The following is a 461,373-nucleotide window of genomic DNA, read 5'->3' as shown; positions in this document are numbered from 1 at the left end:
CAACTCTTACGCAAGCTGAATTAGATTCATTTAATTATGTAAAAGGCGATACTGAAGGAATTGTTAATTATGGTTTAAGTATAAGAGGAATCAATTTTACAGCTATCTTTATCGAAAATAAAGACGAAAAAATAATCAAGATTTCTTTCCGTTCACAAGGAGGATTTGATGTGAACCAGTTTGCACGAGACCACTTTAACGGAGGCGGGCACATAAATGCGGCCGGCGGAAGATCTGAAACTTCGATGGAAGAAACAGTTAAAAAGTTTGAAGATTTAGTAACTAAACTAAAAATATAAACCAATATGAGCTACTTAAAACTTAGCATTTACTCACTGCTTTTTGCAGTTTTACTGGCAGGCTGTAAGCAGCATGAAGATATCAGAATGCCTGTTTCAAGGGCTTCGGGTACTTTTATGAAAAAGTCGGCTGACAGAAATAAAAAATTAGTCGCAAACGAAGAACAAGTTATCAAGAAACTCATCAAAAGTAATCCGAAAGTAAAATATTATGCCACTAAAAAAGGATATTGGTTTTATTATGATGAAAAAAGCACTACTGAAACAGCAACTCCAAAAAAAGGAGATATTGCGTATTTTAATTTAGAAGTAAAAAGTATAAACGGTGCTGTTATTTATTCAGAATCTGATCTTGGTCCGCAGACCTATTATGTAGACAAACAAGATATCATGATGGGATTACGCGACGGAATTAAATACATGAAAAAAAATGAGACCGTTACGTTCTTATTTCCATCACATATTGCTTACGGATATCATGGCGATAACAAAAAAATTGGACCTAATCAGTCCTTAATTTGTACCGTTACGCTTCGCAATTTTGTTCCAGATCCGGCACAGCCTGCAGCAGCTCCGGCAGCTTCTACAACTGCTGCTCCAACAACAGCAGCCGCGAAACCTACGATTGCAAAACCTGCGGTAACTAAACCTGCAGCTCAAACTAAAAAAGATACATTAAACCCATAAAAACAACATTTTACAAAATGAAAAAAAGTATTTTATTATTACTACTAGCCGTTAGTTCATTTTATTCATGTAAAGACGATCACAGCAATTTACCCGATGGTTTATACGCTGACATAGAAACTAATAAAGGACATATTATTGTTGAATTAGATTATAAAAAAGCACCAGTTACGGTTGCAAACTTTGTAACCTTAGCCGAAGGAAAAAACGAATTTGTTGCGGATGAAAACTTAAAAAAGAAACCATTTTATGATGGTTTAAAATTTCACCGAGTTATTGCAGATTTCATGATTCAGTCAGGAGATCCACTTGGAACGGGTTCTGGAGACACAGGATATAAATTTAAAGATGAATTTTCAGATTTAAAATTTGACAAAGCAGGTGTTTTAGCAATGGCTAATAATGGTCCTGGTACAAACAGTAGTCAATTTTTTATTACACACGTTGAAACACCATGGTTAGACAATAAACATACAATTTTTGGACATGTTGTAGAAAAAGGACAAGAAGTTGTAAATAAAGTAGTTCAGGGTGATAATATCATCACGGTAACAATTATCAGAAATGGTGAAGCTGCTAAAAAATTTGATGCTGTAAAAGTATTTCACGATTACTTTGCTGACATCGCAAAAGAGAAAAGCAAATTTGCCGGAGTTCAAAAAGAAAAAGTAGATTTTTATGCTTCTATCAGACCAAAAGCTACAAAAACTTCAACTGGTTTAGAATACGTTATTACTGAAAAAGGTTCAGGAAAAAAACCAGCTGCAGGAACTCAGGTTTACATTCACTACGCAGGTTTCTTAGAAGACGGAACTTTATTTGATTCAAGTATCGAAGACGTTAATAAAGCTTTTGGAAAATTTGATGCCACAAGAGCTGAACAACACGGTTATCAGCCAATTCCTTTTCAGGCAGGACGCAAAGATGGTTTAATCCCTGGATTTATTGAAGGAATCGAGCAACTTTCATTTGGAGACAAAGCTGTTCTTTTTATTCCATCTCACTTAGCCTATGGCGCAACGGGTGCAGGAGGAGTTATTCCGCCAAACGCAAATATTATTTTTGAAGTTCAATTATTAGAGAAACCTTAATTGTTTTTATAATTAAATTCTTATAATTATTTTTACGACCTAAATTCGAAATACAATGAAATTTAAATTTCTATTTTTATTCTGTCTGACTGTTTTAAACATTCAGGCACAAACTAAAAAACCAGCAGCAAAACCAGCAGCGCCCGCAGCAAAAAAAACAGCTGTGGCAGCTAATCCGGCTGAAGGTATTTTTGCAACAATCTCAACAACAAAAGGAGATATTGTTCTTTCGCTTGAATATGTAAAAGCGCCTGTAACGGTTGCTAACTTTATTTCTTTGGCAGAAGGAAAAAACCCTTATGTAACTGTAGAAAGACTTAAAGGAAAACCATTTTATGATGGATTAAAATTTCACAGAGTTATTAATGATTTCATGATTCAGGGTGGAGATCCTGACGGAAATGGTTCAGGAGGCCCGGGATATGCTTTTAAAGATGAGTTTGTAGAAGAATTAAGATTCGAAAAAGGCGGTGTTTTGGCAATGGCTAACTCAGGTCCTGCAACAAACGGAAGCCAGTTTTTTATCACTCATAAAGACACACCTTGGTTAAACGGAAAACACACTATTTTTGGTCATGTAGTTTCTGGAATGGACAATGTAAATAAAATTGTTCAGGACGATATTATGACAAAAATTACGATTACTCGTAAAGGTGCTGCCGCTAAAAAATTTGATGCTGTAAAAGTATTCAGCGATGAAGTAAAAAAAGGGGAAGCTAAAAAAGAAGAAGCCAAAAAAGTTGCTTCAGAAAAAGCTGCTTATTTTGCTTCATTAAAAGCAAAAGCAACTACAACTGCATCTGGATTAAAATATGTTGTTACTAAAAACGGAACTGGTGTAAAAGGTGCTGAAGGTTCTACAATTTATTTCCACTATGCTGGCTATTTTGAAGACGGAACTCTTTTTGACAGCAGTATTACTGATGTAGCAAAAGCTTACGGAAAATATGATGCAAACAGAGATGCTCAGGGCGGTTACAAAGCTTTTCCTTTTACTGTTGGAAAAAAAGACGGTATGATTCCGGGATTTATTGAAGCTCTGGATATGATGACAGATGGAGAAAAAGCAACTTTCTTTCTTCCTTCAAATTTAGCTTACGGACCACAAGGAGCCGGAGGTGTTATTCCGCCAAATGCAACTTTGATTTTTGAAATTGAAACATATCAAAATCAACCCTCTAAATAATTATATTAATTAGAAAATAGTAAAAAGCCATCAATTTATTTGGTGGTTTTTTTATTTTATAAATTCTGCAGAATCATCAAATATCAATACAATAAAATCCTTTCATTCATTACAATCATAACGTGTGTATATATTTTCTAGTAATTCTTAAACAAAATAACTTACCTTTGCCGGCTTAGTTTTTTTAAAATACATACAGAAAATGTCACAAAATAACGTATTAAAGGGAGTCTTTTTAGTTGCTTTAGGAGCTACAACTTATGGAATGCTAGCTACTTTCGTAAAAATGGCTTATGCTGAAGGATATACAACGGCAGAAGTAACAACATCTCAATTTGTACTTGGAATATTGGGCGTTTTAATTATTAATGCATTTCAAAAAGTAAGAAACAAAGAAAAAACAGTAAAAGCCACATCAAAAAACATTGCTAGTTTAATGCTTGCCGGAACTTCATTAGGAATGACAAGTTTGTTTTACTACTTAGCCGTAAAATTTATTCCGGTTTCAATTGGAATTGTTTTATTAATGCAGACGGTATGGATGGGTGTTTTGCTTGAAATGATTTTAGAAAAAAACTACCTTCTAAACAAAAAGTATTCGCCGTTTTTATTGTGCTTACCGGAACTGTTTTAGCTACTAATATTATCAATAATGACATTGTTCTTGATTGGAGAGGAATTGCCTGGGGAATTCTGGCTGCAGCTTCATTTACCACTACTATGTTTACCGCAAATCGTGTTGCAACAGAGATTTCTTCGGCTCAGCGCAGTTTATATATGCTGCTTGGCGGTGCTGTAATTGTATTTACATTTGGATTTTTTACACAAGTCACTCCTTTTAATCTGGCTATTTTCCTTAAATGGGGAATTGTTTTATCGTTATTCGGAACCATAATCCCTCCTATTTTAATGAATTTAGGTTTTCCTCTAACCGGAATTGGTTTAGGAAGTATCGTCTCAGCATTAGAACTTCCGGTTTCGGTTATGATGGCTTTTGTACTTTTAAATGAAACTGTAATCCTTTCTCAATGGATTGGTATTGTTTTAATTATTCTTGCTATCATTATTATGAATGTAAATTTTAAAAGGAAAATTTAAGACTTTTTACACAAAATTAAAAAAATGGTCTTTGTAATGTAATAAGTGTTAATTTTTTTAATAATTTCGTGATAAACAATTATCTATCATGAATTTACCCTGGCATTTATATTTAATGGCGATACTTTATATACTTGCCGGATTAAATCATTTTCGAAAACCAGGAATGTATATTAAAATCATTCCGCCATTTTTTAAAAACCCTAAATTAATAAATACTATAAGCGGAGCTGTCGAAATCATACTTGGCATACTTCTAATAATTTCTTCTACAAGCCATTTAGCTGCTTGGGGAATAATTGCTCTTTTAGTTGCAATTTTCCCTGCAAATCTCTACATGTTTCAAAATAAAAAAGCGAGTTTTGGTTTACCAAAATGGATTTTATTTGTACGTTTGCCCTTACAAATTGTTTTGATTTTTTGGGCATACCTATATACCCTTTAACAATCAAATCTATTAATCTAAATTTATTTTATTATGAAAAAATTGTTTGCAGAGTTCTTTGGAACTTATTGGCTGGTTTTTGGTGGTTGCGGAAGTGCCATTTTTGCTGCTGGATATCCTGAATTAGGGATTGGTTTTGCTGGTGTTGCTTTGGCATTTGGTTTAACAGTTTTAACAATGGCTTATGCCGTTGGTCATATTTCGGGAGGGCATTTTAATCCTGCCGTTTCTTTTGGATTATGGGCAGGTGGAAGATTTCCGGCTAAAGATCTTATTCCATATATTATTGCGCAGTGTATTGGTGCCATTGCCGCTGCGGGAACTTTGTACACTATCGCTTCAGGAAAAGCTGGTTTTATAATAGATAATACCAAAGCCGGAGCCTTTGCATCAAATGGTTTTGGGGCTTTTTCTCCAGATGGATATTCTTTGCAGGCTGCTTTTATTGCTGAATTTATACTGACTTTATTTTTCTTATTAATTATTTTAGGAAGTACAGATAAATGTGCCAACACTAATTTCTGTGGTATCGCAATTGGTTTGGGACTGACTTTAATTCATTTAATAAGTATCCCAATTACAAATACTTCTGTAAACCCGGCAAGATCATTATCACAGGCAATTTTTGCAGGAGGAGAACCGCTTTCGCAAGTTTGGTTATTTTGGGCTGCCCCAATTTTAGGTGCTATTGTAGGCGGATTTATTTATAAAACCCTTTTACAGAAAAACGAAGAAGAAACAAACTAATCAAAATAAAATATACAATATATGGGCTTTTTATATTTTTTGCTTATTGGAGCAATTTCAGGATGGCTGGCTGGTCAAATCTGGAAAGGTGCAGGTTTTGGACTTATTGGTAATATAATTGTCGGGATTCTTGGCGGTATCTTTGGCGGATGGCTCGCTGCAAAACTTGGTATTGGCGGCGGCGGGCTTTTATGGCAGATTTTAATTGCCGTGGGTGGTGCATGGATCTTACTTTTCCTTATCAGCCTGATTAAGAAAGCTTAAAATAATTCAGCATTTTTAAAATTTTAAAGAGAAAATCAAATATATTTATATTCGGTTTTCTCTTTTTCTTTAGGTAAAATCGAAAGAGAAAAGATTCATTTCAACTCAAATCTTAATTGTCATGAACGAAATTATTTCTTATTTCAGCACCATTCCGTCTTCACACCGGAGTTTAATTTTAGTGGGCGGTATTACCCTTTTCTGGTTAATCGAAAATACATTTCCATTGTTTCAAATGCAGTACAGAAAATGGCATCATGCCGGAATCAATATTTTCTTTACCATTACTACAATAGTGGTCAATTTTATTTTAGCATTTATTTTAATGAAAACAGCCAGCTGGACAACCGAAAATAATTTTGGAATTCTACAATGGATGCCCAAAATTCCTGTTTGGCTTTATGCTATTATCGGACTGCTTTTACTAGACTTAATTGGTGCATATCTGGTTCATTTTGTCGAACATAAAATTAAGTTTTTATGGCGTTTTCATATTATTCATCACACAGATACCTGGATTGACACCACAACGGCAAACAGGCATCACCCGGGTGAAAGTGTTATTCGCTTTGTGTTTACAACACTTGGGGTTTTAATTGTAGGAAGCCCGATGTGGATGGTATTTCTTTATCAGTCTCTATCGGTTGTGTTCTCGCAATTCAATCATGCTAACATTTCACTCCCGAATAAACTGGATGTTTTTCTGAGTTATTTTATCGTTTCTCCCAATATGCATAAAGTACATCATCATTACGTTCTTCCTTATACAGACAGTAATTATGGTAATATTTTCTCTGTTTGGGATCGCCTTTTCGGTACTTTTACATCGTTACCAAAAGAAGAATTAATTTATGGAGTAGATACACATATGCTTCCCGAAGAAAACAACCAATTAAAAAATTTGCTGCAAATTCCCTTTCAAAAATCAAGATCGGCAAAAAACCTAAAAAATCAATAAAAAAATATAGCTCGGCGAAACAACTAATTATTTTTTTTATTAATATTGATATATAAAATGAAAATCAATCTATTAATCATTAACCCTACTATTTTGAATTAATTTTCACGAGATGAAAAAGAGTAACCGCAAAGAGTTAAATTGGGAACAAACGGAAAAACTTGTTTCGTTAGCCTTAGAAGAAAAAAATCCATTTGAAATTATAAAAAAAGAATTTGGATTGTCAGAAAAAGAAGTTCTTGAAATCATGAAAAAGAAAATGCCTCTTGAAAAATTTGAGATGTGGAAAAAGAAGGCTATTGCAAATAAACCAAAACCTAAACCAATTAAAATTGATGATTTTGACGAAGACTTGGATGGAAAATATTATATAAAAAATAAATTTGACTAAGATCGAGACTCCTGTTTTTCAGGAGTTTTTTTTATATTTTTAAATTATTGTAACTTTTTTGTGATTTTTAAGTCAAATAGGAATAACTAAACAATATCAAATGAAAAAAATACTTTACACCTTAGCTCTTGCGGTAACTCTTTGGAGCTGTAAAACAGGTAGTTCTTCTGTTTCTCAGAAAAATGTTGTCGAGGTAAACATCAATCTTGTTGATGTAAAAGACGACAAAGTTTTAGTAACTGTAACGCCTCCGCCAATTAAAACGGATGAAATTATCTACAGCATTCCTAAAACAGTTCCTGGAACGTATTCTACTGATAATTATGGAAAATTCTCAGAAGATTTTAAAGCTTATGATGCTAAAGGAAATGCCTTAAAAGTAGAAAGACTAGGCGACAATTCCTGGTCTATTTCTAACGCAAAAACGTTAAATAAGATTACTTACCTTGTAAACGATACTTTTGATACTGAAAAAGGTACCGGATTTGGTAATGATGATGTTTTCTCTCCTGCAGGAACAAACATCAAAGCCGGAGAAAATTTCCTAGTTAACACTCATGGTTTTGTTGGATATTTTCAGGACAAATTAGAAGTTCCGTACAAAGTTACGATTACGCATCCTGAAACACTTTGGGGAGCCACTTCAATGACAGATGAAGATGCAAGCAAAACAAGCGATGTTTTTACTACATCACGCTATGCTGTATTAGTTGAAAACCCAATTATGTATTCTAAACCGGATTATACTACTTTCAACGTAAACGGAATGGATATTTTAATTGCTGTTTACTCTCCTACAGGAAAATTTACTGCAGAAAGTATTACACCGGAAATGAAAACGATGATGACGGCTCAGAAAAACTTTTTAGGTAAAGTAAATGCTAATAAAAAATATACTGTTTTATTATATTTGTCAAGCATGGCAAAAGATGATGCGCACGGATTTGGTGCTTTAGAACACCCAACTGCTACAACTGTTGTACTTCCGGAATCTATGCCTAAAGAAAGATTAGTAGAATCTATGAAAGATGTAGTTTCTCACGAGTTTTTCCATATCGTAACGCCATTAACAGTTCACTCAAAAGAAATTCAGTACTTTGATTACAATGCGCCATTAATGTCTGAGCACTTATGGATGTATGAAGGCGTTACTGAATATTTTGCAAATCTTTTCCAAATTAATCAAGGGTTAATCAACGAAGCAGAATTCTACACTCGTATTGCTGAAAAAATTGAACAGTCTAAAAAATTAGATGATACAATGTCGTTTACAGTAATGAGTAAAAATGTTTTAGAACAGCCTTACAAAGACCAATACTTAAATGTATATCAAAAAGGTGCTTTAATTGGAATGTGTGTTGATATTATCATTAGAGAAAAAAGCAACGGAGGAAGAGGAATTCTTGATTTAATGCACAAATTATCATTAGAATATGGTGTTGAAAAACCATTTAACGATAATGAATTATTTGCTAAAATTACTCAATTAACGTATCCTGAAGTTGGAGATTTCTTAAACAAATATGTTGCTGGAACAACTCCAATTCCTTACGATTTTTATTTAGCTAAGGTTGGTGTTACAAAATCTATTGAAAAGAAAGCTGGTGCAGTTTTCATTAAAGGACAAACGCCTTATATTAAAGTTGATAAACAAACCAAAGAAATTTCTGTTCGCCCTGAAATTGAATTAAACGATTTCTTCAAAAACTTAAATTTAAAAGCAGGCGATATCATTGTATCTGTTAATGACAAAGCTTATTCTTTAGATAACATTTATGAGCTTATTGGTCAGAGTGAAAACTGGAAAGAAAATGATCCAATTACTTTAAAAATAAAACGTGACGGTAAAGAACAAACTATCAAAGGAACTGTAAAATTACCATTTGAAGAAACTGAAACTTTTAAAGCTACTGACGCTTCAAAAGAAAAACTTAGAAATGCATGGTTAAAAGGATAATTCTCTTTTAATTTTTACTATAAAAAAACCGACAAGTGATTGTCGGTTTTTTTTGTTCTTTATGTTTTCAAGCTGAGCGAAGTCGAAGTCCTCACAAGTCAAATCCACAATACTAAGAGCTTCAACTTCGCTCAGCCTGACAATATTGTGTTTAAGATTCTAGTCCTTATTTCTTAACCGGAAATTTCCAGTCAAATTCATCCTTATCGTTGATTATTGCGCCAATTTCAAATTTTACAACTTCTTCAAATTCAGTTTGAAGAATAAACCAATTGTCTTCGTTGAAATAATTTTCGAAAGTATCGAAAGTTTCCTGATTGTATTTTGTAATTCCTTTTGCGGCAAAATCTTTCTTAACATCAGCAATTTTTCTGCCGATTATTTTGAATCCGAAAACCTCTAAATCAGCACTAGAAGCTACTAGATAACCTAATTTTAATTCTTCTTCTTCATAGAATGTCAATCTGATTTTTTGTTTATTATAAACAAAAATCACATTATCATCTTCGTCTTTATAGTTTTTATCAGGTTTCCCAAAAACAGCTGTAACATCGTTCTGCTTCATTCCGAAAAGCAGTTTATCAATTCCTGATTTTAAATTTATTTTCATATTTCGTTTTCTTTATTTGAAGTGCAAATTTCGTGAAGTTTTTTATTGTACCGCCACGAATTCACGAATTTTCTCAAATTTTAATTTTACCTCTTGCAACTGAACTTTCCTTTCTGTCAGGCTGAGCGAAGTCGAAGCCCTTTTTCGTCACAAAAGCCCTTCGACTTCGCTTAGGGAGACAATAATATAACAAATGAAACAGTGTAAACCCGTTTCACCAGTGTTATCCGCGGCCCATCTTAATTTTGATAATTCTTCTTATTCGGTTTTGAACTCATATAAAAAGTAATTTTTCCTCCATTTATAACATCGGCATGTTTTAAAAAAGGTCTAGTAAGTTCTTTTCCATTCAACAAAACCTTACTCACAAACACATTTTTATCTGATTGATTTACGGTTTCGACTTCAAAGTTTTTTCCGTTTTCTAAATTGAAAATTCCTTTTTTAACCAACGGACTTCCTAATGCATATTCATCAGAACCCGGGGCAACCGGATAAAATCCTAAACTGCTGAAAATATACCACGCACTCATTTGTCCGAAATCGTCATTTCCTCCTAAACCATCGGCACCATTTCGGTACATCTTTTTAAGAATCATTCTGATTTTATCCTGTGATTTCCAAGGCGAATCTGTCCAGTTGTACAAATACACAACATGATGAGAAGGTTCGTTTCCGTGAACATAATTTCCGATAATTCCGTCTCTGGTAATATCTTCTGTGTTTTCAAAGTATTTATCCGGCAAGTGCATGTTGAATAACGAATCTAAACGAATTTTAAATTTCTCGTTTCCGCCCATCATTTTAATCATATCGGCAGGATCTTGCGGAACGTACAAACTATAGTTCCAAGAATTTCCTTCAATAAATCCCTGTCCGTGTGTATCAAGCGGATCAAATTCTTTTTTGAAAGTTCCGTCGTTTAATTTCGGACGCATAAATCCTGTTTTCTCATCGTAAACGTTTTTATAATTCTTTGATCTTTCGATAAATTCATTATAAATATCTGTTTTTCCTAATTTCTTAGCCGCCTGCGCAATCGCCCAGTCATCGTAAGCATATTCTAAAGTTTTAGAAACTGATGAACCGTTTTTATCTTCGGGAACATATCCTTTTTTCATATAATATTCCAATCCATCGAAATAAGGAACTTTTGCCGTATTTACGCAAGCTTGAAGCGCCTTTTCTACATCAAAATTTACATTTCCTTTTACAATTGCATCGGCAATTACAGAAACAGAATGATACCCAATCATACACCAGTTTTCATTGGCATAATGCGACCAGATTGGCAGCATTTTATGAACACTTTGGTCTGAATGTGCCAGCATTGAGCTTATCATATCGGCATTTCGGGAAGGCTGTACAATGTTAAATAATGGATGTAAGGCTCTATAAGTATCCCAAAGTGAATAACTTGTGTAGTTTTTAAAGTTTTCTGTCTTATGAACATTCATATCCAAACCTTTATAATTTCCATCGAGGTCCATGTATTCTGTTGGTCCTAAAAAGGCATGGTACATTGCCGTATAAAAATTTACTAAATCTTCTTTTTGAATGGTTTCAATCTGAATTTTATTTAATTCCGTATTCCAGATTTCCTGACTTTGTTTTTTTACTTTTTCAAAATCCCAACCCGGAATTTCTTTTTTCATATTTTCTAAAGCTCCGGCAGAACTTACAGGAGACAAAGCCATTTTAATTTTGATTTTTTCACCTTCGTTTGTATCAAAATCAAAAAACAATTTTAGGTTTTGTCCTGCCATTTCAGGAAAATTTTTCGTTTGATCAAATCTTCCCCAAAAACCTCTGTAAACACTTTTTTCAAGTGCCGCTTGTCCGTAACTTTTTATTGGTTTACTAAAAGACATTGCAAAATAAACCGTTCTGGTTCTTGCCCAGCCGTTTGTCTGGCGATAACCTGTTATTAGAGTATCGTTTTCTACTCGTACAAAAGTCCAGACATTTTTTTTATCGTAATTGTAAATTCCTGAAGTTAAATCGAGAATAATATGTGCTTCATCAGATTTTGGAAAAGTATATTGATGCATTCCAACTCTGGTTGTAGCTGTCAATTCAGCTTTGATATTATGATCTTCGAGAAGTACACTGTAATAAGCAGGTTCTGATTTTTCTGTTGAATGCGAAAATGCCGACCTATAACCTGATAATGGTTTTGAAGCAACTCCGGGATTTAACTGCAGTTTTCCGGTTGTAGGCATAATTAGAAAATCTCCTAAATCAGAATGTCCAGTTCCGCTAAAATGTGTGTGACTGAAACCTACAATTGTTTTATCTTCATATTGATATCCTGCACAATATTTATAAACTTCTCCATTGTATTTTCCGTTTAAACCGTATGCAATGGTATCAGTTTCCGGACTTAATTGCACGCTTCCAAATGGTACTGTTGCTCCCGGATAAGTGTGTCCCATTTTTGCTGTTCCAATCATTGGATCAACATATTGGATTAAATTTTTAAGATTATTTTCTTTTTTCTGGGCATTTATCTTTGCTGTAAAAGCAAACATCAAAACTCCTAAAGCTGTAATTAATGTAGGTTTTTGTAAAATATTCATCAGGTATTTTTCTGTAATTGTTTCGTTCAGAAAATTACGATAAAATATAATTTTAAACTAATACCAACCGGATTAAAATCCGTTCATCGATTTTAAACTGGATAAAATCCAGCCCTACAATATGAATCGAGCCTGACGGCTCTTTATATTGATTCTGTTGAGTTGGTTGGTTCTGAAAAAAATAATCCATTGAAATTATACACACTAAAAGAGTTCCGAAGAGACGGTTTATATTGTAGAGCTGGATTTCAATCCTGTTTAAAATAGATCAGCTCTTTACAATAATTATGCTCAATTCGTTGATCTTTGGAAAAAATGTGATTGATTAAATTTACAAGACGTCTTATATAATTCATTTAAACTGGATTAAAATCCAGCCCTAAAATATGAATCGAGCCTGACGGCTCTTTATATTGATTCTGTTGAATTGGTTGGTTCTGAAAAAAATAATCCATTGAAAATTATACACAATCAAAAAGAGTTCCGAAGGAACGGTATATATTGTAGAGCTGGATTTCAATCCAGTTTAAAATAGATCGGCTTTTTTAAAGTTTTTGCTTTAGATTTTGTTTTACTTCGTTAAACCATTCGTTTCTTAAGATACTTAAAACGATAGAATCACGACGAACATTTTGATCACGTGTTGGCATATTACTTCTTAAAACACCTTCCACTTTACAGCCAATGCTTTTCATTGCGGCGATACTTCTTTCGTTATTATTATCGGCACGAAATTCTACACGTTCCATTCCAAGGGTTTCAAAAGCAAATTGAAGTAATAAAAATTTGCAATGTTTGTTTAATCCTGTTCCTCTAAAAGCAGATCCGTACCAAGTATAACCTAATTGCAATGTTTTAAAATCAAGATTGATATCGTAAAAACGGGTTGAACCAGCGTATTTTTGAGATTTTTTGTCGAAAACAATAAATGGAAATTCTTTTTGTTTATCTCTTTCCTTTATTGCCAGTTGAATATAGTTGATCAAATTCTCTTTTCCTTCTGCTCCAACCAAAGAATATTTCCAGGTTTCTGGTTCGTTGATCGAAATTTCCAATAAATTTTCTACGTCTGATTCCTGAAGCGGACGTAATAAAACGAAATCGTCTTCTAAAATTATATTGTCTGTGAAGCTGAAATTTGAAGTTTGGTTCATTGGTTTATTTCGGTTAATTAAATATTTCCAAACATTTTGGCTGTAAAATATAGTCCCTACGGAACAATGTGAAACTTATAAATAATTATATCTACCGATATTTAATCTCTACGAGATATTTACTTTGAATATTTTACTCGTTTAGGGATAAATTGGTAACAAAAAAATAAAACTACCAATATTTTAATCTCTACGAGATATAAATACAATATGTACTCCGTTAGGAGTATAATATCGGTAGAAAAATAATAAACCCGAAAAAAAATGTCCAGTAGAGACTATATTTTTCGCAAAATTTCACAAAATCACTCATTCATTTCATCATAACGTTCCGGAACTTGCGGATCGTAAAGCGGACATTTGAATTCTTCCATTATGTCTACTAATTTATTCATTGTTTTTCCTTCTGTTCCGTAGCAGTCAATTTTTACACTTTGAGGAGTCGTAATTACCTGAAATGCGCCTTTTCCTTTTGGGTTTTTCCAGCTGTTTTCATCCACTCTTTCCCAATCAGAAAATACAGAATTGATTCTATTTACGATTACTTCTGTTTGAAGAACAGCCAAACCTTCAACTTCTTGTTTTTCTACAAGTGCTTCATAAACTTCCTGATTATTCAGGTAAATTTCGTCCAGATATCTCCAAAAAAGTAATTCGTACATAGTTAAATATTTTTAAACCATATAAGTGATATAAGAAAATATAAATTCTTTCTAATCGAAAGCTGCCATCAAAAAAGGCTTCGACTTCGCTCAGCCTGACAATCTAAATTAAAATGAACTTATATCACTTATATGGTTATTTTTTAATAGTTGAAAGTTCCGTATTCGCTTGAAATAGTAAGTTTTTTAGCATCAGCTGCTTCTACTCTACCTACAATTTGTGCATCAACATTAAATGATTTTGAAATTTCAATAATATCCTGTGCAATGTTTTCAGGAACATAAAGCTCCATTCTGTGTCCGCAGTTGAAAACCTGATACATTTCTTTCCAGTCTGTTTTTGATTGCTCCTGAATTAACTTGAACAATGGCGGAACCGGAAATAAATTATCTTTTATAACGTGTAAATCTTTTACGAAATGTAGAATTTTAGTCTGCGCGCCGCCGCTGCAGTGCACCATTCCGTGAATATCGTTTGGGGTGTATTTATCTAAAATTTTCTTGATAATTGGCGCGTAAGTTCTTGTTGGAGAAAGTACTAATTGTCCAGCGTTTATCGGACTATTTTCAACTTCATCCGTTAAATTAACCTGACCAGAATAAATTAATTCTTCAGGAACGGCTGCATCGTAGCTTTCTGGATATTTTTTAGCCAAATATTTTCCGAAAACATCATGACGTGCAGAAGTAAGTCCGTTACTTCCCATTCCTCCGTTATAACCTTTTTCATAAGTTGCTTGTCCAAAAGAAGCCAAACCAACAATTACGTCACCTGCTTTAATATTAGCATTATCTACAACATCAGCACGTTTCATACGCGCTGTTACTGTAGAATCTACAATAATAGTACGAACAACATCTCCAACGTCTGCCGTTTCTCCTCCAGTTGAATGAATGGTTACACCAAAAGATTTTAATTCGTTGATTAATTCTTCTGTTCCGTTTATGATTGCTGAAATAACTTCTGCTGGAATTAAATTTTTATTTCTTCCAATAGTTGAAGAAAGCAAAATATTATCTGTTGCACCAACACATAATAAATCGTCAATATTCATGATTAAAGCATCCTGAGCGATTCCTTTCCAAACTGAAAGATCTCCGGTTTCTTTCCAATACATATAAGCCAAAGATGATTTTGTACCCGCTCCGTCAGCATGCATAATTAAGCAGTGATCGTTGTCCTGAGTTAAATAATCAGGAACAATTTTACAAAATGCCTGTGGAAATAAACCTTTGTCAATATTTTTGATAGCGTTATGTACGTCTTCTTTTGATGCCGAAACACCTCTTTGTGCATATCTTTTGCTAGAATCTGAACTCATGAAAATTAGTTTGTGTTGATGTGGTGCAAAGATAATCCCTTTTTTTAATTCTTTGGCTTATTCAAATATAGGTTTCGAAAAAAATCAAATATTTTGATATAAAAAAACCTGTCTTATAAAAGACAGGTTTATAAATTGGGTTTCAAAAAACTATTATTTTGTAAATAATAATTCTCTGTATTTAGTTAAAGTCCAGCTTTCGTCATCAACTAAAAGTTCTAGCTTATCGCAGTGATTACGAATATCTTCAAAATATGGTTTTACATTATTACAATACGCTTCGGCCATTTTTTGAGCATCTGTTAACTGATTTGCTTTTTTCCTTTCGTTGGTCATCGCCAGAACTTTAGAATTAATTCCTTCAATATGACCTGAAATTTCTTTAATTAAAACAATCTGTTCTCTTGCAATAGTTTCAAACTCTTTTCCGAAGATTTCTTTTAATCCTTTTACATTTTCGATTAATGTATTTTGATAACGAATTGCCGTTGGAATTACGTGATTTCTCGAAATATCTCCTAAAACTCTTCCTTCAATCTGGATTTTTTTAGTGTATTCTTCTAATTCAATTTCGTAACGCGCTTCGGCTTCAACATGATTAAAAATTCCTAATTCAGCAAATAAGTCTAAAGCTTCTTTCGAAACTTTGGCTTTAATGGCTTCAGGTGTTGTTTTAAAATTACTTAAACCTCTTTTCTTAGCTTCTTTTTCCCACGCTTCACTGTATCCGTCGCCTTCAAAAAGGATTTTTTTAGATTGTTTGATGTATTCTCTTAAAACATTAAAAATTGCATCGTCCTTTTTCATGTCTTTCGACTCGATCAGGTTTTCTACTTCATTTTTAAAATCAATTAATTGTTTCGCAACAATCGCATTTAAAGTTGTCATTGCGTTCGAACAGTTTGAATTTGAACCAACAGCTCTAAACTCAAATTTATTTCCTGTAAAAGCAAAAGGCGAAGTTCTGTTACGATCTGTATTATCTAATAATACGTCTGGAATTTTTCCAACAACGTTTAATTTAAGATCTGTTTTTTCTTCTGGCGAAAGTTTTCCTGTCGTTACACTTTCTAATTCAGATAAAACTTTTGTTAACTGCGCTCCAATAAATACCGACATAATAGCTGGCGGCGCTTCGTTTGCTCCTAACCTGTGATCATTACTTGCTGTTGCTATAGACGCTCTTAAAAGAGTTTCATTATCATTTACCGCTTTAATGGTATTAATAAAGAAAGTCAAAAACTGTAAATTGCTCATTGGCGTTTTACTCGGACTTAATAAGTTAACTCCTGTATCTGTCGCCAATGACCAGTTGTTGTGCTTTCCTGATCCGTTTACTCCTTTGAATGGTTTTTCGTGAAATAATACTTTAAAATCGTGACGTTCTGCTACTCTCTGCATTACATCCATTAATAAAGAGTTGTGGTCTACAGCTAAATTTGTTTCTTCGAAAATCGGAGCCAGCTCAAACTGATTTGGTGCTACTTCGTTATGACGTGTTTTTACCGGAATTCCTAACAACATACATTCCTGTTCTAAATCTCTCATATAAGTAAGAGCGCGGGTTGGAATTGATCCAAAATAATGATCGTCTAACTGTTGTCCTTTAGCAGAAGTATGTCCTAATAAAGTTCTTCCTGTCATCATTAAATCCGGACGAGAATTTGCCAAAGCTTTATCAATAAGGAAATATTCCTGCTCCCATCCTAAAGTCGCAGTTACCTTTTTTACGTTTTTGTCAAAATAACGACAAACTTCTGTAGCCGCTTCGTCAATTGCAGATAATGCTCTTAATAAAGGAATTTTATTATCTAAAGCTTCACCTGTATAAGCAATGAATACTGTTGGAATACATAAAGTTGTACCATATATAAATGCCGGAGAAGTCGGGTCCCAGGCTGTATATCCTCTTGCTTCAAAAGTATTACGGATTCCGCCGTTCGGGAAACTAGATGCATCCGGCTCTTGTTGTACCAATTGCGCGCCGCCAAATTTTTCTACTGGATCACTTCCGTCATAAGACGTTTCAAAAAATGCGTCATGCTTTTCTGCAGTCGTTCCTGTTAATGGCTGAAACCAGTGTGTATAATGTGTAACACCTTTAGACAACGCCCACTCTTTCATTCCCATGGCGATATAATCTGCCAGTTTTCGTTCTATCTTCGTTCCGTGTTGAATGGCATCTCTCACTCCTTTTAAAGCATCTGAAGTTAAATACTGCTTCATTGCTTTCTCATTAAATACATTTGATCCAAAAAGATTCGATTTTTTATCTATTTCTTCAAAGTGTACCGGCTTTCTTGTAGAAGCTTCTTTTAAAGCTTGGAAACGTAATGTTGACATTGTATATAATTTTAAAAATTCGTAATAATTTTCATTAAAAAATGAGGAACAAATATAAACAATTAAAGTCCCTGTTTTATAGATAAAATTGAGAATTTTGGACAATGATTTTTCAACAGAAGAGGCTTTTTATAAAGAATAATGATTGCGATATAAAGAAATATAACAAAAAACCTCAGTATTATTCATTAAATAAACATTTTTTCATAATTCCTTAACCTTAAAATTCAAAAACTTGCCTTTATTTTTACGAATTTATTTTTTTAACCTATAAAAAATTGTTCTTTTTAAAATATACCCCTATCAAAATTGCGCTTCTCTAAAAAATTATAGTTCACTAAACAAAATAGCCCCCTAATTTTTAGGACTAAAAAAATAAATCTATATTTGACCCAGCGAAAAAACAAAAAAAATAAATTTATATTATTATGGCTAAAATTAAGTTAGAGTACATTTGGTTAGATGGATACGAACCAACTCAAAATCTTAGAAGTAAAACTAAAGTTGAAGAGCACGAAAATTTCAAAGGAACATTAGAAGAACTTGGAAATTGGTCATTTGATGGTTCGTCAACTAAACAAGCTGAAGGTGGTTCTTCTGACTGTCTTTTAGTTCCAGTTGCAATTTATCCAGATCCAACTCGTATCAATGGATGGTTAGTAATGTCTGAAGTTATGTATGCAGACGGAACACCACACCCTTCTAACGGAAGAGCTACAATTGATGATGAAGATGATGATTTCTGGTTTGGTTTCGAACAAGAGTATTTCATCATGGATACTAAAACTCAACTTCCACTTGGTTTCCCAGTTGGAGGATACCCTGCTCCACAAGGGATGTACTACTGTTCAGTAGGTGGAAAAAACACACACGGAAGAAAATTAGTTGAAGAGCATGCTGATTTATGTATCGCTGCTGGAATCAACTTTGAAGGAATCAACCAAGAGGTTGCTTGCGGACAATGGGAATTCCAATTATTCGCTAAAGGAGCTAAAAAAGCCGGAGATGAAATCTGGGTTGCTCGTTACTTACTAGACCGTCTAACTGAGAAATATGGTTACTATATTGAATATCACCCAAAACCTCTAGGAGATACAGACTGGAATGGTTCTGGAATGCACGCTAACTTCTCTAACTCTGTTCTTAGAACTTGTGGTTCTCAAGAAACTTATGAGAAAATCTGTGAGGCTTTCCGTCCTGTTACTAAAGAGCACATCGCAGTTTACGGAGCTTACAACGAGCAGCGTTTAACTGGTAAACACGAAACTGCTTCTATCAACGATTTCTCTTATGGAGTTTCAGACAGAGGATGTTCTATCAGAATTCCTTTGATGACAGTTCAAAAAGGATGGAAAGGTTGGTTAGAAGACAGAAGACCAGCTTCAAACGGAGATCCATACAAAATTGCTGCTAGAATTATCAAAACTGTTAAATCAGCGCTATAATTCAAAGCTTAAATTATATTCTAAAAAGTGCCAGTATTTATTTACTGGCACTTTTTTTATATTTAAATTCCTCGTAAACCCGACAGGTTTTAAAAACCTGTCGGGTTATTATCTCCAACTTTGTCAAAGTTTAAAACTTTGACAAAGTTCCACCCCCTCAACTCAAAATTCACAATTCACAATTAACAATTATTACCAATACCTTTCTTATAATTAGTTTTAAAATTAAAGTTCAAAACTTATCTTTGTAGTTAATTAAAAAAAACCATTATGATAGTCTGGACTCTCTTTTTACTTGCTGTAGTTTTTATTCTTGCTTTAGACCTTGGTGTCTTCAACAAAACACCACATATTATTAGTACTAAAGAAGCCAGCAAATGGACATTGATTTGGGTAACTTTATCTTTTCTTTTCTCCGGAGTAATCTATTGGCTTTATACTACAGATTATATTGCAAATCCTGACGGCCTGAAACCTGCCGTGGCTTCAATGAAGTTTATCACAGGTTATTTAATCGAATTATCTTTAAGTGTTGATAATATCTTTGTAATTGCCATCATTTTTGCATCTTTTAAAATTCCGCAAAAATATCAGCACCGTGTTTTATTCTGGGGAATTCTGGGAGCAATTGTTTTCCGCGGATTAATGATTTTCTTTGGTGTTATGCTAATTAATAAATTTAGCTGGACAACTTATCTTTTTGGAGCATTCTTAGTATTTACTGCTATCAAAATGTTGTTTTCTGGAGAAGATGAAGATTTCAATCCGAAGGATTCTTTTGTGTACAAAACATTAGGAAAAGTGATTCCGATTACGTCTCACATGGAGCATGAGAAATTTTTCATTTTAACCGAAAAAGGAAAAAAAGCTGCTACTCCGCTTTTCGTTGCTTTGATCGTAATTGAAGTTATGGACGTTTTATTTGCTGTTGACAGTGTTCCGGCGATTCTGGCCATTACTTCTGATCCGTTTTTAGTATTTAGTTCTAATATTTTTGCGATTTTGGGATTACGTTCTATGTATTTCTTTTTAGCAAATATGCTGGCAAAATTCAGTTTCTTAGAATACAGCCTAGTTGCTATTTTAGCTTTTGTTGGATTAAAAATGCTGCTTCACGAATGGATTCACGTTCCAGAATGGGCTTCTCTTGGATTTATTGCTCTTTCACTTTTAGTTGGAATTTTGGTTTCTCTTAAATTTGGAAAAGAAAAAGAACTTACTGATTCTGATTTATAATCGTTTTAAAAAATATTAGCATAAAAAAGGAAATCTTTCGATTTCCTTTTTTTTATATAAAACTAATTATTTAAAACTATTCCTATTTTTTAACAATAAAATATAAGATAATACATATTTAAAGTATATTTTTATCTCATTATAAACCTTAAATTTTTATCATGAGAAAAAATTACATTTACGCCATTCTTATTTTTTTACTAGCCTTTACTTCTTTTGGGCAAAAAGTTACGCTTACTCCTACTACTGTTAATGGAGCCGCATACGGAGGAAATGGAATTAACCTTGGAGGAACGCCATATTCCAGTATTTCTTTAAATGTAAAAGTCGAGACACCAACTGTACCAGACAACAACGGAACCGTTACCGTTTATGTTGTCAACAATTTAAGTGCTACAGTAGCCATTGGAGGGAGCAGCTTACCTTTATATTTTGGTGGAGGAAAAACAGCTTCACAAAGTTTCACAATTAATATTGCCTGGGGCAATATTTCTTCTTTAGGCGGTCAAATTTATGCCGAATACAAAACAAGTGGTAATGTAACATACAAAAGTGCTTACATAGCTGTAACAAAAGGTTCAACAATGAATGGGGGAAGCCCGCAGGCTCCTGCAGACGCACCTGATCCTACTAAAATTGCTAACACTTTATGTTGCAACCAAACGGTTAGACTTGGTGATAAACCTGCACTAATAACAGGTTCACAATACGCAAATCCTTATCAAAACGAACCTTACGGGATTAACTCTTCCTGGGAAGCAAAAGGAAATGGAAGTGTAAGATTTAAAAATTTCGATAATATCAATAAAACATTAGACATTGATTATGTAACTGCAAGTGGAAATTTTACAGTTACAAGAAGCCTTGGCTACAATTCAAGCAATGATAAACCCAATAAAAGTAATGCGGTAACTATTACAGTTGTTCCTTCTCCAATATTAAGAAATTCGATATCATCTAGTTTACCCACAAACTCAGAAGGATTTATCGAACAATCTAGCTTAAAAAAAACTACAATTTACGGCTTAAATTCAGTAGTAAATTTAAAAGTTCTACAAGATCCTTTTTATGTTATACAACCAAGAGATCCTGGTGTAAATGTTGATTCTTACAAATGGGAATATACTACTACTGGATCTGGAACTTACGTAAAATGGACTACTATCCCTAGCGAAAATTCCGCTAATTTGGATTTTTCAGATCCATCTCAACTTTCAAATTTCGAAGACACATACTATTTAATTAGAAGAATAGCTATTTATCAAAACATCACCCAAATAAGTAATGAAATCAAAATCTTAGTAAGAGGCTTACGTTTTAATAATACAATTTGTTGTGACCAAATTTTAAAAATTACACCTCCTTCTACATTTGAAAGCCCTCAAATAATCAAAGGATCTACAGCTATTGTTGATGCACCAATTCAAGAAGGTCAGAATTTCACAGTTAATTCAATAACTTATCAGTGGCAAAGTCAAAGCATTGAAAACAATTATCCTAGCTCACAATGGATTGACATTCCAAATGCCACTTCTAAAGACTACCTGCCTTCACAGTCACTTATTGTAAGCTTTAACCAAAGAGGCGGTTATAGTTTTGAAAAAACATATAAATATCGTAGAATAGTTAAAATAAATTATTCAGTAGTTACAAAAGTATTAATTACTACAACAGCAACTAGCTACAGCAATGAAATTTCTTTAGATGGTACCGTTTCTCAAGCTTATATCCAATTATATCCAAACCCAGCTTCTTCCACTTTAAATATTGAATGCACAGCAGATATAACTAATTCAAAAGTTACAATTTCTAACATCATGGGAAATATAGTAAACTCAAATAATTATTCTGTTTTGAGCCCTAAATTGATAAGTATAAACGTTGCAAGTTTACCAACTGGAACATACTTTATCACAATTGAAAATGAAAATTTAGGCATTGTTCAGAGAACATTTATTAAGCAATAAATTCATATTTAAATAAAAAAAGGAAATCTTTCGATTTCCTTTTTTTTAACTTTTTAAACTTCTTAGTTCAATTTCTTAACATTGCTATCATCAATATTATACTTCTTGATAACCGCATTATAATCTGAATAATCAGCTTTATTAGCAGATTTATTATAAACTGCACCAGGAATAATTACCACTCTAAATGTTTTATTTGTTATAAAAGAAGCTGGCAATGTATTCAATGCAAAATCAGAATCTATGAAAATGGAAAATTGATCATACGAGAAAGAAAAATTGTATTGAGCTGTTCCATTAGGAAAATAATACACTTGTGGCAAAAGAGCCCAAGTATCTATTCCATCATTAGTATTAACTAATTCATAAACCAAAATATTATCAGTATTTGCTATAACAGGATTAAGTTCAAATGTTCTACCATAATCATTAGCACTAGTAAAGCTAAAAGTCACTTCAAAAATCTCATTAACATAACCTGGATCTCCTTTATCACCATCTCTTCCCGGAGGCCCTTCTGGCCCTTCACAACTAGTAAATGCCATTAATCCAACAACTGCGAATAACGTAAGTATCTTTTTCATAATATATTTTTTTTAAGTTTATAAAAGCATTCCAAAAACCAAACCAAAAATTTTGTTAAACGGGTTTTGAAATAAAATTTCTAATTATTTTTTTGCAACAACCTGATTCTTAAATAGGATTTTGCTAAAAAATAATACATGGTAAGGTAGTGAATTTTCCCAATATTCCCAAGTGTGCGCTCCCGGACGTTCAGTATAATCGTGTTCCACCTTATTATAAACTAGTCTTCGGTGTAATTCTCTGTTAGGTTCAATTAAAAAATCATCGACTCCGCAATCAATAATTAAAGGCAGTTTGTTCGCTTTTATTTTATCCAGCATTCCCATAACAGCATGCTGTGCGTATAATTCAGAATTATCACTTCTATCTCCAAAAACAGGCTGCATTAATTTTACTACCTGTGCCGACGATTCGCGATTGAGCATTGTACTCATATCTACTGCCCCGCTCATACTTCCGGCAGCGCAGAATAAATCAGGATGTCTGGCTGAAAGATACAAAGCACCGTGTCCGCCCATAGAAAGCCCTGTTATTACCCTTCCTGATTTATTAGCAATCGTTCTATAGGTTTTATCAACTTTTTGAACTACTTCCTGCGTGATAAATGTTTCAAACTGACTTTCTTTATTTACAGGACTGTCCAGATAAAAACTGAAACTTTCGCCTTCCGGCATTACAATAATTAAATTATATTGATCTGATAAATTTTGAACTAATTTTTTATTGGGCGTATTTTTTAACCAGTCGCTAAAATGGCCGTAAGCTCCGTGCAGTAAATATAGTACCGGAAAAGCTGTTTTACTTTTTGCATAAGAATTTGGAAGTACCACAGCTGCTTTGTAGGTTTTATTCATGGCGGCACTGGCAACTTGTAAGGTATCTACTTTTGCCGCGTATGACATTGACGAAACACACAGAAAAACAAAGAATACTAAAATTTTAAGGTTTTTCATTTTGATAGTTTTTTTTCGATTAAAGGAATGTAAATATACCTTTTTTCTGAACAAACTATATTAAAATGATTTTCAAGTCGTAAAAAAAATAGCCACGAATTCACGAATTTAATTTAATCTAATTCGTGAATTCGCGGCTAATAAAATTTAACCTTCAAAAAATACTAACTAATAATAATCTTATGTTCGTGGCGGTATTGCGATGCGCTTTTACCTGTGTATTGTTTAAACGATTTGCTAAAGTGACTGAAATTATTAAAACCACTTTCGTAGCAGACTTCATTGATGCTAATTGGTTTTTCGGCCAAAAGTTTAGAAGCATGCACTAATCTGTATTCATTAACAAATTCTGTAAAAGTTTTGTTTGAAATCTTTTTAAAATATCTACAGAAAGAAGGTGTAGTCATACTCACCAAATTCGAAACTTCATCAATAGCGATTGACTGTTGGAAATTATCTTTCACATAATTAAAAACCACATTCATTCGGTCATTATCCTGAGTCTGCAGTTCCATTGTAAAACCATCTGCATTCAGCATTGTATATTCTTCAGACGAATCTAATTCATCCAAAATACTTAAAAGTGTCAGCAGGCGTTCAAACGGAAGCTGATCTTCCATCATTTCAATTTTTTTTCCAATTCGTTTTTTAGTTTCACCTCCAAAAGCAATTCCGCCTTTAGACTGAGCCAAAACATTTTGGATTTTTTTCATTTCCGGAACTCCAAAAAAGCCATTCCCTAAAAATTCAGGTTTAATATGAATAACGGTTTCATTTATATTACCTGTTTGTTCGTTCGTAAAACCGCAATGCGGTAAATTAGAGCCAATCAAGATCAAACTACCATTAGTATAATAGGAAACATGGCTTCCTATTTGTCTTTTTCCTGCCCCGCCATTTATATAAACCAACTCAATCTCTGGATGATAATGCCATAAATGAGCTTTGCTATTGGTCTTTTCGGCGTGTTTAGTGTAGGTAAAAGAACTTCCGTATGAGTTAGTTATCACTTCAAGAGCTGGGGCATTTGTCTTCATGATAATTTCTTTAAAAAATAATAGCAAATTTAACAAAATTGTCTAATAAAATTTAAAAATTAACCTACAACGGTTTCGTAAATGAGAATTTTTCATTAAAATCATCAAAATAAAAATTAACAAATTAGTACCAAAACGCCATTTTTTAAACAACCCATATTTTTATTTGAGATTTTTTTAGGATATCGTATTTATTCTACCTGTTTTATAGAGAAATGGCATTTCTGTAAGAATTTTGGAAGTTTTGAAAAACATTAAGAAATGAAAAATGTTTGAAAAATAATAGCCGAATTAACAAAAACACCTAAAATAATTCAAATTTTAACCTATAACGGTTTCGTAAATGAGAATATAGCACATAAATTGGAAAATAGAGTTGATATAAAATAGACACAACCGGAGTAATTTTACATCAGAGATTTAGAGATAAAAAAACTAAAACAAATACATATGAAAAAGATTGTAAAATTAAGTTTAGTATGTGCTGCTCTTTTTGCAGGTGTAAGCACTTATGCAATTGATGGTAATGAGGACTTTAATCTTCATGTATTGAAAAACGGAAAATTGATCACTTTTGGTCTTAACCAGACTCAAAAAGCAAAATTGACTATATATGATAAAGAAGGTACTTTAATATATACAGAAAATGCTACTGGTAAAGATGGAATTTTGAGAACTTTCAGCTTACAGGATTTTCCTGACGGAACTTACTTCTTAGAAGTTGAAAACAATGCAAAAAAAGTTAGATATGAAATTACTGTAAACAACGAAATCGCAAGTTTATCTTCAAAAGCAATTTCTTCAGTTAACAAAGTTTCTGATAAAAATACAAGCGTAGCAGTACGCTAAAAAAGTTATACTTCTCATAAGTATAAAACTAAGGTTAGATAGTTAGTAAAGTTAAAAACGCAAGTTTTAAAAACAGCTCTTTGTGGTTATTGGGCTGTTTTTTTTTTTGCTCTAAACTTTCGATATTAGATTTTAGATTGCAGATTTTAGAGTTTAGATTTTTTGTTTCAAGTTTAAAAAAACTTAGCATCTTAGTACCTCAGCATCTTTTAAAAAAACCTTTGTCTCTTTGTCTCTTTGAATCTATGTCACTTTTAAAAAAACGTTGAAAAATAACACATGAATTAACTAAAACGATAGAGATAATTCAAATTTTAACCTATAACGGTTTCGTAAATGAGAATATAGCATCGAAATAGGAAAATAGAGTTGATATAATATATGTATATCCTAAGTAATTTTACATCAGAGAATTAGAGATAATAAAAACAAAAAAATAATAGTTATGAAAAAGAATTTAAAATTGAGTTTAGTATGTGCAGTACTTTTATCAGGATTAAGTACTTATGCAATTGACGGAAACAACGCTTTTAATCTTCATGTATTAAGATCGAATGGAAAACTAATCACTTTTGCTTTAAACCAAACACAAAAAGCCAGTATTAGTATTTACGATAAAAACAACAATTTAATTTATTCTGAAAATGCTTCTGGTAAAGACGGAATTTTAAGAACTTTCAGCTTAGAAGAATTTCCAACAGGAACTTACTTTTTAGAAATCGAAGACAACTTCAAAAAAGCAAGACACGAAATCACTGTAACAAGTGAATCTACAGTTTTGTCTACAAAATCAGTTAATTAAGCAGATTTCTGCAAAACAATATAAGTGTAGCAATACACTGAAAAATTTATACTCGCATACAGTATAAAAATGAGGTTAGATAGTTAGTAAAGTTTAAAAACGCAAGTTTTAGAAACAGCTCTTTGTGGTTATTGAGCTGTTTTTTTTTGCTCTTTACTTTTTGATAAAACCAGCTTTACAAATATTCCGTTTTTTATATTTATTCATTAATAAAATGTAAGAAAAACGTAAAAACAAAAAATCTTAATATCATTAAAAAATAATAACCGAATTAACAAAAACGTTAAATATAATTCACGTTTTAACCTATAACGGTTTCGTAAATGAGAATATAGCATCGAAATAGGAAAATAGAGTTGTTAAAAAACAGGCATTTCTGTAATACTTTTACATCAGAGAATTAAACTAATAATTTAAAACTAACAGTTATGAAAAAGATTTTAAAATTGAGTTTAGTATGCGCAGTACTTTTTACAGGAAGTACATATGCAATTGATGGAAATGAAGACTTTAACCTTCATGTAATAAAAGCAAACGGAAAGCTTATCACATTTGCAATCAACAGACTGCAAAAAGCTACCCTGGCAATTTATGACCAAGACGGCACTCTAATTTATTCTGAAACAGCTTCAGGTAAAGATGGAATATTAAGAACTTTTAGCTTAGAAGAATTTCCTGAAGGAACTTATTTCTTAGAAGCCGAAGACAGCGTAAAAAAAGTGAGACACGAAATTACAATTACAGATGCTGCAACAGTTTTATCTGCAAAAGCAGTTTCTTGTGTCTATAAAACAAATGCTGATAAAAGTACAAGCGTAGCAGTTCGCTAAAAAAGTAATACTTTTCGCAAAGTATTCAATAGGTTAGGTAGTTAAAAAAAATTAAAACTGTGATTGTTTGAAACAGCTCTTTGTGGTTATTGAGCTGTTTTTTTTTGTTTTTCATCCAGAAAAAAAAACCACAATTCTCGTTTTAAGGGAATTATTCTTAATAAATGCATCTACCTGATTTTTACTGGGTTAAAAAAAATAAAAAAAAATAAATCCGCAAGCCCTGTATTTACGTACATAGCGTAGACAAAACACAGAAATAGTTTTAATTCAGCATTTTATGTGTCAAAAAACACGATTTTTTTGCTAATAATTAAATTTGTATTTGTAGTTTTGAACGTTCCACATTTAGTAATAAAACTTTAAAAAAAACATGACAAAATTTACCAAAGCGGGTTTAGTTGCGGCCTTTTTTTTAGCAACAGTATTTTCTTACGCCATTGATGGAAAAGGCGATTACATTTTGCACATTCAAACTGGAAACGGAAAAGTAGTTAGCTTTACTTTAGACACAGTTGAAAACTCATCTTTTTCGATCTACGACGAAAATCACAATTTACTTTATGCGGGCGAATCTGCAGCGAACAAATTGGAAGTATCAAAAACAATAAGTTTAGAAGGTTTTCCTGCCGGAACTTATGTTCTTGAAGTTACAGCAAACAACAAAGTTGCTAAACACCAAATTAAAGTTGTTGCCAAAAAGGCAAAAACTGTTAAGTTAGACGAATCTGTAAACGAAAGTCCAGGATTCCGCCGTTAAACCACCTTTTTTTGCCCCCACAAAAAAATGAAAAGCAGTTCTTTTACCAGAAGAACTGCTTTTTTTATTTATGATGGATTAAAATCTATCCCTACAATATGATTCGTTCCTTCGGAACTTTTTCAAGATTACCCGCAATCTTGTCATTTCGACGAAGGAGAAATCTGCGCAAGTAACTCCATAAAGAAAGGCGCCAATCTTTGTAGAGTTTCTTGCGCAGATTTCTCCTTCGTCGAAATGATAAACTGTATGAGATTTTATTTTACCCCTCTATCAAAAATAAAAACCGCCCGTTTCCGGGAGGTTTTCTATATTTTGTGTTCACAATCGTAATGCGCTAGCGGGGGAAATCGCTTTTGCCGGCACGAGGCACTGTACTAACGGGAGTAAACTTATTTTATTAATCTGCCATTTTATAATCTGTAAACTTATAAGTATTATCCTTTTTCCCCATTAATTCAACCGATTGAAAGTTTACACCTTCATCAGTTACTTGATAATCATAAACATCTATAACTCCGTCATAATTATGCAGTTCATAATATCTGCCATTCTCAACCCACCATTTACCGTTTTCAGTCGTTTGATCTACTTTACCACTCGGGTATATTACAACAAATAATAAAGCACTTGTTCCGTTTTCAAAACGGCACGAAACCCAATATTTACTTACTCCATCTTGTTGTTGCCCAGTTTCAGAACCTTTCCAACAACCTAAAAGCTTTGGATCGTATGTTTTTGTTTCAGATTTAACTTCAGATTTTTTATCTGATTTTACATCCAGTTTTGTTTTTGACTGACTAAAACCTAAGCTTGTAACAAGCAATAGCAAGATAATGATAGTTTTTTTCATTTGATTTTAGTTATTAAAGTTTTTTATTAAACATTAAAAAATCTTATAGAATTAAATTTTATAATTAATTCTTTATTACTTTTTTATTAATATAAATTCCATTTAGCTTAACCTGCATATTATAAATACCTTTTGATAAACGGGAAACATCTATTTTGTTGTTTTTATAATTTGAAATTTCATTTACAAGTTTTCCATTTAAATCATATATTCGAACATTTTCTATTTCATCATTATTATTTGTATTTATCTGTACAAAATCGTTGGCAGGATTTGGATAGAATGTCAAAAATGGTTCTTTATTATTTGATATTGTATTCAAATTATTAGCATATTTCCACAATATATTATTCTTACCATAGTACAAATAATCTTTGTAAACGATTCCATGCCACACGTTATCAAGTGCTGTAATATTTTCAGTAGTTTGTTGTGACTTATTATAAATCCATCCTTTTCTCTGATAAAATTGATCTACTGCCGAAGTAATAAAATAATCATTACTGTTTATTTTTATAATTGTGGCAATGTTAAAACTCTGATTAAATATAAACGGTGTGAATGCTGCCGTAGTTAGCTCTTTTATATCTGATACTGCATTATTACTTAAATTTAATGATAGCAAAGAAGTACCTCCTGTATTATTAGGGCCGCAGAAAAGTAATGAATCATCTGTTTTTACTAATCCTGAAGGGAAAAAATATTTTTGGCTATTAGCTGAATAAACCGAAGTAGTTTGCTTATTTACTAAATCATATTTCCAAATTTCAATGGAAAAATTATCTCCGCTAAAAAATAGATAATAAAGACTATTGCCTACTTTAATGACGTCACTATACTGTACAGATAGAGGACCTGAGTAAGAAGAAAGAGCTTTGGTATTGCTAATAGTACCATCTGTTTCATGCAAATAACTCCTACTAACAAAATACAACTTACTATCTTCTTCAAGATATTGAGATAATGCTGATGTTCCTCCTACACCTGAACCATTTCCAGTCTTTTCTTCTGTTAAAGGAAATGTTCCGTCAGCAGTACCATCACTTCTCCAAACTTTTGAACCGTTACTAAAATAAGGTTGAAAAGTAAAAATAAAAATATTGCCACACTTTCCTTCAAAAGTTGGGTCATTCCAAATTGGTATATTATCTTTAACTATTACTGTACCTTCTGAAGTTCCATCTGTTTTCCAGACTTGCAGTACATAATCTTCTTTTTTAATTAAAAAATAAATTGAATCTCCTGCAGCAGTAATCTTCCAAACCCTTCCATTAAGAAAGTTGGTCACTTTTACCGTTCCGTTTGCTGTTCCATCTGTTTTCCAGATTTCTCCGGCAGAAGTTTCGTCTTTGCCTATAAAATATAAAGTTCCATTTAAAATTGTAGTGTATCGTCTTAAATCTTGAACACCGCTTTCTTTACCAGAATAAACATCTTTGACAAGTGATGTAGTTTCTGTAGTTCCTTCACTTTTCCATATTTCAATACCAGTTTCTTCCTCACCTCCTAGAAATACAATATTATCGTTATATTCGATAAGATTTAGATCATTAAGATATTTAAGGGAATAAATTTGCTGTTGGGCTGCAATTTTAAAAGTTGTAAATATTAAAAAGAATACGAGTAGTTTTGTTTTCATTCAGGATATTAGTTATTAAAGTTTTCTGACAGTAAATATATGAGTATTTAAAATATCATTACTATGCAATCAACAAATAACGGATTGAACCAATTAATTCTAACAATCAGTTCAATCCGTTATTAATTTAAGATTTTATAATACTTACATATTCCTTCTATACTGCCCGCCAACCTCAAACAACGCCGAAGTAATCTGACCTAAAGAACAAACCTTTGTAGCTTCCATTAAATGATCGAATAAGTTTTCATTCTTAATAGCTGCTTGCTGTAACATATTTAAATGCTCGTTTACTTTTGCTTCGTGGAATTTATGCAAATTATCCAACATTGTAATCTGGTACTGTTTTTCTTCTTCGGTTGCACGAATAACCTCAGCCGGAATTACCGTTGGCGAACCTTTTGAACTCAAGAACGTATTTACACCCACAATTGGGAAATCTCCGTTGTGTTTTAAAGTTTCGTAATACAAACTTTCTTCCTGAATTTTAGATCTTTGGTACATCGTTTCCATTGCGCCAAGAACTCCGCCACGTTCTGTGATTCTGTCGAATTCTTGAAGAACGGCAGCTTCTACTAAATCGGTTAATTCTTCGATTATGAACGAACCTTGAATTGGGTTTTCGTTTTTCGCCAAACCTAATTCTTTATTAATAATCAGCTGAATTGCCATTGCACGACGCACAGATTCTTCTGTTGGCGTAGTAATCGCTTCGTCGTACGCATTTGTATGAAGCGAATTACAGTTGTCATAAATCGCGTATAAAGCCTGTAAAGTCGTTCTGATATCGTTGAAATCAATTTCCTGAGCGTGCAACGAACGTCCGGAAGTCTGAATATGATATTTCAGCATTTGTGCTCTTTCGTTGGCTCCGTATTTGTTTTTCATGGCTTTTGCCCAAATCTTACGAGCCACACGTCCAATTACTGAATATTCAGGATCAACTCCATTTGAGAAGAAGAATGATAAGTTTGGTCCAAAATCGTTGATGTTCATTCCGCGGCTCAAATAATATTCCACGTAAGTGAAACCATTTGAAAGCGTAAACGCTAATTGCGTAATTGGGTTTGCTCCCGCCTCGGCAATATGATATCCTGAAATCGAAACCGAATAGAAATTACGAACGTTTTTAGTAATAAAATATTCCTGAACGTCACCCATTAATCGTAAAGCAAATTCAGTTGAGAAAATACACGTATTCTGCGCCTGATCTTCTTTTAAAATATCGGCCTGAACCGTTCCACGTACTTGCGATAATGTTTTGGTTTTAATCTCATTATAAACATCCAAAGGTAAAACCTGATCTCCTGTAACACCCAAAAGCATTAATCCTAAACCGTTATTTCCATCCGGAAGATCGCCTTGGTATTTAGGTCTTTCGATTCCTTTGTCTTTATATAATTTGTTGATTTTAGCTTCAACTTCTTTTTCTAAATCATTTGCTTTGATGTAAATCTCACATTGCTGATCGATTGCCGCATTCATAAAGAAACCTAACAACATTGGCGCAGGCCCGTTAATCGTCATACTTACTGAAGTTAAAGCATGAACCAAATCGAAACCTGAATATAGTTTTTTGGCATCATCTAAACAGCAGATTGAAACTCCCGCATTTCCAATTTTTCCATAAATATCCGGACGTAAATCTGGATCGTTTCCGTATAAAGTTACACTGTCAAAAGCTGTCGAAAGACGTTTTGCAGGCATTCCAGCGCTTACATAATGGAAACGTTTGTTGGTTCTTTCTGGTCCGCCCTCGCCCGCAAACATTCTTGAAGGATCTTCGCCTTCACGTTTAAACGGATACAATCCTGAAGCAAAAGGAAATTCTCCTGGAACATTTTCCTGTAAATTCCAACGCAAAATATCACCCCAACCTTCATATTTAGGTAAAGCAATTTTCGGAATCTGTAAATGTGATAAACTTTCAGAATGTGTTGCAATCTTAATTTCTTTATCACGTACTTTAAAGGAGTAAACCGGATTTTTGTATTTGGCTACTTTTTCATCCCAATTCAGGATAATTTCCCAATTGTACGGATCTAAATCCATTTTTACTTTATCGAATTGATTTAGTAAAAGATTTAAAAAGATTCTGTTTTCGTCGTGTTCTGCAATTCCGCTTGGCAAAACAGTCGAATCGTCAATTCCTGCTTTTGTGATTTGAGGAACTTTTCCAGAAACCGATTCTATGGTTTTGAAAATTCCATATAATTTCTGAGCAACTTTTTGCTGCGAAATGGCTGTTTCATCATAGCTTCTGTTATTCTCTGCAATTTCAGATAAATAACGTGTTCTTCCCGGCGGAATCACGAAGATTTTCTCGCTCATTTCTTTTGTGATTTCAAAAGTCGATTTCAAATCTGAAGCCGTTTTTTCAACCACTTTATCCATAATCGCTTTGTAAAGCGTATTCATTCCCGGATCATTAAACTGCGAAGCAATTGTTCCGAAAACTGGCATTTCGTCTGGGCTTTTATCCCAAAGATTATGGTTTCTTTGATATTGTTTTTTTACATCGCGCAAAGCATCAAGCGCGCCACGTTTATCAAATTTGTTTAAAGCCACTAAATCGGCAAAATCAAGCATGTCGATTTTTTCCAATTGTGTTGCCGCTCCAAACTCTGGTGTCATTACATATAAAGAAACATCAGAATGATCCATAATTTCGGTATCAGACTGACCGATTCCTGAAGTCTCTAAAATAATCAAATCGTATTTCGCGGCTTTCAAAACCTGAATCGCTTCGGCTACATATTTAGACAATGCTAAGTTCGACTGACGTGTCGCCAGCGAACGCATATATACGCGAGGATTATTAATCGCATTCATACGGATTCTGTCTCCTAAAAGTGCTCCTCCAGTTTTTCTCTTAGAAGGATCGACAGAAATTAATCCGATTGTTTTTTCCGGGAAATCAATTAAAAATCGGCGAACCAATTCGTCCACCAAAGAAGATTTTCCGGCACCACCCGTTCCTGTGATCCCTAAAACTGGAATTTTAGAACTCATATTGCTTTCGTGAATTTTATCAAAAACTGGTTTTGCAATTTCAGGAAAATTTTCAGCTGAAGAAATTAAACGCGCAATTGCCGTTGGAACTTTATTTTCGATATGATCAATTTCTCCGTTTAATTTATCTCCAATCGGAAAATCGGAACGTTGTACCAAATCATTAATCATTCCTTGTAAACCAAGAGAACGTCCATCGTCTGGAGAATAAATTCTTGTAATTCCATATTCATGCAATTCTTCAATTTCGCTTGGCAGGATTACACCGCCTCCTCCTCCGAAAATTTTAATGTGTCCCGCTCCTTTTTCGTGAAGCAGATCATACATATATTTAAAGTATTCGTTGTGACCTCCTTGGTATGATGTCATTGCAATTGCATTGGCATCTTCCTGAATGGCGGTATTTACTACTTCTTCAACACTTCGGTCATGTCCAAGGTGAATTACCTCTACTCCCGTAGACTGAATAATACGACGCATGATATTGATTGCTGCATCATGTCCGTCAAAAAGCGAAGCAGCGGTTACAATTCTTACTTTATTTTTAGGAATATATGGTATTTGTTGTTCCATTTTATGAATATGATAATTTTAAGGGAGCAATTTACAAAATATTTTAATATTTGATTATGATTAAGGTCTTATGTTTTTCTTAATATAACGTTTTCGTTAATTAAAAGGGTAACAATTTAGCTAAATAGTTGATTTATAGCAAGAAACCTACTATGTGGCAATTTTGAAAAATCTATATTAAATATAGAAACACTTTTAAACCACTCCTATAGTAATTTAGCAATGTAGAAAAGGCCCCAAATTTTTACCAGAACTTGAAGTCTAAGTAGTAACGTAAAAATTTAAATGAAAATGAAAACAACATATCCACTAAGCATAATTTTAGCTCTTAGTTTTACTCTATTATCTTATGGAAAATATAATAATAGTAACACAAGAGAAAACATAAGTTTAAATAAATCTTATCTAAATAATAATTCAGATACAAAAGTTGACAGTGAGGTTTTAACTGATTTCTTTAAAAGGTATTCTGATTTAAAAAAATATCAAAACGAGGTTACAGCATTGTACAAAACCAGATCTTACGGACCAATTTGGTACGAAGATGACAAAATCAATGAATTCGGAAAAACCTTGTATGAAAAATTAAACGATACATATGAAGAAGGTTTAGTATTTGAACTTCCTTATAAATATGAAATTGATCAGATTTTTAAAAAGAAATCACAAGATAAACCTTCAAAAGCAGATTCTGATATGCTGTTAAGCTCAGCTTATATTATATACATGAATCGTGTTTATGTAGGTTTAGATGCCGAAACTGCTAAAAAAACAGGATGGCTTCTTCCTAAAAAAGAAATATCTTATGATACTTTGTTAGATTCTCTAATAACCGAACCTACTTTATTAGAGAAAAATGACGAACTTCTTTTTAATCAATACTATAAATTACAAGACGCTCTTAAAAAATACAGAGAAATAGAAAAAGCTAACGTTTGGAAACCTATCGTTGCCGAAAAACCCTATAAAGATCTTCGACCAGACGCCACTTCACCTACTATTGGCCAGGTTAGAACACGATTATTTATTTTGGGAGATTTAGCACGCGACTCAAAAAGCGATTTCTATGATCAGGAATTAATGGAAGGGGTGATGAAATACAAAGTAAGAAACGGTTTTAAACCCAATTACATTCTTTCTGAAGATCATATCAAGGAAATGAACATTCCATTAAAAGATAAAATCAATACTTTGATGGTTAATATGGAAAGATGCCGTTGGATTTCTCCAAAAATTCTAAAAGACAAAGAATATATTATTGTAAATATTCCTTCTTTTGAATTGGTTTATGTAAAAAACGGAAAACCAGAACTTACTTCTAAAGTATTTGTGGGATCATCTTTAACGAAAACAACCATTTTTAACGGAAATATCGATAAAATTGTTTTCAGCCCTTACTGGACTGTGCCGCAAAGTATTGTTGATAATGAATTGAAATTGAAAATGGCTGCCGATCCTAATTATCTGGCAGATCATAATATGGAAATGGTAAATGGTCAGGTAAGACAAAAACCAGGTCCAAATAACTCTCTTGGATTAGTGAAATTTATTTTCCCAAATCCTGAAGACATATACATGCACGATACTCCTGCAAAATCATTATTTGATTTTGAAAGAAGAACTTTCAGCCACGGTTGTATTAACGTAAACAAAGCGAAAGAGTTAGCCATTGCAATGTTAAAAGATTATCCGGAATGGACAACTGATAAAATAAATAAAGCTATGGCGGGAAAAGCAGAAAGTACATTTAAACTGCCAAACAAAGTGCCTATTTACATTACTTATTTTACATCATGGGTTCATGATTCCGGAGAAGTAAGTTTTTATCAGGATGTATATGAAAAAGATACAGAATTAAATAACTTTTTATTTCCTGTAGATGGCGTAGCTTCTAACTAAATATTATATCATAAATTGAGTAAAATCGGGAGTTCAGTAAAATGAATTTCCGATTTTATGTTTTTATTCAAAATAACATAACTTATTAATTTTAAAACTTTTAAGTCCTAAATAATATATTCTTCTGTCGGAAATTTGCATCGTAATACTACCACTAATATTAATGCAAAAAACAATTTATCATGAAAACAGAAAATATAGAAGGATTATCACTTTTTGAAATCAATTTATTAATTCAGCAGGGCGGAAGATTTGTAATGTTTCCAAACCTGATGACAAAAATTAAAAGTTATACGATTTATTTTATTCGTCCAGAAGAAAAACCATTTAAGTATGCCTTAAAACATTTCTTAAAAAATATAGTACAAGGGTGGCGTTCACTTCCGTTGAGACCATTTTACGTTTCAAAATCTTTGTTTTATTTAGCCATTGGCGGTAAAGATTACACTCACAATATTTTAGCCGATTTAAAACAGATTAATCCGGTTTACAATCCCAATTTGTACTGTTTGCAATACGTTTAATCACCTTTTTTGTACCCAAAATTTAGTTATATAATTTGTAAAAAGGTAAAACAGCAACTAATAAGAATAATCAAGAATCCTACCTACAACTTGAAAACAATACGCTTTTAGCTGGCTGTTCATCTTAATACAAAATTCAAAATCACCTTGTAAAATCTGCAAGGTGATTTTTTGTCTTAAAATACTATTTTAAAAGCATTTTGAGGCCTATATGAAGATGGATAAAATAGAGATTTGCAACTTCTTATCACCCATTTACAAATGAAAAAATACGTTTTAATTCTTATTATACCAGCTTTACTTATTTCATGTGATAAATTTACAACAAAAAATAGGATTTCATCTAATGGAATTAGTAACCCTAAACCACCAAAATCAGTAGGACCTTCGCGTATATTATTTATTGGAAACAGCCAAATTGAATATTTTGTAAGTGCCCCAACTCTTCTTCAGGAATTGTGTAATGCTAACAATAAACACATAGATGTGCAGCAATTGGTAACAATGGGAGTTTCGCTTGATGAAGTTTATAACACTAATAAAACAGAAGCGAACCAGATTTTTTCTAATATAGATAAGGATGGTAATTATTATGATTTTGTTGTCCTTCAGGAAGCGACACCAATTGCGTTAACTGATCTTGAAAAATACAGATTAAATTTAAAATTAATTGTAGAAAAAATACACAAAAACAGTCCTGATGTCGCCATATATGTCTATCAAAATATGTCTCCATTACCCTATACAAATCCAGAATATGATCACTACTATAAAGAATTACAAAAAAATGCCGTTTTAGCTGTCGCTTTTATTAAAAATGCAGGTTTATTGAGGGTTGGAGATGCTGTTAAAGATGCATATGATGGTAAAAGTGGTTATGAATATCTAATTAATAATAAAGATAATCTTCGTTATGGTAAAAATATACTTCACTTTACAAACGATGGCGGATTTTTACAGGCAGTTTTACTATATTCTACAATATTTGATAAAACACCTATAATTCCTAAAAAACTCATTTTAAGTACTGGAACCGGAGATAAAGACAATATGAGAAAACAAGAAGTGAATAAAGTAATCAGTAATCCAAAGGCTCTGGAAGAAATAGCTTTTAATAATAGATAATCCTTAAAAATATAAAATCATCTTATAGTTTATAAGATGATTTTTTGTTTTCGTTCATCTGAAAATTAATATCTTTCAGAAAATTAACCTAATCAAAAACTAATCTTCTATTTTATGAACGATGACGATTTTCAACCTAAAAAAAATTGGTGGGACAGGAACTGGAAATGGTTTGTTCCAACAGGATGTTTAAGCCTTATTGTACTTTTTGCTTTATTTATTGGCGTAATTATTTTTGGAGTTACCTCGATGATGAGAGATTCTGATGCTTTTAAAGAATCGTTGGCAGCAGCACAGCACAGCAAAATTGTTGTTGAAAAACTAGGAAACCCTGTTGAAACTGACGGAATGGTATCTGGAAGTATCAATTTACATAATGATTCCGGAGACTGCGATTTGCAAATTCCGTTAAAAGGTCCAAAAGGAAAAGGAACTTTATTTGTTGTGGCCACAAAAAGAGGCAAATGGAATTATAAGCAGATGTCTGTTTATATAGAAAAAACACAGGAAGAAATTGATTTATTAGAAAAATAATATCTGGAAAAATCATTTATATTTTATTCAATGAAAAACAACAAATTCTTTCTCGTTATTCTTTTAATTACCGCAGTATATTTCTGTTATAAAATCTTCAACTTTATTATTCTCGATTCAAGAATTACTTATGATAAAAATACTCCGGCATTAAAACTTAGTAATTTTATAAATATTTCAGAACACAGAATTACCTATAATCAAAGTACATATATTGATAATAAATTTGTTGGTTTTAATGCTCTAATTGATAAAAACCATTTTGTAACCCTCACTAAATTAGGAAAAATAAGTTCTGATTTTAAACTCATTAAAGTAAACAACAGACCCGATAACAAAAACAATAGTAACATTATAGGTTTTACACCATCGGATGGTCGGGAGAAAGGCGCTCGATATCTTGATTTATCTTCCTATCCTTTTTCAACCAGTAAAAACTTGTACTATTACTTAAATGGGGAAATTATTAATGTAAACAAATCCGGTTTTTATGAAATTGAAATAATATCATCTCTTTTTAATATAAATTCATCAAATAAAAAAACTGGTGATTTTGGGTATATAATGTCAAAAAGCAGGTCGTCAATAAGTTTTATAAATAAAAATGGAAATCTGTTCTTGATTAATGTTTACCCTATTGAAAATGCAAAATATGAAAGTTTACATAGTTTATTGAAAATTTAGGACACAAAACTATAAATCAATGTTAATTCTCAAACAAAATACTACATGTTTTCGAATAAAATTGTGGCTCTATTTTTGAATAAGTAGTATTTTTGAAACTTAAATAAACCCCAAAAAATGAAAAAGATTTTATTATTAGCCGTTGCATTTTCTCTTACTTCCTGCGCAGAGATGCAGCAAACTTTAAATCAATTGCCACAAATTTCTCAGGGAATTGGAGGAGTTGATATTGCTTCTGGATTAAAAGAAGCTCTAAATAAAGGAATTACTGTACAAGTAAGTAAATTAACCGCAGTAGACGGTTTTTACAAAAACGAAGCTGTAAAAATTTTAATGCCTGAAGAATTACAAAAAGTTGACGCCACTTTAAGAAAAGTAGGTCTTAGCTCTCTTGCCGATGAAGGAATTAAAATGCTGAACCGTGCTGCAGAAGATGCAGTAAAAGAAGCCACACCAATATTTGTTACGGCTGTAAAAAATATGACTTTTACAGATGCTAAAAATATCTTGTTAGGAAATGACAGTGCTGCCACAACTTATTTGCAAGGAAGCACAACTACAGCTTTATACGGAAAATTTAATCCTGTAATTAAAAGCTCGTTTGCCAAAGTAGGTGCTGATGTTGTCTGGACAAAAATTATCAATAAATACAACACTATTCCGCTTGTGAAAAAAGTTAACCCTGATTTGACTGATTATACAACTAATCAGGCTTTGTCTGGTGTATTTAAAATGATTGCTGTAGAAGAAAAAGAAATCCGTAATAACATAAGTGCAAGAACAACTCCGCTATTAAAAAGTGTTTTTGCTATGCAGGACGGAAAATAATTTTCGTTTAACTGTTTAATCGTTTAATTGTGTAACCGAAATTTACGATTCTGCATTTAAACGATTAAACAAATCAACAATTAACCGATTAACCAACTAAAAGATGCAAAAAATAACCATTCTTATTCACTGTAATGACCGAAAAAACATTATTGCTTCTGTAACGACTTTTATTGCCAAAGTTGAAGGAAATATAACTTATATCGATCAGCACGTTGATGTAGAGCAAAATGTATTTTTTATGCGATTGGAATGTGAATTTACCAATCCGAAAATTACTATTGAAAGTCTAAAAGAAGAATTCAATAAAACACTTGCCGTCGATTTTGATATGTCATGGGAATTGTACAATCAGGAACAAAAGCCAAAAATGGCCTTATTTGTTTCTAAATATGATCATTGTTTATTTGACATTTTAGGCCGTTACAGCGCAGGTGAATTAAATATTGAAATTCCGGTTATTATTAGCAATCACAACGATTTAAGATCTGTTGCAGAACGTTTTGACATTCCGTTTCATTGTGTTCCTTTTACCAAAGACAATAAAGAAGAAGGCGAAGCAAAACAAATTGAACTTTTGAAAAAATATGATATCGATTTTATTGTTTTAGCTCGCTATATGCAGATTATTACGCCAAAATTGATTTCTCTTTACGAAAATAAAATCATCAATATTCATCATTCGTTTTTACCTGCTTTTCCGGGTGCAAAACCCTACCATTCAGCTTTTAAACGTGGCGTAAAGATTATTGGAGCAACAAGTCATTATGTTACCGAAGAATTAGACGAAGGTCCGATTATCGAGCAGGATATCGCAAGAGTTTCACATATTCATTCTGTAGAAGACTTTATCATGAAAGGACGTGACCTGGAAAGAATCGTTTTAGCAAGAGCCATAAAACTACATTCAGAGCGTAAAACAATGGTTTACAGCAATAAAACGGTGGTTTTTTCTTAAGATGCTAAGGTTCTGAGGCACTAAGACTCTAAGCTTTTTGGAAGGGTTTATTTTATTAACCTTTGAACCTAAATAGAACCCGATCAGATTTCTGGTTATTTTGTACATATAAAACTGGACTGAAGTCCAGCTCTACAATATAATTTGTTCCTTCGGAACTATAAAAAGAGCCTTCGGCTCGATCCATATTGTAGGGCTGGACTTCAGTCCAGTTTAAATTCATATTGATATCAAATAATAAACCCGACAGGTTTTAAAATCTGTCGGGTTTTCTATTAAAATAACTTAGCGTGTTAGAAACTCTGAACCTTATCTAACAACAATTGACAATCTTGGATCATCAAAAGTGTTTACTTCATCCATCGTTAAACCAAGTGCATTTGCAACACCTTCTCCATATGCAGGATCGGCTTTAAAGCAGTTTCTGATATGACGAATTTGGATAAACTTTTGTGCGCCTCCAACTTGGGCTGCCGTATTTTTAAATAACAATTGTTTTTTCTCAGGAGTCAATAAATTGAATAATAATCCCGGCTGTGTGAAATAATCATTATCATCATCTCTAAAATTATGCGCCCAGGCATCTCCGTGAAGTTTCAACGGCGGTTCTTTAAATTCTGGCTGTTCCTGCATTTCTCCAAAACTGTTTGGCTCATAATGTTTTTTCGATCCGTTATTGCCGTCTACGCGCATTGCTCCGTCTCTGTGAAAAGTATTATACGGACATCTTGATGAATTTACAGGAATTTGGAAATTATTAACTCCTAAACGATATCTGTGAGCATCTCCATAAGAGAACAAACGTGCCTGAAGCATTTTATCTGGTGAAAAACTAATTCCCGGAACCACATGTGCCGGATTAAAAGCGGCCTGCTCAACTTCGGCAAAATAATTTTCAGGGTTTTTGTTTAGTTCAAATTCTCCAACCGGAATCAGTGGAAAATCGCTTTTTAGCCAAACTTTAGTCAAATCAAAAGGATGGAAACGATAATTCTCAGCTTGTTCTTCAGTCATAATCTGAACAAACATTTTCCATTTCGGAAAGTTTCCTTCTTCGATCGCGTCAAATAAGTCTCTTTGGTGGCTTTCTCTGTCGCCACCCACTAGTTTTGCCGCTTCTTCATCAGAAAGATTATCAATTCCTTGTTGTGTTACGAAATGGAATTTCACATAATGTCTTTCATTTTGTTTGTTGATAAAACTAAATGTGTGGCTTCCAAATCCATGCATGTGTCTGTAAGAGCTTGGAATTCCTCTGTCGCTCATTACAATGGTGACCTGATGTAATGCTTCTGGTAATAGTGTCCAAAAATCCCAATTATTATCAGCACTTCTTAAATTGGTTTTTGGATCACGTTTTACAGCATGGTTCAGATCAGGAAATTTCATTGGGTCACGGAAAAAAAATACTGGCGTATTATTACCTACTAAATCCCAGTTTCCTTCATTAGTGTAGAATTTCAAGGCAAAGCCCCGAATATCTCTTTCCGCATCTGCGGCACCCCTTTCTCCTGCTACGGTAGAAAATCTAACAAACATTTCAGTTTTTTTTCCAATTTCCGAAAACAAATCGGCTCTTGTATATTTGGTAATGTCGTGCGTTACGGTAAAAGTTCCGTAAGCCCCAGATCCTTTGGCATGCATTCGTCGTTCCGGAATTACTTCACGATCAAAATGCGCCATTTTCTCTAAAAACCAAAAATCTTGTAATAATACAGGTCCGCGAGGTCCCGCCGTCTGAATGTTTTGATTGTCTGGAACAGGTGTTCCTGTAGCAGTTGTTAATTTTTTGTTTGATTCCATAATGCTGATATTTAATGTTTTATCAAATATACAAACTAATCATTACGATATCTATAAACAAAATCGATTGCTATTATATTTTAATAAACAGAAATTATTTAACGCTGCAAAAAGCTCAAAACAAAGATTTTGCAAATCTTAACTTATGACCAACAAAGTAATAACAAAACCTTAACAGCAAAAGATTGATATATGTCAGACCTTTGTAAGGTAATAAACTGGTTATTTATTATTTTGGTTTTGGTTAGTTAAATGATGCCGGCATCTACGAGATGTCGGCATTCTTTTTTGGATTAAACTCCAATAAAAAAATTCCAAATTCCAATTTAAGCAAGTTTGGAATTTGGAATTTGAATTTATTAAAATTTTAAATTCATACATTAACTTATATCCAACAAAGTAATAACAAGATCTTAACAGCCTTACATTGATTTATGTCGGATCTTTGTAATGTAATAAACTGGTTATTTATTATTTTGGTTTTGGTTAGTTAAATAATGCCGGCGTCTTCGAGATGTCGGCATTCTTTTTTGGATTAAATGCCAATAAAAAAATTCCAAATTCCAATTTAAGCAAGTTTGGAATTTGGAATTTAAATATTGGAATTCTTTTCTAGTTTTTCAATCTTTCATGAAGTAATTTAAAATAGCTGAAAGCCTTTAATAATCGACTGCCGTGCCAGGAAAACATTTCACCGTCAACGAAAATGGTTTTAGCATGATGTGTAAATCTTCCAATTTCAAAGGCATCTTCTTCTTTAAAAGGATAAGGCTCAGAAGAAAGAAACACAAGATCAGGATCGCCTTCTAATCGCATTTTTTTGAGTTCAATTTCCGGATAACGTCCTTTATCTTCGTAGATATTCTTAAAATGATTCAGTTTTAATAACTCATTTATATATGTATCATTTCCTGCAGCCATATAAGGGTTTTTCCATATAAAATAAGCCACTTTTTTTTCAGGAACATCCTTAATATAGTTTTTGAAATCATTGAGGGCAAAAGCCAGTTTATCATTCCATTTTTGAGATTCAGTTCGGCAGTTAAACAACTGTCCAAAATCTGAAATCATCTGAAAATTATCTTCAACAGTAACAATATTCGTAACCCAGACCGGACATATTTCTTTTAACTGATTTACAATCTCTTCTGTATTTTCTTCTTTATTGCAAATGATAATATCGGGCTGAAGCAGTTTGATTTTTTCGAAATGAATTTTCTTTGTCCCTCCAACAATCTTTTTGGTTGATTTAAAATGATAGGGATGTACACAAAACTTCGTAATTCCGATTATTTTTTCTTCTAAACCTAAATCATATAATAATTCGGTTTGTGAGGGAACAAGTGAGATAATTCTTTTTGGAGAATTCTCAAATAAATGATTTGTCCCGAGTTGGTCTTGAAATTCTTTCATTGATTTAGATTGTGGTTTTAACGCAAAGTGCACCAAGTTTTTTCCGCAAAGTTCACAAAGAAATTATATGCGTAGTCTTATAAAAGTTTCTAAAGTTCTCAAAGAAGCGTCTAAGTTTTACTTTAAGTAAGCTTTGAGAACTTAAAAAAACTTCAATTCAAACCTCTGCAAACTTTGCGGAAAAAACTTGGCGCACTTTGCGTTAAAAATTATGTTCAAAGCAAACTTTAAACCTGAAACTTTAAACGAATAATCTCCTCCATTTCCTGTTGTACTTTCAAAGCCTCTTCTCTCGCCTTTTCAGCAAAATCTTTTCCATTTGAAGCATAAATAATAGCTCTTGCCGAGTTTACTAAAAGTCCCACTTTATCATTCATTCCGTATTTGCATACTTCGGATAAACTTCCGCCCTGAGCGCCAATTCCCGGAACTAGTAAAAAGCTGTCCGGAACAATTTTTCTGATATCGGTAAAATATTCTGCTTTTGTTGCGCCTACAACGTACATCAAGTTTTGACAGTTTTTCCACGTTTTAGAAGTTTCTAAAACTTGTTTATATAATTCTGTTCCGTTTGTGTTTAAAGTCTGAAAATCGAAAGCGCCTTCATTTGAGGTTAAAGCCAGCATTATTGTGTGTTTGTTTTCAAAAGCAAGAAAAGGTTCTACAGAATCTTTTCCCATATAAGGAGCAACTGTTACACTATCAAAATTCAAATCTTCAAAAAAAGCTTTAGCGTACATGCTTGACGTATTTCCAATATCGCCTCGTTTTGCATCGGCAATGGTAAAAATATCAGGATAATTTTCGTTGATATAATTAATTGTTTTGTGCAGAGACATCCAGCCTTTTATTCCGTATGCTTCAAAAAATGCTGTATTTGGCTTGTAACCTACTGTTAAATCATGGGTTGCATCTATTATGGCTTTATTAAATTCGAAAATAGGATCTTCTGTTTCTAATAAATGTGCCGGAATTTTAGTTAAATCCGGATCTAAACCAACGCATAGAAATGATTTTTTTTGAAGAATTTGTTCGTGTAGTTGTTGTGTTGTCATATTGTTTTTTACTTGTGGCGCAAAATTACAAATTATAATGATTAATTGTTAATTGTTGATGGTTGATGGTTGGTTTGGGGTGATTTAATATTATTGTCAGGCTGAGCGAAGTCGAAGCCCGTTTCAATTGAGATGCCCTTCGACTTCGATCAGGGTGATATCTAATTATTTTTAATTTTTAATTTTTAATTTTTAATTCACTACCAACATTGAATTCCTATAACATCTTCAAAAAATTGTGTAAAGAAAAATGCCGGGTGTCTTTTTACTTTTGAAAATAAACCCATAAATCAGACAAGTTATGACAACGCCACATATTGGAATCTCAAGCGCAAATTTAAAAAAGAGCGCTACTATATTAGCGACGATTTTATCTAATGAAATGACGCTTTATGTAAAAACCAGAAAGTTTCACTGGAATATTTCAGGAAACAGTTTCATGGAACTTCATAAATTATTTGAAGAGCAATACCGAATTCTGGAAGCTCAAATTGACGAGGTTGCAGAAAGAATTAGTCAGCTTGGCGAAAAAACCATCGGAACTATGAAAGAGTTTATCGAAAATTCGACTCTTAAAGAATCTCCTAAAGAATATGCTTCTCAAAAACACATGCTGGAAGAACTTCTGGAAAATCACGAACAGCTGGTAACGGAGTTTAGAGATTATATTCCGGTTTTTGAAAATGAGACAAACGATGCCGGATCTGCTGATTTTGTTACAGGTTTATTGCAGGAACATGAAAAAATGGCCTGGGTTTTACGCCGATATCAGGCATAAAAAAATCGCGAAATGTGAATTATGCAACGATCAGGAAAATTTTTGTAACGCATTCCAAAATGAGAAATTGCAACTTTACATTCACAATAATTACAAAAAAACGCGATCATGAATACGACAGAAATAAAAGGAAACTGGAATGAGCTGAAAGGGAAACTAAAGCAAAAATATGCTGAGTTGACAGATGATGATTTAATGTTTGCTGAAGGTAAAGAAGACGAAATGTACGGAAGACTACAGCAGAAATTAGGTAAAACTAAAGAAGAATTTCATCAAATTTTGTCAGACTTGTAAACCTTACTGACTCAATCAGGGAATACCGTCTAGTAATAAATGTATTAGACGGTATTTTTTTGAAAGTTTTATTTTAAAATATCAATGTTTAATAGTTTTTATAAAACTTTAAACGCGGTAACCAAAAATAAATTAATTATCTTTAACCAAATTTTTTCAAAAATGAAGCTATTTATAAAGTTCGACATTAATACCATCTGTTCACTTTATCTTAAACAAAACCTAGAAAAGCAAAATATCAATTTTACGACTTTAGGATTTGGTGAGATTGAGATTGATGATAACATTGATGCAGATGCACTCGAAACTTTAAAAACCAATTTAAGTCCGCATGGATTTGAAGTTGTTGAAAATCAAAAGAGTGTTCTAGTCCAAAAAATTAAAGATGCTATTATTGAGCTCGTCTTTATGGAAGACAGTAACAACTACAAAAGCTCGGTATTTTTAGCAGAAAAACTGAATCATAGTTACGGTTATTTATCCAATGTTTTCTCGGAGGTAACCTATTCTTCTATAGAAAATTTCATCATTTTACAAAAAATTGAAAGAGCAAAACAATTGATAATTATCAATGAAATGAGTTTGACAGAAATTGCTTTTTTATTAAATTACTCAAGTGTAGCGCATTTGAGTACACAATTTAAAAATACAACAGGTATTACACCTTCGGCATTTCAGAGGATAATTAAGAAACGTAGAGAAAATTTAAAATAAAAACCTAAATACCATACTAAAATGCAGAAAAACGCATTAAATATTTTACTGGCGGATGATGATGAAGACGATCGTCTTTTTTTAAGGATGCTTTTGAAGAAATTAAAATACAAACTAACGTAGAATTTGTTCATGACGGGATGCAGTTGATGGATCATTTAATGGATTCTGATAATAAACTTCCGGATATTTTATTTCTGGATTTGAATATGCCAAAGAAAACCGGAAAAGAATGTTTGATTGAAATTAAAAAAACGGAGCATCTAAAAAATATAATTATTGCTATTTACTCTACTTCATCTTCTGAAGAAGATATTGAAGATACTTTTATTCAGGGTGCCAATATTTATATCAAAAAGCCAAGCGATTTTAATACGCTGAAAAAAATAATTAATGAAGTCGTGACCGTAAACTGGCACTATCATACCTCTGGGTTAAATCGTGATAATTTCTTGCTGCGACTAAAATAAAATAATAGTAACCAATGAAATGGATACCAAATTTTAATTCTTCAAACTCTTTGAGAGTTATTTTTGTAATCGCAGTTTTCATTCTGTTATTTCTTTCTTCTATTGCTTACAAACATAATCAGGACTTGAACGAATCGAGTAAACTGGTTATGCATACGTATGAAATAAACATTCAGTTAGAAAGATTAATGTCGGCAATTAAGGACGCCGAAACGGGCCAGAGGGGTTACATCATTACTCGAAATGCCCGTTTTTTAACTCCTTATATTTATTCCCGCGATAAGGTAAACACTTCATTTATTACTTTAAAAAAATTAACTGCTGATAACCCTGTTCAGCAGGAAAATCTTCGAAAATTATTTAAACTCATTATTCAGCGTTTTGTTTCTTTCGAAAATTGTTTAAAATACAGCGATCCCAAAACATATGATAAACGCAAACTCGACAATCATATGTTTGGGGGACGAATCCTGATGGAAAACATTCGTTTTAAAGTAGACGAAATGAACGACATCGAGAAAACGTATTTAAAAAACAGACTTAAAATTTATGATGACGAAATTTCTTTAAGTCCGCTCTTCTCTATTTCATTATTTTTAACGGCTTTATTTTTTATTCTTTTAGCTTTCAGACAAATCAGCAAAGATTTTCAACGTCTAAAAGTTTTCAATAAAAAACTTTTAATCTCAAACGGTTTAATTTCTGAATCTGAAGCAATTGGTAAATTCAGCACCTGGCAATGGGATTTAGATGCTGATAAAATTGAATATTCAGACAATCAATTTCGTTTATTGGGTTACGAACCTAACGCATTTGTTCCTATAAAAGAAACTTTTCTGAATTTTGTACACCCGGATGATAAAGAGAATATTTCAAATTCTATTGAAGGAATTATTAAAAACAAACAACTGCCTTTTATTTACTACAAAATAGTACGTCCTAACCACGAAATAAGATATTTTAAATCAACAGGAAAATTACTTACTGACCTGCAGGGAAATAATATTTTACTGGGAATTAATTTTGATATTACAGATGAACATCTTTTAAATATAGAATTACAGGAACGTAATAAAGAGCTTGAAAAAAGCAATAAAGAACTTGCTTCTTTTAATCACGTCGCGAGTCATGATTTACAGGAACCACTTAGAAAAATTCAAACTTTTATTTCGAGAGTTTCTGATACTGATAAAGCAGTAATGTCTGAAAGTGGAAGAGACTATCTGACCAAAATTGAAGTTTCGGCAAAAAGAATGCGTATTTTAATTGATGATCTGCTTTTGTTTTCGAGAACCAATACTACTAAAAAGGAGTTCATAAAAACAAATCTGGATGAATTACTGGCAAATGCCGAATCTGAACTTACTGAAATTATTGAAGAAAAAAGCGCCGTTATTGTAGCTAATAAACTTCCAAAACTGGCCGTTATTCCGTATCAGATCGAACAGCTTTTTATTAACCTGATCGGAAATTCATTAAAATACAGCAAGCCCAACAGTATTCCATCTGTTACTATTGAAGCCACAAAAGTTGATGCTGAACATTATCCGGAAATTTTAGATCAAAATATTAAAAAGTATCATAAGATTACTTTCACGGATAACGGTATGGGGTTTGATCCTCAGTTTAAGGAAACCATCTTTATTTTGTTCCAGCGTCTGCATTCTAAAACCGATTATCCGGGAACAGGAATTGGTCTTGCGATTTGTAAGAAAATCGTAGACAACCATAAAGGCTATATTTTGGCCGACAGTGAGCCGGACAAAGGTTCTGTTTTTACTGTATTTCTTCCTGAATAACACTCGAAAAAGCCTTAAAACACTAACATTATTAACGTTATATAAATTCTTTATGGGAATTATATAACGTTTCTTTTTTATGCTGTAAGGTAAAATCTTTCATTCGTTAGCATCTTTGTAATGTAATACTTGAGAAGTGAAAAAGAAAACAATATCTGTAGCGAAAGTAACTGTTCTGAAAGTGCTTTTTTTATCTGTGACGGCTGGTATTTTATCATGCAACAGAAAAAATGGATTTGAAAATAATACATTAGAAAGCGCCATAAAAAAAACAGAAACTTTTGCACAAAATGAAACCGAAGAAACAGAAGCTTATTTCTTCGTTGAAACAGCTAATATTGGAAAAACTATTATTTCTAAAAGTCAAGTTGCACAACAAAAAAGTTCAGACAAATCGATAGTGATTTTAGGTAAAAAAATCGAAGACAATCAAAACAAAATGCTGCAGGAAATAACAGAACTGGCTAATAAAAAGCTGATTATAATTTCTGAAATAAATGCGGCGCACAGAAGAGATACTTACGAATTGATTACCGCTAATTCTTCAGATTTCAATACAGTTTATCTGAATTCGATAAAAGAATGCCTGAAACAGCAGATTAATTTACTAGAGATCGTTTCTAAAGAAACCAACGATAAAATAATTTTAAAATTAGTATTGAAGTATTTGCCTGAACAATTTGATTTATTGAGGGAAACCGAAGATAAAATCAACCAAAAAAAGTAAAAAACGAATTATTTAAAAGCCCAGATTACTAACTAAATTATTTAATTATGAAAATGCAAACAAATTTTTTATGCGCCTTAACACTTTTTATTTCAGCTTCATTTGGAATGCTGCACGCTCAGGACAATAATGTAAACACAGAGTTTGGTGTAAAAGGAGGATTTAACATGTCGAATTTAATATCTGATGGAGACAACGAACCTAATGATGAAAATATTCTATACGGTTTTAATGCCGGTGTTTATGCCACATTACCTATTTCAGATTTCGTAGCAATTCAGCCAGAGATTTTATTTACAACAAAGGGTTCTGAATTAGAATACGACAATGCTTTTGCATCAGGAAATGCTAAATTCAGATTAAATTATATCGAAGTGCCTCTTTTAGTAAGAGTTAACATTACTAAAAACTTTAATGTTCATGCCGGTGGATATGCATCGTATCTGGTAAGTTCTAAAGTTACAGGAGACGGAACTTTTGACTTTAATGAAGACATCGACACAGACGATTTAAACAAATTTGACGCAGGTGTTTCTGCTGGTGTTGGTGTAGATTTTAACCCAATAAGCATTGGATTACGTTACAATTACGGTCTTACAACTGTTGGAAAAGAAAGAACTGTTGCGGGAACAACATATACGTTTCCAGACGCAAAAAACAGCAATTTGACATTATACCTTTCGTATAAGTTAAATTAAAAAAATTAATTAACCCATAAATAATAAAAACCATGTCAAACTTATTATACACCGTCGCAGTAATACTGGTTATTCTGTGGGCTCTCGGTTTCTTTGTATACAGTTTTGGGAGTATCATTCATATTCTTCTGGTAATTGCCATAATTGCCGTTCTGTTAAGACTTATCAAAGGCCGTGAGGTTTAAAAATTAATCAACATTAAATAAATATATTAATCTATTAAAAATCAAATATTATGAAAGCATCTAGCACAATTTTAGGATTCGCAGCTGCCGCTGCAGCAGGAGCATTATTAGGAGTATTATTCGCACCAGATAAAGGTTCTAACACAAGAAAAAAAATCAAAGATAAATCAAAAGATTACAGCGATAATTTGAAAACAAAATTTGATGGTATTGTAAGTACAATCACTTCAAACGGTAAAGAAATTATCGAAGAGGGAAAAGCAAAATTCAATCAGGTAAAAGATGATTTTAATACAGTTAAAGATGAAGCAAAAACTGTAAAATCGAACTACTAAAATACAAGTGATTTTTTCAAACCATAAATACCAATATCATGGAACCAAATGCAACAACAACCAACGAGAATTTAAATCTTTATGAAAAAGCTGAAAACTATACTAAAACTAGTTTAGAATTATTAAAACTCAAAACAGTATGTTCAGTTGCCGATGTTGTATCATCGTTAACATCTAAGATAGCAGTTGGAGTTGTTGTTGCATTTTTTACCTTATTCCTTAATGTGGGTTTAAGTTTATGGATTGGAAAAGAACTGGGAGAATACTATTTAGGCTTTTTTATCATGGCACTTTTCTATTTAATTGTTGCTATTGTACTGCACAAAACGCATCATAAGCTGATTAAAACTCCTATTGGAAATTCGATTGTATCGAGTATTTTAAAAGAAAAATAAATACTGATTTAACTAATTAATAACTAAAAAAGACTGATATGGAGGCTATTTATACTATTGATGAATTAAATCAGAGAATAAAATTGTTAGAAGTTCGCCAGGATGAAGAATGGTGCGCGATTAAGGATGAAATCGATGAAATTAAAGAAAATTTAAAACCTATTAATCTTATCCGAAACACGGTTGAAGAAATCAACGAAACAGTTGGTTTTAAGAGTCATCTGGCACAATCAGCCGTAAGTATAGCAATAGGATATCTTGCTAAAAGATTTATTGTTGGAAAAGGTGATACCATGTTTAAAGGTATTTTAGGTTCAATCGTTCAGCTTATCGTAACCAATCTGGTTTCAAAACCAAGCGAATCTTCGCATGACTCTTCAGATGAAGAAGAAGAATCATCACAATACGAACCATCATAAGAGTAATTGTCAAACTTAAATTTTAAATGTTATGGAAAAATTAAGTCACATAGTATTAAAAAATGGTGTATACATGTACTCTAATCTATATAAATGTTTTGAATACACAAGAGTATTTTTAGGTATCTAACCCGCTATACGTTTCTTAACTTATAACAAACGATTAAACGGTTAATACGTCACTATATTTTTTAAGGTTCTGAGGTGCTAAGGTTCTAAGATGCTAAGGTCTCTAAAGACTCTAAGTAAAAAAGCTAAAGTTCTCTCAAACCAAAAAAAGAGATTGTTTCACACAGGTGAAACAATCTCTTTTTCATTTAAAAAAATAAAAAACTTAGAAGCTCAGCATCTCAGAACCTTAGCACCTTAATTATAATTTTGATAAATAGGCAGTTTCAAACCAACATATACATTACAGCCTTTAGAAGTATCTGAAAATAAATTAGAGAAAAGTGTTCCTGAACCAACAAATAAAGGTCCGGCTCTAAAACCGGCTCCAATCTGTGTTCCGCTGTATTGCATGTAAGTTACCGGAACGTAAAAACTAAATTGTCTTGTTTCGTATCTCGGCGTAAAACTAACCGAATTAGCAATTGCTGTTCCGTTGATTTTTTTAGCATCGACTAATCCAAAATCAGTACTTAAATTCAGGTAGAATTTGTTGTCAATATTCCAGTCAAAATTAGTGTGAAGAGCCGTTGGTAAATTGGCCTTTACTCCTTTTCTGGAAGATATTTTAGTATAATTGTCATTAAAAAACTCAAAAATATCATCAGAATCATCAATATCATTTTGAGTAACACTTCCGGTTAAATTATAGGTGTTTTCAATAGCATTTTTATAATTCAGTTTTCCTATATCCGTTACGGCAATGGCCGCTTTTAGTTTATAACGGTTTCCGATACAAGTATGGCAGTTCGTGCGATATTCATACGTAAAACCTAAATCTACTCCCACTCCGGCCGAAGTCATATCGAATTTTGGATCTTTTCCATTTTCATAATCATAACTAGCAGAAGTTCTAAGTGTTCCCGTTGAACTATAAGTGCTCAAAGCAGGAGCAGCATCATTTTTATTAAAAGCCACACTTAAATCACTTCCGTTAATATAACCATTTACACCTGCTATTAAATATTTTAATGTAATTCCGGCTTTAATAAAATGTACATCATGATCTAATAATATTGTTCCGTAACTGGCTCCAATTTCTGCCCATGAATTCGTAACTCCATTTGGATTTCCGCCTGTAATTGTAAAACTATTCGATGCATCAATATCTTTATTTACCTCATCAATAAGCTGTCCGTTTACATCAACCGCATTTGTAATACTGCGAACACGTGTAAAAAGGCCAATACTATGCTCTGGCGTAATATTCATCATAAACGAAGGCCCTAAAATATCTACATTAAAATTCCCTCTGTTATTGGTTTTAAAATTTTTCTTCGCATCTGTATCCAGATCATAATTACCATCAAATATTTCTGCAAAATTAACGCCGTACAAATCATTTTGTCCGGTCGCACTTACTGACGAAATTGTAACATCGGCTCGGTACTTAGAATCAACAATAGCTGACGGATTGAATAATACACTCTGAATTCCGGCATAATTATCGTCCCGAAATCCGAAATACGATTGCGACCGCGCATAAAAAAAGCTCCCAAAGAAGCAAAATAAAAGTAGAGTTCTCTTCATAAATTGGTTTTAAATTGGTTGGCTAGTATTTTCTTTTGTTTATCAAAGATTTACAAATATTAAACAAAAAAAGACAATAAAAAAGGGTATTATCCCCTAAATTACTGATACTCTGAGTTTTTAAGAAAAGGTTTATAATTGGGAAGTAGATGATGGTAAAAAAAGGTACTTTTTTTGAGATGCTAAGATACTAAGGTTCTAAGATGCTAAGGTTTTGAGTTTTTTTTTCTGAAAAACTTTGTTTTCGTTTTTGGCAATAAAAAAAGCCGAACATAAGTTCGGCTTTTTATTATATAATCTTCTAAGGAAAACCTTAGAGGCTTAGCATCTTAGAACCTTAGCTCCTTAGTACACTTCTGACGCTTCCTTCAATTTCTCCATATTGTTCACCAACTGAAGCTCAGAAACGATTTTCTGAATATCACCGTTCATGATGTTTCCTAAATCGTAAAGCGTTAAACCAACACGGTGATCGGTTACACGACCTTGTGCATAGTTGTACGTACGAATTTTAGCGGAACGGTCACCAGAACTTACCTGAGAACTACGTTTTTTAGCGTCTTCTTCCTGCTTTTTGGCCAATTCCATTTCGTATAAACGAGAACGTAATACCATTAAAGCTTTATCTTTATTTTTGTGCTGTGATTTTTCGTCCTGACACTGCGCTACTAATCCGGTTGGAATGTGCGTTAAACGTACTGCCGATTTCGTTGTATTAACCGACTGTCCTCCAGGTCCTGATGAACAGAAGAAATCTACACGAACATCATTCATATCTACTTGTACATCAAACTCTTCTGCTTCTGGTAAAACCATAACAGTCGCCGCCGATGTATGTACACGCCCTTGTGTTTCAGTTTGCGGAACACGCTGTACACGGTGAACACCCGCTTCAAACTTTAAAGTTCCGTATACATCTTCTCCGGTAACTTCAAAAATTACCTCTTTGAAACCTCCGGAAGTTCCTTCGTTCATATCCACAACAGAAGTTCTCCATCCCATTGTTTCACAGTATTTTGTATACATTCTGAACAAGTCACCGGCAAAAATACTCGCTTCGTCCCCACCCGTTCCGGCGCGAATCTCCACCATTACGTTTTTAGCATCTTCCGGATCTTTAGGAATCAGCATAAATTTGATTTCCTCCTCTAATTCCGGCAAACGTTCTTTTGCTTCATCCAACTGCATTTTGGCCATTTCAACCATTTCAGCATCGCTTCCGTCAGCAATGATTTCGTTAGCCTCGTCGATATTTGCTAAAACTATAATGTATTCTTCTCTCTTTTCAACAAGCGCTTTTATCCCTTTATATTCCTGGTTAAGCGACTTATAACGTTTTTGATCAGAAATAACATCCGGCTGAATAATCAAATCCGAAATCTCATCAAAACGCTGCTTTACATATTGAAGTCTATCTAACATTTTCTAATTCCTTTTAGTGGTCGGCAAAATTACAAAATTTTTGTGGATTATTCTAGTGGTTATTTTTTGGGAAATTTATATTGTAATTTGATGTTTTTTGATTTTGAAAAACAGGGGTTTTTACTTGGTGGTTAATTTGAAAATTATGCGATGTTTGTTTTATTAAGTAAATTATTAATTATAATTTGTAAAAATCATTATAAGATTTTCAATAAATAATATTTATATATTTGTCTTATAAAAACTACATTATAGCATCGAAAACATATAAAAATTTAAGTAAATCAATCTTAATTAAATAACTCCAAATGAATAAAGTATTTTTATCTCATAGTTCTAAGCAAAAAGGATATGTTGAAACCGTAGCAAATAAATTAGGGAAAAATAAAATAATTTATGATAAATATAGTTTTGAAGCTGCTGAAATTACTTTAGATGAGATATATAAAGGAATTGACCAAACAGGTATATTCGTTTTTTTTATATCTAAAGATTCATTAACAAGCCCTTGGGTAGAAAAAGAAATTTTAAAAGCCGAGGAGTATGTTAAAAATGGTAAGATTAAAAAATTTTTACCAATTCTGATAGATCCTGAAATAAAACATGATAGTGAATTAATTCCTGATTGGATTAAAGATAATTATAATTTAAAATATTTTTCAAAGCCAACAAAAGTACATGACTTAATAAAACAATCACTTATGATTGTAAACTGGGAATTATATCCAAAAAGAAAAGCATTAAATCAATTGTTCATAGGTAGAACAAATCAGATAAAAGAATTTGAACAAAGAATATATGATTATAATCTCCTAACACCATCTAGTATTTTTGTAAATGGATTATCTAGTATTGGTAGAAGAAAATTTTTAAATCATGTTTTAGTAAATTCAAACTACATTAAAAATAATTATGAATTCCCTTCAATTATATTAGACAATCGTAATTCTATTGAGGATTTTATTATTAAAGTATTTGGGTTAGGTTATTCTGAAAAAGATGGTTTTGAAATAGTAGATTTATCTACAAAAACAATTGATGAAAAAGTCGAACTGGCTTTTGATTTAGTCCTAGAATTAGAAAAAAATAGAGATATACTTCTCGTTTTGGATAATTATTCCATTATTAATTCGACTGGCCAATTATCTGATTGGTATATAAAATTGATTGAAAAAATGTCAGATCTAAATACATTATCAATTTGTATTATTAGTACTTCTAAATTAAAATCATTTATATATAAAGATTTGACAAATATCTTTTCAATAAATATTCCTGAACTTGAACCATATGAAAGAGCTAGTTATTTTCAAGCACTATTAAAAATTGAAGATTTAGAGATTAAAAGAGAAAATTTTAAAATAATTACAGACTTATTCAGTGGCTATCCTGAACAGATAAGTTTTACTAACTCACTTTTAAAAAGTGAAGGAGAAGAGTATTTAATAAATCATTTGAATGAAGTTGTAGATTTTAATTTAGAAAAAGTAAGTCGAGTCTTAAAAAAATTTAACGATAATAAATTAGCAATTCAAATTCTAAAATTACTATCTGATAGTGAGTGTATTAGTTTAAATTTTTTAGAAAGTATATTAGACGATGATTTTGAGAAAGCAAAAGAAATAATAAGTGAATTCAGTAATACCTTTATTATTGAATATATAGGGAGTAGTAGAGAATTTATTAGGTTAAACGATTCTATAAAAGATTATGTCCAAAGAAATAATTATTCTTTGGATTCTAAATTTAAGAATAATATTATAAACCATATTAATGAATCATTTGAATCATTAGAAGTACTTGAAAGTGATACTTCAGACTTTTATATTTCTATCAAAGAAGCTCTTAAAAATGACCTTCCAATACCCGAAAAATTTTTAATACCATCTCATTATATCAATGCGATGAGAGACTTATACAACTATGAGAACAAATATAATGAAGTTATTGCTTTAGCCGATCGAATCCTACTTAATGAGAATTATTTAGATAAAAAAATCATTAAAGAGATTAGATATTGGCTTTGTTTAGCTTTATGTAGAAAAAGAAATGAAAGATTATTGCAAGAAGTACAAAAGATAGATGGAGTTGATCACAATTTTCTTCTTGGATTTTATTATAGATTGAAAGGTAGAAACCTAGATGCAATTGACAAGTTAAATTCTGTTCTAGCAATTAATCCAAGATTTTATAGAGCTAAAAGAGAATTAGTTCAAGTTTATATTAATATTGAACGTTTTAATGATGCATTAATTCTTGCGAGAGATAGTTATTTATTAGATAAATCTAATCCATTTAATCTACAAAGCTATTTTAGATGCTTAATAAAAACTACCGGTATAGCAAGCAAGTCTGAATTAACGAGATTACTTTTTGAGTTAGAAAAAAATCCACATGAAAAAGCACAAGAAATGTATTTAACAGCTAAGGCTCAATACAAATGCTTTATTGAAAACAATAAATATGATGCATTAAACTCCGTTGATGATGCTATTAGTGCATATCCGAAAAACATATATCCATATTTAACAAAGTTAGATATATTAAAAAAATATGATGATTACACTGGATTAAATAATTTAATTCTCGAAATCAATAATTTATTTGATCGAGATAATGAAATCTTTAGAAGATTGATGTATTTAAAAGCAGTTATTTATGTACGATTAAATAACAACGATAAAACTGGAGCCTTGGATTATTATTATCGTAACATCGAAAATAAATTTGGTCAATCAGTAAATGATATAGTGATTAATGAAATAAATAGTAAATAACCCTCAGCTCCCCTGCTGGCGCGAGCGTCTCGCTCGTGCCTATCTTACGTTCACGAGCGAGACGCTCGCGCTAGCAAGAGAGCAAGATGAAACTATTCCTTGTAATAAAGTTTATACAAATCATCCAACAATAACATTTCTTCTTCCGGCAGAAGCTGTAATGCAATTTCTAGTAAAGTCAATACATTAATATCGGTATCTTTATGAAAAACGGCTAAACTTCGGGCTTCTTTATTCATTAGAACAATGCTGGCTTTAAGCAAATCTGAAACCATTAGATTTAATTCATTGTATGAAGAAACTTTTAGCGGTATTGTAAACGAATTTTCTTCCTTATGCTCTGGTTTTAGTTTAGTGAAATACTTTCTTTCATTCATCAATACTAACAATTTTTCGGTTCTTTCTTTATTTTGCATTTCTATGATTTTTTATTCTAAAACGAAATTAGAAATAATAGATTATTTTTAAGTGATTGTAAACAATCAGGCGTATACAACCGAATTTAAAACTTACATGAAATATCTTATATTTGATAAAACAAATAAAAACTAAATGGAGGAAAGATTCTGCTGGCGCTGTGACACAGAAGTCAAAATGCTTGACGACAATGAATTTAAGTTATGCCGTGATGCATGGTTTGAAGGAAAGGAAGTTGTTGAAAAAGAGCTAGAAAAAAGAAATATTAAAGATTTTGTCTGGTTGGATAAAGTCGAAACTTTTGAACAGTATCGTTATTTACTTGAAATGTACCGCATATTAACCGGAGAATATGAATCAAACCCTTTGGCTATTTTGCATCATCAAAGAAGTCAGTTTGGAAAAGATTGTCCAAACTGCAATAAACCTTTCAGAACCTCAAGAGCGATATTTTGTGTAAGTTGTGGTTATGGTTCAGAAAACCTGACTAAAATTTAAACGTCTATTTAAGAAAAATATGCATAGAAAACTTTTGTATAAAATAATTCTATTATTTGGAATTTGCTTCTGTTTCATCTCTTGCAAAGAAAAAAACAAAAATGAAATCAAAATTACCGAAAGTCAGGCTTTGCAAATTGCAAAACGATACGGTATTTCTGGAGACAATGTTGAGATATACTTTGATACCTATACTTACTCAAAAACCACTTTAGGATACCAAAAAGGAAAAAGGAAATTGTATTATTGGTATGTTTCTAAAAAATGTAATCATTGTCCATTTATACAAATTGACGCTGTTACAGGAAATGTCTTTTTTGAAGGCAAATACACCTATATATATTAAAACATGGAAAACAGCATTGAAAAAAATTTACAAAATCTAACAACCCAATTACTTGAATTGGTAAAACTGAATTGCTGGAATACTATTTCTGACAATTTAATGTTCATTCTTTCAGATATTTCAGAAATTGAGGGAGAAAACTTTTTTATTCAACGTGTTAATAAAAACAAACTTAACAAGAACAAAACACCCAAAAGTTTTAACGATGCAATCACAGATCTTGAAAAGATTTACGATTCGATTTATGATATAAATTTGTATATTTATAAAGCAGAGAAAAATCAAACTATTATTGATATCAGGTATTTTCTTAAAACCAAACTTGATCCTGATTTTTTGAAAACACTAGCGAATACTCCGCCAATGCTGCACTGTAAAATAGAGCGACCGCCTTATCTCAAAAATGATAAAGATAAATTCGACGTCAACTGGGAATTAGGAGGAATAAGATACAACTGGAATATTTTTTGGTGGAAAGCAAACTATAAACTTGAAGCGTATCTCAGATAATACAATTAAACAAAAGCAAATCATGGAAAACTTCGACTGGACATCCTTCACCAATCTTAAATCGGTTTACGCAATAAAGACAGCGATTTGGATCCTAATGATTAATAATTAAGTTAATTCTTAATTGTTAAATTAATCCCTTCCCGATCCAAAAAATCCTTCAAGGTTTCATCTTTATTTTTAAGAAAATATTTACGGTTTATCCGTAAAATTATTGATTTCAAAGAAGTTAAATTTGAGAGAAAGCTTTATTCTAATTTTTTATCTGTTGATTGTTATTTCGAAAACCTAAGAAATGATATTGATTTTAAACTTAGAATAAATCTCTCAGAAATTCCCATAACAACTTTAATCAAAATTAAACTTGAAAATCATGAAAAAAATGAAAAACCAGTTTTTCGGTAAATCGCTGATGTTTGCTTTTGCGATTTCAGCATTGTTTTTATTTCAAAATTGCTCTGAAGAAACCCCCGACTCCAGCAATATCGATAATGGATTGAAAAAAGAAACATTATCAAAAGACAATCAAACGTCAAAAACCGCTGCCACAACTACTATAGTAAGCTCTCAGGTAACGGGTTCTGGTCCGACTTACATACAAGCCGGCACAAGTTTATTTGAATGGACTTATACCGGAACTATTCCAAACCCGGACTTAAACAGTATTATTTGGTGGTACACAAAAGTAAATAACAATGGCGAGGCTCCTTATGCTATTGGATGGGGTGCAACGGGTTATTTTATGGCTGTTCCTGACACTTATTTTTCAGATCCCGGATTAGGAACTTCTGATTTTAAAATTTATATAACAATAAAAGATACTAACGGAAATCTTTATAAAAGCTCTGCTATTTATAATATCATGAAAAAAGGAAAATATAAATTAGAAAATTCGCTATAATATAAATTGGCCTTTGTTTCTAAGAAATAAAATTTAAAAAGCTGCAAGAGAATATTTTTTGCAGCTTTTTTTATTGAAAATCAAGTGTTTTTACTTAATAAAATATTGAATTTTAATACGATTTTTGTCTTAAATAATTTATACGATTAATAAAAATACAGTCGCATAAAATAACCTTAATGCATCAACCTTAAACCTAAAGTAATATGAATTTTAAACCAGGTGATTTATTTTTTGGATTAATGGAATTTCTGGCTTTTATAGTTCCGGGATTTATTCTGTGTATTACCTTACCGTTTATATTAGGTTATTGCTTACCAGAGCCATTTGATATTATGAAAAAAGAGCCTATTACTTTCGCATGGGTTTCATTTCTGTTAATTTCTTATATAATGGGGCATTTTTTACATCATATTTGTGCTTTACTTCTAAATCCTTTATATAACAAGACTTATTTTATATGGAAAAAAAATAAGTATAAAGACTTTATTACGAAGAGCGAAAAACTAATTGGTGATAAAATTAAAGTTCATAATGGTTACTTAAAAACAGCCGAAGCTTATTTAAAAGTTAATCACACATCTTTAATTCCCGAATTGGAAAAACACCTCGCAAATTCTAAATTATTCAGATCACTTTGTTTATTGAGTTTATATTTATGTTTTCTTCCTAATATTGATTGCTGGACAAGGTTTTTTCTAATATTATTTTCTTGCTTATCATTCAGTAAATTTGCTCATGAAAGATGGAGTCATCGTATTTCGGTATATCGATATTTTAATTTGGTGAATTGATTGTATATAATTTTATATTTCAATGTAATTCCCATATAGTTAAAATAAAAAATACTTAAATAATCTCTTTATACCATTCAAAATCTGGACTTTTAAAGACATAAAATTTGGACTTCCCAGCAAAACATGTCTGTCGTTTTTAAACTGAACTTTGCAATATTAAAATTTAAAAAAATGACAAATTCAGAAAAAAGCAAAACAGTTTTAGTTACGGGCGGTTCAGGTTTTATTGCCGTTCATTGTATTTTAAAATTACTTAAAGAAGGTTATACGGTAAAAACAACGCTTCGTTCAAAGAAAGAAGTGGTGTTTTAGGATATTTCTTATTGAATTTACGCCGTAACGCACTCCATATTTTTTTCTTCCATAATCTGTAGATCAATGATTTTTTGAGCTATAGTTCCTCTTTCAAATAAACGAATGAATTTAAAAATAGCGCTGACATAAATTCCTGGATTTGAAACCAGACGGGCAATTTCTGTAATTCTTTTATCTCTTTCCTCTATACAGGCTTCGGTTTGATTTTCAGGAAGAACTACAAATTCATTAGCAAATTTCCAGGCACCATTTCGGGCAGTTTCCATACTAAAATCAATAAAAAAGTTGTCAATTTTTCCAGTCAATTTCAGCAAAATTGTAAGCGTAGGCCAAATCTTGATTAAGCATTTTTCTACGCCTTCTACCAAACTGCTCAGTATAAAATTTATTTTGTCGAAATCGGCTTTTAAGTCTGCAATGTCTTCAGCAGTACTAACCTGAGCGGCTGCAATTCCCAAATCCAGATTGATATGAGCATTCATACCCAAAAGTAAATGCTGGATCACAATTGGCCAGAAATTTTCTGCCTGCTCAAACGAAAATGCCCAGCATTCAGATGGTTTTTCTTTGGCTTTGTACTGATAATAAGCTTTGATGTAGCGATTGGCAAAAATAACATCGAGTTTTTCCATTCGTTCTCCATTTTGAAAAGAACCATTGGCAATTCCTTCTTTTATTCGTACCGTAACTTCCCGGTACAACATGGCGAATAAACCTATAGGGCTTTGTTCGATTTTTGATCTTTCGATAATTTCGTCCAATATCTGAATTACTTCATTTATTGTAGTGGCTTGTTTTATATTCATTTTGGTTGTTTTTGGTTAAACGAATATACTTATTTTGAAGTAATTATCTTATTATTTTTTATTGAAAGTCTTTTAAAAAATCTTTTATTGAAATAATAAATTCAATCGTAAACTTAGGATTTTAGCTGTATTTTTCAAAAATCAATTAGTCAAACCCGTAGTATTTATTAGTACCATTTTTTATTGGTTTCATACCTAAATATAGAGGTCTTATGACATTTCTTTAGTAGTCACTTTCTTAATTATCTACTTTCAGGTATTCAAAAACAAATAAATCAAAAATTAACTAAAGCCTCATGCTATGAAAACTACAAAAATGGTGTCCCTTTTTATCGTGCTAATCACGTTATGCGCCTGTAAAAAGGAATCAAAAGGAGAAAAAGATAATTATACAACTACAACCAAAAGTACCGCTTCTTCTGAGTGTTTAGCTCCCGCAAGCTGGTTTACGATTGTAAACAACACGCGCCAGACTCCTCCGCCTAATGAAGGACCAACAAGCGTATTTGCTAACAATGCAACGGTAACAAATTGTGACTTTCATCAATGGTCATGGCAAAAATTTCTTTGGCTTACGAATGAAACCAAGGGAGTACCATTCTTTATTAATAATATGATTCAGGTAAATGCTGCTGGTCAGAAATTAGATCCAAGTAACGGAATTGTTTTAACAGATACTGCTCAGGCAAGTGGTAAATCTGATATTTTAAAAACGCCTGTTTATCCATCAGGAGTTCCAAAATCTACTACGGTTTATTATTCTATATTTATGGATAAACTTATGTATGGAACTATGCTAAAATACGGTCCGATAGCCAAAAATGACCCTACACAGGTAAAAGGTATAACTTTTCCTGTAGGTTCATTAGAACTTAAAACTTCATGGATAGATGCAAGTGTTCTTAAAGATACTTCTAATTATTTTGTTACTCAGGGAACGATAAATGGAGTAAAAACAAAAGTGGCACTTTTAGGAATGCACGTAGTTGGAATTGTAGAAAACCATCCTGAGTTTGTGTGGGCTACTTTTGAGCATGAAAACCTTGCGCCTGCTTATGACTGGTCTAAAGCTACGCCAACAACTGATGCTCCGGTAACCAGTACGGTTGATTATCCATTTTTTAATAAAGCTAATACTGCAACCGTTACTAACATAACTACAGGAAACGGAATTTATACAGATGTTTTTTCTGTTTACAAATATGGTGTTCCTGTAGAAAAAGCAATGAAAGGTTCTCACAATGTTCAGCTTTATATGAAGACAAGCCAAAATGGTTCACAAAACTTCAATAATATTCGTACTATTAATGCAAGCGTTAAGAAACAGTTGACAGGTGTTTGGAACAATTATTTTTATAATGGTTCACTATGGATTAATACTGAAGGATACAATGGTACTCCGGCACAAGCAGCCTTATTAGATTCATTAAGTTATAACCTTTCAAATTCGCAGCCAGGTGACTTAACCAGAGGTTCTACTGCAGCTTACAATATTACTATGGAAACTTATGTTCAGGTAGGTTTTGGTCCTACATCTATACATGCAAATACAGTAGATAATCTTGTTAATTGCTTCTCATGCCACAATACATCTCATAAGTCAAATCTTTCTCCTCTTTTTATAAGCCATGTATTTACAGGATATGTAGGAAGTCTGCAAGGTTTAAACAGAACACAAATCAAAGACGAGCATGTTAAAGAGATTGTTAAACAATTCAATGTTCGCCTAAAATTAAGAACCAAAAAATAATCTGCTTTACTTTTAAATTTACTAATTGAAAAAACCACAAGCTTCTGTTTGTGGTTTTTGTGTTTTATAAATCATACATAAAATTAAAATAGCCAGTATTTTTTCACGCCGATTAAAATCAATTCTATTCAATTTCTTTAAACTAATCTGCGCACATTTGCTCAAATCTCTTTTAAATCTGCGTGAAACAAAAACTTAGTATCTTAGAACCTTAGCAACTTTTTAATAAAATCCCTAATTTCGCTTCTCAATAAGAAAAGGAGAAAATGAAGGTATGTATAGCTGAGAAACCAAGTGTAGCACGCGAAATCGCATCCGTTTTGGGCGCCAATACCAAACACGACGGATATTACGAAGGCAACGGTTATGCCGTAACCTACACTTTTGGGCATTTATGTACTTTAAAAGAACCTAACGATTACAAACCGCACTGGAAAAGCTGGGATTTGAATAACCTGCCAATGCTTCCCGAAAAATTTGAAACCAAAGTGGTTCAGAATTCAGGAATTCAAAAGCAGTTTAAAATTATCAAAACTCTTTTTGATAAAGCCGAATTAGTCATAAACTGCGGGGATGCCGGGCAGGAAGGAGAATTGATTCAGCGCTGGGTCATGAACGAGGCACATTACAAAGGCGAAATAAAACGCCTGTGGATTTCGTCTCTAACTACCGAAGCCATAAAAGAAGGTTTTGACAATCTCAAGCCTTCTGAAAACTACGATAATTTATTCTACGCCGGATTTTCGAGAGCGATTGGCGACTGGCTTCTCGGAATGAACGCCACACGTCTATACACCGTAAAACATGGCGGTTACAAACAAGTTTTGTCTATTGGCCGTGTACAGACTCCTACTTTGGCAATGGTGGTGGATCGTTTTAAAGAAATCGAAAACTTTAAACCTCAGCCTTATTGGGAATTGCAGACTTTATACAGAGAAACACTTTTTAGTTATGAAGAAGGTCGTTTCCTTAAAAAAGAAGATGGAGAAATTCTCGCTGAAAAAGTCAAAGAAAGTGATTTCGAAATTGTTTCTGTCGATAAAAAAAATGGAAACGAATACGCACCAAAACTATTTGATTTAACGGGTTTACAGGTATATTGCAATCAAAAATTTGGATTTTCAGCAGAAGAAACGCTTAAAATTGCACAGAGTTTATATGAGCAAAAAGTGATAACTTATCCTAGAGTTGATACGACTTTTCTTCCGGGTGATATTTACCCGAAAGTACCGGGAATTCTGCAAAAACTAACGAATTATAGTCATTTAACAGAACCGCTTTTAGGCAAGAAAATCAAAAAATCGCCAAAGGTTTTTAATGATAAAAAAGTAACCGATCACCACGCAATTATTCCAACCGGAATCGAAATCAATCTGCCCTACAATCAACAGCAGGTTTATGATATTGTTGTAAAACGTTTTATAGCTGTTTTTTATGATGATTGTCTGGTTGCCAACACTACAGTAATTGGAAAAGCAGCCGATGTAACCTTTAAAGCAACAGGAAAAGAAATTCTGAAAAAAGGTTTTAGAGTAGTTTTTGAAGATCCGAATGCGAAAGAAAAAGAACCCGATTTACTGCCGAGTTTTGTTGTGGGCGAAAAAGGGCCGCATGAACCGTCTTTCCTTCAAAAAGAAACCAAACCGCCCAATCATTTTACCGAAGCAACCTTACTTCGCGCAATGGAAACCGCAGGAAAACAGGTTGATGACGAAGATTTACGTGAATTGATGAAAGAAAACGGAATCGGTCGTCCGTCTACGCGCGCCAATATTATTGAAACGCTTTTTAAACGTCAGTATATCGTTCGAAATAAAAAACAAGTTTTGCCAACCCAAACGGGAATTCAGTTGATTGATACGATTCAGAATGAATTAATAAAATCAGCAGAACTTACGGGTTCCTGGGAAAAACAATTGAAAGATATTGAAAAAGGAACTTTTACAGCTTCTGCATTTATTAGAAACATGAAACGTATGGTGGAAGCTTTGGTTACAGAAGTTCGAAGCGAAACCAGACACGCTAACATTTCGCATGCAGCAACAATTCAAAAACCAGTTGCAAAAACTGAAAAAAAGAAAGCCGACGGAATTTCCGCAGAAACCTGCCCAAAATGTCAAAAAGGAAACCTGATAAAAGGGAAATCGGCTTTTGGATGCAGCGAATATAAATCAGGATGCGATTTTGTTCTGCCTTTTGTTTTTGCGGATAAAAAAATTACAGAAAGTCAGTATTTACGTTTGCTTCAAAAAGGTTCAACAGTTAATATAAAAGGTTTCAAAACCGAATCTGGAACCGTTGAAGGTTTAATTCGTTTTGAAGAAAATTACAAACTGAAATTAGAGCCAAAGAAAACCGATAAAAAGGCAGAACCAAAAGAAAAATCTAATTCATTAGTATGCCCGAAATGTAAAAAAGGAACTATCTTAAAAGGAAAAACGGCTTATGGCTGTTCAGAATACAAATCAGGCTGTGATTTTAAAGTCACTTTTGATGAAGTACGTAATCAGCTAAAAGATCTAAAACCTACGAAAGAATTGGTTTACGAGATTTTAGAAAAAAGCGTTTAATTTTTTGCCACAGATTAAAAGGATTAAATGGATTTCCCTTCTGTCTGAAATTTTTACAAATTTATTTTTCACGCAGATTTAGCAGATTTTGGCAGATTAATTTTAGATGAAAATTAAAAAATCTGCGAACATCTGCTTAAATCTTTTTAGATCTGCGTGAAACAAAATCCTTTTAATCCTTTTAATCTGTGGCAAACTTTTTTTTCATACTTTAGTGCAACCAAAACCTATAAATTATGTTTCAAAAAATTACTCTTTTAGCACTTGTATTAGCTGTTGTTTCCTGCCAGAAAAAAGAATCTGTAGAAAAAGATAAAATCAAATTAGCCGACTGGCTTATCGGAAACTGGCAAAACGAATCTCCAGACGGTATTTTGACAGAAAACTGGGAGAAACTAAACGACAGTACGTTCAATGCGTATTCTTATTTTATAAAAGGAAAAGATACACTGCATTTTGAAACTATTGTTTTGGCACAAAAAGGAGAAACTTTAACTTATTTTGCAACCGTAAAAGGACAAAATGAAGATAAAGCGGTTGCATTTCCTTCAACTGCAGAAACTGACAAGCAATTGGTTTTTGAAAACGCAAAACACGATTATCCTCAAAAAATCACCTATACAAAAGGAACAAACAATACTTTAATCGCTGAAATTTCCGGGAAATTAAACGGAAAACAAAGTTCTGAGAAGTTTGTAATGACGAAGAAGTAATTCAATGAAGCAGAAAATAAATTATATCCAGATAATTTTTCATTTAATAGTAACCTACTTTTTAACATTCTCTTTTCAGTCTTTTGCTTGGCTTCACAATGCAAGAATAATTGAACTGACAGAAACTTATGGTGTTGAGAACTTTGCACACAATCACGAAAAATATAATGTAAGTGTACAAGAAATTGCCCTATTTACTTTTTGGCCTCATGTAGCTTGCTTACTAGGAATTTTGCTTGCATTCATACTATCCATTACAATTTCGATAGTGAAAAAATGGTCTATACTAAATAGTTTTGTTGTTTTACTTATAAGTTATATTTTATACAGATTTGATATTTTAAGCTGGAAGTATTCTAAATCATTTTTATCAGTCGACCGATTTATAGATGATTATCAGACTATATTTATACTAAACGGCTCGTTGTTATTGATTATTGGTCTTGTCATTTTCTTTTCAAAATGGACGAATAGACTTATTCAAAATCAATATCAAGAAAGAAATTAAAATATAATAAAAATAATAGCTACAGAATCTCTAATGTCAACATCAGAGTTGGAAACGAAAAAATAAAAAAATAGAACCGTAGGTTCGAAAAATTTTGTAGGGCCGGATTTTAATCCGGTTTACGCAAAGATGGATCAAAGCAAATATAAAAGCCAATAAATAACCTTAGTACCTCAGAATCTCAGCATCTTAGCATCTTTAAAAAAACTACTCCTTCTCCCCGATTTTATTCACCATAAAAATCATTAAAATCCCTAAAAGCGCCATAATTAAAAAAGCCCATCTCATGCTTAGGTATTCAGAGATAAAACCAACCATTGGCGGAACCAATAAAAATCCCAGATAACCAATTGTTGATATAGAAGTTAAGGCAGAACCGCTGCTTAATTTCGATGATCTTCCAGCAATACTAAACACAAGCGGAACAACACAGGAAACTCCAAACCCAATCAGCATATAACCGAAAATCGTTGGATAAGCATACGGAATCAGAAAGCAAATAGCGAAACCAATCGTTATTAAAATTCCGCTGTAAAGAAGGATTTTTTTAGTACCTAATTTCATTACACCATAATCTCCAAACAAGCGTCCTAAAGTTACAGCCGTAGCAAAAAAGACAAAAGCGGCGCTGGTTAATTTTGGAGAAGCTTTTAGAATATTTTCAAAATAAATTCCGCTCCAGTCGTACATCGTATTTTCGCAAGCCATCGAAACAAAACAAATCAAAGCAAATTTGATAAGATTTTTTTCAGGCATCGAAAAGAACTTTTTCTTAACCGGAACCGGCTCGTTATGAATACTCATTGGATAAAAACAAGCCGTAAGAGCCATCATAAAAACACTTACTCCCAATAAATGGTGTGACGGTGCAACGTGCTGTGTAACCATAACGTAACCTAAACCCGCGCCAGAAAAAACAGCAATACTCCAAACAGCATGAAAACGTGTTATAATAGAGGTTTTATATAATTTTTGAACTTCAAGAGATTGCGCATTAATCGACAAATTGAAAATATTACGAGAAGCTCCAAAAATTAAAAGTATAATAACCAGCTGCCAGACAAAAGCTGCCAGACCCGGCAGAGACAAAACAATATTAAACATAACAGCTCCAAGAAGCATAATATAACGGCTGCTGTATTTATTTAAAAGCTTTCCTGTAAACGGCATTGTAAGCATTAAACCAATTGGAAATGCAAATAAAACAGCTCCAAACTCGGCTTCAGATAAATGTAATTGGGCTTGTATATGCGGAATTCTCGATACCCAAGAAGAATAACCAAATCCTGAAAGGAAAAAAAATACGGTATTGGCTATGCGGTATCCTTTGGGTGTATTTTGAATTTTTTTAAAGAAAGGTAAAATCATGAAATCTGTTTTTCAGATTGCAAAAATAAGGCTTTTTAAAAGAATTACTGTCTTTTTCACATTTAATAAATCTGTACAATTTTTCAGTTATATGACAACTTAAATAACGGATTTTTCTTTCGTTTTTAGCCAATCTTAAACCATTCTTTAATGAATCTTAAGAATATTTGTTAACGAAATTAAAATTTTTAAATTTGCATTTTTTTTATTTATTCTAAATAAAATTAATTACAAACCAATTTTAAAACCAATGAAATATTTTAATCCGAAGACGTTACGTTTTCTATTGACAATTAGTTTTGTCTCTTCGTTCTTAATCATGTCTGCTCAGCAAAATGGGAAAATCAAAGGAACCATCACAACATCTGATGGCGAATTGGCAGCCGGAGTTAATATCCTATTAAAAAACTCAAAATATTGGACCGTTTCTGATGAAAACGGAAATTTCGAATTCAACAGAGTGAAACCCAATACTTATACACTACAAGTTTCTTTAACAGGTTACGAAACTTCTGAAAGTGAAGTAATTGTTGCAGAAAGTGAAACCTCAACTATTAATTTACAATTAAAAGTTTCTAACAAAGAACTTAAAGAAGTTGTTGTAAATGGTAAAAAAAGCATTTTGTCTAAAAAAACAGATTATGTTGCCAGAATGCCTTTAACCAATCTTGAAAACCCTCAGGTTTACAGCGTAATTCAAAAAGAACTTTTACTGCAGCAAATTTCAGTAGATATTAGAGGTGCTGTTATGAATGCTCCTGGTGTTGTATCTATCAGTTATCCTTCTGGTGGAGTTGGAATGATTTTTAGAGGATTTTCTGTCGGCGTAAATGCCCGAAACGGGATGGAAACTGTTTCTGGACGTTCTTCTGTCGATCTTGGAAACGTAGAACGCATCGAAATCCTGAAAGGTCCATCCGGAACTTTATTTGGTTCTTCTGTATCTTCTTTTGGAGGAGTTGTGAATCTGGTTACCAAAAAACCTTTTGAAACTACGGCTGCCGAAGTATCTTATACTGCCGGAAGCTACAATTTAAACCGATTGACTGTTGATGTTAATACGCCTTTAAATCAGGAAAAAACCGTTTTATTCAGAATCAATATGGGAGTTCACAGAGAGAAAAGCTTCCTTGATTATGGTTTCAACAATACGCTTCTTTTTGCTCCAAGCTTAACTTACAAAGCATCTGACAAACTTACTTTTAACTTCGATGCGGAGCTTTATAATGTAAACAATACCAGACGTACGTATAATACGTATGATGCAAACTCTGGAATCACAAATCCAAGTCAGCTAAAAATAGATTACAAAAAATCTATGTTCCATGACGATAACGATGCTAAATCTACGGCAACAAAATTCTTTGGACAGGCTGAATATGAAATATCTGAAAACTGGAAATCAACAACGGTATTTTCTTTTGTTGGCGAAGATGTAGAGCGCAGTTACCAAAGTTATGCTGTTTGGAGTTCACCTACACAGGTGGCCAGAAGAGTTGGACTTTGGGGACCTATTTTTAATAACTATACTAATATTCAGGAAAATATTAACGGACAATTTTCTACGGGAAGCATTAAACACAAATTTCTGGGCGGTGTAAACTACAGACTTTACAGTTCAAATTTTTCGGGAGGATCGACTTTTACACTTGATAATATTGATGTTACAGCTCCCTTCACTCCTATTAGAAGAAAAGCGGTTGATGCCGGACTTAATCTGACTACTTCTCCTATTGCCGATCAAAAAACAATAAGTGCTTATGCTTGTGATGTGGTGAATTTTACCGATAAATTTTCTGCCATGTTAAGTTTACGTCTGGATAATTTTGAAAGAGCAAAAGTAGGAACTGTTGAAGGTTACAGTCAGACAGCACTTTCTCCTAAATTTGGATTAGTGTATGAAGTGGTAAAAAATCAGGTTTCTGTATTTGCCAATTATATGAATGGTTTCCAGAATGTGCAGCCGGCAACACAGCCAGATCAAACTATTCTGGTTTTAGATCCTATTTATGCTGTACAATATGAAGGTGGATTAAAAGCCGAAACATCTAATAAAAAATTAAGCGGTTCTGTAAGCTACTATAACATTACTATCGATAATGCTACAAGACTCGATGCCGGTTATACCATTCAGGACGGAAAACAAGTAAGTAAAGGAGTAGATTTTGAATTGATGGCAACTCCTATTAACGGACTTAGCATTGTATCCGGATATGCTTATAATGACAATCGAATTGTAAGAGCATCTGATCCTACAATTCAAGGAAAAAAAGCAACAGGTTCTCCTGAAAATGTGGTTAACTTCTGGACTACTTATACTTTTCAAAATAAACTAAAAGGATTAGGTATAGGTGCAGGTGCCAACTATATCGACAAAAACTACTTTACTGCAAATAACTTAGTTTACATGCCGTCTTATACCGTTTACAATGCAACAGTATATTATGAAAAACCAACCTGGAGATTAGGTTTAAAATTCAACAATCTTACAAACGAGAAATACTGGGATTTCTGGGGATCATCAATGGCTCCGGCAAACGTGTTAGCTAACTTAACGATTAAGTTTTAAAACCCCGCAAACAATTAAACAGACGCCTCAATTTAAATAATTGAGGCGCTTTTAATTACAACTATTTTATTTACTTCTATGACTTTTAAAAAACTTATTCTTAAGATTCATCTTTGGCTGGGATTAGCTTCCGGCTTAATTGTAGTAATATTGGGTATTACTGGCTGCTTGTATGTTTTTGAAGAAGAATTACGTCCTCTGGTACACGATTATTATTATGTCGATCAGGTAAAAAACAAAAAACTTCCGCTAAGCCAAATCATTGAAATTGCCAAAAACGCCAATCAAAATCAGCATCCTAAACAATCGCTTTCGGGCTGCAGAATTATCAATGAAGATGATCGAACCGTAATTGTCTGGTTTTATGAAGAACTGGACAAAGAGGCTTTTTGGTATTGGAACAAATATCAAAACACCTATCTCTATGTTGATCCTTATACGGGAAAAATAAAAGAGTATGAAAACTACAATTCTGAGTTTTTTGTTTTTGTACGAATGCTGCATCAAACCTTATGTCTCAACAGCGATATAGGCGACCCAATAGTAGGAACGGCGACAATTATTTTTATTATTTCCTTAATCACAGGTTTAATTCTTTGGTGGCCCAAAAACAAACAAGCTGCAAAACAGCGTTTCTGGTTTCAATGGAAAAGCACTACCAAATGGAAACGCAAAAATTATGATCTACATAATATATTAGGGTACTACATGATGATTTTTGCTTTAATTATCGCCCTTACCGGATTAGTCTGGGCGTTTGAAAGCTATGACAAAGGCGTACAATGGCTTTTAAACGGAGGAAAAACTTATGAAAAAGAAACGCTGGTTTCTGATACTACTCAATATTCTAAAAAAAATCCAACTGATAAAATTTTTACCTCTATCCGTCAATCACATCCCAAAGCCAAAAGTTATTACCTTTTTATTCCGAAAGAAAATGATTCGCTGGCAACGTATCGAACTTTTATACGATACAAAAGTCGTTTTGAAGACACCTCAACAGAATTTGATCAGTATACGGCCAAACCTCTTAAAACAGTACATTATAAAGACAAAAACAATGGAGAAAAATTTCGGTTTCTAAATTACGATCTCCATGTAGGCAGCATATTAGGTTTCCCGGGCAAAGTATTGGCTTTTTTTGCCAGTCTGATTTGTACAAGCCTGCCTATAACCGGTTTTTTAATTTGGTGGGGAAGAAATAACAAAAAAAAGAAAATAAGTATTTAATTATAAATCAGTCACTTTTGCTTTAGAAATTAAAATTTCTAAATTTGCTTTGTTTTTATTCATTCTAAATAATAACGGTAACTATTAAAAGAAAAACCACATGCATTACCTCAACCAAATTACCAAACGCCTACTCTACACAATTGGACTGTTCTTAATTTTTTTCAATTTTATAAATGCACAGCAAAACAATGGCAAAATCAAAGGAACCATTACTACATCTGACGGTGAACCTGCTATTGGCGTAAATATCATTCTTAAAAATTCAAAATATGGAACGGTTTCTAATGAAGATGGTTCTTTTGAATTCAATAAAGTAAAACCCAATACCTATACAGCTCAAATTTCATTAACAGGTTATGAAACTCTTGAACAAGAAGTTACTGTTGTAAGCAATGAAACAGCCCTATTAAGTTTGCAATTGCGCGTTTCTAACAAACAGTTAAAAGAAGTTATTGTAACTACTTCAAGGGGAAAAGCGTTTCCGAAACAAAGTACTTATGTTTCTAAAATGCCTCTGAAAAACATCGAAAATCCGCAGGTTTATAATGTTGTTTCTTCAGAATTAATGAAAGAGCAAGCCATAACTGCTTATGACGACGCCTTAAAAAATGTTCCCGGAATTCAAAAATTATGGGAATCAACAGGCCGCGGCGGCGATGGAGCTGCTTATTATACCCTTCGCGGATTTGAAGCTCAGGCCAATATCGTAAACGGACTTCCCGGTTTAACAAACGGAAGCCTTGATCCAGCAAATATTGAAAGAATTGAAGTAATCAAAGGTCCATCTGGAACATTATTTGGCAGTAGTTTAGTTTGTTATGGAGGTCTTGTAAATACGGTTACCAAAAAACCGTATGAAGGTTTTGGCGGAGAATTCTCCTATACAGCCGGAAGTTTTGGTCTTAACAGAATTACTGCAGATTTTAATACCCCATTAGATGATAATAATGATGTTTTATTTAGAGTAAACGCTTCTTATCAAACCGAAAACAGTTTTCAGGATGCCGGATTCCGTACGGCTTTTTTTATTGCTCCTACCCTTTCTTACCGAGTAAATGATAAACTATCTTTTCTTATTAATACAGAGATTATGCAGGAAGAAAAAACAACGCCGCCCATGTTGTTTTTAGGAAGAGAAACACAACTGCAATATGCCAATCTGAGCGAACTGAATTACAATACGCATCTTTCTTTTTACAGTAATGATTTAAGCATGAAAAACCCAAGATTCAATCTGCAGGCTCAGATGAATTATAAAATCTCAGATCAGTGGACATCGCAAACCACTTTTTCAAGAGGTTCATCAAAGTCAGACGGGTATTACTCTTATATATATGATAATCAAAACGGTAAAAAAGAATTTGGTTTAAGTATTACCAAAGACCAGTCTCAAACCATAACCACAGATATTCAGCAGAATTTTGTTGGCGATTTCAAAATAGGAAGTCTGCGTAATCGTATAGTTGCCGGACTTGATTATTATGCTAAAGAACTAATGTTTGGCGGAAGCCGTTATGCCTGGCTGTACAATGTAACGGCTCAGGGAGATGTAAATTATATTGATCCGGAAACTGGAATTGAACAAGCTCCAAGATATCCAACCCGCAGTTCTGTAGACAATGTTCTGGCATCAGCAGGAGTAACCAATTATACCAGCAAAGAAGCCACTTATAGTGCTTATGCTTCAGATGTTATCAATATAACCCCAAGTTTACTTGCTATGGCAAGTTTACGTGTCGATTATTTTGATACTGAAGCTGATGTTACAACAGATGAAGATGATTACAATCAAACAGCTTTATCTCCAAAATTTGGTTTGCTTTATCAGCCAATTCAGGATAAACTGGCCGTTTTTGCCAATTATATGAATGGTTTCAGAAACATTTCACCAGCAATTGTTTATGATGACGCTACCGAAGAACCAATAGGAACTAAAACTTTCAAACCAGAACATGCTAATCAGTTAGAATTTGGTGTAAAAGCAAATCTTTTGGCAGATAAACTAAATGCAACGGTAAGTTATTATGATATTGAAGTTGAAAATCTAGTTACAGCAGCACCGGGAAGCCCTATAAATACCGTACAAGGAGGAACCGCAAGAAGCAAAGGTTTTGAATTTGACCTGAATGCTGCACCTTTAAAAGGGTTAAGTATTATAGCCGGCTACAGCTATAATGATAGCAAAATTATAAAAGGAGACGAAGCAAATTCATGGTTGGAAACGGGAAAAAGACCGTTTTGGTCAGGACCAAAAAATCTTGTAAATCTTTGGGCAACTTATAAATTTGATGAAGGATTTTTAGAAAATTTCGGAATTGGTTTTGGAGGAAATTATGCGAGTGACAATGTTATTCTCGACAGTCAGGTTACCGGAAAATTTGTTCTGCCGGAATATACCGTAATCAATGGTTCAATTTTTTATAACTCAAATAAATTTCGTGTAGCACTAAACGTAAACAACATCGGAAATAAAGATTATTTTAATGGCGGATGGTCTACCGTAAATCCGCAAAAACCAAGAAATGCGTTATTGAGTTTTTCTTATAAATTTTAAAAGATTATTTAAACGGATTGAAGTTAAAAATTTTGTCAGGCAGAACGAAATCAATCTGTCAGACTGAGCGAAGTCGAAGCCCCCAGGTAAACTAAATTGATCATATTTTATTTTAAAAACATTATATATAATTAGTCTAAATAATTATTGATTAACCAATATTAAGCTGTACATTTGTTTTACATAACAATTCTCAATTAGAAATTCAGGAAATTTCTTTTAAATTTTTTCAATATTAATTTTAAATCTTATAATCATGAAATCAAAAACTTTTAAATTAATAACATTTGCTTTCTTAATGCTTTTTGCAGCACCTCAGCTTTTTGCACACGCACTTTGGATAGAAACTAAGGCCACAGGAACAAAAGGAAAAGCACAGGAAATTTCAATTTACTTTGGAGAGTTTTCTGAAAATGATATTACAAAAGCTGATAAATGGTTTTCTGATTTAAAAGATTTCTCTTTAGTAGTCATTTCACCTTCAAAAAAAGAAACAAAACTTACTTCTAAAGCTTTAGACAATAAGTATCAGGCATTTTTTACACCGGATGAAGACGGCGTTTATACTATTGTAATGCAGCATACAGTAAAAGATGTTTACGGAACAATGAAACTGGACTACAATTCTAGTGCAACGGTTGTAGTAGGAAATAAATCTGCCGGAAATTATGCTACAGCAAATAAAAATCAAATTGGTTTGTTTTCTGAAAATGCCGATGTGGCAAAAAAGAATGTAAAAGTATCTGGATTTGCTCTTTATGAAGGTGTTGCAGCAAAAGAAACTAAGATTAAAGTAATTGCTCCAAACGGATGGGAAAAAGAATTATGGACAAATGAAAAAGGTGAATTCTCTTTTACACCAATCTGGTCAGGAAATTATATGGTAGAATATGCTCATACTGAAAAATCAGCTGGTGAACATAACGGAAAAAAATACGATGAAATCTGGAAAATGGCTACTTACCAAATTGCAGTAAAATAATCTTGAAACTTCATTCTTAGATTTAATTTCATTTCAGAAAAACCTTGCTTTACGGCGAGGTTTTTTTATTTTAAAACTTTTTAATACTAAAATAAATTGATAAAAACTAAATCTTAAGACAATCTTAAGATAAACCTAATTAAACTTTAAAAAAGAAAAGTCGTTCATAATTTTATGTTAAGGTTCCTGTGTATTTATATTTGCACTCAAATAATTTTTATTGAATCTAAATAAATACCATGAAATATAAATTACTATTTGCATTAGGATTCTTAGGTTTTGTTTCTTCATACGGACAAAGCTATTCAAATTCAGAATCAGCGGCCTCAGTTAGCGATACAGTTAAAAATAAAAAAGGAGAAATCCTGAATGAGGTAGTTGTTACCAAAAACAAAGAACCAAAACCTGTAACGGCTGTACGTTCTGGATTAAAACCAATGGATAATCCGCAAAGCATACAAGTTATAGGATCTGAAGTTATTGAACAGCAGCAAGCAATTAGATTAAGTGAAGTATTGAAAAATGCAAATGGAGTTTATGTAGGTTCAGCTCGTGGAGGCGCACAAGAATCATTCTTTTCTAGAGGTTATGATATGTCTGCCAATAATATGTTTAAAAATGGTTTCCGTTACAATGCCGGCTCTATTCCGGATGTATCGGGTTTAGATAAAGTTGAATTCTTAAAAGGAGGATCAGCGTTAATGTTTGGAAACGTAGCTCCGGGCGGAATCCTTAATCTTGTTACTAAAACACCTCAATTTAAAAGCGGTGGAGAAATAGCAATGCAAATGGGAAGTTTTGCTTATTACAAACCATCTGTCGATTTCTATGGTCCGTTAAGCAAATCAATTGCCTTTAGATTTAATGGTTCTTATGAAAACTCTGAAAGTTTTAGAGATGTTGTTAAAAACGAACGTTTGTATGTAAACCCGTCTTTACTTTTTGCTATCAGTCAAAAAACACAAATTACCCTTCAGGGAGATTATCTAACAGCCGATTGGACTCCAGATTTTGGAACTGGAATTGTTGGTACACAAATTCTTGATTTACCTCGTAATAATTTTTACGGATCACTTTGGTCAAACGGAAATACAAAATCTGCCAGTGCATCTGTATTATTAAATCATGATTTTAATAAAAACTGGAAGCTTAACTTCAACAGTTCTTATCAAACTTACAACAGAACTTCAAAATCTACAGCGCAATTATCTACTGTAAGCAGTAATGGAAATTGGACAAGACCATTAGTTCAGAACGAAAACTTAGAACAAATTTTAGGAGATCAGTTAAGTCTTCAGGGGAACTTTAACACAGGATCTGTAAAACATCAGATTTTTACAGGTGCTGACTGGGAAAATTCGTTTGCAACAGCTTATACATTTGCTTTTAATCCGGCAAATTATGATACTATTAATCTTTTCAACTTCGATCCTTCAACACAAAGAAATGATATTCCGAATGCGAGAGCAACTCAAATTGCCAAAACAGAAACCAACCGTTTTGGTGTTTACTTTCAGGATTTAATTTCAATTACTGAGAAATTAAAAGTTTTAGCAGGTTTACGTTGGTCTTGGCAGGAAGCAGAAGTTACGACTTACAAAGAAACTTATGCTTTGGGAGTACAAACAGTACGCCCGGAAGATGCTGTACCAACAGTTGGCGCTAAAAAATTAGATAATGCATTTTCACCAAAATTCGGTTTAATTTATCAGCCAAGAAAAGACGTTTCTTTATTTGCCAGTTACTCTACTTCGTTTACTCCAAACACAGGAACTACAGCTGATTTAAAACCAATCGATCCTTCAATTATCGATCAGTATGAAGCTGGTATCAAAACTGATTTCTTAGAAGGAATGTTAAGCACAAACGTAACGGTTTATCAAATTACAAACAGCAATCTGGCTCAAACAGCTGAATTTAAAGCCGATGGAAGTTTAAACACAGATACAAACGTAAAAGTTTTAAGTGGTGAAACTAAAAGTAAAGGTATTGAAGTTGATGTTACTGCAAGACCAGTTGAAGGTTTAAATATTATTGCGGGTTACAGCTACAATGATATGCGTTATACTAAAACATCTGGCTTAAACGGAAGTTTTATTGAAGGCGATCGTCTTGTGCGAACTCCTGCTAATACAGCAAACTTAAGTTTCTTTTATACGGTACAAGAAGGTTTCTTTAAAGGAATTTCTGTTGGCGCAATTGGAAACTACATTGGTGATCGTTTAGGTGGATGGAATGATCAATACAGCACTGATAAAACTAAATATCCTGATGGAATCTACCACAGAGAAATTCCAATAAAAGGGTATACAACAATCGATGCTTCTGTTGGATATACATGGAGAAAATTCTCGATTCTTTGTAAATTATCAAACATTACAAACGAATTAAATTATACAGTTCACGAAAATTACAGCGTAAACCCAATTGCGCCACGTCAGGTAATGGGAACTTTACGTTATAGATTATAATATTTTGAATTAGATTTTCTTTTCGGAGTTTTTCTGAAATTCAGAAATAAAAATACTTTCGAAAAATTAAAAACCTCATCTTATAACAAGGTGAGGTTTTTTATTTTAATGAAAATCTCTCTCTATTTATAATTACTTTTGTTCGCAAATATTTTCTAAAATTAAAATTCCACATATGTCCGATTCTGCCAAAAACCAATTAAGGAAAAGTTTAGGTTTAAGTTTTAATATTGCCGTGCTGATTGGCGGAACAATCGGTGTTGGAATTTTGAGAACTCCAGGAACAATTGCCGAAATGCTCAACAATTACTGGCTTATTCTCGCATCGTGGCTTTTTGGCGGTTTGTATGTTTTACTTGGCGCTAATTCGTATTCAGAATTGGCTACAATGTTACCAAAAGCCGGAGGATCGTATAATTATATCAAAAGGGCTTTTGGCGAATATGCCGGTTTTCTTTCCGGCTGGTTTGATTACATTACAAATGCTATTCCGCCCGCTTTTTACTGCATTGTAATAAGCGAATACATGATTATCTTATTTCCGGCACTGGCTAATTATTCAACTGTGATGGCCGTTTCATTATTGGCTGCTTTTGTTTTACTGCATTTAAGCGGTGTAAAAAACGGAAGTGTAATTCAGCAGATTACCAGTTTATTAAAAGTCATTTGTTTTGTGGCTTTAGTTGTAGCGTGCTTTATGTATACTGGCGTAAAAGTTCCTGCAGTTAAAACAGACAATTCTGTTTTTCAAATAGGTTTAGTATTCGGATTTTTTAAATCATTGCAATTAATCATCGGAACTTATAATGGCTGGAACGCTGTTTGTTTTTTTGCCGAAGAAAATGAAAATCCTAATAAAAACATTCCGAAGTCTTTATACAGCGGTGTTTTACTTGTAGTGGCTATTTATGTTTTGGTAAATGCTGCTTTTTTTCATGTTTTGCCAATTGAAACTTTAGCAAAATCTAATTTAGCTGCCGCAGATGTTGCCAAGATTTTGTTTGGAGAAAACGGAGCCACAATTGTTACCGTAATTTCTATTTTTTCTTTAATCAGTATTTTGAATGCATTTATGATGATTCCGCCGAGAATTCTTTATGGATTAAGCCGTGACGGATTTTTTATAAAAGAAGGAACTCAAGTAAATAAAGGCGGAACTCCAATTGTGGCACTTTTGGTTTCGTCACTTTTCAGCTTGCTTTTAATAATCTTTGTTGGTTCTTTTGAAGCTTTATTTTCTTTTGCTGCTTTTATTTCCATTATTGTTTGGGGACTCGCCTATTTTTCGCTTTTAAAACTCAGAAATTCTGAACCCAATTTACCAAGACCTTATAATTCTTTTTGGTATCCGTGGACCACTATAATTGCCATTATTGCTTCGATTGCTTTATTTATCGGATTTATTTTCAGTGACCAAACCAGTTTTATAATTATCATTGGAATTACTGTTGTTTCTTATCCTTTGTTTTGGATTTTGAAGAAGAAAAAAAAATAACTCATTTTTTATCTTTCCAAGTTTCCATTTGTTTACGCAAACTTGTCATCCTGACGAAGGAAGGATCTTCATAAGAAGCTCGACAAAGATTGGCGATCCTGATTACGGAGTTTCTCGCGAAGATCCTTCCTTCGTCAGGATGACAAAAATGAGTGTAATCTGTTAATGAGCTAAATAACATTTACGGAAATGACAAAAAACAAAAAAGCTGTCCTTTTTAGGACAGCTTTTATATTTAAAAGAATCTGATTCTTATTTCAAACCAGCTAAACTCTGCTCGATTGTAGCAATTTTTGCCAAAGCATCAGCTTGTTTTTGTTTTTCAATGTTTAAAACTTTTTCCGGAGCTCCGTTTACGAATTTCTCGTTAGAAAGTTTTGCTTCAACAGATTTCAGGAATCCTTTTGTATAATTCAATTCTTCTGTCAGTTTTGCAATTTCTGCTTCAACATCGATATTTCCTGAAATCGGAATAAAATATTCATTTGATTTTACACGGAAAGATAATGCGCCGTCTACTTTTGTTGAAACATACTCAAAAGCTGAAACGTTTCCTAATTTTGTTACGATTGAATCGAAATAAGTTGTTAAGTTTTCGCTGTTGATTGCTTTTAATTCGATAACATCTTTAAACGGAATATTTTTATCTTTTCTAATTGTTCTAATTCCGGAAATTACTTCTGTAATATTATCAAAATCAGTAATTAAATCTGCATTGAATGGTTTTAATTCCGGCCAGGTTGAAACGATTAAAGCTTCTTCCGGCGTTCTTTCTGTAATTAACTGCCATATTTCCTCTGTTAAGAAAGGCATAAACGGATGCAATAATTTCAGGTTACTTTCTAACATTTCGATCGCTTTCGCAAAAGTTATGCTGTCAATTGGCTGTTGATATGCCGGTTTAATCATTTCTAAGAACCAAGAACAGAAATCATCCCAAACCAATTTATAAATCGCCATTAAAGAATCTGAAATTCTGTATTTCTCAAAATTATCTTCAATATCAACTAAAGTCTGCTGCAATTTAGCTTCGTACCATTCGATTGCTACTTTTGATGATTCTGGCTGAGCGATAGTTTCTGAAACTTCCCATCCTTTAATCAATTTAAATGCATTCCAGATTTTGTTTGAAAACGCTTTTCCCTGACTGCATAATTCTTCATCAAACATAATATCGTTTCCTGCAGAAGCGCTTAAAAGCAATCCTACACGAACTCCATCGGCACTAAATTTATCGATCAAATCTAAAGGATCAGGAGAATTTCCTAATGATTTAGACATTTTACGACGTTGTTTATCACGAACTAAACCTGTTAAATATACATTTGTAAAAGGTTTTTCGCCAGCATATTCATAACCCGCAATGATCATTCTCGCAACCCAGAAAAATAAAATATCCGGACCAGTTACTAAGTCGTTTGTTGGATAATAGTATTTAAAGTCTGGACTTTCTGGATCCATAATTCCGCCAAAAACAGACATTGGCCATAACCAAGAAGAAAACCACGTATCTAATGCATCAACATCTTGCTTTAAGTCAGATGTTGTAAGTGAGTTGTTAGATGTTTTTTCTTTCGCTAATGCTAAAGCATCTTCAATGTTTTCAGCCACAACGAAATCTACTTTTCCGTCTCCATAATAGTAAGCCGGAATTTGTTGTCCCCACCATAATTGGCGAGAAATATTCCAATCACGGATATTATTTAACCAGTGCGCATACGTATTTTCGAAACGTTTTGGGTGTAATTTAATATCTCCTGTTTCTAAAACCGACTTAATTGCAGGTTTTACTAATTCTTCCATTTTCAAGAACCATTGGTCAGATAATCTTGGCTCGATTACCGCTTTTGTTCTTTCAGAAGTTCCTACTTTATTTAAGTGTGTTTCTGTTTTTGCTAAAGCACCAATTTCTTGAAGTTCTTTTTCAATTTCTTTACGAACAACAAAACGGTCTTTTCCTTGGTAGTGTAATCCGAAACTATTTAATGTTGCATCTTCATTAAAAATATCAACGATTTCAAGATTGTGTTTTTCACCCAAAGTTTTATCGTTCATATCGTGCGCAGGCGTTACTTTCAAACATCCTGTTCCGAATTCTACATCTACATATTCGTCTTCAATAATAGGAATTACTCTTCCGCAAATAGGAACGATTGCTTTTTTACCTTTTAAATGTGTAAAACGCTCATCATTTGGATTGATACAAATTGCCGTATCTCCAAAAATAGTTTCGGGACGAGTTGTGGCAATGGTTAAAAATTCCTCAGTTCCCTCGATTTTATATTTTAAGAAAAATAATTTTCCTTGTTGTTCTTCATAAATTACTTCTTCGTCAGAAAGAGTCGTTTTTGCTTCCGGATCCCAGTTTACCATTCGGTATCCTCTGTAAATTAGACCTTTGTTGTATAAATCTACAAACGATTTAATTACAGATGCAGACATATCTGGATCCATTGTAAATTTAGTACGTTCCCAATCGCATGAAGCACCTAGTTTTTTAAGCTGCTCTAAGATTGTTCCGCCATATTTATCTGTCCATTCCCAGGCATGTTTTAGGAATTCTTCACGAGTCAAATCATTTTTGTTGATTCCTTCGGCTTTTAATTTCGCTACCACTTTTGCTTCTGTAGCAATCGATGCGTGATCCGTTCCCGGAACCCAGCAAGCGTTGAATCCTTTTAAACGCGCACGACGAATTAAAACATCCTGAATTGTATTATTCAACATATGTCCCATGTGAAGGACTCCAGTGACGTTTGGCGGTGGAATTACAATTGTATAAGGTGTTCTATGATCAGGTTCTGAATGAAAATAATTGTTTTTCATCCAGTAATCATACCATTTGTTCTCAATCGCTTTAGCGTCAAATTGTGCTGGAATTGTCATTTACTAGGGTTGTTTAATCGTTTATTTTTTGTTGATTCGTTTAATCGTTAAATTGTTTAATCGTTTGTTTATTTTGTGAAGTCCATCTAGGTAAATCGATTAACCGATTAAACAGTTAAACAAATAAACGAAACTTTGGTTCAATTTTTGTAATTATAATTAACAGCAAAAGTAAATAATTAAGTACACTATAAAAAACGAATTAATAATTTGTGTGTTAATTAAAACAATGTATATTTACTTACAACTTAAAAACAATTTCAAAATGAAAAATGTTGCCTCTTTTATTGCAGTCGTATTGTTTAGCGCGATAGGTTATGCACAAAATGGCCCAAAAATTGAATTTGCAGCCCAGGACAATACGATTGATTATGGAAAAATTTCTAAGACTGATAATGGAGTTCGCTCTTTTGAGTTTACAAACACCGGCGATGCTCCGCTTTTAATTATTGGTGCAGAATCTACAGTTAGCTCGATAGTGGTTACTAAACCAGCTGCTGCTGTAATGCCTGGAAAAAAAGGAAAAATTGATGTGAAATACAATATGGCAAGCGGTCCTATTCGTAAAACAATTACTGTTGAAACCAACGCCGTAAATTATCCTGATGGCCGAGTTGCCCTTAAAATTAAGGGAGAAGTTCTATAGAATAAACTAAATTTTAATAATTGTAAAAGCCGTTTCTTAAATTAGAAACGGCTTTTTTATATCAAATATTATCAAATCTTTGTCAAAGTTTAAAACTTTGACAAAGATATTTACGCATAAAATCTTTATTATTTTTTCTCAGCGCATTCAGCTGCGTCAAACTTATATTTTACACTCACAAAATCAATTGGTTTATCCTTTACTAAATACGTAACTCCCATTGTTGTCTGCATGGTTCCGTTTCCTAAAATAAGCTGTTTGTCTTTCTTTAAAAATGCCATTGGGTTTTTAAACGTTTTATCTTTTTGTGATAAATCCTTAAAAGTATAATCTGCAAATAAAGTATCTCCATGAAATTCTCCTGCAATTTCGCCAGTTCTTACTGTTGAAGGCGCCACTTTCATAATCATATTTCCAGATAATTTCCCGTTTTTTAAAGTATTTAATTTTAACTGAATTGTATCTTTTTCATATACAGCCTGATAGCATTCTGTTTTTGTAACTGTTTCGGCATCAGCTTTTGCAGCTTCAGCTTCTTTTTGTTTTTCTTCATTTTTACAGCTTTGAAATCCAATGCAAACTACTAACAGACAAGGTAAAACTAGATTCTTCATATTTCAATATTTTGTTTCAAGGTTATTTTATAAAATTAAATAAAAAAGAAGCCAAAATAAAGGCTTCTTAATTAAAATTTATTTTTTTCAGAGTTATAAATTCTTAATCACAAATTCTGATCTTCGGTTTAACTCATGATCTTCTTCTGAACAAGCATCATCGGTTTTACACTTAACAATTGGTACAGATTCTCCATACCCTTTTGCAGTAACTCTTTTAGCATCAATTCCGGATTGTATTATAAAATCTCTTGTTGAATCGGCTCTTTTTTGAGACAGATTTTCATTGTATTTGGCATTTCCGCGAGAGTCTGTATGTGAACCAATTTCTATTACCATTCCCGGATATTTTTTCATTAACTCTACAACTCTGCCTAAAACTACTTTAGATTCTTTACGAATATACCACATATTGTAATCGAAATAAATAGGATCTGTTTTAATAATCAAACGATCTTTATCTCTTACAACATCTTTTTCTTTCTCTAGAATTTCTTTTACTTTTTCGTTCTTTTTAACTTCCGCGGCAGCGATTTCGGCTTCTTTCGCTTTCTTTTCTTTTTGTTTTAATTCGATTGCTACAAGCTCAGCTTTTTTCTTGTTTTCTTCTTCAATGATAATTTCCTGCTGTCTTTTCTTTTCGGCATTTTCTTTTTCCTCAAGTTTGATTTTTTCAAGAGATTTTAAAGCTAAAGAAGCGTCGTTTTCTTTGTCTCTGATTTTATCTAAAGTCAGAGTTTTTGATTCATTTGTGTATTTTTCTTTAAAAGCCGAAACTTTATAAGAAGCTTCGCAGGGAACTGTAAAACTGAATTTCCCGTCTGCTAAAGTTGTGGCGGTATTCAGGGTTTTATTATCTGAATCCTGCAAAATTACTGTTGCGCTTTCTAAAGCCAGTTTAGTATCAACATCTGTAATAATACCTGTAATAAACTGTTTACAGTCTTCTACAATTAAATCTTTAATTTCTTTAAATTGATAAATATCGTCTCCGCCTTTTCCTCCTTCTCTGTTTGATGCAAAATAACCTTCTTTGGTTTCAGCATCAATATTGAATGCAAAATCGTCCAGATTTGAGTTTAATGGAAGCCCAATATTTATTGGCTTTGAATATTCATTTCCATTTATTTCAGAAACAAAAACATCCAAAGATCCGTACCCTAAATGTCCATCCGAAGAAAAATAAAGTTTATTGTCTGCTGAAGCAAAAGGAAACTGCTCTCTTTTATTGGTATTAATTTCCGGTCCTAAATTCTTTGGGGTATCAAATGCGCCTTTGTTTATATTAACCGAATAAATATCAAAAGATCCTACTGATCCCGGCATATCTGACGCAAAATACAATACTTTTTCATCGGCACTCAGTGCAGGATGCTCTACTGAATAATTTGGGCTATTGAAAGGAAGTGACGTAATATTAGTCCATTTTCCATCAACTAATTCGGCTCTGAAAATCTGAAGATTAGAAATTTTCTTGTCGTCTCTTTTTTTCTTTCCATTTTTAGAATTGTTTCTGGTAAAATAAATTGTTTTACCATCTTTTGTAAAAACGGCATTTGATTCGTGCATTCCCGTTTTTAATTCTTTAGCAAAATAATGCGTGATAGAATCGGCTGCATTAATATTTTTTAACGGAATTGTTACCAAATTTAAATAAGTTGCTCCATCCCATTTAAATTTTTTATCGAATATTCCCGGTTTTAATTTAACGCCTGCAAAAACCAAATTGTCTTTATATACAACTGCTCCAAACTCTGAATTTGGAGTATTTATTGGCAAATTTTTAATTTCAAATCGTTTACCAATTGCCGAAACATTTTCGAGAGTTTTAATATCTTTTTCAAAATTTTCAACATCTTCCGGATTAGCAGATTTACTGTAATATTCTTTTAGTGCAGCATTTGCTTCATCGTAATTATTTGTTGCTTTTAATGTCTGCGCATATCTGAAATAATATTCTTTGTCTAGATTTTCATTATAATTCTTAAATAACAATCGATAATAACGTTGTGCTTTTACTAAGTCGTTTGTATAATAATAGGAATCTGCAAGGTTTTTTATAACTTCTTGTGATGGTTTTTCTTCTGCCAGTTTTTCGTATAAAACAATTGCTTCGCTGTAATAGGTTCTATCAAAAAATTTCTTTGCTCTAATCAATTCCTGATCCTGAGCATTTATAAACTGTATTGAAAATACGAATATAATAACGAGTAGTTTTTTCATATTTTTCATTTTAGAAGAATCTTGGTGATTTGTCAAATCCTTTTCCTAGTAAATCCAAATCAAAAAGCAGCATAATTTCATGTGTTCCCGAATTAAACTGACCTAAATTCGTGAGTGTATAATCATAGGCATAACCCACTCTCAGAGTAGGCGTTACATTAAAATTAAATAAAGCACTTACCGAATCGTCGATTCTATAAGCTGCCCCAAGTTCAAATTTTTCATTATACAATACATTGGCAGTCAAATCTATTGAAATGGGCGCACCTTTTACAAATTTGGTCATAAATGCTGGTTTGACTTTCCACATATCATTAACCTGAAAAACATATCCTGCGGTTAGAAAAGTGTGTATATTTTCAGATCCAAAAGCATTTACTCCCGATTTTTCTTCAATGTATTTTGATTTCAATAAATTAGGTGCTGAAATACCAACATATAAATTGTCTCTAAAATAATAGGCTCCTACTCCAATATTAGGTTTTGTAGCATTTATGTTTTCGGCGAAAGCCATATCAGTTGCAGGATCATTAAACTTAAATCCGTTAAAATTAGTCTGCATTGATGATAATCCTGCTTTAAGTCCAAGTGAAAGTTTATTTTTTCCGCCGAGATTTAAAACATAAGCAAAATCGGCATAGATATTATTTTCTTTTTTTGCACCGTCACCAATATCATCTGATATAAAAGATAATCCGGCTTCGACTTTATCTGAAATAGCGGTATGCCCAAAAAAGGTAAATGTTTTTGGAGCTCCAACTGCACCAACCCATTGTGATCTGTACAGTCCTCCAAAATTCATCATAGCCGGAACTCCCGTTGCATACGCCGGATTTACAACACTCATATTATACATATAATGCGTATACTCCGGATCCTGCTGCGCCGAAACTGATGTTATATAGAAAACGAAAGTTATATAGAGAAGTATTTTTTTCATTTGAAATTTATATTAAGAAATTATCGATTTAAATAAAGACGTCCTTGTTGAGGCGGTCTGTTGTCTTTATTAAAATAGAGAATGTAAAAATATACTCCGTTTGGTGCTATTCCGCTTCCAATTCCACTTTGTTCGTAATTTATACCGTCCCAGGCCGGTTTATTTTTAAAGCCTTTATACATTCCATTTCCATATCTATTGAAAATTTCCAGCTTATAATCCGGATATAAAAAATCAATATCAGGAATTGTAAAAGTATCGTTGATTCCATCTCCGTTTGGAGAAAAACCATCGGGAACAAAAAATGTATATTGCGGAGAATCACAAGCAATTAATGAAACTGTTACAGCCAAATTTTGTTCTGAAAAACAATTTGTAACTGTAGAAAGATCAAAACCATAATAAGTAGCTTTATCAACTAAAGGTGTTGAAGAAGAAAGTAAATTTCCGTTATTTGGCGCATCATACCAAACAACTGTTGACGGTGATCCAGTATTATTTGAAAGACTAAGAATTGTTGGATTGTCTAAACCGCAAAAATTTTGTCCATCTTGATTTAATGTCGGAGGTGGAGTATCATTAATTATTACCGAAACTTTAGCCGGTTGAGAAACACAACCTACTGACGACCTTTCTCTTACATAATAATCTTCTGATTTTAAGATATATGTATCCGGAAGATAATTAACATCTGTTGGAGATAAATACCAAGTATATTGAGCGCCTTGCGGGTGCAAATCAGCAATTGTCGCCTGATCTGTTTTACAAAATGTCTGATCAGTTACAGTTGGCGGTGTTGGAATTGGGTTTAATAAAAATGAAGCTGATATTCCTGTTACATCGCTTTCACAGCCAGTAGTATTGTTTTTGATTTTTAATATCGTGATCGTTGTTGATCCTGAGTTTATAAGTAAGCTAGAAGGAAGTATAAAACTCGAACTTCCATTAACCGGGTTTAAAACAATAGTTTCTACATTTGAAGTATTACTTCCAGAAAGAACATAAGATAAAGTAACATCTGTCAAAGTCTGAAAACCTGAAATATTTACTGTTACTGGTTCGCCAAAACATACGTTTTGAATTTGTGGCCTTAAAAGTGATCCGTTTGGCAGTGGATTAATGAGAATCTCTCCTGTTAGACTTGCTGCATTTACACATTGAGAAACAACATTTGTAATTGCTGTAATTGTTACAATTGAAGTACCGCTCCTGGAATTAAATATTTCAGGTACTACAAAAGAACCACTACCTCCAGTAAATGTAACTCTAGCAACTTGTGATGGCAAATTATTTGCGCCTGATAATTTATAAACAATGTCATAATCTCCATCTGCCAACTTTATTGCGTCTATTATTTGGACTACTGCGTCCTGATTTTGGCAGGTTACAGCTGGAGTAATTATCGCTCCATCTAAATCGGGGTTGGGATAAATAATTAAATCGTCATATAAATTGTTCATTATATTTTCACATATCTGTGAACTAGTCGCAGGATAAATTTTCACAATACTAATCCTATATGTTCCAACAGTTTTAAAATAATCTGAATCAATTGGAAATGTAAGCACTCCGTTTACAAAATCAGCAGTTACTCTTTCTGTAACTGGATGCCCGGTAACATTAAAATATACAAGATAAACTCCATTAGGAATATCTGCTGGCCCTCTGGTAATAGTAACGTTATAAGTTGCTGTAGGGATTTCTGTTTCACAGATATCAGAATTAACTTCAACAATTGCATCAGTAAAATCAAGTTTTTCTTCCAGCCTTAAAACTACTGATGTCTGATCATCAGGACATATTGGATTTGTTGACGGAACTACATATGTAAAAACATAAATCCCTTTACCATATGCCTTATAAATATTTTCAACATCAATATTGTGATCTCCAACAAAAGTTAATTCTTTAGTACTATTTTCTTTCCAATATCCTCCTGTATCATATCCCGAAATATAATCATATAAATCTACATTCGTATAACCTGACAAACCATCACTTGCACATAAAAGAAAATTAGTTGACTGCCCAGAATTAGGTGCTCTAAAAATGCTTACTATTGCGGTTGATGACATTGAGGGACAAGTCCCAATTGCTGGCATTGTATAAGTAAAATAAAAAGTTCCTTCTAAGTTTTCAACGTTTATTGAAGACCCAACGACATTTTCATTTGTGGTATCATTATGCCATTTACCATTTGATTGAGGGCCTAAATCAACTCCATTAAATGCCTGAAAAAGATTAAAATTAACCACAGAACTGCAAACAGAAACATTTGGAGATGTAACTCCGGAATAACCACCAACTGTTACAGTAACTGTTGCTGAATTATCTACACAGCCTGCGTTTCCTGTAACTGTATAAGTATAACGATAAATTCCACTCGCTCTAATAACCTGCGTATTTAGAATTCCTGTTGTTAAGTTTAATCCTCCCGAAGAATTATCATCACTCCAAACTCCTCCAGCAACAGGAGAGCCTCCTAATATCGAAAATAAATCTATTGTTTTGCTGCTTGCATTTGGAATATCACAAACAGTATAGCTTGCATCATCACCTGCACATTGTGCTTGTAATTTTTGAGGCAAAATTGATAAGAAAACAAAAAATAAAATTACATGTAAGAAATGAATGTATTTTTTGGCCATAAACTGTTATTTTTTTGATAAACTTACTAAATTATTAGCGTTGCTTAAATAAAAAAGTATTTTTAACACTTAATTTTTCACAAAATTTAAACTTTTTAAAAAATCACTATCAAAACCCAATATTTTAATATGAAAAAATTAATAAATCATAATCGCTTTTTTAGAGCTCATCTTCAAGTTTAAATCTGAATTTTAAAAGAAGACTATTTCGTTCTACTTCTAAATTTATCCATCTGTCTTCTTCTGATTTTAAGAGCTGATTAATCTGCTGTAAAGAATATTTATAAGGTGCTTCATTATTTATAGATGTAATAATATCCCCTTTTTGCAATCCGCACTTTTCAGCTGCAGATTTCTTGCGGATATTTACGATCTCATAAATTGGTTTTAAAGAAAATTTATATCTAAAATTTGCTCCATTGTTGTTATTCTGGTTTGCCTCTCCTTCACTCAATGAAACGGCAACTTTAACTGTTTCTAAATGTACTGTTTCCTGCACCCATTGCAATCCATTATGCTGTATTGTGATTCCGCTTTTATTATAAGTGAATGGTTCTTTGTATTTATTATTTTTCTTCAAATACAGTTTTTTATCTGCATAATCTAAAACTACTGTAAAACGTTTTAAGATTTCTCCTCCAACTGAACCTATCCTATCCGGAACCATCTTAACATTTCGAATAGAGCTCGAGTCCGGAAAGGCAACAATTGGTTTTTTAAACTCAAATTCATCAATTATAAATTTTTGAATTCTGGCTCTGTGCCCTTCAATATCGCCGCTAAATCCTTTCCCAAGAAAATCAGGAAAATTCTTTTTAGGAAGTTTGATTTTATTATTTTCAAAAACCCAGAAAGCGTCACTATTTCCAATATCTATCAACAATTTAGCCGGAATTTCTTCATCCTCAACAACCGCTATAGTCGAAATATAAGGCTTTGATTTTTCAATAGTTATGGGTACACTTTTAAATCTTCTGTCAAGTTTTTTTCGAAACCCTTCATTGTCGGTATGCACTACGACCTTTTTTTTCTCATAGTTTACTTCAACCAGATTATTTTTAAAGAATTTATAGCCAATGATACCATTTACAGGAATACCAATATGTGATGACAAATTAAAACTTTGATCTAAAATTACAAAAAGCATGTGATTCTCAGATCTTAAACCATGAGTTTCAAAGGTGTTTTTTGTTGATTTAAGCCCTTCTATTTCACTTTCTGATCCTAATCCGCGAAGTCTTATTTTTTCTACATTATTAAATTTAACTTCCTTCATTTCATCCATACTAAACAGAATAGTTTCTTCGACCCCGGAATCTAATAGAAAATTCAGTTCGACACCGTTTACTTTAATCGGAATAAAAATGAGATTATTTATCAATTTAAAAGGGATTACGACCTTTTGTTTATTATTTTGAATAATAAAATTATCCTGAGATTTAACACAAAAAGGTAAGAATAACCCAAAAAACAACACAATATATTTTTTCATTGGCAATATTTTATTATAAAATTAGTAAATATATTTATTATTGTTAGATTTTTATAAGATAGTATATTCTTTAAATTAAATTCGAAAAAAAAGCGCAAATTTGCACTTCAATAATTTATACTCATGCCTACAATTTCACACAAGGGAAGAAACATGCCCGAATCTCCGATACGTAAGCTGGCTCCTTTTGCAGATTTAGCAAAGCAAAAAGGTCACAAGGTGTATCACTTAAACATTGGTCAACCGGATATCAAGACACCGGAAGTGGCCATCGAGGCGGTAAAAAATATTGATTTGAGTATTATAGAATACAGTCCGTCTGCCGGATATGAAAGCTATAGAAAAAAATTAGCTCATTTTTACCAGCGCCAAAATGTAAACGTTAACACAGAAGACATCATTGTAACAACTGGTGGCTCTGAAGCCTTACTTTTTGCACTGGCCACAATTACAGATCCGGGAGATGAAATCATTATCCCTGAACCCTTCTATGCTAATTATCATGCATTTGCATCTTCTACAAGTGCAACTGTAGTGCCGCTTGTTTCGACCATCGAAACTGGATTTGCCCTGCCAAGTATTGAAGAAGTTGAAAAGTTAATTACACCAAAAACAAAAGCCATTCTGATTTGTAATCCTGGAAATCCGACTGGGTATTTATATTCTGAAAAAGAAATTAAACAATTAGCTCATTTAATTAAAAAACACGATTTATACTTAATCGCTGATGAAGTTTATCGTGAATTTTTATACGATGGAGATGATGTGCATTTTTCTGTAATGAATTTAGAAGATGTACAGGAAAATGTAATCATGGTTGACTCTGTTTCTAAACGTTACAGTATGTGCGGAGCAAGAATTGGATGTCTGGTTACCAAAAACAAAAAAGTTCTGGCAACTGTTATGAAATTTGCTCAGGCACGTTTAAGCCCGCCAACCATTGAACAAATTGCATGCGAAGCTGCCATCGATACACCTCAAAGTTATTTTGATGAAGTAATTGGTGAATATAAAGAACGCCGCAACACTTTAATTTCAGAATTGAATAAAATTGAAGGCGTAGTGGTAACCAAACCAAAAGGCGCTTTTTACTGCATTGCAGAATTACCAATTGAGGATTCTGATGATTTTGCACAATGGTTATTAGAAAGTTATAATTTGAATGGCGAAACGGTTATGATTGCTCCTGCAAAAGGATTTTATTCCACTCCCGGAATGGGATTAAATCAAGTTCGAATTGCTTACGTTTTAAACAAAAAAGATCTAATTACAGCAGTAAATATCTTAAAAGAGGCTTTGCTGGTGTACAATAATAGATAAAACAACCTAAACTTAAACTTTCAAAAGACAATAACTAATCCTGTTATTGTCTTTTGTTTTTGGATCAATTTTAAATTATATCTAAAAAGGATCGATTAAATAATAAAAACCATAGAAAAGGTTTCCTATTTATTAATTATCTTTACCGCCTTAAAAAGATATACCCATTATAATAGTAGTTTTTAATGATAAATAACGAAGATTTTTTAGACGAAATAGGTGACAGTCATTTCAGCAGTAATGCAAAAAACCCTCTAAGAGCGGATGCTTTTGATATCACTGATGAAGAAAAAATAGAAAAAATTAAAAAAGATGTTGAAAACATTCTGCAAACTTTAGGAATGGATTTGACAGATGACAGCATTAAAGGAACTCCAAACCGAGTAGCTAAAATGTTTGTAAAAGAAATTTTTGGTGGTTTAAACCCTGCAAAACAGCCAAAAGCTTCTACTTTTGATAATAATTACAAATACGGTGAAATGTTAGTTGAGAAAAACATTACCGTTTATTCTACCTGCGAACATCACTTACTGCCAATTATTGGTCGCGCTCACGTTGCTTATATTTCAAGCGGAAGAGTTATTGGTTTGTCAAAAATGAACCGTATTGTTGAATATTATGCTAAAAGACCTCAGGTTCAGGAGCGTTTAACTATGCAGATTGTTCAGGAACTTCAAAAAGCTTTAGGTACAGAAGATGTTGCCTGCGTTATCGATGCAAAACACCTTTGTGTTAACTCAAGAGGTATCAAGGATATTGAAAGCAGTACAGTAACTTCTGAATTCGGAGGAAAATTCAAAGAACCTCAAACAAAAAGAGAGTTTCTTGATTATATTAAACTAGATACACACTTTTAAATATTGGGTTAATCGTTTATTTGTTTAATCGTTTAATCGAAAACAGTTAAACAAATAAACGGTTAAACGATTTAACTCAAAAATATGTACGTTTTTTCATTTGAGAAACTTGAAGTTTGGCAGAATGCAAGAATGTTTATTTTGGATATTTATAAATTAACTAGTAAATTTCCATCAAATGAATTATTCGGAATAACTTCCCAAATAAAAAGGAGCTCATCATCAATTGCGACTAATATTGCAGAAGGAACTTCTAGAAATACAAATAAGGATAAAGCTCATTTTTTAACGATCTCGTATTCATCAGCGATGGAAACTTTGAATCACTTAATTATTTCAAGAGATTTAAATTATGTATCCGAAGCAGAATATGTAGAATCTCGTGAAAAAATCGAAAAAATCTGTAATCAGATAAATAGTTTAAAAAAATATTATCTTTCCAAAGAATAAAACGCAGATAATTAAAAAACAATAATACGTTTACACGATTAAACAAATCAACAATTAAACGGTTAAACAGAAAAATAAATATGCCACTATACAGCAGTCAACCCCTAAAAATATACAACTCACTTTCGGGTGAAAAAGAAAATTTCAAACCAATCCATGAAGGAAATGTTGGAATGTATGTTTGCGGACCAACGGTTTATAGTAATGTGCATTTAGGAAACGTAAGGACTTTTATGTCTTTTGACGTAATTTTCAGATACTTTTTACATCTTGATTACAAAGTTCGCTATGTGCGTAATATTACCGATGTTGGACATATTGTAGATGATGTTGATGAAGGTGAAGATAAAATTGCTAAAAAAGCACGTTTAGAGCAATTAGAACCTATGGAAGTTGTACAGCGCTATACTGTTGATTTTCACGATATTCTAAAAGCATTCAACTTTTTACCTCCAAGTATAGAGCCAACAGCAACCGGGCATATTATAGAACAAATCGAAATCATCAAAAAAATTATCGATACCGGAATTGGTTACGTTGCCAACGGATCGGTTTATTTTGATGTTGTAAAATATAACGAAACTAACAATTACGGTGTTTTAAGCGGGCGAAATATCGAAGACATGCTTGCGAATACCCGTGACCTTGACGGACAATCTGATAAAAGAAATCCGCAGGATTTTGCGCTTTGGAAAAGAGCTGAGCCAGAACATATTATGAGATGGCCGTCTCCTTGGAGCGATGGTTTCCCGGGATGGCACTTAGAATGTACTGCAATGAGTACTAAGTACCTAGGAAATCATTTTGATATTCACGGAGGTGGGATGGATTTAAAATTCCCTCACCACGAATGCGAAATTGCTCAAAACGAAGCATGCACTGGGCAATCTCCGGTAAATTACTGGATGCACGCCAATATGCTTACCTTAAACGGAAAGAAAATGGCAAAATCTACCGGAAATAATATTTTACCGGGAGAAATTTTAAGCGGAGACAATACAATCTTAAGTAAAGCCTTTTCTGCCTCTGTAACTAGGTTTTTTATGCTTCAGGCACACTACAGAAGTATTTTAGATTTTTCAGATGATGCCATTACAGCCGCCGAAAAAGGCTACAAAAGATTAATGGAAGCCCTTGAAGCATTACCAGCAATTACAGCAGGTTCTTCAAGTTCTATTGATTTTGCAGGATGGAAACAAGCTTGTTATGATGCAATGAACGATGATTTTAATACACCTATTTTAATTGCACAATTATTCGAAGGCGTTCGCTATATTAATTTGCTAAAAGAAGGAAAAGAAACCATTTCTGCAGAAGATTTAAAATTATTCTCAACAGCTATTAATGCGTTCGTTTTTGATGTTTTAGGCTTAAGCGACGAAAAAGGTACCGACAGCAATAATGATAAATTGGAAGGTGTTGTAAATATGCTTATCGGAATGAGAAATCAGGCAAGAGCGGATAAAAATTTCGCGCTTTCTGACCAAATTCGTGATCAGTTAATTGCTTTAGGAATTCAATTAAAAGACGGAAAAGAAGGAACGAGTTTCTCAATCTAAAAAAGGAAAAATCTAATAAATCATGAAAGTTATTACGCCATTTGTTTTATTAGTACGCTTTTATCAAACTGCGATTTCACCTTTTACGCCCGCTTCATGCAGGTTCGAACCCACATGTTCAACATACATGATTCAGGCTTTACAAACCCACGGATTATTTTACGGAGGATATTTAGGAACAAAGAGAATTTTAAGCTGTCATCCATGGGGAAGATCAGGTTATGATCCTGTTCCGGAGAAGAAATGTTCACACAAACATTAACTTTTTATAAAGATTTGATCCGTATTTAATAGCTATTTTTACAAAACACAATAAAAACATATACTCTATGACACAACCTTTAAACATCGTTTGGAATCCTTCTGAAGGAATAGATTTAGGATTTTTTATGATTCGCTATTACAGTTTAATGTTCGTAATTGCTTTTGGTTTAGGCTGGTTCCTGATGAAAAAGATTTTCGAACGTGAAAATGAATCGTTAGACAAATTAGATTCATTATTTGTTTGGACAGTTTTAGCAACGTTAATTGGAGCTCGTTTAGGACATGTTTTCTTTTATGATTGGGAGTACTTCAGAAATCATTTACTTGAAATCTTCTTACCATTTAAATTTGAACCAAAATTTGAATTTACAGGTTTTCAAGGTTTAGCAAGCCACGGAGCAGCTATTGCAATAATTATAGCAATGTACTATTATAGTAAAGTGATCTTAAAACGTCCGTTATTATGGATTTTAGACCGTGTGGTAATTCCTGTTGCAAGTGGCGCCATCTTTGTACGTTTAGGAAATTTCTTCAATTCTGAAATTATCGGGCACGAAACAACATCTGCATTTGGAATTCGTTTTCTGCATGACAAATTCAGCAAAGCAGATGCAGTAAACGCTACAAAAATTGCTAATCCAAAAGAAGCTTATAATGCCATAGCCACAGACCCTAAATTTGCAAATTTACTCGCAGAAGTACCTGCAAAGCACCCAACACAATTGTACGAGGCATTTTGTTATATTTTCGTATTTGCTGCTTTATATTTCTTATATTGGAAAACTAATGCAAGACTAAAAACAGGATATTTATTCGGATTGTTTTTAGTGCTTTTATTTGTAGTACGTTTTATTGTAGAATTTGTAAAAGAAAGCCAAGGCGGTATTGAAAAAGAATTAGGTTTGTTCTCAACCGGACAATGGCTAAGTATACCTTTTATCATAATTGGTCTTTTCTTTATCATTAGAGCGCAAAGAAATCCTTTAGCAAATTCTTAATCATAAGAATTCAAAAAAATATAAAACTCCAGTATTTCGACATACTGGAGTTTTTTTTATAATGGATACGAAATACCAAATTCTATGTTTTTAGTATTATAACCCGCATTTGTACTTCCTAAACCTGCATTAGAAACATGCCTGACTTCTGGTCTAATATCAAATTGTATTTTCTTCCATTTTAAAGAAAAACCAACCGCTAAAACATCTGCGAAAGCAAAACCATTAGACATTCTTTCAGTTTCAGTATCTGTAATCATCGGGCCAACACTTCCTAAAAGATAAACTGAAATGTTTTTACTAACAGGTTTTCGAATCAAAAAACCTAAATTCAGAACATATTCATGAATATCTTTTAGCTTGGTATATTCTTCTCTTTTTTGTTCGAAATCAGGAGTTTCTGGTTTTACAAAATAAAAATTCAGTAATTGGTGTTTCGCAAAATTAATCTCCGGCTGAACTAAAATCTCATACTGAAAATGTTTTGTTTCTTCCAATTTATAATACAATTGTGCTTTATAAAAATGATTTACAAAAGTGTAATCTTTATTATTGAATTCACTTCCGAAACCATAATTAAAACCAAGCAAGAATCTTGAATCATTATTTTGTGCATATATTTTCAATAGGCTAAAAAGCAATAAACATAGAAGTATTCTTTTAGTCATAGGCAATTTTAAAATTCATTTAAATATAGTACAAAAAAAAGATCCGGCTTTTACCGGATCTTTTTATTATAATTTAAGCAGTATTATGCTTTGTTATGTTTGTCTTCGATTGTATGCTTATCATCAGCAGAAATCGAGTCAACCAATACTGGAGTCGCGATGAATAATGATGAATAAGTACCTACAATAATACCAATTAACATGGCAAAGATAAATCCTCTGATTGATTCTCCACCGAAGATAAACATAGTTAATAATACAATGATCATCATTAATGAAGTATTCAATGTTCTAGATAATGTAGTATTAATAGAAGCATTTACGATATCTTCGAAAGTTCCTTTACGGTTTCCGATGATGAACTCTCTAATTCTATCGAATACAATTACTGTATCGTTCATAGAGTAACCAATTACAGTAAGAATCGCTGCGATAAAGTGCTGATCCATTTCCATGTGGAATGGCATGAATTTATAGCATAAAGAGTAGATTCCTAATACGAAGATTACGTCGTGCGCAACAGCTGCAATCGCACCTAATGAGTACTGCCATTTGCGGAATGAAATCATTAAGTATAAGAAAATAACTGCCATTGCCCCAAGAACTGCCCAGTAAGAGTTAGTTTTGATATCTTCAGAGATAGAAGCTCCAACTTTAGAAGCTTGTAAAACACCTACTCTTTTACCATCAAAAGAATTAGTAAATTTATCATAACTAGTATTAGGGAAATATTTCGCTAATCCTTTGTATAATATTTGGTTTACTTCTTCATCAATAGCTACACCGTCTTCTTTAATTTTATATTTAGTTGTGATTTTCAACTGATCGTCATCACCTAAAATTTTAGCTTCAACAGGAGTTCCAAAAGCAGCTGATAATTCATCAGAAACTACAGTTGCATCAACTGGTTTTTCAAATTTAACCTGGAAAGTTCTACCTCCAACAAAATCAACACCTTCATCTAATCCGTTAACGAAGAAGATCGAAATTAAACTCACTACAACTACGATTGAAGAGAAGATATAAGTGAATTTTTTGATTTTAATAAAGTCAAAGTGGAAATTAGTAAACCAGTTTTTAGTAATGTTTGTAGAGAAAGTTAAATCACCTTTTCCAGCAATATTTCTGTCGATAAAAATTCTGGCAATGAAGATAGAAGTAAACAATGAAGTTACGATACCAATAAGTAATGTTAAAGCAAAACCTTTAATTGGTCCTGTACCAAAGATAAATAAGATCGCTCCAGTTAAAACGTGAGTTACGTTAGCATCAATGATAGAACGCATTGCTCCGTGCCATCCGTAAGAAGCTGTAACAGCCTCAGAAAGTGATTTACCTTCACGCAATTCTTCTTTTGCTCTTTCATATATAATAATGTTCGCATCTACCGCAGTACCTAATGTTAATACGATACCAGCAATACCAGGTAATGTTAATACAAAACCAAAACTTGCCATAATTCCGAACAAGAATAATAAGTTTAATAATAAAGCAAGGTTTGCATACCAACCAGCTTTACCATAATAGAATACCATCCAAACACAAACTAATAAGAAACCTAATACAGATGAAATTGTACCTGCATCAATTGCAGCCTGACCTAAAGATGGTCCTACAACTGTAGATTGAATAATATCAGCAGAAGCCGGTAATTTACCTGCATTTAATACGTTTGCTAAATCTTTAGTTTCAGCTACGTCAAAAGAACCTGTAATTTCAGATCTTCCTCCGGCAATTGGTCCGCTTGTAACACCTGGTGCAGAATATACGATGTTATCTAAAACAATTGCAATGTAACCTTTTTGAGAGAAAGCTCTTCCTGTTAATTCTTCCCAAACTTTAGCTCCCTGACTGTTCATTTGCATAGAAACAGCTGGTTTACCCATTTGGTCAAAAGTATCTTTTGCATCAGTTACAACTCCACCACTCATTGCTGGCGTATTGTCTCTGTTACCTTTTAAAGCATATAATTCTACTACTTCAAGATCAGCAGCCGTTTTTGGATCTTTAGCTTTTGGATCTTTAATTGATGTTGGTTTACTCCATACAAATTTTGCATAGTGCTGATCAGCAGCTAATAAAACTCTAATTTCTGGTCTTTTGAAATAATCGTTAATTACAGCTGTATCTTTTGTAGCGAAGTATCCTAAAACCGGACCTCCTCCATTACCAATAATTTTATCAAATAAAGGATTGTTTCCTTTTTTAGTATCAACAGAATCTTTAGTATCAGTTAATAAAGCATTCAATGAATCTTTAGCAACAGTTTTAGTTTCTGTTTTCTTAACTTCAGTTTTCTTTAAAGCTTCGTTTGCAGAAACTAAGAAGTTTCCGATTTCTTCCATTTTATAGGTTTCCCAGAACTCTAATTGAGCTTTTCCACCTAATAATTTTTTAATTCTGTCAACATCTTTAGCACCTGGAAGCTCTACTAAGATTCTTCCTGTTTCTCCTAATTTTTGAATGTTTGGCTGAGTTACACCAAATTTGTCGATACGCTCTCTTAATACTTTGTAAGCACTTTCGATAGACTCGTCAACTTTTCTTTTGATTACTTTTTGAGCCTGAGCATCTGTCATTTGGAAATCAATTCCACCATCTCCTTGTAAACTTCTATTTGCGAAGATATCTGGAGAAGCTAGTTTTGTAGTTCCGTTTGAATTTGCTTCAAAAGCTTCAAAGAATTTATTTAAATAGGTCTTATTTCCTTCTAAATTTGCAGTTGCATCAGCTAATGATTTATTAAATACCGGATTTTTAGAGTTATTAGCCAATCCTTTTAAAACGTCTTTAACAGAGATTTGAAGAATTACGTTGATTCCTCCCTCTAAGTCAAGACCTTTGTTTAATTGTTTGTTTTTAACTTCATTATAAGTGAAGTCTGTAAAACCAAGACTGAATACTTTTTCTTTACCGATAGAATCTAAATATTTTAGCTCTTTATCAGGATTATCTCCTGCAAAAGCTTTAGCCTCACTTTTGACATTATTTGCCACAAAAGTGAAAGAAAGTTGGTAAATACTTACCAATGCAAATAGAATTGCGAAAAATTTAATAAGTCCTTTATTCTGCATTATTACTAAAAATTAATTATGTTTTATGTTTGTTTTTGGTTTTAAATTCCCTGAAAATAAGCCCTGACATGAGTTTTTAAAACTAAAAAATCGAGATCACGAATTACTGCATTTTTTTTAAATCGAGCAAATATATAATTAACGACAAGATTAACCAATTTATTTATTAATTAATCTCAAAAAAAAGACTGCAAAAGTGCAACCTTTTTCTTTTTTTCCTGTTTTTATTATACTAAAATCGATTTTAGGGCATCATTCATACCACGAACCGCATCTGCACTTTTTGCAAATAAGGCCTTTTCCTGATCGTTTAATTTAATATCTACAATCTCTTCTACACCGTTTTTACCTATTATACAAGGCACTCCGATGCAAATATCGTTTTGACCATATTCTCCTTCTACAAAAACGGAGCACGCAATCATTTTTTTCTGATCGTTTAAAATACTATCAACTAAATAAGCAACTGAAGCTCCCGGAGCATACCATGCAGAAGTTCCTAAAAGACCTGTAAGTGTTGCTCCCCCTACCATAGTATCTGCAGCAACTTTCGCCAGAACTTCTTCTGAAAGGAATTGTGTTACCGGAATTCCGTTATAAGAAGCTAAACGTGTTAACGGAATCATAGTTGTATCTCCATGACCTCCTATAACCATTGCTGAAATATCATTTGCTGGCTTATCTAAAGCCAATGAAAGATAAGTTCTGAAACGTGAGCTGTCTAAAGCTCCTCCCATACCTATAATTCTGTTTTTTGGTAAACCTGTAGCTTTTAAAGCTAAATATGTCATAGTATCCATAGGATTTGAAACTACAACTATTATAGTGTCTGGAGAATATTTCAGTACATTTTCGGCAACTGTTTTTACAATTCCTGCATTTATACCTATTAATTCTTCTCTTGTCATTCCTGGTTTTCTCGGAATTCCTGATGTAATAACCACTACATCACTTCCGGCAGTTTTAGAATAATCGTTGGTTACACCAGATACTTTGGTATTAAAACCTGTATTTGTGGCACATTGCGTAATATCCAACGCCTTCCCTTCGGCAAAACCTTCCTTAATATCCAACAATACTACTTCACTTGCAATTCCTCTATAAGAAATAACATCTGCGCAAGTAGCTCCAACATTTCCTGCTCCTACAATGGTAACTTTCATATTTTTTACTTTATCGGTTATTAATAATTTGTTTGTTCTATAAATTGACAATTCGTTTAATCGTTTAAGTAAATTTAAACAATTAAACGAATTGAAAGTTATTTTTTATTAGGCATCGATATTTGCGTAAACGGCATTTTTCTCGATGAATTCTCTACGCGGCGGTACCTCATCTCCCATTAACATAGAGAAAACTCTATCAGCTTCTGCAAGACTTTCGATAGTTACCTGACGTAAAGTTCTGAATTCAGGATCCATTGTAGTTTCCCACAATTGTTCTGCGTTCATCTCTCCAAGACCTTTATAACGCTGGATATTTGCACTTCCTCCCATTCTTTCATTCGCCTGATCACGCTGAACGTCATTCCAAGCGTATTCTTTTTTGTTTCCTTTTTTAACTAAGTATAAAGGTGGTGCTGCGATGTAAACGTGTCCTTCTTCGATAAGTTCTTTCATGAATCTGAAGAAGAACGTTAATATTAAGGTAGAAATGTGACTACCATCGACGTCGGCATCACACATGATGATTACTTTATGGTAGCGTAATTTTTCAATATTTAATGCTTTGCTGTCTTCTGCTGTACCAACCGTAACTCCTAAAGCGGTGAAAATGTTTCGAATTTCTTCGTTTTCAAATACTTTATGATGCATTGCTTTTTCAACATTCAAAATCTTACCACGTAATGGAAGAATCGCCTGAAAGTTACGATCACGTCCTTGTTTTGCTGTTCCACCAGCCGAATCTCCCTCGACTAAGTAAACCTCGCATCTTGCCGGATCCTGCTCAGAACAATCTGATAATTTTCCTGGTAGTCCTCCACCGCCCATAACGGTTTTACGTTGTACCATTTCACGTGCTTTTTTCGCAGCGTGACGTGCTTGTGCGGCTAAGATTACTTTCTGGATAATTACTTTGGCATCATTTGGATTTTCTTCCAAATAATTTTCAAGCATTTCTCCAACTGCCTGAGAAACCGGAGAAACTACCTCTCTGTTTCCAAGTTTTGTTTTCGTTTGTCCTTCGAACTGAGGTTCTGCAACTTTTACCGAAATAATCGCTGTTAAACCTTCACGGAAGTCATCTCCCGAAATTTCGAATTTCAATTTATCTAACAATCCGGAAGCATCTGCGTATTTTTTAAGTGTTCTTGTTAAACCACTTCTAAAACCTTGCAGGTGCGTACCTCCTTCGTGTGTATTGATATTATTTACGTAAGAGAAAATATTCTCAGAATAACTTGTGTTATAAATTAAGGCAACTTCAACCGGAATTTCGCCTTTTTCGTTATCCATACTGATTACGTGAGCAATAATTGGCTCACGGTTTCCATCTAAATAACGGATGTATTCTTTAAGACCTTCATCAGAATGGAAAACTTCACTTCTAAATTCGCCTTTATCATCTACTTCTCTTTTGTCTGTAAATGTAATCGTGATTCCTTTGTTTAAGAAAGAAAGCTCACGCATACGGGCTGATAAAGTATCATAAGAGAACTCTGTAGTTTGCTGAAAAATAGTATCATCAGGGAAAAATGTCTGACGTGTACCTCTTTTATCTGTTTCTCCGATTTGTTTTACCGGATATATTGCTTTTCCTCTTTCGTATTCCTGCTCGTAGATTTTTCCTTCTCTAAATACAGTCGATTTCATGTGAACCGAAAGTGCATTTACTACAGAAACCCCTACTCCGTGAAGACCTCCGGAAACTTTATACGAATCTTTATCAAATTTACCTCCTGCACCAATTTTAGTCATTACAACTTCAAGTGCCGAAACTCCTTCTTTTTTATGTAAATCAACTGGAATACCACGTCCGTTATCCTCAACTGTAACTGAACCGTCTTCGTTTATTGTAACACCAATAGTATCACAATGTCCGCCCATCGCCTCATCAATAGAGTTATCAACAACCTCGTAAACCAGATGGTGAAGTCCTCGAACTCCTACATCTCCAATATACATCGATGGACGCATTCTTACGTGCTCCATTCCTTCTAATGCCTGAATACTATCTGCTGAATAATTGTTCTTCTTGATTTCTTCGCTCATATAATTTATTCTAAAAAATGTATTTACTGTCTAACACGCAAATATATAAAAACGCAGGCTATATACCCATAAAATTCCGACTTAAAGCACTTAAGTTATTAACACAATTGTCTGAAAAACCAAAAAATTAAAACAAAAGCGAAGTTTAAATTCTAATTTTAATAAAATCCAAATTCTAAAAATGGGAATAACTTAAAAAATTCCAAATCTCAAATTCCAAATTCCAATTTTTACAACGTAAATTCTCGTTTTCAAATTCCAAAATTCTAATCTTTTCAACTTCATAAAAAAAACCGAAATGCATTTTAATAGCATTTCGGTTTTATAATTTTAAAATCCAAAAATTAGATTTTGGAATTTTTAATATTTGTAATTTAAATTTTTAATTATTGTTTCTTATTAAAATCTCCTGCGTAAATTGAAGTCATTTTATCTAAAGAAAGGTATTTTTTCAAGACATTATTTACTTCTTCAACTTTTAAGGTTTTAACTTTAGATTCAAGAGTATCATAATCTTCCAGAGGCACTCCGTATTGTAAATACGTATTAACAAGATCCATCAAAGTATTATCCACACCTAATCTGGTTTTTCTTTCGTTTTGCCAGCTAATCATGTTCGATTTTAATTCTTCGGCAGTAAATCCATCTTTTAATGCTTTTGCAATTTCTTCTTTTGTAGCTGTTTCAACGGCATTCTTTTTTGTTGGATTAAAAAATGCATAATACGACCATGATGCTACATCATTTGCAATTGGCACATCAATAAAAGAACCGGCTCCGTAGCTTATACCTTCTTTTTCTCTCAATCTCATCGGAATTCTGGCACTTAAAAATCCTCCGCTTCCTAATATTTCATTTGCCATAACAAATGCAGGATAGTCAGCATTTTTTTTATTCATTTTAAAGCTTATTCTTCCAAATGCAACCGCATTTTCTTTATCTGGTGTAATGATATCTTTATCCAAACTTTGCGTTTCAAAATAAGTTGGAATCGCTAATTCATATTTTGCTTTAGAATTCCATTTTCCAAAAGTACTTTCCAGAATTTCACCTGTAGTTTTCGCATCTAAATCTCCAACAACGCTTCCTACCCCGTTATTTCCGCCCAATACATTCGTGTAGAAATCAACAATTTCTGATTGTTTTATTTTTTTGAATGCGTCGATTTGTTCCTGAATTGTTGGTGTATAAAAAATACTTCCTTTTGGATATTTTGTCGTTTGTCTCGAAATTTCTGTATAAGCAACCGCCTGCGGATCGTTTAAACTAGACTCCAGATAAGTATTGTATTCGCTGATTGTTTTCGTTAATTCATTTTCAGGAAAAGTAGAATTGGCTAATAAATCGCCTAAAATCCCCATAACTTCTTTAAAGTTTTCCTTATATGTGCTAACGCTTACAGATAATGTTTGTCTTGAAAAATTAAAGTTGATTGATGATTTTAATACATCTAATCGGTCCTGAATTTGTTCTTTAGTCTGCGTTTTAGTTCCTGTTTTTAATAATTGAGCCAAAATTCCGGCAACATCGCTTTTACCAGTCAAATCTTTTTCATTACTAACCGGAAATTTGAAACTTGCCTGAACTTTTCCTCCTTTAATTTCTTTTTTTATCAATCCGTATTTAATACCGTTTGATAATTTTCCTTCAACAAAATTCTGTTTAAGATTTTTGATAGAAGCTTCAAATGGAGCAGCTTCTTTTTCTAAAGCTTTTCCTTTGTAATCTTTAGTAAAAGCAATTAACTGCTCATCTGTATATTCAACAGGTTTAACTCTTGTTTCATCTTTAGACGGAATAAAAACTCCTACTGTTCTGTTGTTTGCTCTAAAATATTTTTCTGCAACTCTCTGAATATCTTCTTTGGTTAATTTTTCAATTGCATCTCGGTATAAATAACCCAGTCTGTAATCACCTGCTCCAATAATCTCAGTTAAATTAATAGCATATGAAATTGTATTATTTTTTACAGTTTCAATTTCTTTGATGATTTTTGCTTTTGCTCTGTTAACGTCCTGATCTGTATATTTTGTTGAAGCAATTTTATCCAGCTCAGTTCGAACCATTTCTTTGGTTGCATTTAGATCTTTATCATTTGGAACTGCTACTCCAAAATAAATAAAACTTGCATCTCTTAAACCTGGCTGCCAAAAGTAAATATTAGATACTTTTTGAGTTTCGATCAATGATTTGTATAAATAACCAGATGGATCTGCTGTTAAGATTTCGCCCAAAGCATCAATTGCTGCATAATCTTTATCTGCATAAGATGCTGTGTGGTATACAGCTCCAACATTTTTACTGTCGCCGGCTCTTTTAAGTTCTACGTATTTTTCTCCGTCCTGAGCTGGTTCGATTGTATAGGTTTTATCTAAAACTCTTTTAGGTCTTGCAATAGCGCCAAAATACTGCCCTACATATTGCAATGCTTTTTGTTCATCAAACTTACCTGCAATTATTAAAGTAGAATTATCTGGCTGATAGTATTTTTCATAAAAAACACGAAGTGTATTGGCTTTTACTCTTTCGATATCTTCTTTACTTCCAATTGTGCTATTTCCGTAATTGTGCCATAAATAAGCCGTTGAAAGAATTCTTTCCTGTAAAACGCCATCAGGATTATTCTCGCCAATCTCAAATTCATTTCTAACTACAGAGAATTCTTTATCAAGATCTGTTTGTAAAATAGTTGCGTTTACCATTCGGTCAGCTTCCATTTCAATACTCCATTTTAGGTTTTCATCGCTTGATGGAAAAACTTCATAATAATTTGTTCTGTCAAACCAAGTGGTTCCGTTGGCATTTCCTCCTTTATCAGAAAGCATCTTTTTAATATCACCTAAATTCTTAGTACTTTTAAAAAGCATGTGTTCTAATAAATGCGCCATTCCTTTTTCTCCATAGCCTTCATTTCTTGAACCAACATTATAGACAATGTTGACTACCATATTGCTTTGTGAGGCATCCGGAATTAAAAGAACTCTTAATCCATTATTTAAAGAATATTCTTTGACACCTTCAACGTTAGTAATGTACTTGGGTGTCTCCGTTTTTTTTTGTGCACAAACCGGATTCAATGAAACTAATGCACAGCATAAAATTCCACTTAGGAAGAGGTTTTTCATAGGTTACTTTTGATTGATTATTAATTTGTTAATGATAACCAAATATAATATTTTTCTTAAAGGGAAAACCTACATTAACTAAGATTTAGGAAATAACTTAAAGGCTAAAATTCTGATCATAAAAAAAACCGAAACGAATACTAAATTTCGTTTCGGTTTTATATTTTTTTAAATTCCATATTGTAATTTGGAATTTAAAATTTGAAATATTATTACTTAAACTGCTACTCCAGATTTTACATTTTCAAAATTTCCCTGCAAGTGAGCAGCATTTGCTCTACCGCTCGGATCAAGGTTTTCCTGCCATTTCGGAATCCATTTACGAACCGTTTGTGCCGCACTTACCTGTGGATAATATTTATGAAAAATTAATCTGTAATAATACGCTTCTTTTGTTGTAGGTGTGTTATACGGAAATTCTGCCGAAGCTCCTGCCAATTGCTCATCTGTTACCTGAGACGAACAATATTCTATCAAAGCATCTACCCAGTTATATCCTACTCCATCAGAGAATTGTTCTTTTTGTCTCCACAAAACTTCTTTTGGCAAATACGGATTTTCCGGTGTATCAAAAGCTTTTCTTAGAATGTATTTTTCAATTCCGTCATAGGTTTTTGGCTGTTTTTCTTCGGTTTTAATTCGAATAGTAACATCTAAAAAATCTTTATCTAAAAACGGAACTCTCGCTTCGATTCCGTTTGCCATTGTCGTTTTGTCAACGCGAAGTAAATCAGCAGTAAAAAGTTTCTGAACTCTTTCTATTGTTTCATCCTGAAATTCTTCTGCTGAAGGCGCATTTCTAAAATACAAATGTCCTCCAAAAATTTCATCAGCTCCTTCTCCCGAAAGAACAACTTTTACTCCTTTATCAATAATTGCTTTTGACAATAAATACATTGGAACTCCGGAACGAACCGAAATAATATCGTAAGTTTCTATATGCGAAATTACTTTTTCTAATATCTCTACTCCTTCTTCTATAGTAAAATGAATTTCATGGTGATCTGTTCCCAGAAATTCTGCGGCTTTTCTGGCCATAATATTATCCGGCGCATCGGCATCTAAACCAATCGAAAAAGAAGGCAGTTTTTTACCATTTTCTTTTAATAATCTTGACGCAATTGATGTAATTAAAGAAGTGTCTAATCCTCCTGAAAGAATAACTCCAACAGGTACTTCGCTCATTAATCTTTTTCGTGTTGCTTCAATAAGACTTTCTCTAATTAGTTCTAAATTTAGAGGCTGAACAGCATTTTTATGATCCTCATATTCCGGGTGGTAATATTTTACGAAACCACTTTTTGCTGTATAATAATGTCCCGGAGGAAATGTTGAAAACGATTTACATTGATCTGCAATTGATTTCATTTCCGAAGAAAAATAAATTCTTCCTCTTTCATCCAGTCCATAATACAGAGGTTTAACTCCAATAGGGTCTCTTCCGGCAATATATTTATCTCCGTCGATAATTACGAAAGCAAAATCGCCGTCAAGTTTATTACAAAAATCATATCCGAATTCTTCGTACAAATGCACGATAACTTCAGAATCTGAATTGGTTCTAAAAGTATGATCTTTTAAAACCGTGTTTTTTAGCTGTTGATAGTTATAGATCTCTCCATCATGAACCATCCATGCTTTATTTGTTCCCTGAATAGGCTGTTTTCCCGATTGCAGATCGATAATAGATAAACTTTCATGACAAAGTATACTTCCATTTTCCATGATGTGTAAATCACTTTCATCAGGGCCGCGATGCGACATTCTTTCTGAAAGTTCTTTTACAAACTGCGGGTCTTTTCCTTTACCAATAACGGCCAATAATCCAGACATAATTATTTATTTTTTGTTTTTATTTCTCTGTATGAGCTCAAAATAAGCCAAACATTAAAAAATCATTAAAATTCTCACTTGAAAGCAAAACTAAATATTATTTTTTGCTTTCCTACATTTTCAATATTAAAATCTGAGGTATTTAACTTTTTTCGGGGAATGCCAAATATAAAAAAAGTAAGTTAAATAATTGCTGAAATTTTTATATAAAGAGCTGAAATATAGAATTTAACAATTTTAGACAAGAAAGACGTTCTCAATAAAGAACGTCTTTCCCGCAATATATATACTAATTCTAATAATTAAACTTGTTTATGCTTTAACATAGGCATCATCGTGAACACTTGCTACTGCTCTACCAGATGGATCGTTTAAGTTTTTGAAAGCCTCATCCCACTCTAAAGCGATTTTTGTACTACAAGCTACACTCGCTTCCTGAGGCACACATAATGCCGCCGCATCGCTTGGGAAATGCTCTGAGAAAATTGAACGATAGTAATATTCCTCTTTTGAAGTTGGAGTCTGCAATGGGAATTTAAATCTTGCGTTTGCCAATTGCTCATCCGAAACTTCTCTGGCTACCACTTCTTTTAAAGTATCAATCCAGCTGTATCCTACTCCATCAGAAAACTGTTCTTTTTGTCTCCAAGCTACACTTTCAGGAAGCATATCTTCAAAAGCTTTACGAACTACCCATTTTTCCATTGGATGTTCTTTGTTGATCATTTTATCTTGTGGGTTGATGCGCATCGCAACATCCATAAATTCCTTATCTAAGAAAGGAACACGACCTTCGATTCCCCAAGCCGCTAAACTTTTGTTGGCACGCAAACAATCGTACATGTGAAGTTTTCCTAATTTACGAACGTTTTCTTCGTGGAATTCTCTAGCGTTTGGTGCTTTGTGGAAATACAAATATCCTCCAAATAACTCATCTGCTCCTTCTCCTGAAAGAACCATTTTGATTCCCATAGATTTGATAACTCTAGCCATTAACCACATTGGAGTTGAAGCTCTTACTGTAGTTACATCATACGTTTCAAGGTTGTAAATTACATCACGAACTGCATCTAATCCTTCCTGAATTGTAAATTTAATTTCGTGGTGAATCGTTCCAATATGATCTGCTACTTTTCTTGCTGCTGCTAAATCCGGAGATCCTTCTAAACCAACAGAGAAAGAGTGTAATTGCGGATACCATGCATCTGTAGTATCATCTGACTCAATTCTTTTTTGCGCAAATTTTTTGGCTACAGCCGAAGTAATAGAAGAATCTAAACCTCCTGAAAGTAAAACTCCGTAAGGAACGTCACTCATTAATTGTCTGTGAACCGCCGCTTCAAGTGCTTTTCTGATTTCAGGAATGCTTGTTTCGTTGTCTTTTACAGCTTCATATTCTGTCCAGTCTCTTTTGTACCATTGTACAAATTCACCGTCTTTACTTGATAAATAGTGTCCTGGAGGGAATAATTCGATTTTTGTACAATATCCTTCTAAAGCTTTCAATTCTGAAGCTACGTAGAAAGTTCCGTGTTGATCCCAACCAATATATAATGGAATAATTCCCATGTGGTCACGAGCTACGAAATATTCGTCTTTATCAACATCATAAATCGCAAATCCGAAGATCCCGTTTAATTCATCAACAAAACTTACACCTTTTTCTCTGTATAATGCTAAGATAACTTCGCAGTCACTTTCTGTTTGAAAGTTATATTTTCCTTCAAATTGTTTACGTAAATCTCTGTGATTGTAAATTTCACCATTTGCAGCTAAAACCAATTTTTTATCTTCTGTAAATAAAGGTTGTTTTCCTGAAGCTGGATCTACAATCGCCAAACGCTCATGAGAAAGAATTGCTTTATCATTGCTGTAAATTCCGCTCCAGTCTGGTCCGCGGTGACGAATGATTTTTGACATTTCTAATACTTGAGGTCTTAAAGCTTCGGCTTTTTGCTTTAGATCAAAGGCACATACAATTCCACACATAATTTTATATTTTTAAACTTTTAAATTTTAATTTGATAAGGCAAAGATGAAGTATTAGTTATAATTGAAAAACACAAACCTAAACATTAATTACAATTATCAATCAAAAAAATCAATTTACATGTAAAATGTAAAATTTTAGCATTAAAAAAAGCTTGAAACTTGAAAATTTTAATTTAGAGCAGAAAACTGGTTTAAAATTGAAAGTTTAGAATGATTTTTTGAATTAATTTTTGAATTAATTTTTGAGTTATTCTACAATCATTAAAAAATTCGTAAAGAGAATTAAAAAAGCTGTTCAGAAATTATTCTTTAAGCAAAGTTCGCTTTCAATATTGTCATTCTGAGGAACGAAGAATCTTCGCGAGGAACTCTACAAAGATTGGCAATATACGTTGGTGAGCTACATACGAAGATTCTTCGTTCCTCAGAATGACAAAAATGAGGTTGATTCAAACTTTGTCAAAGTTTTAAACTTTGACAAAGTTATTGTTACCGATATAGTCCCTACGGAACAATTTTACGTTAGGTATTTTTTTTCTACCGATATTCTACTCCTAACGGAGTACATTATCTCCTAGAGATTAAATATGAAGTATAATTTACTCTTAAATATTCCATTATAAAAAAAACAGGTTATTTTATCTCAAAATAAACATTTTAGATGTTAAACATAAAGTATAAGTTACTCGTAGAGATTCTATAAAATTATTTATCTCTAATGAAGCGTATCTCGTAGAGATTAAATATTGGTAGAAAAAATATTATGTATTAAAAATTGTCCCGTAGGGGACTACACGAAACGAATTAATCATTCAACACTTTCAATTGTATAATGCGTTTTATTGATCTCGAATTGAAATCCAGCTTTGTTTCCCATTAAATGATTTCCTAGAGGAGATTGTGGAGAAAGCGCAATAACATTAATTCCATCAATTGCAATTTTAGGAAGCGCAACACTCACATATAAATAAATTCCATTTGCTTTTACCAAGCTTCCGGAAATAATGTTTTCGGTATTTTTAGTCGAATCAATTTTATCTAAAATTGCTTTTTGAGCAATCGCTTCTTTTAATTTATTGGTCAGTTTTTCCTGTTCGATATGCATCATCGACAAAGCCGTTTCGTGTTTATCTCCGGCCGAACCTTTTGCATCGTTTTTAGAATCTTCTGTTAATCCCGAAATCATGTCTTTAAAAACGTCAATTCGGTCCTGAACCATTTGAGAATAATGAGAATGTATTTTTTGTTTGAAAGTCATTTTTTTGAAGGTACTGAGGTTCTGAGATGCAAAGATGCTAAGGTTTTTTATCAATGCAAAAAAACAGCCACGAATTCACGAATTCTACTCCAAAAAATTCATGAGTTCACGGCTGAAAAAAGGCACTTTTTATATTTTAAATAAACTTTACCTTAACGTCTTAACGACGAAAATCTTTAAAAATCAAACTTATAATTTCCTCCTACTAAAACCTGAAATCCCTGAACAGGATAATTCAGCCATTTTTGATAAGCCTGATTTCCGATATTGTTTAATTTTAAGAAGAAAGTCAAACGGTCGTTGTATTTATATCCTAAATGTGCATTGGCATCAAAATAGCTTTTTAAAGTGGTAATAACCGGATCAACTCCAGAATTTAAATTAGACTGCATGTCCTTACGTTCTCCCACATAGAAAACGTTTAATCCTGCATACCATTGTTTCGTGATATTAACATCCAGATTTGAACTTAATTTCATCGAAGGCAGATTCCATGCTTCCACTATATTATCTGTATTATAACTATTAAAAGTTCCGTTGATTCCGAAAGACACGTTTTGAGAAAAATCAGCTTTTAATTCACCATAAAAACGAAAGGTTCTGATGTCTTCATATATAACTCCAAATGAGTTCCCGAAAGCATAATTCTGGTTCGAAAAATCTTCTGTATAATCATTACTTTTAAACAAAGCTTTGTCTTTTTCATTTAAATAAGAACCTGTTAAATTATAGCTCACATTATTTGCCAGTTTTCCTTTTAACCCTGCAAAAACATTATATTGTGTACTGCTTGGTCTCATATTTAAAGTTGGAGAAAGAAATGGATTTTCATTCACAAAATCAGCATATGAATTTTGGTTCAAACCGCCATTTACACCTGTATAGAAAATCATTAAATCGCCAACTAATTTATAAGAAGCATTTACTTTTGGATAAATATAAAATTTGTTTCCGCTGTTTTCAGAATCCAAAGCATAGAATAAACCAGCTCCGAGTTCTAATGTCCAGTCGTTTTCATGAACCACAAAACTCGGCTCGATTCCAAAATTAGTCAGACTATATTTTAATGGCTCAACATTATCTCTTGTATAATTATGCTCAAACGAACCACTAACATGATCTATAATGACATTAGTGTTAATTGCCTGATCCATCACATCAACTTTAAAAGTTGGTTTTAGATAGAAACGATTTTCTGAAGAAGAAAAACTGTCTGAAAAATGGGTAAATCTTGTTGAAATTTTACTGAAAATACTTTCTGTAAATTCAGCGTTTCCACCTACAGAAATCGTGTTATAAGAATGATTTGGATTAATTCCTCTTATTAAATCTTCCTGAGTTCCAGGCGCCAAGGTCATTCCAAAATCAGCAGGCAGACCATACCAATTATATATTTGATTTTGATATCCTAATTCTACTCCCCATGACATATCACGGTTATTTTGTCCATAACCAATATTTAAACCTGTATCATAAAATTCATCGTTTAGATTCACATCTTTAATTCCGCCCTGAGAAGAATGATGGCGCAGCATTCCAGCCAAATAATCATTATTTCCTAAATCCTGAGTTACAAATAATTCAGCGTTTAGTGTTCCGTAATTTCCAACTCCAAGCGTTGCATAATTATTGAATAATCTTTCTTTTTTAGACTTATCCACGGCTTGTGCATTTCCTTTTGAAGGCGTAAAAGTCGAAGCTACCGGAACAGACAAAATACTATACTTAATAGTTTCTTTTGGCTGATTTCCCGCATCGTCAAGCGAAGGAGTTTCTTTCACTTTAAAAGCGTCTGATATTGTTGGCGAATAAGGTTTTACTACGTTTACCGTTTCAGTTCCGATATTTTCATTCTTCTTAACTTGCGAAAACGAAAGCTGAGCAGCAAATAACACGAGCAAAACGGTAATTTTATTTCGGCAGTTTAATTTCATATTTCTTCTTTTTTAGAGAATAAGAAGAAAGAAACAAGAAGATAGACTCCTTTGTATCTCTAACTTTTCTCCATTTTTATTCTATTTTCTAATATCTTGATTCTTTAATCTTGCTTCTATTTTTAAAAATCTTGACTCTTTCTTCTATAATCAAGCTTCCCAATCTCCTTTTGCAACAAACTGAGCTTTTCCTCCTATTTTAATATCAAATTGATCATTTTCTAATTTTCCTTTAAAATAAATCTGCGACGGACGCCCAATATAATCTCCCTGATAATTAATCAGTTCAAATTCAGGTTTATGATATTTTAGCAAAAATGCCTGCAGACAGGTACTTGCGCTTCCCGTTGCTGCATCTTCAACCAGTTGATTGTGTTCGATGCATAACATTCTGCTAAATAATTTATCTCCTTCTAAATAATAAAAGTATAAGCCTCTGTGATCTGTTTTACAATGCTGTTTCAGCCATTCGTCTGTTTTATCTTTATCTAAAATCAAATTTTCTAAAGCTCTATTACTGCTTAAACCAACCATCACAAAAGCACTTCCGGTTGTTATTTCCTGAATTGGAAATTGATTTTCAAAATCGCTTACTGTCAAATTACTGAAAGTTGTAAAATCTTCTTTCGAAAAAATATCCCAAAATTTTGGCTGAGCCGCTTTTAACCAAATCAATTCTTCTGTTTTGTGAATGGCAATTGGTCCAATTGGTACTTCAAGTTTGATTTCGCTTGGTGAATTTTCAAAAATCGTATTCATCAAAACCCATGAAGTTCCAATTATTGGATGACCGGCAAACTGCATTTCATGAGCCGGAGTAAATATTCTGATCTCTGCTTTATTATTTTCTTTATCAAGTTTGGTCACAAATGTGCTTTCTGCGAAGTTAATCTCGCGCGCCATCTGCTGCATTTCTTGTGAACTTAAATTTCCTGCATCCAAAAAAACCGCCAGCTGATTTCCGGCATATTTCTTATCAGCAAAAACATCAACTATATAAAAAGGTAAACTCATTTCTTTCTTTTTTTTGAAGAGGCAAGAAGCAAGATAAAAGACTTTAATTTTTTCAAAATCTTGCTTCTTGTCTCTTTCGTCTATTTCTCTATCTATTAATCGACGAATTCGTTTTTGACTCTTCCGCCTTAATTGCACTTAATTCTTTTTTCGCTTCTTCAACAACATCCGGATAATCTGTAAAATTGTTGATTACGTTATCTAAAATATAAGTCGCCTGATAGCTGTCTTTTAATCCGTAGAAATTTTTCGCCATTAAAACCAAACCTTTTGCTCCGTAATATTTGTAAGCAGAATAGTTTTTTGCCAGTTTTTGAACTGCTGTGTTCGACGCTTCAAATTTTCCTTCTTTGGTTTTAAAATAAGCATCATAATACAATGCTTCGGCTGCTAATTCTCCTTTTGAAGTTGTAGACAATTTTGCATAAGCTGCTTTTGCTTTTTCTTCATCACCTGTTTGAATTGCTGCACGAGCTACGATAATCTGTGCATCAGCTTTTACATTGGCATCAGCTTTAGGATTTGCTAATACTTTTTCTGCTGAAACTACTGAATTATCATAGTCTTTTTTGTCATAATAACATTTCATCAAATTCGCCTGCGCAAAGTTTTTATTCTGAGGATAATCGGCTTCGTTTTCTAAGCGGACTAAAACCGGAATCGCTTTATCACAATCTTTAGCTTTTAAGTAAATCTGAGCCAGTCTGTTTAAAGCCTGCTCCGTAAATTCACTTCTCGGCTGGTCGATAACATATTGATAATTCGAAATTGATCTGGTTTCAGAACCTTCAGCATAATACAATTGTGCTAAGTAGAAATTAGCTTCTAAAGCGTGTAATCCAGAAGGGAATTTGCTCACATAACCTGCAAATCCTGTAATTGCCGTTTTGCTGTTATTCTGGCTGTATTGTTTGAAAGCTGCATCGTAAGTATCATTATCCAGTTCAGCATCTGTAACCGAAACGAAATCCAGAGTACGAACCCAACTTGCATATTCATCCACTTTTCCAGAATCAACATAAATCAATCTCGCTGTTGAAACAGCTTCCAGAGCTTCCGGAGTTTTCGGGAATTCTGCTGCCACTTTTTTGAATTTTGTCAATGCTTGTTCGTCACGATCGGAATTGTAATAAATTAAACCTTGTTTCAAAATTGCTTTTGAAGTAAAAGATCCGTTTTTATATTCTGAAATTAACTGATCGTAGGTTTTAATTGCCAAATCATTCTTCTTGTCAGCCACATACGTATTTCCTAATTCAAACAAAACATCATCACGATATTCTGATTTTTTATACATTTTGAGGAAGTTATTCAGCTCATTGATTTTCTGATCATTTTTAGACATAAAACCATACGAAAGTGCTTTTTGAAACTGAGCATAATCAGCATCAACACTTTTTGCATCCATTGCTTTTCCGTACGCTTCCATTGCCTGAGCATATTTAGAATTCACAAAACGTGAATCTCCTAAACGCAGATACGAATCATTCAAACGAACTTTATCTTCTTTATTATTATCAATCTGCGCCTGAAATGAATTCGCAGCCTGATCGTATTCTTTCAATTTAAAATAGGTGTAACCAATATTATAATTGATGTTTTTGTATTCGTCTGTAGATTTTGCGGCAGGAAGTCCGGCAAACTGTTTGTAAGTTAATAAGGCATTCTGCATATCATCATTAAGATATTCTGTTTCTGCTTTCCAGAAAGTGGCACGCGCTGTAAATTCAGGAGTTTTTTGTTCGCTTACAGCATTTTTAAACATTTTTCCGGCCTCAGTATAATTCGATTCATTATACAATTCAACTCCTCTGTAAAAAAGCACTTTTTGATACGCTGCTTTATTTTCTGCTGTTCTGTTTTTTTCCAGCAAAGCCAAAGCCTCTTTGTAATTTTTAGTCGAAATATAAGAATCAACCAAAAGTTTTTCTACTTCTGCCCTGCTCGAATTGTTTGGATATTTTTTTAAGAAATCAAGTAAAATTCCCGGAACGGTCTGATAAGCGTTTCCAATATCATAACTTACTTTAGCATAATTCAACGCTGCATCTTCCTGAATCTGAGCATTGAAATCCATTTCCGAAGCATTTTTAAAAGCATTCAAAGCTTCCTGTTTTTTGCCTGTATTCAAATAACTTAAACCTAAATGATAATAAGCATTTTGTGCAACGAAATCTTTTCCTTCAATAATTTTATTAAATTGAGAAATTGCTTTTTCGTAATTTTTCTGCTCGTAATATGCGTAACCTAACTGGTAGAAATCGGTGTTGTTCCATTTTCCTTTTTTCCCTGCATATTGTTCTAAATACGGAATCGCTTTATCGTATTGTTTTAAATTGAAATAACTTTCACCAATAATTTTATTCAGTTCCGATTTTTCCATTTCATTTGATTTCGCCATTGCTTTTTGGCCCAAATCAATTGCTTTTTGGAAATTTCCTAATTTAAAATTCATATCAGCCTGATAATACGAAAGTTTCTCTTTGTATTTTTCTTCACCCGAAACTTCGTCAAAATATTTTGTTGCTTCTTTATAATCATCACCTTCATAAGCCATAAATCCTAAATAATATTTGGCCTGAGAACCATATTCTGGAGAGTTTACAACTTTATTAAAATACGCAGTAGCTTCTTTTTTATTTTTAGCATTAAAATAGCTGTAGCCTTTCTGGAAATTAAATTTATCCGAATCTTTTTTGCTCATGTAGCTTTCGTCTACTTTGTCAAACCATTGCAAAGCTTTTGGATAATTTCCCTGTTCAAAGAAATATTGCGCCACTTCAATGTAAGCCTGATTTTGTTTGGTACTTGTAGGGTAATCGTCAACGAATTTTTCCATCAAAGTATCAGCATTTGCCTGATTGGTTCTGATAGCACAATTGGCAATGTAATACGCACAATCAGATTTTACTTCTTCTGTTGGTGCCGTATTGTTTTTTACGTATTCAAAAATATGTTGTGCCGATGCATATTGCTTGTCGTTATATAAAGCCAGCGCTTTGTCAAAATCCTTTAATTCGTAAGTATAAATAGCCGATTTTTGTGCCGAAACAGCTGTCGAAATAAGGATAATTTGGAATAAAAAGAACCTGGAAATTTTACGCATTTTAGTTATATTTAGTATTCAAATTTATCATTTTATACCGTTTATAACGAAACGTTTCGGGATTTTATTATGAACAAATGATTTAAAAGACGTTATTATTTTGGTTTATTAAAAGCCAAAAGATTGGTTCTCAAACCATCAAAATCAATTATTCGTTTAAAGATTTTATTCAGAAATGATTGAAATTTATTTTGAATCCAATCGTTATCTTATTACTTTTACAAATCAAATCAATTTTTATTATGTCACAAACCGTACTATCTCTTAAAGAAGTCACTATATATCAAGAAGGAAGAAAAATTATTTCTCATATTAATTTAGATGTTCAGCATGGTGAATTTATTTACATCATCGGAAAAACAGGTTCCGGAAAAAGCAGCTTCTTAAAAACTTTGTACGCAGATTTACCTTTAACTGAAGGCGAAGCTCATATTGTTGACTTTGATTTGGCCACTTTAAAAGAAAAAGATATTCCGTATTTGAGACGTAAAATCGGAATTGTTTTCCAGGATTTTAAACTACTTCCAGACCGCTCTATTAAAGACAATATGCTTTTTGTTCTAAAAGCTACTGGCTGGACAGAAAAAGAAGCAATGGAATACAAAATTGACGAGGTTTTGGATAAAGTTGGAATGAAAGATTTCCTTAACAAAATGCCGCACCAACTTTCCGGAGGTGAGCAGCAGCGTGTTGCGATTGCAAGAGCTTTGCTTAACGATCCTGAATTCATTCTTGCCGATGAACCAACAGGAAACCTTGACCCACAGACAAGTTCTGAGGTTTTAGAAGTTTTAAAAACCATCAACGCAAACGGAAAAACGGTTATTATGGCCACTCACGATTATGCTTTGTTGATGAAATTCCCTTCTAAAACATTGAAATGTGAAGATGAAAGAATCTTCGAAGTGGTGCAAAGAAGCGTGTAATGCTTTCTATTTTAATTCCGGTTTATAATTATAATGTTTTAGAACTCGTAACCGAACTTGTAAAACAATGTGATTTATGTGGAATTAATTTTGAAATTCTTTGTCAGGACGACGCTTCAAATTCAAAAGAAAACATTCAAAATCAAGAAATTAATTCTTTTTCCAATTGTTCATTTTTTGCAAATGAAATCAATTTAGGAAGAGGAAAAAATATCAATTCTTTAGCCCGAAAAGCAAAATATGACTGGCTTTTAATATTAGATTGCGATACTTTTCCATCGAATAATAATTTTATTCAAAACTATATTTCTGCACTTTCTGAAAGTGCGAATATTATTTTTGGCGGAATTATTTATGAAGATAAAAGGCCGTCAAATGAAAAGCTTTTGCGCTGGATTTATGGAAAAGAAAGAGAAACTTCTGCCCTTTTATCTTCTAATTTACTAATCAAAAAAGATATTTTTCTGCAATATCCTTTTGATGAATCGATTACGAAATACGGTTACGAAGATTTGGTTTTCTTTTCGGTTTTAAAAAAGAATCATTTCGAAATTATTCGAATACAAAATCCCACTTTTCATCTTGGTTTAGAAACTTCAGAACAGTTTTTAAACAAAACCAAAACGGCTTTAGATAATTTAGTTTCGCTTTATAATTCAAATAAAATTAATGCCTCAGAAAGCAAAATCATAAAAGTTTTTGAACTATTAAAAAAACTGAAATTAATACACTTATCGAATTTATTATTCAAAAAAAACAAAACCAAAATAGAACAGAATTTACTTTCTCAAAAACCTTCTTTGTTTCTTTTTGATATTTATAAACTGGGATATTTTTGTTTTTTGCATTCCAGCAAGATTCTCAATAGTTATTGAGTCTAATTGTTATAATTCTTCTAAAAATGATCTCCAATGCTCCATTATTTTTTCTACAGAATAATTCTCAGAAGAGTGTTTTGCATTTTTTCCAAACTCCAATCTTAAATCTTCATTTTCAATTAAGGCAGAAAGTTTTTCAATAAACAATAAATCATCATTATCCGGAATCAGAAATCCATTTTTGTTATTTTTAATTATTGCTCTTGGTCCTGTTGGGCAATCGAAAGCAATACAAGGCAAACCGTAAGCCATTGCTTCTAATAAAACCATAGGAAAACCTTCAGTTCTGGAAGTCATCACATAAATCGAAGATTCAAGATATTTTTCTTCGATATTTTTCACGAAACTGAAAATATGTATGTTTAAAGTCATTCCTAAATCAACAACAATAGTATTTAAAGAATCAACTTCATCAGTATAAATTTCCAAAACCCAATCCGGATGTATATCGATTACTTTTTCCCAAATTACTATTAATCGGTTTAAGCCTTTTTCATAAGAATTCCGGGCAACACAAATAACTTTTTTATTTTTTAAATCTGAAACTAGTTTAGTTTGAATCCAAGATGGATTCGGAATTACAATTCCGTTTTTAACGTTCCATTCTTCTAAATTTTCTTCCGATAAAGCCACAATTTTGGTAAACTTTCGAACACCAAAATCTTTAAATTGACATTTTATTTTTGAAATAAACTTCGAAATAAAATCAGATTTTAAAGGAGTTTCTTCAATAAATTTAGAACCGTGAATTTCAAAAACAATCGGAATTTTGGTTTTAATTACGAAAGGAAAAACAAAAGCTTTTAATCCATTATCTGCAACCAAAATTACATCTGGATTAATTTCTTTTACTTTTTGATTTATCTGCTTTTGATATGCTTTTAAAAACTGAAAAGGATTTCCGTTTAAAATAATATTATGAAAGATAACTTTAGAATTAAAGTCATAAAAAGGCAAATCTTCTTCTTCATTTTGAGATAAAATATGCACTTCATAATTAAAATGTTCTGTAAAATAATTGGCTTTAAGTGATAGAACTCGAGCCACGCCGCCGGCATTTTTTATTTTGGGAACAATGTAAAGGAGTTTCATCTTTTGGAACTCAAAAAGGTTTCATAATCACGAATATAATCGGTTTCTTCAAAAACATCCGAAGCCAAAACAAGACAGATTGCACCTGAAGAAAAATTTTCTAATTCTCTCCAAATTCCTTTTGGCAGATGAAGACCAACATTTGGCTTATTCAAAAGAAAACTCTTTTTGTCTGTTCCGTCATTAACCGTTACTTCAAAACTTCCGCTTAAAGCGATTAAAACTTCATGCTGTTCGATATGCGAATGTCCGCCGCGAAAAGCGCTGCTTGGAACATCAAAAAGATAATAAACCCTTTTAAATTCAAATGGTAAAACACCATTTTGAATAAAAGCTAAATTTCCGCTTAAGTCTTCAACAACCGGAATTTTAAGTAATTCTATATCGTGAATTGTTGTCATAATTCGTTTTTCTGCAATAAATTTAACCATTGTATTCCAATCTTTTCAAGTAAAAACGGTTCGATACTTTTTAATGCATTTCCTTTACATTTTTGATATAAATCTTTATCTGAAACCAATAAATTAATTGCTTCTGTTAGTTTTTCCCAATTTTGATTTTCGACTAAAATACCATTTTCAAAAGAAGAAATCATATCTCTTGGTCCAAAATCGCAGTCAAAAGATACAACAGGAATTTGACAGCCTAAAGCTTCTAAAATACTATTTGGAAAACCTTCATTTTTACTGCTTAAAACTAGAAATTGAGCTTTTTTAAGATACTTGAAAGGATTATTTTGATAACCTGTAAGATGTACAAATTGTTCAATTTTAGATTCTAAAATTGCTTTTTTAAGTTTTGATTCATCTCCATTCCCAACAATTACCAAATGAATTTGTTTTTGCGGTAAATCAGATTTTGCATAACTGGAAATCAGTTTATCAAATTGTTTTATTTCGTTTTCATATTGTCCTACTGCAATTATAAAATCAAAATTGAGATCAATTTCTTGGTTTTGTTTTTCTTTAATTTCTTCAAGATTTAACGGATTATGAATCGTTACAACATTCTTTAAATGATGTTTATTTTCAATCAACGTTTTCATTTCATCTGTAATCGCTACGTTGGCCAAACAATGATTGTACATCAATCTTGTTAAAAACGAATTATTGGGCATATAATGATTGATCAAAAAACTATGAACCGTAAAAATCGTTTTAGCATTATAAATAAATCGGGCTAAAATTAGTTCCTGAATAATCTTTGTTCTAAAACGAAAATCAATAATAAAATCGAATTTATTTTTATTCAAATACGTTCTCAAAGCTTTTAATCGCTTAATTTTATTGAAAATACCATTGCTTTTATTTTTCAATAAACCAAGATTTACCAATTTTCCCGAATACGGAAAACTCACTTCATCGAGAACAATTATAATATCAACCTCAAAACCCTGACGTTCAAAAAAAATAGACAAATTTGCCATTACTTTATCACTTCCGCCTCCGCTGAGACGATAACCTATTAAAGCAATTTTCTTTTTTTTGTGAGACAATATCATTGACGATTTCTTATTTTCGTATCAAATATAACTCTTTAAAACAAAATGCAGGATAAATCATTGGTGACCATTATTTGCTTGTGCTACAATCATAAAAATTTTGTTGTAGAGTCATTGATATCTGCTGTAAATCAGGATTATCCTTTTATTGAAGTTATTATTGTTGATGATTTTAGTGCTGATAATTCCAAAGAAGTTATTAGAAATTGGCTGACAGATTATCCGCAGATTCAGTTTATTGAAAACGAAACTAATTTAGGAAGCACAAAATCGTTTAACAAAGCGCTGAAACTAGCTAAAGGTAAATACATTATCGATTTGGCTTGTGATGATATTTTACTGCCAAATTGTGTTTCACTGCAAATGAAAAAATTTCTGGAAAGTCAGTTTACAAATCTTGGTGCCGTTTACGGAAATGCCGAATTAATTACTGAAAATGGCCAACACGATTCTTACTATTTTGCTATAAATGAAACAAAAAAAACAATTGAAAAACGACAAACCGGAGATATTTATTTAAGCGTAATTTCTGGCGGAAACAGTATTTGTTCGGTTTCTTCGATGGTTAAAAAATCTGTTTTTGATGATTTAAAAGGTTATGATGAAAACCTTGCTTATGAAGATCTGGACTTTTGGATTCGCGCTTCTCGTAAATATGATTTTGATTTTATTGATGAAATCCTGATTCAGAAAAGAATATCCACTGCTTCTTTTGGAACTCATTTTTATCTTAAAAATGATTCCAGATCTAAAAAGATAAATTATTCTACTTATCTGATTATCAAAAAAGCGATCAAATTAAGCAGAACAAAACAAGAACATAAAGCTATTTTAAAACGAATGCATTTTGAACTTATTCTGGCTTTTAATACATCAAATTTTAAATTGTTTTTCAAATATATTGTATTAGAAATCAAACAGAGAATCAATATACTTTTAAAATTTTAATTTATTTAGATCGTCAAAAAATCATTTAACAAGTCTTTTTCACCTTCCCAGTCTCTCGAAATATTATTTCTAATTAATTTGGCAGGAACGCCGCCTATCAGAATATTTTCGCCAAGCGAAGTATAATCTTTTGTTCCTAAACTATTGGATGCAATTGTACAAAAATCAGGTGTTTTTGTTCCTTTCATTATAGAAACTCTATTACTCATAAAATTATAATTTCCGATATAAATTGGCGCTGATTTCGGCAGTTTTTCTCCAGTTTTCGTATCAATCAAATCGTGAAAATTGGTATCGATAATCTGGCATTCAGATCCAAAACGGGCATAATCTCCCAAAACAATTTTTTCGGTACAAATTAATTTTCCGGCGGAAGCCATCGAAGCCATATTTCCTAATTCGCAAACGGCATTTTCACCCACAAAAACAAAACAATCTTTACCGAATTGAAATTTTCCTTTAAAAATTAATTTGCCCAAAATATTAATTTCGCCAATTCCCTTGTGTGCTTTATTTAGTTCGTAAGGCTGACCAAAACCAATCATTCCTTTTTGAATTTTTCCGTCGATTTGAATATCGCCTTTTATGGAACTAAATTTTACTTTTCCGTAAAAGAAAACAGGAAGTTTTTTGGCAGTTTGAAAAGGCAGTTTTTTAAAATTAAAATACAACGTTTTTGTCCAGTTTACTTTACAGTAAAACCTGAATTTATGATAAAATGAACGGCATTTTCTATAACTATTCTGAATCATTTTTATCTTTTTTTCGCTGAACAAATGACGTAAATATTTCGTTTAAATTGATCTTTTTATGAATTTGGCTGATGCTGAAAAGAATTGAAATTAAAACTACAACAATCATTAATCCGAATTTTAAAACCGGATTTGTAATGTACTGAATCAAAAATGCTGAAGCAGAAATTGCAATGCAAATTAAATATATTTTATAAAACTGATTTTCAAAATAAAAGCTATATCGCTTTTTGGTTATGATTTTTAGTCCAATAAAATGTATCAAAAAATACAAACTGAAACTAATTCCCAAACCTTCTAAACCGTAAAAATAATATCCTAAAATATTTAGCATCAAAAACAAAACATTAAAACCAATGGCAGTTTTAACGAACATTTTCGAGTCGCCTTTGGCAATTAAAATAAATCCCATTGACCAGGAAACGGCACGAAAAAGCATTCCTAAAATTCCAATATTTACCATTGGGATTATTTCGTAAAATTTTGAAGTATAGATAATTTTTACAATCAAAGGACTGAATGCCAGAAACAAAACAATAATGGGCATTATAATTAAAACAGAAACATAAGCCTGTTGTTCGACACTTTCTCTAATTTTTTCATTATCAGAATTAATCGCAGAAAGTTTCGGAAAATAATCAGTACTCATTACCGTAAAAATAATTCCAACATAAGAGTTCAATAATGTAAAACCAGCATTGTAAAAACCAACTTGTTCCAAACCTCCTGTTTTTCCAACATAAATTTGAAACAGATAAGCAGACAATAGCGTTAAAAGACTGCTTATTGTGAGCATAAAACCCAATTTTACGATCAGTTTTCCTTCCAATAAAAGTGCTGAATTTGATATTTTTTCTTTTTCAATTTTAATTTTATTCGAATAATAAAAGGAAAAAATCAAGGAGGAAAAAGAAGTAATAATTATGGTGGGAAGAATGGCATCAATTTTCAAAAAATAATATAACGGAATTGAAAAAAGAAGTCCGAAAAGATTTCCGTATAAATTGGCTTTGGCTAAAAAACGAAAAGATCGTAAACCTTGTAAAACTGCCAATTGACCTGAACTTAATAATTTAAATAAAACAGTAACCGAAAGAACTGCAAAAGAAAATGTCTGATCTGAATTTCCAAACGTGATGATACTTAAAACTTTTGAAAAAACAAAAGTTAAAACCATTCCTAAAATCCCGGTAAAAAAAACAATCTTTTTTACGGTTTGAATCGTTTTTGAAACCGTTTTTAAATCTTCATTTTTATAATTTTCAGAAATGTTTTTTACAGCGCTTGTTTCAATTCCCAAACCAGAAATACTGCTTAAAACTCCCAAAGTAGAATTCAATAAAGCTATAATTCCCATTCCGGCCGGGCCTATAAAAACGGCAATTAATTTAGTACGGATAATGGATATTAAAATCGAAAAAAACTGAACTCCGCCAAAAAGTGAAGTCGTTTTTAAAATTTGCTGATATGATTTTTTATCAGACACGAATTAATATTTGTTTAAAATTTCGATAATAAAATCAACTTCCGTTTCGGTTAAAACCGGACTTATTGGTAAACTTAAAACTTCGTTATGAATTTTCTCTGTTACAGGAAATGATAAATTATTCCAATCAGGAAATGCTTTTTGTTTGTGTGGCGGAACCGGATAATGAATAACAGTCTGAATATTATTTTGAGTTAAATAATCTTGCAGATTTTCTCTGTTTTCTGTTCGGATAACAAATAAATGAAAAACATGATTATCTGAATAATCCCAAAATGGTAGTATTATTTTATTGTTTTTAATTTCAGATAAATATCGTTTTGCGATTAATCTTCTTTTAGTATTATCTGCATTTAAATTGGGTAATTTCAAATTTAAAAATGCGGCCTGCAATTCATCTAATCTTGAATTCACACCAACAAAATTGTTATAATATTTTTTCTCCGAACCATAATTTCGAAGTGAGAAAAGCACTTTTGCCAACTCAGAATCGTTTGTTGTTATTGCTCCGCCATCGCCTAAACAACCCAGATTTTTCCCAGGATAAAAACTATAAGCGATTGCAGATTTTAGATTGTAAATTTTAGATTGCAGATTTTCTTCGGATTGGAATTTGGAATTTAAAATTTGGGATTTAAAATTTCCTTTTGCGCCGTGCGATTGTGCTGCATCTTCAACTAATAGAAGATTATTTTTTTCTCCAATTTCATTTATTTTATCCATTTCAGCCAATTGTCCGTACAAATGAACGGCTAAAATTGCCTTTGTTTTTGAGGTTATTTTTTCCTGAATTAAATCGGGATTTATGTTGTAGGTTTCTAATTTGGGCTCGACTAAAACCGGAACTAAATCTGCCTGCAAAATGGCTAAAATACTGGCGATATAAGTGTTTGCAGGAACAATAACTTCGTCGCCTTTTTTGAGTTTACCTAATTGAATATAACCTTTAAAAATCAATACTAAAGCATCGAAACCATTTCCTACACCTATGCAATATTTGGTTTGGTAGTATTCGGCGAAAGCCTTTTCAAATATTTCTGTTTCTTTTCCTAAAATGTACCAGCCGTTTTCTAAAACTGATTTCAGTTTTTCCTGAAAAGCAGTTTCATACGGTTCGTTCATTTTTTTTAGGTCCAGAAATGATATCATTTTATAGCAATTTTATAAAAATCCTGATTGTAAACAGCGCAGCCAAGTTCTTCTTTTTGTTTCAAAAGTCCTGAACTATAACCTGATTGGTTTTCTTCATTTACGATTCCCATATCAAAAAAATGTTTTCCTTTTCGTTTGTATTTGTGAATCAGATTAATGAATAAAAAATCGAGTGCCCTGAATTCTTCGCCAATTTTTGAAGTTGCTCCATATTGCGATTTTGCAACATTTTCTGTTTCAAAAATGGTAATTCCGGCAATAATTTCTTCATTTCTGTAAACTGAAAATTGTCTGATATTTTGAGGGAAATTTTGTTTTAAAAATGTTATTTCTTCTTTGGTATGAACTGGTTTTACATTGAATTTTTCCAACAATCTTGGTTCTAAAATCTGAGTCCAAAATGGTTGAAAATCTTGTTCTTCTACAATATCCAAATCGAGGTTTTCGATTCTTCTGAAATGTTTTAATTTGCTTTTAGAAATTTGAAGAGGCGATTGTAAATTAACAGCCAGATTCATTTCTTTTCTTTCTGAAATGGCATTTCTTTTAAAAAGAAAAAAGTCCATTTCCTGATTTCCTTTCGAAAAATAAAAATCCGGAATGGGTTTGTAATAAAAAGTTTCTATTTTATTTTCTTTTAAAAAATATAAAACAGAATCTAAAATAGTTTCAACTTTTTCAGCATTTAATTTTGAAAGGAAAACCAAGCCTCCATAAGTAAGTCCCTGATGCGAGTGAATTTCGTTTCCTTTTTTATTTGCAGGAAGAACAGCTCGTAATTTTTCTTCTTCAAAAATTAAAAGTGAAAAATCTTCAAAACGATCTTTATGATATTCCATAAAATCACGATGAAACAAAAATGTTGCATTTTTGGCCTGACTTATAAAATCATTCCAAACTTGATAGTCATTTTGATCGTATTTTTTTACGGTGTATTTCATATTATTTATGCTCAAAAGCACGCAGATACCATTTGTATTTTACGGCCAATAAGCGAATAGAAATTATTACTACAGAGGTTACAAGATACAAAACATCATCTTCTAAATTTAATTTTCGAAGTCCGAAGAACACAATTCCGCCAAAAATACAAATCGTGGCGTAGATTTCTTTTTTAAAAACAGTTGGGATTTCGTTGCATAAAATGTCCCTGATTACCCCGCCAAAACAAGCTGTCATCGTACCTAATGCAACGCAAATTACAGGATGTAAACCTGTTGTAATTCCTTTTTCGAGACCAATTAAGGTAAAAACGCCCAGACCAATTGTATCAAATAAAAAGAGAGAAGTTCTCAATTTATCAAACTTTTTTCTGAAAATAATCGCCAGAAAAAATCCTAAAATAATTACGTAAACATATTGAAGATTCATCATCCAGCCAACCGGAGTTCTTCCTATTAAAACATCACGAAGCGTTCCGCCGCCAACAGCCGTAACAAAGGCAATAATAAAAACCCCAAACGGATCGAGTCTTTTATGCATTGCTGTTAATGCGCCTGACATTGCAAATGCCATCGTTCCGATAATATCTAATAAGTGAAACATTTTTTTTAAGGTGCTAAGAAACTAAGGTTCAAAGTTGCAAAGGTTTATTTAGTTCTAAGAAAATTACATGTGCTGTGTGTAATAGTTGTAATCTTTCAGGACAACTCTAATAAAGTCGCTGTTGTTTCCGGATTGATTTTTAATTCCGGTAACACTCTCGATTTTTGAAACTAATTTATAGATAATTTCGTGATCGTTTTTCATTAAAGCACTTTGATAGGTTTCTTTAATGATTCTCATATCATTATCTGATAATTTAATTACCAAAGGATATGTTGGCACATAAGCTTCTCCAATATCTTCAAGAATAGTGTGGCTGATATTAATTTTATTTTTTAAGGTAATAACTGCTGTTCCTGCTGCCATGTCGCCTAATCGCTGTGATTTTTTACTTGAAGCAACAGAAACAAGCGCTATGATTCCGTTAAACAAATCAAAATCAATTATTCTAAAAAACCAGCGAATTAAATAATCTCCAAAACCGGCTTGGTAACCGTCGATTTTTACCACTTTTATTTTGACAATTTTTTTTCCGAAGGATTGTCCTTCAAAAATACTTTCTAAAAGAATGGAATAAATAACTAACGGAGAAAACAAGAAAAATATAATTGATCCTCTTGACCAATTATCTAAATTCCCCATGAGTCTGTCGATATCCAGCCAGTAAAAAAATATCCACACAATCAGAAATATATAGGCCAGTTTAATGGCTGCATCAATGAAATAAGCACCCAATCGTTCCCCTACAGAGGCGGCAATAAAATTTATTTTAACATTTTGTGTTGTGTTTATAGATAATTCTGACATATTTTATATTTTAGCCCTCAATGAGAGAAATTGCATTTATAAAACAAAATAAAGAAAAATGGCTGGAATTTGAGCTGGCTATTTTTGGTAAAGCTAAGAAAAATCCTGACGAATTAGCAAATTTGTACATTCAATTAATGAATGACCTTTCTTATGCACAAACTTATTATCCTAAAAGTAAGACAGTTGTCTATTTAAATCATTTGGCTTCGCAGATTTATCAAAAAATCTATAAAACGAAACGAACTGAAAAAAACAGGATTGTCGAATTTTTTAAAACCGAAGTGCCGCTTTTGTTATTTGAGTACAAAAGATACTTATTGTATGCTTTTATACTATTTTTTGCAACGGTTGCTATGGGGGTAGTCTCTGCACGTTATGACCAAAACTTTGTCAGGTTAATATTGGGCGATGATTATGTAAACATGACTTTGGACAATATCAAAAAAGGAAACCCAATGGCGGTTTACGGAACCGGAACCAACTGGGGAAGTTTTATTGGTATTACAATGAACAATCTTTACGTGGGTGCCAAATGTTACATGTATGGCATTTTTGCCGGAATTGGAACGTTTTATGTTTTCCTTCAAAATTCCTTAATGCTGGGTTGTTTTCAATATTTCTTTTACGAGCAAAATGTTTTCTGGCAAAGCGTTAGAGGTATCTGGATTCATGGTGCAATGGAAATTTTCGGCATTGTAATCGAATCGGCGGCTGGATTTATTCTGGGTGCTTCTATTTTGTTTCCAAAGACATTTTCGAGAATGAATTCATTTAAAATTGGTTTCAAAAACAGTTTTAAAATATATTTAAGTACTTTTCCTTTTACTATAAGTGCAGGATTTCTGGAAGGTTTTATTACAAGATATTCGATTGATATGCCCAACTGGTTAAGCACTTTTATTATCTTGTTTACTTTAGGAATTATTTCATTTTATTATCTGGTTTATCCTTCCATTGTTTACAAAAAAATGCACAAATTATCTGCCAAAACGAATTAATAAACCGGTAATGAACAGAGTTTTATTTATTTTATCTTTTATTCTTTTCTGCAGCATTTCAAATGCTCAGGATTCCGTACAGATTCAGGATCCGCCAAAAATCTCGTCTGTAAAGTACACGGAAAAAGACATCAGGATCGATTCAGAAACAGTTAAAGCGAAGACTTTTTCAAAAAATTATAAAAAGAAATATACTGATAAAGATTTTGTTTACGAATACAAAGCTCCGGAACTTAGTCTTTGGGATCGTTTTAAAATCTGGCTTGCCAATGTTTTACGAAATCTTTTTTCTTTAAGTTCAGATCAGGCTTCGGTAAATATTGCTGCAATTTTTATCAGGGTTGTCTTGGTTTTGTTGATTGTTTTGGTAATTTACTTAATTGCAAAAGCGGTTATAAACAAAGAAGGGCAATGGATTTTTGGTAAAAACTCTCAAAAAAGAACGGTTTATTATTCTGATATTGAAAAAAATATTCATCTGCTGGATTTTGAGAAACTGATTAAAGAAAGTCTCGATGCCGGCGAAAAACGTACTGCTGTTAGATATTATTATTTGTGGTTATTGAAAACAATGGCTCACAATAATTATATCGAGTGGGATATCGAAAAAACAAATTCTGATTATTTATACGAGCTTCAAAATCTGAAACATAAAGACGAATTTACATACCTGTCTTACCTCTATAATTATATTTGGTATGGCGAATTTGAAATTGACGAAATCACTTTCAACAAAGCACAAAACAGATTTAAGAATGCAATAAAAACCTTTAGTTAATGAGTAAAAGTATCAAAATATACATTTCTGTTCTGGTTCTTATTTTCATCTTAATTCTAATTTCAGATTATAACCAACCAAAACCTATAGACTGGCGCCCTACTTATTCTGTCAACGACAAAATTCCTTTTGGATTGTATGTTTTTGACAAGGAAATTGGCGGGATTTTAAAAAACCAAAAAGTTGAAAGAATTTCTGATGTAACGCCTTATGAATTTTTAGATTCTAAATATGATGAAGATTCTTTAGTTGAAACCTATACTGTAAAAGGAACCTTTATCAATATTTCTCCAATAAATAATATCGACGATCAGTCGATGAAAGAGATCATGTATTTTGTATCTCACGGAAATAATGCTTTTTTAAGTATGTCTAATTTCCCAAAACCGTTAATGGACAGTTTAAAAATAGAATACAAATCTAATTTTAAATCTGCTGACAAAGGTTTTGTATGGATGGCTAATAAAAACCTGAACCGAAAAGCATACAAAGCTACTGGAGAAATTGCTGATTATTTTTCTAAAATTGATACATTAAACACTACTGTATTGGGTTACGAAGGAGATCCTAAAAATGATAAAGAAGTTAATTTTATAAAAGTTCCCTATAAAAATGGAAATTTCTTCCTGCACATGCATCCGGTGGCTTTTACAAATTATAATCTGCTTAAAAAAGATCGTTCTCAGTATACCGAAAATATACTTTCTTATATTCCAAAAGGCGATATTTTTTGGTATACAAAAATGAAGACTGATGAAAATGTTTCTTCATCTCCGCTTCGATATATTATGAGTCAGCCGGCATTAAAATGGGCATGGCTTTTATTTCTTATCGGGATGGCCATTTTTATGGTATTCAATGCCAAAAGAAAACAGAGAATTGTTCCAATTATATCGCCTCTGCCTAATTTAACAATCGATTTTACCAAAACGATTGGTAATTTATACTATCAGGAAGGCGATCATACGAATATAATTGACAAAAAAATTATTTATTTCCTTGAAAGAATCAGAACCGAATATTTAATTGACACCACAAAACTGGATGATGTTTTTGTTACTAAACTTCACCACAAAACCGGAAAAGACGAAAAAGACATTCAGGAATTGGTTTTCTTAATTAATGAACACCGAAATAGTTATCACGGCAGTATTGAAGAGGATTTAATCCGAATTAATAATGCAATTGAAAAGATTTTACACTAAAAAATAAACTCAAATAAAAATAACATATCAAAACATGGACGATATTAATAATACACCAGAAACAGAAATCACAAACGAAAATGTGAATTTTGAGACCAGAATAAACCTTGCGCCGCTTTTAGATCACGTAAATGCAATTAAAAAAGAAATTGAAACCGTAATTGTAGGACAGCATAAAATGGTAGACCAGCTTTTGGTTGCTATTTTATCAAACGGACACGTATTGCTTGAAGGTGTTCCAGGAGTTGCTAAAACTATCACGGCAAAATTACTGGCAAAAACATTAAATATTGGTTTTAGCCGAATTCAGTTTACACCGGATTTAATGCCTTCGGATATTTTAGGAACTTCTGTTTTTAATCTGAAAAATTCAGAATTTGAATTTAAAAAAGGGCCTATTTTCTCTAATTTAATTTTAATTGATGAGATCAACCGTGCCCCTGCAAAAACTCAGGCTGCACTTTTTGAGGTAATGGAAGAACGCCAGATTACAATTGATGGTTCAGGGTATAAATTAGAAACTCCGTTTTTGGTAATTGCTACTCAAAACCCAATCGAACAAGAAGGAACTTACCGTTTGCCAGAAGCGCAATTAGACCGTTTCTTGTTTAAAATTACGATTGATTATCCAAAATTAAATGAAGAAATTCTAATCATTCAGAGAGAACATTTATTACAGGATCACGGAAAATTAGAAGCAATTCAAACTCTTCTTTCTTCATCAGAAATAAATCAATACCAGGCTTTAGTAAAACAAATTAGAGTTGAACAAAACTTATTAGAATATATTGCCAGAATTGTTGTAAACACACGCGAAAATGCCTTTTTATATTTAGGAGCTTCACCTCGTGCATCGATTGCAATTTTGAATGCTTCAAAAGGTTTTGCAGCCATTCGCGGACGTGATTTTGTTACTCCGGAAGATATTAAAGATGCGGCAATTCCGGTTTTACAGCACCGTGTAATTGTAGCGCCAGAGCGTGAAATGGAAGGAATTACAAGTTCTGAAATTATCAAACAAATTATCGAAACGGTAGAGATTCCTAGATAATTGTTAATGGTTAATTGTTGAGGGTTGATGATAAAAAAAACTGAAACCTTAAACTTGAAACATCAAACAAAAATGAAATTTATAAAAAGCCTTTACCTCAATAACTTCTTTTTCTATGTGCTTTTGGGCATTATAGCTTTATTTGTGTGCGCTTTTATTTTTCCTAATTTGTACAATGCCGTTTGGTTCATTGTTTTGGTTTTGATTACTTTTTTAGGTTTGGATATTTTACTTTTATATCTGGCCAGAACAGGAATTGTAGCGGAAAGAATTGCTCCCGAAAAGCTTTCAAATGGAGATTTAAATCCAATAAACATTCAAATCAAAAATCATTATACCTTCCCTGTTTTGGTGAAGATAATTGATGAAATCCCTTTTCAGTTTCAGGTTCGCAATTTTAAATTGGTAAAAAAATTAAAAGCCTCCGAAGAAAAAGAATTTGGATACGATCTTCGTCCAACAGAACGCGGTGAATATCATTTTGGATATTTAAACATTTATGTTTCTTCGCCATTTAGGCTAATTTCCAGAAGATTTTCTTTTGCAAAAGATCAAATGGTGCCAACTTATCCGTCGTATATTCAATTAAGAAAATACGATTTACTGGCTTTTTCGAATAATTTGTATCAATACGGAATAAAGAAAATCCGCCGAATTGGTCACACAATGGAGTTTGAACAAATCAAAGAATATGTTCAGGGCGACGATCTTCGAACTCTAAACTGGAAAGCCACTGCAAAGAAAAATGCATTAATGGTCAATCAGTTTCAGGACGAAAAATCGCAGTCTGTTTATATGGCTATAGATAAAGGACGTGTGATGCAAATGCCTTTTGAAGGCTTAAGTTTGCTTGATTATGCTATTAATTCGACTTTGGTTTTATCAAATGTAATTCTGAAAAAACAAGATAAAGCCGGACTTTTCTCTTTCTCTAAAAAAGTAGAAAACAGAGTTTTTGCAGAAAGAAGAGGTTCGCAGATGCAGAAAATTCTGGAAACTTTATACAACATTAAAACTGACTTTTTTGAAAGCGATTACAGCCGTTTGTATGTTGACATCAAAAAAAATATCAATCAGAGAAGTTTAATTATTCTGTATACCAATTTTGAAACAATGGACGGTTTAAATCGTCAGCTGCCTTATTTAAAAGGAATTGCTAAAAGTCATTTACTGGTTGTGGTTTTCTTTCAAAACACAGAATTGAATGCCATCATCAACAAAAATACCGAAACAATTCAGGAAGTTTACGATAAAGTAATTGCTGAAAAATTCATGTTTGAAAAACGTCTTATTGCCAACGAATTAAAGAAATACGGAATACATTCGGTTTTAACGCAGCCTGAGAATTTGACTTTGGATGCTATTAATAAATATTTGGAGATTAAAGCGAGAGGGATTTTGTAAGTTGTTAAATGTTATTTGTGAGATGTAAGATGAATAAATGAATATATTAATTTATGAATGAACTTGAATCTCATATTTTTACATATGTTGTTGAATTTCGCGGAGGAACATATTGTACTCAAGTAAAATCTGAAAATATAGAAAACTCAGTTTTTAAGTGGCTTGAAAAAATAAAAGAAGAAAAAAAGGAAATACACTATTTAGGAAGCAAAACACTTCAAGAATTAGAATTTCAAATACTTAATCAAGAGGTTTTTCCAACTAAAGTAGAGAAATTAAATAACGTTTGGTTTTTAAATTTTAATTGTAAATCAGGTTCTTTCCTTATAAACATTATAAAAACTTCTGCTATATAGGTATTGCATAAAAATCATTTGTTGTCGTTTTGTAAAATATTCAATTAAAACCTTTAGATGAAAAAATTACTTTTTACCCTATTCATTTTTATTACTTTTTTATCTCACGCTCAACAAGTCGAAACTATTACAATTCCTAAAGGAGTTGTTTACAATTACTGCAGTGTTAAAACACTCGAGAAAGCAAAAAAAATACTTAGTAACAACCTATCTGCAGATAACGATTACAAACTGGTTCAGGAACATTTAATCGTAGGCCCAATATTATGGGAGCGATATAAGGACAACGAGAATATTAAAAAAATACCAAATGGAAAAGTTCAGTTTCACGTTGATAATTTAGTTTTAGATGGAAAAATGACTCAGGACATCAATGATACTAAAATAATCTGGGATGAATTTAGAAAGGAAGTTGCACAAGATTACAAAATAAGAAAAGCAACCGAAAATGAATTAAATTATTACTGGTCAGTAATTTCTTTTGACATCGAGGAACCATTACTGATTGTAGAAACTAAAGAACACAATTACATTTTAAATATTTTAGAAAAAGACTTAAAATTACTCTGGCTGGATGAAGCTCCTAAAAAAAATAACACTTTGACAGCCAATTATTCTGGTGTCAAAAAATATCAAAATGGAGAAGAAATTGATTCAATCCCTAAAGGAGAAAAAGAAACCAGCATTGAAAAAGTTATGCTCTTAAGTACTGATGATGTCATAATCGCAAACAGTTCTGTTGAAGATATTACAGATATTTTAAACAAAACAAATAAAATATTTGATGAATTGTTTAAAGGTTCTGAAAAATCCGGAAGAATCAGAATTCAATTTGAATTAAAAAAGGATAAAAACGAAATAACTTATGCTGTTAAAGACGATATTGATTTAGATATTATGAAAGTCTTCGAACAAAGAGTAAATAACGAAAATTATCCAAAATCTAAAAATGATCCTGTTGTAATTCAATTATTTTACAAAGTGAATTCATTTAATGATGTTGAATAACTTTTTGTCCTTTATTTACTTTGTTAAGTAATGGTTATATTAGAAAACATCAGTAAACATTTTTTGAATTATTGATTAGTTTTGAATCTCAAACTAACTTCTAAAATTTTAAAAAATGAAAAAATCAATTCTAATTTTATTCATTTTAATCCCCTTTTTATCTTCTGCACAAAAAACAGAAAACATCATTATCATTACTACCGACGGTTTTAGATGGCAGGAAGTTTTTAAAGGATTAGATCCAGTAATTGCCAACGATAAAAAATTCAATCAGGGAGACAGTACTTATATTTACAAAAAATATTCAGGAGTAGATTTTGCTTCATCACGTAAAAAACTGATGCCTTTTTTCTGGTCAGAAATTGTTTCGAAAGGGCAAATTTACGGCAATCGTGACTTAGGAAGTAAAGTAGATGTTTCAAATCCATATTGGTTTAGTTATCCTGGTTATAGCGAAATCATGACCGGAAACGTTGATATCAATGTAAACTCAAACGGATACAAACCCAATCCAAACGTAAATGTTCTGGAGTTTCTAAACAAACAATCCAAACTAAAAGGTAAAGTCGCGGCCTTTGGTGCATGGGATGCTTTCGATAGAATTTTAAATGAAGAAAGAAGCGGTTTTCCGGTAATTTCTGCTTTTGATAATGTGGGCGGAAACAAACCTACTGCAGCTCAAAAACTTCTAAATGAAATGCGTAACAATTCGTTTAAGCCGTTTCATGAAGATGAATGTCTGGATGTTTTTACACATTATGAAGCATTAGACGAACTCAAAACCAAAAAGCCAAAAGTATTATACATTTCTTACGGAGAAACCGATGAATGGGCACATCATGGTCATTACAGATCATATCTGGATGCTGTTAATCAGGTTGATAAATGGATTCAGGAAATCTGGGATTTTGTACAAAATGATCCGCAGTATAAAAACAAAACTACTTTATTAATAACCGTTGATCATGGCCGCGGCGATAAAATAAAATCACAATGGACAGATCACGGAGCTGATATTGCTGGTGCGTCGCAAATTTGGTTTGCTGTAATAGGACCTGAAATTGCTCCAAAAGGCGAAATCAAAACAAACTCTCAAGTGTATCAAAAACAATTTGCTCAAACCATTGCAAAAATAATGGGTTACACTTTCACCACAGATCATCCGGTTGCCGAAGAAGTTAAAGAAGTGTTTGAAAAATAGTTTTTTTGCCACGAATTCACGAATTATTTAATTTTGAAATCAATCTAAAATTCGTGAATTCGTGGCGAAAAAATTTTACAGCTAAACCTACAAGGTTTTAAAAACCTTGCAGGAAGAAAAAATCTCAGTACCTTAGCACCTTAGAATCTTAGTAGCTAAAAAAAAAATGAAACAAATAACTTCAGTTCAAAATCCGTTTATAAAATCACTTGTTTTACTTCAAGAAAAAGCAAAAGCAAGAAAACAAACCGGAACATTTTTAATTGAAGGACAACGCGAAATTTCTTTAGCAGTAAAAGGAGGTTACGAAATTGAAACCGTTTTATTCTTACCGGAATTAGCTTCTGAGAATCAGATAAAAAACCTTGTTTCTTCATCAGTTCAGCTAATTGAAATTAACAAGGAAGTTTATCAAAAACTCGCATATCGCGACACTACAGAAGGCATTTTAGCAGTAGCCAAAACAAAATCTTTAAAATTATCAGACTTAAAACTATCTGATAATCCTTTAATTTTGGTTGCCGAATCTCTTGAAAAACCGGGAAATATAGGAGCTGTTTTACGTACTGCCGATGCAGCCAAACTTGATGCTGTTTTAATTGCAGATCCAAAAAGCGATTTATACAACCCAAATATTGTTCGCTCAAGTGTTGGTTGTCTATTTACCAATCAAATTGCAGTTGGCACAACACAGGAAATCATTGCTTTTTTAAAAGAAAAAAAGATCAATTTTTATTCGGCAACTCTTCAAAATTCAACTTCATATCATACACAAAACTTCACTACTCCAACCGCATTAGTTGTGGGTACAGAAGCTACAGGATTAACACAAGAATGGCGTGATGAAGCAACACAAAACATCATTATCCCAATGCAGGGCGAAATCGACAGCATGAACGTTTCCGTTGCGGCCGCTATTTTAATTTTTGAAGCTAAAAGACAAAGAGGGTTTTGATTTTAGATTTTAGATTTTAGATTTTAGATTTTAGATTTTAGATTTTAGATTTTAGATTTTAGATTTTAGATTTTAGATTTTAGATTTTAGATTTTAGATTTTAGATTTTAGATTTTAGATTTTCTAAAAATCGCTGCGCTCTTTTTTGGAATTTGGGATTTAAAAAATTGGAATTTATTTTCAATGATTATTTTTGTCAGGCTGAGCGAAGCCGAAGCCCTTTCACACAAGAAAAAAATCTAAAATTACACCTTCAAAAATCTAAAATCTAAAATCTAAAATCAACAATCCATTCCCTTGTGTATGTTCGAACTTATTCTTATTTTTAGTACTTGAATATGCCGTTATGACAGAAATAGATATAGAAAAAGAAAACAAAGCAATTGCGCACGAATACAAGGAATTATTACGAATTAGTTACCAGACTTTAGACACCGCCGATAAAAAATTAATTCGGAAAGCATTTGATGTTGCCGTTGATGCTCATAAAGAGCAAAGACGTAAATCTGGCGAGGCGTATATCTTTCATCCTATTGCAGTTGCAAAAATCGTTGCCTCAGAAATTGGTCTGGGAGCGACTTCTATTGCCGCGGCATTATTACACGACGTTGTAGAAGATACTCCGATTACGGTTGAAGATATTGAACGTTTATTTAATCCGAAAGTTGCACAGCTTGTTGAAGGTTTAACTAAAATTTCATTAGTCCAAAAAGACTTAAATGCATCGATGCAGGCGGAAAATTTCCGTAAAATGATCCTGACTCTTAATGATGATGTACGCGTAATTTTGATAAAACTGGCCGATCGTCTTCATAATATGCAGACAATGGATTCGATGGCGGAATATAAACAAACCAAAATCGCATCTGAAACGCTTTATATTTATGCGCCTCTTGCCCATCGTTTAGGACTTTACAATATTAAAACTAAACTGGAAGATTTAGGATTAAAATATACAGAACCAGCAATATACGATGACATTGTAAGCAAAATTAGAGAAACCAAAGAAGAACAGGATGCTTACATTAAAGACATTTCGGATGTATTGAAAAAATCTCTTGATGCTGAAAATATCGATTATATTATAAAAGGACGCCCGAAATCTATTTATTCAATTCGTCGTAAAATGCGCGCGCAAAACGTAACTTTTGATGAAGTTTACGATAAATTTGCGTTGAGAATTGTTTATAAATCAGATCCGCATGGCGAAAAGTTCATTGCCTGGAAAATATATTCAATCGTAACCGATCATTACAGACCAAGTCCAAGTCGTTTGCGTGACTGGATTTCATCTCCAAAATCAACTGGTTATGAAGCACTTCACATTACTGTAATGGGGCCAAAAGGACGCTGGGTTGAAGTTCAGGTTCGAAGCGAACGTATGGATGAAATCGCCGAAAAAGGTTACGCAGCACATTATAAATACAAAAATGGAGCAAGTGAAGAAAGTGGCTTAGATACATGGCTGAACCTTCTTCGTGAAGCACTGGAAAATCCAGAAACAAATGCAGTAGACTTTGTTGAAGATTTTAAAATGAATTTATATTCTAAAGAAATCTTCGTTTTTACTCCAAAAGGAGAAATAAAATCACTGCCAAAAGGCGCAACTTCTCTTGATTTTGCTTTCAGTATTCACTCAGAAATTGGAATCAAAACCAGAGGAACTCGTGTAAACGGACGTTTGGTTCCTTTAAATCACGAACTTAAAAGCGGTGATCAGGTTGAAGTTATTACATCAGCTAACCAAAAACCAACGGTAAACTGGCTGGAATATGTAACTACTTCGCGAGCAAAAAATAAAATCAAAAACCTTCTTAACGAAAATACCAAAAAAATTGGCGAGGAAGGGAAAGAATTACTTACACGTAAACTTAAACATTTAAAAATTACACTTAACGAACAAGTTACAAACGAGTTAGTTAACTTTTTTAAATTAAAAACCAGTTTAGATTTATTTTACCGCGTTGGAATTGGCGCAATTGAAAATCAACAATTAAAGGATTACGCAGCTCAAAAAGGAAATACGTTTATCAATTTCTTCAAAAATAAAATTAAAAGAAATAAAGATACAACGGCAGCCGAAGATATTCACAAACCCGTTATCAGCAGTAATTATGACATGCTGGTTTTTGGAACAGAGCATGACAAGCTCGATTACAAACTCTCACAATGCTGTAATCCAATTCCGGGTGATGATGTTTTTGGCTTTGTTACTATAAACGAAGGAATTAAAGTGCATAAAAAAGATTGTCCGAACGCTATTGGCATGCAGTCAAATTACGCATACAGAATCATGAGCGCCAAATGGATTGATTCTTCTCAGGAAGAATTTAAAGCCATTATCAATATAACCGGAATGGACGTTTTAGGACTTACGAATCAATTAACCCGTGTAATTTCGAACAATATGAGTGTTAATATTCAAAGTATTTCGTTGAGTACAGATGCCGGAATTTTTCATGGACAAATTGCAGTTATTGTTCAAAACAATACCATTTTAAAGAAAATGATCAATGCAATTAAAAAAATTGACGGTGTTGACAAGGTTACAAGAGAGTACAGAACCTAACTTTTTAGGGAAACTATAAGAATTTTGTAACGAAACTTTAAACCCGAAACTTTTATTCATTAAAAATAAAAAATTATCTTTGCCGGATATGACACTTATTTCAACTGACAACACTAAGAATCAAGAAATTGTAAAAAATGTTTTTACACTATATCTTGAACAAAAAGGGCATCGCAAAACTCCTGAGCGTTATGCTATACTTCAGGAAATTTACGATAGCGAGGAGCATTTTGACATAGAAAACCTATACATCAAAATGAAAAACAAAAACTATCGTGTGAGCAGGGCTACGCTTTACAACACGATCGAGTTATTGTTAGACTGCGCTTTGGTTAGAAAACATCAATTTGGACAAAATCAGGCTTACTACGAAAAATCATATTTTGATAAACAGCATGATCATATCATTATGACGGATTCGGGTGAAGTAATCGAATTTTGTGATCCAAGAATTCAAACCATCAAAAAGACGATTGAAGAAATTTTTGATATCGAAATCACAAATCACTCGCTTTATTTCTACGGAAACAAAAAGCAAAATTCATAGTCTTTAAAAAAGACTTTTTCAAAAAATTAAAAAAAGAAAATTAACTACATAATCAGTGGGGCAAATTAGACTGTCCCAACGCAAATTAAAACAGAATGACCGTAGATTTATTACTAGGATTACAATGGGGAGATGAAGGTAAAGGAAAAATTGTTGACGTTCTTACCTCAAATTATGATATTATTGCACGTTTTCAGGGAGGACCAAATGCAGGACATACATTAGAATTTGACGGAATTAAGCACGTACTTAGAACTATTCCTTCTGGAATTTTCCATAAAAATTCAGTAAATATTATCGGGAATGGAGTTGTGATTGATCCGGTAGTTTTCCAAAAAGAAATCGAAGGTTTAGAAAAATTCAACCTTGACATTAAAAGTAAACTAATCATTTCTAGAAAAGCACACTTAATTTTACCAACTCACCGTTTACTTGATGCTGCATCTGAAGCATCAAAAGGAAAAGCTAAAATTGGTTCTACTCTTAAAGGAATTGGACCAACTTATATGGACAAAACGGGTAGAAATGGTTTACGTGTGGGTGATATTGAATTAGAAGATTTTAAAGATCGTTACAGAGCTTTGGCTGACAAACACGAAGCTATGATTGCTTTTTATGATGTTAATATTCAATACAATTTAGCTGAACTTGAAAAAGAATTTTTCGAAGCTATCGAAGAATTGAAAAAATTAGATTTCATTGACAGTGAAGAATATATGCACCAGGCTCAAAAAGCAGGAAAATCTATTCTTTGCGAAGGAGCTCAGGGATCTTTATTAGATGTTGATTTCGGAACTTACCCTTTCGTAACTTCATCAAATACTACTGCTGCCGGAGCTTGTACAGGTTTAGGAATTGCACCTAACAAAATCAAAGAAGTTTACGGAATTTTTAAAGCTTACGTTACACGTGTTGGAAGCGGACCTTTCCCTACTGAACTTTTTGACGAAGTGGGTGCTACAATGGCAAGAGTGGGTAATGAGTTTGGATCTGTAACAGGAAGACAAAGACGTTGCGGATGGTTAGACTTAGTTGCTCTTAAATATGCTGTTCAGGTAAATGGAGTTACTCAGTTAATGATGATGAAAGGTGATGTACTTTCTGGTTTTGAAACTTTAAAAGTTTGTACTGAGTACAACTACAAAGGACAAAACATTTCTCACTTCCCTTACAACATTGAACCAGAAAACGTTACTCCGGTTTACAAAGAGTTTAAAGGATGGAAACAAGATTTAACTGGCTTGACAACTTACGATTCATTGCCAATTGAGCTAAAAGAATATATTGAGTTTATTGAAAAAGAAATCGAAGTACCAATCAAAATTGTATCGGTTGGACCAGATAGAAAACAAACAATAACAAAATAATACATCTAAAACGCTCTGATAATCAGAGCGTTTTTTTATGCAATTTTTTCCCTTATGAAAAATCCAGAAGTTAAAATTAAAGAAACTAAGTTATTATCAGACAATTGGTATATTCTAAACAGAGTTACTTTTGATTATAAAAAAGAAAACGGTGTAACAGAAGTTCACACACGCGAGGTTTATGACCGCGGAAATGGCGCCGGAATCTTATTGTATAATTCAAATAAAAAGACCGTTATTTTAACACGTCAGTTTCGTCTTCCAACTTTCTTAAACGGAAATAAATCCGGAATGATGATAGAAGTCTGTGCCGGACTTTTAGATAAAGACAATCCTGAAACCGCCATTATTCGCGAAACCGAAGAAGAAACGGGATACAGAATTAAAAAAGTTCAAAAAGTTGTAGAAACTTATATGTCGCCCGGAGCGGTAACCGAAATTCTATATTTATTTGTTGGGGAATACGATGAGAGTATGAAAGTAAGTGAAGGCGGCGGACTTGATGCTGAACAGGAAAATATAGAAGTTCTGGAATATACTTTTGATGAAGCTTATGCTATGATTGAATCTGGTGAAATAACCGATGCTAAAACTATTCTGCTTTTACAGCATGCAAAAATTAAAGGCTTGATTTAAAGTTTTTTTGAGTAATTTTAATTTCTAAAAAACTTTAAAATGCTCAAATCTAAAATAGTTTTTTTTCTATTATTACCCTTTTTTCTAACTGCCCAAAATGAAAAGTTTCCGGCTGAAAAGCTAAAACAAGATCTTACTATTTTTAGAGAGATAAGAGAAAAAGCTAATTCAGGAGTTTATAAATACAGAACAAAACAGCAGATTGACAGCATTTACAATTGGGCGTTTACTCAGGTAAAACAACCCAAAACGTTGTTGGATTTCTACAAAATCATTTTAAAAATTACCGATTTTGAAGGCAGTCTGCATAACGATACTACACTTCCTGATGATTTTCAAACAAAATATTCATCAGGAAATGTTTTCTTTCCTTATCCTGTAAAACTCATTGAAAACAAACTCGTTATTAATTTTCAAAATAATGAAATTCCGTTAGGTTCTGAAATTCATTCTGTAAATGGCATTAAAACTAATAAAATACTAAAGGATTTTGAGAAATATTACACAACAGACGGTTACAATATAACCGGGAAATCGATTGGAATTGACGGTTCTTTTGGCAGATATTTTGAACTGGAATATGGTCCTCAAAAGAAATTTACAGTAGAATATTCGTTTGCAAATCAAAACAAAAAAATAAAAAAGACTATTTCTGCGGTTTCAAATCAAATCCGAAAAGAGAATTTTAAAAACAGGCATTCACTTCCTATAGACAGCCTGCAATACAATAGAGCAAAAAACAAATATTCATTTAGGATTATTTCAGAAAATACAGCTTTACTTTCTGTTCATACTTTTGTTATTGGCCGAAATGCCAAACACAAGGAACATCTGGCGTACAAAAAGTTTCTGGACAGTTGTTTTCAAAACCTTTCTCAAAACAATCAAATAAAGTATTTAATCGTTGATGTAAGAAATAACGGCGGCGGAACTGACCCGAATGACATTGTTACTTTTTCGTATCTCACACAAAAACAGTATCGGGAAAATGCATCGGCTTATGTCAATTTTCAGGAAATTCCTTTTTCGGAATATTTGGTTTATGAAGAAACTGAGCCGCAGAAAAAACAAGAAGAAAAAAAAGATTTTGAAGAGGAATTAAAAGAAGAATTTCCAAAACTGGAAAATGGAAAATATTTGCAGAATGAAAAATTCAACGAATTACTTCAGCCAGATTCGAAAAACTTTAAAGGACAAATTTATTTATTAATAAGTCCGAGAATTGCGTCTGCCGGCTCTCTCTTTGCTTCTTTAGTTGCCGGAAATACAAATGCTATAGTTATTGGAGAAGAAACTATGGGAGGTTATTTTGGTCATAACGGCCACACTCCTATCGAATATGAATTGCCAAACACAAAAATCAAAACACAATTTTCGATTGTAAATCTGGATCAGGATGTACCTAAAAAGTCAAATCAGATTTTCGGCAGAGGTATTATTCCAGATCATGAAGTCAAACAAAATTTTAAAGATTTCATGCAAAATACAGACACTCAGTTGGAATATACTTTAAAATTAATTGAACAGAAATGAAAATATTTAAGAACAAATATTTTAAAATATTTGTATTCCTTTTTATTGCTCTAAATACAATAGCATTTATTCATGCTTATAAATTTACTCATTTTGCAGAATCAAATTCTCAAAAAACTCAAAGTCCAGAAAAACTTTCTTCGTTTGAAAAAGCAAAAACTTTATTGTTTGGAGTAAATAATCCAAAACCTCAGAACAAAAAAGTTCCAACTCAAAAATATCAAACTATAAAATTAAAAAGTAATAAAGAAATAGAATGCTGGTTAATTAAAAATGAAAAATCCAAAGGAACAATAATTTTATTTCATGGGTATGGAGGAGAAAAATCTTCAATGATTGATAAATCAAATGAGTTTTTAAAACTAGGTTTTAGTACAATGCTAGTAGATTTTATGGGAAGTGGGAATTCAGAAGGGAATCAAACAACAATTGGTTTCAAAGAAGCAGAAGAGGTAAAAACCTGTTTTGATTATATTTCATCTACAGGAGAAAAAAACATTTATCTATTTGGAACTTCAATGGGAGCTGTATCTATAATGAAATGTATAAATGATAATAAAATCAATCCAAAAGGAATTATTATTGAATGCCCATTTGGCTCAATGTATCAAACTGTATGTGCCAGATTTAAAAAAATGAATGCGCCAAGTTTTCCAATGGCAGGAATTTTACTTTTTTGGGGAGGTGTACAAAATGGCTTTTGGGGATTTAGTCATAATCCATCAGAATATGCAAAAGGTATAAACTGCCCAGTTTTATTACTTTATGGTGAAAAAGATAAAAGTGTAAGCAGATCCGAAATTGATGAGATTTACAAAAATTTAAAAGGTTTGAAAAATTTAAAAGTCTATAAAAACACTGGGCATGAAAATTATCTTCTGAAAAATAAAATACAATGGGGTCTGGATGTCAATTCCTTTATCATCAATTTAAAATGAAAATCCCGAAACCATTTCAAAAAATTATGTAACCCTTTTCAGCTATCATATTTATAACTTTATTTTCATAAAAATACGACCTATGAAAAAGTTATATTATACAGCAAACGCCCTACTTATATTAGTATTAATTTTAATGGTTTCCTGCAAAAAAAGTGAAACCGTAAATCTTTCTGAAAATACCGCAGATAAAAAATCTAAGAAAACAATAGAATATAAGAAACCAGAAGCATCAGTTTCTTATCAGTTTTCAAATGCTAAAGAATGGCTGAAAATTAATGAAGCCGACAGCAGTAAAATGAATATTGTTTATGCATTGAACAGAACCGACAAAGCGAATCTTAAAAAACTGGATTCGGTTGTTGTTCCGTCAGATTTCAGCGGAGATTTAGTTTATTATCTTCCTTTTCCGCTGCATGTTTCCGTTTTAGATTCGGTCTCAAAAATTATCATTTTTTCTTATCCAACACAGACTTTCGCTGCTTATGAAAATGGTCAATTAGTGCGTACTGGTCCAACCAATATGGGAAGAAAAAAAGATCCTACACCAACCGGATTGTTTTTTACCAACTGGAAAGCTGAAAAAACAACCAGCACATTTAATGACGAATGGGAATTAAAATGGAATTTTAATATTGAAAATAAAAAAGGAGTTGGTTTTCACCAATATGAATTACCGGGTTACCCTGCTTCGCATTCTTGTTTGAGATTATTAGAAAAAGATGCTAAATTCCTTTACACATTTGCCGATGAATGGATTTTGAAAGACAAAGAAAATGTAAAAGTTAAGGGAACTCCTGTAGTCGTTTTTGGAAGTTATAATTTTGACGGACCAAAACCCTGGCTTCAATTGGCATCAGACCCAAAAGCTTTAAATATATCTGAATCTGAAATTGAAAAAGAAATGAAACCTTTTATTCAAAAGATTTTAGATAATCAAAAACTGAGAGAGGCTGAGCCGTCTGGTTCGCTTTAAAAACAAAAAAAGGCGTAAGAAATAAATCTTACGCCTTTTTATATGTTTTAATTTAACAAATCAATATTTCAACTTGATCCAAATTAATCTCTTTTTGCTTTCTTAATGAAAAAAAGTTAAACAAAAAATCACTAATCATATCTGTTATTGGCATTGGCATTAAATCTTTTACAATCATGTCTTCAAAGTTATGAACTGAGATTCGACATTTAGTGTATTTATAAATTTCAAAAGTAAAAAATTTAACAGCCTTAATTCCGTTTTTATAATCTCTAGCTTTTAAGTTTTTTTCTCTTAAAAGAATTGATTCATTTGTTTCTAAATCAAGTATTTCGACAAAAAAATCTGGATTTACCTGAACATTAAAACCTCCTAAAACATAAATATCATAAAAACCATAATATAATTCAGTTTCAATAACATCGTTTAATTTTAGTTTTATAGCCATAAATTATCTAGAATAATTTGGAGCTTCTTTTGTAATAGTTACGTTATGTGGGTGACTTTCAGTGATTCCACTTGATGTGATTCTAACAAAACGTCCAGTTTCCTGTAAAGTCGGAATATCTTTTGAACCGCAGTATCCCATTCCGGCACGAAGACCTCCAATGAACTGAAGCATACTTTCGTTTAATTCACCTTTATAAGGAACACGACCCACAATTCCTTCCGGAACTAATTTTTTAACGTCGTCTTCAACATCCTGAAAATAACGATCTTTAGATCCTGTCTGCATTGCTTCAACAGATCCCATTCCGCGATATGATTTGAATTTTCTTCCTTCAAAAATAATAGTTTCACCCGGAGATTCTTTTGTTCCTGCTAGTAATGAACCTAACATTACACAGTCAGCTCCGGCAGCAATAGCTTTAGGAATATCTCCTGTATAACGAATTCCACCATCAGCAATAACCGGAACTCCAGTTCCTTTAATTGCAGCTGCAACTTCAAGAACTGCTGAGAATTGAGGAAATCCAACACCTGCAACGATACGTGTAGTACAGATAGAACCAGGTCCGATTCCTACTTTTACACCATCTGCACCATTTTCTACTAAATATTTAGCAGCTTCAGGCGTAGCAATGTTTCCAACAATTACATCAATTTGAGGGAATTTTGATTTTACTTCTTTTAATGTGTTTACAACACCTTCTGTATGTCCGTGTGCTGTATCGATAATAATGGCATCTACTCCAGCATTAACTAAAGCTTCTGCTCTTAAAACCGCATCTCCGGTAACTCCAATTGCAGCCGCAACTCTCAATCGTCCGAATGAATCTTTGTTTGCGATTGGTTTTTGAGTCAGTTTTGTAATATCTCTAAACGTAATTAAACCAACTAATTCATTTTTAGCGTTTACAACTGGTAATTTTTCGATTTTGTGTCCTTGTAAAACTACTTCAGCTTGTTCTAATGAAGTTCCTTCGGCAACTGTAACCAAGTTTGTACTTGTCATTACCTCAGCGATTGGTCTTGATCCGTTTTTTTCGAAACGTAAGTCACGATTAGTAACAATACCTTTAAGAATTTTGTTTTCGTCAACGATTGGAATACCGCCAATTCCGAATTCTTTCATGGCGTTTTTAGCGTCTGCAATAGTCGAAGTTTCTGGTAATGTTACCGGATCGATAATCATTCCTGCTTCTGCACGCTTCACTTTTCTAACCTTCGCTGCTTGCTGCTCGATGGTCATATTTTTATGTAAAACTCCAATTCCGCCTTCTTGTGCCATAGCGATTGCCATTGCACTTTCGGTCACAGTATCCATAGCAGCAGATACGATTGGAACGTTTAATGTTATGTTTCTTGAAAATCTTGATTTGATACTCACTTCGCGAGGAAGCACATTCGAGTAGTTAGGTACTAATAATACATCGTCGTAAGTTAAACCTTCGCCGATAATCTTGGAGTTGTGTGCTATCATGGTGCAATTTCTAGTTGAATTGCGTGCAAATATAGTGAATAAATTGCTAACTTGAATACTTAGCTATTCATAAATTTAACTTTACAGGAAACTTCTGACGAATTTAAATTCGAAATTTGAAACTCCAAATTCCAATCGAAAACGATATAAATCTTATCTTTTTTCAATTTGGAATTTAGAATTTGAGCTTAAAAAAATTAATATTTTGGATCCTGAAAAATAAAATTCAAACCAAACTGAAAGGCGAGACTTTTTGCTTTTGTAATATCTCTATATTGAAAAACATTATCGACAAGGCCGTAAATATTAAACTTTCCTAGAGTTCCCGAAAGCCCTAGACCTAAGTTCGTAAACGAATACGTATCTACTGTATAAGTTGCTTTAAAATCTAGTTTCTCAAAAATACTTCTTTTGTAAAAAGCCGTTAAAGCTACATAAGGTTCTTTTGGCATTGTTCTGGCAAATACCTGCGCTCCTACTGCGTTTAAATATCTTCTTTCTGATGAACCTTTACAATTGCATTCGCCATCGTATCTTGATTCTCCAAATGAATATTGTATCGATGAATTAAATTTTATCGGGCGCCAGGTTGTATACTTATTATATAATGTGTCTCGCGGAATTGCCGCATCAAACTCATCAAAAATATTCTTTGGTTCGTTTACTGCATCAAAATTAGGGTTTACTCCATCGTATCTGTAAGTTCCTTTATAAGTTAGCGTTTCTATATCTTTAGACTGTCTTATAAAACCAACATCAAGTATACTTGCCGTAAACTGCAGATTATCTTGTATATAATACGTAAGTCCGGCATCAAATCCTAAACCTAAACTTCCGTTAAGAAAAGTATTGTGAGCAATATCTTTTGGAATACTTCCTTCGTACTCGTCTTTAGTAAATTTGCTGATTCCAGAAGTTTTAAGCTCCAAATTAGATTCAATGATTTGGGTGTACATATTCGTTCCTGTTCCCTGACCTGTATAAATATATCCCGAATTTTTGGTTGAAGTAGCATTGGCACCGCTCGAATAAATTTTTGCACGTCCGCCTAAAACGAGTTTTTTACTGACTTTTTTATGAAATCCAACATGAAATACAGAAAGTACTTCGGCACGAACATTTACATCTGCCAGATTAAATGATTTTCCAATATAATTCTGGTTTCCGTCTAAAGCTAAAATGGCCATATCTTTTGGGAAATACATTAAAAAATCAAATTCCTGATAAGCTCCAAATGAAATATAAGACTGACTGTCAACGCCTCCTACTCTAAACCCGCCCGAAAAGATTTCAAGCTGCTGGTTTACCTGCGTTTTATCATTGGCAGAAGATTTATTTATAATATTTCGCACTTTATCGTTAAAATCAACACCGTTATCAGCAAATAAATCATAAGCTGAAAAACTGTTTGAGCCTATGTTTGCAGAAACTCCGGATAAAAGCGGAACTCCAAAATAATATTTATATGACACATCAGCTCCCGGATTTACTAGTGAAGATTGCGGAATTGATGTAAAGTTATACAACAGTTGTTTGTTTTGTGCAAAAGACGAAAACTGCAAAATCAGAATTAAAATTAGAAGCGCTTTTTTCATTCTATTTCCATATAAACGGTTGCTCCCGATTTTAATTTTAAGTTTCCTGAAATGGCTTCTGTTCCGGAACCTGTAACGGTTTTAATAACAAAACCTATTTTCATGGTTCTTTTCAGTAAATTCAAGCGTTCGCCTTCAAAAACTTCAGTGGTGTATTGTATAATGTTTGATCCGCCAGCGTATTTTGAAACCTCTAATTTAATGGTATCTAATGGCTGATTGTTTGCATCTATAAGTATCAGTTCGATTTCAAAGGCTCTGTTTACGGTGTTGTTGGTTTCAAAATTAAGCTCGGCTTTTACCAGATTATCTGTAAAAAACTTATTTTTAAAAACATCAAATTCTTCAACATCCGGCGGAATTTCCTGCCCTTGTCCGTTATCTTCTATCTGATCTGCATTAATATCAAAATAAGCAAGGTTTGCCACAAAAACGGGCTTTAACTTTAAATCATCTATTTGATCAAAGTCTAAATCACTTGCACAAGACAGAAATAAAACCGCTGAAAACAATAGTATAGAGATTCTATATAGGAGATTTCGTTTCATTTTTTATTCTTATTATAGAGGTAAATAAAAACGTTTTATTCTGTCAGATATTACTTATTTTTAAAAAATATTTTAATGAAACTTGCCAAACAACTTAGAAGCTTCATTATAAGCACTTTCAAAACTTAAAGAATTAAGTCCTGTTATTTTTTTATTGGCAGTAAAATAAGAAATCAGTTTTTCTGTCGGCATATTTCCTGTTAGTTTATCGGTAGCCATTGGGCATCCTCCAAAGCCCTGAATTGCTCCGTCAAAACGGATACAGCCTGATTTTGCCGCTGCATCAATTTTTTCAAACCAGGTATCAGGTGTTGTATGCAAATGCGCTCCAAATTCAATTTCCGGATATTTCGGAATCAAATTCGAAAACAAATAAGTAATAACTTCTGGCGTTGAACTTCCAACGGTATCAGAAAGTGACAAAATTTTTACGCCCATTGCTGCCAGTTTTTCTGTCCATTCTGCTACGATTTCAACATTCCACGGGTCACCGTAAGGATTTCCAAATCCCATAGAAAGATACGTTACAACTTCTTTATTTTTTTTATCAGCAATTTCAAGAATTTCTTCAAGGGTAATTAACGATTCGGCAATAGTTTTATGTGTATTACGCATCTGAAAATTTTCAGATATCGAAAAAGGAAATCCTAAATATTGAATTGCCTCATGTTCTGAGGCCAAAGCTGCACCTTGTGTATTGGCAATTATCGAAAGTAATTTACTCGTTGTCTGCGACAAATCTAATTGTGCCAAAACCTCAGCTGTGTCCTGCATCTGCGGAATTGCTTTTGGCGATACAAAACTTCCAAAATCGATTGTATCAAATCCTACGCGAAGCAAAGCCTGTATATAGGTAACCTTATTTTTGGTTGGAATAAAAGTTTTGATACCCTGCATGGCATCTCTTGGACATTCGATAATTTTGATCTCTTTATTCAAAGCTTATTCTTTAGTAATAGCTAAGTTAGTTTCTTTTTTAAAGAAATAAAAATTAAGTCGCCTTTCTGTTTTTTAAATATGTTTAATTTGTAGATATACACTGCATTGCATCTAACACATTGTGTTTCCAATAGTGTGAATTCTCCTTGTGTAGACGCACTGCAATGCGTCTCTACAATACTCCGCTATAATTATTACGAAAAATTGTAATTACAAATATTATTACCTAAAAACGTAATACTATTAAATATTACCAAAAAAAGTAATAATAAATAAAATTACGTATATTTGTAATACAATTTGTATTATTTTTTAATTATATTTGATGTTATGACTAGTGTAATTACAGGAGACATAATTGGTTCAAGACAGCATGAATCACAGCATTGGGTCGAAGATTTAAAAAAAATCTTAGCTCCGCTGGGCAAAACACCATCCGAGTGGGAAGTTTACCGTGGAGATGAATTTCAAATTGAGATTAAAAATCCTGAAGATACTTTATTGATTGCTATTTTAATAAAAGCACAATTAAGAACTATAAAATCTGATGCGAGAATGAGTATCGGTTTTGGCAATAAAACGCACAATGCCAATAAAATTTCAGAAAGTAACGGAACTGCTTTTATTAATTCGGGAGAGCTTTTTGATACTTTAAAAAAGCAAAAAGTAACTTTAGCTATGCGAACGGGAGATTCTGATTTTGATGAAAAACTGAATTTAATGCTTCAGCTGGCTTTGACTTTTATGGACACGTGGCTTGTACAATCTGCTGAATTTGTTGCAAAAGCCATAGAAAACCCAACGCTCTCTCAGGAAGAATTAGGGCAAAAATTAGGCATTAACCAAGCTGCTGTAAGCCGAAGACAAAAACGAGCTCAGTTTGATTTGGTTATGAATTTAGATCGATATTTTAGAACACATATAAAACAAATTACCGCCTCATGATTTTATTTATAAAACTGTTTCTAGCCCATTTATTAGGTGATTTTATCTGGCAGCCCAACTCCTGGGTGGCCGACAAAGAACTGAAAAAACATAAAAGCAAATATTTATATATTCACATTCTGCTTCACGGAGTTTTAGCAGAAATTTTGGCAGGAGAAATCAGTTTTATTCCTTATGCAGTTTTAATTGCCGTTACGCACGGTATTATTGATCTCATCAAACTTAATTTTCAAAAAGATAAAAACAAACGCACTTGGTTTGTTGCAGACCAAATTGCACATATTTTAATTTTAATTGGTGTTGTGCTTTTATATGAAAATACCCGTATTCCTTATTTCTGGCTCGATAATCAGTTCTGGATTTTACTAACCGGTATTTTATTGTTGACAAAACCTGCTTCTATTTTCATTAAAACAATAATTTCAATCTGGGCGCCGGAAAATGAAAACAGCTATCAGGATAATTCTCTGATAGCTGCCGGAAATTATATTGGTATTTTAGAACGCTTGTTTGTTTTCGGGTTTATTTTAACCGGGCATTTTGAAGCGATTGGTTTTTTACTGGCCGCCAAATCTATTTTCAGATTTGGGGATTTAAAAGAAGCCAAAGACAGAAAACTTACTGAATATGTTTTAATTGGAACTTTAATCAGTTTTGGAATCGCAATTCTGGCCGGCATACTTGTTCAGTACCTTTTTTTACAACTGCTTTAAGACCTTTTTGTTAATTGCTTTTATCAATGCCGGACCTTCGTAAATAAAACCTGTGTAAAGCTGTACTAAACTTGCGCCTGCATTTAATTTTTCGATAGCATCATCTGCAGAATGAATTCCTCCAACTCCAATAATTGGGAAAGCTCTATTGCTTTTTTCAGAAAGAAAACGAATAACTTCTGTAGATCGTTTTGTTAGTGGTTTTCCAGATAATCCTCCTGTTTCAGATTGATTTTCAGATTGTAAACCTTCTCTTGAAATAGTTGTATTGGTTGCAATTACTCCTGCAATTTGGGTAGTTTTTACAATATCAATAATATCTAATAACTGCTCATCTGTAAGATCCGGAGCAATTTTTAACAGAATTGGTTTTGCTTTTTGCGTACTTGTTTTTTGTTTTTCGATATTTCTGTCTTGCAAAGTCTGCAATAAAGCTGTTAAAGGTTCTTTATCCTGCAACGCTCTTAAATTTGGCGTATTTGGCGAACTTACGTTTACCACAAAATAATCTACATGATCATAAAGCGCGTCAAAACAAATGATATAATCTTTAACCGCATCTTCGTTGTCGGTCACTTTATTTTTACCGATGTTTCCGCCAATTAAAACTCCTGAATTTTTCTTTAAACGTTCAACAGCTTCCAGAACACCGCCATTATTAAATCCCATTCGGTTAATAATTGCCTGATCTTCTTTTAAACGGAATAAACGTTTTTTAGGATTTCCTTCCTGACCAACCGGAGTTACAGTTCCGATTTCGATAAAACCAAAACCAAAATCGCCTAGTTCCTTATACAGCTTTGCATCTTTATCAAAACCAGCCGCAAGCCCAACTGGATTTTTAAATTTAATTCCGAAGACTTCTCTTTCTAATCGAGTGTCTTTTACTTCATAAATCGATCTTATAATTGATGAAACTCCGGGGATTTTTGAAATGAATTTAATGAATGAAAAAGTAAAGTAATGCACTTCTTCTGGATCAAACCAAAAAAGTATCGGACGAATTATCAATTTATACATAAGAATTGTGTTGTTGTTATTTTGGCTGCAAATTTAAATATTATAGTTTAAAAAGGTGCTTTTTTCCAAAAAACAAATAATTTCAATTTTGTTCGATTCTTCAAAAGCCAGCTAAAAGCTTCTAAAAGCAAAATCTCTCAATTTAAGACTTAAATAGGTCTAAAAACAGCATTTTTGATGTTGCAAATTATAAAATGAAACCAATTAGAGCATTTAATCTCTCACCTTCGGCCTTTATATTATTTAATTTTGAGCTCTTTAAGAAAATTCACACCCTTTATTTCATTCAAGTCGTATTAGTTACATATTAATTTTTATTCAAAATTTAAAGTTGTTTTCCGCTAATTAATTACTGAACAATTAAAAAATGAAATCATGAAAATCGACAATCTCAAGACATTTAAGACAATTGTAACGTTATTCCTTTTATGTCTTTTTCTGGGCATAAATCAAAAAGCATCTGCACAAGCAGATCCCCAAAAAGTTACTAAGGAAAATTTCCATGGTGTCATCGAACTTGACATTAGAAATTCAAAACCAGACTGGAAACCCTACACCAAAAAAGCAGCACCAGAAGGTGCGCCAAACGTATTGTTTATCTTATACGATGACACAGGGCAGGCTGCCTGGTCACCTTATGGAGGAGCCATAAACATGCCAACACTACAAAAATTAGCGGACAATGGTATTACCTACACCCAATGGCACACTACAGCATTATGTTCGCCAACTCGTTCTACTTTATTAACCGGTCGTAACCACCACTTAAACGGTATGGCATCCATCACCGAAACTACAGATGGTTATCCTGGAGCAAATGGGCAAATTCCAGCTCAGTGTGCTACTATTGGTCAAGTATTACAACAAGCAGGATGGAGTACTTTCTGGATTGGAAAAAACCACAACGTACCGGAACAAGACGTTTCTTCTGGAGGCTCCAAAGTACAATGGCCAACCCAAATGGGCTTTGACCGCTATTACGGATTCATAGGAGGCGAAACCAACCAATGGTATCCTGATTTAATAGAAGACAACCACTTTATTGAGGCACCTTACACTCCTGAAGAGGGGTACCACTTATCTAAAGATTTAGCCGATAAAGCCATTGAATATATCAAAGACCAAAAAGCCACCAACCCTTCTAAACCATGGTATATGTGGTATTGCCCTGGAGCGAATCATGCACCACACCATGCACCCGAAGAGTACATTGCTAAATACAAAGGAAAATTTGATGCTGGTTACGATGCCTATCGCGAATGGGTATTACCTCGCATGATTGCTAAAGGAATTGTGCCTAAAGGAACTAAAAACACCGATTTCAATTTCTTACCTCCTAATATTGCTAATCCTGGCGATTATGTAAAACCTTGGAACAAACTAAGTGCTGATGAGAAAAAATTATTCTCAAAACTAGCCGAAGTGTATGCTGGTTTCTCCGAATACACTGATGCTCAAGTAGGACGTGTTATTGAGTATTTAGAAAAAACAGGTCAGTTAGAAAACACTGTAGTTCTTTACGCAGCCGATAATGGTGCTTCTGGCGAAGGTTCTCCTTCTGGATCTGTAAACGAAAACAAATTCTTTAACGGTTATCCTGATGAATTATCTGAAAATTTAAAATATTTGGATAAACTAGGAGGCCCAGATACTTACGAGCATTATCCTACTGGTTGGGCTGCAGCTTTCTCTGCTCCTTACAAAATGTTTAAACGTTACAGTAATTATGCAGGAGGAACATGTGATGCATTAGTAATTTCATGGCCAAAAGGAATTAAAGCCAGAGGTGAAATCCGTAATCAATACCACCATTCTACTGACATTGTACCTACAATTTTAGACATCTGTGGTTTAGAAATGCCTACTAAATATAATGGCGTAGATCAATATCCATTATCTGGAGTTTCAATGAAATACTCGTTTGATGCTAAACCAGATGCTCCTACTCAAAAGCACATACAGTATTATACAATGTTGGGGACTCGTGCCATTTGGAAAGACGGTTGGAAAGCAGTTGCTGTACACGTACCTCTTACGGGTAAAAGCAACTTTGACAAAGACGAATGGGAATTATACAATGTAGATGTGGACAGAGCTGAGTCAAACAATTTGGCTAAAAAGAACCCTGAAAAATTAAAAGAGCTTAAAGATGCTTGGTTTGATGAAGCGGCTAAAAATTTAGTTTTACCTCTAGACGACCGTTCTCCTATGGAATTATTAAGCACGGAACGTCCTTCTCAAGAAAAACCAAAAACTCGTTACATTTACTATCCTGGAACTGCTGCCGTACCAGAAGGTGTCGCAGTAAACGTACGTGGTCGTTCATACAAAATTGTAGGTGATGTAGATATTAAATCGGGAGCTTCAGGAGTAGTTTTTGCTCATGGATCTCGCTTTGGAGGACACACTTTATTCATCAAAGACAATAAATTACACTATGTTTATAATTTCTTAGGAATTCAGCCAGAACAAACTTTTGTTTCATCGACTACCTTAACTCCTGGTAAACATGCCTTAGGATTTGAATTCGTTAGAGAAAGTACTGGTAAAAATGGAGAACAAATAGGAACTGGCCATTTATATATTGATGGAAAAGAAGTGGCAAAAGGTCCTATGAAAACACAGCCTGGTAAATTCACACTTTCTGGTGATGGTCTTTGCGTAGGTTTTGATAGCGGCGACGCCGTAAGTCATCAATATAAATCACCAGGTACTTTTAAAGGTGGAGAAATCTTAGGGGTTGGTGTTGATATTAGCGAACAAAGCTATGAAGACCTTAACAAAGAAGCTTTAAGAATTATGAAAAGCGAGTAGTCTGTAGCAATCAAAGTCAAAGAGGTATTCATTGCTCCTTATATATAACGAAAAATAATACCTCTTTTTCTTCTAAAAAGCATCCTATTTTAGTCTAAAACAAATGTTTCATTAATCAGGCGTCAAAATGACTATCAATTATAATTTTCAAAAAACAGCTTTCCTATCTATTTTTTTTTCTTATTTAAGCTGCTGTTTTTCTAATAAAACAATAGCTCAGGAAAGTGAAGAAAAAGCATTTAGTCCACATCATCAAATAGGAATTTCAATAAATCACGTGCACGTTTTTGAAGGAAGAGACGAGGAAGGAAATCGTGAAGTTTTGAGTCTTCCGGCATGGGGAATCGATTATACTTTTCAGTTTCACGAAAAATGGGCAATTGGTCTTCATACCGATTTTATAATTGAAAAATTTAAAGTCGAAAAAGTATATGCAAACGATGATGATAAAGAAACCGTAGAAAGAAGCTATCCTATTGCTCCTGCTTTAATGGGAATTTATAAACCAAATGAACACTGGAGTTTTCTTTTAGGATTTGGAGGAGAATTTGCCAAAGAAGAAGATTTTTTCCTGACACGAGCAGGTATAGAATATGGTTATGATCTTCCTAAAAATTGGGAAATATTTGGAACATTTAGTTATGACCTCAAATGGAATGCTTACGACAGCTGGGGAATTGGGTTAGGAATTGCAAAAAACTTTGGAAAAAAATAAACTTCCAAAGCAATTACAAATCACACAAATTATCTACGCCTATGTACCATTCAAATAAAACGATTCGTATTTTAAGAATTTACCTTTTACTGTTACTCTTGTTATTGGCATTAAAATCAAAGGCACAACAGGAAAAAGACACTTCAAAAATAATGAGTGTTCGATATGGAGATAAAGGGTTTGAACTTAGAACGAAAGACAATAAATTTCTATTTCAACTGCATAGCAGATTACAATTTCGTTTTTCAACTCCTTACGATACTGATCCTCTTACATACGACGATTACAGTCAGGATGCCAAAACTACTTTTAAAATAAACCGTGCCAGACTAAAAATTGGCGGCCATGCTTTTGAACCCTGGCTTAAATATTATTGGGAATATGAATTGAGCCAGTCTAACTTACTTGATTTTAGATTAATGATTGAAAAATGGGAATATCTAAGGTTTAAAGTTGGGCAATGGAAAACAGAATTCACACGGGAACGTTTTATTAGCAGCGGAGAACAGCAAATGGTGGAACGATCTCTTATCAACAGACCTTTTACAGTTGACAGACAATTAGGAGCAGAAGTTTACGGTCATTTAAAAGGAAACGGTATTGCCGATTTTAATTATTGGTTTGCAGCTTTAACCGGAACCGGACGCGGAAGTACTTCTAATGATGATAATCATCTTATGTATTTTGGAAGACTGCAATGGAATTTCCTTGGAAGATTTCTTGATTTTGAAGGCTGTGATCTTGAATTTCATGAAAAACCAACGCCTATTATTGCTTTTTCTGCCATAACGAACCGCAGCCCTTATACACGCTTTTCGCAAGCAGGTGGAGGTTCTTTAGACGGCTTTGAAGATGGTTTACCAGGACAATACAGGGTAAATCAATGGAATTTGGAAACTGCTTTTATGTACCGTGGTTTTTCATGGCAGAGCGAATGGCATACTAAAGAAATTATCGACAAATACAGCAACAATGATATGACTGTTATGAAAGGCTACTATGTTCAGGCTGGATATTTTTTCCATAATATATTCAATTGGTGGCCGCAACACTTAGAAATGGCTTCAAGACATGCCGCTTACAGACCCGATAACAGCTTACGACAAAATTTGCAAAACGAAACCACAATTGCTTTTAACTGGTTCTTTAAGGGTCATAAAAACAAACTGACATCTGAAGTTAGTTATTTCAGTTTTCAGGATAAATCGCTTCCATTAGAACAGGGCTGGCGTTTTAGAATACAATGGGATATTTCGCTGTAACTTAGTAAAATATGTATTAAAATTTCAAATAAAGTTTTATTTTTTTAATAACTTTAACCAACATAAAACTCTGAAAATGAAAAATATAAGCAAAACAATACGAAAAGCGGCAGTAACATGCTTAGCCGGTTCATTTTTTTTGATTTCCATTGACAGTATAGCACAGCGTCGTGGAGGTGGCGGTGGCGGAGGTATACACAGGCCTTCAGGAGGCGGACAGGCAAGACCTGCTCATCAATCCCGACCTGCTGTAACAAGACCTTCTGCAAACAAACCAGCAGTAACAAGACCCGGATCAAACGGCTCGGGAACAAAAGTTACCAGACCTGGTAATAACAGCAATAGAAATACTGTCAATAACCGAAATTCAAATACGATAAACAGAAACAATTCAGGTAACAGAAATACAAACATTAGCGGCAATACTGTCAACAGAAACCGAAACAATGTAAATATTAATGTTAACAATAGTGTTCATGTAAGAAACAATCGAAACACTTATGTAAGACCGCCTGTTAGACCTTACGTACGCCCGCCTTATGTATACGGAGGCTATAGATACAACACTTTTCATCCTTATTATTATCACCCTTACAGACCTTTTTATTGGGGTCCGGTTTGGCATCCCTGGGGATTTTTCGTAGCAACTTTAGCAGTCACAGCCATTGTAGTCAGTGTAGAAAGTACGCAATATCATTATGATCAAGGCGTATGGTATACCTCTACAAACGGCGGTTATACTGCAGTACCCGCTCCAGTTGGCGGAACGGTAAACAACATTCCGAGCGGTGCACAGACGGTTAATACAGGAACTGTCAATAACTATTATTACGGCGGAACGTATTACGAAAAAGATGGAAACACATACAAAGTAGTAGCTCCAACAGCCGGAACAATTGTAGAAAGTCTACCGGAAGGCGGTGAAGAAGTCACAATTGGTGATGTAAAATACATCAAATTTGGAGAAACTTATTATCAACCCGTACAGGTTGACGGAAAAGATAAATACGAAGTAGTTCAGGTTGAAAAAGAATAATTTTAATTTTATTAATTCTATAAAATTACTATACTATTAAAAGTTATTTTTTATATTTTTACCGAGCTATTGACAACCCATTACCAAGCTAAAAACCATTACAATGAAAAATAAAACCTTTTGGATTTTTGCAATACTGACAATTTCCATTATTTCAATTACTTACGGTGTCACAAAACTAATTTCTCCTAAAGATAAAGTAACGGAAACAGCTTTGGAATGTCATGAAACTCCAAATACATCAAACGAATCAGCATTTAAACCAACCATAGAAAACAAAAATAAACCAACGGGAAAAGCTCCTGAAGGCATGGTTTGGATTCCCGGAGGAGAATTTTCTATGGGAAGTAATGTTGAAGATGAAAGTTTATGCAGTATAAAAGGCGTAACCAAAGACGCTGCCCCTATTCATCGTGTTTATGTTGACGGTTACTATATGGATAAAACTGAAGTTACCAACGAAGAATTTGAAAAATTTGTAAAAGCAACTGGCTATGTAACTGTTGCAGAACAAAAACCAACTAAAGAAGAATTTCCTACTGCTAGTGAAGAAGACTTAGTTACGGGTTCTGTGGTTTTCACTCCTACTCCTTCTGCTGTTAATTTGAATAATTTTCTGCAATGGTGGCGTTATGAACCAGGCGCCGACTGGAGGCATCCGGAAGGGCCTCAGAGCAGTATTAAAGGAAAAGAAAAATATCCGGTTGTACATGTTGTTTATGAAGATGCTGCTGCGTACGCGAAATGGGCAGGAAAAAGACTTCCCACTGAAGCTGAATGGGAATTTGCTGCTCGTGGCGGAAAAACAGGAAATTTATATGCCTGGGGAAATGACTTAAAACCTAAAGGAAAATTTCAGGCTAATATTTATCAGGGACATTTCCCAATAAAAGATGGAGATACCGGAGAAGATGGTTTTAAAGGAATTGCTCCAACGGCACAATTTGCTCCAAATGCTTATGGCTTATATGACATGGCAGGAAATGTATGGGAATGGGTAAACGATTGGTACAGCGTAGATTATTACAAATCACTGGCAGAAAGTGGGAAAACAGTTCGAAATCCACAAGGGCCGGATGCTTATTACGATCCTAACGACCCAACAGAAATAAAACGTGTACATCGAGGCGGCTCATTTTTATGTACAGATCAATATTGTACAAGATATATGGTTGGAACAAGAGGAAAAGGCGAAATCAGATCTGCTGCAAACCATGTTGGTTTTAGATGTGTAAAAAGTATTTAACGATAAAAATAATACTCAAAAAAGGATTCTAGAAACAGAATCCTTTTTTTATTTTTTGAAGATAAATCACAAAATATGCCTGCTAAAAAAATTGCCTATATTTGCTAAAAATAAAAAGAAATGCAACATATCATAGATCGTTTTATCAGTTATGTAACAATTGATACTGAATCAGATCCGAATTCGAAAACAACTCCAAGCACAGAAAAACAATGGAATCTTGCCAATAAATTAGTTGAAGAACTAAAACAAATTGGACTGCAGGATGTTACTATAGACGACAAAGCTTATATTATGGCAACCCTGCCAAGTAATGTCGATCACGAAGTTCCTACAATTGGTTTTATTTCACACTTTGATACTTCACCAGATTTTAGCGGAGCAAATGTAAAACCGCAGATTGTAGAAAATTATGACGGAAAAGACATTGTTTTAAATGCTGAAAAAAACATCATTCTTTCTCCAAATTATTTTAAAGATTTACTTCTATATAAAGGCCAGACTATCATTACAACCGACGGAACAACTTTGCTTGGTGCCGATGATAAAGCCGGAATTACCGAAATTGTTTCGGCAATGGAATATTTAATTCAGCATCCGGAAATTAAACATGGCAAAATCAGAATTGGTTTTACTCCTGATGAAGAAATCGGACGCGGCGCACATCATTTTGATGTTGAAAAATTCGGCGCTCAATGGGCTTACACTATGGATGGAAGCCAGATTGGTGAATTAGAATATGAAAATTTTAATGCCGCAGGAGCCAAAATTACTTTCAAAGGAAAAAGTGTTCACCCGGGTTATGCAAAAGGAAAAATGATCAACTCAATGCTTTTGGCAAACGAGTTTATTAATGAACTTCCAAAAGGAGAAACTCCTCAGGAAACTAAAGGTTATGAAGGATTTTTTCACGTACACCACATAAAAGGAAATATCGAAGAAACAGTTTTAGAACTGATTATTCGCGATCATAACAAGAAAAAATTCGAAAAACGTAAAGAACTTATTTTCAAAATTGCTAAAAGTTTCAATAAAAAATTTGCAAAGAAATTTGGTGAAGATATTGTAATCGCTGAAATAAAAGATCAGTATTACAATATGAAAGAAAAAGTGCTTCCTGTAAAACATATTGTTGATATTGCTGAAAAAGCAATGCGTGAATTAAACATCAAACCAATCATAAAACCTATTCGAGGCGGAACTGACGGATCGCAATTGTCATATATGGGATTACCTTGTCCGAACATTTTTGCGGGCGGACACAATTTCCACGGAAAATACGAATATGTTCCGGCAGAAAGTATTCAAAAAGCAACTGAAGTAATTGTAAAAATTGCAGAATTAACAGCATCTCCGGGAATTTTTGATGCAAAAGAAAAACCTAAAAGAAAATAAATTGGAAACAACCTCTGAAAATAAAGGCATTTGGAAATATGGTGGTCAATGGGAAGAAGAATTACTGCTTCTTAAAACCATCATTGATAAAACTGAACTGACCGAAACCATAAAATGGGGCGGTCCAGTTTATGTTTACGAAAAGAAAAATGTAATTGGCCTTGGAGGTTTTAAAGATTATTTTGCGATTTGGTTTTTTAACGGTGTATTTTTAAAAGACAACAAAAAGAAACTTATTAATGCACAGGAAGAAGTGACAAAATCCCTTCGTCAGTGGCGTTTTACTTCAAAAGATGAAATAAATGAGAAAGAAATCTTAGAATATATCTTAGAAGCAATTGAAAATGAAAAGCAGGGAAAAGTTATCAAACCTGCAAAAAAAGAAGCCATAGTTTCGGAACTTCTTAATGCCGAAATGACTAAAAACCCAGATCTGAAATTGGCTTTTGAAAAATTTTCTCCTTATAAGCAATATGAGTTTTTAGAATATATCGAAACTGCCAAACAAGAAAAAACAAAACTTTCGAGAATTGAAAAAGTCGTTCCGATGATTTTAGCAAATGTTGGATTAAATGATAAATACAGGTAAGATTAAAATTTTCAATATTTAAATTCCAAATTCCAAGCTATACTAAACCTTTGTCAAAGCTTAAAACTTTGACAAAGGTTTTTTCTTTACGCAAAGTATTGTCATTGCGAGGAACGAAGCAATCTCACGAAGCATTTCATCAAAGTATCCCACAATCTTGTCATTCCGAGGAACGAGGGATCTCCAGTAGCTCGACAAAGATTGAAGAGTTACTGTATAGAGTTTCTTGCGAAGATTCCTCGTTCCTCGGGATGACAAGATTGTGCTGAATTCTTTTAAAAATAAAAAATCCCAAACTCCTTTTGGAATTTGGGATTTTATATTTTGAAATTTATTTTTTTAAATAAAAATTAAGCTTTTTTAGCATTTAAAGCAGCACTCAATTCTAAAGAAATCGCAGTACGCTCTAATTTTAATTTTCCTGACATTGTTTCGATTACAACAGTAGTTTCTGCTAATTCAGCAATTTTACCGTGAAAACCACTTTTTGTAACTATTTTATCACCTACTTTTAGGTTGCTTTCAAATTCTTTTTCGTTTTTTGCTCTTTTTTGTTGTGGTCTAATCATAAAGAAATAGATTACTACAAACATTAAAAGGAATGGCGCAAATTGACCTAATTGTCCCATAATTAAATTCTGTTTTTGATTTATTATTAATATTTTCTTTTAGAATCTGCTCTTCGACTTCGCTCAGAGTGACATCCTGATTTGGAATTTATTTTATTTTAAATTGGAATTTCAAGATTTTACATCAAACCTCTTCCTACTTTCACCATCTTTTTATTGGCTTCAAGTTCTTTAACAAGATTATCTAAAATTCCGTTGATAAAAATACTACTTTTTGGTGTAGAATACTCTTTAGCAATTTCTAAATATTCGTTAAGAGTTACTTTTACCGGAATCGAAGGGAATTTTAAAAATTCGCAAATTGCCATTTTCAAAATGATTGTATCAATTTCGGCAATCCTTTCGCTGTCCCAATTTGGTGTTTTATCGTCGTATTCTTTTGCTAAAACTGATTCATTTAAAACTGTTCTTCTGAATAAATCTTTAGCAAAATCCTTATCTTCAATATCTTTATACAATTTCGGAACTCTGAACTCGTCTGAATCTTCAGTTTTGATTGCTTTTAATTGTTTAACAATATGGGTATTTACAACCGGAATATCATCAACCCATGTCAATTTATCATCCTCTAAATACTCGTATAATTTTTCATTCGGAACAATAACATTTTCAAACAAATCAACGATAAATTGTTTGTCTTCTTCAAATGTATTTACATTATTCGACATGTATTTTTTGTAAATATCGCTTGCTTTAATGTCATTTAAAAGTAAAATAATATAATCGTCGTTTAATGACCAGTTGTTGATTTTACGGTTTTCTAAAGCAATGCTAAGGGAATTACTTTCAGCAAGAAGCTGAAAGATTTTGTTTTTGATGAACTTTTCGTTCGGGTTACGTTCTGCTGCAGTAGCAAGGTGTTTTTTACTTGACAAATGCAAGAATACTGATTCTTTTTTGCAAATTTCAATCAATGAAGAAAGCATTATAAGATATAAGTCCTGAATATTATCAATACTATAGAAAAGGAATTTTTCTTCTTTTTCCATATTATCAGAACCGCTTTGGTGCATTGCATAAATGGATTGCATTACTTTAACGCGTATGTGTCTTCTATTTACCACCTTGTAAGAACATTTTAAAATTAGTCTGCAAAAGTATAACTTTTGATGCGTATTTTAAAATTAATTCGCAAAAAAGTCGCAGTATTCAGTCACAGTATTCAGTATTATTCAAAAATAGTCTCAGTTTTCAGTCACGGTTTTCAGTAATTTAGAAACTACATAAAAAAGTCTCAGTTTACAATTTCAGTTTTCGATATTGAAAACTGAGACTGTAAACTGAGACCGAATACTGTAAACTAAAAAATTACTTCTTAGCAGCGTTTTCTAATTTTCTCGCATCGATACGATTTTGAGCAATTGTAAGAGCCGCTTTATGAGTTGTAATATTATTTTTGGCAGCAAAATCTATAATTTCTAAAGTAGTGTTATAGATATTTTCAGTTTTACTAATGATTTCGGCTTTACCGTAGTTTGCCAATTCAGCATAAACATTGATAATTCCACCAGCGTTGATTAAGAAATCAGGAGCGTATAAAATTCCTCTTTCCTGTAATCTTGCACCGTGAACATTTTCATCAGCTAATTGGTTGTTTGCTGCTCCGGCAATAACTTTCGCTTTAATTTTGTCAACTGTATTAGTATTGATTGTTGCTCCCATTGCACAAGGCGCATAGATATCAACATCAGCAGTATATAAATCTTCGCCAGTATAAATTGTCGCATTGTATTTTGAAGCAACCTGATATAATTTTTCTTCGTTGATATCAGTAATTGTAACCTGCGCTCCTTCTTTAGTTAAATATTCAACTAAAGTTTCACCTACGTGACCAATTCCCTGAACCAAAACTTTTTTGCCATCTAAAACATCAGATCCAAACTGACTTTTAGCAGCTGCTTTCATTCCTAAATAAACTCCGTAAGCTGTTACAGGAGATGGATTTCCAGATCCGCCTCTTTCTTCAGAGATTCCGGTAACATAAGGCGTTACATCTCTTACAGTGTCCATGTCTTTAGTTTCCATACCAACATCTTCAGCTGTAATATATCTTCCGCTTAGTGAATGAACAAATTCACCAAACTTACGCATTAATTCAGGTGTTTTTTGTGTTTTAGCATCGCCAATAATTACAGCTTTACCTCCACCAATATTAAGTCCAGTAATGGCAGATTTAAACGTCATACCTCTTGAAAGGCGTAAAACATCGTTTAAAGCTTCCCATTCTGTGTTATAATTCCACATTCTGGTTCCTCCCAAAGCTGGCCCCATAACCGAATTATGAATACCAATAATTGCTTTTAAACCTGTATCTTTGTCATTGCAAAATACAATTTGTTCGTGATCGTCAAAAGATAATTGACCAAAAACAGGATCCATTTTTTGAAGTTCCTTTCCAGTTGTGAAAGTTGCATCCATAGCGCTAGTAGTATTTAGTTTAAAATTACGAATTCGTCAAAAAGACAACTCAAACATAAACAAAAAATATACATGTGCTAATTTTTTACCTTTAAAATAACAATTTTACAATATACTTATTTTGATTAGATTGCATTTTATTATACTTTTAATTAAGAATAATTCATAAAATTAAATCAAGTTAATATTGAATCTCTTAAAAAAATGAAAGAATTAAGCTATTTAAACAAATATTTCATTAAATATAAATTCAGTTTTTCACTAGGAATTTTAATCACCATTATCGCACAAATTTTTTTCTTATTCACTCCCAAGTTTGTAAGTCACTCATTTGATATAATCGAAAAATTCTTAAAACTATCTGATACTCAACAAAAATCAGCAGCAATAATCGATTTATATCAAAGAGATTTAATTCATAACGTACTTTTAATTACAGGAAGTGCCATTGTTGGAGGATTTCTAACTTTTTTAATGCGTCAAACTTTAATCGTAATGTCTCGCCACATTGAATTTGACTTAAAAAATGAAGTATTTAAACAATACGAAAGGCTTTCGCAGAATTTCTACAAACAAAATCGTACAGGAGATTTAATGAACCGAATCAGCGAAGACGTTTCAAAAGTCCGCATGTATGTTGGTCCGGCCGTAATGTACACTATCAATACCTTTATACGTTTTGCGATTGTACTTATATATATGTATAATGTTTCGCCTTTGCTTACCTTATATACAATTCTGCCATTGCCAATTTTATCATATTGTATTTTCAAATTAAGTTCAGAAATCAATAAACGAAGCACGACATTTCAGCAATATTTATCAAAAGTTTCTAGTTTTACACAGGAAATTTTCTCAGGAATCCGCGTTATAAAAGCGTATTCTTTAGAAAATCAACACCAAAATAATATGGTCGATCTTTCAGAAGAAAGCAAACGTAAAAGCTTAGAACTCGCAAAAGTTCAATCATTATTTGGGCCTTTAATGATTGCTCTTATCGGAATCAGTAATTTGGTGGTTATTTATTTCGGAGGCGTTATGTACATTAATGGCACAATTCCGAATATTGGAACCATTGCCGAATTTATTCTTTACGTAAACATGCTAACCTGGCCGGTTGCTTCACTCGGATGGGTTTCATCTATGGTTCAGGAAGCCGAAGCATCGCAAAAACGTTTAAATGAATTCTTAAAATTAGAACCTGAAATTAAAAACAAAAACGAAAACTCATCTGAAATTCACGGTTCAATTGCATTTGAAAATGTAAGTTATACGTATGAAGATACTAATATTGAAGCTCTAAAAAACATATCGTTTACAGTAAAAAATGGCGAAACACTGGCTATTTTAGGAAAAACAGGTTCCGGAAAATCAACAATTTTATCTTTGATTTCCCGTTTATATGATACAACCGAAGGAAGAATTACGATTGATGGAAACGAAATCAGCTCTTTAAATTTAAATGATCTTCGAAACAGCATCGGAATTGTACCTCAGGATGCTTTCTTATTTTCGGATACCATCAAAAACAATATCAAATTCGGAAATGAAAATGCAACCGACGAAGAAGTGATCCAAGCTGCCAAAAACGCTGTGGTTCATGATAATATCATTGCTTTCAACAAACAATACGACACCATTTTAGGAGAAAGAGGAATCACGCTTTCAGGCGGTCAAAAACAGCGTGTGTCGATTGCAAGGGCATTAATTAAAAATCCTGAAATTTTACTTTTTGATGATTGTTTGTCTGCTGTTGATACTGAAACTGAGGAAACTATCTTACATAATTTATTTGATTTTTGTAAAAATAAAACTACAATCATTGTCAGTCATCGAGTATCTTCGGCTAAAAATGCCGACAAAATCATCATTCTCGAAGACGGTAAAATTATTCAACAAGGCTCTCATAATCAATTAATAAATCAGGAAGGCTATTATGCATCGTTATATTTAAAACAACTTTCGGAAAAAGAATTACTTTAAATGTTGCGTAATAGATAATTTTTTATGATTTTTGATTACTATTAATTACCAAAAATGATAGAACGTATTATGAGAGAAAATGACATGTTAGAAAAAGAAGAGATTTTTTCTAAAGTATTACGAGCAGGAAGAAGGACTTATTTCTTTGATGTGAGAGCTACTAAAGCTGACGATTATTACATTACGATTACCGAAAGCAAAAAGTTTACTGAAGAAGATGGTTCTTTTCACTTCAAAAAACACAAAATTTATCTATATAAAGAGGATTTTAACGCTTTCGCAGAAATACTGGAAGAAATGACTTCATATGTTTTGAACCATAAAGGCGAAGAAGTAATTTCTGAAAGACACCAAAAAGATTTTAAAAAAGAATATAGCTCTGATAAAGCAGAAACTCAAAGATCTAGCTTTACTGATATTGATTTCGACGATATTTAATCTATATAACTTTACAATAAAGTTCAAGTCCAATATGTATAACATTTTTGGGCTTTTTTTATATATTTATTTGTGAGATGTGAAAATGTAAAAATGTGAAATGTGAAATGCAAAATTGAAATACATAATTAACAAACCACCTTTCATAAAAAAACATTTTACTTCTAACATTTCACTTCTAACATTTTACTTTTAACCAAAAAATGAAAAAATTACTTTTTTTACTTAGCTTTTTATTTTTGGGAATTTATTCATTTGCCCAAAAAACAGAATATGAAACAAAATCAAATATTCAATATTATTCTTCAACAGTAAACAAGTCTGACAGTTACATTAACGAAAGATGCGTTCTGGATATTTATTATCCAAAAAACACAAAAGGCTTTGCGACTATTGTATGGTTTCATGGCGGCGGATTAACTGGCGGAAACAAAGAAATTCCTGAAGCTTTAAAAAATAAAGGCTATGCTATTATTGGCGTAAACTACCGATTATCTCCAAAAGCAAAAGCAGAAAAAGCAATTGATGATGCTGCAGCGGCTGTTGCGTGGGCTTTTAATAATATTACTAATTACGGAGGAGATTCTTCTTTAATATTCGTTTCCGGACATTCTGCCGGAGGATATTTAGGAATGATGATTGGGTTAGATAAAAAATACCTTCAAAAGGAAGGAATTGACGCTAACAAAATTGCAGGGTTAATTCCGTTTAGCGGCCAATGTATTACGCATTTTGAAATAAGAAGAGAAAACGAAATTCCTGAAAAACAGCCTACAATTGATTCTCTTGCGCCTCTATATCATGTTCGCGCTGATGCTCCGCCTTTATTATTGATTACCGGAGATAGAGAATTGGAAATGTTAGGCCGTTATGAAGAAAATGCATATATGGCAAGAATGATGAAATTAGTAGGTCATACACAAACCAAACTTTACGAATTAGACGGTTACGGACATGGAATGACAGAACCTGGCTTTCCGTTATTGGTTAATGAAATCAATAGAATTTTAAAAGAGAAACAAACTAAAAAATAAATATATAATTCCACGGCAATGGAAACACAACTTTTAATTTTACCGGGATTGGGAAATTCTGGTGAAAAACACTGGCAGACCTTTTGGCATGAAAAATTCAAAAATTCAATTCGTTTAGTTCAGGACAATTGGGATGAACCTGTTCGCGAAGACTGGATTACACGATTAAACGAAGCGGTTTCTAAACTTGAAAGTCCAACAATTCTTGTTGCGCATAGCCTGGCGGTTTCTTTAGTTTTACACTGGGCAGAAACCCATTCAAATAAAAATATTATTGGAGCCTTATTAGTAGCTCCTGCTGATGTTGATTCGCCGGAACATACACCGAACATTATCAGAAATTTTTCGCCAATGCCGCTTTACAAATTGCCTTTTCCGTCAATTGTTGTGGCAAGCGAAAATGATCCTTATGCTTTATTCGAAAGAAAACAATATTTTGCTGAAAAATGGGGAAGTGATTTTGTAAATGTTGGAAAACAAGGTCATATCAATTCTGATTCTGATTTAAAATATTGGGAAGAAGGACAGTTGATCTTGCAGAAGCTGATTGAGAAAATTTCTTAATTTTTAGTATCAGTTTCAGTTTTCAGTCGCAGTGATCAGTATTTATAAAACTGAAAATTAACCGCAAAAGGCGCTAAGATATTACGCTAAGTTCGCTAAGTTTTTTATTAAAAGTTTGCGAAATCTTTGATTTATTAAAGAGCACAAAGCTGGAGCCTAAAAAATAATTAGTGTAATTTGTGTAATTCGCGGCAAAAATTAAAAATCATTTTAATCTGTGACCCGAGCGATAGCGAACGGGCGAAGCAAATCTGTGGCAAACTGAAAACTGAGACTGCGACTGAAAACTTATCCTATACGAAGCCCATTCGGTATTTTAAAATCAGGCGCTAATAAAATCACATCTCCCTCCTCGCCTACAGCACCAAGCACCAGACATTCGCTCATAAATTTTCCGATTTGTTTTTTGGGAAAATTTACAACGGCAACAATTTGTCGGTTTATCAAATCTTCTTTTTTATAGCGTTTAGTAATTTGTGCCGATGATTTTCTGATTCCAATTTCGGCACCAAAATCTATTGTGAGTTGAAAAGCAGGCTTTCTTGCTTCGGGAAAATCATTTACTTCAATGATAGTTCCGATACGCATATCTGTTCTTTCAAATTCGTTCCAGGTTAAATCCATTTTAAAATTTGTTTATTTACAAACCTATAAATTTTGTAATTAATACTACTAATTCTATAACCTTATTTTTTAGACTACATTTAATTTTACTACACATGTTTTAGTAACTAATTAGTAAAAAAATATAAAAATGGAAAATAGTGTAGTAAATGCCAGTCTGTCACTGAAGGATTTAGATTTTGATATTCATCAATTAAATACCGACAAATATATCGAAACAGCCAAAAACGTAAAGCTTTATGTAAAAGATTACGGAAAAGGAAAACCTGTAATTTTAATTCATGGGTGGCCGCTTTCTAATGAAATGTGGGAATATCAGGTTGAATTTTTGGTTAAAAATAATTATCGTGTAATTGCTTACGACCGACGTGGTTTTGGCAAATCTTCGCAGCCTTGGGAAGGTTATGATTATGATACACTTACTGATGACCTTAGCGAAATTATTCAACAATTAGAATTAGAAGATGTTACTTTGGTAGGATTTTCTATGGGCGGCGGCGAAGTAGTTCGTTATTTTAGTCGTCATAATGGAAAAGGAGTTTCAAAAGCAGCTTTAATTTCATCTATAATTCCGTTTTTATTAAAAACTGATGATAACCCTGATGGGCATCCGAGAGAAAAAAGCGAATCGACTGCCGAAGCAATAAAAGAAGACCGAATTGGTTTTATAGATAATTTTGGAAAAACGTTTTTTGGTGTAAACATCATCAATAAACCTTTAAGTACGGCTTTACTGGAGTATTACAGAACGCTTTGTTCTTTTGCTTCACCTCATGCAACTTTAAAATGTGCCGAATCATTCTCATATACTGATTTTAGAGATGAATTGAGTTCTGTAAATGTTCCCACCCTAATTATTCACGGAAATGATGATAAAATTGTTCCTATTGATTTAACATCAAAAAAAGCTTCAGAAGCTATTGCCAATAATACTTATATCGTTTATGAAGGCGCTCCGCACGGTTTATTTTATACCGAAAGAGATAAATTAAATGATGATTTACTGGATTTTTTAAATTCATAAACATTTATTGCCACAGATTATGCAGATTCTCACAGATTAAACTTGAAAAATCCTTTTAATCTGTGAGAATCTGTGGCTATAAAAAAAACTCCAAATTTTATTTAAAAGTTACGAATTTGAATAATACACATTCTTTTGAAGATTAAACGAAGTTCAAAAACCACGAATTGACTGTAAATCAAATGGAAATAAAGATTTTGACCATTTGTAAAACTTTACTTATCTTTGCCAATCAAACTAAAATTACTCATTGTGAGCATTATAACAATATTTACAGTTTCTCTACCAGAGCTTTCTTTAAGAAGAAGGCCGCTTTGTTCTGTATTTATTTCACATAGTAAGGCCTTTATTAATTAGGCCTCCGTCTATTTCATTTTCTTCTTTCAGGCGGAGGATTTACATTTTTTAAGACATTTATTTATTTGACAAACAAGTTATTTGTTCAAATATGTTTTGTTTTCCATTTGTAACATTTTATTACGATAACCTGTTTTTAAACGGATATCTCAACAACTCGCTCCAAACAATAAAAAAGAAGAAAAATCATTCAAAAATTACAATACTAAATTCAATATAGATATGAAACCAACACCCACTTTCAGTAAATCTGATTATCAATTTTTAAGAGAATTGATTTTAAAAAGTAAAAATTCAACGAATACCAAAGAAGCTAATCAGCTTTCACAGGAATTAGACCGTGCCGTAATAAGCAAGGAAAATGAACTTGACGGCTCGATAATCAGAATCAATTCTTTGGTAACGATAGAAGATGTAAAAGCTAATAAACAAATGAAAATTCAAATTGTTTTACCTTCATCTGCCGACGTAAAACAATCTAAGATTTCAATTTTGGCACCTTTAAGTGTTGCTATTATTGGTTTTAAAGAAAATGATGAAGTCGACTGGGAACTTCCAGCTGGAATTAAAACTTTAAAAATTATCGCAGTAGACAATTCGGCTGTACATCATTCATAACTTTTTAAACACCTCATTTTGTGAAGGTGTTTTTTTATATCTATTTGAAAACTAAAAAACCGATTCAAAAATTGAATCGGTTTTTTAATGTCTATATTTTAACTCAAATTATAACTGTGAGTGAATATAACTTGTTATCAAAGCCATATTAGCATCATCTAGTTTGGCTTTCTTTTGCATACGAACCAAAATAGGCTGCCATTCTTCTTTACTAAATTTAACCGGATCATATAATTTGTGGCATTTTACACAATTATTTTCATACAGCTTTTTACCTTCTGCCTGCTCTAAAGACAATACTCGGGGCGGCATAGTGTCTTTAGACGGATCGACATTTTCAGGAGCTGCAGCAACTGCAGATTGTTTTGTACCGCAAGAAGCAATAAGCAGCGCTACAGCTGCCAGGGTTAAGATTTTAGATTTCATTTTGCTCTGTTTTTATTTTTAAAGTAAATATAAAAAAAATCCCATTCGGCTTACCGAACGGGATTCTATTTAAAACAAATTTAAACTTTGTTTATTTCTTATTTTACATCCATTAATTCAACATCAAAAATTAAAGTAGCATGTGGCGGGATAACTCCTCCAGCTCCAGATGGTCCGTAAGCCAAATCAGATGGAATTACAAAACGAGCTTTGTCTCCAACTTGCAATAAAGCAATACCTTCGTCCCATCCTTCGATAACTTGTCCAATTCCTAATTTAAATTCGATTGGTTTTTTTCTTGGGTAAGATGAATCAAAAACTTTTCCGTTTTCTAAAGAACCTTCGTAGTGAACAGAAACTGTTTTTCCTGCTTCCGCTCTTTTTCCTTCTCCTTTTTGAATCATTTTATAACGTAAACCGCTTTCAGTTTTATCGAAACCAGCCGCTAATTGTTCCATTTTTGCTTCAGATTCTGCTTTTAAAGCTGCTTCTCTTTTCATTCTGGCACCTTTTAAACCAATGAAAGCTTCAATAGCATTCCATTTTTGAGCTTCTTCTCCAACTCTTAAAATTTCTACAGATTCTAATGCATCTCCCTGAGCAACAGCATCAACAATATCTTGCCCTTCAACGACGTGACCAAAAACAGTATGTTTTCCGTCTAACCAAGGAGTTGGAACGTGAGTAATAAAAAATTGAGAACCATTTGTTCCAGGTCCAGAATTTGCCATAGATAAGACTCCCGGACGATCGTGTTTTAAACTTGGTACAAATTCGTCATCAAATTTATATCCAGGATCTCCAGTTCCAGTTCCTTTAGGACATCCACCCTGAATCATGAAATCTGCAATTACTCTATGAAAGTTTAATCCATCATAAAATTTTTGTCCTTGAGGTTTCACTTTATTTTCCATATTCCCTTCTGCAAGAGCAACAAAGTTCCCTACAGTTCCAGGCGTTAAATCGTGTGTAAGTTTTACTAAAATCGAACCTTTGCTAGTGTTGAATTTAGCGTATATTCCGTTTTCCATGTTGTTATTTTTTAATTGAACGCAAATTTACAAATTAATTTCTTAATCAATTTGTGCTTTCTGTTTTTTAGATTTTGATTTATAAGTAAGTCCGTAAACGGTTAATGATAATGCCGATAAAACCATACAGCCGATAGTTACAGCGTGCCATCCGCCCAGTTTCCACAACAATAATCCGTAAGCAGATCCTGCGGCAGTTCCTAAAAAGCTAAACGACATAAATACAGTATTTAATCTGTTTCTGGCTTCTGGCAAAAGTGAATAAACTCTGGTTTGGTTTGAAATATGAACTCCCTGAATTCCAATATCAATAAATACAATTCCAATCGCAATTCCGATTACACTTTCAATAGAAAAATAAAAAATCAGGAAGCTAATCAGAATCAATAAACAGCCATAACCAACTGCAATTCTTGAATTTCCTTTGTCTCCAATTTTTCCAACCAATGGCGCTGCCAAAGCTCCGGAAGCACCTACAATTCCGAATAAACCAATTGTAGCACTATTAAAATGAAATGGTTCACCGGAAAGTAATAAAACCATTGTGGTCCAGAAAGCTCCAAACTGAGCAAAGCTGAAAACGTTGATTGCCGTTGCTTCGCGCAAAACAGGCTGTGTTTTTATAAGAGTAAAAAGAGATTGAATTAACTGTCCGTAAGTTCCCAGAAATTGAGGTTTATTTACGGGGAATTTACTTTGAATTACAAAAAAGATTAAAAGACAAATCCCGGCAGCGATATAAAACATCGATCTCCAGCCTAGAACTTCTCCAATAAATCCGCTTAATGTTCGCGAAAGCAAAATTCCAACTAAGAGACCGCTCATAATAGTTCCTACGACTTTTCCGCGTTGTTCAGGCGCGCTTAAAGAAGCAGCTAAAGGCAGAATAAGCTGCGGTACAATCGAAGTTACTCCAATAAGTAAGGAGGCAATTTGTAAAACAAGAAAACTTTTTGCTGTAGCCGCAATTAACAATGCAATTACTGTAGCAAAAGTCGTCATTAAAATTTGTTTTTTTCGCTCTATTTTATCGCCAAGAGGCACCATAAAAAACAATCCGATTGCATAACCGGCCTGAGTTAAGTATGTTATGGTTCCGGCGCTGGCTTCGGGAATTTTAAATTCGTTGGCAATTAAAACAATCAAAGGCTGGCAGTAATAAAGATTTGCAACTATAAGACCAGTGCAAACTGCCATAAACAGGACGTTGGTTTTAGATAAATTCATTTTGCAAAAATACCGATCTAATCTCAATCAAAACTTTAAAAAAGTTATAAAATTTTTAAATTTAAGATCAGATCAAGGTTCTTAAATGATAATTCTATTGATTTTAAAATTGTTATGCTTTTAAGAAATCTTCTCTCGCCGGACTAAAAACATCTGTCAGCATACCCTCTTCTAAGCAGACAACACCATGAATGGCGTGAGGCGGAATGTAAAAACTATCGCCTTCTTTTAAAGTTTGTGTAACGCCGCTTATCGTTACATCAAATTTTCCGCTTGCTATATACGTTACCTGAGAATGATAATGTTCGTGTAAAACGCCGATTCCCCCTTTTTCAAAATAAACATTTACAAGCATGATTTTATCATCAAAGGCAAGAATTTTTCGTTTAATTCCTTCTCCAACAACTTCCCATTCTATTTCGTCTCCTTTTATAAACTCTTTACTTGTTTTGATATTCTGCATGACTTTTAAAATTGATTTTTACAAAAATAAGATATTATGATGATTCTGTTTTAGATCAGATTTTTTGAAATAAAATCAGCACTTGTTTTTATGGATTCAAAAGAATTTCCAGCATAATTATTTTCCTGTTCTACAAAAAAGTGAACCATTCCCGATTGCTTAATTTCTTTAAAAAAAGGCTTAAAATCAATTAATCCTGCACCTATTTCTGTATTTAAAGCCTGATTTGATTTATCCATATCTTTAACATGCCACATTTTAAAACGCCCCGGATTTTCTTTGAATAATTTTAGCGGATCATTTCCTGAACGGACAACCCAGTATAAATCTAATTCAAAATAAACGAGTTTTTTATCGGTTTCATTTAATAGAATTTCATAACCGGTAATTCCGTCCTGTTTTTTAAATTCGAAATCGTGATTGTGATAAGCCAGTTTTAATCCCGCTTCTTTGCACATTTTTGCTGCCTGATTTAATCGAGAAGCAATTACTTTAAAATTTTCGATACTTCTAAAAGGTTCATCGACCCACGGAACAGTTAAAAATTCATGTTTTAGAATCTTTGCTGCTTCAATTGCCGCAATAAGTTCGACAGTGTTTCCGTCATATAAAAAGCTACCTAAATTATAATGTCCGCTTACCGCTTTTAAATTGTTTTCGTCTAAAATCTTTTTCAATTCAACCGGAGACAATCCCCAAAACTGATCTTTTATAGAAAAACCATACGTCTCTACATTTGTATATCCTGATGCAGCAACTTTTTCTAAAGTCTGTTTTACATTTTTCGGAAGTTCTTCGCGTAATGTATACAACTGCAAACCTATTTCTTTTTTATTCATAGAAAATGCTAATGATGGTAAAGCCAAAACAGCCGTCGCCGCCAGACTTGTGTTTATAATAAAGTTTCTTCTTGTAACCATTTGATCTGAATTTAGAAAAGTAAATCTACTATAAAAATTGATCCTTAAAATTATTAATGAAATTTTGAAGCGCAATTTCTGTTTCCTCGTTTATAATTTTTCCTTCTGCATCAATTTTTCCGCGAATACCCTGAATTAAAAGCTGTGTATTATCGTCAAACTTTGCTTCAAGGGTTTTCATAATTAATAAAAGCTGTTCATGCCCCATTTCTCCCGAAGCCGAAGCAGTTATCAATCCGGTTTTTTTATTCGAAAATATTGTTGTTGAAACGCACCATTCTAAAGCATTTTTCAAACTTCCCGGCAGGCTGAAAACATATTCCGGCGTACAGATTATAATTCCGTCGGCTTCTATTATTTTATTTCTGAATAAAGTTATTTCTTTCGGAGGATTTTCTGTGTCTAAATCTGGATTAAAATGTGGAATTTTATCTAAATCTTCAAAAATTTCAACTTCAAAATCCGATTTTATATATTGTGAAATATGTTTCAGAATCTTAAAATTACTCGAATTTTTTCTTGTACTTCCCGTTATGGCAAATATTTTTATCGTTTTCATTTTTTAGTGAATAACTGAAATATCTTTTTTCATTGAATCAAATTCTTCGATTAGGTTATTTCTTTTAAAAAAATTCTCTAAATCTGTCAATCTCTTTTTATTATCATATTGTATGCAGGAATTCAATTTTCTTTGACATACAGAACATAATCTTATTGTACTTCTGTCTGTTTCAGATAAACTGTTGGTTCCGTTCATTACACAATCAGCGTTAATACAATGATGCAGACCAAACATATGCCCAATTTCATGCGAACTCGTTTTAAGCAATCTGGATAAACATAAATTGAAATTTTCGGCAGTTAGTTCACCATCCTGAAATCTGTAAATTGAACTTACTCCAACTTTATCTCTATAAGATGCTAAACCAAAAACATAATTCCATTCTGGTTTAGGATATAAATCCAATTCTGAGAGTCCCATTAAAGCAATTCTGTTTTCAGGATTTTCTTCTTTCAAAACATCATTTAAAAGATATCCGGCCAATAATTGCTCGTGACCTTCGGTAGACATTCTTCTTGCTGAATTCGGAACTACATCATTAGAAATAGGTTCCAATGTTTTTGTTTTTAATTGGAAAAAGATTTCTAAATATTCATTCACAAGCTGAATTTGTTTCTTTTGAAGAGCATTAAAATTTCCAATTGGTTTTATGTAAATAATATTCTCCTCTTTAGTCGGAACAATGTGTTTAGATCTATAATATTGTTCAAAAGTCTGCCCATTTTCTTTATGCGAAAACAGCCAGTCTCCGTAAGTCGGTTCTCCTAATTTTACATCATTAATTTTAATTTGCTTAAAATAGGATGCTTCTTCCGGGATTGTTTTTGGTGGTTCTTTCGTTTTTTCTTTGTTACAGGAACAGAATAATATAAGGATTAGAATCGTGGTTATTTTTTTCATTTATTTTTGGAAGTACAATAGTTAAATTAATTCCTTAAAAATAAACTTTTCATCATAATCAACTTCAAATTTTTCGAGAAAGTTGATGAACGTAAAAACACACCTATTACATCTTCATTTTTAACTTCGTATCTTTGCACCAAATTATTGAAGAAAAATGCGAATTGACATTATTACACTTTTACCTGAATTACTAAGAAGCCCTTTTGAAGCATCAATTATGAAACGTGCCATTGACAAAGGATTAGTCGAAGTACATTTTCATAACCTTCGTGATTACAGCACAAACAGACAAAAAAGTGTTGATGATTATCCGTTTGGCGGCGGCGCCGGAATGGTAATGACAATTCAGCCAATTGATGATTGTATTACACATTTAAAAAGTCAGCGTGAATACAATGAAATCATTTACATGTCTCCTGACGGTGAAACTTTAAACCAAAAAATGGCCAATAAAATGTCGATGTATGAAAACATTATCATTCTATGCGGACATTATAAAGGTGTTGACCAGCGTGTGAGAGATCATTTTATTACTAAAGAAATTTCGATTGGCGATTATGTTTTATCAGGTGGAGAATTAGGCGCTTTGGTTTTATCTGATGCTTTAATTCGTTTAATTCCTGGCGTTTTAAGTGACGAAACCTCAGCATTAACAGACAGTTTTCAGGATAATCTACTTTCAGGACCTATATATACAAGACCCGCTGATTATAAAGGCTGGAAAGTTCCCGAAGTTTTAACAAGCGGCCATGCTGCCAAAATTGATAAATGGCGTGAAGATGCGGCATACGAGCACACAAAAAACAGACGTCCGGATTTACTGGAAGGACAATAAAATTTTGTTTCAAGTTTAAGGTTATTTTTGTTTCAAGTTAAAACTCTAGATAGCAACAACTTGAAACCTGAAACTTGAAACAAAATAAACCAAAAATAATTTTCAATTTATAATTCATAATTTATAATTATTTTTTACATTTGCACCCGAATTAGACCAACCTCTGGCGAAATACGTGAATGTTGCTCTAAATAAACTATAATCATAAAATTATCATGGCAGATTTATTAAAATTCGTTCAAAACGAATTCGTTGCTAAAAAAGATTTCCCAGATTTCGGAGCTGGAGACACAATTACTGTTTTCTACGAAATTAAAGAGGGTGAAAAAACTAGAACTCAGTTCTTTAAAGGAGTTGTAATCCAAAGAAGAGGTTCTGGAACAACAGAAACTTTTACAATTCGTAAAATGTCTGGAGCTATTGGAGTTGAGCGTATCTTCCCAGTTAACTTACCAGCTTTACAAAAAATTGAAATCAACAAGAAAGGTGCTGTTCGTAGAGCTAGAATTTTCTACTTCAGAGAACTTACTGGTAAAAAAGCTAAGATTAAAGATAAAAGAAGATAATCATTTATCTAATTGTTATAAAAAACTCGTTTCATATCATTTGAAACGAGTTTTTTTTATGCCTTTTTTGTTCTCGGTATTAAAACTGTAATTTTTTAATAGCAAAATCATCGATTTGACAATTTAATGAGCACGAAATAACAATCTGATAAATCATTCATTTAAAAGTAAAACTACACCGTTTTCGGACTGTTTTTATTATATTTGCTCCGCTCTTTTTTTGAGCTCACAAATACCTTTTACATCGCCATTCTTGTGACGACACGATTATAAAAAAAAAGAAAAAATGACACAGAATTCAAAAATTTTTTACACCTTAACTGATGAGGCGCCATTATTAGCGACTTATTCTCTATTACCTATTGTTCAAGCTTTTACTTCTACAGCTGGTATTGCTATCGAAACCAGAGACATCTCTTTAGCAGGAAGAATTTTATCTAACTTTCCTGAGTCTTTAACAGATGCTCAAAAAACAGGCGATGCTTTGGCAGAACTTGGTCAATTAGCAACTCAGCCAGAAGCTAACATTATCAAATTACCAAACATTTCAGCATCTGTACCGCAATTAAAAGCCGCTATTGCTGAATTACAATCTCATGGTTATAATGTTCCAAATTATCCTGAAGATCCGCAAAACGATGCTGAAAAGGAAATTAAAGCAAAATATGCAAAAGTATTAGGTTCTGCTGTAAACCCGGTTTTACGTGAAGGAAACTCTGACCGTAGAGCACCAAGAGCGGTTAAAAACTTTGCAAAAGCTAATCCACACTCAATGGGTGCATGGTCTGCTGACTCAAAAACTAAGGTAGCTTCTATGTCAGGCGGTGATTTCTACGGAAGTGAAAAATCACTTACTGTTGCTGAAGCAAATGATGTAAAAATTGAATTCGTTGCTAAAGACGGAACTACAACTGTCTTAAAAGCAAGTACTCCGCTTAAAGCAGGTGAAATTATCGATAGTTCTGTTTTAAGTGTAAATAAATTAAAAGCTTTTGCTGCTGATGTTATCGCTGAAGCTAAAGCTGCAGGAGTTTTACTTTCTGTGCACTTAAAAGCTACAATGATGAAAGTTTCTGATCCAATTATCTTTGGCGCTATCGTTGAAGTATACTTTGCAGATGTTTTCAAAAAATACGCATCTTTATTTGCTGAATTAAACGTTGATACTAGAAATGGGTTAGGCGATATCTATGCTAAAATTGCCGGAAGACCTGAGCAGGCAGAAGTTGAAGCTGCTATCGATCAGGCAATTGCAAACGGACCTGCTTTAGCAATGGTTAATTCTGATAAAGGAATTACAAACTTACACGTTCCTTCAGACGTAATTGTTGATGCTTCTATGCCGGCAATGATTCGTACTTCTGGTCAAATGTGGAACAAAGAAGGAAAAGCTCAAGATACATTCGCAGTTATTCCAGATAGATCTTATGCTGGAGTTTATACAGCAACTATCGATTTCTGTAAAAAACACGGTGCTTTTGATCCAAAAACAATGGGAAGTGTTCCTAACGTTGGATTAATGGCTCAAAAAGCAGAAGAATACGGATCTCACGACAAAACTTTCCAAATGAAAGCTGATGGAGTTGTTCGTGTTGTTGATGCAAACGGAAATGTTTTAATGGAACAAAACGTTGAAACAAATGACATTTTCAGAATGTGTCAGGCAAAAGATGCTCCTATTCAGGACTGGGTTAAACTTGCTGTAAACAGAGCTCGTTTATCTGATACTCCTGCAGTTTTCTGGTTAGACGAAAACAGAGCGCACGACAGAGAATTGATCATAAAAGTTCAAAAATACCTTAAAGACTACGATACTACAAACTTAGATATCCGCATTTTAAACCCGGTTGCTGCTACTGAATTTACTTTAGACAGAATCATCAAAGGCTTAGATACTATCTCTGTAACTGGAAACGTTTTACGTGACTACTTAACAGATTTATTCCCAATTTTAGAGTTAGGAACTTCTGCAAAAATGTTATCTATCGTTCCGTTAATGAACGGTGGTGGATTGTTTGAAACTGGTGCTGGAGGTTCTGCTCCTAAACACGTTGAGCAATTTACAGAAGAAGGATATTTACGTTGGGATTCTCTTGGAGAATTTTTAGCTCTTGGTGCTTCTTTAGAGCATTTAGGACAAACTTTAGACAATTCTAAAGCAATTGTTTTATCTGAAACTTTAGATCAGGCAAACGATAAATTCTTAGCAAACGATAAATCTCCGGCTCGTAAAGTTGGACAAATCGACAACCGTGGATCTCACTTCTATTTAGCATTCTATTGGGCTCAGGCTTTAGCTGCTCAAACTAAAGATGCTGAATTAAAAGCGATCTTCACTCCTATTGCTGCTGAATTTGAAGCTAACGAAGCTAAAATCGATGCTGAATTAATTGGTGCACAAGGAAAAGCTCAAAACATTGGCGGATACTATCAGCCAACTCCAGAGTTAGTAAGCAAAGCAATGCGTCCTAGTGAAACATTCAACTCAATTATTGCTAAAATAAAATAACCTATAGCAATTTATAAATAATGAAAAGGACAACTCACAAGGTTGTCCTTTTTTTATTCTTAACTTATGTTTAACAAAAGTTCGTCCGTAATATTTAGTAAGAATTACTATCTATGTATATCAAAACCAGCACGATGATTCTAAAAAAAATCAGTTTTTTTCTAATTATTATCTTTACGACTTTCAATTCTTTTTCTCAGGAAAAATTTACGCTAAGCGGTACTATAAAAGATTCTAAAAATAATGAAACCTTAATTGGTGTCAACATTTATATTCCGACATTAAAAATCGGAACTACAACAAACGAATACGGTTTTTATTCTATTACGCTTCCAAAAGGCGAACATCAAATTGAAATCAGTTATGTTGGTTATCAAACTATTCAGTATACTATTATTTTAAACCAAAATACCAAGAATAATTTTTCTATTAGCGAAAGCGGCGAAGAACTTCGGGAAGTTGTTATTACAGATAATAAAGGCAAAATAAATATCAAATCGCCCGAAATGAGCGTGAACAAACTCTCTATTTCAACCATTAAAAAAATGCCGGTAGTTTTAGGTGAAGTCGACGTTTTAAAATCGATTTTATTACTTCCGGGAGTTACGAATGCTGGCGAAGGCGCATCGGGATTTAATGTTCGCGGCGGCGGCGCAGACCAAAATTTAATTTTATTAGACGAAGCGACAATTTTTAATTCATCTCACGTTTTTGGTTTTTTCTCGGTTTTTAATCCGGATGCCATTAAAGATTTAAAATTATATAAAGGAGGAATTCCGGCCAGATTTGGCGGGCGCGCTTCTTCAGTTTTAGACATTTACCAAAAAGACGGAAGCAGTAAAGATTTCCATGTAAATGGAGGAATTGGCATTGTCTCCAGCCGGCTTCTTGTTGAAGGCCCGATTGTAAAAGATAAAGGTTCTTTTTTAATTGGAGGAAGAGGTTCTTACGTTCATCTGTTCTTAAAATTATCCGAAGACAACAAAGATAATTCGGCTTACTTCTATGACTTAAATGCCAAGTTCAGTTATAAATTGAATGATAATAATAGTTTGTATTTGTCGGGATATTTCGGACGTGACGTTTTCAGTTTAAATAAAAGTTTTACCAATATTTACGGAAATTCAACCTTAAACCTTCGCTGGAATCATTTATACTCAGATAAATTGTTTTCTAACCTGTCTTTAATTTACAGCGATTATTATTACGGCCTCGATTTAGATTATGTAGGTTTTAAATGGGATTCGGGAATTAAAAATTACAATATCAAATACGATTTCAAACATTATATTTCGGATAAATTCAAACTGAATTATGGCGTGAGCGGAATTTATTATGAATTCAATCCCGGAACTATTATACCAAGTACTAGTGAATCTGGAATTAATCCGGATCAATTAGACAAAAAATATGCTTTTGAACCCTCAATTTATCTGGACGCCGAAAATCAGCTTTCGAAAAAAATCACCGTAGCCTACGGATTACGTTACAGTTTATTTTACCGTTTAGGTTCTTCAACCATAAATTATTACGATAATAATAGTCCGGTTGTTTTTGATCCTGATATGCAGATTTATGAAAAAGGAACTCCAACCTCAACTAAATATTTTGGCAAAAACAAAGTAATTCAGGATTACAATAATCTGGAACCAAGGCTTTCTGTTTCTTATCAATTAAATGATGATCAGTCTATTAAAGCGAGTTACAATCGTATGGCGCAGTATCTGCAATTAATTTCAAATACCTCGTCTCCTACTCCGCTTGATGTCTGGATGCCGAGTGATAATTACATTAAACCACAAATTGCAGATCAGGTGGCGCTGGGATATTTCAGAAATATTAAAGATGGCGCCTATTCTCTTGAAGTTGAAAGTTTTTACAAAAAAATTCAAAACAGACTCGATTATATTGACGGGGCCGATTTAATTGCCAATAATGCCATCGAACAAGTTATCTTAAACGGAAGAATGCGTGCGTATGGTTTAGAAGTTATGGTAAAAAAAAATGAAGGTAAATTTAACGGCTGGGTTTCCTATACTTTATCAAAATCTCAACAGCAGACCCCAGGAAGAACTCCCGAAGAAACCGGGATTAATAATGGTGAATGGTACAGTTCTGCCTATGATAAAACGCATAATTTAGCTATAACATCAGCTTATAATTTAAACGAAAAATGGTCTTTTGGCGCTAACTTTGTTTTACAGTCAGGGCAGCCGGTTACGTATCCAAACGGACAGTATGAATATTTAGGAATCACGGTTCCGAGTTATGGTCTGCGAAATGAAAACCGTCTTCCGGCTTATCATCATTTAGATGTATCGGCCACTTTAACGCCTCGAAAAAATAAAGATAGAAACTGGAAAGCAGAATGGGTTTTCAGTATTTATAATTTATATAACCGAAGCAATGCAGCGTCTATAAACTTTAGGCAGAATTCTGATACGGGTTTGAATGAAGCTGTTCGATTATCAATCTTCGGAATTGTTCCGGCAGTTAGTTATAATTTCAAATTTTAGAATTCATTTCTGCAAAAAAATAAAAAAGATATATCATGAAAAAAGCAATTGCATTAATCGTTTTATTTATATCGGTTTTCTTCACAAGCTGTGAAGATGTTGTAGATGTTAATCTCGATACAGCCCCTCCAAAACTGGTTATTGAAGCCGCTATAAACTGGCAAAAAGGCACAACAGGAAAGCAGCAAACCATAAAATTAACCACAACTACGGGTTATTTTCAGGAAGTAATTCCAACGGTTTCCGGAGCTGTTATTTTTATTAAAAACAGCCAGAACGAACAATTTAATTTTACAGAAGTTCAAAAAACCGGGCGTTATGTTTGTACCAATTTTACACCAAAAATTGACGAAACTTATACGTTGACGGTTATCAGCGGCGGCAATACATATACGGCTTCCGAAACTTTAAAATCAGTTGCGTCCATTACACATATTGAACAAAATAACGAAGGTGGATTTACAGGAAAAGACATCGAAGTAAGAGCTTATTATAATGACCCGGCTGATGCAGATAATTTCTATTTGTATAAATATGTCTATTCTAATAAAGTAACGTCAAATTACTATGCTGATGAAGATAAGTTTTTTCAGGGAAATGAATTTTTCAGCGTTTCAGATGACGATGAACTTAAAGCTGGAGATCAAATAGAAATAACACATTATGGTATTTCAAAACAATACTATAATTATATGAATATTTTGGTAAGCATTGCCGGAAGCAACGTTGGCGGACCTTTTCAATCACCGCCTGCAACTGTAAAAGGAAACATCATTAACACAACTGACAAAGCAAATTATCCGTTAGGGTATTTTTCTTTAAGCGAAAGTGAAACTAAAAAATTTAAAATTCAATAAATAAAAATGGAAGCCAGAATTGAAACTTTAACCGAGAAAAAACTTGTTGGAAAACACATTGAAATGTCGTTTACAGAAAACAAAACATTTCAGTTGTGGAGTGGTTTTATGCCAAAACGAAAAGAAATTCAAAATACAATTGATGAAAATTTGTATTCGCTTGAAGTTTTTACTGACGGACATTTTGACGACTTTGATCCTTCTAAAACTTTCGAGAAATGGGCAGCTGTAGAAGTTAATACTTTTGATAATATTCCGGCTGAAATGGAAACTTTAATTATCCCTGATGGTTTATATGCGGTGTTTGTTCATTATGGCCCAGCTTCAGAAGGACATAAAACCTATCATACTATCTTTGCAGAATGGCTTCCAAATTCCAAATATACAGTTGATGACAGACCGCATTTTGCTGTAATGGATCACAAATACAAAAAAGACGATCCGGATTCTGAAGAAGAAATCTGGATTCCGATTAAAAACAGAAATTAAATTATTCCCTCAAATTTACATCTTAAAACTATGTTAGTCGAAACACTTAAAGTACTTTTTAACAGAGATTTGAATAAACTTATATTCGAAATTGAATCGTATGAATTTGAAAAACAAATTTGGGCAATTGATAAAAACATTTCCAATTCTGCCGGAAATCTTTGTCTGCATCTAATTGGAAATCTAAATACCTATATCGGAGCCGAAATTGGTAAAACAGGATATATCCGAAATCGACCTCTTGAATTTTCTCTAAAAGATATTCCGAGATCAGAATTAATTGAAAAAATTGAAGATACTATTTCTGTTGTAAACAATGCACTTGATTCATTAAAAGAAGAAGATTTGAATGCCATTTACCCGCAAATTGTATTTGAAAAAGAAATGACAACCGGATTTTTCTTAATTCATCTTTCTACACATTTAGCTTATCATCTAGGACAAATCAACTATCATAGAAGGCTATTAGATTTTTAGTTTAAAGATTCAGAAATCTAAAATCTAAAATCTACAATGGTAAACCGTACCTTTGTACAACATTCAAAAAAACACACATGTCATCACATCACATAGTCCGCGACGATCAGGAACCCGCTTTAATAATTGCAAACGGAGCAGCTTGTGATCCTGAATTATTAGGACAGTTATTAGAATGGTCGCCACTTGTAATTGTATTAGATTCGGCTATAGAAAGAGTTATTGAACTGGGTATTAAAGTCGATGTTTTATTAGGAGATTTTGACAGAGGTTTTGATCCTGAGATTTATAAAACATCACAATATCCGCTAGAAATTGTTCACACACCAGATCAGGATAAAACCGATTTAGAAAAAGCTTTTGATTATTTAGTAGAGAGAAAAATTCCTGCCGTAAACGTAGTTTGGGCAACCGGAAAACGTGCCGATCATACGATTACCAATCTCACCAATATTGTTCGTTACCGCGATTTATTAAAAATTGTAATTCTCGACGATCATTCAAAAATATTTTTACTGCCAACGAAATTCGAAAAATGGTATACGGCAAAAACACCAATTTCTTTAATTCCAATTGGTGTTGTCAACGGAATTTATTCTACCAATTTAAAATATCCTTTGCAAAATGATACCTTAACAATGGGCTACAGAACCGGAAGCAGTAATTCTGTAGAAAATGATGGTTTGGTAACCATTAACCATAGAAACGGTGATTTGTTATTAATGGAATGTTTTGATTAAAGAGCTATAAGCTTGGTTTATATTGTAGAGCCGGATTTCAATGCGGTTTACGCAAAGATTTATTTCCAAAAATGGAATAACTATCTTTGCACAGAAATCAATAAAAATGAAAGCAGAAAACAATTCCCAAAAAGAAAATTTACATCCAAGAAATCTTCATCGTAACCGATATGATTTTGAACTTCTTATATCAAATTGTCCAGATTTAAAAGCTTTTATTTCCATCAATAAATTCGGAATCGAAACCATTGATTTCAGTAATCCGCTTGCAGTAAAAACTTTAAACAAAGCTTTATTGCAGACTTATTACGACATTCAAAACTGGGATATTCCCAAAAATTATCTTTGTCCGCCAATTCCAGGACGTACCGATTATATTCATTATATAGCCGATTTATTAGCCGAAACAAATAACAATCAAATTCCGGAAGGAAATTCTGTTATGGGACTTGACATCGGAACAGGTTCAAATTTGATCTATCCGATATTAGCAAATTCAATTTATAAATGGACTTTTGTAGGTACAGATATTGACAAAAAAGCAATTGAAAACTGCAGCCAAAATTATTGAAGCCAATCCGAAATTAATCGATGCAATCAGTTTACAACAGCAGACAGAATCCCGATTTATTTTTAAAAACATTATAATTCCCGAAGATCGATTTACATTTACAATGTGTAATCCGCCTTTTCATTCATCGGCAGAAGAAGCCAATAAAAGCACTTCCAGAAAAGTTTCGAATTTAAATCCAAAAGAAAAGAAAACTTCAAATCCTGTTTTAAACTTTGGAGGACAAAATGCTGAATTGTGGTGCAATGGCGGTGAAATTGGCTTCATTACGCAAATGATTTACGAAAGCGTAAAATATGCTTCGCAGGTTTTGTGGTTCACTACTTTGGTTTCTAAAAAAGAAAATCTTTCTTCGATTTACAAAACTTTGAAAAAAGTAAATGCTGTTTCGGTAAAAACTATTGAAATGTCTCAAGGACAGAAAAATAGCCGTATTGTGGCATGGAGTTTTTTAGATGAAGTTCAACAAAATTCTTTTAAAATTTAATAATAATCTTACAAAATAAAATTTATTAATTTTTTATTCTTATATTTGCACCATTAGATAGGTAATTCCTGAGTCAACGTGGCGGTGAAACATCTACCATAAATGTATTTTGAATACATCGTTTTTAGGGTCTATTTTTAAAATACCAAAGGGCTTCTTAGCCCTTTTTTTTATGGCATGAAAATATATATTGATGAAAGTGGTGATTTAGGCTGGAAGCTTGATAAACCAAACAGACATGGCGGCTCAAGTAAATTTATCACCATTACAGCTCTCATTATCTCTAATGAAGATGAAAAATATATTTCTCGCTTTCTCTCTGATATTTACAAAAAATATAATCTGACTCCTAATATTGAAAAAAAAGGAGTAAACTTTATTCCTGAACATTGTGCCTTTATTACTTCGCAAATAACGAATAAGATAATTGCAAAGAGTAGTTCCTTTAAAATAATTTCAATTACGGTAAATAAATTAAAAGTTTTTGATTCATTACGAAAAGATAAAAAAATTTTTTACAATTATGTACTTGGATTATTACTTAAGCCTGAAGTCATTCAATATGATAATGTAGAAATTGTTTTAGATAAAAGAACTATAAAGGTTAGCCATGGCCAGAGCTTTCCAGATTATATAAAAACAGAAATCTGGGGAAATGGAATTAATATTGATATTTCGTGTGAATTTGTAGAAAGTACCAATAATAAAATGATCTGGTTTGCTGATTGGTACGCTAATTTTATATGGAGACATCATGAAGATAGTGAATCCAGTGCTTATGATATTCTGGCAAGTTTTGCTAAAGAGAGATTTTTAGAGAAGAAATTATATTTCTAAAAAAGAACTTTCATGATTTTTAATAAAAAAACGAAATTAAACAATACATATTATTGATTTTCAACACAAACCTTTGATTTTATAATCTGGTTTTGGTACATTTAATATAAACTATTAAATATCAATATCATGGCAGAATATATTGGTTATCTCGCATCTATTTTTATTGTTGGAGGTTTTTTGTTGAAAGACCTTAAAACAATACGACTAATAAACTTATTCGGCTGCATTTGTTTTGTAGTTTACGGCATCTTTTTAAAAGATTACAGAGATTTCAATCAATGGCTTTTACCGATTATAATTCCAAATGCAATTTTGTCTTTTGTTCAGATCTATCATTTGACTTCAAAAAAACCATAATATTATAATTATGATATTTTAAACCAAAATTTTGATAATTACTTGATTTACTATAATCGTAACTTTAAGCTTCAAAATTAGATTACGATGTTAAAATTATACTCCAGATTAGTTATTATTTTATTCTTAGCTGTAAGCTGCTCTTCAACCAAAAAAGCAAAATTTGAAGATTATGTTTTTAAAACCAAAACCGAAGAACAAAAATATCAAGCCGCTTACAACAAGGCTTTAAAGCTTTGGGATATTCCTTATACCGAAGAAAATGTAAAAACAAGTTTTGGAACTGCGCATGTTATTATTGCCGGGCCAAAAAACGGAAAAGATTTGGTTTTACTGCACGGAATGGACGCCAGTTCAACCATGTGGTATCCTAATATAAAAACCTTAGCAAAAAATCATCGTATTTATGCCATTGATTTTATAATGGAACCCAACAAATCTAACTTAACAGCAAAACCACTTTCGTCTGAGGAAATTGTGGTTTGGTACAACGAAATTTTCGATCATTATAAATTAAAGAAATTCGATATAATTGGCGCTTCCCGCGGCGGCTGGATTGCAACATTATTGGCAACGCAAAAATCAAATGCTATTGACAAAATGGTTTTATTAAGTCCGGCTCAAACATTTAAATTTATTGATAAACCCAGAAAAACATCAGCTGCTTTAATGTTAAAACTTTTTCCTAGCGAAAAGAAATTCAGCAAAACATTAAAAGCATTTTCTACGCATCCGGAAAAAATAAGTCCTGTCTATAACAGACAATTTTATTTGGCTAATAAATATGCTAAATCAAATTCGAGTATGCTAAAAATGACGCCTTTTTCAGATAAAGAATTAGAATCTATAAAAAATCCCGTTTTGGTTTTAATTGGAGATAAAGATGTTATTAATTCAGAAGAAAGTTTAGAGCGGGCAAAAAAATATTTAGCAAACAGCAAAACCCAAATCGTAAAAGATGCAGGGCATTTTTTGACCATCGATCAGCCAAAAATCACGAATGACGCCGTTATTGATTTTTTAGAATAACAGCAATGTATAGTCCCTACGGGACAATTTTAAAATATAACAACAATTGTTTTCTACCGATATTTAATCTCTACGAGATAACTTTCTTTAAGGAATTGCCAATGATTAGAAATATCTCGTAGAGATTAAATATCGGTAGAAAATAAAATATCGTCGCCTACAAATTGTCCCGTAGGGACTATACAAATCAACGTCTATTTTATCTTTTTTATAGCACTCAAACTTTGTATCTTTACAAAACCAACATTTCATCAGTAAAAAATGAATTTCCAAGTAGCCTCAGAATATAGTCCAAAAGGAGACCAGCCGCAAGCCATACAAAAACTCGCACAAGGTGTAGTCGACGGAGAAAAATATCAAACATTATTAGGAGTTACAGGATCTGGAAAAACATTTACTGTCGCCAATGTTATTCAGGAAGTACAACGTCCGACATTAGTTTTAGCCCATAATAAAACTTTAGCTGCACAGTTGTATTCAGAGTTTAAACAATTTTTCCCAAATAATGCCGTTGAATACTTCGTCTCTTACTACGACTATTATCAGCCAGAAGCTTTTATGCCTGTTACAGGAGTTTTTATTGAGAAAGATTTATCTATCAATGAAGAGCTCGAAAAGATGCGTTTAAGCACCACTTCTTCCCTGCTTTCCGGGCGTCGAGATGTTTTGGTTGTAGCATCAGTTTCCTGTTTATATGGTATTGGAAATCCTGTTGAATTTAAAAAGAACGTAATTGAAGTAACCCGGGATCAGGTCATTTCGAGAACAAAACTGCTTCATAGTCTGGTGCAAAGTTTATATGCCAGAACCGAAGCCGATTTTAATCCGGGAACTTTCAGGATCAAAGGCGATACGGTTGAAGTATACCCAAGTTATGCTGACGATGCGTACAGAATACATTTTTTTGGAGATGAAATCGAAGAAATAGAATCTTTTGATGCCAAGACCTCTCAGGTCATTGAAAAATTCAAAAGACTCACGATCTACCCGGCCAATATGTTTGTGACTTCTCCGGAAGTTTTACAAGGTGCAATTTGGGAAATTCAGCAGGATTTGGTAAAACAAGTTGATTATTTTAAAGAAATAGGCAAACATCTAGAAGCCAAACGTTTGGAAGAAAGAACCAATTTCGATTTAGAAATGATTCGCGAATTGGGTTACTGCTCCGGAATTGAAAATTATTCCCGTTATCTTGACGGAAGACAGGCCGGAACAAGACCTTTCTGTTTGTTAGATTATTTCCCAAGCGATTATTTAATGGTTGTCGATGAAAGTCACGTAACGGTTTCTCAGGTTCATGCTATGTACGGAGGCGATCGCAGCCGTAAAGAAAATCTGGTTGAGTACGGTTTCAGATTACCAGCTGCAATGGATAACCGCCCTTTAAAATTTGAAGAATTTGAAGCATTGCAAAATCAGGTTATTTACGTTTCGGCAACTCCGGCTGATTATGAATTACAAAAATCGGATGGAATTTATGTCGAGCAGATTATTCGTCCAACGGGATTATTAGATCCGGTTATTGAAGTGCGTCCAAGTTTAAATCAGATTGATGATTTAATTGAAGAAATTCAGGTTCGATGCGAATTAGACGAAAGAGTTTTAGTAACAACTTTAACTAAAAGAATGGCCGAAGAATTGGCTAAATATTTAACCAAAGTAAGTATTCGATGCCGTTATATACATTCTGAAGTAGATACTCTGGAACGTATTGAAATTATGCAGGATTTACGAAAAGGTCTTTTTGATGTTTTAATTGGTGTAAACTTACTTCGTGAAGGTTTAGATTTACCAGAAGTTTCGCTTGTTGCTATTTTGGATGCAGATAAAGAAGGCTTTTTAAGAAATCACCGTTCTTTAACGCAAACTATCGGACGTGCCGCGAGAAATTTAAACGGAAAAGCGATTATGTATGCTGACAAAATTACGGCAAGTATGCAGCGAACAATTGACGAAACCAATTATCGAAGAACAAAACAGATCAACTTTAATGTTGAAAATAATATAACACCTCAGGCATTAAACAAAAAAATAGAAAGTGCCTTTACTAAAAATCCGTTGGTAGAATACGAATTAGGTCATACTTTACCAGCTGCGGCCGAACCGGAAACGGCTTATATGTCAAAAGCTGATTTGGAGAAAATGATAAAAGAGAAACGCAAATCAATGGAAAAAGCAGCTAAAGAATTAGACTTTATGCAGGCTGCCAAACTTCGTGATGATATTAAAAAACTACAGGAACAATTGCCTTAATTGTGTTGTTCCTGAAAAACTCTTAATAAAACTTTAGGTTCAATCATTGCATTTGGTGCTTTTTTCATTAAATCCAAAATGCGTTTTACTGCACTCGGATTTAAACCCATTTCAATAGCAATCTGCTGAATGGCTGTTGCTTCTTTTTCATGTAAAATTCCGTCGCAGTGCATAATTAAAGCTAATCTGTAGAATTGCTGAATACGCTGAAATTCTGATTTTACAACTACGGGTTTGGTTTCCTGATGAAATAAATCATGAAAAACTTCTAAATCAATATTTAATTCCTGCGCAACATGTCGCAAAAACTGATACTCTCTTTTATGCAATTGCCCGTCGACAGTCGAAAAAGCAATCAATTCTAAAAGTAAACTTTTCTTTTGTGCTTCGGTATTCATCAATTTGTTATTTTTAGCTAAAATATTGCTTTTAATTAAAAACACAAAATCTAATGATTAGGGGATTTTTCATCTTTGCACTTTTTTGGATTATTACTGGAAATGCCCAAAGTACGGCTTCAAAAAACGTTTCGACATTTACAATTGAGGCGCCTCAATTAAAAACTTCAAAAAAAATCTGGATTTATCTTCCCGAAAATTATTCGGCTTCTGCCAAAAAATACAGCGTGATTTACATGCATGATGCTCAGAATTTGTTTGATGCTAAAACTTCGTATGTTGGCGAATGGAATGTCGACGAAAAATTAGACAGTTTGAAAGCACAAGTAATCGTTGTTGGAATTGAACACGGAAACGAAAAACGTATTGAAGAATTAACTCCTTTTAAAAATGAAAAATACGGCGGTGGAAATGCCGATAATTATTTAGAATTTATCGTAAAAACACTGAAACCTTATATTGATAAAAACTACAGAACGAAACCAAAAGCAAAGAATACCATTATTTTTGGAAGCTCATTGGGCGGTTTAGTTTCTTATTATGGCGCTGTAAAATATCCTGAAGTTTTTGGAAAAGCCGGAGTTTTTTCGCCTTCATTTTGGTACACAAACGACATTTATACTTTTACCGAACAGAAGCCTAAAATTAAAACCAAATTTTATTTTTTATGCGGTGATAAAGAAGATGATGAAATGGTAAAAGATATGATCAAAATGGAAAAACTTTTAGACACAAAACGCTGTTATTGCCTTCATCTTACTAAATCTAAAATTGTAAAAGGCGGAGAACATAATGAAAAATTATGGCGTGATAATTTTGTTGAAGCTGTAAAATGGCTGGGTTATTAATCTTATTCTCATCTTATGAAACTTACTTTAAGAGCTTACGATTTAAAACTCAAACATATTTTTAGGATTTCCAGAAAAACGATCGATTTTCAGCCTTCATTAATTGTGGAATTAGAAGAAAACGGAATTTCTGGATATGGAGAAGCAACTTCAAATCCATATTATAATATTACAATCGAAATTCTGCAAAATGATATTGAGCAAATCCGAACGCTGATTGAAGGAACTTCAAATGAAACTCCTGAAGAATTTTGGTCGAAAATTGCTCCGTTTTTAAACAATAATCCTTTTGCTTTATGTGCGCTCGACAATGCTTATAATGACTTATACGCTCGTAAAAAAGGTAAAAAATTATATGAATTATGGAATTACGATATTAACCATAATCCGTTGACAAATTACACTATCGGAATTGACACGATTGAAAATATGGTCAAAAAAATGGAAGAACTTCCGTGGCCAATTTATAAAATCAAACTCGGAACTCGTGATGATATTGCGATTGTAACTGAATTACGAAAACACACAAATGCTATTTTTAGAGTTGATGCCAATTGCGCCTGGACGGTTGAAGAAACTCTTGAAAATGCAAAAGCGTTTAAAAATTTGAACGTTGAATTTATTGAACAACCCTTAAAAGCAGATAATTGGGAAGGTCATCGAGAAGTTTATCTAAACTCTGTTTTGCCTATAATTGCCGATGAAAGCTGCATTAAAGAAGAAGATGTTGCAAAATGTCATAATCATTTTCATGGAGTAAATGTTAAATTGATGAAATGCGGCGGCATAACTCCGGGAAGAAGAATGATTTCCGAAGCTAAAAAACTGGGATTAAAAACAATGGTGGGCTGCATGACAGAATCATCGGTTGGAATTTCTGCGATTGCACATTTACTACCTGAACTGGATTATGTTGATATGGATGGTGCTTTGCTTTTAGCAGAAGATATTGCAAGCGGTGTTACAATTCAATATGGAGAAACGATTTATCCTGAAAGAACAGGAATTGGCGTAATTTTATTCTAAATTTTCCTTTTAAAATAATGTACCTTTGTAAAAAATAAAGAAATGACGAATAACGATATATTAAAGAAACTTCGCGTGGCATTAATGCTCCGTGACGATCAAATAGTTGAAATTTTAGAATTGGTAGATTTTAGAATTTCCAAATCTGAATTGGGTGCTTTTTTCAGAGCAGAAGATCATCCTAATTATATGGAATGCGGCGATCAGGTTTTAAGAAACTTCTTAAACGGATTAGTAATTCATTTAAGAGGAACGAAAGAAAATCCTAAAAATCCAAATGACGTCTTAGCAAAACATAAAGCAGAAATTCCGAAGAAAGAAACTTCTAAAGAAAGACCAGAATTTAAAGCAACTCCAAAAGATTCTGAAAAATACAGAGGCGATAAAAGTCCATCAAAATCAGGTTCAGCAGCTGGAAAACCTAAGAAGAAATCATTCCCAAAAGGAAATGGAAAACCAGTTGTTGTAGAAAAAGTGGTTTTTAAAAACGGAAAGAATAAGAAGTAATTTAACCTCTAAGAACGCAATCCCGATAGCTATCGGGATACGCAAAGTTCGCAAAGTTTTTTAGCCACAGATTAAAAGATTAACAGGGATTTTTAAAAATCCTTCGAATCTTTTTAATCTGTGGCTATATTTTTTTTACGAGTTGCTGAATTTTTGTTTCCCACAGATTTTACAGATTAAGCAGATTTATTTTTTCTTTATCATTAAAAATCTGCTCAATCTGCGAGAGAAAATTTTAAACACATTTATTGTAGAGACGCACTGCTGTGCGTCTACGCAAAGTATTTCCCATTATGGATTCACGAGACGTAGACGCACAGCAGTGCGCCTCTACGATATACTTTGTCTTAAAACATCTTCTCAATCAGAATGTTTTTTGATGCAATTACAAACAAAAAATCCACCCCTTTCGGAATGGATTTTCTATATAAATTGATTTCTTATTTTAATTAAGAAAGAGCAGCTTTAACTTGGTCAGCAGCTTCTTGGAATTGAACTGCAGATAAGATTGGCATACCAGAGTTGTCAATTAATTCTTTTGCAATTTCAGCATTTGTTCCTTGCAAACGAACAATAATTGGCACTTTAATAGCGTCACCCATGTTTTTGTAAGCATCAACTACACCTTGAGCAACACGGTCACAACGAACGATACCTCCGAAGATGTTAATCAAAATAGCTTTTACGTTTGGATCTTTCAGGATAATTCTGAAAGCTGTTTCAACACGTTTTGCATCAGCAGTTCCTCCTACGTCAAGGAAGTTAGCAGGCTCAAAACCAGCATATTTAATCAAATCCATAGTTGCCATTGCAAGACCAGCTCCGTTTACCATACATCCTACAGTACCATCAAGGTCAACATAGTTTAGACCAACTTCTTTAGCTTCAACTTCGATTGGATTCTCCTCACGGATATCTCTCATTTCAGCATATTTAGGTTGTCTGTATAAAGCGTTATCGTCGATGTTAACTTTAGCATCAACCGCTAAGATTTTGTTATCAGAAGTTTTAAGAACTGGGTTGATTTCAAACATAGAAGCATCAGAACCAATGTAAGCATTGTAAAGTGCGTCGATGAATTTCACCATTTCTTTGAAAGCATTTCCAGAAAGACCTAAATTGAAAGCAATTCTTCTAGCCTGGAAACCTTGTAATCCTACAGAAGGATCAATTTCTTCAGTAAAGATTAAGTGTGGAGTGTGCTCAGCAACTTCTTCAATATCCATTCCACCTTCAGTAGAATACATAATCATGTTGCGTCCTGTACCTCTATTCAATAAAACAGAAACATAAAATTCAGAAGTTTCGCTTTCTCCAGGATAGTAAACATCTTCAGCAACTAATACTTTGTTTACCTTTTTTCCTTCTGGCGGAGTCTGAGGTGTAATTAACTGCATTCCGATGATTTGTTCTGCTAACTCTTCAACTTGCTGTAAGTTTTTTGCCAGCTTAACTCCACCACCTTTTCCACGACCACCTGCGTGAATTTGTGCTTTTATTACGTGCCATCCTGTACCAGTTTCGGCAGTTAATTGTTTTGCAGCAGCTACAGCTTCAACCGCATTGTTAGCCACAATTCCGCGTTGTACGCGTACTCCGTAACTCGCTAAAATTTCTTTTCCTTGATATTCGTGTATGTTCATAATATTGAATTTGTCTGGTTCTGAATTTATTTCAGAATAAAAGTGCGACAAAAGTAACAAAATACAACTTAATAGTAAAATCTTTTTCTATTAAATAATGACCTATATAGGTATTAAACGTTTATTCTTTTTCAATGCAAAGAAATAGTTAACGAAACGATTTGTTAATATTAACTCAAAACCACTAAAACGTTTGATATTTAACAAAAATTTCATTGGTTTTATTAGCCTTGCGACGATTTTTCTTAATATATTTTAATTCAGATTATCATTTTATCATTTCGCAATGCTTAATATAATATTATTATCAATTAAGAAGCCTTTTTCTAATATTACAACAAAAATGTAAGCTAAAGCATAATTTCACTACATTATATTTAACGAAATCTGTAATTTTGTAAAAAAAATATCAAGAATGAAAGTTAAAGAACAAGGGCTTTATCTGCCTGAATTTGAACACGACAATTGTGGTGCAGGATTTATTTGTAATTTGAATGGTATTAAATCAAATGATATTATTCATAAAGCATTAGACATCTTAATTAAATTGGAACATCGTGGTGCCGTTAGTTCTGATGGACGAACTGGAGACGGGGCTGGAATTTTATTCGATATCCCTCATGATTTTTTTAAGAAAGTTTGTGACTTTGAAATCCCTGAAACACGTGAGTATGCAGTAGGAATGGTTTTTTTACCAAAAAGCAAAAACCAGGTTTCTTTTTGTATCAATGCATTCGAAGCAACTATTAAAGATCAAAACTTAAAGATCTTAGGTTGGAGAGATGTGCCTGTTGACGTTGAAAATTTAGGTGAAATCGCCGCAGAAAAAGAACCAACAATTAAACAAGTTTTCGTTTCTAAAAACGGACAAGATTTAACTGAACAAGAATTTAATGCAAAACTTTTTGCAGCTAGAAAAATTGCAGAACATGCCGTAAGAGGATCTAAAACCTCAGAAAGCCACATGTTTTATTTTACTAGTTTATCGACAACTACTATAATATATAAAGGTCTATTGATGCCGGAAGACATCAGCCGTTATTATATAGATTTGAAAGATCCGGACTTGGTGACGCGTTTAGCGCTTGTACACCAGCGTTTCTCTACAAATACATTCCCATCTTGGGACTTAGCTCAACCGTTTAGATACATGTGTCATAATGGTGAGATCAATACACTTCGTGGAAACGTAAGCCGTATGCGTGCTCGTGAAGAGCTTATGCAAAGTAAAGTTTTTGGCGATGATATCAAAAAATTATTCCCAATTATCTTAGAAGGAAAATCAGATTCTGCTTCTATGGATATGGTAATTGAGCTTTTATTAATGACTGGACGTTCTCTTCCTGAGGCAATGATGATGGTAGTTCCTGAAGCTTGGGAAAAACACCAAACAATGTCTCCAGAAAAAAGAGCTTTCTACGAGTTCAACGCTTGTATTATGGAGCCTTGGGATGGTCCTGCTTCTATTCCGTTTACAGATGGTAACGTAATTGGAGCTTTACTAGACAGAAATGGTTTACGTCCTTCTCGTTATACATTAACACATAGTGGATTCGTAATCATGTCATCTGAAATTGGTGTATTAGACATCGATCCAGAAGATGTAATTCAGCATGGTCGTTTAGAGCCAGGAAAAATGTTCTTGGTTGATATGAATGAAGGTCGTATCATCGAAGACGAAGAAGTTAAAAAAGCAATCGTTACAAAACGTCCATACAAACAATGGGTTGACGAAAACTTATTGCCATTGGCTAGCGTTCCTTACACCAACAACCCTACTCCTGTTGAGAAATTAGATTTCTTGACAAGACAGCGTTTGTTTGGTTATACTATTGAAGATTTAAAAACAATCATTAACCCTATGGGTAGCGACGGAGCTGAAGCAATCAGTTCTATGGGTAATGATACTCCTTTGGCAGTATTATCTGATCAGCCACAATTGTTATACAACTACTTCAAACAATTGTTTGCTCAGGTTACTAACCCGCCGTTGGATGGTATTCGTGAAGAAATCATTACCGATATCAGTTTAGCGATCGGAGGAGATTTCAATATTTTCGAAATCGAATCTAAACAATGTAAAAAATTAAAAATCCAAAATCCAGTGATCTCTAACGAGGATTTGGATAAAATCAGAAATATCGATCACGCAGATTTCAAATCGGCTACTATTTCTACTTTATATAAAATAGAAAAAGGAGTTAACGGCTTGGAGCGTGCACTTGAAAAATGTGTTCAGGCTACTTTTAAAGCAGTTGAAGAAGGATGCAACATCATTATCTTATCAGATAGAGGTGTGAGCGAAGAATTAGCTCCAATTCCAATGTTATTGGCTTGTTCTTATATTCACCATTCATTAAACATTTTACAAGTTCGTTCTAAATTCGGAATCATCATTGAATCTGCTGAACCTAGAGAACCTCATCATTTTGCTTTATTGTTCGGCTACGGTGCAAGTGCAATCAATCCTTACATGGTAAACGAAATCATTCACGATCAGGTTGAAAAAGGCTTCATTACAAAAGTAAAAGCTGATTATGCAGTTGTGAATTACAACAAAGCAATCGCAAAAGGAATCGTGAAAATCATGAACAAAATTGGTATCTCTACATTACATTCATACAGAGCTGCTCAAATTTTCGAGATTTTAGGTTTAAACAAAACATTTACATCTAAATACTTCCCTTACACGCCCTCAAGAATTGAAGGAATTGGTTTAATGGAAGTAGAAAAAGAGGTTAAAAAACGTTTCCAAAAAGCTTTCCCAAATTCAAAAATTGCAAACTTGCTTTCTCTTGAAATTGGAGGTATTTACAGATGGAGACGTGGTGGCGAAAAACACATGTTTAACCCAACTACGATTTCTAAATTACAACAAGCAGTTCGTTTAAACAGCCCAGAAAGCTATAAAGAATATGCTAATGCTGTAAACGAGCAAAGCTCAAACTTAATGACTATTAGAGGTTTATTTGAATTCAACAATTTAGATCCAATTTCTATTGACGAAGTAGAACCTTGGACAGAAATTGTGAAGAAATTCAAAACCGGAGCAATGTCTTATGGTTCTATCAGCCAGGGAGCGCACGAGAACTTAGCGATTGCAATGAACAGAATTGGTGGTAAAAGTAACTCTGGAGAAGGTGGAGAAGATCCGAGACGTTTCCAGAAAGAAATTAACGGAGATTCTAGAAACTCTGCAATTAAACAAGTAGCATCTGGACGTTTTGGAGTATCAATCAATTATTTGACAAACGCCAGAGAAATCCAAATCAAAATGGCTCAGGGAGCAAAACCTGGAGAAGGTGGTCAGTTACCTGGAGAAAAAGTGGTTCCTTGGATTGCTGAAACTAGAAACTCTACACCTTATGTAGGTTTGATTTCGCCTCCTCCTCACCACGATATCTACTCTATTGAGGATTTATCTCAGTTGATTTACGATTTGAAAAATGCAAACCGTGAAGCTCGTATCAACGTGAAATTAGTTTCTGAAGTTGGAGTTGGAACCATCGCTGCCGGTGTTGCCAAAGCAAAAGCGGACGTTATCTTGATTTCAGGTTATGACGGAGGAACTGGAGCTGCTCCATTAACATCTTTACAGCACACAGGTATTCCGTGGGAACTTGGTCTAGCAGAAGCACAGCAAACACTTATCTTAAACGACTTAAGAAGCCGTGTAGTTTTAGAATGTGACGGACAGTTGAAAACTGGTCGTGACGTAGCTATCGCCGCTTTATTAGGTGCAGAAGAATTCGGATTTGCAACTGCTCCGCTTGTAGCTTCTGGATGTATCATGATGAGAGCTTGTCACTTAAATACTTGTCCGGTTGGTATTGCAACTCAGGATCCTGAATTGAGAAAAAATTTCAAAGGAACTCCAGAGCACGTAATCAACTTCATGTATTTCATTGCTGAAGAATTAAGAGAAATCATGGCACAGTTAGGTTTCAGAACTTTAAAAGAAATGGTTGGCCAGTCTCAAAAATTAAATGTAGACAAAGCTATCAAACATTATAAAGCAAATGGATTAGACTTATCGACTATTCTATACAAACCGGAAAAAGCTAAAACAGTTCCAAATCACAATACAACTACTCAGGATCACGCTCTTGAAAATGTATTGGATTTCGACATCATCAAAGAAGCTATTCCGTCTATCTATAGAAAAGAGAAAACGAGAGTTACATTCAAAATCAAAAATACAGACCGTTCTGTAGGTGCGATTTTGAGTAACGAAATCTCAAAAATTTATGGCGCACAAGGATTACCAGATGACACTATTTTAGTTGATTTTGAAGGTTCTGCCGGACAAAGTTTTGGTGCATTCGCAACAAACGGATTGTCATTTAAAATTCACGGAAACTGTAATGACTATTTAGGAAAAGGTCTTTCTGGAGGAAAACTAATTGTAAAAGTACCTCCAACTGCGACTTTCAAACCTGAAGACAACATCATTATTGGAAACGTTGCCCTTTACGGAGCTATTACCGGAGAGGCTTATATTAATGGTATCGCAGGAGAGCGTTTCTGTGTGAGAAACTCTGGAGCAACAGCAGTTGTAGAAGGAATTGGAGATCACGGATGCGAGTACATGACAGGTGGTACAGTAGTAGTTTTAGGAAAAACAGGAAGAAACTTCGCGGCTGGTATGAGCGGTGGTGTGGCTTATGTTTACGATCCGAACAAGAAATTCGACTCTACAGTTTGCAACATGGAAATGGTTGCATTCGATCCAATGGAAGAAGAAGATCTTACGAAACTAAGAAAACTGATCAAAAACCATTCGTTGTACACCAGCAGTCCATTAGCAAAAAGAATTTTAGCAGACTGGGAAAACCAACAACAGCACTTCGTAAAAGTAATGCCAACTGATTACAAAAAAGCATTAAAACGAATTGCAGAAGAAAAACAAATAGAAGAATTAATAGCTTAATTAAAAGGTTCTGAGATACAAAGGTGCAGAGGTGCTAAGTTTTTTAACTCACCTCTCACATTTTACAACTCACAACTAAATTTATTTAAATGTCATGGGTAAAATAGGCGGATTTAAAGAATATAACAGAGCCGATGAAAGTAATTTAGCAGTAGCAGAACGTGTTTCGAACTACAACGAATTTACTATTCCGGTACCAAAAGATAAATTAAAAGAACAAGGATCAAGATGTATGGACTGTGGAATTCCTTTTTGCCACAGTGGTTGTCCGTTAGGAAATTTAATTCCTGACTTCAACGACATGGTGCATCAGGAAGAATGGCAGAGCGCGTTAGAGATTTTACAATCTACTAACAACTTCCCTGAATTTACAGGACGTTTATGCCCTGCTCCATGTGAGAAATCATGTGTATTAGGAATCATCAAAGATCCAGTTTCTATTGAAAACATCGAGAAAAGCATCGTAGAAAGAGGTTTCTCTGAAGGATGGATCAAACCGCAGCCACCAAAAACAAGAACTGGAAAAACAGTTGCTGTTATTGGTTCTGGACCTGCTGGTCTTGCTGCAGCTCAACAATTAAACAGAGCTGGTCACACGGTTACTGTTTTTGAAAGAGACAATGCAATTGGAGGTTTATTACGTTACGGAATTCCAAATTTCAAATTAGAAAAAGGAATCATCGATCGTCGTGTTGCAATTCTTGAAGCAGAAGGAATCACTTTCAAAACTAACGTAAATGTTGGTGTTAATTTCAGTGTAGAAGAATTAAACCAATTCGATTCTATCGTTTTATGCGGAGGAGCAACTGAAAGAAGAAGCTTGCCAACTAAAGGAATTGAAAGCAAAGGCGTTGTTCAAGCAATGGATTTCTTAACACAGCAAACTAAAGTTTTATACGGAGAATCAATTCCTGATCAAATTAAAGCTACTGGTAAAGATGTAATCGTTATTGGTGGTGGAGATACTGGTTCTGACTGTATTGGAACTTCTAACAGACACGGAGCTAAATCGGTAACTAACTTTGAAATTTTACCAAAACCTCCAGTTGGAAGAAGCGAATCAACTCCATGGCCTTTCTGGCCGTTGCAGTTGAAAACATCTTCTTCTCACGAAGAAGGTTGTGACAGAAACTGGCTAATCAATACCAAAGAATTCATTTCTAACGAAAAAGGTGAATTAACAGGATTGAAAACGGTTGAAGTGCAATGGAAAATGACTCCAGGTCAACGTCCTGAATTAATCGAAAAAGAAGGTTCCGAGAAAATATGGCCTTGCGACTTAGCTTTATTAGCTCTTGGATTTACAGGTCCTGAGAAAACGTTAAGCGAGCAATTAGGAATCGAAATTGACGCAAGAAGCAACTATAAAGCGCATAATTATCAAACAAATGTTCCTCACATCTTCACCGCAGGTGATATGAGAAGAGGACAATCATTAATTGTGTGGGCTATTTCAGAAGGTCGCGAAGCTGCAAGAGAAGTAGATTTATTCCTTATGGGATCTACAAACTTGCCTACTAAAGGAAAAGGAGATTTACCGAGCTTATAGTTTTAAGCTTCTAAGATACTGAGATGCTAAGGTTCTAAGTTTTTTTCTTAGCATTTTATTTAATCTTTATTCCGATAACAACATAACTACTAACGAACCCTTGAATTTATATTCAGGGGTTTTGTTTTTTACTTGCCACAGATTATATAGATTAAATGATTTTTTTGGTTTTAACCACGGGGACGCAATAATATGACTAAGCCCAATCCGCAACGTTTCCCGTGGTTGAAACCACGGGCTATGTTTTGAGCATTTTGCGAAAAATCTCAGATTAAAAATTTGCGAAAATTTGTGCAATTCGTGGCCAAGAAAAAATTCATTTAATCTGTGAAATCTGTGGCAAAAACAATTAAAAACAGCATTTAAGAATAAGTTAATTCGTGAATTCGTGGCGAAAAAACTTAGTACCTTAGCATCTCAGAACCTTAGCGTCTTAGAAAAAGGTTACAAAATTCCAAAAACACCAACTTTTTGTTTAAAATTAAACAATTTGTTATAATTTGTTATTTTTTTGTAAATTATTTGTCAGTAGATAAAAGTGTAATAACTTTGCCCAAAATGATTTAAAAATGCAAGCAAAAGATTTACTGCAGTTAGCAGACCAATTTGGAAGTCCATTGTATGTTTACGATGCCGAAAAAATCCAATCACAGTACAACCGATTAACTAAAGCTTTCTCTAAGGTAGAAAACTTAAGAGTTAATTACGCCATGAAGGCATTGTCAAACGTTGCGATTCTTCAGTTATTAAAGAACATGGGGTCTGGCTTAGACACTGTATCTATTCAGGAAGTTCAGTTAGGACTTCATGCTGGCTATGAACCCGAAAGAATTTTCTTTACACCAAACGGCGTTTCTTTAGAAGAAATCGAAGAAGTAGCTGCAATGGGTGTACAAATCAATATCGACAATTTATCTATTTTAGAGCAATTCGGAACAAAACATCCTCATATTCCAGTTTGTATCCGTATCAACCCACACGTAATGGCGGGTGGAAATGCTAATATTTCTGTTGGACACATCGATAGTAAATTCGGAATTTCTGTTCACCAGATTCCGCATATTTTACGTATCGTTGAAAACACAAAAATGAGTATTGTTGGAATTCACATGCACACAGGATCTGATATTTTAGATATCGAAGTATTCTTGTATGCTGCTGAAATCTTGTTCGATACAGCTAAACATTTCAAAGATTTACAATTCTTAGATTTCGGAAGCGGATTCAAAGTTCCTTACAAAAAAGACGATATCGAAACAGACATTGAAGAATTAGGTAAAAAATTATCTAAAAGATTCAACGCTTTCTGTGCTGAATACGGAAGAGATTTAACGCTGATTTTCGAACCAGGAAAATTCTTGGTGAGCGAAGCAGGTCATTTCTTAGTAAAAGTAAACGTAGTAAAACAAACAACATCAACAGTTTTCGCTGGAGTTGACAGTGGTTTCAACCACTTAATTCGTCCAATGTTGTACGGATCTTCACACCACATTGAAAACATCTCAAACCCAAAAGGAAAAGAGCGTTTTTACTCAGTTGTAGGATACATTTGCGAAACTGATACTTTTGCCAACAACCGTAGAATTCAGGAAATTACTGAAGGTGACATTTTATCTTTCAGAAACGCAGGAGCATATTGTTTCTCAATGTCTTCAAACTACAATTCAAGATACAAACCAGCCGAAGTTCTTTGGATGAACGGACAAGGAATCCTGATTCGCCAAGCTGAGACATTTGAAGATTTACTTAAAAATCAAATTCCGTTACCGCAAGAAATTGCAGCTACGGTTTAACAATAGAAAAAAAAGGAATATCACCGAAGTCCCGTTTCTTAATTGAGGCGGGATTTTTTTATTGAAAATTTTTGATTTATTATTTTAGCTACAAAATTTCTGATAAAAATGAAACATTAGCCTAACGGAAGAAATCTACTTTTCAAAACATCAAATAAACTGAAGTATTCCCAACTTCATTCAGTATTCATCTTTTAATAGTATCTTCGTATTCAAAATTCTTCATAATAAACAAGCACAAAATGAAACCACAAATACGAATCCTGCTTTACTCAATTCTATTCTTTTTATACCTAACTTCTACTCCGCTAATATTATCATTAGGGGAAAAATTAAAAACAGATCCCTATATAACCTTAGGCTGTGGGTTTGCTGTTTTTAATCTTATTTATGCGTTTTTAGCATTAAAATGGAAACCTTTACTAAATATACTTTTTGCTGTTGGAATTGCAGCTTTGTCACTTTTCTTAGCTTTAAAATTTACAAACTTACACCTGCTTATAAATTACGATCCGTATCAGGTTAAAACTGCCATATTTGCCAATGCAGTTTTTTCAATTATTTTTTGGGAAATTGTTTATCAGGTGAAGATTAGAATGTAATGAGAATAAAACTTTCAATAATTTTCTTGATTTTACTTCAGTTTTCCTGCAAAGAAAAAACAGAAAAACAATTTGAATCTCAAAATAATCAAGTTGAAAAAACTAAAACAGATAAAGTTGAAATTCAACCAAAATCAGCTGTAAAATTTGGTTTCGAAAAGTTTCTCATTTCTAAAGGAAAAATTGGTGAAATAAAAATCGGAATGACCATTCAAGATGCCGAAAAATTACTCACACAATTAACAAAAACAAAAGTCGAAGCCTACGATTTTGGATTTGACGGCGGCGGAGAAGCTTATCTTTATTCATTGGGAACTGAGCCTGTTATAGCATTAATCCCAAAAATGGGTTCTGAGGAAATACTAGCTATAGCAGCCGTTAGCAAAGATCTAAAAACAAATAATGGATTATGTCCAAAATCGACCGTTGCAGAAATACAGGCAAAATATCCAAACATTAAAGTTGTTCAGAATTTAATGATGGAATGGGAATATATGGAGGATGAAAAAAATAATCAAGAATTCATTTTTATGACCAATGAAAACAACAAAATTGGAGAATACGGAGAATTAGAAGTTCCCGTAAATCCCAAAAGAACAAATATAAAAGCAGACTGGATTACAATTAAGTAGAAATTTACCCCAAAATCAATAAAACCAAAAACCTATGAAAATTACGATTTCCCTCTCAGCGTTATTTTTATTACTAACTATCAATTCATTCAGCCAGACAATTGCTGATTTAAAACTAAAACCAAAAGAAATTCCAAAAGGCTATATTCCTAACGACGGAAATATTTGCGTTACACCTCAGGCCTGTAATTTTTATACCGATATTGAAACGTACAGCAATATTGTGGGAACTGTAAAAAGTAAAGCCATTCAAAGTTTTAGAAACAAAACAGATCGCGGTTCTATTATGTATTTTGAATTTGATCACGTATTTAAAGGAGATCGTTTTCTACAAGGTTTACTTTGGGGAAAAGACGGCCAGCCAACTGATGAACACCCGGAAGAATATGTTGTAAAAGGAAAATTTCTAATCATTTGGAGTTTTCGTGCCGACAGCCCAATTAGAGAAAAATCAGAAACTAAAATAGAGACTCTTTTACCATAAAATGAAAAAAAATACAGTCTATAAAACTCTTTTTTTATTCGTTTTGGCACTAACGTCTATAAGCTGCGAAACGGTTTTGGATTGTATTACTGATAAAAAACCTAGTCTTATTTATAAAGAATTATACACCGGATCAACTTATATTGCTTATAATGAAAATATTACTTTTGAAATAAAAAAAGGAAATACAGAAGAGTATATTATTTCTTCTGCTTCAATTGACGGAAATCTTCCTCCTGGCATTAATTACAGTGTTGTCGATAATTCTAAAGTAAATTTTAAGGGAATACCTAACAAAAGTGGAACTTATGAATTTACGGTTACAATATATGTCCGCCGATATATTAATAATGAAGAGGATGAAGATAATTTGTGCGACAGAGGTGCATCTCAGAAATATAAAATAGTAATTAGATAACTAAAAAAGTTTCGGATTATGGAAAACACCACAGAAATTGCCAATCGTTTTAGAGAAACTATTTTAAACGGAACCTGGATTGCCAATACCAATTACAAACATCAGCTCGAAAATCTGGATTGGAAAATTGCGATAACTCCGGTAAAAAACCTCAACACAATTTCTCTTCTAGCGCAGCATATTCATTATTACATCAACGGAATAAATATTGTTTTTAAAGGTGGAAATTTAGATATAAAAGACAAATTCAGTTTTGACTTTCCTCCTATCAATTCACAAGAAGAATGGAACTCTTTTCTAAATAAATTCTGGAACGCTGCCGAAGAATTTGCTTCTTTCGTTGAAAAAATGCCGGAACAAAAATTAAACGAGGTTTTTGTTGACGAAAAATACGGAACTTATAAAAGAAACATCGACGCTATGATCGAGCACAGTTATTATCATTTAGGGCAAATTGTATTGATTAAAAAGCTCTTAACAGAATAAAAAATACACTTTTAAGATTTTTCTTTCACCTATAAATAAAAATTCCTTAAATTTATTAATCAACTTTAATCTTTTAAAAATGAGAAATTTAATTTTAGGTTTTATTTTTTTATTGGGTTTTGCGATGAATGCCCAAACCTCTAAAGAACTTATTGGAAAATGGCAGCTGGTAAAATGGACAAAAAACGGAAAGGAAAAAAGTATTCAGGATCGTTTTAAAACAGATCAGGTTTTTCAGGTTTTTAGTGAAAACGGAGATTTCAACAGTCTTATTGGCGACGAATCACACAAAGCAAAATGGAAATTATCCAGCGATAATTCTGAATTAACTATTATTTCAGTTATACTTCCAATAAAATTTAGTGTTGATTATTTCGACAGCCAAAAACGCGTTATTACCAATAAAGAAATAGGTACTTTTGAATATAAAAAAATCGCAGATTAGTTTTGCTCTGCAGCAATTCTAAAAGCGCTTTTCTGCTCAAAAAATAAATTTTCAAAAGGGCATAGTTGTTGAAAGTTAAAAAAGATATATTTACACTTTCAAACGAAATACTATGCAAAAAACTACTTTATTATTTTCTATATTCTTTTTGATCCTTTCCTCATGCGGAGTTAAAACAACTCAGGCTTTAATAAGTGATGGAAATTATGACGGAGCAATTGACCGTGCCGTTGAAGCTTTAAGAAGCAACAAAGATTCTAAAGGAAAACAAGATTATGTGTACTTGCTTGAAGAAGCGTTTGCGAAAGCCAAAGACAGAGATTTACGTGATCTCGAAATGATGTCTAAAGACGCAAATCCGGCAAATGCAGAACGCATCTACAATACTTATTTACAGTTAAATAATCGTCAGGAAAAAATCAGACCGCTGTTGCCATTGAAATTATTAAAACAGGGAAAAAACGCTTATTTCCCTTTTGATAATTATTCAGATCAAATTGTAAACAGCAGAAACGTACTTTCTAAATATCTTTATGAAAATGCATCGGCACTTTTAAAATCAAATAACAAGCTTGATTTTAGAAAAGCTTATGATGATTTTGCTTATTTAGAAAGCATAAATCCGGGGTACAAAAACACCAAAAAACTGATGGACGATGCTCAGTTTAAAGGAACTGATTTTGTAGACGTTTATGCAAAAAATCAAACCAATATGGTAATTCCGAAAATGCTTCAGGATGATTTACTTGATTTTAAAACATACGGATTAAATGATAAATGGACGGTTTATCACAGCGCCAGACAAAAAAATGTTACATACGATTACAGCCTGATTATCAACTTCAGACAAATTGTTATTTCGCCTGAGCAGATAAAAGAAAAAGAATTTATCAAAGAAAGACAAGTAAAAGATGGCATAAAAACACTTCTTGACAGCCGAGGAAGGCCTGTAAAAGATAGTTTAGGAAAAGAAATTAAAGTAGACAATTACAAAATGCTTCGTGCTAATGTATACGAATTCAGACAATATAAATCGTGTCAGGTTATAGCAGTTGTCGATTATGTCGATATTAGAACAAATCAATTATTACAATCTTTTCCGGTAAGTAGTGAGTTTGTTTTTGAAAACGTTTACTCAACCTACAAAGGCGACAGAAATGCCTGCGATGACAGTTATATATCTTATTTTAATAAACGCGCAGTTCCGTTTCCTAATAACGAGCAAATGGTTTTTGACACGGGCGAAGATTTAAAAGCAAGGCTTAAAGATATTATTGTCAAGAATAAATTTAGATCATAATTTTTAAAAAGATTCCCATTTGTCACAAGCAAGTGGGATTTTTTTTGGGCGTGTCCCTCCGGGTCGGGCTATCCGCTTCAAGTCCTCGCACTTCCTTCGTCAGGCTGTGGGCTATCCGCTTCTATCCCTCACGCACACTCGTTTTCATAACAACAGAACGTTTTTTTATTTTTTCCAGTTAAAAAAAATTGAAAAAGTAATTGCGCAACCAAAAAGTTGCTTATATTTGCAACTGATTAGTTGCGTAATTTATATTTAAAATGAAACGAGATATTTTTCAGGCCATTGCCGATCCCACTCGAAGAGCCATATTGGTTTTGATTTCAGCAAATGCATTAACCCCAAATGCAATTGCAGAACAGTTTAATACCACTAGACAAGCCGTTTCTAAACATATCAAAATTTTAAACGAATGTGAATTATTAGACGAAAAAAAGTGGGCAGAGAAATTTATTATCAGCTCAAAATTGAAAAAATGAAAGAAGTTGATCAATGGCTCGAGCAATTCAAAAAGATTTGGGAAAGCCGATTTAATCAATTAGATCAAGTATTAATTAATCTTAAATCTAAAAAAAATGAAATCTAATTTATTAATGAATTTTGATGTTGACAAAGAAAATAAGACTGTACATATAAAACGTGAATTCGACGCATCGCTTGCTGATGTTTGGTCAGCCTGGACAGAACCAGAAATTTTAGATCAATGGTGGGCACCGGCTCCGTTTAAATCTGAAACCACAAGTATGGAGTTCAAAGAAGGCGGAAAAAGATTGTATGCAATGGTAACACCGGAAGGCGATAAACGCTGGAGTTTTTTTGAATACACTTCGATTTCTCCAAAAACAAATTTTAAACATTCTGCCACTTTTTGTGACGCCGAAGGAAATCCAAATTCAATTTTCGGGAGTTCTTATTGGGACCTGACATTTTCTGAAAAAGGAGATTTAACTGTTGTTGATATTGCAATTAAACGCGACAGCCTTGAAGAGTTGGAAAAAATAATCGAAATGGGCTTTAAAGAAGGAATTACTGCCACGATGCAAATTTTGGACAAAATCTTTGAAGACCGAAAATAAAACTGTTTTTATTAATGAATTTAAAATCTAAAGAATATGAAATCAAATCTTTTAATGAATTTTACTGTAGATAAAGAAAATAGTACCGTGAATGTAAAACGTGAATTTGATGCTTCATTATCAAACGTTTGGTCAGCATGGACAGAACCTGAAATTTTAGATCAGTGGTGGGCGCCGGCTCCGTGGAAATCCAAAACAAAAAGTATGGATTTTAAAGAAGGCGGACGCAGAATTTATGCTATGATTGGTCCGCAAGGCGAAGAACATTGGGCAATTGCAGATTTTACTTCAATCACTCCGAAAAGTAATTTTAAATATCTGGATGCCTTTAGCGACAGCGAAGGAAATTTAAACACTGATTTTCCGAGATCAGATTGGAATGTAAATTTTTCTGAAGAAGGAAATTCAACCATTGTTGATATCGCCATTAAACATGAAAATTTATCTGATTTGGAAAAAATAATCGAAATGGGTTTCAAAGAAGGTTTCACTATTGCAATGGAAGGTCTGGACAAGATTTTTGCTGAGAAAGCAAAATAAATCTCCTCAATTTGTAAAAAAGACGAAAGTTCAAAAAATAAAAATTGTAACTTTCGTCTTTCTACAAATCATTTTTACTTCTATAATGAACAAGCTTTTCATCTTTACTTTTATATTTTTTACCTCTACAATTATTTTTAGCCAAAATAGCAAATCTAAAACTACAGAAACAAGTAAACCTTTTGTTTTAGGTGTTATCGATGAAATTCAATCTAAAGAATTAGGCGAAAACAGAATTTTAAACATTTATCTTCCAGAAGGTTATAATCCTAAAGATCAGGAAAAATATCCTGTGATTTATTTATTGGATGGTTCTGCTGATGAAGATTTTATTCATATTTCGGGTTTAGTTCAGTTTAATAGTTTTGAATGGATCAATCAGGTTCCAAAATCGATTGTTGTGGGTATTGCTACTGTCGACAGAAAAAGAGATTTTACTTTTCCGACAACTATTGAAAATGACAAAACCAAATACCCAACCACTGGACATTCTGATAAATTTATCGCTTTTATCGAAAAAGAATTACAGCCTTTTATTGATAAAAAATACAAAACAACAAATTCTAAAACCATTATTGGTCAGTCTTTAGGCGGATTATTAGAAACCGAAATCTTATTCAAAAAACCGTCTCTTTTTAATAAATATGTTATTGTAAGCCCAAGTTTATGGTGGGATAATGGGTCTATTTTAAATCAGGATTCTGAGATTTTTAAAGAGAGTTTCAATCTGCAGACAGAAATTTACATTGCTGTAGGTAAAGAAGGTTTAACGCCAACTCAAATCCCGAGAGTTATGGAAGTGGATGCTAATTTATTAGAAGAAAAAATAAAAGCATCAAAAAGTAAAAGCATTAAAGTTTATTTTGATTATTTTCCCTTAGAAAATCATGGAACAATTTTGCATCCTGCGGTTTCGAATTCTTTTAAGTTCTTTTATTCAAAATCAAAAGAATAAAAATGATGACAGAAGAAAATAAATTAGATAATCCTGTTTGGAATTCTTTGTGCGAAAGTCATAAAAAATTTGCATTAGATTACAACGGAACCAAATTTTTCAATCAAGATTATTGTCCATTTGGTGGTTTTTCGGATCATAACAGCACATTAGAAGCAACAGAAAAGTATGCATCATTATGCGAAAATTTCTTTATCGTTGGTGAAAAGCCCAAAATTGCAGATACTTTAAAAATAACTAAAGAACTAGTTTGTCTGCAAATGATTATTTATGAAAAAATACAGATAACTTTTAGTGATGAAATTATTAAATTAACCGAAGAACATGCCGAAGAATTATTCAATTTGGTAAATTTAGTTCAGCCAGGATATTTTAAACCCAAAACGTTTTTATTAGGTAGTTATTACGGAATTTTTAATGATAAAAAACTGGTGTCTGTAGCTGGCGAGCGTATGAAAATGAATGCATTTACAGAAGTCAGCGCTATTGTAACGCATCCGGATTATACCGGAAAAGGTTACGCCAAACAACTAACTTCGCATGTTGTAAATGCAGTTTTCGATGAAGGCAAAACTCCGTTTCTACATGTTGTTGAGAGTAATCTTGGAGCAATAAAACTTTATGAAAAACTAGGATTTGCTACACGAAGAAAAATGAGTTTCTGGAATATCTGCAAATAAATCATTTGTATTACAATAAAAAGCACGACCAAACCGTAGCATATTTTTTTATTATTTAGTTCTAAATTCATCTTTTATTACAGAATCAATATTAAGAAAAAAACAATAAAAAATTTCATTTAAAAAAAAGAAGTCAGATTATTAAAAAATTCTATTTTTAACCCAAATTATATATAACCAAAAACCGAAATTTTAAACTAATGAAACTACTGAAGTTTTTATTTATTGGACTTTTTTTTATTTCTTGCTCTAATGATGACACACCAGATACTGAAACTTTAATTACTGAAATAAACCCCAGTCTAAATAATCAAGATGGTCAAAATTTTACTTTTGAATATGATTCAGATCGAAGATTGATAAAGAAAAATGGCGGCTTTATATTGTTACCTGTTTCGACTGGTTACAGTTCTAGGTACAGCAAAGATATTCACACTTCTTTTACTTATGTAAACAATACTGTAACTATCGAGAATTTTTCTACTTCTCCGGATTTTACCGTACCGAAAAACACAAGATTTGTTACCCTAAATTCTTCAAATCAAATTATATCAAAAGAAATCCCAAATACATTTAATAATTATCACTCTAAAAAACAAAGCTTTATATATAATGGAAATAAGCTTGAAAAAATAGTTACAACTTTCCCTAATATGATTTATGATGCATCAGATCCTACTGATTATGTTATTTCTTACGTAGAAAATTTCTATTATGATGCAAATGGGAATTTGACAAAATCAGAATATTTTGAGCAGCAAAATGGAGTAAGTAAAGGCGAAAAAATCATAAGAACTTTTGAAGATTATGACAGTTCCGGAAATCCTTTCAAGAAATTATATTTATTAGATGAGTTTTTCTACCGTTCACTTTCAAACAATAATTTTAGAAAATATACAGAAATTCAATATTCTAATGATGTTATTGGCAATCAGACTACATCAAGTTGGACTTTTAGTTATGATTCAAACGGACAAATAAAAATCTAATAATTATGATAAAAAAAATACTTCCTTTTGAAGAATTATTTTACCGCTCTCAACTCAGCAAACAGGATCTTTTAGCACATCTTGAAAACGAAATCGAGGCTGAAAAATCTTTTGGTTTTAGTGCCAATAATTTTTCATATTCTAAACCTTACGTTGGCAAAATATATGGAAATAAATTTAAAATTAAAAGAGCTATAAACTATCGAAATTCATTTTTACCTATCATAAAAGGAGAAATTAAAGAAGACATTAGCGGATCAAAAATAATTGTAAAAATGAGTTTAGTTGAGTTTGTAAAAGTTTTTATGATTATTTGGCTAGGTGGTGCTTTTATTGCCTGTATAGCCGTGACATATAATATTCTGTTCAATAACGGGCTCAATTCTGAAGCAGGATTTTTTATGCTGATTCCCTACGGAATGCTTTTATTAGGAATTGCAATGGCTGGATTTGGGTTCAAAGTCGAAAGCAAAAAAAGTACCCAAGATTTAGAAAAAATTCTTCAGGCAAAAATAGTAGAACGATAAAATTCTCTAAGAATGCTAATTTAAAAGTTGAATAATCTGGCATTCAAATCTTAAAATTTATTTTTTATATCTTTGCAACTCTAATTAAACCGCACAAATCTATATGTGAATAAAAATTTCTTTCGGACAATTATAAGGTAAGCCGCAAACGGACTTACCCATTTGTTTATTCCTTTAAAGAAAGAAATTATGGTTATTTTACAGAATATCTCATACCTGCATTCGAACAAAGATTTGTTGTTTGACAAAATTACTTTTACTGTTAACGCTCATGAAAAAATTGCTCTGATTGGCAATAATGGCGTTGGTAAATCGACATTATTAAAAATTATTTCAGGCGAATTTCAACCTTCTGACGGTTTATTAAAAACAGATTCTAAACCTTATTATCTTCCACAGATTTTCGGGCAGTTTAATCATCTTACAATTGCACAGGCCTTGCAAATTGAAGATAAAATAAATGCACTTCAGGAAATTCTTAACGGAAATGTTTCAGAAGAAAACCTCAACGTTTTAAACGACGACTGGACAATCGAAGATCGTTGTAATGAAGCTTTAGAATATTGGAAATTAAAAGATTTAGATTTAAACCAGAAACTCGAAACGTTAAGCGGCGGGCAAAAAACAAAAGTTTTTCTGGCCGGCATTTCCATTCATGAACCTGAACTTATTTTACTGGATGAACCCAGTAATCATTTGGATATTGCAGGGAGAGAATTGTTATACAACTTTATAAAAAATACTTCGTCAACTTTAATTATTGTAAGCCATGATCGAAAACTGTTGAATTTATTAAATCCAGTTTGCGAATTATCAAAACATGGAATTACAATTTATGGCGGCAATTATGATTTTTATGCCGAGCAGAAACAAATTGAAAATAATGCCCTGAATCAGGACATTCAAAGTAAAGAAAAAGCTTTACGCAAGGCAAAAGAAAAAGAACGTGAAACTCTGGAACGACAGAACAAACTGGATTCTCGCGGTGAAAAGAAACAAAAGAAAGCCGGAGTGTCGAGAATTATGATGAATACTTTACGAAACAATGCGGAAAACAGCACCGCAAAAACAAAGGGTGTTCATGCTGAAAAAATTGGCGGAATTTCGAGAGAATTACAAGAATTACGTTCGTCTGTATCTGATATCGATCAGATGAAATTTGGTTTTGATAAAACGAATCTTCATAAAGGAAAAATACTTTTTACAGCAACCGAAATAAATCATGATTTTGGAAATCAAAGTTTATGGAAAAATACGTTGAATTTTCAAATTTTAAGCGGCGACCGCATCGCATTAAAAGGTATAAATGGTTCAGGAAAAACAACTTTGATAAAAATTATCATGGGCGAATTACAACCCAAAACCGGAACAATTTACAAAGCCGATTCGAAAATTATCTATATCGATCAGGATTATTCTCTTATTGAAAATCAAATTTCGGTTTACGAACAGACGCAAAAATTTAATGCTTCCGGTCTGCAGGAACATGATATTAAAATGAAACTGAATAAGTTTTTGTTTTCTCAAAATGACTGGAACAAACCTTGTTCTGCTTTAAGCGGAGGTGAAAAAATGCGTTTAATGCTGTGCTGTTTAACAATTAATAACCATGCTCCTGATATTATTATTCTCGATGAACCTACAAATAATCTTGATATTCAGAATATTGAAATCTTAACTGCAGCAATTAATGAATATACAGGAACTTTGATTGTGGTTTCGCATGACTTTCATTTTTTAGAAGATATATATATTGAGGACTTTATAGAATTGCGTTAGGTTTCTGAAGAACGAGGAATGACAAAATTGCGCAGAACTTTGTCAAAGTTTGAAACTTTGACAAAGTTTTTAACCACAAAGTATTCCAATCTAAAATCTAAAATCAGAAATCTAAAATTAATTACCCCAGCCATCCTTCCCTATCGAGACTTCTGTATTGAATTGCTTCGGCGATGTGCTGCGAAATAATATTTTCAGAATGATCTAAATCAGCTATAGTTCTGGAAACTTTTAAAATTCGGTCATAGGCTCTGGCGGAAAGGTTTAAGCGTTCCATGGCATTTTTCAAAAGCTCTTTTGATTGTTCATCTAATACACAATATTCACGAATTAATTTACTGCTCATTTGCGCATTGTAATGAATGTTTTCAATCTCGGCAAAACGTTTTGTTTGTATTTCACGTGCGGCAGTTACACGTTTGCGAATTTCTACGCTGCTCTCGGCTTTACGATCATCTGCCAGTTTATCAAAAGGAACGGGCGTAACTTCAATATGAATATCAATTCGATCTAAAAGTGGTCCGGAAATTTTACTCATATAACGCTGCATTTCGTGAGGCGAAGAAGTATTGGGCATACTCGGATCATTAAAAAATCCACTCGGACTTGGATTCATACTCGCCACCAACATAAACGATGACGGATATGTTACTGTAAATTTTGCTCTCGAAATGGTTACTTCCCTGTCTTCAAGCGGCTGTCTCATTACTTCGAGAACATCACGTTTAAATTCTGGTAATTCATCTAAAAACAAAACACCATTATGAGCCATCGAAATTTCCCCAGGCTGCGGGTAACTTCCGCCGCCAACCAAAGCAACATTCGAAATAGTATGATGCGGACTTCTAAACGGGCGTTGATTCATTAATCCAACTTCTTTTAATTTTCCGGCAACACTATGAATTTTAGTGGTTTCAAGAGCTTCTCGCAATGTCATGGGCGGTAAAATACTCGGAACACGTTTGGCAAGCATTGTTTTCCCTGCACCTGGCGGGCCAATTAAAATAATATTATGACCGCCTGCTGCCGCAATTTCCATACAGCGTTTAATGCTTTCTTGTCCGCGGACATCAGAAAAATCAAACTCAGGAAAATCGAGTGTTTTATAAAACTCAGCGCGAGTGTCAATTACTGTTGGCTGTAATGTTCCTTTTCCGGCAAAAAAGTCGATTATTTCCTGTAAGTTAGAAACGCCATAAACATCTAAGCCTGCAACTATAGCTGCTTCTTTTACATTTTGAATGGGCAGAAAAAACCCTTTATAACCTTCCTCTTTTGCTTTTATAGCAATTGGCAAAGCGCCTCGAATGGGCTGTAAACTTCCGTCAAGAGAAAGTTCTCCCATAATAATATATTGTTCGATTTCCGGCGCTTTTATCTGATCTGAACCAATTAAAATTCCCATTGCGAGCGGCAAATCATACGCCGAACCTTCTTTTCGAAGATCAGCGGGCGCCATATTTATAGTGATTTTTTTTCCGGGAAGACTTAATCCGTTATTTTTTAGAGCCGCGGCAATTCGGTAACTGCTTTCTTTTATTGCATTATCAGGAAGACCAACTAAATGATAACCAATTCCTTTATCCATATGAACTTCAATGGTAATGGTTGTAGCTTCCACTCCAAAAACGGCACTTCCGTAAACTTTTATTAACATAATATTCCTTTCATTAATTGGTTTTAAAACTAATGAAAAAATATTAATTTATAAGTTTTTTATTACAAATAATAATTTTAAAATGGAAGCCTGATCTGCGTTTTAATCTCCTCTACTATTTCACTCAAATCCAAACTGTTTTGATGCGACCAAAGTTTGCTTTCAATTTGATTATTTAAAATACAATTGTTGCATTCAATTATTTCATGCGAATATCCTTTTCCTAAAGTTGGCAAAGTAAAAACAGCTTCTTTTTCTTCATTTTTAAAAACAGAATACCCATCAGCCATAAACCACGGCGAATTTAATTCGATTCTACCTTTTGTTCCTCCAATCTGAGCTTTCATATCAGATTCTGAAACTATAGACGAATGCAAAACGGCCTGTGCATTTTCGTATTGCAAAATCATTGAAGTCTGTAAATCAATTCCGTTTTTATAATAAATAGATTTTGCTATTATCTCTTTTGGAATTCCAAACATTATATAAGAGAGAAATAATGGATAAACACCAATATCGAATAATGCTCCTCCACCACGATTTTTATCAAAAAGCCTAATGTTCTCTGTTTCACTTCCAACAAAAGCAAAATCGGCTTTTATATAATTCACGTCGCCAATAATTCCATTTTGAGTTTTTGCCAAAACATCTTGTACAGCCGGAATAAAACGTGCCCAGAATGCTTCCATAAAAAACTTATTATGTTTTTTAGAAGCTTCTATCATTCGCTGAGCATCTTTATATGAAAGCGCTATTGGTTTTTCACATAAAACATGTTTACCATTTTCTAAGGCTTGTATCGAAAGCTCTGCATGAGAATCGTGCGGTGTTGCTATATAAACAACATCAACATCTTCATCGGCAAAAAGCGCTTCATAAGAATTGTATCTTTTTGAAACATTATATTTTGATGCAAATTCATCGGCTTTAAAAATATCTCTTGAACTTACTGCAGCCAGCTCTGCATCTTCTATTAATAATAAATCAGCAGCAAATTGATGAGCAATGTTTCCTAGTCCGACAATTCCCCATTTTATTTTACGATTTTCCATTCTTAAATTTTAATTACAAAAACTGTTAAAAAGATTAAATATAACCTAACATTAGAAAATTTTAGACGTTTTTAAACAATAAAGCACAAGTTTAACTCAAAAAAGTGTATTAAAAAAATAGGAAAAATATCCGTTTTAGCAGGCAAGGGAAAAAAAACGCTGCCAAAATGTAAATTTTAAGTCTGTTTTAACAAATACATTCAAATTTGAGGGGGTTAAATTTTAAAATTAACAAAAATTAAACATTAGACTCTATTTTATTAGGGGGTATTAAATCATTTTATACTTTTATCAAAAATTTTAAAACTAAATAACTATGCGAAAAATTATTTTAAGTGTGATTCTTATCACTATTTTGGTACTAACCTTTATATCGAATTTTATCATCGCCGATAACCCAATTCCGGCAGAAGCTGTAAAATTTGATACGGGAGATACAGCTTGGATGATCGTTGCAACTGCATTTGTATTGTTAATGACGCCAGGATTAGGATTTTTCTACGGAGGAATGGTAGGTAAGAAAAACGTTATCAGTACTATGCTTCAAAGTTTTATGGCAATGGTAATCGTTACAATTTTATGGGTTGTTGTTGCTTTTGGATTAGCTTTTGGTCCTACAATTGGAGGAATAATCGGAAATCCATCATCTAATTTATTCTTTGAAGGTGTTGGAACAAGCACAGCCTGGAGTCTTGCCCCAACAATTCCTTTTATGTTATTCGCATTATTTCAGGCAAAATTCGCCATCATTACTCCTGCATTAATTACAGGTGCTTTTGCAGAACGTATTCGTTTCTGGGCGTATTTGTTATTCATGGTTTTATTTATCATTATTATATATGCTCCTCTAGCTCATATGACTTGGCATCCTGATGGAGTTTTCTTTAAAATGGGAGTTCTTGACTTCGCTGGTGGAACTGTAGTACACATGAGTGCCGGATGGGCTGCATTAGCTGGAGCTATCTTCTTAGGAAAAAGAAAAGTTCAAAAAGTTAACCCTGCCAGAATTACTTATGTATTATTAGGAACAGGTTTACTATGGTTTGGATGGTTTGGTTTCAACGCAGGTTCTGCTTTAGGATCTAACGGTTTAGCTGTACAAGCTTTAGGAACAACTACAGTTGCTGCTGCCGCTGCTGCAATGGCATGGGTTTTCCTTGATAAAATTTTAGGACACAAATTATCTGCACTTGGAGCTTGTATTGGAGCTGTTGTAGGTCTTGTTGCTATTACACCAGCTGCTGGTTTCGTAAGTATTTCTCATGCTATCTTTATTGGTTTATTTGCTGCAATCGTTAGTAACTTGGTAGTAAGCAAATTCCCTAAAGGAAAAATCGACGATGCTCTTGATGTATTTGCTTGTCACGGTGTTGGTGGTATGGTAGGTATGCTTTTAACTGGAGTTTTTGCTTCAAAAGCGATCAACCCTGTTGTTGGTGATAACCAAGGTTTAATCTTCGGAACTCCAACTTTATTCATCAACCAATTAACTGCTTTAGTTGTAGTTTCAATCTTTGCTTTTGTTGCTTCTTATGCTTTATTCTTTATTGTAAATAAAATTACTCCTCTAAGAGTTACAGAAGAAAAAGAAGAATTAGGATTAGACATCTCTCAACACGGAGAATTCTTATAAGGTATTAATTTTCACTTTCGTTACTTGATAAAAAAGCGCTCTAAGTTTTCTTAGAGCGCTTTTTGTTTAAATTACTTTTTTGCAATCTTATTATATATCAAACGTTCCTATGGAACGTAATAAACGTACATTCAATATTTTTTTTCTACCGACGAGACATTCCTACGGAATGATGAAATGAGAATATAAAGTAAAAAAATAGCCTTTATACTAATTACAAAAGGGCTGTCTCAAAAATCGAGACAGCCCTTTTTATGTCAAATTTATTTTAGCTTTTAAAGCTCAAAATTCTTAATTCTTAATTCTTAATTCTTAATTCTTAATTCTTAATTCTTAATTCTTAATTCTTAATTCTTAATTCTTAATTCTTAATTCTTAATTCTTAATTCTTAATTCTTAATTCTTAATTCTTAAAAACTATTTAAAATTAGAAATCCCTTCTTTTAGCCATTGCAAATATTCTTCTGCACTCACATAGCTAATTGTTGGCTTAGAAGCATTTAGATTATTTCCTTCTAAATCTGTAATAACGTATAATGGCTGAGTATTGGTTTTATATTTAGAAATCATAAAATCTGTCCATTTATCGCCTGCAGTAATAATTTTATCACCTGCAGCTGTAACAAATTGTTCTTCTTTTGGCAATTCGCGTTTATCATCGACATAAAGCGAAATCAAAACCACATCATTTTTTAAAATTGGTAAAATCGCAGGTTCAGACCAAACATTGTTTTCCATTTTTCTGCAGTTTACACAAGCATAACCTGTAAAATCAAGCATAATAGGCTTTTTTATTTCTTTTGCATAAGCTAAACCATCTTCGTAATCGTGGAAAACCATAATTCCGTGAGGACCTAATTCTGCTCCATCCGGAAGTCCTTTTATATCTTGGTTTACAGCAGCACTGCCAGAACCTCCTACTCCAAAAGGGCTTTCGCTATATGTTGGCGGCGGCGGAAATGCGCTGATTAATTTTAATGGCGCACCCCAAAGTCCCGGAATTAAATACATTGTAAATACCAACGTAAGCAATCCTAGATACAATCTTCCAACTGATATATGCTGTAAAGGACTATCGTGAGGCAGGGTAATTTTTCCAAATAAATATAAAGTTAGCGCTCCAAAAATAGCAATCCAGATTGCAATGAAAACTTCTCTTTCTAAAAAGTGCAATTGTAAAACTAAATCAGCATTTGATAAAAATTTGAATGCCAAAGCCAATTCTAAAAATCCTAAAACTACTTTTACGGTATTTAGCCATCCTCCCGATTTTGGTAATGAATTTAACCAGCCAGGAAACATAGCAAATAACATAAACGGAAGTGCTAATGCAGATGAAAAACCAAGCATTCCAACAATTGGAGCAATTCCACCGTTTGAAGCAGCTTCAACTAATAAAGTTCCAACAATTGGTCCTGTACAAGAAAAGGACACAATAGCAAGAGCCAAAGCCATAAATAAAATCCCAACTATTCCACCTTTATCAGCCTGTTGATCTGCCTTATTTGCCCATGAATTTGGAAGCATAATTTCGAAAGCACCCAAAAATGAAGTGGCAAAAATGACTAATATCACAAAGAAAATTAAATTAAACCAAACATCCGTTGAGAATGCATTTAAAGCATCTGCACCAAATATTTTAGTTACGATAAGCCCTAAAATCACATAAATAGCAATGATCGAAAATCCGTATATAATTGCATTTCTAATTCCTTTTGCTCTGCTTTTACTTTGTTTAGTAAAGAAACTCACTGTCATTGGGATCATTGGGAAAACACAAGGCGTTAACAATGCCGCAAATCCTGACAGAAAAGCAATAAAAAATATTGACCATAAACTTCTTGATGGCACCGGAGCCGGAATTTCTTCTTTAGCCGTAGTTTCTTTTTCTACTTTTGAAGTTTTATCAGCTGTAACTTCTGCTTCTTTTTTAATAGTATCAATAGCTAAACCTACTCTCTTCGTTTCGTCGGCTTTTGCTTCTGAAATTACGGGAATTTCATCCATTTTAAAGGTTGAAGGAACCGAAATCGAAAACTTTTTATTTGAGTTGATACAAACTTCTTTACAAACCTGAAAATCAAAATCTACATCAACCGTTTTCAAATTTGGGTTAATGATTTTTATTTCCTGCTCAATATGTGCTTTCCCTTCAAAAAAGGTTTCATTTACACCAAAAACATCGTTAAAAGCCGTTCTGGTTTTGCCTTCTTTAGCTTTTCCTATTAGTTCGTAGTTTCCTTTTTGATTTTTAAACGAAATTTCCAGCGCAAGCGGTCCGCCTTCTGGCGTAAACTGCGAATACATATGCCAGTCTTTTTCGATTGTTCCGTCAAAAATTAATAGCGCATTATTTCCTTTTTTTTCAATTTTAGAAGTCCATTTTACCGGTTCTAAAATTTGGGCATTGCCTGCCAAAGCAAAAAAGAACAACAGCAAAAAGGCAGTTATTTTATTCCTGATACTTCCTGAAAGTATCACTTGAAGGTTTTGATTAAAGTTCATTATTGCAATTCTATTTTAAGTATTTTATTTGTGGTGTTTTCAACTCTAAAACGTTCGTCTTGTCTCATGCCAACAATCCAGACTATTTGATTATCCGAAGATAAAATCCATGTTTTTTCCTTTTCAATCAATGATAATTTTTCATCTTTAAAAAGTTTGCTCACTTTTTTCGACTTCCCATTCATTCCAAAAGGCTGAAAAGTATCTCCTTCATTCCACCTGCGAAGAACTAAAGGAAACTGGATTTTTTTAGCGTCAACAAAGATAGCTTTATTTGAATTTATAGTAATGTCGTCTACCTGACAAAGCTTTAAATTTAAGGGAAAATTAACTTCTGTATCGTTTTCCTGAATTTGAAATTCTTCGTTTAAGGCTGTTTCCGAAATCGGGCTCAAAATCAAAGTTTCTCTATTTTTTAAAAGCCTGAATTCATCTGAAAAAACCTGTTTACCAGATTGTCCTTCCACTAAATCGTAAATATCATTCCACGCCGAAAAGCCAAACTCATTCAGCCATTGGTACAAATACGATTTATAATTTGGAAGTTTTTTGAGCTGCTTTAAATCAAAATGTATATCCTCTTCTGCTTCTTTTGCTACTTGCTGATAAATCATAATCGATGCATCTTCAACCATTTCTTTGGATTCCTGAAGATACGATTGTGTTTTCTCAAAAGCATTCAGAAAGTTGGGATTGATTTCTTTAAGAATCGGAACTAAATCGTGACGAATTTTATTTCGAAGATATTTATTGGAAGCATTACTGCTGTCTTCTCTCCATTCGATATTATTTTCTTCAGCATATTTTAGAATTTCTTCTCTTGAAAATGGCAGAAGCGGACGAATGATTTTGTCATTTTGTTCCGGAATTCCGGTTAAACCTTCCAATCCTGTTCCGCGGGTTAAATTGATGATAAAAGTTTCCAGATTATCATCAGCATGATGTGCTGTTAAGATATAATCGAAGTTTTTTTCTTCTAAAAGCTCATAAAACCAACTGTAGCGAAGTTCTCTGGCCGCAACTTGTGTTGATAATTTATAATCTTTGGCAAAAGCCTCAGTATCAAACTGGGTTGTAAAAACGGGAATATTATTTTGTTCGCAGTATTTTTGAATAAAATCCTGATCGCCAAAACTTTCTAATCCCCGAAGCTGAAAATTGCAGTGCAAAACCGCAATTTCATACCGCAGTTTTTGAAGTAAATGAAGTAAAACCATACTGTCTAAACCGCCACTAACAGCAAGAAAAAGCTTTTTCTCGGCTAAAAATGGAAATCTGGAAATGATATGATTCTGAAATTTTAAAAGCATCCGATAAAAGTAACAAATTAAATTTTATCTATTTTTAAATGAAATGTTAAGCAGTGATTTTTTTGTTTGCCACGAATTCACGAATTATTTTTCACGCAGATTTTGCAGATTAAGCTGATTTTATTTATTCCTAAATTCAAATTAAATCTGCACAATCTGCCAAATCTGCGTGAAACAAAAAAACATTTTCAATCCTTTATTGTAAAACCTCGTGCATGGCTTTAGCTTTTAGTAAACATTCTTCGTATTCTTTTTCGGGAATTGAAAGGGATGTTATTGCGCTTCCAACAGAAAACGAAACATATTCTTTTTCCTGATTGTAGAGAATGCTTCGAATTACAACATTAAAATCAAAATCGCCTTCGGGAGTAAAATATCCTACCGCTCCGCTGTAAAGCCCGCGTTTGGTTTCTTCAAGATTCTCGATAATATTCATAACCGAAATCTTTGGCGCACCTGTCATACTTCCCATTGGGAAAGTGGTTTTTAAAACATCAATTGCAGAATATTGCGCATCTAGTTTTGATGTTATTGTCGAAATCATTTGGTGAACCTGCAAAAACGAATAAATTTTGCAGAGTTCGGCAACTTCAACAGAGCCTTTTTGGGCAGTGTGTGATAAATCATTTCGAACCAAATCTGTAATCATGATATTCTCTGCACGTTCTTTTGCATCAGATTCCAGATATTCTTTTGATTTTTGATCTTCAACAGAATCTAAAAATCGTTTTGAAGTTCCTTTTATAGGCTGTGAAATAATGTTTTCTCCAACTTTTTTCAGGTAACGTTCCGGTGAAGCAGAAAGTAAAAACTGTTTGTGATTTTTAAAGAAAACAGAGAAAGGTGCTTGCGAAATTTCATTTAATTTCTGAAATTTTTCTAAGGGATTAATCACCGCATTTTCGGCAAAAAACTCCATACAAAAATTAGCTTCATACATATCGCCTTTATGAATATGCTCCAGCATTTTAGTTACTTTTTCGATATATGAATCTTTAGAAATACGCTGCTGAATCTTTAAAGAATTACCACTTTCGACTTTCGACTTTCGACTTTCGACTATCTCATGAAAATCATCTTCAACTTCATCATCACAAAGAAGCAAATATTGAATTTCCAGCTGATTTTCTTTTAATAGAAATATTTTTTTGGGCTGAAAGAAAAATAAATCCGGAAATTCTAATCCGTCAAAATTATTTGATTTCAGATTTTCGGTATCATTTTTTAAATCATAAGAAAGATATCCTAAAAGCCAGTCTTTTGTAGTTTGCTGATATTGTTTTAAATCTTCAAAAGCGTTTTGAAAATCGGTTTTTAAAGACGTAAAAGCATCAACAGCCAGCAGACAATCAAAGCTTGAATATTCCTGCGGATAAGAATTACTGTCTAAAAAAACGACTTCCCGAAATTGCTGCGACCAGTTTAAAAGCTGCTGCTTAAACAGCTCTGGATTTGAAATATGTTTGGTAAAAGAAACTCTCAAAAATGGATAATTTTTTAAATTTCAAAATTACAACAAAAAATTTCGCTTCTGAGATAATCAGAAAAAATTATCGACAGAAGCCGAATCTATTAAAAGCTAAAAATAATTACATAAAACTGTTAATATAACAGTAATTTCATAAGAAAAAATTCGTTATATTTGATATAGCATTAAACTAATCCCAAAATAGAATATTATTGATTGTTAAATTCTCAATAAAATGATCCTTAAAAAAGATATCCATTTATTTGAAGAATATTGATTTGCATTTTCAGCACACTAATTATATCATTTTAACCTATTAAAATTCTAAGTATTATGAAAATTGCTACTATTATTGTCCGCGTTTTGATCGGCCTTTTACTGTTGTTTGCCTCTATTTCGTTCTTTTTTAAACTTGCGCCGGAACCAGAAACAACAGGTAATTTTAAGGCATTTAATATGGGTTTAGTCGCTTCAACTTATCTGCTTCCATTAGCAAAAACAGTTGAATTACTTTGCGGGATTTCATTTGTAACGGGTCGTTTTGTTACTCTGGCAAACATCCTGATTTTACCAATCACAATCAACATTTTGTTTATCAATTATTTTTTAACGCCGGAAGGTCTTCCTATTGCCGGATTACTTTTTCTAGGCAATTTATTTTTGATTTACAGATATTGGGATAATTATAAAACAGTTTTTACACCATGATTCTTCATTAGTTATAATAAAAAACCCGACACTAAAATGTCGGGTTTTTTATTTAGTTTGATTTATCGTGTTTTACCCAAATCAAATCTGAAATATTGTATCCAATTTCCTGAGCTTTAATTAAAAAATCTGCTTTTACCGCTTCAGGCATTGTTGTTTCTCTTGAAAGTATCCACATGTATTTAAGACTTTCGCCGGCAACAAGGGCATACTTGTAATTGTCATCTACCGCAATAATATTATATCCGGAATATAAAGGACCAAAAAATGAGACCTTAAGCATACCAACATTGTCTTTTTTGACAAGTCTGGCTTTCCCGATGCTTTCTTCCCATTTGTCTTTTTTGACATTATGGCCTTTATTATGAACTTTTATGGTACCATCGCTGTTAAGAGAATATTCGGCAGAAACATTGTCTAAGTTTCTTTCCCATTTATAATCTAATCTGGCAATTTCGAACCATTTTCCTAAATATTTATCTTTATCAAAATTGGTAATGGCCGTTGCTTTTTTAGGAATTTTCGATCTGTTTGAGTAAAGTATGAACGCAATTCCTGCTCCTAATAAAACCGGAGCAATATATTTATTTTTCATGATGCAATCTTTTTATTATCATAAAGATAGCATCAGAATTCTACATCTAATTTACAAAATTTTTCTTCAAGTTTATATTTTTTCACCTATTAAAATATCAGAAATATAAAATTTTAAACAAGACTTTATAATATTCTTACTAAAAAGCTAATTTTGGAGCATTAACCAATATCCAAAAATGAAAAAACACCTGCTCTTAATTCTTTTAGTTTATTCCTCTTATTGCAAATCTCAGTCTGAATACATAAAATCTGTTGATTCTTTGAATAATGAAATATGCAAATCGTTAGTTCAGAATCAAAACCTGCATAATGAAATCAGAATTAACACGATTAACAATTCTCACGTTGTTCCGTATCTGTCAAAATTTAAAGACAGCATCGCACAAAGAAGAGTATTTGAATTGATTTTCTTTAGATTACAAAGAAATTGCAATGAATTTGTAGCACTTTTTCCAAATAAGTCATCTCAAAGCACCTGGGAAATGCACAATGAAAAACCTGTAGAAAAACTATCGAAAGACCAATGCAATGCTTTTGATAAAATTTCGAGATATTATTACATTGAAAATGATGGTAAAAAAGTAGAAGTTACCTTAAGTGATAATTTGTGGATAGAAAAATTTGAAGACAATACTTTTTCAAAATTAAAATACAGAAAAAAAGGCCAGTGCGAATTTGAACTGGAGTTTATTGAAAGTAACAACCTTTCACGGAAAAACTTAAGTGTAAAAGGCGATAAATATTTATACAAATTATATGATGAAGACGAGCAATCGTATAGCGTATATTCAAAAAACAAAGAAACCTACTATACTTTTAAAATAGTCAAGCAATAAAAAAACGTCAGAAATTATTCTGACGTTTTCTATTTATGATGTTTAACGTAAATTATACGTGTAAAGCTCTGTTTTCTGTTGCTGCCAATGCTGCTTCTTTCACCGCTTCCGCGAAAGTTGGGTGCGCGTGGCTCATTCTTGAAATATCCTCAGCAGAAGCTTTGAATTCCATTGCAGTAACCGCTTCAGCAATTAAATCTGCTGTACGTGCTCCAATCATGTGAACTCCTAAAACCTCATCTGTTTTTTCGTCAGCTAAGATTTTTACGAATCCGTCTAAGTCAGCACTTGCTCTTGCACGTCCTAAAGCTTTAAATGGGAAACTTCCAGATTTATAAGCAACTCCTGCCGCTTTTAATTGCTCTTCAGTTTGTCCAACTGCTGCAACTTCCGGCCAAGTGTACACTACACCAGGGATTAAATTATAATCGATATGTGGTTTTTGACCTGCTAAGATTTCAGCAACCATAACTCCTTCTTCCTCTGCTTTGTGTGCTAACATTGCTCCACGAACAACGTCACCAATTGCATAGATATTTGGAACATTCGTTTGTAAATGATCGTTTACTTCAACTTGTCCTCTGTCAGAAATTTTAACTCCCGCTTTATCAGCGTTTAATCCGTCTGTGTACGGACGACGACCTACAGAAACTAATGAATAATCTCCTTCAAGAGTGATAGTTTCTCCTTTTGCATTTTCAGCCTGAACTACAACAGCATCACCGTTTCTTTCAACTGATTTTACTTTGTGAGAAACGTAGAATTTCATTCCTTGTTTTTTCAACACTTTAGTTAATTCTTTAGAAAGAGCTCCATCCATTCCCGGGATGATTCTGTCCATGAATTCCACTACAGAAACCTGAGCACCTAAACGAAGGTAAACTTGTCCAAGCTCGATTCCGATAACTCCTCCACCAATGATTACTAAATGTTTTGGAACTTCTTTTAAAGCCAAAGCTTCAGTAGAAGTGATGATTCTTTCTTTATCAATTTTGATGAATGGCAAAGAAGATGGTTTTGATCCTGTAGCAATTACAGTATATTTTGCTTCGATAGTTTCAGAAGTTCCGTCAGCTTTTGCAACAGCGATGTGAGTTGCATCTACGAAAGAACCTAAACCATTGAAAACCGTGATTTTATTTTTATCCATTAAATAATTGATTCCGCCTACAGTTTGATCAACTACAGCTTGTTTGCGGGCAATCATTTTCTCTAAATTGATTTTTACATCACCAGAAACTTCGATTCCGTGGTCTGCAAAATGAGCGATTTCAGCATAATGGTGAGAAGAAGATAATAATGCTTTTGAAGGAATACAACCTACGTTAAGGCAAGTTCCGCCCAATGAATTATATTTTTCTACAATTGCAGTTTTGAAACCTAATTGTGCGCAACGAATTGCTGATACATATCCTCCAGGACCTGAACCTATAATGACTACGTCAAATGAACTCATAGTATTTGTTTTTATTTTAGCGGTTACAAAATTAAGGAATAAAGTTTTGTTTGAAGTTTAATTTTCAATGTTTTTTGCGTGAAATTTTGGAGTTAAATTTTTCCGCAAAAGGTTTCTATTTTAGTATAAAGAGCTTTATTTTTTTTAAATCCCGATGACTATCGAAACTAAAATTTATTTTTATCGCAGGAAATTTTATTAGCCTAATAGAAATTTGTTTTGTATTTGGAATAATTTGCAAATCCGAAAATTCTAGCTTAATTTAACACCAAACCTGTTTTAATAGTCGAATGTTATCTTAAATCAAAAATGACTGCAAAAGAAAAACAAGAAATATTAATTAAAACTTATTTAAAACCTCTTCTTAAAGACAAAGGCTATAAAACCAGTGGAAATAATTGGTGGAAAAATAATGAAACTTTTTACTCTGTAATAAATCTTCAAAACTTCTCTTTTAATTCAAAAGATCAGGTCGATTTTTGCTTTAATATTGGAATTGCACTGGAAAGATTTATTTCAGATAAAACAAAGAAAAAGATAACTGGTTATGATATTGCCATTCCTTGCAGAGAACAATGCTTTATTTCTAAAAGCAGACAAGAGCATAAATTTAGAAAAAATCTAGGTTTTCGTCTGGAAACTGATACAAATATGGAAGATTTTACTACTGAATTTAGAATAGATTTTGAGCAAAATATTTTGCCTACACTAGAAAGTTTAAATTCAATTGATAAGTGTGTCGAATTTTATGACAAAATGCCTTTGTGGAAGAATACTTTTAGACAACTTGTGGAGAAAAACAAATAGACATTAACTAACAAACCACTCGAACAGATAACGAATTTTGCAAAAAAAATTATTGAAAATCAAATAATAAACAACAAAAACAAAAAAATTAAATGTAACTTTAAAGTCTAACCAATACCAAATAAAAATGGAAAAGCTACAATTCAAAACAGAGATAAATGCAACGGCTCAAAAAGTGTATGAGGTGATGTTAGGTTTGAAAGACAAAAAAAATTATGAATATTGGACAGCAATATTTAATCCAACTTCTACCTACGAAGGAAGCTGGGAAAAGGGAAGCAAAATATATTTTGTGGGTCTGGACGAAAACGGCAAAAAAGGCGGAATGGTTTCTGAAATTGTAGAAAACCAGCCTGCCAAATTTGTTTCTATAAGACATTACGGTTTCCTTGATGGCGACACAGAAGTCACTACAGGTGAACAAGTCGAAAAATGGACAGGCGGTCACGAAAATTATTCTTATCAGGAAAATAACGGTATAACAACCGTAACAGTAGATTTGGATACTGTTGACGAATATTTGGATTATTTTAAAAATACTTACCCGAAAGCATTAAATAAATTAAAAGAGATTTCGGAACGATAGCGAACAATCGAAATGATAAACATAGTTTTAGACGCACTGCGGTGCGTCTCTGCAAAAAAACTTAGAATCTCAGAACCTTAGTCCCTCAGCATCTTAAAACGAAATCACCGTCGAATTCTTCACTTCGCTAATCATAAACATGCTTTGCGTACTGCCTATATGCTGTAACGAAGTTAGTTTTGTTACCAAAAACTCTCTGTACGCCTCCATATCTTTTACTAAGACTTTTAAAATATAATCATAATCACCGCTTACGTGATGGCATTCTAAAACTTCGTTTAGTTTGATAACTTCACTTTCAAATTTGGTTAGAAATTCTTTTGTGTGCTGAATCAACTTTAAATGGCAGAAAACCACAAATCCTTTTTCGATTTTAGATTTATCAACTAAGGCTGCGTAGTTTTTTATTATGCCTTCGCGTTCGAGTTTTTTGATTCGTTCGTAAACTGCCGTTACCGATAAATTCAATTTTAAAGACAATTCTTTGTTGGTCTTTTTACTATCGGTTTGAAGTAAAACTAGAAGTTTTTTATCTATTTCGTCAAGAATCATGCTTATGGATTTTGGTTTGTTGTTGAAATGAAAGAAAATCTACTGAATCAGATTTCATAAATCAAATTTAGATTAAAAATCAATATAAATTCATTTTTATAGATTTAAAATCTAAATACTAAATCACTTGTTGATTATTTTTCTAATTCAATCTTACTTTGAATAAAATTTCTTTTGAAAATGAGTACCCTAGCCCTGATAGAAGTGGAAATCCTTTTGTGCCGGGGTTCGGCACAAAAGATTGCAACGGATAGCAGGATTAGCTCCTAATAATTAACACTAGTTTCAATCAACTTGAAACCTGAAACTTGAAACAAAATAAACAAAACTATCTATATGAAAAACTTTAACCCAGCAGACAAAATTCAGGATTTGCAATACTTTGGCGAGTTTGGAGGAGTAAACCCTTCAATTTCTGATTCTTCAACTTATACTTTTCTTTCGGCTAAAACCATGTTTGACACTTTTGAAGGCAATATGGAAGGCTGCTATTTATATTCACGTCATTCTTCGCCAAGTAACCTTTATTTAGATCAGGCTTTGGCGGCAATAGAAGGAACGGAAACCGCAAACGTTTCAGCTTCGGGAATGGGAGCCATTACACCTACTCTATTACAATTGTGCGGAGCCGGAGATCACATCGTTTCAAGCCGAACGATTTATGGCGGAACTTACGCTTTCCTAAAAAATTTCACACCAAGATTCGGAATTGAAACAAGCTTTGTTGACATAACAAAACTGGATATTGTTGAAGCAGCAATTACAGCGAAAACTAAAGTTTTGTATTGCGAAACAGTTAGTAATCCGTTATTGGAAGTTGCCGATATTGCTGGCTTGGCAAAAATTGCTAAAAAACACAATTTAAAATTGGTTGTTGATAATACATTTTCGCCTTTATCAGTTTCTCCTGCAAAATTAGGTGCAGATATCGTGATTCATAGTTTAACGAAATATATTAACGGAAGCAGCGATACTGTCGGCGGTGTAACTTGTGCTTCGAAAGAATTTATCAATTCGCTGAAAAATGTAAATTCTGGTGCAAGTATGCTTTTAGGACCAACAATGGATAGTTTGCGTTCTGCTTCTGTAATGAAAAACCTTCGAACGCTTCACATCCGCATTAAACAACACAGTCATAATGCGCATTATTTGGCCGACATGTTTGAAAAAGATGGTTTAAAAACGGTTTATCCGGGTTTAAAAAGCCATCCTAGTCATGAATTGTACAAAACAATGATTAATCCGGAATATGGTTTTGGCGGAATGCTGACAATTGATGTTGGAACTTTGGAAAAAGCCAATGAATTGATGGAATTAATGCAGGAAAGAAATCTTGGTTATTTGGCAGTAAGTTTAGGTTTTTACAAAACGTTATTCAGCGCGCCGGGAACTTCAACTTCTAGTGAAATCCCGTTAGAAGAACAAAAAGAAATGGGATTAACAGATGGTTTGATTCGTTTTTCTATTGGTTTGGATAACGATATTGATCGTACTTATGAAATGATGAAACAATGTATGATCGAAGTTGGAGTTTTGAATTCCACAGAGATTCGCAAAGAAAATTTCGCAGAGATTCGCTAAGATATCTCTCTCGCAGATTTGGCTGATTATGCTGATGTCATAGAAACCTATAAAAAATCTGTAAGATCTGCACAATCTGCGCGAGAAAATTTATGCGGATTTTATATAAAAAAGCCGTTCTGAAATCAATCACAGAACGGCTTTTTTAACTTATATTTTTATTAACGTTAGGACGCTAAACGAAGTTTGGAATTAAAGATATGCCAATTGTCCAAGCACAAAACTATCTTTAAATTCAGCCGAAAACCCATATCTCGTTTAACGGCGGTTAGTGGTAGCGCATTTATCTATCTCTCAATTCAGGATTCATTATTTCTTGGCATTGGTTAAAACTTGCTTTATATTTTAATATATTTATTATTTCAGCATTGTCAATATTGATTTTATTATTCAGTACAACAATTCTAGAAAGAAGTTTAGTTGCTTCTCCGTTATTTTCTTTTGGAATATTTTTATTCACCCAATTTTCTATTTTCTGGTTATTTATATTTTCTTCATAAAATACAAACTCACGTAATTTATTATTTTCGTTTGCTATTGAAGAGAGTTTTTCAATTTTATTTTTCATTTCAATAAAATCCTCACTAGCAACGTATTTATCATAAAGAATTATCGCCCTTTTAAATTCAACTTGTGTTAAAGTCCTTCCATCAGAAGAATCATCCTCTACATCAGCCATTATCTGAGCATGAAGGAAATTTGTAAAAAAAAGGATAAAATAAAAGATAATTTTCATTTTCATATTTTAGAGAAATGTTTATTTGCGTTACTACTAACTCTTAACTTATAACTTAACTACATTCAGTTTACTATTTTTTCTACTATAAGTAAAGTAAATCAATAACCCTATTATTAACCATATTGTAAAGTAAATCCAGTTCCAAACGCTTAATTCGGCCATCATATACAAACAGCAGATTAATCCTAAAAGCGGAATCAAAGAAAGATTTTTTCTGAAAGCCCAAACCGCTAATCCAACCAAAACGAATAAGAATATCCACATTGGAATTTTGTGTTTGAATAAACTAAAACCTGATTCATATTTTGCAGAATCAGCAATTGGCAGGCCTTTTACAACCTCAGCATATTTTGCGTCGTCATCCTGATATTGTCCTAATAAATGCTCTAAATCTGAAGTTTCAGCTGTTTTATTATTTACTTCAATACTTTCTAAATATTTAAAAACTTTTTCCGATTCTGATTTATCTAAAGAAGTTACGATTGAAGTTGCATCGTAAATCTGTGGTTCATTATTAATAAATGCCATTGTCGCTTTATTGTTGAATGCAAAAGCATAATACAATCCGGCGATCATTAAAACCGGCAGAATAAATTTTGAATTGATATAAGGCGTTTTGAATTTTCCTCTTGGAATTTCAGGTTTATTTTGTAAAACTAAAACTCCAGCACAAACCAATACAAAAGCAAATAACGTTCCGATACTGCATAAATCCGTTACCATTGTCAGGTTTAAGAATAATGCTGGAATTGCTACAACAAATCCTGTTACAATTGTAGCGAAAGAAGGTGTTTTGAATTTTGGATGAACGGTTGAGAATTTCTTTGGCAATAAACCATCACGGCTCATACTCATCCAGATACGAGGCTGTCCCATTTGGAAAACCAATAAAACACTCGCCATAGCAACTACTGCACTTACAGCAATAATTCCAGACATCCATTTTAAGTCTAATTTATCAAAAACAAATGCCAAAGGATCTCCAACATTTAATTCGTGATATTTTACCATTCCGGTTAAAACCAAAGCAATAGCAATATATAAAAGTGTACAAATAATAATTGCCCACATCATTCCGCGTGGTAAATCTCTCTGCGGATTTTTACATTCTTCTGCTGTTGTAGAAATCGCATCAAAACCAATATAAGCAAAGAAAACGGCAGAAACTCCTTTTAAAACCCCGCTAACTCCATTTGGCGCAAACGGACTCCAGTTTGCAGTATCTACATAAAATACTCCAACTGCAATTACTAAAAGTACTACGCAAAGTTTTACGACAACCATTAAGTTGCTTGCGTTACGAGATTCTTTCATTCCTCTGTAAACCAAAGCTGTAATCAAAATAATGATGAACAATGCCGGTATATCAGTCACAAAATGGAAAGATCCAATTGTTGGTGCAGTTGTCCACGCTGTATGTGCCTGCTGCAAAGCAACACTTAAATTTTCAAATGATTTTCCACCTCGCATTAAGGCTTCAGCATCGTTAAAACCGTTTGAAGCAGTTAAATAATCCATCTGAATCCATTGCGGAAGATGAATTCCGCCGCTCTGGAGCAGTCCTGTAAAATAATCACTCCACGATATGGCGACCGTTATATTTCCAACGGCATATTCCATAATCAAAGCCCAGCCAATAATCCAGGCAATTAATTCCCCAAAAGCAACATACGAATAAGTATAAGCACTTCCTGAAACCGGAACCATCGAAGCAAATTCAGCGTAAGCAAAAGCAGCAAAACTACAAGACAAAGCGGTAAATAAGAATAAGAAGATAACGGCTGGTCCACCGTCTGCGCTGGCTTTTCCAATCGTACTAAAAATTCCCGCTCCAACAATAGCCGCAATTCCAAAAGCAGTTAAGTCTTTGGTGGTCAAATGTTTTCCTAGTGCATTATGACCATCTGATTCGTTCTGAGCAACCTGCTTTAGAATATCCTGTACTGTTTTCTTTCGGAATAAACTTGAAAATGCCATATATGTTTTGCTGTTATAAATTAATTTAATTCAGTCGTTTTTGTTTTATTTTGCAAATAATGCAAAAATTATCTTTATTTCAAATATATAAAACGATTTTGTTTTTACAGATGTTTTTTTCTGCCACGAATTCACGAATTATTTTTTCAAATCTTTCTATAAATTTTCTCTCGCAGATTGAGCAGATTTATTTTTTATTTTAATTATTAAAATCTGCGTAAATCTTTTAGCAGAATAAAAATCCGCGTTATCTGCTAAATCTGCGAGAAACAAAAAAACTTTGCGAACCCTGCGTAATTCTTTGCTCCCGATAGCTATCGGGATTGCGGTTAAATAATTACAAATGTAACATTTCTCAAAATGAGCTTACTAATACAAGTAGTATTTAATTTAAAGAATCATATTTATGGAAAAAATTTCAAGACGTTCTTTTGTAAACAAATTTGGGCTTGGCGTTGGAGCTTCGGTTGTGATGACTTCACTTCCTTCTTTTATGACCGAAACAGAAAAAACTCATGTTCCTTACACCGGAAAAAAATTAAATATTGCTTTATGCGGTTTAGGAAACTATGCTTCACTGCTTGCTGAAGGGCTTCAGGTTTCTGAATACTGCCAGCTTGCAGGAATCGTTACCGGAACACCATCAAAGGCTGGAACATGGAAAAAGAAATATAATATTCCTGAGAAAAATATTTACAACTACGAAAATTTCGATGAGATTGTAAAAAACAAAGACATTGATTTAGTCTATGTTGTCACACCAAATGCATTACACAAAGAATTTACAGTTCGTGCAGCAAAAGCAGGAAAACATGTTATTGTCGAAAAACCAATGGCAATTACTCCCGAAGATTGTGAGGAAATGATAAAAGTCTGCAATGACAATAATGTACAATTGGCAATGGGTTATCGCTTGCATTACGAACCTAATCATCTAGAAATAAAACGTCTCGGACAAGAAAAAGTTATGGGACAAGTTCGTTATATTGAAACTGGTCTGGGTTATAGTACTTACGATGTTCGTGATATTAATAAACCTGTTGATCTAAACGCCCGCAAGGAATGGAGACTGACTAAAAAATGGGCCGGCGGCGGTTGTTTGATTAATTTAGGCATTTATTGCATTCAGGTTTCGCGTTATGTTTTAGGCGAAGAACCAATTGCTGTTACCGCACAATTTGGACATGTTAATAACAAAAATATGTTTTCTCAGGTTGAAGAAAATATCACTTGGCAAATGGAATTTCCGAGCGGTGCAGTTGCGAATTGCAGTAGTTCTTGTGGCTTTGGCATCGATCGATTTTACGCTGCTGCTGATGAAGGTTTCTTCGAAATGAGTCCTGCTGTAAGTTATGGGCCTTTTATTGGTAAAAGATCGGATGGAAAACCGTTTAATTTTCCGGTTATCAACCAACAGCAGACCCAAATGGATGAGATTTCTAAAGTTATTTTAGCCAACAAAAAACTTCCAAATCATATTACGGGCGAAGAAGGAATTAAAGATGTTAGAATCATCAACGCAATCTATAAAGCTGCTGAAACAGGAAAAAAAATAAGTTTGTTATAGTTTTATTTTTCACGCAGATTAGGCAGATTTTAGCAGATTTAATTTAAAAATAAAAATCTGCGAATATCTGCTTAAATCATTTTAAATCTGCGTGAAACAAAAATCTAAAATCTACATTCTAAAATCTAAAATTTAAGACAGCTTCTCAAAATACTAACCGGATGCTGCGCTTCTCGCTTCGTTCCATCATAAATTTGATGACGGCAGCTCGTTCCTGCGGCGGCGATTTTTACGTTTTCGGCAGTGTTACGCACTTTTGGGAAAAGCGTGTCCTCTCCCATTTGCATACTCACTTTATAATGTTCTTTTTCATAACCAAAAGAACCCGCCATTCCGCAGCAGCCAGAATTGTAAATCGTAACCGTATTATTTTTAGGCAGATTCAGCATGGCAAAAGTCGCTTCAACGGAACTTAAAGATTTCTGATGACAATGTCCGTGAATTTTAATTTCTTTCGTTTCTTCTGAAAATGAATCGGCTGTGATTTTTCCGTCGATGATTTCTTTTTTGAAGAATTCTTCAATCGTAAATGCATTTCGGGATAAATTTTCTGCAGCTTCTTTGTCATCGGCTAAACGAAGATATTCATCTCTAAAAGTCAAAATCGCCGAAGGTTCAATTCCGATTAAAGGCGCATTGGCTAAAACCAAATCTTTAAAAATGTTTACGTTGTGATTGGCGATTTTCTTTGCTTCTTCTAAAAATCCTTTAGAAAGATACGTTCTACCGCTTTCTTCATGATCGACAACTAAAACCTGATAGCCTAATTTTGTTAATAATTCGAAAGCATCGATTCCGATATTTACGTCGTAATAATTCGTGAATTCATCCACAAACAAATACAATCTTCCGTTTGGAAAATCAGTTGCTGCAGGTTTATTGTTTTGATACCATTTTCTAAAAGTCTTTTTTGCCAAAAGTGGAACTTGCCTTTCCGGCGCAATTCCCATTGTTTTTTTAACCAAAGACTGATTCGAAATAAAATTCGTAATCGACGGGAATTTGCTTCCAATTTTATTCAATTTCGCATTATTAGCAAAAATTTTATTTCGGGTCGAAAATCCGTTTGCTTTTTGGTATTGGTATAAAAATTCAGCTTTAAGAGTTGCAACGTCAACATTACTTGGACATTCGCTCGCGCAGGCTTTACAGCTTACGCATAACTCAAAAACTTCGTATAATTCTTTCTGATCAAATTTATTTTCTTTTTCAGAATACGTCAAATATTCTCTTAAAGCATTTGCTCTCGCACGAGTTGTTTCTTTTTCATTTCTGGTCGCACGATAACTCGGACACATCGCTCCTCCTGCCGATGGCATTTTTCTACAATCGCCGGAACCGTTGCATTTTTCGGCTGCACGCAAAATTCCTAAACTGTCTGAGAAATCCTGAAATGTTTTAATATCCGGTTCCACTCGGCCCGAAACTACACGATGATTTTCGTCCATTTTCAAAGCATTGACAATTTTCCCGATATTTAAAACTGAATTTGGGTCAAATGCCAATTTTAATCTTTTCAGCAATTCGTAATTTTTTTCGCCAATCATAAACGGGATAAACTCGCCACGCACAATTCCGTCACCATGTTCACCGCTTAACGAACCTCTGTATTTTTTCACCAAATGCGCCACTTCTGTCGCAATGGTTCTGAATAATTTTAAATCAGATGTTTTCTTCAAATTCAAAACAGGGCGCAAGTGCAATTCTCCCGCACCGGCATGCGCGTAATAAATCGCTTCCTGTCCGTGGCGTAACATCATCGCCGAAAATTCTGCAATATACGCTGGCAAATCGTTTAATTCTACGGCTGTATCTTCAATAGAATCGGCTGCTTTGTCATCGCCTACAATACTTCCTAAAAGTCCGAGACCGGCTTTTCTAAGTTCGTTGGCTTTGTCAATATCAGCTCCAAATAATTTAACGCTCGCGTATCCAAAATTATGTTTCTCTAAATCGGCAATTAAAGCGTCGGCTTGTTTTTCAGCATCTTCCAGATTGTGCGAAGCCACTTCAAAAAGCATAATCGCTTTTGGCTCTCCAACCAAAAAGAAACGGTTTTTAATGTGTTCACGATTGGTTTTAGTACAATCTAAAATCGTGTCGTCGATCATTTCGCAAGTATACAAATGATGTTTCATCGCCACGACAACAGATTCTAAGGATTCCTGAATCGTGTGATAATGCGCCACAACCATAATACTGTAAGGTGGCGGTAAATCATCAACTTTTAAAGTTACTTCGGTTGTAAAAGCGAGAGTTCCTTCGCTTCCGCAAAGCAGTTTTCCTAGATTTATGGTTGGTTCAGTTCCGCCAAATAATTCTGATCTTAACAAAATATCAACGGCATAACCTGTATTTCGTCTGTGAATTTCCGGTTTCGGAAACTCCTTTATAATTTCTTCCTGATTTTCTTTTACCGAAAGTTCGTCATAAACGCTTTTATAAATTTTATTTTCTAAAGAATCGCCTTTGGTTTTCTCGATAAATTCTGCCGAAGTCAATTCGCCAAAAGCTACTTCTGTTCCATCGCTCAAAATCGCTTTTACCTCAGCAATTTTATCACGCGTAACACCATAACGAATTGAAGTTGTTCCGGATGAATTATTTCCTACCATTCCGCCAATCATCGCACGGTTTGAAGTGGATGTAATTGGCGCAAAGAAAACGCCGTGTGGTTTCAAAAACAAATTCAGTTCATCGCGAATAACGCCTGGTTGCACCGTAACCGTTTTTTTCTCAGCATCGTAACCTAATATTTTCGTGAAATGCTTCGAAACATCAATCACAAGTCCGTCGCCAACGGCTTGCCCGGCAAGTGAAGTTCCGGCCGTTCTTGGCGTAACAGATATATTATGTTCTGCTGCAAAGCGAATTAACCTGCTGATATCTGACACAGATTTAGGCAAAGCCACCGCATTTGGCCGAATCCGATACACCGATGCGTCTGTCGAATAAAGTGTTTTATGAAGATCATCGTATAAAAGTGTGCCTTCGAGTTCGCTGGCTAATTGCTCTAAATGAGATTGGGTCAACATGTTAAATGGTGCTTTTCTTAAAAAAATAATTCCTCAAAACCGAGATAGCAAATATAAAAATATAGCAGGTTAAAATGGTACAATTTGAGAATTTATCTATTTGTGTGCCTTCTATTTTATAAAATTAAAAGCGAATTCTATAAACTGCCCAAATCCCGAAATCTTAATTTTAAGATTTTACATTTTTACGCCTTATTATTATGGAAAATTTCGTTCAGGACGTCTTTAAACATTTAGAAAACTATTATTACAGCATTGTCGATCTTACGCCAAAATTTATTCTGGCGATTCTGGTCGTTTTAGTTTCATGGTTTATTGCGAGCCGTGTTGGCATTTTTGCTGGAAACCGACTCAAAACCAAAATGCACGATCGCCTTTTGGCAGTTTTTATCGCCCGATTAATTAAATCGGTTTTAATTATTATCGGGATTTTGTTTATGTTCCGAATCATTGGTCTCGAAGGCGTTGCGCAAAGTATGCTTGCTGGCGCTGGAATCTCAGCTTTTGTGATTGGTTTTGCGCTGAAAGATATTGGCGAAAATTTCCTTGCGGGAATTCTGCTCGCTTTCAAACGTCCGTTTTCTATTGGAGATATTATCGAAAGTAACGGCGTAAAAGGCGAAGTAATCAACCTCAACCTGCGCGATACCGAAGTAAAAAGCGATTCTAAAATCATTTATATTCCAAACGCGCTTCTTATAAAAAACACTTTAATTAACTATAACAGCGAAGGTTTTCTGCTCCAGACTTTTACAGTCGGACTCGAATATGGTTCTGATTATACCCGAGCCATTGAACTCGTAAAAGAAGTTTTGGGCAACAGCGAAGAAGTAACCGAAAAAGACCACGAAAACTCCGCAGTTATTACCGATGTTGCCGCCGCTGGAGTTATTCAGCTCAACGTTCGTTATTGGGTTAAAACCGCATCAACAATAGAAAATTCAGAATGCCGATCCAAAATTATTGCTGCTGTTTTGAAGAAGTTGAAAGAAAATGAGTTTGTTTTGAAATAAAGGTACAGAAGTTCAGAGTTGCAAAGAGACAAAGGTTTTTTCTCTTCAAACCTAATTGTCATCCTGAGCGTAGTCGAAGGCTTATGGAAACGTAAATTCTATTTTTTTGAAATTGTAATTGTATTAATATTTTTTAGGAGCAATTTCCTGCTGTCCGCTATATCTTTTACGCCGAACCCCGGCGCAAAAGGATGCCGCTTCCATCAGGGCTAGGGCACTCGTTTTCAAAAATGATAATAATGAATTATTTAATCCCATATATTTCTTCACGTTGTTTAAAAGCTCTTTTACCTCCTTCTAATATTTCACAACAAATTGCTCTTGTTTCTGTTCTATCTATTGAACCAGCATCTATAACATGAGTAACTATATTTGTACTTTTTAGAGGAATAATAAGCTCTGCATCACCTAAAACTGCAATATTAGGATTATGAGTTACAATGATAACTTGCCTTTGTTCTTTAATCTTTCTAAGGTTTTTAACTATTGTTTTAAAAATAAACTCGCTGTCCAAGTTATCCTCTGGCTGGTCAATTATTAATGGTTTATTACTATCTGACAACATTAAAATACCCAATAATACTGACTGCTGTTGACCTAGAGAAAGTTTTGAAAGAGGTTTTGATATATACTTGGTAGCTCCATCACTATCTATATAACTTTTAGTAATAGTTACCTCAGGTAAATCATCAAACCGTATCGCTTGAAAATCTTCAAAATTAAAGTCACTATTAATTTTATCAATAATGCTCTGACATTCTAAACTTGTGAATATCAAATTACCCTCTTCATCCATCAAATTGACTAATTTATCAAGCTCATTTTTTTGACAAATTTCTAGAAATTGAAAAACAGAAAAATTTGATGAAATGATTTTTGGTTTTTTGTTTTGCCTCCAATCCATTTTTACTTTTAGTAATTCTTCAAAATCCGTCGAATATATTCCAGATTTATATTTGATTGTTATAAAAAAACCATCTATTGTATTTTTCAGATTAAGGTTAGCTTTTTTAGAAAACACCTTTCTTAAATCATATATTTCCTTTTTATTCGCTAATCTCTTTTCAATTAATATAATACGCTCATCGTTTAGTTTTTGCAATAAAATTTTATCTTGATTAAGCTTTTCTATCTTCTTCTTATAATCAATAATATCAATTGATATTTGATTTATTTTCCCTAAATCAAAAGGAATTCCTTGAGCTTCTAGTTGCGCCTTCTTAATATCAATTTTTGCCTGAATTTCTGTCTCTTTTTGTGCCCAATTTTTTAATTCAATATTTAATTGTTCAATTTTCGCTGTAAGTTCCGAATTTAATTCAGTCGATTTAGTTTTTACAACATTTGAAAAATCCGAAACAATGTTTTTTACATTTTGAAAAAAATCTTTTCCAACAATAATTTCATCATCGGAAATAGTCGAAAAATTAGTAAACAAAGTATCGTCAGAAAAAATTTCTTTGTATTTGACAACTAACTCCTGAAGTTTGGTAATTAATTCTGCTCTAATTTGTCTTTCTTTTATTAAAGAATTTTGATAAGTTACTAATTCTCCAGCTTTTTCCTTTTTTAAGTTTTCTAATTTTTTTTCCTCATTCTTTAACGCTTTTTCTGTTTCTACATAGCTTAATAATTCAAGTCTTATCTTTTTTGATGAACTTTGATTTTCTAATAATTCTTTCATCAATAAATTATCTTCAAGATTTTTCGATTCAAGATTTAAAAAACTATCTAAAAAATTAATTAAAACTCTTGGATTTTCATCACTATGTTGCAATGTTTCAGCTGTTTCTCCCTGTCCATAAGTCTCTATGTCTATTTTTCCAATTCCGTTTACAGGATCAGTTGCATTTCTTATTGAATTATTCTTTTCTCTAACAAAATCAATTTGTTGATTTGCTTCATCATAATATGTTAATTCAATTTGTTGTGGCCAAACATCTGAATCAACAACACCATATTTTGACTTATTACCAGTTGCTTCACGTATTGACTCAAGTAAAGTCGACTTACCTGCTCCTCTACTACCAATAATACATGTCAAATTACTACTAAGCGTCACAGTGGTCGAATTAAAGAGCCCTCCTTCTAATTTTATTGTTTTGATATATGGTCTTTGTTCTGGAATTTCATTTTCTAGTCTTATTCGAGATTCATAATACTGTAAAGCAATTTTAATTGAATGAAAATTGAGTTCATCCACTTTATATCTTGTTAATTTATTTTCACCTTCTGCATTTGTTCCTAACTTGCTTAAAGTATGGGAGTCGGAAGACATTATTTTTGGAAGATTATAATCTAAATCATATTCAAGATGAGCTCTTCTTATACTTAATAAATTATTTCGTTCATTTTTTAAATCTGAATTATCAAATTCACTATATAAGCTAATAGAATTTCTAGAATTAATTTCGAATCCTAATAGATTTTTAATTTTAAAAATTTCCTCCATTTGAGGTCCGAATCTACCTATTGTTTTTTCAAAACCTGATGTTAATTCAATATGTGCAAGAATCCCGAATCCTCCAAATTGATTAGCAAAGTCTAAACAATCAACAATGCCTTGAGTGCAAAGTGTTTTATCTCCAGAAATTGTTAATTTTCCATGAAAACTTCTTAATTCTGCAAAAGTTTCAAAATAGACAAGCAAATGTCCTTGTATTGTAGAAACCTCTATACCAGGTATTACTAAAATATCTTTACCTTTTGCATATTCAATTGCAAAATGGGAATTGTTTATTTCATTGTGATCTGTTATACTTATTATTTTGAGATTTTTTTCAATAGAGGTATCAACAATTGCCTGTGGCGTCATTGTTGTATCTGTCACATCGAATGAACCAAATTCTCCAAAAGAATGAATATGAAGATCTCCTCTATAAAACTGTGCTTGATTATTCACCATCGTTTAATTTTTCTTTATAAAATTATAAATATGAGCAACTAGTTATTTTTAAAACTCCTTTAAATCATCCAATGTTGAATCGATTAATATTGGAATTTTTCCACTCTTAATTTCAGCATAATTAGTTTCTTGCCCATTGAATAAATCCACTGCTACACAGAATTCTGGATTAATATAAAAATTCTTTGAATAATATTTATCTAAGTATCTATAAATCATGTCTGCAAACATTCCTAATTCACTTTTTTTAAATCCTTTCAATTGAGCGACAAACCAAATCCCTCCTATTTCGTCACTTTTTCCGTTTGAAAATGAAAAAATATGGCACGGTTTTGCTTCGATTGGAAACCCTTTAATATTAAGTATCGAATGATTTTTCGGTTGCGTCAAAAAGATAAGATTACTATTTGGTCTTAAATGCTGAAAATCATAATCTTTAAAAATATTTAGAATTTCAATATTTTTCTTAAACTGATCTTTTACACTGGTCTTTTCTGTAACCTTAATTTTCTCTAATAATAAATTAATTTTTTCATCCAACAAATCAGCATCATTTAATTTAAAAGTATTTCGTATAGCGCTTAAACAACTAATCCAATAATCACCTCCACCATCTGATTCTTTCTTTTCTTTATTAAGATTATTTACAAAAGTTAATTTTGTTCTATCAGTTTTTTTTCGAAATTCGATTAGTTTTTTTACTGTTATTTTTTCCATAACTATCTATTTATTAGTTAATAAAGCAAATATTAGTATTAAATAATTTCTTATTTTATGGAAAACCATAATCTGCTTAAAATTAATTATGAAACAATTATACTTATAAATAAAATTAAAGTAACAAGTATTTATACCTGAAATATTTAAGAATAAAAAAACTTCTATAATCTCGATTACATCAAAATTTATAAAAGACTGAAAAATTTTATCTATAAGTAAACTAAACCAATAAAGTTTCTTTTTTTCTACATTTATATTTAAAACATTCCGATTTTAGCACAATCAAAAAAAAGTCCTCATTCAAAATGAATAAAAACATAACCGCCCTCTATAAAATAGCCCAAAAAGAGACCCGAAAAATACTAGGTTTAATGTCAGGAACTTCGCTCGACGGACTCGATTTAGCGCTTTGCAAAATTTCCGGCGAAGGCGGAAACACGGTTGTAAAAATCGAACAATTTGAAACGATTGATTACAACGACGATATTAAAACCGAAATCAGAAAAGTGTTTGCAAAAAAAACAATCGATTTTCAGCATTTGGTTTTGCTCAACGAATGGATTGCAGATTTACATGCCGGAATGATAAACGATTGTCTTTCAAAATGGAATATTCCTGCAAGTGAAGTTGATTTAATAGCTTCGCACGGACAAACGGTTCTGCACGCGCCAAAGTTTTTGCATCAACAGGAAAAATTTCCAAACGCGACTTTACAAATAGCCGACGGCGATCATATTGCGGTTAAAACGGGAATTATAACACTTTCTGATTTCAGGCAAAAACATGTTGCTGCTGGTGGCGAAGGCGCACCTTTGGCTGTTTATGGCGATTATTTGTTATTCAGCAAAAAAGGCGAAAACCGAATTATGCTTAACATGGGCGGAATCGCCAATTTCACTTATTTACCAGCTTCTCAAAACGCCGAAGAAGTCTTTGTAACCGATACCGGAACGGCAAATACTTTAATTGATATTTTCACTAAACATTATTTCCCTGAAAAAAGTTACGATAAAGATGCCGAAATTGCTAAAAGCGGAACTGTAAATCAGGAACTTTTAAGCGAATTAAAAAGTAATGCTTTCTTTCATAAAAGCTTCCCAAAAACAATTGGTCAAGAATTATTCAATCATGATTTTGTAAACTCGGCTTTGCTAAAATTAGGTTTAGAAAACATTTCGGCACCAGATTTGCTTGCGACTTTAACACGCCTAAGTGCCGAAACGATTGCCGAAGCGATTTTGTTTGTAGTAAAAAACACTAAAACTCCAATTGAAGAGTTTACAATATATATGTCTGGCGGAGGCGCGCGAAATCCTTTATTAGTAAGCTGGTTAAAAGAATTGCTTTCATGCAGATTTGAAACCAGCGACGTTCTCGGAATTGCAGGCGATGCTAAAGAAGCGGTTTTATTTGCTGTTTTGGCCAATGAAACCGTGGCAGGCGGAAATTATAATTTTGGTTCAAAAAAAGGAATTCCATCTGTAACAATGGGAAAAATTTCTTTTCCAGATTAAAATAAAAAGATAGCCACAAATTCACGAATTATTTTTTTTAATGTTTTAAATGAAAATAAAATTCGTGAATTCGTGGCAGAAAAAAAATTAAGCCTATTTTTGGTTCTTGTTAAAATTAAAGATTAAAATGCATAAAAATCAGCACTTACTATACTCTATCATATTCTTATTTTTCTTTGGATGGCACTCAAATTCCCAAGAAAAAATAATGCATCCTAAAAATGAATTTAGAGGTGTCTGGATTGCAACTGTAGTAAACATTGACTGGCCAAAAACAGCAACAGATAATGTAGAAAAAGAAAAAGCTGATTATTTAGAGATTTTAGAAACGTATAAAAAACTAAACTACAATGCTGTAATCGTTCAGATTAGAAGTGTTGGCGATGCCTTTTATCCTTCAGAATTAGCACCCTGGTCACGATTTTTGACAGGAAAAGAAGGTCAGGCTCCAAACCCGTATTACGATGCTTTGGCATGGATGATTGAAGAAGCGCATAACAGAGGTTTTGAGTTTCATGCGTGGCTGAATCCGTATCGTGCGACTTTCGATTTAAACAAAAACCTTTTAAGTCCTAATCACGATGTTTTTAAACATCCGGAATGGATGATCGAATATGGCGGGAAATATTATTATGATCCTGCCCTTCCGGAAGTTCAGACGCATTTAACAAAAGTGGTGAAAGAAGTCGTTGACAAATACGATATTGATGCCATTCATTTTGATGATTATTTTTATCCGTATGCCGTTCCCGGAAAAGTATTTAACGATTCTGTTTCTTATAAAAAATACGGCTCAGGTTTAAGCCTTGCCGACTGGAGACGTGCAAATGTGAGCAACTTTGTACACACGATTTCTACAACTATAAAAACAAGTAAACCGTGGGTTCAGTTTGGAATTAGTCCGTTTGGAGTCTGGAGAAACAAATCTGTTGATCCAAGAGGTTCAGATACGCAGTCTACAGCAAATTACGATGATTTATATGCTGATCCGGTTTTATGGATGGATCAAAAATGGATTGATTACATTCTGCCGCAATTGTACTGGAGTATGAACAATACAAGAGCCAATTATTCGAAATTGGTAAAATGGTGGTCCGAAAATTCAAATAATACTGCCGTATATATTGGGCACGCATCTTACAAAATTAGAGGCGAGGCTGATAAAAGCTGGAATTTTGCTTATGAAATTCCAAATCAAATCGATTTTGCCAGAAGTTTTAAAAATGTAACCGGAAGTGCTTATTTCAGCGCTAAATGGTTCATGGGCAAAAACTTTGATATTACCCGTCTTTTAGAAGAAAATCAATATAAATATCCGGCACTTCCGGCTGCGGTTCCTAATTTGAAACGAATTATTATCGACACGCCAGTTTTTGATGAATTTGCAAAAGATACTTTAAAATACACTTTCAAAATCAAAAGTCCGCTGAATACAAAAGTACGTTATGTTGTAATTTATGGAGGAGAACACATTTCAAAAGTAAACACAAGCGATGCTGCAAAAATAATCGACAAAGTAAGAGTTGTTGAAAAAGACGGACTTATAACATTTTCTGTTCCTTCAGAAAAAATCAACATGTATAAAGCTTGTGCTGTAACATTTATTGATTATTTTGCAAACGAAAGTACCCCAACTGCCATCGATATAAAAAAGAATTTTAAAATCTATACACCTGCTCAGCCTAATGAAAACAGATAATAAGCCTTGGTTCTGGATTCCTCTTCTTAATTTTGCTTCTGGATTACCTTACGCCGTAATCATTTCGGTATCGGTATTAATGTACAAAAATCTCGGAATCAGCAATGAAGATATCGGATTATATACCAGCTTATTATATTTACCATGGGTCATAAAACCGCTTTGGAGTCCGTTTATTGAGTTAACCGGAACCAAAAGAAAATGGTTTTTATCGATGCAATTATTGATTTCGATTGCCTTTTTACTAGTAGGTTTTACCATTCCTACGAATGGGTTTTTCATGATGACTTTAGCAATTTTCTGGGTTGCGGCATTTGCTTCTGCTTCAAATGATATTGCAAGCGATGGTTTTTATTTATTGGTTTTACCAAAAGAACAGCAGTCTTTTTTTCTTGGAATCAGAAGTACTTTTTACAGACTTTCAATGTTAGCCGGAAACGGGTTAGTGGTGCTTTTTGCTGGATATCTGGAACATAAATACGGCGACAATACAAAAGCCTGGTCATACACAATGATTATTGTTGGTCTTTTAATGACTTTCATAACGATTTACAATTTCTTTTTTACTCCAAAAACAGAAATAAATGCCGCAGAAAATAAAGAAGTTCATCATCAAAACTTTGCAACCATATTTGTAAGCTTCTTTAAGAAAAAACAAATCGGGCTAATTTTATCTTTTATTCTGGTTTTCAGATTAGGAGAATCACAATTGCTTAAAATGTTAAGTCCGTTTTTGCTTGACAAAAAAGAATTAGGAGGAATGGGATTGGATACTGAATCTGTTGGAATTATTTATGGGACTCTGGGAATTTTTGCTTTAACAATTGGTGGAATTTTAGGCGGAATGGCCATTTCAAAACATGGACTTACTAAATGGATGTTACCAATGTTTTTGGCAATGCATCTGCCAATACTTGGTTTTATTGGGTTAGCTCATTTTCAGCCTCAAGAACTTTTTCATCTTCATATAAATTTATACTTTTTTGAAATAAATTCTCCATTAAATCTTTATACTTGCATTACTGTTGTTCTTGAACAATTTGGTTATGGTTTTGGATTTACGGGCTTTATGATGTATTTAATTCATGTTGCCGAAGGAGAATCAAAAACTGCGCATTATGCACTTGCAACCGGATTTATGGCATTAGGAATGATGCTTCCGGGAATGTTGAGCGGTTACATACAACAATATTTAGGCTATCAAAACTTCTTTATCTGGGTTTTTCTAGCTACAATTCCAGGTCTTATTTTATCACGTTTTTTAATTTTCCCGAAAGATTTTGGGAAAAAATCAGAAGAAGTTTAACCCCAAATCAAACTCTTACTTATGGAAATCAATGAAAATCTGCAGGCCGAACGCAACCTAAAAGGAGCTGAGTTCGAAAAAACAGGAAATCTTGAAAAAGCAATTGAATTATATGAGGAAAATGTCGCGGAAAGCTTTAAAGGAAATCATCCTTATGATAGATTAGCAACAATTTACAAAAACCAAAACGATCTCGATAATGAAATCAGGGTTTTAGAAAAAGCTATTGTGGTTTACGAAGAAATTACAATCGAAGACCGACTGGAAGGTTTACCAAAACTCTTCCGTTTTAAAAACCGATTGGATAAAGCAATTGAAACTAAAAAACAATTAGCTAAACAAAAGAAAGCAAAATTGAAATAATTTTTACCATTAAGACATTAAGTAATTTAAGCCATAGCTTTATGAACTTAATGCCTTAATGGTAAAAACAAGATACCTAAATTTATTTGACATGGTTACTTTAAAACGCACTAATTCAGACGATATCGATTTCATAAATCTGGTTGTTTTATTAGATCAGGATTTAGCAATTAGAGACGGAGAAGATCATGCATTTTATAATCAGTTTAATAAAATCGATAAAATAAAACACACAATTGTTTATTATGAAAACGGCATTCCGGTTGGCTGTGGTGCTTTTCGTGAAAAAGAAAGTGATAAAACAGAAATCAAAAGAATGTATGTTCATCCTGATTATCGCAAAAAAGGAATTGCCTCTAAAGTTTTAGCCGAATTAGAAATTTGGGCTAAAGAAGTTGGTTATACTTATACGATTCTAGAAACTGGAAAAAACCAGCCAGAAGCCATAAATTTGTACCAAAAATTAGGCTACACAATTACTCCAAATTATCCTCCTTATGAAAAGATGGATAACAGCGTTTGCATGAAAAAGACTTTATAATAATGAAAATTACTGCCGAAACATTACTACAAAGAATAGGACAATTCTTTTTTCCAGCCGTTTTTATAAACGATACTGAAGAAAATATTCAGGAGACGGAACGCCTTATAAAAGAACACAATATTGGCGGACTAACCTTTTTTCATAGTCGTGCGAGTGCTGCTACCAATTATGAAAGCAAGAAAAAAGTTGTTTTCAACGATGATAGTTATCAAAAAATAAAAGAACTAATTGTTCGTTATCAAAAAGCGGCTTCTACTCCACTTTTAATTAGTATTGATGCAGAATGGGGATTAGCAATGCGTATCGAAAAAACACCGCAATATCCATACGCAATTACCCTTGGTGCTTTACCGGAAAACAAATCTGATTTGGTTTTTGAAGTTGGAAAACAAATTGGCTTAGATTTAAAAGCTGCTGGAATCCAGTATAATTTATCGCCTTTGGCAGACATCAACAACAATCCTAATAATCCCGTTATTGGGTATCGTTCTTTTGGTGCAAACAAAGAAAAAGTAGCCGATTTTGCTGTTGAATATTTAAAAGGAATGTCTGAAGTGGGTATTTTAGGCTGTTTGAAACATTTTCCGGGACATGGAAATACCAATGTCGATTCGCATTTAGGTTTACCGGTTTTAAATGAAACTCTTGAAGAATTATTAGAAAACGAATTATATCCATTTATAAAAGGAATTGAGAATAATGTCGATTCGATTATGATTGGCCATTTAGCTGTTCCGAGTCTGAATGACGGAAAAAACACCTCAGCAACTTTATCAAAAGCCATAATTCAGGATCTTTTGCGTGATAAATTAGGTTATGATGGTTTGGTAATTTCTGATGCACTAAACATGCACAGCGTTTCTAAATTGTATGAAACCAAAGGACAATTAGAATGGGAAGCTTTTAATGCCGGAAATGATATTTTATGCTTTGCCGAAAATGTTCCGGAAGGAATTGAAGCAATTTATAAAAATGCTTCGCCTGACCGCATTTTCGAAAGCTATAACCGAATTATAAAAGCTAAAGAAAAAGCTGGCATTTTATCTGGAAACACTTCGGCTTCGGGCGAATTAGATTTCGGAAAAACTTCTGAATTAAATCTTCAAATAGCTCAAAATGCAATTACAACTGTAATAGATAATTCAAATTCAGAATTAATTTTTGAAGCACATAAAAACAACAAATTAGCCAAGCTGAGTTTATATAAAAATACCGACAACACTTTCTTCAAAACTTTAAATTCAGAATTAAAATCTCCTGAATTTGCTTTTGAAAACTTAGAAGTTTCGGATATTTCTTCAATCAAAAAAGAATTAAAAAATTTCGAAACTATATTACTTTCATTATTTGTTCCGAAAGCTAAACCGCTGAATAATTTTGAAATTGATAACGAAGTTTTAGACTTACTTTCAGATTTGCTTGAAACTAAAAAGTGCATTATTTATGTATTCGGAAATCCGTATTCTTTACCGCTAATTCCAAATCTAAAAAAGGCTTCGGGATTAGTTCAGGCGTATCAGGATTTTGAAGAATTTCAAAAAACTGCAGGAATTCAAATTTTAGAAAAAAATACTTTTACAGGAACACTTCCGGTAAATATTGACATTCAATAAGTTAAACTTTAAAATAGTCAAAATTTATAAGTTGATAAATTTTTATAATCACATCTTATTGTAAGAATCTGTACTTATGCCCTACTTTTGCAGCAAATAAATTTTTAACGTAAAACGAATATTATGTCTTTAGTAGGAAAAAAATTCCCAAGTATTGCAGTAGATGCTATCTCAGAAATGGGTGACAATTTAAAAATCAACATTTTTGAAGAAGCAGTAAACAACAATAAAAAAGTACTTTTATTTTGGTACCCAAAAGATTTTACTTTTGTATGTCCAACTGAATTACACGCCTTTCAAGCTGCATTACCAGAATTTGAAAAAAGAAATACTATCGTAATTGGTGCTTCTTGTGATACTAACGAAGTTCACTTCGCTTGGTTAAATACTCCAAAAAACAATGGTGGAATCGAAGGTGTTACTTACCCAATCTTAGCTGATACAAACCGTAACTTAGCTAACATTTTAGGTATTCTTGATATCGAATCTACAAGCTACAGCGAAGATACTGATTCAGTTATCATCGAAGGTTCTAACGTAACTTACAGAGCTACTTACTTAATTGACGAAACTGGAAAAATTTTCCACGAAAGTGTAAACGATATGCCATTAGGACGTAACGTAAACGAATACTTAAGAATGGTTGACGCTTACACTCACATCCAGACTAAAGGTGAAGTTTGTCCTGCAAACTGGGAAGCTGGTAAAGAAGCTATGACTGCTGACAGAAACAGTACTGCTGAATACTTAAGCGCTAACTAATTCTTTTTAAGGTTCTGAGGTTCTAAGATACTAAGGCACTAAGCTTTTTTACTGAACTTAAAATCTTAAATAAAAATTCTACAATATAGTTATCGGGTTCTAAGATTAAAACTTAGAATCTTAGAACCTTGATGACTTTAAATCTCAAACAAATAATTTTAACGTTAAGTCATTTTATGGACTAAGGGCTAAAAACTTAGAACCTTAGCACCTCAGCGACTTAGCACCTCAAAAAATAAAAACTATGTTAATCGACTTAAACGAAGATACGTTAGCAGATTTAGTTGCTAAAAATGAAAAAGTAGTAGTACAATATTCAGCTTCATGGTGTGGAAATTGCCGTATTATGAAACCAAAATTCAAAAAATTAGCAACTGAAAATGAAGCTATTACTTTTGTTTTGGTTGATGCAGAAAATTCTCCTGAATCAAGAAAATTAGCTAATGTAAGCAACCTGCCAACATTTGCAACTTTCGTAAACGGACAATTGGTTGGTGAAACCCAAACTAATAAACAAGAAGTTTTAATCGACTTAGTAAACGCAATTGCTTAAATTTAGATATTAGACTGGCTTAGATTTTTAGACTTCTTAGATGTTGTCTATAATTTAAAAAAGGTCTAAGAAATCTAAAAATGTCTAAAAATCTAAGAAGTCTAAACCATGAAATTACCAGTAATAAAGCATTTAACGCAATTCATCGAAGAAAACGATCAGGATTATATCATTGAAACGATCGAAGTTCTTGAAGCTATGACCGAAATTCCTTCTCTTAAAGATGAAGAATTAGATGTTATAGGAGAATTGATCTCAAATATGTACGGCGCTCTTGAAGTACAAAAATTAGTTGCTCAGGGAACTGATAAAAAAGAAGCTTTAAATATGTTCATGAAACGTGTTTTAGGCTCAATCGATAAATAATATCGAGCCGTTTTTCAAATTAAAAAACAAAAAAACATGACTGAGAAAGCGTTTCTATTTTTAGGGACGCTTTTTTTTAGTTTTCATTCATAGTTCCCGGTCACAGCTTTTAGTCTCAGTTTTAGTTTTGACGATAATCCTTGTCAGGCTGAGCGAAGTCGGAGTCCACACAATCTTGTCATCCTGACGAAAGAAGGATCTTCGTAAGAGACTCTACAAAGATTGGTTACTTAGATTGCGGAGCTACTTGCGAAGATCCTTCCTTCGTCAGGATGACAAAAATGAGAAAAAATCCGTATCAATCTGCGTCATCTGCTCACTATATAACACACAAGTCAAACTTTAAAATCCACACTTAATCTCGCCTTAAACCCACAACAAATACTTTTAGATTCAAATATTAATCCTTACTTTTGAGCCTCATTAATTTAAACAAAAATCATGGCTTCAATAACTTTAGGAGGAAATCCAGTTCATACATCAGGCGAATTACCTGCAGTTGGTTCAAAATTAGCTGACTTCAAATTAGTACAAAACGATTTATCAGTTGCGTCATTAAGTAATTTCGCTGGTAAAAAATTAGTTTTAAACATTTTTCCAAGTGTTGATACAGGAACTTGTGCTGCATCTGTTAGAAAATTCAACCAAAGTGCAAGCGGATTAGACAACACAACTGTTTTATGTATTTCGAGAGATTTACCTTTTGCTCAAAAACGTTTTTGTGGTGCTGAAGGTTTAGAAAATGTAGTAAACTTATCAGATTTTCAAACTGGTGCTTTTGGTAAAGCAAATGGTTTAGAAATTGTTGACGGACCTTTAGCTGGCTTACACTCAAGAGTTATTATTGTGGTTGATGCTGATGGTACAGTAAAACATACAGAACAAGTTGCTGAAATTGCAAACGAACCAAATTACGAAGCAGCTTTAGCAGCACTATAATATTTCCCATTAAATGGAGTTTCAAAAAGATAATACCTTTGTTACAGGTCGTTTAAAAAGCGTTACCTATGCTTTTAAAGGAGCTGTAAAATTGATTAAAACAGAGCACAGTGTTATGGTACAATTCTCATTGGGAATTATCATGACTATTGCTGGTTTTTATTTTCATATTTCTCAAACCGAATGGCTATGTCAAACCTTAGCCATTGGTTTGGTTTTAAGCATTGAAGGATTAAATACGGCAGTTGAAAAAATCGCTGATTTTATCCACCCCGATTACAGCAGACGTATCGGGTTTATTAAAGATATTGCTGCTGGAGCGGTATTTTTTGCCGCAATGACAGCAATAGCTATTGGTTTGATAATTTATATTCCAAAATTTATATAGGCGGAAAGCAAGAATGGCAAAAACTAAAAAAGAAACTGCAGACAAAAAAACCGAATCAAAAGTCTCAAGTATTAAATCCTTGACATTATCCAAACAACAAAAATTTGTTTTGGGTTGTCTTTTAGTACTCTTTTCTATAGCACTATTAGTGGCGTTTATTTCTTTTTATGTTAACGGGCAATGGCAAACAGACCAAAGCGCTGTTAGTCAGCTTGGAGACCGTGATGAAGTAGTACAAAACTGGCTCGGAAAATTTGGTGCTTATCTTGCTGATTTAATTGTTTACAGAGGTTTTGGTCTTGCATCGTTTATAATTGTCCGCTTATTCTTTTTAACCGGATTATTTCTGGCATTAGAACTTTCGACTAAAAAATTAAAAAATACCTGGTTTTGGGATTTATTTGCGATTATAATTGTTTCAATTCTATTTGGATTTTTTGCTACTTCCGCCCCGGAATTAGGCGGTACAATTGGTTATGAATTAAATCTTTTCCTTCAGGATTACATCGGGAAAACCGGAACTTTATTAAGCTTACTTTTCGGTTTAATAGTTTATTTGATTTTCAAAATAAAAGTATCTCCGGAAAAAATCCAGTCGTATTTTGATTCAACTAAAAAAGAATTCAAATCAGAATTAGATTCTATCAAAAAACCTCAACAGCAGGAACAAGATCTGGAGCCTGAAAGTGCTTATAATCTTGAAGAATTTGCTATTGAAGAAGATCCTGAATTAGATAATATTCATCTAATAAAAGAAGATTCAAAATTCGAAATCAATAAAGAAGCTTTAAAACCTACCATTTCTCATTCGTCAGAAATTGATTTAAATCCGATTTCAAAACCTATTCAGCCAGTACCGCAAATCACGGCTACACCTGATGAAGCTTTTGTAATTGAAAAAGCCGAAGAAGAAGATATTATTGAAGAAAATCTGGCTTCACGTTTGGTTGCCGATTTTGGATTGTTTGATCCAACTTTGGATTTATCAAATTACAAATTTCCAACGATCGATTTATTAAAAGAATATTCGACTGGCGGAATTACAATCAATCAGGAAGAATTAGAAGAAAATAAAAATAAAATTGTAGACACACTTCGTAACTACAAAATTGAAATTGCACAAATCAAAGCAACAGTTGGACCATCGGTAACTTTATATGAAATTGTACCGGAAGCCGGAATCAGAATTTCAAAAATTAAGAGTTTAGAAGATGATATTGCCTTGTCATTATCCGCTTTAGGAATTCGTATTATTGCGCCAATCCCAGGAAAAGGAACAATTGGTATTGAGGTTCCAAATAAGACTCCAACTATGGTTTCGATGAAAAGCGTTATTGGAGCAGCTAAATTTCAGGAAGCTGAAATGGAACTTCCAATTGCTCTAGGAAAAACTATTTCAAACGAAACTTTTGTTGTCGATCTTGCTAAAATGCCTCACTTATTAATGGCGGGAGCAACAGGACAAGGAAAATCAGTTGGATTAAATGCTGTTTTAACTTCGCTTTTATACAAAAAACATCCGGCAGAAGTAAAATTTGTTTTAGTCGATCCGAAAAAAGTAGAACTTACGCTTTTCAATAAAATAGAAAGACATTATTTAGCCAAACTTCCAGATACCGAAGATGCTATTATTACAGATAACGCAAAAGTTGTCAATACTTTGAATTCACTTTGTACCGAAATGGACAATCGTTATTCTTTATTAAAAGATGCGATGGTTCGTAATATTAAAGAGTACAACGAAAAATTCAAATCACGAAAATTAAATCCGGAAGCCGGACACCGATTTTTACCTTACATTGTTTTGGTTGTCGATGAGTTCGCCGATTTAATTATGACAGCAGGAAAAGAAGTCGAAGTTCCGATTGCCCGTCTGGCTCAGCTGGCGCGTGCTATTGGTATTCACTTAATTATTGCTACACAAAGACCATCTGTAAATGTTATTACAGGTTTAATTAAAGCGAATTTCCCTGCGAGAATTGCCTTTAGAGTAACTTCAAAAATTGACTCAAGAACGATTTTAGATACTCAGGGAGCTGATCAGTTAATTGGACGTGGAGATTTATTGTATTCAAACGGAAACGACGTTATTCGTGTTCAATGTGCTTTCATTGACACACCAGAAGTTGAAAAAATTACTGATTTTATTGGTTCACAAAAAGCATATGCCACGGCTTATATGCTTCCAGAGTTTGTTGGAGAAGAAAGTGGCATCAATCTTGATATAGATATTTCCGAAAGAGATACCTTATTTAGAGAAGCTGCAGAGATTATTGTCAATGCACAGCAAGGTTCTGCTTCGTTACTGCAAAGAAAATTAAAATTAGGTTACAACAGAGCCGGTCGTTTGATCGATCAGCTGGAAGCAGCAGGAATTGTTGGACCTTTTGAAGGCAGTAAAGCAAGAAGCGTGAACATTTTAGATTTAAGTGCTCTTGATCAATTTTTTAATAATGAACAAAATTAATCCAATCATGAGAACAAAAATTCAGGAAATCAAAAACAATTCTATCACTAACATGACTAAAAAGTGTTTTCAAATGGCAGTTATCTTGCTTTTGAGCTTCACTTCTATTCAGGCACAGGATAAAAAAGCCAAAGATTTATTGAACGAAGTGACTACAAAAATAAAAAGCTACGATAATATTGTTATTGATTTTAAATACTCTTTAAACAACGCAAAAGAGAATATTAATCAGGATAGTAAAGGAAACGTAACCATGAAAGGAAATCAATATGTATTGAATTTTATGGGCGTTACTAAAATTTTTGACGGACAAAAAACATATACTATTGTTCCGGAAGATGAAGAAGTTACGGTTTCTAAAGTAAATGAAAAGGATGATAATGCTATTACGCCTTCAAAAATGCTGACTTTCTTTAATTCAGGATACAAATACAACATGGATATTGTACAAAATGTGAAAGGAAGAAAAATCCAATACATAAAATTAGTTCCGACTACAGGAAAAGATCAAAGAAAAGAAATTCTTTTAGGTATTGATGTTCAGACAAAACACATCTACAATTTGATTGAAACCGGAAAAAACGGAACAAAAACAACTTTAACCGTTAATTCTTTTAAAACCAATCAGCCATTATCAAAAAATCAATTTACCTTTGTAGCGAGTAAATACCCGAAATACTACATCAATAAATTAGATTAAGCAGAAGGTTGAAAATTTTAGACAAATACTTATTAAAAACATTCTCATTTACATTTACTACGGTATTTGTAATTCTATTTTTCATATTCATACTTCAAACAGTATGGCTATTTATATCAGAACTAGCAGGTAAAGATCTCGACTTAATATTGGTCGTGAAATTCCTGCTTTTTTCTATGCCGCGTATTATACCGCTGGTTTTACCACTTTCGGTTTTATTAGCATCGATCATGACTTTCGGAAATCTGGCCGAAAATTATGAGTTTGCCGCTATGAAATCTTCTGGAATTTCGCTTCAAAGAGCGATGCGCGTTTTAATTATTTTTATATTCATTTTGAGTATTGTAGCGTTTTGGTTTGCCAACAATGTTATTCCTTATGCTGAATATAAATTTGTGAATTTCCGTAAAAATATCGCTCAGGCTAAACCTGCAATGGCAATTGCCGAAGGTCAGTTTAATGATGTTGGAACTTACAATATCAAAGTCAACAAAAAATCCGGAGAGAATGGAAATATCTTAAAAGGTGTAACTATTCACGAAAAAGCAAATAATGTTGGCGAAAACAAAACCGTTATTAAAGCTAAAGACGGGGAATTAATCAGTAATGAAAAATCGAGTATTTTAAAACTTGTTTTAAATGACGGTTATTACTATCAGGATGTTACTCCAAAAAAATATGAAGATCGCGCCAAACTTCCTTTTATAAAAGGCGCCTTCAAAAAACATATCATCAACATTGATTTATCTGAATTAAACAAAGTTGATGACAGTAAAGAAAGTATTGCGGGTACAAATGCTATGCTTAACGTTAATGAATTACGTTATACCCTTGATTCATTAAACAAAAATATGGATAATGAAATTGTTTCATTTTCTGAAAACATTAACCAGCGCGTGGGGATTAGAAAATCAAGCACTCTGGTTACTGATAAGAAAAAAAACAAAAAAACTTTACCAAGTGATCTTTTGTCTTTATACAATAACAAACAAAAGATTGATGTTATTAAAATGGCATCAAGCAATGTAACCAGCAATGAGTATTCTATAGAATCTACTCAAAAAGATTTAAAAGATAAACAGCGCGAAATCAACAAACACTTAACTGCTCTTTACGAGAAATTCGTAATTGCTTTTGCCTGTTTTTTAATGTTCTTTATTGGTGCGCCGCTTGGAGCTATTATTAGAAAAGGCGGACTTGGCTTACCAATTGTTTTTGCTGTTTTAATTTTCATTACTTTCCATTTCATTAATACTTTTGGAAAAAGATTATCACAAGAAGGCGGTATGACTCCATTTTTGGGCTCATGGATGTCATCTTTTATTCTTTCTCCATTAGCAATTTTATTGACTTATCGTGCAACAAACGATAACGGATTGATTAATTTTGATGCGATAACAACCCCAATATCACAAGTATTTCAAAAAATTTCCGAGCGTTTTTCACCAGCTCAAAACAAAGAATAATTATGTCAACAAAAATTCAACTTAATACCATTGAGGAAGCTATAGAAGATATTCGTCAAGGTAAAGTAATCATTGTAGTCGATGATGAAGATCGTGAAAACGAAGGTGATTTTTTGGCTGCTGCCGAGAAAGTAACGCCTGAAATGATCAATTTTATGGCTACGCACGGACGCGGATTAATTTGTACACCACTTACAGAAAGCCGCTGCAAGGAACTTGATTTACGCGCCATGGTTACCAATAATACAGATCATATGGAAACGGCATTTACGGTTTCTGTTGATTTAAAAGGAAATGGTGTTACTACCGGAATTTCTGCTTTAGACAGAGCAAAAACAGTATTATCATTAGTTGACCCAAACACAAAACCTCACGATTTAGCACGTCCGGGACATATATTTCCTCTTATTGCGAAACAAGGTGGTGTTTTAAGAAGAACCGGACATACAGAAGCCGCTATTGATTTTGCAAGACTTGCCGGATTTAAACCTGCTGGTGTTATCTGCGAAATTTTAAATGAAGACGGTACCATGTCTCGTTTACCTGAATTGATAAAAGTGGCTAAAAAATTCGATTTGAAATTAGTTTCTATAGAAGATTTAGTTGCGTACAGAATGCAGCATGACAGTTTGATTGTTAAAAAAGAAGATTTTGATATTGAAACTCGTTTTGGAACTTTCAGATTAAGAGCTTACGAGCAAACAACAAACAAACAAATTCATATTGCTTTAACTAAAGGAACCTGGAATCTTGGAGAGCCAATCTTAACTAGAATTCACTCTTCTCAGGTTAATAATGATTTACTAGGTACATTGACTAACAATGCCGAACAGCAGTTAGACGACATGTTTAAAGTAATTAATGAGAACGGAAAAGGCGCTGTTATTTTCATTAATCAGGATATGACGGCTGTAAATTTATTAAACCGAATTTCGGAGCTTAAAACGCTTCAATCGCAAGGAACTTTAAAAGCACCAAAAGTAATTATCGACAGCAAAGACTACGGAATTGGAGCGCAAATTCTTCACGATATTGACATTTCTAAGATTAGATTAGTTTCGAACACTGAACAAACAAAACGTGTCGGGATGATTGGATATGGTCTTGAAATTACAGAATACGTTAATTACTAATATGGGAACAGTAGAAGAAAGAATTCAAAAATCGGAAACACGAATTTTCAAAGCCGTTTTCCCTAGTACAACGAATCATTACGATACTTTATTTGGAGGAACTGCATTGCATTTAATGGATGAAGTAGCTTTTATTTGTGCTACCCGTTTCAGCCGTAAAAAAGTAGTGACAATATCAACTGGTCAAATTGATTTTAAAAAAGCAATTCCAGCCGGAACTTTAATAGAATTAGTTGCGAAAGTTGACAGCGTAGGACGAACCAGCTGTAAAATTCATGTTGATATTTTTATGGAACAAATGTATTCTGAACTTCGCGAAACGGTAGTTTCCGGAACTTTTTCGTTTGTTGCGGTAGACGAACATAAGAAACCAACGCCAATTTTAGACGATTTAGACTAATTTTTCAAAAAATCTTATTTTCGGAAATACTGATAATTAGACACTTGAAAATTATTTAAAAAAAGTTTCAAAAAAAGTTTTGATAACCGAAAAACCGTCTTATATTTGCACCCGCAATCAGCAATGATAGCAACATACTGGAGAAATGGCAGAGCGGTCGAATGCGGCAGTCTTGAAAACTGTTGACTGTAACAGGTCCGGGGGTTCGAATCCCTCTTTCTCCGCAGAACTTAAAACCCTTAACTTTGTTAAGGGTTTTTCTTTTTATTATATATTATTTTCTTTGCAAATAGTTCGAAAAAAATTTTCACAATCGAAAAAACACCTTATATTTGCACTCGCAATCAGCAATGGTAGCAACATACTGGAGAAATGGCAGAGCGGTCGAATGCGGCAGTCTTGAAAACTGTTGACTGTAACAGGTCCGGGGGTTCGAATCCCTCTTTCTCCGCTGAACGGAGTTTCAAAAAGAAACTTTAAAAGTTAAAACCCTTTAAATGCAAGTATTTAAAGGGTTTTTTATTTTTTGGCAATTGTCAAAAATCACATGTTATTGCAAAGCGTGGTACACTTTTAAGTACACTTTTATTTTGGTGGGTTTTGACCATAAAAAAAGTGTACTAATTCAAAGAGAATTCTCTCTGGATTCCCTGAGAACAAAGGTGTCTTTCGAAATTTTTAAATCAATTTGATTATTAATTTAAAAACTAGAAAGCATGTTAAAAGTAATTTTTTACCTGAAATCGGAAAAGGCAGATAAGAATGGAGAGTTTTCAATATTTGCACGTATTACCTACAAACAAAAAAGAATTTCCTTGAGCACTGGAAAGGCCATCTCAAAAGAAAGATGGGATTACACAAACAAACTAAGAATTCTTTTAAGACTTGAAAAGGAAAAGGTACTGAAAAACTATCTGGATATTTACCGCCTGAATGTCGAGAAGAAGTTCAATAAGCTTTTCAATGTCGATCCAGATGTTCCTCTAGAAGTGCTTAAAGCAGAACTTTCAGGCAAATCTAAATTACAGACAAACAGAACTACACTGCTTCAAATTATGCACCGCCATAATAAATTCTTTGCAAAAAAAGTAGAAGCTGGTGAAAGAGCAGCCGCATCACTGCAGAAATACAGACGAAGCTCTGAACTTATCGCTAACTTTATGGTAAAACAATACAATTTAGTCGACATTCCCGCTGATGAAATATCAAGTTCTTTTATCTACAATCTTGAAGAATTTCTTAAATACGAAAGCAATTTTAAAGGCCACATAGGAATAAAAAACAACTCAGTAGTAAAGTATATTAAGATGTATAAAACTGCCTTTAATTATGCTATCAGGATGGATCTGATCCAAAAAAATCCATTTAATGTATATGAGGGAAAACTAAGTGTTAAAGATGCTGTATTTCTCTCACAGTCCGAACTTGATGCTATAGAGAAAAAAGTTTTCTTTATTGAAAGACTGGACCGAGTCAGAGATATATTTCTATTCAGCTGTTACACAGGATATGCTCCAACTGACGCTTTAAAACTTTCACAAAAAAATATATCAAAAGACAATAACGGCAACCAATGGATTATATCCAACAGAACAAAAACTTCTATAAAAGAAAATGTTCCAGTTCTGCCGCCAGTAGAAAAAATCATTCAAAAGTACAATGGGAAGCAGCTTGGATTACTGCCAAGTATTTCAAATCAAAAAATGAATGCTTATTTAAAGGAAATTGCTGATGTGTGCGGAATTAACAAGTATCTAACCTGGTATGTTTCAAGACATACTTTTGCAACTACAGTAACTCTTGGCAACGGAGTCAGACTCGAAAATGTTTCAGCTATGATGGGGCACACGAACATCAAACAAACGCAGCACTATGCAAAAGTACTAGATGTGAATATAATGGAGGATATGAATATGGTTAAATCTAAATATGAAGATAAAGTTTCGTAAAAAAAACAGAGGATTTCAAAATTTGAAATCCTCTGTTTTTTTTAATTTATTTTCCAGGTTTCTTTACTGGCGGTTTTAATGAAGGCGTATTTCCTGGTATATCTTTGTTATCACGCTGTCTCTTGTCAGGCTCTCCTGTTGATCTGGCTATTCTTTTTGGTCCGGTCTTAAGTCCCATGGTATTAATTTTTAATTAGTTACTCTCAAAGATACTTTTTTTTTACATGAATATTTACTTACACTTTTTATTCTCAGCTTTTATTTTCCTGAAGAATTTTTTCAATTTGACTTGAGTCATACAAGAATATTTCACCAAGTTTTGAATAAGGAAGGATTCCTGTCTGTCTATATTTTATTATTGTATTTGGTGAGAGCCCAAATATTTTTTTTAAATCTTCATTCCTGTAATAAGCAGGCCTGCCTTCATTCCCTCTTGAATTTATTTTAGAATCAATGGTCTCAAGTTTTACAACGACAGGATCAATCATCTTTTTAACTTTCATAAGAAATGAGAGTTTCTTTTTTTTGACATCCTTTTTCATTAATTAATTTTTTTTAGTTATTAAACACAAATTTTGTTTAGACTACCAATTTTCAATTCTTGATTTTCTTTCTTGTAATCTAAAAATCAATAAGTCTAAAAACTCAATCTGTTTTTCTCTATACGTATATCCTTTGCTTTCAGCAAATTCTTTACTTATATTTTTGATTTCACATTGCCTGCCATTCTTTCCAAAATAAGTAAAATTGTTTTCTAAAAACTTTTGAAATTCAATCCTGTTGTTCTTTTTATCCAATCTTTCAAAAAATAAAAAACCTTCATCCATAAGAATGTAAAAAAGATTTGCAAACTCTATCTTAGTAAATGAACTTTTACATCTGCATGGATTAGAAACTGAAGCGGATATTTTACTATTGATATCAACTTTAAAATTTTTCTTCAAAATTCTTTCCAGTATAATTAATCTGGATTCATGCTTTAAAAATTTATCCAAGCAATCCAAAATTTTCGTTTTTTTCATGATTTAGAAATTTAAAGCTTACTCCAAATGAAAATAGATGCTGCTTCTTTTGTTTTTATTCTTCGTCGGAACATAAACAAGATAGCCGTAATTATCCAGATCATGCATACATCTATGGTAAGTTTTAGGAGATACCACTTTGGCAATGTTTTGAATTTCGATACTATATGCTAATATTGGATTGATGTGATCTTTAGAAGCGCGAAACTGGAGTAAAGCTGTAAAAATTGCTATATGGGTAGTTCCAATTCTATAATCATCTTCAATTGCCTTAAAAAATCTGGTTAAGATTTGAAGATTATCCATAGGTTTTAAATCAGAATTTTGGAGTCATCTTTCTTGAAGATGTTTCAATATGCATCTCAGGCTTCTTTACTTGCTGAATTTTACATCCTCTTTCCAACTCTTTTAAACTTATCTTCTGCATTCTGTCATTATAAAAGTTTAATGTTTTAAAACGTGGATTAGCCTCAATAAAAGTTTTTACTTCTCTGCCTTCAATTAACAGCACCGCCTCTTCTATTTTGCCTTCTTTTAAGGAACTGCATAAATCGTAAAATGTCTCTCCATCTGTATTCTTAAGAGGAAGAAGAGCTAAAACATTTTCAACTCTATAGCCATAATCCTGAGGAAACTCATGCATCCGGTAATTTTCACTTAAATCCTTGTCATAAAAATTAAACTGTTTCCATGTGCCGTTTTTAAGTACTGATCTTCCAGCGAGCATATTATACGCTTCATCTACATTAAAATATTCGGACGTCTCATTTTTAAAATGATGAGTACTTCTTCCTGACGGAATAGAGTCTGTATGCAGGGTTGATGTAAAACCTTCAAACCGGTAAGCTCCTTGTACATCTTTTGCAAAATGAAGTGAATGATCAAGCCTTTCCTTTTCAGATATATGATAAGACACAGGTATATAAAAATTCAGCTGCTCCTCTTTCATTTGATGCACAACTTTATCCCATACTTGAGCAAAACCAGTGTTTTTAAGCTGCACTTCCAATGCTTTTTTATTAGCATCCAAATCTTTTAAGTATGCGGGTTTATGAATTCTTTCAAATACAATAGAATTTACCGCATCATTAAAAAGACGTTTGAAAACGTTAGGATATAGTTTATGTTTTAAATTTTTATATTCGTGCTTGAGGAACTGTACAGTAATAAGTTCGTCCAAGGATTTTGTTTTACCATACTTAAAGAGAAGCATTCTAAAGAATTTCAGCTTTTCTATGCCAAAAGAACGCTCGATGCCCGGACTTTTACCAAATATGGATTTAAGTTTATCTTCCTTGGACATCCACTCTTTTACTTCATTCTGTATTCTATTGTTCTCAGACGACATATTTAATCTTTTAGTGGATTACTGAAACTAAACTGATCTGCCTGTTTTTCTGGAACGTGATGCAGAATTCGATTCCTTCTGTGCTGGCTCATCATCATTATTGTTCTGCGCTGCACTCTTTTCTTTTGATTGAGACTGCTTCTCACTTTTACTTTCCCTATCATTGATTCTTTGCAATGAAGAATCATAAACCTTTACCGTTTTAAACTGCGGATTTGCTTCCACATACTGTTTTCGTTCTTCTCCACCCACAACAAAAGTTACTGACTGCAGATTGCCTTTTTTGAGGGAATTTATTAAATCTTCTTTATACTGCGGAGTAAGCAGTTCTTTTATCGAATGTTTCTCCAGCGAAGCTTCCAAATCATAGCCGTAATTCTGGTGATACTGGTTCAGCTTAAAGTTGCCGCTGTTGTCGGTTTCCTTGAAATTCAAAGAAATCCAAGCATTATAATTTTCACCGTCCTTAGTTTTTAAATCCTTATTAACTGATCTTCCTTCCATCAAATTATAGGCTTCTTTCATCGTAATGCTACCCTCTTTGTTGATGTAAAAGGTTTGCTCCAATCCCGGTTTGTTTTCCTCCTTTTGCAGGTTAACATGGTAGGAATTAAAAAAATACATATCGTTCTGTTCCGACTTTTTGAAATTCAGTTCAACAGTCAAGCTGTCCTTATTAGGAACACCATTGTTCATAATACCTGTGTGAACAATTTTAAAATCTTTTTCGCGTTTCAGCATATTTGCCTTCAGCTCTGCTTCAAAAGTTTCCCCAAATCCAGTATATTTCAACTGATCTTTAAGGTAATCTAAATTTTTCTGGTTCATGATCTTTTACATTTAAAATTAGTATTGCTTAAAGGTTACCTAGAATTCCAAGATTTACCAGGTTCCTGTTTTTTATATTCAGCTCCAGATGCCTGCCTCCGTTTTTCTCAAAGACCTGCATGGTAAACTTCTTCTTTTCGGGTATTGTAAATTTAGGCAGGGCAAATACAGCAGTAATTTTAGAATTATCAGAAATCCGGCTGAAATCACCAGTATTGAAAAGCGGCATAATCTCTATTTCCTGAGATGCAGTACGTTTTGATTTTCTTTGGTCACGGATAAAAAAACGAAGCTGGTCTACATCATAATTGATTTTAGAATCATTGCCTAAAAAGACTCTGAAATACATTACATCCTGATGAATAAAAATACCGTCAACTTTCATCACTATTTCTGATCTTCTTGAATTAAGTCCGCTTACCTTATTTTTTTTAGATAGTGCGAGCATAGCATAGTCCTTTATTTCCTTCTGGTTTTCATTCTCCATCGAAAACAGGAGCTGTTTATCATCCGTATTTCGCAGTCCGGCATCGATACTTAAAGTCGGGCATAAATCGTCAAAGTTCAATATGAAACTGTAAAGTTTACCGTCGGATGTAACTACAGTAAGGTTGGTCTGGAGAAAATTCTGTTTTCCTGCTTTAAGAAGAAGAATATTTTCAACTCCTTTAGCTTTCTGCACCAAAACATCACGGCTGCCTATATCCAGACTTTTGACAGCGTAGGGGAATAAGATACTGGTGGTTTTTGAATAGCTCAGCTGTATATTATTATATTCAGATTTTAAATTATACTGTGTATATCCTGAAACTGTTGTGAGAAAAACGCATATAAATATTATTAGTTTTATTTTTTTCATGTCGAATAGTTTACGGTTATTTTTCATTTTTTTCCTTCTCATCATAAAGCAGCACTTTGTAGCCTGCTTTGACTGCCACTTTAATAAGCTTTACTTTTTTGCTCAAAAGTGTTTTCGCCGCTTCCACTCCCATTCCAGCAGCCTGGGCTCCCCATGAATCACTTACACCCGCAAGCCCGATACTCTGCATTGACCTGTCAGCAGAGGCTTTAGCAACGTCCCTATTAATTGTGCCGGGAATATAAATACCCTTTATACCGTCGATATCAAAAACAGAAAGTTCCACAGGGAAAATAGAATTCATGTATTTTATTGTACTGATTTTTATTTCAAGCCTTTCTCCTTTAAGAGATGCAGTTCCAAATACGAAACTGTTTCTTGGAATGAGCACCCCGTTGAGAAAAACATCATTTACAAGCCTTATCTTCACAATTGAACCGTTTACAATGGTCTGCGTTTCATGAACTGCCGCCTCCACCGCATTCTGAATTTCTTCGTTAACGGTTTGTTCATCCAGAGAATAAAAAGAATTCGTTTCCTGTTTTAGTGCTGATTGCGAAGTATTCTGCATTGAACTTATACTTTGCTCATCTGATTTCCTGCTCACCGAAAACACTTTTCCTTTCTGAATCTTTGAATTCTGCCTCAGCTTTTCCTGAACGCGCTCAGGGTGCTGTATATCCAGAATATTTTCCAGCATCCCTCCCAGCTGCGCCAGTTCGGGATCAGGTTCAGATGGTGCACTCATTGCCGCCATCAGCTGTTCCAAGTTTTTCATTTCCGCTGATTCACCGTAAGGCGGTCTTTGGTATTGGAACTCTCTCATGTCCTGTTCATAGCCATTTACTTTAGGAGGCTCTGCAATTGCCTTTTGAAGAGCCTGAAGTTTCTGGTACATCTTCTGCTCATTTTCCGGCTTTAAATAACCTGTGTTCAGCCCGCCTTTTTGACTTCTTATTGAAGTTACATTCTGATCAAAAGGGTCGTCATATTCAAGATTACTTTCATCTGCTTTACTTATCGAATAATTAGGATCTTTTTTTTTCTGCTCCTCAAGTTTTATAGAATCAACTGATGCCTGATCATAGTAGCTCATTTTATCCAATGAAGAATCTTCCTTTAACTTTGGGTTTGGAAGAAGCATATTAAAACCTGGTTTCTTTTCTATTGAAAGCGCAGTTTCTTTTCCTTTGCCTCCTCCAAGAACCCAAAAGAGCATTGTTATGAATGGCAGTATAAGCAATGGAAGAACCAGCATCATTTTACGGTTCTTTCTGTCTTTGGCTGAAAGTGCTTTATTTTCCATAATTTCATTTATTATAGTTACCTGTATTGATTTCCGAAGACTTTTAGAGCATTTAAAAGCCTGCTTTTTTGGAATTATATTTCTTATCAAAATCGATTATTCCCGAAACATTTATTACGCTGTCTATGCATCTGCCGAGATCAGATTGCTTTTCACTTTTTTTAAGAGATCTATTCAGGAAATGCAACGTTTCATTTTTATCAGAATAAATAGGTTTAACAACTGATATTTCCTCAATGCTGATCGATTCAGAATTGTCCAGCAAAACACCGCTTATTACTTTATAAAAACAAAGAACAGTTCCTGTCATCATGAAAACTGCAAGTGATAACCAAAGCTGTGATTTGGAAAGGTTTTTAGTTATCCTATTCATTTTAACCACCCACCAGAATCTGATGATAAGATAAATCCGTGAATGCTTATTGATGTTTTTGTGTTTGCTGACTAACCTTCTCATGGTTTTCTGTTTAAAGTTCCAAGATCTTTATTCTCAATCGTATTGAAGCGCTCAATAAGAAAGCCGTGCGGATTATTATCACTCCTTGAAACATTACGAAGAGTTCCCTCGGTAATCAGATTTCTGTTGAGTATGCTTGTGGTTCTTATAATATTCTGCCGGGCATAGCATTTAAACCGGTAGGGATATTCATTGATGTCAATTTTTACACTGTCTATCAAAACTGTCTGGCTGATGTTTCCTGATATGATTCCCGAATAGTAGCCATTTTCTTTCAGATCATCATAGATACGCTTAACCGAATTATCCGCCAGATACAGGGATTTTGTTACATTGGCCTTAATCACTTTATCATCAGGATCAAGGCTGAAGAAATATTGGTGAAAGGTCTTTACATGATCCCTTGCCTCAACCGGAACATTATCTTTACGGTCTGACGCGTAGGCTTCCAGCGCTTTTCCGTTTGCAAGGATATAAACCTTATCCTGCATCAAAGCGACAGCGCTGAAACTTTTATAAAGCGCATAACAAGTAATAACTGTACTACCTGTGATGACCAGCATCGTAAACCCTCTTACATGACGGAAAGCTGTATCTATATTTTTCATCTTGCTGAACATAACCGCATGCTTTTAATTTTTAGAATTTCCCTTGAGCCTCTCACTCATATAACTTCCTTTATCTTCAAAATAAGGCGAAGATGTCGAAGACGATGACATGCTTTGGCTCATTTTTCCTGCCGCATTTCCCATCGTATCCATAACCATTCCTGCTCCAGTTGCTGCACCTCCGATTACTGAAGAGGTCGAACCTCCAAACAGACTGGTTACTTTCTGTCCAAGTGCACTTCCGCCTGAAGCATGTACAATATAATTGGCAACCGAAGGAACAGTGAAGTATCCGACAATACCTATGATCATAAAAATCAAGTATCCGATATCGGTCCTGCTGAAAAATGTATCCCCTGATGTATTGATCTGCGAGATATCGAGTCTCAGCATCTGCTCCTGAATTTTGCCGATAATACCGCCAAAGATGTTCGCAACGGGAAGCCACAGATAGATATTGATATATCGGGCAAGCCAGACCGTAAGAGTATGCTGGAATCCGTCATAAACTGCAATGCCAAAGACCAGTGGCCCTAAGATGGAAAGCACTACGAGCTGAAAGGTCCGCAGCGTATCGATGCACAGTGAAGAAGCCTCGAATAGAATCCGCAGCACCTCGCTTACCCGTATCAATAGTGTGCCCTCTTGATTGAAGGACAGCCCTGGTATCTGCGGTAAAAAACTCGTTGCGATAATAGTAACTGTAGACCATTAATTTCAATTCCTGGTCATATAGCAGCATACCGTCAGTATCAAATATGCCGTCAATCTGCTGCTGTAAAAGTTGTGGTGCATAACGGATCTTCTCATCATTTTCCTGCCCGAATACCCCCAGTATGTGCGCTTTGTTTTTTCCCGTATTATTGCGAAATGCAATGCTCACGCTGTCTATTGGCTGGGCCGCAGTAAATCGGGGAACATTTTTTAATTCCTTATTCATTTTCCACTTCCCTATACTTCCCCTGTAAACACAGGGCACTGTTCCGTCCAGAAGATAAACATCTTTCCCTCTGATGATAATTCGTATTGCCTGAAAAGGGATTCCTTTTGGTTCAAACTCGAGTTGAATTGTTTTCTTGTTGCCAGAAAGATCAACGGCCAGAAGATGGAACGGATCGGTATAATTACCCAAATAAACAGTATCCTTTACGACGCCGGCAAAATAATAGGAATTAAACTTTAAATCGATCTCCCGAAGCGGGCTGACCAGACTTTGCTCATAACGTCGAATAAAAGGATTTTGCTGATGGATAATTTTTTCCGAACTAAGAAATAAACCTGCAACCAAAAAGCAGCTCACCAGAATTATGACAGTGCTGTAAAACAGCGGTCTTTTACCTCCAAAGCGATACTTATGCTCTGGCATTTTATTAAGCAGATAAACGGCGGTTACGCCTAGGACCAGAAAAAAAACATTAAAAACCAAATGACTCTCCCAAGTCATTTTCTCCAATATCCCACCGCAGGAGCAAGGGACAAATGAACTGTAAAAAAGTATGATAAAGATATAGGCCGTGAACATACCCATCAGACCTATTGAGGTATATAAACCCAGCATTTTTGTTCTAGCAAACAAAAGGATTCCGGCTGCGAACAATTCAACTGCAATAACAATTCTGGAAATCCAAAAAGCATAAACACTTAAGATTGGCGACTGCGCGATCTGGACCTGAAATCTTTCAAAATCCAACAGTTTGCTTATCGATGCGTAAACAAATAATAGGGCAAAAAGAACACATGTGATTTCAATAATTACACGATTAAATTTGCTATCTGATTTCATAACTTTTGCATTTAAATTAAAAAAGTAAAATCTACACCTTTTTATTATAGAACAAATGTAAATCAGACAATTGAAAGAAAACACATCAAAAACACGCCAAAAAACATCAAAAACACGCCAATTTGTACTGAAGATGTCATAGAATAAAAAATGCCTCACAGAATAAATCCGCAAAGCATTTTCTCTCCTTTTTGTCTTTTTTTAATCAAGCTTTTACATCTTCAATAAAACTCAAAAGCTTCTGGTTTAGTTCGACAAGCCCGGCTTTTTGGAGACACTCCTGCGAGACATTTTTAAGTTCTAGCAGCTCCTCCTCTGCCATACTTCCCATAAGGCTTCCTTCATCTTTTTCAAGCAATACTCCCCTATCAATAAAATGACACAAGAGCAGTACATTTTTGCGTGAAATTTTCAGATCAATCCTCACCGGCTCACTCATGCCTGGGATGCTCAATACGGTATCGAACACCTTGGCTGCATAATTCTTTGCACTCATAATTTCAGCATTTTTAAATTAATAAATCAAAGCCTAAAGGTAGCAATGACGCCTCAAAGCATCATAAGCAAAATTTACCTATGATGGGATGTTTTGAAATTTCCTGCATAAATTCGCCTGAATAATTGAAAGGAGTCTGAGTTTTTGCGCAGACTCTTTAAGATTGCCAAGCCTTGCTGCAATCTGCAAGATGTCCGGTTGTATCACAACCGCTATCTTGCTGCCCCTCTGCTCGGAACTCGCTGGCAGTGAAAACTGGAAGATTTATAATGTCGAATGAAAAGGAAAAATGATGAAAGAAGAGAAAAAAAACAGGACAAGGTGGCTTCATCTTAGGCTCAGCGAAAAGGAATACGAAGTTTTACAGCAATATTTTGCAGACTCGGTCTGCCCGAAAATAAGTGATTTTGCACGTAAAAATCTGCTGAGAAAACCTATTGTTTTGAAATCTAGAAATGCATCTATTGATGAGCTGATGGCAGAATTGATACGGCTCAGAACAGAGCTTAATCCCATTGGAAATAATTTTAACCAGGCTGTAAAAAAACTGCACACACTTTCACACATTTCTGAATTCAAAGTGTGGATACTGAGTTTCGAAACAGATAAAAAAATGCTGTTCAACTCTATTGATGCAATTAAAAATACAATCCAAAATCTTGCTGAAAAATGGTTGCAGTCATAAATACGGGATCATCAGTCAGAAGTATTTTTAACTACAATGAAAATAAGATCGAAGCAGAAAAAGCTGAGCTTATCGGCGACGGAAATTATCCTGTTGAAGCCTCTGGACTTCACAGAGATCTCAGGTTGAAACTGCTTTTAAAAATGCTCGAATTAAATTCCAATGTGAAACGGGGAAGCGTGCATATCTCACTGAATTTTGATTCCTCTGAAAGTAATCTGCCGAAAGAAAAACTCATGGAAATTGCCCACGTTTATATGGACAAAATAGGGTTCGGGTTGCAGCCTTATCTGGTGTACCAGCACCATGATGCGGGACATCCGCATATCCACATTGTTTCTATAAAAGTGAAATCGGACGGGAAAAGAATTGACATGAATAACATAGGGAAAAACCAGTCTGAAACAGCACGAAGGGATATTGAAAAGGCATTTGGTTTAGTTGCCGCCCAGAGTAGTAAGAAGGAAAAAATCAATATAAAACCTGTAAAAAGTATTGTTGTTCAATATGGGGAATCTGAAACTAAAAAAGCAATTGCCAATGTTCTGAACGCTGTTATTCCAAATTATAGGTATACCACCGTGGGAGAACTAAATGCTGTTCTAAACCTATACAATATCACCGCAATGCAGGGAGCGAAAGATTCAAGAATGTTTCACCATAGAGGACTAGCATACCAGATTCTCAATGATAAAAAACAGCCGGTCGGCGTTCCTATAAAAGCAAGCAGTTTTTATCTTAAGCCCACTTTAAAATATTTGGAGTTAAAATTTATTGCAAATAAAACAGCCCGAAATCCCCATTTGAAAAGAATTAAAAATGCAGTTGATATGGCATTCATTCGGAACAAAATAAAGACGGTTTCCAATCTAGACAGAATTCTTATAAAGGACGGGATTAAGATTGCAGAGAGAAGAAATGAACAGGGAATTCTTTATGGTTTAACTTATGTGGACCACATAACAAAATGCGTTTTTAACGGGAGTATTTTGGGTAAGCCGTATGCTGCATCAGAAATTGAAGAACGGTGCGGTCTGAAAATATCCAATACTAACCGAAAAGCTGTTGGAGATATCGATCATAAAGAGATTGTGAATACATCGCAGCATTCATCTTTTATCAGCGGAAACGAACTGCAAAAGATATTTGATTCCCTGCTGCAATCTGATTCAGCTGCTGCTTACGTTTCAAAGGAATTCAAAAGAAAAAAGAAAAGAAGAAGAAGAAAAGGACTTAATGATTAATAAATAAAAAACTAAGACAATGCAGACAGGTGAAAATGAACAGGCGCTTAGAAAAATTCTTGATATGACAAGGCTTATTAGCATGATACTGCTCTGCCTTCATTTCTACTATTTCGGATATAATGTTTTTAGGTTCTGGGGGCTTACGAATGACCTTGGGGATAAAATACTGCAGAACATTTTCCGCACAGGACTGTTGGATTATTTCCATACCTCTAAACTTTTTGTCTTGGGATTTTTAAGCATCTCCCTTCTTGGTGCAAAGGGCAGGAAAAACGAAAAGCTGAACTCGAAAAGAGCCACGTATTACATTGTTGCAGGATTCACGGCTTACTTCTCAAGTTACTTTTTTCTGATTGCTTTCTCGATGCCTGAAACAAAACTGATTCTCTATATGCTGTGCACTGCTCTAGGATATCTGCTGCTGCTGTCAGGAGGCACACTGCTTTCTAGAATCATTCACAGAAATCTGAGCAGCAGTGATATTTTCAACAGGGAAAATGAGACCTTTCCTCAGGAAGAAAGGCTTCTTGAAAATGAATATTCCGTCAATCTTCCGGCAAAGTATAATCTGAAAAATAAAGTGCGGAAAAGCTGGATAAATATCATAAACCCCTTTCGGGGAATACTGGTAGCGGGAACACCTGGATCTGGAAAATCTTATTTTGTGATCCGCCATGTCATAACCCAGCACATCCGTAAAGGATTCTCAATGTTTGTGTACGATTTTAAATTTGATGATCTCAGCATTATTGCCCATAACACCTGGCTTAAGTATAAACATTTGTATATGGTTGAGCCTAAATTTTATGTAATCAATTTTGATGACCTGAGCCGTACCCACAGGTGCAATCCCCTTGATCCAAAATCAATGACAGACATCACGGATGCTGCTGAGTCGGCACGCACAATTCTTCTAGGATTAAACCGTGAATGGATAAAAAAACAGGGAGACTTTTTTGTGGAATCGCCTATTAATTTCCTTTCAGCAGTAATCTGGTATCTGAGAAAATACAACAACGGTGAATTCTGCACGCTGCCTCATGTTATAGAACTCATGCAGGTTGAATACAATAGTCTTTTTACGCTGCTCAGGACTGAAAAAGAAATAGAGATTCTGATCGACCCTTTTGTCAGCGCCTATCTGAATAACGTCATGGAGCAGCTTGAGGGGCAGATCGCTTCCGCTAAGATTTCCATGGCACGATTGTCGAGTGCGCAGCTTTATTACGTGCTCTCCGGTAATGATTTTACACTCGATATTAATAATCCTGCAGATCCAAAGATAGTCTGCATGGGAAACAATCCTTTGAAAATCCAGACCTATGGTGCTGTTCTTTCCCTTTTTGTGAGCAGGCTCATCAAGCAGGTAAACCAGAAAGACAGACTTAAAAGCAGTCTGGTATTTGATGAATTTCCTACCATCTATCTCAACAATATGGACAGCCTGATAGCTACTGCAAGAAGTAACAAGGTAAGCACATGTCTGGGGATTCAGGACTTCAGCCAGCTGCGTAAGGATTACGGCCGCGAGCAGGCAGATGTTATACTAAATATCACAGGGAATATTATCAGCGGTCAGGTAAACGGCGACACCGCCAAACAGCTTTCCGACCGGTTTGGAAAAATAATGCAGGATCGTGAAAGCCTTTCCATTAACAGTTCAGATACCTCCATCAGCAGATCAAAACAATTGGAATCCGCTGTACCTGCTTCTAAGATTTCCTGTTTAAGTTCAGGTGAATTTGTTGGTATAACCGCGGATAACCCTGACTGTAAAATAGAGCTCAAAACATTTCATTCCGAAATAATAAATAATCATGATGAACTTAAAAAAGAAGAGAATTCATATCAGCAGATCAGTCCCGTACGGATCATAAATAATACTATGATTGAACGCAATTATCTGCAGATAAAAGAAGATATATCAGAGATTGTAAATTCAGAATTAGAACGTCTTTTGCATGACCCGGCATTGTCTCATTTAGTAATCAAAAAAAAGAAATAAGTCTTATTATAATCTTATGTTTAATTGACCTGCGGCTGGTTTTTAATTAATTTTGCACTATGAATCCAGAAGAAATTAAACGATACTTTGAAAGCAGTCCCCCGCCATTGGAGGTAGACTGGAAGCCATGGGCAAAAATCACAGACTCGCAGCTTTTCCTAAAAAGCTGTTACACAGGAATACGCACCTTTAATGGGCCGCTTGACATGTGCCCGGCATGGTGGCATCTTAGAGACTTTTATATTCTGATGAAAAAGACAGCCCAGCAGGATGCCGTGGAGAAAACAGAAGAAGCTGCCGCTGGGCAGTCTGCTGAAAAAGCTCCTGCAGAAACCGAACCTGCCTTATAGTCTGCAAATGGTTTAAAAAAAGCCGTGCAATTTATGATGCACGGCTTTTTTTGGCTTCTAGATTTATTTTTATTTCAAGTAACAAGAAACTGTTTTTTATTCCAGGAGGCATTCCACTCCAATGCTAGGATTTCCGTAAGAAGACTTTTAAGCCCGTGAAAAGTGCTAGGTTTAACCGCATACAGATCAGCTCCTAGTTTATAAGAAAGCTCAATATTTTCAATATTGCTGCTCGTTGAAAGCATAATTATTTTCAGCTGTTTCAAAGGATCGTCCGCATTTCGTATTTCCTCAAGACATTCAAATCCGTTTTTACCGGGCATATTAATATCAAGAAATAGAATTTCGGGAATCTCTAATGCGGGACTGTAAAGGCAGTTAAGAAGCTTCTGCCCGTCTTCGGCCTGCTGCACTTTAATCGGCATATCGAGCTCATTGACCGCATCCATAAACAGCATTCTGTCATCCTCATCATCATCTGCATGAAAAATAATCTTTTGGGAATTCTTTTGTTGTAACATAGCTTAGAAATTTATGCAGTTACAGAAGACAAGAATCTACAAATCTGCAAAAGCTTATATAAATATCAAAGCATTTGAAAATCGATAAACAATCGAATTATATCCGTGGAGCGGTTAATAGCTTACAAAGATACGTCATTTACTTACAAAATAGTCATTAATTTCATATTTAACATAAATATTACAAAAGGAAAAGTGAATTTAACTGCAGAATTTTCATTCCTTAAAATATGCCTGCTTCACCCTTTTCAAAAAAAAATCTCATTTAAATTGACGTTGCGTAAATTCTGAATAAACATTTTTGACTGTAAAAAAATGCTTTTCAAATCCCCTGCAAAATAAGGATTTTATAATTTTGTTACTATTTATAACATTATACTTTTTAAAAATGTTATTATCTGTTACTAATTTTGATTCGTATAAATGAATAGAAATTATGACAAGGGCAATTGTACACATCGACATGAACACGTTTTTCGTTTCCTGCGAAAGACTCACCAATTCTGAACTTAACGGTATCCCGCTGATTATCGGCGGAGGAGAAAGAGGCGTCGTGGCTTCGTGTTCTTATGAGGCCAGGAAGTTTGGCGTTCGCTCGGCAATGCCGATCCACATGGCCATGAAATTGTGCCCGCAGGCCAAAATCATGAAAGGCGACATGGAATTGTATTCCAGGCTTTCCCACGACATTACAGAGATAATCCAGGAAAAAGCGCCCGTAGTAGAAAAGGCTAGTATTGACGAGTTTTATCTCGACATCACCGGAATGGACAAATTTTACGGCAGCTACAAATGGACCGACGAACTTGCCCAGCGTATCACAAAAGAAACAGGCCTGCCCCTCACCTTTGCACTTTCAATAAACAAAACGGTATCCAAAATCGGAACAGGTGAAGGCAAACAGAAACAGAACCTTGAAATTCCGGAACATCTGGTGCAGTCATTTTTAAATCCTCTTTCGATCCGCAAAATCCCGATGGTCGGGGAACAGACCTTTCAGCTGCTTTCACGGATTGGTATCCGCACCATCCGCACGCTTTCAGAAATGCCCGCTGATGTGCTGATGCAGATGATTGGCAAAAACGGCATTGAACTCTGGAAAAAGGCCAACGGCATAGACAACAATCCCGTTGAACCTTACACGGAGCGGAAATCCATTTCCACCGAACACACTTTCTCGCAGGATACCATTGACATTCCTAAGCTCAATAGAGTTCTCTTGGGAATGGTGGAAAAACTAGCTTTTCAGCTGCGTTCCGAGCAGTGGCTGGCCTCAACAGTGACGGTCAAAATCAGGTATGCCAACTTTGATACCGAAACCAAACAGTGCCGGGTGCAGTATACCTCAGCGGATCACATACTCACAAAGACAGTTCAGGAACTCTTTGATAAACTCTACCAGCGCCGAATGCGTCTGCGCCTTATCGGTATACGTTTCAGCGGACTGGTCAGGGGCACCTATCAGATAGATCTTTTTCAGGATACAGAAGAAATGCTTGCCCTCTATCAGGCTATGGACCGCATGAAAAGCCGCTACGGTTTTGATGCGGTAATGCGATGCGCAGGAGCTTCCTTTAAGCCCAATAATAAAAATGAAATCCTAAAACGTAAACCCTGAGAAGCCATGTATCTCAACTGCCACTCTTTTCACTCCCTGCGTTATGGAACCATACCGCTGGACGAGCTTGTGCCCCAGGCTGCAGCCTGCGGGGTCACCGCTATGGCACTTACCGATATTAATACGGTAACAGGAATTTACGATTTTATTAAGCACTGCGGCCAGGAAGGCATCAAACCTATTGTAGGGATGGAATTCCGCTCGGAATTTCAGTTCCGCTATATCGGGCTTGCACAAAACGCTGCAGGGCTCGCGCAGATGAACCGATTTTTGACTGCACATAATTTTGAAAAGAAGCCGCTTCCCCAAACTGCACCTTTTTTTTCGGATGTTTTCGTAATCTACCCTTTGGAAAATACGCCTGATGAGCTGCGCGATAATGAGTACATCGGTATTCGTCCCGACCAGCTGCAGAAGCTTGTGCTCTCGGAGTGGAGAAAGCGCACCGCAGATATGGTTATTCTCCAGCCGGTTACTTTCCGCACTAAAAAGGAATACAATCTGCACCGCATCCTGCGCGCTATTGACCGCAATGTAATTCTCTCCCGGCTTGAACCTAGGGATACCTGCAGCACTTCCGATAAGATGATGCCGCTTTTTGAGCTTCTGGAATTTTATAAAGAATATCCGCAGATCATCCAGAACACACAGAAAATTATTGATGCCTGCAATTTCAGCTATGATTTCCAGACTCCCAAAAATAAAAAATACTACACCAACAACAGAAAAAGCGATATAGACCTATTGACCTCTCTGGCAAAGCAGGGACTTGTATGGCGCTACGGCGCAAAAAACATACGGGCAAGGGAGAGAATGGAAAAGGAACTCAAGGTAATAAGCCAGCTGGAATTCAGCGGCTACTTTCTTATCACCTGGGATATCATCCGTTTCAGCAGCAGCCAGGGTTTTCTGCATATCGGCAGGGGAAGCGGCGCCAACAGCATCGTTGCCTACTGTCTTGGCATAACAGATATCTGTCCGCTGGAACTGGATCTGTATTTTGAGCGTTTTTTAAATGAAAACCGCAAAAGCCCGCCCGATTTTGATATCGACTGGAGCTGGAAGGAACGCGATGTAATTCTGGAATATATCTTTAACCGTTATACCTATGAACATGTGGCCTTCTGCGGTACCAATGTCGAATTTAAGTACCGTTCCATTTTCAGGGAAGTCGGAAAAGTATTCGGCCTTCCTAAAGAGGAACTCGATATGCTGGCTAAAAACCCGATGAAATTCCATGAGTCAAATTCAATTGTAAAATTCGTGCAGGAGTACGGAATGATGCTGGAGAAATATCCCAACCAGAGAAGCATGCATTCCTGCGGAATCCTGATTTCTGAAGAACCTATTACCAATTACACGCCCCTTGAAATGCCTCCAAAGGGATTTCCAATTGCGCTTTTTGATATGCATGTGGCAGAGGATATTGGCTTTGAAAAATTTGACATCCTGAGCCAGCGCGGCATCGGACATATTGATGAGAGCGTGAAACTGATAGAAAAAAACAGGGGGATACGTATCAACATCCGTGATACTTCGATATCGAAAAATGAAGCTGCCGCTAATTCCTATCTGGCACAAGGAAAAACAATCGGATGTTTCTACATTGAGAGCCCTGCCATGCGCGGACTGCTCAGAAGATTAAAATGTGACAATTATAAGACTCTTGTTGCTGCCTCCTCCATTATACGCCCTGGCGTGGCACAGTCCGGTATGATGAAGGAATACATTTTCCGCCATAACAATCCGTCAAAATTTGAATATTTCCATCCTGTATTCCAGGAGCAGCTTGGGGAGACCTACGGCATTATGGTGTATCAGGAGGATGTCATTAAAATTGCACTTCATTACGGCGGGCTTCCCGCTGCAGACGGCGACATTCTCCGCCGTGCCATGTCGGGAAAAGGGAGATCTAAAGCTGCACTGCAGAAAGTGAAAGAGAATTTCTTTGCCTGCTGTGAAAAGAAAGGACATCCGCGTCAGCTTAGTGAGGAAATATACCGCCAGATCGAATCCTTTGCCGGTTACTCCTTCTGTAAGGCGCACTCTGCCTCCTATGCGGTTGAAAGCTACCAGAGCCTTTACCTAAAGGTTCACTACCCTATAGAGTTTATGGTAGCGGTTATTAACAATCAGGGAGGTTTTTACCGTCTTGAAATATATGTGCATGAGGCAAGGATGGCAGGCGCCGTAATCCATAACCCATGCGTGAACAAAAGTACTTTTGAGACCACCCTTTATGGAAATGATGTATATCTTGGCTTTATGCACCTGATGAGCCTCGACTCTAAAATGGCGCAGTTTATAGAGTCTGAACGCAGCAGAAATGGGGATTTTATCTCCTTGGAAGACTTTATAAACCGCATCCCGATGGGAATAGAAAGCGTAAAGATCCTGATTTTCATAGGCGCATTCCGCTTTACCGGAAAAACTAAAAATCAGCTGCTGGTAATTGCAAGCCTGCTTTTAAATAATTTCAAACCGGAGAACAGGACACCGATGCTGCTGCAGGAACCGGTAAAAGAATATAACCTCCCGACTCTTGAAAGGTCATTATTTGAAGATGCATTTGATGAAATTGAGCTTCTGAGCTTTCCTGTTTCCTGTACGGTCTTTGACCTTCTCCAGACAAAACACCGCGGGGATATAAAAGTACGCGACCTTCCGTCCTGCCATAAAAAACAGGTCCGAATGCTTGCCTACTTGATTTCCACCAAACAGGTACCGACAAAAAAAGGCAATATGTATTTCGGCACCTGGATCGATAATGAAGGGGCATATTTTGACACGGCCCATTTTCCTGACTCGCTTGTGCAGTACCCATTTAAAGGAGGAGGCTGTTACCTGCTGCTTGGGACTGTGGATATTGATTACCATTTTCCAACCATTACCATTCATAAAATGGCAAAAATGCCGTTTATTCCCGATCCCCGTTATATGGATTCAAAAGACCAGTACAGGACACAGGAGCTTATCCGCGAAGATGTCAGCACGACCGAAAGGCTTCCCTATCCTCAGGAGCATGAAATCAATCTGCCAAGACATAAAATGAAGACATGATAACTTTATAACATTTACAGCCTGCTGCAATATAGCGCTTTAACTTATATTTTCTTAAATTTGATGGAAAGGCGCAGAAGCAAAGGTTAAAAAGTTGCCTATTTTAAAACCGAACATCTTACAGAAATAAATTATATCTTATGTGTTATTATACCCAGCAGATGTCAACAATAGACCAGGTAAAAAAAAGATTTCATATCGAAATTGATAACGAGGAAACTTTCCTGCAGACAGATTTCATAAATGGTTTTGCCTATCCCAACCTGCCGGTGATACTGGATATCAGGCCGGATCTTGTCACCACGAATTATACTTGGGGATTTCTTCCCCCATGGGCTAAAGATAAGGACTTCAGAAAAAATACGCTCAATGCAAGGATTGAGACTATTGATGAGAAAGCTTCCTTTAAGGACAGCCTTGAGAAACGCTGCCTTATAATTGCAACTGCCTATTACGAGTGGCGCTGGCACGATGAGAAAGGAAAATACAAACAGAAGTACCAGATCAATTCGCAGGAAGAGGAAATCTTTACTTTTGCTGGCCTTTACAATACATGGACTGAACCTTCAACCGGCCAGGAATTCAATACCTACACCATGCTTACCACAGAAGCAAACGAGGTAATGCAGTATGTGCATAACCATAAAAAAAGGATGCCGGTCCTTCTGAACAAAAATGACGAAGCATCCTGGCTTGACCATTCAGTGGCTGTCTCTGAATTTGCCTATCCCTATGAGGCCAAAATAATTGCATTGGAATCAAATTAAGCAGATATGCAGCACGATATAGATTATTTCAAAGGCGTAAGCAATCAGGAAATCCGCGAGCGGTTTAAGAAAGAGCTGTACTCGAAAACCGAATTTGTACAGTACAATGACCCGGATGATTTTTTCGATCCCGAGCAGGAATACGGCGATCATATTACACGGTGCATAGAAAGTGAAAAACAGTTTATAAAAGAAATAATCAGCAATTCTGCCGCTCAATACGGCGTGACACTGACCGGGGAAGAAATTGAAACAATCAGCAGGATTAAAAGAGAGCAGATATACAGTGAAGCCGGAACATTGATTGATGATTATATAGAGCAGGTCTCGGTAACGTATATTGATCCTGTGCGTGAATGCGATTACAAATTTCTGATGCAGCGGTGGCTGTGTAAAGGCCTTAAATATCTGCGCTCTCTGATCAGATAATGCCGTTTTTAACTCGCGGACTCCTATTCTGCATCTTTATCGAAAATCATGAAAGCTCTGCCTCAAACATTCAGTCATTTAGATAATTTTCCGACATCTTCTCCCTGCCATCTTATAGGTATATAGTAATGTCTTTTTCGTCTCTTCGGATTTCAGCACGGCATTCTTTAAGCATATTCAAAGCAAGCGTCTCCACCTGCAGTCCGTCCAGCCCTTCATATCCAATGGGATCTTCCGTATCGAAATGGATGTCTATAAAAGTAAGGTCACGGCTGGCCGCTTCCATATCGTGGCTTATGATATCACAGTGATTGTCAATTTCCCGCCCAAAATATTCTACCTGCGTCAGCCCGCGGTTGATAAGTGCGGATACAAAATCACTTGAAATACTTTCGGGCAGTACAGTTTTCACTGCCGATAAAACCAGAGTATGCTGTTCCATGACATTGTTTTTTTTGTTCAACACTCTAATTTACAAATTATTAAGCAAATTTTCTAAAAATCGTTAAACCAATTTGATTTTAAAACCCAATGACCTTCTTTTTATTAACGATGTGATTATTCCGCCGCATGAAAATTAAATAAAATCTCAAAATAGTCCTGTAAGTACATTGCACGTCATCTGCTTAATTTTAAGATGATTAATTATAAAATAACGACATCATGGAAAATATAAATAATTTCAGTGCTGAAGAACTGCAGAAGTGCCCATACCACAAAATGCTGAACGCACAGGAAAATGTAGGCGAAAATCAGAATGAAAATACAGGGGACTGGGGAGATATTGATGAAAGCGACCAGAACGGCACCAGCCCTCACCGCAATGAAAAAAACAGCGGTAATCCATCAGATGCAGGCTCAGGCAGAAACACAAACACCTGACTTTTTATAAAGCAGATTATTAATTCAAAAAACAGTTATCATGAGCGACGATTTAAACAAAAAAGGACAGCAGGACCGTTCACGCATTAATATGAACGAGGATCACGAGGTAGCCTACTGGACAGAAAAATTCAATGTCAGCAGGGAAGAACTGCAAAAGGCCGTGGACCAGGCAGGAAATTCTGCCGATGCTGTTGCGCAGGTGCTGCGCTCAAAATAGCACAAGACTGTACTTAATAAAAATCCCCGTCATATGCCATATATGTAACGGGGATTTTTTGTCTTTTGCTTCCAATACAGCTGCGGCGTTAAAGATCGCAGCTGGCTTCACATTTAATTTATTATTTAAAACAATGAAAATGGCAGGGAAAAAAACTTCAGATGGCAGTCAGGAGCTCAAAGCACTCCTGCAGGCCGGCACGCCCGCTGGAATGCCCGCAGGCATTAAGCCGATGCTGGCGACACTTGTAAATGAGCCCTTCGATGATCCCCAATGGATTTATGAAGTAAAATGGGACGGATACCGCTCGATCGCCTATATCAATAAGGGAGAGGTTTCACTTTCCTCCCGCAATAACAAACCCTTTACAGATAAATATTACCCGATCGCAAATGCATTAAAGCACTGGAAAAACAATGCTGTGCTGGACGGGGAAATTCTGGTAATCCAAGAGGATGGAAAAGCAGATTTCAGCGCCCTTCAGAACTGGCGCAGCGAAGCGGACGGCCACCTGGTCTTTTACGTTTTTGATATTCTCTGGTACAACGGCATAAACCTTATGGATCTGGAACTCTCCCAGCGCCAGGAGATCTTAAAAGATATACTCCCAAGTGATGACGACAGGATCCGCCTGAGCCAGCCTTTCAGCGGCGGGATCGACTTTTTTCAGACTGCCTCAAAAATGGGGCTTGAGGGCATTATGGCCAAAAGGAAAGATTCACTATATATCCCTGACAGTCGAAACAGGCAGTGGCTTAAAATCAAGGCAAACAAAAGACAGGAAGTCGTTATTGCAGGATATACCAAAAATGATTCTTCGTCCAAGCTTTTCAGCTCGCTCCTGCTGGGTGTCTACCAAAAGGGACAGCTCGTATACACGGGCAAAGTCGGGACGGGATTTACCGATAAGATGCAGAGGGAAATGATGGACCAGTTCAAACCGCTTATAACCAAAACAATACCTTTTGCATCGGAGCCGGATATAAACAAGCCCTCACGTTTCCGCCCCAACCCGCCGCATGCCAAGGCGGTCTGGCTTAAACCTGTTCTGGTCTGCGAGGTCAGTTATGCCGAGATCACCTCTGACGGGGTTTTCCGCCACCCTTCTTTCGAAGGCATGCGAATCGATAAAAAAGCAGTTGATGTCGCACTTGAAAAAGAAGACTCTGCTTCATCGATCGTTAGGGATGGTAAAACCAGCAGGAAGAAGTCTGTCTCCTCGCCTCTTACAGCACCCGGGAAATCTTCGCGCGGCACTCTGCTGAACCCGTCAGAGGAAACGCAGACCAAGAAAATTAAAGGCCATAATCTCACCTTTTCCCACTTAAGCAAAATCTATTGGCCTGAGGACGGTTTCACTAAACGCGACATGTTCAATTACTATTATCAGGCGGCAGAATATATCCTTCCTTATCTCAAAGACCGCCCACTATCGCTGAACCGCTTTCCAGGCGGTATCCACGGCAAAAGCTTCTACCAGAAAGATGTCAAAGGAAAAGCGCCCGAATGGGCAGATACCTTTCCCTACACCACAAGTGACGCGGAAAGCAAGGAATTTCTTGTCGGCGGCGACGAAAAAACGCTTTTGTATATGGCATCGCTCGGCTGCATTGAAATGAACCCATGGTTCAGCCGCATCCAGCATCCTGATAATCCCGATTACTGCGTAATTGACCTTGACCCGGACCAGAATACTTTCGAACAGGTCATCCGCGCTGCCTGCGAGGTTAAAAATATACTCGATACGCTGGATATCACGGGTTATGTGAAGACATCGGGCTCAACAGGAATTCATATTTATATACCGCTGGGCGCCAAATACAGCTACGACCAGTCGCAGATGTTCGCAAAGATGATCGTATCGATCGTGCATTCACAGCTTCCGGACTTCACAAGCCTCGAGCGCCAGATTAAAAACCGCAACGGAAAGATGTACCTTGATTTTCTGCAGAACCGTCCGGGCGCAACCATTGCATGTCCTTATTCCCTTCGTCCGAAAATTGGCGCAACGGTCTCAATGCCCCTGCATTGGGAGGAGATTAAAAAAGGGCTGGCCATGAAAGATTTCACCATAGAAAATTCCATTGCCCGCATGAGGGCTGAAGGCGATATTTTTAAAGGATCGCTGCAAAAAGGAATTAACATGAAAAAAGCGGTGGCAAAAGCCCAGAGCATCTTTTTTTGAATTTCCTGTCCTGTTAAGTTCGAACAGATAAAAAATGCACTTTAATAAATAAAAAAATTAGTTATGACCACAGCCTACTTTCTTACCGGATCATTTAATGACCACGATAACGATTTTGAGCTCAAAGTTACAATTGCAAAATCGGAAACCTCGGGACAGCCGGATACGTATCAGGCTGTGCTTACCGATCTTGCCGACACCAGTAAATATCTCTGGGCGGCCTCGCAGCCTACATTTTTAAAGTGCCTTGATGCAATGGAAGAATTTCTTGCCGGCAATTTTATAGTGCTTTACAGCAAAATACTCACCTCGGCGAACCGTGACCCGCTGATCGACAAGGAACTGAAAGGGTTTATTTTAAACCATCTGGAATATTAGCAGGCGTTGCTGCTCTAAGAAACAGCTGCCTTCAGCTGACTGCTCGCTGCACAGATTCGTATACCATCAAGATGTAAAATATGAGTTTGTGCTTTTCTTACTCCATGTAATTTAAAGTTTTGAATTAAAGCTCCACTAAAATATCACATCAGTCAAGGATGCCTTTTCCAAATATCTTCTCTATTTGGAATATATAATTGTTCAATATCGGCGTTGACAGGAAAAAGCGGCTCACTGCTGCAGCTTTTGCATCCTGCTTCTGATTGTCAAACGAACTTTCAAGAAGCACCGTATAATCTGTGAGCTGGCTCTCATCCAGAATTTTGCGCAGATTCCTTTCGGTATTAACATACGATTTCAGCATTGGAAAATCATTGTTATTATCCGCTTCATACCTTTCAATTCCAGATTTTACTTCAAGGAACTCTTTTCGGAACAGATCCAAAAGTTCCGCCATATTATGCCCGTAAAAGATATTGGGTATCAGTCCGGCTTTATAATTTGCATAATGCTCCTGCGAGGACATCGTGTTCTCAAGGTACTTTTCAAAGGTCTGGATCCTGAATATATAATCTATTTCGAAGATATTACGGTCCTGATAATCTATATTCATACGGCTAAGAATTTAATGTTACTTATAAAAATAGCTAAATTTTTTATTGCAGTCAACTAAATCCGCAATTCCTGCAGTCTGCACCAGGACATCTAGAACTTTTCCACTAACGAGTTTCCCAAACTATTAAAATTTCCTTCTGCCCGCTTTTAGGGCATTGCCTTAGATTTTCATTCGAAACGGGTTAAAAGGGCAGCCAAGATAGTGTCCCCCCCCGGACGCTGCATGCGCATAACGGCTTCGTTTCACTCCTCCGCCCTTCGGGACTTATAGCACTCCGCATCCTCAAGCGGTCACTTGATTCTTGCTTTCTTTTTTCCCGTTTTTTCTTTTGAAAATAATTTTTGGGAGAGGGAGAAAGAGACTTGAAAATTTTACTCACTTAAATTTTAAAATTATGGAAATTATTGGACGACTTACTAGAGATGCCGTAGTGGCAAAAGTAAACTCAGAAAGACAGGTGGTTAATTTCTCAATCGCCGTAAACGACAGCTACAGACTAAAAAACAGCACTGAGGTCAAAAAAATTGTAACCTACATCGACTGTTCCTACTGGCTCTCCACAGGAGTGGCGCAGTATCTTAAAAAAGGAACTGCTGTTGAACTTTTCGGGCGAATCGGTCTGAATGTATATATCGGTAATGATTCGCAGGCGCACGGAAGCCTGACCTTTCATACCTCTAACATCAAGATTATTGCCTTTGTCAGCGATAATCCCTCAGCACCTAAGCAAAATAATGCAGTATCAAACAAAGCTGAAAAAGACTCCGACGACCTGCCTTTCTAAACCTTTTGAGATAAATGAACAAGCCTAAAGAATATGAATTATGAAAGCACTGGAAAAATCAGCATACGCCCACTACGGAGTAAGTAAGACATTTAATAAAATAATCCTGTTAGAATTGGATGTCTATGACGGAACTAAAAAAGAACAGCTCAAATCCTTTATAGAGGACTTGCAGAACGGAGGATGCATCAGCGGTATGATCGGCGAATTTATTTACCATGTTGACTGCAAATCATTTTACAAAAAACATCTTGATGATTTGGAAGAAATAAGGGATGAACTAGAAAATTCACTGGGCGAATGTATCAAGAACCGCCACCGTCTGCCCCACTACACTTTTATGTGCTGGCTCTGCTTTGAGGAATACTGCTTTGACATCTACAGAAGCACATTTGAAAAATAGCCGATAACCCTAAAAAACATCAGTTATGAAAGGTTCAGAAAAATTCCAAACAAGGATAGAAGATTTCCTGAAAGAGAAATCCCAGTCGGATTCCGCTTTTGCGCCCATGCTTGAAAAGGCTTCCAAGAATGTCGAAAACTGTCTTAAATACATCATCTCCGAAGTAAAAAAGACAGGCGAATGCGCCTTTGACGGCAGTGAGATTTTTGATCTGGCGGTAACATACTACACCGATGACACTATCGGAAATATTCCCGAAATCAGATGCAGAGTGACGACAAATCAGTCTAAGGAGGCTGATTTGTTCTCCGCTCCCGCTCCCATTGCAGAAAACCCTGTGCAGAAAAATTCTGCCGTTTCTGTTCCTGCAAAGCTAATCCCGCTACAGCAGACCGAAAAACCAGTACAGACAGCCTTAACACTTTTTGACCTATGATACCTAAAACAATAATAGAAAAACAGATTACGGCGCTGAGTGCTTCACTTGCACCTGTGCCTAATGAATTTATTGCATGGGCGGAGAAATCCATTTTCCTAAAATGGGGTGTACTGTCAAGGGGAAAATTCCACTGTCTTGACTGTTCTCACACTTGGAAGCCCGACAGCGCCAAAGCTGAATGCCAGAACTATATTAAATGCGCAGGATGCAGGGGAAAACTGAAAATGCAGCCTTATAACAAAACGCATTTCAAGGAAATTGAATACTCAGCGGTTTTGGACACGGCGGGAGATTTTCAGGTCGTGCGCATCATCTGTTCCCACAAGCAGATGAAGAAAGGTATTGCACCGACCTACTTCCATAAGGAGGTTATGCAGCATTGGATTAGCTTCAAGGGAGACGTTCGCACAATGTCGCTTTCTGTCAATGTTTTTTCTCAGGCTTACGACCAGTGGAAATATTATTCTTCGCTTGAAATAAGACCAAAGGATTTTCAGAACTCGCCAAAGTACCGAATAGCCCCTTACAGGGTTTATCCGAAATTAAAAGTTATCAGCTCTCTTAAACGGAATGGTTTTAAAACTTCGCTCCACAATATCGCTCCGCAGATACTTTTTTCTGCGCTTCTGAAAGATTCTTTAGCGGAAACCCTTTTGAAAGCTTCGCAGATTTCAATGCTGACCTACTATTTGACTTCCTCTGAACAGCACCTGAAACAGAACTGGCAGGCAGTAAAGACCTGTCTTAAAAACAATTATAGGATTTCCAATTATAGGATTTGGGAGGATTACATAGACCTTTTAAGATGGTTTAAAAAAGACCTCAGCTGCGCTTTATACGTCTGTCCCGACGGCCTTAGTGAATCGCATGACAGGCTTGTCCTAAAAAAAAGAGCCATTCAGCGCAGAAAATACCTCATAGAGATGCGCTCGGAAATACTCGAAGCACAGAGTGTTTATGCCGAGGACAAAAAGGATTTTTTCGGTCTTTGTTTCTCTGAAAAAAACCTGACCGTCTCGGTAATCGAAAATGTACGGGACTTCATGGAAGAGGGGGATAATCTGCACCACTGCGTTTTTACCAACGAGTATTACAAGAAAAGAAACTCGCTTATATTGTCGGCAAAAGTGGACGGCCAGTCTGTTGAAACTATTGAAGTATCGCTTAAAAACATGGAAATCATCCAGTGCAGAGGCATGAAAAACAATGCTTCCACTCACCATAAGCAGATACTAACTCTTATGAACAGAAACTTGTATCAGATTAAAGAAAGGGTTAAAAAAAGAAAAGCTAAATCGTTCTTGTGAAAGCCGGCTGTATGCCGGTTTTTTTTTGGCGGAGCAGACACTTATAGGAAAGTGAAGTTGTTTATGATTATTAGCTTTTTCACTGTAATTTCAAAAATTAGGATGGTTTAAACAAGCCTGAAAAAGCAGAGCAGATGTATATATCTGATAAAATATCAAACAAGAGTATTTTTTTCATACATTTAGCTATATAAACATTACTATACTATATGCCTGAGAAATCTAATGACTTTTTCAATTTAATCTTAAGAATTCTGTCTGAAAACCATGCTGGAAGTTTTTCTTTAGAAGAACTCACCAAGCTTGTTTTCGCCAATTTTGGAAATTATAGCAATATTGATATTGAAGAAGCTTTCGACGAACGTCAGAGGGAGTCCATAATTTTAGATCAATTAATAAAACTGGATGATCTTGGTCTGGTGTTTTTAAATCCCGAAACGGACAACAGTTCTATAACAGCAGCAGGACAAATTAAAGCCGCTACCGCGCAGCGCAATAGTATATTTTAATGACCTTGTCCATAAGAACCTCGTGCTTTCAGATTGGGAATAATTTTTCAGTCTCCAAAATTTATTCACTATATTCAATGGTGTCTTACTGATAGATTAAAAATGCTGACACTTAAAAATCTCGCTCAGCACAAATAAATTTAAAGTACACTTTTTTGAAGTTATTAATTCAACAATTAGAGATTACCTAGTATTTGTAAGTTCTTCAAAAAAAACTAGGCGGAACCATTGTATCCGTAAAACAAAAAGTCCTAAAAATACAGCCAAAAATATACGAACACTGCAATGATTTATAAAAAGTAATATTTACAAAACTTTTCTTATCTTAGTCTTCAACTTGCATAAACATATTTATTAACGAGATGATAATAATCTAGGCATGTCAATACCCGAAGCACAATTACAAACCTGGTCAAACTTAGGCGCGACAGTTTCATCTGCTACTACATACAACTCTATAAAAACTTGTATTGAAGGTCATACATGGAAAGATGATATTAGTTTCAATATATATTTGCAAGGATCTTATCGTAACTCTACGAATATCAGGGGAGATAGTGATGTTGATGTTGTTGTTGAATTTTCCACGATATTTTACTCCAATAAGGATGAATTAAGTTGGCAGCAGCGACAGGATTTTAATGAATGTTATTCTGATGGGAAATATTCATTGACTTCTTTTACAAATGCTATTATTGAAAGATTAAAAGATTATTATGGGGATGCTTATGTAAAGGTCGGTAATAATTCAATTAAAATACTTGCTAATTCAGGAAGGTTAGATTGTGATGTCATTTGTTGTGCTGAATATAGAGAATACAGAAGTTTTAGTAAAATTAACACGACCAATTATGCCAAAGGCATAGTCTTTTGGACCAATGAAACAGATGAAAAGGTTGTGAATTTTCCTAAAATACATTTTGATAATGGTACCTTAAAAAATCAAGTTTGTAATTCTAATTATAAATCTACAATAAGGATAATTAAAAACATAAAGGCAAAACTTGTAAATAGTGCTACAATTCAGAGTTCACTTGCTCCTTCATATTTTATTGAAGGATTAATGTTTAATATGCCTGACAGTAATTTTCAGAAGACCAGCCACTATGCAAGAGTTTTAGCAGTATTAAATACATTCTACAATTATTCTGATTCTCAATTAGAAGAGCTAGTATGTCAAAACAAACAACGTAATCTGTTTGGAAATACGAATCAGCAATGGAGTGTTGTTGATTGTAAAATTTTTAGAAATCAATTAATTAAATTTTGGAATGATTTTCAATAAACTATGAGCTATGAATATATTGGTATTAGATGGCGGAGGATCTAAAGGAGTATATACTATAGGAGTTTTAAAAGAACTTGAATTGAGACTTGGTAAACCCTTATATGAATTTTTTGACCTAATTTATGGAACAAGTACTGGCTCGATAATCGCAGCTTTAATCGGTATAGGATATTCAATAAACGAAATTCAAGTGCTCTATTTAGAACTTATACCGACAATAATGAGAAATAGAAGTAAAGCAGCAAAAAGCAAAGCTCTTGAAATAGAAGCGAAAAAAATTTTTGGCGACAAAAAATTCGATGCATTTAAAACTGATGTTGGAATTGTAGCTTTAAATTTTGATACTCAAATGCCATTGATCTTCAAAACAAATATTAAACAAGCTCATGGAATGAAACAGTCTTTTATTCCAGGCTTTGGTTGCAGTATTGAAACCGCAATTCGTTGTTCGAGTGCAGCATATCCATTTTTCAATAAAGTGAAAATTGAAACGGAAAATCATGGAGAAATTGAAGTAGTGGACGGAGGATTTATCGCAAACAATTCAACCTTGTATGCAATGATTGATGCATACAAATCGATAGGAATCAATGAGCAGGATATCCACATTTTAAATATTGGCGTAGGACATTACATCGAAAATACATCAGGCATAATTTCGAGACTTTTAAAAAAAATAGGGATTTTTAACTTTTTTGAGCGAGTTTTGAATGCCAGTACAAACAGTAACACCATTGTTTCTAAATTATTGTTTCCAAATTTAGACATGGTGAGGATTAGTGAGTCTTTTCCAGAACCTAAACATGGAACAAATATGTTTGAGTACGACTTGAAAAAGTTAAATAAAATGATTCAGCTTGGAAGAGCTTCATATGCCAAATATGAAAAAGAAATTTTAAAACTCTTAAACATTCCATAAATATGTTATTCTTAGAAAATAAGCAGAAATATTATTAAACTTTCGCTATTCGACAGTCTTCAAATAATGCCAGTACACCTTCTATCTTTTTTGCACAGTTTTTATACTAGCAGACTAATTATTCAAACAATTTTTGGAAGAAATTTCGTTTTTCATCACTACTTTCAGATATTTTTTTCTACATTCTTCGTGATTATTATTGTTTATCTTCAGTTTTAAAATTAATCATAATATCTTGTCTTTTGGACCAATCGCAAAGGGGCCAACCTTGCGTTTCAAAAAAGTCGCCAATTTTATTTTCATTGGTCAAGCATATATGCTGAATATTAATTAATAATTCACTTAAATTAATCGAAATTGTTTGCCTTTTATCCACCGTTTGTAACGTGATTGAGCTAATTTCATTACTAATTTCATCATTTTCAGGTATCTGAAAAGTTAAATTAAAACCATAAGCAATACCACTCACAAGCGTTTTTGGCGTTAAAACTCCTGTATTTAAATTTTTATGATACCAAACCAAAATTCCATAGAAAGGTGATCTGTTTTCATACATTGACTCATCAATTCGTTCATGCAAATGTTGAATTGTATTTCTAAATGCATTTACCACTAAAATGCTTTCAAGAATTTTATGATTACTTTCCGAGGGAAGTTTTTGAAACAATTTAATTAGTCTAGAACTATGATCAATAATCCCCCATGCACGTGAGAAAATTTCGGATGTCTTTTCTTTAACAAAATCTTCTTGCGATAACTCATGAAGCTTATTTTCTAACAATGTATAATCTACTTCTAACATTTCAAACGTAATTCGAATTGCGTCGAAAATCAGTCTTTGATATTCATCCATTTGCAAAGGAAGCATTTTAAAAGGTGACCTTTCAGAAAGTATTTTCATATTTAATTAGTTATTTTTCATAATTAATTCTATAAAATCATTTAAAAAACCTTTAAGTGCTTATTGTATCCTCATATCATATTTATTATTGTCTCTCAAAAATTGCTTTAATTCAGGATGAAAAGCCACAACTTTTTTGTCAATATAGTTCTGGATAAAGGGGGCAATTTCATATTGACAATCTTCAGGAGGAGTCAGACCACATTCCAAATGATCAATCATGTCAGTTGAAGCTATTAACGGGGCTTCAGTCATAATTATAAGAACCAAAAACAAAGTAATTATATAGGATGTTCTGATATTTATATTTTTTAGGTATATATCTAGATTTTGATTATATTCTTTTATTAAATTGTGAGATGTAAACTGAATTCCATTGTTATGAACATAGTCATTAAGTCTAGCTCTTAATGTCTCCCAATAATGCTCCAAATTATAATTTTCAAGTGTTTTAGTTATGTCTTCATTTTGCTTCAAATATTTCATATAATTTTCAAAGCTTAATTTCATTTTGGTTTTGTTGGGAAGTTCCGAAACTGTATTACTAAGCCATGCTTCAACTGCTTTTTCGTTTTCGGTGAGAATGGAATCAAATTTTAAATCTAATATTGAATTTGTTCGCTTATTTGCAACATCCAAAATATAAATATATAGGATTAAATCATCTCTTAGTTTCCTAATCAAGGTATTTGCATCGGCAAAACTCCCAATTGAACAACACAATTTAATACTCTTTAATGTCTGGACTGAATTATCTAACAACGTTGTACCAATGTTGTAAATTTTTTTATCCGTAAAAAAGGAAATCATTCTCCCACTAAAACATATGAGATTAGAAAAATTATCAAGAAAATTAATATTACCATTAAATTCTTCAATAAAAATTTCAAATGATTTTGTATTTCCAACTATGTTTTCATTAAAATTCATTTTATATTTTTTTTTGTCATTGTAATGAACTCAATCCCTTACAATTAAATTTTTAAAAACTGTTATCAATAATATGCTTAAAAAATCTCTCACACATCAGTTGAGTTTTAGAATGTATCAAGTAAACTTTGAATAACATTAACGGATTTTTTATCATGAATTAGGGTATTAAAACATTTTGTGCAAATGAAATTTTCAATTTGATAAAATAATTCTAAATCCGCTCTTTCAATTTGATTATTATGTTTGCAAACAGGACATTTAAACATTAAATGATTGTAAAAATGCTTTAAAATTTTTTCATTCTTTTTTTTACTTGAAATATTAGCAAACTCAGTAAAAAACAAGTACGCAATTATTCGACGAAACTCTTTTATAACTTTAACTTGTTTGTTTTTGTCATCCTGTAAGAAATTAAAAGCTATTTCATCGATGACGGAAACTGTATAGAATAATAAATTAGGTACAACAAAATAATAATTTGCAAAATATTTATTCATATCCTCTTTTATAGAAAAAACAAAATTTAGATTTTGCTCAGCGGTTTTGTAATTTTTATCTTTTGTAACAATATGCAAAGCTTGGTTAGTAGAGCTATTTATTCCTGACTCAAAGGATTTGTTATACCTTAAATCATAAATTAAGTCGACATCATAAAAATAATTAAATCTAATCTTACTTATAGCTTTCTCAATAATTTCTTTTTTATCAATTTTTGGATTACTTGGATCATATTTTTCTGGATTACCATCATGAAAAAATCGTTTAACAAAATCCGTTCGATCTACCAATAATTGTTCTAAAATAAATAATTCATCCAAAAAAGGTTTTCTTAAAAGAGAATATGCTACAGTCATTTTTCCTCTTTTAGCACAATGTAATGACTCAAATAAGAAATTTATTAGATCGGATGTTACAGCTAAAAAAATATGTTTTGAAATTATCAATTCAATTTCATGGTCTAAATTATTTGCCTTTAAATAATCTAGCGCATGAATATCTCCCGCATTTAACTCATCAATAAATTTTTGATGTTCTTTTGTTATAATTTCAGTTTTAAGAAGATTTTTATAATTTTTCTCTATATAAATTTCTGTAAGTTGGTCGTATATTATTGCACATAAATCATTTATTTTTTGATGTTTTTTTGATATAAAAACTTCTTCTCCCTCTTCAATGGATAATGTTAATCGCATAATATATCTCTTTTAGTATTTATTTAAGTGTCAAGTTTATCGTTACTACTCAAATCTATTTTCCTCTGCAAACTAGCAACTAAATGTTTATCATTAACTTGAGAATGCAAAAAATTGATACTTTCTTTGCTATGCTCTTCTTTAGGGTTTCTTTTTCCACCGTAAATACCTATTTGCTTATTAAATTGATCATCTTCAATACTAGCAAGTATTAACCTGATTTCTTCACAAATTAAGACGTATTCAATCGACAACTCTCCAATATCTCTTGTTTTTAAATCTGAAATAATATAGCGATGTACCATTCTATTGCGATCACTATATAAATATTCTAATCTATCAAATATATCTTGATTTATAATTACTAGCTCTTTAGCCAGCTTATAGATATGTCTTTCAAATATGGGTTTATCATTTTCTTCTTGATATAATAATTTAATATCAATTTCATTTGTGTTCGATATTAATTGTTTTTTCATAACAATTGCTAAACGCAAATAAGCATCAATTTGATTTGCTGTTATTATTATTATTTCAATTTCAGATTTGTTTTTATAGGCTATATGTAATAAATCAAAAGATGCCGCAAGAGAGGACATAAATTTTTCATATTTATCAATCGCAATAGCTTCGACTTTCCTTTCAGATGACAATAATTGAAGTGTTTGTAAAGCTTTCTTTACTTTAACCAACTCTTCTGAAATTTTTTCTAACTTTTCATCTTTTGTTTGATAAATATACTTTGCCATAAACAAATGATCTTCAACCACAGCATAAAACAAGTGCATATTGAATCCGCCTCCATCCATTCTCGTTTGAAAAAAATTAAGATTGTCCTTATTGCATTTTTGCTTCTTTAAATTTTTAGGAATACTTTTTTCATTTTCATGATAGATGCTAATTTGAAAACAACCCACAGTCTCTTCATAAAGCTCGAAACTAAACGGAGGTTCTTCTTTTTCTCCAACAGCAACATTTTTATACTGCCATTCCACTGGTAATGCTATAATAAATTTCCCTTCTGGGTGAGTAAAGTGTTTTATCATTGAAAATTATTAATTGAAGAAGAAACAAAGTATTTTTAAATATTAAAGTTTATTCAAAAAATCTTTTTTTAAAGAGTTTGATTAAACATAAAATAAATATAGTCAAATTTCCCACAATGATATAAAAATAGAATCTTCATGTTTACGAAATTTTAAGACCGATTCTAAGTTTATTTATATTATAAATAAATAAAAAAAAGACTGATTTTAAAAATCAGTCTTTATTACTTAGGGGGACGAATAAATCTTACTAAAGCAAAGTAGAGGAAGTACCCGAACCCCTTTCTGTATGTTTAATTATTTTTTCTACTTTTATACAAAAGTAATACAATAATGATTAAATGCAAAATATAGATCTTCAATACCCAACTAATAATTTAGAAAAATTGTTTATAGAAAAATCTGTTGAATCCTTATATCAAAATACAATAGATAGTTATAGACTTCGATTGCATAATCCAAAAACATTAATTGAAGAATTAATCACTGTAACTCAATCATCAATAAACGGAATCCTAACTAATAATGATTACGTCAATTATACTTCCAAAGAATTAAAGAAAATTTTAAATGATAACAATGACGAATTAAAATTTATAAAGATTAACAAAAAACATTACACTGGTATTTTAGAAAGAGCTGAGAGAAAAAATTACAAGTTAATTATACAATCAAGTAAATTAATTTTAAAAGATAATCAAGAATACTGCTCCAATATATTCGAAAAAATTAAATTAATAACAGGATCAAATTCTAACTTTTTTGATGAAGAAGGCAATTTTATTGAATCTCAAAAAAAGGTATTTGATAATTTAAAAAAGGACTTGATTGTCTTAGTCGATTACCTCTATATTGAATTACTAAGTAAAGGTTTTACAAAACAGTATCTTTACAAAACATTTCAGAGTATATTTATTTACAATATCAATACGCCAACATTCTCAGATAAAATGGCTGTTTTTAAGTCAATAATAGACAAAGTAGATGAAAATTTCACTGTTATATTTTTAATTAATGATAATTCATTTCAATTTTTAGAATTAAAAAAAATTGACAATTCTTATAATTTAATTGATAAAAAATATAGAAGAATCAACAAAACTAAAATTTCAGATGAAGTTTATAATTTTTTAGAAAAAAACAAAGAAAAAATCCTTATATCTATTAATTTCAAAAGTAAAGATTATTTCAAAGCAATTCAATTAGGGATAAACAAGTTATCTAAAGATTTAGATATTTATCATCTCGGATATAACAATAAGCATTTCAAAATTGATGCACAATGCGCCACAATTGGAGAAAAAGAACCTTTGAAAGCATCCATTAGTCCTAGCAATTTTCAAATTGATGGTTACTTTAAGAGCGATTCTGATGTTTTCGCAGATCTGTTGCAAAAAATAACTACTATAAAAACCAAAAATATTGATCCTGAAAGTTTTGACAAAATCCTTAGTGCTATTAGATATTACAGAACTGGAAGTGAATCACCTGAACTTGAAACAAAATTGTTAAATTATTGGATTGGACTGGAATTTATTTTTACTTCTTTCAATTCTGACGAAAAAACTATTGATAGAATAAGAAACTACTTCCCTAAGTGTCACAGTTTAATCTATGTAAAACGCAACTTATATGATTTTCATAGATCTTTGAGAAGACTTGGATTAAAACCCAATATTACAAATTACAATGATGATCTAAAATATTTCATTGATCACAAAAGTTATAACTCAATCAATGATAACACTAATTCTGAGCTACTTAAATTTAGAACTGCTTTTTTTAAGAAATGGCATGAAGAGCCAAATAAAATTGAAGATGTTTTAAAAAAACACCAAGATAATCTAATATGGAACATCACCAGGTTATATCGTATCAGAAATGAAATAGTTCATAACGCCGCAATAAAAAATGGAATCCACACACACATCGCGCATCTAAAATATTATTTATCCTTTACATTAAATTCAATTTTAAATTTTATGTCTGATGTTAATGTTGATGTTAATAATGATGGAAAGGTATCGATTGATGACTATTTTATTACACAAGAAATTATATTGGGTGCTTTGAAAGGAGAAAAATTAGAAAAATTCTTAGAGATTGACAATCCCAATGAAATTTTTCAATAAAATTCAATTAACAATAAAGACTCAATCAACTCTTTTTAAGATAAACTGAAACATGATACAATTTGATATATATAGAGATGCTACAAAAGAAATTTATGCTGATGATATACCTGAATTTTGCGCTTCTGAATACTGGGGGAATTTAAGCAACAAGGTTCATTTTGTATTCAGTAGGTTAGATTATCTTAACGATATTTTAGTTTCTATATGTGAAAAAGTGGAACTATATAAAACTAATTTAAAACAAAGAAATGGATTAAATAACAAAAAGACGGTTATTACCCCTTATATTGAGATAATACATGTTATGTCAGATTTGCGAATGATAATCGATGAATTAATAGCTTTGTTGTATATAGTTGAAAAAAGAAAAGATTTGGGAGACTACCCAACAAAAATAGAATTAGAAAGCATTGGTAAGTTATTAGGCAAATGGAATGAGAATAAATTTGAAGAAGTGAGTTTTTTTCTTGATTATAAAACCCTTTTAAAAAACGTAAATGACATTACAAATACTTACAAGCACTCATTCATTAATGATCATGTACTATTCTATAGACAACTTGAAAAACCTACAGTTTACGCTATAAGAAACTTTAATTCGGAATTTGATAAACAAAAAAATAAATTACTTACCGTACCATTAGAGAATATAATAAACGATTTTAATATAATGTTTAAAAATTATATTTCATTATTAAAAGAAATGACAAATGAACAAATTGTAATTGATTACGAGAACAAGAAGAAAAATTCAAATAAGTGAAAAATTCAAAAATCCCCATTGAATAACGATAAAAAAACTATAATTAAGCCCTGAAATCAATACGTTATTTAATATTTCAAATATTATCGGTAAATCTTGCGGTAGTGAAAAAAATAAAAAAACTTAAAAATCAATAATATACTGGAAATACCATTAAAGAGTTTCCTCAAACGCATTCATATAAGGTCTGAGATCAAGGTACATTTGTCTGGTATCCTCGCCTTTGTCTTTTTCTGTCAGAAAATTAAAGCCTAGTTTTGTATAAAAATCTAGCGATTCACTGTATGCATCAACGGTAATTAGCTGACATGCGCAACTACTGTTTTGTTCCAGTGCTAAATTGATAACATAGTTAACAAGACCTCTGCCTATTCCTTTTCTCGTTTTTTTTGTATGTTTACAAACAGCTAAACGACCTATTTTAATTGCAGGGAACTGCCTTAAATGTCTCTTTGGATGGTCGATTATTTTTTTTACAGTTCTTTCTAATGCACTCTTTGACGCAAAGTTCTTTTCCTGAACGGCCAAGGCATCATTATATATGCTAAGATATGCTATAGTCTTTTCTTCGCTTTCAAGTATATATGTTGTTGCAAGCAATTCTTTTTTGTAAGCAATAGCTTTGTTAGAAAGAAAACTATTTAAATCTTCATCACCACATTCAAAAGGAAGAATATTAGTAGCAGAATTCAGCTTAGAAAATTTGAAACCAGTAAACGGCATTAGTTCACCTTTAGAAGTTCTTTTAGTTTTTGAGCATCAGTTCTAACTGAATTCAAAGCTGACGCACTAATTTTCTTATCTTGATTTAAATCAATAGATTTGTAAAAGGTAACGGCTTCTTTACCTCTTAATACGGGAGTATTTTTGATTGGCTTTGCCATTGTGTAGTGCTTTTGATTAAAAAATGAGTTTGTTGTCTATATACGTAAATTTAGATATACGTATATTTACGGAAAACCGTATTATTTAAGTATTTTCGACTTCGCAAATATAAAAATGTTAAGTTACCGTTAATCGTTAAAAATTAATTTAGAACAAATCTAAATAAGATACTGCATGTTATAATAATAGGTGAGCAAAAACAATACCTTTACTTGTATTGTTAATGTTAATATTTTGCAAAATATATATCGTCCAACAATTATAGATCCACTCTTACTTTAAAGATACAAATTTATTATTAATTTTTTACGCAAATCTATATTAAATTTTGGTTTAACAAGTACGTAGAAACACCTGTTTTTTTTTGGTTTACATAAAATTCGGTGGTGCGAGCAGTACAAAATTAATATAATTTGTTTTGGGTCAAAATATCGAAATTATTAAAAATTATTTTAAATAATAAGTATTGTTCGAGAACTTACGGAGTAGTTCGATCATCAAAATTTATATGAAATCAATTTGATCTTCTTAAAATCTCAATATTCAAGGTAGATATTCGCTTTTTTTACTTTATTAAAGCTATATTTTCTCAACGAAATTGATTAAAATTTCGGGGTACACTTTTTTTCCGTGCCTACTCTTAAATAACATATTAAATCGAGTATTTACTAGTGTTTTTAATAATTTAAAGCGGAACCTCTTCCTCCGCACTATAAAACCACACATTATCATAAATTACTTAAAAACAAATAGTTACAATCTACCACAGCAAACTTGGTAAATCATTTCAAAGAACAACCAATAATCAGCAAAACCAAAACCTGCTGAGTCGATGTTCAAATTGGCTGCAGAATACCATTTGTTTTTTCTACCCGTTTAAATATCGGAAAATATATTAAACCAAAAATTTAAATAAATTCGAAAAACATCCATTATTTATCGCTCAAAAAACTATATTCGTTTTTCCAAACGAAGCATTCATAGCAATTAAAGTAAAACCGCTCAATTCGATCATCCCTTTTAAATGTTCAATTAGTCCTTCTTTTAATTCATTTTTATTGATCATATAAGCAGCTTAAAGTTTTCATTGCGCATTTGAAAAAAGGGTTTTTATTTTTTGTCCGGGTCAGCAAAAATACAGCATAAACCCTATGTCCGATAACTTCCTGCATAATTTTAAAAAATAGATTATCTGCTGAACTTTGATTAGAAAATCTAAATTTATAAATTTAATTATCCAGCTTCAAACCCACCCTCAAGCCATCTGAGAAAATCACTGGCTTTTGCCTTGCTGATTATAATAATCTCCGGTACTTCAGCGGATAACTTAGCTACCAGTTTTCTTGAAAAATACCGCTCTACTGATTCAACAGCATCCCTGTTAATGAGGAACTGGCGGTTTGCTCTGTAAAACTGCTGATGGCTAATAGTACCTTCCACCTCATCTAAACTGGAGGCCATAAAATAGCGCTGGCTGTTTAATGTGGTAATCTTTACCACATTTTTCTTATCAAGGTAAAAAAAAGCTATATCATTTACTTTTAAAGGTACAATTCTTTCACGCTGTTCAACCAGAAGTGTTATTTTATAATTAGACTTCATCTGCTGTCCAAGTGCACTTATAGTGCGGGCTGCTTTTTCCGGTTCAAAGGCTTCCTGCATAAGTCTGAATTTCTGCAGAGCTGCCTCTACACTCTGAACCGAGACAGGTTTCAAAATGTAGCTTACTGCGTTGACATCAAATGCCTCCATCATATAACTGTCAAAAGCAGTGCAAAATATAACAGGACTCTTGACGGAAATTTTATTGAATATTTCAAAACATAAACCATCAGCCAGCTGGATATCAGAGAATATAAGATCTGGGTGCGGGTTGTTATTAAGGTACAGCAGGCTTTCCTCAACGCTGTCGATAATTGCTAAAATCTCGATATCAAAGCCCTTAAAGCAAAGAAGGATTCTCTGCAGTTCCTTGGCCGTTTTTATTTCATCTTCTATAATTAGTATTTTCATGGTCTTATAATTGGGAGCATTACAGTAAACTCATTGGCATTGTTTATTATATGTATATCACGGCTAAACAGCAAATTATAACGCTGCATGATATTATCCAGACCAATTCCTGTAGAATGCTGCACTGAAATCTTAGGCTGAAAATTATTGGATACAACCAAAAATTCTTCATCCTTAATGTAAATATCAATCTTAAGGGGTCTTGCCATGGAGGCAATATTATGCTTGATTGCATTTTCGATCAGAAGCTGCAGCGTTAAAGGAGGCAGAACTGTCTTTTTCATATTTTCATCTACGTTTATACAGATCATAATAGCATTTTCCATTCTTGTCTTTAAAATATAAAGATATGATTCGATAAATTTAAGCTCTTCTTTCAATGAAGCTTTATTTTTCTTTTCGTAGAGTACAACATACCGGTATACATTGGCTAATTCCAATACATAATTTTTTACATTTTCTTCCCGGGTCAGTGTACTGAGTGTACTGAGTGTGTTGAATAGGAAATGCGGGCTCAGCTGTTCCTTTAAAGAAGACAGATTAGCTTCCAATTGCGCCTGTTTCAATTTTGCAATTTCTATTGCATACTGCTGTTTTTCGCGCAGGATATGTGTATAATACAAAATAAAATAATACAGGCAGCTAAGGAGTTCTGCTCTCAAAAGCATCCCAAAATATTTTTTAGGACCTTGCATCTGATAAGAGAATTGATTAAATAAGATAATTCTATCTGAAAAAAAACCGCAGATCAGATCAAATCCAAAAATTAAAAAACCAGCTGCCATAATGCTCAGCGCAGCATATCTTTTCTGCTTATTGTCAAATTTTAATTGATTGTTCCTTTTTAAAAGGGAGCTGTGGATCAGCCAGCATAAAAAGCAATATAAAAATGTAAATGTCACAACAAGCAGTGTGTCATTCCATCGAATCTCATCCATTCTGATAAGAAACAATGAGAATGCTATCATGGAGAAAAGAATAGATGAAAGCACTCCGAGTTTCCAGTCAATCTTTTGGAACTGCATGTTTTTTTTCACATTTAAAATTAAGGGCATAACAGTTTCTATTTTTTATTTTAAAAACACTTTAACTATTACAAATTTATAACATTACTCCCGCCCTGCTCCCGTGGCAGTCTTAAAACAGGCAAAATGAATTCTCAACCAACCAAAACCAATCTCGAAAAGAACACAGCGTTAATCTTGAGCTTTATCTGAAATCTTCAGGGTCTCTGAGCATGATTTTCACTAAACTATATCCCGCCCGCTTCACTTCAAAATTTGCCCGTTTAGAGCAGAAAGCGCTTTTACCACTGCTTGAGCAACGTTTAATTTGCATCAAAATTAATGCTTCTACGAAAAAAAATGATAATGAAAAAACAAATTTTAATCTTATTTCTTGCCTTTAAGGTCCATGCGCAGAAAGAATTTACATTGCAGCAATGTATTGATTATACATTAAAGAATCATCCTTCTCTTTTTGTGCAGCAAAATAATGTTGCCATAGCAAAAGCAAAATCATGGCAGAGCCTTTCGGAATATCTTCCCCAGGTATCTGGTTCTGCCACTATACTCAATAACATTCAGCTCCAGACCAATGTGCTGCCTGCTGGAATCCTGGGCCCGGATCCATCAGAAATTACTTTTGGCACCAAGTATAATACCAACACAGCTGTAGATGTAAAGCAGATCATTTATGACCAATCTAAAATAACCGGGATCAAAGCCGCCAAGCCCTATGCTGAGATAAGTGTTCTGCAACAGAAACAAAATCAGGAATTATTGATTTATAATACCGGAACAGCTTACTACCAGGTATTAATATACAGAGAAAAACTGCACATACTCAAATCCAACCAGCAGAAATATGAACAGATGGTTAAAGTACTTCGATATCAATACGAGAAAGGAACAGTACTGGAAAAAGATGTTGACAGAGTACAGGTAAACCTCAATACGACAACCTATCAGATCCAAGATTCGCAAACCAAAGAAATACTGGCTCTGAACATACTGAAAAATGCCATGGGTATGGATGCAGAAGAGAATTTTGATATAGTTCCTACCGTTAACTATGAGCTTCTGGCCGCGGGAAATTTTGATGAAAATCTAGTATTGGATAATCTGACCGAAACCGCGATATGCGAACAGTCACTGGAACTTCAGAAATACAGCCTGAAGACCAAACAAGCCTCTTTTATTCCCACTTTATCAGCAGTGGGGCGTTTTGGACAGCAGGCGCTGAATAATGATTTTTCCAACAGTTTTAACAATTGGAGCGCTTTCTCTTATGTAGGTCTTTCGCTTAATGTACCAATTTTCAGCGGTTTTAAACGAAAAAGCGAAGTTCAGGAAGAAAAGTTAAAACTTAAAAATGAAGAGCTGAATTTTAAAATCAATAAACAAAACTTGGAATTACGTTTTGACAATGCAAAAACAGCGATGGGCACTGCATACAGCTCTTACATGAGCAGTAAGGATAATATGGTGCTGGCAAAAAAATTACTGGATGTCACCGATTATCAATACCAGAGAGGGGTTACAAATCTCACAGACTACCTTAATGACGATCTGGCATATAAGGAATCACAGAGTAATTACATCAATAGTTTATACAATCTTATGATCAGCCAGATGGATTACCAAAAATCAAAAGGATCGCTTCTAAGCTTTATGAGCCAGATCCGTTAAACTTTAAATACAATTTATTACAGAAAATTAAATCTACAACGTATGAAAAATCCAAATCAAAAAAAAAGGAATTTGATTATACTGGCATCGTTCTGCTTAGTGGTAATTTTACCTATAATTATTGTCCTTGCAGGCAACAAAAAGAAAATCAATGAGTCCGCCAGACCCGTGGACAGGACAGATATCCCTGTGGCCGTATCAGTTATGACTGCAAAGATCTCCCCTTTGAAAACCAATGATCAATATCCCGCAACAATTGAGCCTTTGGACCAGGTCATGCTGTATGCACAAAACAGCGGTATGATCGCCCTGTTGGATTTATATCTAGGCAAGGAGTTAAAGAAGGGACAGGTTATCGGGAGGCTTGATACACGCATACTGCAAATAAATTTAAAAAATGCACAGATAGAAAGAAACCTTGCAGCAATTAACAAGACCAAAAAACTTGACGATTACAACCGAGCCAGAGATCTCTTTGAAAACAATGCCGGACTTCAGGTAAATATGCTTACTGCTAAAAATGAATTCGATAACGCTGTAAATAAACTTGAAAATTCAGAAATACAGATACGGCTGATCCAGCAGCAGATCCGAAACTCCATAATCATTTCGCCTCTGAGCGGCGCGGTCTCCGCCCATATGATTAAACAGGGGGAGTTTGTCAGCCCCGGCAGCCCTATTGCAACTATAAGCAATACGGCAGCAGTTAAAGTTACCGTTTTTGTAGATCAGCAGATGAGCTATAAATTAAAAACCGGAGAATCAGCTATAATTACCTCGCCCTTGTTCGGAGAAGAAACCTTCAAGGGAAAAATTAATTATATCAGCTCAGTGTCTGACAGCAATCACAATTATCAAATAGATCTACTTATCTCAGAGAAAAAAGGCATTCTGCTTAAAGGAGGTACAGATGTCCAAGTTTCATTTAACACTGTTTCTAAAAAAGAAGCCTTGCAGATTCCTAAATCTTCACTTATCAATGACAGCAAAGACCCCTATGTATTTATTGAAAGTAATGGAAAAGCCGTCACTAAAATAATTAAAACGGGAATTATACAAAACGACCTTGTTGAAGTACTTTCAGGTTTAAACGAGGGTGACAGAGTTATTACCACCGGCCAGATTAATTTACGAGCGGGCAGTACTATAAACATTATAAAATAATATCAGCAATGACATTAACAGAACTATCCATAAAACGTCCCCTGCTTATAATTACCGCCTTTACAGCGCTTATACTCTTTGGGATTTTAGGTTACACCAGCCTGAATTACAATCTACTGCCTACCTTTGAAACAGGTAATATCAGTATTAGAACTGTGCTTCCCGGGGCATCCCCTGAGGAAATCCAAAATAAAATTTCCAAACCAATTGAAGAAGCAGTAAGTACGGTAGAAGGAATTGACAGGGTAACCTCAAGCTCGCTTCAAAATGTATCTTCGATTCAGGTTGCCCTGAAATCTGGGGTTTCAGATGTCCAGGCGCAGCAGGACATTGAAAGAGCTATCAATCAAATAAAATCTACACTGCCCGATAACATTGATGACCCTGTGGTCAACCGTCTGAGCACCGATAATTTTGCCATATTGAATATCTCTGCAACAGGGAACATCTCTTCAAAGGACCTCTATCTTTTAATTGACAAGGACATAAAGCCAAAGCTGAGCAGTGTAAAGGGTGTAGGTCAGATCAATATCATAGGTGGACAGCCAAGAGAAATAAAAATTCTGCTGGATAACAGTAAACTCCAAATGTATGGCCTATCTGCAAAACAAGTTTTTCAGACTGTTGCTGCCAACAGTATTTCCATACCCGGAGGAAACATATCGGGTGAAAAAGAGAATTTATCCATTACCATCAACGGCGACTATAAGCAGGTAAGTCCATTATCGGAGATTGTGCTCAAGGACAATGGTTCGGGAAGCCGTGTATTACTGTCTGATGTAGCGACAGTTAGCGATGCGCAGCAGAAAATAACTACGCTGAACCGTATGAATAATAAACCAGGAGTCGGCATACAGATATTCAAAACCAATGATGCCAATGCCGTAGATGTAAGCCAGCAGGTAAAAGACAAGCTCAATGAGCTAAAAAAAACTTATAAAGCACAAGGATTTAATTATGAGATTGCTTCAGATCAGTCCATATATACGCTCAGTTCGGCAGATGCAGTGATGCATGACCTGTTTATGGCCGTGATCATTGTTGGTCTGGTCATGCTGCTGTTTCTGCACAGTCTGCGAAGTTCCTTCTTTGTAATGGTCGCTATACCCTCAGCGATGATCCCTACATTTATTGTCATGTACGCTATGGGATTTTCATTAAATCTTATGACCCTCTTAGCACTTTCATTAGTGATTGGAATCCTGGTGGATGACAGTATAGTGGTTTTGGAAAATATCTTCCGGCATATGGAAATGGGCAAGAAAAAAGAACAAGCAGCACTTGACGGCCGTAATGAAATTGGATTTACAGCTCTGGCCATTACACTTGTAGACGTAGTGGTGTTCCTGCCAATGGCTTTTGCAGGAGGTCTTATCGGAGGAATACTACGAGAATTTGCTGTTGTGGTGGTGGTTTCCACACTAATGAGTTTATTGGTAGCCTTCACTTTAACACCGCTGATGGCGTCACGCTTTGCCCGACTCGAACATCTGACAAAGCAGACATTATGGGGACGCATAATCCTTGGTTTTGAGAATCTGCTTGAAAATGTTAAAAACACCTATGGTGAGCTTCTGAAATGGGTGCTGCAAAACAAACGTTATCTATTTATACTGGTTATATTATTAATTGCCGGTTCCGTTTCTCTTGTTCCTTCAGGATTTATAGGATCATCTTTTGCGGGGGACAGCGACCGTGGCGAACTGGCCATACAATTGGAAACAGCTGCAGATACCCCGATTCGCCAGACTAACCTCCTTGTAAAGCAGGCCGAGCAGCTGATGCTGAAACACCCAGAGGTCAAAAATGTTTATACGCTGGTCGGAACCCAGACAGGAGCAAAAGGGGACGGCGAAAACCTTGCGGAACTTTCAGTAACGCTCATTGATAAAACTAAACGTGATTATACAGCGGATCAATTTGGAGTCACGGCCAGAAATGAAATTGAGAAGATACCAGGACTTCAGGTAACCGTAATTCCAACAAGCATCACAGGAGGTGTAAATGCACCGATCCAGGTTGTTGTAAAAGGAACCGATATTGACAGTCTTTACAGCGCGGCGGCAAAAATTAAACAAGTTGTAATGCAGACAGCTGGGACTGATTACGTGCGTTACAGCACCAAAGGAACTGTAAAACAGATTAAAATAACTCCGCAGAGAGATCGCATAGCTAAACTGGGACTTACTCTTCCTGACGTGGCCCAGAGCATCCAGCTGGCCTTTAACGGAAATGACGATACAGAATTCATGCAGGGAGATGATATCTATAAAATAAATTTAGAAATCAGCCAGACCGACAAGCAGGATATCGAAGCGATCAGAAATCTTTCTCTAAACGGCAGTAAGGGGCAGTTAATAAAACTCTGGCAGGTTGCTGATGTAGAAGAAGTACTGGGACAGTCGATCCTGCAGAGAAGTGACAGACAAAATTCTATAACAATAACTTCCGCAGCCGTTGGACGTCCTTCGGGAACCATTGTACAGGATATTCAGGCAGCTGTGGATAAGGCTGGCTATCCTGCCGGTATCGAAGTAGATTTTCAAGGGGACTCCAAAAATCAAAAAGATGCCTTTATGAGTTTAGGTATTGCATTGATCATAGCCATACTTCTTGTATATATGGTAATGGTAAGTCTTTATGAAAGTCTGGTCTATCCTTTTGTGGTTATTTTTTCGGTGCCTGTAGCCCTGATTGGAGCGCTGCTTGCCATAGCCCTGACAATGAACCAGCTGACCATTTTTACTATTATAGGAATAATTATGCTGTTGGGACTTGTAACCAAAAATGGCATTCTTATCGTGGACTTTGCCAATCATCTTAAAGAGAAAGGCTTCAGCGCCAAAGAGGCCTTAATAGAGGCAGGGAAAGAAAGGCTTCGTCCAATTATTATGACAACTTTCGCAATGATATTAGGAATGCTTCCCTTGGCACTTTCTCAAAGTCCAGGTTCTGAATTTAAAAACGGGATGGCATGGGTTCTGATCGGGGGACTTACAAGTTCTTTTTTACTCACGCTGTTTCTTGTTCCTGCTGTATATATGATTGTAGAAAAATTGATGGTGCGGTTCAAATCAAATTCAAAACATCCCGATAGGAATTTCTAATAAACAATGAGTTTGCAGCATGCTGTTATACAGCTGTGAAATATATTAATAATAAATAACAATATGACAAAGTCAATAAAACAAATAGTATCGATAAGTCTGTTACTGCTCTGTTTTCAGAGCAGGGCACAAGACCTAAAACTTGCAGGATTAGAATACTTAAGTTATCCCAAAGTGAAATTCAAAGATGATGCCGGCGGAAATAAAGCCGCTTTCAGCGAAGCAGGTGCCTTTGTAAGTTTTCCTAAAATGCTCCAGGACAAGAAAACTATTTTAGTTAACGGGCTTCAGTACGGAATTGTAGAAACTGCCATTTACAATGATGCCCTATCTTCAAAAAACGAGATGACATTTCATAAAATGAGTTATTCCTTTACCTACATTTACCGGTTTAATGAAAAATGGACATTCATAGGCCGCCTCTCTCCAACACTGGCTAGTGATTTTAAAGATAAACTTTCCTGGCATGATTTTATTGTTCAGGGAAATGCCATGGTTACCAAGAAATTTAACGATAATGTAATTGGAGGGGCAGGATTAATATATACAATGCGGTTTGGAAAACCGCTGCTGTTTCCAAGTATTCAGTACCAATACAAAAAAGACAGGCATGCATTGAATATCTATCTGCCGATATTTGCCAATTACGTTTACCAGACCGGCCCGGAGAACAAAATCGGGCTTGGTTTCAGGGCAGCAGTAAACGGGGCGAACTTTAATGCAAGCTCAAAAAGTTTTTCAAGTGATACTGAAATGGACCGGTTCAATTATGCACGAGCCAACATAGGCCCATTTGTTAATTACCAGCTTACAAAAACTTTACTGATTGAAGCTTCGGGAGGAATCAGCACCATGCGTATGTATCAGTTTGAAGATCTGGCCGGAAGCAAACACAAATTCGATTCTGAATCAGGAGGCTTCTTTAATATAGGAATTATACTGCTGCCTCCGAGTCCCAAAAAACAGCTCACTCCCGAAGCTCAGGAGTAACTGCTTTAAGAAGTTTTAAACTTTTTATCAGCAGAATAATATCAGTGGTCTCTTAATACAAACACTTTATAGTATTAAAAACACAAACCACTGATATTTTCTTAAAATATTAATGCGTAAAAATTTAAGTTTTAAACAACTAATGTTCACCGCTAAAACTGCATAAATTGATGTAATTGAATATACAATAATTAATAGAGCTTACAAAAAATTGAATAATGCGAAATGAAACATGAATATTTTTTTTACTAAATACAGGTTAACTTATTTTCTTTTTTGCATGATATCGTACTCTTGTTCCAATAACTCACAATATCATTCCTGTGCTTATAATAGTGCTTTATATTACGGTCAAGACTGTACTGAAATGCCGCACGTAAACTTTACCAATTTAATACAAAAATCCAGCAATCTGTCTTTTTTATTCAACTCGGAAGAACTCAAAAAATCAGCTTCGAAATATTCATGCCCCACAGGTTATTTTAGTTTATTTACTGGAGCCAACAGTATCACTGCCATTAACGATAATGGATCTGTATTATCTGTAAACAGTCTTTCTCTCAATACAAATGAAAATATGAGCCTTTTTGCTTTGGAAGATTCATCCAAAAAAATATTTTTCTTAGGATTCAAGGACACCTGGGCCGCACCTCCCAGAGGAAAATCTCTGATCCGATTTATAAATCTTTCAAGTGACAGCCAGATAATAACTCTTCAAGGAAATGGACTAAAAGTAAACAAAGAGTTAGCGTATAAACAGGCAACCGCTTTTATCGAGGTTGAAAATGGATACTACTGGATAAAATATCGTCAGAGCAGATTATCCAAAAATGCGCATTATAAAACTCAGATGAAGCTGGAATCCGGCGGTATATATACCATATGTTCTACTGGCTTAACACGGGCGGCCCAAAAAGAAAACACTTTTTGCGCCTCCATTATTCAAAACTATTGACAAGTTGTGATTCATTTTAAAAGAAACTTATACCAATGCTTAAATCACCCATCCGCTTAAATTATTTATTAAAGCCTAACATTAAGATTTTACACAGTTGTGAAATTAAATCGAATTTGCTCTTTTTGCTGATTTTTTGTATCAGTATTTCACCTTTGTCAGCTCAGACGGTACATCAATATAATAATCCCGGCACAGTCTGTTACAGCGAAACAGTTTTTGAGAAGAAAGCAAAAAACCCAAAAGGAGTAATAGTAGTTGAAGTATCTGTAGCAGATATTAAATTTCATGCTTTAAATAACAGGTATATATCCTCCGGCCTTTTTAGTGACTATAATTTTTTATACATCCGCGTTATTGAAAAGCAGAATAACTTCCCTCTTAATTGTTATGAGCAGATTATAAATGTAAACTCTTTTGTAAACCGTATTGAAAAATCTTCATATTATTTAATTAGCGAAGAAAATGGTTTTTCTCAAAATGATGTGAATTCGAACCCGCAGAAATATGAATTTAAAATTATTGCAGCGAAAGACCTGGAAATTCAGCAAATAAAAGACGAGATTAAAAAAAAAACAACCACCACCAACTATTTTATGCCTATTGTTTACACCACACAGGAAGTAGATGCCGTAAAAATGGCTAACTATAAAAAAAACTTTGACATAGGATTTAATTATAATCCTTTTTTTCTTACCGGAACTAAACTGGGAATTGACAAAACAGCAATAGGTTTACTTGGGATTTCATTAAAAAAAAACACAGGCCATACTACTGCCCTGGTTTTAAATTTAAATTATTCGATCGCCAATAAGACCAAAACTAAAGAAAAACTCCAGACCGTCAGCAGGGATACCATAAATGCACATGCTCTTTTCGGCGCCGATCTTACTTTTAGAAAATATTATAATAATGAAGAGCCTCTGAGATACTTTTCTTCAGCAGGACTGGGTTTTTATTCCCTGATAAATGTTAAATTAAGAAGAAAGCAGACTTCTGTGTCAAAAAAAAACAGCGAAAACCAATACATCACACTGCTTTATGATTTTGGGCTGGAATACAGACTTTCTCCCAGCTTAAAAGTAAATGCTGCACTTCCTTTAAAGTACTATATCAACAATGGAGGCTCAGGAAGTCTTAACACTTTTGGATTCGGTGTTAATATGGGATTTTCATACACCCTGAATCCAGCAAACCTTGCAAAAAGAAAATAACCTTCAGAAACATTCACATGGATTATAAAAATCATTTATCAAAATCAGTGCTGGATTTTCAAAAAAACATTTTCTCGCTGGCTACTTGTACTTGGCATTGTAATACAGGGGGAGTTTTAAGATTATTATCTCTATTTTTCTTTTTTCTATACTGTAATGGGGTAAATGCACAAAACGATTCAGTCGAAAAAAAAAAGGCAACTGCTATTTTTTTAAGCCAGCCGAATTTCAGTATGCACAAGGATAATTATTTTATTACAGGTACTTCTTTCAGAGATGGTCCATCAATTAACAATTCAGATGTTAAATTCCAGATAAGTTTTAAATATCGAATAAATCAGAAACCATTATTTGATAACGTATACTCCTATCTCACCTACACCCAGAAATCTTTTTGGGATGTCTATCAGAAATCAAGTCCATTCGGCGATATAAACTTTAATCCCGGCCTTGGCTTTATAAGACCCTACATGAATAAAAAAGGACGATTAGGATATTATTCTTTAATGCTTGAGCATGAGTCAAATGGCAAAGACAGCATCTCTTCAAGAAGCTGGAATTTTATTTCGTTTAACTGGGGTGCAGAAGTAAGTCCAAAATTAATTATTGATGCAAAACTAACCATTCCCTACGGCTCGTTATCAGATAATCCCAAACTGTCTAAATACATTGGATACGGAGATCTTGCTTTCACTTATATTTTCATTCCTCAAAAACTTTACGCAAAGGTAATAGTAAAAAAGGGAGCTGACTGCGACTGGAGAGGATCAGTTGAAACACAGCTGTTTTACAAAGCAATTCCGACTTCAAATCTGTATATGATGGTTCAGGCTTTTCATGGGTATGGTGAAAACTTACTGCAGTATAATCAACAGGCCAGTATGATTAGATTTGGATTTGTGCTCAAACCAAATTTCATGAATTTCTTTTGAATACAGGCCGTTTATAAACTGAAAATATTAAAAATAAAGGTTTATGGGCGCAATATGTCTAAAAGAAACACCAGCTGTCCGCTTCAATATTAAATATGCCTGCTTAAAACAGATTGTCTTTTCACAAAATATTTAATTTGCCTTTTTTTGCTTTGTATCAAAGCTCTCAGTAACAAAATCATTTAAGTTTTTAAACCAGTAAATCATACTGGTTCATTGTTCAAAAAACTGTAATAATAAAGACATCTAAATGCAGATAGACAGCCTTAATCTATTATCAAAGAATATTAATATTAATAAAAATCGCTATCATGAAAATTAAAAATTCACTAATCGCTCTATTACTAAATTTATCAGCAGTCCTGACAGTTCATGCCCAGCACCGGGCAGCAGCAAAAATTACAGTTACTAAAACAATTCCTAACAGCAGAGTAAGTGTTTATAATGGAGTAAATTACCATTATGCTGATGGAATTTATTACCGTCCTTACCAAGGAGGCTATACAATTGTTAGACCGCCTGTAGGGATTCATGTAAATGTTTTACCACCTGGTTTTGCAACTCTTATTCTCGCAGGGACATCCTACTATTATTTGAATGACGTATATTACATCCAGATTCAGCCAAATATTTATAAGGTAGTTGAAAAACCTGATGAGAAGATAATATGCCTTGAATATTCCGAATTTATTTCACAACTCCCGCAAGGCGCCGAATCAATTTCAATAAACGGTAAAAATTATTACCGCGTTAACGACATCTACTACGAAAAGATTACTTCTGAGAATGGAGAAATCAGCTATAAAACAGCAGGTAAAAAGACAAAATAACTCAGGTGGACCTGACATATTTTATGCCGCAAAAAGTTAATTTTTTTCTCCTATTAATAGGAAGACATTTACTTTTTGCGGCAAAAATGCTGCAACGATGTTTTTTTGAAAACTAGAATTCGGCTTTGGTAAGTTTGGGCTGACTTGCAGCTTATTATAAAAAACAACCCTGCGAAATATTCCGATTGAATCTTGATATTTTTTTATCTGCTGCAATTAAAAAAATCAATGCCTTCAAAGCTAAAGTTCAAATCGATGCACGATTCCCGAAGAAACTTATTCAGTAAAATGAAAAATGTACCTAATAAATCTTATTTTTTTATCTACTGTAAGTTTAATCTACTTTAAAATGGATTATACGAAATTCCGAACTTGACATATCCCTGGGGATCTTCTTTATGTCTGTACATTTAATTAGAAGTTCGCTCCCCTCTCTGCGTAAGTCTTACATTTACGACATTATTAATTCCTGCTTTAAACATACCGATCAATCTCGGCGCAAAATGATATTCATAAGTAATACCGGATTTTAATTCCAGCTGGTTGAGTTCATAAACACCTCTCATCTCCGGGTTGTCAAGATTGATATAAAAATTTTCTGAATTAAGCTCTGTTCCCATCCCCAGACGTCCATTCTCCGAAAGTTGTCTTCTAAAAAGTATACGCTGGGGAAGTATGAAGTCAAAATCCCATTTGGAGTTCTCAAATTTATGATTATAACTGAAGGTCGGCGTCATAGGAATTATAGAGGAAGGATCCAGCAATACCAGCACTCCCCCTGTCATCGCTGTCATCGTTATCATCGTTGTCATCGTTGTACCTGCATTTCTTTTTAAAACCATACTGGTCCCCACAAAACCTTTAAAACGCTGGACTTTCTTTATCCGCATCTACTGTTGCCGTTGCATTATAAATTACTGTTTTATTAAAAAGTTTTGAGATATAAGTAGCACTCACTGATGTCGCAAAATAATGGTATTCCTCATTACCTCTATGATATACTGAATTAGTATTGTATCTGTACTGGCCAAATCCATATGATTCATATTTGTAACGCAGCGATCCGGTAAGGGCTATTTTTTTAGATTCTGAAGTAAAAAAAGGCATATTTAAAGCTGCTTTAAATCTATTATGGCTTTCTATTTTTCCATCTTCAAAACGATTCCCCAAGAGTTTTGAACTAAAATACGTTGGCCCTAGCTGTTCATACTGAACATCAAAAATTCTCGTACTTGGAAATTTTTCTGTAACAAATCCTCCGAGCTTTTTAATCGGAGCCGGTTTATCCTGAGCAGCAGTTTTTAAGGAATACAAAAATATGAACAAGATGACTTATATTCTCATAATGGGCTTATATTTAACTTTACTTAGTATGAATAATTTAAATGCAAATTTACTGGAAATCACACATTAAATAAAGCGTAATTACACTAATGCCGTATCGTTTATACTAATGGCGTTCACATAAAAACACACTTAGAAGAAGTGCTGCAAATCATGAAAGATTATCCAACTAAAAAAAAACAGCAGCTGCTGAAATGCCTGCTGCTGTTAAATTATTACATTGAAATTCATTTTTTAAAAGTTAACCTTATCGGGATCGAGTCCTGAACTTCCGATGTCCTTCATTTTATCGATTGTCTGCATATCTGCTTTATCAATTTCAAATCCCCATACCTCAAAGTTTTCAATTATACGATTAGGTGTAATTGATTTTGGAAGCGGTATTACCTCATTCTGCAATGCCCATCGAATGCAGAGCTGGGCTACAGTCTTGTTGTATTTGGTGGCAATATTCTGCAGACTTTGGTTTTCAAGAAGCCTGCCCGTGCCAAGAGGACTCCATCCCTCGACAATTATATCATTTATTCTGCAGAAATCCACTGTTTGCTGCTGTCTGAAACCTGGATGATACTCAATTTGATTAACCATTGGTTTTATTTCTGCCGCATCAATCAAAGGCTGGAGATGGTGAGGCAGAAAATTACTTACTCCTATTGATTTTACCAGACCCTCAGAGCATAATTCTTCAAGGGCACGCCAGGTATACAGATTTAGCTCCTGCCAGTTCCTAAACTGATGACCTGCTGCAGGCCAATGGATTAAGTACAGATCCAGATAATCCAGCTGAAGGTCCTGAAGTGTTTTACGAAATGCCTTCTTTGTTTTTTCATAGCCACGCTCAGTATTCCAAACCTTACTGGCGACAAAAAGACTTTCCCTATCCACACTGCTTTGCTTTAGCGCTCTGCCAATAGCTGTTTCATTACCATATACAGCCGCGGTATCAATATGACGATAGCCCGCTTCGATCGCTTTGGCGACCCCCAGAACAGTAGTCTGGTCGTTGGGGAAACACCGCTAAGCCATAACCTTTTGCTGCTGACCTGCACGGAAGTTTTATACCGGGCGCATTTCAGAGGCATGCAGGTTTCATCCACGAAACTCTACAACATAATTCTGCGGAAAAAAAAGGGCTCATGGCATATCCATATCATGCAGATTATAAAACAGCTCTAATTACTAAAAAAAATAATAAAAAATAATAAAAAATGAAAAAAATCCTCCTGCTGTCAGCCATTCTTCTGCACGCTGCGGCAAATTCACAGATTCATGCAGGCGCAAAAGCCGGGGCCGGCCTGAACAAAATAAACGGAACAACATTCCAGGACAAATTTGAACTCGGCTATCATTTGGGAGGTTTTATATACGCTGAAATTTCCGATTTTGCAGGAATTCAGGCAGAAGTACTCTTTAACCAGACCAACACATCGGTACAGGACCGTTATTCAGATGTTATAGACAACGCATTCAAGGGAAGCAAAACATTAAACTACGTAAGCGTGCCGTTGCTGCTGCGATTAAACAGCGAGGGTTTTATAACATTTACTGCAGGTCCACAGTTCAGCTTCCTGGCCGATTCCGATAAATCCATAACAGAGAACGGCAGGAAATTATTTAAGAAAACTGATTTCTCGGTATTAGGCGGTGCTGAGATAAATCTTCGCCCGCTTACTATCTACGCGAGATACATTTGGGGTTTTTCTGATATAAGTGAATTTGGCGGCAGATCAAACAGCAGCCAGATTCAGATTGGTGCAGCCCTTCGCTTATTTTAGGCTTTACCAAAACCTTACAGGCTGTCTTTTCAATAATTAATAATAACTTTACGCCCCCGCAGCACTTTTAATGCCATTTAACATTAAATATAAACCGGCTGCTTGAAAACATATAAAAATGAGATGCATAATCATAGACGACGAACCCCTTGCCCGTGAAGGGCTGAGGCTGCTTATAGGGAGGAACGGAAGGCTGCAGCTTTTAAACTCATTCAGCAGTACGGCACAGGCTGCGGCTTTTCTGGAAGAACATGATACAGACCTAATATTTCTTGATATTGAAATGCCTGATGACAACGGACTTGAATTTGCAAAAACTCTGGATACTAAAATACAGATCATATTCACTACTTCCTATCCCCAATATGCCGCTGAAAGCTATGAGACAGAAGCTGTCGATTATCTGCTGAAACCTTTTACGCCTGAAAGATTTGAGAAAGCAGTGCAGAAAGCCGTGCATCAGCTGAGTCTGGTCCAGACCTATAAAAATACTTTTGAAAGCAGCAATGATACTTTCATAATTATAAAAGCGGAAAGAAGATTTCATAAAATCTTCTTCAGTGATATCCTCTATGTGGAAGGCTTGAAAGATTATGTGGTTATCCATACCGAAGACAGCAAATTTGTAACGGCGATGAACATAAAATCCATGCACCTTAAACTCCCAGCACAGAAATTCTTAAGGGTCAGCAAATCCTATGTTGTCAATGCAGAGATGATCGCCTCTTTTGACAGAACTACAATTTTCATGAAAAATATAGAGATTCCCGTAGGAAGGACCTACCAGACCGAGTTTCATAAATACTTTTTGGGGGAGTAAAAACAGAAAATACAAACAGATGCATAACAGGAGCTATGAAAAATGAACCTAAAAACAATACACAAAAAAACATTCACTCCGCTGACCGATTATTCACAGGCCTGACTTCTAAAAAGTATAGAATCCACCGTCATGCCGTAGGTATTATATTTCTGCTTGTATTGGGACTTACGGGAAAAAAATGGGGCGAATATTCCAGTTTTTTCGATCATTTGGACTGGATTTTCGGACTTCTTTTTACAGTATCGCTGTTCTACATCAATATGTATAAACTGACACCACTTTTTATATATAAGGGAAAAGCAGCGCTTTATCTTTTTTCTCTTGCAGCACTAATTGCACTAATATCTCTTGCTGTAGTCTGTTTTCATTCTTTTGTTCTGGATCCCCACAGAATTAAACCTGCTGCAGAAAAATTTGAATGGTTTACGGTCATGGTAGTGATAAGCATTGTATTTGGCCCGTTTCTGCTTCTTTCCAGCGCGCTGAAGCTTCTTCAAAGATGGATCAGCGACATTCAAACCATTAAAGAATTAGAAGACCGTGCCGTACAGAGTGAACTTGCGGCGCTGCGGAACCAGATACATCCTCATTTTCTATTCAACATGCTTAACAATATAAATGTCCTGACGGCAACCGAACCTGAAAAAGCTTCCGGAATTATAATCAAATTGAGCAGCTTCCTGCGCCATCTAATATATGAAACTGACCGAAGCGACCAGATTTTCCTTTCTTCAGAAATAAAATTTATTGAAGACTACCTGGAGCTTGAAAAAATCAGAAGAGATGACTTTACCCACACCCTAAGCTACAATGAGAGAGAAATCAGAGGGATAAAAGTTCCTGCTAATATTTTAATCATTCTGGTTGAAAATGCCATTAAGCACAGTGCCGATTCCGAAGCAAAATCATTTGTAACTATAACCATTGCCGTGAGGGACAATTATTTCTATTTTACAGAAACAAATTCGGTGCCGCAGGTCAAAAAAATGAAACGAAATAACGCCAGCGGCGCCGGCCTTTCCAACATTACAAGAAGACTGCAGCTTTTATATTCGGACACCGGATATGAACTAAGCTTTGGACCTCAGGACAACCACTATCGTACTTATTTAAAACTGCCCATTTAATTTTCCTTCAGCTTTGCGAGCCAAAACTCAAGATCCTTTCTCCATCTGCTGTCAGTGTTATCTTCTGCCGTTTTATTGTATACATGAAGTTCAACAGCGGCATTAGAAGAACTGATATTACCATAGAGTTTTATGCTCTGACTGGTTTCATCAAAAGGTGTATCTGAAATCGAGGCAATGAAAAATGAAGTAGAAGATGAAAATTTTCTTTTATCATCCGAAAAGCCGTTCAACCTTATGAGAAAGTCAGGCCATGCCGACTTGGATTTACTTTTATATAACTCCAGCCCCAGCGCCGCACCGGTTGAAAATCCCATCAGACCTATTTTATCAGGCCTAACGCCGAAGTCTTCCGAACATTCCCTGAGGTATTTAAGTGCCTGGCCTGCGTCTGAAGCGGCTTTGAGAAAAACCGAATCGGCAAGCACTCTTTTATAATCCGATTTTAATGAAAAATTTTTAATAAGATCCTGTACAGGACTGCCTGTCTGACTCTTCTTAAGCAGATGTCTGAATAAAAAAACGGAAATCCCCTGCTTATTGAGCCACTCTGCAACTTTAACTCCCTGCACCTCTGAAAACAGCACATACATCCCTCCTCCATGTATTAATAGTACTGCGGTTCCATTTGGCTTCTCAGGCTTATAGAATTCTAAAGAAGAAACAACTATATTATTCTCGACAATGCTTCCATCTTCAAGCTTTAACACATTAGATATTATCTCGCCGCTTGAAAAATGGCCATTCCAAAATTCATGTTCAATTCGCAGCTGGCAATGGCCTGCAAAATGAATAAAAAAAATAAATGCATAATATTGAATCCTCATCTTCACCTTTGTTATAGTTTCACAAAAGTATTATGGGAACAAACATCATTTGTGCGAATTATACCAATGACCGCCAATACTATACCAACTACAGATTATTTACTCAATTTTTCTAAGCAAACATAAACTGGATTAAAAAACTAAGCTTTCCTACTATAGAAGACAGGCAGGCTCTCATTTTAGAGAACTTGTATATACAAAGATTTTCTGGAGAATCAGAAAAGAATATTATAATAAATAGATTGAAATCTAGTTTTTATCTACTTACCAAATCATTTTGCATTTACAAAGAATTCCCATGAATCATAAATAAAATTTTTGAAATAGATTGAAATCATCACAACTCTAATTACTCAAAAACCCCCATATTAATGTTCTAACATACCTTCAAAATACATCAATTGACAAATAGATGTCGAATTTAGATTTTTAAAGCTCTAGAAATTCCATATAATTTTTGTAAATTTAAGTTGTTTTTAACCTATATTTGTTCAAGGAAATTGGTTAAAATTTCGAGGTACACTTTTTTTTCTGTGCCAACTCTTAAATAGCATCTAAAGCCTAGTATTTACTAGGGTTTTAATAAAACAGGGAGAAACCTCTTTCTCCGCCAGATAAAAAAAAAGCCTTTAAATCTAACTATTTAAAGGCTTTTTACTTTTGAACATTATACTAAACTTATTTCCAAACTCCGGAATGAGCTTTACGCTCAATATCTTTTGCAAATAACGGTGTTTCTTCCTGATTATGTAAAGATACATTCTCAGACATACCAGCTTTAATTGGACTCAAATCGGTAATACCTGCTGATCGAAGCATTGAAGAAAATTCATCAGTCATTAAAACTTTAACCAAATTTGTAAACTGACAACTGTTTGGGGTCAATTTTTCTACTTTTAGTTCCCATATTACTCCCAGCTTTGTTCGGCCTGAATCTGAAAAAGAATCCGATATAGAGTTTAATCTACAATGGTCTCTCTTTCCTATTTCTTCTATATAATTTTGAACTAAAAGATTACCCGCTACCTGCTCGACATTTATAGACATTCGTTTACCATCTGCCGAAATTGAACTTCCTGCCGCAATATGCCCCGTTGAACATGCTTGATATTCATGACTCTTTAAAGTAAAAACCCATTCCGTCAAATCAATTGATTCTATTGATGCGTTAATTACAGCCGTGGCACTGCTTTCAGATATGATTTCCATTACTTCACAATTTTGGTGTATTTATAAATTCCTCAGTGCTTAATATTGCGTGTCCATAATTAGGAAAAGTAACCTCAACAGTAACCCTGATTTCTTCCCAATTAAATGCCGCAATTCCATCTTTAATCAACGTTACATGATATCCCAATTCTACACCATATCGTGCAGTAGAATCAATACAAGTGTTTGCTCTCATTCCTGCCACTAAAATACGATCGATATTATGTGCTCGCAGCAAAAAATCAAGATCAGTATTAGCAAATCCACTCGCAGTCCAGTGATTCTGAGCAATTAAATCTCCGGGTTCAGGCAAAAGTTCAGGGTGAAATTCTGCTCCCCAGCTATTTTTCTCAAAAAGAACTGTGTTTTTGCTTCCCTGATGCGAAGGTGATAAAAATTTCCAATTTAGATAATCTTCTTTTGTCGTATGATGATGCGGTGCATACACTATTTGTATTTTTCGCTCTCGTGCTCCTTTAATTAATTTTTTAAGATTTTCTACCAACAAAATACCTTCTACAGTTTCTTTTGTAACAGAATATAATTTTCCGCCTTCTGAGAGAAAATCATTAAAAGGATCAACTAATATCAAAGCTGTTTTTGAATAGGTATTAGCTTCCATGTTTTATTTCATTTACTTAAATACTATAAATCTTCAAAAAAATACAGTGACAAAATCTCTATCCTTTTATGAAATTCAAGATATCCTGATTAATTGTATCAGCATCTGTTGTTGGCATTCCGTGACAAAGTCCAGGATAGGTTATCAATTTTCCGTTTTTTACCAATTTAGCTGCTCTTAAAGCCGTTACATTGTAAGGCACAATTTGATCGTCTTCACCATGAAGAATCAGTAACGGAAAATCAACACTTTTTAAATCTTCGGTAAAATCAGTTTCAGAGAAAGCTTTAATACAGTCATAATGAGCTTTTATGCCACCCATCATTCCCTGACGCCACCAATTGTCCTGAATTCCTTTTTTAATATTTGCTCCTTCTCTGTTATATCCGTAAAATGGAAAGGTAATATCATGATAAAATTGCTGTCTATTATTGGCTGTATTGAAGCGAATGTCGTTAAAAACCTCTATAGGCACGCCATCAGGATTATTTTCATCATGAACCATGTAAGGTGTTACCGCACTAATAAGTATTACTTTAGAAACGCGGTTTTTACCATATTTCGCCGCGTAATGAATAGCTTCACCTCCACCTGTAGAGTGACCAATATGTATCGCATCTTTTAAATCTAAAAATTCGGTAAGTTCTGCCACATCTGCAGCGTATGTATCCATTTCATTGCCTGTGTAAGTTTGTGTAGATCTTCCATGACCTCTTCTATCATGCGCAATTACCCTAAATCCCTGATCTAAAAAAAACAACATCTGCGCATCCCAATCATCTGCTGACAATGGCCATCCGTGGTGAAAAAATATGGGTGTACCAGTTCCCCAATCTTTATAATAAATTTCGGTTCCGTCTTTTACTGTAATCTTACTCATCTTAGTTTTCTTTTTATAAATTAATAATGGTTTTAAATAATTTGATATCAACTGTGATATTTCATCAGCAGATATTTTCCTAAAAAAGCGAATTAAAATGCCTAAAAAATGTCGCTCTTTATTTATTACAGATTACAATTTCTCGTACCAATCAAGAATAAAATCTGCAACTGTTTCCCAACCAGACTCTCCGCATATGAAATGACTTTTGCCCTGAAAAATCTTTAGATCTACACGACCGCTGCCTTCTTTATATTTTCCTGCCAGTTTTGTCGTTAATGATGCCGGAAATATATTATCACTGCCGCCACCAATAAACAAAATTGGTTTATGCGATTTAGCAAAATCGATATTTGAAAAGGAATTCAATACCAGTTCACGACTAACTTTGTAACTTTCCGGCACTGCAATATCATCAAAAGCTTTAGCTCTATCTCTTTGAGGCAGTGTATTAAAAAAACATTTGTCGTACCAGTCGCGACTTCCCATAAAATATTTTGCTGAAGAAAAAAAGCCAAATGCAGGCAATACTGCTTTTAATGTTGTAAAGGGCGGAAACACATTCTTTGGCGGTGCTCCATCAATACTAACTGCCGCTGCCGCTTTATCTAATTCCAAAAGCTTCATTGCCGCCATTCCTGCCATTGAATGTCCAATAATCAAAGGTTTTTCAGGCAGAGAATCTATTAATTGCTTAATATTATTCACCACGTCTATAAATCCGGTTTTGGTAAGAGCTGGATGTACATTTTTTCTCAAATCTGAAGGAGTTCCATCATGACCCGGATTTGCAGGTGTGTATACATTATAACCTCTTTGTTCATACCTTTCTTTCCACTTTAACCAGCTTATATCGTTTACGAAATTACCGTGTATAAGAATAATAGACTTCGAATTTGCCATAACATTAATTTTTAAATTAGTGATAAAACTTATTTTAATTCAACAAACAAAATTTTATTAAAAACTTACTTTACAATTTAATTCAGCTTACTAATTATGAAATTCAGAAAAGTATTTATTTCATTGTAATTTCGTTTTTATAAGAAATCAAATTAGAAATTAGAGAAGAAACAACTATTACACCAAAGATAACAAATTACTGTATTTCAACAATATACAAGTTTTTCAATTACAAAAAACAACTACATTTCGCTAATTATTTGAGCATCTAACGAAATATAAAAGATTTTGCAATTTCAGATGATAACGGTAATTCCTGTGAATGGAATTGGTATATGTATATGTCTAGGTTTGAAGAGGAGAATTAATTGTTTTTTAATTCAAAAGGCTAACTGCGTAAAATTTAAAAGCGCAAAAATCAAAAAGACTTTTGCGCTTATATAGTAAATTTATCATTTTTAAATATATATGAATTTCACTTAAAAAGTAAAACTAGATCTTACGTTTTTTATTTCATCTAATAAGTATCAGAAACTAAAAATCCATATTTTTCTGGTTTACTAGAAATACTATTTTTTAAATCAAAAACTTCACTGGTGACATAATACTTGTTTTCTATTTTTACAATTTTTACTTCTGGAATTAGCTTATTCTTTAAATATTTAGAGCTATCAACAAGATTTTTTTTATGATATAAAAACAAAGTATCTTTATCTTGATAAGGAACAAGTAAATCCTTAAAATATCTTTCAGCAATATAACAAGAGTCTTTAGAAATTTTTATGTAGTGCCCGTAATAATATCCTAGTTCATAAGAATCAAGCGATAATAAATAGTCCCTGAACCATGAATTGTCAATCTTCAAATTTGAAATAGATTCAAAAAAAGCAGTTTGAAGTGATTTAGTTTTTTTTTCGATAAAGTCATGTCTCCATTCTGATTCTTTAATTCGCTTTTTATCAGAATCTACAGAAAAGGATTCAATTTTTTTCCATGAGTTTTCTTTATACTGATATGCATCTGTTTGATATTTTTCTGTATAATTATATGAGCTATCATATTCAGGAGTTGCAATTAAATACTTTTTATCAACTAATAAAACATATATATCAAAAGTCTTTTTCAATTCATCTAAGCTTAATTTATTTACATACGCTTCTAATTCCTCATCATCATCTTTATTGATATATTTTGAGTGCTTTTGAAAAAAAAGAAAATCTTTTGGAATCAAAAATGTAACTAAATTACCAAAATTATTTCCTGCTTTAGGGTCATAAGTTATTCCATCATCATAAGATGTTGTAAAAAAATCACCATAATCTGAAACACCATATATGTATTCATTTATTTTTAAGATTTTATCAAAATTTAGATTGCTTACCTTTGACTTTTTAGCAATCGCATTTTTTTCTATTTTTTCGTCCTTTTTAGAATTACAAGAAATGACTATCAATACAAATATTAGAAATATTATTTTTTTCATATATTCAATTTTGTACGAAAATACAGTTTTTATTTAAATCTCTGACATAGTTAATTTATGATTACTACTATATATAAAAGCGCAAAAGATCAGAAGACTTTTACGCTTTTTATGCTAATTCTTATTTTTAGTGGCTAGAAATTTCCCTAATTAGTTTTAGAAACTAAAAAAATGTTCGATCCTGTACAAATACTTTTTTTTCGAATAAAAAGACTTCAGAAACTTAATATTTTTACACTTATATGTAATCATTAATCTTTATAAGCTCTACCCAATTATTTATAGTGCCTTCTCCTCCTACTCCTTTAATAAAAAATTTCTCCTTTTCTTTTTTTATTAAATAAGTGGGACTCAAATTTACGCAACGATCATCTGTTCCGCTATAATATAATTCTAAAATACCATTTTCTTGTAGGCCTTTATAATTTCCTTCGCATACAAAATCTCCCCTAAAAACCTCTGCTTTTAAAACAATTTCATTTTCTGTAATTGTAAAATAATAAGTTGTATGACCTCCTCCATTCATAGTATATTCTCCGTCTGTTTCAACTTTAAAAGTACCTTGAAATGTATCTGAGATAGGTTTCATGTTTTTAAATTTATGAAACAAAAGCAAATCATTATAAAGTGAAATTCCATTTCCTGCTACCTTTTGAGTCAATATTTTTTTGATAAAAGTCCAATTATTACTTTCATAAATATAAAAGTAAGTATAAGCATTATCTTTTATATCAAATTCTCCAGAACCATCGTCATAATATTTTGAAATTGCTTCTTTAGGCAAAAAATTGGCAACAACATAATAATCATTTGGTTTATTCTTCAAAATATCTTTTATTTTGTTGTTTAATTGTTTTGAATTCTGAAAAGCCTTATCAGTATTTTCATATTGGGAAAAAAATCCAGTTGAATTATTGACATTCCAATAATCCTGAATTAGTTTTGACTTTCCAATATAATTAACACTAAAACCTCCTAAACTTTTATCAAAAAAAGTATATGAAGGAAATGAAGGGTTATTATCTGGAAGAAAATATCCATTCTTTTTATATTTTTCTTCTAAAAAGTTTACGGGAGATACAGGATAATCTATAAATAACTCTCCCGAAGACTTAGTTTTACTTGAATCTATTTTGTAAGGTGTTTCACGAATTTTATTATCTTTAGTTTGATTCTTCGTACAACTTAATATAAGTAATAAAACCAAAAGCATCAATATTTTTTTCATAACATTATTTTGTACGAAAATACACTTTTTTTTCTCAAATCTCTGACATGGCTATTTTATGATTATTACTAAATACAAAAAGCGCAAAAATCATAAGATTTTTGCGCTTTTTTACTGCTAATTATATTGTTTTTTTTTTGAAATATTACTAAACAATATTTTCTTATTTATGACTCATTTTCTGGCAAACATTCTATTTTTTCTTTAGTTAAATCTATTTCAATAATCTTTTCGTTTACTAAATCAAATTTAACAGCTTTTAAAATCTTATCATATTTGCCAGCTGAATTTACTTTATCAATAACTATTGCGAAACACGAATCTCCCGCACTTGTGTTACATGCGTAACTAAATAATTTATGATCTCCTAAGTCAAAAAAAGATTCTTTTTTCTTATATTTTTCTAATTCTAATACCGCAATACATCTATAATTGTTTATATCTATTATTCTAAAAAGGCCAACATAAAATTTTTCATCATATTTTAAGGTCGCAAGAGTAAAATCATCAATCAGTATTACTTCGTTTGGATAATCTTTTGCATTTTGTAACACTTCAGACAATTCGAGTTTTTTTGTTTTAACTGACAAAGTATCAACTAAACATTTTTCAAATTCTTCATTATATACAAAATTTCCTATATTATAATTAGCCGTTAATTGTATGAAATTATAACTATCTCCTTTATAAATATGATTAACTTTAAATAATTCAGTGTTAAATTCGCTTTTAACACCTACATCAGTAGTTACATTTTCAACTTTTTCACTTTTTTTTATCTCATCCTTTTTAGAGTTACAGGAGATGACTATCAATAGAAATGTTAAGAATATTACTTTTTTCATATCAATTTATTTTTAATGCTAAAATATTAAATCTTCAGCTAATTATTTTTGTTTTTCTCTATCTGGATTTAAGTTAACGACATTTTTCAGTTCCAAAATCGATTCAAGTGGATGTATCCCAGCCCCTTGACTAGCATTTGATTTTCTTACTTCAAAATGCAAATGCTCTTGCTTCGCTAATAAATTCTTTGCATTTCCTGTTTTTCCACTTTTACCAATCTTCATTCCGGCTTTTACCTTTTCTCCGACATTCAGATTTACTTCACTTAAATGGGCATAAAAGAAATGATATTCCTTTCCTTCATAAAATCCTCGGATTGTTATTGTTTTACCATAACTATCAGAAACATCAGGTCCAACCCTTACACGCATACCATCGACACAAGCAAATATAGGAGTTCCGACAGGAGCGTATAAATCAAGTCCATCATGTTTCCCTGAACTTCTTGTAGGAACCACGCCGTGATTACTATCTTCTGGTCTCCAAGTACTGTACCATCCTCTTAATTCCATTTTATCAAGTGGATTACGCCATATGTTTCTTCCATACTCACCGTCATGTAAACTACTATAATATTCTGTAATTAATTCTCTCATTTGTATCCCATTCTTCTTTTTATCAACATCCAAGCTTGCATTTTCATTATAATTTGTTGTTCCTAATTCATACATAGTTTCATTTAAATCATTTCCAACAAAAGCAGGAGCAAAGACAGCAATATATATATCTTCAGGTATTTTAGGTAAGGTTTTTACACTCTCAATATATTTTTTAACTTTATTTAATTGATCTAATTGGGTCATATTAGCATATTGAAGTTTCAATTCATGAAGCTCATCAAATCCTCCTCCTTTATATTCTCCCATCTGAGAAAGTGCTGATTGAGTAAATTGAACCAGTCCTACCGCCCTTGAAAGTCTTTTTCCATCTTTATATTTATTAAAAGAATCTTTAGTAACTTGATCTTTTGGAATTAACTTTTTACCTTCTATTTGATGTGGAGCAAACGTACCCGCAGTCTCTCTATTCATTACAGCCATAAGCCCATTTGCCATTTCCAGTATATTATTAGGCCAAAGTTCTTTACAAATTTGCACTACTTTGATTCTAAAATCTTTACTCACTTTCGCTCCCCAGATTAATTGTGGATCATTTTCATTAATTATTTGTTTTTTATTAGCTATGTTATTAAAATCTCCTACAACCGCATTCAACCCATTCTCCAAATAAAGTCTAGATTCAACACCTTCCATTCCTAAATAATAAGAATCTTCAGTGCCAAATAACGGAGTTATTGGACGCCATTTTTTGTCTAAAACAAATGAAATAGAAGCTTCTCCTTCGCTTTTAACAATAGTTTTCATTTTCAGCTGTGAATGTTGTGCATTTTTTCTACGAACTTTTAATACTACTTCACTTCCTACCATGTTTAGGGTTTTAACGATTCCTTTTACTTTAGCTCCGTATGGCACGGGAGTAAGCGGATTTACACGAACTCCATCATAGGTAAAGTAAACATCGAGTACTTTTTTATCTGTTGTAAGAGACAAAGTTGTATTAGCATCGTAATTAGCTGGTGATTTAAATGGGTATGGTTTACTGTTCTGAATTCCTAAGAGTTTAAAACCAATTTTGACATTTCTTTTACTTCCCAATCCTATTGCTTTTTGAAAAGCTTCATCGAATTTAACTTCTTCAAAAATTTCACCTTTACTATTTGTTTCTATATCAATATGATGGTTTGTTTTTGCATCGTTCAAATAAAAATAAACTCTAACCTTCTGATTCTCATAATGTGGAATAAGAGCTGTAATATAGTTGCTTTCTCCTGAAAAACCAGAGCTTGTTTTTTTACTTCCTCCACTCCATGCCCACCAAGCTTCGGTTATTTCTGGTTGTTTGATCTCTATTTTGAAAATAGCACCTGATTTACCCCCTTTTTGACGATCACTAAAAGCCTCTACTGTATAATGACCTGCCTTCTGCGGAAGTGTCATCGTAAATTCTTTCCATTTATGAATATAATTTCTTTGAGAGTCTTTTTTATCTATAAATAGATCAGTGCCTGAAGTTAAATAAGGTTTCCCACTAGAATCATAAATCATCCATCGCACATCTTCTTTCTCATCATCTGTTGGAGGATTTATTTTGAAAGTCTTGGCTTCTAAGGTCAACTCACTGTTTGCAATTCCTGACAAGAATATATTACTTCCTGAACTTTTTCCAACCGCACCAATACTTATAACCTCATTTTTAATTACCGAAGTTTTAAATTCCTTATTTAATCCATATTGGTCTTTGCTGGCAACTTTAATTTTATAAATACCTAAATCTGGCATTGCAATTTTGATAATACCTGTTGAATCTAATTCTCTTTCTTCTGAAATAACAACACTTTTTCCTGAAATAACAGTTTCAATCTGATAATAAAGCTTTATCGGATTTAATGTTTTTATCGCCGTATTTTTAAGAGAAACTTTAAATGTTTTTTCTTCTGCAAAAGGTCTTATAAATTCATTTTTAGCAATTGCAGGAGGTGTAATTACAATGTCTTGTCCGACTATTTTTAGCTCTATGAAAGTAGCTGCAGCTGCGCTTTTTTCTGTTTTACAGTATGGTTGTGTCCATAAGCATCAATTCTGTATGTTCCAGGAGTATCAAAATTATAACTGAATAAAGTGCCTTCATTTTTAAAGATATCCTGTTTATTAGTATCGATATTATAAATTATCCAATTAATATTTTCTTTTTGATTTACTTTCTGATTTATAAAAGCTTCATCGACAAAAAATTCCAGATTTTCTCCAGCAATAAACGAAATGGCATTAGTATTCTTGATTTTAACCGCTCCTTTGTTTACCCCGCTTCCGTCAAAATTGGTTTCACTAACTTGTTTAAGGAATACATAAACATCTTCTTTTCCTATAGAAGCGTATATTTTATCTGCACTTAAATTAGGATATATTTTAGTTTTAGTCGTTATGCTAATACTATTTGGCAAAGCATTAAGTCCCTCAACTTCTTTTAACAATAAAAACAATTCATCATATCGCTCAAAAAGATTTGCAATGTTTGTTTTTTCATTTAAAATTTGATTTTTAATAGTTTCCCAGCGTGTTTTATTTACTTTAGAAATAGACCCTTTTAGTATATTAGTATCTATTGCATCAATCATTTTTTTACGAAGGCTTTCCCAATTAAAGTTTTGAATCGTAAAAGCTGATGAATTTATCGTTTTTAAACCTGCATACATCTGAGTAAACAAAATGTGATCTGGTTTTTCGTCGAAATCACTTGCTTTAGCACCTTCATCAAAAGCTTTTAAAATAGCATTCCAATAATTTATTGCTGCTGTATCATTAGCATTCGTTGCAATTTCTAATTTGTTTTTGATTTCTGTTTTGATCACTTCTATTGAAGGCTCATTATTTTCCTGAAGATTTTCTGGTAATCTAAAACTTTGCTGTAAAGATACATTTGGATAGATTTTATCAACTGAAATACTATTTAAAATATCTTTTTCGTCTCCATGAATCGAAGGAGTATTGCTATCCAATGCAGAAGAATCCAAGGTGATTCCTCCATTGTTATTAGAAGCGCCTCCTTCGATAGGAGTTGTAAAATATTGAGATGCTGTTGCGAAAGAATTTTGTTTTGAAATCTCTGATACAGAAAGAAGATTATTAAATGATTTCCCATCAGATTTGCTCTGTTCCTGCTTAGAAATTTCAAAAACTTCTTCTAATATTGAAGAATTAGAATGATTTAAAATATCAGTCGTATTTTGATTTTTGTATTCCAGCCAAAGTTTTTCTATATCGTTTTGCTGTCTCATTTCTTTTGAAACTTTAGCCAATTCCTTGATAAAAGCTTCTTTTAATTCTTCTGAACTTTTTATAGATGAATTATTTTTTATTGAAAGATTGAAATTATGAATTACATTTTTACTCATTTCTAAGGTGTTTTTCTGAGAGCAAAAGTAATCTTGATGTTGATCATTATAGAAAAATAAACTCCTTGAATTCAGTAGTTTCAGCAGGTTCTTTACTTGCTGAAACTACTGAATTCAAAGGCTAGATTTTCATCAAAAATATATTCCTTTTCCTACTTTTGTTTCCTCCAAAAATCAAAAATTTATCCAAATTGTTTCTATTACAATTTTTATTAATCCTTCCTATTCAATAAAAAAAATATCACTCAACTTTATTATTAATCAATTTTAAAAATAAGCCATTATGGATTTTCTATTAGTAAGAGGCGTACGAGAAAGGCCTAAAATTCCAGACAAGAATAATTCTTGTTTTTTATCAAAGGGATTATTCTGCTATCATTTTCAAACAACAGCAATTACCGACCATTATTTTACCACTTATTTATCAGCAATAACTTTATTAGAAATTATAACGTAATCATAAAAAAACATGGCAATTCAAACATTAAATACGATAAAGAAATGGTTTCAAACCGGCTTTAAACCTTCTCAGAATCAGTTCTGGGATACTTGGGATTCTTTTCGACATAAACATGACAAAGTTCCTTTTAAAGATATTGAGGAACTTGAAACTATATTAAATACAAAAATTGATAAATCTCAATTTCAAGAACACAAAAACGATATAAATGCGCATACCGAGTTGCTTTCTAAAAAAGAAGACACAGCAAATAAAGGCATTGCTGGAGGTTATGCACCTCTAGATGAATTTAAAAAAATAGCCAACCAATATTTAAGTATTATTGACAATTTAACAACAGGTGGTTCAAATTCAATTTTAAGTGCTGAACAAGGCGTAATTTTAAAAATCGAAATCAACAAAATTAATGCGCTATTAGCATCAAATAATCTGAGTTTAAATACTTTGCAAAAAGTTGTAGATGCAGTTGAAGGAATTCAGACTTCATTAAATAATATTTTTGTAAATGATTTAACAACAGGAGGCACAACAAAAGCATTGACCGCAGAGATGGGAAAATTTTTGCAGGCAAACAAAGAAGATAAATCTCAAAAAGGTATTTCTGGCGGTTATGCTCCTTTAAACAATTTTACAAAATTAGCCAGTCAATATTTGGATATTGTCAATGATTTAGTATCAGGAGGTTCGACTTCACTTTTGAGTGCTGAACAGGGTAAAGTACTGCAAAATCAAATAAATGGAATTAATACTATATTAAAATCTGATAATATCAATCTTGATACAATTCAGGAAATTGTTGATGCAATTGAAGAAGTGCAATTATCATTAAATGCTATTTTAGTAAATGATCTTACTACAGGAGGTGCAACAAAAGCACTTACTGCTGAAATGGGTAAAATGCTAGAAAACAAAAAATTAACCGCAACCATTGCTACAGATTCAGAGACTCAAATTACTTCTGCTGTTACCGAAGATAACAAAGTTATCAGTCGATCTAAATTATTTAATTGGTGGGAAAATTTAAAAACTACAACTCAAACAATCAAAGCTGTTTGGAATTTTAATTTAGGTATAAAAGTAAGTAATAGCACTGGTAATATACTTTATACAACTCAAATGATTGAGGATATGTTTATTGCACAATTATACTATGCTGGAATTGGCGGATATCAAAAAACTCAATATGGATATGAAACTATAAAATGGATTTCTCCAAATAATAATTATACTCAAATAATTCCATATTATAATCCATTACAAAACAACATCTTAAAATGGCCAAATAAATCAGGAACTGTTGCTGTTACAAATGATTTTATTACTACTGCAGCTGGTACAATTTCTACCCCTCCATTAATAATTCCTAATGGTACACTTACCACTACTCCACAAAATGGTGCAATTGAGCGTGATTCAAACGGTAAATTATGGACAACACATGATGGCAAAAAATATAAGATTATTGAAGATGATGGAAGCGCAATATTATTAGCTTACAATTCCCCCGCTAGTGTAACAGCAGAAGCATATGCAGGTGTTAATACTACTAATACGGCACAAACTGTCGCAAGCCAAATCGGCAGCATTTCTAATAATGGTTTTTTCTCAATAAAAATGTTTAATCGTATTACTTTATCTAAAAATACTGGTACAGTTATGCCTAACGTTGTAAAATTAGAAGTTTTTATGCAAGTAAATAATGGATTTTTTTACAGAACAATAGGCGGACCAAGATGGAACCAATTGAAAATTTATGAAAAAAGTAATTTATCTATTCCTAATGGAAGTAATAATACTGCTTTTTACGATACATTTTTCTCAGAAATAATAGAAACCAGTTATACATCTTGGTCAGGTATAATTCTTCCCTTAAAAACTGATAACGGCTCAAGCGTTGTTGTACAATATACAGATTATTCACTTACAAATGCCAGTAACAATGCTGATTTACCAGCTTCGCAAGCATCTTTCAACTTTGTATTTGCAATGACTTTAGGTTATGCTGATAGTACAAACGCTTCTGGTCAAAATGTTTCCTGGAAAATTACAAATGTAAATAAGGCAACTTATATTGAAAAAATTAGATAGATAAATGTCGGTATATCAAAGATTCAGAAAATTTCAAACAAATTCATATCCGAAAAATATAGAATGAATTGTCTAATTACATGATCAATCATTAAACTTCGATTCTAAACTAAAAATCTGCTATATAATCAATTATTTACAAAAACAAAGAGAATAACCTTCAATAAACTTTTTCACAAATTAACTCTTTTGGTTATCAATAATTTTTTTTTAGTTAAGGATGAATATTTAGAGCCTGTTTTCAATTTATAGGGAAAAAATTGAATCAATATTTCCTTTCTTCGCACTCTTTCAACCTGCTTTTAAATCTTAAAATTAAAAAGGTTTATTATTTTCTGAACTTAATGATACTGCTAAAACTAAACTTCAACCAACCTAATTCCTTAAAAAACATTTATTAAACAATTAAAAATAACATATGGCAACTAAAGCACTATATACTATATAGAGAAAATCCGATAAAACAAATAATTATAAAAAACAAAAATTATGTTACAACAAAAAATTTCAAACAATTCCCTTTTTGCAAATGTAGAAAGAACTATTCAAATTGCAGGTTTATCAATCAACTTTGATTCAAAACTGTTGGATATTTATTATCGAATTAATTACTTAAAAAACAATGAAAACATAAGTCATATGTTTTCTCAAAATACCCCTCTTTGGCATATAGACAATGAACAAAGAATTTTAGTTCGTGATGAAAATTTTGAGCCAATTTTAAATCCAGAGTTTCAAGAGCAGAAAAATGAATTTGGAAATATTATCAATGAAAATGAAAGATTTCTAACGGAACCTGCTTTTGATTATGTATCCAATATTATGCTGAATACCCCCATGATGCTGAGTGATATTCTTAAAAAATACATTACTGAACAAGACAATGATAAAAGATTTGATTTTTAATTATGGGAATCATATTATATCTATTTGCGGTACTACTTTTTATTCCGCTTACAACTATTAATATAATCATCGTTATTTGGAAAAATGCGTGGACAAAGGGTTTTCTTAAAACCTTAAATCAATATTTTTTTACCGGTGCGGTTGGTTTAGATATATTTGCGAACTATGAATTTCGTACGCTGTGGAATACTACTTTAAGAACTCGAAGAGGTTATAATTTTGGTATTAAAGAAGAAACCATTAGTAGTGCTTTAGGCAAAAATCAACAACTAAAAACGCTTTCTGTTATTGGCTGGATGTTAGTCTATATTCTATGGGCGATAGACTATCAATACTGGAAAAAAGGCGGCCATTGTGCAAATTCAATAATAGATCTTCAAAATTAGAGTTTTAGTTATTCCTAAATAAAGAACATTATTTTTTAAACCCGGAATGATTCAAGAACATATGTTTTTGAGTCATTCCGGATTCTTTATTTCTAATTATACCTATTTTTTAAGCTTCGTTAATAAAAGTTTTTATACTGAAATTACCGAAAAACCAAGTCCGTTTTTTTTAGTTTTTGTATATCTCTAAACTACTTTTACAGCCTCGTTTTTCTAATAGCTTTTTGTTTTTCACAACTCCTTCTGTTATTTCCAAAAAACATTATCCTAACATTTAGTAATCAAATTAAAACAAATACCACTATGGATTATCTACTTTCAGGTATAGAAAAAATACCTAAAATTCTGTACAAAAACATCTTATACTTTTCAAAACAATTTATTGCAACTTAAAAGTTTGAATTTTAAAAACCGTGATAAGTTTCATCACCTTTAAATGTTTTTAACAATTTATCCAGATCTAAAAATTTAATCATTTATAAAAATTTAATATGGCAACAAACATCAATACTATTCTAGGTTGGTTTAAAACAGGTTATAAACCAACTCAAGCTCAATTTTGGTCTTCATGGCAAAGCTTTTGGCATAAAGATGAAATCATACCACAAAGTAGTATAGCCAATCTCGAAGAGACCTTGAACATTAAAATAGACAAACTTTATCTTGATGAGCATAAAATCGACAAAAATGCACATAAAAATTTATTTGACGAAAAAGAAAATAAATCTCAAAGAGGCATACCTAATGGCTATGTACCTCTTGACACTATGGCTAAAATTACAAGTAATTACTTAAACATTGTAAACGATTTAAATTCGGGAGGTATAAATTCGCTTTTAAGTGCAGAACAAGGGAAAATTCTACAAAACCAAATAAACAGTATTAATGACTTATTAGAATCTGATAATATAAGTCTTAACACAATTCAAAAAATTGTAAACTATATTGAAGATATTCAGGTTACATTAAGTTCATTTTTAGTTAATGATTTAACAACAGGAGGAGCATGTAAAGCCTTAACTGCTGAAATGGGTAAAATACTAAACGATATTAAACTTACTGCTTCCATCGCTACTGATAATGAAACTCAGATAGATACAAATATTGAAGAAGACAATAAAATAATCAGTAGATCAAAACTATTTAAATGGTTTGAATGGATAAAAATGCGCCCTCAGTCTATTTCTGGTACATGGACTTTTACGGAATCGATAAAAGCACATGAAGCAACTATGGGAAATCAATTAACTACATTAGACCAAGTAAAAGATATTGCTAAAACTTTTGATGTCTCGCAAACAGTTTCAGGAATTGTAAACAATTCAGTACTACAAGAATTAGGTGGCGTTGATAAAACTATAAATGGTGTAAGGATAGGCAGAGGAGCTTCTAATATAAATAGTAATACTGCTTTAGGTCTTAATGCTATGGACGCCACACTATCTGGAGGGAGCAATACTTCTGTTGGTGCATTTTCGGGATTAAATTTATCTACAGGAGCTTCCAATACTCTTGTAGGTCGAAGCGCTGGGTCAAGTATTACTACTTCTACTTTTAATACATTTATAGGAAGTAGTGCTGGTGCACTAAATACAGGCTCAAGCAATGTACTTATAGGTGCATCATCAGGGAGATATGGTGCAAGTAATAATAATATTGCAATTGGAACTTCTGCATTATTAAATAATACTGGTACTCCAGGTTCAGAGATTTTTGGGCATAAATGTATAGCTATAGGAAGCTCTGCAATGGAAGCCAATCAAACTGGACATGGTATAGCTATAGGTACATTAGCTTTAACTAAGCAAACGACTTGTATGTGGAATATTGCATTAGGAACACAAGCTGGAGCTGGAATAACAACAGGAAGTGGTAACGTAATAATTGCTGATACAGGATTTGTAACTGCTGGAGGAGGAATTACTACTGGTAACAATAATTTAATTGTAGCACCAAATTCCGGTAATACAACAGGTATAACTATCGGTAGCGGAAATGTTGTCCTAGGCAAGGTTAGTGGTTTGGCAGCAAATGCAATTGATACTATAACAATATCTGATGGAAGTGGAAACATTGCATTAAATAAAACTAGTTTAGGTGAATTAAAAGCTCCAAACTTAACGCAGGCATTAATTATTTCTGGTGGTGACAAAAGTTTAATCAATAAAGGATATATAGATCAAATGGGGTCAGTAATAAATACCACTACAACTGCATTATCTGTGACAAATTTAAATTCTACTTATCCAAATGCCATTAGTCTCAGAGTTCATTGTCTAAATATTGCTAGCGGAGGAATCGTTTATGAAAAATCTGGTTCAGGTTGGATACAATATTCAGCCAGTCCATTAATTTAAACCCTTTCCTACTCTTTAAATCAATTTTTCAAAAAAAAAATCAAACTAATGATTAATAAAAATCAAAGATAAATTTATACTAAATTTTATCGAAATAGAAAAATCCAAGATTATAAAAAGAAATAAATCTTAATAATCTTGGATGTTTTTTGCATTTAATATAATCAGTATAAACAAATAAATGTTAGGCAAAAATCAATTATTTAAAAACCATTTATTTAAATTATTTTCATTGAAACTACTGAAAATGTGTCTCTTAATTTTCTTTTTTTTTAGTCTCCAATATTCTATTTTTACAAATTCTAATAAGATCTATTAGAATTCCCAAAACCGATATTATTATTCCCTACTAACCTTCAGTTTTTCACTAAAGGTTATATCTCAATTGTATAAATCATTCAATATTCTTTTTAAACATTAAATCATTCAATTAATTATGGATTTTATACCAAAAGATTTAGGTGAAATCACACCAGCACCAGACATGAGCAATTTTAAGAACCCGTTAAAACAAGAAATGGACGGCAGCATTATCATAGCAAATTTTAATATTTCGCCTATAAGCACATCCGAAAACAAAGAAAGTATTTTCGAAATCATACGAAAAGAAAATCTAGATAGCTCTATTTAACGACGATATATTAAACAAGAAATAAAAATTAAAAACTATAAAAAATGCTAGACAAACCAATAATAGAAAAATTAAAAGAAAAATATGGCTCTATAATAAAACTTACATCCGATGACCAATTAACAACTGCTTATTTAAAAAAACCTTCATTTTCAACATTTCTTAATTATCAAAAAAAATATCAGGACGATCCTCATGAAGCAATTCTATACTTATTTAAGGAATGCGTTATCGAAGAAGAAAATTATAACGATGATTTTATGCTTTCAGCAGGAACTTCGATTATTTCTATTATTAAAAAAGACAGCGAATTTAACATTGATGCTACTCCTCAAAAAGATGAATTTAAAAAATCCGCTGCCTTAATACGAAATGCATTTCAGGTTGATCCATACAAATTGTCAATGGATGAGTTTTACAAACTACTTGAAGAAGCTTTATGGCTTCAAAAACATCATGAATCAAGAATGGAAAACACCTTTATTTCTGCTTTTTCTAAAACATTTTCAAACTAAAAAAAATCATCATGAAATTCAATTTTAATGTAAACGAAATTTTAGAGACCAAAAACGTCGAGTATAGCGATATAAACTATAATGAATCAGAGTCAAAAGATTTTATTATTGACAAAACCGGAGGCGAATTTAACCTCAGAGTTTTTGCTCCACTGATTTTTGAACCTTTAATAAAGAACGATCTTAATCTTCCAAGTTTAAGAGTCGATGCTGTCACAGTGAATCTAAGCCGTTCTAAAATTATTAAAAAAGAAGGAGTTGAAGGAAGAGACTCGACTATTAAAGAACATATTACAAATGGTGATTTTAGCATTTCTATTGAAGGATTGATTGCTAACGAAACTGGAGATGAATACCCAAAAGAAAAACTTTTCTTGTTGAAACAATTTCTAAATGCCCCATATACTCTAAGAGTAACTCACGCAATTTTGAACCGATTTGGCATTTACGAATTAGTTATCGACTCCTATTCAATTCCTTCAATTTCAGGAACAAAAAATATTCAAAAATTTTCTGCCAGCGCCACATCAGATGAAACTGTCGAACTAATAATTAGAGATAATGCTTAAACTCAATGCCAAAATTAAAGTTTACGAAACCATACAACTTATCCCTACGCCTAAGTTTTATGAATTTAACTACGTTAAAAATGTAGAGATAAACAGTTCATACAAAACGCTTACAGATACCGCCACTATTATTATGCCTCAAAAGGTATATACAAATACAAAGGGATTCGATCAAAGCCTTTTTACAAATGCCAACGGAGAAGAAAAAACAATTCATGATTTTTTTAAGGTTGAAAATTATATCGAAATATTTTTAGGGTATGATGGAGATTATAAGCCTGCTTTTAGAGGCTATATTACAGGAGTGCAATCAGACATCAATGCAACAATAACTTGTGAAGATGTTATGTATGCTTTTAAAAAAATAAAAGCAGTAAAAGACAACAATGTTCAGGATAAAAAAGACAATTTTAATATAGTTGCCGTTAACCCGGCTGCAAATGTTGACAATTTTAATCCTAAAACTTTTTTTGAAAAAAGAATCAAAGAATTAAAACTTCCCTTTAAAGTAAATGCTCTTGATGAAAACATAGGTAATATAGTTATCAGCAGAAATCATAACATTGCACAGGTCTTTGAAATGCTGAAAGACAAGGGAATTTACACTTACTTTAAGACCGAAATAACAGGTCCGGTTCTAACAATTACGAACAACCCGCAACAGCACACTGTTAAGGAATTATCAGGATTTATTAATCGTAATTTTATTAAAAGTCCTTTAGCTGGATCACTTGTAAAGAAACTGATTAATGAAGGTCTTAATCTTTTAGCTTCACAATTAAATAAAGCAGCACAATCTATTTTGGGAGGTTTTTCTGGAAGAGTAAATTTTAGATTCCGATACAATATTATAGAAGACAAATTAGTGGTTGTCAATGAATCAGGCAAAAATACCCGAATTAGAGTAGAAAAATACTTTAAAAATTCTAACACTCCAATTTACATCGAATTAGGAGACCCAAAAGGACAGCTTTTAAAAACCTACGTTTTACATAACGACAATAAAAATCTTCCTAATGATCCAGCAGCTTTTGAAAAAATAACCACAGAAGTCGCTTCACAATTGTATCAATACGGTGCTTTAAGAGCAATTCAATCTAAACCAAACGGATTTGAAGGTTATATTTTGACTTTTGGGGAGCCATTTGTACGTCCTACAGATAAAGTGATTCTCGAAAATGCAAAAGACAAAGAGAAAAACGGAACTTTTCAGGTTGAAAAAGTAGAAAGAAGTTATGGTGAGGGCGGTTACAGACAAAAAATTTATTTAGGAAGAAGAGTCGAATCAGTATAAATATTCACAATGGGAAATATAAAAGATTTAATAAAAAATGTAGCCGACAACAATAAGAATATTGAAACTTTTGCGGCAAAAGTTATAGAAATAAACAAAGAAGAAGATTCACAACATAATACTGAAGATGCTTATACAATAGATGTCATGCGTGCGGATGGCGCGATTATTAAAAATGTACGTCTAAAAGCCTCAATTCAGGATGTAGAACAAGGAATCATTACGATTCCTAAAAAAGACAGCTGGGTTTTGGCTTCAATTATAGATGGCGTTGAAACGAGAGCGTTTATTTCGCAGTATTCTGAAATCGAACGCTCCTTAATTCGTTTTAAAAATGATCAAAATCATTTTCTGGAGATTGACACCGATGTAAACAAATTAAAAGTTCTCTTTAAAACACAAAAAAACAAAGACAATTCAATTTTACCTATTACATATAATAATATTGCTAAAATAGAATTTATTGGAAATGAAGAAGAACCAAACATATGTACTATTTTTTATGATGAAAGTGGAAAAGAAATTTCTAAAAATAGTTTAAACATCAATGAGCAAAATATTAGTATCAATGAAGGAAAAACTCTTTTTGTGCTAAAAGATAAAGAAGCAAAAATTATCATTAAAGATGGCTATGAAACCATAATTTCTGATTCTAAAACTTCATTCAAAAAAGATGATTTAACTTTTGAAATGGATGATAAATTTAAAATTAGTGCAAGCAAGAAAAATTTACTTACTGAATTAGAAAGTCTAATAACTGAGATCTCAAATATTGTAGTCGTTCAAGGAGTTGGTCCAAACGTAGGAAACTTACTCGCAATAAAATCCAATTTAAAAAACTTATTAAAAATTTAAAAAATGGCATTAGCAACACCTTTATTAGAAGATGCAATCTTAAAAGCATTTGAAGAAAGTTCAAAAATAAAAATTGATACAGAAAGTAATTCTGATAATTCAGACAAGTCAGAAAAAGCAAGGAAAAATACAGCTAAGGCATTAGCAGAAGCAATTGAAACATTTATAAAATCTGGTACAGTAAATACCACTGTTACAACTACAGGGGGTACATCAGCACAAACTGGAACGGGAACAGGAAAAATTTCATAATATAAAAAAACGACCTCTTACATGAACTGCAAGAGGTTTTTTCCTTTTTAATTAATTTGATAAATCTAATTCAACTTCTTTTTTAAAGCTTCTTCTAATTCAAAATATTTACTTTCAAGAGCATGAAGCTTTTCATAAATATTAATTGGATCCGGCATTTGTCTTGATGCATACATACTTGCGTACCAAACTTCCAGGATATCTTCGGCATAAATAGAATACATCGGATAATTTCCATCTCGATTATCAGATTTTAGTATCAATTTTCCGTGTTCTCTAATTCTATTTAAAACCCTCTTTACTACTACTCCATCATTTTTACTGACAATAACATAAATTCTTCCGTCAAGTATGTCATCAAAATTATCTACATATTTTCCAAAAAGATAATCTCCATCATGTATTGTGGTTGACATCGAATTACCCTTAATCTCAAAGCATCTGTAAGTTCCGTTTTTAAGCATCGGCATACTGAAAGAAGGAAGACTTTCCATATATTCAGGATCTGCATAACCATCCAAATAACCTGCTCTGGCTTTTACCCCAACAAAATTGATGTTTTCATCTCCTTCTTCATTTACTGTTATAATTTTTGGTATTTGCAGGTTAACATTATTACTTGATGTTGCATTAAAAATATCATCACTACCTCCAAAAAAATATTCAGGATTTACATGGCAATGTGTAATAATACTTTGAAGTAGATCAAAACCTGGTTTTGTTCTTTTTCTTTCGCCATCAGCTTGTAATCTTCCAATTGTAATGCTGTCTATTGTTGTGCTTGTAACTCCAATTAGTTTGGCAAATGAGTTATTATTTAACTTCATTTCATCTATAATACGTTTTATCTTATCGTGTATTTCCATGTTTGCAACTCGTTTGATTCTTTATGTAATATGTTTTAGTTAAAGGAAAACTTCAAGTATATGTTACAAAACTACACAATATATGACTAATAATCATTATTTTTATTAAAATTTTTAAAAATAACTGATTATCAATATGTTAATTTTAACATATTTCTGAATTATACTACATATTCATATTCAATTAATTAAATCATATTACTGAAACTATTGCGTTTTAACATGTAATATGTTTGTGTTTTTAAAACATATGTTTTAAATTTGCTTAAAAATAATCCAACATATGATTTTAAAAGAATTTTATACAGAAAAGAAAAATGCTATTGAAACAGAATTTAGTTCTGATTCGTTAACAGTTCAATTATATAATGATAATGTTTTTAATGCATCTATACAGAAGCCATTTCTAATGTTTAAATATGACAATATATTTTGGGAAACATCTTCTGAAAAAAATTATAAAGCCGATGTATCATTTTGTATTTATGTTATAATGCCAAATGAAACTACAACTTCTGCAAATTATGAGGCAGTTTTTGAAATTGCCCAACGCATCGACAAATCTGTTTTATCAGCAAATATTAGTAATGCATTAATTGATACCAACTCAACATTTAAAATAAAAGAAAAACAGTATAGTAATGAATATGATTACTGGAACAAAAACAATTACTTTATTTGGGAGATAACTTACAAAACAACTTTGATTGAGAATACTTTAAAAAAGAAATATATTTTATTCAATAATGGATTAAGCAATGAAGAACTCGAAGAACTAGGATATAATTTGTCTTCAGGAATTATTGGAATAAATCCAAATCAAGTAGAAGGAAATATCAATTTAAGTACCACTATTTAGTCTGAAAAAACTGCAGCACAACTATACGATACCATTAAAAAACAAAAATACGCATATATTCTAAACCGAAAAATCATGAAAAGAAGCAGAACATTATTAGACAAAAGGAGAGATTATGTTATGAATTATATCAACAGTAATCAAGCCAAACAAATGAAAGTTGTAGTTGCAGAACTTTCAGACACTTTATTCCTTACAGAGCGCACCATTTATACTATCATAAACGAAGGACTTGCTACAGAAGCCAAAGCATAAAGTATTGAAACAACTGGATTTGAGGATTCATAAAATTGAAAAACTCTGTTTAGAGCCTTAAATTTGTTCTCGTAAATAAAATATAAATCTGCCATTCTGACTAAGGTAAAATCTAACCAAAAAACTACAGAATAACTACAAAATAGGAATACTTGTCCTAATTTTTGGATTAAGAATTACAATCAAATTTTTCAAATCATAAATATTTAAGCTAACAAGTATAATTACTTGTTACAGCTACTCTTTTGCCTTTTTATTAGCAAAAAAAGAATTAAAACATTTAAACAATTTATATTATGAGTACATTAAACAATGTAGTAATTAACAAACTATCAGGCGGATTAGGAAGAAGAAATCCTGAACAGGATATGGTTTCAGGATTACTTTTTAACGGTCAATCAACTCTGGAGTTACCTTTGGACAAAGTAGAACGTTTAGCTTCATTAGAAGATGCTGCTGCTTTAGGTATTAAAGAAGAAAATGACATTAATGGTCAATCCGTTTATTATCAAGTTCAGCAATTTTTTAGATTAAATCCATCTGGTGATTTGTACATTATGAAAACTGCTGCTACATCTTATGAAAATATCGTAGAGCAAGCCATGACAATGCAGGAGAAAACTAATGGAAACATTCGCCAAATGGCAATTATCTATTCTGGAGCAACAACATTTACACAAACTTTATCTGCCGTTGCAAAAGCACAAAATCAGGCAGCTATGGCCTATAAAGATTATATGCCTTTTGAAATTATTATGGAAGGAAAAGGTTTTGATCCTCAAGATGCTGCTTCATTAGCAGGTTTAAATGCTGAAAACGTATCTGTAGTTGTTGCTATGGATTTTGAAAAAGCTGCTAAATATACAAACTCTGCAGCTGTTGGTTTAGTATTGGGAGCGATTTCTAAAGCAAAAGTATCTGAAAACATTGCCTGGATTGAAAAATTCAACCTTACAGGTGAAGGTTTTTCTAAGCCATGTTTTGTTGGGGGAAAAGAAATTAAAACTCTTGGAAAACTAACTGACTTAAACGAGAAAAGATACATTTTTACACAAACACATACGGGTTTAGCCGGAGTTTACTTCAATGACAGTCACACTTGTACAACAGGAACTTCTGACTATGCATATATAGAAAACAACCGAACAATTAATAAAGCTACCCGTTTATTACGCACTGCTTTATTACCAAAATTAGCTTCTCCGGTTTTAGTTGATATTGATGGCAAATTACCACAATCTGTTTCGAAAAATTTTGAAGGATTGTGCCGAAGCGCTTTAGAAACAATGGTAGCTAATCAGGAAGTATCTGCTTTTGATGTTTATGTAGATCCAAAACAAAACATTTTGGCAACTTCTGAATTAAAAGTAAAAGCAGAAATTACCCCAATTGGAACTGCCCGTAAAATTATGGTTGATTTAGGATTTAAAAACCCATTCGGAATCGACAAAGCTTAATTTCTTCTCACACCGCTTTTCAAAACCTATAAAAACTTAATTAATTACATCATCAAATTAAAGATGATAGTCATTGAACGTTATAAACAATCATTAAAACAAACTAAAGCTACACTATGAATAAATTGCCATTAATTAACGGACAACAACACAGCTGGTCATCTATCGAAGTAAGTATTGCAGGTAATATCGTTACTGGTATCACAGCAGTAAATTACAGCGACTCAGTTTCTAAAGAAAACCATTATGGAGCTGGTGACATGCCAGTACATAGAGGAAGAGGAAAATATGAAGCAAAAGCTTCAATCACTTTATACAATTATGAAGTAGAAGCTATTTTAGCTGCTTTGCCAAAAGGTCAAAGATTACAGGATATCAATCCTTTCAGTATTATTGTCAGCTACTTAGACGACAGTAACGAAGTCATTACTCATACAGTAAGAAACTGCGAATTCAACTCAAACAGCAGAGGAATTAGCCAGGGAGATACGAAAATTGCAGTTTCTTTTGATTTGATCTGTTCTCACATTGAGTGGAACTAACCTCCGGAAAAATACTTTTCTAAACCATAAAACTGTTTAAAAAAACCGACTCAAAAGAGAAAACCAATCTCATTATGCGTTAAGCAAAAAGAAGTTCAGAGAGATCTGATTTTTGCAAGCAATCTATTTATTAGCTCATTATGAGTCCGTTTTAAACAACTATTTACTTCAGAAGGCTGCCTTGAGCATTTTCGTCCTGAAACACAGCTCAGGCAGCCTATTTTTTTTAATATAGAATCAATTTTCAATATGAAAACAATTATAGAAAATGCCGAAGTTCTTGATGGTAATATCACTCAGGCACAGCTAAACCAATGGAAATATAAGCACAAAAAAATAGTTAAACTCAGCATTAATGATGATGATACTTCTACCCTTTTTGCCTATTTCAGAATACCAGATATTAATATTCGCGCTGCTGTTTTACAAGCTTCTAAAATGGACGAGTTTAAAGCCCTAGAAGTTCTTTTTAAAAACTGTTATTTGGGCGGTGATAGCAAAATAGAACAAGAAGACGATTTACGTCTCAATATTACCACTGCATTTTCAGACCACATACAGCCAAAGCCTGTTAAAGTAGAAATTCTCTAAAAAAGCATCTTTTTATCCCTTCTGTAAAAACCAAAATCATGATTATTAAAAACCATACGATAGAACTAAATGATACCAGCGCTTCTGAAATGGCAAGGTTTAGACAAATTATGCTCAAAATTTGGCGACAGCAGATTGAGGATGATAAAAATGCTGAAATAGTGATTGATTCTTTTAAAAGTTCACAGATCGATACTAGTACCTATTTTGTACCTGTTTTTGAAGTTATAGAATGCATTAAAAAGAAAATTGGAGTTATTTACCCTAATATGTCCTTTAGCCAATTTGTTAATGGTCCTATTAGAAGCACACCCGATAAATTAGGGGTTATAATTTATGATGATAGTCAGGGAAATTCAAAAAATGGCGCAGTAGAATTAGAATGGAACTATTTTAATGGAATAAATTTAATCGCTAAAACTTTTAAAACTACTATTCAATTTGGAAAATATCATACTGAATTTACTTTAGTTATTTTTGATCATAAACTTGAAAAAATTGCATTCAAATTTACTGTTTATGACTTTGATGTTTTTCTCTCTCTATGCAATTTAATTGGAATTCCCATTATCATTCATGAAAAAAAACTTTATGATTTATATCGCAAAAAGATTAACGAAGCCAACAATGATCCAAATAAATTAGATGTAATATATGAATCGCTGCCAAAAGCTTTATTTGGTAAAATGGGTGATGATGATGAATTATATGATCATCTTAACCTCATTTTAAATGACACATCTCTGTTAGAAGGAATTGGAACACCTTCAAAATTTGATACCAATGAAGACAAAGCAATTCTACAGATTCTTTATGCTATTACAGACAGACTTGTTCTATACAAAAAACTTCGTGATACTGATCTATTATACAAAGTATACTCAAAACTCAATGGCGAAGAAGTACAAGATTTACTAAGATTTTTAACTCGCTTGGTTGCTGAGTTTGACACTTCGAAACCAACAGAGACTGTATATTTTGACAACAGTTATTATTTGTTTAGAGATACTCACATAAAAACTTTCTGGTCAGGAGAAGAAATTCTTATAGACAATTGTAGAAAAACAGATAAAACTAAAACAATTGGAAAAGCTAAAACTTCGATAAGTGCAAAAGAACTAGACAGAATAAATCCTCCCGGAGTTTACGAAGCACCAATTTTTGAACATTATATAGAATGGAAATCTTTTAACCCTTTGGCAAAACTCAATTTTGGCACAAAACTGGGTGATCTGGGCGAACAAGTAGGAGACGAAAATACTTTTGTTATTGCCTTAAAGCTTCATGATATGGCAACTAAACAGTCAAATTGGGATTTGTTTAATATCGCCACAGATTTATTGAGCTTATTATCTGCTTATGGGGCATTGCGTATCGTTTTAGCAAAAGGTGCTCCAATATCTGCAAGATTATTAGCTACAGTTGTTTTGGCAAAAGATACTGCTCACTATGCTATGCTTAGTAATGGTACTTTAGAAAAATGGCATAAAAACGGTTATGGCTGGTTGGCCCATCTTTGGGTTGCATTTAGTGTTACTGTAGATCTTGCTTCTTTTGGATTACCTAATTTATCTAAAATCGCCAAAGAAGGAAATGCTGCGGCCGAACTTGCAGAAACAGCTGAAGATGCAAGAGAAATAAGGAGAGTAACTGCTCAAGCACAACAAATAATAAATGAATATCAAAAACTAGAAACAGCACTTGCTAAAATTGCTAAAAAAAGCGAGGATAATTTTGGAAACATCAATTATGTAAAAAATATTGAAGATGAAATTAGAATCTTGGATAAAGAATATGGAATGTTTTTTGATAAGGACGGAAAAGCTCTTTTTAAAAATAAACTTGGTGGAACTTTCGAAGCTAGTTTAAAAATCGAATTAACACAAGTTATAAAAGCTAGATCACAAGCATTAAAAAATGGAGGAAAAGCTAGCGATTTAATATTTACCCATAATCATTTTGGAAATTCAGCACTAAGTCCATCAGATATTCTTTTATCAATTAAATATAATTTAAAAGAAATTCGTGCTGTAGGAAGCTCTGGTATAGATTACAGTCTAAAAAGAATTAATAATTATCCTTTGGAAAACAGTCAAACTTATATTAATATTATGAAAAAAGTAAATTCTAAAATGTTATCAAAATATCCAAAAGTACACCCAATAAACTATATAGATGGAGGTAATAATATAGAAGTTGCTCAGTTTTACGCTGAAACACTATTAGAGCAGTTTGGAGATTATATAGAATACACTAAATTCACAAAATAAAAAAAGAAAGATGACTAATTTACCTAAACTAGATTTTTTATATTTTAATTTGGAACATACAGAAGAAAACGATCTAAAAAGTAGGCAACTATATTATGACAAATTTGATTGGGATGAAAATAATTTTGATAACTATATAAAAAAATGTTCATTAGAAGAACTAATTTACTTAATGATTAATATTTATAAAGATAAGTATCCAAGAAGCATATTTCATTTTGCCATTTCATTAGATGCTAACGAGCAAAATTTACATTCTTATATTGATAAAAATAGAAGAACAATAAGGGAAAATCAATTCTTGTATAATAATTTCTTAAGAAAAGATGTACTATCTATGAAAACTCGGCATCATGAAGAAGAATATTCAGACGAAGAGAGTATCGAAAAATATTGGAGAGGAGAATCTTATATGCAGAATCTATTTCTAGAGTTCAATAAAGAAATTCCATTGAAAATAATAGATAAAGCTCTCGGAGGAAAAGAATATGCAAAAACTGAAAAAGATGATACATTACTTTATGAAGTAAAAGACAGTCCTATTGCTTCTTTAGAAGTTGCTAAAAATAGTATAAAATTGAACATAAATGAAGATAAAGTAATTAATTATGTTTCAATTTGGTAATTCTCTCTAATATTTTTCAAATATTTTCGCACCCGTTTTTCCTATCAAGAAACACGGGTATTTTTTTATCTTTTTCCAAGCTTTTAAAAACTAAAAATAAAAAATAAAAGATAGAAATCATATACTGAAACTACTGTTTTACAACCCCATATTATTTTAAAAATAAGCTATTTCGGCGTATTTTTACAGTATCAAAATCATCAGCCTCTTCTTAAAAAAATAAGAGCCTATTGGAATTTATCATTTGAGGTCTTAACTCAAAATAAATTCTAAAAACCCAAATAAACCTTATCGGACTTATTATACCGTGATTGTCTTCAAACAATCGGGAAAGGAATTTTATTCTTCAAATTTAAAAATCATTAATAAATACAAACATGGATCAAACAACAAAAAAACACATTGATTTGCTTCATCCTTCCGTCAGGGAAGAAGTTACTAAAATCATTGAAGAATGCGATCTTGCTTTAACCGGGCGAGCAAAAGTGCGCATTACACAAGGTCTCAGAACTTTTCAGGAACAAGAAGATCTTTACGCTTTTGGCCGAACCAAACCTGGAAAAAAAGTAACCAATGCTAAAGGCGGACAATCTATTCACAATTACGGTTTTGCGGTAGACATCTGTCTTATTATCGACGGAAAAACTGCATCATGGGACACTGCAAAAGATTGGGATGATGACCAAATTTCTGACTGGATGGAATGCGTAGATATTTTCAAAAACCATGGCTGGAATTGGGGTGGAGACTGGAAAACGTTTAAAGATATGCCTCATTTTGATAAAAAAGGATATGACGACTGGAAATTACTAAGCAGACTCAAACGTGACAAAAAAAATTATGTAATCTTATACAAATAGCAATGAAACCTTTTATTTCAAAATATTTCATTTTTTTATTGACACTTTTATTTTTACTTAATTCCTGCAATTCGACTAGAACAGCATTATTTGATCAATATTCATACGAAAAAACTATAGAGCTAAAAGTCGAAACAGCAAATTTAATCAATAAGGCGTCTACTCCCTATTCTTGTAACAAACAAGAAATTGAAAACTTGCGCTTAAAAATTGAAAAACTGATCGAATACGAAAAGAACAAACCTTATAACGAAATTTCTTTTGAAATGTGGAAAGCATTAAACGATAATGAAAGAAATCTTTTAGCAGGTTTCTTCAAAGATTGGGAACAGAAAGAAACTGAATCAAAATCTTTCATTATCGAATCAAAAAATCAAATTCTAGAGGCTTTCGATTTATTGATTCAATATGAAATCAAAAAAGATAAAGAATCAAAAGATAACCTTTTACAAATAATTAATCTTAAGAATTAAAATATGGAAAAGGAAAAAATATTAGAAACTTTAAAAGCAGAATTAAAAGTACTTATTGCCAAAAATTATAAAGACCTTAAACCTCAGTTAGAAAAAGATTTTAATGCTTTTCTGGAAGCCTCTAAAGAAAAACTAGAACGATGGACAGTTTTATATTCTTCAGGAAATTTAACTAATGAAGAATTTGAATGGCTTTTAAAAAGTCAGTTAGATTTAACCTCTTTACAAGCTTTACAGGCTGCGGGAATATCTAAAATCAAACTCAATACTATAAAAAATAACATTATTGAAATGATTATTAAAATCATTACTGATATTATTATTCTGCGCATTAAGTAAAATTCTAAAAGACAAAAAACCTCCGTTACAATTTACTGAAACTACTGATTACTAAGCTTTAAATTCTTGATGAAAGAAGATACATAGTTTATTTTTACAGTATCTAATAACAAATCTCATTTCGTAGAATGTTATAAAATTCAAGACAAACATTTCAGGAAAATAATTAAAAAACAATCAATAAAAGCATGAAAGATTTTATTATAGACGAAGATTTATTAATAGTTGAAATTAATGGAGAAAAAGATTTTGCTCTTAAAGAAGCCGATCAGCAAAACTTAGAGCATTTATTATTAACCCAAAAAGGAAGCTACAAAGAGTTTCCTATTCTTGGCGTAGGTATAAAAAAATACATAAACAGTCCTGATGCAACTTCAAGACTAAAACTAGAAAACGAAATAGATAAACAATTATCGTATGACAACTTTCATGTAAAAACGCTAGATGTCAACGATCTAAAAAACATTCAAATCGATGGAAACTATTAAACCACAAGAAAACCAAAACATTTTTGACATCTCTTTACAGGAATATGGCAGTATTGAGAAAGTCTTTGATCTTTTAGAAGATAATGACAAATTTGACCTTACAGAAGACATTTCTGTTTACAAAGAATTAAAAGTAGGCAGAGAAGCTTTTAAAAAAGACATTGTTGAATATTATAATTCAAGAAATTTAAAACCAGCCACTTCAATTAGTGAAGAAGAACAATATTTACTGGATAATTTCTCCGGAATCGACTATATGATTATTGAAGATGATTTTATCATCTATTAATAAAATACAATTCAAAAACACAAAACTTCTCCTTTTTAGAAATCTCTAAAATACAAAACTGCTTTTCTGCAGTATTTATCAAAATCATAAATAAATAATTACCTAATAAGCATATTATACATGTCTTACAGGCTAAACTATATCTAAACTAATATATGGCACGCACAATTGCTGAAATACAGAATGAAATTCTGGATGAAAAAGGAAAACAGCCTTCCTTAAACGGCCTTACAGAATCAAAAACGAGTATTTGGAGACTTTGGGTAAACATAGTAGCAACTGCTATCTGGATACATGAGAAAATAGTAGAAAAAAATGCATTAATATCAAGGCCCCATACCTTAAACTGGTATCGGGATCAGGCCTTAAATTTTCATTACGGATTGCCTTTAACTCCAGAATCCAGCAACAATATGTCGCTTGTCTGGAAAGATGGTTCATATCAATTTGATACAACAAACCTTAATGATGATGAAATAGAAAAATCAAAAATTATAAAATATTGTGCTGTTAGTGAAATTGACTTAGAAACAATTCTAACTCCTAATAAAGAACCGAAGGAAATCTTCTCTGATTATTTTCATAATAAAGTTGGTGTTGTTTTCATAAAAGTAGCCACTGAAAAAGATGATAAAATCTCAAGAGTTGATGTTTCCAACGAACTTTTTGCTTTTAAAGAATACATTGCTAAAATTAAAGATGCTGGAAATTTAGTTTATATCACTTCTGACGATGGAGATATTCTGAAATTAAATTTGAATGTATATGTAGATCCTTTAACCATTAAAATTAATCCAAAAGATATTGAATATTATCAACTAAAAAGTTTAAGCCGATCTTTATCTGCAGAAGAAACTGCTAAGCTGGCAGCATATGGTGAGGATTATGAAACAGATGCTGTTAATGGTTCGCTTATATTAAAACCGGAAGAATTTCCTGTAGAGGATGCTGTAAAAAATCATCTGAAAAATATAGAATTTAATGGCGCTTTTGTCAAAACTTATCTTGTTGATGCCATTCAAAAAGCAGAAGGAATAAAGATTCCAATATTGAAACAAGTTCAAACTTCTGCAGCAAAAAATCCAAATAGTAGTGAAGACTCTGGATTATCTGATGTAAGTAATATTGAATATTTCATTCCTAATGCTGGTTATTTTGATCTCGATAATCTTGTTATTGACATCAATTACATTCCTTATACTTTTTATCGAGATAATCAATAGTCAAACACTTACACAATGAATAATTACACTATTTTAAAGTGGGAAAAACTGCTATTATGGCTAGTTCCTCCTATCCTCCGAAAAAAAACACATATTAACTGGCTCAATGTTCTCCTTACTCCTCTTCGTTCACTTTATGAGGATATTCTATACAAAATGCAGCATACCGGACAGGTTATTTATCTGGAAAAAGTACTCAATGAAACTTTTAACATAACAAAAGAATACAATCCAAATTTAAGTATCGAACAAAAACGATTAGAAGGATTAATCTATATTGATGAATCAATTAAGCCTTCCTTACAATACTTATATCTTCATAAGGAGTATTATGACCCAGATAAAACTTTGGCTGATGGTTCTCTAAAAAAAGGTCTTTTAAGAATTCCCTTATTTCAGATTTTTAGAAACACAGAATATAAAAACAAAAACAACAAACCTGTTTATTTAGCTCATCAAGAAGATTACACGAAGGTAAACTATGCCAATTTTAGAGTCTTCATTCCAGCAGATATAATAAAAAGCAAAACAATTGATATTGAGACAACAGAAAGTAACTACAAGTTACAATCAGAAGCTATTAAAATAGCAACCCGAGAATATCATGACCTTCTTAACTTTTATAAACTGGCTGGTAAAAGTTATGAAAGCTTTGCTTATTCTACACAAGATTAAACTAAAAAAGAAATATAAAAACAACAGACATTTAATTTTATAAAAATGAAACAAGTAAATTTTAGTCATTCGGGAGGATTTCCGCTTGAACAGGAAACTTTAGAGAGACTTCAAACAGCTTATAGATCTGAATTGTATGAAGCTTTAAAAAGACATTTTAGTATTGAAACACAAAACAATTATATTATAGCCGCTGCAACTCCTAATACAAAAGGCTGGACTATAATATATCAATATGAAGTTAATTCTACAGGAGAATTAAAACTGGAAGGAATTTTATATCCTATTCAAAAAGGAACTGCAACCAATTATCTAAAAACGACCAGAATAGGTACAAATTTAGTTTATGGAAACGGAATTTCGCAAACAGCCTACTTTGATTATTCAGCAGAATATATCTCTGAAACAGAATATAATAATACGCAAGAAGCGCCTGAAAATGATGATACTTCAACTGTATATTATTATGATTTAAGAAATTTTATTGTCGTTAAGGATCTTCAAACAATTCAAGAAAGTATTAATCTAATCAATGAATCTTATCTTCCGCTTAATGGTTCAAAAGCAATGCAGGGAGATCTGGATCTGGGAACTCATCAATTATCAAAATTAGACATAAAAGAAAGTAATACAGCAAATGTAAGAACAGCAAGCTTTAATTTTGGATCTGAAACTAAAAGAGGTTTAAAACATTCTGGCAATTATTTAGGAAGAGCTTTAGTAGACAATAGTACCGCGTCAACTACCTGCCTTAATATTAATTATGGAGCGGATTGGGAAAACACTAACATTGGAGGAAAAGTATATTTTGATAATTTAAACAATACAAATTCTAACGGTTCGCTACTGGTGTTAGACAATGCAAATCAGGTTATTAAAAGCAGTACACTTATAGATTCTTTACTGAATCGCATTACAGCTTTAGAAAACAAACCAGTATCTACTATACCAATCGGAATGGTCGCAATTTGGGGTAAACCGGCTCCATTTCCTGAAGGCTGGGAAGAATATACACCTTTAAAAGGTAGGATGCCCGTTGGGTTTGATACTAATGATTCAACATTTAATACATTGTTGAATTATGGTGGTAATAAGGAAAAAACCTTATTGATAGAAGAATTGCCTCCTCACGACCATGATATTGCTTATAATAAAAAAAATGCTGCTGGTGGAGGATCTGAGAGACCACTAGATAACACAGGCACTTCGACAGATACTCAAAAAACAGGTTCAAGAGGAGGAGGCTTGCCTTTCTCAATTATGAACCCTTACAGAGTAATTTATTTTATACAATATACAGGAAAATCAAGCGATACAACAAAACCAACAAGTCCAACTAATTTAACAGCCTCAAACATTGGAACTACAAGTTTATCTTTAAACTGGACAGCAGCTACTGATAATGAAGCTGTAACGAATTATCAAATTTTTAAAAACGATATTTCATTAGCTGAATTGGGTAATATTTTGTCTTATAATGCTATAGGCTTATCCTCTGGAACATCTTACAGTTTTCATGTCATAGCCAAAGATGCTGCTGGAAATTCATCAATACCAAGTAATTCTATAAATGTAACCACACAAGCTATAGATACAACAGCTCCGACAGTTCCCGCATATTTGCACTCCTACACACAAGGCCAAGGTCTTATTGGACTTGAATGGGGTACTTCTACTGATGTAAATCCTATAAATTATGAATTATGGCGTAGTGTAGACGGTTTTGCTTTTTTCCTATTTGAAACAACTAGTAATACTTACTCTTCTGATACAGGTTTAGCAAACCAAACACATGCATACAAAGTTAGGGCAGTCGATTCTAGCGGAAACAAATCAGATTTCTCTCCTGAATCTGTCATAACAATAAGTTCTTTATAAAAACAATTCATAATAAGCAATAATCTTTCGGGACTATAATATCCCGAAAGATTTCTTATCTACCCCAAAAACAACCTTTAAAACCCAAAACTAATGTTACAGAAAATTTTAGAATATTCAGATGAATTAAAACTACTGTTATATGCCATTTTTATTTATTTAGAAATGGATACAGAAATTGTCAAAGTATTATTTTTTTTAATGATGATAGATACTTTTCTCGGCGTAACCAAAACTATTGTATTAAATAACTCTTTTAGTTTTAAAAAATTGGCTGTAGGTTTTGTTTCCAAATTAGCCGTTTTACTTATTCCAACAGCCTTAGCATTAATGAGCATAGGGCTTAATTATAATTTTAAGTGGTTCGTAACTGTTGTTATGGATTTACTTATTGTAAGTGATGGTATTTCAATTATAAGTAACATAATTGCCATAAAAACCAAAAAAGAAGTCGAAAATTTTGACGCCATGACATTGATATTAAAGTCTATAAGAAATCGTTTAATACAACTTTTCAAAAGACTTTTGATAACAATTGATCCTAAATATCATACAGAAAAATAGATTAAAAGCTTTATAAAAAGAACCTTTATCCTAACCAAAAAACAATTAAATTTGGAGACCCTAAATCACCAAATTTATTATGAATTCAAAAAGAAATTCTTACCTATCCGCCTTACTAATGATATTGTTTTCTGTATCATTTTCATACTCTCAAACTCCAACTTCAAAAACAGAAAACAAGTCAAAATTATTCGAAGAAACTACAACAGACAGCGATTATTTAATGTCTATTGAAAAAGCCGGAGACGTTTTGCAATCTGCTGCAAATGATGCCGAATTCGAAGGAAACACTTTTCACTTATTTGGAGAAATTAAAAGAACCGAAAGTAAACTTGACTTAATATTAGCAAGTTTAAAAGGTGCAAATCCGAATGTACGAAACCAACAGATGTATCGTATTGTTTTGAAAGAAATCGAACAGGAATTAAACGATCAAAATAAAGCCATTGATCATCGAAATGCAAATCTTGAAAAAATTAAAAGCAAAATTATTGATCTGCGTAAAGACAAGACTTTATTTACACTAATAAAAGATACTATTCGCAGAAAACAATTCAAAACAGAATTAGCTAATCTAAAAAAAAGATATCTAAAAACGGACAGCCTGATGACCAAAAATCAGGGAATTTTAAATGATAAAAAAAGACTCACTGTTGAGCATAAAATTGCCGTTTCGAATGCCTTGACAACCGTTGAAACAAAACTGGAAAAATCCGGAATCAGCATTCTTAAAAAAGAATATCCTTCCTTATGGAGCAGGGATACAAAAAAAGTGGTATCGCATAACATTAAAGCAAAAGTTATAATCGAAGAAAATGTTGCCGCTTATTATTTAAGTTATAAAGCCGGAGGGTTAATTACATTATGCTTTTTCATGGGACTTTTGGCCTGGTATATTTCACGTAATTTGAAATATTTAAAATCTAACGGTCATGCCGAAAATCTTTCTCTTTTTAATTTTAAATATTTAAACCGAGGTATAATTTTACCTGTAATTGTAATAGGTTTAAACATTGCCATAGTTACAAACTTATATGCTCCTGCCCTGTTTTTAGAACTGCTTCAATTAGGATCATTAGCTGTACTCACTATTATTTTTAAAAATGACTGGTCTGGAAAATCGATGCGAAATTGGCTCCTTCTTTTTGGATTATTCTTTGCGCTTTGTTTTCTGGATCTTTTTATTGAAGTTGGACTATTTCAACGTTGTTCGTTTATCATCATAAATATTCTGGGAATACGATATGGTTTGGTTCAAATTAAAAGTTTAAAAGACCAATTATACATTAAAGGATTTTTTAAGTGGGCAAGTATCATTTTTATCGGATTAAATGGATTATCAATCCTTTATAACATTTTTGGAAGAGTTTCGCTTTCCAATATGTTAAGCTTAACTGCATTTATTTCGCTGACACAAATTGTTGCTTTGAGTGTTCTTTTAAAAATAATTCTTGAAATCATTCTCCTTCAAATTTATACAACAAGAGTAAAACGTGGAATCGAAAAAATATTTGATTTCGAGAATTTATCCGATACATTAAAAAAACCATTTATAATTATAATAAGTTATATGTGGCTGGTTGTGATCGCTTCCAATTTAAATATTTGGGAATCTTTACGTTCTTCTATCGGAAATTTATTGAGCCGCCCAAATACCATCGGAAGCATCACTTTTACTTTAGGAAATATTGTTTTGTTTTTTATAATTGTCTGGGCAGCACATTTATTACAGAATTATGTAGCATATTTTTTTGGAGAAATTGAAGACGAAAATGAAGAAAACATCAACAAAAGGCAGCATTCTAAATTACTTATTACAAGACTTATTGTTTTGATTGTGGGTTATCTTTTGGCCGTTGCAGCATCTGGGATGCCTTTAGACAAACTAAGTATACTTTTGGGCGCATTAGGAGTTGGTGTTGGACTTGGACTTCAAAATGTCGTAAATAATTTCGTTTCGGGTATTATTTTGATTTTTGATAAACCAATTCAAATTGGAGATGTTGTAGACATTAGTTCCGAATCTGGACGTGTAAAATCGATGGGATTAAGAACAACCAAAATCAATGCTCCAAATGGTGCCGAAATCATTATCCCGAATGGAAATTTGTTATCTCAAAACATTACTAACTGGACTTATACTGACAATTTTAAACTGGTTGATCTTTCTATTGAAATTAGCGGTGATACTGCCCCAGAAGATATAAATGCGACTATTTTAAGTTCACTTGAAAGTCTTCCTTTAGTAAATAATACCAAACCATCTCAAATTTATTACAATTCTATTTCTGATGGAAAATTCAAAATACAGATTAAATTCTGGTGCAGTATTTACAGAACTGAAGAAACTATAAGTACAGCTAAACAAGTTTTGTTTAGTAGTTTTAAGGCAAAAGGATTGACCTTTTCGACATAGAAATTAAAAAAATGGTTTGAATTACACTTAAGTTTTTCAAACCATTTTTATTAATTGGAAAGTTGATTAAATAGGTTTTCTTCTATTTTTTCCAATTTTAAAATGATTTAAAAATTTATTTTCTAATGAAAAAAATAATTATAATAATTATAATATTTTGTCTCTTATCTTGTAATGACAAAAAAACAAATCATTATGAAGAATTAAATACCAAAACTTTTGAAAAATTTGATTTAAAAAGATTCAATGATAATAAAAAAGACAGCACTTATGAATATTTTTCAAAAGATACTATTATCAGACTTTATGAAGAAAAAGATCATTATAGAAAAGAATTAATTACTGATAATTATAGTTTTAAGAGTACTTTTATTTATAACAAAACAACCCATTTATTACTAAATCAATTTTCTGTCTTTTATGGAATGCCAATTAGAATTTGGAAAAAATATGACGAAAATGGTAATTTAATAAGCATAAAAGATTATGATAAAGGATTTGATTTTACAGTAAACAATTTAATTGTAATGCTCAAAAAAGAGTTTCAAATTGATTTAATTAATGATAATGCTTATCAATCATTATTGATAAGCAGGTCTTCTTATAAGCGATTTTATTTTATAAATAGAAATTGTTATTTAATACAAATATCTACAATATCAGAAACCAGAATTATGAAAATTGATGGCGAAACAGGAGAAATTATAAATGATAAGACTTCGTTTACTGAAGAATAATTTTTTTATTTAAAATATCATAGGTTAGATAAAAAGCATGAAAATAGAAATAGAAAAGCAAGATTTTGATTTATTAATTCAAAATAATCTCTTACCAAACATTGTAGATTTTATCGAAAATAATGATTATTCTATTTTGATAAGCAGTGATCTTCTGGGATTTGAATTATTGCTAGATAATTTAAGCGATTTAATTGCAGAAAAAGGTATTGGAGAGGATGGTGAAATAAACAATTTTGGACTTAGAATTGAACTTATAATAGATCAAATAAACGACAAAATAGGATCATTCTAAAATAACATATCAATGCTATATCCTTTGGAACCTCAATCAAAATATTTACACCTGCGAGGAAATAAAAATCTAGAACAATATTTTATAATTCTAAAAACAAAGTAAAAATGAAGTACCATTTTTATTTTTTGAGTTTATCTTTCTTAATATTCAACTCTTGTTTAAAAGCAGATTGTAAAAGCTTATTTGAAAAAAGAAAAAAAGATGAGTTTTTTATTATAGTTCAAGATATGCCGAATACAGGATTTTATAGATTTAACATTAAAGGAATTAATCCTACAACCGGTCAAAAAATTGAATATAAAAATGATGGATGGAGTGAATACAACGATCTTATTTCAATTGGAGACACAATAATCAAAAAAAAAGGAGAAGTACTCTTTAGTATTCATAAAAAGGACACAATTCTTTCTTTATCTTGGCAATGTGAAGGAAAAACTTATAAGTAACAAATAGTATTCCTTGTATAAAAATAAGAAAAGCCACTTTATAACAAGAGTGGCTTTTCTATTTTTTAATACTCATAATTCTAATCCTGCTTTATAAAAACCAACTCCTCCCCATAATCCCCAATACTCACCAAAGCATTATAAATATACTTACTCACCAAAGCCCCACCTTCAAAATTAATTAAATCAATATCATCTTCGGGAGTGTGATATTGCGGATGTCCTCCTGTGTGGAAACCTACTGCAGAAATACCAGATTTATAAAAAGAAACATGATCAGAACCGCCAACATCTCCGGCAAATACAACCGGATTTAGTCCGCTGTTTTGGCCTAATTTTTTCATAAGTTCGACTCCGTTTGGGAAAGTTCCTGCACCGCCCATATAGATTTGCTTTTCGGCATTTAATCTTCCTACCATATCCATATTCAGCATTACTTTTACAGCTTCTTTTTTAATAGGTAAATGATTTATGAAATATTTCGAACCTAATAATCCTTCTTCTTCTCCACTGAAAGAAATAAAAATAATACTCCTTTTGGGTTTAATTTTTAGTTTAGAAACTTCTTCTAAAATACACAGCAACGCCGAAACTCCGGATGCATTATCATCGGCTCCGTTATGAATAGCAATTGTATCTTTCTTTTTACTTCCGGAACCCTTTCCGCCCCAGCCCCAATGATCGTAATGTGCGCCGATTACAATAAATTCATTTTTGAGTTTTTCGTCCGATCCTTCGATATATCCTACAACATTTTGGGTCGAAACGCTGTCGGATTTTGCTTTGTTGATCCCTTCTTTTACAAATACTTTAAACGGCTGGTAATAGTTTTTATCGAATTGCTGTAAACCATACTTTTTGAAATATTTTTTAATGTAAGCCGCTGCATCGTTATTTCCTTTTGTTCCCACAAAACGTCCTTCTAGTTTATCAGAAGAAAGATATTTATCGTGTTTGTAAAATGTCTGTCCCATAGTATTCTTTTGAGCATTTGAAATAATACTCAAAAAAAGGAAGCATAAAACAATATTTAATTTCATAGTTATTTATCTAAAAAATGGCACGCGGATGACACGGATTCACTTCGTGAAAACGCTGATTAGAACGGATTTTATATTTATAGCTTTTATAAAAAAATCTGTATTTATCCGCGACTTTGCGAAGCAAATCCGTATCATCCGCGTGCTATTTAATCTTGTTTAAGTTCAAAAATCTTATTCATTAAAATCCATTTTTCTCCGGATTTAGCCTGAGGAAGTGCTTTTTGGAATTTCCACATTAATGTTTCCCATTCCTGCACTTTTGGGTTTTCGGCATCGAGTTTTGCTTTTTCTGCAAATGAGAAATTATCATCGGCTTCGATAATCATAAACAAACGATCGCCGACATTATAAATCTCTAAATTGATAATTCCGGAATCCTTGATGCTTTCCCGGATTTCCGGCCAGACATTTTTATGATATTCGATATATTCTGCAATTAAATCTGGGTGGTTATTTAAATCTAAGGCGAGAGAGTATTTTTGCATAATTCAGTTTTTAAATTTTATTTTAAATCGAATGTGGTATGCTTAATGTATTTTCGATCATAAGTATACAAGATATGAACTTTTTTATCTGATGTCTGAATAATGGCCGGATAACTGAATTCTCCTTTTGGTTGATTTTCCAAATCAAATAATTTTGTCCAGTTTACACCATCTTTTGAATATTCTACATCCAAAATATTCCTTCCGTTAAACCAGTCTTTTCCCATTTTTAATGGATTGTTTACCAATAAAAATGATTTATTCGATAAAGTTACCGCATCGACTCCGGAGTTTGAATTTACAACATTTATACTATCTGTTTTCTGCCATGTTTTTCCATTATCTTCAGACCATGACGAAATCAATTTATTATGTCGGCTTCGGGATAAAATCTGGATTTCTTTCTCAGAATGAACTAAAAATGCGGGCTGAATAATATCGAAATTTTTCTTGTCGTTAATATCGGAAATTGTCCAGCTATCGGTTGCTTCTGTATAAGTTTCTATAAAAACTCTCCATTTATTATCGTCGATACTTTCGGTACTGCTTCCACATAAGATAATTCCGGGAGTGGTTTCGATTGGTTTATTTCTAATTGGTCCTAAAATTCCTTTTGGAAGGTATTTTGCGTTACTCCACGTTTTGCCATCATCTTTAGAAACTATCATGGCGCCAAACCATTCTCTCGGATTTTTTCCCACTTTATAAAATAAATACAAATTCTGGCTTTTGCTTTTAAACAAAACCGGATTCCAGCATGGCAGTGTATCTCCGTCTTTGACTAAAGGTTCAATGAGTTTTTTAGGTGCTGACCATTTATTTTCTTTATACGAAGAAATGTAAATACTTACGTCTTTTGCTCCTTCATATTTTCCGCCAAACCAAGCTGCTAAAAGCGAATTAGGTTCTAATTCTACTAATGTTGAAGCATGACTGGCTGCTGTTACCGGATTTTCTGCTACATAATTTTGGGTAATATTTACTGCTTTTGGTTCATTTTGAATTGATTTACAACCCAAAAAAACCGAAACCAATAAAACTACTACGCCGTATTTTTTTAAATTCATAATCTAACTTTTATATAAAACAAAAGGAGAGTTTCCTCTCCTTTTGAATTCTAAGCAAAGATTGTGTGCCTCTTTACTAAACCAAATAATTATTTTGTATCCCACCAAAGTTTGGTTCCACCTGTATCAGGTCCTCCAAGTTTTGCAATTCCATCTGTAACTGCATCTTTGTTTGAAGAATATTCATTTGTTGTATAGATAATTCTTTTCATCAAACTTTTTCCAACTCCTGCATCGTTATTATCTGTGTTTAATGGCGGATAAATAACTTTTGCATCGCTTCTTCTTAAATCTGCCCAAGCTTCCCAAGATTCAGGGAAAATAGCTAAGTATTTTTGAACCGCGATTTGTGTACGTTGGTTTGCTTCTGTTGTCGACCAGGCTACTGGTAATTTCACCGGAATATCCTGTAAATCTAAATTTGGATAAACTGTTAAAATGTTTGGCAATGTTGGCAAAGTATTTCCAGAAATATAAGCATTTACAGCGGCAGCATCCGTAATTCCCCATTGTGCCAGAGATAATCTAATACCGGTTTCATATAAACTTTGAGCTGTTCCGCCCATGTTCCATCCATTTAATGCTCCTTCTGCTCTGCTTAAATAGTTTTCAGAAGCCATGAATACTTCGATGTTTTTAGATTCGCTTAAGTTTCCTGCAGCTCCGTTACCCATAATATCATTATTGAAAGCTGAGAATTTAGTAGTTCCAAACTGATCTTCTAAACCTCCAACCGGATTTCCTCTGTACACTTTTGGTGTAGCATTAGCATCCAGCGGTGCAAACCATTTTTCTAAACGAGGATCATTATATCCAACCAAAATACTTTCCATAGAAGCTGTCATTACATAACCCCAGCTGTTTACGATCATATTTAAGTTGTTTGGTGTAATATTACTAGCTTTAAAGAAAGCGCTTTGAGCATTAGTTGTCATAACTCCTGCCGCTACAGCTGCTTCTGCCTGAGTTTTTGCTTTTGCAGGTTCTTTATCAGAAATTCTTAAAGCAAGACGAAGTCTCATACTGTTTCCAAATACTCTCCAGTTTGCTACATTTCCACCATACAAACGATCGTTTGGCTGAAGTGAAGCTACCGTTGTTAAAGAAGTGCTTGATAAAGTTGCGTTTGCCTCATCTAACAATTTGAAGAAATCTGTGTAAATATCTTCTACACTATCGTAAGGTACTTTTTCTTTACCATTTCCAGCCTCAGTATAAGGAATTGGTCCGTAAGCATCTACCATTTGGTTGTACATGAAAACTTTCCAGATTTTAAGAACTGCCAAAGCCTCAGCATTTCCTTCAGATGCTTTAATCGCATTGTTTATCGCCGGAACAGCAACTGTGTAGAATCTTGTCCATCCACGTCCTTCGTAACCGTTTACGAATGCATTTCTTTCTGTACCATATCCACAGTTTAAATAGTGAATAAAAGTAGAAGATAAAATACCAGTAGCAATACCCCATGTTCCCTGATCATCAACACCTGGTGATGAATAAGATCCATTATGAATACCTGCATAAAGCGCCGATGCAAATGATGGCCCAGCAAGCGTAGCATCTAACTGATCTTCAGTAAGAGAATTAGGATCTTTGTTTATTTCATCAAAGTCTTTTGAACAGCTTGATAAAATAGAAACTGCCATTAATGCAACTCCTAATGTTTTTATTTTAAAACTATATTTCATGATGTCTCTTTATTTAATTAAAATCCAAATTTCACATTAACTCCATAATCTCTCGTAGAAGGAATGTTGAAAGATTCTATACCTTGCAAGTTTCCTGTACCTGCACCAGCTTCCGGATCAAAATATTTCGCTTTGTTCACGAAGAAGAATAAATTTCTTCCTACTAATGAAAAATCGATGCTTGAAAACCCTGAATTACCTAATACACGTTTTGGTAATGAATAACCAAATACAAGCTCTCTTAATCTGATGTTTGTAGCATCATAAATAAAAGGTTCTGCGATAGGTGTTCTTTGTCCAATTGCTGTCCAGTATTGTTCTGCTGTAATGCTTGTTGTATTTGGAGAATAAGTTCCGTTTCCGTTAGCTACAACACCATTAACCACAATTCCACCTTCTCTTCCTGCTAAAGTAATATCACTTACCCCTAAACCTGCTTGTCTTGCCTGAGTGTATGAAATAACTTCACCACCAATTCTAAAATCAACTAAGAAACTTAAAGAGAAATCTTTGTATTTAAAGTTGTTTTTGATACCACCTGTCCAGTCTGGATTAAAGTTTCCTGCACGAACATCAAAACTGTTTGTTGCTAATGGAATACCTGCACTGTTTACAATAATATTTCCGTTAGGATCTCTTTGGAAACCTTTGATGTATAAATCTCCGTATTCTCCGCCCACTACAACTTTACTTCTAACTAAACGTCCTTCTCCCAAAACTAACTCTTCTCTTCCGTCAGCAATAGATTTAACTTTTGACTTGTAAGAAGCGTAGTTTGCTGTAATATCCCAGCTAAAGTTTTCTGTTTGGATAGGAGTTGCTGTAAGTGTAAGCTCGATACCTTTATTTTGAATATCTCCACCATTTACAATCGCTCTTGAATATCCAGAAGACTCAGGAGTATTGATATAGAAAATTTGATTGTCTGTTAATGAATTGAAATAAGTAAAATCTAATCCTAAGCGGTTATTGAAGAATCTAACATCAGCACCAAATTCTGTAGAAGAAGAAATCTCCGGTTTTAAGTTTGGATTTGCTTTTGTGCTTTGTCCGTACAACATACCACCGTTTCCTCCAATGTATGAGAATCTTTGTTGTGTTTGATAAGGATCTGTATCGTTACCAACCTGTGCATAAGAAGCTCTTACTTTTGCAAAGCTGATTACTTCTGGTAATTTAGCCATATCTGAAATTACTGCTGAAAGACCTACAGATGGATAAAAATAATCTTTTGGAATTGTAGAAGACCAGTCATTTCTAGCTGTTAAGTCTAAGAATAAATAGTTTCTGAAACCAAGTTGTCCAAATGCATAAACAGAGTTAATTCTTTTTTCTGAAGCAGTTGATGTAGAGGTAATTGTTGAAACGTTACTTAGGGCAAAAAAGTTTCTTTTACTTAAAACACCTCCAGAGTTTAAAGCTGAACTATTTTGCTGCAGCACGTTTGCACCACCATTAAGTCCAACAGAAAAGTCTCCAAATTTTTCATTGTAAGAAAGTAAAACGTCAGCATTGAATTCGCTTACCGTTTCATACGATTCGCTGTATGAACCTAAATTGTTGTTGAAAGCTGCAGTAGCGTATCTGTTTCTAACATTTTTGTTTGTCATTTGGTCTAAACCAGCTCTACCTTGTAAGCTTAAAGTTTTTGTGAACTCATATTTAAGAGAAGCTAAACCAATAAATCTGTTTCTTTTATCTGTACGAGCATCGTCTCTTAAAGCAGACCAGAATGGGTTTCCACCCGGAGATCCAGTTTCGTCGATAAAATAGTTTAATTGTCTTTGTCCTGCAGCATCAAAATACTCAAAGTTTTTATAATCATTGAATGCGATACTACGAGGTAATAAATAAGCTGATGTTCCGATAGATTCTTCACCAGTTCTTAATAAGTTATCGATATCCTGAACGATGTAGTTTGTTTTTACATCAAGAGATAATTTATCAGAAAGTTTACTAGTCAATCTTAAGTTAAGATTGTGTCTGTCTAATTGGTTTCCGCCAACAATACCTTCAGCACGGGTGTTAGTGTAAGAGAAGTACCCTTGTGCTTTTTCGTTACCTGCAGTAACAGTTAATGTATTGGCTAAATTATAACCTGTTTTGTAAAAATCGATAACGTTGTTTGGTTGTGGAGAATAACTTTGTGTAGCCGGCCCAGCATAATTTGGGTTACGAACTAACTGCCAGTTTGAAACCTGACTCCCATCTAATTTACCTCCCCAGCTTGAAGAAGAATTCGCAACATATGCACCATTTGTTCCCTGACCATACTCATTTTGTAAGTTCATCAAATTGTAAGCAGATGATGCCATAAAATTAGATGATAAAGAAACTGATGTTTTTCCTGCTTTTCCAGATTTAGTAGTAATTACGATAACCCCGTTACTCGCTCTTGATCCGTAAAGAGCTGCTGCTGATGGCCCTTTAAGAACGGTCATCGAAGCAATGTCTTCCGGGTTGATGTTAGAAATACCGTCTGGCTGAGTAGTACCTCCTGTATCAATGTCAGGGTTTGTTGTTGTAGTTCCGTTACTAATTGGCACACCATCTACTACATAAAGAGGCTGGTTGTTTCCGTTAAGAGATCTGTTACCTCTTAATGTAATTCTGGAAGCAGAACCAACACCGTTTGAAGTAGTAGAGAAGTTAAGACCCGCGACTTTACCTGAAAGTGAGTTGGCAACGTTTAATGATCTTGCTTCTGAGAGCTCTCCTACTGCAATGTTTTGTGCAGAATACGTAATGGCTTTTTTCTCTCTTTTAATACCAAGAGCTGTAACCACTACCTCTCCTAATTGCTGTGTCGCAGCACCTAAAGCTGCATTAATCGTAGTTTGGCTTCCTACTGCTATTTCTTGTGGGGCAGAACCAACATAAGAGAAAACCAAAACTGCTGATTGATTTGGAACACTGATAGAATACTTACCATCAAAATCTGATGAGGTACTTGTCTTTGTTCCTTTAACAACAACATTTGCCCCAGGGATCGGAATTCCGCTTTGAGCATCTGTTATCGTTCCTTTTACTGTAGTTTGTGCTTGCAGACCTTGAAATCCAAATAAGCATATCACTAACAGTAATTTTAGTACGTTCTTGATCATATTTAGTTGTTTTTTGAGTTAATAACATGTTAAACTTAAGAATACATTTTGTTAACAACATATAATTTCGACAAATGACAATTTTGAAAAGGTGTTGGGAATACATTTATCATTTTGGGATACGAAAACGTTTTAAATTGTAAGCTTTATCCTCTTTATTCCCAACCCCTTATTCGCAGTAATCTAAGTGATTTGCCGTTTTTTCAACAACATTCTTTTTTAATGATCTTAAACGTTAAATATATGATCTCTTTTTACTGATTTTAGTTCAAAACCTTGAAATTGGTTTTAATAAGATCCGTAGAATTTCCGCCTACCATTACTTCAAAATCTCCCGGTTCTACAACTCGTTTCATTTCTCTGTTCCAGATAGATAACTCATCAGGTGTAAGTGTAAACTCAACCGTTTTTACTTCACCTTTTTTAATATTCAGTCTTTTGAATCCTTTTAAGGTTTTTTCAGGAGTTGTGGTACTGCTGTACAAATCCTTAATATATAATTGTACAACCTCATCTCCGTCTCTCTCTCCGGTGTTTTTCACATCTACAGAAACTTTTAATTCTCCGTTTGGTTTTATCGACGAAGAGCTGATTTTAAGGTTTGAATATTCAAACTTCGTATAACTTAAGCCGTAACCGAATGTGTACAACGGATGTTCACTCTCAGCAACGTATCTGTGAATTGCTGATCTTTTTTGGTTATAATATATAGGTAATTGTCCAACAGATTTAGGAACTGTTATAGGAAGTCTTCCTCCAGGGTTATAATCTCCAAATAAAACATCAGCAACTGCTCTTCCTCCTAATTCTCCCGGGAACCATCCTTCAAGAACTGCTGGAATGTTTTCTGCAATCCAGTTTGTTGAAAGCGGACGCCCGTTTAGCAATACGCAAACTACTGGTGTTCCTGTCTTTTGAATTTCTTCAATCAATTCCTGTTGCATTCCAAATAAGTCTAATGAAGCTACATCTCTGTTTTCTTCCACCAATTCATTTGATTCTCCTAAAACTACAATGGCAACATCGGCTTTTTTAGCTGCTTCGATTGCGGGCTGTAAGTTTACTTTTTCTAAATTCCAGCGTAAGTGAGCTCTGGCTCCCCAGCCTCCTTCCCACATTTCTATGCGGACTTTGTATTTTTTTCCTGCTTCGATGTTTTTTGGAGTCGTTACCATGCTCGTTGCTCCTTTTGTCCAGTTGTCGATTACCAATTGATCGTCAATCCACATTCTGATTCCGTCATCAGAACTTAAACCTAACCAGCCTTCAAATGCTTTATCTGATTTTATGTAACCTGTCCATCTGATAGAAAAATCATCATCAGTAACCCCGTCGCCCGGAGACCAAGGCCAGTCAAATTCTAATTGACTGTCAATACGAGTTAATGCCGGAGTTCCTTCAACATTTCTGTTATTAAAATATTCTCCTTTTAATCCGTTTTGAGAACCATCCGGAGTAAATAAATATTTAGATGGAATAATCTGTCCTTTTACAATCAAAGGCACACCTTCTTCATACACAACATTAGCTGTTTTTCCAACTAATTGCTGAATACCTTCATAAACCGTTGTTCCTACACTATTTTTTGGAGCATATCCTCCTAATCTAGACGCATTTGCATTTGGCCCGATAACCGCAACATTTTTAATGTCTTTGCTTAAAGGCAGAAGATTATTGTCATTTTTCAACAAAACCATGGATTTTTGCGCTGCTTCGAGTGCAACATTCTGATTTTCTTTGGTATGAAAACGCTCCTGAATAAGATTTTTATCTGTGTATGGATTTTCAAATAACCCCAATAAAAATTTCAATCTTAAAACTCCTCCGGCCGCACGATTAATCTGCTCCATTGTTAACTGCTTCTCGTTTACTAATTCTATAATCGTTTTTTGCCAAAACTCATTTGTAAAATCATAAAACTGCATATCAACTCCGGCTGCAATTGCTTCTCTAATGCTCTCTTTAGGAGAACTCGTTACGTAATGTGTTACCTGAAGATATTTTATAGCACCTAAATCTGAAACTACAATTCCTTTAAAACCCCATTCTTTTCTTAAAACATCCGTTAATAACCAATGATTCGCTGCGCAAGGAATTCCGTCTAATTCAGAATATGCACACATGGTTCCTAAAGCACCGCCTTTTCTAAAAGCTTTTTCAAATGATGGAAGATGATCTTCTCGTGCTGATCTTTCTCCCACTAAAATTGGCGAAGAATTTCCTCCCGCCTGCGGAATACCGTGTACGGCAAAATGTTTTGGTTCTGCAATAATCGAACGATCTGATTTTAAATCATTCCCCTGCATTCCTTTTATCATTGCCAGTCCAATTTCGCTGTTTAAATAAGCGTCTTCACCAAAAGTTTCAGCAACACGGCCCCAGCGTGGTTCACGGCCTAAATCTAAATTCGGACCTAACCCAAAATGAACTCCGTGTGATCTTGCTTCCATAGCGATAACTTTCCCCACTTTGTCCATTACATTAGTGTCCCAGGTTGCTCCAAGACCAATATTCATTGGAAAAGTCGTACTTCCTTCGTCTAAATAACCATGGAGCATCTCGCACATAATAAGTGCCGGAATTCCCCATTTATTTTTTTTGATGATTTCGCTTTGCAGATCATTAATCATTTTTGCCGAACGAGGATAAATATCATGAATTGCTCCTATTCCTAAATTTCCAATTTTAGCATCTGATTTTGATTTCGAAAAATCTTCTTTTTCTTTAAAAAATTCGCCTTTATACATATCCATCTGGCGCACTTTTTCTTCAAGAGACATGCGGTTTAACAAGTCTTTCACCCTATCTTCTACCGGTAGTTTCGGGTCTTGATACGGGTATTTTTTCTGAGCATAGGTTTGATTAAAAAAACCTACAGCCATTACAAAAATAATGGCTGTTTTTTTGATCTTAAGTTGTAACATAGTTGTGAGAGTTTTTAATTTTGAATCACTTTCAGTGTTCCTCCATTCACAAAAGCATCGTGTGAAATAAAGTAGCTGTTTAGTGGTTTTCCATCTATTTGGATTGCTTTTATTTTTCCGTCATTGTTGATTTCTCTTTCAATGACAATACTTTCTTTTTTATAATATCTTGAGTCTAATTTGATTGTTACTTTATCAAACATTGGCGTTGTAATGGTGTAAATTGGATCTCCCGGAGATATTGGATAAATTCCCATCATGGAGTACACTAACCAGGCCGACATTGTTCCTGTATCGTCATTTCCCGGTAATCCTTTTGGCTGGTTTAGGAAATATTCTTTCACTAGTTTTTTTACCATTTCCTGACTCTTCCATTCTTCTCCTTTTACATAATTGAATAAATAGGGATACGCAATATCAGGTTCGTTTGCCATGTCAAATTGTTTGATATCAAAAACTTTTTGCAGTTGATCTGAGAAAGCTTTTTCGCCGCCCATTAATTCTATATATCCTTTCATATCATGCGGCACCATAAAAGCATACTGCCACGCATTTCCTTCGATAAAACCAACATTTGCCTCAAAATTAGAGCCTGCTAATGGATCAAAAGGTTCGTACCATTTTCCGTTAGCTGTTCTTGGTCGAAGTAATTTTAGATCTTTATCGTATAATTTTCGGTAGGATAATGAACGTTTAGCAAAACGTTTGTAATCTTCTTTTTCACCCAAAGCTTTAGCCAAAAGCGAAATTGCATAATCTGAAGTGTTATATTCGAGCGTTGTAGAAACAGGTCCCGGATAATTGGTCGATAAATAGCCTTTTTCTATATATTCTTTCAGTCCCGGACGCAGCGGATTATGTTCTGTTTGATCTGCTCCTTTCAACATAGCATAATAAGCTTTGTAAAAGTCAAAATCCTGAATTCCTTTTAAACAGGCATCTACAATAACAATACTTGCCGGATCTCCTACCATTGTAAATGTTTCTGTTGAATTTAATTCCCATTTTGGCAGCCAGCCGTTTTCATCATACATTTCCAGCATGCTTTTTATCATATCAGACTGCTGTTTTGGATACACCAAAGAGGTTAACGGATGCATATTCCGGTACGTATCCCATAACGAAAATACGGTGTATCGTGTATCATCAGTTTTACCCACCTTCGTTCTTTTTATCTTCGGATATTCTCCGTTGACATCATTTAAAACATTGGGATGAATTAAAGTGTGATAAAGTGCGGTATAAAAAATTGTTTTATCGTCGTTTGATCCGCCTTCAACCAAAACTTTCGAAAGTTCCTGGTTCCATTCATCGTATGTATCTTTGTAAATCGCATCAAACGATTTGTTTCCGGTTTCTTTTTCTAAGTTTTCGCGAGCATTTTCTATACTTACATACGAAATCCCGATTTTAACTTCAACACTTTCGGCTTTATCGAATTTATAGGTAAAATAACTTCCAATACTATCGCCTACAACGGTTTTAATTGTATTCTCCATCATTCTGGCTTTTCCGTTGTAACCCATCCATTGCGCTTCAGTTCCTTTATATTTGGGAGTTTTTTTCCAAACTCCGAATTTATCGGCTGGTTTTGAAAATTTAGCCACAAAATAAACCGGATAAGCATCTTCCGGACTGTTGTAACAGAATGAACCCACAGTGCGCATTCCTTCAATTTCTGTCGAAGAAACCACTTTTATCATTGCTCCTTCTTCATTGGTTAATCCTAATCCCAGATTTAATAAAATATTGGATTGCCCTTTCGGGAAATTGAATTTGCTTACTCCAACTCTTCTGGATGCTGTAAATTCGCCTTTTACTTTATACTTGTTGATATCTACACTATAGTACCCGGCTTTTGCCACTTCATTAGAATAAGTCGATCCATATTTTAAATGATCGATTTGAACTTCTCCTGTTGTTGGCATTAATAAGATAACACCTAATTCCGGACAGCCTACACCACTTAAATTAACCTGACTGAATCCGGTTAAAAAAGTATTTTCGTTTACATAAGGATTTGAAAGCCATTGACTGTCTTTTTCCATTGGTGTATTTTTTACTCCGGCCACATTAAACGGACTTATACTTGCCATTCCGCGTGGTGCAATTGGTCCGGGAAAAGCCGCTCCGTAATTAGACGTTCCTATAAACGGATTAACATAATCTGCCGGTGTTTGAGCAGAAATTATGATGCTAAAAAACAGCATGTAAAAACTACATGCTGTTTTTGATATTATTTTTGGTATTGATAACATATTTTTATCTGTTAATAGCCTCAATTTTTAAAGTCCATGCTTCTTTTGCAGGTAAATTATTTCGTAAACTTTCCGGAATTACAACTTTAAATCCATTTCCTTCTTTGGTCCATTTTAAAGAAGTTTTGGAACCTAACATGGTAATTTTTGTTCCTTTTTTAGGACTGATCGATTTTACTGTAACTTCGGCAGGAATTTTATCTTCTCCGTCTTTTGCTAAATAAAAGGCAAATACATTTCCGGCTTTGTTTTGTGTAAAACAGATATTATCTTCTTTAAAAGGTTCGATTGGTTTTGTATCATAAATGGCTACACTGTTTACTTTCATCCAGTCAGCGTAAGCTTGTAATAAATCGTAAGCTCCCTGCTGCCACTCTCCTTCCGGACTTGGGGCAACATTCAGTAATAAGTTTCCGCCTTTTGCTACAATGTCAACTAACATGTGAATACCTTGCCTTCCGGTCATGTATTTTGCATCTGGTGTATATGACCATCCGCCGCCAGAAGTAATGCAAGATTCCCAAGGATAAGGCAATGTTTTTGCAGGAACGCGGCCTTCTGGAGTTAAGTAGTTTTGGTTTTTACCGTGAACTGCTCTGTCTACTACAATTAATCCTGGTTGTTTCTGACGTGCTTTTGCAACCAATTCATCCATTTTAGGATCCTGATCTACTACTCTGTGTTTGATGAAACCGTTTTTAGATTCGTTTTCTGCAAATTTCTCATCGTAGTTTTCTTTGATGTTTACCTGATCTCTTTTTCTAACCCAGCCTCCGTCAAGCCATAAAATATCTACTTTTCCGTAGTTAGTCAAAATTTCTAAAATCTGGTTGTGTGTAAAATCAACATATTTCTGCCATTTTTCAGGATATAATGATGGGTCGTAATTTACGTTTCTGTCGAAAGGAGGAAAATACGGATCCCAGTAATTTTCGTTATGCCAGTCTGGTTTTGAGAAATAAGCTCCGGTTGAAATGTTTTCGGCTCTAAAAGCATTAAAAACTTCTTTTAAAACATCTGCTTTTGGATTTGTACTGAAAGGACAGTCTTTATCTGTGATTTTATAATCAGAATATTTCGTGTCGTACATATTAAATCCGTCATGGTGTTTGGTGGTAAAAACCATGTATTTCATTCCGGCGGCTTTTGCGGCTTTTGCCCATTTTACGGGATCAAATTTTGTTGGATTAAAAGTCTTTTTTAAACCTTCATAATCTTTTACATATTGATTATAACTTGCCGGATTGCTTCCTTTTTTACGTTCGCACCATCCATAATCTTCCGGACATATCGACCATGATTCTACAATTCCCCATTGGCTGTATGTTCCCCAGTGCATTAATAATCCAAATTTTTTGCCCTGCCATTGTTCCAGGTTTTTCAATACTAATGGGTCTGTTTCTGGTACATAACGCTCATCTTCATAAATGGCCTGCGAAAATATTTGAACCGAAAATAATAACGCGATTATGAATATTCCTCTTTTCATTTTTATTCTATTTATAGTTTTTGTTGTTTGTTTTTTATTTTTAATCACACATTTAAATTATTGACAAAAAGCGCTCTTGCTACCTTAATTTATCAAAGTTTCTCCTCATTTTTTGTCATTTCGACGAAGGAGAAATCTGCGCAAGAAACTCCTCATTGTAACTCTTCAATCTTTGTCGAGCTACTTGTGCAGATTTCTCCTTCGTCGAAATGACAAGATTGTGTGTAATAATTTTAGTTCACTAAAATCTCATCTACAAATATCCATGAACTTTCTCCTTTTGGACTTTTCTTTAAGTTCCCTGCTATTACTTTGACAAAACGTGTATTTTGTTTCTGAAAATTAATTTTAAAATCTTTTAGTTCCGGAACTGCATTTACTGCATACGGACGTGTTATTTTTCCAACCTGTTTGTATTTAATTCCGTCATTTGAAACTAGTACTTTTACTTCTACCGGAAAATTAACTCCTGCTCCCTGACTTTCAAGAGTTCCAACAATTACCTGCTCTACACTTTCTGGTTTTTCAAAATCAATAACCAACTCCATATCATTTACAAGCCACGCCAGCCATTGTCCGTCATGGAAATTTTTACTTCCTCTAATCGTATTGACCATTGTATTGGCATCACCTTTATAATTTTGATTATAAGGCGTTAGATATTTTACTTTTTGCGAAAAAGCTTTGTGAAAAATAATCGTATCAGTAAAAGTTTTTCCTACTGGTTTATCGTCCTGAAATAAAGAAGCTTTTAATATCGTAGTTTCTTTAAATTCAATTGGACCAGTATATTTTACAGCGTGATGATCGATATTTTTATCTCCCAAAACATAACGGATATCCGGGTTTGGAAATTCATTTTTCAATTCGACTTTGATTTGTTTATTAGCCAAATCTGCTGTAGAAGAAGCGGTTACTAAATAAGCACTTTTAGCATAGTTAATTCCTAAATAATCGTAACGCTTGAATTGTGAAAATAATCGCGTTGAAAAATCATTCCAGTTCCGGCTTTCTTTTGTACTCCATAAAGTTTCAGATAAAGCAGCCAGTCTAGGGAAAATCATATATTCAGAATCTTTTGGCAATGCTAAATGCTCTGCCCATAAATTGGCCTGTCCGCCCAATACATGCGACGCTTCCTGAGGTGACATGGTTGAAACTACAGGATCGAATTTATACACTTCACTTAACGGATTATAGGCATCAAAAGCTAAAGGTTCTTCGTTTTGCGGGCCCTGATAAAAGTTAAAATAACAAGGCGTTTCCGGTGTCATAATTACATCATGTCCTTGATCTGCCGCTTCGATACCGCCTTTTGTTCCTCTCCAGCTCATTACAGTAGCTTCCGGGGCTAAACCTCCTTCAAGAATTTCGTCCCAACCGATAACTTTTTTACCTTTAGAATTGATGTACTTTTCAATGCGTTTTACAAAATAACTTTGTAATTCTTCTACATTTTTTAAACCCTCATCTTTGATTCTTTTTTGGCAATGAGGACATTTTGCCCAATTGGTTTTCGTAGCTTCGTCTCCTCCAATATGGATATATTTTGATGGAAAAATAGTCATTACTTCATCTAATACATTTTGAAGAAATTCAAACGTCGTTTCTTTTCCTGCACAATAAATGTCTGTAATTGGCCAAACTCCGCCAGACGGAACGCCAATACGCTGATCAAAACAAGCCAGTTCCGGATACGATGCAATCGCACTGCTTACGTGTGCCGGCATTTCGATTTCAGGAATTATTTCGATGTTTTTTGATGCCGCATATTTTACGATTTCTTTTAATTCTTCTTGAGTTAAAAATCCGCCGTAAGTTCCTTTTTCGTCAGGATTTGTAGTTAATCTGGCGTTCCATGAAACATTTTCCTGATCCACTCTCCAGGCTCCGACTTCTGTTAGTTTTGGGTATTTTTTAATTTCGATTCTCCATCCCTGATCGTCTACTAAATGTAAGTGCAGTACGTTCATTTTGTGCATCGCCAAACGATCGATTGTGGCCAGAATATAATTTTTATCAAAAAAATGACGGGATAAATCGAGCATTAAACCTCTCCATTTAAAACGAGGTTCGTCGTTAATCGTCACATTCGGAATCTGCCATTTTGCAGATGAAACTACATAGTTGCTTTCAATAGCCACCGGAAGCAGTTGTCTGATGGTTTCTAATGCGTAAATAAAACCGGCATTTGCTTTGGCTGTAATCGTAACCGAATTATTCGTTACTTCTAATTTATAAGCTTCTTTACCCAGATTAGGATCTGTTTTAAACTGAACAAAATTACTCTGTGGTGCTTTTACTCCTAAAACAGGACGCCAGCCTGCAGCGGTTTCAAATTTGCTGGCCAAAGCATTTGAAATTTCTTTTTGAAAATCAGTATTGGCGACAAAAACAGTATTTTTAGAAAACTCAAAAGAGCCCGGTAAAATTACCAGCTGTTTTGGTTTTGGAATTACCTGTATGTCTTTTTCAGTAAATACTTTTTGGCAATAACCCGAACTTAAAACAGTTAAGAAGATTAAGACGAATAAGGGTTTTAATGTTCTCATAATTATTATTTTAAAGATGGTGTTATTTTAAATTGATACTGATAATTTTTTCCTCTCAAAAGATATTTTTCCATTGGCCACGCCTGCCAGCTGTCGATTCCGCCCACTCCCATTTGTTTGTAATCGATTTTTAAACTCGTTAAATCTCTTTCTTTTAATTCGGCAGCGTGTCTTTGGTCTTTCTGTAGTCCGTCGTCTAAATCTTCATTTAAGAAATGTAAAGCGGTTATAGCTAATAATTCGTCTGACGTTACAGTTAACTTTAATTTATCTCCTGTTAATTCTAAAAAGCGAATATCGGTTTTATTTCCGGTTTCCTGCGGACGAATGTATGGATAATATTGTTCTGAAACTGTTTGTGTGTAAAGTCCCACTTTTGAACTGTAATTTCTGTCAATATAATTTTCGTGCGGACCTTTTCCGTAATAGGTCATATTACTGAAATCTCTCGGAACAATTACTTCCATTCCAAATCTTGGCAAAATTGGCTGTTCTTTTGTTTTATCAATATTTAAAACTTCTTTTACCACTAATTCTCCGTTTCCGTTGAATTCATAATTCAACTCTAAAGTAGAAGAAACAGAAGCTAAACTATATGTTGCTTTTACTAAAATTGTATTGTTTTTTGTTGAAGAAAATGTCCAGTTTACCAAAGTTGGATTTTCTGTCGCATCTTTCCATGCTTTTAAGTTTACCTGAAAATTTGCTCCAAAATCATTGTCGTTTGGTGCTCTCCAGAAATTTGGACGCAATTGATAACCGTCTTTTACAATTGGTAAATTATTGAATGAATACGCGCTGATGAATCCTGTTTTTTTGTCGAAAGTAATTTCGACTTTATCACTTTTGAAAACCGTTGCATTTGCTTTTTTCTCCACAGAAATTTTTGAAGTGCCTTCGATTTTTATATCATTTTTCCAAGTTCCTTTATATGCTAATTGTTCATAAGCGATTTCAAAACCTTTTGATAAAAATGGTTCTGCCTCTTTTAAAGTATACGATATATTTACAAAAGCTTCCTGAAACTTTTTATCGCCTAATTTAATTGGTAAAGTATATGTTTTTGATTGTCCTGGATCGATTGCTAAATAATCAATTGAACCTGATGTTTCTTTTACTCCGTCTAAAATTAAGGTCCAGTGCAGAGTTACATTGCTTAAATCCTTAAACGAAAATTCATTGTAAACTTTTATCGCTGCAGTTTCCTGATTTTCCCAAGAAGTCAAAATATTCTGCATTACATTTTTTACTTCAAGTGCATGCGGGTTTGGTTTTCTGTCAACCGTAAAAACTCCGTTGTTTACAAAGTTATTATCGCTTTTTACATCTTTTGGTCCAAAATCGCCTCCGTAGGCTAAAACTGTAATTCCGTTGTCCAGTTTTTTATAAACCGACTGATCAATCATATCCCAAATGAAACCTCCCTGAAAGTTTGGATATTTACGAATCACATCCCAATAATCTTTAAAATTTCCCATCGAATTCCCCATTGCATGTGCATATTCGCACTGAATGTAAGGTCTTGACGGATTTGGATTTGCCAGAATATATTCTTCCATTTTGTTTGGAGAACTGTACATTGGATCGATAATATCAGAATCCCATTCAAATTTTAAATCTTTTCCGTCCCAAGCGCCCGCAGTTGCTCTTTCATACTGAATTGGTCTTGATTTATCACGATTTTTAATCCATAAATAACCTCTGTAAAAATTGTAACCGTTTCCGGCTTCGTTACCCATACTCCAGATAATAACCGATGCATGGTTTTTATCTCTTTCGATCATGCGCTGCATACGCTGAATGTGCGCTAATTCCCAATCTGGTTTATTTCCCAGAGTTTTGGTAATATCATAACCCATTCCGTGCGATTCTATGTTGGCTTCATCAACCACATAAATTCCGTATTTATCGCATAATTCATAGAAATATTCATCGTTTGGATAATGCGACATTCTCACGGCATTGATATTAAATTCTTTCATCAATTTAATATCCTGTTCCATTCTTTCTCTTGAAATTGTCTGTCCAGTAACTGGATCAACTTCATGACGGTTTACACCTTTTATGTAAATCGCTTTTCCGTTTACTAAAAGCTGTCCGCCTTTAATTTCTACTTTTCTAAAACCAACATTTTGATTGATAACTTCAATTACAGTTCCTTTTTTATCTTTTAGAATAAAACGTACCTGATATAAATTCGGAATTTCGGCACTCCATTTCTTCGGATTTTCTACAGTAAAATCAAATGTTTGTTTTTCGCTTAAAGCGGAAATATTTTTGGACGTTATAATTTTGTCACCGTCTTTTAACTGAACGTCTAAAGTATAACTGTCTTTTTTATCTAAATCAGAAAATTGAGTTGTGATTTTCAAACTTCCGTTTACGTAATTCGCATCTAAATCTGGAATAATTTCGAAGTCATTTAAATGAGCTTTATTTCTCGCAACTAAATAAGAATCTCTTGTAATTCCGCTCATTCTCCACATATCCTGACATTCTAAATACGAACCGTCATTCCATTTCATAACCTGAAGCACAATGGTATTTTTTCCCGTTTTGACGTATTTGTTTAATTTAAATTCTGAAGGCAGTTTTCCGTCTTCTCCATAACCCACATAAACACCATTTACCCAAACCGTAAGATTTGATTTTGCTGTTCCAATATGCAGAAAAATATCTTTTCCTTCCCAAGATTTATCAATATTGATTTCTCTTCTATAAACTCCAGTGGGATTGTATTTTGTTGGCACAAACGGCGGATTTGGCGCCATTAAATAATCAAAGTCGTAAGTGGTATTTACATAAACCGGATATCCATAACCATTTACATCCCAGCTTGCCGGAATTTTGAAATTATCCCAAGCTTTATCATTAAAATCAGTTTTCTCAAAATCTTTTGGAAGTGCTCCCGGATTATCAACATATTTAAATTTCCAGGCTCCGTTAATGTCAAGGTAATTTTTAGATTGTCTCCATTCGTTTTTAACAGCTAAGGCTTCATTTTCAAAAACATAATAAGCGGCGTGCATTGGCTCTCTATTATCTTCATTGATTTTTTCATTCTGCCAAAACGGAACTTTTTCCTGAGCATTTACAGATAATACTGAAAGTAATAAGGTTAATATGGATAATGTTGTTTTCATTCTTAGTTTTTGTTTGAACACATAGTCCCGATTATTATCGGGATAGATTGTGAGAGAAAAATCTATGTTTCTATGTGCTTAAAATTTTAATTTTTGTATGTCATTTCGAGGAACGAGAAATGACAATATTGTGGTCAAACTTTGTCAAAGTTTAAAACTTTGACAAAGTTCCCGCATTTTATTTTTATTTATCCCACGACATTTTAAATTTCGCGTCTTCCATTCTGTGTCCTTTTTCATCATCCGAAACGGCAAAGTTGAAACCAGATCTCAAACTGTAACCTGCGTGTTCACCGTTTTTATTTAAGGCGATAAAACCAACCTGCAGATATTCCATGTCTTTGTGGTTTTTGTGTTTGTTGTAAATACGCTCTGTGATTTCTTTGCAGGCATCATAAGGCGATTTTCCCTGACGCATTAATTCGACCACCATTGCACTTCCGGCAGTTCTAATTACGGCTTCACCCAAACCTGTTGCGGCTGCGGCGCCTACTTCGTTATCCAGGAAAAGACCCGCGCCGATTATTGGGGAGTCACCGACGCGTCCGTGCATTTTCCAGGCTGCACCACTCGTTGTACAGCCACCAGAAAGGTTTCCATCCTGGTCTAACATTAGCATGCTTATAGTATCGTGGTTTTCTATATTAATAACTGGTTTGTATTTTGAATCTTCCAGCCATTTTTTCCAGTCTTTTTCAGATTCCGGAGTTAGTAAATTTTCTTCTTTAAATCCTTCTGATAAAGCAAATTGTAAAGCCCCTTGTCCGGCCAGCATTACGTGTGGCGTATTTTCTAAAACTCTTTTTGCTACAGAAATTGGATGCATAATGCCTTGTAAAAAGCAAACCGAACCACAATTACTGTTATGGTCCATAATACAAGCATCCAGCGTTACTTTTCCTTCACGATCCGGATATCCGCCGTAACCTACGCTTCGCACATTTGGATCGGCTTCAGGAATTTTCATTCCGGCTTCAATTGCTTCTAAAGGTGATTTTCCTGCTTTTAGCTGTTTCCAGGTTTCCTGATTGGCAGGCAAACCGTGATTCCAGGTTGAAATTACAACCGGTTTTTTAACTTTTTTTGAAGGAAATTCTAATGCTCCTTCTTTTTCATTTTCTTTCTCTTTTGCAAATCCGTTAAAACCAATTGAACTTACGGCTGCTGCGCCTAAAGCTGCTTTTTTGATAAAATCTCTTCTATTTGACATGCTGGTTACTTTTAGAAAATATTATTTTAAACTTGCTTTTGTTTCTTTGATTGTCTTTAAATTACTTTCAGACAATGCATTTCCGTCGAAAAATGAAACTCCTACTGCTCCATTTTCTTTTGCTAATAAAATAGCTTCTTTCAGTTCTTTATCGTTTTTCAATCCCGGAATATAAATTCCTGTATTGATTTTCGTTTTCTTATCTTCTAAATCGGCAACACCTTGTTTGGTAGCATAACCCACCCAGTCAATTTCTTCATTATAAAAACTGTGGTAAATCATTGGATATACTTGATCGATATTCCATTTATCCCAACGCTGGCGCACCATGTGATCTGCCATTTCAGGATAAGGAAATACGGCTGCAGTTAATTGTTTGTTGTGTTTGTGTGCAATTTTATAAGCATCATCAACAACAGCTTTTATGGCGTTTAAACGGAAGTTTTTCCACTCCATATCGATAGAAGTGTTGTGGCTTTCTTTTGGATTTTTATGGTGGATTTTTTCGAATGCTTTTACACATTCATCACAATAACAAAAATCAAATTGCGGTAATTCTACGTCCTGAACCAAGTTGTATTTTGGCAGTAAACTAATTGGTAAAAAGATGTCCGGAAAACGAATATAATCTAAATGAACGCTTTCAATTCCTTCTACTTTTGCCAGTTCTTCTACTAAATGTAAAACGTGTTCTCTGGATTCTTTTCGGGTTGGACATAACCATTGGTAATAATCAACATACGGACGATTATCGAAGCAGGATTTTCCTTCTTTACTTACCTGATACCAGTCTGGATGCTGTAAAGCAACTGAATCGTTTGGGCGGTTCATTGCCATAATCCAGGCGTGAACTTTTAAACCTTCTTTTGTGGCAAGCGGCACTAATCTTTTTAATAACTCAGGATCTGTTGTTGTATTGATTAATACTTCGTCGATTCCTCCATCTTTGTATTTTTTGAATTCTTTAGTATAATCTTCGTCTGATTTTTTGGCGTCTGCGGTTGTCCAGACAGCAAATTTAAATGTGGTTTCTTCTTTTTTGGCACACGAAAAAATGCTGAGTGTCAGTAAAAAAAGTAATAGTTTTGGTAGTTTCATAGTGGTTATTTTGTTATTATTTTTCCATCCTGTCTTATCACAAATGTTTGGTTTGAGAAAAGACTTTTAACAGAAATATTATATCCGCTGGAATGGTTTTCTAAGATAGGCTTTAAAACTTTATTATCAATGCTGATAACATCTTTTGTTAGATTTGTTAAGGATTTTGCCCAGCTTTTGTTCTTTTGAAAATATTCTTTTTGGGCTCTGTATAAATTATAAAGTTCCCATTTTACTTTCTCGTCCTGCGGAATTGTAAAGGTATCTTTTCCTTCTTTTGAAGAAAAATAAACATAACCCCATTTTTCCGGTTCATGCATATTGATTACGCCCATTGGCGACCAAACCCAATTGTATTCCGGCAGAAATTTTCCGTCAGTGTCTTTTTTGCGTTCGTATTTTCCATCGACAATAGAATGCTGCCAATTTACTCTTGAAAAATTGACTCTCCAGAATTTATCGGCTGGTACGTTTTGATCGAAATAAGAGGTTTTGTGAGCCGCCCACGGAATCGCCATTTCTAAAACCCAGCCCTGATCAATATCATTCGGGTTATTAAGTGTTCCCTGAACTTTAACTGCTGATTTTAAACCTGTAAGATTCCAGTCGTTTAAAACCACAAGATCATTTTCTCTGTAAGGTTTTGATAAAAATAGATCCCAAGCAGTGTTCAAGGCGTTTATTTCTAATTCGTAATAGTTAAAAGTGTCGCTGTCGGGATCTATAAAAACTTCGAAGTCATTGTTGTAAAAAATTATGGTATCACGCTGTTTTAAATTGGCCCAAACGTGCGGTTCTTCAATCTTTGCTAAAATATAAAAATTGGTTTCGTCCCAGAGCATTTTAACTTTTGTTGCGTACTTGGGTTTAATGCCATTTTCTATATCTTCAAAAAGATCTGTCCACTCTGCTTTGCTCCATGAAGGATCAGATTCATCTCCGTCAATTGCAATTGGAGTTACCGTTTTTGAAGCGACGTATGTTCTAGGAATAATGGTATTTTTCTTCGATTGAGAAAATCCCATAATCGAAAAAGAAACCAAAACAACTGTTAACCATTGAATTTTTAAACGCATGCTTTTTCTATAAACTGTTATCTTTTGTAAACTGAACTACTTCACTTAATTTACCAAATGCAATGGCTACAGCGGTATCTGCAGCACCATAGTAAACGGCTAGTTTATCTTCTTCTGTATCGTGTAAAGCGGCACATGGGAAAACTACATTTGGCACATCTCCTACCATTTCATAAAGTTCTGCCGGACCTAATAAATAAGGCTGTGTTCTGTATTTTACTTTATCTGGTGAATCAACATCTAAAAGTGCAGACCCCATTGCATAACGGAACCCGTTGCAGGTATTGATAACGCCGTGGTAAATCATTAACCAGCCTTCGTTTGTCAAAATCGGGATTGGCCCTGCTCCTACTTTTGTACACTGCCATGCACTGTCTTCAAAAGGAGTTGGTTTCATCACCAATCTGTGCTCTCCCCAGTATTTCATATCCGGACTGTAGCTAATCCAGATGTCTCCAAAAGGTGTATGTCCGTTATCACTTGGACGGCTTAACATGGCGTATTTTCCGTTTATTTTTTGTGGAAATAAAACTCCGTTTCTGTTGAATGGTAAAAAGGCATTTTCGCATTGAAAAAACTCTTTAAAGTCAAAAGTATATCCAATTCCGATAGTTGGCCCGTTGTAACCATTACACCACGTAATCCAGTAACGGTCTTCGATGAAAACCACACGTGGATCGTATTTATAAGCAGATTCGATCATATCTGTATTACCAGACTGCATTACGATTGGTTCGTGGTTAATGTCCCAATCGATTCCGTTTTTACTAAAACCGGCAAAAATATTCATTTGAACCGCTTTGTTATCACATCTGAAAACTCCCGCATAACCATCTCCAAAAGGAACTACAGCACTATTAAAAATACTGTTTGATGACGGTATTGCATATCTGTTGATAATTGGATTTTCAGAATATCTCCACATTACATCTTTACTGTTTTCGGGTCTGTCTTGCCAAGGAATACTGCTCATTTTTTTTATTTTTTTGTTTATTGTTTTTGTTTTATTGTCTCAATCTTGTCATCCTGACGAAGGAAGGATCTTCATAAGTAACTCCACCTAGAAATTCGCCAAACGTTGTCGAGTTTCTTATGTGGTCTTCGACTTCGCTCAGACTGACAAACTTTGGAGAAATTCTCTACTCTAAAATCTTGCTTCTTGTATCTTTTATCTTAATCAGCTATTTTTCTAACCTTATCTAACCAAGTAAACTTCAATATCGTAGTCGTTACTAAAAACACAATCAAAGCTGTAATTGCTTTTGGATAATCTCTGATAATAAAGAATATCGGAAGCAAAATCATACTTGACTGCCATATAATTCCAATTGCGCAATTCATCATATCCAACCAGAAATCATTATTTTTTTCGAAAGTCTGATCTTCAGCTTTTAGTTCTTTATAAACCGGATTCCAAAATCCCCAAGGTCTTACGTTTGAATAAAATGATTTTAAAACTCCCATTTCTGTCGGTTCGCTTAAATAAGTTCCCAAAAGACAACCTAAAATTGAGAATCCAAATATTAATGGGAAAAGATAAATCGCCTGAACTTGTGATAAATCATATAAAAAAGAACCTTCTGCTAAATTCGCTTTGTTCATGCCTAAAATAAATTGAAACGAAGCAATAATTAATCCGGCAAACATTCCCCAGAAATAACCCCAGCCATTAAAACGCCACCAGATCCATTTTAGGAAATTGGCTGCTACGTAACCTCCGTATAAAGCACTTGTAATCCAAAGCGTTAAAGAGTTGATTGAATCTGCAAAGAATCCCATGAAAACACCTAACCCTACTACAAGGAAAGAAGAAATCTGGCTTACTTTAATATAGTGTTGATTTGTAGCAACTGGTTTAAAGTATTTTTTATAAATATCATTTACAATATATGCCGGGCCTGCGTTTACGAAAGCTGAGAATCCAGACATAAAAGCGGCTAATAAACCTGCTAAAAGAATTCCTTTAATTCCAACCGGAATATATAGATTGACCACTTTTGGCATTAATAATTCCAAATCAGCTCCGGTTAAACCTGTGTTTGCGTTTAATTCCGGCGCTAAGTTTACCAACGCAATTACTACGATTCCGGTGATTAATAAATATCTCGGAATGAATAAAATTAAGTTGGTAAAACCACTCATATAAGCTGCTTCTTTTACTGATTTAGTTGAAAGAACTCTTTGTAAATCGTAACTTGGTGTTGGTCCTGCGACACTTGCAAAGAAACCTTTGAACAACGTCATTCCGATGAAAGCGCCAAACATTTTGTAGCCTTCACTATCAATTAAATTATTGAAAGTTTGAAATTTATCGCTCCATTGGGTTTCAAACTGCCATCCGAAGAAAACATTTTTCCATTCTGGCGTAATAATCGAATTAATCTGAATATCGGTATAATTAACAAAAGCATATCCGGCAATTAAAACTCCGGCTACAATCATAATTAAATACTGTACAACTTCTGTAGCAACCACAGAAAACATTCCGCCTTTTACGGTATAAATAGTTGTTAAGAAAATGATTAACAAGGCATAAGAACGCTCAGAAGTCAATAAAATCATATCGCCATAATGAAGCGTTAAATCCCACGGAAGAATAATGGTTACAAATTTTCCGATTCCTTCAAAGAAATAAGCGATAAAACCAATGGTAGAAATAATAGCAAAAATAGCCACAATAATATGCGATGCTTTTCCGGCTTTGTCGCTTCCAAAACGAGTTAAAATCCACTCAGAACCTGTCATTACTTTTGATCTTCTGATCCAGACTGCAAGGAACATCATCACGAAAATCTGATTCCAGATAGGCCAAAGCCACATGAACATAAAGCTTTTTACTCCGTATAGAAAAAGTACCCCAATCATCCAGGAAGTTCCGGAAACATCAAACATTCCAGATCCGTTACTTAGACCTAAAAAATACCATTTGATTGTTTTTCCGCCAAGAAAATAATCATCCAGTCCTTGTTTTGCTTTTCTTGAAATCCAAATTCCGATACTCACTGAGAGCAGAATGTAAGCTACGATTATCGATACGTCAATAATATCCATTAAATATATTTGTTAGTAGGTTAGTTACGTTTTTTGTTTTTATTTATTTTTTTGTTCCCCAGTTTTTATTTGGCTGAGGTCCCATTACAAAATGTAAAACCCCGCCTTTTAAAATCTGTTGATGTGTAATTGCTGTTTGATTGAATTCGACTCCGTTTAATGTTGCCGACTGTATGTAAAAGTTTTTGTCTGAAACATTTTGTGCTTCAATTACAAACGTTTTTCCGCCTTCAAGATTGATGGTTGCTTTCTCGAAAATCGGACTTCCAATTTCGTATTCTCCCGAAGCCGGATTCATTGGGTATAATCCCATTGAGCTGAAAACATACCACGCCGACATTTGTCCGCAGTCTTCGTTTCCGCTTAATCCGTTTGGTGTTGTATTGTATTGTGTATCTAAAATATGACGAACCCAATATTGTGTTCTCCAAGGCTGACCTGCATGGTTGAACATATAGGCAATGTGATGACTTGGCTCATTTCCGTGTGCGTATTGCCCGATTAATCCCGAAATATCTGCCGAAACATTGTTTCCTGTAATCTCTGAACTTTCGGTAAATAATTGTTCTAAACGTTTGGTAAAAGTTTCATTTCCACCGTGAATCGAAATTAGGTTATCAACATTTTGTGGCACGAACCAACTGTGCTGCCATGCATTTCCTTCTGTATAATCAGTGTGTTCTCTATGGTTCGAATGTTTTGGATCGAAAGGCTCATTCCATGATTTTCCATCATCTGATTTTCCTCTCATGAATCCTGTTTTCGGATCAAATAAATATTGATAGGCCTGAGAACGTTTTAAGAAAAATTCGTAATCAGCATTTTTCCCTAACGCTTTCGCCATTTGCGCCACGCACCAATCGTCGTAAGCATATTCTAAGGTAATTGTAACCGATTCGTCTAATAAATTATAAGGTATATAACCGTATTTTTTGTAGAAGTTTAAACCGCGCTCGTCCTGCATCATCGTGGCTTTCATCGCTTCAAAAGCTTTTTCGGCATCAAAACCTTTTATACCTTTTAAATAAGCATCAGTAATTACCGGAATGGAATGGTATCCTGTCATAGTATTGGTCTCATTGGCGTATAAAGTCCAGACCGGTAATATTTTTTTTGTATCGTAATACGCTAACATTGATTTGACAATGTCTGATGTTTTTTCTGGTGCCAGTAAAGTAAGCAGAGGATTTTCGGCTCTAAAAGTATCCCATAGTGATAAGGTCGAATAGGCGGTATAATCTTTTGCTGTAACAATTTGATCATCCTCTTTTCTAAATTGACCGTTTTTATCACTATAGGTTACAGGGGCAACTTGTGCGTGATACATCGCAGTATAAAAAATCGTTTTTAACGAATCTACTGGTGTTTCAACTTTAATTTTGCTCAATGCATTATTCCAAATCGAAGATGCTTCTGATTTTGTATTGTCGAAATTTGCTTTTTCTCCGTCCAGATTATCTTTGGCATTAGCCACACTTACAGATGATAGAGCGACTTTTACAAATAATTCATCTGAATTTTTCGGATCAAAAAATAATTGTGCCGATGTATTTTCTGCTTCAACTTTTTTCGAAGTAACAATTTGTTTATCAGCCGTTAAAACAAATTCTGTGATAGGCTTTGAAAATTTGGCAACAAAAAATACTTTCTGGTTCAATGCCCAGCCTTTACTATATCGGTAACCGCTTATAGTATATTGGTCTTCAATTGTAATTCCTGTTTTTAGGGCTTTGTCCCAGTTTATGGCAAATCCTAAATCAACAACGACTGATTGTTTGTCATTTTTGGTATACGTATATTTATGATACGCTGTTCTTTGTGAAGAAGTTAATTCTACATTGATTTTAGGATCCTTAAGAAAAACCTGGTAAGAGCCCGGTGCTGCTTTTTCGTTAACATGACTGTAAAATGATTTATAAGGTAATTGATCTCTTGAAGTTGTTTTTAATGTTAAATCGACTTTTTTGTTTGTCGGCATAAATAAAATATCTGCCAAATCGCCAATTCCTGTTCCGCTTAAGTGTAAATGACTGAAACCAGACACAATAGAATCTGAATAATGATAGCCTGAACACCAGTCCCAGCTTGAGATTCCGTTATCCGGGCTCACTTGTAACATCCCAAAAGGAACCGTCGCTCCTGGGTATGTATGACCGTGTCCGCCAGTCCCGATAAAAGGATCAACGTGGTTTACAAAAATATTTTCCTGATTATTATTTTTGTATGACTTTATTTTACAACTTGTAGCCAGAATTACAAATAAAGCAGGCACGAGAATTTTCTTCATATAAAACAACCTTAATTTAACTTTAAATTTATATAAACTGACTTTTTATTAAAACTTATTTAGACGGACAACATATAAACTTAGATAAACATCAAAAAAAGTCACAAAACGTACTCATATTATGAATTTCAATTCTAATAAATTATATCGCATACCATTATACTATCATGTAGTTTTTTGGCTGACTTATTTCCTTTTTAATACTTTTAGATGGGGAAGTTATTTTAACGATTACGTGTATTCTCTTAAAACTACTTTGCTTGGTTTTCCAATTCACATGACGTTGTGTTATTTGAATATTCTGGTTTTCATGCCTTATCTGGTTTACCGAAAAAAATATGTTCTTTATGTGCTTGCCGTTTTATCTGCTATTTTTTTAATGGTATTGGTAAAATTCAACCTTACGTATCTGTTAATTACCCATAATGTATGGCCCGAAGGTCCGGAGACTATCAATGAATTAACACTCAATTATACTATTGATATGATGATGGGCGAATTGTATGTAATGACTTTTGTTACGGCAATTAAAATCACTTTAGACTTTTTGAAGGAACAAAAACGTGTTACCGATTTAGAGAAATCACAATTGGAAACAGAATTGCTTTTCCTAAAATCTCAAATCTCTCCGCATTTTTTCTTTAATACCTTAAATAATATTTATTCTTTATCTGTAGAAAAGTCGAATAAAACACCAAAGATTGTTTTAAAACTTTCAGAATTAATGCGTTATATGCTTTATGATACGCAAGGAAAAAAACAGAGTTTAGAAAATGAGATTTTATGTATTCAGAATTATCTTGATTTGGAAAGAATCAGAAATGATGATCGTCTGGAAGTAAACATGGAAGTTTCGGGAGATATTCATGATAAAGAAATTTCTCCGGTGATTTTACTGACTTTTATTGAAAATGCTTTTAAACACGGCGTAAACAAAAACACCGGAAAAGTAAAGATTGATATCAAATTTAAAGTAAAAGATGACTTTTTGCATTTTACTATTTCGAACCCTACGCCAGAAATTACACAGCATGAAGACAATTTTAACAAGTCAAGTGGTATAGGAATTGAAAATGTCAAAAAAAGACTGGAATTAGGTTATAATAAAAGTGACTATAAGCTTTCATTTAAAAATAAAAAGAATATTTTTGTCGTGAAGCTTGTGATAAAAGTAACCTAACCCCAGCTTTTTTTCGTATATAAGTTTACCTGCTAAATTATTTCGCTCAAATAACTAAGATTATAGAAATGAAGATAAATTGTTTGATTATTGATGACGAGCCATTGGCAATCAATGTTATAAAAAACTACTTAGAGCCGCTTGAAAATTTTGAGGTAATAAATACTTTCAGCAATCCGATTGAAGGCCTAAACTTTTTGAAGAACAATACAGTTGATGTTATTTTTCTGGACATTAATATGCCTGTTTTAGACGGAATTAATTTTATTAAAAGTCTAGAAAATCCGCCTTTATTAGTTATTACAAGTGCGTACAGTCAATTTGCATTAGAAACTTACGAATTAGACGTTTTAGATTATCTGGTAAAACCAATCGAATTTCCGAGATTAATGAAAACGCTGAATAAAATCAGCAAAAGGTTAGAAAATAAAACAAATTCCCCACAAGAAAGCAATCCAGACAGTCCGTTCATTTTCGTAAAAATTGACAAAAAGAGAATGAAAAAGATTTTCTTCAACGAAATTTTAGTTATCGAAAGCTTAAAAGATTATTTAAAAATAAACACCACAACTGGAAAATATATAATCCACAGTACTTTATCTGATTTTACAGATTTATTACCTGAAAAAAACTTCCTGAGAATTCACCGTTCATACACTATTGCCATTGATAAAATTGATGCCGTTGAAGGAAACAGCATTGAAATAGAAGGACTTAGATATGTTATTGGAAGATCGTATATCGATCATGTGAAGCAGAGAATTTTGAATTCTTCCATATAGTATTTAACCGCAAAGAGCGCTAAGGTTTACGCAAAGGACGCTAAGTTTATTCATAAGCTTTGCGATTTTTTTTATTAGCTGAGATACAGTTTGTCATTTCGACGAAGGAGAAATCTCCGCAAGAAGCTCTACAAAGATTTGGATTCTCGTTGCGGAGTTACTTGCGCAGATTTCTCCTTCGTCGAAATGACAAGATTGTGTTGAATATTGAGAAAAAACTTTGCGCCTTTCTCCCGAAGCTTCGACTTTGCTCAGGGTGACAAAAAACCACGAACAGTTTTGCGATCTTCGACTTCTTTTATTGATAAAGCTGAGAAAAAAAAACTTTGTGCCCTTTACGAAAAACCTTTGCGCTCTTTGTGTTAAAGACACACGCCACAAATAGAAACAAAAAAATGCAGCCAACCACGGCTGCATTCAAAACTTGGTAACTAACCAAATAAACCACATGAAATAGTTTATTATATTTTAAAGATTTTCCTAGAAAAAATATCTCTTAAAAGCTTCGATTGCTGAGTAATCAGCCAAACCTAAAGCATGATATTTTTCTGCAGTTAATCTGTTTCTGTCTTCTGCTCTAATCCAGAATTCTCGGCTGTCATCGCCCTGGAACATAACACCATCTTTTTGAGATTGGTGGAAGAAAATAGCGTGACGTTTTTTCAGTACCTGATCCGGACTCATCGGAACCGCCATTTCAATTTGGTAAGATTCCCATTCGTGCCAGGCGCCTCTGTACAGCCAAACCCAGCAGTCATCCATAAAACTTTTGTGTTTCAATCTTTTTAAAGCTTCAAATAAACTATCCAGACAAACTTTATGAGTTCCGTGCGGATCTGCTAAATCTCCTGCTGCGTAAATTTGGTGCGGTTTAATTTTTTCGATAAAATCACACATAATCTGAATATCAGCTTCTCCCAGATTGTTTTTCTTAACCGTTCCAGTTTCATAAAACGGAAGATCAAGGAAATTCACATTCGAATCCGGTAAACCTAAATATCTGGTCGCTGCTACAGATTCGCTTCTTCTGATTAAACCTTTCAGTTTTCTCACTTCTAACGAATCAATATCATTGCTTTTTTTGTTTTTCAGGAAGTTGATGATATTCTCAGCTGCTTCAGAATCAGCATTTAATGCTTTGGCAATTTCTGCAAATTTTAAAGCTTCCTGATTTGAAACTGCGATGTTTCCAGAAGTCTGATATGCAATATGAACATCATGCCCCTGCTCTACCAAACGATCAAAAGTTCCTCCCATCGAAATCACATCATCATCAGGATGCGGACTAAAAATGATAATTCTCTTTTTCTCAGGTGTTGCGCGTTCTGGTCTGTACGTGTCATCAGCATTTGGTTTTCCACCCGGCCATCCGGTAATTGTCTGCTGCATTTTGTTGAACATTTTAATATTCAAATCGTATGCAGTTCCTTCTTCTGTTAAAAGACTTGACATTCCGTTGTCGTTGTAATCTTTGTCAGTCAGTTTAAGAAAAGGTTTTTTAGTCAATTCGCATAACCAGACCACAGCTTTCAGTTTCAATTCATCTGTCCAGATTACAGATTTTACTAACCAAGGTGTTTTTACTCTCGTTAATTCTGATGATGCTTCGGTATCTAAAACAAAAGTTGTGTTGTTGTGCTGCTGTAAATACGTTGCCGGAACCCGGGATGAAATTTCACCTTCGATTGTTTTCTTTATAATTTCTGCTTTGCTGATTCCCCATCCAAGAAGTACAATTCTTTTGGCATTTTTTACCGTGCCAATTCCCATTGTAATCGCTTTTTTAGGCACATTATCAATTCCTAAAAATGATGATGCAGCATCAACGCGCGTTAAGTGATCTAATGTAATGCTTCTCGTTCCGGAATTTACGTGAGATCCAGGTTCATTGAAACCAATATGTCCCGTTCTTCCAATTCCAAGAAGCTGAAAATCCAATCCACCGTAAGATTTGATTTTCATTTCATAATCGATACAATATTGCTGAAGGTCTTCATTGCTGATATTTCCGTTAGGAATATTGATATTTTGAGGCAGTATATTTACATGATTAAATAAGTGCTCATGCATAAAGTACCAATAACTTTGAATGTCGTTTTTATCCATCGGATAATACTCATCTAAGTTGAAAGTAACTACATTTGCAAAGCTTAAACCTTCTTCTTTATGAAGACGAACTAATTCTTCATATACTTTTATAGGTGACGATCCTGTTGCCAAACCTAAAACGCAAGGTTCGTTTAACTCTTCTTTTCTCTGAATTATATTGGCTATTTCCTGAGCTACTAAAATCGAAGCTTCTTTAGACGAATCAAAAATTACATTGTGTATCTTTTCAAAACGCGTTTCTTCGAACTTTCCTGCTTCTTTGAAATTTATACTTTCTTTAATCATTTGCCTGTTGTTCTAATTATTTAGTATAAAATTAAATATTACATAATGTAAATAATCAAAAATTCGACTAATAACCTGTTACCTTCGCTATAGGACAAAATTTGAAACTTTAAGCAAAAAGATTATAATTCAAAAGGCAATTATAATGCTTCGGTAACATTTAATTCTGCAATAGAAACGGTCTGTCCCTTTGCTACTGCTGAGGTTGCCACAAAACGAATATATCTTGCCTGAACTTTTTTGAAAGTTTTAACCTGTTCGATCGGGTTGTGTTTTATGTTCGAAAATTCACCTTCAGACTGCAATATCCAGTTTACATTATCAACACTTGTGTAAAACTCATAATTGGAGATTAAATTGAGATTATTACCAACTTGCTGTGGCATATAAGTAAAACCATTCAGCGTTAAAAGACTTCCCAAATCTATAGTTATTTCCTGCGGAAGTTTATTCTGGTCATTACCAAAACTCCAGTCTGTATTTGGATTTCCGTCAATAATTCGGTCAGCCGATTTTAAATCGCCGCTCGAAGCCGAAACAATTTTCCAGTTTTCTTTTGATGCGCCGTATTTTGCTGTTTTTACAGCACTGATTATATTTTCTGCAGCATCAATTGCAACTGCTTTTATGGTCATCGCTTTATTAACCCGAAATACTCCTTTATATAAAGTACTTTTTTTCGTTGGATTTTTTCCGTCAAGCGAATAATAAACCGGATTTCCATTTTCAGATTTAATAGTAACATCGCCGTTTTTATCCCGGCTGATTTCCGGCATACGTACAAAAGTCGGCGCATTGTAAGCCTGAATATTTGAAATAACAATATTTGCTTTTGAATCGGTAATATTAATTCTTAATGCCGATGCTTTAACTCTGTCGATTCTCAAAATTCTCTTGTAACCAATTGTCGTTTCGTTTGCAACGGTTTTCCAGTTTCCATCAACTTTAGCTTCAACATTAAAAGCTTTTACACGCTGCCCAAGTACAATATATTCCTGAAGTAAAACTCGGTCTATGTCAGTTGGTTTTTCAAATTCGAAAGTTATCGAAGCTGTTTTTACATTATGATCGGTTGCCCAATAAGTGTTTTTATTTCCGTCAGAAACATTTTTTGCAGAAAATTCTAAACTATTTCCTCTAACATTATCAGCGGTAATTTTTGTTTTAGATAATAATTCCGTTTTAAAATCAGCTTTTATGGTTGAAACTAATTCTTTTAATCTCGCTTCGTCATTTTCGTGAACTAAACCTCTTTTATCAACCGGAAGATTCAATAATAAAGTCGCATTTCGCCCAATTGATTCATAATAAATATCAACCATTTCATCCAGCGGACGTACTTTATCATCTTCCACCGAATGATAAAACCATCCTGGTCTAATTGAAACATCGGCTTCGCCTGGAACCCATTTTTCACCATCTTCATGCCCCGACATAAATTCGGTATAATGCACTTTTCCGGCCAATTCATCTTTTTGGCGTAAAAGCGACCAGTTTGTTTTTCCGGCACGACCTTCTTCATTTCCAATCCATCTCGCTTCAGAAGGGCCAACTCCCCAAACCAAAGTTTTTGGCGCCAGCTGATAAATCAATTTATAGGTTTCATCCCAATTGTAATATTCAAGCGTATTGATTTTTCGTGTTTCGTTTGCACCGCCATAATAACCGTCGCCGCCGTTTGCACCATCAAACCACATTTCGAAAACGTCGCCGTAATTCGTCAATAATTCTTTTAGCTGATTTCTGAAATACGTAACATATTCGGGTTTGCCATAATCCGCACGGTTTCTGTCCCAGGGCGAAAGATATAATCCTAATTTTAAATTGTACTCTTTGCAGGCTGCAGCCAATTCTTTAACTAAATCTCCGTTTCCGTTTTTCCACGGAGAATTTTTTACAGAACGTTCCGTATATGCCGACGGCCATAAACAAAATCCGTCATGATGTTTCGCAACCAGAATAATTCCTTTCATTCCCGCCACTTTCACAATTCGCGCCCATTGACGAACATCTAAATTTGTGGGGTTAAATAAAGCCGGAGATTCGTCACCGTAACCCCATTCTTTATTGGTAAAAGTATTTAATGAAAAATGCACAAAAGCATAAAATTCCATTTCCTGCCAATCAATTTGTTTTTGAGTAGGAAGCGGGCCAAAAGGTTTTGGAGCATTCGCTAATTCCTGACTTAAACCGCTGGAAATTACACCGAAAAGGCATATGGAAAGAAATATATTTTTCATCGTTGATTTACTTAAAAAGTCTATAAAACATAAATGTACTATAATTTGATTTTTAGTAATCTGTAATTTCGACCAACAACGGGTTTGAATTGTTAATTGTAAGTTGTGAAATGTAAAATGTAAGATGTAAAACTTGACACCTGAAACTTGAAACTTGAAACAACAAAACCTGAAACAAAAAAACCTGAAACAAAAAAACTTAACCCATTATGATTTGAATCATAAAATGAAGCAATACCGCGGGATTAAATTTGCCAATATCAATTCTAAAATTAGAATTTCGAATTTAAATCCTAATCAAATTATTCAAAATGAATCCACAACAAAAAGAGCTTATTAAAGCTACGGTTCCAATTTTACGAGCGAGCGGCGAAGACCTTACCAATTATTTTTATGCCAGAATGTTTAAACATCATCCCGAATTGCGAAATATGTTTAATATGGGAAATCAGGCAAACGGAAGACAAAAATCGGCACTGGCAAATGCTGTTTTGGCTTACGCCGAAAATATAGAAGATCCGTCAGTTTTAATTGGCGTATTAAAAGGAATTGGAACCAAACACCGAAGCCTTAATATTCAGCCGGAACAATATAAAATCGTAGGAACACACCTTATCGCTTCTATCGGTGAAGTGGTTGGAGAAGTCGCTACACTGCCAATTCTCGAAGCGTGGACGGTTGCTTTTTACGAACTTGCCGATATTATGATTAATCTTGAAAAAGAGTTATACAACGAAAACATTGCAAAACCCGGAAGCTGGAACGGCTGGAGAAAATTCGTCATCAAAAAAATTGTTGAAGAATCAGCTGAAATTAAATCCTTTTATCTTTATCCTGAAGACGGAAAAGAAATTGCCGATTTTCATCCCGGACAATTTATCAGCGTTCAGGTTTTTGTGCCGGAACTGAATCTTTTACAACCAAGACAATACAGTTTGTCAAGCACTTTTAATCCTGAATATTACAGAATTTCGGTAAAAAAAGAAAGCGGAATTGCGCCAAATCCAAACGGATGGGTGTCGAATACCATGCATTCAAAATCTGAAGGCGATGTTATTTCCATTTCTTCTCCTGCTGGATTATTTCATTTAGAAAAAGATTCAGAAAATCCTTTAGTATTGATAAGCGGCGGAGTTGGACTTACGCCGATGTTGAGCATGCTGGAAACCAACTTAAATTCAATTCAGAATAAAAAAACAATCTGGATTCACGGCTGCAGAAACGAATCTGTACACGCTTTCAAAGACCAGATTTCGGCTTTAAAAGAAGAAGCAAATCACTTGGAAACGTTTACTTTTTATGATGCTGTAACGCCGGAAAATGTAATTGCGAATGAAGTTATTCACGGTCGCGTTGATCTTCATAAATGCAAGGATTCTATTTTATTAGAAGAAGCGAGATATTATATCTGCGGGCCTGAAATGTTTATTAAAACGCAATATGAAGCTCTTATTAATTTGAATGTAAATCAGGAAAATATTTTCTACGAAGAATTTGGACCTCAGCTAATTAATTTGAATTAAAATGAGATTCGTCCGGTTTTATAATAGGAAATTATTAATTCAAATACTTCAAAATCTGACAACAACGTTTTTTATAACCTTGACTTTAGCCAGTATTAACTGCTCTAATAAATCTATTTTTATATTTTTTTGGATGCGTTCCTGGCTGGTTGCGGCGTTAATTTCAAATTTGTTTTCAGTTTTTATATTTTCAACCAAAAAAGATTCCTAAAAACAGGTTTCCATTCCTGCAAGGTTTCTAAAACTTTGTAGGTTTAATTCTAATCAAAATCTTACTTAAAAATACCTACAAGGTTTTGAAACCTTGCAGGAAAGTAAAAGCCTTCAGATATCTGAAGGCTTTTTAATTACTAATTAACTTTTAGAAACTGAAAACTGGCAGGATCAGCAACAATTTTTCCGTCTTTAAATTCAATTGAAATAACTCCTGCTTTTCGTGGCGAAACAGTGCTTTCGCTATAATGTGTATGCAAGACATAATGCATTTTATTGTCTTTATCCCAAAAAACATCGCCGTGTCCAATTCCGTTTTGTTTGGTATTTTTTCTGCTGATAATTGGACTGTCTGTCGCTTTTTCCCAAGGTCCAAGCGGACTTTTACTTGTGGCATAACCTACAGCATAATCAATATTCCTGAAATCATTTGCCGAATAAATCATATAATACAAACCGTTGTGTTTTAAAACTGTTGGACCTTCTGTAACCGGCCAGCTTACATTTTGAGTATTTTCCCAAAGCATAGTTCCAGAAATACATTCTTTTAAAGTTTCTGGTTTTATGCTTTTAAAATCGTCGTTTATTTCTGCAACGAAAATTCTGTTTCCATTTGTTAAACGAACATGATACAGGTATTTTTTTCCATCTTCATCAATAAAAATAAACGGATCAATTTGATTTCCGGTTTTGATAATCGGTTCTTTTGAATCGTTTTTAAATGGTCCAAGCGGACTATCGCTGGTTGCAACTGCGATATTTTCATTGGCCGTATAAATCATATAAAATTTGTTTTGATACGAAAGAATCTGCGGCGCCCAAAATCCTTTGTCGCCAAAAGCATCTCCTTTTTTAAAAGCCAGACCATTCTGCTTACCAACTGGCCCTTTCCAGTCTTTTAAATCTGACGAAGTATAAACCTGAAATCCTTCTCCATTTGGAATATCTCCAGATGTAGTTCCGTATAAATAATAGGTTCCTTTGTCGTAAAAAATGGTTGGATCGGCTAGTAAAATTGAGCTGGATTTTACTTCTGTTGGTGTTGATTTTGGTTGTGTCGTGTCTTTTTCCTGCGAACAGGCTGCGAAAACACAAAGTGATGCTATTGAGGTTAGTATTTTTTTCATTTTTTATTAGTTTTAGTTGGTGTATTTTAGCCGTAAAGAATTACGCAAAGCACGCAAAGAGTAAAAAAAATGACGAATAACTTTGCGTCCCTTCTCTCGAAGTTTCGGGATCGTTCCAGGATGACAAAAAGTGATAAAAAACTTAGCGTCCTTTGCGTAATTCTTTGCGCTCTTTGCGGTTAACTATTCTCATTTCACAGAAAACTGATAATAAGAAACCGTATGATATTTTTGTCCCGGTTTTAAAACAATCGGAGCGAATTTTGGCTGATTTGGCGCGTCTGGAAAATGTTGTGTTTCAAGAGCAAACGCTGTTCTGAAATCATCTTTTGCACCAGATTTGAATGTATTTTTTGACTGCATGAAATTTCCGCTGTAAAACTGTAATCCTGGTTCTTCTGTAAAAATATCTAAAGTAATTCCGGATTTATCTCCTGAAATTGTTGCAGCATGATTTAATCCGTTTTTCTTGGTTCCGTTTAAAACATAATTATGATCGTATCCTTTTCCGAATTTCAATTGCTCGTCTTTTGCTTCGATTCTTTCACCAATTTTGTGCGTTGAAGTAAAATCAAAAACGGTATTTTTAACCGATTTTAATTTACCACTCGGAATCAAACCTTCGTCAACAGGAGTAAATTCATTCGCATAAATCTGTAATTCGTGATTTAAGATTGTGCCGCTTCCTTCTCCATTTAAATTAAAAAAGGCATGATTGGTTAAATTGACAATTGTTGTTTTATCTGTAGTTGCTTCATATTCCATTTTTACAGAATTATCATCCGTAATTGTGTACGTTACTTTTACAGATAAATTCCCTGGAAAACCCTGTTCTCCATCTGGCGAAACATAGGTAAAAACTAAAGTGTTTTCGTTTGTTTTTTCGGCATTCCAAACTACATCCTGAAAACCTTTTATACCGCCGTGCAAAGCATTTTTTCCATTATTTAACGGAACTTGATATTGTTTTCCTTCTAAAGTAAATTTTCCTTTTCCAATTCTGTTTCCAACTCTTCCGATCGTTGCTCCAAAATAAGGTTCTGTAGAAGTTTTAAAACCTTTTGCGCTGTTCATTCCCACAACAACATCGGTTGGTTTTCCGTTTTTATCATTAACCCAAAGTCCAATTAATCTTCCTCCGTAATTGGTAAATGCAGCTTTAATTCCTTTGTTTTCTATCCAATATAAACCGACTTTTTTACCATCAATAATCGTATCAAAATTTTTAGTTTCTAAAACTGTTTTTACTGAATCTGAAGTTACCTCAGCTGTTTCTTTTGAAGCTGCATTTTCTTTTTTATTGTCTTTGCAATTGAACTGAAAAAGTGCCAGTAAAACGACTGCAGCAATTTGAATATTTTTCATTTTTATGTCATTGCGAGGAACGAAGCACTCGAGCGTCAGCGAACTGAGCGCAAGCTAAACTCATCCTCTGGTTAGTTTTTTTATTTTGATGGAATTACTAATATTGTTTCTTCACTTACAGGTTCTCCTAAAACCGGAAATCCGTTCGCATCCCAATCAATTTTCTGCATTCTTGGAGATCTTTTGTTGCCGCAGCCTTCACCCGGATTAGAGTTGGCATGGTATAAAATCCAGTCTTCTTTTCCATCTGGAGATTTAAAGAAAGAATTATGTCCCGGTGCATAAACCTTATTTTTATCGGATTGTTTGAAAATTGGTTCAGGAGATTTTTTCCATGCCGAAGCGTCTAATAAATTATCACTTCCGTTGAAGGTTAATAGTCCTAAAGAATAGAAATCGGTCCAGCATCCGCTTGCAGAAAACACTATAAAGATTTTACCATTTCTTTCTAAAAACTGAGGGCCTTCGTTTACATTTACCTGCGCCGGATTTATATCGTCATGCAATGCACCGTGTGTTTCCCAGTCGTTAGTTGGTGAAGAAATCATAACGCGTTCGCCTTCAATTTCAAGCGGGTTTTTCATTTTTGCGATGTAAATATTCTGCTGGCCGTTTGTGTCTCCTTCCCAACCTGCCCAAATCATATATAGCTGTTTTTTATGTTCGAAAACATTTCCGTCAATTGCCCATTTGTCGGTTTTGGCAGCAATTTTTCCTTTAAATTCAAAATTCCCTTTAAATGGATCTGATGATTTATTTTCTAAAACATACATTCTGTGATTGTTATTATCGCCGTTATCTGCTGCGAAATAACAATACCATTTTCCGTTTATAATATGAAATTCCGGTGCCCAGATTTCTGCCGAATAATTGGTGTTTTTTGGCGGTGTCCAAATCACTTTGCTTTCAGCATTTTTTATATCTGATAAATCTTTTGTTTTCCATAAAACCAATCTGTTTCCAAGTGTATTGGTATAGTAATAATAACCTTTGTAATAGGTACTATAAGGGTCTGCGCCCGATGGCAAAATTGGATTTGTGAAGGTTTTTTGCTGGGCAAAACTTATCGTTGTGAACAGAAAAAGAATTAGGTATTTTTTCATTTTAGTTTTTTATTTTATTTTAGAGTTGCGCCGAGAACTTTGTCAAAGTTTAAAACTTTGACAAAGTTGATTTTTTCACAATCTTGTCATCTTGACGAAGGAAAGATCCTCGTAAGAAACTCCGCAACGTAAATCAATCTTTGTAGAGCTTCTCGCGGAGATTCCTCGTTCCTCGGAATGACAAGATTGAGGAAAATCAATGTTTAATTATTCAAAGCATTTATAACTTCAGTATTAATCTTATTTACAGCTTTGAAATCCATTTTGTCTACTTTTCTGTCGTAGGTCATGAAACCGTTTATTTCGCCTTCAACATCCGTTGTCTGCGTGTAAACTGCTGCGGAAAATCCTGTTTTTACTAGGCTTTTAAGGATTTGAGCATACTTTACATATTCAGCAGTAACTTCGGCTTCATTTTTAAATTTTACGTAACCCCAGTTGTCGTTGGCTCTCCACAAATGTCCTTCAAGAGGAAGGCCGATTCCGCCGTATTCACCTAAAACAGTCACTCTTCTGGCATCATACAGATACAATTCCGGAGCTGGATATTTGTGTAAATCTAAAATATCGCCTGTTTGAAAATGATTTCCTCCGCTTGAAGAATTGATTAAACGACTTGGATCGTGATTTTTAGTCCATTCAGTAATTTCTACCGTTTTGAATTGTCCCCAGGCTTCATTAAAAGGAACCCAAACCACGATACTTGGATAGGAATACAAATGATCCATAATTTCCTTCCATTCTTTTTTATAGATTTCTTGTGATTTTGGAGTACGCTGTAATTCTGTTCCTTCAAAATACTTTTTATCTTGCCAAATCGGTTGCTCATCACCGCTTGGCATATCCTGCCAAACTAGAATTCCTAACTGATCGCAATGTGTGTACCAGCGTTCCGGTTCTACTTTTACGTGTTTACGAATCATATTAAAACCTAATTCTTTTGTTTTAATGATGTCATATTTTAAAGCTTCGTCAGTAGGTGCAGTATACAGTCCTTCTGGCCACCAACCTTGATCTAAAGGTCCGAATTGGAAATAATCTTTGTTATTTAACTGCATTCTCATCACGCCATTTTCATCTCTTTTAGATGAAATTTTTCGCATTGCAAAATAACTTTTCACCTCATCAACGACTTTATTTTTGCTGATTAAACGAATTTTCGTCTGATACAAAAACGGACTTTCAGGCGACCATAATTTCGGAGCATTCAAAACAATATCATTGCTTTCGCCAATAACGGCTTTTTCTTTAGCAATTTCTTTTCCACCATCAAAAACAGAAATTTCTACCAAATCTCCTTTTTCAGCTCCATTCACATCAGCTTTAATGCTGATTGTATTTTGATCAATATTTGGAGTTGTTTTTAATTCTGAAATGTTTTTAGTGTTTACAGGCTCAATCCAAACGGTTTGCCAAATTCCCGTTACTGGCGTATACCAAATTCCTTCTGGATTTTTGACTTGTTTTCCTCTTGGCTGTGGTCCATCATTTGAAGGATCCCAAACTTTTACAACCAGTTTTTGATTTTTTCCTTTTTGAAGAAATGGCGTAATATCAAATGAAAATGGCGTATATCCGCCAGTATGTGAACCTACTTTTATATCGTTTATAAAAACTTCTGTTTTCCAGTCTACAGCGCCAAAATGCAAAAGGATATTTTTTCCGCTCCAGTTTGATTCAATCGAAAAATTGGTTTCGTACCAAAGTTCATTTTTTGCTCCGACTTCTTTCATAACACCAGACAAACTTGATTCAGCCGCAAACGGAACCAGAATCTGCCCGTCATATTTTGAAGGCACTGTTTTGCCAAATTCCTGAATAGCATAATTCCATAATCCATTTAGGTTTTTCCATTGGCCGCGCTCCATAATCGGACGGGGATATTCTGGTAAAGTTTTGTTTGGATCAACCTGCGATGCCCATTTTGTTTTGATTTTATCTCCCTGAGGTTTCCACTGTGCATTTGCTGTAAGTATTGAAAACAAGGCTAAAAAAACGATACTTTTTCTTTCCATGCTGTATATATTTTGGACATTTTTGATTAAAAAATGTCATGATTTTTTCTTCAAATCAAAATTGAATTACCAGACTTATATCCACAAAAGTCTGGTAATTACTCAAACACTTAAACTAACTTAACTAACCATATTTTTTAGTTATGAGTTTTGAGTTAGAAGTTATGAGTTGGGTTACTAATTATTTTATTTCCGATTAAATAATCTGTTTTTATTAACTCAAAAAACTTATGACCTCAACTCATAACTCATAATTTATAACTTATAACTTTTTTGTAATGCCGAATTTCTTCACTAAACTTTCGTATTCATTTTTAGAGATTGTAATCATGCAGCCGTGGCGCACTTTTTCCGGAAGACTATATTTATCCCAATCTGAGAAAAAAGTGTAGCCAGAGGCTTGAAACCAAGGTCCGTTTAGGTTATCTGCAATTGATAATCCGTAGGAAACTCCTGGATATTGTTCGTAATACATGTACCATATTTTGTCATCTGGAGAAGGAATCAACATTGGAGCTTCTCTGAAGTTTGGACTGATAGATTGCTGGGGCAAAGAATAAGGTCCTAAAAGGGATTTTGATTTGGCAATTCGGATGGTTTTTCCGGTTGTCCAATATAATGTTGGATAGGTTTCGTCTTTAATTACGGCATAATAAGAATCGCCGACTTTTCGAATAAAAACATCAATTGTTCCCATTTCCCAGTCAAATAAACGATTTGGCGGACCTTCGAAAGTTTTTAAATCTTTAGATAAAACATATAAAGTTCGCTGACTAGCCCAGTAACGTTCTCCGTCTTCTTTTGTTCCTTCAAGATGCGGCGTGTGCCATGTCATAATGAATTTTTGAGAATCTTTGTCGTAATATAATTTTGGCGCTCCAATTCTCTGTAAAGCCTGAGAATAACCGGGTGTGCTTTTTAAATCAGGTGTGTAATCAGAATGCTTTTCCCAAGTGATTAAATCATCTGAAACCCAAATATTAATAGCTTTTGCATCGTCTCCTGTATTTCCTGCGATATAATATTTTCCGTCCGGTCCTTTGCAGATATCAGGATGCCCTTTGTATTCTTCAAAAACACGTTTTCCGTTGTTCAGGTTTTCCCAATGTAAACCATCTAAACTTACAGAATAATATAATCTGCCATAATCGTTGTGCGTCATGTGCGCAAAAAGATAGGCTTCGTTTTTCGGTTTTTCAGTTCCTTTTACTTGTCCCGGTGGGTCTGGCTGTTGCGCTTTCGCGGAAAATCCAACTAGAATTATCGCTAGAAAAAAGAGTCTTATTGCGTGTGTTTTCATTGCTGTTCGTTTTAGTTTTTTGCCCACGGATTAAACTGATGAAACAGGTTTCCGCGGGTTGTTTTTTTGCCACAGATTTAAAGGATTAAAATGATTTTTTTAAACACATAGAAACATAGTTTTACTTTACCTGTAAAGGCGTTTCACTTACATCAATAAACATAGTTTACACAATCTTGTCATTCCGAGGAACGAGGAATCTCCGCTAGAAACTCTACAAAGATTGGAAATTCGCTACGGAGTTACTTGCGGAGATTCCTCGTTCCTCGGAATGACAAACTACGCGAGAACTATGTGTAGAAACTAGTTTCTTTTACATTCTTTTAATAATTTCAAAATCTATGTTTCTATGTGTTTAATTTTTGTGCCACAAATGTTAACCATTTTAATCTGTGAAATCTGTGGCAAAAAAAATCTAACTTTCTAAAAATCTAAGAAGTCTAACAATCTATTTCTTATTCGCCTCAGAAGTCATTTTTTTGATAAAATCTGTTTCGGCTTTTATGTATGGCGTTCCATCTGTGTGTAAAACTTCGTGAAACCATAATTTTGGTTCTGCTGTGTATGTTTTTGTCCAGCTGTCCCAAGCGTATTTGGTTTGAGTTTTTCCATCCACAAATCCCCAGTTGATCATACCAACATTGTATTTTCTGGCAATTGGTAAAAAGCCTTCGAATGTACTTCCGTTTGGTCTTGCCATATATTCTGTACAAATCATTGGTTTTCCGTAATGCTGTAATTGTTTGATTACTTTTTCAAAATCCTGAGGTGTGTTGTAATTGTGAAAAGAAACAATATCCGATTGTTCAAGCTGCATTTTGTGCATTGGCTGCATTTTTGCTTCGTCGCTCCAGTCTCCAACCCAAACTCCTGAAGTTAACGGCTGCGAAGGATTACTTGATCTTGCCCATGCAAAAACATCTTTCAAAAGCGGTAAAACTAAATCGACTTTATTTTTGATTTCAACTTTTTCGTAAGATGGTCCCGTCATATTATCAGGTTCGTTCCAAACGTCCCAGCCTAGAATACGTTTGTCATCTTTAAAATGAGATACGGTTTCTTTTACATATTTCTCTAAACGAGGATATTGTGTTTTGTCCTGAAGTACTTTTTGTCCCGGACTCTGCACCCAGCCTGAATTGTGTGTGTGCGGTTTTGGAGCGCGTTGTTTTCCTAAGGCAGGAAATGGATCCCAGCAGGAATCAAATAAAACGAAAAGGGTTTTGATATGATGTTTGTCTGCGATTTCTAAAAATTGATCCATACGTTTGTAAAGCCCTTCCGGATCTTGCTGATGTAATAAATCATGCAGATAAACACGCATTACATTCATGCCTAAATTTTCTGCCCAGCCCAATTCCTGATCAATTCTTTTTGGATCAAAAGTATCTTCCTGCCACATCTCTAACTGATTTATAGCTGTGCTAGGATAATAATTTGAACCTACTAACCAAGGCTGTTCTGCATACCATTTATTGGCCTGATCTTTTGTCCAGATTTCTCTTTTTTCAACCGCAGCGGTTTCATTTTTATTTTCTTCAGAAGTACTTTTTTTGTTGTTACAGCTTAGCAATACTAATCCTGCCAACATTACTGTCAGACACAATTTTACTTTTTTCATTACAATTTTTGTTATTATGAACAATCGTTCTTTTTATAAGGGAATCAGAAAAAAATCTGATTCCCTTTTACATCTTTTAATATTGAGGATTTTGTTCCAGATTTGGATTGTTATCAACGTCTACTTGCGGAATAGGCATTCTAACATTTTTACCCACTTTGAAGTTTTTAAAATCAGGATCACGAAGTGCGATTTTATCAACAGCTGCCTGAGAATCTAAATCTCCCCAGCGTTTTAAATCTTCCCAGCGAACACTTTCTCCGGCTAATTCTAAAACTCTTTCTGTTTTTAATCTTTCTAAGAATTTATCGTGATCGTTTCCAATTTCAGGATGTGCAACAGCCAAAGTGTTCATGTTTACACGCGCTCTTACTAAATCAACATATTGATACGCTTGTGCAGTATTTCCTGTTTCGTTCAAAACTTCTGCATAACGCAGTAAAATATCAGCATAACGAACTAATCTGTAGTTTACCTGGCTGTAATAATCTTCATTGTTTCTGTAGTAATCGCGGCTTCCTTTTCTAAACCATGCTTCGTCATTGTTCCATTCCCAGTTTTTACCGTATGTTTTATCGCCAAAATCGGCCAATAAATCTGGGTAAAACAAAGTCCACCTTAAACGGGTATCCAGATTACCGTCTTTGTTTTTTTCTTGTTTGAAAGCATTTACTAACCAAAAACGAGCTTGTCCGTCTGACCATCCAATTCCTCTTGGTGCAAAAAACTGAGATCGGTTACTGGAAACAGCTGCATTTTGATCTTCTCCGGTTCCTCCTTTTCTTTGATCTCCAAACTGAATTTCAAAAACAGATTCGCTGTTATTTTCATGGGTATCTGTAAAATTGTCTCTGTAGTTTGAAGCCAGACTATATCTTGCTCCAGGTCCTGTAATCAAATATTCAAGAGCTGTTTTTGCTTCTGGCCATTTGTGCTGCTGCATATAAACTTTTGCCAAAAATGCCTGTACTGCTCCTTTATCCGGTCTTCCGGTTTGGTCATCACCCCATTTAGCTGGTAAATCGGTGTAAGCCTCGTTCAAATCTTTTTCAATTTGAGCCCAAACTTCAGTCAAATTTCTTTGCTGCGGTAAATCCTGTGGCGTTGAAGGCTCTAAAACTAACGGAATATTCTCCCAAATAATAGCGGCATAATAGTAATGTAATGCTCTGAAAAATTTTGCCTGAGCTAAAATTTTCTTTTTATCATCTTCATTTTTAAATGGAATATTTGGAACGTTTGCTAAAACCTGATTACATCTAAAAACAGCTTTGTAAGTATCTCTCCATGTTACTGCATTTCCTTCCCAGAAATTATAATTAATATAATTGAATCTTGTCCAGTCTGCCAATTCTGTCCACGGGCTCACGCTATAACCTTCATCAGAAGTTAAGTCCAGACGGAAATAAATCCATCTTGCCCATAATCCGTCTTTATAAAACATGGCATAAATTGAGTTTACACCGGCTTGTGCATCACTTTCAGTTTTCCAATATTGGTCTACTGTTATATCATTTGGGCTATTCAGATCCAATTCGTTTTCACAAGCAGTAAAAACAAGACCCAGAAGAGCTACTGTTACTAATATTATTTTTTTCATTACGCAGTTTTTTTAATTAAAAGCTAAATTCAACACCAAAAGAATATGTTTTCAGATTTGGGAAAGCACCATTATCTACACCTCTTTCAAAAATATTACTGTTTGTAAATTCAGGATCTAAGCCTTGATACTTAGTAATCGTAATGATGTTTTGTGCTGACAATGTTAATCTTGCTCTGCTTATACCAGAATTTTTTAAGATCGTACCTGGTAAATTATAACCAAAGCCAATGTATTTTAATCTGATAAAATCTCCGCTTTCTAAGAAACGGTCGCTGTCTCCCCTTGAATTTAAAGTCGAACCTTTTGTTACTCTAGGAAAATCTGTATTTGGATTCTCAGGTGTCCAAGGCTGAATACCTGCTCTGTAATTACTATTGTCATCAAAACGATCTACAACACTTCTAAATCCATCATAAACAGTAGCTCCGTGAGAAGCAATCCAGTTCATAGAAAAATCAAAACCTTTGTACTCTGCTCCTGCATTGAAACCCATTTCAAATTCTGGCCACGGGCTTCCCACAATAGCTTTATCTGTACTTGTTATTTGTCCGTCTCCATTAACATCTTTAAAACGAATATCACCCGGAACCGCATTTGGCATAATTACCTGCCCGTTTGCATTTTTGTAGTTATCAATTTCCTGTTGATTTTGGAACAATCCATCCGTTTGTAATACATACCACATACCTACAGGGTTTCCTGCACGAGTGATTGTGTTACCCGAAATATTTTCATTTTGTCCGTTTCCTAATGAAACTAGTTTGTTGTTTACTTTTGTGAAGTTTACAGAAGCATTAAAAGAAAAATCATTGATTTTTTTGCTGTATGCTAATTCCAATTCGAAACCTTTATTTTCTACAGTAGCTGCATTCGAAATTGGATTTCCTCCATCATTTCCTGTTGTCAATAAAATTGGAAAACCAAACAATACATCTTCGGTACGAGCAATAAAATAATCTGCAGTAAGACGTAAATCATTGTTTAAAACGCCAAGGTCTAATCCAATGTTGGTTTGTTTTAACTTTTCCCATCTCAAATCAGAATTAGACAATTTTACCTGAGCTGCAGAAGGGTATGTAGTCTGACCATTTCCTAATACAATTTGTCCAAAATTGTTAACGAAACTTTTTGACTCGTATTCTCCGATGTTACCAGATCCTAATTCACCATAACTCGCTCTTAATTTTAAATCTTTAATGAATTCTGATTTAAAGAAAGATTCGTTGCTTACTCTCCATCCTGCAGAAACAGAAGGGAAATTACCCCATTTGTTTGCGTCGCTGAATCTTGATGATCCATCACGTCTTAGAACGGCATTAATCAAATAACGATTATCATAGTTATACTCTAATCTTCCTAGATAAGAAGCCAGAGCCGCTTCGTTAATAAAACCTCCAACAACCGGAGAATCACCCTGGTTTAAAACCTCATAATATTGTCCAGATCCTGAATTAATCGGAAGGTTTCTTTTTGTACCGTAAATTTGATCGTATTTGTCTTTTTGGAAAGTCTGACCTACTAAAAATGTTATCCCGTGTTTTCCAAAATCTTTTTTGAAAGTCAGTGTATTCTCAAATAACATGGTTTGTGATCTTCCTTTATTTTGATCCGTTTGAGATGGATCTTCCGGCTGATTTAATGTCCAGTTTCCTCTTTTTCTCATGAATTTATAAGAATCAAAACTGGTTTCATATCCAAAGTTGAAACGGTATTTTAACCATGGCGCAAATTTTAATTCAGACCAGATATTACCTCTAATTCTGAAATTTTCGTTTGTTGTATTGGCAAAATCAGCAATTGCTAAAGGGTTTGTACCAAAAGTATCTGCAACTCCTTGTTTTCCATAACCGTATCCTCCCGGATTTGAAGCATCGTAAAGCGGAATTGTTGGTGTCATTCTGTATACGTCAATAATTGGGTTTCCAGACATTTCATCTGTTTTAGAATTACTGATCGCTAAATTTTCTCCAATACTGAAAATTCCTTTTGTTCCGCTTGAATTTACACGAAATGAAATTCTGTCAAAATCAGTTCCGACAACTGTTCCTTCATTTCCAAAATAATTTCCAGACATAAAGAATGTTGAATTTTCATTTCCTCCAGAAAAACTTGCATTATAATCCTGCATCATTCCGGTTTTAAAAACAGCATCCTGCCAGTCAGTGTCAACAGCCATGTTTAGGTTTTGTCTTGTAAAACCGGCATTGTCATACGCCATATTGTTGTACTTGGCAAACTCTTCTGTTCCCATTAAATCATAACGAGGCATAACCTGAAAACTGCTTTTAGCCGAAACTTCAACCTGAAGCGGGCCTTTTTTACCTTTTTTAGTCGTAATGATGATTACACCATTTGCAGCACGCGAGCCATAAATTGCTGCTGCCGATGCATCTTTTAAAACCTGAATCGATTCGATATCATTTGGGTTAAAATCTCTGTTTGCAGATGTTACTAAACCATCAATTACGTATAATGGATTTGTGTTTTGAAGGTTTTTTAAACCGCGAATTTCAACATTGGCTTCCTGTCCCGGACGCCCGCCGCCGCGAACTTTAACTCCGGTAACTAAACCCTGAAGTCCGTCTGCAACTGTTGTAATTTGTCTTTTCTGAACTTCTTCTGCTTTTACTAAAGAAACAGCTCCGGTAAGGTCTTTTTTCTGTTGAGAACCATAACCTACTACCACAATTTCGTCTAGTTTCATGGCATCTTCCTGTAAAGTAACATTTATAGAAGTTCTGTTATTAATAGCAATTTCTGCTGTTTTGTAACCTTGTGAACTAAAAACCAGTGTCTGGCTCGAAGCTGCTGTAATTTTATAGGTTCCGTCAAAATCGGTAACGGCACCATTTTTTGTGTCTTTAATCACGACATTGGCAAACGGAATTGATTCTCCTGTTGCAGAAACCACTTTTCCCGTTATGGTTATTTGCTGTTGTGCGTGTGTTTGTTGTACTAATAAACTAAAGAAAAACAAGAGGTAATATCTCTGCTTTAAAATTTGAGTGAACTTTGTTTTCATTGATTTGTCATTTAGATAGTTTTCTTTTTTTGGTTGGTTTTACAATCGTTTTTTAAAATTCTAATCATCTCTGATTCGGGCAAAAACAGAAATCGAACTGCCCAGTGCTAATAATTGATTCATTTTGTTTCAAAATTGTTAATGAACTATTTTTTCAAACTTAATTTTACAGACTATGTATTTTTTAAGCCTAAAAATTATTAATATGATTTATTTGAAAATTCAAAATAGGTGATTTTAATTCAAAATAAAATGCTTCATTTGTGTCAATTTCTATCTCAAATGATTCAAATTGTATAAAAAAGACCAGAAAAATCGAGACTTGCAACATTTTGTAGAATATTGACACGATTTGTTTAAATCACGGTTTTCAACTAAAAAACTGAAGTATGCGTAAATTCTTTCTTTTTGTATTTTTTTTAATTCTTTCGATAAATTTTATTCACGCACAGGAATATTATTTTAAACATTTTCAGGTTGAAGAAGGGCTTTCAAACAACACTGTTTTGACCTCTTTACAGGACGAAGATGGTTTTATGTGGTTTGGAACAAAAGATGGTTTAAACCGTTTTGACGGCTACCGTTTTAAAACCTACAGAAGCAATTCCGACCCAATTCATACTCTGGGAAGCAACTATATTCAGTCATTGCATGAATATAAAGGTGTAATTTGGGTAGGAACTGACAAAGGTTTGTATCAATACGATAAAAAAACAGATCAGTTTACGGTTTTAAACGAAGCAATTAACGATCGTATAAATGATATCAATCATGATAAAAACGGAAATATTTGGTTCATTTCGGGCAATATTCTTTACAAATACTCCACAACAAAAAAAGAAACCAAAACTTTTAATCCCAATAAATATTTTATTGCGACTTCAATGTCAAGAGATGTTAACGGAAACATCTGGGCTTCTTCTTTAAATAAAATTTATCGTTATTCTGAAGAAAATCTTTCGTTTGAAAATATTGCTATTACGCCTCCTGCTGGTTCTGCTAATTTCAGGATCACGGTTATTTATGCATTAGACAAAAATAATATTGTGATTGGTACACAGGACGACGGCGTTTTGCTTTACAATATTCATAATAAAACCACTTCTGTTTTAGAATTTTCGACTAAAAAACCGGTTTACGTTCGTCAATTTAAAAAAAGAGGTAATGATGAACTCTGGATTGCCAGTGAATCCGGGATTTATGTTTACAATCTGAAATCGAAATCGAGTGTTAATCTGAGAAAAAATTACAACGATCCGTATGCGATTTCTGATAATGCGGCCTATTCGATTACGATTGATAAGGAAAACGGAATTTGGGTGGGAACGTATTTTGGCGGCATTAATTATCATCAAAAACAATATACTCAGTTTAAAAAATATTTCCCGCAGAAAGGACAAAATTCCATCAGCGGAAGTGCCGTTCGCGAAATTCATAAAGATGACAAAGGAGATTTGTGGATTGGAACTGAAGATGCGGGTTTAAACCGATTCAGTCCAAAAACGCAGACTTTTACTTCGTATTTACCAAACGGAACTAAAAGCGGCGTTTCTTATTATAATATTCACGCTTTGATGCCGAGGAAAGATAAAATCTGGGTGGGAACTTTTGAACATGGCCTTGATGTTTTAGACCGAAATTCAGGAACGGTAATAAAACATTACAGTGCCAATAATCCGGCAACCGGACTGCATAGTAATTTTATTTTTTCATTTTATGTAACCAAAAAGAACCAACTTATTGTAATTACCACAATGGGACTTTATGTTTATAATGAACAAAATGACAATTTTGATATTCTGAAAATTTTTCCTGAAACGACACATTATACTACTTATAAAGAAGACAGCGATGGCAATTTATGGGCGGGAAGTTATCGTGATGGTTTGTTTTATTACAATCCAAAAACCAAAAAGAAAGAGGTTTTTATTTATGATTACAAAAATCCAAACGGAATCAGTAATAATTCTATCAATTATATTTTTGAAGATAGTTTTAAAAATTTGTGGTTTGCAACAGAAAACGGACTGAATTTATTCGATAAAAAAACGAGAACTTTTAAAAAATTCACCACCAAAAACGGATTTCCGAGCAATGTTGTGTATTCTATTTTAGAAGATGATGCTAAAAATTTATGGCTTACGACTTCAAAAGGTTTGGTGAGATTTGGCCCGGATCATAAAAACATTAAAATTTATACAACTGCAAATGGTTTGTTAAGCGATCAGTTTAATTATGCATCGGCTTTTAAAGATGCAAATGGCGATATGTATTTTGGAAACTTAAACGGAATGATCAGCTTCAACCCAAAGAATTTCACTAAAAACAAATACACGCCTTCTATTTTTATTACCAATCTGCAGATCAACAATCAGGATATTGATGCCAATGAAAATGATTCGCCAATAAAACAATCTATTTCGCATATTGACGAATTGGAACTTAATAATAGTCAATCGTCATTTAATCTAGAATTTGCTTCGCTAAATTATACCGCACCAGAACTTACAGAATATTGGTATAAACTCGAAAATGTCAATAACGACTGGGTTTATCTGGAAAGAAACAATAAAGTTTTCTTTACGGAACTGGCTCCTGGTGATTATGTTTTTAAAGTGAAATCGCTGAATAGTTTTGGCGTTTGGAGTAAAGAAGTTGAACTCAAAATCAGGATTCTGCCTCCGTTTTGGGCGAGTTCTTATGCCTATTTTTTCTATTTTCTATTGATTTGCGGTTCGTTTTATTACATCATTCGCTATTCTCAAAATCTCACGCAGATTAAACACAACCGAAAAATAAAACATCTCAACGACGAAAAAGAGAAAGAAATCTATCAGGCCAAAATTGACTTTTTTACCAATGTCGCACACGAAATCAGAACACCTTTGACACTGATAAAAGGTCCTTTGGAAAAACTTTTGGTAATGGAACATAAATCGCCCGAAGTTCCTCAGAATCTTTCTATAATGAAGAAAAATACGTCGCGATTATTAAAACTCGTAAACGAATTACTAGATTTTAGAAAATCTGAAATTGGCGGTTTAAAACTCACTTTCGTGGAAGCCAATATTTTGTCGATGGTTCGGAATTTGCATTTGAGATTCAGCCAGTTAATTGAAGAAAGAGGAATTGAATTTGAACTCGAACTGGGCGATAAAGATATTTTTGCTTTTGTGGATAAAGAAGCTTTCAAAAAAATCCTGAGCAATTTAATGAGTAATGCGATTAAATATTCTAAAGATAAAGCTTCTATTACGCTTTTTAGAGATGAAAAGAAACTGACTTTAATTGTGAAAAATGACGGAAATCTGATTCCGTTTCATTTAAAAGAAAAGATTTTTGAGCCGTTTTTCAGGGTTGATAATATGGATACGACTTCGGGAACCGGAATTGGGCTTTCTTTGGCGCATTCGCTGGCGCAGCTGCATAACGGAAACCTGCAACTGCTTTCTGATACTAAACTGAATGTTTTTGAATTGGTGGTTCCGCTTCGTCAGGAAGAAGAATTTATGTTCTATAATGAAACCGAAAAAGAAGAAACTGAAACGGAAGCTGAAATTGTAGAAATCGAAAACAAACACGAAAAAACACAGCTTTTGGTTGTTGAAGACAATGAAGATTTATTGAATTTTATTACGACTGAGTTAGCGCCTTTTTACACTATTCTAAAAGCTGACAATGGAGAAAATGCCTTAAAAATTATCCATAATGAAAATATCCAATTAGTTATAAGCGATGTTTCGATGCCGGTTATGGACGGAATTACATTGTGTAAAGAGATTAAAACCAATCTTGAAACGAGTCATATTCCGGTTATTTTATTAACTGCAAAAAATTCATTGAAATCACAAATTGATGGACTTGAAGTTGGTGCGGATGCGTATATCGCAAAACCTTTTTCGATGGATTATTTAAAAGTTCAGGTGAATAATCTAATCGAAAACAGAAAGCAGATTATGAATTATTATGCGAGTTCGCCGCTTTCGCACATTAAAAGTATTGCGCACAATAAAACCGACGAAAAGTTCCTGAAAAAACTCGACGAGGAAATTCTGAAAAACATTACTGATTCTGATTTGAGCGTTGAATCTTTGGCAGAAATTATGAACATGAGTCGTTCGACTTTATACCGAAAAATTAAAGATATTTCGAATTTGAGTCCGAATGAATTGATCAATATTGTTCGTTTAAAACGTGCTGCTGAACTGCTTTTAAACGAAAATTATAAAATGTACGAAATCGCCGAAATGGTGGGTTATAAATCGCAGACGAGTTTCGGGCGTAATTTCCAGAAACATTTTTCAATGTCGCCTTCTGATTATATCGCGATGAATAAGTAATTTTTTTAGTTGTAGAGACGCACAGCAGTGGGTCTTTATGCACAAAGTTTTTGTTGTCGATATTCGTTGGGGTTACGTTGTGTTAGACGCACTGCTGTGCGTCTCTACGGAATAAAATGGGTGTAAAAAAATAACAATAATATCAACACAAAGCATATCGTAGAGACGCACAGCAGTGCGTCTACGCAAAGTTATTCCTCTATTAATTGTTCAATCAACTGTAATCGTTTCACAATTGTATTTTTATCCAAAATTGTTCCCGGCGACAAAACGGCATTTGCACCAACTTTAGAATGGTCTCCAAGCAGCGATCCAAATTTATCTGAATTTGTATTGATGATATTGTCTTTGTATTTAACTGAAATGTTTTTGTTTTTTCTTTCGTTGTAATGATTGGCGCAGATAGAACCGGCTTCGAAATTTATGTTTTGACCAATGAGACTATTTCCTATATAATTAAAATGTGCCACGGCTGAATTATCAGAAATAAAGGACTGCTTAATTTCTGAACCTGGACCAATTTTTACAGATTTTCCAAATAATATTGGTCCGCGTAAATAAGCGTGTGCACCAACATAACAATCCTCTGATATAATAATTGTTCCTTTTAAGGTTATACCTTCTTCTATTATAGCTGTTTTATGTATGGCAATTGAGCCTTCTATTTTATAATCTGCTGAAAGATTTTTTATTTTTTCTAAAAGTATTTTGTCCAGTTCGTTAACAATATTCCAAGGTTCTGTATTTATATAATCCGGAAAATAAGTGTCAAAGTTTTCTATAAATTCGATTGGTTTTATCATGGTTGAATCATTTTAAAAAGAGAAGGATTTATTTATCTTATAAAAATAAGACTTTGAAAGACTTCAATTTTTATTATTTCAAAAAATATTTAGTTGACAAAAGCAACTAATTTTATATATTTGTATTCAACAATACAATATTTCAAATTATGAATACCGTCACTTCAAAAATCAGAAGTTTTAATCGCTTTTATACCGCTCATTTAGATATTTTAAGCCAGCATTATTTGGATAGTGATTATTCGCTGACCGAAGTCCGAATCCTTTACGAAATCAGCGAAAATAAAATCATTACAGCGCAAAAATTAACCGAGATTCTAAATCTCGATAAAGGATATGTAAGCCGGATTTTAAAACGTTTTTTAAAAGATGATTTAATTGTAAAGGTTTCTTCATCAGAAGATAAACGTGCATTTAATATTAAACTCAGCGATTTAGGAAAAGAATTACTAAGTTCATTAAATGCAAAAGTTGATGAGCAAATAGATCACAAAATAGATAAGCTGAATTTCTTTGAAAAAGAGAATCTGGTCAACTCCATGCATGCGGTTAAAAATCTTCTTTCAGAAAACAAACCTCTTAAAAGTGATATTACGTATCGCCATGAAATTAATCCGGGCGATATTGGTTATATTATTTATTTACATGGATTTATCTACGGAAATGAATCAAATTTTTCGAATGAATTTGAAAAATATGTTATTAAAACTTTCTATAATTTCTTAGAAAATTATTCTCCTGAATATGACCGAATCTGGATGGCAGAATATAATAACAAAATTGTAGGCTGTGTTGCCATTCAGCATCAACCTGAAAACGAAGCTCAATTGAGATGGTTTTTACTCGATCCGTCATTTCGAGGTTTGGGAATTGGTAAAAAGCTTTTAACTGATGCCGTTGATTTTTGTCGTGAAAAGAAATTTAAAAATGTTTTTCTGCTCACAACAAGCATGCAGGACAAGGCTCTTGAAATGTATAAACTTGCCGGTTTTGAACTTAACTGGTCTAAAGAAGTACAAGAATGGGGAAAAGTTTTTAATGAAGAACGTTATGATTTAAAACTGTCATAAATAATATCAACACAAAGTATATCGTAGAAACGCACAGCAGTGCGCCTTATGCGCAAAGTGATATACGCTGGGGTTACGTTGCGTTAGACGCACTGCTGTGCGTCTCTACAGAATAAAATGGGTGTAAATTACTTGCCTCCAGCTAAAGCTGGAGGCAATTGAATAAAAATGGGTGCAAAAAATTATTTAATATCTACTTCAAATGGCGAAGCCGGTAAATTTTCTTTATTGTATAAATTTGCTTCTGTTGGATTATCAGCCCAGGCGTATCTTACTTTTTCGGGATTTGAAATTGTATCATTCCAGACTATAATTTTTTCGCCTTCGATTATGGCTTTTGCCCAAACAAATTTTCCATCATTTCCGGCAATGGCAAATTCTTTTAACTCACTTCCGTTTTTAATAAATAATCCGGTTCCAACATCTGAAAAACGTATAATCAATTTATTTTCCTTTCTTTCCATCGATTTAAAAATTGGTCCGGAAGCTATTAAATTTTTCTCACCATAAGCCAGTTTTCTTGCCTGAAGCGCTAATCTTTTCCCGACATCAAATTTGTTCAAAGGATGAATATCATTCCATTCGCCTAAATCAATTGTTACGGCCAATCCGGTATTTGAAACTTTAAGCGTATTCAATTGCTGCTGCCTCAACGCAGCCCAATTACTTTCAGCAGGTTCTGTTTTTGGTTCCATATAATTGGCCAGCTGAACTAATAAAAAAGGCAGTTTTTCCTGTTTCCATTGTGTGCGCCAGTTTGTAATTAAAGTTTCCATTAAAGCTGAATATTCGGATGGATTTTTGGTATTCGATTCTCCCTGATACCATAAAACACCTTTTACGGAATAATTTTTTAACGGTGCAATCATCGCATTGTACAACCCAACTGGTTTCCATCTCACAAAAGTCTGTCCCGGAAGCGGTAACATTTTTGAGCCCAATTTGTATTTCCAGTTTCCTTTTAAATCAATGGTTTGATCGCCAATTATTAGTTCATAAGGTTTATCCGTTATAAAACCTCCTTTACCCGAATTATTAATTATACGAACGGTAATTTCGTTTTTCCCTTCTTTTAAAATATTAGTATTGAAAGAATAAATTCTCGGCGGATATTGATAGGAAGTTGTGCCGATAAAATTTCCGTTTACAAAAACCGAATCGGCATCGACAATTCGTCCTAAAATAATTTTTACCTGATTTTCTTTTATTTTTTCTAAAGTGAATTCTTTTTTAAACCAGACTGAACCGTTTACATTTCCCAGTTCTCCGTCTGCCCAATAACCGGGAATATTCATTTCTTTCCAGTCAGAAATCTCAATTGAATTTCTCCAGTTATTTTTAAGTCCTGAATCAGTTTCATTTAGTAGTTTGTACCAGTCTGAACTTACTTTTCGGTCATTTTCGTCAATTTGTTTTTCGAGTTTTCCGTCTTTAAATTTTAGATATTCTTCATAATAATTGGGGAATTTTTTAATGTTTTCTTCGCTAATCCAGGATTCGGCAGGAGAACCACCCAAAGCGGTATTAATTAATCCGATAGGAATTTTATATTTTTCATAGATTTCTAACGCAAAAAAATAAGCTACTCCCGAAAACTGTAAAATGTTTTGCGGATTTGCAGAAATCCACGAACCTGAAGAAAAATCGGCTCTTTCTTCTTTGAAATAATATTCATCGGGAACTACAAATTGTCTGATGTTTGGGTTTTCTGATTTAGCGATATATTCTTTGTATTTGTCTTTTAGACGTTCCATTGGCAGTTCCATATTCGATTGACCGGAACAAATCCAGACGTCGCCAAAAAGAATGTTTTTGAGAACGATTGTATTGGATGCTTTTAAAGTCACTTCATACGGTCCGCCAGCTTTTTGTGATGGAAGTTCAATTTGCCATTTTCCGTCTTCGGCTGTAGTGGTTTTGTATGTTTTATGATTGAAATCGAGTTCGATTTTTTCTTTTGGCGCTGCCCAGCCCCAGATATTTACTTTTGTATCACACTGTAAAATCATTCCGTCGCTTATTAAGCGCGGAAGTTTTATTTGAGCATTGGCATTGAAGACTATAAGTATTGCTAATATTATTTTTTTCATTTGGTCTTGTTTATATTTTGCCCACTGATTATACGGATTTACGCTGATTGTTTTTTGCCACAGATTAAAAGATTATCACTGATTAATTTAAAAATCCTTTTAATCCTTTAATCTGTGGCTAATTTTTTTCACGCAGATTTAGCAGATTTTTATTTGTTTAAAAATAATTATGTCAATTCGTGAATTCGTGGCAAAAAAACTACTCATAAATGTATAGTTTTATTTTTTGGATTTCGTAATCGCCTACTGAAATTCTAAGATGTCTTCCTTGATGGGTTTGGTCTCCGTTGAAATGTCTTATGGTTTTCCATTTTTCATTTTCAAATTTCCCTTGGTCTGTTTTTAATATTCCGGCGTTGCCGTTTTTGTTTTTTAATGGTTTAAAAGTTACGACAATTCCGGAACCGGAAATATAAAATTCGTCCGGTGAAATTTCTATAATTATTGCACTTGACATTGGCCAAACTTCCGCTTTTGCTCCATCTGACCAATTTAAAGTATAATCGTGTTTAAAAGTAAATTCGTAGTTTCCTAAATTGATAATCTGCGTATTGTTTGTTTTATCTAACAAAACACCGTCGATTTTTCCTTCACCTTTATTAGCTTCAATAACCGGAGTCAATTGCTGCATTAAATCATATATTTTTCCTAAAGGTTCTTTTTTTGCATCGGTTACAGATTCTATTGAAAAAGGCGAAAATCCAATTGCTTCATAATGTCCTATTGCGTATAAACCTTTAAATGGAGCGGTTTCATCAAAACGATGTTCGGGAATAAATAACGGATCGCCTTGTCGCGTAAATAAATCATTCCAATGTTTAAATGATGGATTATAGAAATCCGGTGAAAGAAAATCTATGGAATTTCCGGCGGCTTTCCAAACGTCCATTACATGTGGCAGCGGACCTGCACTTGGATATTCTCCGGGCTTTTTTCCCGGGGCGTTTAAAGCTGCATTTACAAACATCGGAATTGGATAAACCTCTTTTCCGGCTTTGGCAACTTTGTTAGTAAATTTAGAAAAATACCAAGCCATAAAAATTTCATCAGCCGCAAGGCTTTTTCCGAAGATTTCTTCCCAGTTTCCTTTTGTTTTGAATCCGTTTTTCTTCCAGATTTCTAAAATTCAGGAACGAGATTTGGTTTGTTTTTCTGCAGATATTCTATTAATTCCTTTGGAACTTCTTTTTTAAAAGCTTCATTAGCTAACGGATGATAATCTCTTGCCGTTGGCAGCATTCCAATTTCATTTTCAACCTGAACCATAATTACCGTTTGTTCTTTTTGATCGAACTCTTTTATGTGCTTCATTAGTTTTTGAAAAGCATTCAAATCGGCCTGCAGATTATCTTCGCTGAAAGGCGTTAGAATTTCATGACTTTTATTTTTGTCATCTTTTATTCTTGGATATTTTTTCTGGTTTAATTTTACCCATGCCGGAGCGTGGCTCGACATACTGTTTTTCCATGATCCGAACCAAAGAAATACGAGTTTCAGATTTTCTTTTCGCGCTCTCAGAATTAAATCATCAATTAAAGAAAAATCAAATTTGCCCTGCTCCTCTTCTATTAATTCCCAATAAACCGGCGTTAAAACCGTGTTGAGGTTCATGTCTGTCAGTTTCTGCCAGATTGGTTCCATGCTTTCCATACTCGTTGCCGAAGAATTTCCTAATTCTCCGCCGCAAATAATAAAGGGTTTGTTGTTGACAATGAGCTGTGTTTTATTTCCTTTTTTTTGAAGATGCGGGATTTTTTCCTGAGAAAAAGCCACTTGTATAAAAGACAAAAACAAGATTAGAATTAGGCTGCCGGAAAACTTAAACATTCCAATTTCTTTTAAAATTAAAAAATGAATAATCCATAATACAAATCTTTTCAGATTCATATTATGGATTAAAACTACACTTAACTTACTTAACCAACTCTCCTGAAAAGTCTTTACTTACATCTTTTCCTGCAAGACCATCAGCGGTTCCTTTATAGGCATGTTTACGAACGTAATTTGCATCCCAAAGATTTGGAGATTCATCCGGTAACCAGAATTCATGTTCTTTTGAATTATCAGAAACACCCCAAACTGTGATTCCGTACTGTTGTGCTGCCGGAATATATTTTTTGTACATATCTACCACATACTGATACATTTCTGCTTGTGAAGCCTGCTGTGCAACGGTTGGCGCATTTGTTCCTAATCTAACATCAAGCTCAGAAATTTTAATTAATTTTCCTGTTGCGGCCAGTTTTTGGAACATTTGAGCAATTTTTTCTTTATCTGTTGTTAGGCCGATGTGCATTTGCGTTCCAATTCCGTCTACTTTTCCGCCTTGGCTTTCGATATATTCAACATACTGAATCAATCCGTCGCATTTATCTAATCTTGATTCTAAATTATAATCGTTGATGAAAAGCTTGTCTGTGGCATTTCCGTACTGACGAGCCAGTTTAAAGGCTATTACAGCGTAATCTTTTCCAAGATATTTGATCCATGAGAAATAATCAGATGCTGTATCGCCTTCTGTTCCGTTTCTTAAGGTTCCGTCTTCTTTCATTGGTTCATTTACAACATCCCATGCAAAAACACTTGTTTTGTAATGTGTCATCATTTTAGAAATCCAGTCTTCCATGGCATCTCCAATAATTTTTGTTTTTTCGGCATCGGTTTTATCAATTGTAACCGGCGCAGTTGGCCCGCCTCCGGATGAACCATCTGTTACTGAAACATTGTCTATATAATATGTTCCGGCAGTTCCTCCTAAATCAAAATTTAAACCTGTTTCGGTTCCGTTTCCGGTAAATTTCCATTCAATTAATTTCCACGTTGGCGATGTTGCCTGATCTCCCTGGTAATGTGCTGTTGTTCCTGTTGTAGAACATCTTACAGAACCTGTTGCTTCAGAACGGATCATAAATGAAATGGTATATTCTTTTCCGGATGTCATCATAGAAGTAAAATCAGCATGAATCTGCGTTTTCCATTGATTTGCCGCATCCGAAGTTGCGTTTACCACTTTCATTGCTCCGTTTCCTTCATACGCATCAGACGCACCTGCAGCGCTTAAAGCATCATTTGCTCCATTGTATTTTGACCATCCGCTGATGTCTGTATTGAAATTACCATTGGTTACCAAATTTGTAACGGCTGTTGCTGCATCAAGATCTACAACTGCAATTGTGTTTACATCAATTAAATAAGTCACATTTGGCAGATATCCCAAATCGATATTGAATTTAAAATTAGTGCTTCCGCTGACAAAATCTCCGGGAGCTAATTTAATTTTAACCTGCTGCCATGCTGAGGTTGTTGCAAAAGCTTCTGTCCATGATCCGCCTGTGCTAAACCAGTCTTTGTATGGATATTGATTGGTTAATGAACCATTAAAAGAAATACGTCCTTTTCCGGTTACATCAGATTTTATGTAAAAAGAAATCTCATAATTATGCCCGCTTACAATTGACACATCCGGAGAGGTTAACTGCAGATTATATGGTGCAGAAGATGTTGCGCTTGATTCTAATTTTATGGCTTGCGAACCCGTTGCAAGTCCTTCATTTGCTGCAATAGAAATTCCTTTTCCGGGATTGTTTCTAGCCCAGTTGGCAAATGTTCCGCTTTTTAAACCTGCAACATCTAATGTATTGGTTCCGCTTGAACCCGGAATTACAGTTGGCGCAATTATACTGTTTAAATAACTTGCATTTTGGTTCGAATGCCAGACCAAAGTGTGGCCGAAAACTTTTAAACCGGCACTTTTTGTGGCAGCGATAAAAGCATCAACATTAGCGAAATTAATTTCACCTTTAGCATTTACCATTGCGCCGTGTTTCATTTCGTAACCCGGCGTAACCTCATCAAAGTTTTCGTTTACAATTTTACGATACGTTTCATCGGTCATGTAAAGACTGATTCCGATTCCGTTTCCTAAAGTAAAATCGGTGTAGGTTTTAAGAGGTTCATATCGGCTTATTTTTTCTACTAATTCCAGTGGAAGTTCGGCTCCGGTTACTTCTCCGTGTTCCGGATCTTTTCCCCATTCCATCAAATTATCATCGCATGAGGCCAGAACCATTAAGGATGAAGCAATTATTGGTAATATATATTTATATTTCATTTTGGTGTTTTTTTTAGTTAGCAAAGTCATTGTAAACCGGAGTGTCTAAGGATACAATTCTCCAATTGTCTGTGTATACTTTTACAGAAGTTGCTTTTGAAGGGAATTCTACCTCGCTTGCTGTTCCTGTAACATTTGAAAGTTTGATATCAGAATTTTCAAAGAAGAAACCAAAATTTTGATAGGTTGCCGCTTCGCGATATGCTAAAACTGTTTCGAATGTAAAGGCTTCTTTTGACCATGCATAAAATTTGTTTAACGGAATTGTTACGGTTGTCCAGCCTGTAGTTTGAAATGCAACCGATTTTCCGTCAACAATCCACGGCACATAATTATAAACAGCTCCTGTCCATTCGCCTCCGTTGAAATTATTGACCATACAAATTTTTAAGAAACCTGAATCTTTCCATGCATCCGGAACATAAACTTCAAATTGTAATGCTACTTTGTCAAGCGGGGTATTTGCCGGAATATAAGGCGTTAATTGTGCTCTCCAGTTGTCTACTCCGTTTCCTGCTGTCCAAACTTCTGTACAGCGGTTTTTGGCGGCATCAAATGAAGCAATTCTGGCCGGACGGTGTGGTACATATTTCCCTTGTGAAGCATTTCCTGTTCCTATAGTTAAAGATTCTAAATCTTCCGGTTGAATCATACTTGTTGAGCTTCCCCAATATCCGTGTTGTCCTCTTCCGTCAAAATCTAATAAAACTCCTTTTTTGAAGTTGAAATAAGCCGGAGAATAAACGCCTCCGTTTGAACTCTGAACAAATAATGAACCTCCGTTGTCTGATACTCCGTTTGGTGCAACTACTGTAAAAAATTCACCATCTTCATCAGATGTTATTCCTGAAGTTACTTCGATATTTCCGGGGAAAACTACTTTGCTTACTTCGGTTAAACCTGTTCCGTAAACTGTAATGACTTCTCCTGCATTCGGCATTGTGTTTGAGATATTTGTAATGGCCGGTTTTCCTGCGCGGATTTCAAATGAAAATGTGGTTTCATTATTATCATTTACAAATCGAATGGTGTTTCTAACAGCCGGATCTGCTTCTAAAATTGGTGTGTCTGCAGAGACACTTACCAGCATCGATTTATCTGATACGAAAACAACATTAAAATAAGTTAAATATCCGTTTATGTAAACTCTTCTTAAATTTGAAAATCCTGAACCTTCAATACGTAAAGTCTGTCCTAAACGGGCAAAAGTAACTTCTCTGTCTGGCACGGTGGAGTTTACATCTTCCAGAAAAACTTTTGTTATGGTTATTGTTCCGCCTTCAGAATCGTTATTGTCACACGAAGTAAATAACGTACTAAAGAACATTATTCCCAGCAGTGCGATGGGTGCCCAATACTTTTTATTTAAAATATATTTCATCTTAATCTTTCTTTTTAAGTTATTTTTTAAAATACTAGAACAAGTCTGTTATTTTATCTTCTGTAAACTGATACGGAACCGGGTTTTCTCTTAACAATGGATTTTGTACCAGTTCTGATTCCGGATAAGGAAGAAGGAAAATAGTGGCATCGATCACGCCAATTGAACGCGGACTGCTGCTTCTTGCCGGGTCGATCGAAACGGTATTGGTTGCCGAATCATACAAAATGGGCTGAATTGTACCGCGATTTTGTGCTGTTATGTAATTTATAACTTCTTGCTGTTTGTAATAGGCTCTTCTCACTAAATCGTACCAATATTGTCCTTCCATACACAATTCTACTCTTCTTTCGTGAATGATATCGTTGTATGTTAAACTTGTTTTTGGATCAAGACCTGCACGCACACGTAATTTGTTTACGCCATCTAAAGCAAGTGCATCTGAAGTTGAAGCGTTGTTTCCTAAAACTGCTTCGGCGTAATTCAAATAAACTTCACCCAAACGAAGCATGTAAGTATTTAAAGCCGAATTCATACGGCTGATTTTAGAGTTGTCTTTTGTAGAACCTACTACCCCTTTTTTTACTGTTAAGAATTCTTTTGCATGATCGACAGTATAACCTCCGTTTGATTTGTTGATTTCCGGATAGAAATCGTCATCACCCATCCAGGTTGCTTTACGGCGAGTGTCTTTTGATTCGTATTCTTTTAAAATATCATAAGAAGCTCTTGTCCAGTATCCCCAGGCTGCGTCGTCTCCGGTTATGTCAGAACCTAAAGCAAAATAGGCCTGATGTGTATTGATAACTCCATAATCTCCGTTTGGAACCCATTGCAGAGCAAACATCGATTCAGAATTATTGTTGTTGTCGATCATAAACAAATCGGCGTAGTTTGACATTAAAGTGTATGGGCCTGAATTGATTACTTTTTCGGCCGCTTTTTTGGCTAAATCTAAATACTGCTGATTTCTCGATCCGCTGTTTGGATTATCGCTAACTCCTGAAAATGATAAGTAAACACGAGACAGCATTCCGAATGCGCTGTATTTTGTTAAACGCCCGGCTTGTCCAGCCGTTTCCGGAAGGTATTTTGCAGCAAACTCTAAATCACGAATGGCAAATTCGTATACATCTTTTAGAGGATTTTTGTTTACAATTGGGTTTTTAACCAATTCTCTCGGATCTGTAGAAATAATTACATCTCCCCATAAAGACGCTAAATACCAATAAGCGGTTCCTCTCATAAAACGGGCTTCGGCAATATATTTGTTTTTGATGCTTTCGCTTACTTTACTTCCGGAAATCCCGATAATAACGTTATTTGACTGCTGTACTACATTGTATAAAGATCCCCAGGCAGAAACTAAAGGCCCGGTTAATCCCGTTTCAGACAAATCTGTAAACGGATAAACATAATCAGAATAAGGTGCATACAAGTTATCCGAACGTCCGTCTCCTAAACCATAATAAAATTTATCATTAAAATCGAACCACACTCTGTTGTAAAGCGGTCCTGTTGCAGACTGAAAATCGGCTTCTGACTGATAAAAGTTTTCTTTTGTGATTTGATCTTCCGGTTCAACATCTAAAAGATCACTACAACTAGTCCAAACAAATGGCAAGGCGATCATAAGAACCGTGTAAAATATTTTTTTTGTTTTCATAGTTTGTAAAATTTTAGAAATTAACATTCAATCCAAGCGTAGTAATAATTGGCGAAGGATAGCGTCCGTTGTCAATACCGCTTAAAAGTGCGTCCTGATTGATTGATCCTACTTCCGGATCGTAACCTTTGTATTTTGTAAATGTTAAAACGTTTTGAGCGTTTGAGTATATTTTTACGTTTGAGATTCCGTATTTAGAATATAATTTTTTAGGCAGATTATATCCTATTGAAATATTTTTTACTCGTACATAAGAACCATCTTCTACAAATCGGTTACTGAAACGATAATTTGAAGCAGATGACGCAGAAGACGCGCCAATTCTTGGCATATAAGGATCTCCGCCTACGATCTGCACGTTACGATAATCATTTGGTCCGTTCGGGTCGATTAATTCTAACTGCGCATATCCTAAAGCTGATTTTAATAAATTCGTGTTTTCACGTGGATTTTCTAACCAGCGTCTTTGATAGTTTACAACATCATTTCCGTAAGAACCTGTCAATAAAATATTGATATCAAATCCCTGGAATGAGAATGTATTTCCGATACCGAAAGTAAAATCGGGAGCCGGATTTCCGATATAATCACGGTCTTTTTCGTTAATAATTCCGTCCTTGTTTACATCTTCAAAAATGTAATCTCCAATCCATACATTATTTTCCCCAATTGCCATTCCTTCTGGTAAAGCTGTTGGTTTTATAGTTCCGTCTTTATCTTTATAATAGAAATCAGTTGCTTTTTCAAATCGGCCAATAACTTTATATCCGTAAAATTGTCCTATTGGCTGTCCTACAGCAGTTCTAGTAACCGTTGTAATATCAGAACCTTGCTGAATGTTTTTATTTAATACTCCAGATTCTGTATTTAATCCCAGAACTTTACTTCTGTTCATAGAGAAAACAAGATTTGATTTCCATATAAAATCTCTTCTCTCCATGTTGATAGTATTCAAACTAAACTCAAAACCTTTGTTTTCAAGCGATCCGATATTTACTGTTGGCGGTCTTGTAGATCCCTGACCTGTTGTTCCCACATAAGCCGGTAATGGCAGTTCCAGAAGTAAGTCGTTTGTTTTTTTGTAATAAACATCAGCAACTAATTCTATTCTGTTATTAAAAAGTCCAAGATCCAAACCAATGTTGCTGGAATATGTAGTTTCCCATTTAATATCAGGGTTTGCTGTATTTCCTGCTAATTGTCCTGTTCCCCAGTTTGTTGCCGAAGATCCGTAAATTGAAGTATAAGCATAGTTTGGCGCACTTTGGTTACCAACTGCTCCCCATCCTAAACGTAATTTTAAATTGTTGATGGTTTTATTTTCTTTTAAGAAATTTTCATTTGAAACTTTCCATGCTAAAGCGGCTGACGGAAACCATCCCCAGCGGTTTTCTTCTGCAAATTTTGAAGATCCGTCTCTTCTTAAAGTTGCCGTTAATAAATATTTATCATTGAAAGAATAAAATATACGTCCGAAATAAGAACTGATAGAACTAACACTGCTTGAGTTTGAGTTTCTTGCTGTTGTGGCATCTCCGGCATTCAAATCTGTTGCGCCGTTTGTGATATAACCAGAACGATATCCGTAAAGACTTTCCCAGCTTGATTCCTGCATTTCCTGTCCTAATATCGCATTGATCGTATGAACACCAAAAGTTTTATTGTATGTCAATAAATTGTTCCAGCTCCAGAATGCACTGTTTGATTTTGTTCTCGAACCTTCGCGTACGTCATTTGCTAATGCTCCAAATGTATAAGATGGATTAAAAGTATAATTGTTTGCAAATCCGTAATCTAATGAATATTGCGTTTTGAATTTAAGGTCTTTTGTAAAACCAATTTCTGCGTACGTATTCGCTCTGATGGCATAATTTTTATTGTGATTGTCTTTGATTGAAGCCAGACCAATTGGATTATTCTGAACAAATTCTGTAGTATCAGGTCCGTCAAATGTTCCGTCAGCATTACGAACTGCCACGTTTGGCGTTTGTTTTAAAGCTGTAATAATCAAAGCATCGTCGGTAACAGTAGTAGTTTGGTTGTATTGACTTAGGGCAAAGTTTACTCCCACTTTTAAAAAGCTTTTAACCTGTGAATCGACAACTCCTCTTAAATTGAAACGATCGAATGAAGAACCAATCGCAATACCTTCCTGATCTAAATAACCAATTCCTAAAGAGTAAGTTGTACTTTCTGAACCTCCTGAAGCCGATAAATTGTAGCTCTGCATTAAAGCAGTACTAAACAATTCTTTCTGCCAGTCTGTTCCTTCTCCTAATAATTCAGGACGAATAAAGGTATTGTCACGCTCTACAATTCCCAAATCAGAACGTGTGTTTTTTAAAGTTCCGTATTCTCTAAGATTTAATAAATCTAAGTGTTTCGGAATTTCCTGCCATCCTACATAACTGTCAAAGTTTAAAGTAAGATCGCCTTTTTTGCCTCTTTTGGTTGTTACGATAATAACTCCGTTTGCTGCTCTTGAACCATAAATTGCTGTTGCCGAAGCATCTTTTAAAACGTCCATAGAAACAATATCAGACGGATTAATCATAGAAAGCGGATTACTATTTACTGAACTTGTCGTATTATCGATAATAACACCATCGATTACAAAAATAGGTTCGTTTGATCCTGTTAATGAACTGATACCACGAATACGAATAGAAGAACTCGAACCCGGTGCACCGTTGTTTGCCTGTACGTTAACTCCCGCTGTACGTCCCTGAAGAACCTGTTCGATCGAAGTAGTTACCGACTGTGCAACAGCCTGACTGGTTACAGATGAAATTGATCCTGTTAAATCTGATCTTTTCATGGTACCGTAACCTACAACTACTACTTCTTTTAAACTGCTTACGTCTTCTTCGAGTACAACATCTACTTTACTTTTATTCGCAACAGCTACATCTTTTGGTTTATAGCCAATAAAGCTGAAAGATAAAATGGCATTCGCCGGAATAGGACTTATCGTATAAGTTCCGTCAAAATTAGAAACCGAACTGATTTTCGTTCCCTTTACAAAAATATTTACTCCGGGTATTGGTCCGTTACTATCAGAAACAGTTCCTGACACAGTGGTTTGTGCATTTACCGCAGCAGAAAATACTAACATCAGAATCAGATATCCTAAATTCTTAAAGTATTTTGATTTGCTTTTAGTAATTAAAAGGTTAGTCATAAATAATTAGTTTAATTAGTTAATAGTATGGTTTAGTTAGTAGAATTTTTTTGACAGACTTAAACAAAGTAAAACTGCTTAAATCATTACAAAAACAAATATATATAAAAAACAACAACACACAATCGGTTGCGTTAATTTTTTTTATGAATTATAAAAAAAATGCAGATTAAAAAAACACACATTTTGTTTATATAACTAAAATATTGATTTTTTAATAAAATTCACTTAATGAAAGTTGTAAAGATTGAGAATAAAAAGACCAATTATTCAAATTATTAAAAAAAGTACAAAATGTCAGTTTTAAGATATTTTAAACACGACTACATCGTTTTAGTAATACAAAAAGTACATATTAATTCAAAATTTACTTTAATATTCTAAAGGATAGCAGAATACAAGAGAGAATTAAAGATCATTCTCTTAAAAAAGATTCAAAAAAGGCAATCGGTTGTTAAAAATCAATAAAAAAAGCCCTTTTCGTTATGAAAAGAGCTTTTTGGTTGTAATGCTTATTTTAGGGTTTAGAGATTCATTTTTTTAGCATCTTCAACAAATTGTTTCAGGCCAATATCTGTTAATGGATGTTTCAATAATCCTTTAATTGCCGATAATGGTCCGGTCATTACATCCGATCCTATTTTGGCACAATTGATAATATGCATTGTATGTCGAACAGAAGCTGAAAGTATCTGAGTTTGATAATCATAATTATCGTAGATTTCTCTTATTTCGGCAATTAGATTCATTCCGTCTGTAGAAACATCATCTAATCTTCCTAAAAATGGAGAAACATAAGTTGCTCCAGCTTTTGCAGCTAATAATGCCTGACCAGCCGAAAACACTAAAGTTACATTGGTACGAATTCCTTTTGAAGAAAAATATTTACAGGCTTTTACACCGTCACCAATCATGGGTAATTTCACCACAATCTGCGGATGTAAAGTGGCAAGTTCTTCGCCTTCACGAACCATTCCGTCAAAATCAGTTGAGATTACCTCAGCAGAAACATCTCCGTCAACAATATTACAAATATCCAGATAGTGTTTTAAGATATTTTCTTTTCCGGTAATTCCTTCTTTGGCCATTAACGACGGATTGGTGGTTACGCCATCGAGAACGCCAAGCGATTGTGCTTCGCGAATGTCTTCGAGGTTTGCTGTATCAATAAAAAATTTCATAAGTTTTTGGTTTAAGATTGGGATTGTAGAGACACAATGTAGTGCGGCTAACCCAAAGTTTAACAAATTGACTCTCAATCTTGTCTCGTTCCTCGAAATGACAAAATTGTGGGTATTTCTTTGTGTAATTAACTTTGTCAAAGTTTAAAACTTTGACAAAGATTGTGTGTAATTTGTAGAGACGCACCGCAGTGCGTCTAAGTTCTAGTGAGAAAAAATGTGCATTTCGATCGATTCTGCTCTTCAAAAAACCTTTAATAAAAATAGAACTCACTACAAATTTTTATTAAACTGATCTTGTTTTTTTATCTTGATTTTAAAAATACTAACTAAACCTTGAATTTATTTTTCTCAAATCCTGACTTCAAAAACAAGTCATAATCTTAATACACATTTTCAAAGTTTTCATCCAAAAAAACATTTTTAAATAATTTAACGTTTTACAACTATCATATTTAAAAATTTAAATTTTCTTAGATTTTTATAAACCTGGCAGGTTTTAAAAACCTGTCAGGTTTAACTTATGGATTTTACCAATTAAATATATTGGTTGATGATATTTTCAAACAATTCCTGTTTACCGCTCTGAAGATTTAATTCTCCATTTTCGTGAGCGATAGTGTAAAGATCTTTAAGGTTTAGTTTTCCTTCAGCAAAATCTTTTCCTTTTCCAGAATCAAAAGAGCTGTATCTTTCTTTTCTTAATTTTTCGTAAGGAGAAGAAGTGATGATTTTATCTGCCGTTAGTAAAGCTCTAGCAAAAGTATCAGCTCCACCAATGTGCGCTAAGAAAACATCTTCTAAGTCTGTAGAATTTCTTCTGATTTTAGCATCAAAGTTAACTCCTCCACCTTGCAATCCGCCAGCTTTTAAGAAAACCAACATCGCTTCAGTAGTTTCCTGAATGTTATTTGGAAATTGGTCAGTATCCCAACCGTTTTGGTAGTCACCTCTGTTTGCATCGATGCTTCCTAACATTCCTGCTTTTGCCGCAACTTCTAATTCGTGTTGGAAAGTGTGTTGTGCCAAAGTTGCGTGATTTACCTCAATATTGATTTTGAAATCTTTATCTAAACCATAATTTTTCAAGAATCCGATTGCTGTAGCTGAGTCAAAATCGTATTGGTGTTTAGATGGTTCCATTGGTTTTGGCTCGATGAAAAAAGTTCCTTTAAAACCTTGCGCTCTTGCGTAATCTCTTGACATTGCTAAGAATTGCGCCATGTGGTCTAATTCTCTTCCCATATCTGTGTTTAGCAAAGACATATAACCTTCTCTACCGCCCCAGAACACGTAGTTTTCTCCGCCTAAAGCGATTGTCGCGTCAAGTGCTAATTTTACTTGTCCACCTGCTCTTGCTACTACATTAAAATCTGGATTTGTAGCTGCTCCGTTCATGAATCTTGGGTTTGAGAAACAGTTTGAAGTTCCCCAAAGCAATTTAATTCCAGAATCTGCTTTTTTCTGTTTTAAATAATCTGTAATAAAAGCCAAACGTTTTTCTGATTCTGCGAAAGTTGCTCCTTCAGCAATCAAATCGTAATCATGGAAACAGAAATAATCGAATCCCATTTTACTGATAAATTCAAAAGCAGCGTCTGCCTTATCTTTTGCTGCTTGATACGGATCTGATGAAGCATCCCAAGCAAACTGCTGTGTTCCTGGTCCGAATGGATCGCTTCCTTGTCCGCAGAAAGTATGCCAGTAAGCAATCGCAAATTTAAAGTGCTCACGCATTGTTTTTCCAGCTACAACCTGATCTGGATTGTAATATTTAAATGCCAAAGGATTGTCAGATTCTTTTCCTTCAAACTTAATTTGGCCAATACCTTTGTAGTATTCTTTATCTCCTAAAACTATCATTTTATTTATTTTTTTATTTGTTTGTTAATATTAATTCTAATTCTTGTTTCCATTTTTTATAAGCCGTTTCATAAGGCTCTTTGTTGTGAAGTGGTAAAAACGTCATTACGTGGTCGTTGTCACTCACATTTGCCCCAAATTTGCTGTAATCACCATCTTTTAAACCAACTGCTCTCGCTGCTCCGACAGCTCCCGTTGTATTGTAAATTTCAATTTCATGACCGATTAAAGTTGCCACAGTATTTGAAAAAATCTCCGAACGGAAAAGATTATCATTTCCGGCTCTAATTACATTAATCGTCGCATTATCATCTTTCAAACATTCCATTCCGTACACAAACGAAAAAGCAATTCCTTCAAGAGAAGCTCTAAACAAATGCGCACTATTATGAATATTTAAATTCAGATTTAAAAAATGAGTTCCGATATTTTTATTATTGAACATACGCTCAGCGCCATTCCCAAACGGAATCACAACAACGCCTTCTGAACCAATTTCAATATTAGAAGCTTTTTCATTCATTACTTCGTAACTTTCGTTCCCCATATTGTTACGAAGCCATCTGTACTGAATTCCTGCTCCATTAATATTTAAAAGTTTACCAACTCTTGGCGTTTCCAATTCGTAGTTTACGTGAACGAAATTGTTTACTCTTGTACTTTTTCCAGATGACATTTCGCTTATTGCATAAAACACTCCCGAAGTTCCGCCCGTAGCCGCCACTTCTCCCGGATTTAATACATTTAATGAAAGCGCATTATTAGGCTGATCTCCCGCTCTGTAAACAATCGGAATTCCCACCGGAAGACCAGATTCTTGTGAAGCTTTTTCAGTGACAAAACCTTGATTCGTGAAATTTTCTACAATTTTTGGAGTTAATGATGTATCAATTTCGTAATATTCTAAAAGCCAATCGGCTACTTTATTTTCTTTATAATCCCAAAGCATTCCTTCAGACAAACCATTTTTAGTTGTCGTTACTTCGCCTGTTAATTTCAAAGCGATATAATCACCCGGAAGCATGTATTTATCAATTTTATTGTAAACTTCGGGTTCGTTTTCTTTCACCCATTTTAATTTCGAAGCTGTAAAATTTCCTGGCGAATTCAATAAATGTGACATACATTTCTCTTCTCCAATTTCGGCGAAAGCGGTATTCCCAATTTCAACTGCACGGCTGTCGCACCAAATAATAGAATTTCGTAATGGAACGCCTTCTTTGTCAACAATCACCAATCCGTGCATTTGATACGAAATACCAATTCCCTGAATTTTAGAGGCGTCGATATTAGCTTCTTTAATCGCTCTTTTCGTTGCGGTACAAATGTGCTGCCACCAGATTTCAGGATCCTGCTCTGCCCAATCCGGGTGAATCGAAAGGATTTCCATTTCGTTTTGAGGTTCATTCAAAACGATTACTTTTTTTCCCGTTTCTGCTTCTACCAAGGCTGCCTTGACAGAAGAACTTCCAATATCATAACCGATATAATACATACTATAATGATTCTCTTATTATTAATTTTGTCGGCACATAACACTTCGTTTCTTCGTCATGTGTAATAAATGCCGCTGCTTTGGTTCCTAATTCTTTAAAATCAGTTGAAACAACTGAAATTCCTTTATAAATAAATTTCTTCATTGGCGTTTCGTTGTACGACAAAAAACCAACATCTTTTCCGGGTTCATAATCTTTGTCTTTGCACTGTTCCAAAAAGTAGCCTAAAATCCTGTCACTTACACTGATATAAGCAATTCCTTTTTCGATATTGAACTTTTTCGGGTCTGTAATCAGATCATATTCAAAACCAAAATCAGCACAGAATTTCTTAAAATATTCTACCGTTTCCCACGGATGATTCGTAAAATCCGGATATACAAATTGTATCTTTTTATACTTCTTAAACAAATCAGCCGCCTCTGTCAATGACTCATAAAACGCTTTTCCAAAATCCTGAAAAACATAATTATAGCTTTTATCTGCCTGAATATTCCAATCTATCAAAAGCAGTTTATCTTTTGAAATCGCCGATAAGGCTGGAGCAATATCTTTATGATCAAAATTCATCACCACGTATTTGTAATACTTCCCGATTCCGTTGTTGATGATCGTTTTAAAAACATCGATATTATAATGATGAAACTGCACATCAGTAATTACATTATCCGGCAGATTATTCACAAACGAGTGGTACAAAACTTCTTTATAAGCCTTAAAAGTGTCTAAAACCAAAAGCACTTTCCTTGTTTCGCCCGCCACATAATAACCTTTATTCGGTACAGATTCAATCGTATTTTGGTCTTTTAAAATCGTATACGCCTTAAAAACCGTGTCTCTCGAAAGCTGATATGTTTTGCAGATTATATTTACTGACGGAAGTAAATCTCCTTTTTGTAAAATATTCTCTGCAATGGCATTTGTAATTCCATCAACCAACTGCTGGTACTTCGGAATATCACTTTCGTGATTGATTATAAACTCAAATTTTTCTTCTTCTTTTAGCATACTATTCTGTTCCGTTCTGTTATGCTAAAGTAAATAATTGTATGGTATAAAAAAATACTTTTACATTAAAAATTGTTATCTTTTTATTCTGTTTGAATTAACTAACACAACCGATTGTATTTTTCAGCAAATTTTTTTTAATCTATTAATCTTCTTATTCCGTAAGGGTCAATCGTTATAATAGAACCATCTTCTAAATAATCAATTTTAGTTACTTTCATGCTTCGCAAATGCGTTACGCCTTTTGACAAACTCGAATCGTGATAAAACAAATACCATTCGCCTTCGACTTCACAAATTGAATGATGCGATGTCCAGCCAATAACAGGATTTAAAATTCTTCCCTGATACGTAAACGGTCCATACGGATTGTCGCCAATAGCATAACAAATAAAATGCGTGTCGCCTGTTGAATAAGAGAAATAATATTTTCCGTTGTATTTATGAACCCACGAAGCTTCAAAAAAACGACGGTTATTATCATCTGCCAAAAGCACATTTCCTTTTTCATCCAAAATCTGGATTTCTCTTGGTTCTTCGGCAAATTCAAGCATATCATCACGAAGTAAAGCTACAATTGGCCCCAGAGCTTTTTCTCCCGCTAAAGGTTCTGCATTGTTTTCATCGTATTTATTGTTACGGTATTTTTGAAGCTGTCCGCCCCAGATTCCGCCAAAATAAATATAGTGTTTACCGTCTTCATCTTCAAAAACCGCAGGATCAATGCTGTAACTTCCTTTTATAGCGTCGGGCTGAGGCACAAATGGTCCTTCTGGCGCATCTCCTACTGCAACGCCAATCTGGAAAATTCCGTTAGCTCGTTTGGCAGGGAAATACAAATAATACTTTCCGTTTTTATGTGCTGCATCCGGTGCCCACATTTGCTTTTCGGCCCATGTTACATCTTTTACATGAAGCGCTACTCCATTATCAACCACTTCAGAAGTTATAGTTTCCATCGAAAAAACGTGATAATCTTCCATCCCGAAATGATCTCCATTGTCATTAAACGGAATTCCCGCATCTATGTCGTGCGACGGATAAATGTAAATTTTCCCGTTGAATACATGCGCCGAAGGATCGGCTGTGTAAATATGGGATACTAAAGGCTTCGAAATCGCCAGGTCATTAATTTCCTCAAAATTAATGTGTTCAATGCTATCTTCAGGCATAGTAATATTTTGTTTTAAATAATTAAGTTCTTCTTTCTTTTAGTTCTGTTTCGATCTGCACTTCCATTTCTTTGTTGATTTTATAGAAAAACAGCAATCCGGCTCCAATTAAAAAAGGGATTGCAGGGAAAATACTTACTAGTAATTTGATGCCGTTTACAGCTGTTTCTGACTGAGCTGGTGAATTTGGAATATAATGGAAATAGCCCAAAAATAAAGTGGTTAAAGCGCCTCCAATACTTAATCCCGTTTTTAGCCCAACCATCATTGCTGAAAATATAATTGCTGTTGCACGACGATTGTTGAGCCATTCTGAATAATCGGCAACATCGGCAATCATTGCCCAAAGAATTGGAATTGTGATTCCGTAGAAAAATCCGTGTAAGATTTGGGAGAAAAATATCAATCCTATTGATGTTGACGGAAAGAAATAAAAAGCGATAATGAATAAAGTTGATATGAATAAAAACAGGCGAAAAACATTTCTTTTTCCGTATTTGTCGGCCAAGTTTTTAGACAATGTAATACCAACAATCATAAAAATAATTCCGCCCGCATTGAATAAACCAAAACCTGCTGAAACAGGATCATTTCCAAAATGATTCAATCCGATATTGGTTAGAAAATCCAAAATAGGCTGAATGAAAATTGCCAATTTATTCTTATCAACATAATTCTCAAAATAATATACATACGAGCCGCCTTTCATTGCCAAAGTCACAAAAACCAACGTCGTAAGTGAAAGCATGATTATCCAGGGTCTGTTTTTTATTAAATCGCTTAAGTCTTCTTTGACACTTGACTTTTGTTCTGGTTTTGGAATGATCCTTTCTTTCGTAGTTAAAAATGTAATTAAAAGCATAATAGTGCCTATAATCGCCAAGGCTGTCATTACTTTTTCAATTCCGACTGCTTTATCTCCGTTTCCGGCACTTTTAATAATGCCAAGCATAAAAACCTGAACGAAAAACTGAGCAAACATCACCGCTACAAATCGATAGGATGACATACTGTTTCTTTCGCCCATATCGCCTGTAATAACACCACTTAAAGCAGAATACGGCAGATTGTTTCCGGCATAAAAAAGAAGTAATAAAGTATACGTTACAACAGCATAAATTACTTTTCCTTTATACGAGAAATCGGGAGTTGAAAAGGCTAATAATGCCACTACTCCAAGCGGAATTGCAGTCAATAAAATCCACGGTCTGAATTTTCCCCATTTTGTACTGGTTCTGTCTGCCAAAACCCCAATGATCGGATTAAAAATAAAAGCGGCAATTAATCCAACAATCAACATGATGATGGAAGAATCTGTTGGCGATAATCCGTAAATATCGGTGTAGAAATACGCCAGATAGGTCATCAAAGTCTGAAAAACCAGATTTGCGGCTAAGTCTCCTAAGCTGTATCCAATTTTTTCTTTAATGGATAATTTTTGTGAAATGTTACTCATTGGTGGCTTTGTGGTTAGATAGTTTTAGTCCTGCAAGGTTTCCAAAACCTTGTAGGTTTTAATTATTTTTACAATAATTCTCAAATATACCTACAAGGTTTTGGAAACCTTACAGGAAAGTAGATTGCAATCAAAACAATCGGTTGTGTAAAATTATACAAAAAAACATATTATGCAAATTTAGTTTACTTTATTTAAGTTATTTTTCATTTCACAACCGATTGTTATTAAATTAGCTAATAATGAGTTGTTTTCGCTGTTTATTCTTTACTTTCTTTCAACTTTAAGATACTGTCGTAAGCTGGTTTATGTTTTAATTGCTTATCAAACGGAAGCGGATAATTGGTTCTGCCTTTTATCGGCCAGTCGTTCAGCCACGATTGTCCGTCATGAACACCCCAAAATGTAACTCTGCTGATTTTATCTTTATGTTTTAAAAATAGCTTAAAAATCGATTCATAACGTTCTGCAAGTTTGTTTTGAATAGAATCCGGCAACGCTTTTGGATACGGATTCATTTTTTCGCTTCCTTCAAAATTCTGGTTTACATCTGCTCCTTTTAAATCCCACGGATTTGGTAAAACGGTAATATCCAATTCTGTAAAAGCAACTTTAATTCCTAATGCCGAATATTCTAAAATACTTTTTTCAATTTCTTCAATCGATGGACTTTGCAATCGCCAGTGTCCCTGAATGCCAACGCCGTCAACTTTTCCTCCTTCTGCTTTTATTTTTTTGATTAAAGCAATTGCTCCTGCTCTTTTTGCGGTTTCTTCGATATTATAATCGTTGTAATATAACTCCACTTTTGGGTCAGCTTTTTCTGCCAGTTTGAAAGCATCAACCAGATATTTTTCGCCAAGTGTTTTCAAAAAAATGGATTGTCTCAAAGTTCCGTCTTCGTTTAAAGCTTCATTTACAACATCCCACGAATTGATTCTGCCTTTGTATTTAGAAACTATTGTCGTGATATGATCTTTCATAAACGCTTTCATTTCTGTGCTGTCGGCAATTTTTTCCATCCATGGCGCTAATTGACTATGCCAGATTAAAGTATGTCCGTGAATAAACATTTTATTTTTCTCACCATACGCCACAAATTTATCTGATAAAGCAAAATCGTATTTATCCTTTTGCGGATGTGTAAACATTGATTTCATAATGTTTTCCGGCGTAATTGCATTAAATTCTTTTCGAATCAGAGAATCTTCTTTTTTGTTTTTTTCTTCGATTTGCTCAGCACTTAAAGCGGTTCCGATGTAGAAATCATTTTTATAAGCGTCTTTTAACGATGCGGTTTCTTTTTGCGAAGTACAGCTTATGGTCAGCAAGCTCGTGACGGCAAATAAATAAGGTTTTATAAATTTCATATCTTTTGGTTTAAATAGTTAATTGTTTTTCTTTCTCAAAGACCTGACAGGTTTTAAAAACCTGTCAGGTCTGAACTCGTAATAATTATTCCTTCCTAAAACTCTCCGGCGGACCCAAATACGACTCCAAAACTTTTCCCTCTTCGGTTTCAATTACAATTTTCTGAAGCACCAAAGCCGGATCTACGGCATAAAATTTTAAAACATGATTTCCTGCTTTTTCAATTTGATGCGTTGATGTTATTATTTTAATATTATTCGCAACAGATTCTGCCCAGGCTTTTTCGGATGAATCTGCGTTAAGGTTCATTATTTGCGGTTTTTCATTATCAAAAGCAATTCCGTATTTTAATCCGTCATCTTTTTTAAAATTGATTGTTGGCGAAAAATAAGCGTATACTTTTATTTTTCCTTTACTAAAAAAATGAACATTGTAATCTAATCTTGGAGATTGTTCTGAAATTTCAATCGGCTGAATATTTGAAGGTTTGATTGTTATTCCAGAATCTGTTTTACCAAGATTCAGAATTATCGTCCATTTTACTAAATCTGAATTTATGGCTTTAGAATAATTTTTACTTTCTATTGAAATATAACCGTCGTTCTCAATAAAACCATGAGCTTGAGCTAAATCTTGTTTTTTACTAATTGATGTCTCTTTTTTTAAAATCTCTTCAGCGGTAATCACTTTTACCGCTTGAACTGCAGGCGCAATTTTCTTTGTTTTCGGAATCACATTTTTATCCGGCTGCTGCCAATTATCATAACCAATATGCGTTTGCGACATCATGTGATTCCATTTTCCATTCGCCACTTTAGTATGATAATAATTCGTCAACAGACTATCTTTTTCAAATAACATTTTTACTTTTTCAGCATACTCATTTGCAATCGGATTTCCTTGTTCTGCATATAAGTGATTTTTAGCCGTTGCAACATACAATTCATTTAAATTCGAGCTCGCCAAAACAGGAAACAAAACGAGCTGATAAAAAGCATCTTTATACTCTGGTTTCAATTTTTTGTTTATCGAATTGGCTTTTTCAACCAATTTTTGATAATCTGCAACAACTTTATCTGCTTCGTTATAATTGGTGATACTATACGTTTTAGCATCTAATAATTCGGGTTTTCTTCGGGAATTGTATTTTGTGTATAATTTCAAAATTTCAGCAATTTCATCTGTAAACTGATTGTCAAAATTCTCTTTTGCCCAATTCACATAATAATTTTGTAGATTTTCAGCATTAAACTTTTCAGGATTCCACGCCATGTCAAGAAAGAACTCGATGGGAAATTCCATTGGTTTGATATCGCCTACATTTACAATCCAGATTTTATCGATACCATATTGATACGCTAAATCCATTTGTTCCCAAACACGTTCGATTTGGTTCGTGTTAATCCATTTGTAATTTCTCGGACCGCCAACATAATCGTAATGATAATAAATACCGTAACCGCCTTTTCTTGATTTCGAATTAAGTTCTGGAAGTTTGCGAATATTTCCCCAATTGTCATCACATAATAAAAGTGTAACATCATCAGGAACAGTCATTCCCTTGTCATAATAATCCTGAACTTCTTTGTAAAGCGCCCACATTTGCGGAGTTTCTTCGGTAGGTTTTTTCGTGACTTCTGCAATAATATTTCTTTGCTTTTTTACGATATTTTCTAATAATTCAATTGCCGTTCCTTCTGTCATGGGTTCGTCGCCGTCGCCACGCATTCCGATCGTTACGATGGTTTCTTTATTTTCCATTCGTTTAATTCCGTCTTTCCAAAACTTAATCAAAGCTTCCGAATTGGTATTGAAATCCCATTTACCGTTTGCTTTTCCCCATTCGGCATGCGCTCTTGTTAACGGTTCATGATGCGAAGTTCCCATTACAATTCCATATTCATCAGCTAACACAGCATTTTCTGGATCTTCAACATAAAACATTTTGCCCCACATAGCCGGCCATAAATAATTGCCTTTCATTCGGAGAATTAATTCAAAAACTTTGTCGTAAAATTTCGAATTAAATCCGCCAAATTTCTCGAATGCCCAACCTGTAAGTGCAGGAGCTTCATCATTTATAAAAATTCCTCTGTATTTTACTTTTGGTTCTCCCTGCGAATGAATTCCGGGCAAAACATGTAATTCTGATTGTTTCTTAACTGGAACATCTGCCCAATAATACCAAGGCGAAACTCCAATTTGATTAGACAATTCATAGATTCCGTAAATAGTTCCTCTTTTATCTGAACCTGCAATTACCAACGCTTTTTTAATTCCTTTAAACGGATTTTCGACAATTTGTGTGGTAAATTTTTCCCATTTTCCCTGAAGTTCGGCTGCATCAATTTTTCCTTTTTTGACTAATTGATTTATAAGTTCACTTTTTCCAAGTGTTCCAATAATAACCACGAAATGTTCTGCTTCTGAAATCTTTTTAATTCTTTTTGAATGTAAATCTGAAACGTTAAAAATGTCATTTTCTAAATGTCCTGTTACTTTTAAAACTCCTGCATAATCTTTGTCGTCAACCCAAATCGAAGCTGTTTTTCCTTTTGAAACTAAAGGAAAGTTTTCGGCGGAAGCCTGATTTACTACATATTTCTCTGGATTTATCGCATACAATTTTGTGCTTAATCCGATGAGGAAAAGTGATAGGATTAAGTATGAAGTTTTAATTTTTAAACACATAGAATCATAGATTTTCTTTTTCTGTATCAGTTATTTATGTAAAATTCACATACTCTGGTAACAGATTATCACCTCATTTTTGTCATCCTGACGAAGGAAGGATCTTCGCGAGAAACTCCGCAATCAAAATCACCAATCTTTGTAGAGCTACTTGCGAAGATCCTTCCTTCGTCAGGATGACAAGTTTGCGCTTGAAATCTAAAATCAAAAAATAACAAACAATACATATTATGCCATAAACAATCACAAATTCAATTTATACCCAATTCCCATTTCTAAACCTCGCAATTCACCAAGACCTTTTAATCTTCCTGTCAAAGAATATCCCGGATACGTTTCTTTCGTTTCATCAACTCTATGCAGAAATCCATGATCGGGACGCATTGGCAGACTTATTTTTGTTTTGTTCATCAAGAACAATATTTTCTCTACAATAACTTCTATATTGACATCGCCATTTAAATGCTCTGATTCTCTAAAAATGGTTTCGCTTTCGCGAATAGTATTTCTCAAGTGTAAAAAATGAATTCGGTCTCCAAAATCATCTATTATTTTTTCAAGATTATTTTTTGGATCAGCGCTTAATGAACCTGTACAATAACATAATCCGTTTGCAATGGATGGAACTGCGCTAAAAATAGCTTTCAAATCGGCTTCGGTTGAAACTATTCTTGGCAATCCTAAAACCGAAAACGGCGGATCGTCTGGATGAATCGCTAATTTTTGTTCATTTTGCTCTGCAATTGGCGTTATTTCTGATAAAAAATAAATCAGGTTTTCTCTTAATTTTTGATTATCGATTTCGGTATAATTTCCTAAAAGAGACAAAATCTGTTCTTCTGTAAAATTGATCTTACTTCCCGGTAATCCCAACAAAACATTTTTAAATAATAATGCCTTTTCGTCTTCAGATAATTGATTTCCAAATTGTATTGCTTTTTCTTTTTCGTCATCAGAATAATCGTTTTCTGAATTCGGTCTTTTTAAAAGAAAAACATCAAAAAACGTAAACGCATCCTGATTGTACAGTAAAGCTTTGCTTCCGTCTTCGTTAATGAAATCATGGTTTGTTCTGACCCAATCCAAAATCGGCATGAAATTATAGGTTATAATTTTGATGCCGCATTCCGCCAGATTTTGCAAGCAAATTTTATAATTTTCAATGTATTGCAGATAATTTCCCGAAGCGCGTTTGATTTCTTCATGAACAGGAAGGCTTTCCACAACTGACCATTCCAAACCATAATTGCGAATGATTTCCTGCCTTTCTTTTATCGCTTCAATTGTCCACACATCGCCAACCGGAATTTGATGCAATGCGGTTACAATTCCTGTTGCGCCTGCTTGTCGAATATCAATTAACTTGACATTGTCGTTCGGACCAAACCATCGCATAGTTTGCTGCATTTTTATCATATTGACTTTTTTTATGCCACTAAGTCGCAAAGTTTTGTTTCCCGCAGATTTTGCAGATTGAGCTGATTTTAATCCTTTTTAATCCTTTAATCTGTGGCTTCAAAAACCTTTGAACCTCTGCCTCTTAGTAACTTTAAATTAAAACCCTATACTATTCCCGCCATCAACTGGCAAAACCGTACCAGTAGTATATTTTGATTCGCTTAAAGCGAAATAATAAACCGCATCTGCAATGTCTGATGGTTCGCCTAAATAGCCCATTGGTGTTCTTCCAAGCACTTTATTTTTTCTTTCAGGGTCGTTATCTAAAGCTGCTGCCGACATTTTAGTTTTAATAAACCCTGGAGCAATACAGTTTACACGTATTCCTGCAGGAGCTAATTCTGTTGCCATCGCACGCGTCATAGCTTCGATTGCGCCTTTGCTTGACGAATACGCAATTACTTTTGGGATTCCGTATTGTGATGCCATCGAACTGATATTGATTATACTTCCGCTTCCATTGGCTTTCATATTTTTTATTACTTCTCGGCTCACCGCAAAAACACTCAGTAAATTGGTATGAATTATCGAAAGAAAGTCTTCATCAGTTACATCTGGAATTTCCTTTTTCATGTTGATTCCGGCGTTGTTTACCAAAATATCAATCGAGCCATTTTTTGTTATGCTTTCAATCATTGCAGGAATTCCTTTCAGATCATTTAAATCGAAGATTATGGGAATGGCATTTTCGCCAATTTCCTTACAAGCGTCTTCTGTTTTTTCTTTTGATCTTCCTATTATATAAGTTGTGATTCCGTTGTCACAAAGTTTTTTTGCTGTTGCAAAACCTAATCCCGAATTTCCTCCGGTTACAATTGCCGTTTTTTTGCTCATAATTTTTATTCTATATTTTTTTAGACGCTGATGACATGGATTCGCTATCGCGAAAACGCTGGTTTACACGGATTTTTTTTATTCTTATTTTAATTGGAAAAAATCCGCTTTTTTCCGTGTCTTCGCGATAGCGAATCCATATCATCCGCGTTATAATTATTTATCCATTCCCCGGTGCAAATGGGAATTTCAATGATTTAAAATACTCTAAAGTCTGCGTTGGTTTTTCTACTTCAGCAGGAAGTTCTTTTTCTGAAAACTGCTGAAAATACAACAGACACGCATCACGCCACCATTTTGCTTCTTTATACTGAATTTTTAATAACATTTCGACTTCGTTAAAACGTTCGCTGTCTATATATTTTTCGGTTTTCTTCCAGATATTCTGCATTTCTGCAACCTGATTTACGCCTTCCTGATATTTTAATGCTAAACCATTCCAAAGCGTTTGTCCGTTTTTCAATTTGTAATCCCATGAAACATGATGAAACCACAGTAGCTCTTTTTCTGGACAGGTTTCTAAATTATCAAAAAGTCTGGCAACTTCTGGAGCGTATTGAGAAACGGCATTTGTGCCTGATTTTGATCTGTCGAAACCAATTCCGTTTTTATCTGCTTTATGATAATACGTCGGATTCCATTCTGGTCTTGACAAATTCGAAACCCACGGTCCAGGTCCATAATGATGACCAGTATCCATAATATGATGCAAACCTAAAGGTATCATATAATTAACAACAGCTTCGCGAGATTCTATCATCATATCTTTAACTGGTTTGATGAAATTTTCATCGTTAGAAAAAGTGCTTCTTAACCATTCATCTGCAATGGTTTCCGAATCTAAATACGGATTCCAGGCCAATCTTCCGAAACCGTACCAGTTGGCCTGCGCAAAAGGATGACCTGTCCAATTTAAATCATTTCCAATATTGGCCACACCTGCGATTCCTGTTAATTTATTTTGATATAAAGTCCCGTCAATTACTTTGGCAACAGTTGAACCTTTTCCTTTTTGATACGTATCAGATTCTAAAACTTCCTGAAATAATTTTGGCAGAAAAACCAAATGTGTACTGAAACCTAAATATTCCTGTGTAATTTGAAATTCCATCATTAAAGGCGTTTTGGGCATCGCTCCAAATAACGGATGGAAAGGTTCTCTGGGCTGAAAATCAATTGCTCCATTTTTGACCTGAACGATTACATTTTCTTTGAATTTTCCATCGTAAGGTTGAAATTCGGCGTAAGCTTGTTTTGCACGATCGTTTGCATCGTGTTCTGAATACACGAATGCTCTCCACATAATTATGCCTCCAAACGCAGCGACTGCATCGGCAAGCATATTAGCGCCGTCAACGTGATCTCTTCCGTAATTTTGAGGACCGGGCTGACCTTCTGAATTGGCTTTTACCAAAAATCCGCCAAAATCTGGAATTCGTTTATAAATTTCAGCCGATTTATTTTTCCACCAATTAATGACTTCTGGATCTTTTGGATCGGCGGTTTTTAAGTTTCCTATTTCGATTGGCGCCGAAAATCTTGCGGTTAAATAGACTTTTATTCCATAAGGTCTGAAAACATTTGCTAAGGCTTCGACTTTTTCTAAATATTGCGGAGTCAGGATTAAAGCATTTGCATTTACATTGGTTAAAACCGTTCCGTTGATTCCGATTGAAGCATTTGCTCTGGCATAATCAATATAACGCTGATCGATAAAATCAGGGAGTTTCTGCCAGTTCCAAAGTGAAAATCCAGCGTAACCACGTTCGACAGTTCTATCCAGATTATCCCAATGATTCAGGATTCTGATATTGGTTTTTGGAGAATCAGCAATATTTAAATTTTTAACCGATTTATTCGTTTGCAATATTCTCAGGAAATTAAAAACTCCGTATAAAACGGCAACGTCTTTTTTTCCTGTAATAATAATTTGCCTTTTGTTTTTAATGGAAATGGATTTTATGATAAAACCTTCATCATTTATTTTATCAAAATCAGATTTTAATTCGTTTTTGATTTCGGTATTTAAATTCGATTCAGAGCCAACAATAAGATTATTTTCTCCTTTTACATTTTGTTTGATTTCAGGAATATTTCCCAACATATCCAAAAATCCTGTTTTGAGTTCTTTTTCTGCAATTTTTATGGTTTCAGAATTTCCTAAAATAACAATTTCCTTAAGGTTATTTTTGTATTCTGAAATTATAGCAGAATTACTTACAGCATTATACTGAAGCCACAATTTATAATCCTTTTGCGCTGAAGCCGAAAAAGAAATCAAAAGGAAGAGGAAAATAAATCTTAATGACGTCATGGTTTAAATTTAATCTTTTACAATCTGAAAAATCAATATTTTACTTCCGATTAAATGTATTTGACAAAATTTTAATTTAAAAAATAGATTATTCTAAATAAAACAACAATTGCAATCGGTTGCGTAAAAATATAAGATTGTAATTGAAGAAAAAAATTTTAGTTTGTCTTTTTTTGAAAAAATAATTTCTTTAACAAATAAAAGCAGGATAATTATAAAAACTATCCTGCTTTGGAGGGGTTGAATTCAGGTTGAAAATCTGAATTTATTTTATTTCTGAGAAGATTCTCTGGCTAATACTTCTGTATTTAAGAAAGTGATTTCTTTTGCATCATCGTTTTTAGATGATTTCAGATTTTTGATAATAATTTCCGCCGCCGCTTTTCCCATTTTTTCTGCGGGATGTGTTATGGTTGACAAATTAGGATCGATAATCTGCGAAATTGGGTCGTTGTTAAAACCAATTACTTTAAATTCTTCCGGAACTTTGATGCCGCGTTTTTTAGCAGTCTGAACGGCACTAACTGCCAAAATATCTCCGGGCGCAAACAATCCGTCAGGAATTGGTTTCAAATCAAATAACGCATTGCTGGCTTTTACTCCATCTTCGTAAGTAACTGAATTTAAATTGATAATCAATTCTTCTTCAACATCGATATTATGATCTTTTAAGGCTTCTATGTAACCTCTTTTTCTTTCGTTGTATAAATTTCCTAATTCTGAACCAGCTGTTAAATGCGCAATGCGGATACAGCCTTGTTCGATAAGGTGTTTTGTTGCTTTGTAACCTGCTGTATAATTGTCGATTACAACTCTAAAAGTATTATAATCTTTCGGAACCCTGTCGACAAAAACCAACGGTATATTATTATTCGAAAACTGATGAAAATGTGCTGTATCTCTGGTTTCCATTGCGAGAGAACAAATTACACCGCTTACACGATTGCTGTATAAAGATTTCGCCATATTTACTTCTTCTTCATACGAATCGTGCGACTGCATGATGATTACGGTATAGTCTGATTTTTGAGCTGTAATTTCAATTCCGCTGATTAAGGAAGATAAAAAGGGTTGTGTAACAGTTGGAATTAAAACGCCAATGGTTCTGGTTTTATTTCCACGCAAACCTGCAGCCAAAGTATTCGGAACAAAGCCCATTTCTTCAGCGGTTTTTTTCACTTTCTTTATCGTTTTATCACTTATGGTATGATGATCTTTTAAAGCTCGTGAAATGGTAGATGTTGCCAAATTGAGTCTTTCGGCAATATCATAAATCGTTACATGTTTATTTTCTTCCATGAAATAAAAAATAAAGATGTAAATATAAACTATTTTCTCTCAAGATGTTCTTTTGCTCAAACAGGCATTAAACAAAATATTCCCAATCGCCCGTCATATAAATGACGAACGATTTAGGAATATTCATCTGTGTCATAATCGTTTAATTATTTTTTGACGTCATTCTTTTTGTCTTTTAGAATTTTACCGTCTTTGGTAAACTCCAAATCAATTTTATTCGTCAAATCTACATCCAAATCTTTGTGTCCATAGTCGATGTGCGTTATTTTTTCATTCGGATGATTTTTAGCAACATACGCTTTAATGTTATCCGGAATAAAATCGGTTGGAATTGGATTGTCATCGCCGTCTACTTCACGGTACGAACCATCTTTCCAGAACTCTACTTCTGTTCCGTCTTTGAGTTTTACTTCAAAACCTTTTTCTCCATGTTCGGGATCTTTTTGCGCTGTTACTACCGAAGTGTGACTAAAGTGCTTCTTCAAAAATTCCTGTGCCGGTTTTGGCAGCTCTGTTACTTCTATTTTTTTCTGGGCACTGGCCGAAATGGTCATAACCAAAAATGCTGTTATTAAAAATATATTCGTTTTCATAATTTGTTCATTTTAAGCATAGTATTACTAATTTACTACAACTAAAAATGCATTCAAATTAATTTAAGAAAGTTTTAGTTTTTTTATGATTTACAACAAACTGATTTCCAAACAGTTTATTGTTTTATTTTCTTAAAATATTATATCACAACTTTGCATAAAAATTTTATTTTAAGAAATGGCTTTTTGATAGTTTTGTAGTATTTTTACCTTTTGGCTTTAATTCAGGCCGACAAGATAAACCCCAAGTTTACAAGACTTTAAAATTTATTCTAATCTTTAATTAGGGTTCAAACCAAAAACGTATGGCAATCTGGTCAGGAAGACTTTATTTATTGATCTTCGCCTTTTTATCGTTCGGTCTGCAGGCGCAGATTGAAAATAAAAAGAAGACTTTTGTTGTCAAAAAAATGCCTTCGCTTAAGCAAGATCCTAAAATTCTTGCTCTTTATGATTTATATAATAAAGGCGATGAAAAAAAAGCTTATAAAAAGGCGCATTTGCTTTTAAAATCGAAGGCTGATAATCGTTCTATTTCGAGTACAAATCTGCTTCTGGCTTATTACTTCAATAAAAGAGCTGTAATTGATTCTTCTATTTATTATACAAATCAGGCTTTAAAATTCAACACGGTTGTAAATGATTCTTTAAAAAGCCGGCTTTTTTCTTTGGGTTATAATTTACTGGCTATTAATTATCAAAAAAAAGGTTTATTAAATGAGAGTAAAAAATGGCATCTAAAAGGTATTGAAGCTTCTCAAAAATATAACGAAAAAAATCTTTTTTATACGCATATGCACGGCCTTGCCCAAACTTACAATGAACTGGGCGATTATGACAATGCTTTGAAATTGTTTAAACAATGCCTTGAATGCAAGGATGATAATGAAATTATATTGGGAAGTTATATCAATATCGGTGATATATATTCGAAGCTGAAGGATTATGACAATGCCAATATTTTTTATAAAAAAGGAAAAGTACTCAGCGAAAAAACCAATAACAATCAGGGACGCGTTATTATTTTATTGGGACTTGGCGAGAATTATAAATTGCAAAATAAACCTCAGGAGGCTTTAAAAGTTTTTCAGGAAGCTCAGCTAATAGCTGATAAAAGTGAATTGAATCAGTTGTCGATTGTTTGCAGAAGCAGTATTGGCGATACTTTTATTTTGATGAAAAAGTATAGTGATGCTAAATTGATTTTTTCTGAGGCGCTTCAAAAATCAGTTCATTTTGGACTCCTTCAAAATCAGAGCTATATTTATGATGAATTGCGAAAAATTGCCATTCTGCAGGATGATTATAAGAGTGCTTATTCGTTTTTTGAAAAATCGGCACGTATAAAGGATTCGATAACTAATCTTCAAAAAATAAAAGAGATTAACGAGCTGGAAGTGAAATATAAAACGGCTCAAAAGCAAAAAGAAATCGAGGCATTGAAGTTTGAAAATGAAGCTAAAAAACTGGTTTTGGCTAATCAGGAAGAGGCGATAAAAAATATGCTGCTTCAGGAAGAAATTTCGAATAAAAACAATGAAAATACGATTTTGGCGTATCAGAATTCATCAAACAAAAAACGAAATGAAATTTCTCTTTTAAAGAAAGATCAACAATTAAAATCTCTTGAAATTAATCAGCAGAAAAAAATAAGATGGTTTACTATTATTGCTTTTCTGGTTTTACTGGTTCCTATAATCGGGCTTTTGTTTCAGTATTATAAACGTTTTAAAGTTCAGCATTTGCTGAATATAAAACAAGTTGAAATCACTTCTCAAAAGATTGATGGAATTTTAAAAGATCAGGAATTAGAACTCATAAAGGCATCCATAAGCGGCCAGGATAAAGAGAGACAGCGTATTTCGCAGGAACTTCACGACAGCATTGGTGGAAATCTTGCGGCTATCAAACTTCAGGTTAATCATTTAAATGCTTCAAATTTTACTAACATTCAAAAAATCAGTCTGCAATTGGATGAAACCTATCAGCAGGTTCGCAGTATATCGCATACGCTTTTGCCGAAGAAATTCAGTCAGAATAAGTTTTTAGAAGTTCTCGAGTCGTATCTGAAAAATATCAGTGATGCGAGCAAGATTAAGATTTCTTTTATTCCGTATCCTAAAAAAGAGATTAATGAACTGGATGAAGATATTCAAATTGAAACTTTTAAAATTATTCAGGAACTTTTAACGAATACGATCAAACATGCAAAAGCTTCTGAAGTTGAGATTCAGCTGAATTGTATTGAAAATATTGTAAATCTTTTGTTTGAGGATAACGGAGTTGGTTTTGATGCAGCTAAATCTGAAAAAGGAATTGGTTTTATTAATCTGGAAAACCGAATTAAAAAGCTAAACGGCTCTTTTGTAATTGATTCTAAATTGAAACGCGGTACGATTGCTAATATCGAAATTCCGGTTTTAGAAACGAAATCTAAGAATAAAATAAAAGGCATTGATTTAAGAAATCAGCTTGATGAATTGAAAAGCAACTAATATATTTGTTTAATGAAAAAAATTAATCTTCTTATTGCTGACGATCACACGATGTTTCTTCAGGGGCTTATTTCTTTATTGGAACAAGAACCGAATATAACTATTGTTGATAAGGCTGTTAATGGAAACCAGGCTCTGGAAATAGTTAAAAAAGGTATTGTTGATTTTATTATTCTGGATGTAAGCATGCCGGAAATGGACGGTATTGAGCTGAGTAAAATTCTGAAAAAAGAATACCCTAATGTGAAGATTTTGATTGTAAGTACGCACAGTAATGTGATGATTATTTCGAGATTAATCAGAATTGGCGTGCATGGTTATTTATTGAAAAATGCTGAAAAAGAAGAGCTTCTAAAAGCGATAAATGCGATTGCTCTGGGAGAGAATTATTTTGCTGAAGAATTGGAAGAAAAACATCTTTCGAACAGTTCAAAAATCGAAAAACAGGTTTCTAATTTAACCGAACTGAGCTCGCGCGAGAAGGAAATTTTAATTTTGATTGCTCACGAATACAATACTGCTGAAATTGCTGAGAAAACTTTTATCAGCTTAAATACTGTAAATACGCACCGCCGCAATTTATTATCTAAACTGAATGCTAAAAATACGGCGGGGTTGGTAAAATATGCGGTTGAGAATGGTTTGGTTGACTAATTTATTCGAATCCTTTTCCCATTCGGTAATTTAAAACGAGTCCGAAAGTATCAGGAATTACTACATTATCAAAAGCTTTATTGTAAGTGCAGATTACTTTGAAATTATCTGAGAGATGAAATCCGGCCAGAACATTTAAAGTGTTTGAAGTTCTGTAACCGCCTCCAAATTCGAATTTGCTTTTGTAATTTAAAAGTAAATTAAAATCGGCCTGAAAAGGTACGTCTTCAGCATATTTCAATAAAACGTTTGGATTTATAAGCAAATCTTCATGGCTGTTTGTAAAAAATCTATAGCCTAAATAACTGTAATATACATTTTTTAAATTGGTATTATTTTTTGAATTGAAGGCCTCATTCAACAAATTTGGTGCTGATAATCCTAAATAAAATTTATTATAATTGTATAAAAAACCTACTCCAACGGTTGGCGTAAAAGTGTGAATGTTTTCCTGAAATTCAGGATCATATTCTAATCCTAATTCGGTTAAATTTTCATTATAAAGCATTGCGCCAGCTGTAACTCCAAACGATATCATTTTGGTGTTGAATGATTTTGACTGTCCTGTTTTAGCATCAGCACCGTAATAAATTTTATACGAGTACGAAGTAAAAAAATTGGTTGTGTTTGTTACTCCAATTTCATCGTGCGATATTCCGGCGGCTAATCCTAATCTGTCTGACCAAGCTGATTTGTTTATGGAAAGATCAACATTTTTCGGACTTCCGTCAAAGGAATTAAAATATCCGTTTGTTGTCATTACAATGTCTATATCTGGATAATATCCCGCATGAGCGGGATTTATTAAAACTGTATTGTAATTATAACTTGAAAAAACTGGTGTTTGCTGCGCGTATGCCTTTTCTAAAAAAATGATTATGATGAGTAAGGCTGCAATACTATTTATTATACTTTTCATGAATTAGCGTTTTAAAACAAGATACCCCTTGAGTTTTTTAAAGTGATGTGGTTGATTGACACGGATTTCGAAGAAATAAGTTCCTTCCGGCAATTGATTAGCACCCAGATTTCGGCTTTTATTTGCAATTCCGGTAAATACATTCAATGCATTGTCATAGTTTTCAGTTTGAAAAACTAAATCGCCCCAGCGGTTGTAAATCAAAACCTGATTGTTTGGATAATCTGTGATGTCGTCGATTTGCCAAAAATCATTTATTCCATCACCATTTGGAGAAAAACCATATTTTGTTTCGTCTGTTAATGCCGGAAGAACTGTTATGGTAACAGAATCCTCGGCCTGACAGCCATCTTCATTGGTAAAAACTACTTTATAAGTTGTTGTTTCTGCTGGCTGTGCTATTGGATTTGCAATTTTATCATTGTTTAATCCAGTTGAAGGAGTCCATAAAAAAGTTCCGTTTTCTAAAGGCTGAGCATGAAGTGTAATCGTTTGCCCTTCATTAATTTCCTGATCTTCTCCAGCATCTACTGTAATTGGATATTTAAATAATTGAAAAAAACAATCTTTAGAATTATTGCTTTGATCTGATACTGTTATTTTAATTGTCATTCCTTCTGAATATTCACTTCCCGCTGCCGGATTTTGAGTAATTGAAGGATTTGGATCTATGTTATCTGTAGCAGAAATCATTTTTGTATAATCTGGAATTACATTTGTATAACATTCCAGCATTTGATCAGCGAGACAAGTAAAAACAGGCGCTTGGTTGTCTAATACTACATGTATCTTGAAGGAACAGCTTATCTCATTACCACTATTATCTGAAGTGCTCATTATGACACTCATTCCTTCATAAATTGAAGAGCCAGGGTACGGAGTCTGTTTTACTGTTAAGTTTGAATCACAATTATCTGAAGCTGTAACCATCGAACTGTAATCTGGAAGCGGTGAATCTACGAGCAGACTCTGATCTCCAATACAGGTTATAACCGGAGGAGTAGTATCTGCAGAAACATTGACTATAAAACTGCATTGTGAATATCTATTTGAAGCATCAGTAGCGGTTATAGTAATGGTCATTCCATCTGTAAAAGGACTTCCCGCAGCTGGACTTTGAGTAATTACAGGCGATGGATCACATTCATCTGATGCTGAAACTAAAAGTGTATAATCTGGAAGCACTGCTCCGCAATCTAATGTCTGATTTCCAATACAATTGATTACAGGCGGTGTATAATCCTGCTCTGCCGAATGGACAATGAATGTACATTCATCCCAATTTCCAGATTCATCTGTATATTTTATATGTATTGAAATTCCGTCATAGAATCGGGTTCCGGCTGGCGGAGTCATTTCAGCCGTAATTTTATCACTACAATTATCCTGCAAATTCATTATAGGGCTAAATGCGTAATTTGGTAGAAATTCTCCACAATATAACGTTACGTTTGTCGGAACGGTAAATGTCGGCGGTTTAGTATCAGCACCAGAAGCATTGATAATTATACTGCAAGTAGTAACATGTCCTGCATCATCTTGTGCGGTAAAATCAATTTGCATTCCGTCATAAAAAGCAGTTCCTTCTGGCGGATTTTGCGTGAGCTGTACATTTGTATCTATATCATCTGTTACGGTTAGTAAAGGAAGATAATTAGGAATTTTTTCACCACAAGCTAATTGTTGATCTCCAATACAGGTTAGAACAGGTGCTTCATGGTCAATACCATCTGAGATAGTAAAAGTACAAGTTTGAAAATGACTGCTGGCATCGGTTGCTTTTAGGGTAACTGTTTGTTTTCCTCCTGCGAAAACTGTTCCCGCTGGCGGATCTTGCTCAATTACAGGATTTTCATCACAATCATCTGTTACTACTATATAAGGTCTATAGTCTGGAATTAAGGTTCCTTCAGAAAATATATCGTTATATGGGCAGTTAGTTATAACTGGTTTTTCGGAATCTGTTATAATTTGTCTTCCATAAATAACATATGCTTTTCCCGGATCTTCATTTATTCTTAAAGAATTCGAATAGTTATATATAATATTGCTTCCAATAATATCATCAAAACCATCATTATTAATATCTCCAATAAAATTAAATGTTGTTGTATTTGAATGAGAAAAGATCAATCTTTGACCGTCCTTTGCACTAAAATTGAACATATTTATAGAACCTGACCAGGTATTTTTACCATAAATAATAACAGCTCCTGTATAGTTTACTGCAAAAAGATAATCATCGATTCCGTCTTTATTAAAATCACCAATGCTTCCAAATTTGCCTACTGAGCCAAAGTTATTTTCTATTTTAAATCCGTTTGTCCCGTCAAGATTTTTTAAATCTACTAAAGCCGGAATACTGGCAGAACCAAAAAGAATATAATCCCTATTGAATGCAATATCATTAAATCCGTCATGATTTAGATCACCTGTTTTATTAATCTCGGTGTATTTTAATGATGATGTTGAGTGTTGTACAACAAAACCATTGCTACCATTGAGTGTTGTTACATTAAATTCGCTTGGAAAACCCGAACCTCCGTAAATAACATATCTTTTATCTCCTTCCAGAGTAGCCACACCAATATCAGGAATTCCATCTCCATTAACATCTCCTAATCCTGTTAATGAATTAGCAATTTTATCAACAGCAGGATCACCGGTAATTGAAAAACCATTAGTCCCGTTTAAATCTGTAGATAATAATAGGGGAGCAAAAGGGCTGTTTTTGCCATAAATTATATATCCTTTTTTTAATGTCCCGCTTCCTAAAACAGCAATATCATCAAAACCGTCGTTATTAAAATCGCCAATAGAATCAATACCTGCACCTATCGTTTCATAATATTCTGTACCAGAAAATTCAAATCCGTTACTTCCATTTAAACTTGATAAAAAGAACTGAGCTGCAAGACCACCAGTTTTGCCAAAGATTACATAAACTGAACCCGTATCATAATTAACGTTTTTTTTGTGGGGCGCACTCAACATTAAATCATCAATTCCATCACCATTTAGATCTCCTGCAGAAGCTACCACGGTTCCTGTTTCGTAATCCCCTGTTAAATCTACATCATCCCGAATAATAAACCCGTTCGTTCCGTTTAAATCTTTTAAATGAATAGTGGGAGGAAATCCGGTTGTTTTACCATAGATTACATATACACTTCCTTTTATTATGTCCTGCCTATTTTTAAAAGCTCCTGAAAATCCCCTTGTATCACCTACTGAACTTAATATAAAATCTGAAATACCATCATTGTTTATATCTCCAGCCTTATTTAGACTGAAACCTGTTTGAATAAAACCTGTCTCCCCATAAATCACAAAACCATTTGTGCCATTTAAATCTTCCAATGCAAAGTTTACAGTTTTACATCCAGGTGCTGCTGGTGGTGCTTTCAGTTTTACTAAAAAACTGCATGAATTTGTATTTCCCGATAAATCCGTAACAGTAATGGTTACATTGGTATCTCCTTTAAATAAAGTACCCTGAGGCGGGTTTTGAGTTATTACTAAATCATAATTGCTGGTGTACATACAATTATCTGTTACATTAGGTAACAACGTAACATAATCTGGCAATGTTGAATTTATATAAAGCTCCTGATTTACAGGACACTCTATAACCGGCTTAACATTATCAACACGGTCTAAAGTTTCGCCATAAAAAATATATGCATTTCCGGGATCCCAATAATAATCTTCTTTTCTGGTAGTTCCCAGTATAAAATCATTTGTCCCATCGTTATTAAAATCTCCAATTCCCGCAGCGTCACGTGCAAAAGTCTCATTAGAATAACCAACGAAATCATCAAAAATCTGATAACCAACCGTATTTAAAATTTTATTCTCTTTTACAATTCCTGTAGCGGTATTTCCACCAAAAACAAGATATAAGGCACCATTGTTTGAGATTCCTTTTTTCGATGAAATTGCAATATCATCCTTTCCGTCGTGATTAATGTCTTTTACACCAGCTACTGAAAATCCAAACTGATCATTGTATTTATTTCCTTGAAAAACAACACCTGTTGTTGGTGTTATACTTGTTATAGAAAATGAAGTTGGAAATGTATTTCTTCCAAAAATAACATAGGCTTCACCAACACTGGTAACTCCGTCAATATCTTTATTTGGAACTCCTATTATAACATCGTCAATTCCATCATTATTAAAATCACCTGCTGCAGCAACTGATTTTCCCATCCGGTTTTCTTTTATCGAATTGGTTATGATTGTTCCCTGTGATGCATTCAAAAGGCTTAAATCTATTATAGAAGGAAAAATTAAATTTTTACCAAATATTAGAATAACTCTTCCTGAATAACCATTATCTCCTTCCTGATAAGAAGGAAATCCTAAAATCAAATCATCAATTCCATCGTTATTTATATCTCCAGCATTTCGCCCAATAGAATCTCCATACCAAACTTGATATCCGAATATTTTAAAACCATTGGCTCCGTTTAAAGATGAAGTACCTAAATCCGTACTATTTGCAGCTCCAAAAACAATATAATTATTCGTTCTTCCATTGTAAAGTTCAGTAATAATAACGTCAGATATACCATCATGATTCACATCGCCGGCATAACTAACATCTCTTACATATGTATTTAAATCTCCGTCAAGCGTAATAGAGATTCCTTTTGCATTATCAATATCAGTTCTGTTATAAAGCGCCTGAAAAGTATTGGCCCCAAAAAATATTTGTGCAGTTGCCATGCCTTCCTCAGAATCGTTTCCAATAATAATATCATCTATACCATCATTATTAAAGTCACCAGCTGAGCTTAACATACTTCCTAATTTTTCATCTGCAGATACACCGCGAATTACAAAACCATTAGTTCCATTTAAGGTTGTTACATCAAAAGTTTTAAAGGAAAATCCAGATCCTCCAAAAATGACATAAATTTCTCCTACATTTTTAACTCCTCCAAAATCAATTCCCGGAGCTCCAATCATAATATCAGGTATACCATCATGGTTAATATCTCCGGCACTTTTTGTCGTATATCCCATATCGTCTTCGCTTACTTTTCCTTCTACCAAAAAACCATTGGCTCCGTTTAAAACAGAAACTGGTACTTGCGGACAGCCATTTTGACCATACGAAATCCATATCCCACCGAAAAAAAACAAGAATAAGAGAAGTAAAAACTTCGACATTTTTTTTAAAACTGTTCTATTATTTTTCATCCTGCAACTATATATTTAACTTTTTCACAAGTTGCAAAACTATAACTCAACTAAATTTCATACATCACTATAAATAGTGATTTTGGAAATTAAGTTAACCCAATTCGTTCAAGAATAATTTGTAATTTAGTTTAAACCCTTAAATTTTAAACATATGCGCTATACCGCAATCATTTCAATGATTATACTCTTAACCTCATGTAAAAATGAACCCAAATCTGACACTCTTCCCAATTATTTTACTTACGATCAAAGTAATGTAGAATCAGCTGGAGTTAAAATGATTCCAATAAAAACACCAGTAGGAGAATTTAAAGTTTGGACGAAACGATTTGGAAATAATCCAAAAATTAAAGTTCTATTACTTCATGGTGGTCCTGCAATGACACACGAATACATGGAATGCTTTGAAACTTTTTTTCAGCGCGAAGGATTTGAATTTTATGAATATGATCAATTAGGATCTTATTACAGCGATCAGCCAAAAGACAGCAGCTTATGGACAACCGAAAGATTCGTAGAAGAAGTAGAACAAGTTCGCAAAGCTATTAATGCTGATAAAGATAACTTTTATGTTTTAGGAAATTCATGGGGAGGAATACTAGCAATGGAATATGCTTTAAAATATCAAAAAAACTTAAAGGGATTACTGATTTCTAATATGATGGCGAGCGCACCAGAATATGGTAAATATGCCGATGAAGTTTTAGCAAAGCAAATGAAACCGAAAATTTTAGCAGAAATAAGAGCCTTAGAAGCTAAAAAGGATTTCAGTAATCCAAGATATATGGAATTATTGCTTCCAAACTTTTATAAAGAACATTTATGCAGATTAAAAGAATGGCCAGATGGACTAAATCGTGCCAGTAAGCATGTTAATGGGGAAATTTATACCATGATGCAAGGTCCAAGTGAGTTCGGTATAAGTGGAAGATTAGCCAAATGGGATATCAAAAATAGACTCCATGAAATTACAATTCCAACTCTAATGATTGGTGCAAAATACGACACAATGGATCCAAAAGCAATGGAAGAACAGAGTAAATTAGTCAAAAAAGGACGCTATTTATATTGTCCAAATGGAAGTCATTTAGCAATGTGGGATGATCAAAAAGTATTTATGAATGGCGTAATTCAGTTTATACATGATGTTGATGATCAAAAGATATAAAATATAAGCAATTCAGAAACAGCACACTAACAGCAACATAAAAGTTTACGATTTTAAAATTCCAATTCCAGAAAAACATAGGAACAGAATTTAAGCTTTACAAAATGTATAAAATTCTGATTTAAAATATTTTTCTTGGAATTTGGGATTTGATATTTAAAACAATTATAAACCAAAAAACCCTATCCAAGAACGGATAGGGTTTTTCAAAAAGAAAGGCGACGACATACTCTCCCACAATAATGCAGTACCATCTGCGCAGGCGGGCTTAACTTCTCTGTTCGGGATGGGAAGAGGTGAGCCCCGCCGCAATAACCACCTTAAGGTTGTTAGTTGTTGGTTTGTGGTTGTCGGCTGCTGGGATTTTCCATCAACTATCAACTATTAACCATCAACTGCTCTGCGTCGAGCAAATATTTTAACATACTGAGATAAAGAAAAGTAAGTTTTAGTTTTAGAAAGTTTCCTCCCTCTCGTCTGGGACGAGAGGGAAAAGGGTGTACATAAGCTTACGGATTATTAGTACTACTCGACTATGACATTACTGCCTTTACATCTATAGCCTATCAACGTGGTCGTCTTCCACGATCCTTAAAAGAAATCTCATCTTGAGACGAGTTTCCCGCTTAGATGCTTTCAGCGGTTATCTCTTCCGCACTTAGCTACCCGGCAATGCCACTGGCGTGACAACCGGTACACCAGAGGTGCGTCCACTCCGGTCCTCTCGTACTAGGAGCAGGCTCTCTCAAATCTGCAGCGCCCACGGAAGATAGGGACCAAACTGTCTCACGACGTTTTAAACCCAGCTCACGTACCTCTTTAAATGGCGAACAGCCATACCCTTGGGACCTACTTCAGCCCCAGGATGTGATGAGCCGACATCGAGGTGCCAAACACCGCCGTCGATATGAACTCTTGGGCGGTATCAGCCTGTTATCCCCGGAGTACCTTTTATCCGTTGAGCGATGGCCCTTCCATACAGAACCACCGGATCACTATGACCTACTTTCGTACCTGCTCGACTCGTCAGTCTCGCAGTCAAGCACGCTTATGCCATTGCACTCTCGGCACGATGTCCGACCGTACCTAGCGTACCTTCGAACTCCTCCGTTACGCTTTGGGAGGAGACCGCCCCAGTCAAACTACCCACCATACACTGTCCCAACGACCGCATCACGGCCGCCCACGCCGGTTAGAACCTCAGCCAATCAAACATTAACAGGGTGGTATTTCAAGGATGGCTCCACGCAGACTGGCGTCCACGCTTCAAAGCCTCCCACCTATCCTACACATCAAGGATCCAAGGTCAGTGCAAAGCTATAGTAAAGGTTCACGGGGTCTTTCCGTCTAGCCGCGGGTACACTGCATCTTCACAGCGATTTCAATTTCACTGAGTCTCTGGGTGGAGACAGCGTGGCCACATCGTTACGCCATTCGTGCAGGTCGGAACTTACCCGACAAGGAATTTCGCTACCTTAGGACCGTTATAGTTACGGCCGCCGTTTACCGGGGCTTCGATCAAGAGCTTCGCCTTGCCGCTAACCCCATCAATTAACCTTCCGGCACCGGGCAGGCGTCACACCCTATACGTCCACTTTCGTGTTTGCAGAGTGCTGTGTTTTTAATAAACAGTCGCAGCCAGCTGGTACCTTTTCGACTGATTTCGGCCCCGATTGCTACGGCGCCGCGTCACCTCTCACGTCCTTCTCCCGAAGTTACGGGGCCATTTTGCCGAGTTCCTTCACCCAGAGTTCTCTCAAGCGCCTTGGTATTCTCTACCTGACCCACCTGTGTCGGTTTGGGGTACGGTTCTAATGTTACCTGGAGCTTAGTGGCTTTTCTTGGAAGCAGGCGCACTATCTCTTCGTCCGAAGACACCGTAGTGCTATCGTCATCTCACCCCAGGGTTCCTGCGCATCCTTTACTACAGGCAACCTACAGCCTACGTACTTAAACCGGGACAACCGTCAGCTCGCGGCTAGCTTACATCACCTTCTCCGTCCCTCCATCGCAGTAATTAGAAGTACAGGAATATTAACCTGTTTCCCATCGACTACGCCTTTCGGCCTCGCCTTAGGGGCCGACTCACCCTGCGCCGATGAACGTTGCGCAGGAAACCTTGGGCTTTCGGCGAGGGGGCTTTTCACCCCCTTTATCGCTACTCATGTCAGCATTCGCACTTCTGATACCTCCAGCAACTTCTCAATACACCTTCATCGGCTTACAGAACGCTCCCCTACCACAGCACATACATACAAACGTCCGCCCGCAGCTTCGGTGCTATGGTTTAGCCCCGTTACATCTTCCGCGCAGGCCGACTCGACCAGTGAGCTATTACGCTTTCTTTAAAGGATGGCTGCTTCTAAGCCAACCTCCTAGCTGTCTAAGCCTTCCCACATCGTTTACCACTTAACCACAACTTTGGGACCTTAGCTGGCGGTCTGGGTTGTTTCCCTTTTCACGACGGACGTTAGCACCCGCCGTGTGTCTCCCATTCTCGGCACTTCTCGGTATTCGGAGTTTGCATCGGTTTGGTAAGTCGGGATGACCCCCTAGCCGAAACAGTGCTCTACCCCCAATGGTATTCATCCGAGGCGCTACCTAAATAGCTTTCGGGGAGAACCAGCTATCTCCGAGCTTGATTAGCCTTTCACCCCGATCCACAAGTCATCCCC

At 33.8% G+C, this 461,373-nt stretch carries 383 protein-coding genes, 2 tRNA genes, 2 rRNA genes and 5 pseudogenes (2 of these 392 cut by a window edge); 224 read left to right on the top strand and 168 right to left on the bottom strand.

Annotation, left to right across the window (positions count from 1 at the left end; genetic code table 11):
• The 11 genes and pseudogenes from ABDW27_RS19375 to ABDW27_RS19325 all read left to right on the top strand — a co-directional run.
• Positions 1–299 carry the 3' portion of a bifunctional oligoribonuclease/PAP phosphatase NrnA gene (locus tag ABDW27_RS19375; protein ID WP_343697386.1) on the top strand. Its footprint begins 706 nt before the window's first position, so 299 of the gene's 1,005 nt are visible here — the last part of the coding sequence; its start codon lies beyond the left edge, outside the window; the stop codon is at positions 297–299.
• Between the two features lie 6 nt (positions 300–305).
• A complete protein-coding gene (gldI, locus tag ABDW27_RS19370) occupies positions 306–986 on the top strand; it encodes a gliding motility-associated peptidyl-prolyl isomerase GldI (RefSeq protein ID WP_343697385.1) in 681 nt (226 codons plus the stop codon).
• 17 nt (positions 987–1,003) lie between these two features.
• Complete coding sequence (locus tag ABDW27_RS19365; RefSeq protein ID WP_343697384.1) at positions 1,004–2,077, top strand: peptidylprolyl isomerase; 1,074 nt, start codon at positions 1,004–1,006, stop codon at positions 2,075–2,077.
• A gap of 55 nt (positions 2,078–2,132) precedes the next feature.
• Positions 2,133–3,263, top strand: coding sequence for a peptidylprolyl isomerase (locus ABDW27_RS19360; RefSeq protein ID WP_343697383.1), 1,131 nt, complete (start codon positions 2,133–2,135; stop codon positions 3,261–3,263).
• 202 nt (positions 3,264–3,465) lie between these two features.
• Positions 3,466–4,361, top strand: a pseudogene (locus tag ABDW27_RS19355) (DMT family transporter).
• Positions 4,362–4,449: 88 nt separating this feature from the next.
• Positions 4,450–4,806: a DoxX family protein gene (locus ABDW27_RS19350; RefSeq protein ID WP_343697382.1), complete on the top strand. Its 357-nt coding sequence runs from the start codon at positions 4,450–4,452 to the stop codon at positions 4,804–4,806.
• A 33-nt stretch (positions 4,807–4,839) separates the two neighbouring features.
• Positions 4,840–5,553, top strand: a complete 714-nt coding sequence (aqpZ, locus tag ABDW27_RS19345) for an aquaporin Z (RefSeq protein WP_343697381.1) — start codon at positions 4,840–4,842, stop codon at positions 5,551–5,553.
• 21 nt (positions 5,554–5,574) lie between these two features.
• Positions 5,575–5,817, top strand: a complete 243-nt coding sequence (locus tag ABDW27_RS19340) for a GlsB/YeaQ/YmgE family stress response membrane protein (protein WP_343697380.1) — start codon at positions 5,575–5,577, stop codon at positions 5,815–5,817.
• 121 nt (positions 5,818–5,938) lie between these two features.
• A complete protein-coding gene (locus ABDW27_RS19335) occupies positions 5,939–6,775 on the top strand; it encodes a sterol desaturase family protein (RefSeq protein ID WP_343697379.1) in 837 nt (278 codons plus the stop codon).
• 112 nt (positions 6,776–6,887) lie between these two features.
• On the top strand, positions 6,888–7,166 hold the full coding sequence (locus tag ABDW27_RS19330; RefSeq protein WP_343697378.1) for a DUF2805 domain-containing protein: 279 nt from the start codon (positions 6,888–6,890) through the stop codon (positions 7,164–7,166).
• A 100-nt stretch (positions 7,167–7,266) separates the two neighbouring features.
• Positions 7,267–9,123 (top strand): PDZ domain-containing protein, encoded by a 1,857-nt coding sequence (locus ABDW27_RS19325; RefSeq protein WP_343697377.1) that lies wholly within the window; start codon positions 7,267–7,269, stop codon positions 9,121–9,123.
• Positions 9,124–9,289: 166 nt separating this feature from the next.
• Here ABDW27_RS19325 and ABDW27_RS19320 read toward each other — a convergent pair whose 3' ends face one another.
• The 6 genes from ABDW27_RS19320 to ABDW27_RS19295 form a co-directional block, all read right to left on the bottom strand.
• Positions 9,290–9,733, bottom strand: coding sequence for a hypothetical protein (locus tag ABDW27_RS19320; protein WP_343697376.1), 444 nt, complete (start codon positions 9,731–9,733; stop codon positions 9,290–9,292).
• Positions 9,734–9,972: 239 nt separating this feature from the next.
• Complete coding sequence (locus ABDW27_RS19315) at positions 9,973–12,312, bottom strand: GH92 family glycosyl hydrolase (RefSeq protein WP_343697375.1); 2,340 nt, start codon at positions 12,310–12,312, stop codon at positions 9,973–9,975.
• A 545-nt stretch (positions 12,313–12,857) separates the two neighbouring features.
• Positions 12,858–13,466 carry a GNAT family protein gene (locus ABDW27_RS19310; RefSeq protein WP_343697374.1) on the bottom strand — a complete coding sequence of 203 codons (609 nt, stop codon included), beginning with the start codon at positions 13,464–13,466 and terminating at the stop codon, positions 12,858–12,860.
• A 305-nt stretch (positions 13,467–13,771) separates the two neighbouring features.
• On the bottom strand, positions 13,772–14,128 hold the full coding sequence (locus ABDW27_RS19305) for a hypothetical protein (RefSeq protein WP_343697373.1): 357 nt from the start codon (positions 14,126–14,128) through the stop codon (positions 13,772–13,774).
• Positions 14,129–14,271: 143 nt separating this feature from the next.
• Positions 14,272–15,450, bottom strand: coding sequence for an AIR synthase related protein (locus tag ABDW27_RS19300; RefSeq protein ID WP_343697372.1), 1,179 nt, complete (start codon positions 15,448–15,450; stop codon positions 14,272–14,274).
• 153 nt (positions 15,451–15,603) lie between these two features.
• Positions 15,604–17,793 (bottom strand): glutamine synthetase III, encoded by a 2,190-nt coding sequence (locus ABDW27_RS19295; protein ID WP_343697371.1) that lies wholly within the window; start codon positions 17,791–17,793, stop codon positions 15,604–15,606.
• Positions 17,794–18,221: 428 nt separating this feature from the next.
• Between ABDW27_RS19295 and ABDW27_RS19290 the strand changes: the two genes are divergently transcribed.
• The 3 genes from ABDW27_RS19290 (at position 18,222) to ABDW27_RS19280 (ending at position 22,441) form a co-directional block, all read left to right on the top strand.
• The gene (locus ABDW27_RS19290) at positions 18,222–19,238 is read left to right on the top strand and encodes a glutamine synthetase beta-grasp domain-containing protein (RefSeq protein WP_132990016.1); all 1,017 of its coding nucleotides are present in this window, start codon (positions 18,222–18,224) and stop codon (positions 19,236–19,238) included.
• Between the two features lie 270 nt (positions 19,239–19,508).
• A complete protein-coding gene (locus ABDW27_RS19285) occupies positions 19,509–20,474 on the top strand; it encodes a TerC family protein (protein WP_343697370.1) in 966 nt (321 codons plus the stop codon).
• Between the two features lie 161 nt (positions 20,475–20,635).
• Complete coding sequence (locus tag ABDW27_RS19280; RefSeq protein WP_343697369.1) at positions 20,636–22,441, top strand: T9SS type A sorting domain-containing protein; 1,806 nt, start codon at positions 20,636–20,638, stop codon at positions 22,439–22,441.
• 62 nt (positions 22,442–22,503) lie between these two features.
• Here the strand turns inward: ABDW27_RS19280 and ABDW27_RS19275 are convergent, their stop codons facing one another.
• The 3 genes from ABDW27_RS19275 to ABDW27_RS19265 form a co-directional block, all read right to left on the bottom strand.
• The gene (locus ABDW27_RS19275) at positions 22,504–23,025 is read right to left on the bottom strand and encodes a hypothetical protein (RefSeq protein ID WP_343697368.1); all 522 of its coding nucleotides are present in this window, start codon (positions 23,023–23,025) and stop codon (positions 22,504–22,506) included.
• A gap of 84 nt (positions 23,026–23,109) precedes the next feature.
• The gene (locus tag ABDW27_RS19270) at positions 23,110–23,979 is read right to left on the bottom strand and encodes an alpha/beta hydrolase-fold protein (protein ID WP_343697367.1); all 870 of its coding nucleotides are present in this window, start codon (positions 23,977–23,979) and stop codon (positions 23,110–23,112) included.
• 164 nt (positions 23,980–24,143) lie between these two features.
• Positions 24,144–25,016: an AraC family transcriptional regulator gene (locus tag ABDW27_RS19265; protein ID WP_343697366.1), complete on the bottom strand. Its 873-nt coding sequence runs from the start codon at positions 25,014–25,016 to the stop codon at positions 24,144–24,146.
• A gap of 450 nt (positions 25,017–25,466) precedes the next feature.
• Between ABDW27_RS19265 and ABDW27_RS19260 the strand changes: the two genes are divergently transcribed.
• The 4 genes from ABDW27_RS19260 to ABDW27_RS19245 all read left to right on the top strand — a co-directional run bounded on the left by ABDW27_RS19260 (position 25,467) and on the right by ABDW27_RS19245 (position 28,257).
• A complete protein-coding gene (locus ABDW27_RS19260) occupies positions 25,467–25,865 on the top strand; it encodes a T9SS type A sorting domain-containing protein (protein ID WP_343697365.1) in 399 nt (132 codons plus the stop codon).
• Positions 25,866–26,310: 445 nt separating this feature from the next.
• Positions 26,311–26,667, top strand: a complete 357-nt coding sequence (locus tag ABDW27_RS19255) for a DUF3244 domain-containing protein (protein ID WP_343697364.1) — start codon at positions 26,311–26,313, stop codon at positions 26,665–26,667.
• Between the two features lie 428 nt (positions 26,668–27,095).
• A complete protein-coding gene (locus tag ABDW27_RS19250; protein WP_343697363.1) occupies positions 27,096–27,497 on the top strand; it encodes a secretion protein in 402 nt (133 codons plus the stop codon).
• A 373-nt stretch (positions 27,498–27,870) separates the two neighbouring features.
• A complete protein-coding gene (locus ABDW27_RS19245) occupies positions 27,871–28,257 on the top strand; it encodes a secretion protein (protein WP_343697362.1) in 387 nt (128 codons plus the stop codon).
• A gap of 400 nt (positions 28,258–28,657) precedes the next feature.
• On the opposite strand, the gene ABDW27_RS19240 is transcribed toward ABDW27_RS19245, so the two are convergent.
• From ABDW27_RS19240 to ABDW27_RS19230, 3 genes are all read right to left on the bottom strand, one after another.
• Entirely contained in the window at positions 28,658–29,110 is a 453-nt protein-coding gene (locus ABDW27_RS19240) for a hypothetical protein (protein WP_343697361.1), read from the bottom strand.
• Positions 29,111–29,174: 64 nt separating this feature from the next.
• A complete protein-coding gene (locus tag ABDW27_RS19235; RefSeq protein WP_343697360.1) occupies positions 29,175–30,749 on the bottom strand; it encodes a T9SS type A sorting domain-containing protein in 1,575 nt (524 codons plus the stop codon).
• A gap of 144 nt (positions 30,750–30,893) precedes the next feature.
• The gene (locus ABDW27_RS19230) at positions 30,894–34,334 is read right to left on the bottom strand and encodes a methylmalonyl-CoA mutase family protein (RefSeq protein ID WP_343697359.1); all 3,441 of its coding nucleotides are present in this window, start codon (positions 34,332–34,334) and stop codon (positions 30,894–30,896) included.
• Positions 34,335–34,625: 291 nt separating this feature from the next.
• Between ABDW27_RS19230 and ABDW27_RS19225 the strand changes: the two genes are divergently transcribed.
• From ABDW27_RS19225 to purU, 7 genes are all read left to right on the top strand, one after another.
• Positions 34,626–36,233 carry a L,D-transpeptidase family protein gene (locus ABDW27_RS19225; RefSeq protein WP_343697358.1) on the top strand — a complete coding sequence of 536 codons (1,608 nt, stop codon included), beginning with the start codon at positions 34,626–34,628 and terminating at the stop codon, positions 36,231–36,233.
• Positions 36,234–36,415: 182 nt separating this feature from the next.
• Positions 36,416–36,757 carry a hypothetical protein gene (locus tag ABDW27_RS19220; protein WP_343697357.1) on the top strand — a complete coding sequence of 114 codons (342 nt, stop codon included), beginning with the start codon at positions 36,416–36,418 and terminating at the stop codon, positions 36,755–36,757.
• A gap of 261 nt (positions 36,758–37,018) precedes the next feature.
• Positions 37,019–37,882, top strand: coding sequence for a hypothetical protein (locus tag ABDW27_RS19215; protein ID WP_343697356.1), 864 nt, complete (start codon positions 37,019–37,021; stop codon positions 37,880–37,882).
• 114 nt (positions 37,883–37,996) lie between these two features.
• Positions 37,997–38,416 (top strand): cytochrome c oxidase assembly factor Coa1 family protein, encoded by a 420-nt coding sequence (locus ABDW27_RS19210; protein WP_343697355.1) that lies wholly within the window; start codon positions 37,997–37,999, stop codon positions 38,414–38,416.
• Between the two features lie 30 nt (positions 38,417–38,446).
• On the top strand, positions 38,447–39,100 hold the full coding sequence (locus ABDW27_RS19205) for a hypothetical protein (protein ID WP_343697354.1): 654 nt from the start codon (positions 38,447–38,449) through the stop codon (positions 39,098–39,100).
• 117 nt (positions 39,101–39,217) lie between these two features.
• Complete coding sequence (locus ABDW27_RS19200; RefSeq protein ID WP_343697353.1) at positions 39,218–39,928, top strand: DUF4197 domain-containing protein; 711 nt, start codon at positions 39,218–39,220, stop codon at positions 39,926–39,928.
• A 103-nt stretch (positions 39,929–40,031) separates the two neighbouring features.
• On the top strand, positions 40,032–40,886 hold the full coding sequence (gene purU, locus ABDW27_RS19195; RefSeq protein WP_343697352.1) for a formyltetrahydrofolate deformylase: 855 nt from the start codon (positions 40,032–40,034) through the stop codon (positions 40,884–40,886).
• Positions 40,887–41,195: 309 nt separating this feature from the next.
• Here the strand turns inward: purU and ABDW27_RS19190 are convergent, their stop codons facing one another.
• The 3 genes from ABDW27_RS19190 to pyrF all read right to left on the bottom strand — a co-directional run bounded on the left by ABDW27_RS19190 (position 41,196) and on the right by pyrF (position 45,157).
• Positions 41,196–42,689 (bottom strand): catalase, encoded by a 1,494-nt coding sequence (locus ABDW27_RS19190; protein WP_343697351.1) that lies wholly within the window; start codon positions 42,687–42,689, stop codon positions 41,196–41,198.
• A 612-nt stretch (positions 42,690–43,301) separates the two neighbouring features.
• Positions 43,302–44,102 carry a helical backbone metal receptor gene (locus ABDW27_RS19185; protein ID WP_343697350.1) on the bottom strand — a complete coding sequence of 267 codons (801 nt, stop codon included), beginning with the start codon at positions 44,100–44,102 and terminating at the stop codon, positions 43,302–43,304.
• A gap of 227 nt (positions 44,103–44,329) precedes the next feature.
• Positions 44,330–45,157 carry an orotidine-5'-phosphate decarboxylase gene (gene pyrF, locus ABDW27_RS19180; protein WP_343697349.1) on the bottom strand — a complete coding sequence of 276 codons (828 nt, stop codon included), beginning with the start codon at positions 45,155–45,157 and terminating at the stop codon, positions 44,330–44,332.
• 301 nt (positions 45,158–45,458) lie between these two features.
• Between pyrF and ABDW27_RS19175 the strand changes: the two genes are divergently transcribed.
• From ABDW27_RS19175 to ABDW27_RS19125, 11 genes and pseudogenes are all read left to right on the top strand, one after another.
• Positions 45,459–45,935, top strand: coding sequence for a DNA starvation/stationary phase protection protein (locus ABDW27_RS19175; protein ID WP_343697348.1), 477 nt, complete (start codon positions 45,459–45,461; stop codon positions 45,933–45,935).
• A gap of 108 nt (positions 45,936–46,043) precedes the next feature.
• Positions 46,044–46,229, top strand: coding sequence for a CsbD family protein (locus ABDW27_RS19170; protein WP_012024385.1), 186 nt, complete (start codon positions 46,044–46,046; stop codon positions 46,227–46,229).
• A 162-nt stretch (positions 46,230–46,391) separates the two neighbouring features.
• Complete coding sequence (locus tag ABDW27_RS19165) at positions 46,392–46,943, top strand: AraC family transcriptional regulator (protein WP_343697347.1); 552 nt, start codon at positions 46,392–46,394, stop codon at positions 46,941–46,943.
• A gap of 21 nt (positions 46,944–46,964) precedes the next feature.
• A pseudogene (locus ABDW27_RS19160) lies at positions 46,965–47,413 on the top strand (response regulator).
• Positions 47,414–47,427: 14 nt separating this feature from the next.
• Entirely contained in the window at positions 47,428–49,212 is a 1,785-nt protein-coding gene (locus ABDW27_RS19155) for a CHASE3 domain-containing protein (protein ID WP_343697346.1), read from the top strand.
• Between the two features lie 136 nt (positions 49,213–49,348).
• Complete coding sequence (locus ABDW27_RS19150) at positions 49,349–49,939, top strand: DUF4142 domain-containing protein (protein ID WP_343697345.1); 591 nt, start codon at positions 49,349–49,351, stop codon at positions 49,937–49,939.
• 47 nt (positions 49,940–49,986) lie between these two features.
• Positions 49,987–50,637: a porin family protein gene (locus tag ABDW27_RS19145; protein WP_343697344.1), complete on the top strand. Its 651-nt coding sequence runs from the start codon at positions 49,987–49,989 to the stop codon at positions 50,635–50,637.
• A 32-nt stretch (positions 50,638–50,669) separates the two neighbouring features.
• A complete protein-coding gene (locus tag ABDW27_RS19140) occupies positions 50,670–50,822 on the top strand; it encodes a lmo0937 family membrane protein (protein ID WP_343697343.1) in 153 nt (50 codons plus the stop codon).
• 50 nt (positions 50,823–50,872) lie between these two features.
• Positions 50,873–51,157, top strand: coding sequence for a YtxH domain-containing protein (locus tag ABDW27_RS19135; protein WP_343697342.1), 285 nt, complete (start codon positions 50,873–50,875; stop codon positions 51,155–51,157).
• Positions 51,158–51,195: 38 nt separating this feature from the next.
• The gene (locus ABDW27_RS19130) at positions 51,196–51,552 is read left to right on the top strand and encodes a hypothetical protein (protein WP_343697341.1); all 357 of its coding nucleotides are present in this window, start codon (positions 51,196–51,198) and stop codon (positions 51,550–51,552) included.
• A 38-nt stretch (positions 51,553–51,590) separates the two neighbouring features.
• On the top strand, positions 51,591–51,971 hold the full coding sequence (locus ABDW27_RS19125; protein WP_343697340.1) for a hypothetical protein: 381 nt from the start codon (positions 51,591–51,593) through the stop codon (positions 51,969–51,971).
• Positions 51,972–52,337: 366 nt separating this feature from the next.
• Here the strand turns inward: ABDW27_RS19125 and ABDW27_RS19120 are convergent, their stop codons facing one another.
• Both ABDW27_RS19120 and prfA read right to left on the bottom strand, forming a co-directional pair.
• Positions 52,338–53,669, bottom strand: coding sequence for a DUF5723 family protein (locus ABDW27_RS19120; protein WP_343697339.1), 1,332 nt, complete (start codon positions 53,667–53,669; stop codon positions 52,338–52,340).
• Between the two features lie 345 nt (positions 53,670–54,014).
• Positions 54,015–55,091 carry a peptide chain release factor 1 gene (gene prfA / locus ABDW27_RS19115; protein ID WP_073409594.1) on the bottom strand — a complete coding sequence of 359 codons (1,077 nt, stop codon included), beginning with the start codon at positions 55,089–55,091 and terminating at the stop codon, positions 54,015–54,017.
• 308 nt (positions 55,092–55,399) lie between these two features.
• Between prfA and ABDW27_RS19110 the strand changes: the two genes are divergently transcribed.
• Complete coding sequence (locus ABDW27_RS19110; RefSeq protein WP_343697338.1) at positions 55,400–57,868, top strand: toll/interleukin-1 receptor domain-containing protein; 2,469 nt, start codon at positions 55,400–55,402, stop codon at positions 57,866–57,868.
• Positions 57,869–57,960: 92 nt separating this feature from the next.
• Here the strand turns inward: ABDW27_RS19110 and ABDW27_RS19105 are convergent, their stop codons facing one another.
• The gene (locus tag ABDW27_RS19105) at positions 57,961–58,284 is read right to left on the bottom strand and encodes a hypothetical protein (RefSeq protein WP_343697337.1); all 324 of its coding nucleotides are present in this window, start codon (positions 58,282–58,284) and stop codon (positions 57,961–57,963) included.
• A gap of 136 nt (positions 58,285–58,420) precedes the next feature.
• Between ABDW27_RS19105 and ABDW27_RS19100 the strand changes: the two genes are divergently transcribed.
• The 6 genes from ABDW27_RS19100 (at position 58,421) to ABDW27_RS19075 (ending at position 61,649) form a co-directional block, all read left to right on the top strand.
• Positions 58,421–58,783 carry a hypothetical protein gene (locus ABDW27_RS19100; RefSeq protein WP_343697336.1) on the top strand — a complete coding sequence of 121 codons (363 nt, stop codon included), beginning with the start codon at positions 58,421–58,423 and terminating at the stop codon, positions 58,781–58,783.
• 19 nt (positions 58,784–58,802) lie between these two features.
• A complete protein-coding gene (locus tag ABDW27_RS19095; protein ID WP_343697335.1) occupies positions 58,803–59,129 on the top strand; it encodes a hypothetical protein in 327 nt (108 codons plus the stop codon).
• A 3-nt stretch (positions 59,130–59,132) separates the two neighbouring features.
• Positions 59,133–59,639, top strand: coding sequence for a hypothetical protein (locus ABDW27_RS19090; RefSeq protein WP_343697334.1), 507 nt, complete (start codon positions 59,133–59,135; stop codon positions 59,637–59,639).
• Positions 59,640–60,012: 373 nt separating this feature from the next.
• A complete protein-coding gene (locus ABDW27_RS19085) occupies positions 60,013–60,540 on the top strand; it encodes a hypothetical protein (RefSeq protein WP_343697333.1) in 528 nt (175 codons plus the stop codon).
• A 206-nt stretch (positions 60,541–60,746) separates the two neighbouring features.
• Positions 60,747–61,334 (top strand): hypothetical protein, encoded by a 588-nt coding sequence (locus ABDW27_RS19080; RefSeq protein ID WP_343697332.1) that lies wholly within the window; start codon positions 60,747–60,749, stop codon positions 61,332–61,334.
• 174 nt (positions 61,335–61,508) lie between these two features.
• Positions 61,509–61,649, top strand: coding sequence for a hypothetical protein (locus ABDW27_RS19075; RefSeq protein ID WP_343697331.1), 141 nt, complete (start codon positions 61,509–61,511; stop codon positions 61,647–61,649).
• Between the two features lie 17 nt (positions 61,650–61,666).
• On the opposite strand, the gene ABDW27_RS19070 is transcribed toward ABDW27_RS19075, so the two are convergent.
• On the bottom strand, positions 61,667–62,458 hold the full coding sequence (locus ABDW27_RS19070; RefSeq protein WP_343697330.1) for a DUF5995 family protein: 792 nt from the start codon (positions 62,456–62,458) through the stop codon (positions 61,667–61,669).
• A 301-nt stretch (positions 62,459–62,759) separates the two neighbouring features.
• Here ABDW27_RS19070 and ABDW27_RS19065 point away from each other — a divergent pair, with 301 nt between their 5' ends.
• The 4 genes from ABDW27_RS19065 to ABDW27_RS19050 all read left to right on the top strand — a co-directional run bounded on the left by ABDW27_RS19065 (position 62,760) and on the right by ABDW27_RS19050 (position 67,999).
• Positions 62,760–64,208 carry a hypothetical protein gene (locus tag ABDW27_RS19065; protein WP_343697329.1) on the top strand — a complete coding sequence of 483 codons (1,449 nt, stop codon included), beginning with the start codon at positions 62,760–62,762 and terminating at the stop codon, positions 64,206–64,208.
• Between the two features lie 266 nt (positions 64,209–64,474).
• Positions 64,475–66,778, top strand: a complete 2,304-nt coding sequence (locus ABDW27_RS19060; protein WP_343697328.1) for a DNA topoisomerase 3 — start codon at positions 64,475–64,477, stop codon at positions 66,776–66,778.
• 236 nt (positions 66,779–67,014) lie between these two features.
• Positions 67,015–67,491, top strand: a complete 477-nt coding sequence (locus ABDW27_RS19055; protein WP_343697327.1) for a DUF6265 family protein — start codon at positions 67,015–67,017, stop codon at positions 67,489–67,491.
• Between the two features lie 4 nt (positions 67,492–67,495).
• Entirely contained in the window at positions 67,496–67,999 is a 504-nt protein-coding gene (locus ABDW27_RS19050) for a hypothetical protein (protein WP_343697326.1), read from the top strand.
• 207 nt (positions 68,000–68,206) lie between these two features.
• Here ABDW27_RS19050 and ABDW27_RS19045 read toward each other — a convergent pair whose 3' ends face one another.
• Positions 68,207–69,367, bottom strand: coding sequence for an MFS transporter (locus ABDW27_RS19045; RefSeq protein ID WP_343697325.1), 1,161 nt, complete (start codon positions 69,365–69,367; stop codon positions 68,207–68,209).
• Positions 69,368–69,617: 250 nt separating this feature from the next.
• Between ABDW27_RS19045 and ABDW27_RS19040 the strand changes: the two genes are divergently transcribed.
• The 6 genes from ABDW27_RS19040 to ABDW27_RS19015 all read left to right on the top strand — a co-directional run bounded on the left by ABDW27_RS19040 (position 69,618) and on the right by ABDW27_RS19015 (position 80,671).
• Positions 69,618–71,936 (top strand): TonB-dependent receptor, encoded by a 2,319-nt coding sequence (locus ABDW27_RS19040; RefSeq protein WP_343697324.1) that lies wholly within the window; start codon positions 69,618–69,620, stop codon positions 71,934–71,936.
• A gap of 78 nt (positions 71,937–72,014) precedes the next feature.
• Positions 72,015–73,166 (top strand): PepSY-associated TM helix domain-containing protein, encoded by a 1,152-nt coding sequence (locus ABDW27_RS19035; protein WP_343697323.1) that lies wholly within the window; start codon positions 72,015–72,017, stop codon positions 73,164–73,166.
• 100 nt (positions 73,167–73,266) lie between these two features.
• Positions 73,267–75,723 (top strand): TonB-dependent receptor, encoded by a 2,457-nt coding sequence (locus ABDW27_RS19030; protein ID WP_343697322.1) that lies wholly within the window; start codon positions 73,267–73,269, stop codon positions 75,721–75,723.
• 256 nt (positions 75,724–75,979) lie between these two features.
• A complete protein-coding gene (locus ABDW27_RS19025; protein WP_343697321.1) occupies positions 75,980–76,705 on the top strand; it encodes a hypothetical protein in 726 nt (241 codons plus the stop codon).
• A 239-nt stretch (positions 76,706–76,944) separates the two neighbouring features.
• On the top strand, positions 76,945–79,176 hold the full coding sequence (locus tag ABDW27_RS19020; protein WP_343697320.1) for a TonB-dependent siderophore receptor: 2,232 nt from the start codon (positions 76,945–76,947) through the stop codon (positions 79,174–79,176).
• 175 nt (positions 79,177–79,351) lie between these two features.
• Positions 79,352–80,671 carry an APC family permease gene (locus tag ABDW27_RS19015; RefSeq protein WP_343697319.1) on the top strand — a complete coding sequence of 440 codons (1,320 nt, stop codon included), beginning with the start codon at positions 79,352–79,354 and terminating at the stop codon, positions 80,669–80,671.
• 252 nt (positions 80,672–80,923) lie between these two features.
• On the opposite strand, the gene ABDW27_RS19010 is transcribed toward ABDW27_RS19015, so the two are convergent.
• The gene (locus ABDW27_RS19010) at positions 80,924–83,557 is read right to left on the bottom strand and encodes a valine--tRNA ligase (protein WP_343697318.1); all 2,634 of its coding nucleotides are present in this window, start codon (positions 83,555–83,557) and stop codon (positions 80,924–80,926) included.
• 265 nt (positions 83,558–83,822) lie between these two features.
• Here ABDW27_RS19010 and ABDW27_RS19005 point away from each other — a divergent pair, with 265 nt between their 5' ends.
• Positions 83,823–84,203: a DUF1573 domain-containing protein gene (locus tag ABDW27_RS19005; RefSeq protein ID WP_343697317.1), complete on the top strand. Its 381-nt coding sequence runs from the start codon at positions 83,823–83,825 to the stop codon at positions 84,201–84,203.
• 128 nt (positions 84,204–84,331) lie between these two features.
• On the opposite strand, the gene ABDW27_RS19000 is transcribed toward ABDW27_RS19005, so the two are convergent.
• From ABDW27_RS19000 to ABDW27_RS18980, 5 genes are all read right to left on the bottom strand, one after another.
• The gene (locus tag ABDW27_RS19000; RefSeq protein ID WP_343697316.1) at positions 84,332–84,817 is read right to left on the bottom strand and encodes a hypothetical protein; all 486 of its coding nucleotides are present in this window, start codon (positions 84,815–84,817) and stop codon (positions 84,332–84,334) included.
• 93 nt (positions 84,818–84,910) lie between these two features.
• Positions 84,911–87,040, bottom strand: coding sequence for an OmpA family protein (locus ABDW27_RS18995; RefSeq protein ID WP_343697315.1), 2,130 nt, complete (start codon positions 87,038–87,040; stop codon positions 84,911–84,913).
• 10 nt (positions 87,041–87,050) lie between these two features.
• On the bottom strand, positions 87,051–87,980 hold the full coding sequence (locus ABDW27_RS18990) for a type IX secretion system membrane protein PorP/SprF (RefSeq protein ID WP_343697314.1): 930 nt from the start codon (positions 87,978–87,980) through the stop codon (positions 87,051–87,053).
• Positions 87,981–88,000: 20 nt separating this feature from the next.
• On the bottom strand, positions 88,001–90,628 hold the full coding sequence (locus ABDW27_RS18985) for a gliding motility-associated C-terminal domain-containing protein (protein WP_343697313.1): 2,628 nt from the start codon (positions 90,626–90,628) through the stop codon (positions 88,001–88,003).
• Positions 90,629–90,788: 160 nt separating this feature from the next.
• Complete coding sequence (locus ABDW27_RS18980) at positions 90,789–92,120, bottom strand: PDZ domain-containing protein (protein WP_343697312.1); 1,332 nt, start codon at positions 92,118–92,120, stop codon at positions 90,789–90,791.
• Between the two features lie 123 nt (positions 92,121–92,243).
• Here ABDW27_RS18980 and ABDW27_RS18975 point away from each other — a divergent pair, with 123 nt between their 5' ends.
• The 6 genes from ABDW27_RS18975 (at position 92,244) to lgt (ending at position 97,568) form a co-directional block, all read left to right on the top strand.
• A complete protein-coding gene (locus ABDW27_RS18975) occupies positions 92,244–93,440 on the top strand; it encodes a pyridoxal phosphate-dependent aminotransferase (RefSeq protein WP_343697311.1) in 1,197 nt (398 codons plus the stop codon).
• 185 nt (positions 93,441–93,625) lie between these two features.
• The gene (gene folE / locus ABDW27_RS18970; RefSeq protein ID WP_073416811.1) at positions 93,626–94,297 is read left to right on the top strand and encodes a GTP cyclohydrolase I FolE; all 672 of its coding nucleotides are present in this window, start codon (positions 93,626–93,628) and stop codon (positions 94,295–94,297) included.
• Positions 94,298–94,381: 84 nt separating this feature from the next.
• Positions 94,382–94,747, top strand: a complete 366-nt coding sequence (locus ABDW27_RS18965; RefSeq protein WP_343697310.1) for a four helix bundle protein — start codon at positions 94,382–94,384, stop codon at positions 94,745–94,747.
• A gap of 80 nt (positions 94,748–94,827) precedes the next feature.
• Positions 94,828–96,306, top strand: coding sequence for a cysteine--tRNA ligase (gene cysS / locus ABDW27_RS18960; RefSeq protein ID WP_343697309.1), 1,479 nt, complete (start codon positions 94,828–94,830; stop codon positions 96,304–96,306).
• A gap of 22 nt (positions 96,307–96,328) precedes the next feature.
• Entirely contained in the window at positions 96,329–96,568 is a 240-nt protein-coding gene (gene yidD, locus ABDW27_RS18955; protein ID WP_343697308.1) for a membrane protein insertion efficiency factor YidD, read from the top strand.
• A 67-nt stretch (positions 96,569–96,635) separates the two neighbouring features.
• Positions 96,636–97,568 (top strand): prolipoprotein diacylglyceryl transferase, encoded by a 933-nt coding sequence (gene lgt, locus ABDW27_RS18950; protein WP_343697307.1) that lies wholly within the window; start codon positions 96,636–96,638, stop codon positions 97,566–97,568.
• 56 nt (positions 97,569–97,624) lie between these two features.
• Here the strand turns inward: lgt and ABDW27_RS18945 are convergent, their stop codons facing one another.
• From ABDW27_RS18945 to ABDW27_RS18895, 11 genes are all read right to left on the bottom strand, one after another.
• Complete coding sequence (locus tag ABDW27_RS18945) at positions 97,625–98,236, bottom strand: acyloxyacyl hydrolase (protein ID WP_343697306.1); 612 nt, start codon at positions 98,234–98,236, stop codon at positions 97,625–97,627.
• 83 nt (positions 98,237–98,319) lie between these two features.
• Positions 98,320–101,310 (bottom strand): protein translocase subunit SecDF, encoded by a 2,991-nt coding sequence (secDF, locus tag ABDW27_RS18940; RefSeq protein ID WP_343697305.1) that lies wholly within the window; start codon positions 101,308–101,310, stop codon positions 98,320–98,322.
• A 227-nt stretch (positions 101,311–101,537) separates the two neighbouring features.
• Complete coding sequence (mdh, locus tag ABDW27_RS18935; RefSeq protein WP_343697304.1) at positions 101,538–102,473, bottom strand: malate dehydrogenase; 936 nt, start codon at positions 102,471–102,473, stop codon at positions 101,538–101,540.
• A 108-nt stretch (positions 102,474–102,581) separates the two neighbouring features.
• Positions 102,582–104,522: a DNA topoisomerase (ATP-hydrolyzing) subunit B gene (gyrB, locus tag ABDW27_RS18930; protein WP_343697303.1), complete on the bottom strand. Its 1,941-nt coding sequence runs from the start codon at positions 104,520–104,522 to the stop codon at positions 102,582–102,584.
• A gap of 386 nt (positions 104,523–104,908) precedes the next feature.
• Positions 104,909–107,647, bottom strand: coding sequence for a pitrilysin family protein (locus ABDW27_RS18925; RefSeq protein WP_343697302.1), 2,739 nt, complete (start codon positions 107,645–107,647; stop codon positions 104,909–104,911).
• 216 nt (positions 107,648–107,863) lie between these two features.
• Entirely contained in the window at positions 107,864–109,480 is a 1,617-nt protein-coding gene (gene asnB, locus ABDW27_RS18920; protein ID WP_343697301.1) for an asparagine synthase B, read from the bottom strand.
• Positions 109,481–109,792: 312 nt separating this feature from the next.
• Complete coding sequence (gene asnB / locus ABDW27_RS18915) at positions 109,793–111,469, bottom strand: asparagine synthase B (protein ID WP_343697300.1); 1,677 nt, start codon at positions 111,467–111,469, stop codon at positions 109,793–109,795.
• Positions 111,470–112,280: 811 nt separating this feature from the next.
• Complete coding sequence (locus tag ABDW27_RS18910; protein WP_343697299.1) at positions 112,281–112,730, bottom strand: hypothetical protein; 450 nt, start codon at positions 112,728–112,730, stop codon at positions 112,281–112,283.
• Positions 112,731–112,906: 176 nt separating this feature from the next.
• On the bottom strand, positions 112,907–114,664 hold the full coding sequence (locus ABDW27_RS18905; RefSeq protein WP_343697298.1) for a TonB-dependent receptor: 1,758 nt from the start codon (positions 114,662–114,664) through the stop codon (positions 112,907–112,909).
• Between the two features lie 150 nt (positions 114,665–114,814).
• Positions 114,815–115,678: a PhzF family phenazine biosynthesis protein gene (locus ABDW27_RS18900; RefSeq protein ID WP_343697297.1), complete on the bottom strand. Its 864-nt coding sequence runs from the start codon at positions 115,676–115,678 to the stop codon at positions 114,815–114,817.
• Between the two features lie 88 nt (positions 115,679–115,766).
• On the bottom strand, positions 115,767–118,784 hold the full coding sequence (locus tag ABDW27_RS18895; RefSeq protein WP_343697296.1) for a tetratricopeptide repeat protein: 3,018 nt from the start codon (positions 118,782–118,784) through the stop codon (positions 115,767–115,769).
• Between the two features lie 242 nt (positions 118,785–119,026).
• On the opposite strand from ABDW27_RS18895, the gene ABDW27_RS18890 reads away from it, so the two are divergent.
• Together ABDW27_RS18890 and ABDW27_RS18885 are read left to right on the top strand one after the other, a co-directional pair.
• Positions 119,027–119,710: an ATP-binding cassette domain-containing protein gene (locus ABDW27_RS18890; RefSeq protein WP_343697295.1), complete on the top strand. Its 684-nt coding sequence runs from the start codon at positions 119,027–119,029 to the stop codon at positions 119,708–119,710.
• A complete protein-coding gene (locus ABDW27_RS18885; protein WP_343697294.1) occupies positions 119,710–120,585 on the top strand; it encodes a glycosyltransferase family 2 protein in 876 nt (291 codons plus the stop codon). The genes ABDW27_RS18890 and ABDW27_RS18885 overlap by 1 nt, the downstream gene beginning before the upstream one ends.
• 9 nt (positions 120,586–120,594) lie before the next feature.
• Here ABDW27_RS18885 and ABDW27_RS18880 read toward each other — a convergent pair whose 3' ends face one another.
• Genes ABDW27_RS18880 through ABDW27_RS18870 form a run of 3 tightly spaced genes read right to left on the bottom strand, consistent with a single transcriptional unit; the run spans position 120,595 to position 123,175 of the window.
• On the bottom strand, positions 120,595–121,680 hold the full coding sequence (locus ABDW27_RS18880) for a glycosyltransferase family 4 protein (RefSeq protein WP_343697293.1): 1,086 nt from the start codon (positions 121,678–121,680) through the stop codon (positions 120,595–120,597).
• The gene (locus tag ABDW27_RS18875; RefSeq protein ID WP_343697292.1) at positions 121,677–122,081 is read right to left on the bottom strand and encodes an FdtA/QdtA family cupin domain-containing protein; all 405 of its coding nucleotides are present in this window, start codon (positions 122,079–122,081) and stop codon (positions 121,677–121,679) included. The genes ABDW27_RS18880 and ABDW27_RS18875 overlap by 4 nt, the downstream gene beginning before the upstream one ends.
• Positions 122,078–123,175 carry a glycosyltransferase gene (locus tag ABDW27_RS18870; protein ID WP_343697291.1) on the bottom strand — a complete coding sequence of 366 codons (1,098 nt, stop codon included), beginning with the start codon at positions 123,173–123,175 and terminating at the stop codon, positions 122,078–122,080. Before ABDW27_RS18870 ends, ABDW27_RS18875 begins: the two co-directional genes overlap by 4 nt.
• 51 nt (positions 123,176–123,226) lie before the next feature.
• Between ABDW27_RS18870 and ABDW27_RS18865 the strand changes: the two genes are divergently transcribed.
• On the top strand, positions 123,227–124,129 hold the full coding sequence (locus ABDW27_RS18865; protein WP_343697290.1) for a glycosyltransferase: 903 nt from the start codon (positions 123,227–123,229) through the stop codon (positions 124,127–124,129).
• A gap of 5 nt (positions 124,130–124,134) precedes the next feature.
• Here ABDW27_RS18865 and ABDW27_RS18860 read toward each other — a convergent pair whose 3' ends face one another.
• The 6 genes from ABDW27_RS18860 to ABDW27_RS18835 form a co-directional block, all read right to left on the bottom strand.
• Positions 124,135–124,881: a transferase gene (locus ABDW27_RS18860; RefSeq protein ID WP_343697289.1), complete on the bottom strand. Its 747-nt coding sequence runs from the start codon at positions 124,879–124,881 to the stop codon at positions 124,135–124,137.
• Positions 124,868–126,367, bottom strand: coding sequence for an O-antigen translocase (locus ABDW27_RS18855; protein ID WP_343697288.1), 1,500 nt, complete (start codon positions 126,365–126,367; stop codon positions 124,868–124,870). Before ABDW27_RS18855 ends, ABDW27_RS18860 begins: the two co-directional genes overlap by 14 nt.
• A 3-nt stretch (positions 126,368–126,370) precedes the next feature.
• Positions 126,371–127,516, bottom strand: coding sequence for a DegT/DnrJ/EryC1/StrS family aminotransferase (locus ABDW27_RS18850; protein WP_343697287.1), 1,146 nt, complete (start codon positions 127,514–127,516; stop codon positions 126,371–126,373).
• Entirely contained in the window at positions 127,513–128,460 is a 948-nt protein-coding gene (locus ABDW27_RS18845; protein ID WP_343697286.1) for a FemAB family protein, read from the bottom strand. Before ABDW27_RS18845 ends, ABDW27_RS18850 begins: the two co-directional genes overlap by 4 nt.
• Before the next feature lies 1 nt (position 128,461).
• Positions 128,462–129,064: a trimeric intracellular cation channel family protein gene (locus tag ABDW27_RS18840; protein WP_343697285.1), complete on the bottom strand. Its 603-nt coding sequence runs from the start codon at positions 129,062–129,064 to the stop codon at positions 128,462–128,464.
• A gap of 63 nt (positions 129,065–129,127) precedes the next feature.
• Positions 129,128–129,871, bottom strand: a complete 744-nt coding sequence (locus ABDW27_RS18835) for an RDD family protein (protein WP_343697284.1) — start codon at positions 129,869–129,871, stop codon at positions 129,128–129,130.
• 20 nt (positions 129,872–129,891) lie between these two features.
• Here ABDW27_RS18835 and ABDW27_RS18830 point away from each other — a divergent pair, with 20 nt between their 5' ends.
• The 16 genes from ABDW27_RS18830 to ABDW27_RS18755 all read left to right on the top strand — a co-directional run bounded on the left by ABDW27_RS18830 (position 129,892) and on the right by ABDW27_RS18755 (position 147,396).
• The gene (locus ABDW27_RS18830) at positions 129,892–130,872 is read left to right on the top strand and encodes a stage II sporulation protein M (RefSeq protein ID WP_343697283.1); all 981 of its coding nucleotides are present in this window, start codon (positions 129,892–129,894) and stop codon (positions 130,870–130,872) included.
• A 10-nt stretch (positions 130,873–130,882) separates the two neighbouring features.
• Positions 130,883–131,650 carry a DUF4129 domain-containing protein gene (locus ABDW27_RS18825; protein ID WP_343697282.1) on the top strand — a complete coding sequence of 256 codons (768 nt, stop codon included), beginning with the start codon at positions 130,883–130,885 and terminating at the stop codon, positions 131,648–131,650.
• Positions 131,650–132,855 (top strand): DUF4350 domain-containing protein, encoded by a 1,206-nt coding sequence (locus ABDW27_RS18820; RefSeq protein WP_343697281.1) that lies wholly within the window; start codon positions 131,650–131,652, stop codon positions 132,853–132,855. Before ABDW27_RS18825 ends, ABDW27_RS18820 begins: the two co-directional genes overlap by 1 nt.
• A 34-nt stretch (positions 132,856–132,889) precedes the next feature.
• Positions 132,890–133,906, top strand: a complete 1,017-nt coding sequence (locus ABDW27_RS18815; protein ID WP_343697280.1) for a MoxR family ATPase — start codon at positions 132,890–132,892, stop codon at positions 133,904–133,906.
• A gap of 72 nt (positions 133,907–133,978) precedes the next feature.
• Positions 133,979–135,310, top strand: a complete 1,332-nt coding sequence (locus ABDW27_RS18810) for a DUF58 domain-containing protein (protein WP_343697279.1) — start codon at positions 133,979–133,981, stop codon at positions 135,308–135,310.
• A gap of 53 nt (positions 135,311–135,363) precedes the next feature.
• Entirely contained in the window at positions 135,364–135,666 is a 303-nt protein-coding gene (locus ABDW27_RS18805) for a hypothetical protein (protein WP_343697278.1), read from the top strand.
• Between the two features lie 57 nt (positions 135,667–135,723).
• The gene (locus ABDW27_RS18800) at positions 135,724–136,674 is read left to right on the top strand and encodes a hypothetical protein (RefSeq protein WP_343697277.1); all 951 of its coding nucleotides are present in this window, start codon (positions 135,724–135,726) and stop codon (positions 136,672–136,674) included.
• A 115-nt stretch (positions 136,675–136,789) separates the two neighbouring features.
• Positions 136,790–137,875, top strand: a complete 1,086-nt coding sequence (locus ABDW27_RS18795) for a phosphoglyceromutase (protein WP_343697276.1) — start codon at positions 136,790–136,792, stop codon at positions 137,873–137,875.
• 166 nt (positions 137,876–138,041) lie between these two features.
• The gene (locus tag ABDW27_RS18790; RefSeq protein WP_343697275.1) at positions 138,042–138,830 is read left to right on the top strand and encodes an RNA methyltransferase; all 789 of its coding nucleotides are present in this window, start codon (positions 138,042–138,044) and stop codon (positions 138,828–138,830) included.
• Positions 138,831–139,176: 346 nt separating this feature from the next.
• Positions 139,177–141,399, top strand: coding sequence for a RelA/SpoT family protein (locus tag ABDW27_RS18785; RefSeq protein WP_343697274.1), 2,223 nt, complete (start codon positions 139,177–139,179; stop codon positions 141,397–141,399).
• Positions 141,400–141,487: 88 nt separating this feature from the next.
• Positions 141,488–141,946: a transcriptional repressor gene (locus tag ABDW27_RS18780; protein ID WP_012024289.1), complete on the top strand. Its 459-nt coding sequence runs from the start codon at positions 141,488–141,490 to the stop codon at positions 141,944–141,946.
• Positions 141,947–142,041: 95 nt separating this feature from the next.
• The gene (locus ABDW27_RS18775; RefSeq protein WP_343697273.1) at positions 142,042–143,313 is read left to right on the top strand and encodes an adenylosuccinate synthase; all 1,272 of its coding nucleotides are present in this window, start codon (positions 142,042–142,044) and stop codon (positions 143,311–143,313) included.
• A gap of 54 nt (positions 143,314–143,367) precedes the next feature.
• Entirely contained in the window at positions 143,368–143,949 is a 582-nt protein-coding gene (locus ABDW27_RS18770; RefSeq protein WP_343697272.1) for an NUDIX domain-containing protein, read from the top strand.
• A 39-nt stretch (positions 143,950–143,988) separates the two neighbouring features.
• Positions 143,989–145,482, top strand: a complete 1,494-nt coding sequence (locus ABDW27_RS18765) for a S41 family peptidase (RefSeq protein WP_343697271.1) — start codon at positions 143,989–143,991, stop codon at positions 145,480–145,482.
• Positions 145,479–146,420, top strand: coding sequence for an alpha/beta hydrolase (locus ABDW27_RS18760; protein ID WP_343697270.1), 942 nt, complete (start codon positions 145,479–145,481; stop codon positions 146,418–146,420). The genes ABDW27_RS18765 and ABDW27_RS18760 overlap by 4 nt, the downstream gene beginning before the upstream one ends.
• 82 nt (positions 146,421–146,502) lie before the next feature.
• Positions 146,503–147,396, top strand: a complete 894-nt coding sequence (locus ABDW27_RS18755; protein ID WP_343697269.1) for a L,D-transpeptidase — start codon at positions 146,503–146,505, stop codon at positions 147,394–147,396.
• Between the two features lie 52 nt (positions 147,397–147,448).
• Here the strand turns inward: ABDW27_RS18755 and ABDW27_RS18750 are convergent, their stop codons facing one another.
• The 5 genes from ABDW27_RS18750 to ABDW27_RS18730 all read right to left on the bottom strand — a co-directional run bounded on the left by ABDW27_RS18750 (position 147,449) and on the right by ABDW27_RS18730 (position 152,402).
• Positions 147,449–147,844, bottom strand: coding sequence for a hypothetical protein (locus ABDW27_RS18750; protein WP_343697268.1), 396 nt, complete (start codon positions 147,842–147,844; stop codon positions 147,449–147,451).
• A gap of 3 nt (positions 147,845–147,847) precedes the next feature.
• A complete protein-coding gene (gene guaB, locus ABDW27_RS18745) occupies positions 147,848–149,320 on the bottom strand; it encodes an IMP dehydrogenase (RefSeq protein ID WP_343697267.1) in 1,473 nt (490 codons plus the stop codon).
• 197 nt (positions 149,321–149,517) lie between these two features.
• Positions 149,518–150,915, bottom strand: coding sequence for a DUF5723 family protein (locus tag ABDW27_RS18740; protein WP_343697266.1), 1,398 nt, complete (start codon positions 150,913–150,915; stop codon positions 149,518–149,520).
• On the bottom strand, positions 150,912–151,463 hold the full coding sequence (locus ABDW27_RS18735; protein ID WP_343697265.1) for a hypothetical protein: 552 nt from the start codon (positions 151,461–151,463) through the stop codon (positions 150,912–150,914). The genes ABDW27_RS18740 and ABDW27_RS18735 overlap by 4 nt, the downstream gene beginning before the upstream one ends.
• A gap of 72 nt (positions 151,464–151,535) precedes the next feature.
• Entirely contained in the window at positions 151,536–152,402 is an 867-nt protein-coding gene (locus tag ABDW27_RS18730; RefSeq protein WP_343697264.1) for a hydroxymethylglutaryl-CoA lyase, read from the bottom strand.
• A gap of 330 nt (positions 152,403–152,732) precedes the next feature.
• Between ABDW27_RS18730 and ABDW27_RS18725 the strand changes: the two genes are divergently transcribed.
• Both ABDW27_RS18725 and ABDW27_RS18720 read left to right on the top strand, forming a co-directional pair.
• Positions 152,733–153,347, top strand: coding sequence for a SatD family protein (locus ABDW27_RS18725; RefSeq protein WP_343697263.1), 615 nt, complete (start codon positions 152,733–152,735; stop codon positions 153,345–153,347).
• Complete coding sequence (locus ABDW27_RS18720; RefSeq protein WP_343697262.1) at positions 153,344–154,060, top strand: DUF3307 domain-containing protein; 717 nt, start codon at positions 153,344–153,346, stop codon at positions 154,058–154,060. Before ABDW27_RS18725 ends, ABDW27_RS18720 begins: the two co-directional genes overlap by 4 nt.
• Here ABDW27_RS18720 and ABDW27_RS18715 read toward each other — a convergent pair.
• Complete coding sequence (locus tag ABDW27_RS18715) at positions 154,046–155,080, bottom strand: quinone-dependent dihydroorotate dehydrogenase (RefSeq protein WP_343697261.1); 1,035 nt, start codon at positions 155,078–155,080, stop codon at positions 154,046–154,048. The genes ABDW27_RS18720 and ABDW27_RS18715 overlap by 15 nt on opposite strands.
• 375 nt (positions 155,081–155,455) lie before the next feature.
• Between ABDW27_RS18715 and ABDW27_RS18710 the strand changes: the two genes are divergently transcribed.
• The 7 genes from ABDW27_RS18710 (at position 155,456) to ABDW27_RS18680 (ending at position 164,137) form a co-directional block, all read left to right on the top strand.
• Positions 155,456–157,894, top strand: a complete 2,439-nt coding sequence (locus ABDW27_RS18710; RefSeq protein WP_343697260.1) for an arylsulfatase — start codon at positions 155,456–155,458, stop codon at positions 157,892–157,894.
• A gap of 127 nt (positions 157,895–158,021) precedes the next feature.
• A complete protein-coding gene (locus ABDW27_RS18705; RefSeq protein ID WP_343697259.1) occupies positions 158,022–158,609 on the top strand; it encodes a hypothetical protein in 588 nt (195 codons plus the stop codon).
• 41 nt (positions 158,610–158,650) lie between these two features.
• Positions 158,651–159,871 carry a porin gene (locus ABDW27_RS18700; protein WP_343697258.1) on the top strand — a complete coding sequence of 407 codons (1,221 nt, stop codon included), beginning with the start codon at positions 158,651–158,653 and terminating at the stop codon, positions 159,869–159,871.
• A 76-nt stretch (positions 159,872–159,947) separates the two neighbouring features.
• On the top strand, positions 159,948–160,907 hold the full coding sequence (locus ABDW27_RS18695; protein WP_343697257.1) for a DUF6515 family protein: 960 nt from the start codon (positions 159,948–159,950) through the stop codon (positions 160,905–160,907).
• A 103-nt stretch (positions 160,908–161,010) separates the two neighbouring features.
• Positions 161,011–162,153: a formylglycine-generating enzyme family protein gene (locus ABDW27_RS18690; RefSeq protein WP_343697256.1), complete on the top strand. Its 1,143-nt coding sequence runs from the start codon at positions 161,011–161,013 to the stop codon at positions 162,151–162,153.
• Positions 162,154–162,273: 120 nt separating this feature from the next.
• On the top strand, positions 162,274–163,548 hold the full coding sequence (gene pepT, locus ABDW27_RS18685; RefSeq protein ID WP_343697255.1) for a peptidase T: 1,275 nt from the start codon (positions 162,274–162,276) through the stop codon (positions 163,546–163,548).
• Position 163,549: 1 nt separating this feature from the next.
• Positions 163,550–164,137, top strand: coding sequence for a DUF1801 domain-containing protein (locus tag ABDW27_RS18680; protein WP_343697254.1), 588 nt, complete (start codon positions 163,550–163,552; stop codon positions 164,135–164,137).
• A gap of 350 nt (positions 164,138–164,487) precedes the next feature.
• Here the strand turns inward: ABDW27_RS18680 and yajC are convergent, their stop codons facing one another.
• The 3 genes from yajC to ABDW27_RS18665 form a co-directional block, all read right to left on the bottom strand.
• Entirely contained in the window at positions 164,488–164,766 is a 279-nt protein-coding gene (gene yajC, locus ABDW27_RS18675) for a preprotein translocase subunit YajC (protein WP_343697253.1), read from the bottom strand.
• Between the two features lie 119 nt (positions 164,767–164,885).
• Positions 164,886–165,797, bottom strand: coding sequence for a transcription antitermination factor NusB (gene nusB, locus ABDW27_RS18670; RefSeq protein WP_343697252.1), 912 nt, complete (start codon positions 165,795–165,797; stop codon positions 164,886–164,888).
• 277 nt (positions 165,798–166,074) lie between these two features.
• Positions 166,075–167,184 carry a Glu/Leu/Phe/Val dehydrogenase gene (locus ABDW27_RS18665; protein ID WP_343697251.1) on the bottom strand — a complete coding sequence of 370 codons (1,110 nt, stop codon included), beginning with the start codon at positions 167,182–167,184 and terminating at the stop codon, positions 166,075–166,077.
• A 204-nt stretch (positions 167,185–167,388) separates the two neighbouring features.
• On the opposite strand from ABDW27_RS18665, the gene ABDW27_RS18660 reads away from it, so the two are divergent.
• From ABDW27_RS18660 to ABDW27_RS18645, 4 genes are all read left to right on the top strand, one after another.
• Entirely contained in the window at positions 167,389–169,167 is a 1,779-nt protein-coding gene (locus tag ABDW27_RS18660; RefSeq protein WP_343697250.1) for an ABC transporter ATP-binding protein, read from the top strand.
• 69 nt (positions 169,168–169,236) lie between these two features.
• A complete protein-coding gene (locus ABDW27_RS18655; RefSeq protein ID WP_343698143.1) occupies positions 169,237–169,605 on the top strand; it encodes a PUR family DNA/RNA-binding protein in 369 nt (122 codons plus the stop codon).
• A 203-nt stretch (positions 169,606–169,808) separates the two neighbouring features.
• Entirely contained in the window at positions 169,809–170,639 is an 831-nt protein-coding gene (locus tag ABDW27_RS18650) for an alpha/beta hydrolase (RefSeq protein WP_343697249.1), read from the top strand.
• An 18-nt stretch (positions 170,640–170,657) separates the two neighbouring features.
• Entirely contained in the window at positions 170,658–171,203 is a 546-nt protein-coding gene (locus ABDW27_RS18645) for an alpha/beta hydrolase (RefSeq protein WP_343697248.1), read from the top strand.
• A 288-nt stretch (positions 171,204–171,491) separates the two neighbouring features.
• On the opposite strand, the gene ABDW27_RS18640 is transcribed toward ABDW27_RS18645, so the two are convergent.
• Positions 171,492–171,827, bottom strand: a complete 336-nt coding sequence (locus ABDW27_RS18640; protein ID WP_343697247.1) for a tRNA-binding protein — start codon at positions 171,825–171,827, stop codon at positions 171,492–171,494.
• Positions 171,828–171,957: 130 nt separating this feature from the next.
• Here ABDW27_RS18640 and ABDW27_RS18635 point away from each other — a divergent pair, with 130 nt between their 5' ends.
• Both ABDW27_RS18635 and ABDW27_RS18630 read left to right on the top strand, forming a co-directional pair.
• Positions 171,958–172,851, top strand: a complete 894-nt coding sequence (locus ABDW27_RS18635; protein ID WP_343697246.1) for an alpha/beta hydrolase — start codon at positions 171,958–171,960, stop codon at positions 172,849–172,851.
• Between the two features lie 579 nt (positions 172,852–173,430).
• Positions 173,431–173,826: a GreA/GreB family elongation factor gene (locus ABDW27_RS18630; RefSeq protein WP_343697245.1), complete on the top strand. Its 396-nt coding sequence runs from the start codon at positions 173,431–173,433 to the stop codon at positions 173,824–173,826.
• Between the two features lie 108 nt (positions 173,827–173,934).
• Here ABDW27_RS18630 and ABDW27_RS18625 read toward each other — a convergent pair whose 3' ends face one another.
• From ABDW27_RS18625 to ABDW27_RS18595, 7 genes are all read right to left on the bottom strand, one after another.
• On the bottom strand, positions 173,935–174,252 hold the full coding sequence (locus ABDW27_RS18625) for a cytochrome c (protein ID WP_343697244.1): 318 nt from the start codon (positions 174,250–174,252) through the stop codon (positions 173,935–173,937).
• Positions 174,253–174,350: 98 nt separating this feature from the next.
• On the bottom strand, positions 174,351–175,283 hold the full coding sequence (locus ABDW27_RS18620; RefSeq protein ID WP_343697243.1) for a peptidylprolyl isomerase: 933 nt from the start codon (positions 175,281–175,283) through the stop codon (positions 174,351–174,353).
• Positions 175,284–175,325: 42 nt separating this feature from the next.
• A complete protein-coding gene (locus ABDW27_RS18615; protein WP_343697242.1) occupies positions 175,326–176,480 on the bottom strand; it encodes an MFS transporter in 1,155 nt (384 codons plus the stop codon).
• A 142-nt stretch (positions 176,481–176,622) separates the two neighbouring features.
• Positions 176,623–176,973, bottom strand: coding sequence for a cupin domain-containing protein (locus ABDW27_RS18610; protein WP_343697241.1), 351 nt, complete (start codon positions 176,971–176,973; stop codon positions 176,623–176,625).
• A gap of 50 nt (positions 176,974–177,023) precedes the next feature.
• The gene (locus tag ABDW27_RS18605) at positions 177,024–177,893 is read right to left on the bottom strand and encodes a sugar phosphate isomerase/epimerase (protein WP_343697240.1); all 870 of its coding nucleotides are present in this window, start codon (positions 177,891–177,893) and stop codon (positions 177,024–177,026) included.
• Positions 177,894–177,921: 28 nt separating this feature from the next.
• Positions 177,922–178,452 carry an NAD(P)H-dependent oxidoreductase gene (locus ABDW27_RS18600; RefSeq protein WP_343697239.1) on the bottom strand — a complete coding sequence of 177 codons (531 nt, stop codon included), beginning with the start codon at positions 178,450–178,452 and terminating at the stop codon, positions 177,922–177,924.
• A 3-nt stretch (positions 178,453–178,455) separates the two neighbouring features.
• Positions 178,456–179,355: an archaemetzincin gene (locus ABDW27_RS18595; RefSeq protein WP_343697238.1), complete on the bottom strand. Its 900-nt coding sequence runs from the start codon at positions 179,353–179,355 to the stop codon at positions 178,456–178,458.
• A 157-nt stretch (positions 179,356–179,512) separates the two neighbouring features.
• Between ABDW27_RS18595 and trmD the strand changes: the two genes are divergently transcribed.
• From trmD to uvrB, 13 genes and pseudogenes are all read left to right on the top strand, one after another.
• Positions 179,513–180,193, top strand: a complete 681-nt coding sequence (gene trmD, locus ABDW27_RS18590) for a tRNA (guanosine(37)-N1)-methyltransferase TrmD (protein WP_343697237.1) — start codon at positions 179,513–179,515, stop codon at positions 180,191–180,193.
• A gap of 215 nt (positions 180,194–180,408) precedes the next feature.
• Complete coding sequence (gene rplS / locus ABDW27_RS18585; protein ID WP_012024249.1) at positions 180,409–180,759, top strand: 50S ribosomal protein L19; 351 nt, start codon at positions 180,409–180,411, stop codon at positions 180,757–180,759.
• Positions 180,760–181,045: 286 nt separating this feature from the next.
• The gene (locus ABDW27_RS18580; RefSeq protein ID WP_343697236.1) at positions 181,046–183,268 is read left to right on the top strand and encodes an NADP-dependent isocitrate dehydrogenase; all 2,223 of its coding nucleotides are present in this window, start codon (positions 181,046–181,048) and stop codon (positions 183,266–183,268) included.
• A 134-nt stretch (positions 183,269–183,402) separates the two neighbouring features.
• Positions 183,403–185,784, top strand: coding sequence for a TonB-dependent receptor (locus ABDW27_RS18575; protein ID WP_343697235.1), 2,382 nt, complete (start codon positions 183,403–183,405; stop codon positions 185,782–185,784).
• Positions 185,785–185,819: 35 nt separating this feature from the next.
• Positions 185,820–186,641, top strand: a complete 822-nt coding sequence (locus ABDW27_RS18570; RefSeq protein WP_343697234.1) for a DUF4249 domain-containing protein — start codon at positions 185,820–185,822, stop codon at positions 186,639–186,641.
• A gap of 6 nt (positions 186,642–186,647) precedes the next feature.
• Complete coding sequence (locus ABDW27_RS18565; protein WP_343697233.1) at positions 186,648–187,130, top strand: GyrI-like domain-containing protein; 483 nt, start codon at positions 186,648–186,650, stop codon at positions 187,128–187,130.
• A gap of 30 nt (positions 187,131–187,160) precedes the next feature.
• Complete coding sequence (locus ABDW27_RS18560) at positions 187,161–187,607, top strand: DinB family protein (protein WP_343697232.1); 447 nt, start codon at positions 187,161–187,163, stop codon at positions 187,605–187,607.
• A gap of 77 nt (positions 187,608–187,684) precedes the next feature.
• Complete coding sequence (locus ABDW27_RS18555; protein WP_343697231.1) at positions 187,685–188,347, top strand: thiamine diphosphokinase; 663 nt, start codon at positions 187,685–187,687, stop codon at positions 188,345–188,347.
• A 106-nt stretch (positions 188,348–188,453) separates the two neighbouring features.
• Positions 188,454–189,405: pseudogene (gene rlmF / locus ABDW27_RS18550) on the top strand (23S rRNA (adenine(1618)-N(6))-methyltransferase RlmF).
• Positions 189,406–189,582: 177 nt separating this feature from the next.
• Positions 189,583–190,242 (top strand): DUF3800 domain-containing protein, encoded by a 660-nt coding sequence (locus ABDW27_RS18545; RefSeq protein ID WP_343697230.1) that lies wholly within the window; start codon positions 189,583–189,585, stop codon positions 190,240–190,242.
• A gap of 129 nt (positions 190,243–190,371) precedes the next feature.
• Complete coding sequence (locus ABDW27_RS18540; RefSeq protein WP_343697229.1) at positions 190,372–190,602, top strand: uroporphyrinogen decarboxylase; 231 nt, start codon at positions 190,372–190,374, stop codon at positions 190,600–190,602.
• Between the two features lie 87 nt (positions 190,603–190,689).
• Positions 190,690–191,631, top strand: coding sequence for an alpha/beta hydrolase (locus ABDW27_RS18535; RefSeq protein WP_343697228.1), 942 nt, complete (start codon positions 190,690–190,692; stop codon positions 191,629–191,631).
• Between the two features lie 261 nt (positions 191,632–191,892).
• Positions 191,893–193,884, top strand: coding sequence for an excinuclease ABC subunit UvrB (gene uvrB, locus ABDW27_RS18530; RefSeq protein ID WP_343697227.1), 1,992 nt, complete (start codon positions 191,893–191,895; stop codon positions 193,882–193,884).
• Here uvrB and ABDW27_RS18525 read toward each other — a convergent pair.
• Positions 193,881–194,282, bottom strand: a complete 402-nt coding sequence (locus ABDW27_RS18525; protein WP_343697226.1) for an excinuclease ABC subunit B — start codon at positions 194,280–194,282, stop codon at positions 193,881–193,883. The genes uvrB and ABDW27_RS18525 overlap by 4 nt on opposite strands.
• Before the next feature lie 53 nt (positions 194,283–194,335).
• On the opposite strand from ABDW27_RS18525, the gene ABDW27_RS18520 reads away from it, so the two are divergent.
• From ABDW27_RS18520 to ABDW27_RS18510, 3 genes are read left to right on the top strand one after another with little or no spacing between them, the layout of a single operon-like run.
• Entirely contained in the window at positions 194,336–195,130 is a 795-nt protein-coding gene (locus tag ABDW27_RS18520) for an alpha/beta hydrolase-fold protein (RefSeq protein WP_343697225.1), read from the top strand.
• 15 nt (positions 195,131–195,145) lie between these two features.
• Entirely contained in the window at positions 195,146–196,156 is a 1,011-nt protein-coding gene (locus ABDW27_RS18515) for a dipeptide epimerase (protein ID WP_343697224.1), read from the top strand.
• A 42-nt stretch (positions 196,157–196,198) separates the two neighbouring features.
• The gene (locus ABDW27_RS18510) at positions 196,199–196,663 is read left to right on the top strand and encodes a DUF1456 family protein (protein ID WP_343697223.1); all 465 of its coding nucleotides are present in this window, start codon (positions 196,199–196,201) and stop codon (positions 196,661–196,663) included.
• A gap of 449 nt (positions 196,664–197,112) precedes the next feature.
• Here ABDW27_RS18510 and sucC read toward each other — a convergent pair whose 3' ends face one another.
• The gene (gene sucC / locus ABDW27_RS18505; protein WP_066035083.1) at positions 197,113–198,306 is read right to left on the bottom strand and encodes an ADP-forming succinate--CoA ligase subunit beta; all 1,194 of its coding nucleotides are present in this window, start codon (positions 198,304–198,306) and stop codon (positions 197,113–197,115) included.
• A 415-nt stretch (positions 198,307–198,721) separates the two neighbouring features.
• Here sucC and gltB point away from each other — a divergent pair, with 415 nt between their 5' ends.
• The 18 genes and pseudogenes from gltB (at position 198,722) to abc-f (ending at position 217,491) form a co-directional block, all read left to right on the top strand.
• Entirely contained in the window at positions 198,722–203,236 is a 4,515-nt protein-coding gene (gltB, locus tag ABDW27_RS18500; RefSeq protein ID WP_343697222.1) for a glutamate synthase large subunit, read from the top strand.
• Between the two features lie 94 nt (positions 203,237–203,330).
• On the top strand, positions 203,331–204,785 hold the full coding sequence (locus ABDW27_RS18495) for a glutamate synthase subunit beta (RefSeq protein ID WP_343697221.1): 1,455 nt from the start codon (positions 203,331–203,333) through the stop codon (positions 204,783–204,785).
• 566 nt (positions 204,786–205,351) lie between these two features.
• A pseudogene (gene lysA, locus ABDW27_RS18490) lies at positions 205,352–206,578 on the top strand (diaminopimelate decarboxylase); the annotation flags it as partial.
• A gap of 242 nt (positions 206,579–206,820) precedes the next feature.
• Positions 206,821–207,180, top strand: a complete 360-nt coding sequence (locus ABDW27_RS18485; protein ID WP_343697220.1) for a hypothetical protein — start codon at positions 206,821–206,823, stop codon at positions 207,178–207,180.
• A complete protein-coding gene (locus ABDW27_RS18480) occupies positions 207,180–207,812 on the top strand; it encodes a hypothetical protein (RefSeq protein WP_343697219.1) in 633 nt (210 codons plus the stop codon). The genes ABDW27_RS18485 and ABDW27_RS18480 overlap by 1 nt, the downstream gene beginning before the upstream one ends.
• A 34-nt stretch (positions 207,813–207,846) precedes the next feature.
• Positions 207,847–208,296, top strand: coding sequence for a hypothetical protein (locus ABDW27_RS18475; RefSeq protein ID WP_343697218.1), 450 nt, complete (start codon positions 207,847–207,849; stop codon positions 208,294–208,296).
• Between the two features lies 1 nt (position 208,297).
• Positions 208,298–208,714 carry a hypothetical protein gene (locus ABDW27_RS18470; protein ID WP_343697217.1) on the top strand — a complete coding sequence of 139 codons (417 nt, stop codon included), beginning with the start codon at positions 208,298–208,300 and terminating at the stop codon, positions 208,712–208,714.
• Positions 208,715–208,732: 18 nt separating this feature from the next.
• Positions 208,733–209,200, top strand: coding sequence for a DUF1572 domain-containing protein (locus tag ABDW27_RS18465; protein WP_343697216.1), 468 nt, complete (start codon positions 208,733–208,735; stop codon positions 209,198–209,200).
• A gap of 79 nt (positions 209,201–209,279) precedes the next feature.
• Positions 209,280–209,645, top strand: coding sequence for a hypothetical protein (locus tag ABDW27_RS18460; RefSeq protein ID WP_343697215.1), 366 nt, complete (start codon positions 209,280–209,282; stop codon positions 209,643–209,645).
• A gap of 112 nt (positions 209,646–209,757) precedes the next feature.
• A complete protein-coding gene (locus ABDW27_RS18455) occupies positions 209,758–210,945 on the top strand; it encodes a hypothetical protein (protein ID WP_343697214.1) in 1,188 nt (395 codons plus the stop codon).
• 260 nt (positions 210,946–211,205) lie between these two features.
• Positions 211,206–211,531, top strand: a pseudogene (locus tag ABDW27_RS18450) (metalloregulator ArsR/SmtB family transcription factor).
• The gene (locus tag ABDW27_RS18445; RefSeq protein WP_343697213.1) at positions 211,521–212,021 is read left to right on the top strand and encodes an SRPBCC domain-containing protein; all 501 of its coding nucleotides are present in this window, start codon (positions 211,521–211,523) and stop codon (positions 212,019–212,021) included. The pseudogene ABDW27_RS18450 and the gene ABDW27_RS18445 overlap by 11 nt, the downstream one beginning before the upstream one ends.
• A 36-nt stretch (positions 212,022–212,057) precedes the next feature.
• Complete coding sequence (locus ABDW27_RS18440) at positions 212,058–212,561, top strand: SRPBCC domain-containing protein (RefSeq protein WP_073416901.1); 504 nt, start codon at positions 212,058–212,060, stop codon at positions 212,559–212,561.
• An 85-nt stretch (positions 212,562–212,646) separates the two neighbouring features.
• Positions 212,647–213,516, top strand: coding sequence for an alpha/beta hydrolase-fold protein (locus ABDW27_RS18435; protein WP_343697212.1), 870 nt, complete (start codon positions 212,647–212,649; stop codon positions 213,514–213,516).
• A gap of 2 nt (positions 213,517–213,518) precedes the next feature.
• Positions 213,519–214,196 (top strand): GNAT family N-acetyltransferase, encoded by a 678-nt coding sequence (locus ABDW27_RS18430; protein ID WP_343697211.1) that lies wholly within the window; start codon positions 213,519–213,521, stop codon positions 214,194–214,196.
• 200 nt (positions 214,197–214,396) lie between these two features.
• Positions 214,397–215,185, top strand: a complete 789-nt coding sequence (locus tag ABDW27_RS18425) for a hypothetical protein (protein ID WP_343697210.1) — start codon at positions 214,397–214,399, stop codon at positions 215,183–215,185.
• A gap of 5 nt (positions 215,186–215,190) precedes the next feature.
• The gene (locus ABDW27_RS18420) at positions 215,191–215,712 is read left to right on the top strand and encodes a hypothetical protein (protein ID WP_343697209.1); all 522 of its coding nucleotides are present in this window, start codon (positions 215,191–215,193) and stop codon (positions 215,710–215,712) included.
• A 189-nt stretch (positions 215,713–215,901) separates the two neighbouring features.
• Positions 215,902–217,491, top strand: a complete 1,590-nt coding sequence (gene abc-f / locus ABDW27_RS18415) for a ribosomal protection-like ABC-F family protein (protein WP_343697208.1) — start codon at positions 215,902–215,904, stop codon at positions 217,489–217,491.
• Positions 217,492–217,612: 121 nt separating this feature from the next.
• Here abc-f and ABDW27_RS18410 read toward each other — a convergent pair whose 3' ends face one another.
• Both ABDW27_RS18410 and ABDW27_RS18405 read right to left on the bottom strand, forming a co-directional pair.
• The gene (locus ABDW27_RS18410; RefSeq protein WP_343697207.1) at positions 217,613–219,148 is read right to left on the bottom strand and encodes a YifB family Mg chelatase-like AAA ATPase; all 1,536 of its coding nucleotides are present in this window, start codon (positions 219,146–219,148) and stop codon (positions 217,613–217,615) included.
• A 77-nt stretch (positions 219,149–219,225) separates the two neighbouring features.
• On the bottom strand, positions 219,226–220,200 hold the full coding sequence (locus ABDW27_RS18405; protein WP_343697206.1) for a Gfo/Idh/MocA family oxidoreductase: 975 nt from the start codon (positions 220,198–220,200) through the stop codon (positions 219,226–219,228).
• Positions 220,201–220,516: 316 nt separating this feature from the next.
• Here ABDW27_RS18405 and ABDW27_RS18400 point away from each other — a divergent pair, with 316 nt between their 5' ends.
• Entirely contained in the window at positions 220,517–221,833 is a 1,317-nt protein-coding gene (locus ABDW27_RS18400) for an ammonium transporter (RefSeq protein ID WP_343697205.1), read from the top strand.
• A 417-nt stretch (positions 221,834–222,250) separates the two neighbouring features.
• Here ABDW27_RS18400 and ABDW27_RS18395 read toward each other — a convergent pair whose 3' ends face one another.
• From ABDW27_RS18395 to ABDW27_RS18385, 3 genes are all read right to left on the bottom strand, one after another.
• Positions 222,251–224,338: a cytochrome c biogenesis protein CcdA gene (locus tag ABDW27_RS18395; protein ID WP_343697204.1), complete on the bottom strand. Its 2,088-nt coding sequence runs from the start codon at positions 224,336–224,338 to the stop codon at positions 222,251–222,253.
• Positions 224,338–225,648, bottom strand: a complete 1,311-nt coding sequence (gene tilS / locus ABDW27_RS18390) for a tRNA lysidine(34) synthetase TilS (protein WP_343697203.1) — start codon at positions 225,646–225,648, stop codon at positions 224,338–224,340. Before tilS ends, ABDW27_RS18395 begins: the two co-directional genes overlap by 1 nt.
• Positions 225,649–225,844: 196 nt before the next feature.
• A complete protein-coding gene (locus ABDW27_RS18385) occupies positions 225,845–227,131 on the bottom strand; it encodes an anthranilate synthase component I family protein (RefSeq protein WP_343697202.1) in 1,287 nt (428 codons plus the stop codon).
• Positions 227,132–227,449: 318 nt separating this feature from the next.
• Here ABDW27_RS18385 and ABDW27_RS18380 point away from each other — a divergent pair, with 318 nt between their 5' ends.
• Complete coding sequence (locus tag ABDW27_RS18380; protein WP_343697201.1) at positions 227,450–227,824, top strand: DoxX family membrane protein; 375 nt, start codon at positions 227,450–227,452, stop codon at positions 227,822–227,824.
• Between the two features lie 52 nt (positions 227,825–227,876).
• Here the strand turns inward: ABDW27_RS18380 and ABDW27_RS18375 are convergent, their stop codons facing one another.
• Positions 227,877–228,419: a lipocalin family protein gene (locus ABDW27_RS18375; protein ID WP_343697200.1), complete on the bottom strand. Its 543-nt coding sequence runs from the start codon at positions 228,417–228,419 to the stop codon at positions 227,877–227,879.
• Positions 228,420–228,597: 178 nt separating this feature from the next.
• Between ABDW27_RS18375 and ABDW27_RS18370 the strand changes: the two genes are divergently transcribed.
• Positions 228,598–229,257: a hypothetical protein gene (locus ABDW27_RS18370; protein ID WP_343697199.1), complete on the top strand. Its 660-nt coding sequence runs from the start codon at positions 228,598–228,600 to the stop codon at positions 229,255–229,257.
• Positions 229,258–229,309: 52 nt separating this feature from the next.
• Here the strand turns inward: ABDW27_RS18370 and lpdA are convergent, their stop codons facing one another.
• Positions 229,310–230,713: a dihydrolipoyl dehydrogenase gene (gene lpdA / locus ABDW27_RS18365; RefSeq protein WP_109192351.1), complete on the bottom strand. Its 1,404-nt coding sequence runs from the start codon at positions 230,711–230,713 to the stop codon at positions 229,310–229,312.
• Between the two features lie 309 nt (positions 230,714–231,022).
• Here lpdA and ABDW27_RS18360 point away from each other — a divergent pair, with 309 nt between their 5' ends.
• Both ABDW27_RS18360 and ABDW27_RS18355 read left to right on the top strand, forming a co-directional pair.
• Positions 231,023–231,520, top strand: a complete 498-nt coding sequence (locus ABDW27_RS18360) for a DUF4304 domain-containing protein (protein WP_343697198.1) — start codon at positions 231,023–231,025, stop codon at positions 231,518–231,520.
• Positions 231,521–231,647: 127 nt separating this feature from the next.
• Positions 231,648–232,106, top strand: a complete 459-nt coding sequence (locus tag ABDW27_RS18355; protein WP_343697197.1) for an SRPBCC domain-containing protein — start codon at positions 231,648–231,650, stop codon at positions 232,104–232,106.
• 93 nt (positions 232,107–232,199) lie between these two features.
• On the opposite strand, the gene ABDW27_RS18350 is transcribed toward ABDW27_RS18355, so the two are convergent.
• Positions 232,200–232,658, bottom strand: coding sequence for an Lrp/AsnC family transcriptional regulator (locus ABDW27_RS18350; RefSeq protein WP_343539305.1), 459 nt, complete (start codon positions 232,656–232,658; stop codon positions 232,200–232,202).
• 336 nt (positions 232,659–232,994) lie between these two features.
• Between ABDW27_RS18350 and ABDW27_RS18345 the strand changes: the two genes are divergently transcribed.
• The gene (locus ABDW27_RS18345; RefSeq protein ID WP_343697196.1) at positions 232,995–234,239 is read left to right on the top strand and encodes an aminotransferase class I/II-fold pyridoxal phosphate-dependent enzyme; all 1,245 of its coding nucleotides are present in this window, start codon (positions 232,995–232,997) and stop codon (positions 234,237–234,239) included.
• A gap of 283 nt (positions 234,240–234,522) precedes the next feature.
• Here the strand turns inward: ABDW27_RS18345 and ABDW27_RS18340 are convergent, their stop codons facing one another.
• Both ABDW27_RS18340 and ABDW27_RS18335 read right to left on the bottom strand, forming a co-directional pair.
• On the bottom strand, positions 234,523–234,975 hold the full coding sequence (locus ABDW27_RS18340) for a hypothetical protein (RefSeq protein WP_139260518.1): 453 nt from the start codon (positions 234,973–234,975) through the stop codon (positions 234,523–234,525).
• Positions 234,976–235,023: 48 nt separating this feature from the next.
• Positions 235,024–236,955 carry an amino acid permease gene (locus ABDW27_RS18335; RefSeq protein ID WP_343697195.1) on the bottom strand — a complete coding sequence of 644 codons (1,932 nt, stop codon included), beginning with the start codon at positions 236,953–236,955 and terminating at the stop codon, positions 235,024–235,026.
• 406 nt (positions 236,956–237,361) lie between these two features.
• Here ABDW27_RS18335 and ABDW27_RS18330 point away from each other — a divergent pair, with 406 nt between their 5' ends.
• The gene (locus ABDW27_RS18330; RefSeq protein WP_343697194.1) at positions 237,362–238,522 is read left to right on the top strand and encodes a Gfo/Idh/MocA family oxidoreductase; all 1,161 of its coding nucleotides are present in this window, start codon (positions 237,362–237,364) and stop codon (positions 238,520–238,522) included.
• A gap of 125 nt (positions 238,523–238,647) precedes the next feature.
• On the opposite strand, the gene ABDW27_RS18325 is transcribed toward ABDW27_RS18330, so the two are convergent.
• Complete coding sequence (locus tag ABDW27_RS18325) at positions 238,648–241,557, bottom strand: FAD-linked oxidase C-terminal domain-containing protein (protein WP_343697193.1); 2,910 nt, start codon at positions 241,555–241,557, stop codon at positions 238,648–238,650.
• 200 nt (positions 241,558–241,757) lie between these two features.
• Here ABDW27_RS18325 and ABDW27_RS18320 point away from each other — a divergent pair, with 200 nt between their 5' ends.
• Positions 241,758–242,570 (top strand): mechanosensitive ion channel domain-containing protein, encoded by an 813-nt coding sequence (locus tag ABDW27_RS18320; protein WP_343697192.1) that lies wholly within the window; start codon positions 241,758–241,760, stop codon positions 242,568–242,570.
• A gap of 244 nt (positions 242,571–242,814) precedes the next feature.
• Here the strand turns inward: ABDW27_RS18320 and ABDW27_RS18315 are convergent, their stop codons facing one another.
• Complete coding sequence (locus tag ABDW27_RS18315) at positions 242,815–245,475, bottom strand: TrlF family AAA-like ATPase (protein WP_343697191.1); 2,661 nt, start codon at positions 245,473–245,475, stop codon at positions 242,815–242,817.
• Between the two features lie 48 nt (positions 245,476–245,523).
• Entirely contained in the window at positions 245,524–246,192 is a 669-nt protein-coding gene (locus tag ABDW27_RS18310) for a hypothetical protein (RefSeq protein ID WP_343697190.1), read from the bottom strand.
• A 308-nt stretch (positions 246,193–246,500) separates the two neighbouring features.
• On the opposite strand from ABDW27_RS18310, the gene ABDW27_RS18305 reads away from it, so the two are divergent.
• From ABDW27_RS18305 to ABDW27_RS18215, 19 genes are all read left to right on the top strand, one after another.
• The gene (locus tag ABDW27_RS18305; RefSeq protein ID WP_343697189.1) at positions 246,501–247,709 is read left to right on the top strand and encodes an anhydro-N-acetylmuramic acid kinase; all 1,209 of its coding nucleotides are present in this window, start codon (positions 246,501–246,503) and stop codon (positions 247,707–247,709) included.
• Positions 247,710–247,836: 127 nt separating this feature from the next.
• A complete protein-coding gene (locus tag ABDW27_RS18300) occupies positions 247,837–249,408 on the top strand; it encodes a family 10 glycosylhydrolase (protein ID WP_343697188.1) in 1,572 nt (523 codons plus the stop codon).
• Entirely contained in the window at positions 249,395–250,714 is a 1,320-nt protein-coding gene (locus ABDW27_RS18295) for an MFS transporter (RefSeq protein WP_343697187.1), read from the top strand. Before ABDW27_RS18300 ends, ABDW27_RS18295 begins: the two co-directional genes overlap by 14 nt.
• 21 nt (positions 250,715–250,735) lie before the next feature.
• Positions 250,736–251,077, top strand: coding sequence for a hypothetical protein (locus tag ABDW27_RS18290; protein ID WP_053471121.1), 342 nt, complete (start codon positions 250,736–250,738; stop codon positions 251,075–251,077).
• A 91-nt stretch (positions 251,078–251,168) separates the two neighbouring features.
• Positions 251,169–251,618 (top strand): GNAT family N-acetyltransferase, encoded by a 450-nt coding sequence (locus tag ABDW27_RS18285; RefSeq protein WP_343697186.1) that lies wholly within the window; start codon positions 251,169–251,171, stop codon positions 251,616–251,618.
• A 2-nt stretch (positions 251,619–251,620) separates the two neighbouring features.
• On the top strand, positions 251,621–253,234 hold the full coding sequence (locus ABDW27_RS18280; protein WP_343697185.1) for a glycoside hydrolase family 3 N-terminal domain-containing protein: 1,614 nt from the start codon (positions 251,621–251,623) through the stop codon (positions 253,232–253,234).
• Positions 253,235–253,357: 123 nt separating this feature from the next.
• Entirely contained in the window at positions 253,358–253,996 is a 639-nt protein-coding gene (locus ABDW27_RS18275) for a peroxiredoxin (RefSeq protein WP_073416931.1), read from the top strand.
• 244 nt (positions 253,997–254,240) lie between these two features.
• Positions 254,241–254,549, top strand: coding sequence for a thioredoxin family protein (locus tag ABDW27_RS18270; RefSeq protein WP_007805605.1), 309 nt, complete (start codon positions 254,241–254,243; stop codon positions 254,547–254,549).
• 108 nt (positions 254,550–254,657) lie between these two features.
• Complete coding sequence (locus tag ABDW27_RS18265; protein ID WP_343697184.1) at positions 254,658–254,915, top strand: hypothetical protein; 258 nt, start codon at positions 254,658–254,660, stop codon at positions 254,913–254,915.
• Between the two features lie 441 nt (positions 254,916–255,356).
• Positions 255,357–255,854: a thiol peroxidase gene (gene tpx, locus ABDW27_RS18260; RefSeq protein ID WP_343697183.1), complete on the top strand. Its 498-nt coding sequence runs from the start codon at positions 255,357–255,359 to the stop codon at positions 255,852–255,854.
• A 13-nt stretch (positions 255,855–255,867) separates the two neighbouring features.
• Positions 255,868–256,242 carry a diacylglycerol kinase family protein gene (locus tag ABDW27_RS18255; protein WP_180859357.1) on the top strand — a complete coding sequence of 125 codons (375 nt, stop codon included), beginning with the start codon at positions 255,868–255,870 and terminating at the stop codon, positions 256,240–256,242.
• A 13-nt stretch (positions 256,243–256,255) separates the two neighbouring features.
• On the top strand, positions 256,256–258,709 hold the full coding sequence (locus ABDW27_RS18250) for a DNA translocase FtsK (RefSeq protein ID WP_343697182.1): 2,454 nt from the start codon (positions 256,256–256,258) through the stop codon (positions 258,707–258,709).
• A gap of 7 nt (positions 258,710–258,716) precedes the next feature.
• Positions 258,717–259,409: an outer membrane lipoprotein carrier protein LolA gene (locus tag ABDW27_RS18245; protein ID WP_343697181.1), complete on the top strand. Its 693-nt coding sequence runs from the start codon at positions 258,717–258,719 to the stop codon at positions 259,407–259,409.
• Between the two features lie 8 nt (positions 259,410–259,417).
• Positions 259,418–260,875 (top strand): LptF/LptG family permease, encoded by a 1,458-nt coding sequence (locus tag ABDW27_RS18240; protein WP_343697180.1) that lies wholly within the window; start codon positions 259,418–259,420, stop codon positions 260,873–260,875.
• Between the two features lie 2 nt (positions 260,876–260,877).
• Positions 260,878–262,008: a 3,4-dihydroxy-2-butanone-4-phosphate synthase gene (ribB, locus tag ABDW27_RS18235; protein ID WP_343697179.1), complete on the top strand. Its 1,131-nt coding sequence runs from the start codon at positions 260,878–260,880 to the stop codon at positions 262,006–262,008.
• A 1-nt stretch (position 262,009) separates the two neighbouring features.
• Positions 262,010–262,408: an acyl-CoA thioesterase gene (locus tag ABDW27_RS18230; RefSeq protein WP_095931760.1), complete on the top strand. Its 399-nt coding sequence runs from the start codon at positions 262,010–262,012 to the stop codon at positions 262,406–262,408.
• 139 nt (positions 262,409–262,547) lie between these two features.
• Positions 262,548–262,632: transfer RNA gene (locus tag ABDW27_RS18225), tRNA-Ser, on the top strand.
• A 142-nt stretch (positions 262,633–262,774) separates the two neighbouring features.
• A tRNA-Ser gene (locus ABDW27_RS18220) sits at positions 262,775–262,859 on the top strand.
• A 265-nt stretch (positions 262,860–263,124) separates the two neighbouring features.
• Positions 263,125–264,357, top strand: coding sequence for a phage integrase SAM-like domain-containing protein (locus ABDW27_RS18215; RefSeq protein ID WP_343697178.1), 1,233 nt, complete (start codon positions 263,125–263,127; stop codon positions 264,355–264,357).
• A 46-nt stretch (positions 264,358–264,403) separates the two neighbouring features.
• Here the strand turns inward: ABDW27_RS18215 and ABDW27_RS18210 are convergent, their stop codons facing one another.
• The 13 genes from ABDW27_RS18210 to ABDW27_RS18150 all read right to left on the bottom strand — a co-directional run bounded on the left by ABDW27_RS18210 (position 264,404) and on the right by ABDW27_RS18150 (position 273,064).
• Entirely contained in the window at positions 264,404–264,535 is a 132-nt protein-coding gene (locus tag ABDW27_RS18210; RefSeq protein ID WP_343697177.1) for a hypothetical protein, read from the bottom strand.
• Positions 264,536–264,608: 73 nt separating this feature from the next.
• The gene (locus ABDW27_RS18205; protein ID WP_257683770.1) at positions 264,609–264,899 is read right to left on the bottom strand and encodes a helix-turn-helix domain-containing protein; all 291 of its coding nucleotides are present in this window, start codon (positions 264,897–264,899) and stop codon (positions 264,609–264,611) included.
• Between the two features lie 42 nt (positions 264,900–264,941).
• On the bottom strand, positions 264,942–265,379 hold the full coding sequence (locus ABDW27_RS18200) for a hypothetical protein (RefSeq protein WP_343697176.1): 438 nt from the start codon (positions 265,377–265,379) through the stop codon (positions 264,942–264,944).
• Positions 265,380–265,397: 18 nt separating this feature from the next.
• Positions 265,398–265,685: a hypothetical protein gene (locus tag ABDW27_RS18195; RefSeq protein WP_343697175.1), complete on the bottom strand. Its 288-nt coding sequence runs from the start codon at positions 265,683–265,685 to the stop codon at positions 265,398–265,400.
• A gap of 10 nt (positions 265,686–265,695) precedes the next feature.
• Positions 265,696–266,727 carry a hypothetical protein gene (locus tag ABDW27_RS18190; protein WP_343697174.1) on the bottom strand — a complete coding sequence of 344 codons (1,032 nt, stop codon included), beginning with the start codon at positions 266,725–266,727 and terminating at the stop codon, positions 265,696–265,698.
• Between the two features lie 27 nt (positions 266,728–266,754).
• A complete protein-coding gene (locus ABDW27_RS18185) occupies positions 266,755–267,555 on the bottom strand; it encodes a hypothetical protein (protein WP_343697173.1) in 801 nt (266 codons plus the stop codon).
• A gap of 28 nt (positions 267,556–267,583) precedes the next feature.
• A complete protein-coding gene (gene traN / locus ABDW27_RS18180; protein WP_343697172.1) occupies positions 267,584–268,441 on the bottom strand; it encodes a conjugative transposon protein TraN in 858 nt (285 codons plus the stop codon).
• Positions 268,431–269,720, bottom strand: coding sequence for a conjugative transposon protein TraM (traM, locus tag ABDW27_RS18175; protein WP_343697171.1), 1,290 nt, complete (start codon positions 269,718–269,720; stop codon positions 268,431–268,433). Before traM ends, traN begins: the two co-directional genes overlap by 11 nt.
• A 52-nt stretch (positions 269,721–269,772) precedes the next feature.
• On the bottom strand, positions 269,773–270,177 hold the full coding sequence (locus tag ABDW27_RS18170; protein ID WP_343697170.1) for a hypothetical protein: 405 nt from the start codon (positions 270,175–270,177) through the stop codon (positions 269,773–269,775).
• Complete coding sequence (traK, locus tag ABDW27_RS18165; protein WP_343697169.1) at positions 270,174–270,797, bottom strand: conjugative transposon protein TraK; 624 nt, start codon at positions 270,795–270,797, stop codon at positions 270,174–270,176. Before traK ends, ABDW27_RS18170 begins: the two co-directional genes overlap by 4 nt.
• A gap of 12 nt (positions 270,798–270,809) precedes the next feature.
• Entirely contained in the window at positions 270,810–271,178 is a 369-nt protein-coding gene (locus tag ABDW27_RS18160) for a hypothetical protein (RefSeq protein ID WP_343697168.1), read from the bottom strand.
• A 109-nt stretch (positions 271,179–271,287) separates the two neighbouring features.
• Positions 271,288–272,568 (bottom strand): MauE/DoxX family redox-associated membrane protein, encoded by a 1,281-nt coding sequence (locus ABDW27_RS18155; RefSeq protein WP_343697167.1) that lies wholly within the window; start codon positions 272,566–272,568, stop codon positions 271,288–271,290.
• Between the two features lie 205 nt (positions 272,569–272,773).
• Positions 272,774–273,064, bottom strand: coding sequence for a hypothetical protein (locus ABDW27_RS18150; RefSeq protein ID WP_343697166.1), 291 nt, complete (start codon positions 273,062–273,064; stop codon positions 272,774–272,776).
• Positions 273,065–273,356: 292 nt separating this feature from the next.
• Here ABDW27_RS18150 and ABDW27_RS18145 point away from each other — a divergent pair, with 292 nt between their 5' ends.
• The 3 genes from ABDW27_RS18145 to mobC are packed head-to-tail and all read left to right on the top strand — an operon-like array spanning position 273,357 to position 277,001.
• Positions 273,357–273,749: a plasmid mobilization relaxosome protein MobC gene (locus tag ABDW27_RS18145; protein WP_343697165.1), complete on the top strand. Its 393-nt coding sequence runs from the start codon at positions 273,357–273,359 to the stop codon at positions 273,747–273,749.
• A complete protein-coding gene (locus ABDW27_RS18140) occupies positions 273,734–274,993 on the top strand; it encodes a relaxase/mobilization nuclease domain-containing protein (RefSeq protein ID WP_343697164.1) in 1,260 nt (419 codons plus the stop codon). The genes ABDW27_RS18145 and ABDW27_RS18140 overlap by 16 nt, the downstream gene beginning before the upstream one ends.
• Positions 274,994–275,012: 19 nt before the next feature.
• Positions 275,013–277,001, top strand: a complete 1,989-nt coding sequence (gene mobC / locus ABDW27_RS18135; protein WP_343697163.1) for a conjugal transfer protein MobC — start codon at positions 275,013–275,015, stop codon at positions 276,999–277,001.
• A gap of 424 nt (positions 277,002–277,425) precedes the next feature.
• Here mobC and ABDW27_RS18130 read toward each other — a convergent pair whose 3' ends face one another.
• The gene (locus ABDW27_RS18130) at positions 277,426–277,872 is read right to left on the bottom strand and encodes a response regulator (RefSeq protein ID WP_343697162.1); all 447 of its coding nucleotides are present in this window, start codon (positions 277,870–277,872) and stop codon (positions 277,426–277,428) included.
• 436 nt (positions 277,873–278,308) lie between these two features.
• Between ABDW27_RS18130 and dinB the strand changes: the two genes are divergently transcribed.
• From dinB to ABDW27_RS18110, 4 genes are all read left to right on the top strand, one after another.
• Positions 278,309–279,490, top strand: a complete 1,182-nt coding sequence (dinB, locus tag ABDW27_RS18125) for a DNA polymerase IV (protein WP_343697161.1) — start codon at positions 278,309–278,311, stop codon at positions 279,488–279,490.
• 6 nt (positions 279,491–279,496) lie between these two features.
• The gene (gene dnaE / locus ABDW27_RS18120) at positions 279,497–282,550 is read left to right on the top strand and encodes a DNA polymerase III subunit alpha (protein WP_343697160.1); all 3,054 of its coding nucleotides are present in this window, start codon (positions 279,497–279,499) and stop codon (positions 282,548–282,550) included.
• Positions 282,551–282,690: 140 nt separating this feature from the next.
• On the top strand, positions 282,691–283,317 hold the full coding sequence (locus ABDW27_RS18115; RefSeq protein ID WP_343697159.1) for an SOS response-associated peptidase: 627 nt from the start codon (positions 282,691–282,693) through the stop codon (positions 283,315–283,317).
• A 6-nt stretch (positions 283,318–283,323) separates the two neighbouring features.
• Positions 283,324–283,746 (top strand): hypothetical protein, encoded by a 423-nt coding sequence (locus ABDW27_RS18110; protein WP_343697158.1) that lies wholly within the window; start codon positions 283,324–283,326, stop codon positions 283,744–283,746.
• A gap of 112 nt (positions 283,747–283,858) precedes the next feature.
• Here ABDW27_RS18110 and ABDW27_RS18105 read toward each other — a convergent pair whose 3' ends face one another.
• Positions 283,859–284,188: a hypothetical protein gene (locus ABDW27_RS18105; RefSeq protein WP_343697157.1), complete on the bottom strand. Its 330-nt coding sequence runs from the start codon at positions 284,186–284,188 to the stop codon at positions 283,859–283,861.
• Between the two features lie 221 nt (positions 284,189–284,409).
• Between ABDW27_RS18105 and ABDW27_RS18100 the strand changes: the two genes are divergently transcribed.
• From ABDW27_RS18100 to ABDW27_RS18085, 4 genes are all read left to right on the top strand, one after another.
• Positions 284,410–284,628 carry a hypothetical protein gene (locus tag ABDW27_RS18100; RefSeq protein ID WP_343697156.1) on the top strand — a complete coding sequence of 73 codons (219 nt, stop codon included), beginning with the start codon at positions 284,410–284,412 and terminating at the stop codon, positions 284,626–284,628.
• 40 nt (positions 284,629–284,668) lie between these two features.
• A complete protein-coding gene (locus ABDW27_RS18095) occupies positions 284,669–284,848 on the top strand; it encodes a DUF3606 domain-containing protein (protein ID WP_257683728.1) in 180 nt (59 codons plus the stop codon).
• A 139-nt stretch (positions 284,849–284,987) separates the two neighbouring features.
• On the top strand, positions 284,988–287,033 hold the full coding sequence (gene ligD / locus ABDW27_RS18090; RefSeq protein WP_343697155.1) for a DNA ligase D: 2,046 nt from the start codon (positions 284,988–284,990) through the stop codon (positions 287,031–287,033).
• Positions 287,034–287,096: 63 nt separating this feature from the next.
• The gene (locus ABDW27_RS18085; protein WP_343697154.1) at positions 287,097–287,411 is read left to right on the top strand and encodes a hypothetical protein; all 315 of its coding nucleotides are present in this window, start codon (positions 287,097–287,099) and stop codon (positions 287,409–287,411) included.
• 148 nt (positions 287,412–287,559) lie between these two features.
• On the opposite strand, the gene ABDW27_RS18080 is transcribed toward ABDW27_RS18085, so the two are convergent.
• Positions 287,560–288,024, bottom strand: a complete 465-nt coding sequence (locus ABDW27_RS18080; protein WP_343697153.1) for a hypothetical protein — start codon at positions 288,022–288,024, stop codon at positions 287,560–287,562.
• 397 nt (positions 288,025–288,421) lie between these two features.
• On the opposite strand from ABDW27_RS18080, the gene ABDW27_RS18075 reads away from it, so the two are divergent.
• The 7 genes from ABDW27_RS18075 (at position 288,422) to ABDW27_RS18045 (ending at position 293,676) form a co-directional block, all read left to right on the top strand.
• Complete coding sequence (locus tag ABDW27_RS18075; protein ID WP_343697152.1) at positions 288,422–288,811, top strand: single-stranded DNA-binding protein; 390 nt, start codon at positions 288,422–288,424, stop codon at positions 288,809–288,811.
• 40 nt (positions 288,812–288,851) lie between these two features.
• Positions 288,852–289,214 (top strand): hypothetical protein, encoded by a 363-nt coding sequence (locus ABDW27_RS18070; protein ID WP_343697151.1) that lies wholly within the window; start codon positions 288,852–288,854, stop codon positions 289,212–289,214.
• Between the two features lie 25 nt (positions 289,215–289,239).
• Complete coding sequence (locus tag ABDW27_RS18065; protein ID WP_343697150.1) at positions 289,240–289,650, top strand: Cas9 inhibitor AcrIIA9 family protein; 411 nt, start codon at positions 289,240–289,242, stop codon at positions 289,648–289,650.
• Positions 289,647–290,960, top strand: a complete 1,314-nt coding sequence (locus tag ABDW27_RS18060; protein ID WP_343697149.1) for a PcfJ domain-containing protein — start codon at positions 289,647–289,649, stop codon at positions 290,958–290,960. Before ABDW27_RS18065 ends, ABDW27_RS18060 begins: the two co-directional genes overlap by 4 nt.
• 209 nt (positions 290,961–291,169) lie before the next feature.
• Complete coding sequence (locus tag ABDW27_RS18055) at positions 291,170–291,469, top strand: hypothetical protein (RefSeq protein ID WP_343697148.1); 300 nt, start codon at positions 291,170–291,172, stop codon at positions 291,467–291,469.
• A gap of 379 nt (positions 291,470–291,848) precedes the next feature.
• Positions 291,849–292,754: a nucleotidyltransferase gene (locus ABDW27_RS18050; protein WP_343697147.1), complete on the top strand. Its 906-nt coding sequence runs from the start codon at positions 291,849–291,851 to the stop codon at positions 292,752–292,754.
• A 10-nt stretch (positions 292,755–292,764) separates the two neighbouring features.
• Positions 292,765–293,676 (top strand): patatin-like phospholipase family protein, encoded by a 912-nt coding sequence (locus ABDW27_RS18045; RefSeq protein WP_343697146.1) that lies wholly within the window; start codon positions 292,765–292,767, stop codon positions 293,674–293,676.
• Between the two features lie 196 nt (positions 293,677–293,872).
• Here ABDW27_RS18045 and ABDW27_RS18040 read toward each other — a convergent pair whose 3' ends face one another.
• From ABDW27_RS18040 to ABDW27_RS18025, 4 genes are all read right to left on the bottom strand, one after another.
• Positions 293,873–294,577, bottom strand: a complete 705-nt coding sequence (locus ABDW27_RS18040; RefSeq protein ID WP_343697145.1) for a hypothetical protein — start codon at positions 294,575–294,577, stop codon at positions 293,873–293,875.
• 60 nt (positions 294,578–294,637) lie between these two features.
• The gene (locus tag ABDW27_RS18035) at positions 294,638–295,507 is read right to left on the bottom strand and encodes a DUF5677 domain-containing protein (protein ID WP_343697144.1); all 870 of its coding nucleotides are present in this window, start codon (positions 295,505–295,507) and stop codon (positions 294,638–294,640) included.
• A gap of 107 nt (positions 295,508–295,614) precedes the next feature.
• Positions 295,615–296,703 carry a hypothetical protein gene (locus ABDW27_RS18030; RefSeq protein WP_343697143.1) on the bottom strand — a complete coding sequence of 363 codons (1,089 nt, stop codon included), beginning with the start codon at positions 296,701–296,703 and terminating at the stop codon, positions 295,615–295,617.
• Positions 296,704–296,726: 23 nt separating this feature from the next.
• A complete protein-coding gene (locus tag ABDW27_RS18025; protein WP_343697142.1) occupies positions 296,727–297,749 on the bottom strand; it encodes a hypothetical protein in 1,023 nt (340 codons plus the stop codon).
• Positions 297,750–298,090: 341 nt separating this feature from the next.
• Here ABDW27_RS18025 and ABDW27_RS18020 point away from each other — a divergent pair, with 341 nt between their 5' ends.
• Both ABDW27_RS18020 and ABDW27_RS18015 read left to right on the top strand, forming a co-directional pair.
• The gene (locus tag ABDW27_RS18020; protein WP_343697141.1) at positions 298,091–299,881 is read left to right on the top strand and encodes a hypothetical protein; all 1,791 of its coding nucleotides are present in this window, start codon (positions 298,091–298,093) and stop codon (positions 299,879–299,881) included.
• A gap of 52 nt (positions 299,882–299,933) precedes the next feature.
• Positions 299,934–300,647: a hypothetical protein gene (locus ABDW27_RS18015; RefSeq protein ID WP_343697140.1), complete on the top strand. Its 714-nt coding sequence runs from the start codon at positions 299,934–299,936 to the stop codon at positions 300,645–300,647.
• Between the two features lie 153 nt (positions 300,648–300,800).
• On the opposite strand, the gene ABDW27_RS18010 is transcribed toward ABDW27_RS18015, so the two are convergent.
• The 5 genes from ABDW27_RS18010 to ABDW27_RS17990 form a co-directional block, all read right to left on the bottom strand.
• Positions 300,801–301,370 (bottom strand): GNAT family N-acetyltransferase, encoded by a 570-nt coding sequence (locus ABDW27_RS18010; RefSeq protein WP_343697139.1) that lies wholly within the window; start codon positions 301,368–301,370, stop codon positions 300,801–300,803.
• A complete protein-coding gene (locus ABDW27_RS18005; protein ID WP_166669327.1) occupies positions 301,370–301,531 on the bottom strand; it encodes a hypothetical protein in 162 nt (53 codons plus the stop codon). The genes ABDW27_RS18010 and ABDW27_RS18005 overlap by 1 nt, the downstream gene beginning before the upstream one ends.
• Positions 301,532–302,475: 944 nt before the next feature.
• Positions 302,476–302,598 carry a hypothetical protein gene (locus ABDW27_RS18000; RefSeq protein ID WP_257683708.1) on the bottom strand — a complete coding sequence of 41 codons (123 nt, stop codon included), beginning with the start codon at positions 302,596–302,598 and terminating at the stop codon, positions 302,476–302,478.
• Positions 302,599–302,765: 167 nt separating this feature from the next.
• Positions 302,766–303,545, bottom strand: a complete 780-nt coding sequence (locus ABDW27_RS17995) for a LytTR family DNA-binding domain-containing protein (RefSeq protein ID WP_276174747.1) — start codon at positions 303,543–303,545, stop codon at positions 302,766–302,768.
• Positions 303,542–304,600, bottom strand: coding sequence for a histidine kinase (locus ABDW27_RS17990; protein WP_343697138.1), 1,059 nt, complete (start codon positions 304,598–304,600; stop codon positions 303,542–303,544). Before ABDW27_RS17990 ends, ABDW27_RS17995 begins: the two co-directional genes overlap by 4 nt.
• A gap of 315 nt (positions 304,601–304,915) precedes the next feature.
• On the opposite strand from ABDW27_RS17990, the gene ABDW27_RS17985 reads away from it, so the two are divergent.
• The 8 genes from ABDW27_RS17985 to ABDW27_RS17950 all read left to right on the top strand — a co-directional run bounded on the left by ABDW27_RS17985 (position 304,916) and on the right by ABDW27_RS17950 (position 315,427).
• Complete coding sequence (locus ABDW27_RS17985; protein WP_343697137.1) at positions 304,916–306,235, top strand: TolC family protein; 1,320 nt, start codon at positions 304,916–304,918, stop codon at positions 306,233–306,235.
• 42 nt (positions 306,236–306,277) lie between these two features.
• The gene (locus tag ABDW27_RS17980) at positions 306,278–307,399 is read left to right on the top strand and encodes an efflux RND transporter periplasmic adaptor subunit (protein ID WP_257683704.1); all 1,122 of its coding nucleotides are present in this window, start codon (positions 306,278–306,280) and stop codon (positions 307,397–307,399) included.
• Between the two features lie 8 nt (positions 307,400–307,407).
• The gene (locus ABDW27_RS17975; RefSeq protein WP_257683703.1) at positions 307,408–310,506 is read left to right on the top strand and encodes an efflux RND transporter permease subunit; all 3,099 of its coding nucleotides are present in this window, start codon (positions 307,408–307,410) and stop codon (positions 310,504–310,506) included.
• A gap of 63 nt (positions 310,507–310,569) precedes the next feature.
• Positions 310,570–311,496, top strand: coding sequence for a DUF6268 family outer membrane beta-barrel protein (locus ABDW27_RS17970; protein ID WP_257683702.1), 927 nt, complete (start codon positions 310,570–310,572; stop codon positions 311,494–311,496).
• Positions 311,497–311,863: 367 nt separating this feature from the next.
• Positions 311,864–312,451 (top strand): DUF4397 domain-containing protein, encoded by a 588-nt coding sequence (locus tag ABDW27_RS17965; RefSeq protein WP_257683701.1) that lies wholly within the window; start codon positions 311,864–311,866, stop codon positions 312,449–312,451.
• Between the two features lie 155 nt (positions 312,452–312,606).
• Complete coding sequence (locus tag ABDW27_RS17960; RefSeq protein ID WP_343697136.1) at positions 312,607–313,665, top strand: hypothetical protein; 1,059 nt, start codon at positions 312,607–312,609, stop codon at positions 313,663–313,665.
• A 17-nt stretch (positions 313,666–313,682) separates the two neighbouring features.
• Entirely contained in the window at positions 313,683–314,597 is a 915-nt protein-coding gene (locus tag ABDW27_RS17955; RefSeq protein WP_257683699.1) for a phospholipase A, read from the top strand.
• Between the two features lie 311 nt (positions 314,598–314,908).
• Positions 314,909–315,427, top strand: a complete 519-nt coding sequence (locus tag ABDW27_RS17950) for a DUF6515 family protein (protein WP_257683698.1) — start codon at positions 314,909–314,911, stop codon at positions 315,425–315,427.
• Between the two features lie 410 nt (positions 315,428–315,837).
• Here ABDW27_RS17950 and ABDW27_RS17945 read toward each other — a convergent pair whose 3' ends face one another.
• The 3 genes from ABDW27_RS17945 to ABDW27_RS17935 all read right to left on the bottom strand — a co-directional run bounded on the left by ABDW27_RS17945 (position 315,838) and on the right by ABDW27_RS17935 (position 317,758).
• A complete protein-coding gene (locus tag ABDW27_RS17945) occupies positions 315,838–316,164 on the bottom strand; it encodes a hypothetical protein (protein WP_264522492.1) in 327 nt (108 codons plus the stop codon).
• A 124-nt stretch (positions 316,165–316,288) separates the two neighbouring features.
• The gene (locus ABDW27_RS17940; protein WP_257683696.1) at positions 316,289–316,741 is read right to left on the bottom strand and encodes a hypothetical protein; all 453 of its coding nucleotides are present in this window, start codon (positions 316,739–316,741) and stop codon (positions 316,289–316,291) included.
• Between the two features lie 264 nt (positions 316,742–317,005).
• A complete protein-coding gene (locus ABDW27_RS17935; protein ID WP_343698142.1) occupies positions 317,006–317,758 on the bottom strand; it encodes an aldo/keto reductase in 753 nt (250 codons plus the stop codon).
• Positions 317,759–317,979: 221 nt separating this feature from the next.
• Between ABDW27_RS17935 and ABDW27_RS17930 the strand changes: the two genes are divergently transcribed.
• The 3 genes from ABDW27_RS17930 (at position 317,980) to ABDW27_RS17920 (ending at position 320,496) form a co-directional block, all read left to right on the top strand.
• Positions 317,980–318,546, top strand: coding sequence for a porin family protein (locus ABDW27_RS17930; protein ID WP_257683695.1), 567 nt, complete (start codon positions 317,980–317,982; stop codon positions 318,544–318,546).
• Between the two features lie 118 nt (positions 318,547–318,664).
• Positions 318,665–319,366, top strand: coding sequence for a LytTR family DNA-binding domain-containing protein (locus tag ABDW27_RS17925; RefSeq protein ID WP_343697135.1), 702 nt, complete (start codon positions 318,665–318,667; stop codon positions 319,364–319,366).
• Between the two features lie 35 nt (positions 319,367–319,401).
• Positions 319,402–320,496 carry a histidine kinase gene (locus ABDW27_RS17920; RefSeq protein WP_257683693.1) on the top strand — a complete coding sequence of 365 codons (1,095 nt, stop codon included), beginning with the start codon at positions 319,402–319,404 and terminating at the stop codon, positions 320,494–320,496.
• On the opposite strand, the gene ABDW27_RS17915 is transcribed toward ABDW27_RS17920, so the two are convergent.
• From ABDW27_RS17915 to ABDW27_RS17870, 10 genes are all read right to left on the bottom strand, one after another.
• Positions 320,493–321,323, bottom strand: a complete 831-nt coding sequence (locus tag ABDW27_RS17915) for a hypothetical protein (RefSeq protein ID WP_343697134.1) — start codon at positions 321,321–321,323, stop codon at positions 320,493–320,495. The two genes, ABDW27_RS17920 and ABDW27_RS17915, sit on opposite strands and share 4 nt — an antisense overlap.
• A 678-nt stretch (positions 321,324–322,001) precedes the next feature.
• On the bottom strand, positions 322,002–322,532 hold the full coding sequence (locus ABDW27_RS17910; protein ID WP_343697133.1) for a hypothetical protein: 531 nt from the start codon (positions 322,530–322,532) through the stop codon (positions 322,002–322,004).
• Positions 322,533–322,536: 4 nt separating this feature from the next.
• Complete coding sequence (locus ABDW27_RS17905) at positions 322,537–323,154, bottom strand: isochorismatase family cysteine hydrolase (protein WP_343697132.1); 618 nt, start codon at positions 323,152–323,154, stop codon at positions 322,537–322,539.
• Between the two features lie 58 nt (positions 323,155–323,212).
• Complete coding sequence (locus ABDW27_RS17900; RefSeq protein WP_343697131.1) at positions 323,213–324,034, bottom strand: alpha/beta hydrolase; 822 nt, start codon at positions 324,032–324,034, stop codon at positions 323,213–323,215.
• A gap of 132 nt (positions 324,035–324,166) precedes the next feature.
• The gene (locus tag ABDW27_RS17895) at positions 324,167–324,937 is read right to left on the bottom strand and encodes an alpha/beta hydrolase (protein ID WP_343697130.1); all 771 of its coding nucleotides are present in this window, start codon (positions 324,935–324,937) and stop codon (positions 324,167–324,169) included.
• Positions 324,938–325,454: 517 nt separating this feature from the next.
• Positions 325,455–326,420, bottom strand: a complete 966-nt coding sequence (locus ABDW27_RS17890) for a hypothetical protein (protein WP_343697129.1) — start codon at positions 326,418–326,420, stop codon at positions 325,455–325,457.
• 238 nt (positions 326,421–326,658) lie between these two features.
• Positions 326,659–327,648: a hypothetical protein gene (locus ABDW27_RS17885; RefSeq protein WP_343697128.1), complete on the bottom strand. Its 990-nt coding sequence runs from the start codon at positions 327,646–327,648 to the stop codon at positions 326,659–326,661.
• A gap of 167 nt (positions 327,649–327,815) precedes the next feature.
• Positions 327,816–328,493: a hypothetical protein gene (locus tag ABDW27_RS17880; RefSeq protein WP_343697127.1), complete on the bottom strand. Its 678-nt coding sequence runs from the start codon at positions 328,491–328,493 to the stop codon at positions 327,816–327,818.
• Between the two features lie 42 nt (positions 328,494–328,535).
• Entirely contained in the window at positions 328,536–330,833 is a 2,298-nt protein-coding gene (locus tag ABDW27_RS17875; protein ID WP_343697126.1) for a M23 family metallopeptidase, read from the bottom strand.
• A 233-nt stretch (positions 330,834–331,066) separates the two neighbouring features.
• On the bottom strand, positions 331,067–332,446 hold the full coding sequence (locus ABDW27_RS17870; protein ID WP_343697125.1) for a hypothetical protein: 1,380 nt from the start codon (positions 332,444–332,446) through the stop codon (positions 331,067–331,069).
• Between the two features lie 469 nt (positions 332,447–332,915).
• On the opposite strand from ABDW27_RS17870, the gene ABDW27_RS17865 reads away from it, so the two are divergent.
• The 10 genes from ABDW27_RS17865 (at position 332,916) to ABDW27_RS17820 (ending at position 342,759) form a co-directional block, all read left to right on the top strand.
• On the top strand, positions 332,916–334,994 hold the full coding sequence (locus tag ABDW27_RS17865) for a hypothetical protein (RefSeq protein WP_343697124.1): 2,079 nt from the start codon (positions 332,916–332,918) through the stop codon (positions 334,992–334,994).
• Between the two features lie 489 nt (positions 334,995–335,483).
• Entirely contained in the window at positions 335,484–335,900 is a 417-nt protein-coding gene (locus ABDW27_RS17860; protein ID WP_343697123.1) for a hypothetical protein, read from the top strand.
• A gap of 2 nt (positions 335,901–335,902) precedes the next feature.
• On the top strand, positions 335,903–336,286 hold the full coding sequence (locus tag ABDW27_RS17855; RefSeq protein WP_343697122.1) for a hypothetical protein: 384 nt from the start codon (positions 335,903–335,905) through the stop codon (positions 336,284–336,286).
• A 491-nt stretch (positions 336,287–336,777) separates the two neighbouring features.
• Positions 336,778–338,643 (top strand): hypothetical protein, encoded by a 1,866-nt coding sequence (locus ABDW27_RS17850; protein ID WP_343697121.1) that lies wholly within the window; start codon positions 336,778–336,780, stop codon positions 338,641–338,643.
• A 436-nt stretch (positions 338,644–339,079) separates the two neighbouring features.
• A complete protein-coding gene (locus tag ABDW27_RS17845) occupies positions 339,080–339,274 on the top strand; it encodes a hypothetical protein (RefSeq protein ID WP_343697120.1) in 195 nt (64 codons plus the stop codon).
• 44 nt (positions 339,275–339,318) lie between these two features.
• Entirely contained in the window at positions 339,319–339,789 is a 471-nt protein-coding gene (locus tag ABDW27_RS17840; protein WP_343697119.1) for a hypothetical protein, read from the top strand.
• Between the two features lie 11 nt (positions 339,790–339,800).
• Positions 339,801–340,358, top strand: a complete 558-nt coding sequence (locus ABDW27_RS17835; RefSeq protein ID WP_343697118.1) for a DUF6046 domain-containing protein — start codon at positions 339,801–339,803, stop codon at positions 340,356–340,358.
• Positions 340,351–341,652, top strand: a complete 1,302-nt coding sequence (locus ABDW27_RS17830) for a hypothetical protein (protein WP_343697117.1) — start codon at positions 340,351–340,353, stop codon at positions 341,650–341,652. The genes ABDW27_RS17835 and ABDW27_RS17830 overlap by 8 nt, the downstream gene beginning before the upstream one ends.
• A gap of 9 nt (positions 341,653–341,661) precedes the next feature.
• On the top strand, positions 341,662–342,507 hold the full coding sequence (locus tag ABDW27_RS17825) for a hypothetical protein (RefSeq protein ID WP_343697116.1): 846 nt from the start codon (positions 341,662–341,664) through the stop codon (positions 342,505–342,507).
• Positions 342,508–342,510: 3 nt separating this feature from the next.
• Positions 342,511–342,759, top strand: coding sequence for a hypothetical protein (locus ABDW27_RS17820; protein ID WP_343697115.1), 249 nt, complete (start codon positions 342,511–342,513; stop codon positions 342,757–342,759).
• Positions 342,760–342,824: 65 nt separating this feature from the next.
• Here the strand turns inward: ABDW27_RS17820 and ABDW27_RS17815 are convergent, their stop codons facing one another.
• Positions 342,825–343,586 carry a S24/S26 family peptidase gene (locus ABDW27_RS17815; RefSeq protein ID WP_343697114.1) on the bottom strand — a complete coding sequence of 254 codons (762 nt, stop codon included), beginning with the start codon at positions 343,584–343,586 and terminating at the stop codon, positions 342,825–342,827.
• 322 nt (positions 343,587–343,908) lie between these two features.
• On the opposite strand from ABDW27_RS17815, the gene ABDW27_RS17810 reads away from it, so the two are divergent.
• From ABDW27_RS17810 to ABDW27_RS17715, 20 genes are all read left to right on the top strand, one after another.
• Positions 343,909–344,484 carry a hypothetical protein gene (locus ABDW27_RS17810; protein WP_343697113.1) on the top strand — a complete coding sequence of 192 codons (576 nt, stop codon included), beginning with the start codon at positions 343,909–343,911 and terminating at the stop codon, positions 344,482–344,484.
• Positions 344,485–344,559: 75 nt separating this feature from the next.
• Positions 344,560–344,739: a hypothetical protein gene (locus tag ABDW27_RS17805; RefSeq protein WP_111376191.1), complete on the top strand. Its 180-nt coding sequence runs from the start codon at positions 344,560–344,562 to the stop codon at positions 344,737–344,739.
• Positions 344,740–345,035: 296 nt separating this feature from the next.
• The gene (locus ABDW27_RS17800; RefSeq protein ID WP_343697112.1) at positions 345,036–346,196 is read left to right on the top strand and encodes a DUF2586 domain-containing protein; all 1,161 of its coding nucleotides are present in this window, start codon (positions 345,036–345,038) and stop codon (positions 346,194–346,196) included.
• Between the two features lie 116 nt (positions 346,197–346,312).
• Complete coding sequence (locus ABDW27_RS17795) at positions 346,313–346,738, top strand: hypothetical protein (RefSeq protein ID WP_008461938.1); 426 nt, start codon at positions 346,313–346,315, stop codon at positions 346,736–346,738.
• A gap of 249 nt (positions 346,739–346,987) precedes the next feature.
• A complete protein-coding gene (locus tag ABDW27_RS17790; RefSeq protein WP_343697111.1) occupies positions 346,988–347,329 on the top strand; it encodes a hypothetical protein in 342 nt (113 codons plus the stop codon).
• 38 nt (positions 347,330–347,367) lie between these two features.
• Complete coding sequence (locus tag ABDW27_RS17785) at positions 347,368–349,599, top strand: hypothetical protein (protein WP_343697110.1); 2,232 nt, start codon at positions 347,368–347,370, stop codon at positions 349,597–349,599.
• A 10-nt stretch (positions 349,600–349,609) separates the two neighbouring features.
• On the top strand, positions 349,610–350,224 hold the full coding sequence (locus tag ABDW27_RS17780; protein ID WP_343697109.1) for a hypothetical protein: 615 nt from the start codon (positions 349,610–349,612) through the stop codon (positions 350,222–350,224).
• Positions 350,225–350,601: 377 nt separating this feature from the next.
• Positions 350,602–351,084 carry a M15 family metallopeptidase gene (locus ABDW27_RS17775; protein ID WP_343697108.1) on the top strand — a complete coding sequence of 161 codons (483 nt, stop codon included), beginning with the start codon at positions 350,602–350,604 and terminating at the stop codon, positions 351,082–351,084.
• 2 nt (positions 351,085–351,086) lie between these two features.
• Positions 351,087–351,557 carry a hypothetical protein gene (locus ABDW27_RS17770; RefSeq protein ID WP_343697107.1) on the top strand — a complete coding sequence of 157 codons (471 nt, stop codon included), beginning with the start codon at positions 351,087–351,089 and terminating at the stop codon, positions 351,555–351,557.
• Positions 351,558–351,560: 3 nt separating this feature from the next.
• Complete coding sequence (locus tag ABDW27_RS17765) at positions 351,561–351,896, top strand: hypothetical protein (RefSeq protein WP_343697106.1); 336 nt, start codon at positions 351,561–351,563, stop codon at positions 351,894–351,896.
• A 188-nt stretch (positions 351,897–352,084) separates the two neighbouring features.
• Positions 352,085–352,384, top strand: a complete 300-nt coding sequence (locus ABDW27_RS17760; protein WP_343697105.1) for a hypothetical protein — start codon at positions 352,085–352,087, stop codon at positions 352,382–352,384.
• Positions 352,371–352,673 (top strand): hypothetical protein, encoded by a 303-nt coding sequence (locus ABDW27_RS17755; protein WP_343697104.1) that lies wholly within the window; start codon positions 352,371–352,373, stop codon positions 352,671–352,673. Before ABDW27_RS17760 ends, ABDW27_RS17755 begins: the two co-directional genes overlap by 14 nt.
• 155 nt (positions 352,674–352,828) lie before the next feature.
• Positions 352,829–353,896, top strand: a complete 1,068-nt coding sequence (locus ABDW27_RS17750) for a hypothetical protein (RefSeq protein ID WP_343697103.1) — start codon at positions 352,829–352,831, stop codon at positions 353,894–353,896.
• 15 nt (positions 353,897–353,911) lie between these two features.
• Complete coding sequence (locus tag ABDW27_RS17745; protein WP_343697102.1) at positions 353,912–354,571, top strand: hypothetical protein; 660 nt, start codon at positions 353,912–353,914, stop codon at positions 354,569–354,571.
• A gap of 45 nt (positions 354,572–354,616) precedes the next feature.
• On the top strand, positions 354,617–356,449 hold the full coding sequence (locus tag ABDW27_RS17740) for a fibronectin type III domain-containing protein (RefSeq protein WP_343697101.1): 1,833 nt from the start codon (positions 354,617–354,619) through the stop codon (positions 356,447–356,449).
• A gap of 93 nt (positions 356,450–356,542) precedes the next feature.
• Positions 356,543–357,013, top strand: coding sequence for a phage holin family protein (locus ABDW27_RS17735; protein ID WP_343697100.1), 471 nt, complete (start codon positions 356,543–356,545; stop codon positions 357,011–357,013).
• A 79-nt stretch (positions 357,014–357,092) separates the two neighbouring features.
• Positions 357,093–359,429 (top strand): mechanosensitive ion channel domain-containing protein, encoded by a 2,337-nt coding sequence (locus ABDW27_RS17730; RefSeq protein ID WP_343697099.1) that lies wholly within the window; start codon positions 357,093–357,095, stop codon positions 359,427–359,429.
• Between the two features lie 125 nt (positions 359,430–359,554).
• Complete coding sequence (locus tag ABDW27_RS17725) at positions 359,555–360,166, top strand: hypothetical protein (RefSeq protein ID WP_343697098.1); 612 nt, start codon at positions 359,555–359,557, stop codon at positions 360,164–360,166.
• Positions 360,167–360,203: 37 nt separating this feature from the next.
• Positions 360,204–360,461, top strand: coding sequence for a hypothetical protein (locus tag ABDW27_RS17720; protein WP_343697097.1), 258 nt, complete (start codon positions 360,204–360,206; stop codon positions 360,459–360,461).
• Positions 360,462–360,568: 107 nt separating this feature from the next.
• Positions 360,569–360,910 (top strand): hypothetical protein, encoded by a 342-nt coding sequence (locus ABDW27_RS17715; protein ID WP_343697096.1) that lies wholly within the window; start codon positions 360,569–360,571, stop codon positions 360,908–360,910.
• An 80-nt stretch (positions 360,911–360,990) separates the two neighbouring features.
• Here the strand turns inward: ABDW27_RS17715 and ABDW27_RS17710 are convergent, their stop codons facing one another.
• From ABDW27_RS17710 to ABDW27_RS17635, 16 genes are all read right to left on the bottom strand, one after another.
• Positions 360,991–361,950 carry a M20/M25/M40 family metallo-hydrolase gene (locus tag ABDW27_RS17710; protein ID WP_343697095.1) on the bottom strand — a complete coding sequence of 320 codons (960 nt, stop codon included), beginning with the start codon at positions 361,948–361,950 and terminating at the stop codon, positions 360,991–360,993.
• Positions 361,951–362,099: 149 nt separating this feature from the next.
• Positions 362,100–362,438, bottom strand: coding sequence for an L-rhamnose mutarotase (locus ABDW27_RS17705; RefSeq protein ID WP_343697094.1), 339 nt, complete (start codon positions 362,436–362,438; stop codon positions 362,100–362,102).
• Between the two features lie 17 nt (positions 362,439–362,455).
• Complete coding sequence (locus ABDW27_RS17700; protein WP_343697093.1) at positions 362,456–363,505, bottom strand: sialidase family protein; 1,050 nt, start codon at positions 363,503–363,505, stop codon at positions 362,456–362,458.
• Positions 363,506–363,594: 89 nt separating this feature from the next.
• Entirely contained in the window at positions 363,595–365,193 is a 1,599-nt protein-coding gene (locus tag ABDW27_RS17695; protein WP_343697092.1) for a SusD/RagB family nutrient-binding outer membrane lipoprotein, read from the bottom strand.
• Between the two features lie 17 nt (positions 365,194–365,210).
• Positions 365,211–368,297: a SusC/RagA family TonB-linked outer membrane protein gene (locus ABDW27_RS17690; RefSeq protein ID WP_343697091.1), complete on the bottom strand. Its 3,087-nt coding sequence runs from the start codon at positions 368,295–368,297 to the stop codon at positions 365,211–365,213.
• Between the two features lie 263 nt (positions 368,298–368,560).
• Complete coding sequence (locus ABDW27_RS17685) at positions 368,561–371,221, bottom strand: glycoside hydrolase family 3 N-terminal domain-containing protein (RefSeq protein WP_343697090.1); 2,661 nt, start codon at positions 371,219–371,221, stop codon at positions 368,561–368,563.
• 14 nt (positions 371,222–371,235) lie between these two features.
• A complete protein-coding gene (locus ABDW27_RS17680) occupies positions 371,236–373,479 on the bottom strand; it encodes a GH92 family glycosyl hydrolase (RefSeq protein ID WP_343697089.1) in 2,244 nt (747 codons plus the stop codon).
• 4 nt (positions 373,480–373,483) lie between these two features.
• Positions 373,484–374,968: an alpha-L-fucosidase gene (locus tag ABDW27_RS17675; RefSeq protein WP_343697088.1), complete on the bottom strand. Its 1,485-nt coding sequence runs from the start codon at positions 374,966–374,968 to the stop codon at positions 373,484–373,486.
• Positions 374,969–375,201: 233 nt separating this feature from the next.
• The gene (locus ABDW27_RS17670) at positions 375,202–377,520 is read right to left on the bottom strand and encodes a glycoside hydrolase family 20 protein (protein ID WP_343697087.1); all 2,319 of its coding nucleotides are present in this window, start codon (positions 377,518–377,520) and stop codon (positions 375,202–375,204) included.
• 5 nt (positions 377,521–377,525) lie between these two features.
• Entirely contained in the window at positions 377,526–380,663 is a 3,138-nt protein-coding gene (locus ABDW27_RS17665; RefSeq protein ID WP_343697086.1) for a glycoside hydrolase family 2 TIM barrel-domain containing protein, read from the bottom strand.
• A gap of 184 nt (positions 380,664–380,847) precedes the next feature.
• On the bottom strand, positions 380,848–381,873 hold the full coding sequence (locus ABDW27_RS17660; RefSeq protein WP_343697085.1) for a N(4)-(beta-N-acetylglucosaminyl)-L-asparaginase: 1,026 nt from the start codon (positions 381,871–381,873) through the stop codon (positions 380,848–380,850).
• Positions 381,874–381,894: 21 nt separating this feature from the next.
• Positions 381,895–382,971 carry a putative glycoside hydrolase gene (locus ABDW27_RS17655; protein ID WP_343697084.1) on the bottom strand — a complete coding sequence of 359 codons (1,077 nt, stop codon included), beginning with the start codon at positions 382,969–382,971 and terminating at the stop codon, positions 381,895–381,897.
• Positions 382,972–382,976: 5 nt separating this feature from the next.
• Positions 382,977–384,047, bottom strand: a complete 1,071-nt coding sequence (locus tag ABDW27_RS17650) for a carbohydrate-binding family 9-like protein (protein WP_343697083.1) — start codon at positions 384,045–384,047, stop codon at positions 382,977–382,979.
• Between the two features lie 7 nt (positions 384,048–384,054).
• Complete coding sequence (locus ABDW27_RS17645) at positions 384,055–385,020, bottom strand: glycoside hydrolase family 130 protein (RefSeq protein WP_343697082.1); 966 nt, start codon at positions 385,018–385,020, stop codon at positions 384,055–384,057.
• A 200-nt stretch (positions 385,021–385,220) separates the two neighbouring features.
• Complete coding sequence (locus tag ABDW27_RS17640) at positions 385,221–387,098, bottom strand: sodium:solute symporter family protein (RefSeq protein WP_343697081.1); 1,878 nt, start codon at positions 387,096–387,098, stop codon at positions 385,221–385,223.
• A 43-nt stretch (positions 387,099–387,141) separates the two neighbouring features.
• Entirely contained in the window at positions 387,142–389,385 is a 2,244-nt protein-coding gene (locus ABDW27_RS17635) for a GH92 family glycosyl hydrolase (protein ID WP_343697080.1), read from the bottom strand.
• Positions 389,386–389,506: 121 nt separating this feature from the next.
• Here ABDW27_RS17635 and ABDW27_RS17630 point away from each other — a divergent pair, with 121 nt between their 5' ends.
• The gene (locus tag ABDW27_RS17630; RefSeq protein WP_343697079.1) at positions 389,507–390,565 is read left to right on the top strand and encodes a histidine kinase; all 1,059 of its coding nucleotides are present in this window, start codon (positions 389,507–389,509) and stop codon (positions 390,563–390,565) included.
• 68 nt (positions 390,566–390,633) lie between these two features.
• Positions 390,634–391,347, top strand: coding sequence for a LytTR family DNA-binding domain-containing protein (locus ABDW27_RS17625; protein ID WP_343697078.1), 714 nt, complete (start codon positions 390,634–390,636; stop codon positions 391,345–391,347).
• Positions 391,348–391,827: 480 nt separating this feature from the next.
• On the opposite strand, the gene nagB is transcribed toward ABDW27_RS17625, so the two are convergent.
• Entirely contained in the window at positions 391,828–393,741 is a 1,914-nt protein-coding gene (gene nagB, locus ABDW27_RS17620; RefSeq protein WP_343697077.1) for a glucosamine-6-phosphate deaminase, read from the bottom strand.
• 140 nt (positions 393,742–393,881) lie between these two features.
• Positions 393,882–395,981, bottom strand: coding sequence for an alpha-L-fucosidase (locus ABDW27_RS17615; RefSeq protein ID WP_343697076.1), 2,100 nt, complete (start codon positions 395,979–395,981; stop codon positions 393,882–393,884).
• A 311-nt stretch (positions 395,982–396,292) separates the two neighbouring features.
• Here ABDW27_RS17615 and hmpA point away from each other — a divergent pair, with 311 nt between their 5' ends.
• Positions 396,293–397,504, top strand: a complete 1,212-nt coding sequence (gene hmpA, locus ABDW27_RS17610) for an NO-inducible flavohemoprotein (protein ID WP_343697075.1) — start codon at positions 396,293–396,295, stop codon at positions 397,502–397,504.
• Positions 397,505–397,854: 350 nt separating this feature from the next.
• Here hmpA and ABDW27_RS17605 read toward each other — a convergent pair whose 3' ends face one another.
• The 8 genes from ABDW27_RS17605 to ABDW27_RS17570 form a co-directional block, all read right to left on the bottom strand.
• Complete coding sequence (locus ABDW27_RS17605) at positions 397,855–398,844, bottom strand: glycoside hydrolase family 43 protein (RefSeq protein WP_343697074.1); 990 nt, start codon at positions 398,842–398,844, stop codon at positions 397,855–397,857.
• Positions 398,845–399,033: 189 nt separating this feature from the next.
• Positions 399,034–400,209, bottom strand: coding sequence for an aldose epimerase family protein (locus ABDW27_RS17600; protein WP_343697073.1), 1,176 nt, complete (start codon positions 400,207–400,209; stop codon positions 399,034–399,036).
• Positions 400,210–400,289: 80 nt separating this feature from the next.
• Positions 400,290–401,312: a glycoside hydrolase family 43 protein gene (locus ABDW27_RS17595; RefSeq protein ID WP_343697072.1), complete on the bottom strand. Its 1,023-nt coding sequence runs from the start codon at positions 401,310–401,312 to the stop codon at positions 400,290–400,292.
• Between the two features lie 203 nt (positions 401,313–401,515).
• Positions 401,516–403,327: a sugar-binding domain-containing protein gene (locus ABDW27_RS17590; RefSeq protein ID WP_343697071.1), complete on the bottom strand. Its 1,812-nt coding sequence runs from the start codon at positions 403,325–403,327 to the stop codon at positions 401,516–401,518.
• A gap of 262 nt (positions 403,328–403,589) precedes the next feature.
• Positions 403,590–404,627: a glycoside hydrolase family 43 protein gene (locus ABDW27_RS17585; protein WP_343697070.1), complete on the bottom strand. Its 1,038-nt coding sequence runs from the start codon at positions 404,625–404,627 to the stop codon at positions 403,590–403,592.
• A 448-nt stretch (positions 404,628–405,075) separates the two neighbouring features.
• Entirely contained in the window at positions 405,076–406,248 is a 1,173-nt protein-coding gene (locus ABDW27_RS17580) for a 1,4-beta-xylanase (RefSeq protein ID WP_343697069.1), read from the bottom strand.
• 76 nt (positions 406,249–406,324) lie between these two features.
• On the bottom strand, positions 406,325–407,848 hold the full coding sequence (locus tag ABDW27_RS17575) for a RagB/SusD family nutrient uptake outer membrane protein (protein WP_343697068.1): 1,524 nt from the start codon (positions 407,846–407,848) through the stop codon (positions 406,325–406,327).
• Between the two features lie 16 nt (positions 407,849–407,864).
• Positions 407,865–410,873: a TonB-dependent receptor gene (locus ABDW27_RS17570; protein WP_343697067.1), complete on the bottom strand. Its 3,009-nt coding sequence runs from the start codon at positions 410,871–410,873 to the stop codon at positions 407,865–407,867.
• 389 nt (positions 410,874–411,262) lie between these two features.
• On the opposite strand from ABDW27_RS17570, the gene ABDW27_RS17565 reads away from it, so the two are divergent.
• Positions 411,263–415,213, top strand: a complete 3,951-nt coding sequence (locus ABDW27_RS17565; protein WP_343697066.1) for a two-component regulator propeller domain-containing protein — start codon at positions 411,263–411,265, stop codon at positions 415,211–415,213.
• A gap of 191 nt (positions 415,214–415,404) precedes the next feature.
• On the opposite strand, the gene ABDW27_RS17560 is transcribed toward ABDW27_RS17565, so the two are convergent.
• Positions 415,405–416,016, bottom strand: coding sequence for an LpxA family transferase (locus ABDW27_RS17560; protein WP_343697065.1), 612 nt, complete (start codon positions 416,014–416,016; stop codon positions 415,405–415,407).
• A gap of 149 nt (positions 416,017–416,165) precedes the next feature.
• Here ABDW27_RS17560 and ABDW27_RS17555 point away from each other — a divergent pair, with 149 nt between their 5' ends.
• Positions 416,166–417,086, top strand: a complete 921-nt coding sequence (locus ABDW27_RS17555) for a bifunctional helix-turn-helix transcriptional regulator/GNAT family N-acetyltransferase (protein WP_343697064.1) — start codon at positions 416,166–416,168, stop codon at positions 417,084–417,086.
• Between the two features lie 182 nt (positions 417,087–417,268).
• Here ABDW27_RS17555 and ABDW27_RS17550 read toward each other — a convergent pair whose 3' ends face one another.
• The 20 genes from ABDW27_RS17550 to ABDW27_RS17455 all read right to left on the bottom strand — a co-directional run bounded on the left by ABDW27_RS17550 (position 417,269) and on the right by ABDW27_RS17455 (position 448,251).
• A complete protein-coding gene (locus ABDW27_RS17550) occupies positions 417,269–419,176 on the bottom strand; it encodes a sialate O-acetylesterase (RefSeq protein ID WP_343697063.1) in 1,908 nt (635 codons plus the stop codon).
• Between the two features lie 199 nt (positions 419,177–419,375).
• Positions 419,376–420,212, bottom strand: a complete 837-nt coding sequence (locus ABDW27_RS17545; protein WP_343697062.1) for a DUF5597 domain-containing protein — start codon at positions 420,210–420,212, stop codon at positions 419,376–419,378.
• 83 nt (positions 420,213–420,295) lie between these two features.
• Positions 420,296–421,003 (bottom strand): beta-galactosidase, encoded by a 708-nt coding sequence (locus ABDW27_RS17540; RefSeq protein ID WP_343697061.1) that lies wholly within the window; start codon positions 421,001–421,003, stop codon positions 420,296–420,298.
• A gap of 85 nt (positions 421,004–421,088) precedes the next feature.
• Entirely contained in the window at positions 421,089–423,287 is a 2,199-nt protein-coding gene (locus ABDW27_RS17535) for an endo-1,4-beta-xylanase (protein WP_343697060.1), read from the bottom strand.
• A gap of 13 nt (positions 423,288–423,300) precedes the next feature.
• Positions 423,301–424,668: a glycan-binding surface protein gene (locus ABDW27_RS17530; RefSeq protein WP_343697059.1), complete on the bottom strand. Its 1,368-nt coding sequence runs from the start codon at positions 424,666–424,668 to the stop codon at positions 423,301–423,303.
• A gap of 34 nt (positions 424,669–424,702) precedes the next feature.
• On the bottom strand, positions 424,703–426,334 hold the full coding sequence (locus tag ABDW27_RS17525; protein WP_343697058.1) for a RagB/SusD family nutrient uptake outer membrane protein: 1,632 nt from the start codon (positions 426,332–426,334) through the stop codon (positions 424,703–424,705).
• A 13-nt stretch (positions 426,335–426,347) separates the two neighbouring features.
• On the bottom strand, positions 426,348–429,515 hold the full coding sequence (locus tag ABDW27_RS17520) for a TonB-dependent receptor (protein WP_343697057.1): 3,168 nt from the start codon (positions 429,513–429,515) through the stop codon (positions 426,348–426,350).
• A 524-nt stretch (positions 429,516–430,039) separates the two neighbouring features.
• Positions 430,040–430,696 carry a fructose-6-phosphate aldolase gene (fsa, locus tag ABDW27_RS17515; protein ID WP_343697056.1) on the bottom strand — a complete coding sequence of 219 codons (657 nt, stop codon included), beginning with the start codon at positions 430,694–430,696 and terminating at the stop codon, positions 430,040–430,042.
• Between the two features lie 537 nt (positions 430,697–431,233).
• Positions 431,234–432,559 (bottom strand): xylose isomerase, encoded by a 1,326-nt coding sequence (gene xylA, locus ABDW27_RS17510; protein WP_343697055.1) that lies wholly within the window; start codon positions 432,557–432,559, stop codon positions 431,234–431,236.
• Between the two features lie 13 nt (positions 432,560–432,572).
• Positions 432,573–434,054, bottom strand: a complete 1,482-nt coding sequence (locus ABDW27_RS17505) for an FGGY-family carbohydrate kinase (RefSeq protein WP_343697054.1) — start codon at positions 434,052–434,054, stop codon at positions 432,573–432,575.
• Position 434,055: 1 nt separating this feature from the next.
• Positions 434,056–435,063, bottom strand: a complete 1,008-nt coding sequence (locus ABDW27_RS17500) for a GntR family transcriptional regulator (protein ID WP_343697053.1) — start codon at positions 435,061–435,063, stop codon at positions 434,056–434,058.
• A gap of 137 nt (positions 435,064–435,200) precedes the next feature.
• Positions 435,201–436,235 (bottom strand): glycoside hydrolase family 43 protein, encoded by a 1,035-nt coding sequence (locus ABDW27_RS17495; protein WP_343697052.1) that lies wholly within the window; start codon positions 436,233–436,235, stop codon positions 435,201–435,203.
• A gap of 22 nt (positions 436,236–436,257) precedes the next feature.
• On the bottom strand, positions 436,258–437,691 hold the full coding sequence (locus ABDW27_RS17490; protein ID WP_343697051.1) for an MFS transporter: 1,434 nt from the start codon (positions 437,689–437,691) through the stop codon (positions 436,258–436,260).
• Positions 437,692–437,951: 260 nt separating this feature from the next.
• Positions 437,952–439,061 carry an endo-1,4-beta-xylanase gene (locus tag ABDW27_RS17485; protein ID WP_343697050.1) on the bottom strand — a complete coding sequence of 370 codons (1,110 nt, stop codon included), beginning with the start codon at positions 439,059–439,061 and terminating at the stop codon, positions 437,952–437,954.
• A gap of 85 nt (positions 439,062–439,146) precedes the next feature.
• Positions 439,147–441,753, bottom strand: coding sequence for a glycosyl hydrolase 115 family protein (locus ABDW27_RS17480; protein WP_343697049.1), 2,607 nt, complete (start codon positions 441,751–441,753; stop codon positions 439,147–439,149).
• 243 nt (positions 441,754–441,996) lie between these two features.
• On the bottom strand, positions 441,997–443,160 hold the full coding sequence (gene uxuA, locus ABDW27_RS17475) for a mannonate dehydratase (protein WP_343698141.1): 1,164 nt from the start codon (positions 443,158–443,160) through the stop codon (positions 441,997–441,999).
• Between the two features lie 147 nt (positions 443,161–443,307).
• Positions 443,308–444,045 (bottom strand): SDR family oxidoreductase, encoded by a 738-nt coding sequence (locus tag ABDW27_RS17470; RefSeq protein ID WP_343697048.1) that lies wholly within the window; start codon positions 444,043–444,045, stop codon positions 443,308–443,310.
• Positions 444,046–444,205: 160 nt separating this feature from the next.
• Positions 444,206–446,359 carry an alpha-glucuronidase family glycosyl hydrolase gene (locus ABDW27_RS17465; protein ID WP_343697047.1) on the bottom strand — a complete coding sequence of 718 codons (2,154 nt, stop codon included), beginning with the start codon at positions 446,357–446,359 and terminating at the stop codon, positions 444,206–444,208.
• A gap of 270 nt (positions 446,360–446,629) precedes the next feature.
• The gene (locus tag ABDW27_RS17460; RefSeq protein WP_343697046.1) at positions 446,630–447,658 is read right to left on the bottom strand and encodes a LacI family DNA-binding transcriptional regulator; all 1,029 of its coding nucleotides are present in this window, start codon (positions 447,656–447,658) and stop codon (positions 446,630–446,632) included.
• Positions 447,659–447,804: 146 nt separating this feature from the next.
• Positions 447,805–448,251 carry a PepSY-like domain-containing protein gene (locus ABDW27_RS17455; RefSeq protein WP_343697045.1) on the bottom strand — a complete coding sequence of 149 codons (447 nt, stop codon included), beginning with the start codon at positions 448,249–448,251 and terminating at the stop codon, positions 447,805–447,807.
• Between the two features lie 305 nt (positions 448,252–448,556).
• Between ABDW27_RS17455 and ABDW27_RS17450 the strand changes: the two genes are divergently transcribed.
• Both ABDW27_RS17450 and ABDW27_RS17445 read left to right on the top strand, forming a co-directional pair.
• On the top strand, positions 448,557–450,746 hold the full coding sequence (locus tag ABDW27_RS17450; protein WP_343697044.1) for a sensor histidine kinase: 2,190 nt from the start codon (positions 448,557–448,559) through the stop codon (positions 450,744–450,746).
• 12 nt (positions 450,747–450,758) lie between these two features.
• Positions 450,759–451,400: a response regulator transcription factor gene (locus ABDW27_RS17445; protein WP_343697043.1), complete on the top strand. Its 642-nt coding sequence runs from the start codon at positions 450,759–450,761 to the stop codon at positions 451,398–451,400.
• A 1-nt stretch (position 451,401) separates the two neighbouring features.
• On the opposite strand, the gene ABDW27_RS17440 is transcribed toward ABDW27_RS17445, so the two are convergent.
• Positions 451,402–452,319, bottom strand: a complete 918-nt coding sequence (locus tag ABDW27_RS17440; RefSeq protein WP_343697042.1) for a PorP/SprF family type IX secretion system membrane protein — start codon at positions 452,317–452,319, stop codon at positions 451,402–451,404.
• A gap of 3 nt (positions 452,320–452,322) precedes the next feature.
• Positions 452,323–457,497: an HYR domain-containing protein gene (locus ABDW27_RS17435; RefSeq protein ID WP_343697041.1), complete on the bottom strand. Its 5,175-nt coding sequence runs from the start codon at positions 457,495–457,497 to the stop codon at positions 452,323–452,325.
• Between the two features lie 184 nt (positions 457,498–457,681).
• Between ABDW27_RS17435 and ABDW27_RS17430 the strand changes: the two genes are divergently transcribed.
• Positions 457,682–458,698 (top strand): proline-specific peptidase family protein, encoded by a 1,017-nt coding sequence (locus ABDW27_RS17430; protein WP_343697040.1) that lies wholly within the window; start codon positions 457,682–457,684, stop codon positions 458,696–458,698.
• A 213-nt stretch (positions 458,699–458,911) separates the two neighbouring features.
• Here ABDW27_RS17430 and rrf read toward each other — a convergent pair.
• Together rrf and ABDW27_RS17420 are read right to left on the bottom strand one after the other, a co-directional pair.
• Positions 458,912–459,021 (bottom strand): 5S ribosomal RNA (gene rrf / locus ABDW27_RS17425).
• Positions 459,022–459,197: 176 nt separating this feature from the next.
• Positions 459,198–461,373 (bottom strand): 23S ribosomal RNA (locus ABDW27_RS17420); it runs 770 nt beyond the window's last position.

This window comes from Flavobacterium sp. (assembly GCF_039595935.1).
Taxonomy (GTDB): domain Bacteria; phylum Bacteroidota; class Bacteroidia; order Flavobacteriales; family Flavobacteriaceae; genus Flavobacterium.
Note: the sequence above shows the minus strand (reverse complement) of the source record. Positions and strands in the feature narration are given on the sequence as shown.

Excerpts from the sequence above, each read along its gene's own strand:
- ABDW27_RS19305 (WP_343697373.1), bottom strand. The coding sequence starts at position 14,128 with ATGTACGAATTACTTTTTTGGAGATATCTGGACGAAATTTACCTGAAT.
- tilS (WP_343697203.1), bottom strand. The coding sequence starts at position 225,648 with ATGCTTTTAAAATTTCAGAATCATATCATTTCCAGATTTCCATTTTTA.
- ABDW27_RS19235 (WP_343697360.1), bottom strand. The coding sequence starts at position 30,749 with ATGAAAACAAAACTACTCGTATTCTTTTTAATATTTACAACTTTTAAA.
- ABDW27_RS19295 (WP_343697371.1), bottom strand. The coding sequence starts at position 17,793 with ATGTCAACATTACGTTTCCAAGCTTTAAAAGAAGCTTCTACAAGAAAG.
- ABDW27_RS18245 (WP_343697181.1), top strand. The coding sequence starts at position 258,717 with ATGAGAACAAAAATTCAGGAAATCAAAAACAATTCTATCACTAACATG.
- ABDW27_RS18985 (WP_343697313.1), bottom strand. The coding sequence starts at position 90,628 with ATGGCCAAAAAATACATTCATTTCTTACATGTAATTTTATTTTTTGTT.
- ABDW27_RS18205 (WP_257683770.1), bottom strand. The coding sequence starts at position 264,899 with ATGAAAAAGGATGTCAAAAAAAAGAAACTCTCATTTCTTATGAAAGTT.
- ABDW27_RS18785 (WP_343697274.1), top strand. The coding sequence starts at position 139,177 with ATGACAGAAATAGATATAGAAAAAGAAAACAAAGCAATTGCGCACGAA.
- ABDW27_RS19200 (WP_343697353.1), top strand. The coding sequence starts at position 39,218 with ATGAAAAAGATTTTATTATTAGCCGTTGCATTTTCTCTTACTTCCTGC.
- ABDW27_RS18635 (WP_343697246.1), top strand. The coding sequence starts at position 171,958 with ATGGAAAATAGTGTAGTAAATGCCAGTCTGTCACTGAAGGATTTAGAT.
- ABDW27_RS18630 (WP_343697245.1), top strand. The coding sequence starts at position 173,431 with ATGAAACCAACACCCACTTTCAGTAAATCTGATTATCAATTTTTAAGA.
- ABDW27_RS18070 (WP_343697151.1), top strand. The coding sequence starts at position 288,852 with ATGAAAGCACTGGAAAAATCAGCATACGCCCACTACGGAGTAAGTAAG.
- ABDW27_RS19135 (WP_343697342.1), top strand. The coding sequence starts at position 50,873 with ATGAAAGCATCTAGCACAATTTTAGGATTCGCAGCTGCCGCTGCAGCA.
- ABDW27_RS17690 (WP_343697091.1), bottom strand. The coding sequence starts at position 368,297 with ATGATCAAGAACGTACTAAAATTACTGTTAGTGATATGCTTATTTGGA.
- ABDW27_RS18655 (WP_343698143.1), top strand. The coding sequence starts at position 169,237 with ATGAGAGAAAATGACATGTTAGAAAAAGAAGAGATTTTTTCTAAAGTA.
- uvrB (WP_343697227.1), top strand. The coding sequence starts at position 191,893 with ATGAATTTCCAAGTAGCCTCAGAATATAGTCCAAAAGGAGACCAGCCG.
- ABDW27_RS17480 (WP_343697049.1), bottom strand. The coding sequence starts at position 441,753 with ATGTGTTTAAAAATTAAAACTTCATACTTAATCCTATCACTTTTCCTC.
- ABDW27_RS18660 (WP_343697250.1), top strand. The coding sequence starts at position 167,389 with ATGAAAGAATTAAGCTATTTAAACAAATATTTCATTAAATATAAATTC.
- ABDW27_RS17770 (WP_343697107.1), top strand. The coding sequence starts at position 351,087 with ATGAAACCTTTTATTTCAAAATATTTCATTTTTTTATTGACACTTTTA.
- ABDW27_RS19290 (WP_132990016.1), top strand. The coding sequence starts at position 18,222 with ATGGCTAAAATTAAGTTAGAGTACATTTGGTTAGATGGATACGAACCA.
- ABDW27_RS17645 (WP_343697082.1), bottom strand. The coding sequence starts at position 385,020 with ATGAGCAGTATTCCTTGGCAAGACAGACCCGAAAACAGTAAAGATGTA.
- ABDW27_RS18345 (WP_343697196.1), top strand. The coding sequence starts at position 232,995 with ATGAAAAACTTTAACCCAGCAGACAAAATTCAGGATTTGCAATACTTT.
- ABDW27_RS17860 (WP_343697123.1), top strand. The coding sequence starts at position 335,484 with ATGTTACAACAAAAAATTTCAAACAATTCCCTTTTTGCAAATGTAGAA.
- nusB (WP_343697252.1), bottom strand. The coding sequence starts at position 165,797 with ATGCAATCCATTTATGCAATGCACCAAAGCGGTTCTGATAATATGGAA.
- ABDW27_RS18185 (WP_343697173.1), bottom strand. The coding sequence starts at position 267,555 with ATGAACCAGAAAAATTTAGATTACCTTAAAGATCAGTTGAAATATACT.
- ABDW27_RS17485 (WP_343697050.1), bottom strand. The coding sequence starts at position 439,061 with ATGAAATTTATAAAACCTTATTTATTTGCCGTCACGAGCTTGCTGACC.
- ABDW27_RS18875 (WP_343697292.1), bottom strand. The coding sequence starts at position 122,081 with ATGACAACAATTCACGATATAGAATTACTTAAAATTCCGGTTGTTGAA.
- ABDW27_RS17440 (WP_343697042.1), bottom strand. The coding sequence starts at position 452,319 with ATGAAAAGTATAATAAATAGTATTGCAGCCTTACTCATCATAATCATT.
- ABDW27_RS17700 (WP_343697093.1), bottom strand. The coding sequence starts at position 363,505 with ATGAATTTAAAAAAATACGGCGTAGTAGTTTTATTGGTTTCGGTTTTT.
- ABDW27_RS19085 (WP_343697333.1), top strand. The coding sequence starts at position 60,013 with ATGAAAAAAATGAAAAACCAGTTTTTCGGTAAATCGCTGATGTTTGCT.
- ABDW27_RS18255 (WP_180859357.1), top strand. The coding sequence starts at position 255,868 with ATGGAGTTTCAAAAAGATAATACCTTTGTTACAGGTCGTTTAAAAAGC.
- ABDW27_RS17650 (WP_343697083.1), bottom strand. The coding sequence starts at position 384,047 with ATGCGTTTAAAAATTCAATGGTTAACAGTTGTTTTGGTTTCTTTTTCG.
- ABDW27_RS18325 (WP_343697193.1), bottom strand. The coding sequence starts at position 241,557 with ATGTTGACCCAATCTCATTTAGAGCAATTAGCCAGCGAACTCGAAGGC.
- ABDW27_RS19300 (WP_343697372.1), bottom strand. The coding sequence starts at position 15,450 with ATGAGTTCAGATTCTAGCAAAAGATATGCACAAAGAGGTGTTTCGGCA.
- ABDW27_RS18895 (WP_343697296.1), bottom strand. The coding sequence starts at position 118,784 with ATGCGTAAAATTTCCAGGTTCTTTTTATTCCAAATTATCCTTATTTCG.
- ABDW27_RS19000 (WP_343697316.1), bottom strand. The coding sequence starts at position 84,817 with ATGAAGAATCTAGTTTTACCTTGTCTGTTAGTAGTTTGCATTGGATTT.
- ABDW27_RS18525 (WP_343697226.1), bottom strand. The coding sequence starts at position 194,282 with ATGAATACCGAAGCACAAAAGAAAAGTTTACTTTTAGAATTGATTGCT.
- ABDW27_RS19190 (WP_343697351.1), bottom strand. The coding sequence starts at position 42,689 with ATGGAATCAAACAAAAAATTAACAACTGCTACAGGAACACCTGTTCCA.
- ABDW27_RS19050 (WP_343697326.1), top strand. The coding sequence starts at position 67,496 with ATGAAGCAGAAAATAAATTATATCCAGATAATTTTTCATTTAATAGTA.
- ABDW27_RS19335 (WP_343697379.1), top strand. The coding sequence starts at position 5,939 with ATGAACGAAATTATTTCTTATTTCAGCACCATTCCGTCTTCACACCGG.
- ABDW27_RS18280 (WP_343697185.1), top strand. The coding sequence starts at position 251,621 with ATGAAAATTACTGCCGAAACATTACTACAAAGAATAGGACAATTCTTT.
- ABDW27_RS18665 (WP_343697251.1), bottom strand. The coding sequence starts at position 167,184 with ATGGATGCAACTTTCACAACTGGAAAGGAACTTCAAAAAATGGATCCT.
- ABDW27_RS18430 (WP_343697211.1), top strand. The coding sequence starts at position 213,519 with ATGATGACAGAAGAAAATAAATTAGATAATCCTGTTTGGAATTCTTTG.
- ABDW27_RS18035 (WP_343697144.1), bottom strand. The coding sequence starts at position 295,507 with ATGAATTTTAATGAAAACATAGTTGGAAATACAAAATCATTTGAAATT.
- ABDW27_RS17830 (WP_343697117.1), top strand. The coding sequence starts at position 340,351 with ATGCTTAAACTCAATGCCAAAATTAAAGTTTACGAAACCATACAACTT.
- ABDW27_RS17605 (WP_343697074.1), bottom strand. The coding sequence starts at position 398,844 with ATGAAAAAAATACTAACCTCAATAGCATCACTTTGTGTTTTCGCAGCC.
- hmpA (WP_343697075.1), top strand. The coding sequence starts at position 396,293 with ATGAATCCACAACAAAAAGAGCTTATTAAAGCTACGGTTCCAATTTTA.
- tpx (WP_343697183.1), top strand. The coding sequence starts at position 255,357 with ATGGCTTCAATAACTTTAGGAGGAAATCCAGTTCATACATCAGGCGAA.
- ABDW27_RS17790 (WP_343697111.1), top strand. The coding sequence starts at position 346,988 with ATGAAAACAATTATAGAAAATGCCGAAGTTCTTGATGGTAATATCACT.
- ABDW27_RS18865 (WP_343697290.1), top strand. The coding sequence starts at position 123,227 with ATGCAGGATAAATCATTGGTGACCATTATTTGCTTGTGCTACAATCAT.
- ABDW27_RS18620 (WP_343697243.1), bottom strand. The coding sequence starts at position 175,283 with ATGGAAAACGGAATATACGCTAAATTCAACACTAGCAAAGGTTCGATT.
- ABDW27_RS17505 (WP_343697054.1), bottom strand. The coding sequence starts at position 434,054 with ATGTATTATATCGGTTATGATATTGGAAGTTCTTCTGTCAAGGCAGCC.
- trmD (WP_343697237.1), top strand. The coding sequence starts at position 179,513 with ATGCGAATTGACATTATTACACTTTTACCTGAATTACTAAGAAGCCCT.
- ABDW27_RS18750 (WP_343697268.1), bottom strand. The coding sequence starts at position 147,844 with ATGGCTATAAAACTAAAATTAAACGATGTTATTGAAACTGAATTATAT.
- ABDW27_RS18830 (WP_343697283.1), top strand. The coding sequence starts at position 129,892 with ATGAGAGAAATTGCATTTATAAAACAAAATAAAGAAAAATGGCTGGAA.
- ABDW27_RS18555 (WP_343697231.1), top strand. The coding sequence starts at position 187,685 with ATGTCATCACATCACATAGTCCGCGACGATCAGGAACCCGCTTTAATA.
- ABDW27_RS18195 (WP_343697175.1), bottom strand. The coding sequence starts at position 265,685 with ATGGATAATCTTCAAATCTTAACCAGATTTTTTAAGGCAATTGAAGAT.
- ABDW27_RS19145 (WP_343697344.1), top strand. The coding sequence starts at position 49,987 with ATGAAAATGCAAACAAATTTTTTATGCGCCTTAACACTTTTTATTTCA.
- ABDW27_RS18705 (WP_343697259.1), top strand. The coding sequence starts at position 158,022 with ATGACTATCAATTATAATTTTCAAAAAACAGCTTTCCTATCTATTTTT.
- ABDW27_RS18980 (WP_343697312.1), bottom strand. The coding sequence starts at position 92,120 with ATGAAAAAATATATTGTGTTGTTTTTTGGGTTATTCTTACCTTTTTGT.
- ABDW27_RS17500 (WP_343697053.1), bottom strand. The coding sequence starts at position 435,063 with ATGCTAAAAGAAGAAGAAAAATTTGAGTTTATAATCAATCACGAAAGT.
- ABDW27_RS18335 (WP_343697195.1), bottom strand. The coding sequence starts at position 236,955 with ATGGCATTTTCAAGTTTATTCCGAAAGAAAACAGTACAGGATATTCTA.
- ABDW27_RS18595 (WP_343697238.1), bottom strand. The coding sequence starts at position 179,355 with ATGAAAAAAATAACCACGATTCTAATCCTTATATTATTCTGTTCCTGT.
- ABDW27_RS19125 (WP_343697340.1), top strand. The coding sequence starts at position 51,591 with ATGGAGGCTATTTATACTATTGATGAATTAAATCAGAGAATAAAATTG.
- ABDW27_RS17815 (WP_343697114.1), bottom strand. The coding sequence starts at position 343,586 with ATGAAGTTAAATAATAACTCATTTGCCAAACTAATTGGAGTTACAAGC.
- dnaE (WP_343697160.1), top strand. The coding sequence starts at position 279,497 with ATGTATCTCAACTGCCACTCTTTTCACTCCCTGCGTTATGGAACCATA.
- ABDW27_RS19140 (WP_343697343.1), top strand. The coding sequence starts at position 50,670 with ATGTCAAACTTATTATACACCGTCGCAGTAATACTGGTTATTCTGTGG.
- ABDW27_RS19030 (WP_343697322.1), top strand. The coding sequence starts at position 73,267 with ATGCATTACCTCAACCAAATTACCAAACGCCTACTCTACACAATTGGA.
- ABDW27_RS17470 (WP_343697048.1), bottom strand. The coding sequence starts at position 444,045 with ATGAGCAAAAAAACGGCAATTGTAACCGGAGGAAATTCGGGATTAGGT.
- ABDW27_RS17595 (WP_343697072.1), bottom strand. The coding sequence starts at position 401,312 with ATGAAAAAATACCTAATTCTTTTTCTGTTCACAACGATAAGTTTTGCC.
- ABDW27_RS19220 (WP_343697357.1), top strand. The coding sequence starts at position 36,416 with ATGAAAACAGAAAATATAGAAGGATTATCACTTTTTGAAATCAATTTA.
- ABDW27_RS18400 (WP_343697205.1), top strand. The coding sequence starts at position 220,517 with ATGCGAAAAATTATTTTAAGTGTGATTCTTATCACTATTTTGGTACTA.
- ABDW27_RS18315 (WP_343697191.1), bottom strand. The coding sequence starts at position 245,475 with ATGGTGAATAATCAAGCACAGTTTTATAGAGGAGATCTTCATATTCAT.
- xylA (WP_343697055.1), bottom strand. The coding sequence starts at position 432,559 with ATGATAGTTTTAGGAGATAAAGAATACTACAAAGGTATTGGCCAAATT.
- ABDW27_RS18155 (WP_343697167.1), bottom strand. The coding sequence starts at position 272,568 with ATGAAATCAGATAGCAAATTTAATCGTGTAATTATTGAAATCACATGT.
- ABDW27_RS17925 (WP_343697135.1), top strand. The coding sequence starts at position 318,665 with ATGAGATGCATAATCATAGACGACGAACCCCTTGCCCGTGAAGGGCTG.
- ABDW27_RS19170 (WP_012024385.1), top strand. The coding sequence starts at position 46,044 with ATGAATACGACAGAAATAAAAGGAAACTGGAATGAGCTGAAAGGGAAA.
- ABDW27_RS19245 (WP_343697362.1), top strand. The coding sequence starts at position 27,871 with ATGACAAAATTTACCAAAGCGGGTTTAGTTGCGGCCTTTTTTTTAGCA.
- ABDW27_RS17565 (WP_343697066.1), top strand. The coding sequence starts at position 411,263 with ATGCGTAAATTCTTTCTTTTTGTATTTTTTTTAATTCTTTCGATAAAT.
- ABDW27_RS18095 (WP_257683728.1), top strand. The coding sequence starts at position 284,669 with ATGAGCGACGATTTAAACAAAAAAGGACAGCAGGACCGTTCACGCATT.
- ABDW27_RS18395 (WP_343697204.1), bottom strand. The coding sequence starts at position 224,338 with ATGAACTTTAATCAAAACCTTCAAGTGATACTTTCAGGAAGTATCAGG.
- ABDW27_RS19040 (WP_343697324.1), top strand. The coding sequence starts at position 69,618 with ATGAAATATTTTAATCCGAAGACGTTACGTTTTCTATTGACAATTAGT.
- ABDW27_RS19045 (WP_343697325.1), bottom strand. The coding sequence starts at position 69,367 with ATGATTTTACCTTTCTTTAAAAAAATTCAAAATACACCCAAAGGATAC.
- ABDW27_RS18045 (WP_343697146.1), top strand. The coding sequence starts at position 292,765 with ATGAATATATTGGTATTAGATGGCGGAGGATCTAAAGGAGTATATACT.
- ABDW27_RS18210 (WP_343697177.1), bottom strand. The coding sequence starts at position 264,535 with ATGGGACTTAAGACCGGACCAAAAAGAATAGCCAGATCAACAGGAGAG.
- traM (WP_343697171.1), bottom strand. The coding sequence starts at position 269,720 with ATGGAAAATAAAGCACTTTCAGCCAAAGACAGAAAGAACCGTAAAATG.
- ABDW27_RS17535 (WP_343697060.1), bottom strand. The coding sequence starts at position 423,287 with ATGAAATATAAATATATATTACCAATAATTGCTTCATCCTTAATGGTT.
- ABDW27_RS18320 (WP_343697192.1), top strand. The coding sequence starts at position 241,758 with ATGGAAAATTTCGTTCAGGACGTCTTTAAACATTTAGAAAACTATTAT.
- abc-f (WP_343697208.1), top strand. The coding sequence starts at position 215,902 with ATGGTTATTTTACAGAATATCTCATACCTGCATTCGAACAAAGATTTG.
- ABDW27_RS19060 (WP_343697328.1), top strand. The coding sequence starts at position 64,475 with ATGAAGGTATGTATAGCTGAGAAACCAAGTGTAGCACGCGAAATCGCA.
- ABDW27_RS18605 (WP_343697240.1), bottom strand. The coding sequence starts at position 177,893 with ATGGTTACAAGAAGAAACTTTATTATAAACACAAGTCTGGCGGCGACG.
- ABDW27_RS17890 (WP_343697129.1), bottom strand. The coding sequence starts at position 326,420 with ATGAAAAAAATAATATTTCTAATATTTGTATTGATAGTCATTTCTTGT.
- ABDW27_RS17710 (WP_343697095.1), bottom strand. The coding sequence starts at position 361,950 with ATGAAATTAAATATTGTTTTATGCTTCCTTTTTTTGAGTATTATTTCA.
- ABDW27_RS18480 (WP_343697219.1), top strand. The coding sequence starts at position 207,180 with ATGAGAATAAAACTTTCAATAATTTTCTTGATTTTACTTCAGTTTTCC.
- lpdA (WP_109192351.1), bottom strand. The coding sequence starts at position 230,713 with ATGAGTTCATTTGACGTAGTCATTATAGGTTCAGGTCCTGGAGGATAT.
- ABDW27_RS18150 (WP_343697166.1), bottom strand. The coding sequence starts at position 273,064 with ATGAGTGCAAAGAATTATGCAGCCAAGGTGTTCGATACCGTATTGAGC.
- ABDW27_RS17625 (WP_343697078.1), top strand. The coding sequence starts at position 390,634 with ATGAAGATAAATTGTTTGATTATTGATGACGAGCCATTGGCAATCAAT.
- ABDW27_RS19010 (WP_343697318.1), bottom strand. The coding sequence starts at position 83,557 with ATGACAATTCCAGCACAATTTGACGCTAAAGCGATTGAGAACAAATGG.
- ABDW27_RS19215 (WP_343697356.1), top strand. The coding sequence starts at position 37,019 with ATGAAAAAATACGTTTTAATTCTTATTATACCAGCTTTACTTATTTCA.
- ABDW27_RS17430 (WP_343697040.1), top strand. The coding sequence starts at position 457,682 with ATGCGCTATACCGCAATCATTTCAATGATTATACTCTTAACCTCATGT.
- ABDW27_RS18880 (WP_343697293.1), bottom strand. The coding sequence starts at position 121,680 with ATGAAACTCCTTTACATTGTTCCCAAAATAAAAAATGCCGGCGGCGTG.
- prfA (WP_073409594.1), bottom strand. The coding sequence starts at position 55,091 with ATGTTAGATAGACTTCAATATGTAAAGCAGCGTTTTGATGAGATTTCG.
- ABDW27_RS17585 (WP_343697070.1), bottom strand. The coding sequence starts at position 404,627 with ATGAAAACACACGCAATAAGACTCTTTTTTCTAGCGATAATTCTAGTT.
- ABDW27_RS18615 (WP_343697242.1), bottom strand. The coding sequence starts at position 176,480 with ATGGCAGTTTGCACTGGTCTTATAGTTGCAAATCTTTATTACTGCCAG.
- pepT (WP_343697255.1), top strand. The coding sequence starts at position 162,274 with ATGCAACATATCATAGATCGTTTTATCAGTTATGTAACAATTGATACT.
- ABDW27_RS18775 (WP_343697273.1), top strand. The coding sequence starts at position 142,042 with ATGACCGTAGATTTATTACTAGGATTACAATGGGGAGATGAAGGTAAA.
- ABDW27_RS17950 (WP_257683698.1), top strand. The coding sequence starts at position 314,909 with ATGAAAATTAAAAATTCACTAATCGCTCTATTACTAAATTTATCAGCA.
- ABDW27_RS18470 (WP_343697217.1), top strand. The coding sequence starts at position 208,298 with ATGAAAAAAAATACAGTCTATAAAACTCTTTTTTTATTCGTTTTGGCA.
- ABDW27_RS19320 (WP_343697376.1), bottom strand. The coding sequence starts at position 9,733 with ATGAAAATAAATTTAAAATCAGGAATTGATAAACTGCTTTTCGGAATG.
- ABDW27_RS18005 (WP_166669327.1), bottom strand. The coding sequence starts at position 301,531 with ATGGCAAAGCCAATCAAAAATACTCCCGTATTAAGAGGTAAAGAAGCC.
- ABDW27_RS17975 (WP_257683703.1), top strand. The coding sequence starts at position 307,408 with ATGACATTAACAGAACTATCCATAAAACGTCCCCTGCTTATAATTACC.
- guaB (WP_343697267.1), bottom strand. The coding sequence starts at position 149,320 with ATGATAGCACACAACTCCAAGATTATCGGCGAAGGTTTAACTTACGAC.
- ABDW27_RS18720 (WP_343697262.1), top strand. The coding sequence starts at position 153,344 with ATGATTTTATTTATAAAACTGTTTCTAGCCCATTTATTAGGTGATTTT.
- ABDW27_RS18795 (WP_343697276.1), top strand. The coding sequence starts at position 136,790 with ATGAAAAAATCAATTCTAATTTTATTCATTTTAATCCCCTTTTTATCT.
- ABDW27_RS19340 (WP_343697380.1), top strand. The coding sequence starts at position 5,575 with ATGGGCTTTTTATATTTTTTGCTTATTGGAGCAATTTCAGGATGGCTG.
- ABDW27_RS19080 (WP_343697332.1), top strand. The coding sequence starts at position 60,747 with ATGAATTTTAAACCAGGTGATTTATTTTTTGGATTAATGGAATTTCTG.
- ABDW27_RS17730 (WP_343697099.1), top strand. The coding sequence starts at position 357,093 with ATGAATTCAAAAAGAAATTCTTACCTATCCGCCTTACTAATGATATTG.
- ABDW27_RS19035 (WP_343697323.1), top strand. The coding sequence starts at position 72,015 with ATGACTTTTAAAAAACTTATTCTTAAGATTCATCTTTGGCTGGGATTA.
- ABDW27_RS18700 (WP_343697258.1), top strand. The coding sequence starts at position 158,651 with ATGTACCATTCAAATAAAACGATTCGTATTTTAAGAATTTACCTTTTA.
- ABDW27_RS17715 (WP_343697096.1), top strand. The coding sequence starts at position 360,569 with ATGAAGTACCATTTTTATTTTTTGAGTTTATCTTTCTTAATATTCAAC.
- ABDW27_RS18535 (WP_343697228.1), top strand. The coding sequence starts at position 190,690 with ATGTTAAAATTATACTCCAGATTAGTTATTATTTTATTCTTAGCTGTA.
- ABDW27_RS18695 (WP_343697257.1), top strand. The coding sequence starts at position 159,948 with ATGAAAAATATAAGCAAAACAATACGAAAAGCGGCAGTAACATGCTTA.
- ABDW27_RS17490 (WP_343697051.1), bottom strand. The coding sequence starts at position 437,691 with ATGAGTAACATTTCACAAAAATTATCCATTAAAGAAAAAATTGGATAC.
- ABDW27_RS18995 (WP_343697315.1), bottom strand. The coding sequence starts at position 87,040 with ATGAAAAAACTACTCGTTATTATATTCGTATTTTCAATACAGTTTATA.
- ABDW27_RS18200 (WP_343697176.1), bottom strand. The coding sequence starts at position 265,379 with ATGAAAAAAACGAAAATTTTGGATTGCTTGGATAAATTTTTAAAGCAT.
- ABDW27_RS17685 (WP_343697090.1), bottom strand. The coding sequence starts at position 371,221 with ATGTTACAACTTAAGATCAAAAAAACAGCCATTATTTTTGTAATGGCT.
- mobC (WP_343697163.1), top strand. The coding sequence starts at position 275,013 with ATGCAGACAGGTGAAAATGAACAGGCGCTTAGAAAAATTCTTGATATG.
- ABDW27_RS19280 (WP_343697369.1), top strand. The coding sequence starts at position 20,636 with ATGAGAAAAAATTACATTTACGCCATTCTTATTTTTTTACTAGCCTTT.
- ABDW27_RS18230 (WP_095931760.1), top strand. The coding sequence starts at position 262,010 with ATGGGAACAGTAGAAGAAAGAATTCAAAAATCGGAAACACGAATTTTC.
- ABDW27_RS18910 (WP_343697299.1), bottom strand. The coding sequence starts at position 112,730 with ATGACTTTCAAACAAAAAATACATTCTCATTATTCTCAAATGGTTCAG.
- ABDW27_RS19095 (WP_343697335.1), top strand. The coding sequence starts at position 58,803 with ATGCATAGAAAACTTTTGTATAAAATAATTCTATTATTTGGAATTTGC.
- ABDW27_RS19265 (WP_343697366.1), bottom strand. The coding sequence starts at position 25,016 with ATGAAGACAAATGCCCCAGCTCTTGAAGTGATAACTAACTCATACGGA.
- ABDW27_RS18625 (WP_343697244.1), bottom strand. The coding sequence starts at position 174,252 with ATGAAATCTAAAATCTTAACCCTGGCAGCTGTAGCGCTGCTTATTGCT.
- ABDW27_RS19120 (WP_343697339.1), bottom strand. The coding sequence starts at position 53,669 with ATGAAGAGAACTCTACTTTTATTTTGCTTCTTTGGGAGCTTTTTTTAT.
- ABDW27_RS19165 (WP_343697347.1), top strand. The coding sequence starts at position 46,392 with ATGAAGCTATTTATAAAGTTCGACATTAATACCATCTGTTCACTTTAT.
- ABDW27_RS18975 (WP_343697311.1), top strand. The coding sequence starts at position 92,244 with ATGCCTACAATTTCACACAAGGGAAGAAACATGCCCGAATCTCCGATA.
- ABDW27_RS17540 (WP_343697061.1), bottom strand. The coding sequence starts at position 421,003 with ATGTTTAAGTTTTCCGGCAGCCTAATTCTAATCTTGTTTTTGTCTTTT.
- ABDW27_RS19260 (WP_343697365.1), top strand. The coding sequence starts at position 25,467 with ATGAAAAAGATTGTAAAATTAAGTTTAGTATGTGCTGCTCTTTTTGCA.
- ABDW27_RS17740 (WP_343697101.1), top strand. The coding sequence starts at position 354,617 with ATGAAACAAGTAAATTTTAGTCATTCGGGAGGATTTCCGCTTGAACAG.
- ABDW27_RS18810 (WP_343697279.1), top strand. The coding sequence starts at position 133,979 with ATGAAATTTATAAAAAGCCTTTACCTCAATAACTTCTTTTTCTATGTG.
- ABDW27_RS17590 (WP_343697071.1), bottom strand. The coding sequence starts at position 403,327 with ATGGAAAGAAAAAGTATCGTTTTTTTAGCCTTGTTTTCAATACTTACA.
- ABDW27_RS18300 (WP_343697188.1), top strand. The coding sequence starts at position 247,837 with ATGCATAAAAATCAGCACTTACTATACTCTATCATATTCTTATTTTTC.
- ABDW27_RS17550 (WP_343697063.1), bottom strand. The coding sequence starts at position 419,176 with ATGAAAAAAATAATATTAGCAATACTTATAGTCTTCAATGCCAATGCT.
- ABDW27_RS17885 (WP_343697128.1), bottom strand. The coding sequence starts at position 327,648 with ATGAAAAAAATATTGATGCTTTTGGTTTTATTACTTATATTAAGTTGT.
- ABDW27_RS18250 (WP_343697182.1), top strand. The coding sequence starts at position 256,256 with ATGGCAAAAACTAAAAAAGAAACTGCAGACAAAAAAACCGAATCAAAA.
- ABDW27_RS19350 (WP_343697382.1), top strand. The coding sequence starts at position 4,450 with ATGAATTTACCCTGGCATTTATATTTAATGGCGATACTTTATATACTT.
- ABDW27_RS18485 (WP_343697220.1), top strand. The coding sequence starts at position 206,821 with ATGAAACCACAAATACGAATCCTGCTTTACTCAATTCTATTCTTTTTA.
- ABDW27_RS18100 (WP_343697156.1), top strand. The coding sequence starts at position 284,410 with ATGGAAAATATAAATAATTTCAGTGCTGAAGAACTGCAGAAGTGCCCA.
- ABDW27_RS18285 (WP_343697186.1), top strand. The coding sequence starts at position 251,169 with ATGGTTACTTTAAAACGCACTAATTCAGACGATATCGATTTCATAAAT.
- ABDW27_RS19330 (WP_343697378.1), top strand. The coding sequence starts at position 6,888 with ATGAAAAAGAGTAACCGCAAAGAGTTAAATTGGGAACAAACGGAAAAA.
- ABDW27_RS18820 (WP_343697281.1), top strand. The coding sequence starts at position 131,650 with ATGAGTAAAAGTATCAAAATATACATTTCTGTTCTGGTTCTTATTTTC.
- ABDW27_RS18310 (WP_343697190.1), bottom strand. The coding sequence starts at position 246,192 with ATGGAAAAAATAACAGTAAAAAAACTAATCGAATTTCGAAAAAAAACT.
- ABDW27_RS17920 (WP_257683693.1), top strand. The coding sequence starts at position 319,402 with ATGAAAAATGAACCTAAAAACAATACACAAAAAAACATTCACTCCGCT.
- ABDW27_RS18780 (WP_012024289.1), top strand. The coding sequence starts at position 141,488 with ATGACACTTATTTCAACTGACAACACTAAGAATCAAGAAATTGTAAAA.
- ABDW27_RS18295 (WP_343697187.1), top strand. The coding sequence starts at position 249,395 with ATGAAAACAGATAATAAGCCTTGGTTCTGGATTCCTCTTCTTAATTTT.
- ABDW27_RS17870 (WP_343697125.1), bottom strand. The coding sequence starts at position 332,446 with ATGAGTAAAAATGTAATTCATAATTTCAATCTTTCAATAAAAAATAAT.
- ABDW27_RS18580 (WP_343697236.1), top strand. The coding sequence starts at position 181,046 with ATGACACAGAATTCAAAAATTTTTTACACCTTAACTGATGAGGCGCCA.
- mdh (WP_343697304.1), bottom strand. The coding sequence starts at position 102,473 with ATGAAAGTTACCATTGTAGGAGCAGGAAATGTTGGAGCTACTTGCGCA.
- ABDW27_RS18965 (WP_343697310.1), top strand. The coding sequence starts at position 94,382 with ATGTACGTTTTTTCATTTGAGAAACTTGAAGTTTGGCAGAATGCAAGA.
- ABDW27_RS19105 (WP_343697337.1), bottom strand. The coding sequence starts at position 58,284 with ATGCAAAATAAAGAAAGAACCGAAAAATTGTTAGTATTGATGAATGAA.
- ABDW27_RS17900 (WP_343697131.1), bottom strand. The coding sequence starts at position 324,034 with ATGAGTAAGATTACAGTAAAAGACGGAACCGAAATTTATTATAAAGAT.
- ABDW27_RS18080 (WP_343697153.1), bottom strand. The coding sequence starts at position 288,024 with ATGAATATAGATTATCAGGACCGTAATATCTTCGAAATAGATTATATA.
- ABDW27_RS17705 (WP_343697094.1), bottom strand. The coding sequence starts at position 362,438 with ATGCAAAAATACTCTCTCGCCTTAGATTTAAATAACCACCCAGATTTA.
- ABDW27_RS18740 (WP_343697266.1), bottom strand. The coding sequence starts at position 150,915 with ATGAAAAAAGCGCTTCTAATTTTAATTCTGATTTTGCAGTTTTCGTCT.
- ABDW27_RS18015 (WP_343697140.1), top strand. The coding sequence starts at position 299,934 with ATGATACAATTTGATATATATAGAGATGCTACAAAAGAAATTTATGCT.
- ABDW27_RS19070 (WP_343697330.1), bottom strand. The coding sequence starts at position 62,458 with ATGAATATAAAACAAGCCACTACAATAAATGAAGTAATTCAGATATTG.
- ABDW27_RS18850 (WP_343697287.1), bottom strand. The coding sequence starts at position 127,516 with ATGATATCATTTCTGGACCTAAAAAAAATGAACGAACCGTATGAAACT.
- gltB (WP_343697222.1), top strand. The coding sequence starts at position 198,722 with ATGAAAGTTAAAGAACAAGGGCTTTATCTGCCTGAATTTGAACACGAC.
- ABDW27_RS19225 (WP_343697358.1), top strand. The coding sequence starts at position 34,626 with ATGAAAACAACATATCCACTAAGCATAATTTTAGCTCTTAGTTTTACT.
- ABDW27_RS17855 (WP_343697122.1), top strand. The coding sequence starts at position 335,903 with ATGGGAATCATATTATATCTATTTGCGGTACTACTTTTTATTCCGCTT.
- ABDW27_RS18350 (WP_343539305.1), bottom strand. The coding sequence starts at position 232,658 with ATGATTCTTGACGAAATAGATAAAAAACTTCTAGTTTTACTTCAAACC.
- ABDW27_RS17820 (WP_343697115.1), top strand. The coding sequence starts at position 342,511 with ATGGCATTAGCAACACCTTTATTAGAAGATGCAATCTTAAAAGCATTT.
- ABDW27_RS19015 (WP_343697319.1), top strand. The coding sequence starts at position 79,352 with ATGTCCGATTCTGCCAAAAACCAATTAAGGAAAAGTTTAGGTTTAAGT.
- ABDW27_RS19230 (WP_343697359.1), bottom strand. The coding sequence starts at position 34,334 with ATGGAACAACAAATACCATATATTCCTAAAAATAAAGTAAGAATTGTA.
- ABDW27_RS18545 (WP_343697230.1), top strand. The coding sequence starts at position 189,583 with ATGAAAATATATATTGATGAAAGTGGTGATTTAGGCTGGAAGCTTGAT.
- ABDW27_RS17995 (WP_276174747.1), bottom strand. The coding sequence starts at position 303,545 with ATGAAAATACTAATTATAGAAGATGAAATAAAAACGGCCAAGGAACTG.
- ABDW27_RS17850 (WP_343697121.1), top strand. The coding sequence starts at position 336,778 with ATGGCAACAAACATCAATACTATTCTAGGTTGGTTTAAAACAGGTTAT.
- yajC (WP_343697253.1), bottom strand. The coding sequence starts at position 164,766 with ATGGGACAATTAGGTCAATTTGCGCCATTCCTTTTAATGTTTGTAGTA.
- ABDW27_RS19005 (WP_343697317.1), top strand. The coding sequence starts at position 83,823 with ATGAAAAATGTTGCCTCTTTTATTGCAGTCGTATTGTTTAGCGCGATA.
- ABDW27_RS18275 (WP_073416931.1), top strand. The coding sequence starts at position 253,358 with ATGTCTTTAGTAGGAAAAAAATTCCCAAGTATTGCAGTAGATGCTATC.
- ABDW27_RS19270 (WP_343697367.1), bottom strand. The coding sequence starts at position 23,979 with ATGAAAAACCTTAAAATTTTAGTATTCTTTGTTTTTCTGTGTGTTTCG.
- ABDW27_RS18640 (WP_343697247.1), bottom strand. The coding sequence starts at position 171,827 with ATGGATTTAACCTGGAACGAATTTGAAAGAACAGATATGCGTATCGGA.
- ABDW27_RS17985 (WP_343697137.1), top strand. The coding sequence starts at position 304,916 with ATGAAAAAACAAATTTTAATCTTATTTCTTGCCTTTAAGGTCCATGCG.
- ABDW27_RS18145 (WP_343697165.1), top strand. The coding sequence starts at position 273,357 with ATGAAAGAAGAGAAAAAAAACAGGACAAGGTGGCTTCATCTTAGGCTC.
- ABDW27_RS18760 (WP_343697270.1), top strand. The coding sequence starts at position 145,479 with ATGAAAATATTTAAGAACAAATATTTTAAAATATTTGTATTCCTTTTT.
- ABDW27_RS17680 (WP_343697089.1), bottom strand. The coding sequence starts at position 373,479 with ATGTTATCAATACCAAAAATAATATCAAAAACAGCATGTAGTTTTTAC.
- ABDW27_RS18890 (WP_343697295.1), top strand. The coding sequence starts at position 119,027 with ATGTCACAAACCGTACTATCTCTTAAAGAAGTCACTATATATCAAGAA.
- ABDW27_RS18020 (WP_343697141.1), top strand. The coding sequence starts at position 298,091 with ATGCAAAATATAGATCTTCAATACCCAACTAATAATTTAGAAAAATTG.
- ABDW27_RS18445 (WP_343697213.1), top strand. The coding sequence starts at position 211,521 with ATGAAATCTAATTTATTAATGAATTTTGATGTTGACAAAGAAAATAAG.
- ABDW27_RS18215 (WP_343697178.1), top strand. The coding sequence starts at position 263,125 with ATGTTAAAAGTAATTTTTTACCTGAAATCGGAAAAGGCAGATAAGAAT.
- ABDW27_RS18060 (WP_343697149.1), top strand. The coding sequence starts at position 289,647 with ATGATACCTAAAACAATAATAGAAAAACAGATTACGGCGCTGAGTGCT.
- ABDW27_RS17520 (WP_343697057.1), bottom strand. The coding sequence starts at position 429,515 with ATGACTAACCTTTTAATTACTAAAAGCAAATCAAAATACTTTAAGAAT.
- fsa (WP_343697056.1), bottom strand. The coding sequence starts at position 430,696 with ATGAAATTTTTTATTGATACAGCAAACCTCGAAGACATTCGCGAAGCA.
- ABDW27_RS17720 (WP_343697097.1), top strand. The coding sequence starts at position 360,204 with ATGAAAATAGAAATAGAAAAGCAAGATTTTGATTTATTAATTCAAAAT.
- ABDW27_RS17955 (WP_257683699.1), top strand. The coding sequence starts at position 313,683 with ATGGATTATAAAAATCATTTATCAAAATCAGTGCTGGATTTTCAAAAA.
- ABDW27_RS18610 (WP_343697241.1), bottom strand. The coding sequence starts at position 176,973 with ATGCAGAATATCAAAACAAGTAAAGAGTTTATAAAAGGAGACGAAATA.
- ABDW27_RS19310 (WP_343697374.1), bottom strand. The coding sequence starts at position 13,466 with ATGAACCAAACTTCAAATTTCAGCTTCACAGACAATATAATTTTAGAA.
- ABDW27_RS18055 (WP_343697148.1), top strand. The coding sequence starts at position 291,170 with ATGCCTGAGAAATCTAATGACTTTTTCAATTTAATCTTAAGAATTCTG.
- ABDW27_RS17745 (WP_343697102.1), top strand. The coding sequence starts at position 353,912 with ATGAATAATTACACTATTTTAAAGTGGGAAAAACTGCTATTATGGCTA.
- ABDW27_RS17800 (WP_343697112.1), top strand. The coding sequence starts at position 345,036 with ATGAGTACATTAAACAATGTAGTAATTAACAAACTATCAGGCGGATTA.
- ABDW27_RS18805 (WP_343697278.1), top strand. The coding sequence starts at position 135,364 with ATGAATGAACTTGAATCTCATATTTTTACATATGTTGTTGAATTTCGC.
- ABDW27_RS18560 (WP_343697232.1), top strand. The coding sequence starts at position 187,161 with ATGTTAGTCGAAACACTTAAAGTACTTTTTAACAGAGATTTGAATAAA.
- aqpZ (WP_343697381.1), top strand. The coding sequence starts at position 4,840 with ATGAAAAAATTGTTTGCAGAGTTCTTTGGAACTTATTGGCTGGTTTTT.
- ABDW27_RS19175 (WP_343697348.1), top strand. The coding sequence starts at position 45,459 with ATGACAACGCCACATATTGGAATCTCAAGCGCAAATTTAAAAAAGAGC.
- ABDW27_RS18355 (WP_343697197.1), top strand. The coding sequence starts at position 231,648 with ATGGAAAAGCTACAATTCAAAACAGAGATAAATGCAACGGCTCAAAAA.
- ABDW27_RS18800 (WP_343697277.1), top strand. The coding sequence starts at position 135,724 with ATGAAAAAATTACTTTTTACCCTATTCATTTTTATTACTTTTTTATCT.
- ABDW27_RS18050 (WP_343697147.1), top strand. The coding sequence starts at position 291,849 with ATGTCAATACCCGAAGCACAATTACAAACCTGGTCAAACTTAGGCGCG.
- ABDW27_RS17915 (WP_343697134.1), bottom strand. The coding sequence starts at position 321,323 with ATGAGGATTCAATATTATGCATTTATTTTTTTTATTCATTTTGCAGGC.
- ABDW27_RS19250 (WP_343697363.1), top strand. The coding sequence starts at position 27,096 with ATGAAAAAGATTTTAAAATTGAGTTTAGTATGCGCAGTACTTTTTACA.
- ABDW27_RS18900 (WP_343697297.1), bottom strand. The coding sequence starts at position 115,678 with ATGAGTTTACCTTTTTATATAGTTGATGTTTTTGCTGATAAGAAATAT.
- ABDW27_RS17970 (WP_257683702.1), top strand. The coding sequence starts at position 310,570 with ATGACAAAGTCAATAAAACAAATAGTATCGATAAGTCTGTTACTGCTC.
- ABDW27_RS19065 (WP_343697329.1), top strand. The coding sequence starts at position 62,760 with ATGAAAACTACAAAAATGGTGTCCCTTTTTATCGTGCTAATCACGTTA.
- ABDW27_RS18030 (WP_343697143.1), bottom strand. The coding sequence starts at position 296,703 with ATGCGATTAACATTATCCATTGAAGAGGGAGAAGAAGTTTTTATATCA.
- ABDW27_RS18075 (WP_343697152.1), top strand. The coding sequence starts at position 288,422 with ATGGAAATTATTGGACGACTTACTAGAGATGCCGTAGTGGCAAAAGTA.
- asnB (WP_343697300.1), bottom strand. The coding sequence starts at position 111,469 with ATGTGTGGAATTGTATGTGCCTTTGATCTAAAGCAAAAAGCCGAAGCT.
- ABDW27_RS17725 (WP_343697098.1), top strand. The coding sequence starts at position 359,555 with ATGAAAAAAATAATTATAATAATTATAATATTTTGTCTCTTATCTTGT.
- ABDW27_RS17640 (WP_343697081.1), bottom strand. The coding sequence starts at position 387,098 with ATGGATATTATTGACGTATCGATAATCGTAGCTTACATTCTGCTCTCA.
- ABDW27_RS18370 (WP_343697199.1), top strand. The coding sequence starts at position 228,598 with ATGAAAAAACACCTGCTCTTAATTCTTTTAGTTTATTCCTCTTATTGC.
- ABDW27_RS17665 (WP_343697086.1), bottom strand. The coding sequence starts at position 380,663 with ATGAAAACAACATTATCCATATTAACCTTATTACTTTCAGTATTATCT.
- pyrF (WP_343697349.1), bottom strand. The coding sequence starts at position 45,157 with ATGACAACACAACAACTACACGAACAAATTCTTCAAAAAAAATCATTT.
- ABDW27_RS18825 (WP_343697282.1), top strand. The coding sequence starts at position 130,883 with ATGAACAGAGTTTTATTTATTTTATCTTTTATTCTTTTCTGCAGCATT.
- ribB (WP_343697179.1), top strand. The coding sequence starts at position 260,878 with ATGTCAACAAAAATTCAACTTAATACCATTGAGGAAGCTATAGAAGAT.
- ABDW27_RS18420 (WP_343697209.1), top strand. The coding sequence starts at position 215,191 with ATGATAAAAAAAATACTTCCTTTTGAAGAATTATTTTACCGCTCTCAA.
- ABDW27_RS18460 (WP_343697215.1), top strand. The coding sequence starts at position 209,280 with ATGAGAAATTTAATTTTAGGTTTTATTTTTTTATTGGGTTTTGCGATG.
- ABDW27_RS17615 (WP_343697076.1), bottom strand. The coding sequence starts at position 395,981 with ATGAAAAATATATTTCTTTCCATATGCCTTTTCGGTGTAATTTCCAGC.
- ABDW27_RS18645 (WP_343697248.1), top strand. The coding sequence starts at position 170,658 with ATGGAAACACAACTTTTAATTTTACCGGGATTGGGAAATTCTGGTGAA.
- ABDW27_RS18410 (WP_343697207.1), bottom strand. The coding sequence starts at position 219,148 with ATGTTAATAAAAGTTTACGGAAGTGCCGTTTTTGGAGTGGAAGCTACA.
- ABDW27_RS17805 (WP_111376191.1), top strand. The coding sequence starts at position 344,560 with ATGAAAAGAAGCAGAACATTATTAGACAAAAGGAGAGATTATGTTATG.
- ABDW27_RS17450 (WP_343697044.1), top strand. The coding sequence starts at position 448,557 with ATGGCAATCTGGTCAGGAAGACTTTATTTATTGATCTTCGCCTTTTTA.
- ABDW27_RS17560 (WP_343697065.1), bottom strand. The coding sequence starts at position 416,016 with ATGATAAAACCAATCGAATTTATAGAAAACTTTGACACTTATTTTCCG.
- cysS (WP_343697309.1), top strand. The coding sequence starts at position 94,828 with ATGCCACTATACAGCAGTCAACCCCTAAAAATATACAACTCACTTTCG.
- ABDW27_RS18475 (WP_343697218.1), top strand. The coding sequence starts at position 207,847 with ATGAAAATTACGATTTCCCTCTCAGCGTTATTTTTATTACTAACTATC.
- dinB (WP_343697161.1), top strand. The coding sequence starts at position 278,309 with ATGACAAGGGCAATTGTACACATCGACATGAACACGTTTTTCGTTTCC.
- ABDW27_RS18495 (WP_343697221.1), top strand. The coding sequence starts at position 203,331 with ATGGGTAAAATAGGCGGATTTAAAGAATATAACAGAGCCGATGAAAGT.
- ABDW27_RS18375 (WP_343697200.1), bottom strand. The coding sequence starts at position 228,419 with ATGAAAAATAAATATATTGCTCCGGTTTTATTAGGAGCAGGAATTGCG.
- yidD (WP_343697308.1), top strand. The coding sequence starts at position 96,329 with ATGAAAGTTATTACGCCATTTGTTTTATTAGTACGCTTTTATCAAACT.
- ABDW27_RS18455 (WP_343697214.1), top strand. The coding sequence starts at position 209,758 with ATGCAAAAAACTACTTTATTATTTTCTATATTCTTTTTGATCCTTTCC.
- ABDW27_RS18360 (WP_343697198.1), top strand. The coding sequence starts at position 231,023 with ATGACTGCAAAAGAAAAACAAGAAATATTAATTAAAACTTATTTAAAA.
- ABDW27_RS19185 (WP_343697350.1), bottom strand. The coding sequence starts at position 44,102 with ATGAAAGAATTTCAAGACCAACTCGGGACAAATCATTTATTTGAGAAT.
- ABDW27_RS18945 (WP_343697306.1), bottom strand. The coding sequence starts at position 98,236 with ATGACTAAAAGAATACTTCTATGTTTATTGCTTTTTAGCCTATTGAAA.
- ABDW27_RS17555 (WP_343697064.1), top strand. The coding sequence starts at position 416,166 with ATGAATACCGTCACTTCAAAAATCAGAAGTTTTAATCGCTTTTATACC.
- ABDW27_RS18435 (WP_343697212.1), top strand. The coding sequence starts at position 212,647 with ATGAACAAGCTTTTCATCTTTACTTTTATATTTTTTACCTCTACAATT.
- ABDW27_RS17910 (WP_343697133.1), bottom strand. The coding sequence starts at position 322,532 with ATGGAAATCATATCTGAAAGCAGTGCCACGGCTGTAATTAACGCATCA.
- ABDW27_RS17905 (WP_343697132.1), bottom strand. The coding sequence starts at position 323,154 with ATGGAAGCTAATACCTATTCAAAAACAGCTTTGATATTAGTTGATCCT.
- ABDW27_RS18160 (WP_343697168.1), bottom strand. The coding sequence starts at position 271,178 with ATGCTGAGACTCGATATCTCGCAGATCAATACATCAGGGGATACATTT.
- ABDW27_RS18925 (WP_343697302.1), bottom strand. The coding sequence starts at position 107,647 with ATGAAAAACCTCTTCCTAAGTGGAATTTTATGCTGTGCATTAGTTTCA.
- ABDW27_RS17545 (WP_343697062.1), bottom strand. The coding sequence starts at position 420,212 with ATGGCTTGGTATTTTTCTAAATTTACTAACAAAGTTGCCAAAGCCGGA.
- ABDW27_RS17840 (WP_343697119.1), top strand. The coding sequence starts at position 339,319 with ATGCTAGACAAACCAATAATAGAAAAATTAAAAGAAAAATATGGCTCT.
- ABDW27_RS17785 (WP_343697110.1), top strand. The coding sequence starts at position 347,368 with ATGATTATTAAAAACCATACGATAGAACTAAATGATACCAGCGCTTCT.
- ABDW27_RS18085 (WP_343697154.1), top strand. The coding sequence starts at position 287,097 with ATGACCACAGCCTACTTTCTTACCGGATCATTTAATGACCACGATAAC.
- ABDW27_RS18140 (WP_343697164.1), top strand. The coding sequence starts at position 273,734 with ATGGTTGCAGTCATAAATACGGGATCATCAGTCAGAAGTATTTTTAAC.
- ABDW27_RS19075 (WP_343697331.1), top strand. The coding sequence starts at position 61,509 with ATGACAAATTCAGAAAAAAGCAAAACAGTTTTAGTTACGGGCGGTTCA.
- ABDW27_RS18540 (WP_343697229.1), top strand. The coding sequence starts at position 190,372 with ATGGCAGAATATATTGGTTATCTCGCATCTATTTTTATTGTTGGAGGT.
- ABDW27_RS18860 (WP_343697289.1), bottom strand. The coding sequence starts at position 124,881 with ATGATTCAGAATAGTTATAGAAAATGCCGTTCATTTTATCATAAATTC.
- ABDW27_RS17580 (WP_343697069.1), bottom strand. The coding sequence starts at position 406,248 with ATGAAAAAAGTAAAATTGTGTCTGACAGTAATGTTGGCAGGATTAGTA.
- ABDW27_RS18340 (WP_139260518.1), bottom strand. The coding sequence starts at position 234,975 with ATGAAAATTATCTTTTATTTTATCCTTTTTTTTACAAATTTCCTTCAT.
- ABDW27_RS18270 (WP_007805605.1), top strand. The coding sequence starts at position 254,241 with ATGTTAATCGACTTAAACGAAGATACGTTAGCAGATTTAGTTGCTAAA.
- ABDW27_RS17780 (WP_343697109.1), top strand. The coding sequence starts at position 349,610 with ATGACTAATTTACCTAAACTAGATTTTTTATATTTTAATTTGGAACAT.
- ABDW27_RS17495 (WP_343697052.1), bottom strand. The coding sequence starts at position 436,235 with ATGCCTGAAGATAGCATTGAACACATTAATTTTGAGGAAATTAATGAC.
- ABDW27_RS17965 (WP_257683701.1), top strand. The coding sequence starts at position 311,864 with ATGCCGCACGTAAACTTTACCAATTTAATACAAAAATCCAGCAATCTG.
- ABDW27_RS19240 (WP_343697361.1), bottom strand. The coding sequence starts at position 29,110 with ATGAAAAAAACTATCATTATCTTGCTATTGCTTGTTACAAGCTTAGGT.
- ABDW27_RS17875 (WP_343697126.1), bottom strand. The coding sequence starts at position 330,833 with ATGCCAGATTTAGGTATTTATAAAATTAAAGTTGCCAGCAAAGACCAA.
- ABDW27_RS18885 (WP_343697294.1), top strand. The coding sequence starts at position 119,710 with ATGCTTTCTATTTTAATTCCGGTTTATAATTATAATGTTTTAGAACTC.
- ABDW27_RS18845 (WP_343697286.1), bottom strand. The coding sequence starts at position 128,460 with ATGAAATACACCGTAAAAAAATACGATCAAAATGACTATCAAGTTTGG.
- ABDW27_RS19205 (WP_343697354.1), top strand. The coding sequence starts at position 38,447 with ATGAAAAACAACAAATTCTTTCTCGTTATTCTTTTAATTACCGCAGTA.
- ligD (WP_343697155.1), top strand. The coding sequence starts at position 284,988 with ATGGCAGGGAAAAAAACTTCAGATGGCAGTCAGGAGCTCAAAGCACTC.
- lgt (WP_343697307.1), top strand. The coding sequence starts at position 96,636 with ATGACACAACCTTTAAACATCGTTTGGAATCCTTCTGAAGGAATAGAT.
- ABDW27_RS17670 (WP_343697087.1), bottom strand. The coding sequence starts at position 377,520 with ATGAGAACATTAAAACCCTTATTCGTCTTAATCTTCTTAACTGTTTTA.
- ABDW27_RS17865 (WP_343697124.1), top strand. The coding sequence starts at position 332,916 with ATGGCAATTCAAACATTAAATACGATAAAGAAATGGTTTCAAACCGGC.
- ABDW27_RS17895 (WP_343697130.1), bottom strand. The coding sequence starts at position 324,937 with ATGGCAAATTCGAAGTCTATTATTCTTATACACGGTAATTTCGTAAAC.
- ABDW27_RS19325 (WP_343697377.1), top strand. The coding sequence starts at position 7,267 with ATGAAAAAAATACTTTACACCTTAGCTCTTGCGGTAACTCTTTGGAGC.
- ABDW27_RS19285 (WP_343697370.1), top strand. The coding sequence starts at position 19,509 with ATGATAGTCTGGACTCTCTTTTTACTTGCTGTAGTTTTTATTCTTGCT.
- ABDW27_RS17990 (WP_343697138.1), bottom strand. The coding sequence starts at position 304,600 with ATGCCCTTAATTTTAAATGTGAAAAAAAACATGCAGTTCCAAAAGATT.
- sucC (WP_066035083.1), bottom strand. The coding sequence starts at position 198,306 with ATGAACATACACGAATATCAAGGAAAAGAAATTTTAGCGAGTTACGGA.
- ABDW27_RS18770 (WP_343697272.1), top strand. The coding sequence starts at position 143,368 with ATGAAAAATCCAGAAGTTAAAATTAAAGAAACTAAGTTATTATCAGAC.
- ABDW27_RS18330 (WP_343697194.1), top strand. The coding sequence starts at position 237,362 with ATGGAAAAAATTTCAAGACGTTCTTTTGTAAACAAATTTGGGCTTGGC.
- ABDW27_RS17635 (WP_343697080.1), bottom strand. The coding sequence starts at position 389,385 with ATGAAGAAAATTCTCGTGCCTGCTTTATTTGTAATTCTGGCTACAAGT.
- rplS (WP_012024249.1), top strand. The coding sequence starts at position 180,409 with ATGGCAGATTTATTAAAATTCGTTCAAAACGAATTCGTTGCTAAAAAA.
- ABDW27_RS18710 (WP_343697260.1), top strand. The coding sequence starts at position 155,456 with ATGAAAATCGACAATCTCAAGACATTTAAGACAATTGTAACGTTATTC.
- ABDW27_RS17755 (WP_343697104.1), top strand. The coding sequence starts at position 352,371 with ATGGAAACTATTAAACCACAAGAAAACCAAAACATTTTTGACATCTCT.
- ABDW27_RS19025 (WP_343697321.1), top strand. The coding sequence starts at position 75,980 with ATGAAATCAAAAACTTTTAAATTAATAACATTTGCTTTCTTAATGCTT.
- ABDW27_RS17760 (WP_343697105.1), top strand. The coding sequence starts at position 352,085 with ATGAAAGATTTTATTATAGACGAAGATTTATTAATAGTTGAAATTAAT.
- ABDW27_RS17765 (WP_343697106.1), top strand. The coding sequence starts at position 351,561 with ATGGAAAAGGAAAAAATATTAGAAACTTTAAAAGCAGAATTAAAAGTA.
- ABDW27_RS17835 (WP_343697118.1), top strand. The coding sequence starts at position 339,801 with ATGAAATTCAATTTTAATGTAAACGAAATTTTAGAGACCAAAAACGTC.
- ABDW27_RS18105 (WP_343697157.1), bottom strand. The coding sequence starts at position 284,188 with ATGGAACAGCATACTCTGGTTTTATCGGCAGTGAAAACTGTACTGCCC.
- ABDW27_RS17600 (WP_343697073.1), bottom strand. The coding sequence starts at position 400,209 with ATGAAAAATATTCAAATTGCTGCAGTCGTTTTACTGGCACTTTTTCAG.
- ABDW27_RS17675 (WP_343697088.1), bottom strand. The coding sequence starts at position 374,968 with ATGAAAAGAGGAATATTCATAATCGCGTTATTATTTTCGGTTCAAATA.
- ABDW27_RS17825 (WP_343697116.1), top strand. The coding sequence starts at position 341,662 with ATGGGAAATATAAAAGATTTAATAAAAAATGTAGCCGACAACAATAAG.
- ABDW27_RS17660 (WP_343697085.1), bottom strand. The coding sequence starts at position 381,873 with ATGTCAAATAGAAGAGATTTTATCAAAAAAGCAGCTTTAGGCGCAGCA.
- ABDW27_RS19275 (WP_343697368.1), bottom strand. The coding sequence starts at position 23,025 with ATGAAAAAGATACTTACGTTATTCGCAGTTGTTGGATTAATGGCATTT.
- ABDW27_RS18735 (WP_343697265.1), bottom strand. The coding sequence starts at position 151,463 with ATGAAACGAAATCTCCTATATAGAATCTCTATACTATTGTTTTCAGCG.
- ABDW27_RS18110 (WP_343697158.1), top strand. The coding sequence starts at position 283,324 with ATGCAGCACGATATAGATTATTTCAAAGGCGTAAGCAATCAGGAAATC.
- folE (WP_073416811.1), top strand. The coding sequence starts at position 93,626 with ATGATAAATAACGAAGATTTTTTAGACGAAATAGGTGACAGTCATTTC.
- ABDW27_RS17525 (WP_343697058.1), bottom strand. The coding sequence starts at position 426,334 with ATGAAAACAAAAAAAATATTTTACACGGTTCTTATGATCGCCTTGCCA.
- ABDW27_RS18570 (WP_343697234.1), top strand. The coding sequence starts at position 185,820 with ATGAAAAAAGCAATTGCATTAATCGTTTTATTTATATCGGTTTTCTTC.
- ABDW27_RS18715 (WP_343697261.1), bottom strand. The coding sequence starts at position 155,080 with ATGTATAAATTGATAATTCGTCCGATACTTTTTTGGTTTGATCCAGAA.
- ABDW27_RS18725 (WP_343697263.1), top strand. The coding sequence starts at position 152,733 with ATGACTAGTGTAATTACAGGAGACATAATTGGTTCAAGACAGCATGAA.
- ABDW27_RS18065 (WP_343697150.1), top strand. The coding sequence starts at position 289,240 with ATGAAAGGTTCAGAAAAATTCCAAACAAGGATAGAAGATTTCCTGAAA.
- ABDW27_RS18650 (WP_343697249.1), top strand. The coding sequence starts at position 169,809 with ATGAAAAAATTACTTTTTTTACTTAGCTTTTTATTTTTGGGAATTTAT.
- ABDW27_RS18170 (WP_343697170.1), bottom strand. The coding sequence starts at position 270,177 with ATGAGAAGGTTAGTCAGCAAACACAAAAACATCAATAAGCATTCACGG.
- ABDW27_RS18425 (WP_343697210.1), top strand. The coding sequence starts at position 214,397 with ATGAAACTACTGAAGTTTTTATTTATTGGACTTTTTTTTATTTCTTGC.
- ABDW27_RS17980 (WP_257683704.1), top strand. The coding sequence starts at position 306,278 with ATGAAAAATCCAAATCAAAAAAAAAGGAATTTGATTATACTGGCATCG.
- ABDW27_RS17810 (WP_343697113.1), top strand. The coding sequence starts at position 343,909 with ATGATTTTAAAAGAATTTTATACAGAAAAGAAAAATGCTATTGAAACA.
- ABDW27_RS17845 (WP_343697120.1), top strand. The coding sequence starts at position 339,080 with ATGGATTTTATACCAAAAGATTTAGGTGAAATCACACCAGCACCAGAC.
- ABDW27_RS18305 (WP_343697189.1), top strand. The coding sequence starts at position 246,501 with ATGAATAAAAACATAACCGCCCTCTATAAAATAGCCCAAAAAGAGACC.
- ABDW27_RS19360 (WP_343697383.1), top strand. The coding sequence starts at position 2,133 with ATGAAATTTAAATTTCTATTTTTATTCTGTCTGACTGTTTTAAACATT.
- ABDW27_RS17945 (WP_264522492.1), bottom strand. The coding sequence starts at position 316,164 with ATGACGCCGACCTTCAGTTATAATCATAAATTTGAGAACTCCAAATGG.
- secDF (WP_343697305.1), bottom strand. The coding sequence starts at position 101,310 with ATGCAGAATAAAGGACTTATTAAATTTTTCGCAATTCTATTTGCATTG.
- ABDW27_RS17530 (WP_343697059.1), bottom strand. The coding sequence starts at position 424,668 with ATGAAATATATTTTAAATAAAAAGTATTGGGCACCCATCGCACTGCTG.
- ABDW27_RS18520 (WP_343697225.1), top strand. The coding sequence starts at position 194,336 with ATGATTAGGGGATTTTTCATCTTTGCACTTTTTTGGATTATTACTGGA.
- ABDW27_RS19255 (WP_343697364.1), top strand. The coding sequence starts at position 26,311 with ATGAAAAAGAATTTAAAATTGAGTTTAGTATGTGCAGTACTTTTATCA.
- ABDW27_RS19020 (WP_343697320.1), top strand. The coding sequence starts at position 76,945 with ATGAAATATAAATTACTATTTGCATTAGGATTCTTAGGTTTTGTTTCT.
- ABDW27_RS18380 (WP_343697201.1), top strand. The coding sequence starts at position 227,450 with ATGAAAATTGCTACTATTATTGTCCGCGTTTTGATCGGCCTTTTACTG.
- ABDW27_RS17435 (WP_343697041.1), bottom strand. The coding sequence starts at position 457,497 with ATGTCGAAGTTTTTACTTCTCTTATTCTTGTTTTTTTTCGGTGGGATA.
- ABDW27_RS17880 (WP_343697127.1), bottom strand. The coding sequence starts at position 328,493 with ATGAAAAAAGTAATATTCTTAACATTTCTATTGATAGTCATCTCCTGT.
- ABDW27_RS17455 (WP_343697045.1), bottom strand. The coding sequence starts at position 448,251 with ATGAAAACGAATATATTTTTAATAACAGCATTTTTGGTTATGACCATT.
- ABDW27_RS18990 (WP_343697314.1), bottom strand. The coding sequence starts at position 87,980 with ATGAAAAAAATACTTCTCTATATAACTTTCGTTTTCTATATAACATCA.
- ABDW27_RS17630 (WP_343697079.1), top strand. The coding sequence starts at position 389,507 with ATGAATTTCAATTCTAATAAATTATATCGCATACCATTATACTATCAT.
- ABDW27_RS18600 (WP_343697239.1), bottom strand. The coding sequence starts at position 178,452 with ATGAAAACGATAAAAATATTTGCCATAACGGGAAGTACAAGAAAAAAT.
- ABDW27_RS18835 (WP_343697284.1), bottom strand. The coding sequence starts at position 129,871 with ATGTCAGAATTATCTATAAACACAACACAAAATGTTAAAATAAATTTT.
- ABDW27_RS18840 (WP_343697285.1), bottom strand. The coding sequence starts at position 129,064 with ATGTTTCACTTATTAGATATTATCGGAACGATGGCATTTGCAATGTCA.
- ABDW27_RS17570 (WP_343697067.1), bottom strand. The coding sequence starts at position 410,873 with ATGAAAACAAAGTTCACTCAAATTTTAAAGCAGAGATATTACCTCTTG.
- ABDW27_RS17750 (WP_343697103.1), top strand. The coding sequence starts at position 352,829 with ATGGCACGCACAATTGCTGAAATACAGAATGAAATTCTGGATGAAAAA.
- traN (WP_343697172.1), bottom strand. The coding sequence starts at position 268,441 with ATGAAAAATAACCGTAAACTATTCGACATGAAAAAAATAAAACTAATA.
- ABDW27_RS17930 (WP_257683695.1), top strand. The coding sequence starts at position 317,980 with ATGAAAAAAATCCTCCTGCTGTCAGCCATTCTTCTGCACGCTGCGGCA.
- gldI (WP_343697385.1), top strand. The coding sequence starts at position 306 with ATGAGCTACTTAAAACTTAGCATTTACTCACTGCTTTTTGCAGTTTTA.
- purU (WP_343697352.1), top strand. The coding sequence starts at position 40,032 with ATGCAAAAAATAACCATTCTTATTCACTGTAATGACCGAAAAAACATT.
- ABDW27_RS19130 (WP_343697341.1), top strand. The coding sequence starts at position 51,196 with ATGGAACCAAATGCAACAACAACCAACGAGAATTTAAATCTTTATGAA.
- ABDW27_RS17460 (WP_343697046.1), bottom strand. The coding sequence starts at position 447,658 with ATGGAAGAAAATAAACATGTAACGATTTATGATATTGCCGAAAGACTC.
- ABDW27_RS18815 (WP_343697280.1), top strand. The coding sequence starts at position 132,890 with ATGGACGATATTAATAATACACCAGAAACAGAAATCACAAACGAAAAT.
- ABDW27_RS18190 (WP_343697174.1), bottom strand. The coding sequence starts at position 266,727 with ATGTCGTCTGAGAACAATAGAATACAGAATGAAGTAAAAGAGTGGATG.
- ABDW27_RS18010 (WP_343697139.1), bottom strand. The coding sequence starts at position 301,370 with ATGCCGTTTACTGGTTTCAAATTTTCTAAGCTGAATTCTGCTACTAAT.
- asnB (WP_343697301.1), bottom strand. The coding sequence starts at position 109,480 with ATGTCTGGATTATTGGCCGTTATTGGTAAAGGAAAAGACCCGCAGTTT.
- ABDW27_RS17735 (WP_343697100.1), top strand. The coding sequence starts at position 356,543 with ATGTTACAGAAAATTTTAGAATATTCAGATGAATTAAAACTACTGTTA.
- ABDW27_RS18265 (WP_343697184.1), top strand. The coding sequence starts at position 254,658 with ATGAAATTACCAGTAATAAAGCATTTAACGCAATTCATCGAAGAAAAC.
- uxuA (WP_343698141.1), bottom strand. The coding sequence starts at position 443,160 with ATGCAGCAAACTATGCGATGGTTTGGTCCGAACGACAATGTCAAGTTA.
- ABDW27_RS18465 (WP_343697216.1), top strand. The coding sequence starts at position 208,733 with ATGGAAAACACCACAGAAATTGCCAATCGTTTTAGAGAAACTATTTTA.
- ABDW27_RS19090 (WP_343697334.1), top strand. The coding sequence starts at position 59,133 with ATGGAAAACAGCATTGAAAAAAATTTACAAAATCTAACAACCCAATTA.
- ABDW27_RS17695 (WP_343697092.1), bottom strand. The coding sequence starts at position 365,193 with ATGAAATATAGTTTTAAAATAAAAACATTAGGAGTTGCATTAATGGCA.
- ABDW27_RS17445 (WP_343697043.1), top strand. The coding sequence starts at position 450,759 with ATGAAAAAAATTAATCTTCTTATTGCTGACGATCACACGATGTTTCTT.
- ABDW27_RS18405 (WP_343697206.1), bottom strand. The coding sequence starts at position 220,200 with ATGGAAAATCGTAAAATAAAATGGGGAATTGTCGGACTAGGAAACATT.
- ABDW27_RS19315 (WP_343697375.1), bottom strand. The coding sequence starts at position 12,312 with ATGAATATTTTACAAAAACCTACATTAATTACAGCTTTAGGAGTTTTG.
- ABDW27_RS18025 (WP_343697142.1), bottom strand. The coding sequence starts at position 297,749 with ATGATAAAACACTTTACTCACCCAGAAGGGAAATTTATTATAGCATTA.
- gyrB (WP_343697303.1), bottom strand. The coding sequence starts at position 104,522 with ATGAGCGAAGAAATCAAGAAGAACAATTATTCAGCAGATAGTATTCAG.
- ABDW27_RS18290 (WP_053471121.1), top strand. The coding sequence starts at position 250,736 with ATGGAAATCAATGAAAATCTGCAGGCCGAACGCAACCTAAAAGGAGCT.
- ABDW27_RS18440 (WP_073416901.1), top strand. The coding sequence starts at position 212,058 with ATGAAATCAAATCTTTTAATGAATTTTACTGTAGATAAAGAAAATAGT.
- ABDW27_RS17775 (WP_343697108.1), top strand. The coding sequence starts at position 350,602 with ATGGATCAAACAACAAAAAAACACATTGATTTGCTTCATCCTTCCGTC.
- ABDW27_RS19155 (WP_343697346.1), top strand. The coding sequence starts at position 47,428 with ATGAAATGGATACCAAATTTTAATTCTTCAAACTCTTTGAGAGTTATT.
- ABDW27_RS18565 (WP_343697233.1), top strand. The coding sequence starts at position 186,648 with ATGGAAGCCAGAATTGAAACTTTAACCGAGAAAAAACTTGTTGGAAAA.
- ABDW27_RS17655 (WP_343697084.1), bottom strand. The coding sequence starts at position 382,971 with ATGAAACTACCAAAACTATTACTTTTTTTACTGACACTCAGCATTTTT.
- ABDW27_RS18765 (WP_343697271.1), top strand. The coding sequence starts at position 143,989 with ATGCTCAAATCTAAAATAGTTTTTTTTCTATTATTACCCTTTTTTCTA.
- nagB (WP_343697077.1), bottom strand. The coding sequence starts at position 393,741 with ATGATTAAAGAAAGTATAAATTTCAAAGAAGCAGGAAAGTTCGAAGAA.
- ABDW27_RS18510 (WP_343697223.1), top strand. The coding sequence starts at position 196,199 with ATGACGAATAACGATATATTAAAGAAACTTCGCGTGGCATTAATGCTC.
- ABDW27_RS18905 (WP_343697298.1), bottom strand. The coding sequence starts at position 114,664 with ATGAAATTAAACTGCCGAAATAAAATTACCGTTTTGCTCGTGTTATTT.
- ABDW27_RS18790 (WP_343697275.1), top strand. The coding sequence starts at position 138,042 with ATGAAACAAATAACTTCAGTTCAAAATCCGTTTATAAAATCACTTGTT.
- ABDW27_RS18000 (WP_257683708.1), bottom strand. The coding sequence starts at position 302,598 with ATGATCAATAAAAATGAATTAAAAGAAGGACTAATTGAACATTTAAAA.
- ABDW27_RS18575 (WP_343697235.1), top strand. The coding sequence starts at position 183,403 with ATGATTCTAAAAAAAATCAGTTTTTTTCTAATTATTATCTTTACGACT.
- ABDW27_RS18130 (WP_343697162.1), bottom strand. The coding sequence starts at position 277,872 with ATGTTACAACAAAAGAATTCCCAAAAGATTATTTTTCATGCAGATGAT.
- ABDW27_RS18040 (WP_343697145.1), bottom strand. The coding sequence starts at position 294,577 with ATGAAAATACTTTCTGAAAGGTCACCTTTTAAAATGCTTCCTTTGCAA.
- ABDW27_RS17795 (WP_008461938.1), top strand. The coding sequence starts at position 346,313 with ATGAATAAATTGCCATTAATTAACGGACAACAACACAGCTGGTCATCT.
- ABDW27_RS18755 (WP_343697269.1), top strand. The coding sequence starts at position 146,503 with ATGAAAAAGTTATATTATACAGCAAACGCCCTACTTATATTAGTATTA.
- ABDW27_RS17465 (WP_343697047.1), bottom strand. The coding sequence starts at position 446,359 with ATGACGTCATTAAGATTTATTTTCCTCTTCCTTTTGATTTCTTTTTCG.
- ABDW27_RS19210 (WP_343697355.1), top strand. The coding sequence starts at position 37,997 with ATGAACGATGACGATTTTCAACCTAAAAAAAATTGGTGGGACAGGAAC.
- ABDW27_RS19110 (WP_343697338.1), top strand. The coding sequence starts at position 55,400 with ATGAATAAAGTATTTTTATCTCATAGTTCTAAGCAAAAAGGATATGTT.
- ABDW27_RS18115 (WP_343697159.1), top strand. The coding sequence starts at position 282,691 with ATGTGTTATTATACCCAGCAGATGTCAACAATAGACCAGGTAAAAAAA.
- ABDW27_RS18690 (WP_343697256.1), top strand. The coding sequence starts at position 161,011 with ATGAAAAATAAAACCTTTTGGATTTTTGCAATACTGACAATTTCCATT.
- ABDW27_RS18515 (WP_343697224.1), top strand. The coding sequence starts at position 195,146 with ATGAAACTTACTTTAAGAGCTTACGATTTAAAACTCAAACATATTTTT.
- ABDW27_RS17575 (WP_343697068.1), bottom strand. The coding sequence starts at position 407,848 with ATGAAAAAAATAATATTAGTAACAGTAGCTCTTCTGGGTCTTGTTTTT.
- ABDW27_RS19100 (WP_343697336.1), top strand. The coding sequence starts at position 58,421 with ATGGAGGAAAGATTCTGCTGGCGCTGTGACACAGAAGTCAAAATGCTT.
- ABDW27_RS19365 (WP_343697384.1), top strand. The coding sequence starts at position 1,004 with ATGAAAAAAAGTATTTTATTATTACTACTAGCCGTTAGTTCATTTTAT.
- traK (WP_343697169.1), bottom strand. The coding sequence starts at position 270,797 with ATGTTCAGCAAGATGAAAAATATAGATACAGCTTTCCGTCATGTAAGA.
- ABDW27_RS19055 (WP_343697327.1), top strand. The coding sequence starts at position 67,015 with ATGTTTCAAAAAATTACTCTTTTAGCACTTGTATTAGCTGTTGTTTCC.